The organism is Caloramator sp. Dgby_cultured_2, assembly GCF_028872215.1.
GTDB classification, from domain to species: domain Bacteria; phylum Bacillota; class Clostridia; order Clostridiales; family Caloramatoraceae; genus Caloramator; species Caloramator australicus.
In genome coordinates, this window is the sequence record NZ_CP118396.1 from 1,217,960 (window position 1) to 1,679,332 (window position 461,373).

509 protein-coding genes, 8 tRNA genes, 1 other RNA gene, 157 pseudogenes, 2 riboswitches and 8 other annotated features (2 of these 685 only partly in view) are annotated in these 461,373 nt (G+C 33.8%); of the genes and pseudogenes, 102 read left to right on the forward strand and 573 right to left on the reverse strand.

What is annotated here, in order from left to right; translation table 11 throughout:
- From sigK to PWK10_RS08510, 33 genes and pseudogenes are all read right to left on the reverse strand, one after another.
- Window positions 1–288: pseudogene (sigK, locus tag PWK10_RS08380) on the reverse strand (RNA polymerase sporulation sigma factor SigK); it reaches 393 nt to the left of the window's first position.
- 59 nt (window positions 289–347) lie between these two features.
- A complete protein-coding gene (gene udk / locus PWK10_RS08385) occupies window positions 348–971 on the reverse strand; it encodes a uridine kinase (RefSeq protein WP_274767983.1) in 624 nt (207 codons plus the stop codon).
- Complete coding sequence (locus PWK10_RS19700) at window positions 964–1,263, reverse strand: U32 family peptidase C-terminal domain-containing protein (protein ID WP_446715359.1); 300 nt, start codon at window positions 1,261–1,263, stop codon at window positions 964–966. The genes udk and PWK10_RS19700 overlap by 8 nt, the downstream gene beginning before the upstream one ends.
- A gap of 66 nt (window positions 1,264–1,329) precedes the next feature.
- A pseudogene (locus PWK10_RS19705) lies at window positions 1,330–1,865 on the reverse strand (peptidase U32 family protein); the annotation flags it as partial.
- Window positions 1,866–1,885: 20 nt separating this feature from the next.
- Entirely contained in the window at window positions 1,886–2,191 is a 306-nt protein-coding gene (locus PWK10_RS19710; protein WP_446715312.1) for a peptidase U32 family protein, read from the reverse strand.
- 2 nt (window positions 2,192–2,193) lie between these two features.
- Window positions 2,194–2,843, reverse strand: a pseudogene (locus PWK10_RS08395) (O-methyltransferase).
- A 182-nt stretch (window positions 2,844–3,025) separates the two neighbouring features.
- Entirely contained in the window at window positions 3,026–3,508 is a 483-nt protein-coding gene (locus PWK10_RS08400) for a QueT transporter family protein (protein ID WP_274767984.1), read from the reverse strand.
- Window positions 3,509–3,521: 13 nt separating this feature from the next.
- Window positions 3,522–3,731 (reverse strand): YlbF family regulator, encoded by a 210-nt coding sequence (locus tag PWK10_RS08405; RefSeq protein ID WP_274767985.1) that lies wholly within the window; start codon window positions 3,729–3,731, stop codon window positions 3,522–3,524.
- Window positions 3,721–3,864, reverse strand: a complete 144-nt coding sequence (locus tag PWK10_RS08410; protein WP_274767986.1) for a hypothetical protein — start codon at window positions 3,862–3,864, stop codon at window positions 3,721–3,723. The genes PWK10_RS08405 and PWK10_RS08410 overlap by 11 nt, the downstream gene beginning before the upstream one ends.
- A 23-nt stretch (window positions 3,865–3,887) precedes the next feature.
- Complete coding sequence (locus tag PWK10_RS08415) at window positions 3,888–5,552, reverse strand: ribonuclease J (protein WP_274767987.1); 1,665 nt, start codon at window positions 5,550–5,552, stop codon at window positions 3,888–3,890.
- A gap of 119 nt (window positions 5,553–5,671) precedes the next feature.
- Entirely contained in the window at window positions 5,672–6,112 is a 441-nt protein-coding gene (locus tag PWK10_RS08420) for a Fur family transcriptional regulator (protein ID WP_274767988.1), read from the reverse strand.
- A gap of 237 nt (window positions 6,113–6,349) precedes the next feature.
- The gene (locus tag PWK10_RS18535) at window positions 6,350–7,042 is read right to left on the reverse strand and encodes a nucleoside recognition domain-containing protein (protein ID WP_342455651.1); all 693 of its coding nucleotides are present in this window, start codon (window positions 7,040–7,042) and stop codon (window positions 6,350–6,352) included.
- Window positions 6,967–7,158, reverse strand: a complete 192-nt coding sequence (locus tag PWK10_RS18540; RefSeq protein WP_342455652.1) for a nucleoside recognition domain-containing protein — start codon at window positions 7,156–7,158, stop codon at window positions 6,967–6,969. The genes PWK10_RS18535 and PWK10_RS18540 overlap by 76 nt, the downstream gene beginning before the upstream one ends.
- Window positions 7,159–7,443: 285 nt before the next feature.
- Window positions 7,444–8,187: a FeoB small GTPase domain-containing protein gene (locus PWK10_RS18545; RefSeq protein WP_342455653.1), complete on the reverse strand. Its 744-nt coding sequence runs from the start codon at window positions 8,185–8,187 to the stop codon at window positions 7,444–7,446.
- 22 nt (window positions 8,188–8,209) lie between these two features.
- Window positions 8,210–8,425 carry a FeoA family protein gene (locus PWK10_RS08430; protein WP_274767989.1) on the reverse strand — a complete coding sequence of 72 codons (216 nt, stop codon included), beginning with the start codon at window positions 8,423–8,425 and terminating at the stop codon, window positions 8,210–8,212.
- Window positions 8,426–8,720: 295 nt separating this feature from the next.
- The gene (locus PWK10_RS08435) at window positions 8,721–9,035 is read right to left on the reverse strand and encodes a DUF1292 domain-containing protein (protein WP_274767990.1); all 315 of its coding nucleotides are present in this window, start codon (window positions 9,033–9,035) and stop codon (window positions 8,721–8,723) included.
- A gap of 61 nt (window positions 9,036–9,096) precedes the next feature.
- A pseudogene (ruvX, locus tag PWK10_RS08440) lies at window positions 9,097–9,510 on the reverse strand (Holliday junction resolvase RuvX).
- A gap of 23 nt (window positions 9,511–9,533) precedes the next feature.
- A complete protein-coding gene (locus tag PWK10_RS18550; RefSeq protein ID WP_342455654.1) occupies window positions 9,534–9,881 on the reverse strand; it encodes a 4Fe-4S binding protein in 348 nt (115 codons plus the stop codon).
- Window positions 9,882–9,951: 70 nt separating this feature from the next.
- A complete protein-coding gene (locus tag PWK10_RS18555; RefSeq protein WP_342455655.1) occupies window positions 9,952–10,473 on the reverse strand; it encodes an aldo/keto reductase in 522 nt (173 codons plus the stop codon).
- A 51-nt stretch (window positions 10,474–10,524) separates the two neighbouring features.
- Window positions 10,525–10,779: an IreB family regulatory phosphoprotein gene (locus PWK10_RS08450; protein ID WP_274767991.1), complete on the reverse strand. Its 255-nt coding sequence runs from the start codon at window positions 10,777–10,779 to the stop codon at window positions 10,525–10,527.
- Window positions 10,780–10,947: 168 nt separating this feature from the next.
- The gene (locus PWK10_RS08455; protein ID WP_274767992.1) at window positions 10,948–11,088 is read right to left on the reverse strand and encodes a hypothetical protein; all 141 of its coding nucleotides are present in this window, start codon (window positions 11,086–11,088) and stop codon (window positions 10,948–10,950) included.
- A 10-nt stretch (window positions 11,089–11,098) separates the two neighbouring features.
- A complete protein-coding gene (locus PWK10_RS08460) occupies window positions 11,099–11,476 on the reverse strand; it encodes a peptidoglycan recognition protein family protein (protein ID WP_274767993.1) in 378 nt (125 codons plus the stop codon).
- 385 nt (window positions 11,477–11,861) lie between these two features.
- A complete protein-coding gene (locus tag PWK10_RS08465) occupies window positions 11,862–13,178 on the reverse strand; it encodes a pyridoxal phosphate-dependent aminotransferase (protein WP_274767994.1) in 1,317 nt (438 codons plus the stop codon).
- A 173-nt stretch (window positions 13,179–13,351) separates the two neighbouring features.
- Window positions 13,352–15,987 (reverse strand): annotated as a pseudogene (gene alaS, locus PWK10_RS08470) (alanine--tRNA ligase).
- 41 nt (window positions 15,988–16,028) lie between these two features.
- Window positions 16,029–16,231: a binding site (T-box leader), on the reverse strand.
- A 49-nt stretch (window positions 16,232–16,280) separates the two neighbouring features.
- Window positions 16,281–17,285 (reverse strand): AI-2E family transporter, encoded by a 1,005-nt coding sequence (locus tag PWK10_RS08475; protein WP_274767995.1) that lies wholly within the window; start codon window positions 17,283–17,285, stop codon window positions 16,281–16,283.
- Between the two features lie 8 nt (window positions 17,286–17,293).
- Window positions 17,294–17,785, reverse strand: a complete 492-nt coding sequence (locus tag PWK10_RS08480) for a PRC-barrel domain-containing protein (RefSeq protein WP_274767996.1) — start codon at window positions 17,783–17,785, stop codon at window positions 17,294–17,296.
- 80 nt (window positions 17,786–17,865) lie between these two features.
- Window positions 17,866–18,944 (reverse strand): annotated as a pseudogene (gene mnmA / locus PWK10_RS08485) (tRNA 2-thiouridine(34) synthase MnmA).
- A gap of 43 nt (window positions 18,945–18,987) precedes the next feature.
- Entirely contained in the window at window positions 18,988–19,419 is a 432-nt protein-coding gene (nifU, locus tag PWK10_RS08490; protein ID WP_274767997.1) for a Fe-S cluster assembly scaffold protein NifU, read from the reverse strand.
- A gap of 2 nt (window positions 19,420–19,421) precedes the next feature.
- Window positions 19,422–20,607, reverse strand: a pseudogene (gene nifS, locus PWK10_RS08495) (cysteine desulfurase NifS).
- Between the two features lie 2 nt (window positions 20,608–20,609).
- Window positions 20,610–20,933 (reverse strand): RrF2 family transcriptional regulator, encoded by a 324-nt coding sequence (locus tag PWK10_RS08500; protein WP_446715360.1) that lies wholly within the window; start codon window positions 20,931–20,933, stop codon window positions 20,610–20,612.
- A 209-nt stretch (window positions 20,934–21,142) separates the two neighbouring features.
- Complete coding sequence (locus PWK10_RS18560; protein WP_342455656.1) at window positions 21,143–21,859, reverse strand: AAA family ATPase; 717 nt, start codon at window positions 21,857–21,859, stop codon at window positions 21,143–21,145.
- Window positions 21,840–22,454 (reverse strand): AAA family ATPase, encoded by a 615-nt coding sequence (locus PWK10_RS18565; protein WP_342455657.1) that lies wholly within the window; start codon window positions 22,452–22,454, stop codon window positions 21,840–21,842. Before PWK10_RS18565 ends, PWK10_RS18560 begins: the two co-directional genes overlap by 20 nt.
- A gap of 96 nt (window positions 22,455–22,550) precedes the next feature.
- Window positions 22,551–23,544, reverse strand: a pseudogene (locus tag PWK10_RS08510) (PTS sugar transporter subunit IIC).
- Between the two features lie 76 nt (window positions 23,545–23,620).
- Window positions 23,621–23,714, reverse strand: a riboswitch (glycine riboswitch).
- 283 nt (window positions 23,715–23,997) lie between these two features.
- On the opposite strand from PWK10_RS08510, the gene PWK10_RS08515 reads away from it, so the two are divergent.
- Window positions 23,998–24,519, forward strand: a complete 522-nt coding sequence (locus PWK10_RS08515; RefSeq protein ID WP_274767998.1) for an MFS transporter — start codon at window positions 23,998–24,000, stop codon at window positions 24,517–24,519.
- A 150-nt stretch (window positions 24,520–24,669) separates the two neighbouring features.
- On the opposite strand, the gene PWK10_RS08520 is transcribed toward PWK10_RS08515, so the two are convergent.
- From PWK10_RS08520 to PWK10_RS19715, 14 genes and pseudogenes are all read right to left on the reverse strand, one after another.
- On the reverse strand, window positions 24,670–25,050 hold the full coding sequence (locus PWK10_RS08520) for a hypothetical protein (RefSeq protein ID WP_274767999.1): 381 nt from the start codon (window positions 25,048–25,050) through the stop codon (window positions 24,670–24,672).
- Window positions 25,051–25,200: 150 nt separating this feature from the next.
- A complete protein-coding gene (locus PWK10_RS08525) occupies window positions 25,201–25,662 on the reverse strand; it encodes a helicase C-terminal domain-containing protein (protein ID WP_342455739.1) in 462 nt (153 codons plus the stop codon).
- A complete protein-coding gene (locus tag PWK10_RS08530; protein ID WP_274768000.1) occupies window positions 25,578–25,967 on the reverse strand; it encodes a hypothetical protein in 390 nt (129 codons plus the stop codon). Before PWK10_RS08530 ends, PWK10_RS08525 begins: the two co-directional genes overlap by 85 nt.
- Before the next feature lie 62 nt (window positions 25,968–26,029).
- Window positions 26,030–26,548, reverse strand: a complete 519-nt coding sequence (locus tag PWK10_RS08535) for a hypothetical protein (RefSeq protein ID WP_274768194.1) — start codon at window positions 26,546–26,548, stop codon at window positions 26,030–26,032.
- Complete coding sequence (locus tag PWK10_RS08540) at window positions 26,545–26,832, reverse strand: hypothetical protein (RefSeq protein WP_274768001.1); 288 nt, start codon at window positions 26,830–26,832, stop codon at window positions 26,545–26,547. Before PWK10_RS08540 ends, PWK10_RS08535 begins: the two co-directional genes overlap by 4 nt.
- 175 nt (window positions 26,833–27,007) lie before the next feature.
- Window positions 27,008–27,265: a hypothetical protein gene (locus PWK10_RS08545; protein ID WP_274768002.1), complete on the reverse strand. Its 258-nt coding sequence runs from the start codon at window positions 27,263–27,265 to the stop codon at window positions 27,008–27,010.
- Between the two features lie 47 nt (window positions 27,266–27,312).
- Window positions 27,313–27,492, reverse strand: coding sequence for a hypothetical protein (locus PWK10_RS08550; protein WP_274768003.1), 180 nt, complete (start codon window positions 27,490–27,492; stop codon window positions 27,313–27,315).
- Between the two features lie 13 nt (window positions 27,493–27,505).
- On the reverse strand, window positions 27,506–27,763 hold the full coding sequence (locus tag PWK10_RS08555) for a hypothetical protein (protein WP_274768004.1): 258 nt from the start codon (window positions 27,761–27,763) through the stop codon (window positions 27,506–27,508).
- 47 nt (window positions 27,764–27,810) lie between these two features.
- Entirely contained in the window at window positions 27,811–28,386 is a 576-nt protein-coding gene (locus PWK10_RS08560; RefSeq protein ID WP_274768005.1) for a hypothetical protein, read from the reverse strand.
- Entirely contained in the window at window positions 28,338–28,616 is a 279-nt protein-coding gene (locus PWK10_RS08565; protein WP_274768006.1) for a hypothetical protein, read from the reverse strand. Before PWK10_RS08565 ends, PWK10_RS08560 begins: the two co-directional genes overlap by 49 nt.
- A 17-nt stretch (window positions 28,617–28,633) precedes the next feature.
- On the reverse strand, window positions 28,634–28,768 hold the full coding sequence (locus PWK10_RS08570) for a hypothetical protein (protein ID WP_274768007.1): 135 nt from the start codon (window positions 28,766–28,768) through the stop codon (window positions 28,634–28,636).
- A 93-nt stretch (window positions 28,769–28,861) separates the two neighbouring features.
- Window positions 28,862–30,519 (reverse strand): annotated as a pseudogene (hcp, locus tag PWK10_RS08575) (hydroxylamine reductase).
- 97 nt (window positions 30,520–30,616) lie between these two features.
- Window positions 30,617–31,200: pseudogene (gene rbr / locus PWK10_RS08580) on the reverse strand (rubrerythrin).
- 121 nt (window positions 31,201–31,321) lie between these two features.
- Complete coding sequence (locus PWK10_RS19715) at window positions 31,322–31,420, reverse strand: hypothetical protein (RefSeq protein ID WP_446715361.1); 99 nt, start codon at window positions 31,418–31,420, stop codon at window positions 31,322–31,324.
- 159 nt (window positions 31,421–31,579) lie between these two features.
- Window positions 31,580–31,793: a binding site (T-box leader), on the forward strand.
- A 100-nt stretch (window positions 31,794–31,893) separates the two neighbouring features.
- Between PWK10_RS19715 and trpS the strand changes: the two are divergent.
- Window positions 31,894–32,891 (forward strand): annotated as a pseudogene (gene trpS / locus PWK10_RS08585) (tryptophan--tRNA ligase).
- Window positions 32,892–32,959: 68 nt separating this feature from the next.
- On the opposite strand, the gene PWK10_RS18570 reads toward trpS, so the two are convergent.
- The 37 genes and pseudogenes from PWK10_RS18570 to PWK10_RS08745 all read right to left on the reverse strand — a co-directional run bounded on the left by PWK10_RS18570 (window position 32,960) and on the right by PWK10_RS08745 (window position 55,482).
- Complete coding sequence (locus PWK10_RS18570; RefSeq protein WP_342455658.1) at window positions 32,960–33,469, reverse strand: hypothetical protein; 510 nt, start codon at window positions 33,467–33,469, stop codon at window positions 32,960–32,962.
- Window positions 33,448–33,714 carry an alanine racemase gene (locus PWK10_RS18575; RefSeq protein ID WP_342455659.1) on the reverse strand — a complete coding sequence of 89 codons (267 nt, stop codon included), beginning with the start codon at window positions 33,712–33,714 and terminating at the stop codon, window positions 33,448–33,450. Before PWK10_RS18575 ends, PWK10_RS18570 begins: the two co-directional genes overlap by 22 nt.
- The gene (locus PWK10_RS18580; protein ID WP_342455660.1) at window positions 33,702–34,007 is read right to left on the reverse strand and encodes an alanine racemase; all 306 of its coding nucleotides are present in this window, start codon (window positions 34,005–34,007) and stop codon (window positions 33,702–33,704) included. The genes PWK10_RS18575 and PWK10_RS18580 overlap by 13 nt, the downstream gene beginning before the upstream one ends.
- Window position 34,008: 1 nt before the next feature.
- A complete protein-coding gene (locus PWK10_RS18585) occupies window positions 34,009–34,410 on the reverse strand; it encodes a glutamate mutase L (protein ID WP_342455740.1) in 402 nt (133 codons plus the stop codon).
- Window positions 34,407–35,127, reverse strand: a pseudogene (locus PWK10_RS18595) (glutamate mutase L). Before PWK10_RS18595 ends, PWK10_RS18585 begins: the two are co-directional and overlap by 4 nt.
- 61 nt (window positions 35,128–35,188) lie before the next feature.
- The gene (locus PWK10_RS18600) at window positions 35,189–35,362 is read right to left on the reverse strand and encodes a glutamate mutase L (protein ID WP_342455662.1); all 174 of its coding nucleotides are present in this window, start codon (window positions 35,360–35,362) and stop codon (window positions 35,189–35,191) included.
- The gene (gene oraE / locus PWK10_RS08600) at window positions 35,352–37,556 is read right to left on the reverse strand and encodes a D-ornithine 4,5-aminomutase subunit OraE (protein WP_274768008.1); all 2,205 of its coding nucleotides are present in this window, start codon (window positions 37,554–37,556) and stop codon (window positions 35,352–35,354) included. The genes PWK10_RS18600 and oraE overlap by 11 nt, the downstream gene beginning before the upstream one ends.
- Complete coding sequence (locus PWK10_RS08605) at window positions 37,549–37,923, reverse strand: ornithine aminomutase subunit alpha (RefSeq protein ID WP_008909899.1); 375 nt, start codon at window positions 37,921–37,923, stop codon at window positions 37,549–37,551. Before PWK10_RS08605 ends, oraE begins: the two co-directional genes overlap by 8 nt.
- A 112-nt stretch (window positions 37,924–38,035) precedes the next feature.
- On the reverse strand, window positions 38,036–39,463 hold the full coding sequence (gene ortB / locus PWK10_RS08610; RefSeq protein ID WP_342455663.1) for a 2-amino-4-oxopentanoate thiolase subunit OrtB: 1,428 nt from the start codon (window positions 39,461–39,463) through the stop codon (window positions 38,036–38,038).
- A pseudogene (gene ortA / locus PWK10_RS19720) lies at window positions 39,450–39,766 on the reverse strand (2-amino-4-oxopentanoate thiolase subunit OrtA). The gene ortB and the pseudogene ortA overlap by 14 nt, the downstream one beginning before the upstream one ends.
- A gap of 6 nt (window positions 39,767–39,772) precedes the next feature.
- A pseudogene (gene ord / locus PWK10_RS19725) lies at window positions 39,773–40,812 on the reverse strand (2,4-diaminopentanoate dehydrogenase).
- A 277-nt stretch (window positions 40,813–41,089) separates the two neighbouring features.
- Window positions 41,090–41,215, reverse strand: coding sequence for a helix-turn-helix domain-containing protein (locus tag PWK10_RS18610; protein WP_342455742.1), 126 nt, complete (start codon window positions 41,213–41,215; stop codon window positions 41,090–41,092).
- The gene (locus PWK10_RS08630; protein WP_274768011.1) at window positions 41,215–41,373 is read right to left on the reverse strand and encodes a hypothetical protein; all 159 of its coding nucleotides are present in this window, start codon (window positions 41,371–41,373) and stop codon (window positions 41,215–41,217) included. Before PWK10_RS08630 ends, PWK10_RS18610 begins: the two co-directional genes overlap by 1 nt.
- A gap of 15 nt (window positions 41,374–41,388) precedes the next feature.
- Window positions 41,389–41,442 (reverse strand): annotated as a pseudogene (locus tag PWK10_RS19730) (hypothetical protein); the annotation flags it as partial.
- 158 nt (window positions 41,443–41,600) lie between these two features.
- Window positions 41,601–42,500, reverse strand: a pseudogene (locus PWK10_RS08645) (sigma 54-interacting transcriptional regulator); the annotation flags it as partial.
- Window positions 42,482–43,287 (reverse strand): annotated as a pseudogene (locus PWK10_RS19735) (nicotinamide-nucleotide amidohydrolase family protein). The pseudogenes PWK10_RS08645 and PWK10_RS19735, both read right to left, overlap by 19 nt.
- Window positions 43,288–43,370: 83 nt before the next feature.
- Window positions 43,371–43,726: pseudogene (locus tag PWK10_RS19740) on the reverse strand (molybdopterin-binding protein).
- Between the two features lie 9 nt (window positions 43,727–43,735).
- Window positions 43,736–43,956 (reverse strand): annotated as a pseudogene (locus PWK10_RS08655) ((2Fe-2S)-binding protein).
- A 63-nt stretch (window positions 43,957–44,019) separates the two neighbouring features.
- On the reverse strand, window positions 44,020–44,877 hold the full coding sequence (locus PWK10_RS08660; protein ID WP_274768197.1) for a beta-propeller domain-containing protein: 858 nt from the start codon (window positions 44,875–44,877) through the stop codon (window positions 44,020–44,022).
- Complete coding sequence (locus PWK10_RS08665; RefSeq protein ID WP_274768014.1) at window positions 44,847–46,037, reverse strand: beta-propeller domain-containing protein; 1,191 nt, start codon at window positions 46,035–46,037, stop codon at window positions 44,847–44,849. Before PWK10_RS08665 ends, PWK10_RS08660 begins: the two co-directional genes overlap by 31 nt.
- Window positions 46,027–46,551: a sigma-70 family RNA polymerase sigma factor gene (locus PWK10_RS08670; RefSeq protein ID WP_274768015.1), complete on the reverse strand. Its 525-nt coding sequence runs from the start codon at window positions 46,549–46,551 to the stop codon at window positions 46,027–46,029. Before PWK10_RS08670 ends, PWK10_RS08665 begins: the two co-directional genes overlap by 11 nt.
- 73 nt (window positions 46,552–46,624) lie before the next feature.
- Complete coding sequence (locus PWK10_RS08675; RefSeq protein ID WP_274768016.1) at window positions 46,625–46,993, reverse strand: hypothetical protein; 369 nt, start codon at window positions 46,991–46,993, stop codon at window positions 46,625–46,627.
- Between the two features lie 50 nt (window positions 46,994–47,043).
- Complete coding sequence (locus PWK10_RS08680) at window positions 47,044–47,250, reverse strand: hypothetical protein (RefSeq protein ID WP_274768017.1); 207 nt, start codon at window positions 47,248–47,250, stop codon at window positions 47,044–47,046.
- A gap of 36 nt (window positions 47,251–47,286) precedes the next feature.
- Window positions 47,287–47,391: a patatin-like phospholipase family protein gene (locus tag PWK10_RS18615; RefSeq protein WP_342455666.1), complete on the reverse strand. Its 105-nt coding sequence runs from the start codon at window positions 47,389–47,391 to the stop codon at window positions 47,287–47,289.
- Between the two features lie 21 nt (window positions 47,392–47,412).
- Window positions 47,413–48,671, reverse strand: a pseudogene (locus PWK10_RS19745) (MFS transporter).
- A 100-nt stretch (window positions 48,672–48,771) separates the two neighbouring features.
- Window positions 48,772–49,386, reverse strand: coding sequence for an alkaline phosphatase family protein (locus PWK10_RS08690; RefSeq protein ID WP_274768018.1), 615 nt, complete (start codon window positions 49,384–49,386; stop codon window positions 48,772–48,774).
- Between the two features lie 61 nt (window positions 49,387–49,447).
- Complete coding sequence (locus PWK10_RS08695; RefSeq protein WP_274768019.1) at window positions 49,448–49,909, reverse strand: alkaline phosphatase family protein; 462 nt, start codon at window positions 49,907–49,909, stop codon at window positions 49,448–49,450.
- Between the two features lie 368 nt (window positions 49,910–50,277).
- Window positions 50,278–50,472 (reverse strand): hypothetical protein, encoded by a 195-nt coding sequence (locus PWK10_RS08700; RefSeq protein ID WP_274768020.1) that lies wholly within the window; start codon window positions 50,470–50,472, stop codon window positions 50,278–50,280.
- A gap of 101 nt (window positions 50,473–50,573) precedes the next feature.
- Window positions 50,574–50,936, reverse strand: coding sequence for a hypothetical protein (locus tag PWK10_RS08705; RefSeq protein ID WP_274768021.1), 363 nt, complete (start codon window positions 50,934–50,936; stop codon window positions 50,574–50,576).
- 16 nt (window positions 50,937–50,952) lie between these two features.
- Window positions 50,953–51,312, reverse strand: a complete 360-nt coding sequence (locus PWK10_RS08710; RefSeq protein ID WP_274768022.1) for an oxidoreductase — start codon at window positions 51,310–51,312, stop codon at window positions 50,953–50,955.
- Window positions 51,300–51,443: a hypothetical protein gene (locus PWK10_RS08715; protein WP_274768023.1), complete on the reverse strand. Its 144-nt coding sequence runs from the start codon at window positions 51,441–51,443 to the stop codon at window positions 51,300–51,302. The genes PWK10_RS08710 and PWK10_RS08715 overlap by 13 nt, the downstream gene beginning before the upstream one ends.
- Window positions 51,428–52,201 (reverse strand): oxidoreductase, encoded by a 774-nt coding sequence (locus tag PWK10_RS08720; RefSeq protein ID WP_274768024.1) that lies wholly within the window; start codon window positions 52,199–52,201, stop codon window positions 51,428–51,430. Before PWK10_RS08720 ends, PWK10_RS08715 begins: the two co-directional genes overlap by 16 nt.
- A gap of 162 nt (window positions 52,202–52,363) precedes the next feature.
- The gene (locus PWK10_RS08725; protein WP_274768026.1) at window positions 52,364–52,654 is read right to left on the reverse strand and encodes an aconitase X swivel domain-containing protein; all 291 of its coding nucleotides are present in this window, start codon (window positions 52,652–52,654) and stop codon (window positions 52,364–52,366) included.
- Between the two features lie 9 nt (window positions 52,655–52,663).
- Window positions 52,664–53,868, reverse strand: a pseudogene (locus PWK10_RS08730) (aconitase X).
- A gap of 134 nt (window positions 53,869–54,002) precedes the next feature.
- The gene (locus tag PWK10_RS08735; protein ID WP_274768027.1) at window positions 54,003–54,278 is read right to left on the reverse strand and encodes a hypothetical protein; all 276 of its coding nucleotides are present in this window, start codon (window positions 54,276–54,278) and stop codon (window positions 54,003–54,005) included.
- Between the two features lie 41 nt (window positions 54,279–54,319).
- A complete protein-coding gene (locus PWK10_RS08740) occupies window positions 54,320–54,982 on the reverse strand; it encodes a methyl-accepting chemotaxis protein (RefSeq protein ID WP_274768028.1) in 663 nt (220 codons plus the stop codon).
- Between the two features lie 68 nt (window positions 54,983–55,050).
- Window positions 55,051–55,482 (reverse strand): hypothetical protein, encoded by a 432-nt coding sequence (locus PWK10_RS08745; protein ID WP_274768029.1) that lies wholly within the window; start codon window positions 55,480–55,482, stop codon window positions 55,051–55,053.
- A 203-nt stretch (window positions 55,483–55,685) separates the two neighbouring features.
- Between PWK10_RS08745 and PWK10_RS08750 the strand changes: the two genes are divergently transcribed.
- Complete coding sequence (locus PWK10_RS08750) at window positions 55,686–56,375, forward strand: PHP domain-containing protein (RefSeq protein ID WP_274768031.1); 690 nt, start codon at window positions 55,686–55,688, stop codon at window positions 56,373–56,375.
- 136 nt (window positions 56,376–56,511) lie between these two features.
- Here PWK10_RS08750 and PWK10_RS08755 read toward each other — a convergent pair whose 3' ends face one another.
- The 40 genes and pseudogenes from PWK10_RS08755 to PWK10_RS08950 form a co-directional block, all read right to left on the reverse strand.
- On the reverse strand, window positions 56,512–56,883 hold the full coding sequence (locus PWK10_RS08755) for a hypothetical protein (RefSeq protein WP_274768032.1): 372 nt from the start codon (window positions 56,881–56,883) through the stop codon (window positions 56,512–56,514).
- Between the two features lie 65 nt (window positions 56,884–56,948).
- Window positions 56,949–57,281 carry a hypothetical protein gene (locus PWK10_RS08760; protein ID WP_274768033.1) on the reverse strand — a complete coding sequence of 111 codons (333 nt, stop codon included), beginning with the start codon at window positions 57,279–57,281 and terminating at the stop codon, window positions 56,949–56,951.
- Window positions 57,247–57,462, reverse strand: coding sequence for a hypothetical protein (locus PWK10_RS08765; RefSeq protein WP_274768034.1), 216 nt, complete (start codon window positions 57,460–57,462; stop codon window positions 57,247–57,249). The genes PWK10_RS08760 and PWK10_RS08765 overlap by 35 nt, the downstream gene beginning before the upstream one ends.
- The gene (locus tag PWK10_RS08770) at window positions 57,435–57,686 is read right to left on the reverse strand and encodes a hypothetical protein (RefSeq protein ID WP_274768035.1); all 252 of its coding nucleotides are present in this window, start codon (window positions 57,684–57,686) and stop codon (window positions 57,435–57,437) included. Before PWK10_RS08770 ends, PWK10_RS08765 begins: the two co-directional genes overlap by 28 nt.
- 23 nt (window positions 57,687–57,709) lie before the next feature.
- On the reverse strand, window positions 57,710–57,955 hold the full coding sequence (locus PWK10_RS08775) for a hypothetical protein (RefSeq protein WP_274768036.1): 246 nt from the start codon (window positions 57,953–57,955) through the stop codon (window positions 57,710–57,712).
- Window positions 57,956–58,068: 113 nt separating this feature from the next.
- The gene (locus PWK10_RS08780; protein ID WP_274768037.1) at window positions 58,069–58,593 is read right to left on the reverse strand and encodes a hypothetical protein; all 525 of its coding nucleotides are present in this window, start codon (window positions 58,591–58,593) and stop codon (window positions 58,069–58,071) included.
- A gap of 95 nt (window positions 58,594–58,688) precedes the next feature.
- Window positions 58,689–59,201, reverse strand: a complete 513-nt coding sequence (locus PWK10_RS08785; RefSeq protein WP_274768038.1) for an Ig-like domain-containing protein — start codon at window positions 59,199–59,201, stop codon at window positions 58,689–58,691.
- Window positions 59,202–59,260: 59 nt separating this feature from the next.
- Window positions 59,261–60,433: a serine hydroxymethyltransferase gene (gene glyA, locus PWK10_RS08790; protein WP_274768198.1), complete on the reverse strand. Its 1,173-nt coding sequence runs from the start codon at window positions 60,431–60,433 to the stop codon at window positions 59,261–59,263.
- Between the two features lie 216 nt (window positions 60,434–60,649).
- Window positions 60,650–60,922 (reverse strand): metal-sensitive transcriptional regulator, encoded by a 273-nt coding sequence (locus PWK10_RS08795; RefSeq protein ID WP_274768039.1) that lies wholly within the window; start codon window positions 60,920–60,922, stop codon window positions 60,650–60,652.
- Between the two features lie 12 nt (window positions 60,923–60,934).
- Window positions 60,935–61,428: pseudogene (locus PWK10_RS08800) on the reverse strand (YajQ family cyclic di-GMP-binding protein).
- 81 nt (window positions 61,429–61,509) lie between these two features.
- Window positions 61,510–62,261, reverse strand: a pseudogene (locus PWK10_RS08805) (tRNA threonylcarbamoyladenosine dehydratase); the annotation flags it as partial.
- 28 nt (window positions 62,262–62,289) lie between these two features.
- Window positions 62,290–62,469: non-coding RNA, 6S RNA (ssrS, locus tag PWK10_RS08810), on the reverse strand.
- A gap of 69 nt (window positions 62,470–62,538) precedes the next feature.
- A complete protein-coding gene (locus PWK10_RS19750; protein WP_446715362.1) occupies window positions 62,539–63,375 on the reverse strand; it encodes an amino acid--tRNA ligase-related protein in 837 nt (278 codons plus the stop codon).
- Window positions 63,333–64,231 (reverse strand): annotated as a pseudogene (gene aspS, locus PWK10_RS19755) (aspartate--tRNA ligase). The gene PWK10_RS19750 and the pseudogene aspS overlap by 43 nt, the downstream one beginning before the upstream one ends.
- Before the next feature lie 99 nt (window positions 64,232–64,330).
- A pseudogene (gene hisS / locus PWK10_RS08820) lies at window positions 64,331–65,589 on the reverse strand (histidine--tRNA ligase).
- 50 nt (window positions 65,590–65,639) lie between these two features.
- Window positions 65,640–65,843, reverse strand: a binding site (T-box leader).
- 35 nt (window positions 65,844–65,878) lie between these two features.
- Window positions 65,879–66,055, reverse strand: coding sequence for a hypothetical protein (locus tag PWK10_RS08825; RefSeq protein WP_274768040.1), 177 nt, complete (start codon window positions 66,053–66,055; stop codon window positions 65,879–65,881).
- On the reverse strand, window positions 66,052–66,588 hold the full coding sequence (locus PWK10_RS08830; RefSeq protein WP_342455746.1) for a radical SAM protein: 537 nt from the start codon (window positions 66,586–66,588) through the stop codon (window positions 66,052–66,054). Before PWK10_RS08830 ends, PWK10_RS08825 begins: the two co-directional genes overlap by 4 nt.
- A 111-nt stretch (window positions 66,589–66,699) precedes the next feature.
- Window positions 66,700–67,023 (reverse strand): hypothetical protein, encoded by a 324-nt coding sequence (locus tag PWK10_RS08835; RefSeq protein ID WP_274768041.1) that lies wholly within the window; start codon window positions 67,021–67,023, stop codon window positions 66,700–66,702.
- Window positions 67,024–67,067: 44 nt separating this feature from the next.
- Window positions 67,068–67,283 carry a hypothetical protein gene (locus PWK10_RS08840; protein WP_274768042.1) on the reverse strand — a complete coding sequence of 72 codons (216 nt, stop codon included), beginning with the start codon at window positions 67,281–67,283 and terminating at the stop codon, window positions 67,068–67,070.
- An 11-nt stretch (window positions 67,284–67,294) separates the two neighbouring features.
- Window positions 67,295–67,429: a hypothetical protein gene (locus PWK10_RS08845; RefSeq protein ID WP_274768043.1), complete on the reverse strand. Its 135-nt coding sequence runs from the start codon at window positions 67,427–67,429 to the stop codon at window positions 67,295–67,297.
- A 97-nt stretch (window positions 67,430–67,526) separates the two neighbouring features.
- Window positions 67,527–68,003 carry an MBL fold metallo-hydrolase gene (locus PWK10_RS08850; protein ID WP_342455747.1) on the reverse strand — a complete coding sequence of 159 codons (477 nt, stop codon included), beginning with the start codon at window positions 68,001–68,003 and terminating at the stop codon, window positions 67,527–67,529.
- A gap of 8 nt (window positions 68,004–68,011) precedes the next feature.
- Entirely contained in the window at window positions 68,012–68,146 is a 135-nt protein-coding gene (locus tag PWK10_RS18645; RefSeq protein WP_342455671.1) for a hypothetical protein, read from the reverse strand.
- 9 nt (window positions 68,147–68,155) lie between these two features.
- The gene (gene dtd, locus PWK10_RS08855) at window positions 68,156–68,605 is read right to left on the reverse strand and encodes a D-aminoacyl-tRNA deacylase (protein ID WP_274768044.1); all 450 of its coding nucleotides are present in this window, start codon (window positions 68,603–68,605) and stop codon (window positions 68,156–68,158) included.
- A gap of 10 nt (window positions 68,606–68,615) precedes the next feature.
- Window positions 68,616–70,783: pseudogene (locus tag PWK10_RS08860) on the reverse strand (RelA/SpoT family protein).
- A 106-nt stretch (window positions 70,784–70,889) separates the two neighbouring features.
- Entirely contained in the window at window positions 70,890–71,408 is a 519-nt protein-coding gene (locus PWK10_RS08865; RefSeq protein ID WP_008909926.1) for an adenine phosphoribosyltransferase, read from the reverse strand.
- A 142-nt stretch (window positions 71,409–71,550) separates the two neighbouring features.
- Window positions 71,551–72,483: a hypothetical protein gene (locus PWK10_RS08870; RefSeq protein WP_342455748.1), complete on the reverse strand. Its 933-nt coding sequence runs from the start codon at window positions 72,481–72,483 to the stop codon at window positions 71,551–71,553.
- A complete protein-coding gene (gene recJ, locus PWK10_RS08875; protein ID WP_274768045.1) occupies window positions 72,480–73,661 on the reverse strand; it encodes a single-stranded-DNA-specific exonuclease RecJ in 1,182 nt (393 codons plus the stop codon). Before recJ ends, PWK10_RS08870 begins: the two co-directional genes overlap by 4 nt.
- 217 nt (window positions 73,662–73,878) lie before the next feature.
- Entirely contained in the window at window positions 73,879–74,739 is an 861-nt protein-coding gene (gene secF / locus PWK10_RS08880) for a protein translocase subunit SecF (protein ID WP_274768202.1), read from the reverse strand.
- Window positions 74,740–74,761: 22 nt separating this feature from the next.
- Window positions 74,762–75,994, reverse strand: a complete 1,233-nt coding sequence (gene secD / locus PWK10_RS08885) for a protein translocase subunit SecD (RefSeq protein WP_274768046.1) — start codon at window positions 75,992–75,994, stop codon at window positions 74,762–74,764.
- 105 nt (window positions 75,995–76,099) lie between these two features.
- Window positions 76,100–77,435 (reverse strand): annotated as a pseudogene (gene scfB / locus PWK10_RS08890) (thioether cross-link-forming SCIFF peptide maturase).
- A gap of 74 nt (window positions 77,436–77,509) precedes the next feature.
- On the reverse strand, window positions 77,510–77,650 hold the full coding sequence (scfA, locus tag PWK10_RS08895; RefSeq protein ID WP_274768047.1) for a six-cysteine ranthipeptide SCIFF: 141 nt from the start codon (window positions 77,648–77,650) through the stop codon (window positions 77,510–77,512).
- A gap of 94 nt (window positions 77,651–77,744) precedes the next feature.
- Window positions 77,745–77,903 carry a hypothetical protein gene (locus PWK10_RS08900; protein WP_274768048.1) on the reverse strand — a complete coding sequence of 53 codons (159 nt, stop codon included), beginning with the start codon at window positions 77,901–77,903 and terminating at the stop codon, window positions 77,745–77,747.
- Complete coding sequence (locus tag PWK10_RS08905) at window positions 77,900–78,142, reverse strand: hypothetical protein (RefSeq protein WP_274768049.1); 243 nt, start codon at window positions 78,140–78,142, stop codon at window positions 77,900–77,902. The genes PWK10_RS08900 and PWK10_RS08905 overlap by 4 nt, the downstream gene beginning before the upstream one ends.
- Window positions 78,143–78,183: 41 nt before the next feature.
- Window positions 78,184–79,305: pseudogene (gene tgt / locus PWK10_RS08910) on the reverse strand (tRNA guanosine(34) transglycosylase Tgt).
- A gap of 10 nt (window positions 79,306–79,315) precedes the next feature.
- Window positions 79,316–80,339, reverse strand: a pseudogene (gene queA / locus PWK10_RS08915) (tRNA preQ1(34) S-adenosylmethionine ribosyltransferase-isomerase QueA).
- A pseudogene (ruvB, locus tag PWK10_RS19760) lies at window positions 80,329–81,339 on the reverse strand (Holliday junction branch migration DNA helicase RuvB). Before ruvB ends, queA begins: the two co-directional pseudogenes overlap by 11 nt.
- A gap of 9 nt (window positions 81,340–81,348) precedes the next feature.
- The gene (gene ruvA, locus PWK10_RS08935) at window positions 81,349–81,939 is read right to left on the reverse strand and encodes a Holliday junction branch migration protein RuvA (protein ID WP_008909937.1); all 591 of its coding nucleotides are present in this window, start codon (window positions 81,937–81,939) and stop codon (window positions 81,349–81,351) included.
- A gap of 9 nt (window positions 81,940–81,948) precedes the next feature.
- Window positions 81,949–82,442, reverse strand: a pseudogene (ruvC, locus tag PWK10_RS08940) (crossover junction endodeoxyribonuclease RuvC).
- A 72-nt stretch (window positions 82,443–82,514) separates the two neighbouring features.
- Window positions 82,515–83,012 carry a hypothetical protein gene (locus PWK10_RS08945; RefSeq protein ID WP_274765813.1) on the reverse strand — a complete coding sequence of 166 codons (498 nt, stop codon included), beginning with the start codon at window positions 83,010–83,012 and terminating at the stop codon, window positions 82,515–82,517.
- A gap of 135 nt (window positions 83,013–83,147) precedes the next feature.
- Window positions 83,148–84,176: a metallophosphoesterase gene (locus PWK10_RS08950; RefSeq protein ID WP_274765814.1), complete on the reverse strand. Its 1,029-nt coding sequence runs from the start codon at window positions 84,174–84,176 to the stop codon at window positions 83,148–83,150.
- A 192-nt stretch (window positions 84,177–84,368) separates the two neighbouring features.
- Here PWK10_RS08950 and PWK10_RS08955 point away from each other — a divergent pair, with 192 nt between their 5' ends.
- Complete coding sequence (locus PWK10_RS08955; protein WP_342455485.1) at window positions 84,369–84,734, forward strand: YaiI/YqxD family protein; 366 nt, start codon at window positions 84,369–84,371, stop codon at window positions 84,732–84,734.
- Window positions 84,735–84,814: 80 nt separating this feature from the next.
- Here the strand turns inward: PWK10_RS08955 and PWK10_RS08960 are convergent, their stop codons facing one another.
- From PWK10_RS08960 to nadE, 3 genes and pseudogenes are all read right to left on the reverse strand, one after another.
- Window positions 84,815–85,882 (reverse strand): CapA family protein, encoded by a 1,068-nt coding sequence (locus PWK10_RS08960; protein WP_274765815.1) that lies wholly within the window; start codon window positions 85,880–85,882, stop codon window positions 84,815–84,817.
- Window positions 85,883–85,960: 78 nt separating this feature from the next.
- The gene (locus PWK10_RS08965) at window positions 85,961–86,701 is read right to left on the reverse strand and encodes a YebC/PmpR family DNA-binding transcriptional regulator (protein WP_274765816.1); all 741 of its coding nucleotides are present in this window, start codon (window positions 86,699–86,701) and stop codon (window positions 85,961–85,963) included.
- 42 nt (window positions 86,702–86,743) lie between these two features.
- A pseudogene (gene nadE / locus PWK10_RS08970) lies at window positions 86,744–87,473 on the reverse strand (NAD(+) synthase).
- 114 nt (window positions 87,474–87,587) lie between these two features.
- Between nadE and PWK10_RS08975 the strand changes: the two are divergent.
- Together PWK10_RS08975 and PWK10_RS08980 are read left to right on the forward strand one after the other, a co-directional pair.
- On the forward strand, window positions 87,588–87,947 hold the full coding sequence (locus tag PWK10_RS08975) for a sulfite exporter TauE/SafE family protein (protein WP_274765817.1): 360 nt from the start codon (window positions 87,588–87,590) through the stop codon (window positions 87,945–87,947).
- A gap of 41 nt (window positions 87,948–87,988) precedes the next feature.
- Window positions 87,989–88,314: pseudogene (locus PWK10_RS08980) on the forward strand (TSUP family transporter).
- Window positions 88,315–88,325: 11 nt separating this feature from the next.
- Here the strand turns inward: PWK10_RS08980 and PWK10_RS08985 are convergent.
- Together PWK10_RS08985 and PWK10_RS08990 are read right to left on the reverse strand one after the other, a co-directional pair.
- Window positions 88,326–88,700 (reverse strand): CoA-binding protein, encoded by a 375-nt coding sequence (locus PWK10_RS08985; RefSeq protein WP_274765818.1) that lies wholly within the window; start codon window positions 88,698–88,700, stop codon window positions 88,326–88,328.
- A 67-nt stretch (window positions 88,701–88,767) separates the two neighbouring features.
- Window positions 88,768–89,355: a YigZ family protein gene (locus tag PWK10_RS08990; protein WP_274765819.1), complete on the reverse strand. Its 588-nt coding sequence runs from the start codon at window positions 89,353–89,355 to the stop codon at window positions 88,768–88,770.
- 125 nt (window positions 89,356–89,480) lie between these two features.
- Between PWK10_RS08990 and PWK10_RS08995 the strand changes: the two genes are divergently transcribed.
- On the forward strand, window positions 89,481–89,675 hold the full coding sequence (locus PWK10_RS08995; RefSeq protein ID WP_008909468.1) for a DUF1858 domain-containing protein: 195 nt from the start codon (window positions 89,481–89,483) through the stop codon (window positions 89,673–89,675).
- 14 nt (window positions 89,676–89,689) lie between these two features.
- On the opposite strand, the gene pdxR is transcribed toward PWK10_RS08995, so the two are convergent.
- The 6 genes from pdxR to rd all read right to left on the reverse strand — a co-directional run bounded on the left by pdxR (window position 89,690) and on the right by rd (window position 93,426).
- A complete protein-coding gene (gene pdxR / locus PWK10_RS09000) occupies window positions 89,690–91,102 on the reverse strand; it encodes a MocR-like pyridoxine biosynthesis transcription factor PdxR (RefSeq protein ID WP_274765820.1) in 1,413 nt (470 codons plus the stop codon).
- An 8-nt stretch (window positions 91,103–91,110) separates the two neighbouring features.
- Window positions 91,111–91,980, reverse strand: a complete 870-nt coding sequence (locus PWK10_RS09005; protein WP_274765821.1) for a DegV family protein — start codon at window positions 91,978–91,980, stop codon at window positions 91,111–91,113.
- The gene (locus tag PWK10_RS09010; RefSeq protein WP_274765823.1) at window positions 91,970–92,302 is read right to left on the reverse strand and encodes a hypothetical protein; all 333 of its coding nucleotides are present in this window, start codon (window positions 92,300–92,302) and stop codon (window positions 91,970–91,972) included. Before PWK10_RS09010 ends, PWK10_RS09005 begins: the two co-directional genes overlap by 11 nt.
- A gap of 257 nt (window positions 92,303–92,559) precedes the next feature.
- On the reverse strand, window positions 92,560–92,862 hold the full coding sequence (locus PWK10_RS09015; RefSeq protein WP_274765824.1) for a nucleotidyltransferase domain-containing protein: 303 nt from the start codon (window positions 92,860–92,862) through the stop codon (window positions 92,560–92,562).
- 84 nt (window positions 92,863–92,946) lie between these two features.
- Window positions 92,947–93,186, reverse strand: a complete 240-nt coding sequence (locus PWK10_RS09020) for a hypothetical protein (protein WP_008909472.1) — start codon at window positions 93,184–93,186, stop codon at window positions 92,947–92,949.
- Window positions 93,187–93,267: 81 nt separating this feature from the next.
- A complete protein-coding gene (rd, locus tag PWK10_RS09025) occupies window positions 93,268–93,426 on the reverse strand; it encodes a rubredoxin (RefSeq protein WP_008909473.1) in 159 nt (52 codons plus the stop codon).
- A gap of 272 nt (window positions 93,427–93,698) precedes the next feature.
- On the opposite strand from rd, the gene PWK10_RS09030 reads away from it, so the two are divergent.
- Complete coding sequence (locus tag PWK10_RS09030) at window positions 93,699–94,178, forward strand: hypothetical protein (protein WP_274765825.1); 480 nt, start codon at window positions 93,699–93,701, stop codon at window positions 94,176–94,178.
- On the forward strand, window positions 94,133–94,540 hold the full coding sequence (locus PWK10_RS19765) for a hypothetical protein (RefSeq protein ID WP_446715363.1): 408 nt from the start codon (window positions 94,133–94,135) through the stop codon (window positions 94,538–94,540). Before PWK10_RS09030 ends, PWK10_RS19765 begins: the two co-directional genes overlap by 46 nt.
- Before the next feature lie 269 nt (window positions 94,541–94,809).
- Here PWK10_RS19765 and PWK10_RS19770 read toward each other — a convergent pair.
- Both PWK10_RS19770 and PWK10_RS09045 read right to left on the reverse strand, forming a co-directional pair.
- A pseudogene (locus PWK10_RS19770) lies at window positions 94,810–95,825 on the reverse strand (amidohydrolase).
- Window positions 95,826–95,924: 99 nt separating this feature from the next.
- Window positions 95,925–96,000, reverse strand: a tRNA-Gln gene (locus PWK10_RS09045).
- Window positions 96,001–96,107: 107 nt separating this feature from the next.
- Between PWK10_RS09045 and PWK10_RS09050 the strand changes: the two genes are divergently transcribed.
- The 3 genes and pseudogenes from PWK10_RS09050 to PWK10_RS09060 all read left to right on the forward strand — a co-directional run.
- Window positions 96,108–96,524, forward strand: coding sequence for an FAD-dependent oxidoreductase (locus PWK10_RS09050; RefSeq protein ID WP_274765827.1), 417 nt, complete (start codon window positions 96,108–96,110; stop codon window positions 96,522–96,524).
- A 390-nt stretch (window positions 96,525–96,914) separates the two neighbouring features.
- A complete protein-coding gene (locus PWK10_RS09055; RefSeq protein ID WP_274768205.1) occupies window positions 96,915–97,235 on the forward strand; it encodes an FAD-dependent oxidoreductase in 321 nt (106 codons plus the stop codon).
- A 41-nt stretch (window positions 97,236–97,276) separates the two neighbouring features.
- Window positions 97,277–97,786 (forward strand): annotated as a pseudogene (locus PWK10_RS09060) (FAD-dependent oxidoreductase); the annotation flags it as partial.
- Between the two features lie 181 nt (window positions 97,787–97,967).
- Here PWK10_RS09060 and hflX read toward each other — a convergent pair.
- A pseudogene (hflX, locus tag PWK10_RS19775) lies at window positions 97,968–99,772 on the reverse strand (GTPase HflX).
- A 148-nt stretch (window positions 99,773–99,920) separates the two neighbouring features.
- On the opposite strand from hflX, the pseudogene hpt reads away from it, so the two are divergent.
- The 3 genes and pseudogenes from hpt to PWK10_RS09085 all read left to right on the forward strand — a co-directional run bounded on the left by hpt (window position 99,921) and on the right by PWK10_RS09085 (window position 101,770).
- Window positions 99,921–100,420: pseudogene (gene hpt / locus PWK10_RS09075) on the forward strand (hypoxanthine phosphoribosyltransferase).
- A gap of 142 nt (window positions 100,421–100,562) precedes the next feature.
- Window positions 100,563–100,886, forward strand: coding sequence for a thioredoxin (gene trxA / locus PWK10_RS09080; protein WP_008909480.1), 324 nt, complete (start codon window positions 100,563–100,565; stop codon window positions 100,884–100,886).
- Window positions 100,886–101,770: pseudogene (locus PWK10_RS09085) on the forward strand (NAD(P)/FAD-dependent oxidoreductase). Before trxA ends, PWK10_RS09085 begins: the two are co-directional and overlap by 1 nt.
- On the opposite strand, the gene yunB reads toward PWK10_RS09085, so the two are convergent.
- Together yunB and PWK10_RS09095 are read right to left on the reverse strand one after the other, a co-directional pair.
- Window positions 101,746–102,420 carry a sporulation protein YunB gene (yunB, locus tag PWK10_RS09090; RefSeq protein ID WP_274765830.1) on the reverse strand — a complete coding sequence of 225 codons (675 nt, stop codon included), beginning with the start codon at window positions 102,418–102,420 and terminating at the stop codon, window positions 101,746–101,748. The pseudogene PWK10_RS09085 and the gene yunB overlap by 25 nt on opposite strands.
- A 72-nt stretch (window positions 102,421–102,492) precedes the next feature.
- Window positions 102,493–103,911, reverse strand: a pseudogene (locus PWK10_RS09095) (glycosyltransferase family 2 protein).
- A 233-nt stretch (window positions 103,912–104,144) separates the two neighbouring features.
- Between PWK10_RS09095 and PWK10_RS09100 the strand changes: the two are divergent.
- The 4 genes and pseudogenes from PWK10_RS09100 to PWK10_RS09115 all read left to right on the forward strand — a co-directional run bounded on the left by PWK10_RS09100 (window position 104,145) and on the right by PWK10_RS09115 (window position 108,047).
- Window positions 104,145–105,532, forward strand: a pseudogene (locus PWK10_RS09100) (ISLre2 family transposase).
- A 252-nt stretch (window positions 105,533–105,784) separates the two neighbouring features.
- Complete coding sequence (locus PWK10_RS09105) at window positions 105,785–106,141, forward strand: hypothetical protein (protein WP_274765831.1); 357 nt, start codon at window positions 105,785–105,787, stop codon at window positions 106,139–106,141.
- A pseudogene (locus PWK10_RS09110) lies at window positions 106,030–106,451 on the forward strand (transglycosylase domain-containing protein). The gene PWK10_RS09105 and the pseudogene PWK10_RS09110 overlap by 112 nt, the downstream one beginning before the upstream one ends.
- 21 nt (window positions 106,452–106,472) lie before the next feature.
- The gene (locus PWK10_RS09115; protein ID WP_342455488.1) at window positions 106,473–108,047 is read left to right on the forward strand and encodes a transglycosylase domain-containing protein; all 1,575 of its coding nucleotides are present in this window, start codon (window positions 106,473–106,475) and stop codon (window positions 108,045–108,047) included.
- A gap of 33 nt (window positions 108,048–108,080) precedes the next feature.
- On the opposite strand, the pseudogene PWK10_RS09120 reads toward PWK10_RS09115, so the two are convergent.
- The 12 genes and pseudogenes from PWK10_RS09120 to PWK10_RS19785 form a co-directional block, all read right to left on the reverse strand.
- Window positions 108,081–108,590: pseudogene (locus tag PWK10_RS09120) on the reverse strand (stage V sporulation protein AE); the annotation flags it as partial.
- A gap of 25 nt (window positions 108,591–108,615) precedes the next feature.
- Window positions 108,616–108,971: pseudogene (gene spoVAE, locus PWK10_RS09125) on the reverse strand (stage V sporulation protein AE).
- Window positions 108,971–109,991: pseudogene (gene spoVAD / locus PWK10_RS09130) on the reverse strand (stage V sporulation protein AD). Before spoVAD ends, spoVAE begins: the two co-directional pseudogenes overlap by 1 nt.
- Before the next feature lie 3 nt (window positions 109,992–109,994).
- Window positions 109,995–110,459, reverse strand: coding sequence for a stage V sporulation protein AC (gene spoVAC, locus PWK10_RS09135; protein ID WP_008909488.1), 465 nt, complete (start codon window positions 110,457–110,459; stop codon window positions 109,995–109,997).
- Window positions 110,460–110,463: 4 nt separating this feature from the next.
- The gene (locus PWK10_RS09140) at window positions 110,464–110,607 is read right to left on the reverse strand and encodes a hypothetical protein (RefSeq protein ID WP_274765832.1); all 144 of its coding nucleotides are present in this window, start codon (window positions 110,605–110,607) and stop codon (window positions 110,464–110,466) included.
- 100 nt (window positions 110,608–110,707) lie between these two features.
- Window positions 110,708–111,432 (reverse strand): annotated as a pseudogene (gene sigF, locus PWK10_RS09145) (RNA polymerase sporulation sigma factor SigF).
- A gap of 16 nt (window positions 111,433–111,448) precedes the next feature.
- A complete protein-coding gene (spoIIAB, locus tag PWK10_RS09150) occupies window positions 111,449–111,874 on the reverse strand; it encodes an anti-sigma F factor (RefSeq protein WP_274765833.1) in 426 nt (141 codons plus the stop codon).
- A gap of 14 nt (window positions 111,875–111,888) precedes the next feature.
- Window positions 111,889–112,222 (reverse strand): annotated as a pseudogene (spoIIAA, locus tag PWK10_RS09155) (anti-sigma F factor antagonist).
- A 102-nt stretch (window positions 112,223–112,324) separates the two neighbouring features.
- Window positions 112,325–112,489 carry a hypothetical protein gene (locus PWK10_RS09160; protein WP_274765835.1) on the reverse strand — a complete coding sequence of 55 codons (165 nt, stop codon included), beginning with the start codon at window positions 112,487–112,489 and terminating at the stop codon, window positions 112,325–112,327.
- Window positions 112,471–112,608: a hypothetical protein gene (locus tag PWK10_RS19780; RefSeq protein WP_446715239.1), complete on the reverse strand. Its 138-nt coding sequence runs from the start codon at window positions 112,606–112,608 to the stop codon at window positions 112,471–112,473. Before PWK10_RS19780 ends, PWK10_RS09160 begins: the two co-directional genes overlap by 19 nt.
- Window positions 112,581–112,781, reverse strand: coding sequence for a hypothetical protein (locus tag PWK10_RS09165; RefSeq protein WP_274765836.1), 201 nt, complete (start codon window positions 112,779–112,781; stop codon window positions 112,581–112,583). The genes PWK10_RS19780 and PWK10_RS09165 overlap by 28 nt, the downstream gene beginning before the upstream one ends.
- 12 nt (window positions 112,782–112,793) lie before the next feature.
- A pseudogene (locus tag PWK10_RS19785) lies at window positions 112,794–112,924 on the reverse strand (TMEM165/GDT1 family protein); the annotation flags it as partial.
- Between the two features lie 53 nt (window positions 112,925–112,977).
- Window positions 112,978–113,130: riboswitch (yybP-ykoY riboswitch) on the reverse strand.
- Window positions 113,131–113,267: 137 nt separating this feature from the next.
- Here PWK10_RS19785 and speE point away from each other — a divergent pair.
- Window positions 113,268–114,092: pseudogene (gene speE / locus PWK10_RS09170) on the forward strand (polyamine aminopropyltransferase).
- Window positions 114,093–114,101: 9 nt separating this feature from the next.
- Here speE and PWK10_RS09175 read toward each other — a convergent pair.
- The gene (locus PWK10_RS09175) at window positions 114,102–114,521 is read right to left on the reverse strand and encodes a tetratricopeptide repeat protein (protein WP_274765837.1); all 420 of its coding nucleotides are present in this window, start codon (window positions 114,519–114,521) and stop codon (window positions 114,102–114,104) included.
- A gap of 139 nt (window positions 114,522–114,660) precedes the next feature.
- Entirely contained in the window at window positions 114,661–115,524 is an 864-nt protein-coding gene (locus tag PWK10_RS09180; protein ID WP_274765838.1) for a DUF4438 domain-containing protein, read from the reverse strand.
- A 112-nt stretch (window positions 115,525–115,636) separates the two neighbouring features.
- Between PWK10_RS09180 and PWK10_RS09185 the strand changes: the two genes are divergently transcribed.
- Window positions 115,637–115,777: a hypothetical protein gene (locus PWK10_RS09185; RefSeq protein WP_008909497.1), complete on the forward strand. Its 141-nt coding sequence runs from the start codon at window positions 115,637–115,639 to the stop codon at window positions 115,775–115,777.
- A 27-nt stretch (window positions 115,778–115,804) separates the two neighbouring features.
- Here PWK10_RS09185 and PWK10_RS09190 read toward each other — a convergent pair whose 3' ends face one another.
- The 21 genes and pseudogenes from PWK10_RS09190 to PWK10_RS09285 form a co-directional block, all read right to left on the reverse strand.
- Window positions 115,805–116,029, reverse strand: a complete 225-nt coding sequence (locus PWK10_RS09190) for a glutaredoxin family protein (protein WP_274765839.1) — start codon at window positions 116,027–116,029, stop codon at window positions 115,805–115,807.
- A 74-nt stretch (window positions 116,030–116,103) separates the two neighbouring features.
- Window positions 116,104–116,481, reverse strand: a complete 378-nt coding sequence (locus tag PWK10_RS09195) for a TaqI-like C-terminal specificity domain-containing protein (RefSeq protein ID WP_342455751.1) — start codon at window positions 116,479–116,481, stop codon at window positions 116,104–116,106.
- Window positions 116,439–116,750 (reverse strand): hypothetical protein, encoded by a 312-nt coding sequence (locus tag PWK10_RS09200; RefSeq protein WP_274765840.1) that lies wholly within the window; start codon window positions 116,748–116,750, stop codon window positions 116,439–116,441. The genes PWK10_RS09195 and PWK10_RS09200 overlap by 43 nt, the downstream gene beginning before the upstream one ends.
- Before the next feature lie 391 nt (window positions 116,751–117,141).
- The gene (locus PWK10_RS19790) at window positions 117,142–117,306 is read right to left on the reverse strand and encodes a hypothetical protein (RefSeq protein WP_446715240.1); all 165 of its coding nucleotides are present in this window, start codon (window positions 117,304–117,306) and stop codon (window positions 117,142–117,144) included.
- Window positions 117,264–117,542 carry a hypothetical protein gene (locus PWK10_RS09205; RefSeq protein WP_274765841.1) on the reverse strand — a complete coding sequence of 93 codons (279 nt, stop codon included), beginning with the start codon at window positions 117,540–117,542 and terminating at the stop codon, window positions 117,264–117,266. The genes PWK10_RS19790 and PWK10_RS09205 overlap by 43 nt, the downstream gene beginning before the upstream one ends.
- A gap of 90 nt (window positions 117,543–117,632) precedes the next feature.
- Window positions 117,633–117,809: a hypothetical protein gene (locus PWK10_RS09210; protein ID WP_274765842.1), complete on the reverse strand. Its 177-nt coding sequence runs from the start codon at window positions 117,807–117,809 to the stop codon at window positions 117,633–117,635.
- Between the two features lie 10 nt (window positions 117,810–117,819).
- Window positions 117,820–118,325 (reverse strand): annotated as a pseudogene (locus tag PWK10_RS09215) (GAF domain-containing protein).
- A 124-nt stretch (window positions 118,326–118,449) separates the two neighbouring features.
- Window positions 118,450–119,975: pseudogene (gene hutH / locus PWK10_RS09220) on the reverse strand (histidine ammonia-lyase).
- A 174-nt stretch (window positions 119,976–120,149) separates the two neighbouring features.
- Complete coding sequence (locus PWK10_RS09225) at window positions 120,150–122,060, reverse strand: OPT family oligopeptide transporter (RefSeq protein ID WP_274765843.1); 1,911 nt, start codon at window positions 122,058–122,060, stop codon at window positions 120,150–120,152.
- 153 nt (window positions 122,061–122,213) lie between these two features.
- Window positions 122,214–123,028: pseudogene (locus PWK10_RS19795) on the reverse strand (dipeptidase).
- Between the two features lie 204 nt (window positions 123,029–123,232).
- Window positions 123,233–124,621, reverse strand: a complete 1,389-nt coding sequence (gene pepV, locus PWK10_RS09240; protein ID WP_274765846.1) for a dipeptidase PepV — start codon at window positions 124,619–124,621, stop codon at window positions 123,233–123,235.
- 11 nt (window positions 124,622–124,632) lie between these two features.
- Window positions 124,633–124,986 carry a PqqD family protein gene (locus PWK10_RS09245; protein ID WP_274765847.1) on the reverse strand — a complete coding sequence of 118 codons (354 nt, stop codon included), beginning with the start codon at window positions 124,984–124,986 and terminating at the stop codon, window positions 124,633–124,635.
- Window positions 124,987–125,058: 72 nt separating this feature from the next.
- Window positions 125,059–126,986 (reverse strand): annotated as a pseudogene (locus PWK10_RS09250) (OPT family oligopeptide transporter).
- Window positions 126,987–127,141: 155 nt separating this feature from the next.
- Window positions 127,142–128,551 carry a murein biosynthesis integral membrane protein MurJ gene (murJ, locus tag PWK10_RS09255; protein ID WP_342455753.1) on the reverse strand — a complete coding sequence of 470 codons (1,410 nt, stop codon included), beginning with the start codon at window positions 128,549–128,551 and terminating at the stop codon, window positions 127,142–127,144.
- Window positions 128,552–128,860: 309 nt separating this feature from the next.
- Complete coding sequence (locus tag PWK10_RS09260; RefSeq protein WP_446715364.1) at window positions 128,861–129,532, reverse strand: lipoyl protein ligase domain-containing protein; 672 nt, start codon at window positions 129,530–129,532, stop codon at window positions 128,861–128,863.
- Window positions 129,533–129,573: 41 nt separating this feature from the next.
- Window positions 129,574–129,735 (reverse strand): lipoate--protein ligase family protein, encoded by a 162-nt coding sequence (locus PWK10_RS19800; protein WP_446715365.1) that lies wholly within the window; start codon window positions 129,733–129,735, stop codon window positions 129,574–129,576.
- On the reverse strand, window positions 129,660–129,851 hold the full coding sequence (locus PWK10_RS09265) for a hypothetical protein (protein WP_274765849.1): 192 nt from the start codon (window positions 129,849–129,851) through the stop codon (window positions 129,660–129,662). Before PWK10_RS09265 ends, PWK10_RS19800 begins: the two co-directional genes overlap by 76 nt.
- Before the next feature lie 42 nt (window positions 129,852–129,893).
- Window positions 129,894–131,573, reverse strand: a complete 1,680-nt coding sequence (gene lpdA / locus PWK10_RS09270; RefSeq protein WP_274765850.1) for a dihydrolipoyl dehydrogenase — start codon at window positions 131,571–131,573, stop codon at window positions 129,894–129,896.
- 42 nt (window positions 131,574–131,615) lie between these two features.
- Entirely contained in the window at window positions 131,616–131,972 is a 357-nt protein-coding gene (locus PWK10_RS09275) for a carboxymuconolactone decarboxylase family protein (protein WP_008909510.1), read from the reverse strand.
- A gap of 223 nt (window positions 131,973–132,195) precedes the next feature.
- The gene (locus tag PWK10_RS09280; protein WP_274765851.1) at window positions 132,196–132,393 is read right to left on the reverse strand and encodes a MarR family transcriptional regulator; all 198 of its coding nucleotides are present in this window, start codon (window positions 132,391–132,393) and stop codon (window positions 132,196–132,198) included.
- Window positions 132,369–132,500, reverse strand: a complete 132-nt coding sequence (locus PWK10_RS09285) for a hypothetical protein (protein ID WP_274765852.1) — start codon at window positions 132,498–132,500, stop codon at window positions 132,369–132,371. Before PWK10_RS09285 ends, PWK10_RS09280 begins: the two co-directional genes overlap by 25 nt.
- Before the next feature lie 158 nt (window positions 132,501–132,658).
- Here PWK10_RS09285 and PWK10_RS09290 point away from each other — a divergent pair.
- Window positions 132,659–134,046 (forward strand): annotated as a pseudogene (locus tag PWK10_RS09290) (ISLre2 family transposase).
- Window positions 134,047–134,220: 174 nt separating this feature from the next.
- Window positions 134,221–135,375, forward strand: a complete 1,155-nt coding sequence (locus PWK10_RS09295) for a serine-tRNA(Ala) deacylase AlaX (RefSeq protein WP_008909512.1) — start codon at window positions 134,221–134,223, stop codon at window positions 135,373–135,375.
- Window positions 135,376–135,405: 30 nt separating this feature from the next.
- Here the strand turns inward: PWK10_RS09295 and PWK10_RS09300 are convergent, their stop codons facing one another.
- From PWK10_RS09300 to PWK10_RS09790, 100 genes and pseudogenes are all read right to left on the reverse strand, one after another.
- Window positions 135,406–135,600, reverse strand: coding sequence for a hypothetical protein (locus PWK10_RS09300; protein WP_008909513.1), 195 nt, complete (start codon window positions 135,598–135,600; stop codon window positions 135,406–135,408).
- Between the two features lie 74 nt (window positions 135,601–135,674).
- A complete protein-coding gene (locus PWK10_RS09305) occupies window positions 135,675–136,388 on the reverse strand; it encodes an ABC transporter ATP-binding protein (RefSeq protein ID WP_008909519.1) in 714 nt (237 codons plus the stop codon).
- Complete coding sequence (locus PWK10_RS09310; RefSeq protein WP_008909520.1) at window positions 136,381–137,178, reverse strand: ABC transporter ATP-binding protein; 798 nt, start codon at window positions 137,176–137,178, stop codon at window positions 136,381–136,383. Before PWK10_RS09310 ends, PWK10_RS09305 begins: the two co-directional genes overlap by 8 nt.
- Window positions 137,175–138,062, reverse strand: a complete 888-nt coding sequence (locus PWK10_RS09315) for a branched-chain amino acid ABC transporter permease (protein ID WP_274765853.1) — start codon at window positions 138,060–138,062, stop codon at window positions 137,175–137,177. Before PWK10_RS09315 ends, PWK10_RS09310 begins: the two co-directional genes overlap by 4 nt.
- A gap of 15 nt (window positions 138,063–138,077) precedes the next feature.
- A complete protein-coding gene (locus tag PWK10_RS09320; RefSeq protein WP_008909522.1) occupies window positions 138,078–138,956 on the reverse strand; it encodes a branched-chain amino acid ABC transporter permease in 879 nt (292 codons plus the stop codon).
- 43 nt (window positions 138,957–138,999) lie between these two features.
- On the reverse strand, window positions 139,000–140,061 hold the full coding sequence (locus PWK10_RS09325) for an ABC transporter substrate-binding protein (RefSeq protein ID WP_342455754.1): 1,062 nt from the start codon (window positions 140,059–140,061) through the stop codon (window positions 139,000–139,002).
- A 182-nt stretch (window positions 140,062–140,243) separates the two neighbouring features.
- Window positions 140,244–141,563, reverse strand: a complete 1,320-nt coding sequence (argH, locus tag PWK10_RS09330) for an argininosuccinate lyase (RefSeq protein ID WP_274765854.1) — start codon at window positions 141,561–141,563, stop codon at window positions 140,244–140,246.
- Window positions 141,560–142,752 (reverse strand): annotated as a pseudogene (locus PWK10_RS09335) (argininosuccinate synthase). The gene argH and the pseudogene PWK10_RS09335 overlap by 4 nt, the downstream one beginning before the upstream one ends.
- 156 nt (window positions 142,753–142,908) lie before the next feature.
- Window positions 142,909–143,376 (reverse strand): Ig-like domain-containing protein, encoded by a 468-nt coding sequence (locus tag PWK10_RS09340; RefSeq protein WP_274765855.1) that lies wholly within the window; start codon window positions 143,374–143,376, stop codon window positions 142,909–142,911.
- A gap of 184 nt (window positions 143,377–143,560) precedes the next feature.
- Window positions 143,561–144,274 (reverse strand): transglutaminase domain-containing protein, encoded by a 714-nt coding sequence (locus PWK10_RS09345; RefSeq protein ID WP_274765856.1) that lies wholly within the window; start codon window positions 144,272–144,274, stop codon window positions 143,561–143,563.
- A 32-nt stretch (window positions 144,275–144,306) separates the two neighbouring features.
- The gene (locus tag PWK10_RS09350) at window positions 144,307–144,441 is read right to left on the reverse strand and encodes a hypothetical protein (RefSeq protein ID WP_274765857.1); all 135 of its coding nucleotides are present in this window, start codon (window positions 144,439–144,441) and stop codon (window positions 144,307–144,309) included.
- 25 nt (window positions 144,442–144,466) lie between these two features.
- Window positions 144,467–144,709, reverse strand: a pseudogene (locus PWK10_RS19805) (polysaccharide deacetylase family protein); the annotation flags it as partial.
- A gap of 82 nt (window positions 144,710–144,791) precedes the next feature.
- Window positions 144,792–145,022, reverse strand: a complete 231-nt coding sequence (locus tag PWK10_RS09355; RefSeq protein WP_274765858.1) for a hypothetical protein — start codon at window positions 145,020–145,022, stop codon at window positions 144,792–144,794.
- A 126-nt stretch (window positions 145,023–145,148) separates the two neighbouring features.
- Window positions 145,149–145,870 (reverse strand): annotated as a pseudogene (locus PWK10_RS09365) (WecB/TagA/CpsF family glycosyltransferase).
- Between the two features lies 1 nt (window position 145,871).
- Window positions 145,872–146,315 (reverse strand): annotated as a pseudogene (locus tag PWK10_RS09370) (glycosyltransferase family 4 protein); the annotation flags it as partial.
- A gap of 11 nt (window positions 146,316–146,326) precedes the next feature.
- A complete protein-coding gene (locus tag PWK10_RS09375; RefSeq protein WP_274765862.1) occupies window positions 146,327–146,638 on the reverse strand; it encodes a glycosyltransferase in 312 nt (103 codons plus the stop codon).
- Window positions 146,639–146,734: 96 nt separating this feature from the next.
- Entirely contained in the window at window positions 146,735–146,974 is a 240-nt protein-coding gene (locus PWK10_RS09380; RefSeq protein ID WP_274765863.1) for a hypothetical protein, read from the reverse strand.
- Between the two features lie 95 nt (window positions 146,975–147,069).
- Window positions 147,070–147,879 carry a nucleotide sugar dehydrogenase gene (locus PWK10_RS09385; RefSeq protein WP_274765864.1) on the reverse strand — a complete coding sequence of 270 codons (810 nt, stop codon included), beginning with the start codon at window positions 147,877–147,879 and terminating at the stop codon, window positions 147,070–147,072.
- Window positions 147,836–148,396 (reverse strand): hypothetical protein, encoded by a 561-nt coding sequence (locus PWK10_RS09390; RefSeq protein ID WP_274765865.1) that lies wholly within the window; start codon window positions 148,394–148,396, stop codon window positions 147,836–147,838. The genes PWK10_RS09385 and PWK10_RS09390 overlap by 44 nt, the downstream gene beginning before the upstream one ends.
- Window positions 148,396–148,911: an O-antigen ligase family protein gene (locus tag PWK10_RS09395; protein ID WP_274765866.1), complete on the reverse strand. Its 516-nt coding sequence runs from the start codon at window positions 148,909–148,911 to the stop codon at window positions 148,396–148,398. The genes PWK10_RS09390 and PWK10_RS09395 overlap by 1 nt, the downstream gene beginning before the upstream one ends.
- Window positions 148,912–148,916: 5 nt before the next feature.
- Entirely contained in the window at window positions 148,917–149,219 is a 303-nt protein-coding gene (locus PWK10_RS09400; RefSeq protein ID WP_274765867.1) for a hypothetical protein, read from the reverse strand.
- A 125-nt stretch (window positions 149,220–149,344) separates the two neighbouring features.
- The gene (locus PWK10_RS09405; protein ID WP_274765868.1) at window positions 149,345–149,602 is read right to left on the reverse strand and encodes a hypothetical protein; all 258 of its coding nucleotides are present in this window, start codon (window positions 149,600–149,602) and stop codon (window positions 149,345–149,347) included.
- 12 nt (window positions 149,603–149,614) lie between these two features.
- The gene (locus PWK10_RS09410) at window positions 149,615–149,899 is read right to left on the reverse strand and encodes a hypothetical protein (RefSeq protein ID WP_274765869.1); all 285 of its coding nucleotides are present in this window, start codon (window positions 149,897–149,899) and stop codon (window positions 149,615–149,617) included.
- Window positions 149,900–149,955: 56 nt separating this feature from the next.
- Complete coding sequence (locus tag PWK10_RS09415) at window positions 149,956–150,891, reverse strand: O-antigen polymerase (RefSeq protein ID WP_274765870.1); 936 nt, start codon at window positions 150,889–150,891, stop codon at window positions 149,956–149,958.
- On the reverse strand, window positions 150,888–151,283 hold the full coding sequence (locus PWK10_RS09420) for a leucine-rich repeat domain-containing protein (RefSeq protein WP_274765871.1): 396 nt from the start codon (window positions 151,281–151,283) through the stop codon (window positions 150,888–150,890). Before PWK10_RS09420 ends, PWK10_RS09415 begins: the two co-directional genes overlap by 4 nt.
- A 125-nt stretch (window positions 151,284–151,408) precedes the next feature.
- Complete coding sequence (locus tag PWK10_RS09425; RefSeq protein ID WP_274765872.1) at window positions 151,409–151,591, reverse strand: hypothetical protein; 183 nt, start codon at window positions 151,589–151,591, stop codon at window positions 151,409–151,411.
- Window positions 151,584–151,769, reverse strand: a complete 186-nt coding sequence (locus tag PWK10_RS09430; RefSeq protein WP_274765873.1) for a glycosyltransferase — start codon at window positions 151,767–151,769, stop codon at window positions 151,584–151,586. The genes PWK10_RS09425 and PWK10_RS09430 overlap by 8 nt, the downstream gene beginning before the upstream one ends.
- On the reverse strand, window positions 151,727–152,149 hold the full coding sequence (locus PWK10_RS09435; RefSeq protein WP_342455755.1) for a glycosyltransferase: 423 nt from the start codon (window positions 152,147–152,149) through the stop codon (window positions 151,727–151,729). The genes PWK10_RS09430 and PWK10_RS09435 overlap by 43 nt, the downstream gene beginning before the upstream one ends.
- Window positions 152,104–152,502 (reverse strand): glycosyltransferase, encoded by a 399-nt coding sequence (locus tag PWK10_RS09440; protein WP_274765874.1) that lies wholly within the window; start codon window positions 152,500–152,502, stop codon window positions 152,104–152,106. Before PWK10_RS09440 ends, PWK10_RS09435 begins: the two co-directional genes overlap by 46 nt.
- Window positions 152,503–152,663: 161 nt before the next feature.
- Window positions 152,664–154,112: a murein biosynthesis integral membrane protein MurJ gene (gene murJ / locus PWK10_RS09445; RefSeq protein ID WP_274765875.1), complete on the reverse strand. Its 1,449-nt coding sequence runs from the start codon at window positions 154,110–154,112 to the stop codon at window positions 152,664–152,666.
- A 142-nt stretch (window positions 154,113–154,254) separates the two neighbouring features.
- Window positions 154,255–155,265 (reverse strand): DegT/DnrJ/EryC1/StrS family aminotransferase, encoded by a 1,011-nt coding sequence (locus tag PWK10_RS09450; RefSeq protein ID WP_274765876.1) that lies wholly within the window; start codon window positions 155,263–155,265, stop codon window positions 154,255–154,257.
- A complete protein-coding gene (locus PWK10_RS09455; protein WP_274765877.1) occupies window positions 155,249–155,371 on the reverse strand; it encodes a hypothetical protein in 123 nt (40 codons plus the stop codon). Before PWK10_RS09455 ends, PWK10_RS09450 begins: the two co-directional genes overlap by 17 nt.
- Complete coding sequence (locus PWK10_RS09460; RefSeq protein ID WP_274765878.1) at window positions 155,368–156,018, reverse strand: acetyltransferase; 651 nt, start codon at window positions 156,016–156,018, stop codon at window positions 155,368–155,370. Before PWK10_RS09460 ends, PWK10_RS09455 begins: the two co-directional genes overlap by 4 nt.
- Window positions 156,019–156,026: 8 nt before the next feature.
- Window positions 156,027–156,646 (reverse strand): annotated as a pseudogene (locus PWK10_RS09465) (sugar transferase).
- A 12-nt stretch (window positions 156,647–156,658) separates the two neighbouring features.
- Entirely contained in the window at window positions 156,659–157,414 is a 756-nt protein-coding gene (locus PWK10_RS09470) for a glycosyltransferase family 4 protein (protein ID WP_274765879.1), read from the reverse strand.
- Window positions 157,366–157,770 carry a hypothetical protein gene (locus PWK10_RS09475; RefSeq protein ID WP_274768212.1) on the reverse strand — a complete coding sequence of 135 codons (405 nt, stop codon included), beginning with the start codon at window positions 157,768–157,770 and terminating at the stop codon, window positions 157,366–157,368. The genes PWK10_RS09470 and PWK10_RS09475 overlap by 49 nt, the downstream gene beginning before the upstream one ends.
- Window positions 157,749–157,883, reverse strand: coding sequence for a hypothetical protein (locus PWK10_RS09480; protein ID WP_274765880.1), 135 nt, complete (start codon window positions 157,881–157,883; stop codon window positions 157,749–157,751). The genes PWK10_RS09475 and PWK10_RS09480 overlap by 22 nt, the downstream gene beginning before the upstream one ends.
- A 24-nt stretch (window positions 157,884–157,907) precedes the next feature.
- Window positions 157,908–158,970: pseudogene (gene wecB / locus PWK10_RS09485) on the reverse strand (non-hydrolyzing UDP-N-acetylglucosamine 2-epimerase).
- Window positions 158,971–158,980: 10 nt separating this feature from the next.
- A pseudogene (locus PWK10_RS09490) lies at window positions 158,981–159,723 on the reverse strand (DapH/DapD/GlmU-related protein).
- 37 nt (window positions 159,724–159,760) lie between these two features.
- Complete coding sequence (locus tag PWK10_RS09495; protein ID WP_274765881.1) at window positions 159,761–159,949, reverse strand: hypothetical protein; 189 nt, start codon at window positions 159,947–159,949, stop codon at window positions 159,761–159,763.
- Window positions 159,950–159,954: 5 nt separating this feature from the next.
- A complete protein-coding gene (locus PWK10_RS09500; protein ID WP_274765882.1) occupies window positions 159,955–160,536 on the reverse strand; it encodes a hypothetical protein in 582 nt (193 codons plus the stop codon).
- Window positions 160,537–160,628: 92 nt separating this feature from the next.
- A pseudogene (locus PWK10_RS09505) lies at window positions 160,629–161,731 on the reverse strand (Gfo/Idh/MocA family protein).
- 293 nt (window positions 161,732–162,024) lie between these two features.
- Window positions 162,025–163,340 (reverse strand): annotated as a pseudogene (locus PWK10_RS09510) (nucleotide sugar dehydrogenase).
- 162 nt (window positions 163,341–163,502) lie between these two features.
- Window positions 163,503–164,608 (reverse strand): annotated as a pseudogene (locus tag PWK10_RS09515) (DegT/DnrJ/EryC1/StrS family aminotransferase).
- A gap of 17 nt (window positions 164,609–164,625) precedes the next feature.
- Complete coding sequence (locus PWK10_RS09520) at window positions 164,626–166,029, reverse strand: polysaccharide biosynthesis protein (RefSeq protein WP_342455756.1); 1,404 nt, start codon at window positions 166,027–166,029, stop codon at window positions 164,626–164,628.
- Window positions 166,023–166,229, reverse strand: a complete 207-nt coding sequence (locus PWK10_RS18655; protein ID WP_342455489.1) for a hypothetical protein — start codon at window positions 166,227–166,229, stop codon at window positions 166,023–166,025. Before PWK10_RS18655 ends, PWK10_RS09520 begins: the two co-directional genes overlap by 7 nt.
- A 408-nt stretch (window positions 166,230–166,637) precedes the next feature.
- Entirely contained in the window at window positions 166,638–167,054 is a 417-nt protein-coding gene (locus tag PWK10_RS09525; RefSeq protein ID WP_446715241.1) for a hypothetical protein, read from the reverse strand.
- 78 nt (window positions 167,055–167,132) lie between these two features.
- Entirely contained in the window at window positions 167,133–167,660 is a 528-nt protein-coding gene (locus tag PWK10_RS09530; RefSeq protein WP_274765883.1) for a peptidoglycan-binding domain-containing protein, read from the reverse strand.
- A gap of 143 nt (window positions 167,661–167,803) precedes the next feature.
- Window positions 167,804–168,022 (reverse strand): hypothetical protein, encoded by a 219-nt coding sequence (locus PWK10_RS19810; RefSeq protein ID WP_446715367.1) that lies wholly within the window; start codon window positions 168,020–168,022, stop codon window positions 167,804–167,806.
- A complete protein-coding gene (locus PWK10_RS09535) occupies window positions 167,977–169,356 on the reverse strand; it encodes a SpoIID/LytB domain-containing protein (RefSeq protein ID WP_274765884.1) in 1,380 nt (459 codons plus the stop codon). The genes PWK10_RS19810 and PWK10_RS09535 overlap by 46 nt, the downstream gene beginning before the upstream one ends.
- Window positions 169,357–169,408: 52 nt before the next feature.
- A complete protein-coding gene (locus PWK10_RS09540; protein ID WP_274765885.1) occupies window positions 169,409–169,729 on the reverse strand; it encodes a hypothetical protein in 321 nt (106 codons plus the stop codon).
- A complete protein-coding gene (locus PWK10_RS09545) occupies window positions 169,719–170,330 on the reverse strand; it encodes a hypothetical protein (RefSeq protein ID WP_274765886.1) in 612 nt (203 codons plus the stop codon). The genes PWK10_RS09540 and PWK10_RS09545 overlap by 11 nt, the downstream gene beginning before the upstream one ends.
- 18 nt (window positions 170,331–170,348) lie before the next feature.
- Window positions 170,349–170,498 carry a hypothetical protein gene (locus PWK10_RS09550; protein ID WP_274765887.1) on the reverse strand — a complete coding sequence of 50 codons (150 nt, stop codon included), beginning with the start codon at window positions 170,496–170,498 and terminating at the stop codon, window positions 170,349–170,351.
- A gap of 200 nt (window positions 170,499–170,698) precedes the next feature.
- Window positions 170,699–171,076 carry a hypothetical protein gene (locus tag PWK10_RS09555; protein ID WP_274765888.1) on the reverse strand — a complete coding sequence of 126 codons (378 nt, stop codon included), beginning with the start codon at window positions 171,074–171,076 and terminating at the stop codon, window positions 170,699–170,701.
- A 40-nt stretch (window positions 171,077–171,116) separates the two neighbouring features.
- Window positions 171,117–171,614, reverse strand: coding sequence for a hypothetical protein (locus PWK10_RS09560; RefSeq protein ID WP_274765889.1), 498 nt, complete (start codon window positions 171,612–171,614; stop codon window positions 171,117–171,119).
- Window positions 171,615–171,972: 358 nt separating this feature from the next.
- Window positions 171,973–173,646, reverse strand: coding sequence for a phospho-sugar mutase (locus PWK10_RS09565; RefSeq protein WP_274765890.1), 1,674 nt, complete (start codon window positions 173,644–173,646; stop codon window positions 171,973–171,975).
- An 89-nt stretch (window positions 173,647–173,735) separates the two neighbouring features.
- Window positions 173,736–175,291, reverse strand: a pseudogene (gene murJ / locus PWK10_RS19815) (murein biosynthesis integral membrane protein MurJ).
- A gap of 165 nt (window positions 175,292–175,456) precedes the next feature.
- Window positions 175,457–176,599 (reverse strand): annotated as a pseudogene (locus PWK10_RS09580) (IS3 family transposase).
- A gap of 185 nt (window positions 176,600–176,784) precedes the next feature.
- Window positions 176,785–177,312: a polysaccharide pyruvyl transferase family protein gene (locus tag PWK10_RS09585; RefSeq protein ID WP_274765893.1), complete on the reverse strand. Its 528-nt coding sequence runs from the start codon at window positions 177,310–177,312 to the stop codon at window positions 176,785–176,787.
- Window positions 177,309–177,791 carry a polysaccharide pyruvyl transferase family protein gene (locus PWK10_RS09590; protein ID WP_274765894.1) on the reverse strand — a complete coding sequence of 161 codons (483 nt, stop codon included), beginning with the start codon at window positions 177,789–177,791 and terminating at the stop codon, window positions 177,309–177,311. The genes PWK10_RS09585 and PWK10_RS09590 overlap by 4 nt, the downstream gene beginning before the upstream one ends.
- Before the next feature lie 189 nt (window positions 177,792–177,980).
- Window positions 177,981–178,208, reverse strand: a pseudogene (locus PWK10_RS09595) (transposase); the annotation flags it as partial.
- Between the two features lie 269 nt (window positions 178,209–178,477).
- Window positions 178,478–178,714: pseudogene (locus PWK10_RS19820) on the reverse strand (transposase); the annotation flags it as partial.
- Window positions 178,715–178,970: 256 nt separating this feature from the next.
- Window positions 178,971–179,195, reverse strand: coding sequence for a transposase family protein (locus PWK10_RS19825; protein WP_446715368.1), 225 nt, complete (start codon window positions 179,193–179,195; stop codon window positions 178,971–178,973).
- A gap of 434 nt (window positions 179,196–179,629) precedes the next feature.
- The gene (locus PWK10_RS09600; protein ID WP_342455757.1) at window positions 179,630–180,085 is read right to left on the reverse strand and encodes a hypothetical protein; all 456 of its coding nucleotides are present in this window, start codon (window positions 180,083–180,085) and stop codon (window positions 179,630–179,632) included.
- Between the two features lie 505 nt (window positions 180,086–180,590).
- Window positions 180,591–181,067, reverse strand: a complete 477-nt coding sequence (locus tag PWK10_RS09605) for a hypothetical protein (RefSeq protein ID WP_274765896.1) — start codon at window positions 181,065–181,067, stop codon at window positions 180,591–180,593.
- A 73-nt stretch (window positions 181,068–181,140) separates the two neighbouring features.
- Window positions 181,141–181,317, reverse strand: coding sequence for a glycosyltransferase (locus tag PWK10_RS09610; protein WP_274768215.1), 177 nt, complete (start codon window positions 181,315–181,317; stop codon window positions 181,141–181,143).
- A 57-nt stretch (window positions 181,318–181,374) separates the two neighbouring features.
- Window positions 181,375–181,695 (reverse strand): annotated as a pseudogene (locus PWK10_RS09615) (capsular polysaccharide biosynthesis protein Cps4H); the annotation flags it as partial.
- Between the two features lie 176 nt (window positions 181,696–181,871).
- On the reverse strand, window positions 181,872–182,582 hold the full coding sequence (locus tag PWK10_RS09620; RefSeq protein WP_274765897.1) for a hypothetical protein: 711 nt from the start codon (window positions 182,580–182,582) through the stop codon (window positions 181,872–181,874).
- Complete coding sequence (locus PWK10_RS09625; RefSeq protein WP_274765898.1) at window positions 182,579–182,953, reverse strand: hypothetical protein; 375 nt, start codon at window positions 182,951–182,953, stop codon at window positions 182,579–182,581. The genes PWK10_RS09620 and PWK10_RS09625 overlap by 4 nt, the downstream gene beginning before the upstream one ends.
- A 77-nt stretch (window positions 182,954–183,030) precedes the next feature.
- Window positions 183,031–184,167: pseudogene (gene wecB, locus PWK10_RS09630) on the reverse strand (non-hydrolyzing UDP-N-acetylglucosamine 2-epimerase).
- 3 nt (window positions 184,168–184,170) lie between these two features.
- A pseudogene (locus PWK10_RS09635) lies at window positions 184,171–185,278 on the reverse strand (capsular polysaccharide biosynthesis protein CapF).
- Window positions 185,279–185,293: 15 nt separating this feature from the next.
- Window positions 185,294–186,347: pseudogene (locus tag PWK10_RS09640) on the reverse strand (polysaccharide biosynthesis protein).
- 62 nt (window positions 186,348–186,409) lie between these two features.
- On the reverse strand, window positions 186,410–186,820 hold the full coding sequence (locus tag PWK10_RS09645; protein ID WP_342455758.1) for a glycosyltransferase: 411 nt from the start codon (window positions 186,818–186,820) through the stop codon (window positions 186,410–186,412).
- A 115-nt stretch (window positions 186,821–186,935) separates the two neighbouring features.
- Window positions 186,936–187,088: a hypothetical protein gene (locus PWK10_RS09650; RefSeq protein ID WP_274765899.1), complete on the reverse strand. Its 153-nt coding sequence runs from the start codon at window positions 187,086–187,088 to the stop codon at window positions 186,936–186,938.
- Entirely contained in the window at window positions 187,073–187,510 is a 438-nt protein-coding gene (locus PWK10_RS09655) for a hypothetical protein (RefSeq protein WP_274765900.1), read from the reverse strand. The genes PWK10_RS09650 and PWK10_RS09655 overlap by 16 nt, the downstream gene beginning before the upstream one ends.
- Before the next feature lie 111 nt (window positions 187,511–187,621).
- Window positions 187,622–188,278: an exopolysaccharide biosynthesis polyprenyl glycosylphosphotransferase gene (locus PWK10_RS09660; protein WP_274765901.1), complete on the reverse strand. Its 657-nt coding sequence runs from the start codon at window positions 188,276–188,278 to the stop codon at window positions 187,622–187,624.
- A gap of 22 nt (window positions 188,279–188,300) precedes the next feature.
- A pseudogene (gene galE / locus PWK10_RS09665) lies at window positions 188,301–189,309 on the reverse strand (UDP-glucose 4-epimerase GalE).
- Window positions 189,254–190,032: pseudogene (locus PWK10_RS09670) on the reverse strand (CpsD/CapB family tyrosine-protein kinase). The pseudogenes galE and PWK10_RS09670 overlap by 56 nt, the downstream one beginning before the upstream one ends.
- 170 nt (window positions 190,033–190,202) lie before the next feature.
- Window positions 190,203–191,079: pseudogene (gene galU / locus PWK10_RS09675) on the reverse strand (UTP--glucose-1-phosphate uridylyltransferase GalU).
- Window positions 191,080–191,306: 227 nt separating this feature from the next.
- Window positions 191,307–191,543, reverse strand: a complete 237-nt coding sequence (locus PWK10_RS19830) for a CpsB/CapC family capsule biosynthesis tyrosine phosphatase (RefSeq protein ID WP_446715369.1) — start codon at window positions 191,541–191,543, stop codon at window positions 191,307–191,309.
- Window positions 191,471–191,850: pseudogene (locus tag PWK10_RS19835) on the reverse strand (CpsB/CapC family capsule biosynthesis tyrosine phosphatase). The gene PWK10_RS19830 and the pseudogene PWK10_RS19835 overlap by 73 nt, the downstream one beginning before the upstream one ends.
- Window positions 191,850–192,527 (reverse strand): CpsD/CapB family tyrosine-protein kinase, encoded by a 678-nt coding sequence (locus PWK10_RS09680; RefSeq protein WP_274765902.1) that lies wholly within the window; start codon window positions 192,525–192,527, stop codon window positions 191,850–191,852. The pseudogene PWK10_RS19835 and the gene PWK10_RS09680 overlap by 1 nt, the downstream one beginning before the upstream one ends.
- Before the next feature lie 9 nt (window positions 192,528–192,536).
- On the reverse strand, window positions 192,537–193,007 hold the full coding sequence (locus tag PWK10_RS09685) for a YveK family protein (protein ID WP_342455491.1): 471 nt from the start codon (window positions 193,005–193,007) through the stop codon (window positions 192,537–192,539).
- A 313-nt stretch (window positions 193,008–193,320) separates the two neighbouring features.
- Window positions 193,321–193,842: a tetratricopeptide repeat protein gene (locus PWK10_RS09690; protein WP_274765903.1), complete on the reverse strand. Its 522-nt coding sequence runs from the start codon at window positions 193,840–193,842 to the stop codon at window positions 193,321–193,323.
- Between the two features lie 787 nt (window positions 193,843–194,629).
- Window positions 194,630–194,842, reverse strand: a complete 213-nt coding sequence (locus PWK10_RS09695) for an LCP family glycopolymer transferase (RefSeq protein WP_274765904.1) — start codon at window positions 194,840–194,842, stop codon at window positions 194,630–194,632.
- Between the two features lie 17 nt (window positions 194,843–194,859).
- Window positions 194,860–195,171, reverse strand: coding sequence for an LCP family protein (locus PWK10_RS09700; RefSeq protein ID WP_342455759.1), 312 nt, complete (start codon window positions 195,169–195,171; stop codon window positions 194,860–194,862).
- Between the two features lie 341 nt (window positions 195,172–195,512).
- Window positions 195,513–195,989 carry a DUF2399 domain-containing protein gene (locus PWK10_RS09705; RefSeq protein ID WP_274765905.1) on the reverse strand — a complete coding sequence of 159 codons (477 nt, stop codon included), beginning with the start codon at window positions 195,987–195,989 and terminating at the stop codon, window positions 195,513–195,515.
- Window positions 195,971–196,384: a TIGR02679 domain-containing protein gene (locus tag PWK10_RS09710; protein ID WP_274765906.1), complete on the reverse strand. Its 414-nt coding sequence runs from the start codon at window positions 196,382–196,384 to the stop codon at window positions 195,971–195,973. The genes PWK10_RS09705 and PWK10_RS09710 overlap by 19 nt, the downstream gene beginning before the upstream one ends.
- Window positions 196,385–196,422: 38 nt before the next feature.
- Complete coding sequence (locus tag PWK10_RS09715) at window positions 196,423–196,668, reverse strand: hypothetical protein (RefSeq protein WP_274765907.1); 246 nt, start codon at window positions 196,666–196,668, stop codon at window positions 196,423–196,425.
- Window positions 196,669–196,676: 8 nt separating this feature from the next.
- The gene (locus PWK10_RS09720; RefSeq protein WP_274765908.1) at window positions 196,677–197,213 is read right to left on the reverse strand and encodes an SbcC/MukB-like Walker B domain-containing protein; all 537 of its coding nucleotides are present in this window, start codon (window positions 197,211–197,213) and stop codon (window positions 196,677–196,679) included.
- 356 nt (window positions 197,214–197,569) lie between these two features.
- Window positions 197,570–197,821 (reverse strand): hypothetical protein, encoded by a 252-nt coding sequence (locus tag PWK10_RS09725; protein ID WP_274765909.1) that lies wholly within the window; start codon window positions 197,819–197,821, stop codon window positions 197,570–197,572.
- Window positions 197,822–197,865: 44 nt separating this feature from the next.
- Window positions 197,866–198,492, reverse strand: a complete 627-nt coding sequence (locus PWK10_RS09730; protein ID WP_274765910.1) for a hypothetical protein — start codon at window positions 198,490–198,492, stop codon at window positions 197,866–197,868.
- An 86-nt stretch (window positions 198,493–198,578) separates the two neighbouring features.
- The gene (locus PWK10_RS09735; RefSeq protein WP_274765911.1) at window positions 198,579–199,025 is read right to left on the reverse strand and encodes a hypothetical protein; all 447 of its coding nucleotides are present in this window, start codon (window positions 199,023–199,025) and stop codon (window positions 198,579–198,581) included.
- A complete protein-coding gene (locus PWK10_RS09740; RefSeq protein WP_274765912.1) occupies window positions 198,977–199,558 on the reverse strand; it encodes a hypothetical protein in 582 nt (193 codons plus the stop codon). The genes PWK10_RS09735 and PWK10_RS09740 overlap by 49 nt, the downstream gene beginning before the upstream one ends.
- A gap of 410 nt (window positions 199,559–199,968) precedes the next feature.
- A complete protein-coding gene (locus PWK10_RS09745; protein WP_274765913.1) occupies window positions 199,969–200,223 on the reverse strand; it encodes a hypothetical protein in 255 nt (84 codons plus the stop codon).
- Between the two features lie 44 nt (window positions 200,224–200,267).
- Window positions 200,268–200,735, reverse strand: a complete 468-nt coding sequence (locus tag PWK10_RS09750) for a hypothetical protein (protein ID WP_274765914.1) — start codon at window positions 200,733–200,735, stop codon at window positions 200,268–200,270.
- Window positions 200,722–201,880: pseudogene (locus tag PWK10_RS19840) on the reverse strand (TIGR02678 family protein). Before PWK10_RS19840 ends, PWK10_RS09750 begins: the two are co-directional and overlap by 14 nt.
- A gap of 26 nt (window positions 201,881–201,906) precedes the next feature.
- Window positions 201,907–202,667, reverse strand: a pseudogene (locus tag PWK10_RS09770) (DUF2397 domain-containing protein).
- Window positions 202,655–203,307, reverse strand: a pseudogene (locus PWK10_RS09780) (DUF2397 domain-containing protein). The pseudogenes PWK10_RS09770 and PWK10_RS09780 overlap by 13 nt, the downstream one beginning before the upstream one ends.
- 212 nt (window positions 203,308–203,519) lie before the next feature.
- On the reverse strand, window positions 203,520–204,125 hold the full coding sequence (locus tag PWK10_RS09790; protein ID WP_274765920.1) for a 50S ribosomal protein L25: 606 nt from the start codon (window positions 204,123–204,125) through the stop codon (window positions 203,520–203,522).
- Window positions 204,126–204,365: 240 nt separating this feature from the next.
- On the opposite strand from PWK10_RS09790, the pseudogene PWK10_RS09795 reads away from it, so the two are divergent.
- Window positions 204,366–205,831 (forward strand): annotated as a pseudogene (locus tag PWK10_RS09795) (aminotransferase class I/II-fold pyridoxal phosphate-dependent enzyme).
- Between the two features lie 16 nt (window positions 205,832–205,847).
- Here the strand turns inward: PWK10_RS09795 and PWK10_RS09800 are convergent.
- The 7 genes and pseudogenes from PWK10_RS09800 to PWK10_RS09830 all read right to left on the reverse strand — a co-directional run bounded on the left by PWK10_RS09800 (window position 205,848) and on the right by PWK10_RS09830 (window position 210,744).
- The gene (locus tag PWK10_RS09800; RefSeq protein WP_274765921.1) at window positions 205,848–205,979 is read right to left on the reverse strand and encodes a hypothetical protein; all 132 of its coding nucleotides are present in this window, start codon (window positions 205,977–205,979) and stop codon (window positions 205,848–205,850) included.
- Window positions 205,980–205,981: 2 nt separating this feature from the next.
- Window positions 205,982–206,161 (reverse strand): hypothetical protein, encoded by a 180-nt coding sequence (locus PWK10_RS09805; RefSeq protein ID WP_274765922.1) that lies wholly within the window; start codon window positions 206,159–206,161, stop codon window positions 205,982–205,984.
- 76 nt (window positions 206,162–206,237) lie between these two features.
- Window positions 206,238–206,669, reverse strand: a complete 432-nt coding sequence (locus PWK10_RS09810; RefSeq protein ID WP_274765923.1) for a hypothetical protein — start codon at window positions 206,667–206,669, stop codon at window positions 206,238–206,240.
- 288 nt (window positions 206,670–206,957) lie between these two features.
- Complete coding sequence (locus PWK10_RS09815; RefSeq protein WP_274765924.1) at window positions 206,958–207,347, reverse strand: MgtC/SapB family protein; 390 nt, start codon at window positions 207,345–207,347, stop codon at window positions 206,958–206,960.
- A 146-nt stretch (window positions 207,348–207,493) separates the two neighbouring features.
- Entirely contained in the window at window positions 207,494–208,066 is a 573-nt protein-coding gene (locus tag PWK10_RS09820; RefSeq protein WP_008907622.1) for an indolepyruvate oxidoreductase subunit beta, read from the reverse strand.
- Complete coding sequence (iorA, locus tag PWK10_RS09825; RefSeq protein WP_274765925.1) at window positions 208,059–209,816, reverse strand: indolepyruvate ferredoxin oxidoreductase subunit alpha; 1,758 nt, start codon at window positions 209,814–209,816, stop codon at window positions 208,059–208,061. Before iorA ends, PWK10_RS09820 begins: the two co-directional genes overlap by 8 nt.
- A gap of 26 nt (window positions 209,817–209,842) precedes the next feature.
- Window positions 209,843–210,744, reverse strand: a pseudogene (locus PWK10_RS09830) (phosphate butyryltransferase).
- A 287-nt stretch (window positions 210,745–211,031) separates the two neighbouring features.
- Between PWK10_RS09830 and PWK10_RS09835 the strand changes: the two are divergent.
- Together PWK10_RS09835 and PWK10_RS09840 are read left to right on the forward strand one after the other, a co-directional pair.
- Entirely contained in the window at window positions 211,032–211,694 is a 663-nt protein-coding gene (locus PWK10_RS09835) for an aminotransferase class IV (RefSeq protein ID WP_274765926.1), read from the forward strand.
- A gap of 157 nt (window positions 211,695–211,851) precedes the next feature.
- A complete protein-coding gene (locus tag PWK10_RS09840) occupies window positions 211,852–212,088 on the forward strand; it encodes a YkoF family thiamine/hydroxymethylpyrimidine-binding protein (RefSeq protein WP_274765927.1) in 237 nt (78 codons plus the stop codon).
- On the opposite strand, the gene PWK10_RS09845 is transcribed toward PWK10_RS09840, so the two are convergent.
- Window positions 212,089–212,256, reverse strand: coding sequence for a hypothetical protein (locus PWK10_RS09845; protein ID WP_008907627.1), 168 nt, complete (start codon window positions 212,254–212,256; stop codon window positions 212,089–212,091).
- 1,149 nt (window positions 212,257–213,405) lie between these two features.
- Between PWK10_RS09845 and PWK10_RS09850 the strand changes: the two genes are divergently transcribed.
- The 4 genes from PWK10_RS09850 to PWK10_RS09865 all read left to right on the forward strand — a co-directional run bounded on the left by PWK10_RS09850 (window position 213,406) and on the right by PWK10_RS09865 (window position 217,409).
- A complete protein-coding gene (locus PWK10_RS09850) occupies window positions 213,406–213,654 on the forward strand; it encodes a pullulanase-associated domain-containing protein (RefSeq protein WP_274765928.1) in 249 nt (82 codons plus the stop codon).
- Window positions 213,655–213,737: 83 nt separating this feature from the next.
- Window positions 213,738–216,080 (forward strand): type I pullulanase, encoded by a 2,343-nt coding sequence (gene pulA, locus PWK10_RS09855; protein WP_274765929.1) that lies wholly within the window; start codon window positions 213,738–213,740, stop codon window positions 216,078–216,080.
- A gap of 707 nt (window positions 216,081–216,787) precedes the next feature.
- Window positions 216,788–217,060 carry a hypothetical protein gene (locus PWK10_RS09860; RefSeq protein ID WP_274765930.1) on the forward strand — a complete coding sequence of 91 codons (273 nt, stop codon included), beginning with the start codon at window positions 216,788–216,790 and terminating at the stop codon, window positions 217,058–217,060.
- A gap of 55 nt (window positions 217,061–217,115) precedes the next feature.
- Window positions 217,116–217,409, forward strand: a complete 294-nt coding sequence (locus PWK10_RS09865) for a hypothetical protein (RefSeq protein WP_274765931.1) — start codon at window positions 217,116–217,118, stop codon at window positions 217,407–217,409.
- Between the two features lie 91 nt (window positions 217,410–217,500).
- Here the strand turns inward: PWK10_RS09865 and PWK10_RS09870 are convergent.
- From PWK10_RS09870 to PWK10_RS09895, 6 genes and pseudogenes are all read right to left on the reverse strand, one after another.
- Window positions 217,501–219,596, reverse strand: a pseudogene (locus PWK10_RS09870) (glutamine synthetase III family protein).
- 205 nt (window positions 219,597–219,801) lie between these two features.
- Window positions 219,802–220,215, reverse strand: coding sequence for an Hsp20/alpha crystallin family protein (locus PWK10_RS09875; protein WP_274765932.1), 414 nt, complete (start codon window positions 220,213–220,215; stop codon window positions 219,802–219,804).
- 62 nt (window positions 220,216–220,277) lie between these two features.
- Window positions 220,278–221,227 (reverse strand): annotated as a pseudogene (locus PWK10_RS09880) (acyl-CoA dehydratase activase).
- Window positions 221,208–222,306: pseudogene (locus tag PWK10_RS09885) on the reverse strand (2-hydroxyglutaryl-CoA dehydratase). The pseudogenes PWK10_RS09880 and PWK10_RS09885 overlap by 20 nt, the downstream one beginning before the upstream one ends.
- Window positions 222,233–223,202 (reverse strand): annotated as a pseudogene (locus PWK10_RS09890) (acyl-CoA dehydratase activase-related protein). Before PWK10_RS09890 ends, PWK10_RS09885 begins: the two co-directional pseudogenes overlap by 74 nt.
- Window positions 223,203–223,286: 84 nt before the next feature.
- The gene (locus tag PWK10_RS09895) at window positions 223,287–224,045 is read right to left on the reverse strand and encodes an exodeoxyribonuclease III (RefSeq protein WP_274765933.1); all 759 of its coding nucleotides are present in this window, start codon (window positions 224,043–224,045) and stop codon (window positions 223,287–223,289) included.
- A 132-nt stretch (window positions 224,046–224,177) separates the two neighbouring features.
- Here PWK10_RS09895 and PWK10_RS09900 point away from each other — a divergent pair, with 132 nt between their 5' ends.
- Both PWK10_RS09900 and PWK10_RS19845 read left to right on the forward strand, forming a co-directional pair.
- Window positions 224,178–224,621 (forward strand): cell wall hydrolase, encoded by a 444-nt coding sequence (locus PWK10_RS09900; RefSeq protein WP_274765934.1) that lies wholly within the window; start codon window positions 224,178–224,180, stop codon window positions 224,619–224,621.
- Window positions 224,622–224,645: 24 nt separating this feature from the next.
- Window positions 224,646–225,011, forward strand: coding sequence for a hypothetical protein (locus tag PWK10_RS19845; RefSeq protein ID WP_446715242.1), 366 nt, complete (start codon window positions 224,646–224,648; stop codon window positions 225,009–225,011).
- A 35-nt stretch (window positions 225,012–225,046) separates the two neighbouring features.
- On the opposite strand, the pseudogene PWK10_RS18665 reads toward PWK10_RS19845, so the two are convergent.
- From PWK10_RS18665 to PWK10_RS09915, 3 genes and pseudogenes are all read right to left on the reverse strand, one after another.
- Window positions 225,047–225,654: pseudogene (locus PWK10_RS18665) on the reverse strand (Na+/H+ antiporter NhaC family protein).
- A complete protein-coding gene (locus PWK10_RS18675; RefSeq protein WP_342455493.1) occupies window positions 225,648–226,454 on the reverse strand; it encodes a Na+/H+ antiporter NhaC family protein in 807 nt (268 codons plus the stop codon). The pseudogene PWK10_RS18665 and the gene PWK10_RS18675 overlap by 7 nt, the downstream one beginning before the upstream one ends.
- A 100-nt stretch (window positions 226,455–226,554) precedes the next feature.
- Window positions 226,555–227,497: pseudogene (locus tag PWK10_RS09915) on the reverse strand (phosphoglycerate dehydrogenase).
- Window positions 227,498–227,579: 82 nt separating this feature from the next.
- On the opposite strand from PWK10_RS09915, the gene PWK10_RS09920 reads away from it, so the two are divergent.
- Both PWK10_RS09920 and PWK10_RS09925 read left to right on the forward strand, forming a co-directional pair.
- Window positions 227,580–227,765 carry a hypothetical protein gene (locus PWK10_RS09920; protein ID WP_008907641.1) on the forward strand — a complete coding sequence of 62 codons (186 nt, stop codon included), beginning with the start codon at window positions 227,580–227,582 and terminating at the stop codon, window positions 227,763–227,765.
- A gap of 12 nt (window positions 227,766–227,777) precedes the next feature.
- Entirely contained in the window at window positions 227,778–228,029 is a 252-nt protein-coding gene (locus PWK10_RS09925; protein ID WP_274765935.1) for a spore coat protein, read from the forward strand.
- Here the strand turns inward: PWK10_RS09925 and PWK10_RS09930 are convergent.
- From PWK10_RS09930 to PWK10_RS10010, 17 genes and pseudogenes are all read right to left on the reverse strand, one after another.
- Window positions 227,982–229,174: pseudogene (locus tag PWK10_RS09930) on the reverse strand (THUMP domain-containing class I SAM-dependent RNA methyltransferase). The gene PWK10_RS09925 and the pseudogene PWK10_RS09930 overlap by 48 nt on opposite strands.
- A 100-nt stretch (window positions 229,175–229,274) precedes the next feature.
- Window positions 229,275–230,300, reverse strand: a complete 1,026-nt coding sequence (locus tag PWK10_RS09935) for an LTA synthase family protein (protein WP_274768220.1) — start codon at window positions 230,298–230,300, stop codon at window positions 229,275–229,277.
- The gene (locus PWK10_RS09940; protein WP_274765936.1) at window positions 230,297–230,704 is read right to left on the reverse strand and encodes a hypothetical protein; all 408 of its coding nucleotides are present in this window, start codon (window positions 230,702–230,704) and stop codon (window positions 230,297–230,299) included. The genes PWK10_RS09935 and PWK10_RS09940 overlap by 4 nt, the downstream gene beginning before the upstream one ends.
- A 375-nt stretch (window positions 230,705–231,079) precedes the next feature.
- A complete protein-coding gene (locus PWK10_RS09945; protein WP_274765937.1) occupies window positions 231,080–231,874 on the reverse strand; it encodes a glycosyltransferase family 2 protein in 795 nt (264 codons plus the stop codon).
- A 22-nt stretch (window positions 231,875–231,896) separates the two neighbouring features.
- Window positions 231,897–232,298, reverse strand: coding sequence for a glycosyltransferase family 2 protein (locus PWK10_RS09950; RefSeq protein WP_274765939.1), 402 nt, complete (start codon window positions 232,296–232,298; stop codon window positions 231,897–231,899).
- Between the two features lie 29 nt (window positions 232,299–232,327).
- On the reverse strand, window positions 232,328–232,927 hold the full coding sequence (locus tag PWK10_RS09955) for a WecB/TagA/CpsF family glycosyltransferase (RefSeq protein ID WP_342455763.1): 600 nt from the start codon (window positions 232,925–232,927) through the stop codon (window positions 232,328–232,330).
- Between the two features lie 197 nt (window positions 232,928–233,124).
- Entirely contained in the window at window positions 233,125–235,536 is a 2,412-nt protein-coding gene (locus PWK10_RS09960) for a glycogen/starch/alpha-glucan phosphorylase (RefSeq protein WP_274765940.1), read from the reverse strand.
- A gap of 11 nt (window positions 235,537–235,547) precedes the next feature.
- Window positions 235,548–236,979, reverse strand: a pseudogene (glgA, locus tag PWK10_RS09965) (glycogen synthase GlgA).
- 105 nt (window positions 236,980–237,084) lie between these two features.
- Window positions 237,085–237,729: a hypothetical protein gene (locus tag PWK10_RS09970; RefSeq protein ID WP_274765941.1), complete on the reverse strand. Its 645-nt coding sequence runs from the start codon at window positions 237,727–237,729 to the stop codon at window positions 237,085–237,087.
- Window positions 237,726–238,097, reverse strand: coding sequence for a sugar phosphate nucleotidyltransferase (locus PWK10_RS09975; RefSeq protein ID WP_274765942.1), 372 nt, complete (start codon window positions 238,095–238,097; stop codon window positions 237,726–237,728). Before PWK10_RS09975 ends, PWK10_RS09970 begins: the two co-directional genes overlap by 4 nt.
- A gap of 12 nt (window positions 238,098–238,109) precedes the next feature.
- Window positions 238,110–239,229, reverse strand: a pseudogene (locus PWK10_RS09980) (glucose-1-phosphate adenylyltransferase).
- A 24-nt stretch (window positions 239,230–239,253) separates the two neighbouring features.
- Window positions 239,254–239,556: an alpha amylase C-terminal domain-containing protein gene (locus tag PWK10_RS09985; RefSeq protein WP_274768222.1), complete on the reverse strand. Its 303-nt coding sequence runs from the start codon at window positions 239,554–239,556 to the stop codon at window positions 239,254–239,256.
- A 148-nt stretch (window positions 239,557–239,704) separates the two neighbouring features.
- Window positions 239,705–240,739, reverse strand: coding sequence for a 1,4-alpha-glucan branching enzyme (gene glgB, locus PWK10_RS09990; protein WP_274765943.1), 1,035 nt, complete (start codon window positions 240,737–240,739; stop codon window positions 239,705–239,707).
- On the reverse strand, window positions 240,715–241,140 hold the full coding sequence (locus PWK10_RS09995; protein ID WP_274765944.1) for a GlgB N-terminal domain-containing protein: 426 nt from the start codon (window positions 241,138–241,140) through the stop codon (window positions 240,715–240,717). The genes glgB and PWK10_RS09995 overlap by 25 nt, the downstream gene beginning before the upstream one ends.
- Window positions 241,141–241,284: 144 nt before the next feature.
- Window positions 241,285–241,638: a GNAT family N-acetyltransferase gene (locus PWK10_RS10000; protein WP_274765945.1), complete on the reverse strand. Its 354-nt coding sequence runs from the start codon at window positions 241,636–241,638 to the stop codon at window positions 241,285–241,287.
- Window positions 241,638–242,249 (reverse strand): HD domain-containing protein, encoded by a 612-nt coding sequence (locus PWK10_RS10005; RefSeq protein WP_274768223.1) that lies wholly within the window; start codon window positions 242,247–242,249, stop codon window positions 241,638–241,640. The genes PWK10_RS10000 and PWK10_RS10005 overlap by 1 nt, the downstream gene beginning before the upstream one ends.
- 81 nt (window positions 242,250–242,330) lie before the next feature.
- Entirely contained in the window at window positions 242,331–243,353 is a 1,023-nt protein-coding gene (locus PWK10_RS10010) for an aldo/keto reductase (RefSeq protein WP_274765946.1), read from the reverse strand.
- 132 nt (window positions 243,354–243,485) lie between these two features.
- Here PWK10_RS10010 and PWK10_RS10015 point away from each other — a divergent pair.
- From PWK10_RS10015 to PWK10_RS10025, 4 genes and pseudogenes are all read left to right on the forward strand, one after another.
- Window positions 243,486–244,873: pseudogene (locus tag PWK10_RS10015) on the forward strand (ISLre2 family transposase).
- Between the two features lie 296 nt (window positions 244,874–245,169).
- Complete coding sequence (locus PWK10_RS10020) at window positions 245,170–245,577, forward strand: hypothetical protein (RefSeq protein WP_274765947.1); 408 nt, start codon at window positions 245,170–245,172, stop codon at window positions 245,575–245,577.
- 14 nt (window positions 245,578–245,591) lie between these two features.
- Window positions 245,592–245,744, forward strand: coding sequence for a PAS domain-containing protein (locus PWK10_RS19850; protein WP_446715243.1), 153 nt, complete (start codon window positions 245,592–245,594; stop codon window positions 245,742–245,744).
- 61 nt (window positions 245,745–245,805) lie between these two features.
- Window positions 245,806–246,573, forward strand: a complete 768-nt coding sequence (locus PWK10_RS10025; protein ID WP_274765948.1) for a sensor histidine kinase — start codon at window positions 245,806–245,808, stop codon at window positions 246,571–246,573.
- 150 nt (window positions 246,574–246,723) lie between these two features.
- On the opposite strand, the gene mltG is transcribed toward PWK10_RS10025, so the two are convergent.
- From mltG to pdxS, 4 genes and pseudogenes are all read right to left on the reverse strand, one after another.
- Entirely contained in the window at window positions 246,724–247,323 is a 600-nt protein-coding gene (mltG, locus tag PWK10_RS10030) for an endolytic transglycosylase MltG (RefSeq protein ID WP_274765949.1), read from the reverse strand.
- Window positions 247,324–247,352: 29 nt separating this feature from the next.
- Window positions 247,353–247,487 carry a hypothetical protein gene (locus tag PWK10_RS10035; protein ID WP_274765950.1) on the reverse strand — a complete coding sequence of 45 codons (135 nt, stop codon included), beginning with the start codon at window positions 247,485–247,487 and terminating at the stop codon, window positions 247,353–247,355.
- Between the two features lie 400 nt (window positions 247,488–247,887).
- Complete coding sequence (gene pdxT, locus PWK10_RS10040; protein WP_008907656.1) at window positions 247,888–248,460, reverse strand: pyridoxal 5'-phosphate synthase glutaminase subunit PdxT; 573 nt, start codon at window positions 248,458–248,460, stop codon at window positions 247,888–247,890.
- 2 nt (window positions 248,461–248,462) lie between these two features.
- A pseudogene (gene pdxS / locus PWK10_RS10045) lies at window positions 248,463–249,331 on the reverse strand (pyridoxal 5'-phosphate synthase lyase subunit PdxS).
- Between the two features lie 185 nt (window positions 249,332–249,516).
- Here pdxS and PWK10_RS10050 point away from each other — a divergent pair.
- The 8 genes and pseudogenes from PWK10_RS10050 to PWK10_RS10085 all read left to right on the forward strand — a co-directional run bounded on the left by PWK10_RS10050 (window position 249,517) and on the right by PWK10_RS10085 (window position 255,491).
- Entirely contained in the window at window positions 249,517–250,164 is a 648-nt protein-coding gene (locus PWK10_RS10050) for a deoxynucleoside kinase (RefSeq protein WP_008907658.1), read from the forward strand.
- A 105-nt stretch (window positions 250,165–250,269) separates the two neighbouring features.
- On the forward strand, window positions 250,270–250,416 hold the full coding sequence (locus PWK10_RS10055; RefSeq protein WP_274765951.1) for a hypothetical protein: 147 nt from the start codon (window positions 250,270–250,272) through the stop codon (window positions 250,414–250,416).
- Between the two features lie 178 nt (window positions 250,417–250,594).
- Window positions 250,595–251,732, forward strand: a pseudogene (locus PWK10_RS10060) (spore germination protein).
- Window positions 251,733–251,767: 35 nt separating this feature from the next.
- On the forward strand, window positions 251,768–251,920 hold the full coding sequence (locus tag PWK10_RS10065) for a hypothetical protein (protein ID WP_274765952.1): 153 nt from the start codon (window positions 251,768–251,770) through the stop codon (window positions 251,918–251,920).
- Between the two features lies 1 nt (window position 251,921).
- Window positions 251,922–252,698 (forward strand): Ger(x)C family spore germination protein, encoded by a 777-nt coding sequence (locus tag PWK10_RS10070; RefSeq protein WP_274768224.1) that lies wholly within the window; start codon window positions 251,922–251,924, stop codon window positions 252,696–252,698.
- A gap of 429 nt (window positions 252,699–253,127) precedes the next feature.
- Window positions 253,128–253,250: a hypothetical protein gene (locus tag PWK10_RS10075; RefSeq protein WP_274765953.1), complete on the forward strand. Its 123-nt coding sequence runs from the start codon at window positions 253,128–253,130 to the stop codon at window positions 253,248–253,250.
- Between the two features lie 118 nt (window positions 253,251–253,368).
- Window positions 253,369–254,194, forward strand: a pseudogene (locus PWK10_RS10080) (GerAB/ArcD/ProY family transporter).
- A gap of 105 nt (window positions 254,195–254,299) precedes the next feature.
- Window positions 254,300–255,491, forward strand: a pseudogene (locus PWK10_RS10085) (aspartate kinase).
- Window positions 255,492–255,548: 57 nt separating this feature from the next.
- Here the strand turns inward: PWK10_RS10085 and lysA are convergent.
- From lysA to PWK10_RS10100, 3 genes and pseudogenes are all read right to left on the reverse strand, one after another.
- A pseudogene (gene lysA / locus PWK10_RS10090) lies at window positions 255,549–256,837 on the reverse strand (diaminopimelate decarboxylase).
- 103 nt (window positions 256,838–256,940) lie between these two features.
- The gene (locus PWK10_RS10095; RefSeq protein WP_274765955.1) at window positions 256,941–257,372 is read right to left on the reverse strand and encodes an asparaginase; all 432 of its coding nucleotides are present in this window, start codon (window positions 257,370–257,372) and stop codon (window positions 256,941–256,943) included.
- Window positions 257,329–257,952 (reverse strand): asparaginase, encoded by a 624-nt coding sequence (locus tag PWK10_RS10100; RefSeq protein WP_274765956.1) that lies wholly within the window; start codon window positions 257,950–257,952, stop codon window positions 257,329–257,331. Before PWK10_RS10100 ends, PWK10_RS10095 begins: the two co-directional genes overlap by 44 nt.
- A gap of 93 nt (window positions 257,953–258,045) precedes the next feature.
- On the opposite strand from PWK10_RS10100, the gene PWK10_RS10105 reads away from it, so the two are divergent.
- Window positions 258,046–258,243 (forward strand): hypothetical protein, encoded by a 198-nt coding sequence (locus PWK10_RS10105; RefSeq protein WP_008907927.1) that lies wholly within the window; start codon window positions 258,046–258,048, stop codon window positions 258,241–258,243.
- A gap of 160 nt (window positions 258,244–258,403) precedes the next feature.
- A pseudogene (gene nifJ / locus PWK10_RS10110) lies at window positions 258,404–261,924 on the forward strand (pyruvate:ferredoxin (flavodoxin) oxidoreductase).
- A 26-nt stretch (window positions 261,925–261,950) separates the two neighbouring features.
- Here nifJ and PWK10_RS10115 read toward each other — a convergent pair.
- A pseudogene (locus PWK10_RS10115) lies at window positions 261,951–262,112 on the reverse strand (CDIF630_02480 family spore surface protein); the annotation flags it as partial.
- 129 nt (window positions 262,113–262,241) lie between these two features.
- Between PWK10_RS10115 and PWK10_RS10120 the strand changes: the two are divergent.
- From PWK10_RS10120 to PWK10_RS10130, 3 genes are read left to right on the forward strand one after another with little or no spacing between them, the layout of a single operon-like run.
- A complete protein-coding gene (locus tag PWK10_RS10120) occupies window positions 262,242–262,652 on the forward strand; it encodes a DUF2284 domain-containing protein (protein ID WP_274765957.1) in 411 nt (136 codons plus the stop codon).
- Window positions 262,619–262,828 (forward strand): hypothetical protein, encoded by a 210-nt coding sequence (locus tag PWK10_RS10125; RefSeq protein WP_274765958.1) that lies wholly within the window; start codon window positions 262,619–262,621, stop codon window positions 262,826–262,828. The genes PWK10_RS10120 and PWK10_RS10125 overlap by 34 nt, the downstream gene beginning before the upstream one ends.
- Before the next feature lie 38 nt (window positions 262,829–262,866).
- A complete protein-coding gene (locus PWK10_RS10130; RefSeq protein WP_008907923.1) occupies window positions 262,867–263,061 on the forward strand; it encodes a DUF378 domain-containing protein in 195 nt (64 codons plus the stop codon).
- A 37-nt stretch (window positions 263,062–263,098) separates the two neighbouring features.
- On the opposite strand, the gene PWK10_RS10135 is transcribed toward PWK10_RS10130, so the two are convergent.
- The 74 genes and pseudogenes from PWK10_RS10135 to PWK10_RS10490 form a co-directional block, all read right to left on the reverse strand.
- Window positions 263,099–263,293 carry a peptidoglycan-binding domain-containing protein gene (locus PWK10_RS10135; protein ID WP_274765959.1) on the reverse strand — a complete coding sequence of 65 codons (195 nt, stop codon included), beginning with the start codon at window positions 263,291–263,293 and terminating at the stop codon, window positions 263,099–263,101.
- A gap of 26 nt (window positions 263,294–263,319) precedes the next feature.
- Complete coding sequence (locus PWK10_RS10140; protein ID WP_274765960.1) at window positions 263,320–263,613, reverse strand: peptidoglycan-binding domain-containing protein; 294 nt, start codon at window positions 263,611–263,613, stop codon at window positions 263,320–263,322.
- Between the two features lie 78 nt (window positions 263,614–263,691).
- A pseudogene (locus PWK10_RS19855) lies at window positions 263,692–263,898 on the reverse strand (triple tyrosine motif-containing protein); the annotation flags it as partial.
- A 43-nt stretch (window positions 263,899–263,941) separates the two neighbouring features.
- Window positions 263,942–264,214 (reverse strand): triple tyrosine motif-containing protein, encoded by a 273-nt coding sequence (locus tag PWK10_RS10145; protein WP_274765961.1) that lies wholly within the window; start codon window positions 264,212–264,214, stop codon window positions 263,942–263,944.
- Between the two features lie 44 nt (window positions 264,215–264,258).
- Window positions 264,259–264,990, reverse strand: a complete 732-nt coding sequence (locus PWK10_RS10150; RefSeq protein ID WP_274765962.1) for an N-acetylmuramoyl-L-alanine amidase family protein — start codon at window positions 264,988–264,990, stop codon at window positions 264,259–264,261.
- A gap of 8 nt (window positions 264,991–264,998) precedes the next feature.
- The gene (locus tag PWK10_RS10155; protein ID WP_274765963.1) at window positions 264,999–265,151 is read right to left on the reverse strand and encodes a hypothetical protein; all 153 of its coding nucleotides are present in this window, start codon (window positions 265,149–265,151) and stop codon (window positions 264,999–265,001) included.
- A 146-nt stretch (window positions 265,152–265,297) separates the two neighbouring features.
- Complete coding sequence (locus tag PWK10_RS10160) at window positions 265,298–265,720, reverse strand: YbjN domain-containing protein (RefSeq protein WP_274765964.1); 423 nt, start codon at window positions 265,718–265,720, stop codon at window positions 265,298–265,300.
- 145 nt (window positions 265,721–265,865) lie between these two features.
- Window positions 265,866–266,891 carry an alpha-hydroxy-acid oxidizing protein gene (locus PWK10_RS10165; protein WP_274765965.1) on the reverse strand — a complete coding sequence of 342 codons (1,026 nt, stop codon included), beginning with the start codon at window positions 266,889–266,891 and terminating at the stop codon, window positions 265,866–265,868.
- An 18-nt stretch (window positions 266,892–266,909) separates the two neighbouring features.
- Window positions 266,910–267,164, reverse strand: a complete 255-nt coding sequence (locus PWK10_RS10170; protein WP_274765967.1) for a metallophosphoesterase family protein — start codon at window positions 267,162–267,164, stop codon at window positions 266,910–266,912.
- 8 nt (window positions 267,165–267,172) lie between these two features.
- Window positions 267,173–267,409 carry a metallophosphoesterase gene (locus PWK10_RS10175; protein ID WP_274765968.1) on the reverse strand — a complete coding sequence of 79 codons (237 nt, stop codon included), beginning with the start codon at window positions 267,407–267,409 and terminating at the stop codon, window positions 267,173–267,175.
- A gap of 54 nt (window positions 267,410–267,463) precedes the next feature.
- A complete protein-coding gene (locus PWK10_RS10180) occupies window positions 267,464–267,877 on the reverse strand; it encodes a GNAT family N-acetyltransferase (RefSeq protein ID WP_274765969.1) in 414 nt (137 codons plus the stop codon).
- 305 nt (window positions 267,878–268,182) lie between these two features.
- Window positions 268,183–268,899 carry an S-methyl-5'-thioinosine phosphorylase gene (locus PWK10_RS10185; protein ID WP_274765970.1) on the reverse strand — a complete coding sequence of 239 codons (717 nt, stop codon included), beginning with the start codon at window positions 268,897–268,899 and terminating at the stop codon, window positions 268,183–268,185.
- A 252-nt stretch (window positions 268,900–269,151) separates the two neighbouring features.
- Window positions 269,152–270,406, reverse strand: a pseudogene (locus PWK10_RS10190) (amino acid permease).
- 70 nt (window positions 270,407–270,476) lie between these two features.
- A pseudogene (locus PWK10_RS10195) lies at window positions 270,477–270,948 on the reverse strand (DUF523 domain-containing protein).
- A 75-nt stretch (window positions 270,949–271,023) separates the two neighbouring features.
- A pseudogene (locus PWK10_RS10200) lies at window positions 271,024–273,387 on the reverse strand (endonuclease MutS2).
- Window positions 273,388–273,400: 13 nt separating this feature from the next.
- Complete coding sequence (locus PWK10_RS18680; RefSeq protein WP_342455764.1) at window positions 273,401–274,240, reverse strand: peptidase U32 family protein; 840 nt, start codon at window positions 274,238–274,240, stop codon at window positions 273,401–273,403.
- Between the two features lie 11 nt (window positions 274,241–274,251).
- Window positions 274,252–274,575, reverse strand: a pseudogene (locus PWK10_RS10210) (DUF3656 domain-containing protein); the annotation flags it as partial.
- A gap of 240 nt (window positions 274,576–274,815) precedes the next feature.
- On the reverse strand, window positions 274,816–275,757 hold the full coding sequence (locus PWK10_RS10215; protein ID WP_274765971.1) for a peptidase U32 family protein: 942 nt from the start codon (window positions 275,755–275,757) through the stop codon (window positions 274,816–274,818).
- A gap of 70 nt (window positions 275,758–275,827) precedes the next feature.
- Window positions 275,828–276,139, reverse strand: a complete 312-nt coding sequence (locus tag PWK10_RS10220; RefSeq protein WP_274765972.1) for a hypothetical protein — start codon at window positions 276,137–276,139, stop codon at window positions 275,828–275,830.
- A gap of 56 nt (window positions 276,140–276,195) precedes the next feature.
- Window positions 276,196–276,393: a cell division protein ZapA gene (locus PWK10_RS10225; RefSeq protein WP_274765973.1), complete on the reverse strand. Its 198-nt coding sequence runs from the start codon at window positions 276,391–276,393 to the stop codon at window positions 276,196–276,198.
- A gap of 124 nt (window positions 276,394–276,517) precedes the next feature.
- Entirely contained in the window at window positions 276,518–276,847 is a 330-nt protein-coding gene (locus tag PWK10_RS10230) for a HEPN domain-containing protein (RefSeq protein ID WP_274765974.1), read from the reverse strand.
- Complete coding sequence (locus PWK10_RS10235) at window positions 276,837–277,109, reverse strand: nucleotidyltransferase domain-containing protein (protein ID WP_342455765.1); 273 nt, start codon at window positions 277,107–277,109, stop codon at window positions 276,837–276,839. Before PWK10_RS10235 ends, PWK10_RS10230 begins: the two co-directional genes overlap by 11 nt.
- 175 nt (window positions 277,110–277,284) lie before the next feature.
- Window positions 277,285–279,644 (reverse strand): annotated as a pseudogene (gene pheT / locus PWK10_RS10240) (phenylalanine--tRNA ligase subunit beta).
- 11 nt (window positions 279,645–279,655) lie between these two features.
- On the reverse strand, window positions 279,656–280,654 hold the full coding sequence (gene pheS, locus PWK10_RS10245) for a phenylalanine--tRNA ligase subunit alpha (protein WP_274768228.1): 999 nt from the start codon (window positions 280,652–280,654) through the stop codon (window positions 279,656–279,658).
- Window positions 280,655–280,713: 59 nt separating this feature from the next.
- Window positions 280,714–280,922 (reverse strand) — a binding site (T-box leader).
- 146 nt (window positions 280,923–281,068) lie between these two features.
- Window positions 281,069–282,456, reverse strand: a pseudogene (locus PWK10_RS10250) (ISLre2 family transposase).
- 88 nt (window positions 282,457–282,544) lie between these two features.
- Window positions 282,545–283,255 (reverse strand): TrmH family RNA methyltransferase, encoded by a 711-nt coding sequence (locus PWK10_RS10255; protein WP_342455766.1) that lies wholly within the window; start codon window positions 283,253–283,255, stop codon window positions 282,545–282,547.
- A gap of 48 nt (window positions 283,256–283,303) precedes the next feature.
- Window positions 283,304–283,965, reverse strand: a pseudogene (locus tag PWK10_RS10260) (potassium channel family protein).
- A gap of 14 nt (window positions 283,966–283,979) precedes the next feature.
- Window positions 283,980–285,341: a TrkH family potassium uptake protein gene (locus PWK10_RS10265; protein ID WP_274765975.1), complete on the reverse strand. Its 1,362-nt coding sequence runs from the start codon at window positions 285,339–285,341 to the stop codon at window positions 283,980–283,982.
- 117 nt (window positions 285,342–285,458) lie between these two features.
- The gene (rplT, locus tag PWK10_RS10270) at window positions 285,459–285,818 is read right to left on the reverse strand and encodes a 50S ribosomal protein L20 (protein WP_008908022.1); all 360 of its coding nucleotides are present in this window, start codon (window positions 285,816–285,818) and stop codon (window positions 285,459–285,461) included.
- 21 nt (window positions 285,819–285,839) lie between these two features.
- Window positions 285,840–286,037, reverse strand: coding sequence for a 50S ribosomal protein L35 (rpmI, locus tag PWK10_RS10275; protein WP_008908021.1), 198 nt, complete (start codon window positions 286,035–286,037; stop codon window positions 285,840–285,842).
- A gap of 18 nt (window positions 286,038–286,055) precedes the next feature.
- The gene (infC, locus tag PWK10_RS10280) at window positions 286,056–286,577 is read right to left on the reverse strand and encodes a translation initiation factor IF-3 (RefSeq protein WP_274765976.1); all 522 of its coding nucleotides are present in this window, start codon (window positions 286,575–286,577) and stop codon (window positions 286,056–286,058) included.
- A 10-nt stretch (window positions 286,578–286,587) separates the two neighbouring features.
- Window positions 286,588–286,697: a sequence feature (ribosomal protein L20 leader region), on the reverse strand.
- Window positions 286,698–286,742: 45 nt separating this feature from the next.
- A pseudogene (gene thrS, locus PWK10_RS10285) lies at window positions 286,743–288,654 on the reverse strand (threonine--tRNA ligase).
- Window positions 288,655–288,723: 69 nt separating this feature from the next.
- Window positions 288,724–288,940, reverse strand: a binding site (T-box leader).
- A 41-nt stretch (window positions 288,941–288,981) separates the two neighbouring features.
- Window positions 288,982–289,893: a putative sporulation protein YtxC gene (gene ytxC / locus PWK10_RS10290; protein ID WP_008908018.1), complete on the reverse strand. Its 912-nt coding sequence runs from the start codon at window positions 289,891–289,893 to the stop codon at window positions 288,982–288,984.
- Window positions 289,894–289,999: 106 nt separating this feature from the next.
- Window positions 290,000–290,612, reverse strand: a pseudogene (locus PWK10_RS19860) (DUF6873 family GME fold protein).
- A 100-nt stretch (window positions 290,613–290,712) separates the two neighbouring features.
- Window positions 290,713–291,933: an MFS transporter gene (locus PWK10_RS10300; RefSeq protein ID WP_274765978.1), complete on the reverse strand. Its 1,221-nt coding sequence runs from the start codon at window positions 291,931–291,933 to the stop codon at window positions 290,713–290,715.
- 20 nt (window positions 291,934–291,953) lie between these two features.
- A complete protein-coding gene (locus PWK10_RS10305; RefSeq protein WP_342455768.1) occupies window positions 291,954–293,354 on the reverse strand; it encodes an ATP-binding protein in 1,401 nt (466 codons plus the stop codon).
- Window positions 293,333–293,737, reverse strand: a complete 405-nt coding sequence (locus tag PWK10_RS10310; RefSeq protein ID WP_274765979.1) for a hypothetical protein — start codon at window positions 293,735–293,737, stop codon at window positions 293,333–293,335. The genes PWK10_RS10305 and PWK10_RS10310 overlap by 22 nt, the downstream gene beginning before the upstream one ends.
- Window positions 293,738–293,931: 194 nt before the next feature.
- Window positions 293,932–294,378, reverse strand: coding sequence for an ethanolamine utilization protein (locus PWK10_RS10315; RefSeq protein WP_274765980.1), 447 nt, complete (start codon window positions 294,376–294,378; stop codon window positions 293,932–293,934).
- A gap of 11 nt (window positions 294,379–294,389) precedes the next feature.
- Window positions 294,390–295,473 (reverse strand): annotated as a pseudogene (eutH, locus tag PWK10_RS10320) (ethanolamine utilization protein EutH).
- Window positions 295,474–295,485: 12 nt separating this feature from the next.
- Window positions 295,486–295,821, reverse strand: a complete 336-nt coding sequence (locus PWK10_RS18690) for a BMC domain-containing protein (protein ID WP_342455494.1) — start codon at window positions 295,819–295,821, stop codon at window positions 295,486–295,488.
- Window positions 295,818–296,033: a BMC domain-containing protein gene (locus PWK10_RS18695; RefSeq protein ID WP_342455495.1), complete on the reverse strand. Its 216-nt coding sequence runs from the start codon at window positions 296,031–296,033 to the stop codon at window positions 295,818–295,820. Before PWK10_RS18695 ends, PWK10_RS18690 begins: the two co-directional genes overlap by 4 nt.
- Window positions 296,033–296,908, reverse strand: a complete 876-nt coding sequence (locus PWK10_RS10330) for a 4Fe-4S dicluster domain-containing protein (protein WP_274765981.1) — start codon at window positions 296,906–296,908, stop codon at window positions 296,033–296,035. The genes PWK10_RS18695 and PWK10_RS10330 overlap by 1 nt, the downstream gene beginning before the upstream one ends.
- A gap of 75 nt (window positions 296,909–296,983) precedes the next feature.
- Window positions 296,984–297,369 (reverse strand): annotated as a pseudogene (locus PWK10_RS10340) (proton-conducting membrane transporter); the annotation flags it as partial.
- Between the two features lie 4 nt (window positions 297,370–297,373).
- Complete coding sequence (locus PWK10_RS10345) at window positions 297,374–297,658, reverse strand: EutN/CcmL family microcompartment protein (protein WP_274765983.1); 285 nt, start codon at window positions 297,656–297,658, stop codon at window positions 297,374–297,376.
- Window positions 297,659–297,663: 5 nt separating this feature from the next.
- Window positions 297,664–297,882, reverse strand: a complete 219-nt coding sequence (locus PWK10_RS10350) for a hypothetical protein (RefSeq protein WP_274765984.1) — start codon at window positions 297,880–297,882, stop codon at window positions 297,664–297,666.
- A gap of 29 nt (window positions 297,883–297,911) precedes the next feature.
- The gene (locus PWK10_RS10355) at window positions 297,912–298,097 is read right to left on the reverse strand and encodes a hypothetical protein (protein ID WP_274765985.1); all 186 of its coding nucleotides are present in this window, start codon (window positions 298,095–298,097) and stop codon (window positions 297,912–297,914) included.
- Window positions 298,090–298,943: pseudogene (gene eutJ / locus PWK10_RS19865) on the reverse strand (ethanolamine utilization protein EutJ). Before eutJ ends, PWK10_RS10355 begins: the two are co-directional and overlap by 8 nt.
- A gap of 11 nt (window positions 298,944–298,954) precedes the next feature.
- Window positions 298,955–299,577: pseudogene (pduL, locus tag PWK10_RS10370) on the reverse strand (phosphate propanoyltransferase).
- Between the two features lie 14 nt (window positions 299,578–299,591).
- A complete protein-coding gene (locus PWK10_RS10375; RefSeq protein ID WP_274765988.1) occupies window positions 299,592–299,759 on the reverse strand; it encodes a hypothetical protein in 168 nt (55 codons plus the stop codon).
- A 5-nt stretch (window positions 299,760–299,764) separates the two neighbouring features.
- Window positions 299,765–300,085 carry a hypothetical protein gene (locus PWK10_RS10380; RefSeq protein WP_274765989.1) on the reverse strand — a complete coding sequence of 107 codons (321 nt, stop codon included), beginning with the start codon at window positions 300,083–300,085 and terminating at the stop codon, window positions 299,765–299,767.
- Between the two features lie 40 nt (window positions 300,086–300,125).
- Window positions 300,126–300,257: a hypothetical protein gene (locus PWK10_RS10385; RefSeq protein WP_274765990.1), complete on the reverse strand. Its 132-nt coding sequence runs from the start codon at window positions 300,255–300,257 to the stop codon at window positions 300,126–300,128.
- Between the two features lie 119 nt (window positions 300,258–300,376).
- Window positions 300,377–300,661: a BMC domain-containing protein gene (locus tag PWK10_RS10390; protein WP_274765991.1), complete on the reverse strand. Its 285-nt coding sequence runs from the start codon at window positions 300,659–300,661 to the stop codon at window positions 300,377–300,379.
- Window positions 300,662–300,703: 42 nt separating this feature from the next.
- A complete protein-coding gene (locus tag PWK10_RS10395) occupies window positions 300,704–302,110 on the reverse strand; it encodes an acetaldehyde dehydrogenase (acetylating) (RefSeq protein ID WP_274765992.1) in 1,407 nt (468 codons plus the stop codon).
- Between the two features lie 37 nt (window positions 302,111–302,147).
- On the reverse strand, window positions 302,148–302,513 hold the full coding sequence (locus PWK10_RS10400; RefSeq protein WP_274765993.1) for a hypothetical protein: 366 nt from the start codon (window positions 302,511–302,513) through the stop codon (window positions 302,148–302,150).
- Window positions 302,468–302,635: a BMC domain-containing protein gene (locus PWK10_RS19870; RefSeq protein ID WP_446715244.1), complete on the reverse strand. Its 168-nt coding sequence runs from the start codon at window positions 302,633–302,635 to the stop codon at window positions 302,468–302,470. Before PWK10_RS19870 ends, PWK10_RS10400 begins: the two co-directional genes overlap by 46 nt.
- An 11-nt stretch (window positions 302,636–302,646) precedes the next feature.
- Window positions 302,647–303,299, reverse strand: a pseudogene (gene eutL, locus PWK10_RS10405) (ethanolamine utilization microcompartment protein EutL).
- A gap of 14 nt (window positions 303,300–303,313) precedes the next feature.
- Window positions 303,314–304,140, reverse strand: a pseudogene (gene eutC, locus PWK10_RS10410) (ethanolamine ammonia-lyase subunit EutC).
- 70 nt (window positions 304,141–304,210) lie between these two features.
- The gene (locus PWK10_RS10415) at window positions 304,211–305,578 is read right to left on the reverse strand and encodes an ethanolamine ammonia-lyase subunit EutB (protein WP_274765994.1); all 1,368 of its coding nucleotides are present in this window, start codon (window positions 305,576–305,578) and stop codon (window positions 304,211–304,213) included.
- Between the two features lie 10 nt (window positions 305,579–305,588).
- Window positions 305,589–306,952, reverse strand: a pseudogene (locus PWK10_RS10420) (ethanolamine ammonia-lyase subunit EutB).
- A gap of 16 nt (window positions 306,953–306,968) precedes the next feature.
- Window positions 306,969–307,202, reverse strand: coding sequence for an ethanolamine ammonia-lyase reactivating factor EutA (locus PWK10_RS18710; RefSeq protein ID WP_342455770.1), 234 nt, complete (start codon window positions 307,200–307,202; stop codon window positions 306,969–306,971).
- A gap of 41 nt (window positions 307,203–307,243) precedes the next feature.
- A complete protein-coding gene (locus PWK10_RS10425) occupies window positions 307,244–308,383 on the reverse strand; it encodes an ethanolamine ammonia-lyase reactivating factor EutA (protein WP_342455497.1) in 1,140 nt (379 codons plus the stop codon).
- 194 nt (window positions 308,384–308,577) lie between these two features.
- Window positions 308,578–309,120, reverse strand: coding sequence for a sensor histidine kinase (locus PWK10_RS10430; RefSeq protein ID WP_274765995.1), 543 nt, complete (start codon window positions 309,118–309,120; stop codon window positions 308,578–308,580).
- A gap of 11 nt (window positions 309,121–309,131) precedes the next feature.
- Window positions 309,132–309,878, reverse strand: a complete 747-nt coding sequence (locus PWK10_RS10435) for a histidine kinase N-terminal domain-containing protein (protein ID WP_274765996.1) — start codon at window positions 309,876–309,878, stop codon at window positions 309,132–309,134.
- A gap of 4 nt (window positions 309,879–309,882) precedes the next feature.
- A pseudogene (locus tag PWK10_RS19875) lies at window positions 309,883–309,998 on the reverse strand (ANTAR domain-containing protein).
- Between the two features lie 38 nt (window positions 309,999–310,036).
- Window positions 310,037–310,453 carry a response regulator gene (locus tag PWK10_RS10440; RefSeq protein ID WP_342455498.1) on the reverse strand — a complete coding sequence of 139 codons (417 nt, stop codon included), beginning with the start codon at window positions 310,451–310,453 and terminating at the stop codon, window positions 310,037–310,039.
- A 13-nt stretch (window positions 310,454–310,466) separates the two neighbouring features.
- A pseudogene (locus PWK10_RS10445) lies at window positions 310,467–310,876 on the reverse strand (EutP/PduV family microcompartment system protein).
- 20 nt (window positions 310,877–310,896) lie between these two features.
- Window positions 310,897–311,240, reverse strand: a pseudogene (locus PWK10_RS10455) (BMC domain-containing protein).
- 166 nt (window positions 311,241–311,406) lie between these two features.
- A tRNA-Cys gene (locus PWK10_RS10460) sits at window positions 311,407–311,480 on the reverse strand.
- Window positions 311,481–311,489: 9 nt separating this feature from the next.
- Window positions 311,490–311,565 (reverse strand) — tRNA-Gly (locus PWK10_RS10465).
- Window position 311,566: 1 nt separating this feature from the next.
- Window positions 311,567–311,642: transfer RNA gene (locus PWK10_RS10470), tRNA-Phe, on the reverse strand.
- Between the two features lies 1 nt (window position 311,643).
- Window positions 311,644–311,720 (reverse strand) — tRNA-Asp (locus PWK10_RS10475).
- 3 nt (window positions 311,721–311,723) lie between these two features.
- Window positions 311,724–311,799 (reverse strand) — tRNA-Val (locus tag PWK10_RS10480).
- Window positions 311,800–311,905: 106 nt separating this feature from the next.
- A pseudogene (gene hslO, locus PWK10_RS10485) lies at window positions 311,906–312,780 on the reverse strand (Hsp33 family molecular chaperone HslO).
- Between the two features lie 11 nt (window positions 312,781–312,791).
- Complete coding sequence (locus PWK10_RS10490) at window positions 312,792–313,520, reverse strand: class I SAM-dependent DNA methyltransferase (RefSeq protein WP_274765998.1); 729 nt, start codon at window positions 313,518–313,520, stop codon at window positions 312,792–312,794.
- Window positions 313,521–313,666: 146 nt separating this feature from the next.
- Between PWK10_RS10490 and PWK10_RS19880 the strand changes: the two genes are divergently transcribed.
- Genes PWK10_RS19880 through PWK10_RS19890 form a run of 3 tightly spaced genes read left to right on the forward strand, consistent with a single transcriptional unit; the run spans window position 313,667 to window position 314,566 of the window.
- Window positions 313,667–314,056 (forward strand): type I phosphomannose isomerase catalytic subunit, encoded by a 390-nt coding sequence (locus tag PWK10_RS19880; protein ID WP_446715370.1) that lies wholly within the window; start codon window positions 313,667–313,669, stop codon window positions 314,054–314,056.
- 38 nt (window positions 314,057–314,094) lie between these two features.
- Window positions 314,095–314,256 (forward strand): hypothetical protein, encoded by a 162-nt coding sequence (locus PWK10_RS19885; RefSeq protein WP_446715245.1) that lies wholly within the window; start codon window positions 314,095–314,097, stop codon window positions 314,254–314,256.
- Window positions 314,243–314,566: a hypothetical protein gene (locus PWK10_RS19890; RefSeq protein WP_446715246.1), complete on the forward strand. Its 324-nt coding sequence runs from the start codon at window positions 314,243–314,245 to the stop codon at window positions 314,564–314,566. The genes PWK10_RS19885 and PWK10_RS19890 overlap by 14 nt, the downstream gene beginning before the upstream one ends.
- Here PWK10_RS19890 and PWK10_RS10500 read toward each other — a convergent pair whose 3' ends face one another.
- The 5 genes and pseudogenes from PWK10_RS10500 to PWK10_RS10520 all read right to left on the reverse strand — a co-directional run bounded on the left by PWK10_RS10500 (window position 314,567) and on the right by PWK10_RS10520 (window position 318,739).
- A complete protein-coding gene (locus tag PWK10_RS10500; RefSeq protein WP_008907851.1) occupies window positions 314,567–314,797 on the reverse strand; it encodes a small, acid-soluble spore protein, alpha/beta type in 231 nt (76 codons plus the stop codon).
- 48 nt (window positions 314,798–314,845) lie between these two features.
- Window positions 314,846–315,836 (reverse strand): annotated as a pseudogene (locus tag PWK10_RS10505) (ABC transporter ATP-binding protein).
- Window positions 315,836–316,853, reverse strand: a pseudogene (locus PWK10_RS10510) (ABC transporter ATP-binding protein). Before PWK10_RS10510 ends, PWK10_RS10505 begins: the two co-directional pseudogenes overlap by 1 nt.
- 13 nt (window positions 316,854–316,866) lie before the next feature.
- Entirely contained in the window at window positions 316,867–317,784 is a 918-nt protein-coding gene (locus tag PWK10_RS10515; RefSeq protein WP_008907848.1) for an ABC transporter permease, read from the reverse strand.
- Between the two features lie 9 nt (window positions 317,785–317,793).
- Window positions 317,794–318,739 (reverse strand): annotated as a pseudogene (locus PWK10_RS10520) (ABC transporter permease).
- 389 nt (window positions 318,740–319,128) lie between these two features.
- Here PWK10_RS10520 and PWK10_RS10525 point away from each other — a divergent pair.
- From PWK10_RS10525 to PWK10_RS10545, 5 genes and pseudogenes are all read left to right on the forward strand, one after another.
- A pseudogene (locus PWK10_RS10525) lies at window positions 319,129–320,111 on the forward strand (aspartate-semialdehyde dehydrogenase).
- Window positions 320,112–320,175: 64 nt separating this feature from the next.
- Window positions 320,176–321,056 (forward strand): annotated as a pseudogene (gene dapA, locus PWK10_RS10530) (4-hydroxy-tetrahydrodipicolinate synthase).
- A 10-nt stretch (window positions 321,057–321,066) separates the two neighbouring features.
- Window positions 321,067–321,801, forward strand: a complete 735-nt coding sequence (gene dapB / locus PWK10_RS10535; RefSeq protein WP_446715247.1) for a 4-hydroxy-tetrahydrodipicolinate reductase — start codon at window positions 321,067–321,069, stop codon at window positions 321,799–321,801.
- A 65-nt stretch (window positions 321,802–321,866) separates the two neighbouring features.
- Window positions 321,867–322,775: an aminotransferase class I/II-fold pyridoxal phosphate-dependent enzyme gene (locus tag PWK10_RS10540; protein WP_274765999.1), complete on the forward strand. Its 909-nt coding sequence runs from the start codon at window positions 321,867–321,869 to the stop codon at window positions 322,773–322,775.
- Between the two features lie 2 nt (window positions 322,776–322,777).
- Window positions 322,778–323,017 carry an aminotransferase class I/II-fold pyridoxal phosphate-dependent enzyme gene (locus tag PWK10_RS10545; RefSeq protein ID WP_274768232.1) on the forward strand — a complete coding sequence of 80 codons (240 nt, stop codon included), beginning with the start codon at window positions 322,778–322,780 and terminating at the stop codon, window positions 323,015–323,017.
- A gap of 50 nt (window positions 323,018–323,067) precedes the next feature.
- Here the strand turns inward: PWK10_RS10545 and PWK10_RS10550 are convergent, their stop codons facing one another.
- From PWK10_RS10550 to PWK10_RS10560, 3 genes and pseudogenes are all read right to left on the reverse strand, one after another.
- Window positions 323,068–323,520 (reverse strand): hypothetical protein, encoded by a 453-nt coding sequence (locus PWK10_RS10550; protein WP_274766000.1) that lies wholly within the window; start codon window positions 323,518–323,520, stop codon window positions 323,068–323,070.
- Between the two features lie 281 nt (window positions 323,521–323,801).
- Window positions 323,802–325,183 (reverse strand): annotated as a pseudogene (locus PWK10_RS10555) (hypothetical protein).
- A gap of 68 nt (window positions 325,184–325,251) precedes the next feature.
- A pseudogene (locus PWK10_RS10560) lies at window positions 325,252–325,789 on the reverse strand (cob(I)yrinic acid a,c-diamide adenosyltransferase).
- A gap of 148 nt (window positions 325,790–325,937) precedes the next feature.
- On the opposite strand from PWK10_RS10560, the gene dapD reads away from it, so the two are divergent.
- Entirely contained in the window at window positions 325,938–326,657 is a 720-nt protein-coding gene (gene dapD, locus PWK10_RS10565; protein ID WP_274766001.1) for a 2,3,4,5-tetrahydropyridine-2,6-dicarboxylate N-acetyltransferase, read from the forward strand.
- Between the two features lie 15 nt (window positions 326,658–326,672).
- Here the strand turns inward: dapD and PWK10_RS10570 are convergent.
- The 3 genes and pseudogenes from PWK10_RS10570 to pdaB all read right to left on the reverse strand — a co-directional run bounded on the left by PWK10_RS10570 (window position 326,673) and on the right by pdaB (window position 328,603).
- Window positions 326,673–327,295, reverse strand: a pseudogene (locus PWK10_RS10570) (single-stranded DNA-binding protein).
- Window positions 327,296–327,361: 66 nt separating this feature from the next.
- A complete protein-coding gene (locus PWK10_RS10575) occupies window positions 327,362–327,949 on the reverse strand; it encodes a Mur ligase family protein (protein ID WP_008907835.1) in 588 nt (195 codons plus the stop codon).
- Between the two features lie 48 nt (window positions 327,950–327,997).
- Entirely contained in the window at window positions 327,998–328,603 is a 606-nt protein-coding gene (gene pdaB / locus PWK10_RS10580; RefSeq protein WP_342455772.1) for a polysaccharide deacetylase family sporulation protein PdaB, read from the reverse strand.
- A gap of 660 nt (window positions 328,604–329,263) precedes the next feature.
- Between pdaB and PWK10_RS10585 the strand changes: the two genes are divergently transcribed.
- From PWK10_RS10585 to PWK10_RS10595, 3 genes are all read left to right on the forward strand, one after another.
- Window positions 329,264–329,506 carry an alpha/beta-type small acid-soluble spore protein gene (locus PWK10_RS10585; RefSeq protein WP_008907833.1) on the forward strand — a complete coding sequence of 81 codons (243 nt, stop codon included), beginning with the start codon at window positions 329,264–329,266 and terminating at the stop codon, window positions 329,504–329,506.
- A gap of 99 nt (window positions 329,507–329,605) precedes the next feature.
- On the forward strand, window positions 329,606–329,881 hold the full coding sequence (locus PWK10_RS10590) for a DUF4364 family protein (protein WP_274766002.1): 276 nt from the start codon (window positions 329,606–329,608) through the stop codon (window positions 329,879–329,881).
- A gap of 5 nt (window positions 329,882–329,886) precedes the next feature.
- Window positions 329,887–330,126, forward strand: coding sequence for a DUF4364 family protein (locus PWK10_RS10595; protein WP_274768234.1), 240 nt, complete (start codon window positions 329,887–329,889; stop codon window positions 330,124–330,126).
- 17 nt (window positions 330,127–330,143) lie between these two features.
- On the opposite strand, the gene PWK10_RS10600 is transcribed toward PWK10_RS10595, so the two are convergent.
- The 4 genes from PWK10_RS10600 to PWK10_RS10615 all read right to left on the reverse strand — a co-directional run bounded on the left by PWK10_RS10600 (window position 330,144) and on the right by PWK10_RS10615 (window position 331,651).
- On the reverse strand, window positions 330,144–330,317 hold the full coding sequence (locus tag PWK10_RS10600; protein WP_156792021.1) for a hypothetical protein: 174 nt from the start codon (window positions 330,315–330,317) through the stop codon (window positions 330,144–330,146).
- Window positions 330,318–330,477: 160 nt separating this feature from the next.
- Window positions 330,478–330,639 (reverse strand): hypothetical protein, encoded by a 162-nt coding sequence (locus PWK10_RS10605; RefSeq protein WP_274766003.1) that lies wholly within the window; start codon window positions 330,637–330,639, stop codon window positions 330,478–330,480.
- An 11-nt stretch (window positions 330,640–330,650) separates the two neighbouring features.
- Window positions 330,651–330,854 (reverse strand): glutamate ligase domain-containing protein, encoded by a 204-nt coding sequence (locus tag PWK10_RS10610; RefSeq protein WP_274766004.1) that lies wholly within the window; start codon window positions 330,852–330,854, stop codon window positions 330,651–330,653.
- Window positions 330,855–330,952: 98 nt separating this feature from the next.
- The gene (locus PWK10_RS10615; RefSeq protein ID WP_274766005.1) at window positions 330,953–331,651 is read right to left on the reverse strand and encodes a bifunctional folylpolyglutamate synthase/dihydrofolate synthase; all 699 of its coding nucleotides are present in this window, start codon (window positions 331,649–331,651) and stop codon (window positions 330,953–330,955) included.
- A 93-nt stretch (window positions 331,652–331,744) separates the two neighbouring features.
- On the opposite strand from PWK10_RS10615, the gene PWK10_RS10620 reads away from it, so the two are divergent.
- A complete protein-coding gene (locus tag PWK10_RS10620; RefSeq protein WP_274766006.1) occupies window positions 331,745–332,041 on the forward strand; it encodes a hypothetical protein in 297 nt (98 codons plus the stop codon).
- A 34-nt stretch (window positions 332,042–332,075) separates the two neighbouring features.
- Here the strand turns inward: PWK10_RS10620 and PWK10_RS10625 are convergent.
- From PWK10_RS10625 to PWK10_RS10650, 6 genes and pseudogenes are all read right to left on the reverse strand, one after another.
- Window positions 332,076–334,710: pseudogene (locus PWK10_RS10625) on the reverse strand (valine--tRNA ligase); the annotation flags it as partial.
- A gap of 10 nt (window positions 334,711–334,720) precedes the next feature.
- Entirely contained in the window at window positions 334,721–334,891 is a 171-nt protein-coding gene (locus PWK10_RS10630) for a hypothetical protein (protein ID WP_274766007.1), read from the reverse strand.
- Between the two features lie 29 nt (window positions 334,892–334,920).
- Window positions 334,921–335,127: a binding site (T-box leader), on the reverse strand.
- A gap of 49 nt (window positions 335,128–335,176) precedes the next feature.
- Window positions 335,177–335,329 (reverse strand): hypothetical protein, encoded by a 153-nt coding sequence (locus tag PWK10_RS10635; RefSeq protein ID WP_274766008.1) that lies wholly within the window; start codon window positions 335,327–335,329, stop codon window positions 335,177–335,179.
- Between the two features lie 119 nt (window positions 335,330–335,448).
- On the reverse strand, window positions 335,449–336,726 hold the full coding sequence (locus tag PWK10_RS10640; protein WP_274766009.1) for a hypothetical protein: 1,278 nt from the start codon (window positions 336,724–336,726) through the stop codon (window positions 335,449–335,451).
- 609 nt (window positions 336,727–337,335) lie between these two features.
- On the reverse strand, window positions 337,336–337,926 hold the full coding sequence (locus tag PWK10_RS10645; RefSeq protein WP_274766010.1) for an MFS transporter: 591 nt from the start codon (window positions 337,924–337,926) through the stop codon (window positions 337,336–337,338).
- Window positions 337,927–338,060: 134 nt separating this feature from the next.
- The gene (locus tag PWK10_RS10650; protein ID WP_274766011.1) at window positions 338,061–339,104 is read right to left on the reverse strand and encodes an OFA family MFS transporter; all 1,044 of its coding nucleotides are present in this window, start codon (window positions 339,102–339,104) and stop codon (window positions 338,061–338,063) included.
- Window positions 339,105–339,321: 217 nt separating this feature from the next.
- Window positions 339,322–339,563, forward strand: a binding site (T-box leader).
- A gap of 77 nt (window positions 339,564–339,640) precedes the next feature.
- Here PWK10_RS10650 and PWK10_RS10655 point away from each other — a divergent pair.
- The 6 genes and pseudogenes from PWK10_RS10655 (at window position 339,641) to glpX (ending at window position 344,694) form a co-directional block, all read left to right on the forward strand.
- Window positions 339,641–340,195 (forward strand): dicarboxylate/amino acid:cation symporter, encoded by a 555-nt coding sequence (locus PWK10_RS10655; RefSeq protein WP_274766012.1) that lies wholly within the window; start codon window positions 339,641–339,643, stop codon window positions 340,193–340,195.
- Window positions 340,183–340,926 carry a dicarboxylate/amino acid:cation symporter gene (locus tag PWK10_RS10660; protein ID WP_274766013.1) on the forward strand — a complete coding sequence of 248 codons (744 nt, stop codon included), beginning with the start codon at window positions 340,183–340,185 and terminating at the stop codon, window positions 340,924–340,926. Before PWK10_RS10655 ends, PWK10_RS10660 begins: the two co-directional genes overlap by 13 nt.
- A gap of 102 nt (window positions 340,927–341,028) precedes the next feature.
- Window positions 341,029–342,035: pseudogene (locus PWK10_RS10665) on the forward strand (ABC transporter substrate-binding protein).
- A gap of 18 nt (window positions 342,036–342,053) precedes the next feature.
- A pseudogene (locus tag PWK10_RS10670) lies at window positions 342,054–342,823 on the forward strand (ABC transporter ATP-binding protein).
- Window positions 342,813–343,626, forward strand: a pseudogene (locus tag PWK10_RS10675) (ABC transporter permease). The pseudogenes PWK10_RS10670 and PWK10_RS10675 overlap by 11 nt, the downstream one beginning before the upstream one ends.
- Before the next feature lie 116 nt (window positions 343,627–343,742).
- A pseudogene (gene glpX, locus PWK10_RS10680) lies at window positions 343,743–344,694 on the forward strand (class II fructose-bisphosphatase).
- A gap of 81 nt (window positions 344,695–344,775) precedes the next feature.
- Here the strand turns inward: glpX and PWK10_RS10685 are convergent.
- The 15 genes and pseudogenes from PWK10_RS10685 to PWK10_RS10755 form a co-directional block, all read right to left on the reverse strand.
- Window positions 344,776–345,876, reverse strand: coding sequence for an aldehyde ferredoxin oxidoreductase C-terminal domain-containing protein (locus PWK10_RS10685; RefSeq protein WP_446715371.1), 1,101 nt, complete (start codon window positions 345,874–345,876; stop codon window positions 344,776–344,778).
- 90 nt (window positions 345,877–345,966) lie between these two features.
- Window positions 345,967–346,382: pseudogene (locus tag PWK10_RS10690) on the reverse strand (aldehyde ferredoxin oxidoreductase N-terminal domain-containing protein); the annotation flags it as partial.
- A 133-nt stretch (window positions 346,383–346,515) separates the two neighbouring features.
- Entirely contained in the window at window positions 346,516–346,713 is a 198-nt protein-coding gene (locus tag PWK10_RS10695; protein ID WP_274768237.1) for a 4Fe-4S binding protein, read from the reverse strand.
- Window positions 346,620–346,847: a hypothetical protein gene (locus PWK10_RS10700; protein ID WP_274766015.1), complete on the reverse strand. Its 228-nt coding sequence runs from the start codon at window positions 346,845–346,847 to the stop codon at window positions 346,620–346,622. Before PWK10_RS10700 ends, PWK10_RS10695 begins: the two co-directional genes overlap by 94 nt.
- Window positions 346,848–346,973: 126 nt before the next feature.
- Window positions 346,974–347,195 (reverse strand): hypothetical protein, encoded by a 222-nt coding sequence (locus PWK10_RS10705; protein WP_274766016.1) that lies wholly within the window; start codon window positions 347,193–347,195, stop codon window positions 346,974–346,976.
- 145 nt (window positions 347,196–347,340) lie between these two features.
- On the reverse strand, window positions 347,341–347,583 hold the full coding sequence (locus PWK10_RS10710; protein WP_274766017.1) for a hypothetical protein: 243 nt from the start codon (window positions 347,581–347,583) through the stop codon (window positions 347,341–347,343).
- A 25-nt stretch (window positions 347,584–347,608) separates the two neighbouring features.
- Window positions 347,609–348,877: a helix-turn-helix transcriptional regulator gene (locus tag PWK10_RS10715; RefSeq protein WP_274766018.1), complete on the reverse strand. Its 1,269-nt coding sequence runs from the start codon at window positions 348,875–348,877 to the stop codon at window positions 347,609–347,611.
- 15 nt (window positions 348,878–348,892) lie between these two features.
- Window positions 348,893–349,270 (reverse strand): tetratricopeptide repeat protein, encoded by a 378-nt coding sequence (locus PWK10_RS10720; protein ID WP_274766019.1) that lies wholly within the window; start codon window positions 349,268–349,270, stop codon window positions 348,893–348,895.
- 198 nt (window positions 349,271–349,468) lie between these two features.
- Window positions 349,469–350,194, reverse strand: a complete 726-nt coding sequence (locus tag PWK10_RS10725) for a helix-turn-helix domain-containing protein (RefSeq protein ID WP_274766020.1) — start codon at window positions 350,192–350,194, stop codon at window positions 349,469–349,471.
- A gap of 87 nt (window positions 350,195–350,281) precedes the next feature.
- Window positions 350,282–350,446, reverse strand: coding sequence for a hypothetical protein (locus PWK10_RS10730; protein ID WP_008907812.1), 165 nt, complete (start codon window positions 350,444–350,446; stop codon window positions 350,282–350,284).
- Between the two features lie 96 nt (window positions 350,447–350,542).
- Window positions 350,543–350,896: a hypothetical protein gene (locus PWK10_RS10735; protein WP_274766021.1), complete on the reverse strand. Its 354-nt coding sequence runs from the start codon at window positions 350,894–350,896 to the stop codon at window positions 350,543–350,545.
- Window positions 350,893–351,234 carry a hypothetical protein gene (locus PWK10_RS10740; RefSeq protein ID WP_274766022.1) on the reverse strand — a complete coding sequence of 114 codons (342 nt, stop codon included), beginning with the start codon at window positions 351,232–351,234 and terminating at the stop codon, window positions 350,893–350,895. Before PWK10_RS10740 ends, PWK10_RS10735 begins: the two co-directional genes overlap by 4 nt.
- On the reverse strand, window positions 351,231–351,434 hold the full coding sequence (locus PWK10_RS10745) for a hypothetical protein (protein WP_274766023.1): 204 nt from the start codon (window positions 351,432–351,434) through the stop codon (window positions 351,231–351,233). The genes PWK10_RS10740 and PWK10_RS10745 overlap by 4 nt, the downstream gene beginning before the upstream one ends.
- A gap of 57 nt (window positions 351,435–351,491) precedes the next feature.
- Entirely contained in the window at window positions 351,492–351,632 is a 141-nt protein-coding gene (locus PWK10_RS10750) for a hypothetical protein (RefSeq protein WP_274766024.1), read from the reverse strand.
- Between the two features lie 8 nt (window positions 351,633–351,640).
- Window positions 351,641–352,033 carry a flavodoxin family protein gene (locus PWK10_RS10755; RefSeq protein WP_274766025.1) on the reverse strand — a complete coding sequence of 131 codons (393 nt, stop codon included), beginning with the start codon at window positions 352,031–352,033 and terminating at the stop codon, window positions 351,641–351,643.
- A 73-nt stretch (window positions 352,034–352,106) separates the two neighbouring features.
- Here PWK10_RS10755 and PWK10_RS10760 point away from each other — a divergent pair, with 73 nt between their 5' ends.
- From PWK10_RS10760 to PWK10_RS10780, 5 genes and pseudogenes are all read left to right on the forward strand, one after another.
- Entirely contained in the window at window positions 352,107–352,292 is a 186-nt protein-coding gene (locus tag PWK10_RS10760; protein ID WP_274766026.1) for a hypothetical protein, read from the forward strand.
- Window positions 352,293–352,345: 53 nt separating this feature from the next.
- Window positions 352,346–353,544: pseudogene (locus PWK10_RS10765) on the forward strand (ABC transporter ATP-binding protein); the annotation flags it as partial.
- A 114-nt stretch (window positions 353,545–353,658) separates the two neighbouring features.
- The gene (locus PWK10_RS10770) at window positions 353,659–353,850 is read left to right on the forward strand and encodes a hypothetical protein (RefSeq protein ID WP_274768384.1); all 192 of its coding nucleotides are present in this window, start codon (window positions 353,659–353,661) and stop codon (window positions 353,848–353,850) included.
- The gene (locus tag PWK10_RS10775) at window positions 353,850–354,491 is read left to right on the forward strand and encodes an ABC transporter transmembrane domain-containing protein (protein ID WP_274766027.1); all 642 of its coding nucleotides are present in this window, start codon (window positions 353,850–353,852) and stop codon (window positions 354,489–354,491) included. The genes PWK10_RS10770 and PWK10_RS10775 overlap by 1 nt, the downstream gene beginning before the upstream one ends.
- Window positions 354,492–354,561: 70 nt before the next feature.
- Window positions 354,562–355,833: an ABC transporter ATP-binding protein gene (locus PWK10_RS10780; RefSeq protein WP_274766028.1), complete on the forward strand. Its 1,272-nt coding sequence runs from the start codon at window positions 354,562–354,564 to the stop codon at window positions 355,831–355,833.
- A 24-nt stretch (window positions 355,834–355,857) separates the two neighbouring features.
- On the opposite strand, the gene PWK10_RS10785 is transcribed toward PWK10_RS10780, so the two are convergent.
- Window positions 355,858–356,256, reverse strand: coding sequence for a hypothetical protein (locus tag PWK10_RS10785; RefSeq protein ID WP_274766029.1), 399 nt, complete (start codon window positions 356,254–356,256; stop codon window positions 355,858–355,860).
- 82 nt (window positions 356,257–356,338) lie between these two features.
- A pseudogene (locus PWK10_RS10790) lies at window positions 356,339–357,512 on the reverse strand (FprA family A-type flavoprotein).
- 539 nt (window positions 357,513–358,051) lie between these two features.
- Here PWK10_RS10790 and PWK10_RS10795 point away from each other — a divergent pair.
- The 5 genes from PWK10_RS10795 (at window position 358,052) to PWK10_RS10815 (ending at window position 359,964) form a co-directional block, all read left to right on the forward strand.
- On the forward strand, window positions 358,052–358,663 hold the full coding sequence (locus tag PWK10_RS10795; RefSeq protein ID WP_274766030.1) for a hypothetical protein: 612 nt from the start codon (window positions 358,052–358,054) through the stop codon (window positions 358,661–358,663).
- A 253-nt stretch (window positions 358,664–358,916) separates the two neighbouring features.
- The gene (locus PWK10_RS10800; RefSeq protein ID WP_008907797.1) at window positions 358,917–359,051 is read left to right on the forward strand and encodes a hypothetical protein; all 135 of its coding nucleotides are present in this window, start codon (window positions 358,917–358,919) and stop codon (window positions 359,049–359,051) included.
- Window positions 359,052–359,065: 14 nt separating this feature from the next.
- Window positions 359,066–359,440, forward strand: coding sequence for a HesA/MoeB/ThiF family protein (locus PWK10_RS10805; protein ID WP_274766031.1), 375 nt, complete (start codon window positions 359,066–359,068; stop codon window positions 359,438–359,440).
- 166 nt (window positions 359,441–359,606) lie between these two features.
- Window positions 359,607–359,732 carry a hypothetical protein gene (locus PWK10_RS10810; RefSeq protein ID WP_274766032.1) on the forward strand — a complete coding sequence of 42 codons (126 nt, stop codon included), beginning with the start codon at window positions 359,607–359,609 and terminating at the stop codon, window positions 359,730–359,732.
- A gap of 4 nt (window positions 359,733–359,736) precedes the next feature.
- Window positions 359,737–359,964 carry a MoaD/ThiS family protein gene (locus tag PWK10_RS10815; protein WP_274766033.1) on the forward strand — a complete coding sequence of 76 codons (228 nt, stop codon included), beginning with the start codon at window positions 359,737–359,739 and terminating at the stop codon, window positions 359,962–359,964.
- A gap of 22 nt (window positions 359,965–359,986) precedes the next feature.
- Here PWK10_RS10815 and PWK10_RS10820 read toward each other — a convergent pair.
- The 17 genes and pseudogenes from PWK10_RS10820 to PWK10_RS18730 form a co-directional block, all read right to left on the reverse strand.
- Window positions 359,987–360,615: pseudogene (locus PWK10_RS10820) on the reverse strand (V-type ATP synthase subunit D).
- Between the two features lie 6 nt (window positions 360,616–360,621).
- Window positions 360,622–361,997, reverse strand: a pseudogene (locus tag PWK10_RS10825) (V-type ATP synthase subunit B).
- A pseudogene (locus tag PWK10_RS10830) lies at window positions 361,990–363,770 on the reverse strand (V-type ATP synthase subunit A). Before PWK10_RS10830 ends, PWK10_RS10825 begins: the two co-directional pseudogenes overlap by 8 nt.
- Window positions 363,770–364,092: pseudogene (locus PWK10_RS10835) on the reverse strand (V-type ATP synthase subunit F). The pseudogenes PWK10_RS10830 and PWK10_RS10835 overlap by 1 nt, the downstream one beginning before the upstream one ends.
- Window positions 364,085–365,071 carry a V-type ATP synthase subunit C gene (locus tag PWK10_RS10840; protein ID WP_008907790.1) on the reverse strand — a complete coding sequence of 329 codons (987 nt, stop codon included), beginning with the start codon at window positions 365,069–365,071 and terminating at the stop codon, window positions 364,085–364,087. Before PWK10_RS10840 ends, PWK10_RS10835 begins: the two are co-directional and overlap by 8 nt.
- A gap of 32 nt (window positions 365,072–365,103) precedes the next feature.
- Entirely contained in the window at window positions 365,104–365,700 is a 597-nt protein-coding gene (locus PWK10_RS10845; protein ID WP_274766034.1) for a V-type ATP synthase subunit E, read from the reverse strand.
- Between the two features lie 13 nt (window positions 365,701–365,713).
- Window positions 365,714–366,223: a V-type ATP synthase subunit K gene (locus PWK10_RS10850; RefSeq protein WP_008907788.1), complete on the reverse strand. Its 510-nt coding sequence runs from the start codon at window positions 366,221–366,223 to the stop codon at window positions 365,714–365,716.
- A 13-nt stretch (window positions 366,224–366,236) separates the two neighbouring features.
- The gene (locus PWK10_RS10855; protein WP_342455773.1) at window positions 366,237–367,415 is read right to left on the reverse strand and encodes a V-type ATP synthase subunit I; all 1,179 of its coding nucleotides are present in this window, start codon (window positions 367,413–367,415) and stop codon (window positions 366,237–366,239) included.
- 67 nt (window positions 367,416–367,482) lie between these two features.
- Window positions 367,483–367,752 carry a hypothetical protein gene (locus PWK10_RS10860; RefSeq protein WP_274766035.1) on the reverse strand — a complete coding sequence of 90 codons (270 nt, stop codon included), beginning with the start codon at window positions 367,750–367,752 and terminating at the stop codon, window positions 367,483–367,485.
- Window positions 367,749–368,126, reverse strand: a complete 378-nt coding sequence (locus PWK10_RS10865) for a hypothetical protein (RefSeq protein WP_274766036.1) — start codon at window positions 368,124–368,126, stop codon at window positions 367,749–367,751. The genes PWK10_RS10860 and PWK10_RS10865 overlap by 4 nt, the downstream gene beginning before the upstream one ends.
- Entirely contained in the window at window positions 368,113–368,439 is a 327-nt protein-coding gene (locus PWK10_RS10870) for a V-type ATPase subunit subunit G family protein (RefSeq protein WP_274766037.1), read from the reverse strand. Before PWK10_RS10870 ends, PWK10_RS10865 begins: the two co-directional genes overlap by 14 nt.
- A 160-nt stretch (window positions 368,440–368,599) precedes the next feature.
- Complete coding sequence (locus PWK10_RS10875) at window positions 368,600–369,658, reverse strand: B12-binding domain-containing radical SAM protein (protein WP_274766038.1); 1,059 nt, start codon at window positions 369,656–369,658, stop codon at window positions 368,600–368,602.
- Window positions 369,634–370,260, reverse strand: a complete 627-nt coding sequence (locus PWK10_RS10880) for a B12-binding domain-containing radical SAM protein (protein WP_274766039.1) — start codon at window positions 370,258–370,260, stop codon at window positions 369,634–369,636. The genes PWK10_RS10875 and PWK10_RS10880 overlap by 25 nt, the downstream gene beginning before the upstream one ends.
- A gap of 2 nt (window positions 370,261–370,262) precedes the next feature.
- On the reverse strand, window positions 370,263–371,333 hold the full coding sequence (locus tag PWK10_RS18720) for a flavin reductase family protein (protein WP_342455500.1): 1,071 nt from the start codon (window positions 371,331–371,333) through the stop codon (window positions 370,263–370,265).
- Window positions 371,334–371,494: 161 nt separating this feature from the next.
- Window positions 371,495–372,882: pseudogene (locus PWK10_RS10890) on the reverse strand (ISLre2 family transposase).
- 88 nt (window positions 372,883–372,970) lie between these two features.
- Window positions 372,971–373,321 carry a zinc dependent phospholipase C family protein gene (locus tag PWK10_RS18725; RefSeq protein ID WP_342455774.1) on the reverse strand — a complete coding sequence of 117 codons (351 nt, stop codon included), beginning with the start codon at window positions 373,319–373,321 and terminating at the stop codon, window positions 372,971–372,973.
- 29 nt (window positions 373,322–373,350) lie between these two features.
- Window positions 373,351–373,641 (reverse strand): hypothetical protein, encoded by a 291-nt coding sequence (locus PWK10_RS18730; protein ID WP_342455501.1) that lies wholly within the window; start codon window positions 373,639–373,641, stop codon window positions 373,351–373,353.
- A gap of 222 nt (window positions 373,642–373,863) precedes the next feature.
- Between PWK10_RS18730 and PWK10_RS10900 the strand changes: the two genes are divergently transcribed.
- From PWK10_RS10900 to PWK10_RS10915, 4 genes are all read left to right on the forward strand, one after another.
- Window positions 373,864–374,979: an aminopeptidase gene (locus PWK10_RS10900; protein WP_274766040.1), complete on the forward strand. Its 1,116-nt coding sequence runs from the start codon at window positions 373,864–373,866 to the stop codon at window positions 374,977–374,979.
- 112 nt (window positions 374,980–375,091) lie between these two features.
- On the forward strand, window positions 375,092–375,325 hold the full coding sequence (locus PWK10_RS10905; protein WP_274766041.1) for an oligosaccharide flippase family protein: 234 nt from the start codon (window positions 375,092–375,094) through the stop codon (window positions 375,323–375,325).
- A gap of 98 nt (window positions 375,326–375,423) precedes the next feature.
- Complete coding sequence (locus PWK10_RS10910; RefSeq protein ID WP_274766042.1) at window positions 375,424–376,029, forward strand: hypothetical protein; 606 nt, start codon at window positions 375,424–375,426, stop codon at window positions 376,027–376,029.
- 743 nt (window positions 376,030–376,772) lie between these two features.
- Window positions 376,773–378,497 (forward strand): peptide ABC transporter substrate-binding protein, encoded by a 1,725-nt coding sequence (locus PWK10_RS10915; protein WP_274766043.1) that lies wholly within the window; start codon window positions 376,773–376,775, stop codon window positions 378,495–378,497.
- A 206-nt stretch (window positions 378,498–378,703) separates the two neighbouring features.
- Here the strand turns inward: PWK10_RS10915 and PWK10_RS10920 are convergent, their stop codons facing one another.
- The 6 genes and pseudogenes from PWK10_RS10920 to PWK10_RS10945 all read right to left on the reverse strand — a co-directional run bounded on the left by PWK10_RS10920 (window position 378,704) and on the right by PWK10_RS10945 (window position 382,498).
- Complete coding sequence (locus tag PWK10_RS10920; protein ID WP_274766044.1) at window positions 378,704–379,777, reverse strand: RluA family pseudouridine synthase; 1,074 nt, start codon at window positions 379,775–379,777, stop codon at window positions 378,704–378,706.
- A gap of 89 nt (window positions 379,778–379,866) precedes the next feature.
- The gene (locus PWK10_RS10925; protein WP_274766045.1) at window positions 379,867–380,673 is read right to left on the reverse strand and encodes a hypothetical protein; all 807 of its coding nucleotides are present in this window, start codon (window positions 380,671–380,673) and stop codon (window positions 379,867–379,869) included.
- A complete protein-coding gene (locus PWK10_RS10930) occupies window positions 380,616–380,813 on the reverse strand; it encodes a hypothetical protein (protein ID WP_274766046.1) in 198 nt (65 codons plus the stop codon). Before PWK10_RS10930 ends, PWK10_RS10925 begins: the two co-directional genes overlap by 58 nt.
- Window positions 380,814–380,860: 47 nt before the next feature.
- Window positions 380,861–381,824 (reverse strand): annotated as a pseudogene (locus tag PWK10_RS10935) (RluA family pseudouridine synthase).
- Between the two features lie 64 nt (window positions 381,825–381,888).
- Window positions 381,889–382,239 (reverse strand): iron-sulfur cluster biosynthesis family protein, encoded by a 351-nt coding sequence (locus PWK10_RS18735; protein WP_332925430.1) that lies wholly within the window; start codon window positions 382,237–382,239, stop codon window positions 381,889–381,891.
- Window positions 382,240–382,342: 103 nt separating this feature from the next.
- Window positions 382,343–382,498, reverse strand: a complete 156-nt coding sequence (locus tag PWK10_RS10945; RefSeq protein WP_274766048.1) for a hypothetical protein — start codon at window positions 382,496–382,498, stop codon at window positions 382,343–382,345.
- A gap of 410 nt (window positions 382,499–382,908) precedes the next feature.
- Between PWK10_RS10945 and PWK10_RS10950 the strand changes: the two are divergent.
- Window positions 382,909–383,588: pseudogene (locus PWK10_RS10950) on the forward strand (DUF554 domain-containing protein).
- A gap of 20 nt (window positions 383,589–383,608) precedes the next feature.
- On the opposite strand, the gene PWK10_RS10955 reads toward PWK10_RS10950, so the two are convergent.
- The 3 genes from PWK10_RS10955 to PWK10_RS10965 form a co-directional block, all read right to left on the reverse strand.
- On the reverse strand, window positions 383,609–384,064 hold the full coding sequence (locus PWK10_RS10955; RefSeq protein ID WP_274768239.1) for a GGDEF domain-containing protein: 456 nt from the start codon (window positions 384,062–384,064) through the stop codon (window positions 383,609–383,611).
- Between the two features lie 70 nt (window positions 384,065–384,134).
- Entirely contained in the window at window positions 384,135–384,323 is a 189-nt protein-coding gene (locus PWK10_RS10960; protein WP_274766049.1) for a hypothetical protein, read from the reverse strand.
- A gap of 238 nt (window positions 384,324–384,561) precedes the next feature.
- Entirely contained in the window at window positions 384,562–384,918 is a 357-nt protein-coding gene (locus PWK10_RS10965; RefSeq protein WP_274766050.1) for a PAS domain S-box protein, read from the reverse strand.
- Window positions 384,919–385,159: 241 nt separating this feature from the next.
- Between PWK10_RS10965 and PWK10_RS10970 the strand changes: the two genes are divergently transcribed.
- Window positions 385,160–385,528, forward strand: a complete 369-nt coding sequence (locus PWK10_RS10970) for a hypothetical protein (protein WP_274766051.1) — start codon at window positions 385,160–385,162, stop codon at window positions 385,526–385,528.
- 130 nt (window positions 385,529–385,658) lie between these two features.
- Window positions 385,659–386,257 (forward strand): annotated as a pseudogene (gene safA, locus PWK10_RS10975) (SafA/ExsA family spore coat assembly protein).
- A 39-nt stretch (window positions 386,258–386,296) separates the two neighbouring features.
- Here the strand turns inward: safA and PWK10_RS10980 are convergent.
- Together PWK10_RS10980 and ndk are read right to left on the reverse strand one after the other, a co-directional pair.
- Window positions 386,297–386,372 (reverse strand) — tRNA-Pro (locus PWK10_RS10980).
- Window positions 386,373–386,409: 37 nt separating this feature from the next.
- Window positions 386,410–386,817, reverse strand: coding sequence for a nucleoside-diphosphate kinase (gene ndk / locus PWK10_RS10985; RefSeq protein ID WP_274766052.1), 408 nt, complete (start codon window positions 386,815–386,817; stop codon window positions 386,410–386,412).
- A 72-nt stretch (window positions 386,818–386,889) separates the two neighbouring features.
- Between ndk and PWK10_RS10990 the strand changes: the two genes are divergently transcribed.
- A complete protein-coding gene (locus PWK10_RS10990) occupies window positions 386,890–387,849 on the forward strand; it encodes a 3'-5' exoribonuclease YhaM family protein (protein WP_274766053.1) in 960 nt (319 codons plus the stop codon).
- A gap of 10 nt (window positions 387,850–387,859) precedes the next feature.
- Here the strand turns inward: PWK10_RS10990 and PWK10_RS10995 are convergent, their stop codons facing one another.
- The 46 genes and pseudogenes from PWK10_RS10995 to PWK10_RS11225 all read right to left on the reverse strand — a co-directional run bounded on the left by PWK10_RS10995 (window position 387,860) and on the right by PWK10_RS11225 (window position 415,368).
- Complete coding sequence (locus PWK10_RS10995; protein ID WP_342455775.1) at window positions 387,860–388,408, reverse strand: V-type ATP synthase subunit D; 549 nt, start codon at window positions 388,406–388,408, stop codon at window positions 387,860–387,862.
- 48 nt (window positions 388,409–388,456) lie between these two features.
- Entirely contained in the window at window positions 388,457–389,821 is a 1,365-nt protein-coding gene (locus PWK10_RS11000) for a V-type ATP synthase subunit B (protein ID WP_274766054.1), read from the reverse strand.
- Window position 389,822: 1 nt separating this feature from the next.
- Window positions 389,823–391,580, reverse strand: a pseudogene (locus PWK10_RS11005) (V-type ATP synthase subunit A).
- Window positions 391,573–391,824, reverse strand: coding sequence for a hypothetical protein (locus PWK10_RS11010; protein WP_274766055.1), 252 nt, complete (start codon window positions 391,822–391,824; stop codon window positions 391,573–391,575). Before PWK10_RS11010 ends, PWK10_RS11005 begins: the two are co-directional and overlap by 8 nt.
- Before the next feature lie 78 nt (window positions 391,825–391,902).
- Window positions 391,903–392,154 carry a hypothetical protein gene (locus tag PWK10_RS11015; protein WP_274766056.1) on the reverse strand — a complete coding sequence of 84 codons (252 nt, stop codon included), beginning with the start codon at window positions 392,152–392,154 and terminating at the stop codon, window positions 391,903–391,905.
- A gap of 10 nt (window positions 392,155–392,164) precedes the next feature.
- On the reverse strand, window positions 392,165–392,473 hold the full coding sequence (locus tag PWK10_RS11020) for a V-type ATP synthase subunit F (RefSeq protein WP_274766057.1): 309 nt from the start codon (window positions 392,471–392,473) through the stop codon (window positions 392,165–392,167).
- A 4-nt stretch (window positions 392,474–392,477) separates the two neighbouring features.
- Window positions 392,478–392,894: an ATP synthase subunit C gene (locus PWK10_RS11025; protein WP_274766058.1), complete on the reverse strand. Its 417-nt coding sequence runs from the start codon at window positions 392,892–392,894 to the stop codon at window positions 392,478–392,480.
- An 18-nt stretch (window positions 392,895–392,912) separates the two neighbouring features.
- On the reverse strand, window positions 392,913–393,074 hold the full coding sequence (locus tag PWK10_RS11030) for a hypothetical protein (protein ID WP_274766059.1): 162 nt from the start codon (window positions 393,072–393,074) through the stop codon (window positions 392,913–392,915).
- Window positions 393,075–393,352: 278 nt separating this feature from the next.
- Window positions 393,353–393,535, reverse strand: a complete 183-nt coding sequence (locus PWK10_RS11035; RefSeq protein ID WP_274766060.1) for a hypothetical protein — start codon at window positions 393,533–393,535, stop codon at window positions 393,353–393,355.
- A gap of 8 nt (window positions 393,536–393,543) precedes the next feature.
- Window positions 393,544–393,981, reverse strand: coding sequence for a V-type ATPase 116kDa subunit family protein (locus PWK10_RS11040; RefSeq protein WP_274768241.1), 438 nt, complete (start codon window positions 393,979–393,981; stop codon window positions 393,544–393,546).
- Window positions 393,921–394,157, reverse strand: a complete 237-nt coding sequence (locus PWK10_RS11045; protein WP_274766061.1) for a hypothetical protein — start codon at window positions 394,155–394,157, stop codon at window positions 393,921–393,923. The genes PWK10_RS11040 and PWK10_RS11045 overlap by 61 nt, the downstream gene beginning before the upstream one ends.
- Window positions 394,109–394,513 carry a hypothetical protein gene (locus PWK10_RS11050; protein ID WP_274766062.1) on the reverse strand — a complete coding sequence of 135 codons (405 nt, stop codon included), beginning with the start codon at window positions 394,511–394,513 and terminating at the stop codon, window positions 394,109–394,111. The genes PWK10_RS11045 and PWK10_RS11050 overlap by 49 nt, the downstream gene beginning before the upstream one ends.
- A gap of 101 nt (window positions 394,514–394,614) precedes the next feature.
- Window positions 394,615–394,854, reverse strand: coding sequence for a hypothetical protein (locus PWK10_RS11055; protein ID WP_274766063.1), 240 nt, complete (start codon window positions 394,852–394,854; stop codon window positions 394,615–394,617).
- A gap of 10 nt (window positions 394,855–394,864) precedes the next feature.
- Window positions 394,865–395,910, reverse strand: a pseudogene (locus tag PWK10_RS11060) (V-type ATPase subunit).
- Window positions 395,911–396,419: 509 nt separating this feature from the next.
- A complete protein-coding gene (locus PWK10_RS11070; RefSeq protein WP_274766066.1) occupies window positions 396,420–396,707 on the reverse strand; it encodes a hypothetical protein in 288 nt (95 codons plus the stop codon).
- 30 nt (window positions 396,708–396,737) lie between these two features.
- A complete protein-coding gene (locus PWK10_RS11075) occupies window positions 396,738–397,529 on the reverse strand; it encodes a diacylglycerol/lipid kinase family protein (protein WP_274768242.1) in 792 nt (263 codons plus the stop codon).
- 313 nt (window positions 397,530–397,842) lie between these two features.
- Window positions 397,843–398,448, reverse strand: coding sequence for an HD-GYP domain-containing protein (locus PWK10_RS11080; protein WP_274766067.1), 606 nt, complete (start codon window positions 398,446–398,448; stop codon window positions 397,843–397,845).
- 47 nt (window positions 398,449–398,495) lie between these two features.
- The gene (locus PWK10_RS11085; protein ID WP_274766068.1) at window positions 398,496–398,699 is read right to left on the reverse strand and encodes a hypothetical protein; all 204 of its coding nucleotides are present in this window, start codon (window positions 398,697–398,699) and stop codon (window positions 398,496–398,498) included.
- 178 nt (window positions 398,700–398,877) lie between these two features.
- Complete coding sequence (locus tag PWK10_RS11090) at window positions 398,878–399,108, reverse strand: hypothetical protein (RefSeq protein ID WP_274766069.1); 231 nt, start codon at window positions 399,106–399,108, stop codon at window positions 398,878–398,880.
- 102 nt (window positions 399,109–399,210) lie between these two features.
- On the reverse strand, window positions 399,211–399,591 hold the full coding sequence (locus PWK10_RS11095) for a hypothetical protein (RefSeq protein WP_274766070.1): 381 nt from the start codon (window positions 399,589–399,591) through the stop codon (window positions 399,211–399,213).
- 156 nt (window positions 399,592–399,747) lie between these two features.
- Window positions 399,748–400,847, reverse strand: a pseudogene (tnpB, locus tag PWK10_RS19895) (IS200/IS605 family element RNA-guided endonuclease TnpB).
- 115 nt (window positions 400,848–400,962) lie between these two features.
- Window positions 400,963–401,229, reverse strand: a complete 267-nt coding sequence (locus PWK10_RS11105) for a hypothetical protein (protein WP_274766071.1) — start codon at window positions 401,227–401,229, stop codon at window positions 400,963–400,965.
- 430 nt (window positions 401,230–401,659) lie between these two features.
- Complete coding sequence (locus PWK10_RS11110; protein ID WP_274766072.1) at window positions 401,660–401,857, reverse strand: helix-turn-helix transcriptional regulator; 198 nt, start codon at window positions 401,855–401,857, stop codon at window positions 401,660–401,662.
- Window positions 401,858–401,881: 24 nt separating this feature from the next.
- Window positions 401,882–402,241: a hypothetical protein gene (locus PWK10_RS11115; protein WP_274766073.1), complete on the reverse strand. Its 360-nt coding sequence runs from the start codon at window positions 402,239–402,241 to the stop codon at window positions 401,882–401,884.
- Window positions 402,195–402,602, reverse strand: a complete 408-nt coding sequence (locus PWK10_RS11120; protein ID WP_274766074.1) for a hypothetical protein — start codon at window positions 402,600–402,602, stop codon at window positions 402,195–402,197. The genes PWK10_RS11115 and PWK10_RS11120 overlap by 47 nt, the downstream gene beginning before the upstream one ends.
- Window positions 402,603–402,656: 54 nt before the next feature.
- The gene (locus PWK10_RS11125) at window positions 402,657–402,758 is read right to left on the reverse strand and encodes a DUF3467 domain-containing protein (RefSeq protein WP_274766075.1); all 102 of its coding nucleotides are present in this window, start codon (window positions 402,756–402,758) and stop codon (window positions 402,657–402,659) included.
- An 8-nt stretch (window positions 402,759–402,766) separates the two neighbouring features.
- Complete coding sequence (locus tag PWK10_RS11130) at window positions 402,767–402,895, reverse strand: hypothetical protein (RefSeq protein WP_274766076.1); 129 nt, start codon at window positions 402,893–402,895, stop codon at window positions 402,767–402,769.
- Window positions 402,896–403,011: 116 nt separating this feature from the next.
- Complete coding sequence (locus PWK10_RS11135; protein WP_274766077.1) at window positions 403,012–403,251, reverse strand: phage holin; 240 nt, start codon at window positions 403,249–403,251, stop codon at window positions 403,012–403,014.
- Window positions 403,252–403,265: 14 nt separating this feature from the next.
- The gene (locus PWK10_RS11140) at window positions 403,266–403,652 is read right to left on the reverse strand and encodes an SH3 domain-containing protein (RefSeq protein WP_274766078.1); all 387 of its coding nucleotides are present in this window, start codon (window positions 403,650–403,652) and stop codon (window positions 403,266–403,268) included.
- A gap of 10 nt (window positions 403,653–403,662) precedes the next feature.
- Window positions 403,663–404,013 (reverse strand): peptidoglycan recognition protein family protein, encoded by a 351-nt coding sequence (locus tag PWK10_RS11145; RefSeq protein WP_274766079.1) that lies wholly within the window; start codon window positions 404,011–404,013, stop codon window positions 403,663–403,665.
- Between the two features lie 62 nt (window positions 404,014–404,075).
- The gene (locus PWK10_RS11150) at window positions 404,076–404,240 is read right to left on the reverse strand and encodes a BhlA/UviB family holin-like peptide (protein WP_274766080.1); all 165 of its coding nucleotides are present in this window, start codon (window positions 404,238–404,240) and stop codon (window positions 404,076–404,078) included.
- An 88-nt stretch (window positions 404,241–404,328) separates the two neighbouring features.
- Complete coding sequence (locus PWK10_RS11155) at window positions 404,329–404,466, reverse strand: hypothetical protein (RefSeq protein ID WP_274766081.1); 138 nt, start codon at window positions 404,464–404,466, stop codon at window positions 404,329–404,331.
- Window positions 404,466–404,777: a hypothetical protein gene (locus tag PWK10_RS11160; protein ID WP_274766082.1), complete on the reverse strand. Its 312-nt coding sequence runs from the start codon at window positions 404,775–404,777 to the stop codon at window positions 404,466–404,468. The genes PWK10_RS11155 and PWK10_RS11160 overlap by 1 nt, the downstream gene beginning before the upstream one ends.
- Before the next feature lie 32 nt (window positions 404,778–404,809).
- Window positions 404,810–405,538, reverse strand: a complete 729-nt coding sequence (locus tag PWK10_RS11165) for a hypothetical protein (RefSeq protein ID WP_274766083.1) — start codon at window positions 405,536–405,538, stop codon at window positions 404,810–404,812.
- Window positions 405,539–405,684: 146 nt separating this feature from the next.
- Window positions 405,685–405,849, reverse strand: a complete 165-nt coding sequence (locus PWK10_RS11170; protein ID WP_274766084.1) for a hypothetical protein — start codon at window positions 405,847–405,849, stop codon at window positions 405,685–405,687.
- 206 nt (window positions 405,850–406,055) lie between these two features.
- A complete protein-coding gene (locus PWK10_RS11175) occupies window positions 406,056–406,262 on the reverse strand; it encodes a hypothetical protein (protein ID WP_274766085.1) in 207 nt (68 codons plus the stop codon).
- Window positions 406,263–406,276: 14 nt separating this feature from the next.
- Entirely contained in the window at window positions 406,277–406,906 is a 630-nt protein-coding gene (locus PWK10_RS11180) for a hypothetical protein (protein WP_274766086.1), read from the reverse strand.
- Window positions 406,907–406,917: 11 nt separating this feature from the next.
- On the reverse strand, window positions 406,918–408,819 hold the full coding sequence (locus tag PWK10_RS11185; protein ID WP_274766087.1) for a hypothetical protein: 1,902 nt from the start codon (window positions 408,817–408,819) through the stop codon (window positions 406,918–406,920).
- 5 nt (window positions 408,820–408,824) lie between these two features.
- A complete protein-coding gene (locus PWK10_RS11190; protein ID WP_274766088.1) occupies window positions 408,825–409,046 on the reverse strand; it encodes a hypothetical protein in 222 nt (73 codons plus the stop codon).
- A gap of 313 nt (window positions 409,047–409,359) precedes the next feature.
- Entirely contained in the window at window positions 409,360–409,842 is a 483-nt protein-coding gene (locus PWK10_RS11195; RefSeq protein WP_274766089.1) for a reverse transcriptase domain-containing protein, read from the reverse strand.
- Between the two features lie 280 nt (window positions 409,843–410,122).
- Window positions 410,123–411,340, reverse strand: coding sequence for a hypothetical protein (locus PWK10_RS11200; protein WP_274766090.1), 1,218 nt, complete (start codon window positions 411,338–411,340; stop codon window positions 410,123–410,125).
- Window positions 411,341–411,561: 221 nt separating this feature from the next.
- Window positions 411,562–412,002 (reverse strand): hypothetical protein, encoded by a 441-nt coding sequence (locus PWK10_RS11205; RefSeq protein ID WP_274766091.1) that lies wholly within the window; start codon window positions 412,000–412,002, stop codon window positions 411,562–411,564.
- 23 nt (window positions 412,003–412,025) lie between these two features.
- On the reverse strand, window positions 412,026–412,367 hold the full coding sequence (locus PWK10_RS11210; protein ID WP_274766092.1) for a DUF6711 family protein: 342 nt from the start codon (window positions 412,365–412,367) through the stop codon (window positions 412,026–412,028).
- A 58-nt stretch (window positions 412,368–412,425) separates the two neighbouring features.
- Window positions 412,426–413,022: a phage tail protein gene (locus PWK10_RS11215; RefSeq protein WP_274766093.1), complete on the reverse strand. Its 597-nt coding sequence runs from the start codon at window positions 413,020–413,022 to the stop codon at window positions 412,426–412,428.
- The gene (locus PWK10_RS11220; RefSeq protein ID WP_274766094.1) at window positions 412,998–413,777 is read right to left on the reverse strand and encodes a phage tail protein; all 780 of its coding nucleotides are present in this window, start codon (window positions 413,775–413,777) and stop codon (window positions 412,998–413,000) included. The genes PWK10_RS11215 and PWK10_RS11220 overlap by 25 nt, the downstream gene beginning before the upstream one ends.
- Window positions 413,778–413,865: 88 nt before the next feature.
- The gene (locus PWK10_RS11225) at window positions 413,866–415,368 is read right to left on the reverse strand and encodes a tape measure protein (protein WP_274766095.1); all 1,503 of its coding nucleotides are present in this window, start codon (window positions 415,366–415,368) and stop codon (window positions 413,866–413,868) included.
- A gap of 188 nt (window positions 415,369–415,556) precedes the next feature.
- On the opposite strand from PWK10_RS11225, the gene PWK10_RS11230 reads away from it, so the two are divergent.
- Window positions 415,557–415,751, forward strand: coding sequence for a hypothetical protein (locus PWK10_RS11230; RefSeq protein ID WP_274766096.1), 195 nt, complete (start codon window positions 415,557–415,559; stop codon window positions 415,749–415,751).
- A gap of 342 nt (window positions 415,752–416,093) precedes the next feature.
- Here the strand turns inward: PWK10_RS11230 and PWK10_RS11235 are convergent, their stop codons facing one another.
- From PWK10_RS11235 to PWK10_RS11350, 25 genes and pseudogenes are all read right to left on the reverse strand, one after another.
- Window positions 416,094–416,252 (reverse strand): hypothetical protein, encoded by a 159-nt coding sequence (locus tag PWK10_RS11235; protein WP_274766097.1) that lies wholly within the window; start codon window positions 416,250–416,252, stop codon window positions 416,094–416,096.
- 185 nt (window positions 416,253–416,437) lie between these two features.
- Window positions 416,438–416,776, reverse strand: a complete 339-nt coding sequence (locus PWK10_RS11240; RefSeq protein ID WP_274766098.1) for a hypothetical protein — start codon at window positions 416,774–416,776, stop codon at window positions 416,438–416,440.
- 14 nt (window positions 416,777–416,790) lie between these two features.
- Window positions 416,791–417,270: a hypothetical protein gene (locus PWK10_RS11245; RefSeq protein WP_274766099.1), complete on the reverse strand. Its 480-nt coding sequence runs from the start codon at window positions 417,268–417,270 to the stop codon at window positions 416,791–416,793.
- Window positions 417,271–417,416: 146 nt separating this feature from the next.
- On the reverse strand, window positions 417,417–417,803 hold the full coding sequence (locus tag PWK10_RS11250; protein WP_274766100.1) for a phage tail tube protein: 387 nt from the start codon (window positions 417,801–417,803) through the stop codon (window positions 417,417–417,419).
- A 2-nt stretch (window positions 417,804–417,805) separates the two neighbouring features.
- Window positions 417,806–418,099 carry a minor capsid protein gene (locus tag PWK10_RS11255; RefSeq protein ID WP_274766101.1) on the reverse strand — a complete coding sequence of 98 codons (294 nt, stop codon included), beginning with the start codon at window positions 418,097–418,099 and terminating at the stop codon, window positions 417,806–417,808.
- An 81-nt stretch (window positions 418,100–418,180) separates the two neighbouring features.
- Window positions 418,181–418,489: pseudogene (locus PWK10_RS11260) on the reverse strand (HK97 gp10 family phage protein); the annotation flags it as partial.
- Between the two features lie 51 nt (window positions 418,490–418,540).
- Window positions 418,541–418,840 carry a hypothetical protein gene (locus PWK10_RS11265; RefSeq protein WP_274766102.1) on the reverse strand — a complete coding sequence of 100 codons (300 nt, stop codon included), beginning with the start codon at window positions 418,838–418,840 and terminating at the stop codon, window positions 418,541–418,543.
- Window positions 418,837–419,310 carry a DnaT-like ssDNA-binding protein gene (locus tag PWK10_RS11270; RefSeq protein ID WP_274766103.1) on the reverse strand — a complete coding sequence of 158 codons (474 nt, stop codon included), beginning with the start codon at window positions 419,308–419,310 and terminating at the stop codon, window positions 418,837–418,839. The genes PWK10_RS11265 and PWK10_RS11270 overlap by 4 nt, the downstream gene beginning before the upstream one ends.
- Before the next feature lie 80 nt (window positions 419,311–419,390).
- Window positions 419,391–419,624: a DUF2829 domain-containing protein gene (locus tag PWK10_RS11275; protein WP_274766104.1), complete on the reverse strand. Its 234-nt coding sequence runs from the start codon at window positions 419,622–419,624 to the stop codon at window positions 419,391–419,393.
- Window positions 419,625–419,673: 49 nt separating this feature from the next.
- The gene (locus tag PWK10_RS18755; RefSeq protein WP_342455776.1) at window positions 419,674–420,144 is read right to left on the reverse strand and encodes a major capsid protein; all 471 of its coding nucleotides are present in this window, start codon (window positions 420,142–420,144) and stop codon (window positions 419,674–419,676) included.
- Entirely contained in the window at window positions 420,141–420,632 is a 492-nt protein-coding gene (locus PWK10_RS18760) for a hypothetical protein (protein ID WP_342455505.1), read from the reverse strand. The genes PWK10_RS18755 and PWK10_RS18760 overlap by 4 nt, the downstream gene beginning before the upstream one ends.
- A gap of 25 nt (window positions 420,633–420,657) precedes the next feature.
- The gene (locus PWK10_RS11285; protein ID WP_274766105.1) at window positions 420,658–420,822 is read right to left on the reverse strand and encodes a hypothetical protein; all 165 of its coding nucleotides are present in this window, start codon (window positions 420,820–420,822) and stop codon (window positions 420,658–420,660) included.
- Window positions 420,807–421,271, reverse strand: coding sequence for a phage scaffolding protein (locus PWK10_RS11290; protein WP_274766106.1), 465 nt, complete (start codon window positions 421,269–421,271; stop codon window positions 420,807–420,809). The genes PWK10_RS11285 and PWK10_RS11290 overlap by 16 nt, the downstream gene beginning before the upstream one ends.
- A gap of 137 nt (window positions 421,272–421,408) precedes the next feature.
- Window positions 421,409–421,588, reverse strand: a complete 180-nt coding sequence (locus tag PWK10_RS11295; RefSeq protein WP_274766107.1) for a hypothetical protein — start codon at window positions 421,586–421,588, stop codon at window positions 421,409–421,411.
- On the reverse strand, window positions 421,578–422,738 hold the full coding sequence (locus PWK10_RS11300; protein WP_342455777.1) for a phage minor capsid protein: 1,161 nt from the start codon (window positions 422,736–422,738) through the stop codon (window positions 421,578–421,580). The genes PWK10_RS11295 and PWK10_RS11300 overlap by 11 nt, the downstream gene beginning before the upstream one ends.
- 124 nt (window positions 422,739–422,862) lie before the next feature.
- Window positions 422,863–423,003, reverse strand: coding sequence for a hypothetical protein (locus PWK10_RS11305; RefSeq protein WP_274766108.1), 141 nt, complete (start codon window positions 423,001–423,003; stop codon window positions 422,863–422,865).
- Window positions 423,003–423,584 carry a phage portal protein gene (locus tag PWK10_RS11310; protein WP_342455778.1) on the reverse strand — a complete coding sequence of 194 codons (582 nt, stop codon included), beginning with the start codon at window positions 423,582–423,584 and terminating at the stop codon, window positions 423,003–423,005. The genes PWK10_RS11305 and PWK10_RS11310 overlap by 1 nt, the downstream gene beginning before the upstream one ends.
- On the reverse strand, window positions 423,539–423,763 hold the full coding sequence (locus PWK10_RS11315) for a hypothetical protein (RefSeq protein WP_274766109.1): 225 nt from the start codon (window positions 423,761–423,763) through the stop codon (window positions 423,539–423,541). The genes PWK10_RS11310 and PWK10_RS11315 overlap by 46 nt, the downstream gene beginning before the upstream one ends.
- Window positions 423,764–423,899: 136 nt before the next feature.
- Window positions 423,900–424,436: a phage portal protein gene (locus PWK10_RS11320; protein WP_274766110.1), complete on the reverse strand. Its 537-nt coding sequence runs from the start codon at window positions 424,434–424,436 to the stop codon at window positions 423,900–423,902.
- Window positions 424,437–424,440: 4 nt separating this feature from the next.
- A pseudogene (locus PWK10_RS11325) lies at window positions 424,441–425,702 on the reverse strand (PBSX family phage terminase large subunit).
- A gap of 4 nt (window positions 425,703–425,706) precedes the next feature.
- On the reverse strand, window positions 425,707–425,877 hold the full coding sequence (locus PWK10_RS11330) for a hypothetical protein (protein WP_274766111.1): 171 nt from the start codon (window positions 425,875–425,877) through the stop codon (window positions 425,707–425,709).
- The gene (locus tag PWK10_RS11335; RefSeq protein ID WP_274766112.1) at window positions 425,874–426,356 is read right to left on the reverse strand and encodes a hypothetical protein; all 483 of its coding nucleotides are present in this window, start codon (window positions 426,354–426,356) and stop codon (window positions 425,874–425,876) included. The genes PWK10_RS11330 and PWK10_RS11335 overlap by 4 nt, the downstream gene beginning before the upstream one ends.
- A gap of 140 nt (window positions 426,357–426,496) precedes the next feature.
- Window positions 426,497–427,224 (reverse strand): annotated as a pseudogene (locus tag PWK10_RS19900) (terminase small subunit).
- On the reverse strand, window positions 427,137–427,376 hold the full coding sequence (locus tag PWK10_RS11345; protein WP_274766113.1) for a phage terminase small subunit-related protein: 240 nt from the start codon (window positions 427,374–427,376) through the stop codon (window positions 427,137–427,139). Before PWK10_RS11345 ends, PWK10_RS19900 begins: the two are co-directional and overlap by 88 nt.
- Before the next feature lie 74 nt (window positions 427,377–427,450).
- A complete protein-coding gene (locus PWK10_RS11350; protein ID WP_274766114.1) occupies window positions 427,451–427,777 on the reverse strand; it encodes a hypothetical protein in 327 nt (108 codons plus the stop codon).
- A gap of 126 nt (window positions 427,778–427,903) precedes the next feature.
- Between PWK10_RS11350 and PWK10_RS11355 the strand changes: the two genes are divergently transcribed.
- Window positions 427,904–428,116 (forward strand): hypothetical protein, encoded by a 213-nt coding sequence (locus PWK10_RS11355; protein WP_274766115.1) that lies wholly within the window; start codon window positions 427,904–427,906, stop codon window positions 428,114–428,116.
- A gap of 35 nt (window positions 428,117–428,151) precedes the next feature.
- Here the strand turns inward: PWK10_RS11355 and PWK10_RS11360 are convergent, their stop codons facing one another.
- From PWK10_RS11360 to PWK10_RS11475, 24 genes and pseudogenes are all read right to left on the reverse strand, one after another.
- Window positions 428,152–428,526, reverse strand: coding sequence for a hypothetical protein (locus PWK10_RS11360; RefSeq protein ID WP_274766116.1), 375 nt, complete (start codon window positions 428,524–428,526; stop codon window positions 428,152–428,154).
- Between the two features lie 176 nt (window positions 428,527–428,702).
- The gene (locus PWK10_RS11365; RefSeq protein ID WP_274766117.1) at window positions 428,703–428,879 is read right to left on the reverse strand and encodes a hypothetical protein; all 177 of its coding nucleotides are present in this window, start codon (window positions 428,877–428,879) and stop codon (window positions 428,703–428,705) included.
- Between the two features lie 152 nt (window positions 428,880–429,031).
- On the reverse strand, window positions 429,032–429,553 hold the full coding sequence (locus PWK10_RS11370) for a hypothetical protein (RefSeq protein ID WP_274766118.1): 522 nt from the start codon (window positions 429,551–429,553) through the stop codon (window positions 429,032–429,034).
- Window positions 429,554–429,565: 12 nt separating this feature from the next.
- Window positions 429,566–429,823, reverse strand: a complete 258-nt coding sequence (locus tag PWK10_RS11375) for a hypothetical protein (protein WP_274766119.1) — start codon at window positions 429,821–429,823, stop codon at window positions 429,566–429,568.
- Window positions 429,817–430,083 (reverse strand): hypothetical protein, encoded by a 267-nt coding sequence (locus tag PWK10_RS11380; RefSeq protein WP_274766120.1) that lies wholly within the window; start codon window positions 430,081–430,083, stop codon window positions 429,817–429,819. Before PWK10_RS11380 ends, PWK10_RS11375 begins: the two co-directional genes overlap by 7 nt.
- A 33-nt stretch (window positions 430,084–430,116) precedes the next feature.
- Window positions 430,117–430,557: a hypothetical protein gene (locus PWK10_RS11385; protein ID WP_274766121.1), complete on the reverse strand. Its 441-nt coding sequence runs from the start codon at window positions 430,555–430,557 to the stop codon at window positions 430,117–430,119.
- A gap of 14 nt (window positions 430,558–430,571) precedes the next feature.
- On the reverse strand, window positions 430,572–430,934 hold the full coding sequence (locus PWK10_RS11390) for a hypothetical protein (protein ID WP_274766122.1): 363 nt from the start codon (window positions 430,932–430,934) through the stop codon (window positions 430,572–430,574).
- A 64-nt stretch (window positions 430,935–430,998) separates the two neighbouring features.
- Window positions 430,999–431,223, reverse strand: coding sequence for a DUF5651 domain-containing protein (locus PWK10_RS19905; RefSeq protein WP_446715372.1), 225 nt, complete (start codon window positions 431,221–431,223; stop codon window positions 430,999–431,001).
- Window positions 431,224–431,252: 29 nt separating this feature from the next.
- Window positions 431,253–431,468 (reverse strand): hypothetical protein, encoded by a 216-nt coding sequence (locus PWK10_RS11395; RefSeq protein WP_274766123.1) that lies wholly within the window; start codon window positions 431,466–431,468, stop codon window positions 431,253–431,255.
- A gap of 149 nt (window positions 431,469–431,617) precedes the next feature.
- Window positions 431,618–432,156, reverse strand: a pseudogene (locus PWK10_RS11400) (Holliday junction resolvase RecU).
- Window positions 432,157–432,188: 32 nt separating this feature from the next.
- Window positions 432,189–432,539 carry a MazG nucleotide pyrophosphohydrolase domain-containing protein gene (locus tag PWK10_RS11405; protein WP_274768246.1) on the reverse strand — a complete coding sequence of 117 codons (351 nt, stop codon included), beginning with the start codon at window positions 432,537–432,539 and terminating at the stop codon, window positions 432,189–432,191.
- Window positions 432,540–432,580: 41 nt separating this feature from the next.
- Window positions 432,581–432,745 (reverse strand): hypothetical protein, encoded by a 165-nt coding sequence (locus PWK10_RS11410; protein WP_274766124.1) that lies wholly within the window; start codon window positions 432,743–432,745, stop codon window positions 432,581–432,583.
- Window positions 432,746–432,752: 7 nt separating this feature from the next.
- Entirely contained in the window at window positions 432,753–433,238 is a 486-nt protein-coding gene (locus PWK10_RS11415) for a hypothetical protein (protein ID WP_274766126.1), read from the reverse strand.
- Between the two features lie 91 nt (window positions 433,239–433,329).
- A pseudogene (locus tag PWK10_RS11420) lies at window positions 433,330–433,640 on the reverse strand (single-stranded DNA-binding protein); the annotation flags it as partial.
- On the reverse strand, window positions 433,637–434,035 hold the full coding sequence (locus PWK10_RS11425) for a hypothetical protein (protein WP_274766127.1): 399 nt from the start codon (window positions 434,033–434,035) through the stop codon (window positions 433,637–433,639). The gene PWK10_RS11425 and the pseudogene PWK10_RS11420, both read right to left, overlap by 4 nt.
- Complete coding sequence (locus PWK10_RS11430) at window positions 434,032–435,231, reverse strand: DnaD domain protein (protein ID WP_274766128.1); 1,200 nt, start codon at window positions 435,229–435,231, stop codon at window positions 434,032–434,034. The genes PWK10_RS11425 and PWK10_RS11430 overlap by 4 nt, the downstream gene beginning before the upstream one ends.
- A gap of 42 nt (window positions 435,232–435,273) precedes the next feature.
- Window positions 435,274–436,002: a phage antirepressor gene (locus tag PWK10_RS11435; RefSeq protein WP_274766129.1), complete on the reverse strand. Its 729-nt coding sequence runs from the start codon at window positions 436,000–436,002 to the stop codon at window positions 435,274–435,276.
- A 23-nt stretch (window positions 436,003–436,025) separates the two neighbouring features.
- Window positions 436,026–436,265: a LysM peptidoglycan-binding domain-containing protein gene (locus PWK10_RS11440; RefSeq protein WP_274766130.1), complete on the reverse strand. Its 240-nt coding sequence runs from the start codon at window positions 436,263–436,265 to the stop codon at window positions 436,026–436,028.
- Window positions 436,266–436,407: 142 nt separating this feature from the next.
- Window positions 436,408–437,168 (reverse strand): annotated as a pseudogene (locus PWK10_RS19910) (recombinase RecT).
- A gap of 92 nt (window positions 437,169–437,260) precedes the next feature.
- Window positions 437,261–437,443, reverse strand: a complete 183-nt coding sequence (locus PWK10_RS11455) for a hypothetical protein (RefSeq protein WP_274766131.1) — start codon at window positions 437,441–437,443, stop codon at window positions 437,261–437,263.
- A gap of 4 nt (window positions 437,444–437,447) precedes the next feature.
- Window positions 437,448–437,597 carry a hypothetical protein gene (locus tag PWK10_RS11460; protein WP_274766132.1) on the reverse strand — a complete coding sequence of 50 codons (150 nt, stop codon included), beginning with the start codon at window positions 437,595–437,597 and terminating at the stop codon, window positions 437,448–437,450.
- Between the two features lie 348 nt (window positions 437,598–437,945).
- A complete protein-coding gene (locus PWK10_RS11465) occupies window positions 437,946–438,149 on the reverse strand; it encodes a hypothetical protein (RefSeq protein WP_274766133.1) in 204 nt (67 codons plus the stop codon).
- Window positions 438,146–438,325, reverse strand: a complete 180-nt coding sequence (locus tag PWK10_RS11470; protein WP_274766134.1) for a hypothetical protein — start codon at window positions 438,323–438,325, stop codon at window positions 438,146–438,148. The genes PWK10_RS11465 and PWK10_RS11470 overlap by 4 nt, the downstream gene beginning before the upstream one ends.
- A 4-nt stretch (window positions 438,326–438,329) precedes the next feature.
- Window positions 438,330–438,470 carry a Com family DNA-binding transcriptional regulator gene (locus tag PWK10_RS11475; protein WP_274766135.1) on the reverse strand — a complete coding sequence of 47 codons (141 nt, stop codon included), beginning with the start codon at window positions 438,468–438,470 and terminating at the stop codon, window positions 438,330–438,332.
- A gap of 124 nt (window positions 438,471–438,594) precedes the next feature.
- On the opposite strand from PWK10_RS11475, the gene PWK10_RS11480 reads away from it, so the two are divergent.
- The gene (locus PWK10_RS11480; protein ID WP_274766136.1) at window positions 438,595–438,804 is read left to right on the forward strand and encodes a hypothetical protein; all 210 of its coding nucleotides are present in this window, start codon (window positions 438,595–438,597) and stop codon (window positions 438,802–438,804) included.
- Between the two features lie 34 nt (window positions 438,805–438,838).
- Here the strand turns inward: PWK10_RS11480 and PWK10_RS11485 are convergent, their stop codons facing one another.
- Together PWK10_RS11485 and PWK10_RS11490 are read right to left on the reverse strand one after the other, a co-directional pair.
- Window positions 438,839–439,036 (reverse strand): hypothetical protein, encoded by a 198-nt coding sequence (locus PWK10_RS11485; protein WP_274766137.1) that lies wholly within the window; start codon window positions 439,034–439,036, stop codon window positions 438,839–438,841.
- 89 nt (window positions 439,037–439,125) lie between these two features.
- The gene (locus tag PWK10_RS11490) at window positions 439,126–439,344 is read right to left on the reverse strand and encodes a hypothetical protein (protein WP_274766138.1); all 219 of its coding nucleotides are present in this window, start codon (window positions 439,342–439,344) and stop codon (window positions 439,126–439,128) included.
- Between the two features lie 372 nt (window positions 439,345–439,716).
- On the opposite strand from PWK10_RS11490, the gene PWK10_RS11495 reads away from it, so the two are divergent.
- From PWK10_RS11495 to PWK10_RS11520, 8 genes and pseudogenes are all read left to right on the forward strand, one after another.
- Window positions 439,717–439,980, forward strand: a complete 264-nt coding sequence (locus PWK10_RS11495) for a hypothetical protein (RefSeq protein WP_274766139.1) — start codon at window positions 439,717–439,719, stop codon at window positions 439,978–439,980.
- Between the two features lie 60 nt (window positions 439,981–440,040).
- Window positions 440,041–440,367 carry a hypothetical protein gene (locus PWK10_RS11500; RefSeq protein WP_274766140.1) on the forward strand — a complete coding sequence of 109 codons (327 nt, stop codon included), beginning with the start codon at window positions 440,041–440,043 and terminating at the stop codon, window positions 440,365–440,367.
- A gap of 356 nt (window positions 440,368–440,723) precedes the next feature.
- On the forward strand, window positions 440,724–440,942 hold the full coding sequence (locus PWK10_RS19915; protein ID WP_446715248.1) for a tetratricopeptide repeat protein: 219 nt from the start codon (window positions 440,724–440,726) through the stop codon (window positions 440,940–440,942).
- A 225-nt stretch (window positions 440,943–441,167) separates the two neighbouring features.
- Window positions 441,168–441,332, forward strand: coding sequence for a hypothetical protein (locus PWK10_RS11505; protein WP_274766141.1), 165 nt, complete (start codon window positions 441,168–441,170; stop codon window positions 441,330–441,332).
- A 26-nt stretch (window positions 441,333–441,358) separates the two neighbouring features.
- The gene (locus PWK10_RS19920; RefSeq protein ID WP_446715373.1) at window positions 441,359–441,589 is read left to right on the forward strand and encodes an ImmA/IrrE family metallo-endopeptidase; all 231 of its coding nucleotides are present in this window, start codon (window positions 441,359–441,361) and stop codon (window positions 441,587–441,589) included.
- A gap of 75 nt (window positions 441,590–441,664) precedes the next feature.
- On the forward strand, window positions 441,665–441,895 hold the full coding sequence (locus PWK10_RS11510) for a hypothetical protein (RefSeq protein WP_274766142.1): 231 nt from the start codon (window positions 441,665–441,667) through the stop codon (window positions 441,893–441,895).
- 243 nt (window positions 441,896–442,138) lie between these two features.
- Window positions 442,139–442,903 carry a DUF1828 domain-containing protein gene (locus tag PWK10_RS11515; protein ID WP_274766143.1) on the forward strand — a complete coding sequence of 255 codons (765 nt, stop codon included), beginning with the start codon at window positions 442,139–442,141 and terminating at the stop codon, window positions 442,901–442,903.
- Window positions 442,904–443,042: 139 nt separating this feature from the next.
- Window positions 443,043–444,071, forward strand: a pseudogene (locus PWK10_RS11520) (recombinase family protein); the annotation flags it as partial.
- 440 nt (window positions 444,072–444,511) lie between these two features.
- On the opposite strand, the gene PWK10_RS11525 reads toward PWK10_RS11520, so the two are convergent.
- A tRNA-Gly gene (locus PWK10_RS11525) sits at window positions 444,512–444,585 on the reverse strand.
- A 209-nt stretch (window positions 444,586–444,794) separates the two neighbouring features.
- Here PWK10_RS11525 and PWK10_RS11530 point away from each other — a divergent pair.
- Both PWK10_RS11530 and PWK10_RS11535 read left to right on the forward strand, forming a co-directional pair.
- Entirely contained in the window at window positions 444,795–445,133 is a 339-nt protein-coding gene (locus PWK10_RS11530; RefSeq protein WP_274766144.1) for a hypothetical protein, read from the forward strand.
- Window positions 445,096–445,437 (forward strand): hypothetical protein, encoded by a 342-nt coding sequence (locus PWK10_RS11535; protein WP_274766145.1) that lies wholly within the window; start codon window positions 445,096–445,098, stop codon window positions 445,435–445,437. Before PWK10_RS11530 ends, PWK10_RS11535 begins: the two co-directional genes overlap by 38 nt.
- A 42-nt stretch (window positions 445,438–445,479) precedes the next feature.
- Here the strand turns inward: PWK10_RS11535 and PWK10_RS11540 are convergent, their stop codons facing one another.
- The 3 genes and pseudogenes from PWK10_RS11540 to PWK10_RS11550 all read right to left on the reverse strand — a co-directional run bounded on the left by PWK10_RS11540 (window position 445,480) and on the right by PWK10_RS11550 (window position 448,424).
- Window positions 445,480–446,487 carry an electron transfer flavoprotein subunit alpha/FixB family protein gene (locus PWK10_RS11540; RefSeq protein WP_274766146.1) on the reverse strand — a complete coding sequence of 336 codons (1,008 nt, stop codon included), beginning with the start codon at window positions 446,485–446,487 and terminating at the stop codon, window positions 445,480–445,482.
- Window positions 446,488–446,496: 9 nt separating this feature from the next.
- Window positions 446,497–447,275, reverse strand: a pseudogene (locus tag PWK10_RS11545) (electron transfer flavoprotein subunit beta).
- Between the two features lie 9 nt (window positions 447,276–447,284).
- Window positions 447,285–448,424 (reverse strand): acyl-CoA dehydrogenase, encoded by a 1,140-nt coding sequence (locus PWK10_RS11550; protein WP_274766147.1) that lies wholly within the window; start codon window positions 448,422–448,424, stop codon window positions 447,285–447,287.
- Between the two features lie 272 nt (window positions 448,425–448,696).
- Here PWK10_RS11550 and PWK10_RS11555 point away from each other — a divergent pair, with 272 nt between their 5' ends.
- Entirely contained in the window at window positions 448,697–449,479 is a 783-nt protein-coding gene (locus PWK10_RS11555; protein WP_274766148.1) for an MSCRAMM family protein, read from the forward strand.
- 65 nt (window positions 449,480–449,544) lie between these two features.
- Here the strand turns inward: PWK10_RS11555 and glsA are convergent, their stop codons facing one another.
- The 15 genes and pseudogenes from glsA to glmS form a co-directional block, all read right to left on the reverse strand.
- Window positions 449,545–450,462 (reverse strand): glutaminase A, encoded by a 918-nt coding sequence (gene glsA / locus PWK10_RS11560; RefSeq protein ID WP_274766149.1) that lies wholly within the window; start codon window positions 450,460–450,462, stop codon window positions 449,545–449,547.
- Between the two features lies 1 nt (window position 450,463).
- Window positions 450,464–450,979, reverse strand: coding sequence for a triphosphoribosyl-dephospho-CoA synthase (locus PWK10_RS11565; RefSeq protein ID WP_274766150.1), 516 nt, complete (start codon window positions 450,977–450,979; stop codon window positions 450,464–450,466).
- Window positions 450,967–451,266 carry a triphosphoribosyl-dephospho-CoA synthase gene (locus PWK10_RS11570; protein WP_274766151.1) on the reverse strand — a complete coding sequence of 100 codons (300 nt, stop codon included), beginning with the start codon at window positions 451,264–451,266 and terminating at the stop codon, window positions 450,967–450,969. Before PWK10_RS11570 ends, PWK10_RS11565 begins: the two co-directional genes overlap by 13 nt.
- A gap of 162 nt (window positions 451,267–451,428) precedes the next feature.
- Complete coding sequence (citX, locus tag PWK10_RS11575; protein ID WP_274766152.1) at window positions 451,429–451,860, reverse strand: citrate lyase holo-[acyl-carrier protein] synthase; 432 nt, start codon at window positions 451,858–451,860, stop codon at window positions 451,429–451,431.
- A pseudogene (gene citC, locus PWK10_RS19925) lies at window positions 451,860–452,902 on the reverse strand ([citrate (pro-3S)-lyase] ligase). The gene citX and the pseudogene citC overlap by 1 nt, the downstream one beginning before the upstream one ends.
- Window positions 452,880–454,393, reverse strand: a pseudogene (gene citF, locus PWK10_RS11590) (citrate lyase subunit alpha). The pseudogenes citC and citF overlap by 23 nt, the downstream one beginning before the upstream one ends.
- Window positions 454,394–454,420: 27 nt before the next feature.
- Window positions 454,421–455,248 carry an HpcH/HpaI aldolase/citrate lyase family protein gene (locus PWK10_RS11595; RefSeq protein WP_446715249.1) on the reverse strand — a complete coding sequence of 276 codons (828 nt, stop codon included), beginning with the start codon at window positions 455,246–455,248 and terminating at the stop codon, window positions 454,421–454,423.
- 87 nt (window positions 455,249–455,335) lie between these two features.
- On the reverse strand, window positions 455,336–455,599 hold the full coding sequence (gene citD / locus PWK10_RS11600) for a citrate lyase acyl carrier protein (RefSeq protein WP_274766154.1): 264 nt from the start codon (window positions 455,597–455,599) through the stop codon (window positions 455,336–455,338).
- 10 nt (window positions 455,600–455,609) lie between these two features.
- Window positions 455,610–456,164, reverse strand: a complete 555-nt coding sequence (locus PWK10_RS11605) for a Fe-S-containing hydro-lyase (protein ID WP_274766155.1) — start codon at window positions 456,162–456,164, stop codon at window positions 455,610–455,612.
- A gap of 9 nt (window positions 456,165–456,173) precedes the next feature.
- Entirely contained in the window at window positions 456,174–457,016 is an 843-nt protein-coding gene (locus PWK10_RS11610; RefSeq protein WP_274766156.1) for a fumarate hydratase, read from the reverse strand.
- A gap of 75 nt (window positions 457,017–457,091) precedes the next feature.
- Window positions 457,092–458,355, reverse strand: a pseudogene (locus PWK10_RS11615) (methylaspartate ammonia-lyase).
- Window positions 458,356–458,400: 45 nt separating this feature from the next.
- A complete protein-coding gene (locus tag PWK10_RS11620; protein WP_446715374.1) occupies window positions 458,401–459,654 on the reverse strand; it encodes a methylaspartate mutase subunit E in 1,254 nt (417 codons plus the stop codon).
- Entirely contained in the window at window positions 459,651–459,809 is a 159-nt protein-coding gene (locus PWK10_RS19930; RefSeq protein WP_446715250.1) for a hypothetical protein, read from the reverse strand. Before PWK10_RS19930 ends, PWK10_RS11620 begins: the two co-directional genes overlap by 4 nt.
- 33 nt (window positions 459,810–459,842) lie before the next feature.
- Window positions 459,843–461,229, reverse strand: a pseudogene (gene glmL / locus PWK10_RS11625) (methylaspartate mutase accessory protein GlmL).
- Window positions 461,230–461,237: 8 nt separating this feature from the next.
- On the reverse strand, window positions 461,238–461,373 hold the final stretch of the coding sequence (glmS, locus tag PWK10_RS11630; RefSeq protein WP_274766157.1) for a methylaspartate mutase subunit S. The gene runs 278 nt beyond the window's last position; 136 of the gene's 414 nt are visible here — the last part of the coding sequence; the start codon falls outside the window, past its right edge; it ends in the stop codon at window positions 461,238–461,240.

The window sequence follows — 461,373 nt, forward strand, 5'->3', positions numbered from 1 at the left end:
CCTTTGCCTTATCAAAAGTCTCAATCGCTTTTATAAGACCAACTGTTCCTATGGATATCAAATCATCAGAATCCTTTGGATTAGGGTTAAACTTTTTAATGACGTGGGCAACTAATCTTAAATTGCGAGTTATAAGTTCGTTTTTGCCTTCTGATCACCCTTTTTATAAGCTAAAAATAATTCCCTTTCCTCCTCCTCTGTAAGGGGCTGTGGAAAAGACTTGCCATTCGTTAGATATCCAATAAAATTTTCTGTAGTTTCAATAATTAGAAGAATAATTTGCAGCAACAAAGTTTCACCCCCAGGTGGCTATGTATTATAATATGCCAACTGGAGGGTATTTGTTACTAATTTTTCGCTAAAATTTGTTTTATTTTTGCTATTAATATATCTATTGCTACCTTATTATATCCACCCTCTGGTATTATAATATCCGCATATCGTTTTGTTGGCTCAACGAATTGCATATGCATTGGGCGAACAACATTCATATATTGATCTATTACCGAATCTATTGTTCTTCCTCTTTCCTTAATATCCCTTTGAATTCTTCTAATGATTCTAACATCGGCATCGGTATCCACAAATATTTTAATATCTAATAAATTTCTAATTTCTGGTTCTGCCAATATAAGTATCCCTTCCAATATAATTATATCCTTTGGTTCAACCCTTATAGTTTCTTTCTTGCGATTATGGACCTCAAAATCATACATTGGCTTTTCTATTGCTTCCCCATTAAGAAGCATTTTAAGGTGTTTTACTAAAAGTTCTGTATCAAAGGCATCGGGATGGTCATAGTTGGTCTTCTTTCTCTCTTCTAATGTTAGGTGACTTTGATCCTTGTAGTAGGAATCTTGTTCAATTACTGCTATACTTTCTCCTGGCAGACTATAAAATATTTCATTTGCAATAGTGCTTTTTCCTGAACCAGTTCCACCTGCAATTCCAATTAATATAGGTCTACTCATCTTTATCCCCTTTCTCTTTAACCAACATATCATATGGTTTTAATTTTTTATCCGTTTTTATTTTATATATCATCTGTGGATGGGGAGTAGAATCTATTTCTTCTCCATCAACATTCCACATATGCTCCAATGTTAAGGTAAAATTGTCACCCTTTGGAGTTAAAATTTCAACCATATCACCCTTGAATATTTTATTTCTTTGTTCTATTGTAGCTACTTTGCTATTTTCATCGTAATCAACAACAATTCCAACAACATCATGGGTTCTTATATATGAAGATGTTGAATAAATTTGCCTTTGTGGTTTGCCAAAATAAAAACCAGTAGAAAATTCCCTATGGCTTGCCTTTGAAACCTCTTCAAACCACTTAGGATTAAATTTATAATTATCCTTATCCTCAAGATAAGCATCAATTGCTTGTCTATAAGCTTTAACAACCGTTGCTACATAATAGGAACTTTTCATTCTACCTTCTATTTTAAAGCTTGTTATTCCACTTTCAACTAGTTCAGGGATGTGTTCTATCATGCACAAATCATTAGAATTTAATATATATGTCCCACGTTCATCTTCAAATACTGGGAAATACTGCCCGGGTCTTTTTCTTCAACTAAATAATATTTATACCTACAGGGGTGAGCGCAAGCTCCTCTGTTGGCATCTCTGTAGGTCATATAATTTGATAAAAGGCATCTTCCTGAATAGGATATACACATCGCCCCATGAACAAATGCTTCTAGTTCTAAGTCCTTTGGAGCCATTTTTCTTATTTCCTTTATTTCCTTTAAAGATAACTCCCTTGCAAGAACTATCCTTTTTGCTCCTAGCTTATACCAAAACTCACAGGTTTTATAGTTTGTATTGTTTGCCTGAGTGCTTATATGAACCTCCATATCAGGTGCAACTTCCTTTACTATTGAAAAACACCTGGATCTGAAACTATTATAGCATCTACGCCTATATCATTTAAAGTCTTTATATATGTAGGCATACCCTTTAAATCATCATTATGAGCAAAAATATTAACTGTAACATAAACCTTTGCACCATGTTCATGGGCAAATTTTAGTCCTTCCTTCATATCCTCAATATCAAAATTATCCGCCATAGCTCTAAGGCTATAGGCTTCACCGCCTATATAAACCGCATCTGCTCCATATAGAACCGCAACCTTGAGCTTTTCAAGATTTCCAGCTGGTGCTAAAAGTTCTATCTTCAACATTACACCTCCTTAATCTTAAGGCTTATTGCAAGCCCATCCCCTATAGGAAGAACTACAGTATCTAAATTAGGATGATTCGATATCGCATCAAGATATCTTCTAAGTCTTTTAACTATTGTAATTTTTCTTCTTTTTACAAGTTCATTTGTTGCTATCATTCCCCTAAATAAAACATTGTCAGATATTAGCATCCCGCCATCTTTTAAAAGCCTTAGACAATCAGGTAAAAAATGAATATAATGCCCCTTTGCAGCATCTAAGAAAATAAGGTCGAACTCGCCTTCAAGCTTTGGCAAAACCTCACCTGCTTCACCAAAAATTATTTTTATTCTATTATTAAGGTTTGCTTTGTTTATATTTTCCATTGCTTTATTTAGCATAGTTTCGTCTCTTTCTATGGAAGTGATTTTGCAATCTTCAGATGCCTTTGCCATTAGAATGGCAGAATAACCTATTGCAGTTCCAATCTCTAAAATATTCTTAACATCATTTCCTTTTATTAATATCTTCAAGAGCTGTCCAACTTCCTTATGGATTATTGGAACACTATTTTTGCTGCATAATCTTCTAATTCAAGTAGTATTTCATCCTTTTGTTGTATTAACCCTCTAATATAATCTTCGACATAGTCATGAACTATACTACTCATTTTTCCCTCCATGCAATATAAATACTTATATATATTTTAACACAACTTAATTGCAAATATTTTGTTGAAATTTGTTGATATTAACTTTTTAAATTATAGCACTTAATTTTATTTAACTCAAGCAGCAAAGGCTAATAAATAAAAGGAGTAGATGAATTAACCTACTCCCTAATGATTCTAATCTATCTTTTAATCCTTTCAAAAACCGTTAATAGCATTAAGCCTAAAATTCCTGCAGTAACAAACTCACCAAATCCAATTGTCCCAACTGTAATCCAATAGGGGCTAATGCCCTTTATTTTCACTTCCTCTCCAATAAATTGTTGAACCCATATTGCAACTATAAAGGCATTTAAGAAGATAGGTGGCAGCACGGCAAGATATTTATTAGGCATTTTTGAAGTTAAATATGCTGCAAGTAACGTTGTTAAACTTCCAAAAACAATGTCCACCCATCCTAACCCACCGAAATAATTAGCAAAAATGCATCCGACAAAAAGTCCAGGAATAGCTGCAGGTTCAACAAAAGGTAATACAGTCAGGGCTTCTGAAATTCTAAATTGAACAGGACCATAGGATATCGGCATCAAAAATATCGTAAGCACAGCATAAACTGCAGCTATTATCCCTGCCTTCGTTAAATATTGAATTCTTCCCCTATCCATGACAACCTCCATATTATAAGTTTGGATTTAAATCAATTCCAATTGTATCAGTAATTATCTTAAAAATATCCTGCCATAAGGTTAAAAATCTCATTTCAGCTTCTAAAAATTCTTTGACCTCTGGATTTAAACTAATAATATTAGATAAACTTTCAAAGGTCTTCATCTGCTCTTCGCTAGGTTGTTTACCTTGAAGCTGAATAGAGTAAATTTCAAATTGCATTTTTCTTAGGTCTTCCACCATTTTTTGTATTTTTCATTTGAGTTGATCTTGTCAAGGGCTTTTTGTAGTTTACAACTTCAGGCGTATCTTTAAGTTCCCTTGCAAATTCGTGAACTTTGTCATAAATATACAAAGAAACCACCCCTAAAGTAAAATTTATATTTCCATAATTATAGGTAATATCATTGGTTTTCTCTTAGTCTTTTCATATAGAAAATCCCTTAAAATATCTCTTATATTTGATTTTATTGTAGCCCATTCAGTAATTTGATTGCTTAGACATTCATCTATTGCTTTTTTACTAGTTTTTGCCTCTTCAATAAGGTCCTCCGACTCTCTTACATAAACAAATCCCCTTGATATAATATCCGGTCCTGCTAAAATTTTTCCATTTGATCTGTCGATGGTAACAACAACAGTTAAAATTCCATCTTGAGATAAATGCTTTCTATCCCTTAAAACTATGTTTCCAACATCTCCAACTCCAAGGCCATCAACAAGAACCTGGCCTGCTGGGATATTACCATTTAATTTTGCTCCATCTTTAGTAATTTCAAGAACCTGCCCTATCTCAGCAATAAATATATTTGATCTATCCATTCCTAGTTTTTCTGCTAAAAAGGCATGCTGTTTTAAGTGCCTAAATTCACCATGAACAGGCATAAAATATTTGGGCCTTGTAAGGGTATGGATAAGTTTCAATTCCTCTTGGCAAGCATGGCCAGAAACATGAACATCAGCAAGGGATTGATAATAAACATTAGCTCCCTTTTTAAATAATTGATTTATCACTCTTGAAATTAATTTTTCATTACCAGGAATAGGAGTTGCTGAAATAATAACAAGGTCTCCCTCTTTTATTTCAACCTTCTTGTGCTCAGAAGTCGACATCCTTGCAAGGGCCGACATTGGTTCCCCTTGACTTCCCGTTGTTAAAATTACTATTTGTTTATCGTTATATCTGTTTATATCATCAATGCTAATTAAAAGCCCCTCTGGTATGTCAAGATAACCAAGGGCATAGGCCACCTCAACGATATTTTCTACGCTTCTTCCCGATACCGCAAGCTTTCTATTGAATTTATAAGCAGAATTTATTATCTGTTGAATTCTATGAACATTTGATGCAAAGGTTGCAACTATAATCCTGCCCGTAGCCTCTTGGAATATGTTATCAAAGGTCTCTCCAACAACCCTTTCAGACATCGTATAACCTGGTCGTTCAACATTTGTGCTATCAGCAAGTAGTAAAAGAACTCCCTTTTTTCCCAGTTCAGCAAATCTTGCAAGATCCATAGTTGCCCCATCAATTGGTGTATAATCTATTTTAAAATCTCCAGTATGAACTATTGTCCCAAGGTTTGTATGGATGGCCAATGAGCATGAATCTGCAATGCTGTGGCAGTTTCTTATAAATTCTACCTTCATAGTATCAAGCTCCACAATATCCCCTGCGGTCACAACCCTCAAATCAGATGTGGTTAAAAGCCCATGATCCTTAAGCCTTGTTTCAACAATTCCAAGGGTTAATCTTGTTCCATATACAGGAACGTTTAACTGCTTTAAAATATAAGGAAGTCCACCAATGTGGTCCTCATGACCATGGGTTAAAAATATACCCTTAACTTTGTCTTTATTTTTAATTAAATACGAAACATCAGGAATAACAACATCTATTCCGAACATTTCTTCTTCTGGAAACATAAGACCACAATCTATAACAATTATCTCATTTTTATATTCAATCATGGTCATATTTTTCCCTATTTCATTAACTCCGCCCAATGGAACAATCTTTAGTTTATCTTTTTTGTCAAGCAAATTCCCTCCTTTGTATCCGACATAACTTCTATATGTATTTTACCACAAAATCCAAAATATATATAATCATTATGTTAAAAAATAAAGCATGAAAAGCTGTCAAGCAGCTTTCATGCATTTTACTTGCACCTTTTACAATAACCGTAAAACTTAACATCATGGTTTTCTATTGAGAAATCATATTTCTTTGATATCCTATCCTCCAAAACCTCTAATAAGTCATCCTCCACCTCTTCAATTGCGCCGCACTTTAAACAAATTAAGTGGTGATGTTGATGATCCTCTGTGTTATGGACCAATTCATATCGACTAACACCATCATCAAAATTCATTTTATACAGAATACCCATTTTTTCAAGAAGCTGAACAGTTCTATATACAGTTGCTAAACCTATTTCTGGGCATTCCATTTTTACTTGATCATAAATTTCCTCTGGCGATAAGTGTTTTCCTTCATTATCAATTATGACATTTAAAATTGCTCTTCTTTGTGGCGTTAATTTATAACCTCTTTCCTTTAAATCTTGTTTTAGTTTTTCTGTTTCTTCCTTTGTCATCATTATAATAACACCCCAATGAAAAATTTTCATTAGTTAAATTTTACATTGGTTATTCTTTATTGTCAATAGAATCTCAATTGAAAAAGTTATTTTTTATCCTTTTTAGCCAAACTGCACTTGGAACAATTGCCGCTGCAGTTAAAGCAAGAAATTAATTTTGTCCTACACCTTGGGCAAATGACAGAATCTTTAACAACATATCCACAGGTTGAACATTTTATTTCCATAACATCACCTTCATATTAAAATAAGTGCTAATATTCCACCAACTAAAAATGCCATGATAAAGCTTCCTATCCAAATTGATAATGCCTCCTGTTTACTCCTTTCCTTAAACATTACTATTATAGAAGCAATGCATGGAACAAAAAGAGTAATAGTAACAAGTGAAACCACCGTCTGTTCAGGAGTTAAAACTAAATCCGTAAGGCCTGCAGCACCAAAATCTCTTCTTATTATACCCATTATAAATGCGTTAGCAGCTTCCTTTGGAAGTTTTAAAATATTAACTGTAAATGGTGCAAAGAAGTTTTGAATATAGAGTAATAAATTTGTTTCATTTAAAAGCGTTATAATTAATGCACCAAGAGCAAATAACGGAGTTGCTTCCTTTAAAAACATCCAAGTTTTAGTCCACGTCTTTTTAAGCACATTGGAAAGTCTTGGCATTCTTACTGGTGGCAAGTCTATAAACAAATGGGATGATTCTCCAGGCAACAATTTGTTTAAAATCGTTCCTGTTAGTGCAAATACTATAAATATAGTGGTCAAGTATATTAATAGATATTTCGCTCCAAGTGGTGCTATCATCCCAGCAATAACACCAAGCTGTGCAGAGCATGGAATAGTAAGCCCTAATAGTGCTGTTGCAATAATTTTTCCCTTCTTGTTCCTAAAAGCCTTGTTGTGATCGTTGCCATTGTTATGCATCCAAAACCAAGTATTATAGGTATTATTGCCCTTCCATTTAAACCAAAGAAGGATAATACTTTATCAGTTAAAGCTGCAATTCTTGGAAGATAACCCGAATCCTCAAGCAATGACATAAAGAAATAAAAAGCCACAACAAGGGGCATTAAAAGACCTAATACATAGGTTGGAGTTAAAGTAAATAATCCAAATTCCCTGCAAAGGCTCTAAATAATACGCTATTTTCCCCAAATAAGTTAGAAAATATATTTTTATAAATGGTTCATAGTAGCCCTGCATTATAGTCTCTTCCGTTATCCCAACTATAGTTCCAGCAACAAACACTCCTATAACTTTATATATAACATATAAAACCGCAATTAAGAGAGGAATGCCTGTAATTGGGTTTAACATAAAGTATCCTATTTTTGTCTTATCGTGCTTCTATCATAATCTTTTAGGACTACCTTTGAAACAATATCATCAACCCTCTGTCTTCTTAACCTATAAATTTCCTCTCTAAGATTTAGAGGTTCTAAATTATAGTTATTCAGCATCTCCTCATCATCTTCTAAAACCATCAAAGCTTCACTTTGCAATTGAACCTTATCCTTTATTCCTTCTATATATTCTAAAATCTTTGGATGTGTCCTTCCTACCTTAGCATCATAAATTCTTTTCTTAACTTCATCTATTCCCTTGCCTTGAATAGCAACAGTTGGAATTACCGGAACACCTAAAATTTCACTTAATTTATCTACATCAATCTTGATCCCATTTCTTTCCACATCATCCATCATATTAAGAGCAACTATTAATGGTTTTCCCATATCGATAAGTTGTAAAGTTAAGAATAAGTCCCTATCTAAATGAAGTGCATCAACTACATTTAAAATAATATCGCCATATATAATAACATCTTTTGCAACTCTCTCTTCATCATTAAAAGACGAGACACCATATACACCTGGTGTATCCATGACAACGTCTTTACCAAATTTTCCATGGGAGATATCAACTGTCGTTCCCGGAAAGTTTGAGACATCTACATACATCCCTGTTAATGCATTAAAAAACACAGACTTTCCAACATTTGGATTTCCTGCAAGGACTATTTTTTTAGCTCCCTTAGGTATTTCAATCTTTAATCCTTCACAGCAGTTCATACATGTCCTCCTTTAAGTTAATTTAGAACATCGATTTGAATTTTTTTGCAAGTTCCCTTCCCACAGCTATCTCCTGCAATCTGTTTCCAATTATAATGGGCCCAAAGGGTATTTTAGCCGAACACTTTACATTAGCACCTTCATATAGCCCTAATCTTATGGCTTGAACTCTTATGTTATCATCAAGTATATTTTTAATAATTATTTTCTGACCAACCCTTGCCTTATCCAAAGTCATAAGGCCACCTCCATATTTTTGTAAATGATTTTTATTCTCACTATTATTATACAACGGGTGATAATGATTGTCAATATTACAATATTTTTTAAAATATTAATTTCATAATCCTACAAACGTTTATTTTTAATCATCTATAAGCCCTCTTGAATTCTTCAGCGGACTTAAAAATACTTTAGTAACGGTCTGATTTATTTTTATGATTTAAACAAAATAAAGGTGAGCAAACCTATTATCTGCCCACCTGAATTTGAACATAGAACCAAATTAAAAGGTAGGTAAATACCTACCTTAATTAGAATTCATCTTCTTCGTCATCTTCGAATTCTTCAAAATCTTCCTCTTCCAACCATTCTTCATAAGCCTTTGCAACTTTATCGAACTCTTCATCATCCTCTATAGCTGCTAAAGTTCCTTCTCCATTTTCATCCTCATCATATCTTAAAACAACAGCTTCATCATCTTCTGAATCTAGAGGATAAAGGACATAGTATAGTTTATCATCAACTTCTAAAGATGTGATAATCTCGAACTCTGTTTCAACGCCGTTTTCATCAGTTAAAACAACTATGTTTTCATGTTCATGATCGTGATGATGTTCATGTGACATAATTAACACCTCGTTTCATTTAGTATATTGTTATTTTAAGATTAAATGAAATTTTTGTCAACTATAATTTTCTATTTCTATCTAGATATGTCTGAAGAATAAAGGTTGCAGCAAGAGCATCAATAACTCCCTTTCTTTTTTCTTGAAAGATCTGCATCAATAAGAACCTTTTCTGCGGCCATGGTGGTAAGCCTTTCATCCTCATATATCAATTCAATATTTATTTTTTCCAAAAGCTTTTCACAAAAATTCATAACTTTTTGTCCTGATTCGCCTAACGTTCCATTCATGTTCTTTGGAAGACCCACCACCACCTTTTCTACTTGAAATTCATTGATTATTTTTATTATTTCCTCCACATCGTTTTTAATACTTTTTCTTTCTAATGTTTTTAAACTTTGGGCAGTCCATCCTAATGGATCGCTTAGGGCAATTCCTATCCTTTTTCTCCAATATCAAGTCCTAAGATTCTCACTCTTTTTCCTCCTTAAATTATTTTTAAACAAAAGTTCTTACAATATGCAGAACAATAACCACAAAGAAGGCATTTTTCTCTGTCACAAAATAGTTTGCCCCTTTAACATAAAGGGCATCATTAGGGCAATTTTCAACACAATTTCCACATGCCTCACACCATTCTTCTATATGCAATCTTCTTCTTTTATTTTTTAATTTTTCCTTTAAATCTTCATCAACTTTTTTCCCTTCAAACCTTTGAACATTAGCATAGACCTCTTCAATGCTTTGCATTCCAACTGCAATAGAATGGACATATGGAAAGTTTAAAACAAAATTAAAAGCCTCGTCCACATTCTTTATTAGATTACCTCCACCAAGAGGTTTCATTGCAATTATTCCCTTTCCACTATTATAAGCCTTTTTATGGCGGCAATCATATCTTCAATAGTTCCATCGATTATTCCAAGACCTTTTTGTTGAAAATAGGATGAACTATATCAACTTCTTCCATTTCTGATATTGCCTCCACAACCTCTACAGCATGGGTAGATACTCCAATAGCTTTAATAACGCCAGACTTTTTAGCATCTACTAAACATCTTAAGGCATCCTTGTGCCCCTTTAAAGTTAACCTACTTTCCTGTTCATGAAGCATAAATATCCCAAGGGATTTAACACCCATTTCCTTTAATGCCTCATTAATGCTGTCCTTCATTCCATCATAGGTGTAATCATAGGATTTGCTTGAAATAATAATTTTATCCCTATCATCAAACATTTCAAGAGCCCTTTTTATATAAGAATATGTTTTATAAAGTTTTGCAGTATCTATAATATTTACGCCAAGCTCAAAGGCCTTTAATATAATTTTTGCACCCTCTTCAATGGGTAAATTTGCCTGCAAAGGACCTATAGTCAAACTTCCAAAGCATAACTTAGATGCATTAATATCGGTATTTCCAAGTTTTATATATTCCATATAATGCCCCCTTAAAAGCAAAAATTTAGCATGCAAGACATCTTGCATGCATTACCTTTCAAGATATGCCCTTAAAAGCTCCTCCAAAAGCTCATCCCTTTCGATTTTCCTAATTAAAGACCTTGCATTCTTAAAACTTGTAATATAAGTTGGATCACCAGATAGTATATATCCTACAAGCTGATTTATTGGATTATAACCCTTTTCCTTTAAAGCGGCATAAACTTCAGTTAAAACCTCTTGAACTTTTGTATTTCCCTCAAGATTAAATTTAAACTGCATAGTGCCTTCCTTATTCTCAGCCATCCAAACCACACCCTTCTTATGTGACTGTGAAAAGATACTTATATAAATATTTTCCAATGTTTATTATAATTATACCAAATAAGGATAATAAATCAATCATAATATAGAAAGTTTATAATTTTTTTAACTCCTCCAAAATAAGTGGAATAAAATTTTTCTTTGCAGCTTCTACAGTATTTCCTCCAAAAAGTTTGTTCCAGGGCAAGATTTTGTGGTCCCCTTTCCGTTTAATCTTTTTCCAGTTTCTAGATCAAACCAGTGGTGATATACTATCGTATCGGTGCTTGGTGTTAACTTGTATTTTTGCATAGCAGAGCATTTACAAATATAATGCTCTTTTTTGTTCTTCCGTCATCTTATCCCCGCCTATATCAAAATTTCCGACGCTTTCTATACAAATTCCATTTTCATTTGCCCCCTTTATGCAGGCAGGCGGAATATCAAGAGGCCTACAGATTGCAATCAAACCGTCTGGAAATATTGTAATGTTTTGCCCTATCTCATTAAATCCCCTTGAAAGGTGGCTTCTTTCCATCCCCTCTAAAAGTCTGAAATGATTATTTTTAAATTCCTTATAGCTTGGAATATAGGTATGGTGATTTTGAATTAACTTAATTATCCTTTTTACTTTAAGTTTTAAGATATATTCTTTAAACTCCTCTCTATTCATAAGAATAAATTTCCCCTGCTGTTTCATTATCTCATCCCCTTTTAATTCTTCTTATCTTATTTTATGAATAATGATGTCATTTGGAGACGAAAATAATTAAACCAAAATCCAATTTATAATATATAGTATCTTAAAGAACAATTTTCATACATTGTGAATATTATGGAATATAATACTATATTATGGAAGAAGATATTAAATGGATTTTAATCTTTATATTCCGATATATATTAATAAAAATCTGATCTTAGACTATATTCTGTCCTCATTAATGGTTATATTGACAGCCGTGAAGAAATTCTCTTATCAACTTCCCTTTTACTCAAGCTGTCCCAATTGCCATGTATATCTAATGCCTATAGCAATTTACAAAATAATAAAGGGTAGGATTTTAAGCATCCCACCCCATCAATTATCTTTGTGCTTCATATTGTCTTAGAAGCTTTATGAATAATTCAGGAACCTTTGCCATGTTTTCTGGTGATTCTACGAATGAAATTCTAAATTGTGTAGTTCCTGGATTATATTCACCTTCTTCAACATTGTAGAATCCCTTCATAGGTGCTACTAATAAAGTTGTTTCAACTCCATCTATTATAGCTGAACCTTTTTCTGCACAATAGAGGACAAAATCTATTGAATCAAATCCTGGCTTTACAACATTTCTAACGTCAATTACCAAATATATTGAAGCATCTGGACTGGAAATAATTAAATTAGGCTCTAGCTTTTTGAATCCATTGTATACGTTTATAATTTGTTCCTTGTAATAATCTCTAATGCTCTTGCACCAACCTAATATTTGTTTCTTAGATTCATGGGCAAGTGCTCCAAATATATATTGTCCTATTACGTTAGCACATAGGTTTGCAGTATATTCTGCTACAGCACGATTATGGAATTCATAATTATCAGTAATTATTGCTCCGATTCTTAAGCCGCATGCATTCCATACCTTTGATGCAGTTTCTATGCTTATTCTTCTTCCTTCTATTCCAGGAACCTCTGCATCAGTTACTCCCCATATGCTTACCAATTTAGTATCTTCTGTATAGTAAAGTTCACGATATGCTTCGTCGCTAATCATCCACATGTTATATTTTACACATAATTTAGCTAACTCAATAAGGGTTTCATAATCATAAAGTTGCCCTGTAGGATTATCATATGGTATAACAAGAAGTGCTCCTGGGTTATGTTCCTTAATCATTTCTTCAATTTTGTTTATTTCTGGTAGACTAAATTTTCCATTTTCATCCAAACTACGTTTTACTGTAACGATTTTTCTTCCTATTCTTTCTGCAAAGGAAATATAATTAGTATAAGCTGGGTCAATCATAAGTAGCGGTCTTTCATCTGAACCTGCTGGGCCGCATACGCCTAATAAAACAATTTCCATCGCAGCAGAGCCACCATCAGTTATCTGAACATAAAGCTTGCTTGTATCAAATCCTTCTGCCTCAAGTATATTTTTAAAGGCATCCTGAGTTTCTTTAAAACCGACAGTAGTTGAATATCTTATAACACCCTTTGCAAATGGGCTTTCAGGTGCATCAAGTGAAAACATTCTTTTCATCATCGCTGGGTTTGTTGGTAGAGAAACATTACCAATACCAACGTTAATAACAGCTTGAGGTTTAACTTTTCTTTCTTCATATTTCATCTGTGCTAATCTAACATCTGACGGCGTTCTTGATTCAAAATGAGCAGATAAAACCGGTTTACTCATTTTAAAAGCTCCCTTCTATAAATATTTTTAATTATTCAGATTTTTATCCCAATTATTATTTTAACACTATTTTTTACTCATTTCTACTAAAAAACTTAAACTATCATTAAACAAAGCACATAATTTTTCTTTTCTTTGTCAAAAATTAAGAGGCTGCAAATGCAGCCCCTTTACTATTTAACCATATCCTCCACCAATTTATAAACAGCATCCAATGCTTCATTAACCTTTGATTTATCCTTTCCACCAGCTTGAGCCATGTCCGGTCTTCCTCCACCGCCGCCACCTGCTACTTTTGCTACTTCTCTTATTATATTTCCTGCATGAACTCCCCTTGTTACTGCATCCTTTGTTGCCATAGCAACAAAGCTCACCTTGTCATCCTTTGTTGAAGCAAGAACAACAAGACAAGTCTCAATCTTTTCCTTTAATTTATCTCCAAGTTCCCTTAAGGCATCTACATCTAAATCGAAGCTTGCAGTTATTACCTTTACTCCTTTAATTTCCTTAGCATCGTTTACAAGATTCATTGCAGCATCCTTTGCAATTTTTGATTTTAAAGCTTCTATCTCCCTTTCCTTTTCCTTAAGATCTTGAAGGAGTATTTCTGTTCTTCTTGGAACATCCTTTACATTACTCTTTAATGTAAAGGCAACATCCCTTAACATATTTTCAAGGGATTCAATATATTTTAGTGCACCCTTTCCTGTTACAGCTTCAATTCTTCTAACTCCAGCTGCAACTCCTCCCTCAGAAATAATCTTAAATAAGCCTATTATAGCTGTATTTGAAACATGGGTTCCTCCACAAAGTTCCATGCTGTATTCACCAGCTTTAACAACCCTTACAACATCAGCATACTTTTCATCAAACAGAGCTGTCGCTCCCATCCTTCTAGCTTCATCTATTGAAGTTTCAATAGTTTCAACAACAAGGGATTCCATTATTTTATCATTAACTATATTTTCTATTCTTCTCAAGTCTTCAGATGAAATAGCTTCAAAGTGAGTAAAGTCAAACCTTAATCTATCTGGCGCAACTAAAGAACCTGCCTGATTTACATGACTTCCAAGAACATCCTTAAGGGCTTTATGAAGTAGATGGGTTGCTGTGTGGTTTCTTGCAATATCCATCCTTCTTGCCTTGTCAACAATCGCAGTAACTTCACTTCCCTTTTCAATTTTACCTTCTAAAACCTTACCCTTATGGACTACTTTATTGTTTGCCGTTTTCCTTGTATCTTCAACTTCTACTTTAAACCCTTCGCCTTCTATTATTCCCGTATCTCCAACCTGTCCTCCCATTTCTGCATAGAAGGATGTTCTATCAAGGATTATTTCTACTTTATCTCCCTTTTCTGCAAAATCAATTATGTTACCGTCTTTAACTAAAACCAAAACCTTACCCCTTGATATAGTGTTATTATATCCTTCAAATACAGTGTTGATGTCAGCAGGTAAAGTCATATAAACATCAATATCTGTTCCCATATAATTTGTTTCTTCTCTTGCAGCTCTTGCCCTTTCCTTTTGAGCCTCCATTTCCCTATTAAAGCCCTCAAGGTCTATATCCATTCCGCTCTCCTGTAAAATTTCAAGTGTAAGTTCTATAGGGAATCCGTAGGTATCATAAAGCTTGAAGGCCTTTTCGCCATCCAGAATATTTTTATTTTCCTTCTTAAGTTCATCGATATATTCCTCTAATATATTCATTCCTTGATCTATCGTTTCATCAAATCTTTCCTCTTCAACCTTTAAAACCTTCTTTATGTATTCCTTCTTCTCTTCAAGTTCTGGATATGCATCCTTTGAGTTTTGGATAACGACATCGCTTATTTCCCAAAGAAAGGCCCCTTCAATTCCAAGAAGTTTTCCATGTCTTGCTGCTCTTCTTAAAAGCCTTCTTAATACATATCCTCTTCCTTCATTTGATGGCAATACTCCATCAGAAACCATAAATACAACGCTTCTTATATGGTCGGTAATAACCCTTACGGAAACATCCTTCTTATCGTCGCTGCCGTATTTATAATTTGCAACTTCGCAAACTTTATTTAAAATATTTTTCATGGTGTCTATTTCAAATATGCTATCTACACCCTGCATTATAGTTGCTATTCTTTCAAGGCCCATTCCTGTATCTATATTTGGATTTTTTAGTCTATGATAATTTCCTTCTTCATCCTTGTCAAATTGGGTGAATACAAGATTCCAGAATTCAACAAATCTATCACAGTCACATCCTACTCCGCAGGTTGGCTTACCGCAACCCTTATCTTCTCCTCTGTCAAAGTAAATTTCTGAACATGGGCCGCAAGGACCAACTCCAATTTCCCAAAAGTTATCCTCCTTGCCCATTCTTACAATTCTTTCTGCTGGTATTCCAACCTTCTTGTTCCATATTTCAAAGGCTTCATCATCATCCTGATATATAGTAATCCATAATCTTTCCTTTGGTAGTTTCAAAACCTCAGTTACAAATTCCCATGCCCATGGTATAACTTCTTCTTTAAAATAATCGCCAAAGGAAAAATTACCTAGCATTTCAAAAAAGTGGCATGCCTTGCAGTTTTACCTACCCTTTCAATATCACCTGTTCTTATGCATTTTTGACAAGTAGTTATTCTCCTATTTGGTGGAACCTCCTGTCCTGTAAAATATGGTTTTAATGGTGCCATACCTGCATTGATAAGCAAAAGACTCTTGTCATTCTTTGGAATCAATGAAAAGCTTGGAAGCCTAAGATGGCCTTTACCCTCAAAGAAGGATAAATACTTTTCCCTTATCTCATTAACTCCCATATAATTCATAATATCACCTCCTAAAAAACTATAGCAAAAACCTTCGTCCCTAAAGGGACGAAGGTTAACTTCGCGGTACCACCCTAATTACCGAAATGGTCACTCATTTGGATAACGGCAAAGCCGTCTCTGCCTACTTAAGTTCGGCAGGAAGCTCCGAGACTGCTTCCACATCCCCTTGTAAAGGCTTGCACCAACCGCCTTCTCTCTAAAATCAAAAAGGATGTATACTCCTTCCCTTCACAGCCTTTATAATATTACTAATTAACATTATATAGAAAATACCGAAAAAATCAAGCATTTCAGTAAAGCTTATTTACTATATAATTGTATGTAACCTTAATTATCGCAAACACAGGCACTGACAAAATAAGTCCCCAAGCCCCATAGAATTTGCCTCCCAATATTAAAGCTATAATAACAAATATTGGATGAATCCCCATTGTATTTTCTAATATTTTAGGTGCTATAATTCCACTTTCCAATTCTTGGATTATAAAAAAGGAAAGAGCTACTAATACTGCCTTTGAGGTCGAATCAGAAAGAGCAGATAAAAAGGCAGGAATAAACCCAAGAACTGGACCAAAATAAGGAATAATATTAAAAAAACCATTAACTACTGATATCAAAAATGCATATCTTACTTTTAAGATTATCAGCACGATCATTGTAAAAATAGTAATAATAATTGATAATATAATCTGGCCTTTGATAAAATTCCCAACTATTTTCTCATAGCTTCTAAAAAGCTCAATAACCTTTTCCCTTCCTTTATAGGGAATCAATGATTTAAGACTTCTTTTAAAATATTCTGTATCAACAAGAAAATAATAAACGAAAACAGGTATTAATATATAAGTAGGAAGTGAGGATATAAATTTTAAAATATTATCAAATAAATTTCTCATTTCATTAAAAACTCTGTCCTGAATCTTTAAAATAGTGTCATCTAAAATCGATCTTAAATATATTGGGACTTTAATTTTATCTATTATGCCGAAAAGTCTTTTAATCTCATTTGAAATGTCATCTGCATTGTTAATTAACTCTATAAGTTCCTTTGTTATAATCGGAAAAAGATAATAAATTATGATAATGATTAGAAATATAAATAAAGTCAATGTTATAAAGACGGATACTTTATAATTTTTAATCCTTTTATCGATGTTTTTAACGACTGGATGTAGTATATAAGCAATAAAAATCGAAACAAGCAATGCTCTTAAATAATTTATAATTATATATAAAAATATAAAAATAAAGAGCAAATATAAACTAATCAAAAAGCATTTAATCACTCTATTCATAATACCCCTCATACAATTGAAATTTCGTTAATTATTTCAAGAGAAGTATTCTTTACAATTGTTTCCTCACTATCTAAAATATCTTCATTATCCAGCAACACTACTCTTCTTCCATTAACTAGGTCATCAAATATTCCAAGGGAAATAACAAGGGCCCTAATCCTTCCTGTTTTTTCATCAAAGATAACATCAGCAAGGGAACCATACTCCTTTGAATTATCAGTTCTTACGTTAGCCCCTAAAATTCTAGTTAACAAATATTTTTGAAGGCATTTATTTTTAATATTGTTTACCTTATAACACTTATTGTTTAAAACTATGTTATCCTCTTCAAAGATAACATCATTAATTCTAACATAATAAAAACCTTTTTCATTAGTAGGATTAATAACGTATAAAGCAATTTTTTTATTTTTGCAATCAACAATTATATCCTCTAAAAAACCAATTTTTCTATTACTGAAAAAAACTTCCCTTCCCTTAACATCCAGAAATCTCAACATACAACCACCCCAAACTACTACTACTTATTATTTACCATTTTCAAAAATAAGCCTTAAAGATGTAATCTTTAAGGCTTCTATAAAACTTCTTTAATTACTCCTCCACCAACTACTATATCACCATCATAAAATACAACCGACTGTCCCTTTGTAATTGCCCTTTGGGGCTCATCAAATTCTACCATAACTCCTTCCTTGTAAGGTGTTATAATAGCCTTTGCCTCCTTTGCAGTGTATCTTATCTTAGCACTAACCCTCATAGGGCCATCTAGCTTATCGAAGGGAATAAAGTTTAAATCCTCTGCATAAAGTTTATTCTTAAATACTTCCCCTCATCGCCTATTACAACTAAATTCTTCTCAGGAATAATATCCACTACAAACACAGGTCTACCAAGAGCAAGTCCAAGTCCCTTCCTTTGTCCGATTGTATAATGAACTATACCTTTGTGTTCACCCAAAATATTCCCATTAACATCAACAAAATATCCCTTTTCAACCTTATCAGGGACTCTTCTTTCAATAAATCCTGCGTAGTCGTTATCAGGAACAAAGCAAATTTCTTCGCTATCAGGCTTATTAAATACCAAAAGCCCTATATCCTCCGCTATTTTCCTTACCTGTTCTTTAGTATATCCCCCTAAGGGCATTAGGGTATGGGCAAGCTGATGCTGAGTTAAATTATACAGCATATAGGTTTGATCCTTCTTTACATCCCTTGACCTTATTAAAAGATATCTTTTTCTTTCGTCATCATATTTAATTGAGGCATAATGCCCTGTTGCAACATATTTAGCCCCAAGAGCATTTGCCTTTCTTAAAAATTCGTCAAATTTTATATACTTGTTGCAGGCAATACACGGATTAGGTGTTCTTCCTGCAAGATACTCATCGATAAAATAATTTATTACCTTCTTTTCAAATACTTCCCTAAAATTCATGACATAATAGTATATTCCAAGCTGATCAGCTACCCTTCTTGCATCATTAACAGCAGAAATCGAGCAGCATCCTCCAACCTTTTCCTCATAAAATACATCCTTTGGAACTAAAGTCATAGTTATACCTATAACATTGTAACCCTGTTCCTTAAGTAGGTATGCAGCAACAGAACTATCTACTCCTCCGCTCATTCCTACTACAACCGTTTCCTTCATTAAATCACCCCACTAAAATACCCCGGAAAATCCGGGGCTTTTATTATTCATGGTGTTCGTGATGATCATGGTCTCCTTTGGAGAATTTATCCTCCCACGGTTCTAGACCGTTTTTAATCCTATAATCATTTATCGCCTTATGAATAGCTTCTTCGGCGAGAATTGAACAGTGCATCTTCACCGCTGGAAGCCCATCCAAAGCTTCAGCAACTGCTTTGTTAGTTAAATTCCAAGCCTCCTCTACTGTTTTCCCTTTTATTAGCTCTGTTGCCATGCTGCTTGAAGCAATTGCTGCACCACAACCAAAGGTTTTAAACTTAACATCTTTAATAATATTATCTTCTATCTTTAAATAAATTTTCATCATATCCCCGCATTTAGGATTTCCAACTTCTCCTATTCCATTTGCATCAGGTATTTCACCAACATTTCTTGGATTCATAAAATGTTCCATTACTTTATCGCTGTATTCCATAGTTATTTTTCCCCCTTTATAAATTTTTCATACAAAGGCGACATCTCCCTAAGCCTTTGAACTATATTAGGTAATACTGAAAGAACATAATCAACATCTTCTTCTGTATTCATATCCCCAAGGGATAATCTCAAGGAACCATGGGCTATTTCATGTGGAAGGCCAATAGCAAGCAGAACATGGGATGGATCTAGTGATCCTGAAGAACAGGCACTTCCAGTTGATGCACATATTCCAAATTGATCAAGAAGTAAAAGTAAAGATTCTCCCTCTATAAACCTAAAGCTTACATTTATATTTCCAGGAAGTCTCCTTTCAGGATGTCCGTTTAGTTTTGTATAAGGAATCTTTTCCATAATACCATTCAAAAGTCTATCCCTTAACTTTCTAATCTTTTCATTATGTCCATCTATGTCCTCTGTAGCAAGCTCAATAGCTTTTCCAAGCCCTACAATACCTGGAAGGTTTTCGGTTCCGGCCCTCCTTCTTCTTTCCTGCCCTCCACCATGGATTAGGTTATCGATCTTTACACCTTTTCTTATATATAAAGCTCCGACTCCCTTTGGCCCATAGAACTTGTGGGCAGCTAAAGATAGAAGATCTATATTCATTTCCTTAACATCTATTTTTACATTTCCAATTGCTTGAACTGCATCTGTGTGAAATATAATTCCCTTTTCCCTTGCTATTTTTCCTATTTCAGCAATAGGCTGTATTGTTCCAATCTCGTTATTTGCAAACATTATTGTGATTAGGATTGTTTTATCAGTAATAGCTCTTTTAAGTTCATCAAGATCTACCATTCCATATTCATCTACATCTAAATAAGTAACTTCAAAACCATGCTTTTCAAGATATTCGCAGGCATGCAAAACCGCATGATGTTCTATCTTAGTTGTTATTATATGGTTTCCTTTATCTTTATTAGCAAAGGCAACTCCTTTAATTGCCCAGTTGTCCGCCTCAGAACCACCGCCTGTAAAAAGATCTCATCTGGAAGAGCATTTAAAGCCTTTGCTACCTTTTCCCTTGCATCTTCAATAGCCCTTTTTGATTTCCTTGCAAAGGTGTAAACCGACGATGGATTGCCAAAGTTTTCTGTAAAGTAGGGAAGCATTTCCTCTAAAACTTCTTTTTAACATATGTTGTTGCGGCATGGTCCATGTAAACAAATCTTTTCCCTTCCATACCTATTCTTCCTTTCCTTTAGTTTTTTCTTGCAGGTTATTATAATCGTTAACCACATCTTGTAAAGTAGTTGAATTTAAAATATCATTGATGCTATTGCTAATCTTTAACCATAAAAGTCTTGTTGCACAATAATTTATCCTTGAACAATTCATTTCTTGCGTTATGCAATCAGAAACTTCAATTGGACCTTCTAAAACATTAAAAATATCTGCTATAGTTATTTCCTCGGGTGGACGTGATAAAACGTAACCTCCTTGTGCTCCCCTAATGCTCTTAACAAGCCCAGCCTTTCTAAGGTTTGAAAAAGCTGTTCTAAATAATATTCAGATATATTTTGCCGTTCTGCAATTTCTTTTATTGAAACGGGGCGCCACCATGGTGAAGGGCAAGTTCAAACATTGCCTTAACCCCATATCTCCCCTAGTTGAAAGCTTCATCCTATCACCTCTAATTCTGACTAAAAAGTAGGATTTCATTTTAAGATTAACATATCCGAGTAAAATTGTCAATTTTATAGTTAAAAAAATTTCAATTATTTTTTCCATAAGCGGTTAATTCTTTCTTTAATTTTTGCTTCATAACCATTTCCAGAAGGCCTGTAATACTTTCTATCCTTTATTTTTTCTGGTAAATATTCTTGATATACAAAATTTCCTTCAAAATCATGGGGATATTTATAGCCTATCCCTCTACTGAGACTTTTTGCACCTTTATAGTGGGCATCCCTTAGAAAACCTGGAATTTCTATATTAGGATTCTTCCTTACGTCTTCTATTGCCTCATCGATTGCTAAATAGGAAGCATTGCTCTTTGGTGCACAAGCTACATACAGAGCAGCCTGGGATAAAATAATCCTTGCCTCTGGCATGCCTATAAATTCAACAGCCTTTGCAGCAGATACTGCAACATTTAGAGCCATAGGATCAGCATTTCCAACATCCTCGCTTGCACATATAACTATCCTTCTTGCTATAAACATCGGATCCTCCCCAGATTCTAACATTCTTGCAAGATAGTAAACAGCAGCATCAGGATCCGACCCCCTCATGCTTTTTATAAAGGCTGATATCACATCGTAATGGTTATCTCCATCTTTGTCATAATTTAAGGGCGGTTTTTGCATACATTCTGAGGCATCCTCTAAAGTTATAACTACCCTGCCATCTTCCTTTTTAGATGTCAAAACCGCCATTTCAAGAGCATTTAAGGCTCTTCTTACATCCCCTCCACTACATTTTGCAAAAACCAAAGAACCTCATCAGAAACTTCGATATCCCTTCCTTTGTATCCCCTTTCACTAGTAAGTGCCCTTTTAGCACCTTAAAAATATCCTTTTCTTCTATGGGTTTTAATTCAAATATTAAAGATCTTGAAAGGAGAGCTTTGTTAACTTCAAAATAGGGATTTTCAGTTGTCGCTCCAATCAAAACAACAGTTCCCTTTTCAACATATGGGAGGAGGGCATCCTGCTGAAGCTTATTAAATCTATGTATCTCGTCAATAAAAAGAAGGGTTCTTTTGCCATATAACTTTTGGACCTTGCTTGCTTCATCAGTAACCTGCTTTATCTCACTTAAATTGGATGTTACTGCATTTATCTGCCTAAACTCTGATTTTGTAGTATTGGCTATTATCCTTGCAAGGGTAGTTTTTCCTGTTCCAGGTGGGCCATAAAGTATTACAGATGTTAAATTATCTGTAGCGATAGCCCTATAAAGCATCTTTCCCCTTCCTACAAGATGCTCCTGCCCGACAAACTCTTCTAAGCTCTCAGGTCTCATCCTTTCTGCCAAGGGCTCTAATTTTTCTTTATTTTGTTTATTTATATAATCAAACAAATCCATATACATCACCAAAATTTATTATACCACAAAAATTAAAGGGGCGCTTAAATTGCCCCTTATATTATACAGCATTATCGATAGGATATTTTTTTACTATTAATCTTTTTCCCTAATCCTTTTAATGAACATATAAATCGTAGTTCCTACAAATCCACCAATAAGTCCTCCTATTGCTGCTAATAATAATGCTATTATTACTTTTTTAGGACTATTAAAACCAAAGGGAGCTAAAAGGCCTGGAATTGGCGATGCTGTCCCCGGTGCATTGTTGATTATTTTAAAATAAGCTGCAACAATCCCTGCAATTCCACCACCTATAAAATCAGAAAAATAAATTACAACAGCATTTTTGGTTACCAAATCTGCCTGTGTCAATGGTTCAAGCATAACTGCAATCACATTACCTTTGTCTCCTATTTTTAACCTTTTAAAAACAACTCCATTCGTAAAGGCTCCTCCAAAGCTTGCAATCCCCGCAATCCCCATTGCTAAACCCTTTAAATTTAACATCGCAGTTAAAGCCATAGAACTTAGTGGTGATGTGCAAATTATCTTAATAATTCCGCCAAGCAAAAATCCCATAACAAAGGGTGATTGTTCAGCTGCTACTCTTATAACATCTCCGATATTTAAAAGGGTGCTATTAACTAATGGTGTAGATGCTTGAGCTATTAGTCTTGATAGCGGTGCAATAATTAGCGCACCTCCAATTATATCAATGCCCTTGGGTAATTTTTTCTCTAAAATTGGTCCAGCAAGACCAATTAAATATCCAACAAAAAGCCAGGCAATATTCCCATTCCCTTTAAGGCTGCAGCTGCAACAACAGCATATATAGGGTTTGCACCCATGTTTATCGAAACAAGAGCAGCTGCAATAACTCCACCCATGCTTCCTGAAGATGACCCAACTTCACCTAAAAATTTAATTCCTAAAAAATCCCCAAAAATATACTTAAAAATTGCCTCAATTAAAAATGTAGCAACTGCAGCACCTGCAAGTCCTGACATAGCCTTTTCTCCCTTTGGCGCCTTAAAGCTAAAGGCTGAAAAAAGCCAAGAACAATTAAAAGCAAAAAATTCCCTTTAATACTTCTAGCATAAAAACCCCTCCTTTATGATATAAAAATAAAAGGACAAGGAAAAAGAAGCATAAAAAGATTGTGCTTCCCTTTCCCTGTCCTTTTATCTGAAAGCTTCTCTGCATGAAAGTGCAGATTACTTCTTCGATGCCCAAACGGGTCTCTCCAGGGTTGTGTCCGGCCATTGTATCTAACCTGAAAGTTTCGGAATGGATCGGAAACTTCCATTCCTTGCTTCTCCGGTCATCGAAAATTCGATGTCTTCAATGGCCTTCATCCACCAATATTTAGTTTGTAATGTAATTATATTCCAAAACTATCCTGAAGTCAATTAAATATTTGTAATATCTATAAATATTATTAATATTATCAATAAATATATTTATTTTGTCATAATATTGAATTTTATCAATACAATGATATAATTTATAAAAGGTTAAAGCTAAATTTAGGAGGTTAAAAATGAAAATAGATAAAAAACTGAAATGGAATATGACGTATTATCTTTTATTCGAACTTTTTTTAGGCATATTCGTAGGTGCATATGGATTTTTGCTTGGGCCATACGTTATGCATAGAGGATATAAAGAAGATATAGTAGGAACGTTATCCTTGATTCAAACGATATCCTTTGCACTTTTTGCTTATGTTACAGGTATTTTAAGCACTAAATTCAGCGATAAAACATTGTTTGCTGCAACATCCTTTTTATGCTTTATCAGCTCAGTTTTACTGGCAACTTCTAAAAACTTTATTTATATAATTCTAGCAGTAATTGTATATGCATTAGGTCTTTCCATCGTCGTGGTTATAAAAACTCCCTTTATAGTTAGAAATACTAAAGGTTTCAATGCCGTTAAGGTTATAAGTATTGTATTAACCTACTGCGTTACTACGAACTTAGTAGGAAACTATCTTGCTGGAAATTTAACAAACAAATTTGATTATGAAAAAACATGGATAATCTTCGCTTTTTTGCCCTAGTAAGTTTCTTACCTGCTATTTTTATTAATACCGACAAAAAGAAGTTACTTTTTCAAAGGCAAATATAAAAATTAATTTTACTCCAAGAATGTTCTTTTTAATAATGTATACATCTTTAGGTTCCTTTGCCTTTGGACTTATTGGTCCTTTTTATACAACCTTTCTCATAAGCAAATTAAACTTAAATACATTAAGTGCTTCCTTTATCAACAACTTTAATATTATTGGAATGATTCTAGCTATGCTGCTTTCTCCATATTCATCTAAAATATTTGGAAAGACAAAAACCCTCTGGTATGCTAAGCTCTTGTCTTTTCCAATAATATTTATCCTTTCTTTTGTAAAATTTAATTCAATATTTTTAATCGGCATTTTATCTATTTTATATCTTTTAAGGGCTTTATTTTTAAATGTTCCTATCCCCATCGAAAGTGACCTTATTATGAAATCAGTTGCTGAAGAGGAACAAGCAAAGTTTAACAGCGTTGTAGTTTTAGCAAACAACCTAACCGTTGCTCTTTCTTCCCTCATGGCTGGATTTATAATCGCAGAGATGCCTAATGGATATGAAATTACATTTATAATGAGCTCTATATTTTTCTTAATGCAAGGATTTTTGTTTTATAAATTTTCATCAAATTTTATAAAGAAAAAAGAAATGATGGCTTATCCTTTTAGCCATCATTTCTCTTTCCAAAACCTTTTTAGTGCATTTATCACATCTTCATTTCCTTTTACTATTTTCAATGGTTTCCAAAGGTCAGGAATTAAATTATTATATGGTCTTTTTAAAAACCTATCATCAAACAATAGGGCAACTCCCCTATCATTTTCTGTCCTTATAAGCCTTCCAACTGCCTGCATCACTCTATTAAAGCCAGGATAAATATAAGCATATTCAAATCCCTTTCCAATCCTTTCGTCAAAATATTCCTTTAGCACATTTCTTTCAAAATTAATCTGCGGAAGGCCTACACCAACTATACAAACACCTATAAGTTTTTCTCCTGGAAGGTCTATACCCTCACCGAATAGTCCCCCTAAAACTGCAAAGGCTATTAAGGTTTTTTCGCTATCTTCGCTAAACCTTTTAAAAAATCTTCCTTTTCTTCCTCCGTCATATCGTTCCTTTGAACGATTAATTCTACATTATCCTGAGGAAACCTTTTTAAAACCTCGTTTAAGTATAAATAAGAAGGAAAAAACACTAAATAATTTCCCTTTTTATATGTTAGGCTTTTTATTCCATCAACAACCCTTTCATAAGTATTTTCCCTATCATTAAGTCGCGTTGAAATATATGGGTTAAGCATAACACAAATATTTTCCTTTGAAAAAGGAGAGGAAAGTTTAAGTTTATAAGAACTGTCCCCACCTAAAAGGTCCATATAATAACTTAAAGGAGTAAAGGTAGCTGAAAATAAAATAGCTGCTTGTGCTTTATCCATAATGTCCTTTAATATTTTAGAAGGATTAATACATAATAATTTAACTAAAATATCTTCCTCCTTTAAAAAAGCGTTCTATAATTTTCATCATAAAGTTCCACTATTTTTTTAAATCTTTTTATGTCAAAATACAAGTTTAATAATTCTTCATCTTTCATTAAATTTTTTAGGACAAATTCCTCTATAACCTCTTCACATTTGTTTATTCCTTTTAAAAACTCATCTTCTATAGTCATAGCGACTTTATCCATTTCAATGCTTTCTCTTAGCCCATTAAAATAATTTATGACCCTTCCTAAAGCTAAATTCAGTTTTCTAAAGGATTTAAATTTTTGCTTAACTTTAAAAAACTCGTTATATGATAAAGTTATAGAAAACATATCCCTTGCTCTATCTACAAGGTTATGGGCTTCGTCTATAAGATAAACATAATCGTTCTTACTTTCAAAGGAATATCGCTTTAAACTTGAGGTTATGTCAAATATATAATTATAATCACAAATTATAACATCGCAAAACATTGATAAATCTAATGAAAATTCAAAGGGACAAACATTGTATCTTCTCGAGAGCTCTTCTATCCTTCCCTTATCAAAAAATCCATAGAAAGAGAATTTAAAAGAGCATCGTTTATTCTATCATAATGTCCTTTAGCAAACTGGCATTCTATTGGATTACATTTTAACTCATTAGGACATATTTTTTCCTTTGAAGTTAATGTTATTGATTTAATAATCAATCCCTTTTCCTGCAAAAGCTTAATAGCATCCTCTGCAGAAGCTTTTCCAACTGTTTTTGCAGTTAAATAAAATATTTTTGAAGTAGGGCCTAATAACGTCTTAAGAGCAGGAAATAGAGTCCCCATCGTCTTTCCTGTTCCGGTAGGGGCTTCTAAAAAAGTTTTTTACCCTCCATTATCGTTTTATATACCGCAACTGAGAGTTTTCTTTGACTTTCCCTAAAGGCTGGATAGGGAAATTTTATTTCCTTTATCGTTTCATTTCTTTTATTAATATGTTCTAACGACTTTTCTAGAAACTTTATGTAACCCTCAACCAGTTCGTCAAAAACTCTTTTAAATCATTGATTGTATAATCGTATTCAAAGGCTCTACTTTCTAAGGAATCTGTATTAACATAGATTAATCTGACTTTTATTCTTTCTAAATTATTTTCCTTAAGGAACATATAAGCATAGCACCTTGCCTGAGCAAGGTGCATAAAATTTACATCTATATCCTCTATTTTCTTTGTTGTTGTTTTTATTTCTTCTAAAGTATAAATCTCTCCAAATCGCAATCCATCTATTCTTCCTGAAATTTCAATACTATATTTTTCGTTTTTGATTAAATGTTTAACATAAACCTCAGCCTGATCATTTTTTCCGTAATTTTTTGAATCATCCTATGAATCCGTGCACCCTCCTGTGCCCTATCAACAGTAGCTAATAATCCTGTTTCTATATCGCCCCTTCTTAATATAAATTCCACAAGTTCCCTTACTGAAATTTTTATTAATTTTTCCATTACGTCCCCTCTCTTATTTTTTATTGCTAAAAAGATGAATAACATTACCCTCTTTATGGAGTTTTCTTTTCGGTTTTTCTTCAACCACCATCTCCTCAGTTTTTTCATCCAAAAGCTTAATTAGCTCTTCTAGCTCTTTAGGGTCTATATTCTGCCAAAAATCCTGCATTTCAGGATTGCTATATATTTCATTCTTAGTCATTAAGATTTCATCGATATTTACAGGGGTGTCAAAAACATCCTGCAATCTACTCCTGTCGCTTCTTTTCATTAGTTTATTACCAAAATGGCTAAGATCGTAAATTAGGAATGGATCATTTAAAGGTCATATGAAGAATATCCTTCTTTTAGTATTATTTCGGCATCGTTAAAAATAAAATCAAAATTAACTTTTGATATATAACATGGCTGAATAATAGGAATAAAATAACTTAAAGGAATAACAAAATATTTTACTAAATAGGCTGAAACTATAAAATAATTTTCATAATAGGTCTTTGATTCATCATTATCTATTCCTAAGGCATAATTCACAAATTCGTCCTTATTTATATTTAGTGCTGCTAATGTTTTGTCTAAAAGTTTTTGGAGCATAGTTTTATTTTTAATATATCTTTTTAGACAGCTAACGGTATAAGGATTCATGTCCCCAAAGAAATTTTCAAATAGCTGAGCCGCTATTGGTAACCAAAAATCTATTATTTTTAAATATGATTTGCTATCGTTGAAAAAATTCACATCAAAATCGTTTCCTGTTAAAAATACCTTTTTGCCTATATCCTCATAAGAAAAGGCACTAAAATATGACGCAATGTTAAATAATTGAAACAGGTAGTATTCATCTTTTACAAATATATTATCCTGTACATTTTCAAAAATCGTTTTAAAATCCATTTTTTTAACTCAAATTTTTTACCTAAAAAGAATCGTTGTAGAGATCTTATGTCATCAAATATAGAGTTATTATCAAGAGTAAAAACTCTATACTCTATCTTAAAGTCCCTTATTTCATTTTCAATAAATATCGGAACAACGTTAGGGACAACAGCGATTTCGTCTCCAAAGTTTTCATAAATTATCCTATTAAAAATATTTGCTGGTGAAAAATATGTGTTATCAATCAAGGTTGAATAAAACCACTTTAAAAAATAATTTGGCTATTCTTCTTTATGGCTAATTTCTTTTTCTTCTCGCTTCTTTTTATCCTTTTAAAGGATTCTATAAATTCATTTTTGTATACGCTAAATAATTTATTTATTTCTTCATTTGATTTCAAAAATCTAATACCTGCATATTCAACCCTCTCCCTATAAATTTATAAATTAATTATAAAACAAAAAAGAAAAATAAAAAGGAGAGGATACCTCTCCTATGATAAAATTTCTTGTAAATCATGTTCTGCATTAGATATCGGCATAATATTGTAGTTGTCTATAAGAACCTGTAAAATATTTGGAGTTATAAAGGCAGGTAATGTTGGTCCTAGTCTTATATTTTTAATACCTAAATGCAAAAGCGTTAATAATATAGCCACTGCTTTTGTTCATACCATGACAACACAAGGCTTAGCGGTAAGTCATTAACTCCACACTTAAAGGCATCAGCTAGAGCTAGGGCAATTCTAATAGCAGAATAAGAATCGTTGCACTGCCCAACGTCTAATAGCCTTGGAATTCCATCTATATCTCCAAAGTCAAGTTTATTAAATCTATACTTACCGCAAGCAAGAGTTAAAATTATTGTGTCCATCGGGGTTTTTGTGCCATCTCTGTATAATAATTTCTACCAGGCTTAGCTCCATCACATCCACCAATTAGCATGAATCTCTTAATTTTGCCTTGCTTTATCAAATCAATAACCTTATCAGCTATACCAATGACCGCATCATGGCCAAAACCTACCATTATTTTTTTATCTGGTTTATCTTCTTTAAAGCCTCCAAGTTCCAAAGCTTTGTTTATTAATGGGGTAAAATCTTTTTCCCATTTTTAACTTCTATATGTTGAATTCCTGAATATCCTACCATGCTTGTTGTAAATAACCTATCTTTATAACTATCTTTAGGTGGCATCAAGCAATTTGTTGTAAATAAAATTCCTCCTGGTAAATTATCAAACTCACTTTGTTGATTTTGCCAAGCCGATCCAAAGTTGCCTACTAAATGCTTGTATTTTTTAAGCCCAGGATAACCATGGGCAGGAAGCATTTCACCATGGGTGTATATATTAATCCCTTTTCCTTCTGTTTGTTTTAAAAGTTCCTCCAAATCATGCAGATCATGACCCGAAACTACAATAAAAGGCCCCTTATTCAAACTTAAATCAACTTCCGTCGGTTGAGGTGTTCCAAAGTGTTCCTTATGTCCTTCATTTAATATTTCCATACATCTGTAATTAGCCCTTCCGCATTCTAGGCATAATTTTACTAAGTCATTTACAGTTAAAGAATCATCTAATGTTGCTGCAAGTCCCGTGTGGAAAAAGGCATTAACCTCTTCATCCTTTTTACCGAGAATATAGGCATGATGAGCATAGGCTGCCATTCCCTTAAGACCATAGATCAACATTTCTCTTAGTGCTCTAATATCCATATCCAATGTTTCGTCTGCCATTATACCCTTTCCTTTTGATTGTTCCAAAAGTTCCTTTTCTCCTCCATTTGGTCTGTAAAGGGCAGCCTCAGGTTCTTTAACATCCCATTTCCCATTCTTTTTTCATATTCTCTCTTAACTATTTCTTTTAACTTTTCCTTGTATTCATCCGCCTTAAATATAAGCCCAACAAATCTTTCATTGTCAAAATTAACATTGGTTAAAGTAGAAAACATCGAGTATGCAATGAAATGGTCTATTTCTTCATCTTTAATTCCAAGCTTTCTTCCTATGTTGCCATAGAAGGCAATTCCTTTTAAAAGATAAATAAGCAGATCCTGTAAATTTGCTGTATCAGGTTGCTTCCCACAAACGCCAACCTTAACACAACCTTTACCTCCAGCTGTCTGTTCGCATTGATAGCAAAACATTTCCATTTAAATCACTCCCTTTATTTAATTTTCAATAACTATTATTTCCTTTTATTTATTTATTTATCAAAAAGGCGCCAAACAAAAGTTTGACGCCACTAAATTAATAATTCTCTACAAATACCTCAAAATATCCTTGTGGATGTTGGCATGTTGGGCAAATTGCTGGTGCCTCTTTGCCTTCATGAATATAACCGCAATTATTGCATTTCCAAAGAACCTTTTCATCCTTTTTAAACACCTTATCACTTAAAAGATTTTCATAAAGCTTTCTATATCTAGCCTCATGCCTCTGTTCAACTTCTGCTATCTTTCTAAAAGCTAAAGCAATCTTTGGGAAACCCTCTTCTTCTGCAACTTTAGCAAACTCTGGATAGAGTTTTGTCCATTCTTCATTTTCTCCGTTTGCTGCATATTTTAAATTTTCTAAAGTTGTAGAAAGCCCAACAGGATAATCCGCTGTGATTTCAACAGTTTCACCCTGCAAATCTTCGTTTAAAAATTTAAAAAATATTTTAGCATGTTCCTTTTCATTATCAGCAGTTTCCATAAATATGTTTGAAATTTGAATAAAGCCTTCCTTTTTGCTTGACTTGCATAATATGTATATCTTGTCCTTGCTTGGGATTCGCCAGCAAAGGCCTTCATAAGATTTTCTGCTGTCCTTGTCCCCTTTAAGCTTGTCATAAAAATTCCCCTTATATAAAATTCTCATAGGCTTCTGCTACATCATTAAAGCCAAAATTTTTAAGCACTTCAATTGTAACTTGCCTTATCTCATGGGTTGTTACTTCTTTTTTATTAAGGTTTAATAAATTTTTTCCACTTCACGGACTACATTTTCTACATCAGACATAGTTAAAGGTTCCTTAACATCGTCGGATGCATTTTCGATAGAAGTAATTATCTTATCTTTATAAAATTCTTCAACCCTTCCATCTTTTTTATAACCTTCATAATATCACCTCAAATTTTATCTTGTAAAAAATTATACCAAATATAGTATGAATTTTCAAACAAATTTTATAATTTCTTGACAATTATTGTTCAATATAATAGTATATAGATAAATCCAATGACGGGAGCAAGTAGGCTTAAAAGGAGCTTACAGAGAGCCGCTGCTGGTGGAAATGCGGTAGCATCCCTTAAGCCGAATGGGTCCCTAAGGAGCATGGTGAATCAAGTAGCCAGAGCCGTTTGCCTTACGTTATAAAGGCTTTTACAACGAGGGGAATATATTTCCTGAAAATAGGTGGCACCGCGCACCATGCGCCCTATACTTTTGTATAGGGTGTTTTTTATTAGTGCCTGCCACTTAACATTTTAACTTTTTGACATTTTCATTATTTACCAATTTATATAGATAAAGGGGTGTTTGACATGGAAGAAAAAAAGGTTATATTTAGCGGAATAAAGCCATCCGGGGACTTAACCCTTGGTAATTATCTTGGTGCTATTAAAAATTGGGTTAAACTTCAGGATGAGTATGATTCATATTTTTGTGTTGTTGATTTACATGCTATAACTGTAAGGCAGGAGCCTGCCCTTTTAAGAAAAAGAACCCTTGAAATTTTAGCAATATATATCGCCTCAGGCATTGACCCTGAAAAAAATACTTTGTTTATTCAATCCCATGTCCCCGCCCACAAGTGAAGCTGCATGGCTTTTAAACTGCTTTACCTACATGGGAGAACTAAGCCGTATGACACAGTATAAGGATAAAGCTCAAAAACTTGGTGAAAGCATAAGTGCAGGACTTTTTAATTATCCTGTTCTTATGGCAGCAGATATTCTTCTTTACAATACAGACCTTGTCCCTGTTGGAAAGGATCAAAAGCAGCACCTTGAACTTGCAAGGGATATTGCAATTAGGTTTAATAACCTATACAGTCCAACCTTTAAGGTTCCTGAAGCATATATACCTGAAAGGGCAGCAAAGATAATGGATCTTCAAGATCCATCAAAGAAAATGTCAAAGTCAGAGGATAACCCAAACGGTTATATTTTAATAATGGACCCCCAGAGGTGATAAGAAAAAAATATCAAGGGCAGTAACCGATACAGTAGGTATTGTCAGATACAGCGATGAACAACCGGGTATAAAGAATTTAATAAATATATTATCTGCAATAACAAATATGACTCCTGAAGAAATAGAAAGAAGATATGAAGGATCCGGGTATGCTAAGTTTAAAGAAGATGTTGCAGAAGCTGTTATTAATGAACTTACTCCGATTCAAAATAAAGTAAAGGAACTTTTAGATGATAAAACTTATCTTGAAAATATTTACAACAAAGGTGCAGAAAAGGCAAATTATGTTGCAACAAAAACATTGAGAAAGATGCAAAGAAAGATTGGGTTTATAATAAAGCAATGAAATTGATATTGATATAAAGTGAAAAGCCAACTGATGAACGTTATCATCAGTTGGCTTTTGTTAAACTATCACCTTTTTACATACTCCGAAGTCATAGCCCTCAAAAGGGCACCATATTCCATTACAAATTCTACCGTATCCCCAACTTTATATTCCCTCTTGCTATGGGTAACATCTAAAATTGTATGATCGCTGCTTGCACCAACTATTGATATATCCTGATCCAAGGGGATAAGCCCACTCGGATCAATATCCTGCCTTCCCATGGCAACAATTGCCCTTTTCATAATTCCCTTGTCTTCAAAATGTGGTTTTTGCCCAAAGGCATCCATACCAATGTTGCCAATAGGAACAGAAGGCTTTTCCTTTAACTCTATTATCTCAGCCCTTAAAATAAACACATCCTTATGAAGGCCATCTACAAAATTCCCAAAGGCAGTTTCTCTGCCTAAAAGTAGAGCTTCACCGAACCTTAAATTGTTTATCCCCTTTGGTAATCTATTCTCTAAGAGCAAATATAAACTTGAGGAATTCCCTCCTGATATAATCTCAAGATCTAAATTATATTTTTCCTGCATCTTTTTGCAATCTCAACAAGCCTTCCAAGATTGTTCTCATCGGGAATAACTCCACCATAGCAGGTTAAATTAACACCAAACCCAACAATTTTGATTCCTTCAATTTTTATAGCTTCAGCAACAAAGCCATCAACATCCTCCGGCCATATCCCCTCTCTTAAATCCCCTAGGTCTACCATCAAAATTACTTTATGAATTTTTCCAATCTCTAAAGCCTTTGCCCCCAATAGCTTTAAAGTTTCCAATTCGAATTTTGACTGTAATCTGAATATTTTACAACAAGCTCAGCTTCACTTTGCATTGGAATTCTTAAAAGAACCTTTTTAACATTAAGATCCTTAAGCTTAATCAAATTTTCAATCCTTGAATCAGCAATATATTCAACTCCACCTTCTACCAAAGCTTTTGAAAGCTCTGGAATTGCACAAAAGCACTTGGTAACCCCCATGATCTTAATTCCATGCTTTTCTGACAACTTTGCTAAAAAGTTTGCATTTTCCTTTAATTTGTTTAAATTTACCTCAACTCTTGGATACATATCAAGCACCTTCCAAACCCAAACTTTCCATTAATAGTTTTAATGCAGCTTCCTTATGTTTTTTAGATAATACTCCAAGGGAAGCCATGATATAATAGTTGTCGATAAGCACCTTAACTCCCTTTTTGGGATAAAGGAACATATCTCCTGTGTTATCATAGGGAATGCTGGACAATATTTCAACCCGCTTAGGCAGCCTTGTCAAGGCTCCTCCAGTCCCTATAATATATTTTACATTTGTAAGGTCCTTTCCCTCTGCAACAGTTTTCTTTCCCGTAGGACCAAATATATGCCTTAATCCACCCGCATGCCTTCTTACAGCAGTTAAAACTGCCTCTTTTGTTAACCTTTCTATGAATTCCTTTTCCCTATCGGTTTCTGGTATCGGCTTTCTATTTTCTATAAGCTCTTCTGCATCAGGAAATTCCTTTTTAACTCCTCAAGACCTATTTTTTCAACTATATGAGGAAGATTAACATAAACTCCAAGGTCCCCTTCTACTGTTCTTTTTGCAAAGGGCTCTGGGCTTATTAAAATTCTTTGTATTTCGTCGCTGCCTTCGGTAACAGAGTGAACGTCTGTAGTTGCCCCCAACGTCTAAAACCATCAAATCCCCTAATGCTTCGTGAAGCAAAATAGCACTTTCCATTACTGCCCCTGGGGTTGGAATTATGGATTCGTTAACCATGTTTCTCACCTTTGACATCCCTGGGGCTTTAGTTATATGTTCTTCAAAAACCTTTTGTATTACCTTTCTTGTAGGTTCAACGTTTAACATATCAATCCTTGGATAAACGTTTTCAACTATATAAAGAGGCTGACCAGCTTCTTCAAAAATTAGCTTAACCTCTTCATGATTTTCGATGTTTCCGGCATAGATTACCGGAACGTTGAGCTTTAGGTTAGCAATCTGTTCTGCGTTATAAAGGGCTGTTTCCCTTTCACCATAATCAACGCCGCCTGCAACAAGTATAATATTAGGCCTTATTTCCTTTATCTTTTGAAGGTCAGTCCTTCTTAACTTTCCTGCAGTAACCATCTTTATAATGGCCCCGGCCCCAAGGGCGGCTTCCTTTGCCGCCCTTACAGTCATGTCATAAACAAGGCCGTGGACCGTCATTCTTAACCCTCCAGCTGCACTGGATGTGGCAAAAATTCATCGTATTCTATATAATCTGCACCTATATTTTTGCAAGGGAGTCTAGAGCCATGTTAAGGCCTATTGTGACATCCCCCTCAAGGACAGCCGTTGGCCCCTGTCCTTGACCTATGAATTTAATCTCATTTTTAATATTAAACGCATTTAATACCGTCGTAGTGCTACCTATTTCAGCTATTAAGCAATCAATTTTCATTCCTATCCTTCTCCATTTCCCATCTTCTCTTTACAAGGAAGGATGCCACGTGAACTCCCTTAGTTCCTCTACCAAATCCTGCGTCCATACCTGCTTCTTTTGCAATATCGTCGTTGATTTGAGTTCCACCTGCTGCAAGGATTATTCTGTCTCTTATACCCTTTTCAATACAAAGTTCATGAAGCTTTTTCATGTTCTTAATGTGAACATCGTTGTGGGTTATAATTGTGCTTGCAAGTATCGCATCAGCGTTGAGCTCGATTGCAGCGTCAACAAGCTTTTCAACTGGAACTGAAGTTCCTAAATAATGAACTTCTATTCCATATTTTTCTATTCCGCCATGTTTTATGTCTATAACTTCTCTAAGTCCTACTGAGTGTTCATCTTCACCAACAGTTGCCGCAACAACCTTCATTCCCTTTCTTTCAATGTCCTTTCTAATAACATCGTCATCAAGAACTTCTGGCTTCTTTGGAATAGTAAGCTTTGAAACATCTATTGTAAATGGAACTCTACCCTTAATTTCAACTACCGTTCCTTCAGATGGATGGGCAGGTAATTTATGAATTACTACAACATCTTCAAGTCCCATCTTCTTTCCTATTTCTAATGCTGCAGCCTCAGCAGTATCTTCATCGCAGGGTAAGAATATAGTTGTTGCAACTATTCCATCACCAGTCCATTCAACCTCTGGCTTGATTTCTGTGGATTTTCTTAAGTGTTCTGTTTCCTTTAGTCTGTTGTATACATTGTCGTTTTCATCAAGCTCATCGATAAATACTATCTTTTCTGGTTTATGGAATGTGCAGCCATCTATAAGATCACATGGCTTTTCTAACCCTTCTGGAAGATTGTTATATCCAAAGTGTTCGCAAACTGGTGCCATGTAATCCTTATCCCTTTCAACTACTGTTCCTGCACCAATTCCTCCATCTATATGTCTTACTATCCCATCTCCATTTCTTTCTGGATACATACCTGAATCAACAAAGAAGCCCATTTCAACAGCCTTAAAGTATCCACCAACTTCAAGGATTTCCTCCATAAATAGAACGGCTCTTTCCTTAAGTTCTCTAACCTTTTCAGCAAGGTAACCATCTTTTTTGAGCTCTACCATTTCTAAAAGTCCGTCCATACCAACAAGTGCCTGCTTTGCAGTGCTAATTGCTTGAATGTTATAGTAATGCCATGGAACGTTTCTTCCTTCATCTGGAGTTATTGTTGATTGTATATCTGCCCTTGTAAGCCTTGAAATTAAAAGGTTCAATACATGGGTTACTGTAGCTTCCCTCGTATCGCTTTCCATATATTTTGTATTCATCTGAGCTCTCATCTTGTAATCTTTGAATAAATGTCTTAGGGCAACAGCATATGGAAGGTCAAGTCTTAAGCATGGTGCTGGTGGAGCTGTTGGTGGAACTGTAGATAGCGCTATATTTTCTGGCTTCATTCCAACAGCCTTTGAGAAGGCACAGTTTATAGCGTGCTGAACCATAAGCTCTGGCATAACCTTCCATGCCTTCATTGCAGTTGCGTTGGCATTATGAGCACCATCGATTTGAACCATATCCGCCCATGCCATTATCTTCTTTGCAACAGCTGCATCAACAAAGGATCTTACCATGTTTATGTTTCTGTATAAAACGTTGTATTGTGGGTCCTGATGAGCACCGTTAACTCCTTCTTCAGCAAACATAACAGCAATATCTGGTCCAGCTACACCTGATACGTATGAGTGGAAGTTTATTGGTCTTCCAACTTCTTCTTCTATAAGGTCAAGGGCCTTTCTTGTTGCTCTAACTTGTTTTCTTGATATTGGAACACCACCAATTCCTTCAGGAGTTCCTTCAATTAGCCCATCATAATGGCTTTGTCCTGCTGTTCTAATAACCATTATGTGGTCTGCACCATGCCATGCAGCCATTCTCATTCTTCTTATGTCGTCTTCAAATCTACCTGATGCAATTTCAGTTGTTACAATACAATCAGGCTGTGGGTCAATGTTTCCAAAGCTTCTTGCAGCTGGAAGTGGAATGCTTTGCTTTAATGGTTTTGAAGCTTGATGATATTCAAATTCACCATAGATTTGCCTACCTTGTTCTTCCCTCCAGTGCCAACCTCTTCTTTTTGGTCTATAATGTTCAAGGTCCTTTAAAATTTCTTCTATATCAAGCTTTTTGTTCTTTTCAAGCATTTGCAGCACCTCCCTCAAATAGTCCTGGAACTTCCTCCCAAGCCTTTCCTTCAACAAGTAGTAAACCTGCTTCTCTTATTGGTAAATTTTTCTTTTTTGCAAGTCTATAAACTACATTTCCTGCACCTTTACCTAAAAGGCCAAGCTTCATAACACCTTCAACAATTGCCTTTGCTTCTATGCTTGAAAACCCCATCCTTAAAAGAACTGATCTTTCAACTGCTGGAGATGTATGATTGTAAGCAAGCTCAACTAAAGGCTTAACAATTTCCTCAGCAAGCTGCCAAAATCTTCTTTCAAGTTCTTCATCAGTTAAATTTTTAAGATGTTGTCTTCTTACTTCAAAATCATCTGGTCTCTTTGACATCTTACTCCCTCCTTGTTATTGGGGACGGTTCTTAATTGTTTATAATTTAAGACAATAAACCGTCCCTATATTTTTTAAATTTTTTATTATTTAAAACAATTAAGAACTGTCCCTATTCAATTTTTATACCAAGTTCCTTTAGAGCTTCTATTACAAAATCATCATCAGTTTTTGTATCTTGTGCTAGGAATTCTATATCTTCCTTTGTTAGGGATTCTACTTTATTTATCTCTATACAGTTTTTGATGTAGGATCTTCTTAGTTTGTTAAGATCAACTTCCCTTGCCTTAATAAGGCCTGGATGTTCAGGAAGAATTATGTTCTTTCCTGCTACTTCTTCATCTGGGTTTCCAAATCTTATATCAATTCCATTTTTCCTTGCAAAGCTTAATTGTGATAGATGATGTTTACCAACCCCTGTGTATTCAGTTTCCTGAACAACTATAACCTGATCCTCATCCATTTCCATCGCAAGGGCAAAGGCAGCCGTTAATGATGTATTTCCTGCCGGTCCCCTTTCAATTCCCTCAAGCTGTGCAAGGGCTTCAGTTATATAGAAAACTTCTCCCTGCTTAACTGTAAAATATCTATCAAGATATCTTAATGGTCTTGCAGCACTTCTTGGAACGTCTGATCTATCTGGCCAAGTTGCAAATGGTATTCCAAATCCTGTATGTCCTGTTGTAAAGGACTTTCTATTAAAATCATGGTCTGACGCCATATGAAGTCCTGACAAGTCCACACTAGCTCCATAAACCTTTGTGTCAAGGGCTCCAGCCTTTCTAAGTCCCCTTGCGGTTCCTGTTACATTTCCTCCACCAGCATGGGTTGCTATAACAACATCAGGATCTTTACCTATCTTTTCTCTACACTGCATTGCAATTTCGTATCCTAATGTTTCAACCCCCGCAATTCCAAAGGGTGAGTATAGCGATGCATTAAAATATCCCGTCTCCTCTAAAACCCTAAGGAACATATAGAAAAGTTCTGGACCAACTGAAAGCTGAATTGTTTCTGCCCCCAAGCATTCGCATTTTCTTTGTTTTTCCAAAATCTCAGGTTGTCCAATCTTTCTTGAATCATAGCACTCCTGAACAATAATAGCCTTTAAGTTTCTCATTGCAGCCTGGGACGCAACTGCAGCACCATAGTTTCCACTTGTTGCTGCAACTACACCTTTAAATCCAAGTTTTTCAGCATGATACACTGAAACCGATGCCCTTCTATCCTTAAAGCTCCCTGAAGGATTGCAGGCCTCATCCTTTATAAATATCCTTGCTCCCTTTCCCTTTGGTGCAAGTTTTCTAACGAGCTTAGTTAAATTTTTTAGCTCAATTAAAGGAGTATTTCCAACCCCAACACTGGATTGAATATTTTGTATTTCCTGAAGGGAATAACCTGTTTCCCTCATCATCCTTTCATAGTCAAAGGCAATCCTACCTGTTTCAAAGACAGAATAATCAATTCCTACTGCCCTTTTCATTATCTCATTTTTTCTTGCCATGACGGCCTGATAACTCATATCCTTACTCACGGCCATCACCTTCTTTCAATATGTTTCTCAATGTTATTCCAATCTGCAATACTTCAGGCACAAAATCTCCAAAACCATAGGTATAGGTTGGGTTTATTTCAACCAATTCACCCTTTACTATTCTTCCTGTTAAAGTAGTAATCTCTACTGTATCACCGATTTTAGCATCATGATTTAAAAACCCCTTAACCCACATTTCAAGTGGAACTTTTTTGTATCTTCGGGGATATTTGCAGTTCTTTCGTGGGGCTTTAGCACTACCTCATGAATTTGAACCCAATCCCCTTCTTTGCCATCATTTTTTATCACCCCAAATTATCTTCTGATATACTTTCTAATATCTGCCATCAAAGCATGTGGAAGTGGCATATCTATCATTGACTTTAATCCTGGCTCTGAATTAATAACATGAGGAATCATATTTACAGCAACTGCAATTGTTCCTATTCCTCCTGGAGTTTCTGGCTTTATTGAAAGGCTAAGGTTTGGATCTCCTTCAATCCAGATGTAATCTCCTGTTTCAACGCCTTCTAAATGTGGATGGATTTGTTGTGGATGTTCAAGCGTTATTACAACTTCTCCATTCTTCTTTCCATATGCAATATGTTTACATCCTGCTACCATTCCTGGTTCTACCTTAACATGTGGAGTTTCTCTATAAACACTTGATATAATTGGCTCTCTTGTTTCAACAACTTCGTCGATTTCAATTCCAAGAGCATCTGCAATCATTGGGATTGACTGTTGGAAACCAATATGACCTACTATTGTTCCTTCCTTGATTCCCTTTTCGAATTCTTCAGGAGGAGTTCCTACACCCTGTGTTCTCATAACTGTTGGTCCGAAGGGTGAAGGTCATTGATTCTTGCTGCTCTAATCTTGTTTACTCTTCTGCATGCTGCTGATAAAACAATTATTAAAGTATCAAGAACAAATCCTGGGTTAACTCCTGTTCCAAGAATAGTTACACCATTTTCCTTAGCAAGTCTATCCATTTCCTTTGAAAGCTCTGGTTCAATTGTATGTGGATATGACATTTCTTCTGCAATTGTAATAACATTCATCTTATGCTCTACTGCCATCTTAATTTGTGGGAAGACATTCTTTACAAATGAATCTGTTGCAATTATGCAAACATCAGCCTTTACAGAATCTAAAACTGCCTTAGCATCTGTTGAAGTTAACACGCCAACCTTTCTGTCAAGTCCTAAATATTCTCCAAGGTCCATGTTTGCCTTTTCAGGTTGTCCAATTATAGCACCTACTATTTCAATTCCTTCCTTATCTAGGATCATCTTTGCCATGCCACCGCCCATGGCACCGATTCCCCACATAACAACTTTTACTTTATCCATAAGATTACCCCCTTAATTTTAAAAATATTTTCACTTAAATTAATAAGCAAATATCGTGCCAAAGTTTTTATTATATTTAAAAAATTTTTAATTTTTAATAAATAAAAATTTACTTTTTATCAAACTATTTCGAATATTTATGCATGATTTTAGAATAGTCTAAAAATTCTGCTTTGATGCAAAAATTTTTGCAATTGTTAAAGTAACTACAAATCCCATTTTATAAAATCTCATAAAATAAAAAATCGGTCATGCAAAATATTTTGCATGACCATGCCTAATTTTCGTCATTTTCATTAATTTTATATTTTTTCATTTTATGTTGAAGGGTTTGTCTTTTTATTTTTAATTTTTCTGCTGCTTTTGTAATGTTGTAACCTGTTTCTTCTAATGCCTTTAAAATTAATTTTTTTCAATTCCTTCTAGATATTCATCAAGACCAACTTCATCCATAATATCCATGTTTGCTGTCCCCGATAAAGACTTTTTCTTAAATATTTTATCATGATTTATTCCTGAAAAATGTTCCTCCTTTAAAATACTGCCGCTTGCTAAATTCATCGCACTTTCTAAATAATTTTTAAGTTCTCTAACATTGCCAGGCCAATCGTAGGACATAAAGGCATCATAAACTTCCTTTGAAACATCATAAACATTTTTATTAAGTTCTTTATTGTATTTTTTATAAAATACTTAACAAATAAGGCTATATCCTCCTTTCTCTCTCTTAAAGGAGGAATTGTAATATTAATAACGCTCAGCCTATAATATAAATCCTTTCTAAATTTTCCGTTTAGAATTGCTGTATACGGATCCTCATTGGTAGTTGCTATAACTCTAACATCGATAGGGATATCCTTAAGTCCCCCAATTCTCCTTACATAACTTTCCTGCAAAACCCTCAAAAGCTTTGCCTGAAGTGAAAGAGGCATAGAATTTATCTCATCAAGAAGAAGGGTCCCACCATTAGCCTGTTCAAAAAGCCCTGGTCTGTCTATTGCACCTGTAAACCCCCTTTACTGTTCCAAATAAGATCCCCTCCAAAAGGCTTTCAGGTAGGGCAGCACAGTTTACTGCAATAAAGGGTTTATTTTTTCTTGCACTTTCATTGTGAATGCACGTGCAAAAACTTCTTTTCCTGTTCCTGTTTCACCATAAATTAAAGCTGTTGATGAGGACCTTGACGCCTTTTTGGCTATCTCGATAGCCTTTAAAAATTTGGGACTTAATCCAATAATATTTGAAAAAGTGGTATAATCACTAGAAATTCCTTCATCAGTTCCTTCGGTTAGTTTTATTATATTATCATAAAGCTCCTTAACCTTAGTAAAATCTTTAGAAATCTCAACTGCCCCTAAAATTTCTCCATCCTTAATAATCGGAACTGTTGTATTTACAGATGTGATGTTATATCCCTTTTTATTTAAATATGTCTGATATCTATCTATTATAGCCTCTCCAGTTTTTAACGCATGCAAAAGGGTGCTGGAATTTTCATTTAGGCTTGGGAAAATCTCAAGAAGATTTTTCCCTAAAACCTCCTCTTCATCCATCCCCTCTAAATTAGCCATTGCTTTATTATATATTATTGTATTGCCTTCTTTATCAATAACATGAATACCATCTTGTGTGTATTTTAATATTATTTCAAGCAGTTCCTTATAAAAACTCATTCTCCCCTCTCCCATGAACGTATTTCATTAATAAGCCAAAGAAGTGCTAAATTTGTTGTCAAAAGTCTAATCCTTTGTCTATCTCCAGAAAGCCTTAATTCCTTATATTTTTCCTTACCATTAAAATAAAGTCCAAGATAAACAAGGCCTACAGGCTTTTGTTCTGTTCCACCTAAAGGACCTGCAATCCCTGTTGAAGAAATCCCAATATCAGAGTTTGAAGTTAAAGCAGCTCCCTTGCCATTTCAATTGCACATTCTTTGCTTACCGCACCAAAACTTTTTAAAGTTTCTTCACTAACATTAAGCCTTTTCATTTTTGATTCGTTACTATAAGTTACTAACCCCTCCACCAAAGATGCTGAAATTCCTGGAAAATTAACAAGCCTTGATGTTATCATCCCTCCTGTGCAGGATTCTGCTACGGCGATTTTTAAATTATGCTTTAACAAAAGATTTCCTAAAACCTCCTCAAGGCTAGTATCTCCTTCACCATAAACATATCCTTCTAATCTTTCATTGATTTCCTTAACTAAAGGTTCAATTAGCTCTATGGCCTCCCTTTCATCCTTTGCTTTTGCAGTAATTCTTAAGGTAACCTCTCCATCCTTAACGTATGGAGCTATAGTCGGATTTGTCTGGTCTTCTATTAAATCCTTAATCCTATCCTCAACAAAACTCTCTCCAATTCCTGCAATTCTTAAAACCTTTGACATAAGAATATTATCAGTATATCTTAAAAGAATTGGAACAACCCTATTCTCAAATAAAGGAATCATCTCCTTAGGAGGTCCAGGCATCATAATTAAGACCTTACCGTTTTTCTCAAAATATATTCCAGGTGCTGTCCCATAATCATTTTTTAGAGCCTTAGCTCCTTCAATTATCAAAGCTTGTTTTTTATCCCCTCAGTTAATGGGAGCTTCCTTCTCGAAAAATATTCTTCTACTGATCTTAATGTTTCTTCATCTAAAATCAAATTTTTATTAAAATATTTTGCAGCAACTTCCTTAGAAAGGTCATCCTGAGTCGGTCCAAGTCCCCCAGTTGTTATCACTATATCGCTTCTTTTAAATGCAATTTCAAATGCATCCATAAGTCTTTTTCATTATCCCCAACAACAGTTTGATAGTAAACAAATATTCCAAGATCCTTTAGCCTTCTTGCTATATACTGTGCATTTGTATTAACGATATCACCAAGCAATAGCTCAGTTCCAATTGAAATTACCTCCGCTATCATATTACCCTCCTAATTTTTACTATTTTTATATTCCTCCAAAAGTTCTATTATCTTTACTGTGCATCTTTGACCTCTGCAACTACCTGAACCTGCTCCAGTTTTTCTTTGAATCTTTTCTAATGTGTCAGCTCCTTCTTCTATAGCTTTTTTATACTTGCTCGTGAAATGCCTTTACACAAACAAACTTTAGTAAGTTTATCAAGAATCTCATTATTTAACTTATTATTCACATAACCACCTCCCTACTATTATACCACAACAAAAGAATAAGTAGCCTATACAGGCTACTTATTCTATATCCTTTCATTCTTTATAATCTTCATCTCATCTAAATTCAAAACAGTAACTCCAACATTGGAAATTACGAACATTAACTTGTCAACAAATACTGCCCTATATCCATAATCATAGGCCTCAACTTCGCTAACGCCCTTTAACAAATCCATATGGGTAATCTTTTGTAGTAATTTAATTTCATTATCGTTAATCCTTAAAAGACAAAGTCCTCTAAATATTTGAGTATATGAATCATCATCCCTCGTTTCATACAAATCAAAGGCATAAAGATCATATGGTTTATATACAGTTAACGCCTTATGGTTGTATAGAGATTCTGAATAGCTTCCCCTTCCTCCTATTTCAAGCTTAGAAATTTGTTTTGGTTTTTCTAAATTTGAAATATCAAACAGAGCAATCTTTATTCCCTTATTTATTACCCTGCCTTCTAAATCCGCTGTTTCTAAACCTATTCCTATAAGTCTATTTTCTCCTAATGGATGAAGGTAAGTGCTGTATCCTGGTATCTTTAGATATCCTAATATCTTAGGACTATAAGGATTTTCAAGATCTATGACGAATAATGGATCCACCTGCTTGAAGGTTACCATATACATTTTTTCTCCATCAAATCTTACCGAGTAAATCCTCTCACCCTCAGCAATATTTCTTATGCTGCCTGCTATTTTAAGATTTCTGTCCAAGACAAACACGTTATTGCTAGTATTAAATTGATTTCCATTGTAACTTTCTTCAGTGGTTGCAATTCTAAAATATCCATCATATTCATCCATTGAAAATTGATTTATTATATATCCATCAACTTCACCATATCCCTTGTAAACTACATCTTTTTGTAAGTTAAACTTATAAATAAGGGTTTTTGTTTATAATTATCCAACGATTGAACTGTATCTTGACCATTATTTTTTTCCATTGGTTTTATTGCTTCAGTTTGGGGTGTTATAAGATAAAGATTTTCTTTAGACATATACATCTGATAAAAATTTCCTAAAACCGAATGCATTTTAAAGGTAAGATCATCTAAATTTATATTAGATATTACTGTAAAACTGGAACTTATATTATTTTCATTGTATAAAACATTTTTAGGTTCTATATAATTTTTACTATCAGGTTTATCATAATCTATATAAAATGGTAGAACCTTTTCACTTTTATCTTGAATAAAATAACGCATCCATTTATTAGTTACAAGATAGAAATTATCCCCATTTATTCTGCTGGATAGCACATTTCCCGAAACTTCAAATTGCTTAACTAAATTAATTTTTTCAATATCATTAATATCATATATTGAAATTAAAGTCGTCTCATCACCCCACCTTATAGGCATAATATCAACTTTTTCACTTGGCGTTGACTTTTTATATGGCTCTTCCGTTTCTTGTTCGTATCTAATCAATCCGGATAATAAAACTAAATATTTTTTATCTTCCTTTTCATAAATAAACATTTCTCTTAAATAGAGGTTATTTAAGTCAGCATTTATTATATTTGCATATAGTTCTTTTCCCTTTAGCCTTTTTATTATTTCAGCCCTATCGTTCGCCTTAAAAATTATCAGTTCATTTTTATAATTGTTAATTGAATATATATATTTCCCATCGGTTTTAATTATATCCGCCTCATCTATACCTTCTACTTGAACATTTGTAGTAGAATGGGCAGGACTTGCTGATTTTGCACTTTCTTGAGCAAGATTAAATACACCATCCCTTGCTGGCATTCCAACGCTCTTTAAGGCATTTAACAAATCCTTTTCACTTTTAGCTGCTTTAAGTTCATAGCTTTTCACAACCTTTATTCCTTTAGAATTATTCACAGCAATAGCAACATAGCTTAAAACAATAGCAAAAATTACTGCAAAAACTAGAGAAACCTTTGAAAGTAAAAAACTTTTAAATTTATTTCCATCATCTAAGCATCTATTTAAAGTCTTAGTCTTCAAATCCTTTGAAGCCTTAATCTTGTCAAGTTCGGATAAATCAAGCCTTTTTCTGTCATCCTTCATAATCAACAACCTCCCCTTCATTGAAAATATTTTTTAGCTGATCCCTTGCCCGTTTTAATCTACTTCTCACTGCAGTCTCTGATATCCCAATTGTTTTTGCTATTTCTATCGTATTGAAGTCAAAATAATAATATAGAAGGATAACTTCCCTATACTTAGAAGGTAAGCTTAAAACTGCCTTAATTACTTCATGCTTTTTAATTTCATCTATTACCAAACCCTCTACATCGGTAGAGCTGTTTTCCTTTATTTCATCTAAAAATATAAACCTTTTAATCCAAGCACTTTTTAAATAGTCCTTGCAGACATTTATCGCTATACGGATAATCCATGTTTTTTCGCTTGAATCCCCTCTAAAATTCTTTAGGTTTTTATAAACCTTTATAAACGTCTCTTGAAACAAATCCTGCGCTGCAGCATAGTCCTTTGTATATACAAAACAAATTCTCAAAACATCATCGCCATATTTTTCTACTAAATCTTCAATTTTCCTTGAATCCTCCGCTCTATCCACGATTAACCCTCCCTTCAACCTTTAGACGACTTTCATATGCTTTTCGTTGCATAAATTTAGGGACATATGTCCCCTAAACTTCTACTTTACTTGCCATCTCATATCCTTTTTGAAACAAGTCAAAGCAAAAATCCTTTTCAAACCTTATTGTATCCTCAGGATTTATTTTAAAATTTGGTTTAAACACAAATAGATCCTCTTCTTTATAATACTTATAAATATATTCAGGAACTTCAAAGGTATCCCTAAGGGCAATAATTATTATTTTATCCATCCTGTGATTAATAAAAGGCTGTAAAAGACAATTATTCATAATCCCTCCATCAAGTTTAAAGCCATCGTATAAGCCTAACAAAACATCCTGAGTAAACCTTTCAAATAAAAGTTTTGTATCGAACATTTTGCCTTTAAAATCCACTAAAGCTTTATTATTGTAGGGCAAAAGAGAACTTGCTTTAACAGCCTCTAAGGCATCTTCCTTCCCCTTTCCCTTTATATCAACGATAACTTCATATAAGCTGCTTTTTTGATTAAAACATAATTTATATAAACATGCTCTATCTTTTCATCTTCCCCTTCTAGCGAATAAAGTTCGTTTATTATCTTAGAATTATCAATTACCTTATCCAGTGAGGATTTATATCTTTCACCGTCCATATTTATCCAAAAGTCATATAATCCTTCATAGGCATTTTTCATCATAAAATATGCATTTATAGCTCCAATGGATGTTCCTTAAACAATATTTATGTTAAGGCCCTTTTCCTTCAAAGCCTTTATTATCCCAGCCTGAAAGGCTCCCTTAGCACCACCACCAGTTAAACATAATCCATACCTCAATTTGCATCGCCTCCATAAAAATTATATATCTATTCCTATTGTTTTAGCGCTCTGATTAGGCACCTTTACAAGCAAAATCCCACCAATGATAAACAAAATTATTATACTAAAAACACCATTATTAGTCCTTCCTGTAATTTGAGCAACAAGACCAACTAAAAATGGTCCCATTATTGCCGCAAATTTACCAAATATATTATAAAATCCAAAAATTCGTTTGAGTTCTCCTTTGGAACAAGCTTTCCGAAATACGAACGGCTGAGGGCTTGAATTCCTCCCTGGGATGTTCCAACCAGCATCGCAAGGACCCAAAAATCTAAAGCCGTCTTTATAAAGTATGCATAAATACATATAAATGTATATATGCCTATTGCAATAAGGAGCATAAATTTTCCGGAATACTTTTCAGCAAGTCTGCCATACAAAAGTGCAAAAGGAAATGCCACGAATTGAGTCACAAGTAAAATTATAAGAAGAGTTGTGGAACTTATCCCAAGATCCGACCCATAGGCTGTTGCCATCTTAATTATAGTATCTACTCCATCTATATAGAAGAAATAAGCAAGAAGGAATATAAATATGCTCTTGTGTTTTTTATTTCCCTTAAGGTTTTAAAAAGTCTTTTAAAACTAGACAAAACAGGATTTTTTCTATTTCTACATAATGGACTTGTTTTACATTTTTAAGCATTGGAATTGTAAATACTCCCCACCATATGGCAGTTATAACAAATGAAATTCTCGATGCAGTTTCTATGCTCATAGGAATCTTTTTAAATTGTGCAAGTATTATTATTGCTATACAGATAATAAATGGGATTGTGCTTCCTATGTATCCTAGACCATAGCCCATTGTGGATACCCTATCCATCCTATCCTCCGTCGTTACGTCAACTAAAAAGGCATCATAAAATATATTTGCCCCGGCAAAGCCAACTTCTGTAATAAAATATATAATAAGAAGAACCAGCCATTGATCCTTTGGAATGGCAAGCATTGCCGTTGAAATTACTCCAAGCATGAAAAAGAATCTAAAAAACTTTTTCTTATAGCCTTTATAGTCAGCAATAGTTCCTAATATCGGTGCTAGAATTGCAATCAACAACGTTCCAAGGGAATTTGCATAACCCCAATAGGCCGTTGAAATGTTTTTTCAATTCCAGCAGAATCAGTTATCATTTTAAAATACAAAGGTAAAATAGTTGAGGTTACCGTCATCGAGTAGGCTGAATTAGCCCAATCATAAAGGGCCCAGCTCCTTTCAAGCTTATTAAGCTTCATAAAAATCCCCTAACATTATAATTTCAAGCCTAAAATTTTATCAAAAACCTTCTTAAAATCTGTGACCTTTTTACACCGCTAATATCTACCTCTTTATCGCTCAATGCAAAAATGTTTTATGTTTTACAGGAAGCTGTCCATGAACCGCCTTATAATTTGACGGAGAAATTACATCTCCAAAATGTTTGCTTGAAAAACTATAGCCCTTGCCGCCCTCCAACATTAAAAAAGCAGCTTCATCAAATCCTAAGTTTACTGAATCCTCCCTTGTAAATATCCTTTCAATTGCATTAGGATAGTATTTATTAAATTCATCTAAAACTTCCATAACCTTATTTTTAACTTCTATATTACTATCATCCTTCAAATAAACATAAGCCGAACCGTCGCAGGATTTTAAATAGACATCATAATCTATAATCCTTCCCTTTTTATCCTCCCTTATCAATCCCCTTTCTAAAAATAATTTGTTTAATCTGATCTCTTTTTCAACATCTAAACTTCCATGATCTCCAAGAAGGCAAAGAATTGTATCCTTTGAAATGCCTGCATCCTCAATTGCCTGTCTTATCTTTGAAAGCCTAATATCGTGCCTTTTTAAAGCCTCCATAACCTTATTAGATTTTGCGCCATATTTATGTTTATGTGTATCGACATCGGTAAAATGAATGAGCATGAGATTAGGCTTATATTTTTTATGGTATATAATGAACATTCAAGGACAAAATTATCTAGGTCTGGCTGATTAAAGGATTTGAAAAGATGTCCAAATCGCCTTACAAGGTCGAGCTGGTAAAAAAACTTCCAGAGGATAAGGATACTGTAATCTGATTTTGCCATGGTCTATTTGCAAATATTTCAGGCATATTGTATTTTATGTTAGCCTTTGCTGTAACCGGCCATAAAAGTGCAGCAGTTATTAACCCTTTTCTTGCTGCAGCGTCAAATAAAGTATCCAACTTTATATATTTTCTTTCCCAATACCAATCCGGTCTTCTCATCCTTGGTTGAATTAATGTATTATTAATAATTCCATGCACCCTTGGAAGTTTGCCTGTCATCATGCTGACATGAATGGGATATGTTAAGGTTGGGTAAACAGGTTCTACGTCAAAGGTATAATTTGCATTAACTAGAAACTCACTAAAATTAGGCAAAGCCTTTATTACATCAAAATCATCTTTAGATACAGCATCAAAGGAAACGATAATCAAATGTTTAAACACTTTATTTTCCATTATAACACCCCAAAAATAAAAATCTGCCCTTTTTACAATTATACGTCAATTGTAAAAAATAACAACCACCCTTACCTTTAATTATATGTTAAAAGGCAGTTCCAACTTTAATGGAACTGCCTTAAAATTTTATATAAATCTTGCAACCTCATTGGCGCTTGTTATAGCTTCCCAGGCTCTTCCTACCTGTCTTGCATCACCAATAACGTAAATTTCCTTTGCTGCTCTTTCCCTCAACAGCTTATAATAAAATTCATCGTTTGCAATGCCACCTGTAGCAAATACAACATAATCCGTATCTATTACTATTTCTTCTGTATCCTTAGGATCAAGCTTCCTTTCAAAAGGATTATGGATATTTTCTGGAATTAAAGTCCTCCACGTGTATAAGGATCTTTTCTTTTTCTATTTGCCTTTATATAAACCCTTTCTTCATCAAACTTTACTACCTCTGAGGAGGTATAAGCTTTAATTGGTGTTTTTATCGCATCCTCCTTTTTACCTGATGGTGATCCCATGCCCATCATCATCCAAAGTAGCATTGCTCTATTTGCATGAACCACACCTGTCATAAGATCGGGAAGCTTTTCGATAATGGTTACCTCTAAATCCCTTTCATATGCAAGGGAATAAGCAACCTCACAGCCTACTAATCCTCCGCCAACTACTGTAACCTTTTTACATCATGAGGGATCGCCATTCCCTTCATCAAAAGCTCCCTTGCCTCTATATATCTTATCCTTTCAAGCCCTTCAATTTTAGGAATAAAAGGTTTAATGCCATTTGCACATATTATAACATCATATTTGTCCCTAAGATCCTCGATTTTAACTTCTGTATTAAGTCTTATATCTAGCCCCTTCTCCTTTAATAAATTCATTTGATAGTTTAAGTTTTCTATATATCTTGCTACGTCATGTTTAATTTTCATTGTGCTGCCTGCTAGTAATTGTCCTCCAAGCTTATCGCCCTTTTCAAACAAAGTAACTTCGTGCCCCCTTAAAAGGCAGTTTTTGCAGCTTCGCATCCTCCAGGTCCTCCACCTATGACAGCAACTTTTTTACCGTATGTGCCCTTTCAATTTTTTTGCAATCTTCAAATCCAGTATAGGGATTTATTGCACAGCAGGGATGTCCCCCTAATATAAAGGATTGAATACATCCTTCTTGATCCCCTATGCAGTGGTTTATTTCCCTTATTCTTCCTTCATAAACCTTCTTAGGCCAATAGGGGTCCGCAAGGAGGGGTCTTCCAAGCATAATAAAATCTGCAAATCCATCCTGCAAAACCTTTTCAGCAACCTCAGGTTTTCCAAGTTTTCCTACTGCTATAACCTGTGCCTTTATTCCTTCCTTATTGAAATAGTCCTTCAATCTTTTTGCAATTTCCTCTACATAAGGCATATCATCAAAGTATGCTGGCGGATGAGGGAAAACCAGTTATCATAGCAACCCTTATCTACATCAAAGGCATCAACTCCTGCCTCTGCAAGAACTTTACAAAACTCAAGTCCCTCCTCTATCGTCCTTTCCATACCTTTAAATCTTTTTTGAATACATCATCACCATAGGATTCCCTAAGTCCTTGAGTTAAGTCTACTCTATATATTATAGGGAAATCCTCCCCACATCTTTTCTTGATTTCTCTTACCACATCAACAGCAAATTGAAATTTGTTTTTATATCTTCCAAACTTCCTTCTATTCCAAGGAGCAGAAGTTAATTGATCCATAAGATATCCTTCATGGCCATGTAACTGAACTCCGTCAAACCCACTTACCTTTGCGTTAACAGCCGCCTGGCCAAAATTTTTGACTATTTTCCTTATCTCCCTATCGGTAAAGGGAATATGTGGGACTTGTGGAACATAAAAGTTTCTATTAAAGGATGCAGATTTTAATAATTTCCCTTTAAGGGCTGGTTCAGGTGAACCTACCCTTCCAAGGCCTGCTGTCAGCTGTATAAATATTTTTGCATCATAGGAGTGAACTGCACTAGTTAAGTCCCTCCACCCTGAAAGCCTTGTTCTTGATGAGCCGTCGATCCTTGGAAAATACGTAGTATCGTTGTCCTCAGAAACAGTTGGATCTATCCCATAGGAAACAGGAATTAAACCTGTAATTAAAAGTCCTGTGCCTCCCTTTGCCCTTTCAGCAAAATAATCTATCATCTTTTGAAGGGGCCTTCCAATAGGATCAGCCATGTTTATGTTTCCCATTGGTGCCATAATGATTCTATTTTTAATTTTGCATTTTCCAATATAGCCAGCCTCAAATAACTTTGAGTATTCCATACCCATCCCCCTATTCTATGATAATTGTGCCATCTTCCTTAATCTCAAGGATATCCCCCGTTTTAACTGTATTTAAAAATTCTTCTCCTAACTGGTCAATTGTAATTATTCTTTTATTTACCCAAACATCGCTTAAAATTACACCCGCCGCTGCTAAAGAATCTATATGCCCTGAAAAAGCATAGCCGCCGGTGCAGTCCCAAGCCTTGCAACTGCTTCTAATACCATTCCTCCTGTTGTTGAACCAATTGTAGTCGGTAGACATATTATTTTATCCGTCAAATCCTTTCCAAATAACTCTTCATTATTCTGGTCAGCACAAATAACCCTTTTGGATTTTTTTAGGGCGCTTTTCTGAAAGGAAGCAAGTATATTAAGACCCTTGTGGGTTACAACCGCTTCGCCCTTAAAAATTCCTCCTAACACTACTCTTCCCTTGAAGATTTTCGGCATAATATCCCCCTAATATCCCCTAACTATTCTATCTAAAATCTCGTCATCTAAATAAAATCTTGCTGTCGAATAGGTTCTTAATTTATTTGAATTGGTTATAACTGCCTCTTTTGCACATAAGGGATTATTCATATACATCAAAGGACAGATATAAGTTATTTTTGCTCCCGTTTGAATCAACCTATTATATGACTTCTCATCCCGTTTAAAGGCATCAATAACATCCGGTGGCGCACATAAAATAGTTGTTATCTTTAATTTCTTTTGTCCTACATTTTCAAGAGCCTTTACTATTCTTTCCGTCCAATAATAAAGTTGATTTAAAGAAAGGTGTGGACATCCGATAAAGCATACCTTAGGTTTTGCATTTATATTCTTCCACATTATAGGATAGGAATTAATTACCCTTTTAATTTCTTCATCATCTATAACATAGGTCTTATATCCTTCCTTAAGAAGCTGCCTTCCCATTTCAGCTGCTTCAGGAGTTATATTTTCAACATGATAAAGTCCAACGGCACCATTTGATGCACTTGCAGCCCCCATGTCCTTTAAATAATCCTTGGTATCTTCAGAAAGTCCTGTGCCTAAAAATCTATCTAGCCCTATTATGTAGGGAACATCCTCAACTACCTTCATTCCTATTGCGCTTCCTAAAACTTGAGGGTTAGGCAATTTGCTTGTTTTTACTTCTACTAACCATGCTGCTCTTCTTCCTTCATCTGTTAGAAAACCAAATTCTGGTGTTTTTCCTAAAATCCCCGACATTAGTTCTATTATTCCTGAGTTTCTATTAGTTCTTGCACCAATAACTGAATTAGCATAAACTACTGCAGATGATTCCGCCCAGGCAAGAATATCTCCCTTTTAGGAATATTCCCAACTTCAGGTAGATAACAAGCACAGGTAAATGCATTATCATCCTTAAGGCCTACAGCCCTTAATTGGTCTTCATAATCCTTTTGCTTTCCATACATCACTTTAAAAACTAGTTTTTTTAAAATATTAACAGGAACATTGCAATAATCCAAAGGTCTTGGATCAACCGTAAAGGGCTTTTGGGCCTTAATGTTTGATTTTATAAGTTCCTCCATCATTTCAAAGACAGGCGTTAGCATAGGAATGCCGAAGGAAGTAACAAGATGGACTGGTCCATCTAATTTCACAAGTCTTTTAGCCCCAAAGGTTTGTCCATACAATACCACCGTTTTCATAACCTTTTGAAGGGTTTCCCCAAACTCCCCTTCTAAAATCTTTTTTCCTCATCAGTTAAAAACATGCCGTTCCCCACAGGAATCCCCCTTAAGTTTAAATTTATTATTAAACCCACCCTTTTAGGTGGGATTATTTAATTATTTAATAGGCTATTTAGTTCCTTTGTCATCCTTTCTAATTCACTAAAGCTCTTTACTATATCCTGCACTCTTTCCTCCTGTGACTCTATGCTTGCCATAACCTCCTCCATAGCGGCGGTGTTTTCCTCTGTAAAGGCTGCTATAGTTTGAACCTCATGGCTTACCTTAGAGGAAGAAGTTTTTATACCTTCTAATCCATTGTCCACATCGTTAGAATAAGCAAGAACATTCTGGCTTATTGTTAATATATTTTTAAATATCTCATCCACTTTTTCTTTTGTCCTAATGCTTGTTTCTGCCGCTTCCTGGCCTAAGTTAACCTTTTCAGCAACATTTTTGTTTTGATTTCTATATCCTTTAAAATATTTGCAATCTCCTCCGTTGCCCTTCTTGAGCTTTCTGCAAGCTTTAAAACCTCACTTGCTACAACTGCAAAACCTTTACCATGCTCTCCTGCCCTTGCAGCTTCTATAGAAGCATTCAAAGCTAAAAGATTAGTTTGAGCTGCAATTGAAGTTATCGCATTTAATATTGATGATATTTCGCTGTTTTTATTGTTAAGTTCCTTCATTAGCTCAACAGTATTTATAATTATTTCATGCACCCTATTCATATCCTGTGAAAGTCCCTCTATGCTATCTTGACCATGTTGTGAAATCTCAGCAATCTCCTTTGATGCCCTTTTCATTTCGCCAGATTTCAGTAAAAGTTCTTCTACATTTTTATCTATATCTATAATCGATTCACTAATACCGTTTACGCTTATTGTTTGAGAATCCACTCCCTTTAAAACCTCAGAATATGCAGATGAAATATCAGATGTAATGTGCCCAACTGCCTCAACATTGTTTTGCAAATTTGAACTAAAGCTTAATAAAAATTCAACCGTCCTTTTAACCTCTTTCAATACCCCCTCAATTTTTTCCTTTGCTGTTGTTGCCTCATTTTGTTTTTCATCAAGCTCATTTCTCATATTTTCTCCTATTTTACTTTGTGCAATTAAGATTGCAGTATATAAAACTAAATAAAGGTTTAGAGAAATTAACGTTTTTGCGGAACGTTCTGAAACATAGTATCTCTATATGCAAAGAAAGAATAATTAGTTAAAATAAGGCCTAAAATACCAGAAACTATAATAACTCTATAATCATGATAAAGGGAAATAACTGCTATACTAAAATATATTATTAATACGTTTACAAAAGAAGTGGATCCCGTTGAGGCGTTTAGTATCATATACGAAAAGATTATTAATGAGATGGCTATCAAATACTTAATGCTGTGAATAAATTTTCTTTTAGCAATCAAATAAGTTATAATGGATGATATTATGCTTCCGGTTATTGCAACTGATAAAATTGTTTTCGTAGGAAGCTTGTTTGCAATATCCACAATAACTCCCAGCACAAGAGACAACCATAAAAGCCTAATAAGAAGTTTGTTCCTTTGATGAAGCATTTCCAAGTCCTTCATTAAAACCCCTCCATTCACTTGACATTTTTCATAATATTTCCACAAAATAGTTATCGTCTTAATCGTTATAAACTTAACATGCTATATTAATTTTTAAAAAAGATTCTATAATTTATGAAAAATTCAACTAAAAATTAATTAACAATCGTTATATATATCACATATATTAGCATTGATATTACTTTTATTTGGTGGGGTTAAATATGTTAAATAAAGGTGATTTTCATATTCATAGTAATGCCTCTGATGGTAAATACAACCCCACCGAAATAATTATTTTATCAAAAATAAATCAAATCGATGTGATTTCAATTGCTGATCATAATACAACAGCTGGAATATCAGAGGCAGTTGAAGCAGGTAGAAATTATGGTGTATCAGTAGTCCCTGCTGTTGAACTTTCGACTAAATTTAATTGCGAAAGCGTTCATTTGTTAGGATATTTTAAAAATAATCTTTATCAACATGATACATTCCAGGAAATACTAAAGCTTATTAAATCCCATAGGTTTAAAAAAGTAAGAAAAATACTAAAAAATCATATAGATTTAGAACTTAAGGAAGGCAAGTTATCTGTTCTTGAGGGGATAAATTTATTAAGATGTTTTGGGGCATCAGTTGTTTTAGCCCATCCAATGCGAATATCCAATAAAAACATAGAACAAGTTTTAAGTCTTCCCTTTGATGGTATTGAAGCCAAATACTCAAATACTGACTTCAATACATCTCTTTATTTTATAAACCTTGCACTATCAAAATTCTCATTTTATACAGCAGGTTCTGATTTTCATTCAATCAAAAATAAAAATTCAAAACATAGTTTTATTGGAACAGTTTATCTTAATAATAGTGAAATAAAATATTTCTTAAAAAGTCTGGAGCTATGCTGCTAAACTGAAAGAATTTATCCACACCTTGCAAATCATTTTTTCTCCAAGAATAATTATTATGACAAAATTAAAGGGACAGTTGCTATTTAGATTAGAACTGTCCCTATATTTCATTAGCATTCTTTACTAAATTCAATTTTCACTTTATTTCCCATGCAATTTTCATAATTTCCCTTTTATCTTCATCTGATTTTGCCAAAGCTACCCTCTCTAATAGCTCCTTCTCATGCTGTTCTCTGTTTTTAATAAATACTTCCCTATCAATTTTACCTTCCTCAACTTGCTTTATAAATTCCCTTTCCCTTCTCCAATATTCAACTGCCTCTTCTAAATCATCCTCATAGAAAAATACATCGCTATCTATAAACCAAAGGGGCTTATATGTTGACAAACAGGGCAGCGATGATCCTGTAGCCCATATATTAATTTGTCCATCAATAAGTTCTACAACCATACTTCCTGTTGTTTCACTTGAAATCATGCTTTTTTCATGCATACAAATATTTTTCATTGAACCATTAAAAATATTTTTTGAGTTTAAATTTGTATGATATCTTAAAATATCAAAAAGATCCTCTACTTTAAGTTTCCCTTCTTTTCCTTTAAAAAATTATAAGTAATATTTCTTCTAAAATCTCCAGATGCAATTTTAGCAATCAATTTGTTTTCATATCTTTCTTTAAAATTGAAGTTTTTTCTATTAGTAACTTTATTATAGATAAATCCTTCCTCTGCATCGCTACTTAGCATATCATAGTCATCAGTTATACTTAATGAATTAGATATGCTGTCAAAATCCTCTATCTTCTTAAGGGCCCATTTTTTGTCTGCTGTTTCTAATTTATAAGCTGAATTAAAATCGGCTATTATAAAACTATTGTGATACCTTAAATTTTTGTATATCCACATTTACCCCCTGACCATAGGTTTTGATAAAATAAACAATATGTTCAACTGCCTCAAGGGCAGTTTTACTCCTCTCAAGAGCAAGCCTTAGCATATCCATACCTAAAAGTGCAGGAGGGCCCTGCCCTTCCTTTGTAAAAACCGCTTCGTTACCTATTACAACACCAAATTCGTTAACTCCCATCTCTGCACCATAAATCCATGAGGGCTTAAATAAAATGCAGTCGTAGGTTTCCTCAACCTGCGGAATTTCAATATAGGTGCATTTAACCTTTTCATCCTTACTATGTTTTTTCTTGGAACCCTTATTATAACATGAGGTTCATCCTTTTCTCTATCGCTATTTTTGCCAAAAATAACAGCCCCATTTTTAGTCCAACTTTTAAGGGCAACTAAAGTATCACACATACAACACCCCACCCCAAAAATATTTATTTTAGAATTTCATTTAGAAACTTTTTATATTCTTCCTTTTCAAGCTCCTTCTTCAAATTGAAAATATTATAGCTACCTGTAGAAATAGAAGACCAACTTCCATTACCAGAAATTGTTATATCAAACACCCCAAACTCAACATCATATCCCATTTTTATAAGATAATCTTTAATCTCTTGTGCTCTTTTTAATTTCATCTCTTCTACCAAGGATTTATAATTTGTATATACATATTTAAACACAAGTCTAAAGTTTTCATCATTGATGATAATATTGTAAACATCAGGTCTATTTTCTTGTGCATATTTTAAATAACTTAAAATATAATAAGTAAATTCATAAAATGCCGTTCCACCTATTCTTTCATAATAAGTTGAGAAATTTTCAACTGTAAAAGGAATTTTTTGACATATTCAAAGGTATCATAAACTGCTTTATCTCCGTGGTAATAAGCTTCATATTCCTGTAACAAGCCATATATACCATAAACATTGCTAGCATTTTGGCTACCACTAGAAACATACGTTTTCCATCTTAAAGTTTTCAAATTTTCTGGTATATTATTTAAAGCAAGTTCAGTTTTAAATAATTTGTCCGGAACAAATTTTACAACAATCGGTTGCCCATTCAAAATATGTGTTTGATTAATAATCCAAAATCGATTATTCCAGTCATATTGGCTTTTATTCATTATATTTTGGTAGTCATGACATTCCTCATGGACAGCAACTTTTATAGTATTAAATAATTCATCCATTTTCCACTTCTTAATAAGATTTAATATAGTATCATTCTTTTTATTTGCTACTGATTCTAAAATATAATAACCATCCTTGCAATAATTTTTTATTACATACTCGGCCTGCTCTTCAAGAGGCATATTAGGAAAATTTTTAATCTCTTCATCTATAATACTAATTAAACATTTATCATATGCTTTTTTATCATGAGAATAAACTGTTACAACTGAATGCCCTAATTTTTGGCAAAAACTTTTCCATTATAAACTTCAACTATTTCTGGATTGCTGTTTATCCAAATTAAATCTTTATTTGTTGCATTGTTAGGATATACTTTTGCACTTAACTCATATGTTTCCCCTACCTTTAAATTTAATTTTCTTACATTTAAACTGATTTTTTCAACCTCATTGGGTTTTACTTGTATTATACAAGCTAGTCTTATATTTTTATCTTTAATTTCTGCCCTAATCTCTGCATAGCCAACTCCAATTGCTCTAACCCTTCCATTTTTATCTACACTAGCAACCCTATTATTGCTTGATGAAAAAGCAACTTTTAAATTATTTACACTTTGAGATTTTGAGATAACCTTTAAATTAAAACTCTCACCTATTTTTAAAATCTTTGATTTGAAGTTTAATTGGTAGCTTGTTTTATTATTTATACTGCTTTTCGCAAATGCGGAAAAATTAAATAAAAATAAAAATAAAAGTAAAAAAGTTAAACCCAATCTAACTCTTTTCATGTTGTCCTCCTAATATCCAATTTTTAAATCTATAAAAGGAGCCAGCTAGCTGGCTCCTTTTATGCATATAATTTAAACTTGTTTACAAGGGCCATAACCCTTTCCCTTGCAGGAGTTAAGTCCTTATCCCTATTTTCGATAACCCAATTGATTATATCTGCAATTTCTACCATTTCTTCTTTACCAAAGCCTCTTGTTGTAACTGCAGGAGTTCCTATTCTTATACCGCTTGTTACAAATGGACTTTCAGGATCAAATGGTATTGTATTCTTGTTAACTGTAATTCCAACTTCATCAAGAAGGTGTTCTGCATCTTTACCTGTAATATGTTTATTTCTTAAATCAACAAGCATAAGGTGGTTATCTGTTCCTCCGGAAACAAGCTTAAATCCTCTTTCCATAAGGGCATTTGCTAAAGTCTTTGCATTTTCTAAAACTTTTCTTTGATATTCTTTAAACTCTTCACTCATCGCTTCCTTAAAACATACCGCCTTTGCTGCAATAACATGTTCAAGGGGTCCCCCTTGTATTCCTGGAAAAATGGTCTTATCTATAAGTTTTGCATATTGTTCCTTACAAAGTATTGCACCGCCCCTTGGTCCCCTTAATGTCTTATGGGTTGTTGTTGTAACAAAATCTGCATATTCAACTGGATTTGGATGTAGACCTGCTGCAACTAATCCTGCAATATGTGCCATATCAACCATCATGTAAGCTCCAACTTCATCGCAAATTTCTCTTATTTTCTTAAAGTCTATTATTCTTGGATAAGCGCTGGCACCTGATACAATCATCTTTGGTTTTTCCTGAAGGGCAAGTTTTCTAAGTTCTTCATAGTCTATAAATCCTTCTTCATTTACTCCATATGCTATAAAATTAAATAGCTTTCCTGAAAAGTTTACAGGACTTCCATGGGTTAAATGACCACCATGAGACAAATTCATACCAAGAACCTTATCCCCTGGCTCTAAAACTGCCATGTAAACCGCCATGTTAGCTTGAGAACCTGAATGGGGCTGAACATTAGCATGTTCTGCACCAAATAATTTTTTCATCCTTTCCCTTGCAAGGTCCTCTATAACATCAACATATTCACATCCCCCATAATATCTTTTTCCTGGGTATCCTTCCGCATACTTGTTTGTAAGTTGTGATCCCTGTGCCTCCATAACAGCTCTGCTTGTAAAATTTTCCGAAGCGATAAGCTCTATTTTGTTCTGCTGCCTTTCCATTTCCTTTAATATGTATTCATATACCTCAGGATCCACTTTTTAACATTTTCAAGGCTCATCACAACACTTCCTTTCGCGAATTTTTGCAATATTTATAATTTTATTATAAATTTAATTATTATAAATATCAATAAAAAATTGCACACTTATACCTATACTGAATAATTTCATTCACACCTTGTAAAAAAGAAAAATCTCCCACGTCTAGTAGGAGATTTACTTCATAAACTTTAGTATAACATCGATAAGCTCTTGAATTTCCTTCTCGCCATCGAATTCTTGAGTTGCTGCCTTCATAATACATGATTTTGAATAATTTTCCAAAATCAAACCACCAACTTTGTTAATTGCAGCCCTCACTGCAGCTATTTGAATTAGTATATCAGAACATTCCTCATTATTTTCAACCATCTTTTGAATTCCCTTTACTTGACCTTCAATTCTTCTTAGCCTTTTGATAATATCTTCCTTAGAGCAGCATTGAACCATTTTTATCCCACCTTATCTATAATTTGTAAATTGAAGCTCTATTCCAAAGTCCCTTCCCCTTAGCATTTGAATAACTGACTGCAAATCATCTTTGCTTTTTCCTGATACTCTTATAATATCATCCATTATTTGAGCTTGAACCTTAAGTTTTGTATTTTTGATTTCCTGAACTATTTCCTTTGCCTTTTCCTTTTCTATGCCGTTTTTAATTTTAACAGTTTCCCTTACTGTTCCACCTGTTGCCGCCTCAATCTTTCCTTCATCTAAAAACTTTGGCGACACCCCCTTTTAACCATCTTAGCCTTCAAAATTTCTAATATGCTCTTTAGCTTAAATTCATCCTGAGCATGAATTTTTATTTCATCCTTGCCGTTAAATTCAACCTCTGCAACTACGCCTTTAAAGTCATATCTTTGTGATATTTCCTTTATAGTTTGGTTAACAGCATTATCTATTTCTTGAAGGTCTGGTTTTGAAACTATATCAAATGAATATGTTCCTGCCATAGTAACCTCCTTATAAAAATTATTCATGACCGATACTCACATATAATAATATACTAAATTTAACATTTTCTCAATTGATTATTACTTATTTTCTCCAAAAACTATATCTTTAATTACCTCACCGGCCATTATAAGACCTACTACCGAAGGCACAAAGGATATGCTTCCTGGGATTTGTCTTCTGTCAGTGCATTTTCTTGTTGCACCAGGTGGGCATACGCATCCTACCTTGCAGGACACAACTTCATCAAGCTTTGGCTTCATCGGTGGCTCCTTTGAATAAACAACCTTCAGTTTTTTAATTCCTCTTTTTCTAAGTTCGGTCCTCATGACCTTAGCTAATGGACACACACTTGTTTTATATATATCCTCAACCTCAAACTTAGTCGGATCAAGCTTATTGCCAGCCCCCATACTGCTTATTATTGGAATATTCATTTCATTGCATTTTACTACAAGCTCTATCTTTGAAGTTACTGTATCTATAGCATCAATTACATAATCTATGTCATTAGTTAATAACTTTTCAATGTTATCCTTTGAAACAAATTCTTTTATAGGTAGAACAACAGCCTTAGGGTTTATTTCTTTAACCCTTTCAGCCATTACCTCCACCTTTGGTTTTCCAACAGTTTTTGTTGTTGCATGTAGTTGTCTATTTATATTTGTTATACAAACATCATCATCATCTATTAAAATTAATCTTCCAACTCCTGAGCGTGCAAGAGCCTCAACAGCAAAGGATCCAACTCCTCCAACTCCAAATACTGCCACAGTGCTTTTTTAAGCTTTTCAACACCTTCTTTTCCTAAAAGAAGTTCTGTTCTTGAAAAGGTCCTAACATAGTTACCTCCTTACATACAAAAACCCACCATATCGCTGGATGGAATGATTGAACCTGCTCTCAGCAGGTGGGTGCCCTCCCCATGCTTCTTGTTCCCTACCTTTAGTAGGCCTACATTCCACATGGGGAGCCCGGGCTCCCTTTTCGTAGGTGTTGGCTCAATACATAATCCATCCTGGCGAATACGGCAGGCTCTTTTATTTAATTATTAATATAACACCTTTTGTCGAAAATATCAATAGTAAACCCTTATGTAAATTAAGGGATTATTCTTTTTCAATAACAGTTATACCAAGTTCATCTAACTGCTTTTCATCAACCTCTGATGGAGCATTTGTAAGTGGGCAGGCTGCATTTTGATTCTTTGGGAAGGCTATAACATCTTTAATATTGTCAGTTCCCGTAAGGAACATAACAATCCTATCAAATCCAAAAGCTAATCCTCCATGGGGTGGAGGTCCAAATTTGAAGGCCTCAAGAAGGAAACCAAATTTTTCATAGGCCTTTTCCATCGAAAGTCCTAATGCCTTAAACATCCTCTCTTGAAGTTTTGTATCATGTATTCTAATGCTTCCTCCACCTATTTCTTCTCCATTTAGAACCATGTCGTAGGCCTTTGCCCTAACCTTTTCCGGATTTGTTTCTAATAATTCTATATCCTCATCCATCGGACTTGTAAATGGATGGTGCATTGCAACATATCTTCCTTCCTCTTCATCGTATTCAAGAAGTGGGAATTCAGTAACCCAAAGGAACTTAAATTCTTTATTATTAGAACCAATTAACTCAAGTTTTCTTCCAAGTTCAAGTCTAAGGGCCCCTAAAGCTGCAAAAACAGTTTTTGGTTTATCTGCAACAATTAAAAGTAAATCTCCTGTTTCCGCCTGCATCTTGTTTTTAATTGCATTTAATTCTTCTTCAGACAAAAATTTTGCAATAGGAGATTTTATTTCCCCTTCCTTCAATGCTATCCATGCAAGTCCTTTAGCTCCATAGGTCTTAACAAGTTCTTCAAGTTTATCTATTTCCTTTCTTGAAAATTCTGCACATCCCTTTGCATTTATTCCCTTACTGTTCCACCATTTGCTACAGTATCTTTGAATACTTTGAAATTGCTATTCTTTACCTCATCGCTAATATCAACAAGTTCTAACCCAAATCTTATATCCGGCTTATCCGAACCGTATCTTTCCATTGCCTCTTTATATGTTATCCTTGGGAAAGGAGTTGGAATATCTATATTCAGGATTTCTTTAAACAATCTTTTCATTAGCCTTTCGTTTAAGTCTATTACATCATCAATGTCCACAAAGGACATTTCGATATCTATCTGTGTAAACTCCGGTTGTCTGTTTGCCCTAAGGTCTTCATCCCTAAAACAACGAACAATTTGGAAATATCTATCAAACCCTGAAACCATAAGAAGCTGTTTAAAAATCTGTGGTGATTGAGGTAGAGCATAAAATTTTCCCGGAAATTTCTGCTTGGAACTAAATAGTCCCTCGCACCTTCAGGAGTGCTTTTTGTAAGCATCGGAGTTTCAATCTCTAAAAATCCATTTTCATCCATAAAATCTCTTACTACCTTAGCTGCTTTATGCCTTATTATTATATTTCTTTGAAGGTCTGGTCTTCTAAGGTCTAAATATCTATATTTTAATCTTATTGCCTCTGAGGCATCTAAATTTTCCTTAATGTATATTGGTGGCGTCTCTGATTCTGATAATATTCTAAGTTCCTTTCCTTTAACTTCAATCATTCCCGTTGGTAGATTTGGATTTGGAGCTTCCCTTAAAACCACTTCACCAATAACTGCAATAACATATTCACTTCTTAACTCCTGTGCTTTTGTAAAAGCCTCTTTATTTATTTCCTCACCAAATACAACCTGAACAATTCCCGTTCTATCCCTAAGATCGGTAAAAATAAGTCCACCAAGATCCCTTCTTTTTGCACCCATCCCATTAAAACAACATTTTGTCCAACGTGATTTTCCCTTAGTTCGCCACACATATGGGTCCTTTTTAAGCCCTTTAAAGCCTCAGCCATAATATCCCTCCTAAATCCTTTCTTTAATTACTTCATAAATATCGCTTAAAACTATTTCTTCTTCCTGTCCTGTTTCCATTTCCTTTAATTTAGCCCTATTGTTTTCTATTTCCTCATCTCCAAGAACAATTACATATTTTGCACCGATTTTGTTAGCATACTTCATCTGCGCCTTCAAAGATTTATTCATAAGATCCCTTTCGCAGGAAATACCTTTATTTCTTAATCCATAAACTATCTTTGCAGCCTCATCCTTTGCCTTATCTCCTATCGATGCAACATAAAGACTTATTCCCTTTGGCTTTGGTATTTCAATCCCCTTGGATTCTAATGTTAATATAAGTCTTTCAAGACCAAGTCCAAAGCCAACAGCTGGCATGTCTGGTCCACCTATTTCTTTAATCAAATTATTATATCTTCCCCACCGCATATCGTAAGATTTTCCTTTATGCTACTTGATATTATTTCAAAAACAGTTTGTGTATAGTAGTCAAGTCCCCTTACTATATGAGGATCTACTTCATAAGGAATCCCAAGAAGTTCAAGCTCATGCTTTAATCCATCAAAATGATTTTTGCAATTATCGCATACATAGTCAGTAATTATCGGTGCTTCCTTTACAATTCTTTGGCATGTTTTTTCCTTGCAATCAAGTATTCTCAATGGATTTCTTTCATATCTATCTTTGCACACATCACAAAGTTCATCAAAATTATCCTTAAGATAATTTTTTAACGCCTCGTTGTAGTTCTTTCTGCACTCAGGACATCCTATATTGTTTATGTTTACCTTTAAATTATCTAGCCCAAGTCTTTTTAAGAAGGTCATAGCAAGGGAAATAACCTCAGCATCTGCCGATGGTGATGGTGAGCCGAACATTTCTATTCCAAATTGGTGGTGTTCCCTTAGCCTTCCTGCCTGAACGTTTTCATATCTAAATACGGGTGTTATGTAATAAAGTTTAGTAGGTTGAGTATCAAATTGAAGGCCATGTTCTATAAAAGCTCTAACGGCTGGTGCTGTTCCTTCTGGCTTTAGGGTTATACTTCTTCCAGCCTTATCGTTGAAGGTATACATTTCCTTTTGAACTATATCGGTAGTTTCCCCAACACCTCTTAATATTAGTTCTGTATGTTCAAAGGTTGGAGTTCTTATTTCCGAATATCCAAACTCAGCACAAATTTTTCTAACTTCACCTTCGATATAATGCCATTTATATGACTCCTTTGGCAATACATCCTTAGTCCCCTTTGGAGCTTGTGTTAGCATCTTTTAACCTCCTTTAAATTAAAATTTAAATAAATAAAAACCGCCCCTTAAAAAGGGACGGATAATTCCGCGGTGCCACCCTAATTGGCATAAAACCCACTTGACTTGATAACGCATCAGCGTCCCACCCTACTCATTTCAGGCGGAAGCTCCAGGGTGTCCTTCACCCTCCTTAACCGTGAAGATGCTCTCAATCGCGGCATCCCCTCCCTGTTCGGTGTTTGAAGGCTACTCCTCCCCTTCACAGCCTTTTGATATAAATTTTTTATTAATTATATTATCAATAAGTTTAACAAATGTCAATCAACATTTTTATTTTTTCATCTATTTGTTCATCTATTCTTAAGATATATTCTTTTACATCTTTAAGATTTGCAGCCCTTTCTATCCTTCCTGATTCCCCATAAACAATTTTAGTTACAGCATCAGCACCTAAGGCTATAACAGTTGTAGATTCTGCTATCATTTGAATATTGTATATGCATTCCTTACCCCTAAAGCTATACCCCACATTCTCAAGGGGCTAACCATATTCTTTTGCCTATACATATAATAGGGATGCATTCCTATACTTTTAACATAATCTGTTGCAATATCATACATTCTGCTTGCTAAATCCTTATCCCCTTTAAACATCCTTTCATTTAAAAGGCTTGCCCTTTTTACTGCCATAGTATGAATTGTAATGCTATCAGGCATTAAGAGTAAAATCTTTTCCATCGTCCTTTTAATGTGTTCTTCCTTTTCTCCTGGTAGTCCTATTATGATATCCATATTTATATTATTAAAGCCCACTTCCCTTGATAAATAAAATTTCTCAATTACATCCTCAACCGTATGCCTTCGTCCAATTAAATCTAGCGTTTCTTGATTCATGGTCTGAGGATTTATGCTGATCCTTGTAATTCCATTTTCCTTTAATATTATTAATTTTTCCCTATTTAAAGAATCAGGCCTTCCGGCCTCTACAGTAAATTCCCTTAATTTTTTAACGTCGATAAGATCCTTTACCCATGAAAAAGCTCGTCTAACTCTTTTTCATTTAAAGAAGTTGGTGTCCCCCACCAACATAAAGGGTATCAATTGTAATACCCCTATCCTTTAAAAAATTTATAACCGAATAGATTTCCTTTTTAATGCAATTAAATAATCCTCAACAAGGTTATTTCCTTTATATGGATTTGAAGTAAAAGAGCAATAGGCACACCTTGTTGGGCAAAAGGGAATGCCTATATAAAGGGCAACTAAATTTTTAGGCAGATCTAAAAACGGCGCCTCATTTTTAGCAACTTCCAGTAATAAATCTATCTTTTCCTTAGAAACTAAATATTTTTCTTTTAAAATTTCTCTTATACTTTCTTCATTAAGGCCCCTTTTAAAGGCATCATGAACTATTTTGGTAGGCCTTATACCAACAAGTATTCCCCATGGCATTTTAACTCCAGTTTCATTTTGCAAAAGCTTTAAAAGGGTATACTTTACTCCATTTTTACTTCTTTTTCATCATTAGAATTCAAATTCAACGATTCTAAAATTCCATTCAAACTAGCTGTAACCTTGTTGTTGTCCCTGTCATAAATAATTTCAAGCTCATATCCATCATCCATAAACTTTATTTCATCCTTAGGATAAAACAAAGATGCTATTTGAAAAACTTCATATCTATAATCATGTCCTTTTAATCCAATCTTCACAATACTCTCCCCTATATATCCTTTTGCGTTCTATCCTTTAAGAGCTTAACCTCCTCCAAACTAATATTAAGCTCCCTTGCAATTTCGCTGTCCTTAAGTCCACTACTTATAATATCCATATAAGTATCATAGTCCAAATCATTCAATGGATTTTCATAGTCAAAGGATCTAGACTTATATTTCCTTTTTTCATAAAAATCCCCCTTTTGGCATACTTCATATTTTAGTATGCCCTAAGAATGGTTATTCATTCAAAAAGGGGTTAAACTTCTTTTCTTTTTCAATTGTAGTAGATGGACCATGTCCAGGAAAAACCTTTGTTTCATCATCTAAGATTAATAGCTTGTTTTTTATTGAATTTATCAAAGTTTCAAAGGATCCCTTAGGGAAATCCGTCCTGCCTATTGAACCCTGAAAAAGTGTATCTCCTGATAATAGTATATTCCCTATCTTAAAGCACAAACCTCCCGGAGTATGTCCAGGCGTCTCAATAACTTCAATTTTTAAACTGCCAACGTCAATAATATCTCCTTCCCTTAAATATTCATCGGGTAGGAAGGGTTTAATATTTCTAAAAATAGGAATTAACTCCTGAGTCCCACCATTTACTAAATACTCATCCTCCTTGCCCATTAAAACTTTAGCACCGCTTTTTGTTTTAATCCTTTCAACTCCAGCAATATGGTCACCATGACCATGGGTTAATAATATATACTCAATTTTTAAGCCTAATTCCTCACATCTTTTAAAACTTTATCAGGAGTTCCACCCGGATCAACTAATGCACATTCTTTAGTCTTTTCATCTCCAATTAAGTAACAATTAGTTTGAAAATAGCCTAATTGGAATACCTCAAAAATCATATCCTCACCTCAAAAGTTTTTCTTACTGTCCAAAAGCAAAGTAACAGGCCCATCGTTTACAAGCTCAACATCCATATAAGCTTGGAACTTTCCTGTTTGAACATTTTCGACATATTTTTTGCATTCTTCAACAAATTCATTATAAATCTTTTCCGCATGTTCAGGTTTTGCAGCCATCATATAATTAGGCCTTCTTCCCTTTCTGCAGTCTCCGTATAAAGTAAATTGTGAAACCACCAAAAGGGAACCCTTAACATCTATAAGGGATAAATTCATTTTTCCATCATTATCATCGAAGATTCTTAAGTTGCATATCTTATCTGCTAGATATTTTATATCATCAGAATTATCGCTATCTTCAACACCAAGCAAAACTAAAATGCCATTATCTATTTTTCCTGTAAGCTCACCATCAGCTACAACCTGTGCCCTTTTTACCCTTTGAACAACAGCTCTCATAGTCTCACTCCTAACTTAGATTTCTATAAACGTCTATAATACCATTTAATTTTCTAAGATCCTTTATTAATTTTTCTATTTGTTCAACGCTTGTGACTTCAATCGTTAAGTTTATTAGAGCTAAATGATTTCTTGTTGTTCTTGCATTTATAGCTTTAACTGAAAGTTTTGAATTAGTTAAAGTTGTTGAAATATCAGCAATAAGTCCATGTCTATCGTTAGCTTCAATTGAAATCTCTGCAAGGAATTTTGCATTATGCTCACCTGTCCAGCTTGCATCAATAACTCTATCCGGTTCTGCTTCTGCAAGATGCTTAAAGTTGCTACAATCTTTTCTATGGATGGATACACCTCTTCCCCTTGTTATAAAACCAATTATCTCATCGCCCGGAACTGGATTACAGCATTTTGCAAACCTAACAAATAAATCCTTTTCCCCTTCTATTATAACTCCAGGTTTTTGATTTCTCCCTTTCTTGGCTTTTTTTCCGCCTTATCCTCAGTGATGATTTCCTTTTGTGGCAATACTTCTTCCTTTTTAATCTCTTCCTTTAGCTTGCTTATAACCTGATGGGCAGTTAAAGCACCGCTTCCTATTGCTGAATAAAGATCCTCAATATTAGAAAAATTGAATTTTCTTATAACTGGTTCTATATACTCTGTCTTCAACGCCTCATTTAAATTTAAACCTTGTCTTTTTATTTCTTTTTCAAAAGTTTCCCTTCCCTTTTCTATATTTTCCTCTTTAAAGGTTCTTTTAAACCATTGCCTTATTTTATTTTTAGCCTGTGAGCTTTTTGCAATATTAAGCCAATCTCTGCTTGGCCCCTTAGAATTGGCTGATGTTATTATTTCAACTATATCCCCTGTCTTTAGTTTATAATCAAGGGGAACCATCCTTCCATTTACCTTTGCTCCAACACATTTGTTTCCAACATCGGTATGAATCCTATAGGCAAAGTCTATAGGCGTAGAATCAACAGGAAGATCAATAACAGCACCCTTTGGAGTAAATACAAACACTTCATCGGAGAAAAGATCTATTTTAACAGTTTCCATGAACTCCGTTGCATCCTTTGCTTCCTTTTGAAGCTCAAGGATTTGTCTTAACCAATGAAGTTTTTCATCTATATCCAGCTCTTTATTGTTAATCCCTTCTTTATATTTCCAATGGGCGGCAATACCGTATTCAGCAGTCCTATGCATCTCCCATGTTCTTATCTGAATTTCAAAGGGCTGTCCATTAGGCCCAATTACCGTAGAGTGAAGGGATTGATACATATTAGGCTTTGGCATGGCTATATAATCCTTAAACCTTCCAGGAATAGGCTTCCACAGAGTATGGACAATACCAAGGGCTGCATAACAATCCTTAACCGTATCAACAATTACCCTTACAGCCAATAGGTCAAATATTTGATCAAAGGTTTTATTCTTATAATGCATTTTTCTATAAATGCTGTAAAAATGCTTAGGCCTTCCATCTATGTCTGCCTTAATACCTGCCTGCTCTAATTTTTCCTGAAGCATATTTTTGATCTCATTTATCTCCTTTTCCCTTTCAGCCCTTTTCTTTTGAACTTTAGAAACTAACTCATAATATTCATCTGGATGCAGGTATCTTAATGATAAATCCTCAAGTTCCCACTTGATTTTAGAAATACCAAGCCTATGGGCTAAAGGTGCATAGATATCCAAAGTCTCCTCAGCCTTAGCCTTTTGCTTTTCAGGAGGAAGATATTTTAAAGTCCTCATATTATGGAGCCTATCTGCAAGCTTTATTAAAATTACTCTAATATCCTTTGCCATTGCAATCAAAACTTTTCTTATATTCTCAGCCTGCTGTTCTTCCTTTGATTTATATTCTATTTTCCCAAGTTTTGTTACACCATCCACAAGGTCCGCAATGCTTTCATTAAATTCCCTTTTTACGTCCTCATAGCTCAAATGGGTGTCTTCAACAACATCGTGTAAGAGGGCAGCACAAATAGCGTCAGTATCAAGACCCATTTCAACAAGAATAATCGCAACTTCAACAGGATGAAGTATATATGGATCCCCTGACTCCCTTAATTGGCCTTCATGAGCCTTTTCCGCCACATTATATGCCTTTTTAATCATTTCAATATCAACGTCTAAATTATTCTCCTTAATCTTTTCTAATAACCTTTGTAGCATAATTAGCCCTCTTCCCCATTGTAAAATTTATGGCTGGTCAAAAACCAGCCATGTTTTTAATATATTATATATTAATTATCATCATTTTGCAAATTTTTTCGACATTTTAAAATTCATATTGAACTAATGAAAATACATCATATCCTTCAAGCTTTTCCCTTCCATTAAGGCCAGTAAGTTCAACAACAAATCCCATAGAAGCAACGACCCCACCAAGCTCCTCTACAAGCTTTGCAACAGCTGAAATTGTTCCTCCAGTTGCAAGAAGGTCATCCACTATTAGAACCCTTTGTCCTGGCTCTATAGCATCCTTATGAATTTCTAATGCATCATTGCCATATTCTAATGAATATTCGTATTTTAAAGTATCAGCTGGAAGCTTTCCAGGCTTTCTTACTGGAACAAAACCAACGCCTAAAGCATAGGCAACAGGTGCCCCAAGAACAAATCCCCTTGCTTCAGGACCAACAACCAAATCGATTTCCTTATCCTTAACTATTTCAACTATTTTATCTATAACATCCTTAAATGCCTCTCCATCCTTAAGAACAGTTGTAATATCCTTAAAGCTTATCCCCTTCTTTGGAAAATCCTCTATTATTCTTATTTTTTCCTTTAAATCCATTTTTATACCTCCCTGATTTTATTTTCTAACAAATTGATTATTTTATTAAAATTATCCTTCAAATCATCAGCAATTGTCAAAAATTCGGTGCTGTTAGGAAGAATTTTTATCTTATCATCCCTTGTAAATATTCTAATTGCCCCTATTTTTTTAAATAAACTATCATCCTATAAAGCAAAAATATATTTATATCAAATTTACATGCTATATCATCTAAACTACCAACAACTTCATTATACATCAAATCTCTAAGAAACTTAATAGCCTTTTTATCGTCAAATGTTATCATGTTTTTAAGATTTTTTAATCTATTAATAAACTCTTCATTTAAAAAATGATAAACCTTAACGCCTAAGCTATCTAAATACAAATAATCATCTATATTTAACAGATAATCATAGATAAGAACCTCATTATTTTTAAAATCAATTTCCTTAATTTTAGGAAGAAAAATAAATTGGGGTTCAAATCCAAAATTTTTGTAAAGGTTAAAATCCATAACCTGTCTAAATTCATCAACCTCTTCTATCGAATTATAATCGTTTAACAATATAATTCCTCTTTTAAAATAAACAAACTCCTTTAAAAAATTCAGATCATAGTTTAAATAATTTATATTTTTTATTTCAATAAAAGGAAAGTTGCTAAAATTTAGGACTTCTTTAATATTTCTAAAATAATTTTCCTTAAGCTTACTTCCACTATAATCTATAGAAGGCTTAATATCTTTTATATTAAGCTGAACATTTCTTGTATTATTCCATTCGTTTATATTCAGATTAAAGGCTATATCAATATATTCCCATTCTCTATCCATAAATTCCACATTATTTATAAAATCAACACAATCTAATGTTTTTGAGTCTTTTTCAATGAGCATTTTAATATACTGTCCTTGATTGCCTATCCTTCTTTTAGATAAAACCCTTGCATTCATAAGACAAAATATCGGCTGATTATTGCCCATCCCAAAAGGCTCTAACATATTTAAAAGTTCGCATGTTTCAATGCTCAAATCATCAGAATCAAGTTCTAAGTCTATGTCTATCCTTTCTGCAAAGTATTCACAATCTATTTTTGGGCAAGTTCATTGAGCCTTTTTCTAAAATCATCAAGCTTTGACCTTTCAATTGTAAGTCCTGCTGCAAGTTCATGCCCGCCATATTTAACAAGAAGGTCCTTACATTCTACTAAATTATCATAAAGATTAAATCCCCTTATACTTCTTCCTGAACCCCTTAGTGTTTCTCCTTCTTCATAAAACAATATAGTTGGTCTATTGAATCTTTCCACAATCCTCGACGCAACAATTCCAATTACACCAACATGCCAGTTAGGTGATGATAAAACTATTACTCTGTCCCTTTTAAGGTCTATCTCCCTTTGAATCTTTTCTATGCATTCGTCTAAAATCTCCTGTTCAATTTGCTGCCTTTTTTTATTTTCCTGATCAAGATATTTTGCAATCTGCATTGCCTTTTCATTATCATTTGTAATAAAAAGCTCTACAGCAATTTTGGCATCGCTTAATCTTCCTGCAGCATTTAGCCTTGGTGCAATTTGGAAGGCAACATTATAGGTTGAAATCTTGTCCTTAATTCCTGCAACTTGTTTTATTGCATTTATTCCAGCCTTATCGCTATTAAGTATTTTTTCAAGACCGTATTTTACAATAATTCTATTTTCATCTGTAATATCAACAATATCAGCTATCGTTCCAATAGCAACGAGATCCAAAAATTCCTCGTATCCCTGAAGATCATAAAATTTAAATAAAGCCTGAACAAGTTTAAAGGCTACACCACATCCAGCAAGCCCCTTAAAGGGGTATTGGCAGTCATGCCTTTTAGGATTTATTGCTATTGTATTTGGAATCCTTTCTTTACATTCATGATGGTCAGTAATTATTATATCCAATCCCTTTTCCTTTGCATATTCAACTTCTTCAATAGCGCTTATTCCACAGTCAACTGTTATAACAAGATCCACATCAAGGGAGCTTATATGGTCAATCGCCTCTCTATTAATACCGTATCCTTCGTTAACTCTGTCGGGAATATAAAAACTAACATCTACCCCTAATTTTTTAAAGGCCCTATAAAGAACTGCCGTGCTTGTGATGCCATCAACATCATAGTCTCCATAAATATATATCTTTTCCCTTTTCTTAATAGCTTCATCGATCCTATCTATTGCCCTGTCCATGTCCTTTAAAAGAAAAGGATCATAAAGCAACCTAAGATCAGGATTCAAAAAATGTCTGCCTGCTCCTTTGAACTTATACCTCTTGAAATAAGCAAACTATTTATAACTTTGTTTTCATGAACAATTAAATCAAAGTTTTTCTCTTTAACATCCCATCGTTTCATACTTTTCTCCTCGACAGACACAAAAATTAGGAAACAAAGATATTATATATAAAGTAAGGGCATTTTGCAATAAAAAGAGTTAGCAGAGCTAACTCTTTTTATCATACCCTTTGTCCTTGTCTTTTTTCAAATATCACCCACAATGGGCTGGCGATAAAGATTGAAGAATAAGCACCGCTAATGATACCTATGATCAATGGTAAGGCAAATTCCTTTATAGATGGAACTCCAAGTATATAAATTGCTGTTATTGTAAATAAAGTTGTAAGAACTGTATTTATTGATCTTGCTAAAGTTTGTGTTATACTTGCATCTGCTAATGTTTCAAAATCATGATATTTACCAAGCTTTCTGTTTTCCCTTATTCTATCAAATACGACTATAGTATCGTTAATAGAATAACCTAATATAGTTAACATCGCTGCAATAAAGCTTGAGTTTACTGGAATTTGTAAAATTGTATAAACGGATATAGTAACTAACAAGTCATGAACTAATGCAATTATGGCTGCAAGCCCTGACCATAGCTCAAATCTAAATGATGTATAAATAAGGATACCTAAAGTAGCAAGCAATGTTGAAATTATTGCACTTCTTCTAAGTTCCTTACCTATAGATGGTCCTATAGTATCTATTGAACGAAGGGCATCATCTTTTAGTCCATATTTTGTCTTTACATCATTAAAAATCTGATTTACCTGTTCTGTTGTTATTTTATTGCTTCTTATAGTAACTTCATATCCTTCTATTTCTCTTACATCGATTTGTGGGTCATATTTTTCAAGGGATTTTCTAAGTTCCACAACATCAAACTCTTTTCCAATCTTAATTGTGACAACAGTTCCTCCCTTAAAGTCGATACCAAGGTTTAATCCCTTAAATAGCCATGTTGCCATTCCTATGATAATTATAATCAATGATATTGTAAACCATATTTTGCTCTTTTCAACAATCTTAAACATTCTTTCCATTTTAATCCCTCCCCTATGCTCCGTAGAATTTGCTGTTAGTAATCCATCCTGCATTTACAAAGGATTTAAGCAAGAATCTTGTTACAGTTATAGCTGTAAACATACTTGATAAAACACCTATAATTAGGGTGAGGGCAAAACCTTTAACTGCACCCGTTCCAATAAAGAACAGAACAAATCCAGCAATTAAGGTAGTTACATTTGAGTCTAAAATTGAAGTAAATGCCCTCCTAAATCCAGCGTCGATTGCTGTCCTTAAGGATTTACCTAATTTCAATTCTTCCTTAATTCTTTCAAATATAAGAACATTAGCGTCAACAGCCATACCTATTGAAAGTAAAAGCCCTGCAATACCAGGTAAAGTTAAAGTTGCTTTAATAACAACTGTAAACACCAATGCTGTTATAATCATATATACCATAAGGGCAAGGTCTGCAATAAGACCTGGAATTCTATAGTAAAGTAGCATAAATAACATGACTAAAGCAATACCAATTGTTGCAGCTTTTAAGCTTGTTGGGATAGCCTCTGCTCCAAGGGCTGGTCCAATAGCTCTTATAGTTGCAGGATTCAACTTTACAGGAAGAGCACCAGATTTTATAATCCCTGCAAGCCTTTTAGCTTCTTCAACATTTTTGCTTCCAGTGATAATTGCTTCACCATCTGGAATAACTGATTGAACGGTTGGTGCTGAAACTAAATCCTCATCCATATAAATTGCAATTTGCTTTCCTAAGTATTTTTGAGTTGCCTCAGCAAACTTCTTTGCTCCCTCTTGATTGAGCTTCAATTGAACTACAGGTGCATTTGTCCTTTGATCTACTCCTACAGTAGCATCCTTTACATCTTTTCCAGTTATTATTTCATCATTATTAGGACCTACAAATCTTAATCTTCCTGTTTTCCCAATTTGCTCAAGGGCAGTCTTAGGATCATAAATTCCTGGTATCTCAACCCTTATTCTATTACTGCCTGTTATAGCTACAATAGGCTCACTAACGCCTAATGAATTAACTCTAAGTTCAATTAAATCCCTTGTTCTTTCAATTGTATCTTTACTTACATTCTGATCAACTATTTCCTCCTCAACATAAACTCCACCCTTTAAATCAAGGCCAAGTTTAACTATTTTGCTAAGCGGCTTTACCTGATAGTCCCCTAATGTTAGACCATTTACTAATACATAAGAAAGAAACAAAATTAATAAAGTAGTAACGATAAAATAAATCCTACCTCTGGTTTTCATATTAATCCCCCTTCATTACTATGTCTTTTGCATAAGGACAAATGCCTCTAAAAAAGCAAACTACTTAATATTATTCTACATAAAAGGCAAAATTCCTTCTAAATTTTAATTTTCTTCTTCAAAAACTTTTACAGCGATTGCACATTCAATTCTTTTTTCATCATTTCACATCCTAAATCGTAAGGTTCATGTATATTTCCGTTGAAGGAATAGTTGTTTGCTTGGCATCCACCGCTACAGTAAAATCTTGCCCAGCAATTCATGCATTTTGGTTTATTATATATATGGGCATTTTTAAATTCATTGGAAAGTTTCTCATCTATCCTTCCATCAAATACATTTCCAAGCTTAAATTCTTCCTTCCCAACAAACTGATGGCAGGGATAAATATCACCTTCCGGAGTCACTGCAACATATTCATAACCAGCACCACATCCGGACACCCTCTTATAAACGCATGGTCCTCCGTTTATGTCTATACTGAAGTGATAAAATTTAAAAGCTTTGCCTGCCTTTTTTCTTTCTATAAGTTCCTTTGCAATCTTCTCATATTGTTCAAATATAACAGGAAGATCCTCTTTTTAATTGCAAGAGGATTCTCATCCTCTAAAACAACAGGCTCAATAGAAATCTCGTTAAATCCCTGATCCGCTAAAAACACAACATCATTGTAAAAATCGATATTTTCATGGGTAAATGTTCCCCTCACATAGTATTGCTTATTTTTGTCTCTTTTTTCTACCATTTTCTTTATTTTAGGAAGTATAGTATTAAATGTTCCAGAACCATCGTATCTGATTCTTATATTGTCATTTACTTCCCTTCTGCCATCTATGCTCAAAATAACGTTTCCCATGTTTTTATCTATATACTCCATAATTTCATCGTTTAAAAGAGTGGCGTTTGTTGTTATAGTAAATCTTATATTTTTATTATGAATTTTTTCCTGCTCCTTTGCATATTCTATTATTTCCTTCACTGCATCAAAATTCATTAAAGGTTCTCCGCCAAACAGGTCGATTTCAATATTGTGCCTATATCCTGAATTTTTTATAACAAAATCAATAGCTTTTTTACCAACCTCTGCACTCATAAGGCTTCTTTTCCCCTCGTAGCTGCCCTCAGATGCAAAGCAGTATTTACATTTTAGATTGCAGTCGTGAGCAACGTTGAGGCACATAGCCTTAATATATGAAGGGCTCTTATCATTTAAAACTGTTTCTTTATAAAAGTCTTCAGTAAACAGCATATTTTCCTTAACTAAATATTCAATTTCTTCAAGAGCCTCTAAAATTGATTCCCTTGAGTGCTTGTCCAATAATATTTCAACGATTTCCTCCTTGCTTTTTGTTTCATAATAATCTAAACAGTCATAAACTACATCATCAACTACATGAATTGCTCCACTGTTTACATCTATTACTATGTTTTTATCAAACATTCTATATTTATGAATTTTCAATTTGGTTACCTCCTTCTAAATTTAAAAGCAGTAACCTTAAAGTTACTGCCTGATTAATTATGTTCACATGGTAAATTAGCAACTGTAGCTGAAGTTTTGCAAGCTGATTGGCATGAATTTGCGCATTCTTTACAACCTGGTTTTGTTAAACTTGCCTTTAATGTTCCAACGTTTATTGTTTTAATATGCTTCATATTAACTCCTCCTTCTAATTACTCAAAATTTACATATTTCCAAGGATAAGTCTACCATGTTAATTATACCAGCCTTGTAATGCAAGTTCAAGTATTAATCATTGCCTTTTAAAACCATCCCTATCATACCTGATAAAGCTCCAATAATAATTGAAGCGATAAAAATAACAATATAAGTTCTTATATTTACTGCTCCCTTATCAGACAATAAAGCAGCTAAAAACATTATTATAGAGTAAATCAATGCAATCAAAGCACCATGAAGATAACCTTTTTGCCAATCTTCAATACACCATATATTGCTGCATAGCAAATAGCAATTATATTAATTATCCATGTTATTGTCCTAAAATAGGATTCATCAATCTGCGCAAAATATGCAATAGCCGTTACTACAAAAATCAAAATTAGCGTTAGAATTATCCCCCTTAGAATAGCTTTTGCATAAATTGAAACAAACTTTGACTCCTTTTGATTGTCAGTTTTTGACATAAACCCACCCCCTAATAAATATTATGTGGTGGGCTTAGCTTTTATTCATTCGTATAGCCATATTTTCTAAAGAACTCTTCTTTAAAATCTAAAAGGCTATCCTCCATTATTGCCCTTCTGACATCCTCCATAAGCTTTAAAAGGAATCTTAAATTATGAATCGTCGCAAGTCTTGCTGCAAGTATTTCCTTGGCTTTAAAAAGGTGCCTTATATATGCCCTTGAATAATTTTTACATGCATAGCAATCGCATTCATCATCTAAAGGCCTAAAATCCTCTGCATATTCAGCATTTCTTACAACTAATTTCCCTTTGCTCGTAAATACTGTTCCATTTCTTGCTATTCTTGTTGGGAGGACGCAGTCAAACATGTCTATTCCTCTTATTACTCCTTCCAATAGGGCATCTGGACTTCCAACCCCCATTAAATATCTTGGTTTATTTTCAGGAAGGAAAGGAACTGTCCAATCAAGGACCTGATACATAATCTCCTTTGGTTCGCCAATGCTTAAACCTCCAACAGCATATCCCGGAAAATCCATTTTAACTGTTTGTCTTGCACTTTCTTGTCTTAAGTCTTTGAACATACCCCCTGAACTATTCCAAAAGAGCCTGCTTATCTGGTTTCTGGTGGGCTTTTAGGCACCTTTCTGCCCATCTTAGTGTTCTTTCCATCGAGTTTTTGTGTAATCATAATCCGCCTCATAGGGCGTGCACTCATCAAAGGCCATAATGATATCAGCACCCAGGGCATTTTCTATTTGGATTGCCTTTTCTGGCGATATAAAATGTTTTGAACCATCAATATGGGATTTAAATGTTACACCTTCCTCCGTTATATTCCTTAAATCGCTGAGGCTGAAAACCTGGAATCCACCGCTATCAGTTAAAATTGCTCTATCCCAATTCATAAAACTGTGGAGTCCACCGGCCTTTTCAACAAGCTTTTCTCCAGGTCTTAAATATAAATGATATGTATTGCTCAGAATAATCTGGGCCCCTATTTCTTTTAGCTCCTCTGGAGTCATAGCCTTAACCGTTGCCTGCGTTCCAACGGGCATAAATATTGGAGTATCTATAACTCCATGCGGAGTATATAGCTTACCTAGTCTTGCGCCTGATTGTTTGCATGTCTTAATAAGTTCAAATCTTATAGCCGACATAACTTACCTCCTATTTTATAAACATTGCATCTCCAAAGCTAAAAAATCTATACCTTTCCTTTACTGCAATATTATATGCCCTCATTATATTTTCTTTACCTGCAAAGGCACTTACGAGCATAATCAAGGTGGATTCTGGAAGATGGAAATTGGTTATAAGCCCATCTAATATTTTAAACCTATATCCAGGATAAATGAATATATCCGTCCATCCGGATGAAGCCTTTACAAACCCATCTTCATCTGCAATAGTCTCAAGGGTTCTGCAGGATGTTGTCCCAACTGCTATAACTCTTTTGCCATTTTTCTTGGTTTCATTTATTATCTTTGCGTTTTCCTCATCAAGATTATAAAATTCCGCATGCATCTTGTGTTCCTCGATATTTTCAACCTTAACAGGTCTAAAGGTTCCAAGACCCACATGCAAAGTCAAAAAGGCAATATTTATTCCCTTTTCCTTTATTCTTTCTAAAAGTTCCTCAGTAAAATGCAGCCCTGCCGTTGGTGCTGCAGCAGAACCTTCCACCTTTGAATAAACCGTCTGATATCTTTCCTTATCCTCAAGCTTTTCTTTTATATATGGCGGTAGGGGCATCTCACCTAATTTATCCAAAACTTCTTCAAAAACTCCATCATAGTGAAATTCAATAATTCTTCCTCCAAAGTCTGTGTTATCTAAAATCGTGCAGGAAAGTTCTCCATTGCCAAAAATAAATTTTGATCCAGTTTTAACCTTTTTCCCAGGCTTAACAAGGGCTTCCCACCTATCCCTATCCAATCTTTTAACAAGGACAAACTCCGCCCTTGCCATTGTGTCCTCCTTAACCCCAAAAGCCTTGCAGGAATAACCCTGCTGTTATTTAAGACAAGGCAGTCTCCTGGGTTTAAAAAATCAATAATTTCTTTAAATATTTTGTGTTCAATCTCTCCCGTCCTCCTGTCAAGGACCATTAATCTTGATTCATCCCTTTTTCTAAGGGTTTTTGTGCAATTAACTCCTCTGGAAGATGAAAGTAAAATTCCTTAACCTTCAATGTCCAACCCTCCTAATTTTATTCCTAAGTGCTCATATGCAAGTCTTGTTGCAACTCTGCCGCGTGGTGTTCTGCTTAAAAATCCTATTTGCAAAAGATATGGTTCATAAACATCTTCTATGGTTTCTGCCTCCTCTCCTATAGAATAGGCAAGGGTATCAATACCTACAGGGCCACCGCCGAATTTAAAAATAATCGTCTCTAAAAGTTTTCTGTCAATATTATCAAGACCTAATTTATCAACATCTAAAAGATCTAAAGCGCTGCTTGCAATCTTAAAATCTATATATCCATCGCCTTTAACCTCAGCATAATCCCTTACTCTTTTTAATAGTCTGTTGGCAATTCTTGGTGTCCCCCTTGAGCGTTTTGCAATTTCAATAGCCCCAGCATCATCTATCTCAACGTTTAAGATGCTGGCAGATCTTTTATTATAAGCTTTAATTCATCAACAGTATAAAGCTCAAGCCTTGTTACCACCCCAAATCTATCCCTTAAGGGGATGTTAGCATACCTGCCCTTGTAGTTGCTCCTATTAATGTAAATTTGGGTAGATCTATTCTAATAGACCTTGCTGAAGGCCCTTTACCTATTATTATATCCAAACAAAAATCCTCCATAGCAGGATACAAAATTTCCTCAACGCTTCTGTTTAGCCTATGAATTTCATCGATGAACAAAACATCTTTATCCCCTAAATTCGTAAGAATTGCCGCAAGATCACCAGGTCTTTCAATAGCAGGGCCTGAAGTTATTCTAAGACCTGATCCCATCTCATTTGCTATTATACTTGCAAGGGTTGTCTTTCCAAGGCCAGGAGGTCCATAAAGTAGAACATGGTCAAGGGCTTCTCCTCTTTTTTGGCAGCCTCAATAAAAATTTTAAGTCTTTCCTTAACCTTTTCTTGTCCTATATATTCCCTTAAGGTTTTAGGCCTTAGGCTTCCTTCATAATCTAAATCCTCTGGCTTTAAACTAGAACTTATAATCCTATCCTCCATAATCTCCTCCTACTTCATAAGGAATTTCAATGCACCCTTTATATAATCCTCAACCGAGCTTGCACCTTCAACTCTTTTTACCGCCTGAATTGCTTCCTGTTTAGTATATCCCAAAGTCAATAAAGCTGCAATAGCCTCTTTTGAGACATCCTTGTCTAAGAATTCCCTTTTATCCTCTTCCTTTTCATTTGCAAATTCATAATCTTTAAATTTATCCTTCAGTTCTAGTATTATCCTTTGGGCAAGTTTTTTACCTATTCCCTGGGCTTTGCTTAATGTCTTATCATCCTTTGTCACTACGGATAAAATAAAAGAAGATGGGGTAGTGCAGGATAAAATGGATAGCGCTGCCTTAGGCCCAACGCCCGAAACTCCCAAGAGCAATTTAAAAATATTTAAGGATTCTTTATCTAAGAATCCATATAATGATATATTGTCCTCTCTAACATAGTAATATGTGTAAACTAAGACATCCTTTTTATCCCTTAATGCATCAAGATCCCTTGATGGCATAAAAATCATATATCCTATACCGTTATTTTCAACCACAGCATAATCATCTAAAACAAGCGTAACAGTTCCTTTTATGTAAGCAAACACCTTATCACCTCATTTTATTCTAAACATATCGCCGAATTGATTTGAATGGGCATGGCATATTGCAATGGCAAGGGCATCAGCAACATCATCCGGTTTTGGAATTTCACTCAAATTAAGGAGCATTTTGACCATCTGCTGAACTTGTTTTTTATCTGCCCTTCCATAACCAACAACTGCCTGTTTTACCTGAAGGGGAGTATATTCAAATATATTAAGTTTATTTCTTTGAGCGCAAAGAACAGCAGCTCCCCTTGCCTGTCCTACAGTTATTGCCGTTTTAGCATTCATATTGAAAAAAGCTCTTCAAAGGCAACTGCATCAGGTTTAAAAATATTTAGCAAGTCCTCTAATTTATTATAGATTATCTCAAGCCTTTCCGGCATGGTATTTTTAGGAGTTGTAAATATCGCTCCATAATCGATAACTTTAAACCTATTATTCTTATATTCTATAAATCCATAACCCACAATTGCAATTCCAGGGTCTATTCCTAAAATGAGCAAAACAATCACCTTCCTGTCTTTAATAATGATATTTTATAACAACAAAAAGTCCATGCAAGTTTTTAGCATGGACTATGAGGTATATTCTTCTATAAGCTCATTGGCATCCTCTAAGGATTCATATACTTTTCCTTTTATGACTTCCTCCCTATCCGTATCAGGAAGGTCAGTTACTTTAAGTTCTGTAACTTTAACTAGTTTTAGCTCTCCATTCTCATCAACCTCAAAGATTGCTACAAAACCGTCCTTTTCCTTTACAACAAAGCAACCGCTGGGCCATTTGTCTTTAATATCCTTTACCAATAATACCCTTTCGTTGCTAAAATCAATAACCAAGTAACCTTTATTTTTAAAATATTCCTCTGCCTCCTCCTTCGTCATCCCGACTACTTCAGCTGTAGCCCCTTCAACAACATCTCTATTATACTCAACGCCCTTTACGTATCTTTCCCTATAGACTATTTCTGTATTTGGTCCTATTACGTTAAGTTCGGGAAGTTTTGCAGTATTTTCAGCTAATTCTTCATGGAGCAAATTTTCATTCTGCTGTGAAACCTTGTTCCTTTCCACATATCTTAAAGTCGTATAATAACCTGCAAAAAACTGGTTACTAACGATAATAAAAGCGCAGCAGCAATGCCAATTGTTTTTTTCATAACTATCCTCCTCTCATGAGGATAGTATTACCATATTTTATAAATTTATTCATATTCCTTGTTTTTGTATCAGTTTTATTACTACAATTTCCGATCTACTTCCAATCCTTATAGGCGGTCCCCATGTTCCAAAACCCGATGTCACTATTAAGTTATATTCCCCTTTTGCATAATGACCATAATCATTTACAAACAACCTTTTTGTAAACAAGTTTATCGGAAAGAACTGTCCCTTATGTGTATGTCCTGAAACTTGAAGATCAACACCATAATGAATAGCCTCATCAATTTCTTTAGGCTGATGATCAAGCAAAATGATATATCTATTTTTGTCAACGGCTTTAAAAAACTCATCAATGCTTTTCCTTTTCCCACCAAATCTATTAAATACAGCATCTTCCCTTCCTATAATAGTTAAAAAATCCCCTATATCGACAACTTCATCCCTTAAAACCTTTATATTTCCTTTTTCAAGGCTTTTCTTAATCTCATCCGTGTTTTCCCTAAAATACTCATGATTTCCTAAACAAGCAAATATTCCATACTTTACTTTTAATTTCTTAAAAAGTTTATCCATTTCTAATCTATCAAAAATCTCATGATTTTCATCTATGATATCCCCTGCAAGCAAAACTATGTCTGGATTAATTTCGTTTACTTTGTTTATAAATATCTTCAGTCGTCTTTCATTTATTATGTTGCCTAAATGGAAGTCTGATGCTAAAACTATCTTTAACTCTTCCTTTGGAAGTTTTTTATCCGTTCTTATTTCATACTCTGATATTACAATATCCTTAGCATTCATATTGCCATAAATAAAAATTAATATTAAGACACAAGTTGAAACTAAAAGCCTTAAAATCATAAATTTAGGATTTATCCAAAATTCATTTAATCCAAATATCTTTGCTACAATTCCTATAATATCGTAAAATAATAATATAATTAGCGAATATACCAATATAGCCAGCCAATAATTTGATATAAGCTCAAAAATATAGAAAAACTTACCCCTAAACTTATTATCAAATATTCTTACCACAAATGTTGAAGAAGCTAAAATAACAAAAATCCCCAATATAAAATTCCATTTGATATGCTTAAATAACTTAAGGCCTTGTATGCCCTCAACCCTATATAAAAATTAATCAATCCATAAATCCCTAAAAATAAAATAATAAAAATATAATTTATCACCTTCATACTATCCCCCTTAGAATTTAATCAGCAATAGTTTCATAAAATATACTAAAAAGACATGGAGGATGCCATGAAAATACTTGTTGATGCCGATGCATGTCCCGTTAAAGATATAATAATCGATACAGCTAAAGAATACAATGTTGAAGTTATTATGTTTTCAGATACCAGCCATATTCTCAATTATGATAATTGTAAGATAATCATCGTAGACAAAGGCAGAGATTCTGTAGATTTTGCCTTAATAAATGAAGTATCTCCAAAGGACATAGTCATAACCCAGGATTATGGCGTAGCTGCAATGGCCCTTTCTAAAGAAGCCTATGCTTTAAATTACAACGGCCTAATTTTTAATAAGCATAACATAGACTCCCTTTTAATGCAAAGATATATAGCTTCAAAGGTTCGTAATGCAGGTGGAAAGATGGGGGCATAAAAAAAGAAACAAACAAAACGATCTACATTTCAAAAAAGCCTTGAACTTTTAATCAAACAAATTAAAGGGCCCTAAAGGCCCTATTTTAAATTTGAAACTTCGATTGAATTTTTCATATTTATTTCCTTTGAAACCCCTAAAATATATTTTAAATCCTCACTATTAATCTTTTCATTGTATTTATCCAATCTATCCAATGTAATTGTTTTCACATGAAGTCTTCCCTTTTCATAAAACTTTAGTCTATATACAGGTATTAAATCCAAATCCTTAATATAAGTTCTTTTGTCTTCTTTTTCTAAAGTAAGATTAACAATAAGACCTATATCAGTATATTTGTCCTTTTGATTGGATATAAAATTTCCTAATGAATAATTAAATATTACCCATCTTCCATCTTTAGTTTTATATGCTTCACTTTCCCTTACAACATGTGGGTGATTACCTACTATATAATCAGCCCCTAAATCTGCTATTTTTCTAAAGAGTTCCCTTTCTTTAACAGTAGCATTTCTTATATATTCTGTCCCATAATGTAAATAAACGATGCAAAAATCACAATTACTTTTTATATTTTTTATATCCTTCTCTATTGTTTTTAAATCCAAAATATTAACATATCCAAGCCCACTAGACCTTCCGTTTATAAATTGAGTATAGGCTAAAAAACCAATCTTTATTCCATTGATGTCAAGGATCAGGGCTCTATCTTTTTGATTACCTGCTCCAATACTTTTTATTCCCTTTAAGCTATAATTTTTCAATGTCCCTTTTAATCCGTCAAGACCTGTATCAAGGCTATGATTATTAGCTAAAACTACAGCATCAAAACCAGCCCATTTTAATGCATCTATAGCCTCAATAGGAGAATTAAAATTAGGATATCCAGATGGAGGCAATTTAGTATTTACATTACCTTCAAAATTAAAAACTGCATAGTCAGCTTTACTAATAATGTCCTTAATTTCGCTAAAGGAGGGTTTAAAATCATATCCCTTATTCGTCCTTGCACTGTTTATCTGTGGCTTATGGAAAATAACATCTCCAACCATAACTATTTTTGCTGATTTTTTAGGTTTTTCTACTACTATTTTTTCTTGCTGCTCCTTTAATTTATCTACACCATTACAGGATAGAAATAAAAGCAATGTAGCTCCCGCTAAAAAAAACTTAAAATTCTTTTCATAACTCTCTCCTTTTTAAAAAGGAGCTGATTATCAGCTCCTTTATTCTCCCCATCCTTCTGGGAACTCTGCATTATGCCATACATTTTGAACATCATCATTTTCTTCTAATCTGTCTAAAAGTTTTTCAAACTTTTCTGCAGCCTCACCATCTAATGCTACATAAGTGCTTGGTATCATCGATACTTCAGCTGAAGCAAGTTTTATTCCATTGTTTTCTAGAGCTTCCCTTACCTTTGAAAAATCCTCAGGAGAAGTTGTAATTTCATAAGCATCCTCTTCAGAGGAAAAATCTTCAGCACCAGCATCAAGGGCCATCATCATAAGAGAATCTTCATCAATTCCCTCTTCCTTTTCAACTATTATAAGTCCCTTTTTCTCAAACAAGAAGGAAACGCAGCCTGTTGCCCCTAAGTTACCACCAAATTTTTCAAATATATGTCTTACATCACCTGCAGTTCTATTTCTGTTATCTGTTAAAGCTTGAACGATAACAGCAACACCATTTGGGCCATATCCTTCATAAATGATTTCTTCATATGTTACATCTTTTAGCTCTCCTGTTGCCCTTTTAATAGCCCTTTGGATGTTTTCCATAGGCATATTGTTAGCCTTTGCCTTAGCGATAACATCCCTTAATCTTGAATTTGCCTCAGGATTTGGTCCACCTTCCTTAACCGCAACCTGAATTTCTTTACCTATTTTTGTAAAAATTTTTCCTCTAAGAGCGTCTTGCTTACCTTTTCTATGTTTAATATTCGCCCATTTTGAATGTCCTGCCATATTTATTCCCCTTCTAAGTTAAATTACTATTATTCTTTTACATCACTTGCTACTTGGGACAAATATTTTAGGCATTTCCCTTTTATGCTGGCTCTTTCTATTTAATTCATCGACAATATTTCTAACCCTTTCTGTAGCTTTACCTGTCAATATATATTCATCAAGTTCTTTATAAGTTATACCCATTTCCTTTTCGTCTGTTTGGTTTTCCCAAAGTCCTGCACTTGGAGCCTTGTTTATAATCTCTTCAGGAACATTAAAGTATCTTGCAAGGTCCCAAACCTCATGCTTAACAAAGGATGCAAGCGGAAGGATATCAACTCCGCTGTCACCATATTTAGTAAAATAACCAACAGTAAGCTCACTTTTATTGCCTGTTCCTGCAACAAGGTAATTTAAAAGTGCAGCATGATAGTAGAGCGTAGTCATCCTTAGCCTTGGTTTTATATTGGCAAGGGCAAGTCGGTTTTCATTTCCTGTTGAACCTACAGCCCTTAAAAGCGAATCATAAACTTCATCTAAAACTACTTTTTTATATCTTATGTTTAATCTATCAGCAAGCAACAGAGCGTCCTTTTCATCCTGAGGATTGCTATAGCAAGGCATAATAATCCCTAAGGTATCATCAGGAAAAGCTTTTTGCAGCAGCAGCTACAACGGCAGAATCAACCCCACCGCTAAGCCCAAGGACAATTCCCTTTGCATTTGCTTCTTTAACCCTATCCTTTAACCATTCAACCAGCTCATTGGCAACCCTTTCTACATCAAACATCCTAATACCTCCCTGAAGCTTTCTTTTAAGATATTAGCATATTAATGAATAACTTTCAATATTGTAAGGTATAAAAACATCAATAATTAAAAAACTAAACTATAGGTGATATAAATGAGGGATAAGATAAAAATTTATATAATAGGCCTTTTAACAGGAATTTGTAATGGGCTTTTTGGTGCTGGCGGTGGAACTTTATTAGTCCCTGCCATGAACCATATCCTAAAAATAGAACAGCACAAAGCCCATGCAACAGCTATTGCAATAATCCTTCCTCTTTCTATAATAAGCTCAGTTTTTTATATTTCAAAATCCCTTGTAGACTGGAATTTAACCCTTAAAGTTGTGATAGCCAACGTAATCGGAGGATATATAGGTGCAAAAATACTTAATAAATTTACAGATGGAACTTTAAAGCTAATCTTTGGAATTTTTATGATAATCGCAGGAATAAGGATGGTGTTCTTTAAGTGATTATTTTTATAATTAGCTTAATTTCTGGAATTATTAGCGGAATGGGAATTGGAGGAGGGACAATTTTAATACCTGCTCTAATTATATTTTTAAATGTAAAGCAGCAAATTGCACAAAGCACTAACCTTCTTATTTTTGTTCCCACATCCATTGTTGCTTTATATACCCATATTAAACAGGGCAACATAGAAAAAACGTATTAAAAACCCTCATCATTTTTGGTATTATTGGTTCAATCATAGGCTCCATTCTTGCCGTTAGTTTAGGCTCAAGCCTTTTAAAGAAAATGTTCGGCATTTTTCTTCTCTTTATGGGAGCCTATGAAATTTATTTAAGCAGAAAAGAAAAGGCTCACCGTCAAAGCTGACGGTAAGCCCTTTAGAACTCCTTCATAACGCAATGTCCGTAAACAACTTCCATTCCAAAACCTTTTGACTTTTCTATTAGTTCTTGGCTTTCTGCGCCTGGTTGGAACCATATGTATTTAATATTTAATTTATTTGCTTCATCCACATAAGTTCCACCTAAGGCTGGATTTATAACCATATCTACAGCCTCAGGAACCTCTGGTAAGTCTAATAGTGATTTATATGATTTTTCACCATCTACGTCTAGTCCCTTTGGATCCACAGCGTATACCCTATACCCCTTATTTTTTAGAAAATTATAGATTTTGTAAGCAAACTTTTCCTTGTTAGATACGCTGCCAACAACAGCCCAAATCTTCTTTTCCTTAAACTCATTAATATTCATGATTCTTGCACCTCCATAATCCTTTCTGCTTCATCTACAAACACTAAATTATTGTCTGTAACTTTAATTATATCATTTCCCCCATTATTTCAATTATATCAGAATGAATTTTTTCAAATTCTTCTTCCAAACACACACCCTGTATCCGTATATTTTCCATGTATTCTACATCTAAAATTTTTATATTTTTACTTTGAAGATAATAATTTATCTTCCCATATTTTTCATAGTCTACAATCATAGAAAACTTTATTCCCATTTTTCTTTTTACCTTGCCTGCAGCATCCACACCTTGTTTGCAGGATGCACTATACGCCCTTACAAGTCCTCCTGCACCTAATAGAATTCCTCCAAAATACCTTGTTACAACAACTGCAACATCATTAACATTTTCCCTCTTTAAAACCTCTAAAACTGGTGGTCCAGCAGTTCCTTGGGGCTCACCATCGTCAGAATACCTCATAGATATGCCATTATTAGTTATATAGGCATATACATTATGAGTTGCATCCTTATATTTTTCTTTTATCGAATTTATAAAATCCATGGCCTCTTCTTCGTTTTTTATCCTCTTTATGTTACAAATAAATAAAGACTTCTTTTCCTCAAAGGAAACCTCAACTTGTCTTAAAACTGTCCAATCTTCCTTAAACATCCTCTCACCTCAGAACAAATTTTTGGTAAATGATAAATTATAATGTTGACTAATATAGTTGTATTTTTTAAAAATATATGTTAAGATAAATTAAGCTTAAATTTTATTTAAGGAGGTTTGACCCTATGATTACAAAAGATATGGGTATAATTGAAATAGTTCAAAAATATCCTCAAACAGCTCAAGTTTTTGCTAAATACGGAATGGGCTGTTTAGGTTGCATAGCAGCTAGATACGAAACTCTAGAACAAGGCGCTATGGCACATGGTATCAATCTAGATGCTATGTTAAAGGATCTAAACGAAGCTATAAAAGGCTAATAAATTGCCAGGGGTTACCCTGGCATTTTTATTTCATCAAAAATCTCTTTCAAAATATTTATTCCATTTGTTATATCATCATAATCAGTTTGAGCAAAACTTAGTCTAAAATTGTTACTACTTCTTGAATCGAAATAGAAGGCCCTACCAGGAGCAATCGCAATTCCCCTTTTCTTTGCGTTATAAGCTATTATCGTTGCATCCAATTCAGATTCAACCCAAAAATGAATTCCACCCTTAGGATCTTTAAATCTTATATCCTTTATCTCGCTTAATTTTTCCTTCATTAAGCAATATCTTTTATAATAAATATCCTTAAGATTGTTTAAATGTCTTGTCCACAAACCTTCCCTAAGATATAAATCAAAGGCCCTTTGAATTAAACTTGACGTTGAAATGTCCGTATTTTGTTTTGCAAAAACTAAATTTCTAGATATATTAAAAGGAGATACTATCACTGCAAGTCTAAGTCCTGGCATGAAAATTTTTGAAAAACTTTTAATAAAAATAACTCTATCACAAAAATCAAGAGTCTTTAAAGGTTCATTAGGCTTTTTAGAAAAGTTGATTTCAGTTAAAAAATCATCCTCCAAAATATATGTATTATATTTTAATGCCAAGTTTATAAGTTCCAATTTCTTTTCAACAGTATAGGTTATAGACGTAGGGTTTTGATAATTAGGCATTACGTATATAAGTTTAACTTTTTGCTTTTTTAATACATCCTCAAGTTCATCAAGATCCAATCCATCCTCTTTAAGCGGGATTTCGATAATATTTGCTCCCCTATTTTTAAATATCGCTGCTGCACCTGTATAGGTAGGACTTTCAACTACAATAGCATCATTAAAATTAACCAGCACCTTTGCCACAAGGTCTATTCCCTGCTGGGCACCTGAAACGATGCTAATATTATCTATTTCGCATTCAATTCCGCATTCCTCCAAATATTTCCAAATGGACTCCCTTAGCGGGAAATATCCTTGAGGCTCAACATAATTAAAGGCACTAGCTCCATCCCTATCTAAAATTCTATTTATGACAAATTTAAAATCCTCAACAGGAAAAAGACTGCTTTGCGGTGTTAATGTAGAAAAATTAATTGCTCCGTTGATTTCTTCCCTTTTGGTATTTGTTGCTAAAGGATTTTCTGAAAAAACTTGTATTCTTTCATCATTTTGTTTAGATACAAAAGTCCCACTTCCCACCTTTGTATAGATATATCCCTTTTGTTCTAGAAGTTTATATGCATTAACAACTGTAACGGTATTCACGCTAAGTTTTTTAGAAAGTTCCCTTATTGTAGGAAGCTTTTCATCAGGTTTTATGGCACCTTCCTCAATTAAATTTTTTAAAATCTCATAAAGCTGAATATATTTCGGCTCACTAGAAAACTCATCAAGCTTTATATTTTCATAAAATTTCATAAGACCACCTATTTTCTCATAAAGAAAACTGAAGTAGTTCCTTCGCCAACATGGCTTCCTATTGTTGGACCAATCTCCGATATAACAAATTCTTTAACTTTAAATGTCCTTTCTATTTCTTCCTTAAGTTGCAAACAAAAGTCTAAATTTCTTGAATAATTTAAACCTATTACTTGTTTTTCTATTTCATAACCTCTCTCCTGCATCGTTTCGATCATCTTCTTTATAATTGCCTTTTCTCCCCTTACTTTATCATAGGGAACTATATATCCATTATCAAACTGTAGAATAGGCTTTATATTGAGCAAATTGCCAATAAGAGCCTTAGAACTTGATATTCTTCCTCCTCTTTTTAACATCTCAAGATTTCCAACTGCAAATATATACTCCATCCTATCCCTCATGAAAGTTACTCTATCTATTATTTCTTCCCTTGTTTTTCCTTCCTTGAGCATTAAGGCAGCCTCCCTAACCATAAGGCCATACCCAACAGAAGCACCCTTTGAATCAATAACATCTACATTCTCTTCCCCAAGTTCCTCTCTTGCAACAAGGGCAGATTGATATGTTCCTGAAAGGCCTGAAGAAAAACTAATATATATTATATGATAACCCTCATCTATAAACTTTTTAAATTCTTCTATAAATCTTGCTGGTGTTATCTGAGTAGTCTTTGGAAGTCCCTTAAAGGTTTTTAGCTTTTCATAAAACTCCTCCGTTGTCATAGTTACTCTATCGTAATAAGCCTCATCATCAAAATAAACTATCATAGGGATAATATAAACTCCAAGTTCTTCTGCATAGCTCCTTTCAAGGTCGCAACCGCTATCGGCAATTATTTTTATTTTTTCATAATCCACCTCCAAATTAATAAACATAATAAACAAGCTCCTCAATGAGCTCCTCTTCTCCATATGTTGTAAAACTTCTCAAGGACTGATTGATTAATCCCTTTTGTGATAAATAATCTAAAAGATAATTCAAGTCTCCATTTAACTGTTTAAATTCAGGAGAATTTTTAATATCATGAATTGATAAAAACTGCTTTTTTTCCTTTAAAAATTCAATTATGGGCATGGCAAGAGTAGAAATATTTTGATCAAGATATTTTTCAATAAAATCAAGAACGGTATATATCTTTTCCTTTAAAGTTTTTTGTGTATTTAATATATTAAAAAGCTTATCTACTTCCTCATCCATACTAACAGCAAAGGATAAAATATCCTTATCGGTTATATATCCCTTTACATTTAACTGTAGCCTAGCAAAATTTGTAATAAGATCTACTATCCATTGAAAGGAAGTTTCATATTTTCCTGTATAGTAGTATTTTCTTGAATAATGTAAACAGTTAAATATATTACATAATATCTCAAGATTTCTAATATTTCTATCCCTATCATAGTAAAACCTTATTGAATTAAATAGATCCTTAATCTCATCATCTAAGCAATAAACTAATTTCCCTGTAAAAAGGCTTTATGGAAGGTTCCTCCCTTTAATAGGTTGGTATAAGACTTAATAAAAATTTCCTTTGATATATAGTTAACCTGAATAGGGACATCATTGATTTTGCTGTATAAATTCATTAATTTATTTTGTTCCTTGGTTATTACAAAGAAATCTATATCCGATTCCTCCCAAATATCGCCAGATACAATGCTCCCATAAACAATTATAGCAATAACATTGGAATTATTTTTTAACTTACCAAATGCCTTATCGTATGCCTCCTGATAGGATTTTATTAAATTAGTCACATTACCCTCCCCCATAAAATTTTAAAATAAAAAAATAATGTTTAATTTATTATATAATTATTATCAAATCATTGTAAAGTATTATTATTTTTGAATATTATAAATACCCTCTACATCCCTATAACCACAACTTGGACATAAAATTATATGCTTACAAATATAGCTTGGATCGCCATCGTTAAGATCTGTAATCTCATACGGCAGGTCTGCAGAATAACTGTCATAATAATTCTCAATCCTATCTAAAATCTCCATCCTATTTCCACATAAAGGACATTTCTTATTATAATCAACCAATCCATTGCAAACTGGACAAATCAACATCTTAAACACCCCTTTTCACATTTCTATCAATAATTTTCCCTTACAACATAAAAAATACACCCCCTAAATTGGGGGTGTATATTACATCTTTTCAAATTCCGATTTTGGAAGTCCACAAAGTGGGCATACCCAATCTTCAGGAATATCCTCAAACCTTGTTCCTGGAGCTACTCCGTTATCCGGATCACCATTTGCTGGATCATAAACATAGCCACATGCTGGGCATAAATATTTGTCCATAAAAATACCTCCTTATTAATAGTTCTTTTCCATATTATAACCCATTTATTTATATTTTCCAACATTATTATTTATTTTTTTCTCAAACTATTTATAGGTGATAATATGAAAATCTTAACCCAAATTTTTATTTTTGTTACAATATTTTTTATGTTACATAATTTTTGATTAAAACTCAGCTAAAAGCCTTAAATAATATAACTTTTAAAAAAACAAATAGAAAAATATGCATTGTTCTTGTAGATGGGCTGCGCTTAGATTCCATTAAGTATATGCCATTTTTATTAAATATGATAGACTACAAAAATGGAATCCTTTATAATTCAAAAGCTTTTCCTCCAACTTTATCAAGACCAGGTTACGAAAGAATTTTTACAGGCTCGCCAACTAATATAAACGGAATAACAAGAAACTTTCATCCTGTCCCTTCTTTAATTCCTGACATTTTTCTTCTTGCTAAAAGGTCGGGTTATAAAACAGCCCTATCAGGTTACTACTGGTTTATTGAGCTCTTTCCTTATTCATTTAATTACAGATATACCTATTTTAACAATGATTCAAAGGTTTTTAGCAATGCAATAAATATTATAGATAAATATAACCCTGACATATTATTAGTTCATCCAATGGAGGTTGATAAAGCAGGACATAGGCACGTGCCTTATCACCAGAATACGAAAAATCTTGCGAAAATGTCGATAATAATATTGAATTTCTATGGAAACATATTAAAGATAAAAATTATACATTAATTGTAACATCAGACCATGGCCATAAGGATGAAGGGGGCCATGGTGATGGCAATGTTCGGTGTATCGAAATTCCACTTATAATCATTGATAATGACATCGAGAAACTAAACTTAGTCCCAAAGGATTGGGTATCTCAGCTTGATGTTGCCCCAACAATCTGTGACCTTTTAAATATTCCTAAAAATTCTTTTATGACAGGAACATCCCTTATACAGGGCAACGACAATTTATCAGTCAATTTAGTTATGGATAATAGAATTATAAAGCTAAACAAGAGATTTCCATTAATTTTTGCCTCTTTTACAGCTTTTATTAGCATTATGATAACAAAATTATTTTATTACTTAAGGAATTTATTATAATCTTTCAATAACCTTAATAAAGGATTGGTTAGCATTTAAGATGGTTTCATTCTCCTTTATATCAAGAAGCTTATAATCCTTTAGAACCACTTTACCGTTAATTATCACTTGTCTTTATTTCAGAACCGTTAGCAGCATAAACAATATTTGAATATATATCCGTTGGAGGGTTAAGGTGAGGTTTATTAAAATCGATTAATATTATATCTGCCAAAAACCCTCCTTAATTTTTCCAAGTTTATCCTCCATACCTATAGCCTTTGCTGCATTTACGTTGCAAGCTTTAAAGTATCATAGGCGCTTAATGCTGTAGCATCATTGAAGCTGAGTTTTTGAAGAAGGGATGCAGATTTCATTTCATCTATCATATTGAGATTATTATTGCTGGATGCTCCATCAGTCCCTAAAGCTACATTAATTCCATTTTCCATCATCTTTACAATAGGTGCTACACCGCTTGCAAGCTTCATATTGCTTTGGGGGTTATATACCACAGTAAAATCATAATTCTTAACCATAATAATATCATCATCATTTAAGTAAACACAGTGGGCTGCAATAACTTTGTTTTCATCATAAAGTCCGGCATCTTTACAAACCTCAAATGGAGTTTTATTATACTTTTCCCTTATTATGTTTACCTCATCCTTGGTTTCAGCAATGTGAATATGAATAGGTAATTTGTAGTTTCTTGCTATTTCCCCAACCTTTTTAAAGTTTCAAAGGAACATGTGTATGGTGAATGGGGAGCAATAAATATCTTGATTAAATCATCCTCTTTAAATTCATCATATAAACTTAGCGTCTCATCGATCTGCCTTTCCCACATATCCCCAATTATTGGGCTTCCTAAAAATCCCCTGATGTTTGCCCTTCTGCAGGCCTTTGCAATTGTATCCTCTCTAAAATACATATCTACAAATGATGTAGTTCCGCTTTTTATCATTTCTATAATTCCTAAGAGGGCACCGTTATATATATCTTCCTCAGTTAACCTAGCTTCAAAGGGCCAGATTTTTTCATTTAACCATCTCATTAGGGGCAGCCCCTCTCCATAGCCCCTAAGGAGGGTCATAGGAATATGAGTATGGCAATTTATAAAACCTGGTAGTGCTACACAGCCCTTTCCATCTATAACCTCAAAATTATCCCTTTCTCCTTCATAAACTCCTTCTTTAACCTTTACTATCTTGTTATCTTCAATATAAATATATCCTTTAGGGATAATATAATCTCCTTCCATTGTAATTACTTTTATATTCTCTATTAATAATCTTTTCATCATAACCCTCCTTTTTGGCTTTTATATAATTATATTCGTTATATTCAGAATTTTCAATTAAAATAAAACAAAAAATTTAGGGGTGGTTATTTACCACCCCACTGGCTGCCGAGGTAGGACTCGAACCCACGATTGCCTGATCCAGAGTCAGGTGCCTTACCAACTTGGCTACTCGGCATCATCACTTATTATTATAGCAACTTTTTTTAAAATTTCAATATCAATTATATCATTAATTTAATATTTTTATTCATATAAATTAATAAAAATCCCTATGGTGATATAATGAAAAATGAAGTTCCATATCAAGTTCCAAATCCTACTGATGTTGAAAGGCATGCTATTTTAAGATTTTTCCTAAAATCAGATAATCGTGAGGAGGATTTTCATGAAATAATAAAGCTTCTTTCACCTCCACCAAACATTGAAAAAATCGCATCCAAAGAGCAAGGGAAAAAATTTAAAGTAGCCATTATAGGCGCAGGCCTTTCAGGACTTTGTGCTGCCTATGAACTTAATAAAATAGGATGCGACATTACTATTTTTGAAGCCTCAAACAGAATAGGAGGAAGAGTTAAAACCCACTTTTTGACAAGTCCAAAAATCAATATGGCGAGCTTGGTCCTATGCGCATTCCACCCTCCCACGAAACAACATGGCACTATATTAATGAATTTAAACTCAGAACCATCCCCTTTATAAGTAAAAGCACATCCTCTTTATTTTTGTTAGAAATTCATATGCAATTAATAATCCAGTTAGCATAATGGAAAATATATATCCACAATTTGATCTTCCTGATAGGGAGAAAAAAGAACTCCAGATGAACTAATCGGAAAACTATATAAAAATATTTCTTTAGCCTTTCAAAGGAAGAAAGAAAGGAACTTTTGCAAATTAAGAGGGATTATTCTAAAAAATAAAAGAAATTCAAAGCATTTCCTTAAGACAAGGATATGAAAATGTTGGCCTTTCCCAAAATGCTATTTCTTTAATTAGCAATATATCTGCCCTAGAGGGGATCTTATTAATATAAGCCTCATTGAAATTTTAGCAGAATACTATACATTAGACTTTTTATATACCTACACTATTAAAGGAGGAATAATAAATCTTCCCCTTGCCTTTTATAATCAACTTATAAATTCTAAAGGTCCTGGAAAAGTTAATTTTAGACTTCATAGCCTTGTTAATTCTATAATCCAGTCCCCTTACGATGGTAGAAAAATAATTTTGGAAATATTAGACCTTAACGACAACAGCTATTTTTATAACGATTTTGATTTTGTGATTTGTGCTATTCCCTTTTCAAGCCTAAGAAGAATAAAAGTCAACCCACCATTTACCGTTAGAAAAATGCAGGCAATAAATGAACTTAATTATGAAATAGGCCAAAAACCTTCCTCTATCTAAAGGAAAGATTTTGGGAGAGGGATAAAAACAACCCCTTAAGTGGAACAACATTAACAGATCTTATTACAATATTAACAGTTTATCCCTCAGATCATTTAGTTCCTATTAAAGGTGAATTATTTAAGTATAAACTAAAAGAAAATACATCATATAAAGAGCCCGGAACACTACTTGCCTCCTACAACTGGAATCAAAATGCCGTAAGACTTGGAAAAGAATACGAAAACTTAAGGATTACAGAAATAATAAGATCTATAGAAAAAATACACAAACTTCCAGAAGGATATATGGATAATAATTTGATAGATTATACCTACATCCTTTGGTCAGAGGTTCCCTTTATATGGGGAGGAGTTTGCTTTATGCTTCCAAATCAAAAAGAACTATTCCTTTATGATTCTACAACCCCAGAAATGAATGGAAGGGTTCATTTTGCAGGTGAGCATGTTTCAACTAAGCACGGATGGATGCAGGGTGCCCTTCAATCAGGGATGCTAGTTGCCAACAATATAGCTAAACTTATAAGGAATAACTATAAATCAGGCTGTTGAAAAAGTTATTTTTTGATAAGCCCCGTGAAGGATTTCCCTGGCATTCGCTCATTTCGCTAATCAATTCTAATTGCTAGAGCTTATGAGAGATGCCTTTTCTAATCCTTCCGGGGCTCTTGCAAAGTATAAACATCAAAGAACGTTTGTCTACAATCTGAAATAGGCACAGAAAATTCTGTGCCTATTCTACTTCAAATTCCCTTACCCTACCATAAACATCTTTAGTGGTATTTATACATACAAGTATCCCCTCTTCTGTATATTCTTCCTTTTCAATGCAGTTATTTTGATGCAGATAAGAAACAACTTTAGTATCAGAATATGGAATCAATAGTTTTGCCCTTATCATATCCTTGTAAACATTATCTTGAATAATCTTTAAAAGAACATCTAAATTGGTTCCTTCAACAGCCGATATTTCAACAACATCCTTAAATTTACCCCTTAAAATCTCTAAACTCTCACAATCAGCAATATCCATCTTATTTAAAACAAGAATTTTTCTTTTATCTCCCGCTCCTATTTCCTCTAAAACTGAATTTACGACCTTTATTTGAGCTTCAGCATTTTTATTTGAAGCATCAACTACATGTAAGATAAGATCGCTATAAATTATCTCCTCAAGGGTGGATTTAAAGGCCTCAACAAGTTCATGGGGAAGCTTCCTTATAAACCCAACTGTATCTGAAATTAAAACGTCTTTACCGTTAGGAAGATTAACAAGCCTTGTTGTAGTATCAAGGGTTGCAAAGAGCATGTTTGCTTCAAAAACCTTTTCCTTATCAACCCCTGCAATTTCACAAAGCTTATTTCTTAAAGTAGATTTTCCTGCATTAGTATAACCTACTATTGAAACTACAGGAATTTCATTAGAAAGCCTCTTTTCCCTTTGAACCTGCCTTGTATTTCTTACAGCCTCCAACTCCTTTTCCAAATCATTGATCCTTCTCATTATATGCCTTTTGTCGATTTCCAGCTTCTTTTCTCCAGGTCCCCTTGTTCCAATTCCTCCACCTGTTCTCGAGAGCATGGCTCCAAAGCCTGTTAATCTTGGCAATCTATATTTTAGCTGTGCAAGTTCAACCTGAAGCTTTCCTTCCTTCGACTTTGCCCTTTGGGCAAAAATATCAAGGATTAAGGCTGTTCTATCTATAACTTTACATCCTAAAATTTCTTCAAGATTTCTTATCTGTGCAGGGCTTAATTGATCGTCAAAAATCACCGCATCAGCCATTAGGCTTTGTCTTAAAAGGCTAATCTCCCTTGCCTTACCACTTCCTATATATGTGGCAGGATCAATTTTACTTTTTTCTGATATAATTTAAAAACCACCTCTGCTCCTGCGGTTTCAGCAAGTTCTTTAAGCTCCTCTAATGACTCTTCAACGGTATATAAATCATCGTTTCCTGCTGCAACCAATATAACCTTTTCCTTAGCTTTTTCCTCCAGGATAAATACTCTTTCCTCTAATTTTTCCTCAACTTCCCTAATAAGTTTTAATGCATCAATCGACTCAATAATCCCTGCTTCATAGGGACCTAATATATCAGCTCTTTTAGAGAGCATTCCATCAATAACACTTATAAGGCCTATCGAAAAATCTATAGGTTTTCCTTCATTAACTCCAACGGCTACCATCATATCAAATCGTAAACTAACCAGTGCCGTTATATCTACAACTGAAAGTTCCCCCTGCCCTGATGGATGGGTATGGATACATCTTATCCCAGATAGGCCTCCTTCTTTTCGTTTTTCAAATATTTCTTCAAGATTTACAGTTTCACTATCACCAATTGCTATATCTACTATTTTACCCCGTCTATTTATATATATAGAAATTTCTCTTTTTAATTCCCAAGAAATCCTTGATAAAACATTTAGGATATCCTTAGAAATTATTAAATTTTTATCTAAATCAATTTCAAACAAAGCCTCTAATTCATTTATATAAGATTTTTTTACTCCTTCTAAATTACCTCTTATCATATCATCACCTCGCTAAATAATTATACATTAATATATTGCTAGAAACAACCAAGACGCCTTGACAAAACATTAACTTTAACTTATATTAAATGATAACAATCTTCGTTAATGGAGGGAATAGGATGGAGTTAATAAATAAAAAGAAAACATTTTAATAAGTTCAGATGAAATTGCACAAAAAGTTTCTGAACTTGGCAAAAAATTTCCGAAGACTATAAAGGAAAAAAACTTTATGTTTTGTCACTACTTAGAGGTAGTTTTATATTCACTGCAGACCTTGTAAGACATATAGATGTTCCTGTTAAAATAGGGTTTATGGCAACATCTAGTTATGGACATGGTGAAACCAGCAGCGGTCAAGTAAAGATAGTTCAAGATATAGCAGACGATGTAGAAGGCTACGATGTTTTAATAGTTGATGATATCGTTGATACAGGCATAACTATGAAATTCGTTATGGAATATATCAAATCTAAAAACCCTGCAAGTGTAAAGTCCTGCGTGTTACTCGACAAGCCAGAAAGAAGAAAAGTTGAACTTGTTCCTGATTACTGCTGTTTTACAATTCCCGATGTTTTCGTTGTTGGCTACGGATTAAACTATGGCGATTATTACAGAAATAAGCCTTATATATTCAATTGGGAATAATTAGGGGCACCGTCCGGTGCCTTTTATTTTGAAATTTTAAAAATAATATTGACAAAATTAAATTATAGTAATATTATAATAGTGTAGACACTCCCTGGGGTATAGTGAGTAAACAAAGCTTAATATAGAGGAGGAATATATTATGGTAATTCATGTAACAGATGCTGATTTCAATGAAAAGGTTTTAAACTCAGATAAAGCTGTATTAGTAGATTTTTGGGCTGAATGGTGCGGACCTTGCAGAATGATAGCTCCAGTTGTTGAAGAAGTTGCTGAAAACCTTAAGGATAACCTTGTTGTTGCAAAACTAAACGTAGATGAAAATCCTATGACTGCTTCACTTTACGGTATTTCAAGCATCCCTACCCTTGTTCTATTCAAAGATGGCAAGCCATTGGGTAAAATAGTAGGATTTAGACCAGCAGCTCAAATTGAAAGTGCTATTAAAGGAGCTTTAGGACTATAATGTTCGATGTAGCTATAATAGGCAAAGGCCCGGCTGGCATTTCAGCTGCTGTTAATGCCTTTGCCAGAAACAAAAGCGTTGTTATATTCGGGGGCGATAGCAAAAAGTTTTGCTTAGCCCCTCTATTCCTAATTACCCTGGCTTGCCAGAAATATCTGGAAAGGATTTAATGGAAAGGCTTAACGAGCATCTAAAGTTAACTAATGCTACAATAATAAATAAAACCGTAATCGCAGTTTATGCTATGGGCAACTATTTTTCAATTCAAGCAGAAAACGATTTTTATGAAGCAAAATCAGTTATCCTTGCTACAGGCGTCGATTTTAAAAAATCTATAGAAAACGAAGATACATTCCTTGGAAACGGGGTAAGCTACTGTGCAACCTGTGATGCCCCTTTATATAAAGGAAAGGTTGTAGCAGTTGTTGGATATAATCATGAATCCCTTGAAGAGGCTAATTTTTTAGCTGAAGTTTGCCAAAAGGTATATTTTATCCCAATGTTTAAAGGTGACTTCAAATTCAATGAAAATGTTGAAATAATTAATGACAGTCCTATAAAATTTGAAGGATCCTTAAAGGCTGAAAAACTAATACTTAAAAACAACTCAATAGAAGCAGATGGTTTCTTTGTATTAAAGGACAGCCTACCCCTTACAAGCCTTGTGCCTGGCCTTGAGGTTGACGGGTCCCCATGTTCTTGTAGATAAAAGGATGGAAACAAACATTAAAGGGCTATTTGCCGCCGGAGACATAACAGGTAAACCCTACCAAGTAGCAAAGGCTATAGGGGAAGGACAAATAGCTGCATTAAATGCTGCTGAATACCTAGATCAAAAAAATGATGAGGAACTTCCTCATCATTTTTTAATATTATACTCCTGAATATCCTTAGGTGGATTTTCTGTTTTTATCTCAGCATAAGTATCCGGAACCTTTCCTACTATTATGCTCTCAGCAATAGGAATGCTGGAAGTTACAGTAACACTATTCCTTGCAAGAGGAATAATTACCTGAACAGTTGCAGAAACATCTAAGTAAACAATATGCCTTGTTTGGTTTATTCCTGCCGATGAAAATTCAGTCCTATAGGAAGTTAACACAGAACCTACCGGCCTCATTTTAAAGGGTATCCTTGGACCATAATTTGATAAAATCTCTATCCCTGTTAAAACAGCAAGTGGAATTTCCACCCTTCTTTCCTTTATATCGCCAATCCTTTTCTGAACTTCAAGGGCTATTTGAGAACCTAAAATATTTAATTCCACCGTATTCGCCTGAATCATAACAACATTTCCATCCTTATCAGTTTTAACCGACATAATATCGTCATAGGATATCTTATTCCCAAACTCAAATTTAACCGTATTGTTTATAGTTTCTACCGCTGTCCTTCTAGCCTCCTGATCACAATAGGCAATCAAGGTCGGCCTTAAAAAATAATTAAGATAAATCAAAAACAACGTCGCAAAAGTTAAAAGAAACATCAAATATAATATTAATTTTATTTTAATAGTCCTATATCTTTTCTTCATACAAATCAACCTTAATATTGCTATTTAATTATATGTTTTTCTCAAAAAATATTAAAGGACGCAATGCGTCCTTTATGCTACTGACTGGCTATCAAGATTTTCAATCTCATGTATGCTGATTTGTCTCGTGTGCTGCGTATGAGCCCATTCCTTTTTATTCTTATCTATTATTCCTTGTATTGTTATCGGAAGCCATGTTAATGTATAAACTCCATATAGTAAATACCATAAAAATACCTTTAAAGCTGTCTTGCCTTCAAACTTAGCTAAAATTAGTATAAATGAACCTAAAAATATCGTATGGGCAAGCATTATATATATAAGCTTTGAATCAGGATCAAACATATAGTCAAATAAGAATATATTCAATGAATAAAGCGAAAAATAAACTAATAACTTCTTAGACAATTTATTTTCTAAAAACATTACAAAGGGTGTAAATAAAAATTGAAATACCGAAAGCAATTTCCAAACAATTGGCGAGAATAAATAGCTTATTATAAAAATATTCATCCCATCCGCGCTATAGCTTTGAAGGAAGGTTAAAATTGTTGATAACCCAAGTGCAACTATCATAAATGGCTGAATAGTATACAAAGCACAGCCAAAGGCTACAAAATCCCTGTCTTTAATGGCTTTTTTCATTAACTTAAAGAAAAACCTCGAAGCTACATCAGCAAATCCTTGCATCCATCTTTTTCTTTGCCTCCAAGATTGCTTTAAAGTTAAAGGTTTTTCATCATAAACAACCGCGCTATGAGCCCAGCCTACCTTCTGACCATTTAAAACCAATTTACATGTAAATTCTAAGTCTTCAGTAAGACATGTAGCACCCCATCCAATCTCCTTTAAAACTTCCATATCTATGCAAAATCCTGTTCCACCAATTTGATTAGATAATCCTAAATTTGCCCTTGCAAGCTGGAAAAGTCTGTTGGCAGTCCAAAAGGATATTGAATAGGATTCTGATATCCAGGAATCATGGGGGTTTTTGCTGTCTATGTATCCCTGAACGACCTTATACCCCTCTTTAATTTCCTATTGAGTTCCTTAAGAAAGTTCCTAGATGCTAAATTATCGGCATCAAAAACCACAACTGCATCGTATTTCTTACCCATTTGAAACAAAATGTTAAACATCCATTCAAGGGCATATCCTTTACCTTTTTTGTAGTATCAAATCTTTCATAAACTATAGCACCGTGCTTTCTTGCAATATTTGCTGTATTGTCGGAGCAGTTATCTGCTATTACATATATATCATATAACTCCTTTGGATAATCAAGCATTTTAAGGCTATCCACAATATTACCTATAACCATTTCTTCATTATGGGCAGCAACTATAAGAGCAAAGGATTTTTCAGGTTCTGAATTTGAATTATTATCCTTTTTCTATAAAGTCCAAATAACGATATAATAAGATAATACAGTGTAACAATAAAAACACCTACTTGAAAGAAAAAGGTTAAGTTATAAATCATTTCCTTCATGTTAATTCCTCCATAACTTATTCTGTCTGTTAATATTTTTTGTTTAACCTTTGTTGAATTATACTAATCAAAAACTCCATATCATATTATAAGCCCTTCTTTAGTCCTTCAAAAGTCTGCCTTCGCAATGTTTACATAGTGTAAAATTATTGTAGGACGAAAAAGACAAAAAATTTAAAAGAGACAACCCCTGTGATAAAATAAAAGTGAAAAAACACACAAACCAATAAGGGGTGTCTCTTTTGAATAATATTATACAACAACATTTAATAAATTTCACTACTAAATTAATAAAAAATGTTGAAGAAACTATATCAAAAGAATGGGATCTAACAAAACTTGTTGATGTAGTTAAAAAAATGACTGATGAATTAGGAGCAAACATAATAAAGGACTTTTTAGAAGAATTAGATAAAACGATTAAAGAAGATGAAAAAAGGAAAAAGGGATGGGTAGTAGAAAGGAAAGACAAGAAAAAGATTGTAACAATGCTAGGCGAAATAGAATATGCAAGAACGTATTACAAATCTAAGAAGAATGGGGAATATAGATATTTACTTGATGAAATTATAGGGATAAGCAAACATGAGAAGGTAGATAAAGAAGTAAAGATAAAGCTGGTGGAGAACGCAATTAATATGTCCTATGAGGAGAGTAGTAAAATAACATGTCCGGAGAAACTAAGTAGACAGACAGTATTTAATGCAATAAGACAGGTAGGAGAAGTAGAAGTAAAAGGGAAGTAAAAGAAAAGAGGAAAGTAAGGGTGCTATACATAGAAGCAGATGAGGATCATGTGGCATTGCAGGATGGGAAGAAGGAGATGCCAAGGCTTGTATATATACATGAAGGAAGGCAAAGCAAAAATGGGAGAAACGAATTAAAGAATGTATATTACAAAGCATACGTTGGTGTAGAAGCTGAAGAAATATGGATAGATGTAGCGAATTATGTGTATGACAATTATGAAATAGAGAGCATAGAAAAGATATACATAGCAGGAGATGGAGCAAGATGGATAAAGGAAGGAATGGAATGGATTCCGAAAGCGAAATTTGTATTAGATAGATATCATTTGAACAAATACATAATAAGAGGGACAGCAAAGCGAGAAGAATATAGGCAAAAGATATGGGGAGCGATAAATGAAGGGGATAAGAAGGTTTTAAGGGAGATATTTAAGGAGTTAATAAATATAGCAGAAACTAAGACAGAAAAGGAGAGAGCAAAAGAAGCAAGGAGATATATATTAAATAACTGGGAAGGGATAGTAATATATAAAGAGGACGAGGATGTAATAGGATGCAGTGCAGAAGGGCATATAAGCCATGTATTATCAGCGAGATTAAGCAGTAGGCCATTAGGATGGAGTAAAGAGGGATTAAAGATAATGGCAAAGCTAAGGGTATTTAGCAGGAATGGAGGTAATTTAAGGGAAATAAGTATATACAAGGAAGATGTTGAAACATTTAGATTAAATAAAAAGAAGATAAAAGAAACAATTAAAAGAATAAATAATTCTTCACGAGAAGGAATAAATAATATAACAATATTAAACATTGGAAAAGTAACACCGATGTATAAGATATTAAAATCAATTAAATATGAAAATATAATTTAAAGTTTAAAAGTTTACGAAAGTCTTGATTTTAAACATTTTAGGGGGTTGTCTATAAAAAATTAACCTACAATATCTTGACACTATCCAATGTTTATAATTTATTTACAAAATGGTAATAAATTGTCCAAAATAATGTATGTGGATAAAAATGTCCACATTTGTTATAATTATTTTAATCAAGCTTTTGCATTCAAGGAGGTTTACTATGGCTGAAAAAAGGAAAAGTAAACGAAAAAACAAAAAAGAGGCGTATTGAATATATTGTTGATAATATTCCTTTTTATATTCCTTTTTATTTTTGCAGCAGGGATTGGAGTTGCAATTGCAGTTATAAAATCTGCTCCTGAAATTGACGCCAACATACTTGATAACTTAAAGCAGAGCAGCAGAATATATGATAAAGATGGAAACTTTATAGAGGACTTTTCTGATGTTCAAAACAGAACAGTAGTTCCCCTTAAAAAATACCAAAACATGTTCAGCATGCTTTTATTGCAATTGAGGATGAAAGATTTTATAAACATCACGGAATCGATCCAAAGAGAATATTTGGAGCTTTATGGTATGATATTAAAACAATGTCTAAAGCTCAAGGTGCATCGACAATAACACAGCAGCTTATTAAAAACATCGCTTTATCACCAAAAAGGATTTTTCAAGAAAACTACAAGAAATGTATCTTGCTATTCAGCTGGAAAGGAAACTTAGCAAGGATCAAATTCTTGAAGGCTACTTAAATACAATATATCTTGGCGGAAGTGCCTATGGCGTCCAAGCTGCTTCAATGTTTTACTTTGGAAAGGATGTAAACGAACTTACAATTGCTGAAGCTGCATTAATTGCAGGGCTCACTCAAAGCCCATATAAATACTACCCCTACAGCAAAAAATCAGGAAAATCCAAAGACATATTTAGATAGGCAGCAAACAGTTCTTAAAAAATGCTAAAGCAGGGGTATATTACTCAAGAGCAATACGATGAAGCGATAAACCAAAAACTTGTTTTTAAAAGCAAGGAATCCCCAAACACAATGAAATATCAGTGGTTTATAGAACCCGCAATTGATGAGATTGCAAAGGACATGGCAGACAAGCTAAATATAACAGAAAGTGAAGCAAAGCAAAGGTTAAGAACTGGAGGATATAACATATATCTTACAATAGACACCAAAATTCAAGAAGCCGCAGAAGCTGTAATCAATGACGATAGTTTCTTTAAACAATTTAATTTAAAACCCTATGCTTCAACAGAAAATTCTCCAAAAGTTTCACAACCTCAAGCAGCTGCAGTTATAATGGACTATTCTACAGGTGAAGTTAGGGCGATAGTTGGCGGACGTGGACCTCATCCATTAAGATCCATGAATAGGGCAACAGACGTAAAAAGGCAGCCAGGTTCAGCAATAAAGCCACTATCAGTTTATGCTCCAGCTATCGATACGCAGCTTGCAACTGCCGCAACCATAATTGAAGATAGTCCCTTCTCACAGGAGCTTTTGGCTGCAACAGGAGGATGGGAACCTAAAAACTACGATAATTCCTATAGAGGAAATGTAACGGTAAGAGAAGCAATTACGCGTTCTATAAACGTTGTAGCAGCTAAACTTTTACTCCAATTAGGAATTGGAACATCCGTTGATTATCTGCAAAATAAATTTCATATATCAACCATAAAAAACTCTGACAAATACGTAGCACCACTTTCCCTTGGTGGTCTTACAGAGGGAGTCTACCCAATTGAAATGGCTGCAGCCTATGGAGTGTTTGGAAATAAAGGAATTTACTCAGAACCTATCCTTTACACAAAGGTTACTGATAGATACAATAACATAATTGTGGAAAGAACCTCTACACAATCAAGATCAATATCAAGTCAAGCTGCTTATATTATGCTTGATATGATGAAGGATGTTGTTAGAAAACCTTACGGAACAGGTGGAAGGGCAAGGTTTGGTTCAATGCCTGTTGCAGGAAAAACAGGAACCACTTCAGACTATACTAACGTTTGGTTCTGCGGTGTAACGCCATATTATTCCGGTGCTGTATGGATAGGCCACGATAAGCCCAATACATCTATTCCTGGACTTAAAAGCTCCCTTGCAGCAAAATTATGGGGAGAAATAATGAAAAGAGCTCATGAAGGCTTAAAAGTAGTTGATTTTGAAAGGCCAAGTGGAATAGTATATGAAAAGGTATGTTTAGATTCAGGAAAATATCCGACAGATTTATGTTTTAATGATCCAAGGGGAAATAGAGTTGTTACTGAGATGTTTATAGACGGAACTCAACCTGTTGAATTGTGTGATTACCATGTAAATATCGTCCCTGAACCAGATATAACAACGCCGGAAAATCCCAGTAATCCACAGGATAATGGGGGCAAAATCAAGAAACGCAAAATCCAACAAGTAATCCCACCGACCAAAACCAATCCCCTCCTCAAGAGGGTCAAAACCCGCAGCAAACCAATCCAACGCAACCCAAGCAATAGGCCTTTTAGGCCTATTGCTTTTTAATTTATTTTTCAGCTCATAAAGCTTAATTACCTCTTCTAATGCCTTTGTAATTATCGGCGCACCAAATTCAACATCGTCTGAACCTTCCATCTTACCAGGATCTCCTACTCCTACTACTGGAATATCATATCTACTTAAAACATCCACCGTATCTCCCTTAATTATCTTATCATCCTTTGGGTTACCATCCTTATCAACCGCCTGATGAGTAACATTACCATTCCTATCTATAGAAACATCCACTTCAACGCCAGTTACCTTACTGGTATTTGAAGCTACTGCAACTGCTCCAATTACTTCAACTTCATTTGAATTCAGAATATACTCCATCGCCTTTTCACCATCACCCTTATGGGTGTTGCCCCTATCATCTACCATCACAATTACAGGATCATGCTTTGCTTCCTTGATAAGATCGACTATTTCCTCTCCCGATAATATAGTTGGATTTCCAGCTGATCGTGATATTACCCTTGCACCAATATTTTGTGCTGCTGTTTCTATAGCCCTTTGGGCCATTAAGTCTCCATCCGTAACTATTATTACCCTTTTTTCATTTAATCAACTCCTAATTTTTTGTCTTTGGATTAAACAATAGAGCCATAATATATCCAAAAAAATTGCAGCAGCAATTCCAGCAGACGTTGCCTTGACTCCTCCTGTAAAAGCTCCAATTAATCCATACTTTTCAACCTCTCTAATTGCACCTTTAGCAAGGCTGTATCCAAATCCAGGAAGTGGAACTGTAGCTCCTGCTTTACCTATTTTAACAATGGGTTCATATACTCCAATAGCACCTAATATTACACCTGCAGTAACAAAATAAACCAAAATCCTCGCAGGAGTTAAATTAGTTTTATCCATAAGTATTTGAGCAATCAAGCAGATACTTCCTCCAACTAAAAAGGCCCATATATAGTCCATCATGGCATAATACTCCTTTCAATTGTTATAGCATGTGCTATTCCCGGAATGGATTCACCCTGTTGGGTGCTGGTTGGGCTTAAAAGAGCTCCTGTAGATACTATCATTATCCTATTGAGATTTCCATTTATTAATTGCTTATATATATATCCTCCAAATACAGATGCAGAACAGCCACATCCACTTCCTCCTGCATGAACATCTTGGGTTGTAAGGTCAAATATCTCTATTCCAGCATCTGTAAACTTTGTTGTGATATCATATCCATTTTGCTTTATAATATCAGCTGCAATTTCTCTTCCAATTTTAGCCAAGTCTCCGGTCATTATAAGGTCATAATCAGCTGCAGTAAATCCAGTATCCTTAAGATGTCTTAAGATAGTATCAGCTGCAGCCGGTGCCATTGCCGCCCCCATGTTATTGGCATCCTTTATACCAAAATCTACAACTCTTCCTGTGGTAATATAAGTGATGTAAGGTCCACCGCCTTTACTGCCTAAAACTACCGCTCCTGCTCCGGTAACTGTCCACTGAGATGTTGGCGGTCTTTGATTCCCATGTTCTAAGGGGAATCTAAACTGCCTTTCTGCTGATGAAAAGTGACTTGAGGTTGCAGCAATTGTAATATCGGCAAATCCTCCATCCACCATCATTGCAGCAAGGCTCATAGCCTCAGTTAAGGTAGAACATGCACCGTATAGACCAAAAAGGGGATGCCAAGTTCTCTTGCAGCAAAGCTTGAAGAAATTATTTGATTAAGAAGGTCCCCTGCAAAAAGTAATCAACCTGGTCTGGCGATAAGTTTATTTTATTCATAGCAAGCCTTACTGCTTCTCGCAGCATTTTTGACTCTGCCTTCTCCCAAGACTTTTCACCAAAAAGGTCGTCCTCTAAAACGATATCAAAATAATCCTTTAAAGGTCCCTCTCCTTCCTTAGGTCCTACTATAGTTGCAGTAGATAAAATAGACGGCGGATTTTTAGCTTTATAGTATGAAGGCCTATCTTTTTTCTGCCATATGCTTCACCTCGCAAGCATTTTAACAAGATAATAAATTATACCAACAATAATAGATGAAGAAATCCCATAAACTAAAATAGGTCCTGCAATAACAAACATTTTAGAACCTACACCAAAAATATATCCTTCCCTTTTATATTCCATTGCAGGCGATACTATTGAATTAGCAAAGCCAGTAATTGGAACGATAGATCCTGCTCCTGCATACTTTCCTATATTATCATAAACCCCTAATCCAGTTAAAAATGCACCTAAAAAAACCATGACTGTAGCTACATAGTATCCGACATCATCCTTTGAAATTCCAAAGGATAAAAACAAATTCATAAAAAACTGACCTACATCACAAATAAGACCTCCAACTACAAAGGCAAAAATAGCATCCTTGATAAGGGATGACTGGGGAACTTTTTTCTGAACTAACTGCTGATATATATTTTTTATTTCATTTTCCTTGCGTTTTTCCATACTATCACCTTACTTCCTTTATCTTTTCATTTTCTCCTACTATAAAGGAGTTAAGGTCTATTTTATTTTTATCATAATCAAACCTTAAAAGTTTATCCTCCTTTTGCCTTACCGTTGAAACATCGCTTCTTTTATGATTATTAAACATAAAACCACCTCCGACTACTAAATATTTTTCCCATCCATAAAAAAAATACAAAAATAAACCCGGCAATAGCCAGGTTACTTTAACGACTCTTTTATGTAATTCAAAACCTTTTTTCAATCCTTGAAACCTGCACCTGGGATATCCCAAGCATTTTAGCAACTTGACTTTGGGTTAGATCTTTAAAATATCTCAAGATTATTATTTGTCTTTGTTTAGGTTCAAGTTTATCTATAACTTCCTTTAAGGCAATTTTGTCGATGTGATCCCCTTCTGAATCCTCATCTTCACTTATTCTATCTATCAAAAGTATCGGCGAACCATCATCCTGATGAATTGTATCATATAAATATTCAGGACCGCTGATGCTCTCAAGGCTCAAAATTACATCTTCAGTAGTTATACAAAGCTCCTGAGCAATTTCTTCAATCGTTGCTTCCCTTCCCAATTCCTTAAAAAGCTTTTCCTTGGTCTGCTTAACTTTTTTGCAGTATCCTTCATACTCCTACTAAATTTAATAAACCCATCATCCCTCAAATGCCTTCTAACTTCGCCCAAAATCATCGGAACTGCATAGGTTGAAAACTTTACATTTTGTTCTACTTTAAAGTTTTTAATAGCCTTAACAAGGCCTATACATCCAATCTGAAAAAGATCCTCATATTCAAATCCCATATTTACGAATCTTTTTATAACAAGGTTAACTAATCCTAAATTATTTTTAACTAAAATATCCTGGGCTTCTTTATCCCCATTTTGACTTCTAAGTATCAATTGATAAACTTCCTCTTGATTATCCATCAATTTTGTGGGCGAATCGTTCTGCATATGAATTCCCCCAAAATCATAATTGTTTAAACTCTTTTGTCATTATAATTCTCGTTCCCTTTCCAGGTTCTGATTCTACCTCAAGGGAATCCATAAAGGTTTCCATAACAGTAAATCCCATTCCTGATCTTTCAAGTTCGGGCCTTGATGTATAAAGGGGTTGTCTTGCAAGCTCAACATCTTCTATTCCCTTTCCATAATCGATAACCTCAACAGTCAATTTCCTTCCCTCTATTTTGCACTTTAAAACAACTGTTCCTTGAGTATTTTCATATCCATGAATAATAGCATTAGTGACAGCCTCAGAAACAGCAGTCTTAACATCAGAAAGCTCCTCTATAGTAGGATCAAGTTGTGATGCAAAGGCAGCCACAACAACTCTTGCAAAGGCCTCATTTTGAGATTTACTTGGGAATTCTAATTTCATTTCATTTTGAAACATTTTACTTCCCCCTTTTAAAATTCCAATAAAGCTTTTTGTAAGTTATCATATTCTTTAATAATTTTAAAAAGCCCCCAAGTTCAAATATCTTTTTAATATGGGGCCTTAAGTTAATTATAGCAACTTTTCCATTAAAATCTTTAACTTTTTGTATCTTCCTATTATTACTCCAATTCCCGAGCTGTCCATAAAGTTTACTCCCGCAAAATCAAAAATCACCTTATTAAGCCCAGTTTCATCTATTTTATTATCAATTTTTATTCTAACTTCCTCAGCTGAATGATGATCAAGCTCCCCCATAAGCTTTACTATAAGAACATCATCTTTTCTTTCAAAAATAAGCTGCATCCAAATCCCCCAAATTAAAACTTACAGTATATATATTCTATAAAAACCATTAATTTCCTTCTTATTTCAAAAAATAATTTACCCAAAAGGGTAAATTATTTATTACTTCTTTCTAAATTTCATAAGATAAACTGCCAAAAAGATAACTACAATTACCAAACCCAAAATAGCAGGATTTTGTAAAAAGGTTACTGATTGATATAATGTTAAAAGTCCAAAGGCAATGAAGATAATTCCTGCACCAATTTTTATATAATGCTCAGGCATTTTTGAACTGCAAACCTTCCAAATAAAAACCCTATGCTATCGGCTATAAACATACCTATTACAGAACCTATTAAAACTGATACAGGACTCTTTAACTGTGCTGCAAGGGTAAAGGCCATGATTTGAGTTTTGTCGCCAAGTTCAGCAAGAAAAAAGCCAAAGCGACAACAATAAAATTAGGTAGTTTAAATTTAGTCTCCTTGATTTCCTCCTCTTCTTCCTCTTCATCCCTCAAAGTCATAAATCCAAAGGCTAAAAATAAAGCCCCTGCAATAATCTGAACTAAATTCATGGGAATAAGATTCCCTATGCTGCTGCCCAACAAAACAGCAATAATGTTTAATAAAACAGTGGCAATAAAAATTCCAACTGCAGCATCCCTTACTTTGTATTTACTGCAAGAGCTGCAGCAAGAAGCTGGGTTTTATCTCCCATTTCAGCAATAAGGACAAAAATAACGTTTTGATAAGTGCCATACTATCCCTCCTGTCATTATTTTTTACAAAATAAAAGACCTTTAACACAATGCCAGAGCATTGTGTTAAAGGTCTCGCTTGCATTACGCCGATAAAGCCAGGCCATAAGGCCAGTATGTTGACTTTATCAACCCTTTCGGGCAGCTACTCCCCTTTAACATAGATTTAACTTCTGGAAATATTATAATATATTTTTCCTTAAAAGTAAATATAATAATTTTATAAGGTTTCTCTTGATAAGCAGTAAAATAAATGTTAAAATCCTATATTGTATAGATTAACAGAGGGAGGAAAATGAAAATATGGAAATGTGGCTTAAGGAAATGCAAATCGAAGGCGCTGCTATGACCTATAAGGTAAAGGAAACATTAGTTAGAAAAAGACGCAGTATCAAGACCTTGCAATAGTTGACACAGATGTATTTGGAAGAATGCTCGTCCTTGACGGTATAGTTCAAACAACAATTAAAGATGAGTTCGTTTATCATGAAATGATAACACACATTCCTCTCTTTACACATCCAAATCCAAAGAAGGTTTTGGTTGTTGGCGGTGGAGATGGCGGTGCAATTAGAGAAATATTAAAGCATCCAAGCGTTGAAAAGGCTGTTCTTTGCGAAATCGATGGAGATGTTATAGAAGAATGCAAAAATATCTTCCTGAAATAAGCTGTGCCCTTGATGATCCAAGATGCGAAATATTTGTTGGTGATGGTATACAATACGTTAAAGAACATAAAAATGAATTTGATGTTATAATAGTAGATTCAACAGACCCATTCAGCATTGCTGAGGGACTATTCGGTGGAAACTTCTATAAAGATATATACAACGCATTAACAGAGGATGGTATATTTGTTGCTCAAACTGAAACTCCTTTTTATTTACCTGAAACAGTAAAGAAGGTATTCAACGATGCAAGAAACATATTCCCTGTAACTAAACTATTTATGGCTGCTATTCCTACATACCCAGGAGGATATTGGAGCTTTACAATAGGATCCAAAAATATGACCCAACGCAAGTTGATACAACAAAAATTCCAGAATTAGATACAAAATACTATACTCCTGAAATTCACAAAGCATGCTTCGTATTACCAAAATATATCCAAGAATTAGTAAAATAAGCCCTCTTATTAAGAGGGCCTATTTTTTAACATATCTTCAACTACCTTGCTTTTGTCGCATTTTCCTGATGCTAAAAGCCTGTTATATATTTTCTGTGCTTCTTCCCTTTTATTGTTTAAAATATAAGATCCGACTAATTTTATTAAAAATTTTTCTTCAATTTTAATGTAATCCGTCCTTAAAGCCTCATCTACAACCCTTTTAAAGGCTTCACATGCCTTTTCGTAGTCCTTCAATTTATAATATTCTAAAGCTAATTGCATGGATAAAAACAATTTTTCATTATCCTTTAAACTATCTAATTGTAAGCCCTCCTCTAATGTTTCTATGGCTTTTTTCCTGCTAAATAGACTTCTTCTTTGATATATCCTATTTATATCTTTAAGGCTTTTTACAGGCCTTCTTGATTCATAAAATACAAACAGCAAAACGAACAGAACTAAAACTATACTTTTAATAGTTGAAGGTAAAAATTCAAATATCCTGAAAATCCAATCAATAAAACTATAATAAACAAAAGCAAAATCATGCTTCTAAAAGCTCTATTATCCACCTACTTTAATCCTCCTACTTAATATAATCTATGTAGTTTATTATGTTGGCATTTTCATCAATATATCCTTCTATTTTATCATACTTACATGTCAATATGGTTGTAATACCAGGTCCGTGTCCCATCTTAATGCAGTCGCTGTGGATAACAACGCCAACGCTTACAGCTCCCTTTAAATATCCTCTTCCATAGGTATTATCGCAATCTTTTAATAGGACTAAGTCGCCAAATTTTAATTTATCAAGCCCAAGTCTTTTAATTTCCTCCATATCCTCCGTCATTATATCATAATCCCCAGAAAATGCAGTAGCAGCACCTATTCCTGACCCCATAAGATAAGCAGGAACCTCTGCAACAACAGGAACTTTAAGTTTGCCATCTTCCTCCCTTATAGGAATATTTAAAAATAGCCTTGGATCAACATTCATAACTTCAACATCCGGATAATCCAAAAGTTTGAGTCCCTGTCCCCATGCTTTAATCAAAATCTTATCATCTACTGCCATCTCCTCTAAGTCTTCCTCTTTAAATTGAATTAAAACGTGGTCAATTCCTCCGTGTTTTCCAATGACAAATCCTTTAGCGCCTTTTGCATCACCTGTTACAACCCTTGCCTCATTTCCAATGCAGGCAAAAAGCATTAGGGCCCCATTTTCATTCTTGTCCTCATTCCTAATCGAAACTCCTGGTTCAACATGATCTCCAGACCATCCAAAAACAGAATCTCCCACCTTTACATTATAGGTTATTCCACCTGTTGCAGGCAAAACATGTGCCTTTCCGTTAACATCAACCCTAAATGGAGTTGCATTAACAGGATGATGGATTTTACCTTGAACCGATTGAATAACAGTCCTTTCAAAATTTGTTCTTATCATGTTAATCCCCCAAAAATCAAGCTAATTATATTATAACAAATATAAATTAACATAGGATAATTTTTTATAAACTACACATAATTTTATTAGAAACTCTATCGGAGGTGAAATAATGGTAAGAAAGAGCAAGAAATGGATATTAGGCAAGGAACTTCCAACAGCATCCAAAAGATATAAGATAGGTCCTGGAATTGATCTTATAGATGAAAAGTTTAGAGAAACATTTGGGTATAGAAGAAATGATACAAGATAAAAGGACTGCGAAGATGCAGTCCTTTTATTATAGGGCTCTATCTATGGCTTCCTTGTCAAATCCTACAATAATCTTGCCATTAATATCAACTACTGGAACTCCCATTTGACCGGATTTTTTAACCATTTCCATAGCTGCTGCTCTGTCTGCTGCAACATTCTTTTCAGTAAATGGAACGTTTTTTTCCCTTAAGTATTCCTTAACCCTTGTGCACCATGGACAAGTTGGTGTTGTATATACTGTAACTGCCATATTTATTCCTCCTTCATATACCCCATGTAGGTATTATATTTTCTAATAATATTATATTACTTGGTATCTAAAAATCAACCACTTAGCCAAAATTTTACTTCATTAAATTCTTTATCTGTTATTTTAAAATATTCTTTAAGTATCTTATCTATTATTTTAATATTAGCATTCCCATACTTTAAGACTTCATTCTCTACATCTTTTATATATTCTGGTATTTTAATCCTTAAAAGATTATAAGGATAATACTCATATAAATTATCTCCAAGCTTTTTAAGGTGGGTTTTTATATAAAATTCATATATTGAGCTGTTTAAAATACCCACCAAAAACTCATAGGAATATAATGATTCATATAAACCTAAAAGTTTTAATCCATAAACATCAGCGCTAAAATAACTTCCAAAATCTATGGCAAACTTATTGCTTGCTGCCTTATAAGGAAAAACAATTTTTTGCCTTCAAATAAATCCATACTTCTTCCCCACTGAAGCTCATACCACCTTCTGACTCCCTTTTGGCATTCTCTTCTTTTAATAAGCTTTTCCTTATATTTTTCTATATGCTTTAAAGCATTTCTATATCCTTTTTCATCATCAATCAAATTAGAATATATTAAGCATTTATCTGGGTTAATTATTTTAAATTTCTCTATATTTTTCCCTTTTATCCAGGGCTTTAATAATTTATCTTCTATTTTAAGCTTTTTGCTTCCTCCCAAGTTAAAACAAAGGCATCATCGCATCCGGTTATTATCCCTTGAAAAACTCTGCAATTTCGCATAAATATGCTCCCTTTATTTTTTTATTATGCTTTTTCTAAGCTATTTAAAAAATCCAGCCATTATTAGATAACTCATCCTTTAAAATTTCAACTCTTTTAGTATATAAACTTGTTTTTTCTCTATATCATCAAAAACATCATCAATATTTTTTTAGAACCTGGCAAAAATTTATAATACTCTATATTTTTCCCTTCACCCTTTATAAGGTAAATAATTATATTATCTATTCCTGCATTTTTAAAAACCCTAACCCCATAAAAATCTATAATTTTTTCTATTGAAGAATTGTTTAAAATAAAATTCCTTATGCCGGAGGCATGTTGCGCTTCTAGAAGGTATCTTGAAATAAAAATATTAATTTCCCTCCGTCCATTAAAGTTTCAAGGGATTTTTTAATAAAGCAATAGGAAAGATCCCCCTTGTCATAAAAAACATCACCAAAATTTTCTTTTAATTTTTCTCTATAATCTTTAAGAAGAACTTTATGTCCCATGTAGGGGGATTACCGATTATTAGATTAAATTTATCTTGAACATCGAATAAAAAATCTCCACAGACTATATTTTTAGGTATAATTCCGCTTCTTTTATAAACCTCTAATATAGTTATTTTTAAAGCTACATCATCAAGGTCCATCCCATAGATATTATTATTTACAACATGTTCCTTTGCATTTTTAATATTTAGTTTTTCTGCATATCCCAATAATTTTTCATAAACATAAATCAAAAAAATCCTCCCCACAGGAGGGATCTAAAATTTTTAAATTTGGATTCTTTCTATAATCTTCAAAACTTAAAGAGGAATCCACCATATACTTTATAACCTCATAGGGAGTATAAACGCTTCCCATTTTCTTTTTTCTTCCTTGTTCTTTAATCTTTGATATGTATCTCCTAAGCTTTCTCCCCATTTATCAAATATGCTTAAATCAATTATTCCATTAATTAAGCTTTGATAGGTTTTGTCTAAGTCATCTAAAAATTCTTTAAGCATATATCCTCCTTTATATTCTCGTAACTTCCTTCCAATCTAAGTATTTATTTAGCTTTTCAACCAGCTTTTCTAAAAGATTTTATCAGTATCATCAAATCTATTGAACTTAGGACTGTCAATATCCAAAACCCCATAGAGCACATCATCTTTTATAATCGGAACTACAATCTCAGAATTTGATGCACTATCGCAGGCTATATGCCCTTCAAACTCATGGACATTGGGCACAATATATGTTCTTCTATCCCTTGCCGCACTTCCACAAACGCCCTTACCTATTTTTATCCTTGTGCAGGCAGCTTTGCCTCCAAAGGGGCCTAAAACAAGCTCTCCATCCTTCATCAAATAAAATCCCGCCCAATTTATATCCTCTAAATTATCATATAATAGTGCCGCAACGTTGCATAAATTTGCTAAAACATCCTTTTCAGCAGATAAGTAACTTTCAATTCTATATATTAGCATCTTATAAAAATTTTCTTTTGAATCAGCAACTATCTTATTATTATTTAACATATTATCGCCTCCAATCGCTTTTTATATTAATATATCATTATACAAAAATACCTTCAACTCCAAAATAAAAGGGTGCTAAAAATTTGCACCCTCATAAAAATCTTAAATCTTAAGTGCCAGGCACCTATTCTATCTCTCCTATTTTATCCTCCACTTCTTTAACAAGAGTTCCACTATCTACAAGTCGGCTTGCCTTATTAATATCAATATACATTACTCTATCCTCATCAAGATGTTCTATTTCCTTTCTAATTAGCTTATATGCAACTTCAGTTCCCCTTCCAAGTTTAAAATCACCTCTAAAATCTATGGCCTGAGCTGCAGCAAGGTATTCAATTCCTAATACCCTTGATACATTATAAATAATGCTTCTTGCCTTCCTTGCAGCAGTAGTTCCCATGCTCACATGGTCCTCTTGATTTGCAGAGGATGGAATTGAATCAACTGATGCTGGATGTGCAAGAACCTTATTCTCAGAAACCAAAGATGCTGCAGAATACTGTGCAATCATAAATCCTGAGTTAAGTCCGCCCTTTTTAGTTAAAAAGGCTGGAAGATCGTTTAATTGATAATTTACAAGTCTTTCTATTCTTCTTTCAGATACATTGGCAAGCTCCGATACTGCAATTCCTAAAAAGTCCATTGCAAGGGCAACAGGCTGTCCATGGAAATTGCCTCCTGAAATTACCCTCATCTCATCCTCAAAAATCAAAGGATTGTCTGTTGCAGAATTTATTTCTATTTCTATAACTCTTTTACATATTCTATAGCATCTTTGCTTGCTCCATGTATCTGTGGAATGCATCTTAATGTGTAGGCATCCTGAACTCTAAGTTCACCCTGCCTTGTAGTTAAACTGCTTCCCTCTAAAATCCTTAATAGGTTCCTTGCACATTTTAGCTGTCCTATCTGTGGTCTTACCTCATGAACCCTATGATAATAAGCATCAGTAATTCCCCTTAGTGCTTCAACTGTCATGGAAGCTATAATGTCTGAAGCCTTTGCAAGGTTTATAGCATCATAAACTGCTAAAGCCCCAATAGCTGTCATAACCTGAGTTCCGTTTATTAGAGCTAGTCCTTCCTTCTCAACAAGCTCAACCTTTTCAATTCCTGCTCTTTTTAAAGCCTCTTCCCCGCTTAATCTTTCGCCTTGATAATATGCTTCGCCTTCTCCAATCATTACAAGAACCATATGGGATAAAGGTGCAAGGTCTCCGCTGGCACCTAAGGATCCCTTTTCATATATAACAGGATGAACTCCTTTGTTTAGCATATCTATGAGAGTTTGAAGGGTTGATAATCTAACTCCAGAATGTCCCTTTGAAAGTGCATTAGCTCTTAAGAGCATTATAGCCCTTACTATTTCTATGTCAAATTCATCTCCAACTGCGCAGGCATGGGAAACAATGAGATTTCTTTGAAGTCTTTTTGCATCTTCCTTTGAAATTACAACCTCGGCAAACTTTCCAAAGCCGGTTGTAATCCCATATTCTACTCTTTCCTCTTGAACAAACTTGTCGACTAAGGCCCTTGCCTTTTCTACCCTTAATTTAGCCTCATCTGAAAGCTCAACATAATAACCATTTCTTGCAACATTTACGACATCCTGAATAGTTAAATGGTGTCCATCGATCACAACCTTGTTCATTATTTCACCCCCTAAAAAGTCACCAAACTAAAAATTTTACATAATTATTATAACATTTATTTAACTTTTTCGAAATATATAAATATATAAAATATTTTGTCAAATTTTATCTGAATATTAGTTAAAAACATAAAAAGCCCTTAAGAAGTATTTAACTTCTTAAGGACTCATAGATTAATCCTTTTTCACAACAAAGCTGTAAATCCAATAGCACAATACAAGTCCCATAACAGCTGAAGTCCATGGGCTTGAAGTTATTGCTGGAAGTATCTTTTCTCCAATTCCAATGTTTACTCCAACCATCGCAAAAACCGCAAGAAGTATTCCTACTAAGGATTCTCCAGCAACCATACCAGAGGCTAAAAGAACTCCCTTTTCTGTCTTTTCCTTTAGAACCTCTTCATTGTCCTTAAACTTCTTATCTACAATTGCCCTTACAATACCACCAATTACAACCCCTGCACTTAAATGAATTGGAAGATATAGTCCAAGGGCAAATGGAAGTATTGGAATACCCATAAGTTCGCACATTACTCCAAAGGAAATACCTGCAAGAACCAATGTCCATGGAAGCTGTGAAGTCATAATTCCTTTAACAACCATTGACATCATAGTTGCCTGTGGTGCTGGAATTTCCTTTGAACCAATTCCATAAGCTGAGTTGAGCATTAGTATAACATAACCTATAGCAGCTGCAGATGCTGCAGATGCAAGGAACATACCAATTTCAAGATTCTTTGGAGTTCCACCTATTATAAATGTTGTCTTTAAGCTTTGCGCTGTTCCTCCAGCTATTGCAATAGCAACACAAACAATACCGCCTGCAATAATAGCAGCAACCATTGCCTTATTATCAGCATGTCCAGTAAGCTTTAATATACCTGTTATAAATAAAAGTGATGAAATTGTCATACCTGATATTGGATTATTTGAAGTTCCTATCATACCAACTAATCTTGCTGATACAACTGAGAAGAAGAAGGCAAATATAATTACAAATATTGCACCAGCAACTGGAACATTAGTCATTGGGAATAACCAAGCCATGATAAATACAAATATTGCACCTGCAATAACATAAGTCATAGGAACGTCAACATCTGTTCTCTTTTGGCTTGCCTTTGCACCAATACCTGACATAGCTGACTTAAAGGATCTTGCTATCGTTGGCATAGCTTTGGCAATGCTTATAAATCCACCTGCAATAACCGCACCAGCACCAACGTATCTTATATATTTACTCCATATAGCCCAAGCATCCATGTCTTTAATTAGAGCTGCTGATGGGAATAGAGGTTCTGTAAGCCCTGCACCAATATACTTAATAAGAGGAATAAGCCCAAGCCAAGCAACAAGTGCTCCGGCAAACATATACATACCGATTTCAATGCCAACGATATAACCAACACCAATTAAAGCTGCTGTAACGTCAGCACCAAATATTGTTCCTTGTAGAGGCTTTATAGTCCATTCAGGTTCATACTTCCAAAGAAGTAACCCTTCTGATAAGAATTTGAATATTCCACCGCCTGCAACACCTGTCATCATAGTCTTAAATCCTGAACCACCAGCGCTTGAAGAAACTAAAACCTCAGCAGCTGCCATACCTTCTGGATAAACAAGTTTTCCATGTTCCTCAACTATTAAATATCTTCTTAAAGGAACAACGAATAAAATACCCAAAAGGCTACCTAAAATTGCAACAACAGTAATTGTTCCAATGGTTAGCTTATCACCAAAAATTATAACCGCAGGAATTATAAATATAAGACCACCTGCTAAGGATTCTCCCATTGAAGCCATCGCTTGAATCATATTAGCTTCAAGGATATTGTTTCTTCTTAAAATACCCTTAAGTATTCCAGTAGCCAAAATAGCACCAGGAATACCTGCAGCGATTGTCATACCGACCTTAAGTCCAAGGTAAGTATTTGCTGCACCAAATACGATTGCAAAAATAATACCAATAAAGATTGAAAGAACTGTCATTTCTGGCATAGCCTTACTTACAGGAACATATGGAACATAATCATCACCTGAAACTCCGCCATAAGCTCCTGCAGAAAGCCCTTTGTTTTCTGTCATGGTTCCCCTCCTTTAGAAATTTGTTATATTTTGTCGCACAAATATATAAATTCTACATAATTCTAAAAATTCCTTCTTTACATTCAAAAAATTTTTAATTTTTTATAATTTTTTATATTCTATTTGTCATTTTATGAATAAAAAAGCACCTCATTATGAGATGCTCAATTTAAAAACCTTTTCAATATTTTTATACGCTATTTTCTCAATATCCTCATATTTGTAACCTCTTTTAATAAGCAAATCAATCACATCTTTGGATTTTGACGCATCTTCAAGCCCTTTAGTTGCTTTATTTTCTTCAGAAAAACTTGATGTAGCATCAAAACTTAGAAAGTCGCAAAAATCAAATCCAAGAGCAACATGGTCTATTCCTGCCTTTTCAACCATATAGTCTATATGCTCAATAAAACCTTCAATCGTCGCATTAAATTCATCTATAAAATCCGGCCATGCATTAATACCAATGACTCCCCTTTTTCTGCGATAGCCTTTATCTGATCATCCTTTAAATTCCTCGGATGATGACAAAGAGAATAGGCATTTGAATGGGATGCTATTATTGGCCCTGTTGTAATTTCGCATATATCCCAAAATGTTTTTTCATTAGCATGAGAAACATCGATTAGTATCCCAAGTTCTTCAAGTCTTTTGACGGCAATTTGTCCAAGCCTTGTTAGACCTCTTTTTGGATCTCCCTTAACCCCTGTTCCCAATTCATTTTCCTCATTCCATGTTAAACTTGCATGTCTTATTCCTATTTCATACAAAAGATCTAAATAATGAATATCACCCTTTATTCCTGAAAGGCCCTCACATCCTAAAACAATCTGCATCTTACCTTCCTGTCTTATCCTTTCAAAATCCTCATACTTTAAAATGACCTCTGCTATATCTTTAACATTTTTTAATTCCATTAAACCCTCATTAATAATTTCATTCATCCTATCTAATGGGTCCATATTCATTTTATCTATCCAAATAACAGCAATTAAGCCTCCTATCCCACCCCTTTTAATTTTTCATAATGATATTTTCTAAAAACATCTCCTTCCCCTTTTGCCTTTTTACGGTTATATCCACTAAAATATCGGAATGTGCATCAAATATAAACATGTTTACCCCTCCCAAAATTTAAGAGAATTAGCAAGATAAGCAGGGAATAACCCTGCTTATCTTGCTAATTCATACATTGCCTTTGCATAAATCTTTGTAATTGTTATAAGGTCCTCTATTTCGATATATTCATTTGCTTGATGGATTACGTCTGGCTTTCCTGGGAAAAGTGGTCCAAAGGCAAGTGTGTTTGGCATTTCCTTTGCATAGGTTCCTCCACCTATTGCCAAAGGCTCGCTATCATCATTAACAAATTCCCTATAAACCTTCATAAGCTTTTGAACTAACTCATGATCCTTTGCAAAATAAAGAGGTTCCTGATGAGCGAGATTTTCTACCTTAATTCCTGTTCCTTCAATCCTTTTATTGAACGGATTCATCATATCCTCAAGCTTATATGTGCAGGGGTATCTTAAGTTAAGGGCCATAGTAACTTTATCTTCCTTCATGTCAATAACACCAACATTAAATGAAAGTTCCCCTGTTTCATCCTTTAAGTAGCATCCAAAAGATTCACCCTTCGTTTCAAATCCAACATATTTATTCATAAAGTCTATAAAATCCTTTATATCGCTATCTGTTAAATTAAGCTCTCCAAGGAAGGCAAACATAATCATTATTGCATTTTTTCCATGTTCTGGAACGCTTCCATGGGCTGAAACTCCAAAGGCCTTAACTATTAGTTTATCTTCCTTTTCTTCAACTTTAACTTCAAATCCGGTTCTTCTTACAAAATCTTCAGCCTTTTCCATTATCGCTCCTTTATCCTTTGCAACAATTCCTGCTTCGCAATAATCCGGCACCATATTAGCCCTTTGTCCACCCTTTATGTATTCTATCGTTATATCGCCATTTTCTTTTCTTTCAAGTTCCTTTACTATATTAAACACAGTTAATCCCTTTTCAGCATGTATTAATGGGAATTCAGCATCAGGTGTAAAGCCAGCAGCTGGAGGCTTTTCTGATTTTAAATAATATGGGATATCATTAGAACCTGTTTCTTCATTAGTTCCAAATATTATTCTTATCCTCTTTGAAAGGGGTAAATTTAAATCTTTAATAGCCTTTAATCCATATAAAGCAGCAATCATTGGTCCCTTATCATCAAGGGCACCCCTTGCATATATTTTCCCATCGTGTATTTCTGCACCGTAAGGTGGATACTGCCATCCATCTCCTTCTGGAACAACATCTAAATGTCCTAATACTGCTATGTAATCTTCTCCTTCGCCATATTCAGCATATCCAACATATCCATTCATATTAACAGCTTTAAATCCAAGCTCCTTAGATAAATTCAAAGCATACTCTAAGGATTTTGCAACACCTTCACCAAAGGGCATTCCTTCCTTTGGAGTATCCTCAACGCTTTTAATCTTTAAAATTTCCTGCGTTGACCTTATAATCTCATCCCTCATGCCTTCAATCTTTAAATTGAGATCCATATTGATTCCCCTTATTCTTGTTTTCCTCTTTCAAAGGCAATCCAGCCACGTCTGTTTAAATATCTTAAATACATAATAAGCCTTTCATAAACTGGTTCAGCCTCTTTTCCAAATTCCTCTAAAAGCTTTTGCCCTATGTCATAAACAGTATTTTCCCCATCGATAAGCTCCCATACCCTTGAACCTAATCCATCAAGCTCAATATCGCTTACCACGGGCTTTTTAACAAGCCATCTTAAAAATTTTTCGATGGGCTTGTTATGGTAAAATATTAAATAAATTTTCCCATCCCTTTTTTCAAATGTAAGATGTTTTTTCCTTGGGATATAAAGTAAAAAATTATCATCCTTCTTTTGCTTTGCCATAAAATCACCTGCCCAGTAAATTAAAGGAGAAGCAAAAGCTTCTCCTTTAATTATAACTTACTATCACAATATTTAAAAGAAATTTTTAACCTTCTCTTTTGTAGAAAAACTATATACCCAGAAGGAGAAAATCAAAAGAACAATTGCTGCAGTCCATGGACTTCCTGTGATGAGTGGAGCAATCCTTCCTCCAAAGGCTATATCTATGCCAAGTCCTGCAAAGGCTGCCACTAAAATTCCCATCAGTGCATCACCAGCAACAAGACCAGATGCGAGTAAAACTCCCTTTTCTATCTGTTCCTTTTGAACTTTCTCGTTATCCTTAAATCTATTTTCAACAAATAGCCTTATGAGCCCTCCAACTAATATTCCTGCGCTTAGATGTATTGGAAGATATAGCCCAAGGGCAACTGGAAGTATCGGAATGCCCATTAGGGCAGTCATAACTCCAAACACTGCACCTACTATTACAAGAGCCCAAGGAAGCTGTCCTGTCATAACTCCCTTAACAACCATCGACATTAATGTCGCCTGGGGTGCTGCTATTTGTTCTGAACCTATGCCATAAATTCTGTTGAGCATAAGAACAACCATTCCAACAAAAACCGATGCAATAGCAAGACCTATATACATACCTATCTCAACATACTTTGGAGTTCCACCTATGATAAAGGTTGTCTTTAAGCTCTGTGCTGCACCGCCAGCTACTGCAATTGCAACACAAACGATAGCACCAGCAACAAGGGCTGTTATCATTCCTGCATCCCCTGTATATCCAGTAAATCTTAGAACGGATGTTATAAATAGCAAAGTTGCAATTGTCATACCGGAGACAGGATTATTGGATGCACCTACAAGACCAACTATCCTTGCTGAAACTACTGCAAAGAAAAAGGAGAAAAATACAGCAAGAAGTGCCCCTATTGGTCCAGTTTTTACAACTGGAATAAACCATGCAAGGAAAAATACCAAGAAGGCTCCAATTATAACATAGGTCATAGGAACATCCATTTCAGTTCTTTTTGTGCTGCACCCTTTGCACCTATTCCTGATATCGCTGATCTGAAGGAGTTTATAATAGTTGGTAGAGATCTTCCAAGGCTTATAAATCCCCCTGCTGCAACGGCACCAGCACCGATGTATCTTATATATTTACTCCAAATCTGCCAAGCATTCATTTCTGAAATAGGAACTGTTGCAGGGAAAAGAGGTGTTGTAAGCCCTGCACCTATATATTTTATAAGAGGTATTAATCCAAGCCATGCAACAATGGCCCCAGCAAACATATAAAGGGCCGCCTCCATACCGACGATATATCCAACTCCAACAAGGGATGCCATGGCATCAACACCAAATATAGTTCCCTGAAGGGGTCTTATAGTCCATTCCGGTTCCTCAAGCCAAAATCTAAAGCCTCCTGAAAGGAGCTTATAAATTCCTCCACCAAATAATCCTGTCATGACAGTTCTAAAACCTGCTCCTCCTTGACTTCCTGTAACCAAAACTTCAGCAGCAGCCATCGATTCAGGATAGATTAATTTCCCGTGTTCTTCAACTAATAGGTATCTTCTTAATGGAACTACAAATAATATACCAACAAGACCTCCAAGCAATGTAACGAAAACAATAGTTGAAAGCTTTAGCTCAAATCCCCAGATTATTATCGCAGGTAATGTAAATATTACTCCACCTGCAATCGACTCTCCCATTGCAGCAATCCCCTGGACCATATTAGCTTCAAGGATATTATTTCTTCTAAAAATTCCCCTTAAAAGCCCAGTTCCTAAAATCGCTGCAGGAATACCAGCTGCAATAGTCATACCAACCTTAAGCCCAAGATATGTATTTGCAGCTCCAAAAACTATCGCAAACAAAACGCCAAGTAAAATAGAAACTATTGTGGCCTCAGGCATAGCCTCACTTGCAGGAATAAAAGGAATATATTCATCTCCACTTACTCCACCATAGGCTCCGTGTGAAAGCCCCTTCTTTTCTGACATATTATCCCTCCTTATAAAATTTTGTCAAACTACTATGATTATTTCTTCTTTAATGCCACATATTTTACAATTTTGTCTATTATTATATTAACCCTATTTTAATTTTTAATACCAAAGAAAAAGGCATCGGAGTTTAACCCCCAATGCCTTAATTGTTATTTTTTAACCATCTTAAGCATAAACTTTACCTCATCCATCTTTAATATAACTGCAACTAAAGCATAAACAACTATGCCAATGAAAACAGCACCGCCAACTCCTATAAGCTGCATAAGTTTCGATTCTATTCCAAAATTATATTCAAGAAATTTATATGTTACAAGGGCGGCAATTCCCATAACTATCGATGCTCCAATTGATTTTACGGTGGATATTATTATTTCCTTTTCCTTTAATCCATTTAGCTTTTTAGAAAGTCCCCTTTGAAGCAGAATCATATTTAATATACTTGATATAGAATAAGAAAGAGCAATTCCACCTATTGCAAGCTGTTTAAAGAACATAACAAACATTAAGTTCAAAAGTATATTAACTAAAACCGTTAAGGCCCCTACCTTAACAGGTGTTTTTGTATCCTGAAGAGAATAAAACCCTCTTGTCGATATCTGAACTGCCGATTGTCCGACTACAGCAAAACTGTAAAAGGCAAGGGCATAGGCAGTAACTAAAACGTCCTGCTCGCCAAATTTTCCCGTCTTAAATAAAAGCCTTATTATAGGAACATTTAAAGCGATCATACCAATTGCAGAAGGGATAGTTATAAACATTACCATCCTCATTCCGAGGGAAAAGGTTTCTTTAAATTTATCATATTCTCCCCTTGCAATATGCATATTTAAGCTTGGAAATATTGTTGTTGCAATCCCCATAGCGAAAATTCCAAGAGGCAAAAGCATAAGCCTATTTGCGTATCTTAAGGCAGTTATACTTCCCTCTCCTAAAACTGAAGCGATATTTTGATTTACCACAAGGTTAAGCTGAGATATTGAAAGACCAATGATTGCAGGTCCCATAAGCTGAAGCATCCTTTTGTATCCCTCATGTTTTAAATCGAGCTGGAATCTAAACCTTTTCCCAACTTTTAAAAAGTCAGGAACCTGAACTAAAAAGTTTAAAAGAGCACCAAAAATAACTCCTGCTGCAAGACCAAAAATTCCAAATCTATTTCCTAATAAAGCTGCACCAAGGATCATCCCAACATTATATAAAACCGGGCCTACAGATGGTGATGTAAATATGTTATAGGAGTTTAAAATCCCCCTCGTAAGACCAGCAAGAACCGTAAAGGTTACAGCCGTAAACATTATCCTTGTAAGCTTAACTGTTAATTCGAACATTTCCTTGCTATTTAAACTTCCAACAGCAACTAAAGGCACAAGAAACTTGGCAAATGTAATTCCTAAAATATTGAATATTATAATAAAAATAATTGCAACAGTAATAAACGTGTTTGCTGCCCTCCAGGCGTTATCATCATCTTCCTTGGCAATATATTGAGTAAAAACTGGCATAAATCCTGAACTTAATGCCCCACCTACCAAAAGGTAAAACATAACATCAGGAATTGTAAAGGCTGCAAAAACGCATCAGTGACATAACTTCTTCCATAAACCTTTGCAACAATCATTTCCCTTACAAACCCTAATATTCTGCTTAAAAAAGCATGAGCATAACTATAGCCGTTGCCCTGCCTATATTCTTCTTCGACATTCTTCTACTCCTTTCTAAAGTGCCTGGCACTTAAGATTTAAGTTTCTTTTTCATGTAAATTAAGCCCCTCAGTTATTTTACCACTTGAGATTGTTATCTATCAAGGGATAGAATTAAGTTAGGAATAAAATAAAAACAAAAAGCAGAGAATAATTCTCTGCCACTTAAATATTTATGTTGCTGAGCCAATCAATAATATTATTAATAAGTTCTTTCCCATCTGCGTCGATATCAATATTTCTTAAACTTTCATTAATAGTATCAAAATTAAAATCTAAATCTTTAATGGCTAAATTAATTTTTTCAATAACTTGAGTCTCTATAGCATCAGAATAAACGTATGACTTCACAATTTTACCCTTTTCAAGTTGCAAATTAAATTCTATCTCGCCCCATATAAACCTTTTTGAAAAACTTATATTAAAATCCGGTGTTTCTCCATAAATCCATTCCCAAGATGAATGTTTTTCATAAAATTTTTCTATATTAAATGCAATAGGATCTACAATTTCAATATTATTACCATAAACATTTTTAAATTCTTCTATCAGCCTATTTATTATCGCTTCTACAGTTATTTCAGGTTTAATATCTTTCAAATTAACGACCCTAGCTTTTACTGAATCTATTCCCTTTGAAATGATTTTTTCTTTTGATACATTTAGATATCTTATCATTCTTGATATATCAGTATTAACTAAAATTGTTCCATGGTGAAGTCCTACATGCTCATCGACATAAAATGCGTTACCTGAAAATTTCCTTCCATTTGCAATAATGTCATTTCTTCCTGAAAGTTCTGCGTTAATACCTAGCTTTTTTATTGCATTTAATATTAGATTAAATTGTTTAGTTTGATCATATTGCTCTTTATCGACTAAAAAGAAAAATTTACATTTCCAAGATCATGATAGACCGCTCCTCCTCCAGTAATACGTCTTGCAATTTTCCCACCATTCCTTTTTAGTGTAGTAATATTGCACTCTTTCCATGGATTTTGATTTTTCCCAATAATAACGGTTTTGTCATTTTGCCATATATATAAAAAATTTCTCCTTTATTTATTGAGTTCAAAATAGCTTCTTCAAGAGCTAAGTTGAACCATGGATCATGTATTTTTGAAAATACGATTTTAGGTTTAATATTTCTATGCAAAGTGAATTGCTCCCTTCTCAAGTCCTAATGCAGCCTCATGTATTATTTCAGAAGTTGTAGGGTGTGCATATATAGTTTCAATAATGTCTTCTGGACAGAGATTCTTTTTATCGCCAATGTTATGTTTGCAATAAGATCTGTAGCATGTATTCCTATTATAGTAGCTCCTATAATTTTCTTATTATGTATATCCTCTATAAGCTTTATAAAACCTCTGTTATCTCCATAGGTTAACGCTTTGCCATTTGAAGCAAAAGGAATTTTAGAAACTTTTATTTCAATGCCCTTACTTATAGCTTCCCTCTCATTTATCCCAACTGTTGCAATTTCCGGCTCTGTGAATATTGCTGATGGAACATTTGCATAATCCATTTCTTTTTCTTTGCCAAGTATATTATCAACCGCAACAATCCCTTGATGAGAAGCGACATGAGCCAGTAAGATTCTATCAGTCACATCACCTATAGCATATATATTAGATATGTTAGTTTGCATTTTTGAATTTACCTTTATTCCCCTTTTGTTATCATTCAATTCAATACCTAATTTTTCAATTCCTAGTTCATCCATATAAGGTTTTCTTCCGACAGCTAAAAGTATCTTATCTCCCCTTAGATATTTTCTTTCACCCTTCTGTAGAAAGCCTACTATTAATTCATCATCTTCAGTTTTAAATACCTCTTCCACCTTCGATCCAGTATAAATTTTTATACCTTTTTCAATAGCATTTCTACTAATTTCTGCAATAACATCATCATCAAGATTTGCAAGACAATTATCAAAATATTCAATTATAGAAACATCAACACCAAAATTTGCAAATATAAATGCGAACTCCATTCCTATAACTCCGCCACCGATTATTATCATTTTTTTAGGAAGGTCTTTTATCTCTAAAGCTTCATCACTAGTAATTATGTTGTTATTGTTAATTTCATTAATACCTTCTATTTGTGGAATATATGGTTTTGAACCCGTAGCTATTATTATATTTTGTGCTTTTACTATGTATTCTCTGGAATTCCCTTTTACATGAATAGTTTCTTTATCGGCAAAGCTTCCTAAACCCTCTAAAACCGTTACATTATTCTTCTTCATTAAATATTTAATCCCAGAATTAAGTTCATTTACAACTTTATTTTTTCGTTCTATAACCTTTTTAATATCAACACTTGGATTTTGTAGTAAACAACCAAATTTATCTGCATTTTTTATAATTTTATACACTTCAGCTGAACGAACCAAAGCTTTAGTTGGAATACACCCTCTGTTTAAACAAGTTCCTCCAAGTTTATCCTTTTCAATTAAGACTACATTCTTACCATTTTGTGCTGCATAAATTGCAGCAACATAACCACCTGGTCCTCCTCCGATTATTGCTATATCGCATTTTAATTCTTCCTCTTTTGGTTTTAGTATAGTTGCAAAATAATCAAAAGCAAAATTTTCTTCCGATTTAGTCTTTATTTCTTTTGTGTCTTTATTAGAATAATCTTCTTTAATAATTGCAATAACTGAATTCTTAGTAATTATATCGCCTTCATTTACATAAATCGATTCTATAATACCTTTTACTCCTGGTATTATGGGAATAGCTGCTTTATTTCCTTCAACTTCTATTAAAACATCTCCTGTTTCAATACTATCCCCAACTTTTTTATAAATTTTAACAACCTGTGCCTCATTTTCATGTCCTAAATACCTTTCAAGTGTTACCTTCATATAAATTCCCCATACAAAAAGGCAGCAATGCTGCCTTTTAAATTACTTATTAAAATCCTTCCTAAACTCTTCAATTGAATCCTTAACAAGCGTTACTGTATAGGCCATTGAAGGTCCTCCACCAAATGCTACGGCCACCATTGCAGCTTCCATAATTTCTTCAGGAGTAGCTCCAGCTTCAAGAGCTTTATAAACATGGAACACAATACAGTATTCACATCTATTGTATGCAGCAATACCAACACTAATTAATTCCTTTGTCTTAACATCAACAGCATTTGGTTTATATGCTGCACCAAGAAGATTCATAAAAGCTCCTACTTGCTCTCCATTAGACTTTGAAACAACTTGAAGTCCACCCATAAACTCATTTAACATTTCCCTTGGATTTTTTCCCATTGTTACCTCTCCTAATTACTTGCTATTCTAATTATTAGTATAGCAAGTATTATGCAAAAATCAATAAAAAATTTGATTATTTTTGACAAACATATTACATATTCATACATTCTCTAAATTTTCCATAAATTTATCTAAAACCTTTTTGAATATTTCTATCTCTTCATCGCTAATTCCCTTGAAGCTAATTGGCTCATTTTTTCACCTTCAGGTAAAAGTTCTTCTATCCTTTTTTCCCTTTTTCAGTAAGTTCAATATAAGTAATCCTTCTATCATTGCTATCTTTAAATCTCACTATAAATCCATCTTTCTCCATTCTATCTACAAGCCGAACTGTTGTAGACTCCTTTATATTCATTTTGTCTGATAATTCTTTTTGACTCATCCTACCATCCCTTAATAAAAATACATAGCAGTCCATTGAACTCGTGTAACTCCAAAAGGTAATAATCTTTCATTGAAGGTATCAGCTAGCTTTTTAGCAACCTTATTAGTTGAAAAGCATACACAAGTATCTAAATCAAACATTAGCATGCCTCCTTAGCAAACATTATTAACAATAACTTTCTATTATGAAATTATATTAGCATAGTGTAAAATTATTGTAGGACGAAAAAAGACAAAAATTTAAAAGAGACAACCCCTGTGATAAAATAAAAGTGAAAAAACACACAAACCAATAAGGGGTGTCTCTTTTGAATAATATTATACAACAACATTTAATAAATTTCACTACTAAATTAATAAAAAATGTTGAAGAAACTATATCAAAAGAATGGGATCTAACAAAACTTGTTGATGTAGTTAAAAAAATGACTGATGAATTAGGAGCAAACATAATAAAGGACTTTTTAGAAGAATTAGATAAAACGATTAAAGAAGATGAAAAAAGGAAAAAGGGATGGGTAGTAGAAAGGAAAGACAAGAAAAAGATTGTAACAATGCTAGGCGAAATAGAATATGCAAGAACGTATTACAAATCTAAGAAGAATGGGGAATATAGATATTTACTTGATGAAATTATAGGGATAAGCAAACATGAGAAGGTAGATAAAGAAGTAAAGATAAAGCTGGTGGAGAACGCAATTAATATGTCCTATGAGGAGAGTAGTAAAATAACATGTCCGGAGAAACTAAGTAGACAGACAGTATTTAATGCAATAAGACAGGTAGGAGAAGTAGAAGTAAAAGGGAAGTAAAAGAAAAGAGGAAAGTAAGGGTGCTATACATAGAAGCAGATGAGGATCATGTGGCATTGCAGGATGGGAAGAAGGAGATGCCAAGGCTTGTATATATACATGAAGGAAGGCAAAGCAAAAATGGGAGAAACGAATTAAAGAATGTATATTACAAAGCATACGTTGGTGTAGAAGCTGAAGAAATATGGATAGATGTAGCGAATTATGTGTATGACAATTATGAAATAGAGAGCATAGAAAAGATATACATAGCAGGAGATGGAGCAAGATGGATAAAGGAAGGAATGGAATGGATTCCGAAAGCGAAATTTGTATTAGATAGATATCATTTGAACAAATACATAATAAGAGGGACAGCAAAGCGAGAAGAATATAGGCAAAAGATATGGGGAGCGATAAATGAAGGGGATAAGAAGGTTTTAAGGGAGATATTTAAGGAGTTAATAAATATAGCAGAAACTAAGACAGAAAAGGAGAGAGCAAAAGAAGCAAGGAGATATATATTAAATAACTGGGAAGGGATAGTAATATATAAAGAGGACGAGGATGTAATAGGATGCAGTGCAGAAGGGCATATAAGCCATGTATTATCAGCGAGATTAAGCAGTAGGCCATTAGGATGGAGTAAAGAGGGATTAAAGATAATGGCAAAGCTAAGGGTATTTAGCAGGAATGGAGGTAATTTAAGGGAAATAAGTATATACAAGGAAGATGTTGAAACATTTAGATTAAATAAAAAGAAGATAAAAGAAACAATTAAAAGAATAAATAATTCTTCACGAGAAGGAATAAATAATATAACAATATTAAACATTGGAAAAGTAACACCGATGTATAAGATATTAAAATCAATTAAATATGAAAATATAATTTAAAGTTTAAAAGTTTACGAAAGTCTTGATTTTAAACATTTTAGGGGGTTGTCTATAAAAAATTAACCTACAATATCTTGACACTATCTTATATTAGACTTAAAATAAAAATTCCATTATATTATATTATAATAATTATTAGTAATAATTCTATAATAATATAAAGGAGATGTTCATATGAGGCTCTATTACCAAAATCCCTACATGTCCGAATGGGAGGCAAAAATAATACATCAAATAGAAAAGGACGGCCTTTATTTAATTGAGCTATCAGAAACCGCCTTTTATCCTGAGGGTGGAGGACAGCCAAGAGATTTTGGCTGGATTGATGGCATTGAAGTTGTAGATTTAGTAGAAGAGGATAAAAAAATATATCATGTAGTAAAAGAAAAAATAAACAAAGACATCGTAACTTGCAAAATAGATTTTGAAAGAAGATTTGACCACATGCAGAACCACACTGGGCAGCACCTTTTGTCGGCAGTCTTTCTAGAAATGTATAATGCTCCAACTAACAGCTTTCACCTTGGTGATGACTATTTGACCATCGACATAGGCCTTGAAAACATAAATGAAGAAATAGTTTTAAATGTTGAAAACAGGGTTAATGAGCTTATATTTAAAAATATCCCAGTAAAATCCTACATAGTTAATCTAGATGAAGCAAGAAAACTCCCATTAAGAAAACTACCACCAACAGACGTTGACATAAGGATAGTAGAAATAGAAGGAATTGATTATTCCCCCTGCTGTGGCACCCATGTAAAGAGCCTTGGGGAAATAGGAATGCTAAAAATACTTAAAACAGAAAAATACAAAAACATGACAAGGATATATTTTAAATGCGGAAAAAGGCTATTAAAGGATTTTCAAGAAAAGAATATTATTATAAATAGCCTTATTAAGAACCTTTCTGTTCCTCAATCAGAGATTTTATTAAAATTTGACTCCCTCCAAAGCGAAATAAAAAACCTTACAAGGCAGCTAAATTCCTTAAAAGAATTAAACGCAGAATACATAGCAAAGGAGCTTTTAAATGAATCTAAAGAAAATAAAATAGTAAAAATATTTGAAGATAAATCCTTTGAAGAGGTTCAAACAATTGCAAGCAAAATAACATCTCTAAAGGATAACTTAGTTATCCTTGCATCTTTAAAAGATAAAAAGGTTGTCCTTGCCCACAACGGTAGCCTCGACATAAACTGCGGCAAAATATTCAAAGAAGAACTTCCAAAGTTTAATGGTCGAGGCGGTGGAAGCCCAAAATTTGCTCAGGGAAGTTTTGAAAGGATAAACGATCTTAATGATTTTATCGCATTTTTAGGCAGATAATTTAAGAGAATCCCTACCTCGGGGATTCTCTTATATTTTCCACACCTCATCATCAATGTCGTTATCCCAAAAATCTATACTTGATTCGCTTGATTTTATAAGGTCATTGAATATCTTTTTATCATGCTTCATCTTTAAAAAAGTTATAAAATCTATAATTTCCATAACATCATCATCAGGTATATCTTTAATTAAATCAAATAGAAGTTTTTTAGCTGTATTCATAACATCACCTTCCAAACCATATGCTTATATTAATATTATATCACAATACCTTAAAAATAGCATATAACTATTAGTTATCCTACCACCCTCTTTCCAAGGTAAGCCTCCTGAACTTTTGGATCTGATGCAATATCCTTTGCACCTCCCTCAAGGGTTATTCTCCCCTGTTCAAGGACATAGGCTCTGTCGGCAATTTCAAGGGCTTTAAAGGCGTTTTGTTCAACAAGAAGAATTGTTTTTCCCATCTTCTTTATATCCAAAATTATCTTGAAAATTGTATCCACAAGCAGCGGTGCAAGGCCTAATGAAGGCTCATCAAGAAGCATAATTTCAGGCCTTCCCATAAGGGCCCTTCCTATTGCCAGCATCTGCTGCTCTCCTCCTGATAACGTTCCTGCCATCTGCTTTTCCCTTTCCTTGAGCCTTGGAAAAATCTCATAAACATTTTGAAGATCCTTATTTATCTCTGCCTTATCCTTTCTAAGATAAGCCCCCAAAAGCAGATTATCCTTTACAGTTAGATTTGCAAACACAAGCCTTCCTTCAGGAACCTGACAAATTCCTTTAGCTACAATCTTATGAGGAATAAGGGACAATTTTTCACCCTTATAAAAAATCTCTCCCTCCTTTGGTTTTACAATACCGGTTATAGTATTTAAAAGCGTTGACTTTCCAGCACCATTTGAACCGATTATGGTTACTATCTCCCCTTGATTCACCTCAACATTGATTCCCTTAAGGGCATGTATACCTCCATAATATACATGCAAATTTTTCACCTTAAGCATTATTACCACCCCCTAGGTAAGCCTTTTGAACCTCTGGATTTTGTTGAATTTCTTTAGGGGTTCCCTCGGCAAGCTTGCATCCAAAGTTTAAAACCACAATTTTATCGCATATCTCCATAACAAGATCCATATGATGCTCAATCAAAAGAACGCTAAGATCAAATTTATCCCTTATAAATGCTATAAGTTCCGTTAGCTTTTCCGTCTCCTCAGGATTCATCCCCGCAGCAGGCTCGTCAAGTAGTAGAAGCTTTGGTCTTAGGGCAAGGGCCCTTGCAATCTCAAGTCTTCTTTGAAATCCGTAAGGTAAATTGTTGGCAATAAAATTTCTTCTATCCTGAAGCCCTAAAATCTCCATGAGCTCCTCTGCCTGTTCCTTTAGAAGCTTTTCCTCCCTATAAAACCTTGAATTCCTTTTAATCTTTTTAGGAACTAAACCAAAAACCATCGCTTCAAATAGGCTATAATTGGCATTATACTGACAAGCAGTAAGGACATTTTCATATACCGTTAGCCTTTTAAAGAGCCTTATATTCTGGAATGTCCTTGTAATACCCATATTGGCTATTTTAAAGGCTTCTTCATTTTGAATTTCTTTCCCATCAAAAACTATTTTTCCTCCCGTCACCTTATAAACCCCAGTAACCAAATTAAATATAGTTGTCTTTCCTGCTCCGTTAGGCCCTATAAGTCCAGTAATACTTCCCCTTTCAACATCAAAGGTAACATCATTAACTGCAGTAAGTCCCCCAAATTGCTTAGTTAATCCATTAACCTGCAATATATTCATTTACTTGCCCCCTCTGCCTTAGCTTCTTTAACTCTTTTTCTAAACAAATTCCTTAAAACATCAAAACTAAGTTCCTTACCCCCCATAAGTCCTTCTGGCCTTGCAATCATAATAAATACAACTATAACTCCGTAAACCACCAATCTCCAATTTGCAAAACTTCTTAAAATTTCAGGAAGGGCAATTAAAAGAATAGTTCCAACAACACTTCCGGTTAAACTTCCAAGTCCACCAAATATAACTATAATCGTAAGTTCCGTTGATCTTGTGAGGCTGAAAATCTTAGGCTGTAAAAATCCAAGATAAGTTCCTAAAAGTCCTCCGCCTACTCCTGCGTAGAAGGCACTTATAACAAGGGAAATCATCTTATATTTAAAGGTATCAATTCCAATAATACTGGATGCGAGTTCCTCCTCCCTTACCGCAATCATGTTTCTTCCATGCCTTGACCTTATAATATTTCTAAGAAGAATGACTGCTATAATATCTATTATAATTACAGTTATCAAAGTTGTTTTAAGTGGAAGTCCAGGCCATCCCCTTGCTCCTCCAAAATATTGAATGTTATCTAATAGAAGCCTTATTGCCTCTCCAAAACCTAAAGTTGCAATGCAGAAGTAATCTCCCTTTAACTTTAATGTAAGCTTTCCTATGATAAAACTAAAAAATGCAGCAAATAGTCCTCCCATTAAAATGGCAGGAATAAAGGGAACTTCAAGCTTCATCATCATAAAGGCAGTTGTATATCCACCAATTGCCATAAACCCTGCATGTCCAAAGGAAAAAAGTCCAGTAAATCCTGTTAAAAGGGATAGCCCTAATACAGGCAGAAGATAAATTCCTGCAAGCATTATAATGCCCTTTAAATAATACCAACTCAGCATATAAATCCCTCCTTCTTACGCCTTGTCTTCTGTAACTTTGCCCATAAGTCCCATGGGTCTTACAACTAATATAAATATAAGAAGCACAAAGGCTATTAAATCCCTATATTGTGAGGATATATAACCCGACGTTATTGTTTCTATGATTCCTAAAAGAACAGAGCCTATAACTGCCCCCTGCAAACTTCCAAGCCCTCCAAATACAGCAGCAATAAAGGATTTTAAAGTGATATTCCCAATCTGAGGATATACTGTATATTTCATTCCAAATAAAACACCTGCAAGTCCTGCTAAAAAACCTCCAAGCCCAAAAACAAGAAGGATTATAAAATCCGTATTTATCCCCATTAAGGCACTAGCCTTCATGTTAAAGGATGTTGCCTGAATAGCCTTTCCTATTTTTGTATGGTCAATCAAGTAGATCAATAAAACTAAGAAAACAGCTGAAATTATAAACATCGTCAAATCTATTCTTCCGATAGCCAAATTCCCAATTTTAATAGGCTGAGCTGAGAAAACCTCAGGATAGGTTCTAAAGGTTGGCCCTATAGTTGCAATTATTATATTTTCAAGGAAAATCGAAACTCCCATTGCAGAAATTATAAAATACAAAAATGGAGCCCTTCTATCCCTAAGGGGTTTATATGCAACCCTTTCAACCAGTATCGCCATTAGGGCAGCACATATTCCTGAAGCAATAAAGGCGACGGAAAATGGAAATTTATAAAGGGTCATAAAGAAAAATCCAAAATAAGCGCCAAACATAATAATTCCACCATGGGCAAAGTTAGAAAAATTCATTATACTATAAACCAGCGAATAGCCCACAGCCATTAGGGCATAAACGCTTCCAATTGAAAGGCCATTTATAATCTGCTGAATAAATCCAGACATCTTTTTTCCCCTTTACATTCAATTAAGGTGGGAAAATCCCACCTTATTTAACTGCATATTTTTCAACAAACTTATATTTTCCATTTTCTATTTTAATTATTGCAGCTTCTTTGTTTTCAGGATTATGGGTATCCTTGCCTATTTTGATATTTCCTGTTATTCCTTTAATTTCAATACCTTCTAGAGCTTCTTTGATCTTTTCCCCTTCGAAGCTATTTGCCTTCTTTATTGCTTCAACTAAAAGCGTGCAGGCATCGGTTGCAAGATAGCCGTTTATTTCTGAATCCTTGCCAAACTTTTCTTTATATTTATTTCTAAATGGTTGAACCTCAGGATCGTCAAAATCCAAATGATTGATAATATATGAGCCTTCAACAGCATCACCGGCCATTGTCATTAGCTGTTCTGATGGCCAACCATCTCCACCCATCAAAGTCGCAGTGATTCCAAGTTCCCTTGCCTGCTTTGCTGAAAGGGCAACTTCCTTATAATAATACGACATAAATATAACATCTGGATTTGCTGCCTTTATCTTTGTAAGCTGAGGTCTAAAATCAACATCCCCAGTTTTAAATCCTTCCTTTGCAACAATTTGTCCACCCTTTTTAGTAAATGTTTCTTCGAAGTATTGAGTTAACCCTTGGGAATAATCATCGCCAATATCATAAAGAATAGCTGCCTTTTTAAATCCTAAAACATCTATCGCATAACCTGCTGCAACAGCACCTTGATATGGGTCTATAAAGCAAATTCTAAAATTAAATGGCTTTACCTTTCCATCCACAACAGTAACCTTTGGATTTGTTGCAACTGTTGCAATATCAGGAACCTTCATTTCTTCTAATATAGAAGAAATTGGTATTGCCTGTCCACTTGAATTAGGTCCTATTATTGCAATAACCTTGTCTTGGGATGTCAATCTTCTTACAGCGTTAACTGCCTCCGTTCCATCACCTCTTGTATCATAAGCCACAACTTCAACTTTCTTTCCTAATAAGCCTCCATTGTTGTTTAACTCCTCGAAAAACATCTTTACTGCATTTGATTCACACTGTCCCCATACTGCCTGGTCACCACTTAAAGGTCCAATCCAACCTACCTTAATAACGTCCCCTGCCTCCTTTTAGCACAGCCGCTAAATAAGGAAATGACTAAAACAAAAACTATAAGTAGGGATAAAATTTTTTCATTTGACATCCTCCTTTGTGCAATTTGTCCAATTAAAGTATATAATTTATTCAAAACATTTTCAATATTTAGAATTATTAAAATATTTTTACTTTATATCTAGAGCATTATTTTCTTTATTCCCCTATTTAAGATTTTGTAATAATCAATAAAATCATAAATATCTTCTTCAAACAAACTTGAAAAGCCTTTAAATTCTTCTAAACTAAGCTCATTTATGTTTTTTCCTTTTTCCTCACAAAACAGAACTATTTTTCCAACGATCCTATGGGCATCTCTAAAGGGGACACCTTTATTTACAAGATAATCCGCTACCTCTGTGGCATTTAAGTAGCCATCCTCTATTGCCTTTAAAATTTTCTCTTCATTTACCTTCAAGGTTCTAATAACTCCCTCTAAAACATCTAGGCAATTTTTAACCGTGTCTAAAGAATCAAATATAGCTTCCTTATCCTCCTGCATATCCTTATTATAGGCAAGCGGAAGCCCCTTTAAAATAGTTAATAAAGCCATCAAGTTGCCATAGACCCTTCCTGTTTTTCCCCTTATAAGCTCTAAAGAATCAGCATTTTTCTTTTGGGGCATTATGCTGCTTCCCGTTGAAAATTCATCATCTAAAGTTATAAATTTAAACTGGCATGAAGAGTATATTATAAAATCCTCAGAAATTCTGCTAAGATGCATCATTATAATGGAAAGATCCGACAAAATTTCAAGGACAAAATCCCTGTCCGAAACCCCATCTAAAAAGTTTTCGACTGGTTTTTTAAACCCTAAAACTTTAGCTGTAAATTCCCTATCTATATCATAGGTTGTTCCAGCAAGGGCACAGGAGCCTAGCGGGCATTCATCCATAATATCTATTGCATTTTGGATTCTTCTTTTGTCCCTTTCAAGCATGTTAAAGTAAGCCATTAGATAGTGCTTGAAAGTTATAGCTTGGGCAGGCTGAAGATGGGTAAAGCCTGCCATAATATATGGATTTTCATCAGCCTTTTTCTTAATAGTTTGTTGAAGAAACTTTATTTTTTCTATTATAATGCTGCATTCCCTTTTTAAAAATAATTTTAAATCGGTAACAACCTGATCGTTTCTTGACCTTGCCGTGTGAAGCTTTTTACCTAAAATCCCTATCCTTTGGATTAAGTGAAACTCCACAAAGCTGTGGACATCCTCAAAATCACCTATAAGTTCAAGCTTTCCTGATTTAATATCCTCTAAAATCTCTTCAAGGCCATTTATTATCTTACTTCCTTCTTCTTCCCTTAATATTCCTACCTTTGTCAGCATCTTTGCATGGGCTATGCTTCCTTCTATATCATCGAAGATCAATCTTTTATCGATCTCAAATGAGGAATTAAACTTTTTCATTAAGGGATTTTCCTCCTTTTCAAATCGTCCTCCCCATAACTTTTTCATTTTATCATCCCCATCTTCATCATTGCCTTAATCTTTATTGGAAGCCCATACAAATTAATAAAGCCTTCTGCATCCTTATGACTATAAACTTCACTATATCCAAAGGATGAAATATCCTTATCGTAAAGGGCAAATTTACTCTCCACCCCAGCAAGAATAATGTTGCCCTTATAAAGTTTAAGTTTTACTTTTCCAGTTACATTTTCCTGAGTTTTTTCAATAAATTCATCGATAGCCTCCCTTAAAGTTGTAAACCATAAACCATTATAGACAATTTCTGTATATTTATGCGAAATTATTTCTTTGAAATGAAGGGTCTCCTTATCTAATGTTAAATATTCAAGATATCTGTGGGCCTCGTAAAGTATACTTCCTGCAGGAGTTTCATAAACTCCCCTCGATTTCATACCCACCAATCTATTTTCAATGATATCTATAACTCCAATTCCATTTTCTCCGCCTATTTTATTTAAAACCTCAATTAATTCAACAGGGTTTAATTCTTCCCCATTAACCTTTTTAGGAACGCCCTTTTCAAATTCAATATCAACGTAACTTGCTTCATCCTTTGCCTTCTCAGGTGGAGTTACGATATCATACATTTCAATTTTATGTTCATTCTTAGGGTCCTCTAAATCCCCACCTTCGTGACTTACATGCCATAAATTTTTATCAACAGAATAAATCTTTTCCTTAGTAACAGGAACTTCTATTCCCTTTAAATTAGCATAGTCTATAGCATCCTCCCTTGATTTGATATCCCAAATTCTCCATGGGGCTATTATTTTTATAGTTGGATCAAGGGCAGCAATGCCAAGCTCAAATCTTACCTGATCGTTGCCCTTTCCTGTGCAGCCGTGGCAGATATACTCTGCTCCTTCCTTATGGGCAATTTCAACAAGCTTTTTGCCATTAAAGGTCTTGCAAAGGCTGTTCCAAGAAGGTATTTTCCCTCATAAAGAGCTCTTGCTTTAATAGCTTTAAAAAGATACTCCTTTGCGAATTCCTCCTTAACATCTTCAATATAAACCTTTGATGCTCCGGATTTTAATGCCTTTTCCTTGATCTTTTCCATGTCATCTCCCTGTCCTACGTCGATACACACAGCTACGATCTCTGTATCGTAGTTCTCCTTTAGCCAAGGAATAATTATCGAAGTGTCGAGCCCTCCTGAATAAGCAAGTATTATCTTCCCATGTAAACTCCTCCTCTTTGTTTTTTAATAATTATACAATTATTTTTATATTTATGCAATAGTTTTTTAAAAATTCACCCCATAAGATGCCAAATAAATTTATCGGAATCTTACAGGGTGCTTATTTTTACCCATCTTTATTTCTAAAAACTAATTTACAACTACATTTATTATTTTATATATTTTAGGATTTTGCCTTAAGCTCACTTTAATAGTAGTTTTTCCTTTACCTATCCCAGTAACTTTCCCGCTTTTATCAACAATAGCTATTTTTTTATTTGCTGATTCCCACACCAAATCCTTTATTGAAACATTTGTTGGTTTTGTAGTTACTTTTACATATGTTGATTTCCCTTTTGACAATGTAACTGATGTTTTGTTCACATTAACAGTAGTTTTTACCGTCTTTAAATCTGCTATAGATGGCTTTGTATATATATCGGCTGCTACAACATTAACCTTAATAATTTTATAGTAATTAGGATTATATTTATTATATACTTTTACATACGTTTCACCCGAATTTTGTGCTTTAATTAGTCCATTATTATCTACAGTTGCAATATACGGGTTCATTGACTCCCATATTATGTTTGATATGTCTGCATCCTTTGGCATAACATTAATAAGTTTTATACTTTCAATCTTTCCTTTTTCTAACTTAATATTTTGTTTATTGACCTCAAATTCCTTTGCAAAAATATTTTTTCTGTTAGGTTCTTTCCTTTACTTTCAAATAGTCTAATAGCATCCTCTAAGCTCTTTTCGTTAAATATATGTGTTTCCTTCATTTTTTCATTTGTTAAAAGAAAAAATAATAATCAATTCCTCTACCACCTATTGGATCATCAAAAGTAGTGTCCAAATGATACCACTGTCCATCTATATTAACAACATTCCAAGCATGATCCATTTCACTACTCGATATCATTAAACAAGGAATACCTGCCTTATTTAACATCTTATATGTTAACATTGCATATCCCTGACAGACAGCAGTCTTAGATCCTGTTAATGCTTCATAAGATGTATGCCTTGATAATGTTGTATCATAACTAACATTACTTACTATCCAGTCATGAATAGCCTTAACCTTTTCACGCACATTCATACTAGGCAAAATTATTTGAGTTAATATCTTATCTATTTCTTTATCAACAAATTCCCTTTGTTCTTTAGTTTCAAAATAATCCATAGAGAAGTCGAATAATATATAGCGACTCTGTAAATTAATACTTATTGAATATGGACCTAATAATCCATATCCAGATATATCCATAAAATATTGGGTTAAGTCTAAACTATTCTCAAGAATATCATCTGCACCATCATCAAAATAAACTATCAAAGCATTTTCTCCCTTTTCCAATGAGTAATACATCTTTCGATAAAAGTCCCACTCATCCTTAACTTTAATAATTCCCCTTTCATTGGAAGCAAAGGCCATATTAGGAAGAAAAATAAATACAGATAATAATAAAATAAAAATCCTTTTTGCAAATTTAACTCTCTTCACTTTAACACCTCATTCTCAACATTTAGTCTATATTATTTTTTCTTTTCAATTATTTCTTTAATAACATCCTCTATCTTTATATTCACGTATCCCGCTGGATAGCGGTATATTTTTGCTCTTTGAGTTGAATTTGTTAAGTCCCCTTTCGGTGGTAACGAAGTATTCAAAGCCTGCTCCTTTTGCAATTTCTAAAACCTTTTCGTTATACTGTCCAAAGGGAAAACATAAAACCTTAGAATCCTTGCCTAAAAGGTTTTTAATAACCTCCCTTGATTTTACAAGATCATCGTAAATTCTTTTCTCATAATCCCTTTCCCTTTCAAGCCTTTTAGCAATAGGATCATACCCTCTATGGGCAAGTTTTCCGCCCTGCTTTAGGGATTCATTTATATAAATATAATCGTGGCTCTCATGGGTATGGGAATCTATTTCTATAAGTCCGCTTGAATAAACTTTTTTACATCCTCTTCATTCATGGAAAAACTATCCTTTTCGCCCTTAGTTGTTATCCTTGAAGTTATAATAAAATTAACAGAAGGGATATTATACTTTTTAAAATTGGAAAGGCATATCTATAAAATCCCTTTAAGCCATCATCAAAAGTAATTAAAATTGCATTTACAGGCGGCCTTTTTCTTCCCTCAAGACAGGCAATGGTATCCTGTAAAGATATAAAATTAAACCCCATCCTTTTCAAAGTTATAATATCCTTCTCAAACCTCTCAGGAGTTATTGTAAGATTTGTCAAAGGCTTAGGACTTACATTATGATAGGTTAAAACGGCAATTTTATCCTTATAATAAATTTTTTGCCTTCCTCTGCATTAACATTAAAGGAAAAAAGGAAAAAAATAAAACTAAAAACCAGATCCTCTTCATCTTTTAAACCTCTCCCTTAAAACCTTACATAAAAACACAGGCAAAACAGACATCCTTTTATATCTCCATGGCTCCTTTATGAGTCTATAAAGCCATTCAAGACCTAATTTTCTCATAATCTTTGGAGCCCTTTTAATATTACCTGAAATAACATCAAGGCTACCTCCAATTCCCATAAGTAGGGGAACTTGTAGTCTTTCCATATGCTTAGTTATCCAATACTCCTGCTTTGGACTTCCCATTGCAACAAATAAAATATCAGGATTTTTTTCTTAATATCCTCAATAACTTCCTCTTCATCCTTAAAATATCCGTCCCTAACTCCAACCACATTAAGACCGTGAAACCTTTCCTTTAAAACCTTAACAGCCTCATCGGCAACTCCTGGTTTTGCACCTAATATGTAAACCCTATATCCTCTTTCAGCTGCTCTTTTGCAAATATTTATCATAAGGTCGATTCCTGTAACCCTCGACCTTATCCTTCCTCCGTTTAAAATCGAAGCAATAACAACTCCAACGCCATCGGCAATTTGAATTGTTGCGCTGTTTAATAGATTTTTTAAGCTTTCATCCTCCTGCGCCTTCATTATCTTTTCAGGATTTATAGCGACAATAAAGGAGGGTTTTCTTTCCATTATTATTCTATCAACTTCCAAAAGAACTTGTCCCATATTAAGAGGACAAACATCGACACCAAGATACCTTTCCTTTACCATATTAATCCTCCATTATCTTCTCGTATATTTCTTTATATCCTTCAACAAATCTTTCAATGGAATAAAATTGTCTTGCTTTATCATGAAGCCTTTTACCAAATTCTATGCATTTTAAATCATCCCTTAAAAGATTTAACATTTTTTCTGTTAGATCCTCAACATCCCCATATTCCACTAAATAACCGTTGTTTCCATCCTCAACAAGGTCAGAAATTCCTCCTACCATAGTAGACACAACCGCTTTTTTATATTTTGCCGACTCTAATATGCTAAGTGGAAAACTTTCACTCCTTGATGTTAAGCAGGTAAACCTAGATATGTATAAAAACTCGTCTGGTCTTTGAAAACCTAAAAATACCACACTATCAGCAATATCATATTCTTCAACATATCGCTCAAGCTGATTTCTAATTGGTCCATCTCCTACTATTAAAAACATAGCATCAGGACATTCCTTTAAAACCTTTTTGCCGCATCAAAGAAAAACTTATGGCCCTTAATTGGATGAAGCCTTGCAACCATAGTTACAAACTTTTTATTCCTTGGAAGGTCGTATTTTTCTATTATTTCATCATAGTCAAAATTATAGACCTCGTCAAAGTCAATTCCGTTATATACTACAAATATTTTTTCTTCTTCATATCCTCTTTCTACTAACATCTTCTTAAAATCCTTGGAAACTGCAATATAGTAATCAAAGCTCTTTAGGGCATAGGCGTTTATCCTTGAAAATATGAGAGTCTTAAAGGGATTTCCCTCATAGTCCATAAGGTAGTCACTTGTGAATAGTAGTTACAAAGGGTTTATTTATAATTTTCTTCAAAAACATTCCTAAAAAGTTTGCCCTTCCACCGTGACAATTAATTAAATCAACCTCTTCCTTAACCGCAACCTTTTAATCTCATCAAGGATACTAAGGTCAAACCTACCCCTTTGTTCGATAAGGCGAATGTCAAGTCCCATTTCTAGTCCTTCCCTATAAAGGGCACCATCCATAAGACAGATTATTATATTTTTAAAGGATTTAGCATTTGCGGCAAGGCTTAAAAGATGCCGTTTAGAGCCCCCAACTTCACCACCGCTTATAATATGTAAAACCTTCATAAAACCTCTCCTCATCAGATGAGTATTCTACAAATTATTTATACCATATATAAAACAACTAAGCAAATAAATTTTAAGGACGGCCCAAGCCGTCCTTAAATAGTTTTATATATAATCCCCGCATCTCTTAATACATCTTTAAATCCCTCAAACAAATTCTTTGTATCAAAAATTACAGCTCCCTTTTGAAGGCTTCCTATGATATCGTCAATCTTTATATCCTCAAACTCCTTCTGTTTTGCAAGGACCATTATGCCATCTGCATCCTTTATAGCTTCCTCAAGGCTATTTACCTTAAAGGGATACTCCGTAACAACAGCAGGGTCATAGGCTAGGACCTTCGCTCCCCTTTTTCTTAATATTTTAATTATCTCAATTGGAGGGCTTATCCTATCGTCGTTGGAATAATCCTTCATAGCAATACCTAAAACTCCTATTTTTGCCCCCTCTATTGTCTTTCCAGCACCCCTTAAAAGCTTTTCCATGATATTTACCATTATCTCAGGAAGCTTTGCATTCTTCTCCCTTGAAAGTTTCAAAATATCTAAATTTACCCCAAGCTCTTTAGCCTTTGGTTCTAAATAATGATATGCATTAGGAATGCAGTATCCTCCAACACCTGGGCCTGGAACTAAAAGATTTACCCTTTTATGGGTATTGGCAACTTTTATAACCTCAAATATATTGATTCCAAGGGCCTCTGTAAACCTTGCAAACTCCTGCACCATGGCAATATTTACATCCCTTTGAACATTTTCAAAAACCTTTGCAGTTTCAACAACTTTAATAGAGCTTGCAATTAAAACATCCGTCTTGCAAACAATCTCTAAAAGCTCCTTTGCCCTTTTGGCACTTTCTTCATTAACACCTGCAACAACCCGTTGGCATATATGCAAATTCTTCAAAGGCTTTACCCTCCGCAATCCTTTCCGATGAATAAGCAAGATAAAAGTCTACACCTGCCTTCATTCCTGATTCTTCTTCAAGGATAGGAAGTAAAATCTCCTCTGTCGTCCCAGGAATTACAGTGCTTCGTATAACCACTAAATCTTCCCTTTTCAAGTTTTTACCTATAAGCCTTGTGCATTCCACAAGGTCGGTTAAATCGTGCTGTCCATTTATTATCGGTATCCCAACGGTAACAACGATGTTATTGCACTCCTTTAAAGCTAAAACCCCATCAGTTGTTGCCCTATATCTTCCCTCTTCAAGTTGCTCCTTTAAGATCTCCTGAATAGTCCTTCCCTCAAAGGCCTCCTTATGATAAGTAATTCCTTTATTTATATCCTTAACAAGGTTTTCTACAACATCAACTCCATAAACATTGCATCCCCTCATTGCAAAACTTAATGAAAGGGGAAGTCCCACAAACCCTTGTCCAAAAACTGCAACATTTCTTAAGCTTTCCTTTATATTATCCATTAAAATTCCTCCTCAGCTTCTAAAACATAGGCCTTATATAAAAGAGCCGTTAAAAGCCATGCAAAAACATTTAACTGTGGTATAAACATTAGATTGTTAAAATTGTTTTGGAAAAGATACGATACCCAAAAGCCTATAAGACTAAGGGCAATAACCTTATAATCCCTTGTTTTATTATAAACCACAATAACCAAATAAAAAAGCATTATATATATGAAAATAAAATTAAGTCCACCAAAAATACCCATCTCAGCAAACATCTTTAAAAAAGAATTGTGGGGACTCCAAAGGTCCTTCCTTACAAAGAGCTCAGGGAACCTTTTTATATAATCATCGTAAAAATACCTATAATTCCCATGGCCAACGCCTAAAACAAAATGCTCCTTAAACATTAAATAGGCCGTCTTCCATAGCTTAAACCTTGCATCCTTTGTAATTTTTTCTATAGATAAAAGGGTTATAAACCTTTTTCTTGTAAAGGGGTGGGCAATTAACGGAAGTATAAATGCAGGCAATATTGCTATAAATTTTTGTTTTCAATCAAAAGTATTACAAATAAACCTAATAAAAATGCAAGCCAAGAACTTCTATTTAAGCTAAACAGAAGGTTAAATAAAAATAAAGCCAAGAATAAAACATTATAAATCTTTATTTTCCTTTCCTTTATCATATCAACTATCGGGTAAAATATAACAATATTTACTGCCGCTCCCCAATAGTTTGGATTTACAAAAGTTGAATTTAGCCTTATATTTCTGTTTACCGTATAAGGTGATAATCCAAATATGAACTGGGTAACCCCATAAAGGGCTGCTACAACCATCGAGGCAAAACAGCATAAATGCCCTTTTTATAGTCCTTTTATCAGCTAAAAGAACTATAAAATAAAACAGGAAAACATACTCAAAAATCTTAAACTTTCACTAATTGCTGCACCTTTATTTTCTGCTATAAAAAGGAAACTATATTTAAAAGAACAAATAAGCCAATTAATAAATTTAATTTTAAAAGCCCCTTGTCCTTTAAATTATAAAGTTCCTTTAATCCACCTTCAAATAAAAGGTAGCAAAGACCAAAGAAAATCAAAATAGATGATATTATAAAATCCGCAGAAAGGGGCAAAAATCCTAATTTTATTTTTAAAGGTAAAATTGGAACTAAAAGAACAAATACATATATAGATATATTAAAAAGCCGCTTAAACATACTTAACACCTTCTATTCCCTAAAGCTTTTCAAAAATAGAATGCTCATAAAAAGTGCGATCAATAGCCCATGGGTTTTTAAAGTGGTTAAAAGTGACGAATTAACAAGAGCTAAAAAGGAACTAAAGGAAATCAAAACTATATATTTTCTATTTCTATTGTTTTCGCTGAAATATTCAAAGCCAAGTAAAACTAACGCCAAAAGCAATGTAAATATTATAATCCCAGCAAATCCTATATGGGAATAGGCATTTGCAATAAAGTTTACATTTGCAGACATTTGAGGTTCATGATACACATATCTTCCTATAATAAATGGGCTGTCGATTTTGTAGATATTTTTAATGAATCTTTTTAAAATGCTACTGGATAAATAAAGTTTTGGATGCTTTGTAAAAAGTCATAATAAACAAAACTTAAGGATTGCGGAACGAAAAAGGCTCGTCTTATACCAACCGACATTATGAAATTATTCTTTAAAAGCAAAACTGAAGTTATAAAAAGATTCAATGCCGGAAGCATGTAATACATAAGTTTTTCTGAATAAATTAAAAATACAAAAAGGTTTATAATCAGCGAAAAAAGATAAAACTTTGAACCGTTTATGGTAAAGATTAATGCCTGAACTATTAATGGAATAACTATAAGGTAATACCTTCTTATCTTTGCAAAATATGCGATGCTTGCTGGGATAACAACAAGTGCTGACCATTGAAGTATATATTTTAAATAACCTGGAAGAATATCTCTTGATTTAAATCTTATATCATAAACCTTCTCGAGGTTAAACAAATAGTAAAGTGAATTTCCATATTTAACATAAGCTAAAATATTTATTATTGCAAAAACAATAAATGTTGCAACAAGTAAATATAAATAAAGTGCATTTGAAGAATAAATTCTTTCCTTCCTTATATTAATTTTATAAATTAGAAATATTACGTGAAGAATAATAAATGATATTACCACCATATAAAAATATGCTCTTGCATTATCAGACATCCAATAAAATACCGAAAGTGGGACAAACAATAAATTGTATAAAATAAAGCTGAAGCTTAAATAAATACTCTTGTTTATATCATAATAAAAATAAATAAGCCCAAGTAAAAATATAAATATTATTGCTTCAACAAGCTTTAAATAATTAAGATTTAGAGCATATCCTACTTGATAAGTGTAATCCTGATAAACATAAAAGTAATAATAATAACTATAACACAAAAGAACAAAGTATATTCCAAGGCTTATTATAAATCTTTTCCTCTCCATCAACCTTTCAAACATCATATGTTCCCCCAGTCAAACAAAAGTTTAATATTAAGCCCCCTTATTGGAGTAAAATCCTTTATCCTGTTTTGGGATAAATCAAGCTCCTTTAGATTCTTAAGATTCTCAAAACCATCTATTTTTTCTATCCTGTTTGCAGATAGATTTAAAACCTCTAGATTTAAAAGATTAGTTAAAGGCTTTGCATCTTTTATCTGATTGTTGGCAAGATCCAAATACTTTAATGATTTAACATTAGCAAGGGCAGATACATCCTCTATATTGTTTTCGTAAGCAATAATCTCCTCTAATCCTTTTAAATTTTCCAACCCATTAAGATTTCTAAGGTTATTATTAGAAATATTTAGTTTCTTTAAACTTTTGAAAAACCTTAAATCTTCTAAAGTTTCCACACCCTGAAACCTCAAATCCAGCTCCGTAATCCCAGCAACATCCTTTACATAAACTTCTCCTTCGCCTTTACCGATGTAGGATCTTATCGTCCTTTCAAGATTTTTGTCCTTAAAAATAATGGGGTTTAACCCGTCCTCAGCAGCAACATCATTTTTGCTATCTTATTTTCATAATTTGCCTTTGCGCGGAACCTTTCAGGATACATTATAGTAATCGAAGCATTAATAATAAAAATAAAGGCATAAATTATTAACAAGGCATTAAATATTCTACTTTTAAAAAGATTATCTATCTTTTCCTTAAACAATTTTATCACCTTCTAACTTTTTGTAGATATTTAAAAGCTTTTTCTCATTAACATCCCAATTATACCTTTCAAAAACTGCCCTAAATCCATTCTCACCCATTTTATAAGCTAATTCCTTGTTTTCAATGAGGTAATCTATAGCCTCTGCAATCTTTTCAGGATCAGTAGGATCCACCAAAAGGCCGCAGTTTTCCCCTCCACTATATTTCTCATCATAGGAAAGTCGCTTGCGATAACCGCCGTCTTAGACATCATGTATTCAAATAGCTTAATAGGCTCAGAATTTACATATCTCCAATTCTTAGGCTGCAGAAGTATAAAACCAGCAAAGGCTTTGTTTAAATATTCTAAAACATCCTTATGGCCTATTCTTCCAGTCCACTCTATATCTTTATCCTTTAAATTTTCCTTTGCAAAACTCATTATCTTATCTTCAGTTTCTTTGTCTCTAAAATTTCCAATAAAAATAAATTTTGCATCGCCCCTTATTATTTTTATTGCCTCCAAAGTCTTTAAAATACCCCTATCCTCAGAGAGCCCTCCAGCATAGACGAATATAGGCTTTTCGCTAAAAGTCTTTTTAGGTTCCCCTCTAAAACAGGATAGTTTGTAATAAGCTCAACGTTTTTATTCCATTTTTTAAACTTATCAACTAAAATGTCGTTAACAGTTACGATATAATCTGCCTTTTTAGCAAGATTTTTCTCATATATATAAATGAATTTCTTTGCAACATCATAAAGGCCTTTAAAGTGTTCAGCAAAGGCTTCAGGATAATATTCGTGGGAATCATATATTATCTTTTTATTTAAATTTTTCTTAAGCTTAACCGCAACTTGAAAGGAATCCGGCTCATGGGCATGATAGACATCAGCATTAATCTCTGCAGCTATCTTATACATATCCCTCATAGGCCTTATTCTGTCATACCAAGCCCTTCTTTTTTAAAACATCTTACAATAATTCCATCCTCAGTAACAAAATCCTTATCCCCAGGGGCAACCAAATATATTTCATCGTAAACCTTTTTAGGGACAAAATCTCCTTATAATAAATCCTATTATCAAACACATTATGGCTGGATGTTAACATGCAAATCCTCATACTGCACCACCAAATTATTTTTTCTTAAAACCAATTTTAAAGCATCATCAAGCTCTTCTAATTTTAATACTTTAAGGGAAATAAAATAAACTAAAATGCCTGTTATTACAGATAGCGTTAGATTTATAGCCATTCCAACAAATCCTTTAAGATAAAGCTTTAAAAAGGAATCTAACGCAAAAACACAAAAGCCCATTATAATGGCTGCTAGAGTTATTTTAGAGAATGATTTAAAAATCCTCTTTCCTCCAACTCCGCCAATTCTTTTACTTAAAGCAATTCCAAGTAGAATACTTGTTGTAATAGCAGAGATGGATGTTGCAAAAGCAAGTCCACCTATTCCAAGGAATCTCACTAAAATTAAATTTAAAGTTATATTTAAAAGCACTCCAACTATTCCGTTTAGCATTGGAGTTTTTGTATCGTTTATTCCATAAAATGCCCTATTAAATACATCCCTTACCCCATAAAAGGGAAGGCCTAAAAGTAAATAGGAAAGGGCATAGGCGGTAAGATTTAAGGAATTGTCGTTAAACATGCCCCTTTTGAAAAATATAGTCAAAATATCAACCTTAAGAACAAATAGGCCTACCGCAGCAGGAACCATTATAAGAAGGATGCTTACAATCCCTTTATGGATAAAAATTTTCATATTATCATAGGCCTTATTTGCACCTTCCCTTGATATCGCAGGATATATTACCATAACAATAGATGCAACAAAGACTCCATAGAGCATGCTGTTTACGTTTATTGCAAAATTGTAGGCGGAAATATTGCCTGTTGGAAGGCTGGATGCCATGGTTTTATCAATAATTGAGTTGATTTGATTAACCGTTGTCCCAATAAGTATTGGCATAATTAAATAAAGCATTTCCTTAACCTGTGGATCCTTAAAATCTATATTATAGCTATACTTATATCCATGTTTTATAAGATAAGGAATTTGAATTATAAATTGCATAGTATATCCTAAAAGCGTTGCAATAGAAAGCCCTACAATTCCAAACTTTGCCCCTAAGATTAAATAAATTATAATAGGAAGGTCAAGGGCAATTCCCACCATGGCAGGTGCTTTAAATTCGTTAAGCGTCTGAAGAATCGACATAAATGCCGCAGTCATGCTAAGGGCTAATATATTGAACATACTTATTCTTGTTAGCTTAACTGTTAATGAAAACTTCTCACCGTAAAATCCATGGGCAATAATTCTAACTATCTGAGGCGATAAAACAAAGCCTAAAAGGAAAAAGGCAACTGAAAATAAAAACAATATGTTCATTACATTATTTGCAAACTTTATCATCTCATCCTTTCCCTTTTGAGTTAAGTTTCTACTCAAAAGGGGAATAAATGTAGTATTTACAGCAGCCCCTATTACTGAATAAATAATAAGGGGAATAGTTAAGGATACCACATAGGCATCGCTCTCTATGGTGGTTCCAAAGCTGCTTGCAATAAGGATAGTCCTAAAAAGCCAAAAACTTTGCTAAGGATGGTAATAAAGATTACCACCCCTGCAGCCTTTGCAAGATTAACTCTTCCCATCACAACCTCCATTATCTTTTGAATAGTTTAACAGCTTCCTCAAGTTTTTCTGCAACATAATTTGCCTCTTCATCGGATAAATCGTTGTAGAATGGAAGTGCAACACATCTTCTTCCTGCATCTGAAGTTACCGGAAAATCTTCTTCTTTATATCCAAACATATCAACCATATAAGGCTGAACATGGATTGGTGTAAAGTATGGTCTACAACCTACTCCATTTTCCTTAAGATATGCCATTACCTTGTCCCTGTCAACATCCTTAGAAAGTTTAACAACATAAACAAAATAGCTCATGACATCAACCTTTGGATCAATATATGGAACTTCAACGCCCTCGATTTTGCTTAAAATTTCATCATATCTTTTAGCCACTTTTAGCCTCTTCTGAATTATTTCATCAAGCCTATCCATCTGAATGGAACCTAATGCAGCATTAAGCTCGCTCATTCTGTAGTTATATCCTAATCTTTCGTGGTGAAGCCAAAAACCAGTTATGGCTCTGCCTTGACTTCTTAAGCTTTGGGCAAGCTCTGCTATTTCTTTACTATCAGTTACAATTATTCCACCTTCGCCAGTTGTAATCTGCTTGTTTGGATAAAAGGCAAAGGCTGCTGCATCAGCAAGCTTTCCTGCCTTTACGCCATCGTAAACTGAACCGAGAGCTTCGCAGCTATCTTCGATAAGATGAAGATTATGTTTATCTGCAATTTCCCTTAATCTTTTCATATTAATAGGCTGACCAAAAACGTCAACTGCAAGTATCGCCTTCGTTTTTGGAGTAATATGCTTTTCAACTTCATCTATGTTCATGTTTAATGTTTTAGGGTCTATGTCAACAAATACAGGCTTTGCCCCCTCCATTAAAAAGCAGTTTACAGAGGCAACAAAGCTAAAGGGAGTTGTTATAACCTCATCGTCCTTTCCTATTCCAAGGGCCTTTACGATAAGGTTTAGGGCGCTTGTTCCGCTATTTACTGCAACTGCATATTTTACGCCGACATATTCAGCAACTTTTTTCAAATTCTTCTATTTTAGGTCCTATGCTTAAAATGCCGGATTTCATAACCTCCACAACGGCATCTATTTCCCTTTGGGTAATATCTGGTTTTGCCAATGGAACTTTCATTCTAAATCCTCCTTAAACTTTATAACTTTAGCTGGCACACCAACAGCAACGGCATTGTCTTCAATGTCCTTAATAACCGTCCCTCCAGCGCCAATAGTAACGTTTTTGCCGATGTTTACTCCAGGAATCACATTAGCGCCAGTTCCTACATGGGTAAGATCCCCCACCCTTACCGTGCCAGCAAGGTGAGCTCCGGGGGATATATGGGCAAAATCCCCTATTATGTTATCGTGCTCAATAACTGCCGATGAATTTATAATGGCAGCCCTTCCAATTTTAGCACTGTTGTTTATAACCGCCATAGGCATTACAACAGTTCCTTCCCCTATCTCCACATTTCCACCTATAACGGCGCTTGGATGAACTGCAGTAAAAAGATCAACACCAAAAGAATTTAGTTTTTGAACTATAATTTTTCTAATTTTATTATCGCCAATTGCAGGAACAGCCTTTAAATTGGGATAAATCTCCTTAAGACCTTTAATGTCATCCATCTTTCCTAAAATTTTATAGCCCAATATTTCTCCCTCTTTGTTATCATCAATAAAGCCTAATATGTTTATATTGTTAATATTTTTCATAGCAAGAAGAATATCAAGGATAACCCTTGCATGGCCTCCTGCACCTACTATTATAACATCTATCATACCATCACCTACAGCTCATCCTTATCTTTTATTATAAACTTTTCCTTTTCAGCGTAAACACCTTCACCCTTTAAAACAACTAAAAAGGTTTTAAAGAAAATCTTTATATCCATCCAAAGGTTCCAGTTTTCCACATAATAAACATCATACTTTATCCTTTCAGGCCAGGATAGGGAGTTTCTTCCGTTAACCTGAGCAAGGCCTGTAACCCCAGGCTTCATTAAAAGCCTTTTTCTTTGGAAATCGTCGTATTTTTCAACTTGATACATAAGAGTTGGCCTTGGACCTATTATGCTCATCTCGCCCTTTAAAATGTTTATAAGCTGTGGAAGCTCATCAAGGCTTGTTTTTCTTAAAAATCTCCCTATCCTTGTAATTCTCGGGTCATTTTCACCTGTATAATAGCCATCACCAATCTTTTCAGCGTTTTTAACCATTGTTCTAAATTTATATATCATAAATGGCTTTCCATTAAGTCCTGCTCTTTCCTGCCTAAAAATACCTCTCCCTCTGAATCAAGTTTAATGAGAATTGCAATTATTAAAAACAGAGGGGATAAAACAATAAGAAGGATTAGACTTAAAAGAAAGTCAAATAGCCTTTTTATAAAAAGCTGTAACTTTTTCATCCTCTCACATCCTTAAAACAAACTTTCAAGTCTATCAACAAGTTTTGATATATCGTGGTTTTCCTCGACGTATCTTCTTCCCTTTTCACCAAGGGCCCTTCTTTCGTCCTCTGTCATTCTTGAAAGTGTAACAAGTGCATTTGCAAATTCAACCGGCGATTCAGGGTTTATTGAAATTCCTGCACCGGATTCTTTAACTAAATCGTTTGTTGCCCTGCAGGAGAATAAAATAGGATTTCCACTGCAAAGATAATCGAACATCTTGTTAGGGCTAATTCCATATTTAAAAACATCAAGGTCTTTAAGGTTAAATAAGCATATATCTATATTTTTAAGAAGATGCGGAACATCAACCTTTTTGATTGGATCGTATATATAAACATTATCAAGCTGCATATCTTCTTTAAGCTTAATTAGCCTTTCCTTCTCAGGACCATCCCCAATTAGCAGGATATCTATATTGTTTATCCCCTTCTCTTTGATTATCTTTGCAGCCTCAAGGATTACATGAAGGGCGTTTGCAGGTCCCATAGCTCCAAGGTAAACCGCCTTTATTTTACCCTCATGCTCCTTTAAAATATTCTTAACATCCTGACTCATACCCTTATTTAACACATCATCAAACCTTTTTACTAATACTCCATTTGGAATATAAACTATCTTATCTTTATAGTTTCCAACAGATTTTATATAATCTCCTGCGCCGGGTAAAAGGACTATTATCTTTTCTGCTCTATCATAAATAAACTTTTCAATTGCATAAAACACCTTTGCAGGAAGACTGTCTTTTTCATAGCCCCCATGTCGATTAAAGTTTCCGGCCAAAGGTCCCTAATCTCTGCTATATACCTTGCATTAAAATTTCTTGCAAGGTAGTATCCTGCAATACATGTAAATGGATGAACGGATGACGCTATGATTACATCCGGCCTTTCAAATTTTTTCAAAAGTTTATATGAATTTATTGCAAAGGAAATCATATTGATAAATCTTTTATAATCGTTTGTTTTATATGGAAAAGTTCTAATCCAAAGGAATTTAACTCCATTTATATTTTCTATTCTATATTTTTCCCCTTCATTCAACCTTTCAGTTCTTGTTTTTAAATCAAAGCTGGAGGCAATAACTGTAACGTCATATCCCCTTTTACAAGTTCCTCTGCAAAATCAAAGTGCCTTGTCCCGCCGCCAATTGTTGGTGGAACAGCATAGTGGTTCATTATCCAGATTCTTTTCATCAAACCAACACCTCAGTCCAGCATTTATTTTTGCAATGTCCTGTTTATGATTTCCACAATTCTTTCGCTTGAATGCCCATTACCAAAATAATCGTGTTTTTCACCCTTTGGCATAAAGAATCTAATAGCATTTAAAATGGCCTCATAATCGCTTCCAACAAGGACATTCCATCCATCTTCAACCGTTTCAATCCACTCGGTCTCCTCCCTCATGGTAATACATGGAACGTCTAAGAAATAGCTTTCCTTTTGGACTCCGCCGCTATCGGTTAATATCTTTTAGCAGACAATTCAAGCATAATCATGTCAAGGTAACCAACGGGCTCTATAATCTCTATATTTTGTCCAACTTCTATGCCATAATCATTTATAAATTTTCTTGTTCTTGGGTGAAGGGGAAGAACTATTTTTTCATTAGAATCCTTTAAGGCATTGAATATATTTATAAGTTTTTCTTTATAATTTGTATTTTCAGCCCTGTGGATTGTAACAAGGATATATTCCTTTTCCTTAAGGCTTAATCTTTCTAAAATGTTTGATTTCTTCTTTGCAATTTCAATGTTATAAAGTATGCTGTCGAACATTACATCCCCAACGTTGTAAACTCCCTTTTCAATTCCTTCCCTTTTTAAATTCTTAACTGCTGTTTCCGTTGGGCAAAACAATAAATCTGAAATGTGGTCTGTTAAAACCCTATTTTGCTCCTCTGGCATTGCCTTGTTAAAGCTTCTTAATCCTGCTTCAACGTGAATAACAGGGATGAGAAGCTTACTTGCGGCAAGGGCACCTGCCAAAGTTGAATTTGTATCGCCGTAAACTAATACAGCATCAGGTTTTTCTTTTAAAATTACTTCTTCTATTTTTATTAGCATATTCCCCGTCTGCTCTCCATGTTTTCCCGATCCAACATTAAGGTTATAGTCCGGTTTTGGGATATTAAGCTCTTCAAAAATATATTCGACATATTTTCATCATAATGTTGTCCTGTATGGACTATTATTTCCTTAAAATGTTTTCTAATCTCCCTTGACACTGGAGCAGCCTTTATAAACTGGGGCCTTGCTCCGATTACCGTTAGTATTTTCATATAATCCTCCTTAAAATTGATTCTTTAAAAGCTGATCCTCTGGAACATCCTTGAAGTATTTTGCTGGATTTCCTGCAACGATCTTTCCAGATTCCACATCCTTAGTAACAACTGAACCTGCTGCCACAAATCCATCCTCATAAATAGTTTTCCCGGGCAATATAGTTGCCTGTGCACCGACTCTTCCACCTTTTTTTATCGTAACTCCCTTAAAATGTTTAAATCTTTCCTTTGACCTTGCTGCAAAATTATCGTTAGAGGTTACAACGCCTGGTGCAACAAATACGTAGTCCTCAAGCTCTGAATAGGCTGTAATATAGGCGTTTGTCTCAAGTTTACAGTTAGAGCCAACCTTACAGAAATTTTCAACTGCAACGCCGCGTCCTATAATCGTTTTGCTGCCAATTGTTACATTTTCCCTAATCGTTGCAAGGTCTGCAACCAATGTGTTTTCTCCTATTTCACAGCCGCAGTAGATTATAACTCCTGCGCCTACAAGGCATCCACTTCCTATCTTTGCAGGGGAAGCTCCTTTTCATCTTTAAATATGCTGTTTACCGCCCTCATTGGCTTTTTGCCTATAACAGTATTATCATCGATCCTTACATTATCCCCAATAACAGTCCCTTTATGAATAACAACGTTGTTGCCAATTATACAATTGTTTCCTATAAAGACGTCATCTTCAATTACAGTAAACTTACCAACGGATACATTATCCCCAAGCTTTGCGCTCTCCGAAATATAATTCATACAAATCCTCCTTAGTAATAATTGAGCATTACTAATGCTAAATCATATAAAAACTTTCATACAATCTTTTAATATTTTCTTTAAAATTTTCAAATGTAAATCCATTCCAATTAGCAGGATGACTTAAAAACAGTATCTTTTTCTTATTTTCTTTGATAGCATCAACCACTGAATATCCATCCCTCCAAAAGGGCTTTAACCTTGCATCTGAAACATAGGCATCCAAACTTTCTAATAGCTCTTTTTATATGTTTCCACTGTTATTCCTAAGTCTTCATAGCTATATTTTTCAAACAAATAATGATTTGGAACTCCTATATGCCTATTATAAAAATCTCCATGACTTGCTATGGATTTTATGTCATAGCCTTTAAAATACGTATTCAAGTTACTTACAAATTCGTCATAAATATTTTCCAAATCCTTTTCAATTATGCTAAGTTTACTTTTTATTTTATTCCTTTTACAATATGTTGCAAGCTCTTCGTAGTGATATCCAACTTCGCTGCTATATTTAACTATGTCGTCCATTAAAGAATAATCAATAGTGCTTAATCTAAAATAATATGATGCTTTAACATTATACCTTTTTTCTATTTCAAAGAAAATCCTTGCACCTTTTTTGTCAACATCGATATCATGTCTTAAAATTAATACCTTTTCATCTTTATTCATATAATTTCTATAATAATCTATAACAGAAGTTACGATGTATCCCTTTTCAATAGCTAATCTAATTATATCCTCATATTCCTTAAATCTAGGTTCTTTTAAAAAATCTGCATATACTCTTTCAAAAATCGCTTCATCCATCCCACCTTCGTTACCTTATGCCCTACTAATAAAATGCATATATGTTTTACATAAATTAACCTTATTATATAGTATCAATTTCGTATAGATTTTTATTTAATTTTAATATCCGCGTCCTTCATATCAAGGGTTGAAAATTCTCCAATTGGGAATTTAACAGGCATTCCTGTTTTTGTGACTTATACGCTGCAAGTATTATTTCCATTCCCTTTTTGCCTTCTTCGCCGTTAACAAGTGGCTCCCTATTATTCTTTATAGCGTCTATCATATCCTTAAATAAAGGTGTGTGGCCGTATCCGTAAACTGTATCAGGATCGCCTTCCTGCATCTTAAGTATTTCTTCCTCTGAATCCTTACCATCTGCAAATCTCCAAGTTTCAATTCTATTTACTGCAAGGCCGCCAATAACAACTGAGCCATTTTCACCAAATATACTTAATGTCTCTTCTAAATTCTTTGGATATACACAAGCGCTTCCTTCTACAATTCCAATTGCACCGTTTTTGAATCTGATTATAATAGCGCCAAAATCTTCAGCTTCTATATCCCTTATAAAGTTCCCTGTTTGGGCATAAACGGAATCGATCTCTCCTCCCATCATCCATTGAAGAAGGTCGATGTCATGTATGCACTGATTCATCAATGTTCCACCATCGAGCTCCCAAGTTCCCCTCCATGGTGCCTGCTTGTAGTAGTTCATATTTCTATTCCATCTAATGCTTGCCATTCCGTTGATTAGCTTTCCAAATCTTCCTTCCTCAAGGGCCCTTCTTAGCATTTGGATTGGCTTATTGAATCTGTTTTGGTGGCATACACAGAGTTTAACGCCTTTTCCCTTTGCGATTTCAATCATCTTATCGGCATCCTTTGTTGAAAGGGCCATTGGTTTTTCAACTATAACGTGCTTTCCCTTTTCCATACAGTAAATTGCAATTTCTGGGTGATATCCACTTTCTGTAGCAATAGTTACAACATCTATATCTTCCTTTTCAAGCATCTTTTTATAATCCGTATAAACATTTACCTTTGCACCTTCTATTTTATTTGTATATTCATTGGCCTTTTCTTTTGCCTTTTCCATATCAACATCGCAGGTTGCAACAAGCTCTGCCTCCTCATGATTATTTACAATCGCCTCAACATGCTTATATGAAATTCTTCCACATCCAATTATCGCAAACTTTAACTTCATGATACTACCTCCTTGAGTGCCTGCCTCTTGACTTTTTGACTTTTTGACATTTTCAAATTTTTCCATATAAAATTTTTAGCCATCTTAGTAAAATTATTTCACAATACTTTAATGTAACTTGCTTTTAAAACCAATAATCTCATTATCCCTTTTTTCTATTATTGGGACTTATTTTTTTTAACCCGATTATCGTCTCGAATTTTTAAGTCCATACTTTTATTTCCCTAAAGTTTATAAAAGTAATGAACCGTCCCTTTTACAAAGGCACTTTTGCAAAAGCAAAAGTGCCTAAGGGATTAAAGCTTGATTATCTTGTCTCTGTTTTCTAAAACTTCTTTAGTTGCATTTCTTGTGTCAAATACAACTTTTGCATTTTTTACTATAAAATCATAATCATACTTTGAATGGTCTGTTGTTATTATTACTATATCCGCATCCTTTAAAGTTTCTTCTGTAAGTTCAACTGACACATAATGCTTTCCGTTGTGTGTAAACTCTGGTATATATGGATCGTTGTATGAAACTTTAGCATTTCTCTTTTCAAGATGTTCAATTACCTTTAAAGTTGGTGATTCTCTTAAATCATCTATATCCTTCTTATACGCTGCACCTAAAAGTAAAACCTTTGAACCGTTTAGCGGCTTTTTAAAGTCGTTTAATATGTGTGATGCCTTTTCCACAACAAACTCTGGCATGTAGTCGTTTATTTCCCCTGCTATTTCAATTAGTCTTGTATGATAATCATATTCCCTTGCCTTCCATGTTAAATAGAATGGGTCTATTGGAATGCAGTGACCACCAAGACCTGGCCCTGGATAGAATGCCATAAATCCGTATGGCTTTGTCTTTGCTGCTTCTATAACTTCCCATACGTCTATTCCCATTCTTTCGCAAAGGATTGCCATTTCGTTTACAAGGGCTACGTTTATATTTCTAAACGTATTTTCAAGTATCTTTTCCATCTCTGCTACCGCTGGTGATGATACTGTAAATATTTCTCCTTCTAGAACGTTTCTATATAAAGTTGCTGCTATCTCTGTGCAGTCCTTAGTAACTCCACCTACTACCTTTGGTGTATTCTTTGTCTTGAAGAACTTGTTACCTGGGTCAACCCTCTCTGGTGAGAAGGCAAGATAAAAGTCCTCTCCGCACTTTAATCCTGTCTTTTCAAGTATTGGCTTTACAACTTCCTCTGTTGTTCCTGGATATGTTGTTGACTCTAAAACTACAAGCATTCCCTTATGAAGATACTTTGCTATGCTCTCTGTTGAATTAACAACATATGTTATATCCGGCTGCTTATACTTATCAAGCGGTGTTGGAACGCATATTGCAACGCAGTCAACCTCTGCAATTTTTGAATAATCAGTTGTTGCATAGATCATTCCCTTTTTAACAAGATCAGCAAGTTCCTCATCAACAACGTCCCCTATGTAGTTGTGTCCTTCGTTTACCATGTCGCATCTTTTTTGCTGAATGTCAAAGCCTATTACCTTATAGCCTGCCTTTGCCTTTTCAACTGCAAGGGAAGCCCAACATAACCAAGGCCCACAACACCAATTACCGCTGTTTTATTTTGTATCTTTTCTAAGAGCATTTCTTTAGTTGACATACATTTTCCTCCTTTTTCTTAAGTGCCTGGCACTTGACTTTTTGACATTTTGACATTTCCATATAGTTCCATTGAAGTATCGTTTTTATAGTTAAAACATTAACAATTAAATTTTATCTTAAAATTATCCTCATTACAACTTAACTTTTGGTGCCTGGCACCTTATTTTAAGTTTTCGAACTCCTTAATTTTTTCTGCAACATATTTTTGCTGCTCTAAAGTAAGTTCTGGATATAGTGGAATTGCAAAGGTCCTTTTGCTTGCATATTCTGCATTTGGAAGGTCCCCTTCCTTGTATCCAAGGTCCTTGTATACGTTTTGTAGATGCAGTGGAACCGGGTAGTATATTCCTGTTGCTACCCCATTGTCCTTAAGGTATTTTATTAGCTCATCCCTCTTTTCATGTTGAATTATATATAAATGATATATATGTTTATTATAATCCCTTGCAACTGGTAGTTTACAGCTTGTGTCCTTTAAAAGCTCGTTATAAATTTCTGCCTTTTCTGCCCTTTTTCTGTTCCATTCATCTAAATACTTAAACTTAACATTTAAAATGGCCGCCTGAAGCTCATCGAGTCTGCTGTTATATCCTAAGATCTCATGATAATATTTTACCTTGCTTCCGTGGAACCTTAGCATTCTAATCCTTTCAGCAACAGCATCATCATTTGTAACAACCATTCCTCCATCGCCGTATCCGCCTAAATTTTTAGTTGGGAAGAAGGAAAAACAAGCTGCATGGCCTATTGAACCCGCCTTTTTTCCCTTATACTCAGCACCAATTGCCTGGCAAGCATCCTCTATAACTATAAGATTATGCTTTTTAGCAATCTCCATTATCCTATCCATATCCACCATCTGGCCAAAGATGTGGACAGGGATTATGGCCTTTGTCCTCTCAGTGATTTTTTCCTCAATCCTATCTACATCAATGCAGTATGTATCAGGGTCTATATCAACAAAGACTGGCTTTGCCCCTGCCTGGGATATCGTCTCTGCCGATGCAAAAAGGTAAAGGGTGATGTTATAACCTCGTCTCCTTCTCCTATCCCAAAGGCCTTAAGTGTTAATAAAAGGGCATCTGTTCCATTAGCAACACCAATACCATGTTTTACGCCGCAGTATTTTGCAATATCCTCTTCAAGCTTTTTAACCTGCGATCCTAAGATATAGTGTCCTGACTCTATAGTTGATATTACAGCCTCTTTAATCTCATCTTTGATAGTCTCATACTGTGCCAAAAGATCCAAAAGCTGAATGTTCATAATTAAACCTCCCAAGCTTAATCTTGCTTTCTTTTATACGTTGGAACAAATTCCTCCATAAGTTTAAATATCTTTTCATCCTCATCATCTAAAGCATCAATAAGGCTCTCTATCATAGAATTAATCTTATCAACATCAAACTCTCCAGGCTTTCCGATAAATATCTTCTTATGCTTTGTCTTTTTAAGCCCCTCTTCATTCATCAAAAGCTCCTCATAGAGCTTTTCTCCAGGCCTTAAACCGGTAAATTCAATCTTTATATCCTTATCCGGCTCAAACCCTGAAAGCCTTATAAGCTGCCTTGCAAGATCCACAATTTTAACAGGTTTTCCCATATCAAGGACAAAAATCTCTCCACCCTCTGCCATTGCGCCTGCTTGAATTACAAGCTGTGCCGCCTCAGGTATGGTCATAAAGTATCTGTTTATCTCAGGATGAGTTACCGTAACCGGACCTCCCTTTTTAATCTGCTCCTTAAAAAGAGGGATTACGCTTCCGCTGCTGCCTAACACATTTCCAAATCTTACAGCAACATATTCGGTTTTACTTACCTTATCATAGGCCTGTATTATCATCTCGGCAAATCTTTTGGTGGCTCCCATTATATTTGTTGGATTAACCGCCTTATCCGTCGAGATTAAAACAAACTTTTCAACGCCAAATTCATCAGCACACTTTACTACATTTAGTGTTCCTAATATATTGTTTTTTATAGCCTCCTTAGGATTAGCCTCCATTAGAGGAACGTGCTTATGGGCTGCTGCATGGAAAACAACGTTTGGCCTGTATTTTTTAAATATCTCCCTTAATCTTTCCCTTTCCCTTATTGAGGCTATTATAACCTCCTGATCAAGGTCCTTGTATTGGGATTTTAATTCCATCGAAAGGTTGTAGGCTCCGTTTTCGTAAATGTCCAATATAAGAAGCTTCTTAGGATTAAACCTTGCAATCTGTCTACATAGCTCTGACCCAATTGAGCCTCCTCCACCGGTTACCAAAACAACCTTATCCTTTAAATAGTCGGCAATCTCGTCGATATTTAGCTCCACCGGCTCCCTTCCTAAAAGATCCTCTATCTCAACGTCTCTTATCTGGCTTATGGTAACCTTACCGCCGATTAACTCATATATCCCTGGCAAAGTCTTTAGCTTGCATCCCGTCTGGCTGCATAGCCTTATAATCTCTGCCCTCTCCTCCTTATCGGCCGAAGGAATGGCAATTAAAATCTCATCTATTGCCATCTCCTCTACTATATCCTCAAGGTCATTTCTATCTCCAACTATAGGAATTCCTTGAATGTATTTTCCCTTTTTAGACTTATCATCATCCACAAAGGCAACAGGAATGTATCCAAGCTCCGGATGCTTTTTCATCTCCTTTGCAACGATTGCTCCTGCATCTCCAGCACCAAATATTAAGATCCTCTTTCCTTTTTGCCTGAAAGGGCCTGCATCCCCTCAAAATGCATTATAACCCTTCTTAGGAATCTAAGTCCTCCACTTGCCATTATCGTAAAGGCCCACATGACAAAATAAACGCTAAGAGGAAGCCTATTTCTCATCACAACACCATATATAAAAGAAACAGCACTTCCTACCGATACCGCAACGATAACCGACAAGAGCTCCTCTATGCTTGCATATCTCCATATGCTTGTATACAGCTTAAATATGTAAAAGGATATAATCATTATTATTGAAATTGGAATAAAGGATTCTCTGTATCTTTCAAGGTATGCCGGAGGTATCCTCCAGGAAAATCTAAAAAGTATCCTAAAAATATCGCAGCGTTTATAAAAATTATGTCGCTTAAAACTAAAAGTGCCACCTTTATCCTGCGTTTCATATCATATTCCCCAATCTTTAGAAAAATTTTAACACAATCATTTATAATTATACTCCATTTGCAAATAATAGTAAAATGTTTTTGCCCCTCTTACCCTTCTTAAATTTTAAATTTTTTATTAAATTTAGGTGCCAGGCACTTAAGATTTAAGATTTTAAAAAAACCGCCCTAAACTTAGGCGGCATTACATTTTTATATTCTTCTTTATCTGTATAATTTCATTCCAATTCTTTGCAGTAATCTCCTCAACTAAACTAAAATCCTTTCTTATTGCCTTTACATCAGCTGCCATTTCAGCAACATCGTATGTAAGCTTATCTATCTCAGCCTTGTGAACTTCACTTGCATGTTCAAGAGCCCTTAAAATCTCCGTGTTTTCCTTTACCTGTTCTTTAATAAGTCCAACTTCACTCTCTAATTTATCCATTCTAGATTCTAACTTATCCATTCTTGATTCTAACTTATCCATTCTTGATTCTAACTTATCCATTCTTTCCTCAAGTCTGTCTAACTTTCTATTAGTCTCCCTTAAATCCTCCCTTAAACCATTGACACCTTCTGTTAGATTTTCAAGAAGCTTTAAAATCTTTTCCTCCATCACCTACACCTCCACTAAAATTTTACCACAAAGCAGCTTTAATAGCAATTTACATATATTTACACAAAAGGCAAGTAGAACCTACTTGCCCGTCCTCTTTATATTTTCTACCAGAAGGATATTGATCCTATTAACCACAGCCTTTCCTACAACCCCATCAGCAACCATCCTATTATCCTTCTGTAGCTTTCTAACTACATCTGCCGTCTTAGCATCAAAAACACCACTTGCTGAAAGTCTATATCCAAGCCTATTTAACGCATTTTGAAGCCTTTTTACATCATCGCCCTTTACATTTAGCTTTAATACCCTTTTATAGGTAAGCTTTACTCCTTCAAATGCCTTTGCATCTTTTAAAATCATGTTGTATAAAGCATCATCTACAACTCCCGTAGCTTTTAGTCCCTTTTTCTTTTGATAGTCTACAACTGCATTATACGTCTTATCCCCAAAATATCCCGTCGGAGTTCCTATATTATATAAAAGTGTATTCAATGCCACTTGCAAAGTTTTAATCCTTATATCCTTCATTCCCTTTTTTAATTGAAAGGAGCTTCCCCTTGATACAGGCTCTTTAACTACATTAAACTTTAACTCATAACTTAACACATTTTCTGGCTGCAGCTCATCCTTTACCTCTGCCTTAACAACATACTCCCCAATCTCCTGAGGAACAAAGGCAACACTATTTACAGAATTAAAATCCTGCCCATAAACCAGGTTCTCATCCTTATAAACCTCTATCTTATAAGCTATCCTATCGCTTCCCCCTCCGTCAAAACGCTTATATTAACAGGCTTTTTCTCATAAACAGTATTCTTGTCTAAAATAACGTTTACTCCGCTAATGGGCCTATAAACATAAAACTTAACTTCCCTGTAATCGTCATAATCCTTAGATGAGTAAACATTTCTAATATATGCCTTTAAAGTGTATTCCCCTTCTTCTTGAAGCTGATATTTAAAATCGATATTCTTAGAATATTCTCCCCTATTAAAAGGTTATCACCCTTGTAGAGCTCATACTTAAAAAGTAAATTGTCTATGCTTGAACTTTCAATAATAGGATTTGCCGTTATTTCTTCCCCAATCAAAAATTTATCTTTATTTGTGTTGAGTAAAATAAGTTTAGAATTCAAAGACTCAATCTGAGCACCGTCATAATAGAACTTTAAAATTTCATCAAACCTCTGCCCTGCAAGGGCTCTATTTCTTGCCCCGATTTGGCTCATTCCAACGCCGTGGCCATAGCCCTTTCCTATAAATGTATAAGTATCAGTTGCTGCATCAAAAGTAACATCATAAAGGGCACTTCTAAAGCTAAATGCCGTCCTTGGCTGCTCCTTTGTTAAGGTTTTTATAACCTCTAATCCATTTTGGTCTAAATAAACAACATCCATCCTTGCTATTCTTCCGCTATTGTTTCTCACAATCGAGTTTAAATCTATTCTTAAAAATCTGTCATTAGGACCCAATATATTCTTTGCCTTCAACCTTGAATCGATATCGATAACAGTTAAAACCACAGGATTTTCCGGCCAGGTGTAGGTATCAAATGTATCCTCCTTTGCAATCAAATAAGGCAATTGGCTTGTCCAAGGATTTCCAGAAGCCTCAGTCCACCCTCCATTGCTTGCTGAAAAATATGCCGAGATTATCCTTCCTCCATAGGTCATAATTATTCCCTTTGTCTCTTCAACCGCCCTTATGGAGTTTGCCTTTGTCTCATCATATCCTCCATAAACCTGGCAATGCACAGTATCACAAAGATCATACCCAACTATTCTATGTTTTCCAATGTTTGAAAGGGCATAACACCTTGCAGCAACCGCCTGGGCCTTTAATGCCTCAAGTGGGTAAGTATCGCTCATCTCCCTTGGAACAACACCCTTTAAATAATCCTCTATATTTAAAATATTAATTGGCAAAATTAAATTATTTATAGCCTTAAAACTCATCCTTCCAAGATACTTTGCTGATTTTGTTCCAGAGATGATCCGAATCCAAGAACCCTCTCCAACTGGAACTAAAGAAAGCTCCTTATATGTTTTTCCGTTAAATGATACTAATCCGTTGGAAATAGATAGGTTTAAAATTGAACCAGAAGGAAAAAGAGCCCCATCCACTAAATAGTCTCCGTTTAAAGACACAGAAAGTGCATTTCTTGCCATACTCTCAAGGCCAATCTTTACATCCTGAAAATAGACCTCCTGATATTTAGCAAAAGCACTAATTGGGGACAAAAGCATTGTAATTATCAAAAAATAGACAAGATCCTTTTCATCCCTCCACCCCCTTACATCCATTATATTCTATTTTTATCCATAAAACAACAAAAACCACCGCAAAATGCAGTGGTTACATTCCAAATACAGGTACAAGCTTCATAACTTCCCCAATGTCCAAATTAGAAAACAAAGCTGACTTTATTCTCGATTTTGACTCATCCGGAAGCTTTTTATACTTTGCCTTTACGCTTTCAGCATACTTTTTATAAGGATAATCGGGATCCTTCAATAAGTTATTTAATGTTGACTGAATAGTTGAAATTATGGCCTTTTCTTCAGGCGTCTTAAGATTTCCATATACCCTGTTTAGGCTTTGGTTAACGCTCCTTAAAGAATCCTCAACTTCCTTCGAAAACCTTTTAACAGTTTTTGTTACAGTCTTATTCTTCACAACTATATCCTTTTTTCAAGGACGACATCCTTCTTTTCAAAAGCTCCAAAACCTTTTTCTTAAAAGAAAGAACCAGCGCACCATCCTTTATTTCTAACTTTTCAACATCAAATGGGATAACTTTTTTATCAATCTCAACCCTATTTCCATTTATCCTTATATTCTCATCAAGCTTTGGAATTTTTCCTAATACCAATGAAACAGGAAGGGGCAATTTCCCAACCTTTACACTTTTAGGCTCAAGAATTATTTTGTCGCCCTCTACATAAATTTTATTGTCTGCATAAACATAGGCCTCTAAAGATTTATACTTAACTGGTATAATAACGATTAAACCATCCTTTGAAATATCCATCCAAATCCCCTTGATTGAAGCTCCATTAAAACTTTTCTCACCTACATTTAAATATTTTATAGCTCCATTTAACTTTTGACTATTAACAAAAACCTCTCCACCATTTATAACCTTACTCTTTAGCTCCTGAATAAGCTCATCTGAAGCTTTAGCCTCAGGAAGATTATATTTTGCCGTTGAAAGACCAAATAAAATTCCTATAAAAATTAATATAAAAGCAAAAATAAATCCTATTTTCTTCGCCATTTTATCCCCTTCTTCAAATTACTTAAACCTTATATTGATTTTATATTCCCTTAAATCATATTTATTCTTAACACTAAAATTAAAACTTCTTTCTTCACCAGCATCTCTTAATGTTTTTAAAGTTACTCCTTCAACACCTTCATCCTCAAATCCAAAATCCGTAGGCACCCTTATACTTCTTTTAACATTTGCCTATGCACCGAAGGTATATGAATCGTTAAAAACTATAAATCCATCATCGTTTAACACAAAATCAAAGCTTACAACCGAATCCCCGTCAGATAAATCCGACAGATCAAAATAAAATGTATCGTTTTTATAATCTCCTATTCTTTCCTCACCGTTTCCTAAACTTAAACCTACCGACTTTAGCTCAACTTTCTTTTAACAGTAAAAACGCTGCTCTTTAGAGAGGCTAAATAATTTTTAGCCCCAGACCTTTTAACATAGACAATTATGTAATATTTTCCTTCGTTTTTAATATTAAATTTAAAATTATAGGCATTCCTATAGCTTACCCTTTTAGAAAAATAGCTTGTGCTCTTTTTTGTTGTTAAATCATATAAAACAAACCTATATTCCACATTCCCTGTCATTTTATTTGGTTTAACAGAAATATATACAGGCTCATTGATATAATACTCGCTCTTTGGTTTTTTCAAGAAAGTTAAACTTATGCTACTTTGGGCATAAATAGTATTAGAAAATAAAAATATTAAAAGCAGAAAATAAACTATCCTTTTCATATTGCCTCCTTAAAATATAAGAGTCATCAAAAGATGACTCTTACTTAACCTTTACTACAATGTTGTAAGTTAACTTTTCTTTTCCTGAAACAAGGCTTATGCTTCCCTTTAGATATCCATTTCTGTCAGCCTTTTCTCTCATTGATGCAAGTGTTACTCCTTCTGGTGGGTTCTTGTCAACACCAAGCATCTTTGGAGTTATATTTCTTGAAACATTTCCGCTTAATGGGAAAGTCTTTCCACCGATATTTACAACAGCATTTTTATTTGCAACTATTAAAATATCAGTTAAGCTATCGCTATCTTCCATTCCTGTTAAATCAAAGCTAAATGTGTTTCCACTTAAAGACGCATTTACTACTTGACCTCCATTAAATTTAACGCTTATGCTCTTTAATGAAAGCTTAACATCCTTTACAACGAATGTTTTTGTCCTAACATAAGTATCATACTTAACCTTTGCTCCATTTCTTTTAACCATTACAGTTATATGATACTTTCCTGGCTTTGCAATCTTTGCGTTAAATTTAAAATCCATATCACCTTTAACAGCTCTATAATATCCATCTTTGTTTGCGCTGAAAATATCATAGGTTTTCTTTGTTGCTTCATCAACTATGTATGCTCTGTATTGAACATCTCCTGAATAATTTGTTTTTACAGTAACAGGGATAGAATCAAATACATTGTAGCTTGATTTAACTTGAGTTACAAGGCTGACCTTTGGATATTTAACCTTTGCGGCAAAGGAAACTACATTAATTGATGCAACTAGAAATGCAACTGTTAATACAAATGCAGCTATCTTTTTGCCCTTTTCATTATATTACCCCTTCCTTTTTAATTAAAATTATAACAAAACTTTAGTCAATATTCAAATAATTTTATTCATTTAATCATAATTTAACATGTTTTAAAAACTCATCCTTAATCCTTTTTACCTTATCCTTTGCTTCAGCATTATCCTTTCCCTTTACCGCAAAATAGAACTTAATCTTTGGCTCTGTTCCTGATGGCCTTGCGGTGATTATGCTCTCATCCTCAAGGATTATCTGAACAACGTTTGACTTTGGTAAATCCCCAATTCCCTTTAGGTAATCTTTAACTTCCTTAACCTTTATTCCTGCTATGTCCCTTGGTGGATCCTTTCTTAGCATCTCCATTATTTCCTTAATCCTTTGACTTCCTTCGATTCCCTCTAATGTAACTGATTTTAAATCCTCAACAAAGTAGCCATATTTTTCATATAAGGACATTAGTCCCTCATAAAGGCTCATTCCCTTTAGCTTATAAAACCCTGCCATCTCGCAAATTAGCATAGATGCTATAACTCCATCCTTATCCCTTACAAAATCCCCTGCAAGATACCCATAGCTCTCCTCAAAGCCAAATATAAATTTTCTGTCCTTCTTTTCCTCAAATTCCTTAATCTTTTCCCCTATGTATTTAAACCCTGTTAAAACATCCATAATCTCAACATTATAGCTTTCTGCGATCTTTCTTGCCATTTCCGTTGTAACAATTGTTTTTATAACCACACCATTTTCAGGCATCTTTCCTGTTGCCTTAAGGTTTTCCAAAATATAATGGGTTAAAAGGGCACCTGTTTGGTTTCCAGTTAAAACGACATACTCTCCCTCTTTGTTTTTAACAACAACCCCAACTCTGTCGCAATCTGGGTCTGTTCCTATAATTAAATCCGCCTCAAGTTCCTTTGCCATTTCAATTGCCCTTGTGAAAACCTCATGCTCCTCTGGGTTTGGATACTTTACAGTTGAAAAGTTTGGATCTGGATTTTCCTGCTCCTTTACAACATAAACATTCTTATACCCTATCTCTCCTAAAACCCTTCTTACAGGCTTGTTTCCTGTTCCGTGAAGTGGGGTATATATAACCTTTAAAGTATCCTTAACCCTATCAACAACATCCCAATTTACAGTAAGTCCCTTTACAAGCTCAACATAATCTTTTTCAACTTCATCATCTATGTAGTTAAAAAGGCCTAAATTAACTGCCTTATCAAATTCCATCGTCTTAATATCGCTATAATCAATTGAAGTTATCTCCTTTAGGATACCTTCTGCATGTTCCTCTGTAACCTGCCCTCCATCGGACCAGTAAACCTTGTATCCATTATACTGCTTTGGATTGTGGGATGCGGTTATAACTATCCCTGCAGTAGATTTTAAATGTCTTACTGCAAAGGAGAGCATTGGCGTTGGCCTTAATTCCTTATACATATATGTCTTTATACCATTTGCATTTAATACAAGGGCAGCTTCCTTTGCAAACCTATCGCTATATAGCCTTGAATCATATGCAATTGTAACAGAAGGATTTTCAATTCCTTGCTTTTTTATATAATTTGCAAGTCCCTGTGTTGCCTTTCTTACGGTATAAACATTCATCCTATTCGTCCCAGCACCTATTATTCCCCTAAGTCCTCCTGTTCCAAATTCGAGTTCTTTATAAAATCTTTCCATTATTTCCTTTTCATCAAGGCCCTCAAGCTCTTTTCTCGTATCCTCATCAAACTCAAGCCACTTTTTATACATATCAATATATTCCATCAAAAACCCCTCCTTAAAACGGCATTATTTTCTATTTTATACGAATACTTTTATTTTTACAACTAAAAAGCCCCAAGATGGGGCAAATATTATGCAGCTTTTTTTAGCTTTTTCTTTACAATATTTACAAAATACACATATTCCTCAAGCTTTAAAATATGAATCATTCCAAAGTAAGCCAAAGCCCCAACAAAGGCACAGCCAAATACCGAGATCACATCCCCCTTAAATCCTGTCCCAAACTTAAGCTGCATATATTTATTTAAAACAAACACAACCACTCCCATAACAAGAGAGGATAAAAGCATCTTATTAAAGGAACTTATAAGCTTTTTCATCCCTATATCCTCAATTTTCCTATTCAAACTTCTTATTAAAAGCAATGTAACAACAATTACAGAAATCGATGTTGCAAGGGCAAGTCCTGCAACTCCCATTATTTTAACTAAAACGATATTTAAAATTATATTCAAAATAACCCCTACAACGCCATTTATCATAGGCGTTTTTGTATCCTTAATGGAATAAAAGGCCCTTCCTATAACATCCCTAACACCTACAAAAATCATACCTGGGGAATAGAATAGAAGTGCAAGGGATGTTAAATAGGCAGCATTATTATCAAAGGCTCCCCTTTTAAATACAATATCAACAATAGGCTGCCTTAAAACCATCATCCCAATTGTCGCAGGAAGCATAATAAGTAAAATTACATTTATCCCCTTAATTAGAGCATCCTTATACGCCCTTAAATTCTCTTGAGCAGAATATGTAGAAAGGGTTGGGTATATAACCGTCGTTATTGCAACGGCAAAAATACCATAAACAAACATATTCAGCTTATTTGCAAAATTCAACACAGCAATTGAACCTTCTCCAACAGTTGTAGCAAGCATTCTGTCGACCAAAAATTAACCTGAGACACCGATGTTCCAATAATTACAGGAACCATAAGCTTAACCATTCTTAATATATTTTCATCTTTAAAATTCAAATAAAACTCATACCTATATCCCAATCCTTTAAACTTCGGAACCAAAAAAGCAAACTGAACAAAATAGGCCAAAATAGTTGCTAAAGTTAAACCAAAAATGCCAAACTTACCTGCCAAAAGAGCTAAATATGAAATTATAACAACATTCATCAAAACTCCAACAAAGGCAGGTGCCGTAAACTCCTTATGAGACTGCAAAATCCCTGTAAAAATAAATTGCATTGCAATAAAGATCATCGAAATAAACATCATCTTTGACACAGCAACAGCCTTGTTAAAAACAGCTAAATCCCCTCTAAATCCAGGTGCAAATAGCATTACAATATATTTCGAAAAAATGATTCCAAATAAAATAAATCCAATTACTATTATTCCAACAATATTAATAACATTATTTACAAATCTAATTCTATCCTCTTTACTTTTCTTTTCAATAAACTCTGTAAGAATTGGAATAAAGGTCGTTCCAATTCCACTTCCTATACTATTAAAAATTAAAATAACAAGCCCAATTGCAAAGGTATATATATCCGTATCATACGATGCACCAAACCTAAAAGCAAGAAGGGTTTCACGAAGAAACCCTAGGAATTTACTTAGAACAGTGAAAATAATTATAATTATCGAACCTTTTAGCAATTTCTTATTCATTTTATCACCTTATAACTTTATTATCTTGTCTCTGTTTTCTAAAACTTCTTTAGTTGCATTTCTTGTGTCGAATACAACCTTTGCATTTTTTAATATAAAATCATAATTATACTTTGAATGGTCTGTGGATTTATGTCAATATAGTAGACACTAAAACTCAAATTTTTATGCGGTTATTCTTAAAGCATCTTCAAACTGCTGAGTAGTCATATAACCGATACTGCTATGAAGCCTTTTTCTATTGTACCAGCATTCTATGTATTCAAATATAGCTATCCTTGCAGCATCAAAGTCATAGTATGTAGCTAAGTTTACTTCTTCCTTTTTAGTGTAGCATGAAAGGATTCTATACAAGCATTGTCATAGGGGCAACCCTTGCCACTGAAGGAATGAACTATATTATGTTCATTAAGATAATCATCAAATTTAGAGCTTGTATACTGTGAGCCTAAATCACTGTGGAGTATAACAGTATTCTTTGGTTTTTGAGTTATGTAGGCATTTTCTACAGCCTTTATAGCTAGTTCTGTATCCATAGTCTTTGAAAAGGCATAGCCAATAATTTTCTTTGTATGAAGATCCAAAACTGAAGCAAGATAGCACCATCCGTCTTTGAGTGTATAAATATAAGTTATATCAGTAACCCATTTTTCATTTATTGTAGTTGTTGAAAAATCTCTTTTCAAAATGTTTTCTTTAGACTCTATTTTGATTTTGGAAGAGTGAGGTCTGAATTTTTTGATAATTATGGACTTTATATTTAGTTTTTTCATAATCCTTTGGACTCTCTTAAGGCTTATGGCATGTCCTCTTTCTTCTCGAAGCACTTTATGTATTTGGGGAGCACCATAACGACCTTTACTATCTTTATAAATCTTCAATATTTCTTCCTCATACATCTTGTTTTCTACGCTTCTTTTGCTTTCGGTTTTGTTTAGATACTTATAAAAAGAGCTTCTTGAAACCTTTAAGACTTCACACATTAGCTTGATATCATGCTCTTCTTTATGATCATTAATAAACTCAAAAATAGAGGTTACTTCTTTGCGAATATGGCCATGGCTTTTTTAATATTTCATTTTCCTCCTCAAGCCTTGCCATCTTCTTTAACATTGCTTGATACTTTACTGACGTTATAGTTGTATCTTTATCCACAGTTATTGGTTTAGCTTTCTTAATCCATCCATTAATTGTTGATTTTGATATGCCATATTCGCTGTTAAGTTCTGCCAAACTCTTACCAGAGTTATAGAGCTCTATAATTGTCTTTCTAAATTCTTCTGTATAATACTTTTGCCCTTTTGCCATTGTAGACACTTCTTTCCCTTCTTATATTTTAAGGTGTTCGGCTTTTTGTGTCTACACTAATATACTAACACCAGAGACTTTATCCAAATACTTATGAAAGTTAAATAGTTCTATTTATTATAAATTATTATACATTTCTCTTAATACTAGTTCTAATAATTCCCATGTAAGATTAGCCTTTTGGATTATTCTTTCATCAATTTTAATTTTTTTTCATGGAACTTTTCTAAAAGTTCAAATACTATCTCCGAAGTTACATCAAACAAAGATACACATCTACCACTTTCTCCAATTTGTGAATAAAATCTTGCTGTTTTTTCGGGATGACAAGCGACAGCAACAACAGATTTTTCAAAAGAACTTGCTACTACACCTACATGCAACTTGCAAGTAATTACAACGTCTATAATTTTTAAAAGTGCTGTCATTTCAGATGGACTTTCATAAAGAAAATGCTCACATTTAATACCTGATTCTCTTTCAAATTCATTAAAATATTCTTCTTCACATTTCAATATTGAATCAGAAGCAACAATAACCATATATTCTCCATGTCTTGATATAAATTTCTTTACACCTTTTGCAAATTTTAAGAGAGCCTCTTTTGAATGATTATAATGAACCAAAAGTAATTTTTTATTATTCCTTATTTGCAGTAATTTTTGAATCTGTATGCTTTGATTATCTACTTTTAGAGGTCTTGTAATAATCAAGTCTCCACTTTCAAAAATATTTGCATTTGGACATAATTTTTTAATGATTCATATGACTCTTTATCTCTTACCGTTATAAATAAGGAATTGTTACATATTCTTTTTATTGCAAAATTCATAAGTAAACAACGATTAGGACCAGCTCCAATTCCAATTACAATGATTGGTTTCTTTTTAAATGATGCCCATAATCCTAAAGGCATAAAGCGAAAAAATTGCACTAAATTGTCTTTTAAACGTGCTCGATGCCCCTCACCAAAATACCCACCAGGTATGTAAATAATCAAATCTGCCTCTTGCCTACTAATAGTTTTACTTTTATAATAATCTTTTATATTTCTTTTGAAAAATGTAGAAGGTTGATAAAAGCAAACATTAAATCCTTTTTCTTTTAGATATTCATAGACCATTTCCCCATATATGTAATCACCATAATTACTTGATCCACAATTTGTAGCTCCATGCAAAATAATATTCATAATTATTTGCCCGCCTCCTCATACTAATCTTAGTCCAGTTAATTTATATAAAACTTTATACAAAAATGCAAATAAAATCATGCGTCCAAGATGTCATTCCTAAAATCTGTAATCAATAAGCACTTTTGGGTTCTCCCACAAATTTGGTGATAAATTAATCATAATTTATTAAATTTCATCTTTAAAATCTTAAATTTGATACAACACTTTCTTTCTAAGCAACTCAAATCCTACACGACCATACATTTGTATTTTTATAGTGTTAAATCTATTTACATGGCCTTCTAATAAAGCATTGCTAAAAACAGTTTTTAAAATATTTAAAGTTGCATCATAATCATTATAAATTCCTTTAACAAACACACTGAGTTTCTTAAATTCTGACTCTTCAGTTTCTTTCAACCATTTTATAAAATTATATACTCCTCTTTTACTATTATAATTTTAAAGTTTTGTATCAAATTATAAAGCCTTTTTAATTCATTGTTATTTTCTAATATTGTTTCAAGTTTGGACACATCACTATATTTTAAATGTTCTATGCCTTTCTACAAAAGTTCTATTAACTTTTCTAAAGATATCTTTTTTTCTTTCTTCTTTCTACTACTATAAATTTATCTCAGATTTCAATTTGCTTACATGGTATCTAACAGTTCTTTCGCTCCCTGTATATCCTTTTTCATTAATTAATCCATATTATTTTTTAATACATTAAAAACATTATTAAGTAAGTGCCATTTGTCCGCTATTTGTTTAGCTTTAGGGGCAACATTACTAATTGCTTTGTGATAAGTTAAAGATCTATCCCTTGTTATGACTTTAATATTATTATGCTCTTTTAGCCACTTCTCAATTGTTTGAAGATTTCTATCCTTAAGAATATCTACAGGTTTCCTTGTCTTTAAATCACATATTAATATTCCATAATTTGTGCCTTTTTAAAAGCCAAATCATCAATTCCTAATTCTGTGTAGTCTGAATTTATTTTTATTTCAGTATTTTTAATAATCCTTATCGCAGTATCAGCACTGAGCAGAGAAAATATTGGCTAATAATCTTAGATGCCTATTCTGCACTTAATACAAAAACTATTTTTTCAATTTGTTTATTAAGTCTTTGAGTTCTTCTTTGATATCTTTGAACAAAGTCATTATGTCTTTCTGCAAAAATCTTTAAATCTCATTCTTGATTAGTGCAAAAGAATTTTCTTGAAATAATATATAGTGTTGTTTTAAATGTTGATATTGGTAAATCTGCTACTTTTATAATATATGTGCTGTGAATTTTAAAACTTGGAGTATTACATTTTGGGCATAAACATTGTTTAGAATTTGAGGTAATTGTGATCTTAATCGTAATACTATGAATTTGAGTTTCTTTTACTAAGTAATTATCCTGGAATATTGTTGTTTATATATTCAAAATAAACACCTTTCTAATTTAAATTAATTTATCTTTATTATACCATTTAGAAAGGCAAATTCCTTTGACCAAATTTGTGGAAGAACCCATTTTAATTTACCGATTAAATTGAGTTTTATATTAACTTTACAATATCCTAATGCTTAATTTTTTTAAAACTAATACAATAACTATTAACATTATCATTGGCCTATATATATCAATCAATTCACTACGCACTAGAATAATGAGTTGTGAAAATATTGAAAAATACATTGCATAACTCTTTCTTGTATTAGATCTATTGTTTATTTGTAAGGTCTTATAAATAAGGACTCCACTCAAGAATGCTGCAAAAACTCCTCCATAATATCCCCAATTCCAATATAGATCTCCAATAAAACTTGATCCAACTGGTATTCTAGTATAATAATTTATTACATATGTTGATGAGGCACGATTAAAAAATCTCCAACTAGCCATCCGATAGGCAAAAAGGAAGGTAAAGTTCTCAAATATGTTAAGCCATATTGATAGGGGAAAATATTTGGAACTAATCTTATAATTGAAGCAACCGAAAGCAGCGTAAGGCCAGTTTCCGCAATTATTTCGCCTAAAATATTGTTAAACAAATTAAAAGATAGTATTTTTTCTATGAATTCAGGAACTATTAATGATAAATTAAATCTTTTGTCTCGTATCGTAATTAATAGATTTATAATAATAATTGCTAAAATCGCAATAATTATACTTCTCTTAAATGAAATATTTCTTCTACCTAAAGAAAACTCATAACCAAGAAAAAGTGATAATATAGAAAATATCTGTATTTTTCTACTACCAGTCAACATCATAAAACAAGTCAAATATGTTAATACAATAGCAAATATAATCTTTTTGTTTTTTCCTTAATACAACCACTAAAAAAAGAAAAAAACTCCAGGCAGCATTAAATAAGCCAAATCATCCCATAAACCTGAACTTACCGCATCTGAATATACAGAATACGAATTCATTGACTGCATGAAAGAAATTATTTTTATATCATTTATTATCTTAGCTATTGCGCCTATAATAAAAAGAAAAATACCAATATTATACAAACTTTTATCAGGCAACATTTTTATTAAATTATCTTTTTTAATTCAAAAGATTTCTTATAAAACATTAAATATCCAACTAAAAACATCTCTAAAGACAATATTACAAAAATATATGCATGGAATAATTCACTACTTTCATAATTCACTATTGGATTCCATACTAATGACGATTTTAATTCAAAAAAATTTTGTAATAAATTGCCAAACATAAAAAGATATGAAATGACAACAAACCAAAACCCGAAATCATAAAATGAAACTCTTTTTATAATAAAGCTAAGCATTTGAACACAAATTAGCCCAAAAACCATGGAAACAACATTGTATTATAATTACATATAACTTCTTCGTTATTATAATTTGTGGCAGCCCATATTATGAAAAACAAAATATATAAAAAATTTATACTTTTAAAAAGCATCTCATGTAAATCAGACCTATAGATTTTAATACCTACCATAAACCTACTCCTTTTTGAGCTATTAATCAATTCAAAATATAGTTTATATAATTTATTTGCTTGATGCATAATGTCATATTTTCCATTTTTCATTACTTCTATTACACTATCTCTATTATTTATACGTTTTTGATTATATATATCAAATATTGTTTTAGCCCATTTTGCAGGAGACATATTCAATGATAAATAGCAAATATTCCCTGTAACATTGACTTCTTTTGTAATATTATCTGATACACAAGCCTGCAATCCAGCCGCTTGAATCTCAACTAATACTACAGGTAATCCCTCATATCTTGATGGTAACACAAAAAGTCAATTGCAGATAATAAATCCGGAACATCTTTTCTTAATCCCAAAAACTTGACATAACTTTCAATTCCTAACTCTCTGCACTCTTTTTTAATTTATTTTTGTCTTCACCTTCGCCAATCAGTAATAACTTAGTGTTCGGATTTAATTTCACCAATTCTTTTAATATATTTAATAAGAAACTCTGATTCTTTTGATAAGTAAGCCTTGCAACATTCCCTATTACAAAATCTTCGCCAAGATTCAATTCATGGCGAAGTCTAATTCTCGCAGATTCGTTATATGCATATTTCGATAAATCAATTGCATTATCAATAATAGTAACCTTACCTAACTCATAATCTTTATTGCCAAATAGCCATCTTGCAGCATCAATTCCACAGGCAAATTTTTCTGTAGCAAAAATTTTTGCTACAAATGTTATAAATTTCCTGAATATCCGTTCAAATAATGTCTCTTTAATAAAGGCCATATGGCTATGAATAATCCTAACTTTACAACCAAATATCTTTGCAAATATCAAGCCAATTGTAGACTTATATCCATGACAATGAATAATATCATAATTGCCATTTTTAATAATCCTAGCAACACTTATAATATATTCAAAAGGGTTTTCTCTAAATTTTTTATATGGAAAACTTTGCTATTTAATTTAATAAAATCCGATTCCATATATCCAATCTTAGTGCCAGTCACTATTACATCAAACTTGATTTTATCCAAGTCCATATGAGAATAATAATTATACAAAAAGCTTTCTACCCCCCACCATCCAAAGTTGTAAAAAGATGTAATACCTTAATCACACAATCCAACCTCCAATTTTATAGCTTGCAATCTCTTTAACAATTCTTTCTCAAGTTTAGACATATCTTTATATACATCTGACATAAACATTTCACAATTATGAATTAATTTATTTCTATCAAGCTCAGTTATATACTTAAAAAGTGCATCTTTTTCTTCTTCAGATTTCATTTTTAAAGTGAAACCAATTCCATATTTATTTATTACTTTCTCCATGTAAGTCCCTTCACAAACTAAAATCGGCTTGTATAAACATGCTGAATAATATAATTTATTAGAAAGAGCATATTTTAATAGTGGAGTATTATTACCATATAAATTCATTATTAAATCTGTATTCTTATAAAAATTTAATGTTTCATTAGAATCAAAAGTATCTATCAAAGTCACATTATGTATTTCATTATTATCACAAAAATCTTTCAATTGCATAGCATTCGTCCCTATAAAGTTTAAATGAAACCTTTTATCATTCTTAAAAAATAGAAGTATCCTCTTGTTCTGTTCCATAAATCTAATTAGCCCGATGTAACTTATAAAAATAACAGGCGAATTACTGTTTTTATATTGCCTATAACTAGTATAATTATTATATGGTATATTATGTGTAACAAAATACTCACCTTTTGGCAAAAATTCTTCATATCCTTTTGAAGATATAATATTTATTAAAGAATTATTAACAAGTCTTTTTTGTATCATCCTATATATGGAAAAATTTTCATAACTATAATCTCGAACATCATATATATATTTTTTTTAAAATTAAAGATAAGTAAATCAAATAGAATAAATGCAAGTATTGAATGTAAAGGAACTACGATAGTATAATTATTTCTATTTATCTCATCTATTATTGATTTCCTAAATTTTATATAGCCCAAAATTTTACTGATTTTACTTTTGTATTTATACGAAAATCGCATGTATCGAGGATTCTTAATATCTTCGTTATTATTTTTATCCCAATAAATAATTTTGTAATCGATATTTAGTTTATCTAAAACATTAAAGTAAAAACTTATATAAGGAGTCAAATATATATTATCTGCTAATAATATTAATGCATGCATTATGTTTGTCTCTCCTATCTATATATTATAAATTTTATAATAAAATCTAAAAATAAATTTTTTATAAATTTCTCAAATTAATTAATCGTTATTCTATTTCCCCAAACAACTCTATTCACATAATCAGTATAAGATAGTATTATTCTAAGAACCTTTTCAGATACATTAGGCATGCTGTAATCCCTTACAAGTCTTAAAGTATTCTTCTTTTGTGTTTCTAAAACTTCTAAACCTTGTAGGATTCTTTCTTTTTTAACCCTACCATCATAACTGAAGCTTCTTCCATTGCTTCTGGTCTTTCATGGGCTTGTCTTATGTTTAATGCTTTAAGTCCTAATATTGACGATTCTTCGCTTATTGTTCCACTATCACTTAATACAGCCTTTGCATGAATTTGCAGTTTGACATAATCAATAAATCCTAATGGCTTTAAAGTTTGTATTAAAGGATTAAAAGTTATTCCTTTTGCTTCTATCATTTTTCTTGTTCTTGGATGAGTGCTAACTATAATTGGTAGTTTATATTTTTCTGCAATTGCATTTAAGCTTTCAACTAAGTCCATAAAGTTTTCTTCTGAATTTATGTTTTCTTCTCTATGTGCTGATACAACAAAGTATTGTCCTTCTTTAAGTCCAAGTCTTTCTAATACATCTGATTTTTCTATATCCTTCATTTTAGCATGCAAAACTTCATACATAGGACTTCCTGTTTTTATTATTCTATCTATTGGAAATCCTTCTCTTATTAAATATTCTCTTGCAATATCGCTATAGGTTAAATTAATATCTGCTATATGATCTACAATTCTTCTATTTGTTTCTTCAGGAACCCTTTGGTCAAAACATCTGTTTCCTGCTTCCATGTGGAATATTGGTATATGCCTTCTCTTGGCTGCTATTGCACAAAGACAGCTATTAGTATCACCTAATACAAGAAGTGCATCAGGTTTTTCTTTCTCAAATATTGGGTCAATCTTTATTAATATATTACCTATTGTCTCAATAGCATTTCCTGTTGCTGCATCTAAGAAGTAATCTGGTTTTTTAAATCTAAGTCTTTAAAAATATTTCATTTAATTCATAGTCATAATTTTGACCTGTATGAACTAATATATGTTCAATTGCTTCTGATTCTTCAAGCTTTTTTATAACTTGAGATAGCCTTATAATCTCTGGTCTTGTCCCAACAACAGTCATAACTTTGAGCTTTTTCATTTTTTATACCTCCAAATAATATGTATCTGGTTTTTCAGGATCAAATGGTTCATTTGCCCACATTATTGTAACCATATCTGTATCCCCAAGATTTTCAATGTTATGTGTATATCCTGGAGGTATATCAACTACCTCTAATTTATCACCACTTACATAATACTCTATTATTTCGTCTGAATCAATCCTTCTTAGTCTTATTACTCCTTTTCCGCTTACAACAAGAAATTTTTCATTCTTTGTATTATGCCAGTGATTGCCTTTAGTTATTCCAGGTTTAGAAATATTGACTGATACCTGGCCCCTATCAATAGTTCTAATAAATTCAGTAAAAGATCCTCTATTGTCAACGTTCATTTTTAATTCGTATTTGAATTTATCCTTTGGTAAATAGCTTAAATATGTGCTGTATAGCTTTTTGTAAATTCATTCTGCATATTAGGAATAGTCTTGTTTTCTCTATTTTCTTTAAATGAATATATTAAATTTGCTATTTCGCCTAAAGAAACTTTATATGTTTTTGGCACTTCACAAAAATCTCCAATTCTATTTTCTTTGCCCTCTAATGCATTGATAAACTCTCCAACTACATCATCGATATATGCAAGAGTTAAAACCACGTTAGGATCATTAATTTTAATAGGTAAATCATTTGCTATGTTATAGCAAAATGTTGCAACTACGCTGTTATAGTTTGGTCTACACCATTTTCCGAATAAATTTGGCAGCCTATAAACTAATGTTTTATTTCCATTTTCTCTGCCAAAACTAAATACCAAATCCTCTCCTGCTTTTTGCTTCTTCCATAGGGATTGTCTAGCACTGCTTGAATCGAAGAAGTTATAAGTATTGGTGCTTTATTATTATGTTTCTTTAACAAACTTAAAAGCTCACTTGTAAATCCAAAATTACCCTGCATGAATTCTTCTTCGTTTTGAGGTCTATTTACACCTGCAAGATGAAATACAAAATCACAATCTTTTGTATACTCATCTAAAAGTTTTTTATCTGTATTTTTGTCAAATTCATAGATTGAATTAAAACCTCTATTTTTAAGTTCTGCTATAAGGTTTTTACCAACAAAACCTTTAGAGCCAGTCACGAGTATCTTCATAAACTTCAACCTTTCTTATATCATCTTTTCAATTGTTACAGCAGCTTCTTTTAAGTTATTGTATTCTTGTAATTCTTGTTGAACATATTCTAAAGATAGCAATTTTTGTTTAATTTGTTCTATATTTAAAATAGTTGTATTATGGGAATTGTATTCTTTATAATTTGATAAATCTCTATTTCCTTCTTCAAAATATTTACCATAGTTTAAATCTCTGTTATCGGCAGGAACTCTATAAAAGTTTCCAAGGTCTTCTGCAACAAGATATTCTTCTTTTGTTAATAAAGTTTCATATAATTTTTCACCATGGCGAGTTCCTATAATTTTTATTTCGTTATCGGCATTAAATATTTCCTTTATTGCTTGTGCTAAATCGCCAATCCTTGCTGAAGGTGCTTTTTGAACAAATATATCCCCTGTTTTTGCATGTTTAAATGCATATATGACAAGCTCAACCGCTTCTTCAATACTCATTAAAAATCTTGTCATATTTGGATCTGTAACTGTAATTGGTTGTCCACTTTTTATCTGTTGTATAAATAGAGGAATTACAGAACCACGTGAAGCCATAACATTGCCATATCTTGTCCCACATATGAGTGTTTTATCAGGTGATACTGTTCTTGACTTTGCTATAAATACCTTTTCCATCATTGCCTTTGATATTCCCATTGCATTAATTGGATATGCTGCTTTATCTGTAGATAAACAAATAACCTTTTTACACCGCATTCAATTGCCGCTGTCAATACATTTTCTGTTCCTAACACATTAGTTTTAACTGCTTCAAGTGGGAAAAATTCACATGATGGAACTTGTTTTAATGCTGCAGCGTGAAATACATAGTCTACACCATACATAGCATTTTTTATACTTTGTAAATCTCTTACATCACCAATGTAAAATTTTATCTTATCATTTTTATAAAATTTTCTCATATCGTCTTGTTTTTTTCATCACGAGAAAAAATGCGAATTTCACCAATATCGGTTTTAAGGAATCGCTTTAAAACTGCATTACCAAAGGTGCCTGTTCCACCGGTTATTAGTAGGGTTTTATTTTTAAACATCTATAATACCTCCAAAATCTAACTAATCAATTGTTTAATTAAAACATAATATTTATTTGTAACTATATTTTTTCATATTGTTGTTCAAATAGCTTCCTTGAGTTTTCTCCCATTAATTTTCTCATATTTTTATCAATATATAACTTTAAAATATTGTCTTTTAATGTTTTAACATCATAATCTGAAATTACAAATCCTAAATTATATTTTTCTATATCTTTTGCAATATCAGTATTGCTTGGAATTATTGCAATAATTGGTCGTCCTGATGCTAAATATGTATATGTTTTACTAGGGACTCCTAATCCAACTACTCTTTTATCTAATGATATAATAAGACAATCTGCTGAACAAAGAACTTCATTATATTCTTTTCCTTTTTTATATGGGAAAAACATTATATTTTTCAAGTTTTTTTCTTGAGCTTTTTTATTAATTCTTCTTTCTTCTGTCCTTCCCCGACAAATAAAAATATAATATCTTCATAATCTTTTAATAGTTCCGCTGTATCAATCATTATTTCTAAATTATGAAATAAACCTATATTTCCACTATATAACACAATAAATTTATTCTTAAAACCATTATTTATAAAAATTCGTTTTCCTTTTCTAAGATTTTTATTTTGTTTTTATCTGCCCAATTTGGTATAACTTCTATTTTATTTATATCAAAATATTTTTTATTATTTTCTAAATAATATTTCATATCATTGCCAAGGACAATTATTTTATCAGCCATTTTAAAAATATTTTATTTAATAATTCCATTAATTTAGCAATTAAACTATTACGTTTGATAACTCCTAAGCTTATTGCTATATCTGGATATAAGTCATGAATCACATATATGAACTTATTTTTAAACATTATTTTAGAAATTACTGCTAACAATGGCAATATTGGTGGATTTGATACACATAATATAACTCTGTATTCTTTTAGTAAATTTATTTTAAATAACATATTAAAGAAATAACTTAGATATGATATAATCCTTAATAATTTTTTATCTTTATTATAAAAATAATTTATTCGTGTTATTTCAATATCATTTATTTGCTCATCTTGGTTCTGAATGATTTCAGATGAATAAAATAATTTCCCAGTTAAAACCCCTACCGTTAAATTGTTTTGTTTTAAACTAATTGCTAGATCAGTCATTAACTGTCCTGTTGATGATATATCTGGATAAAAAACTGACTTAAAATTATGACATCTTTGTTTTGTTTATTTTTCATTATAAACTCCTTTCTACATAAAAAACATATAACACTATCTCGCCCCATAACCAGTTAAAACAACACCAATTGTTTTAAGGATAATTAAAAGATCTAATTTTAAGCATCTATTTTCTATGTAATATAAATCATATTCTAATTTTTCAGCAGGTGTCATTTCGTAGCCACCATTTACTTGTGCCCAACCTGTAAGACCTGGTTTTACTTTAAGTCTATTTATAAATCCAGGGATTTCTTGGTCGAATTGATATGTAAACATTGGTCTTTCAGGTCTTGGACCAACTATACTCATTTCACCTTTTAGGACATTAATAAGCTGTGGTATTTCATCTATTCGTGTTTTTCTAATTATTTTGCCGATTTTTGTTACTCTATCATCATTTTTATCGGCCCATTTGGGACCGTTTTTCTCAGCATCACAATACATAGACCTTAATTTATATATTGTAAATATTTTTCCCCTTTTCCCTACTCTTTCTTGTTTATAGATAGGGGAACCTGGGGATTCTATTATGATTAAGATGCTAAATATTATAACAAATGGTAAACCTATTATAAGTCCAATTAAAGATAAGATTATATCTAATATTCTTTTTATATAATCATAAAAATTATTTTCTATTAAATCAAGTGCCGTATCAACAGTTGAAGCAACTTCTTCAAAATATAATTCCATATCAATATTTTTCATAATCCCCTCCCCTTTTTCTGTCTCATTCATACCCATTCGGATTCAAGCTCTGCCATCTCCAAGCATCTTTGCACATGTCTTCTAGGCTTTTCTCTGCTCTCCATTTAAGCTCGGTGTTTGCTTTGGTGGGGTCTGCATAGCATTTTGCAACATCGCCAGGTCGTCTTTCAGTTATTTTATAGGGAATTTTTGTCCTGTTACATTTTCAAATGTGTGGACCAAATCAAGAACGCTATATCCCATGCCCGTTCCAAGGTTGTATGCTTCTATTCCTGTTGATGAAAAAACTTTGTTTAAAGCCTTTACATGACCTTTTGCTAAATCAACTACATGAATATAATCTCTAACACCTGTTCCATCGTGGGTATCATAGTCGTTTCCAAATACATTAAGTTCTTTAAGTTTTCCTATGGCAACTTGAGTAATATAAGGCATTAGATTATTTGGAGTTCCCTTTGGATCTTCACCTATAAGTCCGCTTTCGTGGGCACCTATCGGATTAAAGTATCTTAAAAGAACGATACTCCATTCATTATCAGATATATATAAATCCTTTAAAAATTCCTCTATAAAAAGCTTTGTTCTTCCATATGGATTTGTTGCATTTAGTGGAAAATCCTCTGTTATAGGAACCTTTTCAACATTTCCATAAACAGTTGCAGAGGAGCTGAATATCAGTTTTTTATATTATATTTTTGCATTACTTCACAAAGATTTAATGTTCCTGTTATATTATTGTAGTAATATTTTAGTGGAACTTGAACAGATTCACCAACTGCCTTTAAACCTGCAAAATGAATAACAGCATCTATTTTGTTTTCTTTAAAGGCTTTATCTAGATTTTCTTTGTCTAATAGATCAATATTATAAAAATTAATTTTCTTTTCCGTTATTTTTTCTACCCGTTTTATTGCTTCTTCTTTGCTGTTTGATAAGTTATCTATCACAATAACATCATAACCTAATTTGAGAAGTTCAACACAAGTATGACTTCCTATATACCCCGCCCCGCCTGTAACTAAAACTTTCATCTATATCACCTACTAAAAACCTTCTCTTTTTCGTCTGATTATGTTTTTGTCCGTCGCTGCCGTAGTAGTAATAGTAGTAGTAACCATAGTAGCCTTTTTTGGTGGTGTCTAGCTTGTTTAGGACAGCTCCGAGTATTTTTGCGTTTACCTTTTCAAGAAGTTCCTTTGCTCTTTGGGCTGCATGTTTGTCAGCCTCGCCTGAGGAAACAACAAGGATTACCCCATCTGAATACTTTGAAAGTATTTGTGCGTCTGTAACCATTAACACCGGTGGTGTGTCGATGATGATTGTATCAAAGGTTTGTTTTAGATTTTCTAAAAAATTTCCATCTTTTCAGATGAAAGAAGCTCTGCTGGATTTGGTGGTCTTGTGCCTGCTGGGATGACATAGAGGTTTTCAACTTCGGTTTTAAAGTTTTCTTCCATAAAGCTTGTCTCACCTATGAGGATGTTAGAAAGACCTACTTGGTTTGAAAGGTTAAATATCCTGTATAGCTTGCTTTTTCTTAAGTCACAGTCAAGTATTAACGTCTTATTGCCATTTTGTGCAAAAGTAACGGCAAGGTTTGATGCTATTGTTGTTTTTCCTTCACCTGGCCCTGAGCTTGTTACAACTATTGTTTTAACTTTGTTATCCAAAGAAGAAAAGAGAATGTTAGTTCTTAGAGTTTTATAGGCCTCTGAAATAGGCGATTTTGGTTTTTTAAAGGTAATAAGTTCCATTTTTCCCAACCCCAATCAAAATAGTCAGTGCATTTATAATTATAAATAATTCAGCATTAGGTAATCCATAACTATTTTTGCTAATTTTTTCAAATTAATTGTATTTTTCTGGTATTTTCTTTTGTTTTCTTGGGGTTGGTTGTGATTTTACAATTTGTTTACATTTTATACTAATCTTCTACACGAGTTGCCACTACTTCTTGTAAATACGACATGAATTCATCCCTAATGTCGAATCTTTTAATGCAAACTCTACTGTTGCCTGCAAAAATCCTAACTTATCACCTACGTCGTATCTTTTGCCTTCGAAGTTGTAAGCATACATAGCTTCCTTTTTAGAAGTTCCTTTAGGGCGTCGGTTAACTGTATTTCTCCGTTTTTGCCTGGCTTTGTGTTTTCGAGAATATTGAATATCTCTGGGGTTATAATGTATCTTCCAAGGATGGCGATGTTGCTTGGTGCCTCCTCTATATTTGGCTTTTCAACAAGGTCTGAAACTTTATATAGCCTTTCATCTATCTTAACGCCGCTTACAATCCCGTATTTGTTAACATCGCTTCTATCAACCTCTTGAACCCCTAAAATGGTAGTTTTATACATGTTAAATACATCGATCATCTGCTTAAGGCATGGAACCTTGCTGTCTACTATATCATCCCCTAATAGAACAGCAAAGGGTTCGTTTCCTACAAATGTTTTGGCACAAAGTATCGCATGACCAAGTCCCTTAGGCTCCTTTTGTCTTATATAATGTATTTGTGCCATGTTGGTTATATTATCAAGAAGCTCTAACATCTCATATTTGTTTTTGGATTTTAGTTCAAGTTCAAGCTCGATGGATTTATCAAAATGATCTTCTATTGCTCTTTTGTTTCTGCCGGTGATTATAAGTATTTCTTCTATTCCGGAGCTTACTGCTTCTTCAACTATGTATTGTATTGTAGGAGTATCAACGATAGGAAGCATCTCCTTTGGCTGTGCCTTTGTTGCAGGTAAAAATCTTGTTCCAAGGCCTGCGGCAGGAATAATAGCCTTTCTTACCTTCATTTTTAACCCCTCCCTAATTTAAAAAACTAAATATGCCCCTTTTTTGTTTATTTTTTGGCACTTGATTTTATTTCTACATTTTCAATGATTTTCCTCTCGTTCTCTAAAATTTTTTGGACAAATTTTCGTCAATTTCCTTTATTTTGTCAAAGGCATCTTTTATTTTTGGTAATCTGTTTTTGAATTATGGGCATCTGAGCCTAATACATCTATTATGTTATTTTCAATTAGCATCTTTGCTGTTTTTGAACTTCCCTTCCGAAATGGCCAAGGATGCTTCCTGAGTTTATCTGAAAAAGACAGCCTTCGTCGATGAATTTATTGATATTTTCTGGGGAGTTTATAATAAAGGCGTATCGTTCGGGATGACAAAGGATTGGAATTAAATTTTTTATTCGTAGCTCATATATAATATCAAAGGTGTAATCAGGAAGTTCAAAAAAGGAAGTTCTATTTGGATGTATCTTGTATCGTTTAAAGTGCCTATAAGGCCTTCATTTAGGTATTTTAATGTAGAGCGGGTGATATAAACTTCCTGGGATGGGTAGATTGTTATGTTTATGTTTTCGTTTTTTATATACTCATTTAAGGTTTTTATATGGTTTAATATGTCTTTATATTCATTTTCAAATCTTCCAGGGACAAAATGAGGTGTTGCAACTATAGCGTCAACACCATCATTTTTGCTATTTTAAGCATTTCTAAAGTTTCTTCAAGGGATGATGAACCGTCATCGATTTTAGGAATAATGTGGCTGTGAAAATCTATCATTATTTCTTCCCCTCAGCTTCGCCATAATAATAGTAATAGCCGTATTTGCTTCTTGAGTTTATTTCTACTTTATTTAAAACGACCCCTATTATATTAGCCCTTACGGATTCTAAAAGTTCCTTTGCCCTCTTTGCAGCTTCCTTGTCAGCTTGTCCACTTGAAACTACAAGGATTACACCGTCTGAAATTGTTGATAAAACTTGTGCATCAGTTACTGCAATAACAGGTGGTGTATCAAGAATTATTACATCAAAGGATTGACGTAAGTTTTCAATAAAGCTTTTAAATGTGCTTGATGATAGCATTTCTGCAGGGTTGGGAGGCAAAATACCAGATGTTAAAACATATAAATTATCATTTATCCTTTGAACTGTTTCTTCAAAGGTTATGTCCTCAACAAATAGGTTAGTAAGGCCTTTTTGGTTTGATAGGTTAAATCTTTTGTGGACGGTAGGTTTTCTTAGGTCGCAGTCTATAATTAAAACTTTTTTATTCAGCTCTGCAAAGGATAGAGCAAGGTTTACAGCTGTTGTTGTCTTGCCTTCTGATGGACCTGAGCTTGTAACAAGGATAACTTTTAAGTTTTTATCGACGGATGAAAATTGAACGTTTGTTCTTAAGGTTCTATATGCCTCTGAGATTGGCGATTTTGGGTTTTTAAGTAGTATTGGCTTCATAGTATCCTCCTACTCATCTATTTCCTTTGGTATTATTCCTATAACGGGAAGTTCAAGATATTTTTCAACATCGGTTTCGGTTTTTAATGTGTTATCCATGTATTCAAGCATAAATGTAGCTCCAAGGGATATCATTATTCCAAGGAAAAATGCTATTGCAATGTTTAAAAGTTTTTTAGGTTTTACAGGCTTGTCTGGAAATACAGCATTGTCTATTATTTGAATGCTTCCTGTTGGATATATGCGCATCGACTCTTCGAGGAAAATTTGAGATAAAGTGTTTGCCGTTATCATGGCATCCTTTGGATCCTTACTTTGAACCTTTATGTCCATTATTTGTGTGTCGGGTTGTGGTGTGGCTGTAATTGAGGATATAAATTCGTCGTAGGATATTTGCTTGTTTAGCTTTTGGATTGTTTTTTCAACAACTGTTCTTGATTTTGCTATGCTTGCGTAGGTTTTTACAAGCTTTTGATACATCATAATATCGTTATAGTCTATTCTTTTTTCCTGGCTTGTATCCTCTTTCCCAATGATTATGCTAACCTTTGCTTCATATATGGGAGGTAAAACAAAAAGCTAAGAAGAGCACTTATAAGGATGCATATTGTGGTTACCGAAAATATCATTTTCCATCTTTTTTGATTATTTCATACAAATCCCTAAGATCAAGTGTCATTTCTTGTTCCATTATGTAGCCTCCTTTAATTTTTAGAGGGGTTGGGTAGAATTTTGCACTTTTAATGAATACATTAATATAATATAACTTTTTTATAAAAATTTCAATTAAATTTTAATTTAAATTATTAAGCCATTGTTTTGCGATTTCGTCATTTGGGTTCTTTTTTAAGGCAAGTTGGAAATATTTTTGGGCGTTTGTAGGATCGTTAAGATTAAGATAGCAAACACCTATGTTGGTAATGATGCTTGAATCTTGAGGTCTATGTTTTAGTGCCCTTTGAAAATACTCTATTGCTTCGCTAAAGTAGCCTAAAAAGGCAAGGTTTAGGCCTATTTCGTTTAAAACTTCTACAGTTTCGAGGGTTTGTAAAAGGTTTTGTAGGTAGTATAGGGCTTTGTGGTAGTTTTGAAGCTCCCTGTAGGCAACTGCTGCGTAGTATTTTGCGTCGAGGTTGTTTGGATTTTGTTCTATGTGGGGGATGAGAAGTTTTAGGGCTTCATTTGGGTAGTCATCTTTTAGAAGGTCTACGGCTTTGTCGTAGCTTTCTATAGCTTCTATTTTTGCTAGATATTCTTGAGCTTTTTTAGCAAATCTTTGGTCATTCAGAGAGCGTCTTAGATAATGCTTTGCCATGTCGTAGTCTTTGTCAAGATAGTATTCGCCAAGGTAAAAGTTTGGAGCTGCATAGTCTATGTATTGGTCAGCAAGATTTTTTAAGCTTTCGAGTATCTCATCTTGAAGAAGGTTTAGGTTAGTTTTTGATAGTAGTCCATAAGAAGATATATACGGTTCATTTGGAATTCTTTTTGGGGTTGAGTTTTATAAGGGCATTTATGTAGATTATGGCCCTTTTAAGGCTTTTGTTTTTGTTTTGTTCTATTTGATGAATTATGTAGCTTTCGATGTTTGGGATTTTTTGAGGGTTGCAAGGTAAAATTCGGCATGGGGAAAGTCTGGGTCGCAGCCAAGTATCATTATCATGCCGTCGATTATGTTTTGAGCGGTAAGGTTGTTTTGCTTTTGAGCAATGTTTATGAGGGATTTTGAGTCTATGGGATAGTCGCCTTTAGGTAATGTTATGGTTGTATTGTTTAGGGATATTGTTAGTGGTCTTTCAAGCTCTATAAATGTTAAGTTTTGTGCTTCTTTTTGAAGTATTCTTTATAGTTCATACTGCACCTCCTAGGGGACGGTTCGATAATTTTAATGGACCGTTCCTATAAATTCATGGATTTTATTTTTATTTATGTAAAGGTCTGGAACTAAAACAGCCATTCCATTTATTCTCTGGCTTTTAAAGGATTTATCAACAGGTATTCTTAGCTCTTCAGTTTTGTATTCATCAAGATTAGTAAGTAAATATGCTAAGTTTATTATTTCATTTTTGACAAGTTTGTTTCAATATATGGCAAAATACTGTTTATAAGTGATATTTTTTTGTTGTCCCCTGTGATTTAACTTTATTGAAAATTTGAGTTAATACTCTTCTTTGTCTTTCTGTTCTTTCATAATCAGCATTTCCAACGTATCTTATTCTTGAGTAGGCAAGAGCTTGTCTACCATTTAATAGTTGTAGCCCTTCATTTGTTATTTCTTTATACTCGCCGCCAAATAAATTTTGGGTTTCCTTCATATAGGAGTTTATATATTTTATTTCATCTTTTTAACATCGATTTCTACTCCACCTATATTATCTATAACCTTTTCAAACCCATAAAAGTTTATCGTTACATATTTTGAAATGCCTAAGTCAAAATTGTGGTTAATTGTTTTAATGGCAAGTTCTGGTCCACCAAAGGCATAAGCTGCATTTATTCTGTTTTTATTTTTTCCTGGTATCTCAACAAACATATCCCTCATTAAAGAGATTAATTTTATTTTTTTATTTCTGTATTTATGGATAGGATTATAATTGAATCTGATCTTGAAGGAGACTTTAAATTTCTTGCATCTATGCCAAATAGGACAATGTTTATAAGGTTATTTGCTTTTTTATCTATGTTTTGTTTATTATTATTTGCATTATCTTCAATCTTAATATTTGTGTTATTATGTATTTTATTTAGAATATTGTTAATATAAAATGCTGTAATACCTAAAATTATTGCAATAAAAATTGATGCAAATATTATTACTTTTTCATTATTTGGGCCTCCTTAGAGGCGGTTCATTAGTTTTCATGAACCGTCCCTATATCATTAAGATACTTTTCAATTAGAAGTTCTTGGTAGGCGGCAAGGCCTGTTTTTGAATTTCTTCTGCAAGGGCTATGAGTTCTTTTGTTTTTAAATTAGAAAGCTTTTTTAGTCTTTGGGGCTAATCTTTTTATTTGAGATTATCGTTTTATAATCATCAATTCCATATCGCCAAAGGGTTATTTTGTCGCCATATCTTTGGATTAATTTGTCGGCTATGAGTAGTCCCTCTGGATCAAAATCGCCAGAATAATATATTTTATAAACGTTATCCATTAACTTGTCAAGAAGAATTAGACTTGCAAGCTTTATTTGTCCATAGGTGCATATCAAAGCTATCTTTTTCCCCTTTGTCCTTTCTAAGATTTCACTAAACACAGTTGGGTTTTCAAATATATAAACTACTCTTTCAGGTGCAATGATCTTGTCGATTTTGGATAGATTATATAAGGATAGCTGCATAGGCTCAGAGTTTTTATAAAATCCTTCCCATCCTTCATGGAGCTTCCCATCCTTATAGGCTAAAAGCCCGCTAACTATCGTATAGTTTGACACCTCATCGTCTATTATTCCTGCTCTATACAAAAGTTCTGCTCTTTTTGAGCATTTTCAGGATATTCTTCCTTTAAAAAATAAGATATCCCATAAAGCAAAAGCTTTCCCTCATCCCTATCAAAATCAAATGCATGGGGGTTTTTGCTGATATTCGATGAAAAAATCGCAAGCCTTTCGGTGTTATTTATATCAAAACTCAACCTATTTACCGCCTCACCTGTTAACAATAAAGAATTTTTTAAACCTAATTTATCCCTCTCGTATTTTTGAATAATTAGTTTGTAGGCGTTTTCCTTTTTATCTAGAACATATTCAAGCCACTCCTTAGCTTTAGTTCCACTAAAACAGCTTAAAATCTCTGAAAAGAATTTTTCCTTTTCCCTCTCAAGCCTATTTTGTTCCTCTTTTTGGAAATTATTTTTCATCGAAATACTCCATTAAAACCCCTTCAAAATCAACGCCGCTAAATCTTGTGTTTTCTAATGCTTTTAAAAAGTTTTCTATTTTTATCGTCGCGCTTTTTTACTGTAAAAATCCCTTTTAAAAACCCCGAAAGAGCGTCCTGCTCTTCAGGGGTTAGATTATCAAGTTTTATAGAACCGCCTAAGTAGCCAAGCATTCTATATTTTTCCCTTATTTTTTCAAACAGCCTTTTATAGCCTTTATTTGACTTAAAATATTTTAAGCATTCCTGCTTTGTCCTTTCCATAAAATCCCCTAACAAACAAGTTCCTTAACTTTACCGTTCCAATGGTATCTTATGACGGTAACAAAGTCTGCATTATCTTGTCTTATAAGTTCGCATATAGAAAGGGAAGGAACTGTGTCATAATCTCCCCAAAGTATCTGTGAGTTTACAATAAAGTCAAGTTCAAGTTCCGTTAAGAGCCTAAACATATCCCTAATATTTCTTTCATCGACGCCAGCAAAGGCCTCATCAAGGGATATTATCCTTGGGCAGTCCATCCTTGCTCCCTCATATCTTGCATAGACGGCTGAAAATAATGGGACATACATCGCCATAGCCTTTTCTCCACCGCTAAATTGGTAAAATGCATTGTTTGTTAGCTCCTTTGGATTTTGTCCTGAGCGTTTATAATAAAGTTTAAACTCAAACCATTTCCTATAATCTAAAATTTCCTTTATTATGCTGTGAAAGGATCTTGCTTTACCGAGTTCTTCTTGGATCCTTCTTGCTTCGTTTATTTTTGCTCTAAAATGCTGGGAAAGTTTATTTAAATCTTCAATTTTCATTATGCTGCCTTCCTGCCTTAATAACTCAACAAGCTCGTTGGTGTCAAGCTGATTTTCTCCCTCGGCTTTTTGCTGCTCCATCTTAAGCTAAAGGAAAGGCCACTGGAGGTATCCATCGACTCCATCAGTTTATTCATCTTTTAACCCATTCCTGTGCATGATATATCTTAGACCTTATTTTTTGCTTATGTTGTTTACCAATATATCCTCAAAGAGCTGTCTGTCGCTTTCCCTTAAAAGGTTTTCGTTTTCATTTATCCCTTCTTCTATAAATTCTAAAAGGTCATAAAGGTCAACTTCCCTTCCCCTTACCTTTCCTCTAATTGCAAGGCGCTTTGTTTTAGACAGGGCTTCCTTTATATCTTCATCTTCTGTATCGATATTTTTTCAAAAATAGTATCCATCTTCAAAATATACTCCCTAAGGTAGGGGCTGTTCTCGTTAAATTTGGAATAAAGGCTGTTTATATAGTCCTCCCTTTGCTTATCCTCTTGCTTTATTTCTTTTATAATCCTTTGGGCAAGTTTTATTGCATCTTCATCCTTTGGAGTTTCTATAAAGCCTAATGCATATTCTTCTTTAAAGGCATCTTGATGAAGGTTAAACAATATCTCTTTTCTTTTTATTTTATTATCAATCTCTTCTAATTCCTTTATAGCTTTAGTGTATCTTTCCTCTTCCTTTGCTCTTTTTCAACTTCTTTTTCTATAAGGGAAGGGATTTCCCTAAGGTTTTTAATGCAGTCCTCTATTTCGTTTTTTATTTCTTCATAATTTGAGATTTTTAGCTGTTCCTTTAAGGAGTCTAATAGGAGCTCCTGCTCCTTTAGTTTTATCTTTATGCTGTTAAGATCGTAAATTATTATTTCAATGTCCTCTTGGATGAGTTTTAGATTTTCTTCTGCTGCCTTTAAGTTTTCTATGTTTTGGAGAAATTTTCTATGGGAATTTTCAAGTTCATATAAAAGTTCTCTATATTCCCTTGAAGCTTCTAAGGCGCTTTTGAATGTATCAAGATCAGCCTTTAGGTTTATTTTATTGGTAAGTTCATATACCCTTTGCTTGATTTCCTTGAGCCTTTCAAATATTTTGATTTCTTCCTTTTCTTTTATTGAAATATCCTCTATTGCCCTTTCAAGTTCAAATTCTGCGGCTGTAACAGTGTTTATGGCTATTTTTAAGTCATCTGGCCTTGGGAAGGAATTTAGCTCTTTTTTAATATTTCTAATTTTTGATATATCATTTCTAATTCTTCTTTTATTGTTTGGATTTCCTTTCAAGTTGGCTTTTTGCTCTTCAAGATCCTTGATTATTATCTCTCTATATCTTTTTCTTGCTGAAGAGCCGATGAATTTAACACCTTCAGTTATGTTAGTTTTCCCTTTATAATTCCTATAGAATATTCTCCCTTTTCGTTAAGGTAAGTTGCACTTCCTTCATCTATCATTATGCTCTTAAGGCTGTTTACAATATCCTCCTCTTTAATACCATCAACATCGATCTTGTCAACCTTTAAAAATTGAGTTAAATCATGCATAAGATATGCCGGTGAAGGAAAGATATATTTATCTGCCATGTCTTTGTCCATTTCAAAAATCTTTTCTTTATATTGCTTAGGAACTATAAGGGCATCAAGAACTCCCATGTCACAAAGGGCAGATTCTATGTAGGATTTTATCTCCTCCGAAAGGCCGTCGACAAAATCCACTGCTTTATAAAATGGAATAAAGGGGATATTTTCCTTCTTTAACCTTTCTCTGTTTTTTATAACCGCCTCTTTTCTTTCGGGTTCAGGATCTTTTTGTTTTTCCACTCAGCAACTTTTTCATTAAGCTCTTTAATTTTTTCTTCAATATTTTCTTTTTGAAATTTTAATTTTAAAATTTGGCTGTTTAAAAGGGACTCGACTTTATTAAATTCATCCCTTAAAAGAACAATAACTTCATCAAAGCTGCTGTCTTTGTTAAAATTATTTATAACCTGTGAAATTTTTACTAATGTTTCATCGGATAATCTTAGTTCGTTGTTTTCTTTATGCCATTTGTAGATTTTTTCTATAAGTTCCTCTTTAATTTCCTCCAATAAAAGCTTTGCTTCATTTAGCTTCTTTTCCTTATAATCTTTTTCCTGTTTTGCCCTTTCTAATACCTTTAGAGCTTCATCATAAAGTTTATTTATCCTTTCAAGTTCCTCTATTCCTTCTTTTGCCTCCTCTAAGTTTTTTATGTGTTTCGATAATTTTTCCTTAACAAAGCTAAAATTGTATTCTACTTCTATATTGTTTTTTAGCTCATCCTTTAAAAATGCCTGCTCATCAAAGTCAAATTCAGGGTATAAATCGTCCATTTGAAGGATTATATCCTCTACCTTTTTAATAGAATTTCCTTATTATCCTTTAATTTGTTTAACTCAAATTGTAGCTGTCTTTCCCTTTGTCTTTTGGTTTCTTCTTGGGAAATCTTCTCATGCTTTTGTTTTTTAAGGCTTTCTATAAAGTCCTCAACTTCTTTTATTTTTTCTTTAATTTTGAGGCTGTCATGGACCTCAAGCTGCCTTTTTTGTTTTCATAGAAGGCTTGTTTTATTTTAAGTTCCTCAATATTTTTAGAAGCCGTTTCAAATTCTTTTTTGAGTTTTCCTTTGACCCTTCAAGCTCTTGTTTATTTTTTAGAAGTTTCTGATATTCATTGTATATGTTGATTAGATTTTTAGCCTTATCAAGAAGCATAAAGCGGTTGTATTTATCGTAAACATCCTTTATCTTCTCTGCAGCTTTTTGCTTTCCTTAAGCTCATCCAGCCTTATTTTTATGTTATCCATATTTTCAATGGCCTCCGACATAGGCCTTAAATCGTCGTCTGATAGGGGCTGAAGAGAATTTTCAAGTATTTCGTATATAACTGTAGGTCTAAACTCCTTTGAAAGCTTGGGTGAACGAAGCTGAACTAAGAGTTTTATAAGTTCGTCGTAGTCGTCGATGTCTTCGTAGCCGAATAATAGATCGTTGACCATTTTCATGTAATCCTTTTGCGCTTCTACTACCCTTCCACCGCCTCCTATTCTATTTTCCAGCTCTTTTTGCTAAGTGGGACCTTATCTCCGATGTCTTTATAAAGGAAAAAATTATGGCCTATCCTTCTTCCATCGGTTATGGCAAAGCCCCATGATTGGATGGGTTTTCCCCTTTGGGCTTTAAAACCCATTCCTATTGTAATATAATTTCCGCTCTCCTTCTTTTTAAATTCCATATAAAGATACGAAGTCCTTTCTTCGAGTTCTGACCCCTCATCTCCTAAAAGATAGTTTTCAATCCTTCTTGCCTTTGAGCCAAAGGGATCAAGCCTTTCGGGGCTCTTGTTCCCGTCAAGCAAAAGGGGGATAAAGCTTTGCATTGTTACGGATTTTCCAGAGCCGTTTGCCCCTCTTAAAAGTAGCCTTCCGTCAGAAAAATTAAATTCCTCTTCATCGTAATACCAGAAGTTTATAAGGCCTGCCCTTTCTATTATCCATCTATTTTGCTTCATCTAAAGCCACCTCCCTTTCCATTTCCTTTGAATAAAAATCATCGGGATAACGTCCTACAACCTTACCGCACAGAGGTAAAATTTTTATTTCCTTTTCGCTTACTTTTATCATGTTAAGCATCTCCATAAAGTGTATTATTTCGTTATACAATTTTTCAAAATCCATTTCCCTATACTCTTTGCTCCAGCCTGCTGAGTTTAAGGCCTTTAGTTCTTTGACCATCGTTTCAAAAAAGGCTTTGAAATGGTTATTATATCATCGTTGTCCGGCTTTAGCTTTCCTGTTTTAACCATATTGGTTATCATATAATTCATTTGAAGTATTATATCATTAAGGGTTGTCCCATCTGGAAATATGCTTTTATATGTTTTGTTTTGGGGTAGCACAACCATTGCACAATTTTTGTGAACATGAAGCTCTAGGCCTAAATATTTTTCAAGGTCGTTCTCTATTGAGCTTCTTTGCTTTTTGATGTAGTCAAAATCAGGATCAAAATCCCCTTCTTTATAGACGACAGGCGACATTAAAAGTTTTCTATAGGCTCTTTGGCGCCTTATGACGCCTTTGTCTTTATCTATATCTAATTCCTCTTCCTTTTCAAAGTCCTTATATGAAGTGTAGTTTAATATATTCATTGAAAAGCTCCTTGTAAAATATCTTGAAAGGCCTGTATTTTCGTATAGAACTTCGGTTGATGCATCGTTTGTAAATTTTGATTCATCACCATCGTCCACCTTAAGCATCCCCATTTTTGTTGCAAAACGCAACACTTTAACAAGGCTTTTTCTATGTCTAAATAGGGTCCAATCTATCTTTTCACCTGGATAATTTGCCTCGATAAACTCTGTTATACTTGATAAAACAAACTGCTCCTCTTTGCCCTTGTCCTCTAAAAACATTAAAAGAAGGCATAAAAAGCATATTCCATAGGACTATCAAACTCCTGTATTCCCATCCAGGCTTCTGCCTTCCCTGGAATTTTTTCAAGTTTAATAAGCTGTGTATTTTGGATGATATGGTATCCAAGTTTTTCAGCTAAAAAGTTTTTAAATTCAGGAATGGCATCTTTAATTTGATAAAAAAGCTCCTTATCTTCATCTTTTATTATCCAAAAATTATCGAGAAGTAACTCAAGTTCCTTCATCCTTAACTCTCCTTTGGGGACGTTTCTTATGAACCGTCCCTAAAAATTATTTTAAAGGCTGGCATTGTAAATTCACCATCATCGCAAACTATTGTGCATTTTTGGTTTGGTAGGTCTGGTGGGACTATTTTGTATTTTATTCCAGTCTCAGTTTTTGATGTAAAATCGGGAGAATTCAGCCCCTTTGATAGCCACCTTAAAAGGGATATTCTAATACTTTGTGGAATTTTAGGAAGGTTTGAAAAGTCAATAATCCCGTTTTTTATGTAGTTTTGTATTAATTCCTGTTCCTGCTGTCTTGATTTTAGTATATTTTGTAGAGTAATCTCCTTTTTTTCAAGGTTGCTTTTTATTGGGCTTCTTTCGGACTTTTCTTTGTAGTTTCTAATCTTAGGCTTTATAATGTAAAGGCTTGGTATTTCATCATAGGGGCTTGAGTTTATACTTTCGGTGCTTCTTGGGGCATTTGTTTTTATATGGTAAGGGTTAAATATGCCAAAGCAAAGGGCCGAAAGTTTGTGGGCTTCGTTAATATCCTTGCAGGTTGTAAATAGCTGGGCAAGTTTTTGTATTCCTCTTTGCGGTTTGCTGCACTGTTTCGGCTCTCTGAAATTTGTGCCGCATATCGGGTTATTTTTCGTATTATTTCATTGGTGATGTCAAGAAGCCTTGTGGCTTCACTTTCTTTGGCATTTGAAGGCAAAAACCAATTTTTAATGTTTCTCCATTTTGATTCGATGTTTTCCTTTATTTCCTCTTCTGTTGCCTCGTTGTTTATTTTGGGTATTGACTTTTCATGTAAAAAATCTTTAAAAGCAAAGCATTTTCCGTATGTTCATTTATTTGTTTTAGTATGCCTTCAATTGAAATTATGTGCTGTTGAAGCTCCTTTATGAAGTTTCTAAGGTATTCTATGAATTTATCCTTGTATAGTAGAAAGGCGCTTGTCTTCATCATCTCCTCAGCCTTTAGACTATAAAAGGAGCCAAGATAATCTTTGTAGTTTTTATTAAGCCTCTCAAAGTCGCTGTTTAAGTCCTTCCACCACTGGTTAGCCACTTTTTCATCGGAATTTATTATTTGCGGGATTTTTATAAAGGCTTCTTTTATTCTTTCAAGTAGTGACGGTTCAAGGGAGGCTGTCTCAACATGCAAGGTTTCAAGCTTGATAATCATTCTTTCGATTTCAATGGAATAATCAGAAATTTGGTATCTAAATTGTTTGTTTTTAAACTCTTCAACCGATGAAACTTTTGAGGTATCTTGAACAGGAATTAAATTTTTCCATTGAACAAGGTTGTCAAGGTCCTGCTTTAGCTGCTCCATCGTGTAATCCTCAAATTGGCTATGTTTTTGAGCTCTTCAAATACATCCTCCTTGTATAGCCAATACTTCATTCTTTCATATTGAAGGTAGAAAAAACGCATAATAACCCTATATCGCGAGGCATTTTCTGCCGTTAAATATCTTACTTCATCTATCTGTTTTTGAAGTTTAGCATTGATTTCCAAAGTATCACCGCCTATTTGAAGGTTTCCCTTTAAATTTTATCACAAGTTTAGGGACGGTTCATTAGTTTTATAAATTTTGCTGGTTAAAAAGTGATAATTTTAATGAACCGTCCCTTTTAAGCAGGCAGCTATTCGATGCTGCCATCAGCATGAACTACTATTTCCTTTTCAACTTCTTCAGCTTCCCTTACAGCCTCGCCTGCTTTTACAAGGGTTGCAAGGAGCATGTTAGGCGGTGCAATTATGGAAATCTCCTCAGAAACCTCAAGGTCAGCAACTGTGATTTTATCCTTGTTAAGATTGGTTATATCTACAGAAAGATATTTAGGAACTTTATCTACGCTGCACTCCACTTCAACTTCGTCTTGAACCTTTTGAATAACAGCGTTCATGTTTCTTAAGTATTCTTCTCCCTTTATAACTATCGGAACCCTTGCATGAACTTTTTCCTTTTCGTTTACTTTGTAAAGGTCTATATGTAGAACTTTTTGGCTTACTGGATCCTTTTGGACTTCCTTTATCATGGCTTTATAGTTTTTACCATCAACATCAACATCTACAATGCCGTGTTCGCCTACTTTTCTAAGGACGCTACAGACCTCAAGCTCACCAAACTCAACCAACATATTGTTTATATCCCTTCCGTAAAGGTTAGCAGGAACATGACCTGTTCTTCTTAATTTATGGGTATCACCCTTTGTATTATGTTCCCTAAGATGCGCATGTAAAATCATCCTATCCCTCCTTAAAGTTTTATCCTTTAAGGAGTATTTCCATTTTTGATGTTTTATTCTTGGGGACGGTTCTTTAGTTTTATAAATTTTGTTAGTTAAAAAGTGATAATTTTAATGAACCGTCCCTATCATAAATTTTAAAATTTAACGCAAACTTAATATAAAACAATTGCATTCTATAAAACATTGAACTATAATATAATTCGTTTAAATTTTTTATGAAAGAGGGTGCATATCACATTGTATAAGATGGATCAAACACAGACTCCTATTTTTGATGCTTTAATGGAATACCATAATAGAGATACTGTTCCCTTCCACGTTCCCGGGCACAAAAGGGGAGACGGAATGGACAACAAGTTCAAGGACTTTGTTGGTTCAAACATACTTTCAATCGATGTTACTGTTTTTAAGCTTGTTGACAGCCTGCACCATCCAACAGGTCCTATAAAAAGGCTATGCAGCTTGCAGCGGATGCATACGGCTCTGACATGGCGTTTATTTCAATCCATGGAACATCCGGCGCTATTCAAGCAATGATAATGAGCGTTGTTAAAGAAGGCGATAAGATTATAATCCCAAGAAATGTTCACAAGTCAGTTACAGCTGGTATAATCCTTAGCGGTGCTGTTCCTGTTTATATGCAGCCAGAGATCGATAAAAACATAGGAATCGCCCATGGCGTTACTCCTGAAACTGTTGAAAGGACAATAAAGGAAAATCCTGATGCCAAAGCTGTTTTGATAATCAATCCTACTTACTATGGAGTTGCTACTGATATTAAAAGAATTGCTGAGATTGTCCATTCTTATGACAAAATTTTGATTGTCGATGAAGCCCATGGACCCCATTTAGGATTTAATGATAAATTACCTATTTCAAGTATGCAAGCTGGTGCAGATATATGTGCCCAAAGCACCCATAAAATAATCGGTTCAATGACTCAAAGTTCATTTTTGCAGGTTAGAGCTGGAAGGGTTGATATAAATAGAGTTCAACAGGTTATGAATCTTTTGCAAACAACTAGTCCATCTTATCCTCTTATGGCATCCTTAGACGTTGCTAGAATGCAGATTGCAACAAAGGGTAAGGAGCTTTTAGACAGAGCCATTGAACTTGCTGAGTATACAAGGGAAAAGATAAACCAAATTCCTGGCCTTTATTGCTTTGGAAAGGAAATATTAGGTCAGCCAGGTGTATATGCCCTTGATCCTACGAAGATAACTGTTACTGTAAGGGGCCTTGGACTTACTGGATATGAAGTTGACCAGATTTTAGCAGATGAATATCATATTCAAATGGAACTTAGCGACCTTTACAATATCCTTGCTGTCGGATCCTTTGGAGATACAAAGGAAAAGATGGATAAGTTTATTGATGCTCTTAAGGATATCAGCGATAGATACTATGGAACAAGGGAAGTTAAGGGTGAAGTTTTAGATATTCCTGCAATTCCAAAGCAGGTTTTAACCCCAAGGCAAGCCTTTAATGCAAAGAAATGGTCGCTACCACTTCATGACAGCATTGGAAAGGTTTCAGGGGAGTTCTTGCTTGCTTATCCTCCTGGAATTCCAATTGTTTGTCCAGGTGAAATAATAACTCAAGAGATTGTTGACTATGTTCAGGCTCTTAAGGATGCGAATCTTTATGTTCAAGGAACTGAGGATCCAGATGTTAACTTTATAAAGGTTGTAGATATGGAATAAGGCTGCACGAGCAGCCTTATTCTCTTATAAGCTTTAATTTATTGTTTATATTTACGTTATCTTGAGTCTTTAAAAATTCAATGTATCTTTCTTCGTTCATATCAAGTATTCTGTCGTAAATTATTAATATATTTTTAAGCTTGTCCAAAATCACTTCAAGCCTTGTATATCTTTGTGACATTCCATTAAACTTATTTGAAATTTTCTTTTGTTTTTACTGGATAAATCCTTTAGTGAATCGTAATATGCCCTTCCTTTGTTTATTTCCTTAACTCTTCTAAAGTTCACAAGGAGCATGTCCCTATAGCATTCTAAAAGCTCCTCTATCATCTCTGAATTAACAGCAAAATCTACATCCTCATATTTTTTGTAATTTTTATATATTCCTCAAGGGCCCTGTTGTTTTCTATTTTGCTTTCTGGTAGTTTTTTAGAACATTAATCACTGTATCGATTCCCTTTATGTTTTCAGAATTTAGCAAAGTTAACACATCAATAGCATCGTTGTAATTTATCGTTTCTTTTTTGATTTCTTTTTCAGGCGTTATAGCCTTTTTGAGCCTTTCGATGCTGTCATCATCTAAAAGGATATCCAAATAATAGGAAAGCTTTACAACTTCCCTTTGGACCCTTTTATCGCTAACCTTAAAACCATCATTTGTAAGGACCAATATGCCTGTTGGACTTTTTTCAAAAAATGAGGATTTAAAGAATTCTAAAACCCTATACAATTCTCCTTCAAATTCGATAGGCAGTGATAATTTTACATCCTCTTTGGATTTTTTATACTTTTCTGCTATAGCTTTGTATCTTCCAAGTTCATTAGTATATACTCTCATAAGCACCTCCGGGACGGTTCGTTAGTTATATTAATTTTATTTCTTTTACGCTTTTTATTTTTGTTAGCATCTCTATTATTTGATTAGCGTTAATATAATTAGGAGCTTTAAGGTTTAAAAAGATTATCGCTTCTTCATCTTCTCCTCCTGATATTTCAATTCCAATTATGTTAACGCTTAATTTTTCAAGCTCCTTGCCAATATTCCCTATAACTCCTGGGATATTTTCTGTTACAAGCTGTAGGTTAAAATATTTTGCCTCCTTTGAAATCTTTTGTTCTACTATCTTTAGTCCCCTGAGGGATAAAAATACAAAAAGGGTTGCAAAAGCGATTCAAAGTAAAGCCCTGCACCTATAGCAAGGCCAATGCAAGCAACAGTCCAAAGGCTTGCTGCAGTGGTTAGCCCTTTAACGTTTACCCCCTCTTTAAGTATGGTTCCTGCACCTAAAAAACCTATGCCGCTTATTACCTGAGCACCAAGACGAAAAGGATCAATTGAAGCTAAGCCCTTTTGCCGAATATAGTTGAAAGAGATTATTTGGACAAGGGCAGCCCCAATACAAACTAAAATGTGTGTTCTAAGTCCAGCTGGCCTGTTTTTGTGCTCCCTTTCATAGCCAACTATTCCACCGAGTATAAGGGCCAGTAAAAGCCTTAAAAAAGTTTCTAAATACATTTAATCACCTCAGGGACGGTTCATTAATAATATTTACTTTAAATTTATGCAGTTATATAGTAATTATACAACTTGTTTAAGAAGAATAAAATAGGGACGGTTCTTAATTTTTTAAATATGAAAAAATTAAGAACCGTCCCCATATATTAACTTAACTTCATGCCTTCTTTTATAGCTTTGATATTTATATCGTGCATTTTTTCGGGAAGGTTTTCTTTTATTACGCTTTCCCAATCAAGGTTTTCAACTCCTAATGCCTTTATTAGGGCACCGAGTAGAACGATGTTTTGTGCCTTTATATTTCCAAGTTTTTCAGCAACTTCAGCTGCATTAAATACAACTACGTTTTCTACATTTTCCTTTAGCTTTTGAATAACATCGTCTGGATAAACCTCTTGTCCAACTAATACAGATTGTGGATATATTTCATAATCGTTAACAACTAAAGTTCCGCCCTTTTTAAGGTATTTTATCCATCTTGCAGCTTCAACCTTTTCAAAGGCAACTATAACATCTGCTTCGCCTTCTCCAATTAAAGGTGAATATACCTTTTCTCCAAATCTAACTTGAGTTGTTACGCTTCCTCCTCTTTGGGCCATACCGTGAACTTCGCTCATTTTAACGTCAAATCCAAACTTTACAAGCCCCTCTGTTAAAATCTTTGATGCAAGTATAATCCCTTGTCCACCAACTCCAACAAATAACAAGCTCTTAGTCATTCCATTCACCAACCTTTTCTATCGCATTAAATGGACAAACTTGTAGACATACTGTGCAGCCGTTGCACATATCCTTATCTATTACTATATTTCCATTCTTGAATGCAACTGCTGGGCAGCCAACCTTTAAGCATAACTTACACTTTCTACATTTATCTTGATTTACTTTAACATATCTTCCTGCCCTCTTTTTCAATACATCCTTTAATAGAGCACATGGCTGTTTTGTTATTATTACAAATGGCTCAGTTGCATTATATGCATCCTTTACAGCCTTTTCTGTTTCATCAAGTTTATATGGATCAACAACCCTTATATTTTCTTCCTTAACTCCGCATGCCTTAACTATTCCCTTTATATCTATAACCGGCGATATATCTCCCTTAAGTGTCTTTCCTGTTCCTGGATTTTCTTGATGTCCTGTCATGGCTGTTATGCTATTGTCAAGAATCACTGCAACTATCGGGCTGTTGTTGTAAACTGCATCAATAAGCCCTGTAATTCCTGAATGGAAGAAGGTTGAATCTCCAACTATACCGAATATTTTATTTTTCCTCTTTGCCATCATGGCAGCCTTTTCAAAACCAATTGCTGCTGAAATTCCTGCCCCCATATCTATAACCGTATCAGTAACGTTTAATGGTGGCATCATTCCCAATGTGTAGCAGCCTATATCACCTGTCGCTATAATATCTTTATATTTACTCATAACATAGAATATTCCTCTATGTGGACAGCCTGGACAAAGAACCGGAGGTCTATTTGGCACTTTTACATCAACTGAATAAGTTTCCCTTTCCTTTTCGCCTAAAAGTGCCCTTCTTATTATATCTGGATTTAGCTCGCCACAAATTGGAATCAATTCTTTTCCTATGCAATTTATTCCTAAAGCCTTAACAAAGGTTTCAATGTATGGCTCGTTTTCTTCAATAATATAGAGCTTGTCTACTTTGCTTGCAAATTCTTTTATGAGTTTATCTGGAAGTGGGAATGTAAATCCAAGTTTTAAATATGATGCGTTATCTCCAAACACTTCCTTTGCATATTGGTATGATATACCGCTTGTTATGATTCCAATCTTAGTGTCTCCCCACTCAATCCTATTTAATGGAGTAGTATTTGAATATTCTTGAAGCCTTTTTAATCTTTCTTCAACCTCAACATGCTTTACCCTTGCATGAGCTGGAATCATAACGTATTTTTTAACATCCTTTTTATATTCTTTAACTCCAACTTCCTGTCTTTCGGATAGCTCTACTATGGATTTAGAATGGGCAATTCTAGTTGTGATTCTAAATAAAACAAGCGTATCAAACTGTTCGCTAATTTCAAAGGCTGTCTTAATAAAGTCTTTACATTCTTGGCTGTCGGAGGGTTCGATCATGGCAACCTTAGCGTGCTGTGCATAGAGTCTGTTGTCCTGTTCGTTTTGTGAGCTGTGCATTCCTGGATCGTCTGCTGTAACTATTACAAAGCCGCCATTAACCCCTTCATAAGCCATTGTAAAAAGAGGGTCTGCTGCAACGTTAAGTCCAACATGTTTCATTGCAGATAATGATCTTGCACCAGCAATTGATGCACCTGCTGCAACTTCAACAGCTACCTTTTCGTTTGGTGCCCATTCTGCGTAGATTTCTTCATACTGTGCAATGTTTTCTAAAATTTCTGTGCTGGGCGTTCCTGGATATGCCGCAGCAACGGTGCAGCCTGCTTCATAGGCGCCCCTTGCAATGGCTTCGTTGCCCGTCATTATTTTTTCATCTTAACTCCCCTTGATTATGAATTGGCGATTAAGCTTCCAAGTGCTATTGAGTATAGCTTTGATTCATGGGTATCAGCTCTTGATACTAAAACAATTGGGCACTTTGCACCAACTATTATTCCTGCTGACTTTGCCCTTGCAAAATATGTCAAGCTCTTTCCAAGCATATTTCCTGCCTCGATGTTTGGAACTAAAAGTATATCTGCCTCTCCTGCAACCGGGCTCTTTATTCCCTTATGCTGTGCTGCTTCCTTTGATATTGCGTTATCTAAGGCAAGTGGTCCATCGATTATACAGTCTTTAATTTGCCCCTTTGATTCATCTTTGAAAGGATAGCAGCATCGATTGTAGCCTGCATATCTGGATTTACAACTTCAACAGCACAAAGCGGTGCAACATGGATAGGATTAATTCCAAGAGCCTTTGCAACCTTAACTGCGTTTTGAACTATTTGAACCTTTTGTGTTAGATCGGGATATGTTACCATGCCACCATCGGTAAGAAGAATTAGTTTGTGATAAGTCCCTACGCTGTATACCATAACATGGCTCAATAAATTATTTGTCCTAAGGCCTATTTCCTTATCAAGAACTGCCTTTAAAAGATCTGCAGTTCCAATAAGGCCCTTCATTAAAAAGTCTGCCTTTCCTTGGGATACTAAGGATACGGCAACCCTTGCACTTTCAACTAAGTTTTTAACATCAACGATTTCGTAATTCGACAAATCTATATTATTTTCATCGGCAATTTTTTTAATATCGTCAGCGTCTCCTACTAAAACTGCGTCAATTAAACCTAAACCTCTTGCATTTTCCACTGCAAGTAAAACTTCAACATCGTTTGCAGCTGCAACAGAAAGCTTCATTTTCTTACGGCCTCTAACTGCATCTAAAAGTTCATCAAAATTTCTTATCATACATTGCCCTCCTTTCATTACACCTAATATTTTATCAAATAATTATAATTTTCGCAAAATTTTTTATTTAAAAATTATTTTGTTGATATACATTTTTTAAAAATAGTTATAAAATATATGTGAGGTGATCAAAATGGCTGAGGCAATTTTGAAATTTTTATGCATAATGGAAATATTTATGAAATAAATGATTTTGAAAAAATTTATCATGAATTAAATCCTGCAATTTATGAAGTCATAAGGCTTATAGATGGAAAACCCCTTTTTTAGAGGAGCACTTTGAGAGATTGAAAAATTCAGCAAAACTTTTAAACAAAGAATTAAATATAAGCATGGGAACTTTAAGGCAGCAGATATTGAAGTTAGCTAATCTTAATCAAGTTAAGGATATAAATATAAAGATAGTTATTAACGAGTTTGATAATCCTAATATTTATTTATATTTTATCAAATCCGAATACCCAAATATAGATATGTATAAAAATGGGGTAAAAACTATAATTTATAGAGCTGTTAGGGAAAATCCAAATGCAAAGGTGATATATAAAAATCTTAGGGAGGATATAAATAGAAGATTAAAAGAAGCGGGATGCTATGAGGCCCTTTTAGTAAACGAAAAGGGTGAGGTAACAGAAGGAAGCAGGTCAAATTTGTTTTTTATTAAGGAAAATAAGGTTTACACTGCCCCAGCAAAGGACGTTCTTTTAGGGATAACAAGGCAGAAAATAATTAAAATATGTAGATTAAATGATATTGAAATAATTGAAAAGCCAATTAAAATTGAAAACCTTCAAAACTTTGATGCAGCTTTTATAACAGGAACTTCGCCTAAGGTTTTGCCTATTTCAAAAATAGACGATGTTATCTATGATGTTAATAATATATTGATGAGAAAAATTATGGAACTTTATAATGAGGAGATAAAAAACTATTTAGGGACGGTTCATTAATTTTATTAATTTTTAAGGGACTGTTTCTCAGTGATACAGTCCCTCATTTTTGTTAATTCTCTATTTTATTTTTTTATTGTAAAAAACTGATAAAACTAATGAACCGTCCCTGGAATATTTTTGGTGCTTAGCTTAAACTAAAAATGGAGGTGTTAAGATGATTTGTGCTGAAGTAACCATTTATCCTTTAAAGCACAATAATCCTGAAAGCGTTATTAACAATTCAATTCGAGTCTTACAAAATAAAAATGTAGATTACAAAGTTGGTTCTATCTCTACGCATCTTCATGGTCGTGAGGAAGATGTTTGGAGAAGTTTAAAGGAAATGTTTGACACTGCGCAGGAAGCTGGCGAAGTTAACATGGTGGTTACCATTTCAAATGCCGCAGATTAATTACATTAGCTTTCTTCTGCTAAGATAAGCTAGTATTAAATTCATAAGAGCTAAAACAGCATACAATATTCCAAGCTTTACATTCTTATTAGAAAAGGTGATAAATGCAGCAGCTATCCAGCATAAAGCTGCAAACAAATATAAAATTACATTTGCATTCTTTTTCATAAACCCACCCCTTGAAATTAGATAAAATTTCCATGAATAATACTATTATATCAGGTTACAATACATAGTGTAAAGGGTGCGTAGCAGTTGAGCTAAGACCTATATATGATCCGAAAGGGTCGTATATGGGTCGACCAAAGGTTGCATGCAGGCCCTGGCAGGCTTGCATGCAGCCGGAGGGAAGATCCTGCATGGTGGGGAAAAGCTTTATTGCAGTCGAGCTTCATTTGATTGTAATAAGGTTCCAACCTATCATGCAGGGTCGAGCTAAGATCATCTAGGGTATCGTAAGCTTTTAACTTAGCTTAGGATCTAGCAAGCTACTAGTTCTAGTGCTTGCATGCAGCCGAGAGGTTGCATGCAGGTGCGTAGATATCCTAGATGGTCGAACGAACCATCAGTATAGGTGGTGAACTGCTCTATCATGGTCGGAAGATCATGGTTGGGTAATAAGCTACCTATATTGGTGCAAGGTGGATTGCTACGTGCCCTTTATATTTTTTATTTTTGGGGACGGTTCTTAATTATTTTATTTTTAGAAAAATTAACAACATCGTTTTTATAATTCACTTTTTTTAAAATTACAATGTGTTTTATAAACAAAATATCGTGCATTCTTTTTTAAAACTTCGTTATCAATTATTTTTTAAATAATCATCCCAATTTTGTATTAGAACTTTTAATTTTGTCTTAAAAGTAAAAAATTAAGAACCGTCCCAAGAGGAATATAAAATTTTTTGTGTTTTTGGGGACAGTTCTTAATTGTTTTATTTTTAAAAAAATTAACAACATCTTTTATATAATTTAAGTTCTTTAAAGATTAAAATATGTTTTATAAAAAAACAATGATGCATTCTTTGTTTAAAATATCGTCGTTTTTTATTTTGTTTAAATCTTTTGTCTTAAAAGTAAAAAAATTAAGAACCGTCCCTAGAGGAATATAAAATTTTTGTAGAATATTTTATAATAGAGAAAAAATGGAGGTGGGGAAATGAAAAGAAAAAATTTATCTGTTTTATCATTAGTTTTAATATTCTTATTTACAAATTTAATTTTTTTATTCCCTTTTAAGCAAACGTTTGCTCAAACAAAAACCAAATTAATAATCCACTATGCTAAGGATCCTAATACCGATAAGGACTGGAATTTGTGGATTTGGCCCTACGGTATGGAGGGAAAAAATATGAATTTACCCACAAGGATGATTTTGGTCCTTATGCAATAATAGAATTTGAAGAAGCCTATGACAAAGTTGGTTTTATCGTTAGAACTGACAATTGGGAAAAGGATGTTGCAGAAGATAGGTTCGTCGATAAATTCAAAAATGGAGTTGCAGAAATTTGGCTCTTACCTGGTGATCCTGAAATTTATTATTCTAAGCCTGACAAAAATCCATAAAGAAAACATCTTTAGGCGAAAGAACAAAGGTTACAGTTCACTATTTTAGATATGACGGAAATTATGAAGGCTGGAATCTTTGGGTGTGGCCATTTGGTAAGGAAGGCTCTGCTTATTATTTTACCTCCGAAGACAAATTTGGTAAGGTAGCTGAATTTTATGTTGAGGGGACAGAAGGAGTTGATAAGCTTGGGATAATAACAAGAAGGAGCACCAAGGATAACCCCTGGGCTGAAAAGGAATTCGGCGATAGGTTTATAACTAAATTTAAAGAGGATGGATCAGCTGAAATTTGGCTTGCTCAGGGAGATGAGAAGGTCCACTACTCTCCTTCCGAATTGGATTTGTCACCTAAATTTGTTGCTGCAACATTGGATGACATGAATATCATTTCTGCTGAAACAAACATACCATTTGTTTTAAAAAATGATCTTAAAGAGGATATTGTAGTAAAGGTTGAAGGAAAACAGATAAAACTTTCAAAGGTAGAGCCAGATAAAAACTATTTAGTTTCAAACAATAAAGGGAGAAAATTAATAATCACAACTTATGATAAACTTCCCCTTGATAAAACCATTACCGTTGAGAAAATTGGTTATGGTTCAATTATAGTTTCCTACGGCAAAGTGTTCAGCTCTGAAGAATTTGATAAATTGTATTATTACGATGGCAACGACCTTGGTGCTAATTATTCAAAGGAACAAACCCTATTTAAAGTTTGGGCACCAACTGCATCTGAAGCAAAGCTTGTTATTTATTCAAAATGGGAGGATAAAGCTGGACAAGAACTTCCTATGCAAAAAGGGGAAAAGGGAGTTTGGAGCTATACCTTAAAGGGAGATCAGCACGGAACAATTTATACTTACAAAGTTAAAATCGGCAGCAAATGGAACGAAGCTGTTGACCCTTATGCTCGCTCTGTGACTGTCAATGGTGATAAAGGCGTAGTTTTAGATCTTTCTAGGACAAACCCCGAAAAGTGGGATCCAAACTTCAAACCTCCCTTTAAAAATGCAGTTGATGCAATAATTTACGAACTTCATGTTAGGGATTTATCCATCCACCCAGATAGCGGTATAAAAAACAAAGGCAAATTTTTAGGACTTGCTGAAACAGGGACTAAAGGCCCTAATGGAACATCAACCGGCCTTGACCATATAAAGGATTTAGGTGTAACGCATGTTCAGCTTTTACCTATTTTCGATTTTGCAAGCATAGATGAGACATCAACAAAACCTCAATTTAACTGGGGATACGATCCCAAAAACTACAATGCACCAGAGGGAAGCTACTCAACTAATCCATATGACCCTATTTCAAGGGTAAAGGAACTAAAAACAGCTATCCAAGCTTTACATGACAACGGCCTTAGGGTGATTATGGATGTTGTATATAACCATATGTTCAGTGCTGATGCCTCAAACTTTAATAAGCTTGTTCCAGGATACTTCTTTAGAACTGGGCATGATGGAAAGCTTACAAATGGCTCAGGCTGTGGCAATGATACTGCATCAGAAAGAAAAATGATGAGAAAATTTATTATAGACTCTGTAACCTATTGGGCAAAGGAATATAACATCGATGGGTTTAGATTTGACCTTATGGGGCTTCACGATGTTGAAACAATGAATGAGGTAAGGAAGGCCCTAGATAAAATAGATCCCACGATAATTATCATTGGTGAAGGCTGGGATCTAAACACTGCCCTCTCACCGGATGTAAAGGCAAACCAAAAGAATGCATATAAAATGCCAAGAATTGCTCATTTCAATGATACAATAAGAGATGCGATCAAAGGAAGCGTATTCGATAAAACAGATGCTGGTTTTGTAAATGGTAAGGATTATGTTGAATTTAAAGTAAAATCAGGTATTGTTGGTGGAATTGAATATTCAGGCCAGATATACACCTGGGGACGAATAGAACCCGATCAGTCTGTTGTATACTGTGAAGCCCATGACAACAATACTTTATATGATAAACTAAAATTCACAAATCCCGATGCTACGGAAGAAGAAATTAAAGCGATGCACAAACTCTCTGGGGCCATAGTGTTAACATCTCAGGGAATACCATTTATACATGCTGGACAAGAATTTATGAGGACAAAACAAGGCAACGAAAACAGCTATAACGCCAGCGATGAGATAAACAGATTAGACTGGGAAAGGAAAGCAAAATATTTAGATGTTGTTGAATATTATAAAGGACTTATTAAACTTAGAAAGGAACATCCTGCCTTTAGAATGACAACTTCTGATATGATAAAAAGGCATTTAGAATTTTTAAATGCTCCTAAAAACGTCATCGCTTATGTTTTAAAGGATAAAGCTAACGGGGATGAATGGGAAAATATTGTAGTTGCCTTTAACGGCAACACATCTGAACAAACAATCAAACTTCCTAAAAAGGCAAATGGGCTATAGTTGTAGATGAAAATAAGGCTGGAACTGAAGTTATAAGAACTATAACTGGCGATACTTTAAAACTTCCAGCAAAATCTGCTTATGTTTTATACTATAAAGGATCTTCATTTAATTTTGTTTACATCGCACTCTTAATTGGACTTATTGTTGGAATCCTTGCATCAAGAAAGGTAGCTATCAATTAATTTTTAAGGGACGGTTCATAAAGATAAGAACCGTCCCTTAAAAAGGTAATTAAACTTTTCCATTGTTTTATTCAAAAACAATAGATGATTCAGTTTCCTTGCACCACTTTGTCGCAATACAAAGCCCTAAGTTCCTTGGGCAAAATCTGCAAATGCAGTTTACATCCTTTCCGTCACATTTTTTGAATTATAATAGGGGCATTTTTGCAATTACTATTTATTGCCATAACATAGCCTCCTTTAGGGACGGCAGACTGTTGAAAAAGTTGTTTTGATAAGCCCCGTTAAGGATTTCCCTGGCATTCGCTCATTTCGCTAAGCAATTCTAATTGCTAGAGCTAATGAGAGATGCCTTTTCTAATCCTTCCGGGGCTCTTGCAAAGTCTAAAAACCAATGAGAGTTTGTCTACAATCTGTCGTCCCTTTGTTAACTTTTTTAATATTTTTGACACAAAATTGCCATAATACAGGGGTAATATAATAATACAATAAAAAGAAAATTTAAAAAGGAGGTGTAGAATTTTGAAGAAAAAATTAGCATTATCATTAGCAATTGCAATTGCTTTAACAAGCACGACATCTTTGGCCTTTGCAAAAGGATTTACTTTCAAAGAAAAATTTACAAGCAAATTTAATGGTTCTAAGCTTTATGCTGATTGTTTCAAATTAAGACCAAAGGGTGAGTTTGGCAAACAGTTTAACGGAAAGTTTAAAGATTTAACTTTAGAGGAAAAGAAGAATCTTATTCAAAAAGAATTGAGAATAGAATTAAAACTGCTGTTGAAGATGGGGTAATTACTCAGGACGAAGCTGATAAAATGTTAAACAACTTAAAAGAAAGTTTATCAAAATGGGATGGAAGTTCCCCTTTAAGTTTGAATTAAATTTAAGGGAAAAATATAATAATCTAAGTCTAGATAAGAAAAAGGAAATAGCTAAAAAACATTTCCAAGAAAAGCTAAATAATCTTGTTAAAAACGGAAAGTTAACACAAGATGAAGCAAACAAACTTCTTCAAAATTTTGAAGAAAAACTAAAAAATTGGGACGGAAAGGCTCCTTTAAAAAGTAGACTTTTGAAAGGATTTAAGCCTCAGTCTAGAAATAAACAATTTAATTATTCAACACAAACTCAATCCTTCTAATATAAGTGAAGGCTGCTCGGGTTAAAAACTAGCCCGACAGCCTTTTAAAAATTGCAGAATTTATAAAACAATTAAGAACCGTCCCTAATTACTAATTAAACATTATCTCGCCGTAGGTGGGCATCGGCCAATAGTTTCTGTCGAGTATCTTCTCGAGATCGTCGATTAGTTCTCTTAATGTTTCCATTTGGGTAAAAATATTATCCTTTATAAAGCATGCTTTGTTGTAGGAATCCTCCTCGAAGGATTCTGCCTGAGAAATTAATTTTTTTAAGGCATCGCATTGGTTATTTGCTCTTTTAAAAAGTTCATCTATTGTCCTTAATAAATCAAGTTGAACTTCAGCATTAAATCCCATGTTTTTAAGTTCAAATGAAGCCTTTGCAAGATCCTTCATATATCTTGAAACGGAAGGAACTATATCCTTTACAAATATCTCCACCATAGTCCTTGCTTCAATCAGAAGCTGCTTTATATATCCTTCAAGCATAACCTCATATCTTGAAAAAATCTCATTTTTATTTAACACCTTATGCCTTTCAAATAAATCCATATTTTTCTTGCTAATCAAATACTTTATTGCATCAACTGAACTTTTTAAATTCAAAAGGCCTCTTCTTTCAGCCTCTTCAATCCATTCCTTTGAATACCCGTCACCATTGAAAATTATCCTTTTATGCTCTTTTACTGTTTCCCTTATTATATTCTTTGCTTCCTTTATTACATCCTTTGAATTTTGCAATCTATCTGCAAATTCCCCTAATTTGTCAGCTAAAATCGTATTTAATACTGTCACTGCATCTGATATTGACGCAGATGATGGCACCATTCTAAATTCAAACTTATTCCCTGTAAAGGCAAAGGGTGAAGTTCTATTTCTATCCGTTGTATCCTTTTTAAGCACCGGCAAAGTTATAACTCCAGTTTCTAATTTTTCTCTCCCTCTTGAACTTATAATCTCTCCCTTTTCAATTTGTTCTAATATTTCCGTCAATTGTTCACCTAAAAATATAGAAACAATCGCAGGAGGTGCTTCATTGGCCCCTAATCTATGGTCATTTCCTGGATTTGAAGCTGAAATTCTTATAAGATCCTGATACTCATCAACTCCCTTTATAACCGCTGCAAGGAAAAGTAAAAATTGAAGATTATCGTGGGGTGTTTTTCCAGGATCAAACAGGTTAATTCCATCGTTGGTCATTAAAGAAAAGTTTACATGCTTTCCAGAACCGTTAACTCCCTTAAAGGGCTTTTCATGTAAAAGGCAAACAAGACCGTGCCTATTGGCAACCTTCAATAGAGTTTCCATTATAATCTGATTATGATCCGCTGCAACATTGGCATTAGTAAATACCGGTGCAATTTCATATTGATTTGGTGCAACCTCCTTATGCTTCGTCCTTGCTGAAACTCCAACCTTCCAGAGTTCCTCATCTATTTCCTTCATAAATGCTGCAACTTTTTCATTGATACTTCCAAAATAATGATCCTCAAGCTCCTGTCCCTTAGGCGGCTTTGCACCAATTAACGTTCTTCCGGCATAAATTAAATCCTTTCTCCTTTTAAAAATCTCCTTATCAATTAAAAAATACTCCTGCTCTGCTCCAACCATTGGAATTACTCTTGAAGATACGCCATTGCCTAAAAGCCTTAATACCCTTAAAGCTTCTTTCGATACGGCCTCCATGGATCTTAAAAGAGGTGTCTTTTTATCAAGTGCATCTCCAGTATATGAACAAAAGGCTGTTGGAATATATAAAACTGCTCCACCTTCATCCTCTACTAAAAAGGCATAAGAGGTGCAGTCCCAAACAGTATAACCCCTTGCTTCAAAGGTGGTTCTTAGTCCTCCATTTGGGAAACTTGAAGCGTCAGGTTCTCCCTTTATTAGCTCTTTTCCAGAAAACTCAGTTATTGCAGTGCCTTCCTTTTTAGGCGATATAAAGGACTCCAATTTGCCCGCTGTTCTTCCGTTCATAGGCTGAAACCAGTGGGTAAAGTGGGTTGCTCCCTTTCGATTGCCCAATCCTTCATAGCATTTGCCACAACCTCTGCAACTTCAGCATCTAAAGCAACACCCTCATCAATGGTTTTTCTAAGTTTAACATAGATACTTTTAGGTAGTCTCTCCCTCATAACAACGTCATTAAAAACGTTTACTCCAAAGGATTGTGTAATTTTTGACATTGCCTTATCCCCTATCAGCGAAATATTTTTAAAAATTTAATTTTATATTTCGATATAATCCTAATTTAATTTAAAAATTATCATTTATCTTTAAATTATTTTATAAAAATATGATAATACTATAATATGCAAATTTCAATACAACAAATATTAATTTTTTGAAAATTAATATTTCATAAAAAATGAGCTGCAAATTTGCAGCTCATCAGGATAATTTTATCTTTTTACCAGAGCTTTTTGCCTCAAATCTTTTTGGAATTGTTATAGTTAATACTCCATCCTTATAGTCTGCCCTTGCTTCATCGGATTTTACCTCCGATGGAAGAGGGACGGTTCTTGTAAACTTTCCGTAGAACCTTTCGCTTCTTCTAATGTTTTCTTCTTTTAATTCGCTTGACCTTTTAACTTCGCCAGTAATCCTTACAGAATCATCATATACCGTAATGTCTATATCATCCTTTGATATTCCTGGAATTTCAGCAACAACTTTGACCTCTTTTTCATCTTCAAAGACATCAACCCTTGGTCTTTCATAAAGGTCAAAGCTTTTAAATACATCATCGACATCCCTTCTTAATCTTTCAAGTTCATTGAAGGGACTAAATGGAATAAGATGCATATCATCACCCCCTTGTTTTTCTCAATATTATTTTTTGAAAAACAAGTGAGTTTAAACTAGAATTATACGGCAACTTTGCCACTATGTCTTCCACATCTGTCACCAAAATACCCGATTACCTTATCTTCACATTTTATAACCGCAACTTCACAAAGGTTAGAACACCCGTTGCATTCAAAACTTGCCGTTTCATAATTTACATCGGCGATTTCAAATCCTTTAAAATTGGTCCACTTGCTCCGCTTTTCAGCAGAAAGGATTGCGGCACCTATTGCACCCATCATGTTATAATGCTTCGGAACAAAAACCTCGCATCCTAAAGCCTCTTCAAAGGCCCTTTTCATTCCCTTATTGGCTGCAACTCCACCCTGGAAAAATATTTTGCTTTTAATATCCTTTCCCTTTGCTACGTTGTTAAGATAATTTCTAACAAGGGCCTCACAAAGCCCCCTTATAATATCCTCAACAGCAAATCCAAGCTGCTGCTTGTGAATCATATCAGACTCTGCAAAAACAGCACATCTTCCTGCGATTCTTACAGGGTTTTTAGATTTTAATGCGTAATCGCCAAACTCCTCTATCGGGATTTCAAGCCTTTCCGCCTGCCTATCCAAAAAGATCCCGTTCCAGCTGCACAAACGGTATTCATTGCAAAATCCGTTATCATTCCATTCTCTAATGTAATTATCTTTGAATCCTGTCCACCAATTTCAATTATAGTCCTTACATCCTTATCCAAACTCAATGCAGCAACTGCATGGGATGTTATTTCATTTTTAACAACATCAGCACCAACTAAAAAGGCTGCTATGTGTCTTCCGCTTCCTGTAGTTCCAACTCCTGCAATATCAGTACTTTTAACTTTGTCCTTTATAATTTTAAAGCCCTCCTGAACTGCCTTAATAGGCCTTCCCTTTGTCCTTAAATAAACGCTTTCAACAACATTAAAATTTTCATCTATTACAACTATATCTGTGCTGACTGATCCAACATCAATTCCCAGATAATACATATCCTCTTCTCCTTTCCAAAAGGTCTATAAAGGCCTCAAGTCTTGTTTGATATCCTGCCTCCCCGGTCATTTCATCCACAACAAGGCTTAAGATAGGGAAATTTTTATCCCTTGATATAGATGGCAAAATGGATTTTGAGACGATCTCCGGCATACATCCTAATGGGAAAATTTGAATAGCACCGTCAAAACCCTCCTCATAGGACAAAATAGCCTCTCCAACGCATTCCTGTCCATGTCCTCCAACTCCTAAAGGCAGATACTCCTTTGCTGCATCCCTGATCTTCTTTGCAGTAAGTCCAAAGGGACTTAAAAGAACAGCATTGTAAACCCACCAACTTGGGCTTAAGGTCCTTTTAGTTGAAACTCCCATTTCCATCAGCTTATCCTCTATATATAGATTAGAAAAGGGCTCGATTATAGTATAAATTTCTCCTATTATAGCAACCCTAATGGGATTTTTTCTCTGCTTATTTCAACTTCATCCATTTTTTTATGGTATTCCTTTAAAATCGATATCGCCTCTTTAGGATTATTTGTGTCTAATAGTTTTCTTTTGCATTCATTTAATAGTCCCTTGCATTCTCCCTTGTTTACTTCATATCCTGCCCTTTCGTGGGCCTTTGCCTCAAGAGCATCTATAAGCCCTATTATCCTATAGGCATTTACAAGGGCCATGTATTTTCCCTTTTTGATTTTAGGCTTTGAGAGGAAATCTTATTTATTCTTCTTTTAATTCATCAAATCCTATATCAGATGGCAAATCCAATACAATAAAATCTAAGTTTTTGCCTAATTTTTTTAATATTTTCATTTGAAGTTCTGCATATTCACCAAATCTACAAGGGCCGCAGCTGCCTGTCAAAATTATCGTATCCGCTCCCCTTTCAATGCTTTCTATATAATTCCCCATCATTATTTTAAAGGGAAGACATATCTCCTCCGGAGAATACAAACTTCCAATCTCGAGTGCCCTTTTACTTGTTAAAGGGCGGAATCACATAGTCAATTCCAAGCCCATCCATTAAAAATTTTGCACCTATATATACGTTGCCCATGTGAGGAAATGTAACCTTCAAGCAAGATTCCCCTTTTTCTTCTCGTCAGCATATCTACAAAGGCCTCAACCCTTGTATCAAATCCTGCCTCCCCTGTGTGTTCGTCAATTTTAAGAAGCAAAAGGGAACATCCGCAAACTCAAGCTTTAAAAGCTCCACTATTACAGAGTCAATTCCACAGGCAAAGGAGGATAAATAAATAATTCCATCAATCAATTTATTTTTTACAGCATATGAAGCAAATCCGTAGTATTCCCTTGCAAAGGTCCAAAAGGGCCTTTTAAAAAGCTTTTTAATTTCCATATGTTTAATGCTATCATCCACTACTTCATGGGTGATAACCCCAATGCCAAATCCGTTTAATTTTTTACTAGATTCATATTTATAAAATTATCGTAGATATTATAGGTATGGCCAATGAGGGCAATTTTATATTGAAACCCTTCATGATCTATTCCTTCTTTAAAATTATTCTGCTCCTTTAATGCATCCTCAAAGGCTTTTTGTATTTTTACATAGCTTTTTGTAAATAATTTTCCCGTTTCATAGGCCCAATTTATAAATTTATCTGCTGAATAGGAGTATATAGGAGCCTTTGTTATTAGGGGTAAATCCTTTATATTGTTTTCGATCATCTCAGGGATTCCGCAAAACTTAGGGCAGATAAACTCCCTCTTTTCAACCTGCATAATCCTTGGAACCAAAATTAAATCACACTTATCCTTTATCTTTTCCACATGTCCGTGGAAAACCTTAATAGGAAGGCACGCCTCATCGGTGCAGAGCTTAACCCCAAGATCAAGTATTTCCTTATTGGTATCTGGAGATTCGATTATCTCTGCACCAAGTTCCTCAAAAAGTCGTAAAAAAGGCTTGTATTTGTAATATAAAAGTCCCTTTGGAATCCCAACCTTCATAGTAACCACTCCTTTTGACCTACACTAATATATTTTTAACTTTAAAATGTAAAAATATACAAAAAGGCTCGGAAAATCCGAGCCTTAAATAGTTAGTTTAACAGGACAGTGGTCTGAGCCGTGAATATGGGTTAAAATTTCAACGTCTTTTATCTTTGATATAAAATTATTTGAAACAAAGAAGTAATCTATTCTCCAGCCTACATTTTTCTCCCTTGCCTTAAACATATAGCTCCACCAGGTATATTCGATTTTATCAGGATAAAAATGTCTATAGGCATCAATAAAGCCTATCTCTAAAAATCTATCTATATATTCCCTTTCTATCGGTAAAAAACCTGAGGACTTTTCATTCTGCTTTGGATTTTTAAGGTCTATTTCCCTATGAGCTGTGTTGTAATCGCCACATATAATTATATTTTTACCTTCTTCTAAAAGCTTTTTCGAGTAATCCATAATGGCATCGTAAAACCTTAGTTTATAATCCAATCTTTCATCGCTCATTTTGCCATTAGGAAAATATATATTAAAAAGGATAAAATCCTCATATTCAGCAATCAAAATCCTTCCTTCTGTGTCAAATTCTTCTATTCCAATCCCATGATAGATATTCTTTGGTTCCACCTTAGTGAAAATTGCAACGCCGCTATATCCCTTTTTATTTGCAAAGCTAAAATATTTATAATACCCTTTAAGGTTTTTAATCTCATCATCTATTTGTTCCTCCTGAAGCTTTGTCTCCTGAAGACATAGAATATCCGGATCCTCATCATTTATAAACTCCATTAACCCCTTTTTTAAAATGGACCTTAGCCCATTTACATTCCATGTATATATTCTCATAATAGTTTTTCTCCCTTCATATAATTTATTAGACAAATAAATTATATATTTTAAAAAAATTTATTCAATAAAGTAACTTTAAACTAATTTTAAGAATATATTATTATTAAAGCTTTTTGTTTTGGTGATTGTATGTCCTTTTCAGCAAGAGAACTTCTTGCAAGGCTTGTTCGATGTGAAGCTGAGGGTGAAGGCGAAATAGGCATGAAGGCCGTTGCAAGTGTTGTTATGAATAGGGTTAATGTAACCTATGGGGAATATAGAAGGGTATGCCAGGGAGATCTTAGAAAGGTTATCCTTCAGCCCCGTCAATTTACCTGCGCTATGGTAAAGGTATACGGCCAGCCTAATTATCAAAATATATGGGCAAAACCACCCAATAAATATCACTACTGGATAGCCGATTGGGCCCTTTCCGGCAACAAGTATTCAGGTATAGGCTTTGCCCTTTGGTATTATAATCCATATAAACCTTCCTGTGCCTACTATTTTCCTCCTAACAGAACAGGGCAATATATAACAAGGATTGCCCAGCATTGCTTTTATATTCCAACTCCTTTGTATGCCCAAACTTGATATTAATATATAAGGAGGTTCTTTATGTCTAAAAAAGAAAATCAAGTTAACGAAACAAAAGAAATGAATTATTTCGTTCCTCAATATTTTAGCCCTGCTATGATGTGTCCCTATGAATACTTTAGGCAGCAGCCATTTGAACCTATTGATGTAGCAGAGGCACAGATGGAACCGACTCTAAAGGACATAGGCTATACACAGGCTTATTTAAGAACACAAATTGGTAAAAAGGTAAAGATAGACTTTTTGATTGGAACAGATTTGTTTATAGACAAGGAAGGAATCCTTTTAGAAGTTGGTATAAGCTATGTAGTAATTAGGGAACTTTCTACAAACTTTAAAGTTATGTGCGACCTTTATTCAATTAAATTCGTCTCAATATATGAATAAAGGCCCTAAAAGGTTTAACCCTTTAGGGCCTTATATTATGCATTTACTGTTGCAGTTTCCTCAGGTTTTACCTTTTCCATTGTGATACCTGTAAATCCATAGAATATGGATACAAATGGATTAACATAATTTAAAACCGCATAAGGTAGATATGCAAATGGATGAACTCCTAATGCCCCCATCATAAATGCACCACAGGTATTCCATGGAACAAGAGGCGATGTTAAAGTTCCGGCATCCTCAAGACACCTTGAAAGATTCTTTGGATGTAAGCCTTTCTTATCAAAGGCCTTTTTGAACATTCTTCCTGGAATTACTATTGAAAGGTATTGATCACCTGCAACTATATTTGTAAATATACTTGAAAAGATGGTTGCAGTAACAAGGGCTCCAACGCTATCTGAGAAGCTAAGTAGCTTTTCAGCAAGAACTTCCAAAAGCCTGCCTTTTCCATTATTCCTCCAAAGGTCATAGCACAAAGGATCAATGATACTGTATACATCATGCTCTGGAGTCCACCCCTTGTTAAGAGGTCATCAACTATCTTAAATCCTGTTTCTGAAACATAACCATCGTTAAGAACTGATAATATGTCTCCAAATCCTTTGCCCTGGAATATAACTGCAAAAATTGCACCTAAGATAGTTCCTGAAAAAGACCGGGGATTGCAGGCACCTTTTTAACAACCATTACTATAACCACTATAGGTGGGATTAAAAGCCATAGGCTTATATTAAACTGCTTTGAAAGTGCATCAAGTATTTGATTTATTTGACCAACATCAAGTTGCCTTCCTGCAAATTTAGCACCTAATATTGCATAAACTACTAAAGCTATTAAATAGCTTGGTCCTGTTGTAAATATCATGTGTTTTACGTGGTCGAAAAGCGTTGCACCAGCCATAGCAGGTGCAAGGTTTGTTGTATCTGATAATGGAGACATTTTATCTCCAAAGTATGCACCTGATACAACTGCCCCTGCAACCATTGGTAGTGGGATTCCAAGACCTTGTCCAACTCCAATGAGGGCAATACCTACTGTTCCTGCAGTAGTCCAAGAGCTTCCTGTTGCAAGGGATACTATACTACAGATTATAAGTGTTGCAACCAAAAAGATTCCTGGGGATAATACTTTTAAACCATAGTAAATCATAGCAGGAACTGTTCCTGAAAGAATCCATGCACCTATAACTGTTCCTATAATCATAAGGATTATGATTGCCTGCATTGACATTCCAATAGTGTCGATAATACCTTTTTCGATTTCTTCCCACTTAAGTCCAACCTTTATTGACATTAATGCAGCAATAACGGCTGAAATAACAAGTGGAATATGTGGGCTTGCTTCATACTTTAAAATTGAGAAGGAAAGAATTGCAACGAGTGCAACGACTGGGATTAGAGCATCCCAAACACTTGGTTTTCTCTTTTGTCCATTTTCCATTAAGATACCCCCAAAAATAAGCTTTTTTATATTTTAACATTAATCACCATTAAATTTCAATAATATTTAAAAAATTTTAAATTGTTAACATTTGTAGATTTTAGTATCCTTTTTGTAAATTAACTACGTTTAAAAGTTTCTCCCCTTCAACATATTTTTTCATGTTTTCATATATAAGTTTAAACCTTCTTTCGTTCCTCATCTCCGATACCCAAGAGTTATGGGGGGTTATATATACATTTTCCATATCCCAAAGAGGACTGTCCTCCTTTAAAGGTTCCTCTTCAAAAACATCAAGGGCTGCAGCCTTTATTTTTCCGCTTTTTAAATTTTTAATAAGCTCCCTTCATCGACAACACTTCCCCTTGCAACGTTTATAAAATATACTCCATCCCTCATGACATCGAATCTTTCTTTATTTATTAAATGATGCGTCTCCCTTGTATAAGGAATTGTTACAACAACAAAATCGCAAAGCCTTAGCATATCATCCATCTCATCCTTTGAAAAACATTTATTAAATCCCTCTACATTTCTTCCACTTGAGTTGAGCCCTAAAATATTAAGTCCAAAACCCTGTAATCGCTTTGCAGCTTCAATGGCTAAAGTTCCAGTTCCTATAAATCCGATTGTTTTACCATATATTTCTATTATAGATGTGTCTATCTTCCACATCTTATTTTTCTGCTTTTCAAAAACTTTATGCTATTTTTTGCAAGCTGAAGAATATTCATAACAATCCATTCTCCGATTGGAATGCTATATCCTCCCTTGTTGTTTGTAAGGATTATTCCCTTTTCTTTAATATAATCAATTGGCGCCTGATCGATACCAATACTTGATAATTGAATCCACTTTAGTTTTTCCATTTTAGTGATATCAAGCGTTGAAAAGGGATCATAGCAGACTAAAACCTCAACGTCCTTCAATTCCTCCGAATAAACTAAAGCCTTTTCCTCTTTAATTATCACATCATAGCCTAATTCTTTAATTAAATTCATCTTTTCCTTTCCGTAATCATATGTAAACAAAGCTTTTTTCATCCATATCCCCCAATTTTTACTTGTATTATTTCGACTTTATTTGACAAAAATAATAATGAAAAATAAAGAAAGGAGTGTTCATATGGCACAGCTTAATCAACTGGAACTTCAAAATTTAAGGCACTTAATAGGGCAACATGATACAGCTGCCCAAAAGTTTGACTCATATGCCCAAATGGCAACCGATCCTCAGATAAAGCAGATGTTTACTCAAGCGGCACAAAGCGCAAGAAATACTAAACAAAAGCTTCTTTCATTCTTACAATAGGGAGGGTTTATAATGCTCAACGAAAAGGCTCTTGTAAACGATGCACTTTCCATGATAAATAGCAGCCTAACAAACTACGCTAATGCTATAGCACAATGCACTAATGCACAGCTAAGAAGCACTCTACAGCAGATAAGAAATTCAGACGAACAGTTCCAATATGACCTTTATAAAATAGCTGAACAAAAGGGATACTACAAGTCAGCAAAACCTGCTTCACCTCAGGATATCCAGCAGGTTAAAACAGACCTTGGCACCTTCTAAAGGAGTGGTTACCACTCCTTTATTTTTGGGCGGCAATGGACCAAAATATTGATAATAGTAGCATAAAAGCTTTCCGTTATATAACTTTCTATTTTTGTCTGCCTTCTTGCCAAAGTGCCTTTGAAACTCCGGATGGGCTGTTAAGATGAAAAAGGACCAAGAGTCGAGCCTTGAAAAAACTTCCCCATCCTCTTATAAAGTCCCTCAACCTCCCTTTTTCCATAAGCCTTTCACCATAGGGAGGATTTGTAATTATAACTCCATATTTTTTCTTTGACCTAAAATCCTCCATTGGAAGCTTTTGAAAGGCAACGAACTTTTCTACTCCAGCCTTTTGGCATTCTCCCTTGCAACCTTTAAAACTTTTCCGTCAATGTCTGAGCCTAAAAGTAAAAATTCTTTGTCGTTAATCTCCTCCCTTGCCCTTTTTCTTTCCTCCTCCCAAATCCTTTTATTGAAGTTAGGCCACTTTTCTGCTGCAAATTCCCTATTAAGTCCCGGTGCTATATTTTTACCAATCATGGCAGCTTCAATAAGGATAGTTCCTGAACCACAAAAGGGATCCGCTAAAATTCTATCAGGAGTCCACCTGCTTAAATAAACAAGGGCTGATGCCAAGGTTTCCTTAAGGGGTGCCTCTCCAGCAATTTCTCTGTATCCCCTTTTATGAAGTCCTATCCCTGATGTATCTAAAGTGAGGGTTGCAATATCCTTTAAAAGCGAAATTTCTATTTTATATGTAGGTCCGCTCTCCTCAAACCACTCTATTTTATATTTATTCTTCATAGATTCTATTATTGCCTTTTTAACTATAGCTTGACAATCGGATACGCTAAAGAGCTTTGACTTAACAGACTTTCCAACAACATGAATTTTTGCATCCTTAGGAAGTATTTCTCCCCAATTTACCGCCTTTGTTCCTTGAAATAAATCTTCAAAGGTTTCAGCTTTAAACTCCTTTATTTTTATTAAAATTCTATCAGCAGTTCTCAGCCAAATATTACATCTTACAATATCTTCTTCATCCCCTTTAAAAGTTACCTTACGTTATCAACAAAAATATCTTTTATTCCAAGCTTAAAAAGCTCCTCCTTAAGTATTCCTTCTATTCCAAAGGCACATGTTGCAACTATATCGTATCTCATCCTACCTCTCCTTTTACTATTTTCCTAAAACTTTTTTATGATTATATCATATTTTCTGATATTTTAACATAATGACCACCTCATTTTTGAGGTGGTCATTTCAGAGGTTATTTCTTATTATCAAAGATGAATAATCATACATTTTTTTCATCATCTCAATAATATAATACTCATTTACTTTATTTTTCGTATCCTTATCTACCATTTCACCCTTTTGCTGAAGATACATATAGTCATCATAGATAAAGCTTCCATCAGGGAATATTACATAGCCTTTTTCATTTGAAAATATATTCTTCCCTAATGACTTTTCAAGTTCAAATCCAAAAAGCGTTGCAATGGTCGGTGCCAAATCCGCCTGGCCGCATACCTTGTCGATTTGTCCTTTTATTTCAAAATCAGGGACATGCATTATTGCAACAACCCTTTGATTTAAGGTCCAGTCATAATCGTCATTTATTTTTTCTCCAATTGCCCTTTCAAGTTCCTCCTTGTTGCCATAAGGAATCGCATGATGATCACCATAAAAGATTACAACAGAGTTATCCCAAAGCCCTTCCTTTTTTAGATTTTCAACAAAATCTCCAAGGGTCCTATCAACATAATGGGCACTTTGAAGGTAATTCCCTAATAGACTTCCTTTTAGATTTCCTACATCAAACTCCTCAAACTTTTTATCCCTATATGGGTAATGGCTAGATAGGGTTATTAAAAAGGAATAAAAGGGTTTATTATATCCCTTCATCTTTCCTACCGCCTGTTTAAAGAAGCTATCGTCGGCTAAACCAAGCCCAATCTTTTCTTCAAAAGTAAAGTCATTTATACTTTCATATTTATCAAATCCTAAGCTTTTATACATGGAGGGTCTATTCCAGAAGGATTCGTCATTGCCGTGCATAACGCTTGTAAAATATCCTAGGTCCTTTAAATGTTTAGCAATGGATTCATAGTTATTGTAAGGGTATAAATAATAAACTGCTCCATTTGATAAAGGAAGCAACGATGTGTTTACTGCAAATTCTGCATCGGATGTCCCACCATTAGAAATTTGATAGTAAAAATTAGAAAGATAGATTTCTTCCCTTGCTAATTTGTTTAAGTTTGGTGTAACTTCAACTCCGTTTATTTTTTATCGATAAGGAAGTATTGGAAGGCCTCAAGTTGAACAATAATTAAATTTTTTCCCTTATACTTTCCATAATAATTAGGTTTTTCTCCATTTTTCTTTTTATTAAAAAATTCCTTAATCTCAGCTGCCTTTGCCGAATCTATTATTTTTATAAAATTATTTTCATTAGCAAACTTTTTAAAATCAAAATAATGATAGCCTAATATGCTTGTATTTTCTACTATAAACCTTTTATCATACATTTCCGTCAAAACCCATTTGTCCTTTTTTCTTGCAAGATAAAAATTTATATTTAAAATTAATATTCCTGAAAGTATTAACGCAAACATCTTAACTGCCTTATCGCCAAATTTTTCTTCATCGAAGCCAATTTTTCTCGTTATGATAAAAATACTTAGCAAAACATCCGCTATTAAAATTAAATATTGCACCTTAAAAGATAAGTTAATGAATTAACAACTTCTCCTAATAATCCAACTTGTCTTAGTGAGAATAATGTAAAAAAGCTTTTGTAGTAATCATAATAAAATAAATCCACAGTTAAAATAAATGCAATTAATATATTTATAAGAAATAATATCTTTACCTGAATGCTTTTTTCAAAAACATCGGAAAACCAAAAGAAGCAAAATAAATCCTAATGCAGAAAATATGGTTTTAATATTTATATTCATATTAACCATTAAATTAAAACCTAAAAGTTTATATAGCATAAGAATTAAAAATATAAAATAATAAAGAAATATATTTTTAAATCCCTTCACGCTTCCTCCTCCTTATTTTTGAATTAACTCCTTAAATTCCTCAGAATTTACCGTCCTTGCATGGATAGTATGGGTCCAATTTTTTTCTTTTCGTTTTATAAATCCTAAAAGGCTTATCGGAATCCAAGACAGTCCAAAGAAGGGATAAACTAAAAGCCCAAGCATTCTTTTAAAGGATATTTTTTCCATAATAAGAACTATAATAGGAACACCATACCCAAAGAATAAGCTAAAATACCAGTAATATGAGGGAAATATTATCTTTGAAAAATATAGCCCTGGGAAAAATATCTTCAGTCCTGCAGCTACAAGGACAAATCCATAGGTTAATATCCTTGCAGGCTGAATAAGATATATAAAAGCATCAAAGGCTGCAAAGTTTCTTTCTCTTATACTTTTTACTATTAGTGGCCATGAATATCTAAAGGCACAGTCCCAATGGCCTTGAAGCCATCTTACCCTTTGTCTAAAGGATGCCTTAAAGGTTAGAGGCTTTTCATCGTAAACCTTAACATTATGCTCCCAAACTGTCTTTATATCCTTTAGAATACATTTCATTGTAAATTCAAGGTCTTCAGTAAGGCTTGTGGCATCCCAGCCTATCTGCTTTAAAACATCCGTCGTCACCACAAAGCCTGTCCCACCTAAGGCTGCATAAAGGTTTAATTTTTTCCTTGCCAGCTGGAACATTCTATTCATCGTCCAGTATGCAAGAGCATAGGATATTGTAATCCATGTATCATCAGGATTTTTACTATCTAAATATCCTTGAATAACTTTATATCCCTTTAAAATATTGTTGTTCATCTTTTTAAAAAGTTTGGAGAAACTAAGTTGTCTGCATCAAAAAAGGCAACTGCATCGTATTGTTTATCCATTGAAAAAGCTTTTCCAAAAACCACTTTATCGCATAACCTTTACCCTTATTTACTTGATCGAATCTTTCTAAGGCATAGGCTCCCTTTTCCCTTACGACATTAGCTGTATTATCATTGCAATTATCACAAATAACATAAACATCATATAATTCCTTTGGATAGTCCAACAACTTAAGATTATCTATAATCTGACCTATAACCCTCTCCTCATTATGAGCTGCAACTGCTATTGCAAACCTTGTTTTTGGTTCCCTATCCTCTTCCTCCTCAACCTTTGAAAGCCCAAATAGTGAAATTATATTGTAATAATAAGTTAATAATATGATATAAACCTGAAAGGCATAAAAATCCATATAAAGACTTTCTCCATCAAAATCCTCCTTTAAAAATTTAATATTGAGCGTGCGACAAATATTAAAACCTTCTTTAACCGTTTTATCCTAACGGGTTCAACCATTACTCTATAAAGCCATTCAAGGCCTAAGCTTATCATCCATCTTGGAGCTCTTTTAACCCTTTCAGCTAAAACGTCAAAGCTTCCCCCAACGGCTACAATTAGCTTTACATTAAGCTTGTCCTTATATTTGTCTATAAATTCCTCCTGCTTAGGGCAGCCAAGACCAACAAACAAAACATCTGGGGATAATAAATTTATTTTATCGACTATAGTCTCTTCCTCATGGGAATCAAAATATCCATGATTGTAACCAACCACCTTTGCATTAAACTTATCTATGGCATTGGCATAAGCCCTCTTTATCACCTCATCCCTTGCCCCTAAGAAGAATAATTTTAAATTTAGCTTACCAGAACTTCTTAGCATTTCATAAAAAACATCTATTCCCGCTATCTTTTTTAATATCTTTCCCTTTGATACCAATACTATAAGGCATGTTCCTATTCCATCGGGGATGAATATATATTCATCATCAAATTTAAAATTTTTGATATTAAATAGTGTAAAACCTCTGGATTGGCTGATATTACTGCTGTTTTTGGTCTCCTTTTATCCTTTGATATAGTGTCTTCATCAAATCATCAAAGTTTCCTGCAAAAATCGGTATCCCATTAAGTTCAACCTTCACCCTCATCCCCCTTATTAACCTTTACTTAAATTTTAAAAATAAATTCGACAATTTTCAACATGTAATATATAGAAAAAGGTGGCTTAAAGCCACCTCACACATTCCAAATCTCCCTTGCATATTTAATTATCGTATTGTCGCTTGAAAACCTTCCCGATGCTGCAACATTTATTATTGCCATCTCATTCCATTTGCCTTTGTCCCTGTAAAGCTTATCAATCCTCTCCTGTGCATTAGCATAGGATTCAAAATCCTTTAAAACAAAGAATTCATCATTGTAGGTTATAAGATGGTTATAAATATTCAAAAATTCCGTCGGCGGAACATTTAAAAATCCATTAGTTAGTTGGTCAACCAGCCTTTTTATCCTTGCATTTGAGCTGTATATTTCTTTAGAGTTGTATCCACCATTTTTGTAATAATTTATCACCTCATCGGAGGTTAAACCAAAGATTATTATATTTTCTTCACCAACTGCATCCTTTATTTCTATGTTAGCCCCATCCAGTGTTCCTAAAGTTATAGCTCCATTCATCATAAACTTCATATTGCCGGTTCCCGAAGCCTCCTTTGAGGCTGTTGAAATCTGTTGACTTACATTAGCACAAGGGATAATTCTTTCTGCAAGAGTTACTCCATAGTTTTCAAGGAATATAACTTTAATTTTATCCTTAACATCTTCATCATAATTTATCTTTTGGGCTAAAGTATTTATAAACTTAATAATCTCCTTTGCAAGGGTATATCCAGGAAAGGCCTTTGCACTAAATATAAATGTTCTTGGAGAAATTTCTAAATTTTTATCTTCCTTTAGCCTATTGTATAAATCAAGTATATATAAAGCATTTAGAAGCTGCCTTTTATACCCATGTAATCTTTTTGCTTGAATGTCAAAAATAGATTCCGGATCAACATCTATATCATATTTGTTTTTTATATATTTTGCTAAATCAATTTTGTTTTGCTGTTTTATTTTATAAAATTTATCCCTAGCCGCCCCATCCTTTGCAAATTTTTTAAATTCTATAAGTTCCTCTGGTTTTTTAATCCATCTATCCCCAATCGTTTCAATCAAAAGATTTGTAAGCCTTGGATTAGCCTCAATTAGCCACCTTCTATGGGTTATACCGTTAGTTTTATTGTTGAACCTTCCTTGAAAGTGTTCATTAAAAAGCTTTAGCTCCTGTTCCTTTAAAATCTTTGTATGAAGCTCTGCAACACTGCTTACCGAATGGCTCCCTACAATTGCAAGGTGGGCCATTTTTACATATCCATCGCCTATTATAGACATTTTACTTATTCTATTCCAGTCCTGTCCATACTTTTCTAAAAGCTCCATGCAAAATCTTCTGTTTATCTCCTCAACTATAGTCCAAATCCTTGGAAGGAGACCTTTAAACATATCAATTGGCCATTTTTCAAGGGCTTCTGCCATTATCGTATGATTTGTATAGGCTATGGTTTTAACAGTAATATCCCAAGCAGTTTCCCAAGGAAGGTTTTCTTCATCTATTAATATTCTCATAAGTTCAGGGACTGCAAGGGCAGGATGGGTATCATTTATTTGGATAGCTACATATTTATAAAGCTCAGTTATAGGCTTTCCCTTCTTTTTAAAGGTTCTTATTATGCTTTGAATCCCTGCACTGACGAAGAAATACTCCTGTTTTAACCTTAAAAGCCTCCCCTTTTCCGTCCTGTCATCTGGATACAAAACTGAAGTTATAGATTCAACATTATATTTATACTCCATTGCCCTTTGATAATCCCCCATAGAAAAGCTTGAGAAGTCAAACTCTGCTCCAAATATCTCAGCACTCCAAAGTCTTAAAGTGTTTACAACTTCATTTCTATATCCAATAACAGGAATGTCATAAGGCACAGCAAGGACGGATTCATAGTTTTCGTGGATTGCCTTTAATTTACCATCTTCCTCGGTAAATCTTACATTACCTCCAAATTTTACAATACAAGCCTTATCCCTTCTTCTAACCTCCCAAACATAGCCATCCTTTAGCCAATTATCAGGAACTTCTACCTGATAGCCGTTTACAATCTTCTGTTCAAAAAGTCCATACTTGTATCTTATACCATTACCATGTCCAGCAATTCCTAATGTAGCCATAGAATCTAAAAAACAGGCTGCAAGACGTCCAAGGCCACCGTTTCCAAGCCCTGCATCCTTTTCTTCCATTTCTAATTCCTCAAGGGATATTCCAAGGTCTTCTAAGCCAACCTTTACTATATCCCTAATTCCTAAGTTTATTAAATTGTTTTCAAGGAGTCTACCTATTAGAAATTCCATTGAAAAATAGTAAACTTGTTTTCTATCGCTATTTATATAATTTTTGTTAGTCCTAAGCCAGTTTTCAAAGGAATATTCCTTTATAAGTTCACCAAGGGCTATAAATTTATGAAGCTTTGACGCCTCCTTTATATCTTCTGCAAAAAGACTTACTAACTTTCTTTGATAGTCCTCCTTGAAACGTTCCTTGTTTAAATTCATTCTTCTTCCTCCTAGTTTACTAAGCTGTTGTAAAGCATAATATACAGCTTTGCAGATTCACGCCAGCTATTATCAGAAATCATAGCATTGTAAATTAATTTATTAAAGGCATCCCTTTCATTATAGTAAACATAAAGGGCATACTTTATAATATCAATCATCTCCCTTGCATTATAATTTGCAAAGGAAAATCCATTTCCTTCTCCCGTAAACCTATTATATGGCCTTACAGTATCCTTAAGGCCCCCTGTTTCCTAACAATAGGTAGGCTTCCGTATCTTAATGCTATAAGCTGTCCTATTCCGCAGGGTTCAAATAGCGATGGCATTAAGAACAAATCCGATGATGCATAGATTTTTCTTGCAAGCTCCTCGCTATATCTTATGTTGGCTGAAATTTTCGATGGATAAACTGATGCATAATATTTAAACATGTCTTCATAGTTTGAATCTCCTGCGCCTAGTAGTACAAATTGAATATCCATCTCGAGAATCTCTTGAATAACCTGTGCTATAAGGTCTAACCCCTTTTGATTTGTAAGCCTTGTTACCATTCCTATCATTGGAATATCAGGATTTTGAGGAAGGTGAAGCTCCCTTTGTAGTGCTTCTTTATTTTCCCTCTTTAAGCCAAAGGAATTCTCATCATAGTTTTTATAGATGAACTTATCGGTTTTAGGATTATACTCATCATAATCTATGCCGTTTACAATGCCAACAAGCTTATCAGAATTTGCACTTAATAGGCCATGGAGGCCCTCACCATAAAAGGGTGTTTTAATTTCCTTAGCATAGGTTCTGCTGACAGTTGTAACTTTATCCGAATAGATTATCCCCGCCTTCATGAGGTTAACTGCATCGTAATATTTTAACCTTTCCTCTGTAAAATAATAATCATCAAGATTTAAAAGATCCCAAAGTATTTCCCTTCTAAACACCCCTTGATATCTCAAATTATGAATGGTAAATATCGTTTTTATGTTTCTATGTCTTTCACTATTTGAATAATGTGCCTTTAAAATCAAAGGAACCGATGCCGTATGCCAATCGTTACAATGGACTATATTAGGGATAAAGTCTATATGGTTTATCATCTCAACTATTGCCCTGCTGAAAAAACAAATCTTTCATCGTCATCCCCATACCCGTAGGCTCCATTGCGTTTAAAATAAAATTCGTTGTCTATAAAGTAAAAGGGAACACCATCATATTCTAAATATTCTATCCCACAATATTGATTTCTCCATCCTACCTGAACATTAAAATGGCAACAATGCTTCATCATCATTTTAAATTCATATCTTATATCCTGATATTTTGGCATTATAACCCTCGCATCAATTCCAAGCCTTCTTAGTGCCTTAGGAAGGGCAAGGGAAACATCCGCAAGTCCCCCGGTTTTTAAAAAGGGATAGGCCTCCGCCGTTGCAAATAAAATCTTCATAAAATTCCCCTTAAAGATGGATTCTGCTTCCTTTTTCTATAACAATAGGGTATTTGTTATCTCCTATTAAAACTTTATCATCCTCAATTATGACGTTTTTATCAATTATGACATTTTTAGTTTAACATTTTTTCCTATGATGCACCTTGAAAATACTATAGAGTCAATAACTTCTGCTCCCTCTTCTATTATAACCCTTCTTCCTATTATGCTGTTTGAAACAAGCCCCTTTACAATGCTACCGCTTGCCATTATTGAATTTGTAATACTACATCCGTTTAAATACTTTGTAGGGGGCGAATCATAGGATTTTGTATATATGTTGCCATTTTTGCTACAAAGCTCCTGCATAACATCTCCATTTAAAAAGTCCATAGAAACTTTATAATAGGAAGATACGGAATTTATACATCCTAAATAACCTTTAAATTCATAGGCCCTTACGTCGTGATTTCTTACATGCTTGGATACATATTCCATAACGCTGGAGCAAATTCCATCCTGCATGCACTTATAGATAGCCTGTATTAAAAATTCCTTGCTCATAAAGAATATTTCCATAGAAACGTTTATAGTATCTCCCATTCCAAGGTTTTTCCCAACGCCAACTACTTTGCCGTTATCTATGTTTAAAACTTCACAATTTAAAAACATTTCATCATTATTAACTTTCTTATATACAATTGTAACGTCTGCACCAGACCTTTCATGTTCCTTTGCTATTTCTTCTAAATTAATATTGCAAATCATCCTTGATCTTGAAAGAACAACCTTTTCCTTCTTGCTTCTAAAAAGTATTCCATGTTATATTTAAAGGCATTGACATCCTCTTCCACTAGCCTTTTTAATGTATGATTAAATATAAAAAGACCGTCGATTTTTCTGTTTAAATCCCAAGGTTTTCCTGTCCCTATATGGTCAACTAAGGACCTTGAGTTTCTTTCAACAAATATTCCTACATTGGTTATTCCACTATTTACCATGTTTGAAAGAACAAAGTCTATAACTCTGTATCTACCGAAGATTGGAATAGAAGCCAGTGGTCTATTTAATGTTAAACTTCTTATATTGCTCTCATCCTCATTAAGGAGTATAACCCCCATATAATCCCTTAGCATTATATCACCTCGTTACTCTTCAAAAATATTTTCCTTAACATCCCTTTTTTCCGGAACAAGAACTATTTCCTTGCCATTTCCAACTGTGACTCCTTCCCTAATCCTTGCTCCATTACCTACAACGCTTTTTATAACGGTTGCCCCATCTTCGATCCTTACATCCTGCAGGATAACAGAATCCCTAACAACGGCATTTTTACCTATATAAACTCCCCTTGAAATTATGGAGTTTTTAACTTCACCATAAATTGTGCAGCCATCAACTATCATAGAATTTTCTACAACTGCTTCAGGTCCTATATACTGTGGTGGTAGGGAATAATCAACGGCATAAATTTTATTTACTCCCTCATAAAGATCTAGCTGGCAGTCTTCCTTTAAAGGTCCATATTGGCTTCCCAATAGCTCTCTACTGTTCCAACATCCTTCCAGTAGCCTTCAAATCTATAGGCATAGAGCTTTGCGCCTTCCTTTAACATCCTTGGGATCACGTTTTTGCCAAAATCGTTTGAAGAGGTTGGATCCTTTTGATCCTCCTTTAAAAAGTGCTTTAATCTATTCCAGTTAAAAACATATATTCCCATAGAGGCTAAATTGCTCTTTGGCTTTTTAGGTTTTTCTTCAAACTCATATATCCTTCCATCCTCGTGGGTATTCATAATGCCAAAACGGCTAGCCTCCTCAATTGGAACTTCAATTACTGCAATGGTGCAGTCTGCATTTTTCTCCTTATGATAGTCAAGCATTAAGTTATAGTCCATTTTATAAATATGGTCCCCTGAAAGGACAAGAACATATTCAGGGTTATAATAATCTATATAATTCATATTTTGATAAATCGCATCTGCCGTCCCCTTATACCAATTACCACCTGCCTCATGCTGATAGGGTGGAAGAATTCTAACTCCTCCAAACTTCCTGTCAAGATCCCAAGTCATTCCAATCCCAATATGGGCGTTTAATATAAGGGGCTGATACTGTGTTAATACCCCAACAGTATCTATGGATGAATTAGCACAGTTAGATAAAACAAAATCTATTATTCTATACTTCCCTCCAAAAGGCACTGCAGGCTTTGCATTGTTTTTAGTTAATGACTTTAATCTTGTTCCCTGGCCCCCGCAAGGACCATAGCTATTATTTCCTTTTACGCATTTTATTCACCCCTTCTTGTTTTTAAGACTATAAATGAATAGGGTGCTATTCTAATATTTATTGAATAGTCCCTTCCATGCCATGACTCCCTTAAAGATTTTATGCTGCCTTCGTTAATAAAATTACTTCCCGAATAAATATTTTTATCGCTATTGAAAACCTCTATATATTCATTTTCTTCAGGAACTCCTATTTTATAATCCTCATATTTTCCCCTTCCAAAATTGCATATAATAACTAAATAATCCTCCTTAGACCTTCTTATGAAGGATAAAATGCTTTGATTATTATTATTTGCATCGATCCATTCAAAACCTTCCCTTTATGGTCAAGCTCCCAAAGGGCTTTATTTTCTAAATAAAATCTGTTAAGATCCCTTACATATCTTTTAAGGGAATCATGAATTGGGTATTTTAAGAGGAACCACTCTAATTCCTCATAAAATCTCCATTCTATAAACTGTGCGATTTCTCCCCCATAAATAAAAGCTTTTTTCCAGGATGTGCCATCATGTAGCCATATAAAAGCCTAAGGTTTGCAAACTTTTCTTCATAGCTTCCTGACATTTTATCTATGAGGGATTTTTTCCCATGAACTACCTCATCGTGGGATAAGGGAAGAATGAAGTTTTCAGAATAAGCATACATCATTGAAAAAGTTAAAAGGTTATGGTTATATTTTCTTTCCTCATCATTCATCGTCATATATCTTAAGGTATCGTTCATCCATCCCATGTTCCATTTATAATTAAACCCAAGGCCTCCATCATAGGTGGGATATGTAACTAATGGCCATGCTGTTGACTCCTCCGCTATCATAAGTGGATTATCAACATTTAAGAAAATGGCTTTATTTAGTTTTTTCAAAAACTCAACCGCATCTAAATTTTCAATGCCTCCAAATTTATTTCTTATATTCAAATGCTCTTTACCAAAGTTTAAATAAAGCATTGCTGCAACCGCATCAACCCTAAGGCCATCCACGTGAAATTCCTTAAACCAATAAAGGGCATTGGAGATTAAAAAGCTCTGGACATGACCCTTTGAATAATCAAAATTAGCTGTTCCCCAGTCAAAATTATCTCCTATCATTGGGTCTTCATGTTCGTAAAGATGTGCCCCATCGAAATTATAAAGTCCGTGCTCGTCCCTGCAAAAATGTCCCGGTGCCCAGTCAAGAATTACTCCAATTCCCTCCCTGTGCATTTTATCTATAAAATATTTAAAATCCTCGGGAGTTCCGTATCTTGATGTTGGGGAGAAATATCCCGTAATTTGATAACCCCAGGAAGCATCTAAAGGATGTTCCATTATAGGTAAAAGCTCTACATGGGTATATCCCATTTCCTTGACATATTTAGAGAGCTCATCGGCAATTTCTCTGTAGTTTAAAAAATCTTCTCCCTTCTTTTTCCACGAACCTAAGTGAACCTCATAAATATTTAAGGGACTTTTAAAATAGTTTATGCTTTTTCTTTTTCCATCCATTCGCCATCCTGCCACTTATAGTCTTTATCTTCATATACTATAGATGCAGTATTTGGCCTTAACTCAGAAAACCTTGCATATGGGTCAGCCTTTAAAACTTTAGTCCCATCGGCCTTTATTATTTCATACTTGTATAAATCTCCTTCTTTTATATTTTCATTAAAGAGCCACCAAAACCCAGAATCTAAAACCTTTATCATTTTATGATTATCCCCATTCCAACCGTTAAAATCTCCAACCACTCTAACTTCCCTTGCCTTTGGTGCATATGTTATAAAAACTGCACCTTTTTTGCCTTGATGCTCAACTATTCTACTTCCTAGAAACTCATATGCATTAAAATGTTCTCCCCTTAAATATTTATTTATATCAGAAGCATAAATCGTATGTCTTCTTTTCACCTTTATCCCCCCAAACCCTAAAGTTTTATTTATAATTATACAACATAATTCATAAATTACCAGAATTTTAACTAAATCTTAACTCAAATTCAATCTCGTCTTTAATTGGAATTTCATAGTTGCCTATAAGTGGTATCTGGGGCTTTATACATCTTGCCCTTTTGACGGCATCTTTATAAATAGCAACCATTTCAAACCCATTTTTTGATAAAACTTCATGGCATCTATATTATCATTGGTGGTTATTAAAAAAATCCTTTGGCATTCTTTCTTTGCAATGCTAGTTAATTCCTTTAAAAGTTTGGAACCCACCCCAATATTTTTAACTAAGCTCTCTAATAGAACTATTTCACATTCAGCCTTTTCTATGCTGTATATTAAAAAACCCAATATTTCGCCTTCTGAAACTGCGATAAGCCATGGAAGTTCAATTATCCTGTGGACTTTTCCCTTTGAAAGGATTATATCAGAACCCCATTCCCTTTTAATGCCCTCCATTAATACTTTTTTTCTTCAATATCTGCATATTTTATTATTATATCCTTCTTATCATAGTTAAAAATTTGCTCAACCAAGTTTTTAAATTCATCATACATTTTAAGTCCTTTAAGTTCCTCCAGAGCCTTTACTAAGCTTTCATAATACCATTTTTGATCCTCATATCCTGCATTAAACTTTTCCCAAACCTTTTTCCCAAGCCTTTTATAATCCCTATAGGTGCTTCTTATGTTGCTCAGTTTATCGGCACAAATTAGCATTTTAATATCCCTTGAAGCCCCTTTTACAAATTCTATTGTATGCTCCTTTCTTTCCCTCCAAGTTTTTATCTCTTCTTCTTGTGTTAATTTTTCCTTTGTTTTAACCTTTAAAGGCTCAGAAGCTGCAAGGATAAGATCTATTGTCCTTCTGCTGAAATTATTTTTTAACTTGTTTAAAAGCTCCTCCCTATTTCCTGTAGTATCTTCAAGCGTATCATGTAAAATAGCAGCATTTAAAAGCTCCTCATCTGCACCGTTTTCGTAAAGTATTATCGCAACCTCAATCGGATGAATTATATATGGAATGGAAGAGCCCTTCCTTAGCTGTTTCTTATGGACATCCCATGCAATTTTTAAAGCTAAAAATTCATCTTAACACCTCGCCGCTGCCAATTTTTGTTTATTATTTATATTTTAATAAATAAAAAAATATTAGGCAACAAAAATGCCGCCTAATATCCGAAGGTTTTTAACTTCTTTTAGCATTTTTCTTATCTGAAGATCATATGGACATCTTGTTTCACATATTCCACATTCTCTACAATCAGAAGCATGGGCTTTTAAATTATTATATCTTTCCTTTGCCCAATCCTTAAGGTCGTAATTAACATAATATCCCCTTAATATGAAGCTAAATGGAATATCAATCCCCTGTGGGCATGGTGCGCAGTAACCACATCTTCTGCAAAATTCCTTATCCATTTCTTTATAAATATTATCGCAAAGTTCTATTTCATCCTTAGTTATTTCCTCCTTGCTTGCAGATACATTCTCAATAACTTCTTGTATGCTTGCCATTCCAGGGATTGCTGTTGAAATAAAATCATCCTTTAAAATAAATTTTAAAGCAAGTTTCCCATCGGATAAAACCCCACCAGCCATTGGTTTCATTGCAATAATGCCAATATTTCTTTCCTTTGCTAGTTTAAAAGTTTCAATAGCTTGTCTTTCAACAACGTTATATGGATACATAATGGTTTCAACTAATGGATTTTCTATCATATGTTTTAACATATCAAGGCTATGGGAAGTTACCCCGATATGCCTTATTATCCCCTTTTCCTTTGCCTCTAATAATGCCTTTAGTGCTCCATTTTCACCAAAAGCTTCTTTATATGAAGCAATATCCTTTACATTATGAAGCTGATATAAATCAATATAATCCGTATTCAAATTCTTAAGGCTTATTTCTATATCCCTTTTCATATCTTCATAGCTTCTTGCCATTGATTTAGTAGCAATTATCCAATTTTTTCTTCTTCCCTTTAGGGCCTTTCCAATATATTCTTCACTGCAGGAGTAAGCCCTTGCTGTATCTATAAAATTTATCCCCGTCTCCTCTGCCTTATGAATAACCTTTGCTGCCTCTTCTTGAGTTAACTTTTGAATTGGAATTCCTCCAAACCCTATTTCTGAGACCTTAAGATGGGTTTTCCCTAAAACTCTATATTTCATGAACACTTTCCCCCAAATTGCTTCATATTATATCATAGTGTAAAATTATTGTAGGACGAAAAAAGACAAAAATTTAAAAGAGACAACCCCTGTGATAAAATAAAAGTGAAAAAACACACAAACCAATAAGGGGTGTCTCTTTTGAATAATATTATACAACAACATTTAATAAATTTCACTACTAAATTAATAAAAAATGTTGAAGAAACTATATCAAAAGAATGGGATCTAACAAAACTTGTTGATGTAGTTAAAAAAATGACTGATGAATTAGGAGCAAACATAATAAAGGACTTTTTAGAAGAATTAGATAAAACGATTAAAGAAGATGAAAAAAGGAAAAAGGGATGGGTAGTAGAAAGGAAAGACAAGAAAAAGATTGTAACAATGCTAGGCGAAATAGAATATGCAAGAACGTATTACAAATCTAAGAAGAATGGGGAATATAGATATTTACTTGATGAAATTATAGGGATAAGCAAACATGAGAAGGTAGATAAAGAAGTAAAGATAAAGCTGGTGGAGAACGCAATTAATATGTCCTATGAGGAGAGTAGTAAAATAACATGTCCGGAGAAACTAAGTAGACAGGCAGTATTTAATGCAATAAGACAGGTAGGAGAAGTAGAAGTAAAAGGGAAGTAAAAGAAAAGAGGAAAGTAAGGGTGCTATACATAGAAGCAGATGAGGATCATGTGGCATTGCAGGATGGGAAGAAGGAGATGCCAAGGCTTGTATATATACATGAAGGAAGGCAAAGCAAAAATGGGAGAAACGAATTAAAGAATGTATATTACAAAGCATACGTTGGTGTAGAAGCTGAAGAAATATGGATAGATGTAGCGAATTATGTGTATGACAATTATGAAATAGAGAGCATAGAAAAGATATACATAGCAGGAGATGGAGCAAGATGGATAAAGGAAGGAATGGAATGGATTCCGAAAGCGAAATTTGTATTAGATAGATATCATTTGAACAAATACATAATAAGAGGGACAGCAAAGCGAGAAGAATATAGGCAAAAGATATGGGGAGCGATAAATGAAGGGGATAAGAAGGTTTTAAGGGAGATATTTAAGGAGTTAATAAATATAGCAGAAACTAAGACAGAAAAGGAGAGAGCAAAAGAAGCAAGGAGATATATATTAAATAACTGGGAAGGGATAGTAATATATAAAGAGGACGAGGATGTAATAGGATGCAGTGCAGAAGGGCATATAAGCCATGTATTATCAGCGAGATTAAGCAGTAGGCCATTAGGATGGAGTAAAGAGGGATTAAAGATAATGGCAAAGCTAAGGGTATTTAGCAGGAATGGAGGTAATTTAAGGGAAATAAGTATATACAAGGAAGATGTTGAAACATTTAGATTAAATAAAAAGAAGATAAAAGAAACAATTAAAAGAATAAATAATTCTTCACGAGAAGGAATAAATAATATAACAATATTAAACATTGGAAAAGTAACACCGATGTATAAGATATTAAAATCAATTAAATATGAAAATATAATTTAAAGTTTAAAAGTTTACGAAAGTCTTGATTTTAAACATTTTAGGGGGTTGTCTATAAAAAATTAACCTACAATATCTTGACACTATCTATTATATCCTTTCTTTGACTGTCTTATTTAATTTCTCTACAATATTATTATAGCACTTTATAAACTTTATTGTAAGCAAAAACACCAAAGGATTGACTTAATAAGATAAAGCTCATTTTTGTAGAATTTTGCGATATTTAATTTGCAGGAAAAATTGCAAATGTGTTGAATAATTATATGTGGTTGAATTTTAAAACAGTAGGTGGTAATATGAAAAACTCCGAATGCGAATGTAGATGTTTAAATGAGGTTATTTACGAGATGTTCAAAAAAAGCCCAAATGCTGTAATTTTGTCTGATAAAAACGGAGATATTTTACTTAAAAATAACACCTTTAATACTTTATTTAAAGGCAATCCTTCAAATATATTTAAGGCTTTGAATATTAATTCAAAGCAAGTTATTTCAGAACTTAAAATAAAAGGAGAATATGTAATAGAAAAGATTAGTCTTTTACTTAATGATTGCACATATTATTTTAAAGCAAATTTTTATTTTATTTGCCTTAAAGAAAAAGAATATATCGCCCTTATATTAAACAATATAACAGAACCAATTCTAATGGCCAAAAAGATCGAAGATGATGAGGCAATGCTAAAAAAATATTTAATGGAATAGAAGATATGATATTTATGACGGATTTAGAATGTAAAGTCACTTACTATTCCGCATCTGTTAGCAGAATACTCGGATATGATTCTAAAGAATTGATCGGGACAAATCTTCAATCTATAGTTCATCCAGAAGATCTAGATGAAGCAAAAAGAAATTTTATTCTTATTTGAACGGGGAACCGATTATAGATAATGTAAATTATAGGCTTTTAAGTAAAAATGGAGAATATATTTGGGTTTCTTTTTCCCATATATCCTTCATAGAAGAAAAAGGCAAAAAAATAGAACGATTATAATCTTAAGAGAAATTGCTGAAAGACTAAGACTTCAAATGGAATGGGAAAGACTTTCAAAGGAGCTTGAATATGAAAAGTTAAAAAGCGAATTTATATCAAAGGTATCCCACGAACTAAGAACTCCATTGAATGTCATATATGGTATAGTTCAGCTTCTTGAAATATTTAGAAAAAACGATGCTACCTTCATTGAAAACTATGATAAATTTTATCCTGTGTTAAAACAAAATATGTATAGGCTTTTAAGGCTGACAAATAATATAATAGATCTTACTAGTATTGATGCTGGATGTATGGGGCTTAATCTTGAAAATGTAAATATCGTTAGCCTAATTGAGGATATATGCACATCCGCAAATAATTATTTTAATGACAAAAATATAAAAATAATATATAACCCCCATTTTGAAGAAAAGTATATCGCCTGCGATGTTGAAAAGATTGAAAAGATAATTTTAAACATCTTATCAAATGCAATTAAATTTTCAAAGAAAGATAAAAAAATATTTGTAGAGGTTTCAGAGGAAGAGGATAATATATTAATAATAATAAAGGATAATGGAATTGGAATCCCAGATGAGCTACAAAAGGTTATCTTTGATAGGTTTAAGCAGGCGGATTTTAGCTTCACAAGGAAAAACGAAGGAAGTGGAATAGGTCTTTCTATAGCACAGGAATTTGTTAAAATGCATGGGGAGAAATAACTTTAAACAGCAAAGAAGGTGAGGGTTCTGAGTTTATAGTAAGACTTCCTAAAAATTACATTCAAGATGAGGTAGCTGCCACTAAAATAGTTAACAAAAATCATCTAGAAACAGTTAATATCGAGTTTTCAGATATCCAGTAGGGAAACCCTACTGGATATATTTATGCACATTTTTTATGTGTTCCTCATAGGTCTTACTAAACACATGGCCATTTCCTGACAATACGTAGTAAAGGTATTGATGTTTTTCTGGATTTAAGGCAGCTTCTATGGATTTTATTCCTGGTGATGCTATAGGCCCTGGAGGAAGACCTATGATCTTATAAGTATTATATGGCGATTCAAATTTATAGTCTTTGTAATAGAGCCTGTTTATATGCTTTTCCCCTTTTGTTATCGCATATATAACCGTTGCATCAATCTGCAAAGGCATGTTCCTCTGCAATCTATTATAAATTACGCCGGATATCCTTCTTCTTTCTTCATCATTATAGCTTTCCTTTTCAATTAATGAAGCAATAGTTATAACTTCCCTTAAGGATAAGTTTAATTCCTTTTGCCTTTTTATAAATGGCTTGTATTTATTAATAAACCTTTCAAACATAATGTTTATTATTTCCTTTGAGGTTAAATTGTAAGGAATATAATAGGTATCCGGATACAAATAACCTTCAAGCTCATAATAGGCATTTTTATCTAATTGAATTAATCCTTCTTTATCAAAATCCGAAATCTTTGCATTTAACAAATCTTCCTTCTTTAATAATCCCTTTTCTTCTAATTTTTTGCTATCTGATAAAGATTATACCCTTCTGGAATAGTAACTATAGCAAAGTCCGACTTTCCCGATGTTAGTTTTTTAAATAAAAAGTCTAAATCTTTATTGGTGGAAATTATATAGTTCCCAACCATTATGTTCCTATCAAATCCTTTTATTTTTGCATAATAAAGAAAAAAATTTTTGATCTTATAACCTTTTTATTAAGTAAATATTCAGCTATTTTATTAATACTATCCCCCTGTTTAACTATAAAATAAACTTCTGATTTGTTGTAAAGCCTCATGTTGACTTTATAATAATATGTAAAACCCAAAAATAAAAATACAAACAAAAAAAATACACCAATAAATTTATAATGCCTTTTCATACCCTCACTCCTAAATAGTTCTCATATATATTATACAACAATATATGCATTATAAAATAAATTTTTTAAGCCCCGTGAAGGATTTCTTTGGATTCGCTTTATCGCTTGAGCTATCTGTCCCTTTTAGTCCTTCCGGGGCTTTTTATAAGATTATTCCTTTAAAATTATTTTTGGCACATATCTAAAAAATATTTATGAAATTCAAGATTATCCGTAAGCTCTGGATGGAAGGCTGTAGCAAGCATATTCCTTTGCCTTGCTGCAACTATTTTACCTCCAACACTGCCTAAAATTGTAACATCATCTGATAATATTCTTGAAATATAAGGTGCTCTAATAAAAACCAAAGGAATTGGATTATTTGAAACTCCATTTATTATAGCATTTTCAATAAAGCTATTTATTTGGCTGCCAAAGGCATTTCTTTCCACCTCAATGTCCATAACTTCAAGATGTCTCCTTGTATCGTTTTTTATTTCCTTTGCAAGCAAAATCATACCTGCACAGGTCCCCCAAACTGGTAGGCCTTCTTTTATGAGCTTTTTAAGTTTATCTTTAATACCATTTTCTGAAATTATTTTCCCTATAGTCGTGCTCTCTCCACCTGGTAAAATAATGCCATCTATATCATCTAAATCCTCTTTCTTTTTAACCTCTATCGTTTGAACACCTAAAGCTTTAAGATGGTTTATATGTTCTATAACCCCACCTTGGATTGACAAAACCCCAATTTTCATAATTACCAACCTCTTTCTGAAAGGGAAGTTTCTATTTCCTTAACATCAAGTCCAAACATAGGCTCCCCTAAGTCTTCTGAAATTTCAGCTAAAACCTTTGGATCATTGTAATAAGTAGTTGCAAGAACTATTGCCCTTGCTCTTTTTCAGGATTTTGGGATTTAAATATTCCAGAGCCTACAAAAACGCCTTCAGCACCAAGCTGCATCATTAATGCAGCATCGGCTGGTGTTGCAATTCCACCTGCAGCAAAATTAACAACGGGAAGCTTTCCCTCCCTCCAAACATATTCAACAAGGTGATAAGGTGCCTCAAGTTCCTTTGCGAAGGTCATAAGTTCTTCATAGGGTGCATTTTTTACTCTTCTTATATCCTCCATGATTTGTCTTAAGTGCCTTACTGCCTCTACTACATTTCCCGTTCCTGCTTCTCCCTTTGTTCTTATCATTGCTGCACCTTCGCCAATTCTTCTTAGTGCTTCACCTAAATTTCTTGCACCGCATACAAAGGGAACCTTAAAGGCCCATTTGTTTATATGATATTTATCATCAGCAGGAGTTAAAACTTCGCTTTCATCGATATAATCTATCTCTAAGGCCTCCAGAATTTGTGCCTCAACAAAATGTCCAATTCTACACTTTGCCATAACCGGAATTGAAACAGCCGATTTTATTTCCTTAATCAATTTAGGATCTGACATCCTTGCAACCCCGCCCTGCCTTCTAATATCAGCTGGAACCCTCTCAAGGGCCATTACAGCACATGCACCTGCTTTTTCAGCAATTTCTGCCTCTTTAGCATTCGTAACGTCCATTATTACGCCACCCTTTAGCATCCTCGCAAGATCAGCATTTAATTTAAACCTTTCCATAAATTCCCTCCTTATATGTATCGATACAATTAGTTTTTAAATATTTCATAATTATTCTAGCATTGTTTTTAAATTAGTCAATATTGTTTTCATACATTGTTATTTGTCAAAAAATAAATAAATATTGTATTTGGGTCAAAAATTTTATATACTATTTAGGCATATTCTTTTCAAGGGGAGATATTATGTTTTACAAAGGAGCCCTCAGCAAGATAAATAAAGGAGGATTTTGGAACATGCTTGTGATTGATGGTGTTGTTGGTGCCGGTAAAACCACATTGATGAAAATATTAAAGGAAGAAGGCTTTGTTCCCTTTGAGGAACCTGTATATAATAACCCTATCCTGGAAAAGTTTTATTACGATAGGCATAGATATAGTTTTCCTTTGCAGATATTTTTTCTAAATAAAAGATTTAAACATATCAAGGAAGCCTCAAAGGTAGAAAACGCTGTAATGGACAGAAGTATATATGGCGACGTTATATTCGCTAAGATGCTGATGGAAAGCGGCGAGATGTCCCCTGAGGAATTTGAACTTTACATAGAGCTATTCGAAAACATGATAGAACATTGCCACCCTCCAAAGCTCATGGTTTACCTTGAAATTTCTGTAGATGAGGCAATAAGAAGGATTAACCTAAGGGGAAGATCTTATGAAAAGATAGTTGAAAGGGAATATTGGGAAAGATTAAATAGACATTACAAAGAATACTTCGATCAATATTCAATATCGCCAATTCTTAAAATAAACGTAGACAACCTTGATTTTGAAAATAATTTAGAACACCGCCAAATTGTTATTAATAAAATTAAAGAATATCTTAAAAAATAACTTGGGCAATCTTTTTAGGTTGCCCTTTTTATATTCTTCTAATTTTGAATAAAATGCCTTTTTATAGAAAAAATATTAATAAAAACAAACTAATGGAGTATGAATATGTGGAAAATATTTAAAAAGCCTAATCCCGACACTAAAATTTCTCCTAATATCCATGATAATTTAAAAACAATTAAGGAAATTTTTAAAAAGATAAAACATTTGTTGCTAGATGCTTTGAGAAAAATAATAAAACTTTATGTTTGATTTATATCAATGGCATGGTAAAAGAAGATATTATTAACAGGGACATCATAGCACGAATTTTGGACAGCAAAATAGAAAGAAATAAACTTTCTTTATTAAATTATTTAGAAAGGCACATATTGTCAACAAGCCATCTTGAAAAAGTCAAGACCTTGAATATGCAATTAGTTCAATCCTTATGGGTAAAGCAGTTTTATTCATAGATGGTGAATTAGAAGTTCTAATTTTTAATGTAAAAGAGAATAACTTACGTTCTATAGAAGAACCTTCCTCCGAAACAATAGTCAGAGGACCAAGGGAGGGTTTTAATGAATCTTTAATTACCAATCTTCATCTTATAAGGAATCGAATACCTCATCCAGATTTAAAGTTTGTTTTTAAGGAAATTGGCAGATACACAAAAACCCCCATTTGTATTGCATATATATCAAGCATTGCTTCAGATAAAATACTTCAAGAGGTCAAAAAAGGCTAGATGAGATCAATATTGACGGAATATTGGATTCTGGATATATTGCAGATTTAATTTGTGACCATCCTCTATGCACCTTTCAAACAATTGGCTATACAGAAAGACCTGATGTTGTCTGCGGAAAACTATTAGAAGGAAGAATTGCTATTGTAGTTGGCGGTTCTCCTTTTGTTTTAACATTACCATATTTATTTTTAGAGACCTTTCAATCTAATGAGGATTATTATACCCACTGGGCTTTAGCATCATTTAACCGAATTTTAAGGTTATTAGGATTTTTCCTATCTACAACCATTCCTTCTTTATATGTAGCACTAGCAAACTACCATCAAGAGCTTTTACCTACTCCTTTACTTCTTAGCATTGCTGCTGCAAGAGAAGGTGTTCCTTTTCCAACAATTGTTGAAGCCTTTAGTATGATCATTATCTTTGAAGTCCTTAGGGAAGCTGGGACAAGACTTCCAAAGCCTGTCGGGCAGGCAGTTAGTATAGTTGGCGTTCTTGTTATAGGTGAAGCAGCTGTAGGAGCAAGATTTGTAAGTGCTCCAATGGTTATTATTACTGCCCTTACTGGAATTACTGAATTTTTAATCCCACAGTTAACAGCATCTGTAATATTGTTTAGATTTATTATTCTTTTCTTTACAGCTTTTTAGGTCTCTACGGAACTATGTTTGGACTAGTTATTATGTTTATTCAACTTTTTTCCATGAAAAGTTTTGGAGCGCCATATACACTTCACTCCTTTACAATAGATTTTCAAAACATAAAGGATACTGCTATTAGAGTGCCATGGTGGGCTATGAAGTTGAGGCCTATTATATTAGGAGCAAAACAAAGTTAGAAATAAATCTAAATTTATAGCAAGGGGAAAGTATAATGGTAAAAACAATTAAATTAACTCTTCTATCTTTTATAATTCTTTTATTAACCTCGTGCTGGAACTACAAAGAAATCGATAAAATTGCACCTGCTGCTGGTGTATCCTTCGACTATGATGAAAAGAAAAATTCTTATATTTTAACTTGTTGAAATCGTAAACCTTAAAAATACAAGCAGTGGGACTGAATTATTGCCGGAATATTTTACATCAGAAGGGAAAACAATACTTGATGCGATTAGAAATATGATTTCTGTAAGCGGTCGAAAGATATATTGGTCCCATGCAAAGGTGGTATTTATTAGCGAAAAGATTGCCAAAAGAGGTATAATCGATGTCCTTGATTTTATAGAAAGGGATACGGAAGTTAGAACTGACATGAAAATCGTTCTAGTAAAAGGTAAAAAGGCTAGTGAAATTTTTAATACCTCCAATAAACTTGAAAAAATCGTATCATATCATGTCGATGAGATGTTAGAAAACTCAATATATATTTCTAAGTATCCAAAGGTTGAACTTTGGGACCTTATTAATCAAATTCAATTTGATATTTCTACTGCTATACTTCCAGTTGCATATATAGTTGAAGATAACGATAGGAAAATAATCAACATTTCTGGTTCAGCAATTTTTAAAGAAGCTAAAATGATTGCATTCTTAAATGATGCATATACTAAAAACCTACTCTTTTTACGAAATAAAATTTATGGAGGAATTCTCCCCATAAATAATGTTCTAGGAACAGAAAGCAGTGTATCCTTTGAAATTTATAAATCCAAAACAAAAGTAAAACCTATTTTAATTGATAATAAAATTTTATTCAAAATTAATTTATCTGTCGATGTTGTATTAAAAGAAGTTTCTGGGCAAATAGATTTCATCGAAGAAAAAAACTTGAAAGCCTTAAAAATTATGCACAAGAAAAAATAAAAAATGATATACTAAATACCTTCTATTATGTAAGGGATACATACGCTCTGGATGTATTCGGCTTTAGCAGATTAGTAAAAATTAATTATCCTCAGTTTTGGAAAAACAATAAATATAGATGGGAATCACTATTTAGTAATTCAGAGCTAGATCTTGATGTCAAACTAAACATTATAGGAACTTCAACAACAAATAAAATAATCAAGGTAGGGAAATGATCATGGCCAAGACAATTGTTACAATATTAGCATATTTGATTCTTTTTTATTAGATTTTTAGACGTTTTTAATACAAAGGATAAAAAAAGATTTCAGTATACCTTCTTTTTTATTTTTCTGCCTTTATATTGAGCCTATTAATTTCACTTGACATAAGAATTCCCAGTTTAGATTTTACTATTAAAAAATATTTTTGATTGAGGTAGATATGATGAAAAGAGAAACTATTTCAACAAGGCAAGGAATTTATATTATGTCGATGTTCATAATCGGAAGTTCGGTTATTATTGGTGTTGGCGGAAAAGCAAAAATGATGTTTGGCTTGCTATTATAATAGCTATTTTGTCTTCATTAGTAGTTTCATATATTTATTCTCAAATATTAAATAGCTTTCCTGGAATAGATTTTATTGATATTCTAAAAAATTATTTGGAAGATTCTTAGGTCGAATCATTGGAGTCGTTTTTGTCTGGTTTTCCTTTCACTTAGGTTCATTAGTAATAAGGGATTTTGGTGAATTCATTAAAACCGTTGGTCTGCCCAATACACCTAATTCAATTATTATGGCTTTTGCTGCAATTTTGGCTACAATTTCTGTTAGAAGCGGTATAGAAATGATTGGAAGAGCTTGCGAGGTATTTTTGGCTGCTTATAAGCATTTTATTTATTACCGTTCCTTTCTTATTACCTAAAATGGATATAAACAACCTCCGTCCTTTTCTTTATGATGGAATAAAACCTGTAATATCAGGTTCTTTTAGCTTATTTTCCTTTCCCTTTGCAGAAACTGTTGTATTTTTATTTATTCTTCCATATATAAACAAAAAGGAATATTATAAAGTATATTCTTCAGCTATACTCATTTCAGGAAGTATTCTAATTATAACATCATTGAGAAACATAATGGTTATTGGTGCTGATACTTTATCAAGAAATTATTTTGCATCCTATACCGTTGTCAGCAGAATAAAAGTTGGGGATTTTTTTCAAAGAATTGAAAGCTTTGTTGCCATAGCCTTTTCCTTTTATGCCTTTGCAAAAATCAATGTCTGTCTTTATGCTACTTCAATTGGAATATCAAAAGTATTCGGATTTGATGATTACCGCTTTCTAGTAACACCTGTTGGACTTCTTATGTTAAACTATGCAATCATTTCTTATGAAAATATTATGCAGTTATTTGATTGGGCTGCTATAATATGGCCTTATTATGCCCTTCCCTTTGAAGTAATAATTCCGTTCATAATCTTTATTTACATTAAAATTACTAAGAAGTGAACAGAACTAATAATTAATATTAAGTTATTTTTGAATAATTATATATTGCATCGTATAAATATTTATGTTAAAATTGCAACTAAATATTGTTATGGGGGTGAAAGGATGGCTATTGTCGTGCAAAAATACGGTGGAAGTTCCGTTGCTACTCCTGAAAAAATTAAAAATGTTGCAAAGTGGGTTATAAAAAAGAAACAGGAGGGAAATGATGTTGTTGTTGTAATTTCAGCAATGGGAGATACCACCGATGAACTTATAGACCTTGCAAAAAGATAACTGAACATCCAGATAAAAGAGAACTCGACGCCATATTGGCAACTGGTGAAATGGTTTCTAGCGCCCTACTTGCAATGGCTATAAAATCCTTAGGATATGACGCAATTTCAATGAACGCCTTTCAGATAGAACTTTTAACCGATGGAACATATGGAAAATCTCTAATTGAGGATATAAATGAAAGGGCTATTTTAGATAGATTAAAGGAAGGCAAAATAGTGGTTGTTGCTGGTTTTCAGGGAATTACTGAGGATGGTGATATCACAACCTTAGGTAGAGGTGGCTCCGATACAACAGCAATTGCAATCGCTGCAAAGTTAAAGGGAGAATGTCAAATATTCACCGATGTTGACGGCATTTACAGCGTCGATCCAAGGATTTATAGGGAAGCTAAAAAGATAGATGAAATAAGTTATGAAGAAATGCTTGAGCTATCTAGCCTTGGGGCTCAGGTTATGCATTCAAGATCTGTAGAGCTTGCTCAAAAGTTTAATATTCCTATTTATGTTGCTTTAAGCTGTAGCGATATAAAGGGAACTTATATAAGGGAGGTTGAAATAGTGGAACAAAAGCCCATAACTGGCATTGCAGTATCCGACAGTGATGTTGCTATTACTCTTCAAAACATCGAATACGATACAAATCTTTTATCAGACATATTCGAGGCTGTTGCCAGCAAAAGATAAATGTGGATATGATAAGCCAAACAGCTCCAATACACAATAAGGTAAATCTTTCCTTTACCATTCCAAAGGATGATTTAAGGGATTGCTTAGATGTCATTAAACCTTATTATAAAAAGGATGAAATTATAATCGATGAGGACATAACAAAATTTTCAGTTGTAGGGCTTGGGATGAAAACAACATCCGGAGTTGCATCAAGGATTTTTAAGCTATTCAAGCAAAATGATATAGAAGTTAAAATGATTACAACATCAGAAATAAGAATAACCTGTGCAATAAAACAGCAGGACAAAATGAAGGCAGTAGGTTTAGTTGCTAAAGAATTTAATTTATAAAAAGTCAAGTGCCTGGCACTTGACTTTTTGACTTTTTGACATTTCTATAAATTTCCATTATATATCGTTTCGTATTAAATCCTCATATGTTTCCCTTTTACGATTAATCTATGATTACCGTTGTTGACTAAAACAACGGCCGGTCTTGGAAGTCTATTGTAATTGCTAGCCATTGAATAGTTATAAGCCCCTGTGCTCAAAACTACCAATATATCTCCGCTTTCTACCTTAGGAAGACTAATATCTCTTATTAAAATATCTCCAGATTCGCAGCATTTGCCTGCTATTGTTACAACCTCTTCCTCAACCTCAGTTATTTTATTTGCCAAAAGAGCTAAGTATTTTGCACCATATAGGGGGGCCTTGGATTATCTGCCATTCCTCCATCAACACTTATATATTTTCTTACATCTTTAATCTCTTTAATTGCTCCTACAGTATATATAGTAAACCCTGCTTCACCGATAATCCATCTTCCTGGTTCTATATAAACAATAGGCCTTTTTAATCCTAATCTATTAAATTCCTTTATAACTGAAATATTTATTGCATCTGTAAAATAATTTATAAATTTTCTCGAGTCGTCCTCCGTATAGAATATTCCAAAGCCTCCACCTAAGTTTATTTCCTCTATCTCATAGTCTAATTCATCCTTTATTCTTTTAATGAATTCAGCTAAAACAGTAACTGCTCTTACATATACATCCTTTTGATGAAGTTGCGATCCTAAATGAAGGTGAAGGCCTTTTAGATTTAATAAGGAGCTTTCTAAAACAGATTTTACTGCCAAAAAGCTGAATCATCGAATAAAGGAAAGCCAAATTTTGAGTCCACATTCCCCGTTTTTATAAATTCATGGGTATGACCATCTATACCTGGGTTTATCCTTATTTGAACATCTATTTTTTGTTCTTATACTTTAAAATATCGTTTAAATTATCTATTTCATAAAAACTGTCAATAACTATCCTGCCAACTCCTAAGTCAACAGCCATTTCTAACTCCTTAAGGGATTTATTGTTTCCGTGAAATATAATCCTTTCCATAGGGAAGTTTGCTGCCCTTGCTGTATAAAGTTCACCCCCGGACACAACATCAAGCCCTAGACCTTGTCTTTCTATTATTCTACACATCTCTTTGTTTAAAAAGGCCTTGCTGGCATACACAGCCCTTCCACCATATTTTTCTATGTGGCTTTCTCTTATTTCATTGCATCTTCTTATTATTTCGGCTTCATCTATAACATAAAGGGGAGTTCCGTATATTTTTGCAAGTAAGACAGCATCTACCCCCGATATAGTTAATACCCCATTTTCATTTATTCCTAATGAATTGTAGCCAAACATATTATCCTCCTTTGTAATGTAATTTAGGTATAATTATACACTAAAATTGAAATTAATAAAGACTTTTTAAAAAAATTAGGCTATCCTTTTAGATAGCCTAGTATTACAAATATTTCAATGTAAATACAGGTTTTATTACACCTACAATATCTCCAACACTGTTTTTATTGTCGATAATTTTAAACTTTTTTAACTTTTCTTTTTCATCCTCATCAAGAACCTTTAGCCTTTCTAAAACCTCAACGACGACAGGATAAAGGGCTCTACTAAAGTTTCCATCTTCTATCTTTACGGCAATTCCAATATCTAAATCCTTGACACCAACGGCATAAACAGCTTCAGCGCCAAGTTTTCCGATAAGTTTTCCCTTAGTATTTTTCATAAGTTCTGTGCAAAATCCCCCTGTCCCTGCAACCATCTCTGGGAAAGTATTCATAGCTCTAAAGATATTCTCAGATGCAAATTTAATGTCATCCTCCAGATCCTTAGGATTAGAAAGCTTTGCAAAGGCTAAAGCAAGATTGTATATTGGCATTCCAAATACAGGAACAGTGCAACCCGTCAATCCCAAGGATTATCTTATCCTCGTCTATTTCGCACATCTTGGAAATAATTTCTAAAATATCCCTTTGAACAGGATGATTGGGCTTGTTATAATCTTTAATTCCATATCCCTTTGCTATGCAGCTTGCAATTATCCCTGCATGTTTTCCCGAACAGTCAGAATGAAGGGGAGTTATAGTTATATTTTCCCTTGCCTGCTTTAAGGCATATTCCCTATTTATTGAGTAACCTCCACCACATAGAAGATCCTTTTCACTTGCACCTATCTTGTTTAAAATATTTTTAACCGTTTTTATGTGAAAATCTTCCCCAAAGTGGGAGGCACACATAATTGAGATTTCATCATCCGAAAAATTAAATTTCTCATAGGCACCGCTTAGAAATACGTTGATAGCTTGAATAGGTTTTGCTGAAGACCTTATGTAAGTAACCTTAAATGGATCCCCAGCATAGGCTAAAATTTTCCCCTTTGAATTTACGACAACCACATCTCCTCTATGGATGCTCTCGATTAGCTCTCCTCGCCATACAAAAGTAAGCTCAACAGACATAATAAAACCCCCAAAATAAATTCTAATATAATTATACCATTTTTAATGAATATATTTAATTTAATTAGCCACAATTATACTGAGGTGATTTTTATGGATAAAAACCCCGACCTTTTAAATCCTATTTCCATTTTGCCCGAGGATAAATATATAAATTCCATATATGACAAAGTCTCAAGAACAATAATCCCAAAGGAGATAAACAATTTAACTAGCCTTGGTCCTATTGGTTTTTCACTAAGCAACCTTGGAAAAAGGCCCTTTGATGAAGAAATCTATAAAAGATTTTAATCCCCTTTGGGGATTTTTTATTAAATTTTAAGAAAATATTAATATTTATCTTTAAATAATTATTTTCTTTTGATATAATATGTAAAAGATTATTTTTTCGCATAATAAGTTAAATTATGCTAAAACTATTTTTTAGATATTAATAAAAGGAGGTAGAATTATGCCTAGGAGAACACAAACGATGGACGGTAATACCGCCGCCGCATACATATCCTATGCCTTTACCGAAGTTGCAGCCATTTACCCTATAACCCCATCCTCAACAATGGCAGAGCTTGTTGATGAATGGTCTGCAAACGGAAAGAAAAATATATTTGGTCAAACCGTAAAGGTTGTTGAAATGCAATCAGAAGCAGGTGCTGCAGGTGCTGTTCACGGTTCACTACAAGGTGGTGCCCTAACAACTACATATACGGCATCCCAGGGACTTTTACTTATGATTCCAAACATGTATAAAATCGCTGGAGAGCTCTTACCTGGTGTTTTCCACGTAAGCGCAAGAGCAGTTGCTGCCCATGCTCTATCTATTTTTGGTGATCATCAGGACGTTATGGCAACAAGGCAAACTGGATTTGCCCTTTTAGCATCAGCAAATCCACAGGAGGTTATAGAGCTGGGTGCAGTTGCACACCTTTCTGCGATTAAATCAAGGGTTCCTTTCCTACACTTCTTCGATGGATTTAGAACATCCCATGAAGTTAAAAGGGTTGAACTCTTAGAATATGATGAACTTTCAAAGCTCATCGACTACAATGCCCTTAATCAATTTAGGAAAAGAGCTCTAAGCCCTGAGCATCCTGTAACAAGGGGAACTGCCCAAAATCCAGATATATACTTCCAAGGAAGGGAAGTTGCAAATAAGTTCTATGAAGCAGTTCCAGACATCGTAAATCATTACATGCAGGAGATAAACAAACTTACAGGAAGAAATTACAAGCCATTTAACTACTACGGCGATCCTAATGCTGAATATATAATCGTTGCGATGGGGTCTGTTTGCGATACTGCAGAGGAAGTTGTGGACTACCTAATGGCAAAGGGACAAAAGGTTGGCCTTGTTAAGGTTCATCTTTATAGACCCTTCTCTTCTAAATACTTCTTTGAAGTTTTACCAAAAACAGTAAAGAGAATTGCTGTTCTTGATAGAACCAAAGAGCCAGGATCAGCTGGAGAACCTTTATATCTTGATGTTGTTAAGATGTTCTATGATTATACAAATAAACCTTTAATAATCGGTGGAAGATATGGACTTGGTTCAAAGGATACAACTCCTGCACAAATCATCGCTGTATTTGAAAACCTTATGAGCCAAAATCCAAAAACAACTTTACAATAGGTATTGTTGATGACGTTACACACACTTCCCTCCCTGTTGGAGAAGATATAGAAACCACTCCAAAGGGAACTATAAGCTGTAAATTCTTTGGACTTGGCTCAGACGGAACTGTTGGTGCCAACAAGCAGGCTATAAAGATTATAGGAGATCATACTAATCTTTATGTTCAAGGATACTTCTCCTACGACAGTAAAAAGTCAGGAGGAACAACTGTATCTCACTTAAGATTTGGCAAGGAACCAATAAAGGCTCCATACCTTGTTAATACTGCAGACTACATCGCATGCCACAACAAAGCCTTCATATACAATTATGACCTTTTAAAAGGCTTAAAGAAGGGCGGAACCTTCGTTCTAAACTGCCCATGGGATGTTAATGAGCTTGAAGAAAAACTTCCTGCTAAGATGAAAAAATATATTGCACAAAACAATATAAACTTCTATATAATAGATGCCATCAAAATAGCCCAAGAAATAGGCCTTGGTGGAAGAATAAACATGATTATGCAATCTGTGTTCTTTAAACTTTCTAACGTTATACCAGTAGAAGACGCCGTAAGATACTTAAAGGAATCCATTGAAAAGACCTATGGCAAAAAGGGTGCAAATATTGTTGAAATGAATAAAAAGGCAGTTGATATGGGCATTGAAAGCATAGTTAAAGTTGACGTTCCTGCATCATGGGCTGATGCTAAAGATGAAGAAATTAAAGATACAAATGAACCTGAATTTATTAGAAAGATTTTAAGGCCTATGGCAAAACTTGAAGGTGATAACCTTCCAGTTTCAACCTTTGTTGGTATGGAGGATGGAACTTATCCAAATGGTTCAACTGCTTATGAAAAGAGAGGAATTGCAGTTTTAATACCAGAATGGCAAATTGATAAATGTATTCAATGTAACCAATGCTCACTTGTATGTCCACATGCAGTAATAAGACCAATATTACTTGATGAAGAGGAAGTTAAGAGGGCACCAGAGGCCTTCAAGACTAAGCAGGCTATGGGTAAAGGCTTTGAACATTTACAGTATAGAATTCAAATTAGCCCATACGACTGCACCGGCTGTGGAAACTGCGCTGATATATGTCCAGCACCAGGCAAAGCCCTAATTATGAAGCCAGCTGAAGAACAGATGGCAAAGGAAGCTGCAAACTGGGAATTCGCAACTACAATTAAAGTTAAAGATAATTTAATGGATAAATTTACTCTTAAGGGTAGTCAGTTTGCTCAGCCTTTATTCGAATTCCATGGGGCATGTCCAGGATGCGGTGAAACACCTTATATTAAACTTATAACTCAGTTATTTGGAGATAGAATGATAATAGCAAATGCAACAGGATGTTCTTCTATATATGGAGGTAGTGCACCATCAACTCCATACACTAAGAACGCCTATGGCAAAGGACCGGCTTGGGCAAACTCACTATTTGAAGACAACGCTGAATACGGCTTTGGTATTGCAATTGCCTATGCACAAATAAGGGATAAGATTGCAGAGCTTATGCAAACTGCCCTTAAGGAAAATATAGGGGAACCATTTAAGAAGGCCTTTGAGGAATGGTTAAAAGCAAAGGACAGCGGTGAAGCATCAAAGATAGCTGCAAATATGGTTCTTCAAGCCTTTAATGAAGGATCCTTCAAGGGTAACGAAACTTTAGAGCAAATATATGAAAGAAAAGACTATCTTGTAAAACCATCTATTTGGATAATAGGTGGTGACGGATGGGCTTACGATATAGGTTTTGGCGGTCTTGATCACGTTATTGCACAGGGCGTAGATGTTAATATATTGGTTCTTGATACAGAGGTTTATTCAAATACAGGAGGTCAATCCTCAAAATCTACTCCAACAGCTGCTGTTGCTAAGTTTGCAGCTGCAGGTAAGAACATCAGGAAGAAGGACCTTGGAATGATTGCCATGAGCTACGGATACGTTTACGTTGCACAGATTGCCCTTGGTGCCAACATGAATCAAGCATTAAAGGCTATAACTGAAGCAGAAAACTACAAAGGACCATCTTTAATAATCGCCTACTCACCATGTATCAACCATGGTATCAAGACAGGCATGGGAACTACAATAAATCAATCAAAGAAGGCAGTAGAAACAGGATATTGGCATCTATATAGATTCAATCCTGAACTTAAAGAGCAGGGCAAGAATCCATTTGTCCTTGATTCTAAGGAACCAAAGGGTTCATTTAGAGACTTCTTGATGAGTGAAATAAGATATACATCCCTTATGAACACCTTCCCTGAAAGGGCAGAAGAGCTCTTTGCCATCGCAGAAAAGCATGCTAAAGAAAAATTTGAAACCTTAAAAAAACTTGCTGAAATGCAATAAAAATAGCCCCCATTTTGGGGGTTATTTTTATTTTCCTCTACATATTCCTTTGCATTTTCAACATCGATTATATCGGGAATAGGAACATTAGATTCTGCTTTGGTTTCCTTTATATTGGCCCAAGCAGCTGTATCGTGTTTTTCAACAGGCTGCCTTGTGAAAAGCGCCTTTAATTTATCCTTCCACATATCACACCCTCCTTCTTTTTTAGTATATCCTGATTTTAATTTATTTATTTCATTAGCTGACATATAGGTTAATCTTTTGTTATACTATTTGTAAAAATATAAACAATGATCTTTAAAAGGAGGGCTATCATGAACCTTGTTAAAACTATAAAAATCGATAATGCTGCTGTTGAAATAAAATTTGGAGAATATAAATATGAAGATTTGGTAATAGATATAGAAAGGGTTAGAAACTACTGCAAGGAAGGTTGTCCAAACTTTGGCGTAAATGGTGGCTGTCCTCCCTTTTCTCCAACAGCTAATCAGCTTTTAAAGGATAAAAATTTTATTTTAGTTATAGGAAAAATAAACACAACTGACTATACAAAGGATGAGTTTAAAGAAGCAGATAAAACTTTGAATAAGTTATTAAAATCGATTGGCTTGATGTTTAAAGAAAAATATGGAATTGAATTTTTGTCCCCTGAGCATTGCACAGAATGCGATGTTTGCACAATTCATGAAGGATGCAAAAAAGCGACAAAAGAACTATTTCAATAACTGGAACAGGGATTATGCTTTCGGAAACAATAGAAAATTTATTCCATGAAAAATTAGAATGGGCAAATGAAAAGCCTCCATGTAAGCTTATAAAAATTATGTGTATCATCTCCGACAACTTAACAGAAAAAATTTTAGAAGAATTTAAAAATTTAAGCATAAATAATAAATTATAAAAATATAATATACTGAAAATAATCCTTAGAGGGTAATTATGAAAAAGCTTTATCCTATTGCCTTTGCTCTTGTTTTGATTGGCGCATTAAACTGGGGACTTGTTGGCTTCTTTAAGTTCGACCTCGTTGCAGCACTCTTTGGCGGTGCAGAAGCTCTACTTTCAAGAATAATCTACGCTCTAGTTGGACTTTCTGGACTTATTGTAATCTACAAAGAACTAGTTAAAAAGTAAATGCGGGCATTGCCCGCATTTACTTTTATTACAGCCGTTATTTTAAAAGGCTGTTTATCTTGTCAACAGTTGTTTTTCCTACAATGCCATCAGCATTAAGCCTATTTGCCCTTTGAAAGGCCTTTACAGCAGCTTCAGTTGTTGGTCCAAAGGTTGTTGTAGGTGAGCTTATCTTTAAATATCCTAATCTTATTAGGGCCCTCTGTAGCTCCCTTACATCCTCTCCTATCATTCCCTTCTTTAATACTCTAGTTATCTTTAATAGTTGGTTATTTGTTGCATTCTGATTTGTGCTCCCCTAGAAACTTGAGTATTATTAACAAGTCTTGCTAAATTTAGGTTTATTCTATCTGCAGTTGTTTTTCCTACAATGCCATCAGCATTAAGCCTATTTGCCCTTTGAAAGGCCTTTACAGCAGTTTCAGTTGACGGCCCAAAAGTTATGGTAGGTGTGCTTATCTTTAAATATCCTAATTTAATTAGAGCCCTCTGTAGCTCCCTTACATCCTCTCCTATCATTCCCCTTTTAAGAACTCTATTTATTTTAAACATTCCATTATTAACCTGAGTTGTCTGGTTTTGAGTATTTGTCCCTCTTGATGCAACTTCTTCTGGCCTTACTATAAAGCTAGCTTCCTTTATGTCATCATATTCATTTTTACTAAGCTTGTCCTTTAATTTTATAATTACTTTATATTCTCCATCCTCGTTTGGAATAAAATTTATTACGTTCTTATCTGATGTTCCAGAAAGTATTATTCTTTCTCCCTTATATATTTCAAAGGTATAATCACATCCTACTAAGCTTCCATTTTCCTTTTCTATGCTTATAGTTATATTATTTTTGAAGTAGGATTATCAGGAGATAAAATAATATTTTTTATTGTTGGATATTTATATACGTTAAACTTTTTGATATTACCTCATCATATTCATTTACTGAATCAGGCGACTTTAGGTAAAGCATTGCTTCATATTCTCCATCCTTATTTGGAGTAAACGTAAATTGAGCTTCCGAACTTGCTACCACTTCATCTGAATATTTTATTTCTACCTTTTTCAAAAGTGTATCTTCTATTCCCTTAAATGTAAATTCTATCGAATCCCCTAGAAGTATTTTATCCCTCGATAAAACTAAATCTTTTTCAGGCATTCCAAAGGCTTTAATTTTATTATTTTCATATACTTCATAATAACTTAAAAGGGACTGTAATATTTTTGTGCTATGCTCTCTTGGTAAATCGGATCAATTAGCTTTTGCCTATCATCTGGATTTGTAATAAATCCAAGTTCCAAAAGGACAGAGGGTGATGTAGTATTTCTTGTAACGTAAAGATTACTATCCTTTGCACCTCTGTATTTAAACCCTAGTGAAGCTAAGTTATTAACAATTATCTCGGCTATACTTTTGCTCTCCAGCGCCTGCCATGGATTTGGACTATATACGATTTTAACCTTATTTTTCTCAACTTTTACTTCTTTACCATCAACTAATATGTATACATAATCAATATCGTTTTCCCTTGATTCCATTAAACATTCATATTTATTACCTTCATATTCAGCGTATTTATATACTATCTTAACCTTAGTCTTTTCAACTTTTACTTCTTTGTCACCCATTAGCATATAGACATAATTAATATTATTTTCACTCGATTCCCTTAAAACTGGATATTTGTTTCCACCGTAATCTGCATATTTACTGTTTAATATATTAGGTCTTACTAAACTATAATATGTTTCTACTCCATTGGCAGCAGATGATGTGCTGGCGTTATTGTGGATACTTATAAATAAATCTGGATTTATGCTGTTTGATATGTTAACTCTATCTGCTAATGTAATATAAATATCCTTTTCAGGTTCCCTTGTAAAAATTACCTCTGCACCCTCAGCCTTTAAAAGGTCTGCAAGTTTTCTTGCCACAGAATTGTTTATGTCCTTTTCTCTAACTTGTCCAGATACAGCCCCGGGTCGCTTCCTCCATGCCCAGGGTCAATAACTATCCTTTTTCCAGATAATACACCAGCAAAGACTGTATTTATATTAAAGCTAAGAAATATAAGCCCAGCAACAATTTTTTTCAAAATTTTCAACAGAATCCCCCAAGATTCAGTTTTCAGCATTTCTCAATTCATTTAGACTAATTTTTTAGTTTAGTTAAATTATACACTATAAATAGGCAGACATCAATAAAAAAGGCAGCATTTTAAGCTGCCCTAAGCTTTACTCTTTACGCCCAAATTACCCTCATAAGTTCAGGATAATCCGATTCTACTAATCTCATCATACCGATTAATTGTGTCATAACTACATGGGGATTGAAATTATCGCTAAAAACTGCGTGGGTTTCGATTCGTATCGTATCCTTATCAAGAATGTATTTATAGTAAGTATATTTTTTATTAAGCTCATTTAATAATTCATATATATAATTTTTTCTTGCTGGATTTATCGCTGAAACAAAATCAAGTCCATATATGCTTACTATACCATCATCTTCGCCAAAAATAATTACCATCCTAAGTTTTAATCCTGAATTAAGACTTTGAACGGTTTCTACTATTGTTTCACCGTTATCCCCTTCGAAAAATTCAAGTTCAATATTTTGTGAACGCAAAAAGTTTCTAAATTCTTGAGCATTTTTAGTTAGCATTTTAAAACCTCCCTTAAAAATAATATGCCCTTTGCCGAATATAACCTAGTTAGAACTGGCAAAGGGCAAACTAACTAATTATATTCGAATATATTTTTATTAGCTTTATATAATATTCTACAGAAATTTAATAAATCCTGCTAAGTTATTCCTCCATTTTATATATAATTTTTGAATCTATACTTTTTATATCTTTGCATCCTGTTAAAATCATTGCTGATTTTAATTCATTTGCTAATTTATCTATATATAGTTTAACTCCTTCCCTTCCTCCTCCAAAGGATGCGGTAACAAATGGTCTTCCGATAAGAACTGCATCGGCACCAAGGGCAAGCATCTTAAGAACATCCACTCCTGTTCTTACTCCGCCATCAGCAAGTATCGTGATCTTTCCCTTAACTTCCTTCGCTATCTTAGGAAGAACCTCTGCAACACCTGGAGTATGATCCAAAACTCTTCCACCGTGATTTGAAACAACTATTGCTGCTGCACCAGCTTCAACCGCAAGTTGTGCATCTTCAACCGTCATAATTCCCTTTAATATAAAAGGCAGTTTTGTGCTATTTACAAGCTCCTTTATCTCCTCTAATGTCTTTGGTCCAACTGGCTTTCCATGAAGGGCAAGGGTTATAAGCCCTGCTGCATCTATATCAACTCCAACGGCAAAAACACCTGCTTCTTCTGCCATTTTAATCTTTTGCATTACATTTTTATTCTCCCAAGGCTTTATGATTGCAATTCCTTCACCGCCAGCTTTTTTAAGCTCCTCAAGATTTGTAGGCAAAAAGGCATCAACTGCAGTGTCACCAACCATTGGGTATATTCCTGCATCAAGGCATCCGCCTATTACCCAGGAAATATATTCCCTTTCGGTAAACTTTCCTCCCATATTAAGGGTTGTTCCTGAAACCGGTGCTGCAAGAACAGGAATTCTTAGCTTTTTACCAAATAGTTCAACGGATGTATCAGGATCCTTTGCATCGTGTATAAGCCTCATGTTTAACTTTACCTTTTTAAGGCTTTCATAATTTTCTATAAATGCAGAACCCGTTAAACTTCCACCCATACCTGGAACTTCTCCTGCACAGGCAATCCCGTTGCATTCTCTACATACTCTGCAGCTTCCATTTAAGTTTTCCCTTGCATTTTTTAAAAGTTCTTTATAATCCATATTGATCCCCCTTATAAGTTAATTTAAACTGTATTCTTCTAGAATATTTCCATTTTCTAAATTGATAAACTTTATTTTACCATCTTCAATTTTTACACAGCTTGGTTTACCATCTCCCTTTGGAACTCCTATGCTCCCTGGATTTATATATGTAACACCATCTATTTTTTCATATTTTCTTACATGAGTATGGCCTGTTATTACTAAATTTGCCTTATAAAATTTTGCTATTGATTTTAATTTTGCCTCATCAAAATCATGCCCGTGAAGCACAATTATCCTTAAACCATCCTTCTCGTAAAATACAACAGGAGAAAAACTGGAACATTAAGAACCATTCCATCGACTTCAGCATCGCAGTTTCCCTTGGCTATAATTACGGGAATTTCAGAGTTGTTTATTTTATCTGCAAGCTCTATTGGATTATAACCTTCAAGGATAGGATTCCTTGGCCCATGATATAAAATATCGCCAGCACAAAGAATAACTTCACAATCCTTTAAAATTTCTAATGCCATATCAAATTTTTTGGATATCCATGAAGATCGCTTATAACCCCAATTTTCATTCTATCACTCTCCCTTTACCTTGCTCATAACAATTATATTATAATACCTTCCATTTTTATAATACCTATCCCTTAAGATTCCTTCAACCTTAAACCCAAATTTTTTATATAAATTAACTGCTGCTTCATTTTCCTCAACAACGTTTAAATAAACAAGGTGCATATTCATATCTTCATATATAAATTTGAGAACCGTCCCTAATGCATCTTTGCCATAACCCCTACCTCTGTAATTTTTATCATATATTACAATCCCAATCTCGCAGTTTCTGTATTCCCATTTAATCTTATCTATAACAACCAAACCAATAGGTTTTCTATCTTCGTTATCAATTATAAATATCCTTTTGTTATATTCCTCGCCCTCTAAAGTAAAGTTATCACAATAGCGTTTTGATAAGGGATATACTATATCCAAAAAGCATTAGTCTCCCTATCGTTAAGCCAAGCAGAAAGTATCCTTGCATCCTCCATCTCTATAGCTCTTATAAAGGTCTTGCTGCCTTTTAACATATTATCACCTCAAGAAGATTATAGCAGAACTTAAGCTTTCGTGCCAGGTAATAAAAAAGAGGATAGAAAAATCACTATCCTCTTTAATAATTTGTTTTTGGTTTTATGTCCTAACAACTTATTTGTAGTCAACACTCTACTTTATCTTAACAGTGTTATAACTTTATTCTGCTATCTTTACATTTGCAGTTATCTTGGTCTAATTTTTTTCTAAAAAACCTTTAAAAATGTTTCCATAATCTTTTCTTTATTTTTGTTCATACTACCTTGAATATCATGCAATACTATATCTGTTGCATTTATTCCTGTGCACCAATTAGTTATAATACCTATTGCTGAATAACACATTCCCAATTCCTTTGCTAATACCACTTCTGGGACATTTGTCATTCCTACTACATCTCCACCTAGTTTTTTATACATTTTTATTTCTGCCTTTGTTTCAAATCTTGGACCCTCTGTGCATACATATACAGCTTCTCCCTTAACCTTTAAGCCAACTTCCCTTGAAGCTTCATAAAACTTTTTGATAAGATTTGGACAATAAGGATTGTCCATACTCGTATGTACTACCCCATCTTTCCCACCTTCATAAAATGTTAAAGGTCTACTTTTAGTAAAATCAATAAAGTCAGTCAAAATAACTACATCACCAGGTTGATAATTTTCATTGCAGGATCCTACTGCTGCAGTAGCATAAATATATTTAATACCAAGCATTTCAAGTGCCTTTAAATTTGCGCGGTAATTTATAAGATGTGGAGGAACCGTATGGCCCTTACCATGTCTTGCTAAAAAGACAATTTCTTCTCCATTAATATTTACAACATCTACCACTACTTCTCCATATTTCGTATTTATAGTTTTTGAATAGCAATTTGAGTATAAATCATAGACACCTGTCCCACCTATTATAGCTTTTTTCATAGGTTCTCCTCCTACCAACCCATACTTTTTAAAATACATATTATATGTTCCATTACTATAATTCTAATCTCTTGTGCAGTTCTAGAAATACTTTTCTTTCAAATCCCCACAAATTCCCTCCCTAAATTCGTTTAAGTATCGTTATTTATTTTCTAAGAACAATATAAATTTACCATTATCAGTTGTCAATTATATTATTTAAGTTTTTTATTCAAATCTAAATAAAAAGGCAGGTTTTACCCTGCCTTAGTATTACTTTCTCTTTAAATACATATAAATCGGAATACCAATAAGCGTTACTCCAAGACCTAATAGTGCTCTATTTGTGCTTGTTGTTATTGTGCTAATTAGTATAAAGAGTCCACCTGCAATTCCTATAAACGGAACTATTGGATAAAGTGGAACTGTATATGGCCTCTTTAGGTGCTTAAATTTATTTCTTAAAACAAATACACCAGCAACAGCCATAGTAAAGAATATCCACAGAACAAATACAACAAGATCAGTTAGTGTATCGAAGGATCCTGTCATTATATATATAGTTCCTACTACAAAAATGTAGATTATTGAATTTATTGGTGTTCCTGATTTTGGGCTTAATTTTGAAAAAATCCTTTAAATGGGAGTAACCCTTCCTCTGCCATTGCATATGGAACTCTTGAAGCAGTTAAGATGTAGCCGTTTAAAGCCCCAAATATTGAAACTAAAATTCCAAGGGATATAAAGGATGCACCAAAGTTTCCAAACATAACAACTGCTGCATCTGATGCTGCCTTCTTTGATGCTATAACTTGGTTAAATGGTAATACATTTAATACTGCAAGATTAACTGAAAGGTATGCAACTAACACAAGTCCAAGCCCGATTATTATAGCCTTTGGAAGATCCTTTGCTGGATTTTTAAGCTCTCCTGCTATATTACCAACATTTATCCATCCATCATATGCCCATAAAGTTCCTAAAACTGCAAGTCCAAATCCTCCTGCTGTGCTCTCTTGAGCTACAATAGGAGTAAAACCATGGGCTGTCCCCTTTATAAGCCCAAAAATAGCTATAACAAATATAGGAATGAGCTTTCCTATTGTTGCTACAGTTTGAATTTTTCCACCGAATTTAGTTGAAATAATATTTGCTACAGATAGGAAAAATAAAACAAAAATCGCTAAGAGTTTTTGTTGCATTTCTGTCATTGGAATAAATGTCGTTGCCTGAATAGAAAAGATTATCGCAAGGGCAGCAACTGAACCTGGAAAATACACAGCAATTTGAACCCATCCTAATAGGAATGCTGCAAGGTCTCCATATAATTCTTTAAGGTAAGCATATAGCCCTCCTGTTTTTGGAATTGCTGCTGCAATTTCTGCAACGTAAGTCCTGCAGCTATTGTAATAATTCCTCCAACAACCCAAGCTAATATTCCAAGGCCTGGTGCACCAGCATTTTTAGCAACTATTGCTGGCTTAAAAAATATACCTGATCCTATAACGACACCAATTACTATTGCTATTGCCTCTAAAAGACCAAGCTCCTTTTTAGGGTTTCCTTTTCTTCGTAGGTTTCTAGTTTTCTAGCCTCCATTATATCATCCTTTCCAGTAGTTTTTCTATTGCAGCAACGTCTTTTTCATCTACTACTTCAACCCCATTTTTCAAAAGAAGCTCTACTGTTATCCCATTACCCTCCTTCAATTTATTAGAAAAGGTTCCATCATAAACATAGCCTTTTCCACAGGATGGGCTTTTAGATTTTAAAATAGCTGCCTTGCAGTTTAAAGCCTTTGCTATATTTAAAGTTTCATAGGCTCCCTTAATAAAAATTTAGTTACATCCTCACCCTTGATATTAACAACTTGTCCTTTACCTTCCAATACATCCTTTGCACTTCCTATGATTTCAGAAGGAAGCCTTGGAGTAGTCATCCCCCAAGCTGTTCTGGACATATAGGGATTAATTTGCCTTCTTCTAACTTTTGATACAAAAATTCATTGAAGTTATTTCCACCATCATACTTACAATTTACTCCACAAAGACAAGCACTTACCAAAATCATTTATATCACCCTCAAAAGTCGCACAAGTATAAATTATATAGTAAAATCTGAATTTAGTAAACTATTGTTAAAAGTTTATTTAAGTTCAACAATTGTAACCCCACTTCCGCCTTCACTAAAATCACCCAGCCTAAAACTTTTTACATGGCTGTGACTTCTTAGGGCCCTTTGTATTCCTTCCCTTAAGGCACCTGTCCCTTTACCGTGGATTATAGTAACCTTAGTAAGACCGGATAAAAAAGCATCATCAAGATATTTATCAAGATTATAAAGTGCTTCATCTATTGTCTGTCCCCTTAAATCGATGCTTGTTGAAATATTTTCTGCCTTTTCCTTTATAATCTTTGTTGTTCCTAATTTTTGAGCCTGTTTCTTACCCTTTTCTTCTATGAATAATTTATCAAGTGGAACACTCATCTTCATAACCCCAATTTGAACTAAAACTTCACCCTTGGCATCTGGAAGCGAAAGAACCGTCCCCTTTGCAGAAACTGTTGAAACATACACTTCATCTCCGACCTTTATATCCCTTGCCTCTATCATTCCATCCTTTACGATTACTTCTTCCTCTTTGCTTGACATTGCATCGAGTTTATTTTTCAATTTCTTCCTTGCCTCTTCTGCTTCCCTTATGCTTTCCGCCTCAAGAGCTCTTTTTCTAAGTTCGTTAAGCTCCTTTAAAATGGCATCCGCCTCTTCCTTTGCCTGCCTTATAATCCTTCTTGCCTCTTCCTGTGCCTTTTTTATTTCCTTATCCCTTTGGCTCTCAAGCTTATATTTTTCTCTGAGTATTCCTTTTTAAGCTCAAGGTTTTCTCTCTTAATCTTTTGAACCTCATCGATTTCCCTTTCAAGAAGCAAAGTCTTATTTTGAAGGGATTGAATTACATCCTCAAACTTTGCAACATCCTTTGATATAAACTCCTTTGCCCTGTTTATTATGTCCTCGTCAAGCCCAAGCCTTTTTGAAATTTCAAAGGCGTTGGACTTTCCGGGAATTCCAATTAAAAGCCTATAGGTCGGCCTTAGGGTTTCCACATCGAATTCAACGCTGGCGTTTTCAAACCCTTCCTTTTCCATAGCAAATACTTTAATTTCGCTGTAATGGGTAGTTGCAACCAATTTAGCACCCTTTTTATAAAAATATTCCAACAAAGACATCGCAAGGGCTGCACCTTCGCTTGGATCCGTTCCTGCCCCAAGCTCATCAACAAGAATTAGAGACTTTTCATCAGCTTCTTTAACTATGTTTATAATATTTTTCATATGGGATGAAAAGGTTGAAAGACTCTGTTCTATACTCTGTTCATCCCCGATATCCGCAAAGACCTTGTTAAAAACAGAAACCGTAGAACCATCGGAACATGGGATTGCAAGACCTGCCATTGCCATCAACGTTAAAAGGCCTGTGGTCTTTAATGTAACCGTCTTACCTCCTGTGTTAGGTCCTGTTATAACAAGGGCGTTGTAATTTTGCCCAAGTCTTATATCAATAGGAACAACCTTTTCCTTGTCTATAAGGGGATGCTTTGCCCTTTTCATGTTGATAATCCCCTTATCGTTTACCTCAGGAATTGAAGCATCAAGATCGAGTCCAAACTTTGCCTTTGCCATCAAAAAGTCTAAATAGGCTATGTTTTCATTGTCGTGCAAAAGCTCCTCAGAATTTTTAGCTACCTTTTCTGAGAGCTCCTTTAAGATTCTTTCTATTTCTGCCTTTTCTTTAAGTTCTAATTCTCTAATTTCGTTATTTAGCTCAACTATAGGCATGGGTTCTATAAATAAAGTTGAACCGCTGGCCGATTGGTCATGAACAAGCCCTGCGACGCTTCCCTTGAATTCAGATTTTACAGGAATTACATATCTTCCGTTTCGCATTGTAATAATTGGCTCTTGAAGATATTTTGAAAGGGAGTGAAGCATCGATTGAAGTTTTTCCTTTACCCTTTGGTTTTTATCCTTTATTGCCCTTCTAATGCTATATAGCTTTTCACTTGCCCTATCATCTATTTCCTCTTCGCTTACAATTGCCCTTTCAATGTCCTCCTCAAGGCTTTTAATATAAAATAAGGATTCTATAATTTCATTTATTATTGGGTAATTTTCCTTTTTAGCACCATCGGCAAAAATGATTTTAATCTTTTAGTCACTCTTAAGATATCAGAAACCCTTAAAAGCTCTGAAGGGGTTAATGTAAATCCCATTTTTGCCCTTTTACCGAATCCTCTATGTCCTTAACTCCTTCCAATGGAAGACTTCCCCACTTTAAAACAACATCATAGGCTTCCTTTGTTTCCCTTAACCTATCTTCAACCTCTAAAAGATTTGATGTTGGTAAAAGCTCCTCACACATTTTTCGCCCTTTGCTTGAAAGTGCCCTCTTAGATAACATTTCAATTATTTTGTTATATTCTAAAACCCTAAACGTTTTTTCGTTCATCTAATCATCCCCTTTAAAGAATACCTCTATAAAAATGTCCCTTTGTTATTTTGTTTTTGTTTTCTTCTAAAATTCTCTTTGTACCACTACTCAAGGAAAAATCGCCTTTAAGCCCCCTTGTTAGAGCATCCTTATAGGCTTTTACAACTTCACCTGAAAATTTTGCATCCTCCTCTAAAAATTCCATAACCCAAAAGCTACTATTAAGACTTATAAGGTCCTTTATATGTTCAAGCATTATAGTTATCTTTGAATTAAATATATGGCTTCTACAATAAAGATCCGTTGCTATTAAAAATTTTTCCCCCATTCTGTCCTTAAGATAATGAATTTTATCTTCACAAACCTTTGGGCAATTTAACTTAGAATACCCCTTCTCACTTCCTATTGGACAATGCCTGCTAACCATCATCCTTGTTCTTCCGTAGACAAAAACAATTGTATCCTTATTTGTCTTTGATATAAGGTCTTTGAGCTCTAAAAGATTCAATTCCTGTGAAAGATATACACCCTCATTTTCAAAGGTATCGGGGCAGAATGAGTTTAAAATGTTAAAGCCCTTATCAAGATAAACATCATAACCTAAGTTTAAAAGCGTATTATAAAAGCCTATATTCCCACATAATGCCTTTGTAAATCCTAAATCTTTTAGCTTAATTGCCCTCTCTTTGTAATAATCAAATTCTTCTATAATTATCTCAGGAAAATGTGGATAAACTTTATCCTTATATTCTAAAAGATCCTCAATATCCCCTTTGTTTATCCTTAATCTATCTCCTCCAAAGAATACAATATCAGCGCCATTTTTAAGTGCCTCTTTTGCAATATCTATTCTTCCAGTTTTAACAATGATCTTTGGCTCTTTTACCTTTTCCCTTTTTCAAAATTAATATTAACCTTTATATCTTCCCTTTTTTCCTGAAGCTCATCAAGAAGTTTCTCAATTGCCCTTCTTCTTATTTCATTTAATTTTGAAATAGGAATCATAAGGTTATCTTCAATTTCAACCTCTATATTTTTAAAGAAAAATGGAGTCTCCTTCGTCTTTGAAAGGGCTTCAATTATCCTTTCTTTAGTTGTTGGCTTTGTCTTTGCGATTTCAACCCCATCAAGGCTTATCTTTATCCTTTTGGGACCTATAACTTCAAGTTCCATTCCATCCTTTGTAGCGTTAAATCTTCCAATTAAGGGAACTTTTTTGTATCCTTACCCTCGAAACTTTCTCTTGCCCTTTTAATCAGCTCTGTATCCTGAGTTTTATATAAAATATCCCCAACCTTTGCATCCTCAAAGTAAATTTTTACAATGTCCCCCTTTTAGCCCTTTGAATTTCCCTCCCATCCTTATCGTAAATAGTATTAACAGGAACTCCTATCCCCTTTCCAAATATCTCAATTCCGTCTCCTAAGTTAAGTTCTTCCTCAAGTTTTATTTGAACGAATTTCCCCTTTTTCCTATGACTTTCCCTAGTAAAACACCCCAATTTTTAGGATTCTCATAGGACATCATTTTAGGTCCATTTTCATCAAATAAATAGGCCGTTGTAAAGCCTCCTCTGTTGAAAATCTTTACAACATCCTCCTTATCCTCCCGAGTTAAAATCCCATCAATTGCCCTTCTATAAGCTCTAACTACCGTTGCAACATATTCCGGCCTTTTCATTCTTCCTTCTATCTTTAATGACTTTACTCCTGCTCTTATTAGTTTTTCAATATGTTCTAAAGTCCAAAGATCCTTAGGACTTAAGATATATTTTTTATCCCCATCATCTAAGGAATACTGCATTCTACAGGGCTGTGCACATCTTCCTCTGTTTCCGCTTCTTCCTCCTATTATGCTGCTAAAAAGGCACTGCCCTGAGAAGGATATGCAAAGTGCCCCATGGATAAATGTCTCAATCTCCGCTTCGGTATTTTTGCATATATATTCTATCTCATTAAGGCTAAGTTCCCTTGCAAGAACTACCCTTTTTATCCCTTGAGAATATAAAAAATTAACACCTTCAAGGTTGTGGACAGTCATTTGGGTGCTGGCATGAATTTCAAAATCCTTTATGTTTTCCCTTAAAAGCTTTAAAAGTCCAATGTCTTGAATTATAAGGGCATCTACTCCGTTTTGATATAAAAAGGCAGCATACTCAAGGGCCCTTTCAATTTCATTGTTTTTTAAAAGGGTATTTAAAGTAACATAAACCTTGGCTCCGTATGCATGACAAAATCTTACTAATTCTATTATCTCTTCTCTATCAAAATTACCCGCATACTGCCTTGCTGAAAATTCCTTTCCGCCTATATAAACAGCATCGGCACCGTTAAGAATTGCCGCCTTTAAGGATTCAAAATCCCCTGCTGGGGCTAAAAGTTCTACCATGTTTTCCTCCCACAAAAATAGGGGTTACCCCTATTGTAAAAGTTTTTCTTATTAAAATCCCTTGCTTCCTTTAAATCTTTTTGAGCCTTACAATTTCAATTTCACTCTCCAAAAGTTTATCCTTAAGCTCATTAATATCCTCGTCCCTTTGGCTAACCTCCGCCTGCAGCCTTTGATTTTCAACATATAGCCTTTCGTAATCTTCCTTCATTTTCTTGTATTCTTCGCTGTATTCTTCAAAGGTTAAGGACGCTTCCTCATATTGTTTTTGAACCTCTTGAAGATTTAACATTAATTCTTCATTTTCCTGCTTTAATTTATTATTCTCCTCAAGGACAAAATTATACTGGTTATAAAGGTTTTCAAATTCAAACTGCAGCATTTCAAGCTTTTTAGCTGGCTCTTCTATAGACTTTTTAATTTCTTCAACTTCCCTTTTTAATTTAAAAGCTCATCTGCAATCAAAAGGGCTGTTAAAACTGCAGCAGAAGTATCGTTATGATTTATATTATTCCTTCTTATTTCCCTAATCCTTTTATCAACAAAATTAGCCAGTGAAAATAAATACTCTTCTGATTCTGTCCCCGTCAATGTATATTCACAGCCATTTATCTTAACATTCACCTTATTTTTCATATCAAGCACCCTACCCTTTCAAAATGCTGTGTTAATTATATTTTATCATTATTTTAGAATTTTTCACTATAATTTTTTACTTTTTCTAGGACAAAATTCTTTATTCTTTCCGCACTTTCAAGAGCTAATTTAACATCATATTCCTGTAAATCAATAAAAAAGGGTATCTAATATTGACACCATAGTCAACTAGTTCAACACAATCATCATCAATATTTTTAAACTCTTCATCATGCTTTTTGCAAATCTTATTCAAAAAGATTAAATCATGAGTTTTTGTTATTTTCTCGCCAATTAGCGCTAAGTAACCTTTTAAATATTTTTCTGCACTTTGTTGACAATGATAACAAATTATTTCTAAAGGTTTAGGGTGCATATTTAAAAGAAATTTTGCAGAATTTAAGTCCATTTCAGCAAACTCAAACCATTCATTAGCAATATCCTTACTGTTCATATAAACAATCCCCTTCATGAACAATTTTATATTCTATTGTAGATCCAATTTCTGCTCTTTCACTAAATTCCTCCTTCGAATACACCAAAATATCAATAGGGAAATCAGCAACATCCACTAATGATTTTCTTATAAGACGCAATATGTCCCTTTTACTTATTGTGTTTTCACTAACTACAATACACAAATCTATATCACTTTCTTGTGTTGGATTTCCATAAGCATAAGAGCCAAATAGATAGATTTTTTCTACCGGAATTATTTTTTTATTTCGTTAGTAATCTTATCTATTTGATATTTTATATTTTCCTTCAACTTTATCACCTACCGAGTTTATAAATTACTTAATCGTTATAATTATTATATATTCTAAAAACAAAAATGTAAACTACTTCACTACCAAAAACCCCCACCTGTTTTTAGGTGGGGGTAAAAGATTATCTTAACTGAGCTCCAAGCTTTTCTGAAAGGGATTTTATGATGCTCTCGTGAACCTTATTAACTTCTTCATCCGTTAGTGTTCTATCTTCTCTTCTGTAGATTATAGAGTATGCTACTGATTTCATTCCCTCTGGAACTTGTTTTCCTTTATAAACATCAAAGAGTTTAACTTGTTCTACTATTTCTTTTCCTATCTTCCATATGATATTTTCAATTTCAGCAACAGCAACTTCATCCTTAACTAAAATTGCAATATCCCTATCAACAGCAGGATATTTGGGAAGAGGCTTATATTTTCTTTCAGTTTTATATGCTTCAAATAACGGCATAAGCTCAATTTCAGCAACATAAATTCTGTCTTCAATTTCGTAGTTTTCAGCAACTTCAGGATGAACTTCTCCAAAGTAGCCAACTGACTTTCTTCTTACTAAAAGCTTTGCACATCTTCCAGGATGGAATATTGGATTCTTCTCGTCCCTTTCATAATCTACTTTATCAATTCCTAAAACATAAAGTATATTTTCAATAACTCCCTTTAAATCATAAAAGTCAACTTTCCCTATCATTCCAATTGAAAGCTTTACAGGTTCATAGGGCATGTTTTCGGCTGGATGATAAGTCTTTGCAACTTCAAATATTTTAACTTCCTTGTTATCCCTTGCATAATTTATCTTCAATGTTTCCATTATTGAAGGAATTAATGTTGTCCTCATTATGCTAAAGTCTTCCCCGAGAGGATTTAAAATCTTTACTGTATTTCTTAATGGGCTATCCTCTGGAAGCCTTATTTTATCAAAAGCCTTAGGACTTATAAAGGAATATGTGTTTATCTCGAAAAAGCCCCTATTTACAAGAACATTTCTTATTATATTCGTAAGCCTTTGTTCCCTAGTAAGAACAGCCTCAACCGCCTCACCCTTTATCTTTTCTGCTTTGATTTTGTCATATCCGTAGAGCCTTGCTATCTCTTCTGCAACATCCTCTTTAATCCTTATATCCTGCCTGAAGGTTGGAACTTCAATCTTTAGCTTATCTCCTACCTCAACCTTCATTCCAAGATAGCCCAGCATATTTGCCATTTCTTCCTTTGATATATTAATTCCTATGAAATCATTTATCCAGTTAGGATCTACTTCTAATGTATAGGGCTTTACAGGGTTTTTGTATATATCTATTTTTCCGCCTACAACCTCTCCAATTTCAAGAGCTTCAACAAGGTGGCAAGCTCTGTCAAGGGCTAAATTCACAAGGTTTGGATCTAAATCCTTTTCAAATCTTGAGGAGGATTCTGTTCTTAGTCCTAATTTTTTAGCTGTAAGCCTTACATTAGGTCCATTAAAGTTTGCACATTCAAATACTACAGTTGTTGTGTCGTCCTTTATCTCAGAGTCAAGTCCTCCCATAACTCCTGCAACCGCAACAGCACCCTTTTCATCGGCAATTACTAGCATTGAGGAATCTAATGTTCTTTCAACTCCATCAAGGGTTGTAAATTTTTCACCATCCTCAGCCCTTCTTACTATTATCCTTTTGCCATTTATAAACCTATGGTCAAAGGCGTGCATAGGTTGGCCAAGTTCAAGCATAACATAATTTGTAATGTCAACTATATTATTTATCGGTCTTACTCCAGCATCCATAAGGCGCTGCTGCATCCACTCAGGTGATGGACCTATCTTTACATTTTTTACTACCCTTGCTGCGTATCTTCTGCATAAATCATCCTTAACTTCAACATCTATATAATCCTTAATATTCTCGTCCTTTTCCTTAAAACTTGTCTCAATTCCCTTTAATGGGACTCTAAATGTGGCAGAGGCTTCCCTTGCAATTCCGTAAACCCCAAAGCAATCTGCTCTATTTGAAGTTATTTCAAAATCAAGTATTCCACCCTTAAGACCTAATATTTCTTTAATGTCAACTCCAATTGGAGTCCCCTTAGGTAAAATCATAATTCCGTGAACTGAATCGTCATCGGCAATTCCAAGCTCTGCCTCAGAACAGAGCATCCCGTTAGAGTCTACTCCCCTTAGTTTTCCCTTTTTATTTTAACTCCACCTGGCAATGTAGAGCCATGGAGGGCAACAGGAACAGTATCTCCTTCTTGAACATTTTCAGCACCTGTTACAATTTGGATAACTTCTTCTCCAACGTTAACCTGACATACCCTTAACTTGTCAGCATTAGGGTGCTTTTCTATTTTTTCTATCAATCCTGTAACTACTTTGTCTATTTCCTTGCCATATTCTATAACCTCTTCAACCTTTGATCCTGACATTGTAAGGGCATCGGCAACTTCCCTTATATCCTTTTCTATATCAACATACTCCAGCAGCCAATTATATGGAACCTTCATCTTATCCCTCCTTAAAACTGCTTTAAAAATCTAATATCGTTTTCATAAAGAAGCCTTATATCATCTATACCATACTTTATCATAACTATTCTATCAAGCCCCATTCCAAAGGCAAATCCGCTGTATTCCTCGGGGTCTATTCCGCCCTTTCTTAAAACATCTGGATGCACCATTCCACATCCTAATATTTCGATCCATCCTGAGCCTTTACATACCCTGCAGCCTTCTCCTCCACAAACAAAGCAGGATACATCCATCTCAGCTGATGGCTCTGTAAATGGGAAATGATGAGGTCTAAATTTAGTCCTTGTCTTTTCCCCAAAGAACCTCTTTGCAAAGGTTTCAAGGGTTCCCTTAAGGTTTGCCATTGTAATTCCCTTGTCTACAACTAATCCTTCAATCTGATAGAATATAGGTGAGTGGGTAGCATCAACTGCATCAGATCTATAAACCCTTCCTGGTGCAATGATTCTTATTGGTGGTTTTGTCTTCTCCATTGTTCTTACCTGTATTGGGGATGTCTGAGTTCTTAAAACAAGATTTTCGCTTATATAGAAGGTATCCTGCTCATCCCTTGCAGGATGGTTCTTGGGGACGTTAAGGGCCTCAAAATTATAATAGTCAAGCTCCACTTCAGGTCCTTCTGCGATTGAAAAGCCCATTCCAAAGAATATATCCTTGATCTCGTCTAAAACCTTGTTTAAAGGATGAATTCCACCAATTTCAACCTTTTTCCCTGGCATCGTAATGTCTATGTATTCGCCCTTTATTTTAAGCTCCCTTTCCTTATTTTTAATATTTAAAAGGGCCTTTTTAATTTCCTCTTCAATAAACTCCCTAACTTCATTGGCAAACTTTCCAATTATTGGTCTTTCCTCAGGAGATAGGCTCCCCATTCCCCTTAAAATCGTAGTTAAACTTCCCTTTTTGCCAAGATACTTAACTCTAATCTCGTCTATCCTTTGGCTGTTTGTAGCTTCTTTAATTTCCTCTAGAGCTTCTAATTTTATTTTTCAAGCTGTTCTCTCATCCTCTAACCTCCCTTTGTATAAAATAAATCCCCATCCCTAGTAGGGACGGGGAAACCGCGGTACCACCCTAGTTGAGCCAATGGCTCCTCTTATTTTTATAACGGCAATGCCGCCATCAGCCTACTTAATTTCAGCTGAGGAACTCTGGAGGGAAGGTTCAATCGGCTACATTGCAGGCTTGCTCTCAATCGCGGCAGGCCCTCCCTGTGCACATCACCGACCTACTGTGCTCCTTCACCGTTTCGGATATTAAATTCTTATTAAATTATAATTTTTAAGGCTTATCTTGTCAATCTTTGCCTTACAACTGATAGTGTCAAGATATTGTAGGTTAATTTTTTATAGACAACCCCTAAAATGTTTAAAATCAAGACTTTCGTAAACTTTTAAACTTTAAATTATATTTTCATATTTAATTGATTTTAATATCTTATACATCGGTGTTACTTTTCCAATGTTTAATATTGTTATATTATTTATTCCTTCTCGTGAAGAATTATTTATTCTTTTAATTGTTTCTTTTATCTTCTTTTTATTTAATCTAAATGTTTCAACATCTTCCTTGTATATACTTATTTCCCTTAAATTACCTCCATTCCTGCTAAATACCCTTAGCTTTGCCATTATCTTTAATCCCTCTTTACTCCATCCTAATGGCCTACTGCTTAATCTCGCTGATAATACATGGCTTATATGCCCTTCTGCACTGCATCCTATTACATCCTCGTCCTCTTTATATATTACTATCCCTTCCCAGTTATTTAATATATATCTCCTTGCTTCTTTTGCTCTCTCCTTTTCTGTCTTAGTTTCTGCTATATTTATTAACTCCTTAAATATCTCCCTTAAAACCTTCTTATCCCCTTCATTTATCGCTCCCCATATCTTTTGCCTATATTCTTCTCGCTTTGCTGTCCCTCTTATTATGTATTTGTTCAAATGATATCTATCTAATACAAATTTCGCTTTCGGAATCCATTCCATTCCTTCCTTTATCCATCTTGCTCCATCTCCTGCTATGTATATCTTTTCTATGCTCTCTATTTCATAATTGTCATACACATAATTCGCTACATCTATCCATATTTCTTCAGCTTCTACACCAACGTATGCTTTGTAATATACATTCTTTAATTCGTTTCTCCCATTTTTGCTTTGCCTTCCTTCATGTATATATACAAGCCTTGGCATCTCCTTCTTCCCATCCTGCAATGCCACATGATCCTCATCTGCTTCTATGTATAGCACCCTTACTTTCCTCTTTTCTTTTACTTCCCTTTTACTTCTACTTCTCCTACCTGTCTTATTGCATTAAATACTGCCTGTCTACTTAGTTTCTCCGGACATGTTATTTTACTACTCTCCTCATAGGACATATTAATTGCGTTCTCCACCAGCTTTATCTTTACTTCTTTATCTACCTTCTCATGTTTGCTTATCCCTATAATTTCATCAAGTAAATATCTATATTCCCCATTCTTCTTAGATTTGTAATACGTTCTTGCATATTCTATTTCGCCTAGCATTGTTACAATCTTTTTCTTGTCTTTCCTTTCTACTACCCATCCCTTTTTCCTTTTTTCATCTTCTTTAATCGTTTTATCTAATTCTTCTAAAAAGTCCTTTATTATGTTTGCTCCTAATTCATCAGTCATTTTTTTAACTACATCAACAAGTTTTGTTAGATCCCATTCTTTTGATATAGTTTCTTCAACATTTTTTATTAATTTAGTAGTGAAATTTATTAAATGTTGTTGTATAATATTATTCAAAAGAGACACCCCTTATTGGTTTGTGTGTTTTTTCACTTTTATTTTATCACAGGGGTTGTCTCTTTTAAATTTTTGTCTTTTTCGTCCTACAATAATTTTACACTATGCTTACAACTTCGTATATTACAATGGCCGATGCAACTGCAGCGTTTAAAGATTCTGCCTTTCCAATCATCGGGATTTTTATTTTATGTGTTGAAAGTTCTATATGCTCCTTCGAAATTCCGTTTGCCTCGTTTCCTATAACAAGGGCTGTTTTTTCATTAAAGTTGTAGTCGTAAATTAGCTTTTCTGCCTCAAGGCTTGTTGCATATATATTAAAGCCTTTATTTTTAAGATAATCTGAGGCTTTTTCAAAATCATCAAAATACACTATCGGGACTCTAAATATAGACCCCATTGTTGAACGTAGAGTTTTTGAGTTATAGGGATCAACTGTCCCCTTTATAATGATTAGAGCATCGGCTCCTGCCGCATCAAGGGTTCTAATTATAGTTCCAAGGTTTCCAGGGTCCTGAACCCCATCGGCTATAACAACAAAATCCTTTAAATCAGCCCTGTTTTCCCTCTTTCTACAAACTGCAGCCACACCTTGAGGATTTTCTGTATCTGAAAGTTCTTTAATTACATCCTCATTAACTTCATATTTTTTGACATCCCAGTCCAAAATATATGAATACTTTGAATCAAGGATTTTATTCGAATAAAAAATATACTCTACAAAATTTTCCTTAATAGCCTCTTCAACAAATCTAACACCTTCAATTAAAAATTTATTTAACTCATCCCTATATTTTTTTGCTTTAATTTTAAAGACTCCTTTATTAAAGGATTATTTTTCCCTATCATAAACATCCTACCTTAATTTTTCGTTTTCAAATTTTCTAATGTTTTCGTTTGTGGATATCACAACAAGCACATCTCCTGGTTTTATAACATCATCTGCACCCGGGAGACATCAATCTCATTATCCCTCTTGATTGCCATAACGTTAAATCCATATTTATTTCTCATATCAAGTTCTCTTAAGGATTTATTGTGCCATTCTTCAATTGCCGTAAGTTCAATTATGTTGTAGTCCGGTGAAAGTTCTATAAAATCGAGGATATTCGATGTGCAAAGGTTGTGGGCTACTCTAACCCCCATATCCCTTTCAGGGAATACAACCCTATCAGCACCTATCTTGTAAAGCACCTTTGCATGAAGATCATTGTGGGCCTTTGCTATAACGTATTTTATTCCAAGCTCCTTTAAAAGAAGAGTTACCATAACGCTCGATTGAATATCTGAACCTATCGTTACAACTGCCACGTCAAAGTTTCTAATACCTAAGGATCTTATTGTAGATTCATCTGTAGCATCTGCCTGAACGGCATGGGTTACAAAGTCGGATATATTTTGAACAGTCTCTTCGTCCTTATCTATCGCCAAAACTTCGTTGCCAAGGGAATAAAGGGTTTTAGCAACGCTTGAGCCGAATCTTCCAAGTCCAATAACTACGAACTGCTTAGATTTCATAACAATCCTCCTAATCATCCTACCAGTATTTTATCCTCTGGGTATTTTATAGCCTTGCTTGCCATCAGCTGCTTTCTTGCAAAGGCAAGGGCAAGAGTTAGTGGTCCTACTCTTCCCGAATACATGGTAAATATTATTATTAACTTACCTATGGCATCGAGTCTAGTTGTTAAACCAAGGCTTAAACCTACCGTTCCAAAGGCTGATGTTGCCTCATACATAAACTCCATAAAGTCTCCCTGCTGTGTTATGGAAAGAACCATCGTAACAAAAATAACCAGCATAAAGCTTATAAATGTTATTCCAACTGCTCTATAAACAAGTTCCTTTGGAATCCTTCTTTCAAATATTTCGGTATCCTCTCTACCTTTTATAACGGCTAAAACTATCATTAAAATTAATGTCGCTGTTGTGGTTTTTATACCGCCACCCGTTGAGCCTGGGGATGCACCTATAAACATAAGAATTATAGTTAAAAACTTGCTTGCTGTTGTCATATCCGGAAGATTTATGGTATTAAATCCTGCCGTTCTTGGAGTTATGGATGCAAATAGACTTGATAAAATTTTACCCTTAAAAGATAAAGCTCCTAAAGTCTTAGGATTATTGTATTCAAGTATAAAGAAGGCTACCGCACCAGTAACTATTAAAATTGTAGTTGCAAATATAACCACCTTCGAATGTAAAGAGAGCTTTTTAAAATTTCTATTGTTAATAATTTCAGTAACAACACCAAAGCCTAAACCGCCAATTACGATAAGTGACATAACTGTAAGGTTTATAACCACATTTTCAGTATAGGGCGTTAAGCTTCTAAATCCACCTATCAGGTCAAACCCGGCATTGCAGAAGGCGGATACTGAGTGGAATATGCCGTAATAAATTCCTCTTTTCCAGCCAAATTGCGGGATAAATTGGGTGGATAATAGAATAGCGCCTAACCCCTCTATTGAAAAGGTTATCCCCATAACATAAATTGCAAGCTTAACTATACCCTGAATATTAAAGGCGTTGTAGGCCTCCTGCATTATAAGCCTTTCCTTTAGGCTTATCTTTCTTCCAAGAATTATTGCAAACATAGTTGCAAAGGTCATAAAGCCAAGTCCACCAATCTGAATAAGCAAAAGTATTATAACTTGACCAAACAAACTCCAGTGGGTTCCGGTATCAAGTGTAACAAGTCCGGTTACGCACACAGCGGATGTAGCTGTAAATAGGCAATCTAAAAAGGGCGTTGCATTACCATCGGCAGATGAAATTGGAAGTTTTAATAAAAGCGCCCCAATTAAAATCACAGCTGCAAAACCTAAGGCTAAAATCTGAACCGGCTGAAGTCTATAAATTTTGACCCCGTCTTCTCCTTCCTTAAGTAGCATATCTAATCCTCCTAATATTGCGATTTTCAAATACATTATTATATTATACCACGTTTAAAGTTTTTTAAAATTTAAAAGAGGCCGATTTAAGGCCTCTTTTTGTCAATTTTGCTTAAATTATGCATTTAGTTTTTCTTTAGCTAAGTTTACTAACTCAGCAAATGCCGCTGCATCGTTTACTGCAAGATCAGCAAGCATCTTTCTGTTTATTTCAACTCCAGCAAGCTTTAAGCCGTTGATGAACTTTGAGTATGAAAGACCATTTGCTCTTGCTGCAGCGTTTATTCTTGCAATCCAAAGCTTTCTAAAGTCTCTCTTCTTTAGCTTTCTACCAACGTATGCATATTGTAAGCTCTTCATTACAGCTTGCTTTGCAATTCTGTAGAGCTTGCTCTTTGCACCATAGTAACCCTTTGCAAGCTTCATTATCTTTCTACGTTTTTTATGTGAATGCACTGCTCTTTTAACTCTAGCCATATTCCCTACCTCCTTCTAGCCTTATGCGTAAGGCAATAATTTCTTTAGCTTCTTTACTTCTGCAACATGAACTAAAGTTGCCTTTCTAAGTCTTCTCTTTCTCTTTGCATCCTTCTTAGTTAATATATGACGATGATATGCATGGGATCTCTTAAATTTTCCTGATGCAGTCTTTTTAAATCTCTTTGCTGCACCCTTATGTGTCTTCATTTTTGGCATAGAACTTCCTCCTCTCGCTTACTGTTTCTTTGGGGTAAATACTATAAACATGTTCTTTCCCTCAAGCTTTGGCTGTTTTTCTATAACACCCACTTCAGAGAGCTTATCTGCAAATCTTTTTAAAACTTCCTCTCCTAGATGGGAATGTTCTGCTTCTCTACCTCTAAATTTTACTGTAACTTTTACCTTGTCTCCATCCTTTAGGAACTTTTCAGCATTCTTTGCTTTAACGTTTAAATCATGCTCGTCGATGTTAGGAGTAATTCTAATCTCCTTAACATTGATAACCTTTTGCTTTTTCTTTGCTTCCTTTTCCTTTTTCTGCTGTTCATAGATGAACTTGCCGTAGTCCATTATTTTGCAAACAGGTGGTTTAGCCTGTGGTGCAATCAAAACTAGGTCAAGCTGCTTAGATTCAGCAATTTCAAGTGCCTTCTTTGTTGGCATGATTCCAAGCTGAGTTCCGTCGGAATCGATAAGTCTAATTTCCTTTTCACGAATTTCTTCGTTAACTAAATGTTGTTTGTTAATAACGTTCACCTCCTAATTTTTTACAAAACAAAAGCGGATGGTAGTCCATCCGCATAAGTCCACTATAACCTGAAGAAACCTTACTACCTTTGGCGTAAGGTGAGAAGCGGATGGCTTCTACTTATACCTTTATTAGGATAACACTAAATATAGGATTTGTCAATATGTTTTAAGTTATATGTTGCTTATCTTTTTATCGATTTCTTCCCTTATCCTTGCTGCAAAGGCTTCAAATTCCATTGCACCAAGATCTCCTTCTTTTCTTGACCTTAGTGATATATTTCTGTTTTCAACTTCCTTGTCACCTAATATTATCATATATGGAACCTTTTGAAGCTGAGCTTCTCTTATCTTGTAGCCTATCTTTTCATTTCTTAGGTCGCTCTCTGCCCTTACCTTCATTTCCTTGAGTTTTTCTTCTATTTCCTTTGCATATTCGTTTGCCCTGTCTGTTACAGGAAGTATCTTAACCTGAACCGGAGCAAGCCATGTTGGGAAGGCTCCTGCATAATGCTCAATAAGTATTCCTATGAATCTTTCTATACTACCGAAGATAACCCTGTGAATCATAACAGGTCTATGTTTTTCTCCGTCTTCACCTATATAGTATAGGTCAAACCTTTCTGGCATTTGGAAGTCAAGCTGAATAGTTCCGCACTGCCATGTTCTTCCAAGGCAATCCTTTAAATGGAAGTCGATCTTTGGACCATAGAAGGCACCATCACCTTCGTTTACCTTGTATTCAAGTCCTGCTGCATTAAGTGCTTCGATTAATGAATTTGTTGCATGTTCCCAATCCTCATCGCTTCCCATAGAATTTTCAGGTCTTGTTGAAAGCTCAACGTGGTATTCAAATCCAAATAGCTTATATACATAGTCGATAAAGTTAATAACACCTAAAACCTCATCCTTTATTTGGGATGGAAGCATGAAAATGTGGGCATCGTCCTGAGTAAAGCATCTAACCCTCATAAGGCCGTGTAGAGCACCTGAAATTTCGTGTCTGTGAACAAGTCCAAGTTCTCCAAGCCTTAGAGGAAGCTCTCTATAGCTGTGCATTTGGCTTTTATAAACCAATATTCCTCCTGGGCAGTTCATTGGCTTTACTGCAAAATCCTGCTCATCTATTTTTGTAAAATACATGTTTTCCTTGTAGTGATCCCAGTGTCCTGATCTATGCCATAAAGATTCGTTAAGTATTATTGGAGTTTTTATTTCCTTATATCCCCTCTTTTGATGTTCCTGCCTCCAGAAGTTTTCAAGCTCGTTTCTTATAACCATTCCCTTTGGAAGGAAGAATGGGAAGCCTGGGCCTTCCTCCATTATTGCAAATATTTCTAGCTCTTTTCCTAGCTTTCTGTGGTCCCTCTTTTTAGCTTCTTCTAGAAGGTTCAAATATTCTTCAAGTTCGCTCTTTTTAGAAAAGGCAGTTCCGTAAATTCTTTGAAGCATCTTATTTTTTCGTTTCCTCTCCAGTATGCCCCTGCAACGTTTAACAACTTAAAGGCCTTTACCTTCCCTGTTGAAAGAACATGAGGTCCAGCACAAAGGTCAACAAATTCTCCCTGTTTATAGAAGGATATAGTCTCTCCCTCTGGGATGTCGCCGATGAGCTCTACTTTATAAGTTTCGTTTCTATCCTGCATGTATTTTATAGCTTCATCCCTTGAAAGTTCGAATCTTTCAAGCTTATAATCTTCCTTTACTATCTTTTCCATTTCCTTTTCTATGCTTTCAAGCATTTCAGGAGTGATTGGAAAATCCGCATCAAAGTCGTAGTAAAATCCATTTTCAATAGCAGGTCCTATTGCAAGCTTAACGTCAGGATATAGCCTTTTTACTGCCTGAGCCATAATATGGGCTGCAGTATGTCTTAGAGCTTCCCTTCCACCTTCATCCTCAAAAGTTAATATTTCTAAAGTGCAATCCTTATCGATAATTGTAAAAAGATCCTTAACCTCGCCGTTTATCTTTGCTGCAAGGGCGTTTTTATAAAGTCCCATGCTAATTTTTTTGCCACTTCCTCAGCTGATATAGGTGCATCCAATTCTAACACCTTTCCATCCTTTAAAGTTACCTTTATCATAAACTAACCTCCTTTTTAAGTGCCTGGCACTTAAGATTTAAGTTTTTATACCAAAAAGGCCTTCCATCCCCATGGGACGAAAGGCCTGTACTTCCGCGGTTCCACCCAAATTGGTAAAAACCCTCTCAAGGCTTTAACGCAGCCAACGCCTTTCCCTACTCTCAAAGATTTCAGGAAGGAGCTTCGGGGTGGTTTTCAATCTCTAATGTTAAGGAAACCTTCCAGCCGACGGATTTCCCTCTCTGGTAACATATCAAGATTTACTCGTCCCCATCATAGCCTTTATCTTTTTTAATATTCTACATTCTAAATATAAACTTGTCAATCCTAAATTATTTTTCCACTTTTAATTATATTGCACTCCTCACAGCTGTCGCAAAAATAGGTCCTGTCTATGAATATATTTTTAATGGTTTCTATTATCTCTTTATTTTTGCAGTTTTCCACCGAGTGAATAACTATTCTTTTAGGTGCACATGTTACGATAACGCTTAAAAGTATGTCGTCTATCGTTGTATCCCCATTTGAATTAAAGGTTTCAAAGTCTGAAAATAGGTCCTTTGTTATGTTGTTAAGGCTGTCATCCTTTAGTATATATTCTCCATTTAAATCTACAAATATATTTAAAACTTCATATTTGCTCTCCTGGATGTCAACGAAATATCTTAAAAGCTTGATAAATTCATCGTATTCCTTTTCGATGATATATTCATCAATCATCCTTTCAAGAATCTCGTTAACTTCTTCCTTTATAAACCTTAATCTAAACTTTACAAAGCCGTCAATTATTATTTCATCGCTCTCCTGTAAAAACTCCTCCACCTTTCTGTATATCGTGTTTCTATGCCTCATGCTGTTTATAACATCGTCAACGGAAAGAATTCCTGTTCCTGAAATAAAGGCCATACATTTATTTTTTATTTTATTTATATCGTCCTCAGTAAAATAGGTGCAATTTTCTCTAATTAGCTTATTTAAAATCTCAAACTCATAATTTTTAATTATATAATCATAAATTATATCCGCTGCATAGCTTATAAACAAATCCCTATAATTTTCAAAATTTCTTATGTCCTTCTCACTATCCTTAAGTATAAATTTTATATAATGATATTCTCCAACATCACTTTCAACAAGGGCTATATTCACATCATTTCCCTTTAAATACATGCAAAGTTCATTAAATCTATCGTAAAGCTCATTACCTTCCTTATTAAAACCAACCGATAGGAGAAGCAACTTTATCACTCCCTTCTAGTTTAGTATATGTGCCTTATAGCAACATATACAGGGAATTTTTATCCCATTATACAATATTCCTTTAAAGGAACTATTGTGCCAAAGTCTAGAAGGGGACCTTTATACAAGTATTGCCATTTAATGTTGTATTTTGACAAAAATTTTTTATACTATCGCCTTCTGGATGATAATCAAGGCTCCCATAAAAGGCTAAATTATCCTTTCCAATAAGTCCAGTTGCTCCTCCTATAAATCCAAAGTTTAATCCTTCCAATACTATATGTCCGGATTTTATTAGTAGGCAGTTTATTCCTTCCTTTGTAACTTTTTTGTATATTCCTTTATCCGATGTAATTATAGTATTTTCATTTACTATGCTGATTGAACATTTTGAATATCCTTGTTTTACATCTATTATTTTAACCCCTGTTTATAAAACTCCTCAAGTAAAATATCATCGGTAAATTTTATATTACATATAGCTAAATTGCCAACTCTTGCAACGTTATAGTAAACATCCTCAGGATATTTTTCTTTAACTTCCTTTTTGCCGGGTATTATTTTAAAACCTTCATTTTCAAGATTATAAACAACCTTTTCGGAAATATTAGGTGCAACGATTATTTTTTTCCTCCTAAATGATGCATCATTATATCAGGGTGATAAGATATGGCATCATAGGTTGAAATCCTTTCAGTTTTTATAATTCTAATATTCAATTCAAAAAGGCTCTTTCAATTTCCTTAGGAACTCTCCCATCTACTACTATAAGAGAAACTTTACTCTTTGGAAGATTAGGCTCTATTAAAAAGCTTTCCACTATAAAATCTCCCTTCTTCTAAAGAGAATTGAAAAACCTAAAAGGCCAATTATTCCGCTTACTATAAAGGCGTTCTGAGGTCCTATATATTTTGCAAGTGTTCCAGAGTATAAACTTCCTATTGGCGTTAAGCCTCCAAAAACCAAAGAATAAACGCTCATTATTCTTCCCCTCATCTCATCGGGGGCATTATACTGAAGTATGCTATTAGAGGTTGTATTAAAGGATATCATAAAAAATCCTAAAAATACAAGAACTATTATGGCTAAATTATAGCTTTTTACTATACCTAAAAGAATTAAAAATATCGATAATCCAAAGGAACCTATAAGCTGATAATAAAGGGCCCTTTCCTTTTTACCTTTAACTGCAACAAGCACAGCACCAACAAGGGCTCCAAGGCCCAACGATGATAAAAGTATTCCATAGGCCTTTTCCTTCATCATTAAATAATCCCTTGTATATATTGGAACTAATACATTAAAGTTCATACAAAATGTAGGGATTATTACAAGGGAAATTATTGTATATAAAAGCTTAGGATTGCTCCTTATAAATCTTAATCCTTCCTTTATATCCTTTAATGGATCCTTTATTTCTTTTCTTGCTGAAGCATCCTTCATCCTCATCATTAAAAGTCCAATTAAAACAGCAAGAAAGCTCAGAGCGTTAAATAAAAAGCACCATTTTGCACCAAAGTCCGCCATAACCTTTCCTGCAACGGCAGGACCTACAAGCCTTGCAGCGTTAAAGGCGGCGGAATTAAGTCCAATTGCGTTTAAAAGGTGTTCTTTACCCTCAACAAGCTCAACAACAAAGGATTGTCTTGTTGGATTGTCAAGGGCCTGAACAGAACCTATAAAAAACATTATTAAAAGTATTATAGGATAACTTAACTTATTAAAATATAGCAAAATATATAATATTAATGCAAATAGTAAAAGCATGCTTTGGGTGAATATTAATATTTTTCTTTTTGGGAATCTCTCTATAACAAGCCCCGCAAATAAAGAAAAGGCGAATAAAGGCGTAAACTGAACCGCCGTCATAAGCCCCGATAAAAATCCATCCCTTGTCATGGAGTAAACAAGCCAATTTAGTGCTGCATTTTGCATCCATGTTCCAATAAGGGAAATCGCCTGACCTGTCCAAAACAGCCTGTAATTCCTATGAGTAAATGCAGGAAAATATTCCCTTAGTAAATTTACCAACCCACTCATCCCCTTAGAATTTATTCAATTTAATCATATATGTCAGAGAACTCGATGTTTATTTTTTCTATTTTATTACTTATGCTATAAGAAAAATTTTCATTATTTGATTCAATAATTCTTACCGGAAATTTTACAACAAACTCTGTCCCTTCGCCTAAGGTGCTGCTTACACTTATCTCTCCTCCATGAAGTTCAACAAGCTGCTTTACTAGATATAAACCTATACCGCTACCTTCATGTTCCCTTCTAAACAAAGTCTGAGCCTGCCTAAATTTATCGAATATGACATTTAATTTGTCCTCAGGAATCCCAATACCAGTATCCTTTACCTTAACCTCAATATAATCTTCCTTATCCTCAAAATTAACATAAATCTTATCGCCTTCATCCGTAAATTTTATAGAATTTGACATAAGGTTTAAAATGATCCTTTCAACCTTATCCGCATCAAGGGCCATGAACTTCTCCTCAACATTAGTATCAAAAATTACCTCTCTATTTTTGGAATTTGCATAATCGGCTACTGACATTACTATATCCTCAATAAGTTCGACAGCATTAACATTTACAAGATTTAACTCATAAAAACCCAGATCTAACTTAGTTATATCCAAAAGATTATTTATTAACCTCATAAGCCTATAGGAATTTTGCTTTATCATCTTTAAATATCTCATCATCTTTTCTTTGTCTATCTCGTCATTTTTTATAGTATTTTCCATAAGCTGGCATGATGAAAAGATTATATTAACTGGCGTTTTAAACTCATGGGATACATTTGCTAAAAATTCCGACTTATGTTTTTCTAACTCTAAGGTTTGTTTTAGTTTTTCTTGTTTTTCCTTAATCTCATAATTTAGAGTTATGATTCTTTGAGATATATTAAATACAACATAATAGGATACTATTGATATAAATATAATTAACATAAGTGCTGTAAAAAATATGTAATGAGTTCTGTTTAAAATTTGCTTTGAAATGTATTCCTTTGGCACCCTAGTAACCAATCTCCAGTTGTTTTTATTGTCTATCTTTGAAAAATAAGCATATGTATCTATTCCCATATATTCGTATTCTATAAATCCACTATCTTCGCTTAAAACCTTATATCCATTATTAGGATTCTCTAAATTTATAGGATGGTTTGTGTTTAAAATATTTTCCCTTAAAATAAAATCCTTATTAGGATGGCTCAATGCAAGACCGTTTTCGTCAATCAAATAGGAATATGAGTTTGCGTCGTTAATCTTCAAGTATGAAATTAAATTTTGAAACACGTCCTTTTTTAAAACCACACCAAATACACCTTTAAATATCCCTTTATCATCGTAAATTGGAATTGCCATTATGATTGAAAAAGTGTTGCCATCTAACTTTTCTGCTGTTATAACATTTTCCCTTTTGATTATTTTATTAAAAAATTGAATTTACTTAAATCATTCAACTTTACTCTTGATGATATTACATGTCCATTTTCATCTGAAACAAATATATAATCAAGACTTTCTACACTGCCTCCCATAGAATTTTCTATTTTATTTAGTAAAGTTAAATCCTTTGCTCTTTCAAAATCCAAATCATAATTATCAGCATACATTTTCATAATAGCAAAATTTTTATTCTGCCAATTGTTTATAAGCCGTGCATAAACCCTAATATTATTTAAAGTAAAATCCTTAATAGTATCATTAAGGATAAGCTTAGTAATATTAACAACCATTAAAAGAAAAATCAAAATAGTAGTTAACGATATAACTATAGAAATAATCAAGTTAAAATAATTCCTTCTAATTTGCCAAAGTCTCTCCATATGCCCCACCATCTATTCTTATTGTTTTTAGCACAATCAAAATTGTTCTAGCCTTTGATTTTCTTTCACCTCCATCAATTTAAATTAATTTTACAAAAATATAATAACACATTATTTTTCATTTATCAAAATTTTTCTACAATTTATGATAAAATTAGTAAAAAGGGCTATCCTAATATAGGACAGCCCTCTATTTATTTTGTATTTTTCCAATCCGCAGGATAAGTTATATAAATAAACCTTACATAATCTGGACAGGAAAAAGTTATTTGACTCCCCATCGGGATAAAAATTATATCGCCCTTATGCCCAACTACCCTTCTACCATCAATAACTATTTCCAAAGTTCCATCAACTATTACATCAATTTCATCATAGCAAAGGGTCCATTCAAAATCGGTTTTATACATTTCCATAACTCCACAGCCAATTCGCGGACTCTCTTCAATGGTAAAAATATCCTTCAAGAATACTTTGTCTCCCTTTTTCCCAGTATCAAAAGGATCGCACTTTACTGTTTCTGATTTTACTACCATTATACCACTCTGGTCGACCTTCTTCTCAAAATTGTTTTTATTTAAATTTATCTGTTCTATTATTATCTCCTTTATTAAATTCTTTAAATATTTTTCATCTATCATATTATCCCCCTCTAACTTTGAGACTTTTTAGGTGCAATATACATAGCTAAAATCACTGCAGTTATGCCTGCAACAAGCTTTCCAACTATCATTGGGAAAATCATTTCCTTATTAACCCCTGCAGTAAAACCTAAATGATCACCAAATACAAAGGCTGCACTTACCGCAAAGGCAACATTTATTATCTTACCTCTTTCATCCATATCCTTCATTAAACCAAACATAGGAATATTGTTTGCAAGAGTTGCAACCATTCCTGCTGCTGCAACATCATTCATTCCTAAAAGTCCACCAAGTCTCATTAATGGCTTTTTAAATACCTTTGTTATAAAATATACCATAGGAAAAGCTCCACATAACATAATAGCTATTGCACCAACTATTTGTATTCCTTCGCTTATTGGTGCCATACCTGGAATTAAAACTATTCCTGTTAGTGTTTCAAAAATTATTGCAGCAGTTCCAATAGTAATAACTATAACAACTCCTTTCCCAAATTTATTAAATCCAGTAATCATTTTATTTGGAATTTTCCACAAGCCAAATGCAATAAGTGCTGAAACTATAATAATCGGTATAAGATTAAATATTATCATTTTAAAATCTGTATCCAGCAACCAATCCACCTGCTAAGCATCCAAGTGGGATTGTTATCATACCTGCAAGAATACCTGTAGCTAAATATTTGTGGTCTTCTTTTTCTATTATTCCTAATGCAACAGGTATCGTAAAAACTATTGTAGGTCCCATCATTGAACCTAAAATCAATCCAGCAAAAAGGCCCGCCTCCTTAGTTAGTGCAAGTTCCATAGCTAAAGGATATCCACCCATATCACATGCAAGCAAAGTAGTTGCAAACATCGCTGGATCCGCACCTAGAGCAGTATAAATTGGAACTATGATAGGTTTTAATATTTTTGCTAAAACTGGTGCTAAAGAAACTACTCCAACCATAGCTATAGCCAAAGACCCCATAGCCATAAAACCTTCATCAAACTTTTCACCTAAACCAAATTTATTACCTATTATTTTGTCAAGTGCGCCGAATAGCATAAATCCTACCATTATATAAACGATTATTTCATTGATACTCATTTTAATCCCCCTTTATATTAAAAATTCAAATATCTCTGGACTCGGAGATGGAATAATCGACTTGCAGACAAGCATACCATTTTCCTCTCCAATTTTCGCCCCAATTTCAATTCCTTCCTTAATCGAACTAACATCTCCAGTAAAGGTTAAAAAAGATTTTCCTCCTATGCCTACTCCTAATCTAAGCTCCATAAGCTGAACTTGAGAGGTTTTTGCAACAGCATCAGCTGCTGTTATTGCTGTAGCTATACTGTAAAATTCAAGTATACCTAAAGCATTATACTTTTCAATTTTAGTAGAATAATTTATGGATTCTACAACTTGAGGATGAACTTTGGGTAAAATCAAACTGTCAATGAAATAATTTTTGCATTTTCAATTCCTTTTTCTACTGATGATTTAACAGCACCTACATCGCCAGTTATAAGGATCATAAATTTACCTGGACAAATAGGTTTTGAAATTAATATTTCTACATCACCGGACTTAAACATTATATCTGCAGTTTCAATGCCCTTTGCTATGCTGTTAAGTTCCACCATTCCTATTGCTTTTGTCATTAAATCACCTCTTTGTTGTCACTTTTAATAACTATATTCTCTCCTATGTGTGCTACTGTTCCAGTAATGCTTGCATGTATCCTTGCTCCAAGGGTATTTTTATCTATGTCCCCAATTAGCTGCCCTTCTCTTACTTTGTCACCTATATTTACGATAGGTTTAGCAGGAACTCCTATATGCTGTTTTAAAGGTATTGATACAATATCAGCATTTATCTCCTTATAAGTTTGAAGCTTTTGAGTTGTATATTTATATAGTCCCAACTTAATCAATAGTCTTTCTGTAGGAATTAAGCGAAATTTTCTCAAATCATTTTCTTCTAATAGTTGTTGATTTATTTTTTTCCCTTTTGACCTTAGTTTAGTTTTAATATAAGAATTAACTTCCCTGGGAGACAACCCCATTGGACATGCATAATTTTCACATACCCTGCATTCACTGCACAGCAGTGCTTCATTAAATATTTCATTATCTTCATCCAAACATGTTAAAGCTCTCATTATTCTATGCGGACGAATCTTGTGTCCTAATAAATACCTTGGACAAAAATCTGTGCAGTAACTACATTGAATGCATGAAGACTTTGCAAGTTTAATTATTTTTTCTATTCCAAGGGATTTTCTTTTGTATAAGATATGATCCTTAGATATGATTATTAAAGCACCATCTGTCTTGGTTATTACCTTTTGTTGGCTTTCTTCCTTTGTTATGAATTTTCCCATCATAGGTCCACCAACAATAACTACATAATCATCTATTGTAGCACCACCAACCGCCTTTATGCATTGTGATATTGGTATTCCTATCGGAACATTTAATATTGATGGATTTTTTATTTCTCCTAAAATTGATATAAACTTTCTTGTAACCGGCATATCATTAATTGCATTATATACGTTATAAATAGTTCCTATATTGCTTACAACAGCATTTACATTTAAAGGTATACCTCCTGGTGGAACAGTTTTTCCAATAACTTCCCTAATTAAAACATGTTCATCACCAGCAGGATAAAAACTTTTTATTTTGTGTATTTTAATCTTTTGACCATTTTCTAAAATAGCATTCGTTAAACTTTTTATTTCTTCTTTGTAGCTTTCTTTGTGGCTATAATAATTTCTTTTGCTTCTAATATTTTAGAAATTTCATTTATCGCTATTACAATTTCCTTAGCCTTAAGTCTCATCAAGTATTTATCTGTTCCTATCAAAGGTTCACATTCAACCCCATTAATAACAAAATAATCTACCTTATTATTGTATTTTATATGAGTTGGAAATCCTGCTCCGCCAGCTCCAACTACTCCAGCATTAAAAATTTTATCTATCAAATCCACCTAATCACCTCTCCTGAAATACCTTCTCTACTTCAATCGTATCTATTATTCCAATTACAGAGGCATCGACTGGAACATCTGCTTTTCCAACTATCTTTCTTGCAGAACTTCCCTTTACTACTAACACCGCCTCTCCTATTCCTGCCCCTATTGTATCTATTGCTACAAATGTTGGGAATTCCTTATTAGAGTAATAATCTATCTGTTGAATAATCAAAAATTTCAAGCCACTTAAGCTTTCATCTTTTCTTGTAGCCCAAACATTTCCAACAACCTTACCTATTATCATATTTTTCACCTTTCTCTTACTAACTCAACTTTATTTTCTTTTACTAGATCTAAAGCTAGAGGAGTTAAAATAGCCTTTTCTGAAATGTAAATTCTTCTTGCATTTAATCTAATTAAAGTTTGTAAATCCTTTTCTGTTATAACTTTTTTATCAATTTTAAATTTTTGCTCATTCTGCTTTAGTAATAATTTTTCTTCTTTATATGAGTTCTGCTCCTTTTGCAAAATTTTTAAAAGCTCACTACTTTCTAAAACTACATAATCATATTTTTTATTTCATCATAATTTTCACTAACTTCTACCCAAAATTTTGATGACAAGCAATCCAAAATATCTTCTGCATTTTGATCATTTTTGGCTAAAATCATAAACCTTTTTCTATTTAAAGCATTTATTTTTTCCATTACTCTATTGATCACCAATTCAACCAAATTATCCAATTCCATTTCCTTCACTTCCCTCAATCAAACAATTTAAAGCTATTCCCAAGGGTGTTATAAACAAAGGATTGTAAGGTTTAGTTGTAGGAATTCCTAATTCCTTTTCTATAACTTGCTCAATACCATCAAGACATGAGGTCCCACCAACCCAAAATACAGAATTGACATCAACTCCTGAGTCTAATAGATGTTTTTTATAATAAATGCTATTTTTTTATAACTGGCATGACAATAGGAAATATTTCCTTTTGCATTTCCTTATTTTTTTAATTTCTTCTGCCCTTTCAAAATCAACCTTGTAATTTCCTGCTATAACTAAGGATAAATGTGTCCCTCCTGTAGGTTCATCAGCGGTATAAATAACCCTGCTTTCTTTTATAATTGACAGTCCTGTAGTTCCTCCTCCTATATCCACAATAACCCCATCTTTAATATTTAATACTGCATTTGCAGCCGTTGGCTCATCTAAGATATTAACAACTTCTAAACCTGCTCTTTCGACAACATATCTATGCGTATCGCAATCTCTGTCACTAGTCCCCGGCGGCACCGCAATAGCAGCATATTTTATTTCTGCTTTCAATCTTAACTCTAATTTTTCCTTTAACCTCCTTACTATATTTGCTGCTCCTATAAAGTCAACTACTAATCCATCCCTAACAACATTAGCATATTCCATTTCTGTGGCTATTGGTCTTTTTTATTATCTAAAGCAACTAATACTATATACGCAGTTCCCAAATCCACTCCAAGTAATATATCTTTATTTCTATCAAACTCTGGTGTTTCATATAAACTTTTTTCAACTTCCCTTACCAATTCATTAACTAAAGTATAATCAAACATCATATCACTCCTTAGACTATTAACCTTCCGTATATTCCATCCTTGTATCCACATGCGTTAGCTTCATCATAATCTATATGCATAGCCAGTGTATAATCCTTGTAAACTCTTATTAAAACATCTTCAAAAATCACCGGCCTTTCGCTCATAATTTTTACACTAACTAACTGCTTATCTTCAACGCCAAACTCTTTTGCATCTTGCTCGTTCATATGAATATGTCTTCTTGCTATAATGACACCTTCTTTTATCCTTATTGCTGCCTTTTCTGTAGCGATTATTATTGATGGTGAATTAACTAAGTCGCCTGAATCCCTCAAGGGTGCATCTATGCCTAAAAATATTGCATCTGTTTTTGAAATCTCAACTTGTGTTTTATTTCTTGGAGGTCCTAATATTGAAACATCCTTAAAAATTCCTTTTGGTCCGATTAACCATACCTTTTCCTGATACTGATACTGGCCTCTTTGAGATAGTTCTTTTTTATTTTCAATTCATAATCCTTCCCAAACAAATCAGCAACATGCTGGAGGCTTAAATGGACATGCCTACCAGAGGCTTCAATAGGAATAAGCCTTTCACATTTTATGTTTCTTAAGATATTTTTAACAAAACTACTTATATACTCTTCCACCCTATCACCCCAATTTATCTATAAATTCCTGCAAATGTTTTAATCATCATTATATAAAAGCAACTGCTAAGCCTGTTTAATGCTTTAATAATGTCTAACCTTAAAATCCCATCATTTGTTTTGAAGGCTTGAATAGCACATATTTCTGTTTCTCTTGTCAGGCATCTTAAACTGTTTAACATAACTACTATTTCACCCATTTTATAATTAGGTAACAAATGTTCTTGATTAAAATATTTTTTGGATTTTGAGACATTTCTCTTAGTTGTTCTTCATCTAGACCCAATAACTTCATATCCTCAAGTTTTTCTTCTAAAACCTCTGCTCTTAATATGCTTCTTACAAATTTTAAAATTTCATCTAAATCCTCCACAAGCTTTTCCATTTTATTCTTACTAGCTGCCACTTGGACTTCTAGTATCTTTGCCTGTAAAGTATCTAATTTACCTCTTAAAATAATCCTTGGATGATCCTTTAAGACAAGTCTATTCCCATACAGGTGCGTCATAAATTCTGGCTTTTTTCATAAAAAACTTCACATATGGCGTTTACAAAAGCTTTTTCTTATCATCATTCATCTCCTTTTTTTCCTCTCTCTTAACATCATCCTCTTTATTTCTTATAATCAGTTCTATTCCTCTTTCTGCTAAAAACTGTTTTGCTGAGGGAGTAATTATCATTTCGGGGCTTACATAGTATTTGTCAATTTTTTGTTTTTCAGTTCGGTTCTTAAATCATATTCAGTCAATACCTTCACAATTATCACATCCTTTATATTTCCGGGCAAAGCCTGGGAATATTATCCTTCTATCTTTGGAAGAATTAGTTCTACTTCACTATGTGGTCTTGGAATTACATGAACTGAAATTAATTCTCCAACTCTTTCCGCTGCTGCAGCTCCTGCATCTGTTGCAGCCTTAACTGCTCCTACATCGCCTCTAACCATTACAGTTACAAGTCCTCCACCAACAAGAACCTTTCCAATTAAAGTAACGTTAGCAGCCTTAACCATTGCGTCAGCAGCCTCAATAGCTCCAACTAAACCTTTAGTTTCAATCATACCAAGGGCATTTGTATTAGCCATTTACAATTCCTCCTTTTTGAATTTTATTTAATTCATTTATAATTAATTTTTTAAGTAATCTAAATCTAAAACATTTTCAAATTCTTCATTAAACAGTTCTTTTGCCTCTTTAACTCCATAGGCTATTCTTCTTATGTTAATAAGATGAAGAGGTCCCACATTATCAGAGGTTGAACTTCCACCTATGCTTCCACAACCTAATGTTAAAGCAGGCTGTAAATTTGTTGTTGCCCCTATCGCTCCTTGAGATGCAGGGGTGTTGACCAAAAGCCTTGATACAGGTTTTTTCATAGCAAATTCCATAATAACTTCTTCGTTATTGGAATGTATAACAAGTGTATGCCCTAATCCTCCGTAATTTAATATCTCAATGCACCTTTCACACGCCTTTTCCCAATTTTTCTCTGTATAAAAGGCTAATATAGGAGATAATTTTTCCATTGAGAATGGGAACTCTCTACCAACCCCCTCTTCCTCCTTTATTAAAACCTTCACATTATCAGGAATCTTTATGTCAGCCATTTTGGCTATTTTCGTTGCTGGCTGTCCTACTATTTTAGGATTTAATCCTCCGCATGGATTTACTAAAACCCTTTCAACTTTTCTTGCTTCCTCTTCATTTAGGAAATATCCTCCTTGCATTATGAGTTCATTTTTTACCTTTTCTTTAATACACTCTTCCGTCACTATAGCTTGTTCAGATGCACATATAGTTCCATTATCAAACGTTTTGCTTTCAATTATCCTCTTAACTGCCAAAGGAATGTCTGCTGTCCTTTCTATAAATGCTGGAACATTTCCAGGTCCAACACCAAGGGCCGGTTTACCTGAGCTGTAAGCCGCCCTAACCATGGCTGAACCACCAGTTGCTAAAATCAAGGCTACATCTTTATGTTTCATAAGTTCACTAGTTGCCTCCATAGTTGGATTTTCAATGCAACCGATTATTCCATATGGTGCTCCAACCCTTTTTGCAGCCTCTTCTAATATTTTTGCTGTTTCTAAAATACATTTTGCTGCTGATGGATGTGGACTAAAAACTATGGAATTTCCTGATTTTATTGCTATAAGAGCTTTATATATTGTAGTAGATGTTGGATTTGTTGAAGGAATTAATGCAGCTATAACTCCTACTGGAACTCCTATCTCAATGATTTTCTTTTCATCATCCCTTCTAAGTATTCCTATGGTCTTAACATTTTCAATATTTTCATAAACCGTTTTACTTGCAAATTTGTTTTTTATAATTTTATCTTCATATCTACCAAATCCTGTTTCTAAAACAGCCATTTCAGCAAGTCTTTCTGAATTTTTATAAGCTTCCTCTGCCATTGATTTTACAATCTCGTCCAATTCCTTCTGTGAAAGTCTTGATAGTTTAAGTTGAGCCTCCTTAGCCCTTTTGATTAAATCCCTTGCCTCCTGAATGGAAATTAAGTCCCTATCCATTATCTCAACTTCCTTTCACAGTAATCAATTATAGCCTTTATAAGCTCATCCTTTTTGCATATTTAATTTTATTTCTTGGAATTTCAAAATCATCTAATTGTCTTGCTAACTTTCTTAGATCTACCGTCTTCATTTCCTTTAATTCATTAATATGGGCTCCCAATAAAGCTTCCATCTTCATATAAATTTCATCTTTTTTATCTTTTCTCTTAGTTACAATTATCACGTCTTCATTTTTTTCTTTGTTTTCATTTAATGGCTCTATTAAATTCCATGTATCAAAATAAGGTCTTGGTATGCAATGAATTGTTATTTGCTTTTTTAATCTATCTAAATAAATTTTTGCTGCTTGTAGAGCTACCTGTACATCAGAAACATCTCCATAAATATAACCTGAAACCAAGCCTCCCTGATAAAATTATGTTTTGTATAACTTACATTTGCACTTTTTGTAGCAATATCTAAAGCAACTATAAAATTTGAATATCCATAAGTTTCTATTATGCCTAAGGCTTTATTTTTCATTTTAATTCACTTTAATAAATTAATGGATTATCTGCTACATATTTAACTGCGTTAGCAAAGGCTTCGCAAGCAGCTTTACATGCAGATTGGCTTCCAGTTAATAATCCACCAGCAAAGTTTGTTTCTGTAGGTGGTCCATAAAATGCAGCCAATTTAACATCTGCAGCCTTTAATGCAGCATCAAGTGCATACATAGCCTCAAGAGGAGGTGCAATTAAATATGCTAAAGCTTGTCCTTCTTCAATTCCTGCAACCTTTGAAAGATATGAACCTGTTCTTGAAATACAGTGAGCATAATAAACGATGCTATCATCATCATTTGCACTGTAAAAGCAGGCATCATTTTCAATGAACTGTATTGCTGCATTTAATCCGCTTTTAACTTCTGCTGGATTCGGTCCAGCAATGATTCCAATAAATTCTCCGGCAAGTTTAGTGCTTGCATTGGATGCTCCCGCATACATTGATCTTGCATATACAACCTGGACATCAGCTTTTTTCGTTGCTTCATCTAAAGCAGTATATGATACATCATCTATATTAGTTGTTATGATACCAATGCTTTTTGGTGAGGCTCTAATTTTAATGCTATAGCCATATCGGGATTAACATTTGGAATTATCTTAACACTTAAAACAGCCGCACGTATAGGATCGTTTCTCATTTATATCCCCCAAATTACAATTTTAAATCGATACCGCTTGCTTTCTTTTCAAGCATTAGTTTAATTATTTCAGCAATATGAGCTCCTGCCTCTACAGGTGGTGTTCCTCCTCTATGGATATTTGAAACAACTGTCCTTCTTGCCTCTGGCATGTTAACAGTTGCTCTATATGCCATGTAAGCACTCATACTTTCTGCCGTTGCTAATCCAGGTCTTTCACCTATTAATACACATGTAACCTCAGCTCCTGTAATCTCTGAAATAACATCCATTGCAGGCACTCTACCATACTTTACAAAAATGGAGTCCCAACATTTATTCCATAAGATTCAAGACCTTGAATTATAGCTGGCAGAACATCCTTTATATTAGCCTCAATCGCAGTTGAACTTAATCCATCCGATACATATATTTGAACTTGAGGATTTGGTTTACATTTTTCTTTAATAATTTTTATCGTTTCATCATCAAATTTTCTACCTAAATCTGGCCTAGTTAAAAATTCATCCTTATTTCTACACATTGTCTTGACTGAGAATAAATTCATTTCCTTTAATAATTCCTCAGAAACATCTGTGAAAACCGCGTCCATTGCAACAGCATGGTCTGCTCTAAATCTTAAAAGTGTTTCAGTTTTATATCTTGGTCCTGATCTCCATACACCAATTCTTGCAGGTGTTTTGCTTTTTAATTTTAATAGAGCCTCTAAATTTTCAGGATTTGGAACTAAAACCTGTTTCCTTATATCTACAGCTGTTATATCTGGAATTTCTTCTTCCCTTTCAATTACAGCATCTTTAATTGTTTCTAAAGCCTTATCCGATAAAGAAGAATATCCCATTTCATGTAATACCTGCTCAACTATTTTTCTTAAATCGTCTTCTTTAACCACTTTTATTCCTCCTTTCAATTTACCTTAAAAATATAGAAGGATCTCCTGCCCTATCAGTCAATCTTCCATTTTCATCCATAATACCCATATTGATTAACCATCTAAAAAATTCTTCTGCAGGTTTTAAGTTTAAGAGCTCTCTTAACGTAGCATCATCATGATAACTTGTATCTTGATAGCTTAGCATTACATCATCGCCAAATGGAACCCCCATAAAATAATTTGCTCCCGCCATTGTAAGTAACATAGTTGCTATTTCTTGATCATTTTGATCTGCGTTAACATGATTTGTATAACATGGAGCCATTCCCATAGGTAAACCAGTTAATTTGCCCATAAAATGATCTTCTAAGCTTGCTCTAATTATTTCTTTGCCATTGTAAAGGGTTTCTGGCCCAATAAATCCAGAAACATTATTTACCATAAAAGGCTTATACCTTTTTGCAAATCCATAGGTTCTTGCCTCAAGTGTCATTTCATCTACTCCATGATCTGCATTTAGAGACATTTCTGAACCTTGTCCTGTTTCAAAATACATGAGATTAGGGCCAGGAGCTATTCCTTGTTTTTTAATTAGTTCAAACGCCTCATCTAATATTTCCTTGTTAACGCCAAAAGCAGTATTTGCTTTTTCACTTCCAGCCACGCTTTGGAAGAAGACTGAAACTGGTGCTCCTTGCCTTACTGCCTCCATTTGAGTTGTTATATGAGATAAAACACATGTTTGGGTAGGTATATTCCATTTAATCATAAAATCATAAATTGCAAACATTATCCTTTTGGTATTTTCTACCGTATCTTCCACTGGATTTACTCCAATTATTGCATCACCACATCCGTATGATAAACCTTCCATTATAGAAGCTAATATTCCATCTATATCGTCGGTTGGATGATTTGGTTGTAATCTAAAAGACAGTGTTCCTGGTTTTCCTATTTCAGTGTTTGCCTTGCCCCAAATCTTGATTTTACTTGCACCATAAACTAGATCCATATTCGACATTAGTTTTGCTACCCCTGCAATCATTTCAGCCGTTAATCCATTACTAATCCTTTTTATATCTTCTCCCGTTGTTTTATGATCTAGAATGTATTCTCTTAGTTGACCTACCGTCCATGATTTTATTTCCCTATATATACTTTCATTAACTTGATCATCTATTACTCTTGTTACTTCATCCTCTTCATATGGAATAGTAGGATTATTTCTCAAGTCCTCTAACGTTAAATTGCTCAAAACTATTTTTGCAGCTATTCTTTCCTGAACTGATGCAGCAGCTATTCCTAACAATTTATCACCTGATTTTTCTTCGTTTGCTTTTGCTAGAACTTCCTTAATATCTTTAAAAGTATACGTTCTCCCAAACAATCTTGTTTTAAGTATCATCGGCAGCACCTCATTTCAAAAATACTGATGCATCACCAGCTTTTTTAGTCAATTTGCCATTTTCCATAAATCCCATTTTTTCAAGCCATACCTCAAACTCCTTAATAGGTCTGAGTCCAAGCAATTCCCTCAAGGTAGGTGTTTCATGATATCCAGTGCACTGATAGTTGAGCATTACATCATCACCAGCCGGTATACCCATAAAGTAATTGCATCCTGCTGCCGTTAATAATACTGCTAAATTTTCAATATCATTTTGGTCTGCCTTCATATGATTTGTATAGCAGGCATCAACCCCCATCGGAATGCCAGTCAACTTACCCATGAAGTGGTCCTCAAGCCCTGCTCTTATTACTTGTTTACTGTCATAAAGGTATTCTGGTCCTATAAATCCTACAACCGTATTAACCATAAATGGATTATATCTCTTTGCTAATCCGTAGCATCGTGCTTCCATTGTTACCTGATCTGCACCATGATGTGAATCCGAAGATAATTCTGAACCCTGTCCAGTTTCAAAATACATAACGTTTGGTCCGGTTGCAGTTCCTTCCTTTAAGGCCAATTCATATGCTTCATCTAAAAGTTTTACACTAATTCCAAATGCTTCATTACCCTTTTGGGAACCTGCAATGCTTTGGAATATAAGGTCAGTTGGTGCTCCTTTTCTTATACATTCCATTTGAGTTGTAACATGTGCTAAAACACAAATTTGAGTTGGAATTTCCCATTTTCTTTTAAATTCATCAAATTTTTTAATATCTTATAAACGTTATCAACTGTATCATCTACAGGATTTAATCCAATCACTGCATCTCCTACTCCATAGCTTAGTCCTTCCATTATAGAAACCATAATCCCATCTATATCATCAGTAGGATGGTTAGGCTGCAGTCTTGACGCCAGTGTTCCCTTAAGTCCTATTGTTGTATTGCAATGAGCACTAATTCGTATCTTACTTGCACCATATATTAAATCTAGATTTGACATTAATTTAGCTACAGCAGCTATCATTTCACTTGTAAGACCTCTGCTTATTCTTTTTATATCTTCTCCTGTTGTTTTTTCATTCAAAATCCATTCCCTAAGTTCTTCTACCGTCCAATTTTTAATTTCATTATATATTCTCTCATTAACTGAATCTTGAATAACCCGTGTTACCTCATCTGTCTCATAGGGAACAACTGGATTATTCCTTAAATCTTGTAAAGTAAGGTTACTTAAAACTTCTTTCGCTGCTATCCTTTCAGTTACAGATGATGCAGCAATACCTGCTAACTTATCTCCAGATTTTTCCTCATTTGCTTTTGCTAAGACTTCTTTGATAGAACTGAATTGATAAGTCTTTCCAAACAATCTTGTTTTTAATCTCAAATTATTCACCCCTTCCTTATTTAAATAATAATGTTTTTATAACAACTGGGACGACCCTACCACTTGATACGGGTTTCCCAATGTCAACAAAATCACCATTTTCCACTTTAATTCCGTCAATGCATATAACATCATGATTCTTATTGAGCTTATTGAAAATAGAGTGTCCTAAAGCCTTTGCAAAGTCATTTTCAACTATGACTATTAAAGGTAATTTGTTTTCTACAACCTTTCTTAAACCTAAAATTATCTTATCTGCAAAAGTAGTAACTTCTGAAAAGCTTGGGTTTTTTACCCCTTAAATGAAATTGCTATATTTTGTAATTCTTCATTTACTATAAACCAATTAGTTTTTTCCTCAATTTCCTTTGAAAACAACTCAAAATTTGAATCATTATTTATCTTTATTACAGGAACATTTTTTATTGGAAAAATATCCTTAGTATACAGGATAGTGCTTCCGCTAAGTTCTATAGTATGCATTCCAGATCCTATAACAGTTGCCCTTATTGTTTCCATTGGAACTATAACGTTAAATTTTTTAAACAAATTTGATTTTGATATAGCCTCGCCTAAAGCAATTCCAATATCATTAAAGGCCAAATAATCATTTGAAGGATTATAAATAAAGTCAGCCACTCCTCCTGAAAATGTAATTAAGTCTATTTTGTAGTTTAAACTCAAAGGCTTTGTAATAAGCATTTTTTCTAGCAATTTACTTTTAGCCCTTACTCCTAATACCTCTTCTATTAATTCAGCCATTCGTGAGCAAATTATTTTTATCTTCTCAAAAGAAATTTCATTGTCTAATTTCAAATCAATTCCCTCATCCTTTGCTAATTCTATTATTTTATTTGATGCGTAAATAATCTTTAAATTATCATTAAATTTAATCAAACGTCCTCCTATATCCAAAGCACATGTATCAACAATTTCTCCTTTATTGAAAACAGCAATATTAGTCGTTCCACCACCAATGTCAATATTTGCTACACAACACTCCTTTTCAATCGATATTTTTTCTGCCCCAGCTCCTCTTCCTGCAATTATAGCCTCAAGTTCAGGTCCAGCAGTTGCAACAACAAATTCACCAGCAAATTTGCTTAATGAATTTAATACATTATTAGCATTTTTCTTTCTCGCTGTTTCGCCGGTTATTATTACTGCCCCTGTTTTAACATCATTGGGTTTAATTCCTGCCTTAGCGTATTCAACTTCTATTATCTTCTTGACACTTTCTATATCTATTTCAGATGAAGATATTAATGGAGTAAAATATATATTCCCCTTATAAAATACTTGCTTATCTACTATCTTTATTTGAGGAATTGAAAAGGCTGACGCAGTATTTTCAATAGTTAGTTTACTAAAAATCAATTGAGTTGTAGTTGTGCCAATATCAATGCCAACACTTATAATTTCCTCCTTCAATTTATCTTCCCCTTTCTTTGAAATGCAAAAAGAGGCCATAGTATTTATGGCCTCTTTGCCTCCATCATAGCACTTCGTTGTGCTATCCTATTCATTTTTAAAATCAAATAATATCTTTGTTCCGAATTCATTTGACTCAATATTAAAATGCCCAAATAATTTATCATTAACTATGCTTTTAACAATACTTAATCCTAAACTTCCGTTTCTAACTTTATTAATATCAAAACCCTTGCCATTATCAACAATAGATATTGTAGAATACATAATTCCCTTTTTATAGTTACCTCTATTTTCCCATCCTCTTTTCCTTCAAAAGCATGTTCTAATGAATTTTGAAGTATTTCATTAACAACTAAAGCAATAGAAGTGGCCTTATCTGAATCAATATTAAAACTATCACCATTTATAAAAACCTTTATATTCTCGTTTGGTGAAAGACTATAATTAAGTGTGCTCTCTGCAATTTTACTAATTATTGTCTTAATATCAACCTCATCAACTCCATTTTGGGCTAAAATCTCATGAGTTACAGATATACTAAGTATTCTATTTATACTCTCATTAAATGATTTTTTAGCATTTTCGTCTTGTATCCTTCTTGACTGCAGCCTTAACAGACTTGCTATTGTTTGTAAGTTATTCTTTACTCTATGATGAATTTCCCTTATAGCAACTGATTTTAATATTAATTCTTTTTCCTTCTCTTTTACCTCTGTTATATCTCTTATTAGCATTATGAATCCATCTAATTTCTTTTTTTCCTTTTAACTAAATACTTAACTTGAAATGTTAATTTGCCTACATTTACTTCTCCTATATTGAAAAAATTTTCGGTTATAATTTTATCTATACTACTCCCATCCAGAACTAAATTTTCAAAATGCATTCCAACTATTCTATCTTTATAACCTAATTTATTATATAATTCTTCTGCAACAGGATTTGCATATATTGCCCTACCCTCTTCATTGAACATAACAATAGCATCATTAAGATGATATGTAAGGGCATGTTCATTGTCAGTTAAAGAAAATAAAGTTTCGGTTAATTGCTCTGCAGTTTCTGCTAACATTTGCATCTGTTTATTTTGATTTACCACTTCAGTCGCATCTTGTTCCATAATCAAAGCACCAATCGTCTCATTGCTTTTATTTTTTATGGGGACTACATTTTGCTTAACTGTAATATTTTCCTGAGTAATGGCCTTTAAATCCCTTGTGCTAACACCAATTTGTAATGTTCTAAGGGCAGCCGGTTCATTTTTCTGTAGAGCAAGTTGTCCTATAACAGAATATTTATACATAGACTGTGAATTTCTTGGTTTGGCTTCAGCAACCACTATAGCAATATTAGGATCCCTTGTTAGGCAATCTATAAATACATCTGCTCTAACAAGATCTGCTATAAGTGGTAATATATTTGATATGTTTTCTAAAATTCGAATATCATCTTCCTCAAGATTTGTATGTAATCTACATAATTCCCTTAACATAATTTCACCTTTCATTTAGTAAAATTGTTTCTGCAATTTTTCTCATTGAACATCTTTTATCCATACTTATTTTTCTCATTAAATTATATGCTTCTTCTTCAGATATCTTTTCTTTTTCATCAATATCCCCTTTGCCTTTTCTATTATTTTTCTTGCTTCTAAATTTTCCTTGGCTTTTTTATTTCTTTTTTCATATTATGAATTTCTAGTCCTTTATGTAGCGCAATTTCTATTGTATTAATTAAAGTCTTTTCATCAACAGGCTTTACCAAATAAGCCATTACACCTGATTCTTTTGCTCTTTCAACAAACTCACTACTACTGTAAGCAGTTAAAAGAACAACAGCCTTTGCTAATTCTTCTGTTATTATTATTTTTGATGCTTTTATTCCATCAAGTAGTGGCATCTTTACATCCATCAAAACCAAATCAGGTCTTAGTTTCCTACAAATCTCAACTGCATCTAATCCATCAGAAGCTTCTCCAATTACTTCAAAACCAGATTCATTTAGTAACTCATTTAAGTCTAATCTGGTTATAGGTTCGTCATCAACAATAACTATGGTTTTTTTCATCATCTCTCCTCCTTTATAAAAGGAGATTTTTTATATCATCAATTCCAATTTGTTTTAATGAACTAATATAAAATATCTCCTTAACACCTGCTCTTTTTAAGCACTCCTCTGCAAATTTTACATTACAGTTCTTTATATCTATCTTAGTAACTATACCTATTATTCTTTTATTAAAAATATATGCAAAGTTAGGCGGATAAATGCAATCTTCTTGGGTTGCATCTTGCAAAAATGCTATTATATCGCAATTTACTGCTTCTGAAATTATAGCTCTTATGTAATTTCTATTTTCAATATATTCACCAGGGGTGTCTAATATGCATTTATGGTATTCAAAAGCTTGTGTCTTTTTATAAAAAATTCGTTTTGTAATAATGCTTGAACTAGTGTTGTCTTGCCACACCCACTTTTCCCTATAAGCATAATTTTTTCATATTTTCCTCCTACGATCTAGTAATTTTCGCCGTAGAAAAATTTAATACGTTTTCCATTGTTTCAATTACCTTTTTCAATGCAGCTTCTATACTTGAAATGTCACCTATTAAAACTAGCGACCCACTGAATCTGTCTAAAAGCCAATTTCAACACCTGAAGACTTTGTAGCTATATCAGCTGCAATAATTGATGCTTCACTTGGGGTTATAGTTAATATTCCAATAGCATTTTTATTATCATCTAGTCCCAGCTTTTGATATATACTCCTTTGAGGATTTGCAATGATATGGGCAAGAGTTATTTGCTTTCCTGGAACATATTCTTGAATAATTCTCAATTTGTCTTCAGCCAAAGTATCACTTCCACTCTTACTAATTTTTATTACATGTCTATTCACAGTAAATTTAAAATATGAATAAAAACACCTTCTCGGAAGTAACTATCTACATCCGAAAAGGTGTCAAAATTGCATGTTGATTTAATCATATAAAAACAGCCTGCAATTTGCAGGCTGTTTATGGAGGCGGCACCCGGATTTGAACCGGGGATGAAGGTTTTGCAGACCTCTGCCTTACCACTTGGCTATGCCGCCATATTAAGTTGGAGCGGGAAACGGGACTCGAACCCGCGACTTTCACCTTGGCAAGGTGACGCTCTACCAACTGAGCTATTCCCGCATGGTGGCCAGAGCCGGAATCGAACCAGCGACACGGGGATTTTCAGTCCCCTGCTCTACCTACTGAGCTATCTGGCCATGGCGACCCAGAAGGGGCTCGAACCCTCGACCTCCGGCGTGACAGGCCGGCACTCTAACCAACTGAGCTACTGGGCCGCGTGGTGGGCACCACAGGGCTCGAACCTGTGACCCTCTGCTTGTAAGGCAGATGCTCTCCCAGCTGAGCTAGGCGCCCACATCGCATATTCATTATAGCATCTTTGATTTACCTTGTCAACACCTCATCAGCGGCGCTGACATGTTATATAATATATTATTTTTTCACCCTTGTCAACACCTTTTTATAAGTTTTCTATCATATTTTTTATTTCTTCCTTTTCAAATACATATTTAGTATTGCAGAAATGGCACTGAAGCTCTATCCTGTCTTCCTCTTCATATAGTCTATTTAATTCTTCTCTGCCAAGGGCTATAAGGGCCCTTTCTACCCTCTCCCTTGAACAATCGCATTCATACTTACACTCTATCTTTTCATAAATCTTAAGGTCCATATCATCAAAAAGCATGTTTAAAATATCTTCACCGCTTTTCCCTCTGCAATAAGTTGTGATAAAGGAGGTATTTCCTGTAACCTAAAGGTTATTATGTCAGCTAAAAACTCATTCGCTCCAGGCATCATTTGAACTATAAGCCCACCTGCTGCTTTTATAGAAATATCAGTATCTACCAAAACCCCAAGGGCTACTGCTGATGGAACCTGTTCTGACACAGTAAAATAGTAGGCAATATCATCCCCTATTTCACCAGTTCTTATCGGAACTTGCCCAACATAGGGTTCTCTAAGTCCTAGATCTTTAACTACATTTAAAAACCCGTTCCTACCAACAGCTCCTCCAACATCAAGCTTTCCCTTTTCATTAAGAGGAAGATCAATCTCTGGGTGGGAAACATAGGCCTTAACATTTCCCTTAGAATTAGACACGGCAACTAAATTTCCCAAGGGGCCTCCCCCATTCATAGTAAGGGTAAGAGTATCCTTTTCTCCCTTTAACATAACCCCCATCATGGAAGCTGCTGTAATAAATCTTCCAAGTGCAGCTGATGCTGTAGGGGAAAGATTATGTATTTTTCTTGCTTCTTCCACCATGTCTGTTGTTATGGCTACAAAAAGCCTTACATCTCCATTTGCTGCTGTTGCTCTTAATATATATGCCATAAAATTCCCTCCTATTTTATTACTACAAACGTAATTCGTTCAGACGTTTCCTTATCTTTGTTAAAGGAATAATTTTCATAGGTTTCAACATCCTTAAATCCAACACCCTTTAGTAAATTAATCATTTCATCCTTCGAATAGGCCCTTTGGACATGATGTTCATCTATCCTTCTGTAGAGTTTTCCTTCTTTAACAAACATTGTTATATACATATCTATTATATTTTCATCAACATAATTGTCCCAAATATATGAATAATCCTCTTCATTATACGTAAACGTATTGTTACCTATCAAGTTTTTTAGTTTATATTCGGAACTTATATCAAATATAAATAATCCATCATCCTTTAAAAGATTATAGACCTTTTTTAAAACATTGAAAAGTTCCTCATCCTCAATTAAATAATTAAATCCATCACAAAAGGAAAATACAAAATCAAATTTTTTGTCTATGTCTAATTCCGTCATATCCTCATTAATAAAAATTACTCCTTTACTTTTCACCTTGTTTCTTGCAATGTTGAGCATTTCCTCAGATATATCAACGGCAACCACTTTCATTCCTAAGTTTGAAAGTCTCAAAGTCATGTTGCCCGTTCCACATCCAAGTTCTAGAGCAGTTTTATCGATAAAATCAATATCATATCTTTTAAATAGCGATTCTAAAAACTCAATCCAATTGTCATAATCTACATCCATCATTTTATCATAATAAAAGGCAAGATCTTTATATTGCATCCTCTTCCCACCTTTAAATCTGGAATCCTTTTAGTTTATTTTATGATATAATAATTTTATATTATAAAATATTAATTGTCCATTTTAATTTAAAGGGGGATCAAAATGCTTTATCCATTGTTTTTGAGCCGGTTTATAAAAGTATTATTTGGGGTGGAAGAAAGTTTGAAACTTATTTTAAAAGAAATATTCCAAAGGGTAATGTTGCCGAGAGCTGGGAGATTTGCTGTCATAAAAATGGAATGAGCATAATAAAAAATGGTCCTTTAAAGGGAAAAGCATTAGATGAAGTAATTAAGCTCTATGGTAAGGAAATTCTTGGTAAAAAATACGATAGTTTTCCTCTTCTTATAAAGCTTATCGATGCCAACGATAAATTATCCATACAAGTTCATCCGGATGATGATTACTCTAAAAGAGTTGAAAATCAGCTTGGAAAAACAGAAATGTGGTATGTTATAGACGCTAAAGAAGATGCAAAACTTGTTTACGGGCTTAAGAAGGGGACAACTAAAGAAAGTTTAAAAAAGCATTAGAAGAAAATACTGTTGAAGAGATTTTAAACTTTGTTCCTGTGGAAAAGGGCGACATAATTTTTATACCTTCAGGAACAGTTCATGCAATTTTAGATGGACTTTTACTGGCAGAAATCCAGCAAAACAGCGACATAACCTATAGACTTTACGATTGGAATAGAGTTGATAAGGACGGAAAAAAGAGAATTGCATATAGATAAAGCCTTAGATGTTATAGATTATGATTTTGAAGGAAAAGTATTAAAACCAATTTTCATAGAACTTGATGGTTACAACATAGCAAAGGCAGTAAGCTGCAAATACTTTAATGTAGATATAATTAATGTAAAGGAAGAATTCAAAGACAAACCAAATAACTCCTTTATAATCTTTACTACAATCGAAGGTGAAGGAAAATTAATATATGATAGAGATTATGAAATAAAAATGGGGGATAGTTTTCTAATTCCTGCCTCCCTAGGTGAATTTAAAATAAAGGGTAATTTAACATTACTTAAGACAACAGCATAGCTATTCGTTCCATTTTCGTCCTGCATCCTTGTTAAGCTTTGTCATAATTCCACCTATTCTTCCTGTTTCTTCTGCGGTTAAACCGCTCCAACCGTATTTTTTTACTTTATCTAAAAGTCCTAATTCCTCAGCAATTTCATATTTTAATTTTTCTCTTTCCTTTTCCTTTGGAGTAAGTTCCTTTTTGGATTTTAGCTTTGCCTTTACTACCTTCTTAAAAGGTGTAGCCATAAAAACACCTCCCTAGTTTTATTATTACAGGGAGGTGTTTTTTATTCATTAATATAAATGACAAGCTACATAATGTCCTGGGCTAACCTCTTTAAGCTGTGGATTTAGTTCTCCGCAGATTGGCTTTGCATGTTTGCATCTTGCTTTGAATCTACATCCAACAGGCGGATTTATTGGGCTTGGAACTTCTCCTTCAAGCATAATTCTTTGACGCTTTTTTCAACTTCTGGGTCTGGTATCGGTATTGCTGATAAAAGCGCCTGAGTATATGGATGCAAAGGATTCTTGTAAAGTTCAAAGCTTTCTGCCAGCTCAACATTTACACCAAGATACATAACCGCAACCCTATCTGAAATATGCTTAACCATCGCAAGGTCGTGGGCAATGAAAAGGTAAGTCAAGCCAAGTTCCCTTTGAAATTTTATAAGCATATTTACAATCTGAGCTTGGATTGAAACATCAAGAGCTGATATAGGCTCGTCACAAACTATAAATTTAGGTTCTACCGCAAGGGCTCTTGCGATACCTATTCTTTGTCTTTGCCCACCCGAAAACTCGTGTGGGAAACGGTTAGCATGTTCCTTGTTAAGTCCAACCATTCTTAAAAGTTCATAAACCCTTTCTAATCTTTCTTTTCCAGTGTATATTCCATGAATATCTATTCCTTCTGCTATAATATCCCCAACAGTCATTCTTGGATTTAATGAGGCATATGGGTCCTGGAAAATAATTTGTGCCTCTTTAGTATATTCCTTTTCTCTCTTCCTGAGAGCTTATGAACATTTTTTCCTTCAAATAAAACTTCACCATCAGTTGGGCTATATATTCCAAGTATAGTTCTTCCTGCTGTGGTTTTACCACAACCGGATTCTCCTACCATACCTAATGTTTCACCTTTTCTAATGTATAAATTCAAATCGTCAACTGCCTTTAAGATGGCATTTTTCCCTACTCTAAAATATTTTTTCAAATTTTTAACTTCAACTAATACCTCATCTGAAACTTGACCTTTTTGTTCAGTTATTCTTACTTCTGACATTATAATACACCTCCTCTACCAACAGGAATGTCCACTTTTGGAGCATACTCATGATGTAACCAGCAAGCTGCTTCATGAGTTTCGCTAATCTTTGTAACTGGTGGTGGAACTTCATCACAAATTTGCATTCTGTATTGACATCTTGATGCAAATGGACATCCCTTAGGCGGTGCTATAAGGTCTGGTGGAGTTCCTTGTATTGATATTAAGTCCTCCTTCTTTTCTGAGTCAAGTCTTGGAACTGCCCTTAAAAGAGCCCATGTATATGGATGCTGTGGATTATAGAATAATTCCTCTGCGTTTCCTCTTTCAACTATTTGTCCTGCATACATAACTATCAATTTTTGTGCTATATCTGCAACAACGCCAAGATCATGAGTAATAAGAATTATTGATGTTCCAAGCTTCTTTTGAAGCTCCTTCATAAGGTCGATTATTTGTGCCTGGATAGTAACATCAAGGGCTGTTGTTGGCTCATCAGCAATAAGTATTTTAGGATTACATGCAAGCGCTATGGCTATCATTGCTCTTTGTCTCATACCACCTGAAAATTGGTGTGGATATTGGTTTGCTCTGCTTTCTGCGTTTGGTATATTAACCATTTCCAGCATCTTTACTGCTTCTTTAAAAGCTTCCTTCTTTGACATACCCCTATGGATCATAAGGCTTTCTGCAATCTGCAAACCTACCTTCATAGTAGGATTTAAAGATGTCATTGGGTCCTGGAAGATCATACTAACTTCAGCACCTCTATATTGTTGCCATTCCTTTTTGAAAACTCTAAAATATTTTTCCCCTGGAATAATATTTCGCTTCCCTTTTGATCTCCCCTGGAGGCGTCTGAATGAGCCCCATTATAGCCTTTGAAGTAACTGTCTTTCCACAACCTGATTCGCCTACTATTGCTAAGGATTCACCCTTATCAAGGGTAAAGGATACTCCTCTTACTGATTGAACTTCCCCTGCGTATGTATGATATGAAACTCTTAAATTTCTTACTTCAAGCAATCTTTCCATGGCACAACCTCCTTTATTGACGTAGTCTTGGGTCTAGAGCATCTCTTAGACCATCACCAAGTAAGTTAAATGCAAGCATTGTTAAGCTTATCGCTGCTGCTGGGAATATTAACTGATATGGATAAAAATCCATGTTTTGCTGGCCAAATGCAGCCATTGCACCCCAGCTTGTGTTTGGAGGTTGCACTCCAAGACCTATAAAGCTCAAGAAAGCTTCTGCAAAAATGTATGAAGGTATATTAAGGGACATATAAACAATTATTATACCTATAGTATTTGGAATAAGATGTTTTATGATTATTCTTGCAGGATCAGCACCAAGGGCTTGAGCTGCAAGAACGTATTCAGATTCCTTAAGCTGCAATATCTGTCCTCTTACAATTCTTGCAATACCTGTCCAACCTGTTAAAACAAGGGCAAGTATTAGGGAGAATAATCCCTTTTCAAATACTATTGATATCAATATAACAACTATAAGGTATGGAATTCCTACGATAACTTCAACAATTCTCATCATAACATCATCAACTAATCCTCCAAGATATCCGGAAATTCCACCATATAGTGCACCTACAACTGTGCAGATAAATGTTGCAATTAAACCTATTGCTATAGATACACGTCCGCCCTTCCATAATCTAACAAAAATATCTCTTCCAAGCTGATCAAGCCCAAACCAGTGTTCCTTAGTAGGCGGAGTATTTGCAAGCTCAATAAATTGCTCTTCAAATCCATAAGGTCTTAAATAAGGACCTACTATACACATCAATATTATCACTAGCAAAAGATACATGGAAAACATTGCAACCTTATTCATCTTAAGTCTTCTCCATGCATCCTGCCAATAGGTTATATTAGGCCTCATTATCGCATCGGCATTTTGGCCTTCACATCCTAATATTTGAAACTTTTCCTTGTTGAGTTCAAGCATATTATCCCCCTATCTCTTTTCACCAGTTACTCTAATTCTTGGGTCAATTACACCATAAAGAATATCTACTATAAGCAGGGATAGAATAAATAAGAATGCAAAGAATACTGTAGTTGCCATAATCATTGTATAATCTCTTGCGTTTATACTTGCAACATAGTATTCACCAAGTCCAGGTATAGCAAATATTCTTTCTATAACAAAGGTTCCTGTGATGATACCTGCAATCTGAGGCCCTAATATTGTTATAATTGGCAATATAGCATTTCTTAAAATATGTTTCCAAACTATCTGAACATTAGGCACTCCCTTTGCTCTTGCTGTCATTATATAGTCCTGGTTAATAACATCTAATACTGATGATTTCATATATCTTGAGTATATCGCAATACTACCTAATGACAATGCAAATGTAGGTAATACTGTGTATCGCCATCCCGAGAACCAAACATTTTCAGAAGGCCATCCAACTATTGGGAAGAATCCCCCTGCTAAATACTTCTGAATAAGGGCTGCAACGACGAAGCTCGGGACAGAAACACCTACTAAGGCTATAAAGATTACAAGATAATCTATCCATGTATTTTTGTAAAAGGCAGCTAAAATACCCAAAATAAGACCTATAATTAATCCAAAAATACAGCTTGAAGTCCAAGTCTTGCTGACGCTGGGAACCTATCTTTTATGATATTATTTGCAGTTTCTCCTGGGAATTCTATGGATTCACCAAGATCTCCGTGTAGTAGATTTTTTAAGTAAATAAGGTATCTAATATGAACTGGTTTATCTAGTCCATATCTTCTTCTCAAGTTTTCTTGAATTTGAGGTGGAAGCTGCTTTGCCTTATTCCTTATTGGGTCACCAGGCAAAGTATTCATAAGAAAAAGGTAGCTGTAATGATTACCCACATGGTTAACACCATGTATCCAATTCTTCTTAAAAGATACCTTGTCATTTTTCATCCCCCTTTAATATTTTTTTAGTTATTATTAAATAAAAACTTTAAAATCCCCCTTCTAATTTGAATAAATATATTTAAAAAATATTTTTGACGTTTAAAACTACGTTTTTTAAAAATTTATAATTTAATTTCTTTTTCGACAATTAATATTAAAAAAATTAATATTTCACATTTCGACATTTTCCTTGCCATTTTTCTTCGTTTTTGAATTTAATTATATCTAAATCTTGCAAATGTATAATAACATCATTTAAAGTCATTGTCAATTTTTCCTATGGATAAATTTTAAAGATATCTTAATTTTTATTAATTATATGGTATAATACATCTAATAAATATTTTTTTCATAGATTATTATTGAATATATTTAAGGAGGGATTACCATGCCAAAGGTTGCGGTAGTTGGTGCCACCGGAATGGTTGGTAGAATGATGTTAAGGGTTTTAGACGAGAGAAATTTCCCCATCGATGAACTTTATCTTTTTGCTTCGGCAAAATCAGCAGGAAGTGAAATAGAATTCAAAGGAAAAAAATATATAGTTGAGGAATTAAAGGAGGATTCCTTTGATAGAGGAATAGATATTGCTCTTTTTCAGCTGGTGCCTCAACAAGTTTAAAATTTGCAAAAATTGCTGCATCAAAGGGATGTGTTGTAATAGATAATAGCTCAGCATGGAGGATGCACGATGACGTTCCACTTGTTGTTCCTGAAGTAAATCCAGAAGATATAAATTGGCATAAAGGAATAATAGCAAATCCTAACTGTTCCACGATCCAAGCGGTTGTTGCATTAAAGCCCCTAGATTTAAAATACAAAATTAAAAGAATAGTTTATTCAACATATCAAGCAGTTTCAGGTGCAGGTCAGGGAGGATATGAGGATCTTCAAAATGGTATAAAAGGGATTGCACCTAAAAAATTTATTCATCCAATCGCATTCAACGTTATCCCCCACATAGATGTTTTTATGGATAACGGTTACACAAAGGAAGAAATGAAAATGATTGAAGAAACAAAAAAGATAATGCACAGACCTGATCTTAAAATTACTGCAACTACAGTTAGGGTGCCTGTTTACCACGGCCACAGTGAGTCTATAAATGTCGAGTTTGAAAATGATTTTAATTTAGAAGAAGTTAAAGAAATACTTAAAAATAGTAAAGGCGTTGTATTAATGGATGATCCTTTAAACAATATCTATCCAATGCCGATTTTAGCGGAAGGAAAGAATGAAGTATTTGTTGGAAGATTAAGAAGGGATTTTAGCGTAGAACATGGTCTTAATATGTGGGTTGTTGCTGATAACATAAGAAAAGGTGCGGCAACTAATGCTGTTCAGATTGCTGAACTTCTTGTAAATAACTAATTGTAACCTAGAACATTTTGTGCATATAATAATATTAAATATATTTTTAGAGAGGATGGTTTGTATGACTCTTTTCAAGGGTTCAGGGGTTGCTATAGTAACTCCATTTAAGGAGGATGGCGTTGACTTTAAAAAGCTTGAGGAGCTTATTGAATGGCATATTGAAGAAAAACAGATGCAATAATAGTATGCGGAACTACCGGCGAAGCATCAACAATGAGTGAACAAGAAAGAAAGGAAACTATAAAGTTTACAGTAGATGTTGTTAAGGGAAGAATCCCTGTTATTGCAGGAACAGGTTCTAACAATACTAAGGCTGCTGTTGAAATGTCAAAATGGGCTGATTCTATCGGCGTTGATGGCCTTTTAGTTATCACACCATATTATAACAAGACAACCCAAAGGGGAGCTATCGAACACTTTAAAGCAATAGCATCTCAAGTTAAAAAGCCGATAATTATCTACAACGTCCCATCAAGAACTGGGTTTAATATACTACCTGAAACTCTCTACGAACTATCAAAAATAGAAAATATAGTAGCTGTAAAGGAAGCAAGCGGCAATATAACTCAAGTTGCAGAAATTGCTCAGCTCTGTGGCGATAATTTAGACATATATTCAGGCAACGATGATCAAGTTGTTCCAATGATGGCACTTGGTGCAAAGGGAGTTATTTCTGTTGTTGCCAACATCCTTCCAAGGGATACCCACGATATGTGCGAAAAATGGTTTAATGGTGACATAGAAGGTTCAAAACAACTTCAATTAAAGATGCTCCCACTTATTAAAGCTCTCTTTATAGAAACAAATCCAATTCCTGTTAAGGCTGCAATGAACCTTATGGGAATGAATGTTGGAACATTAAGGCTTCCACTTGTTGAAATGTCTCCAAAGAACCTTGAAATACTAAAGCAGGAAATGATCAAATACGGAATTAAGTTATAGAGGTGAAGATATGAAGGTTTTATTACATGGTTGTAATGGTAAGATGGGTCAGGTATTGACAAGGATAATATCTCAAATGGAGGATATGAAGATCATTTGTGGTGTTGATAGGGAACCTAATAAAATAAAAAATCCTTATCCTGTTTATGACTCCTTATCAAAGGTTCAGGAAGATGTTGATGTTTTAATAGATTTTTCAAACCACTTGGCCTTAGATTCTATTTTAGAGTTTGGACTTAATAAAAATGTTCCCCTTGTAATATGCACAACAGGTTTTTCTCCTGAAGAAAAAGAAAAGATGAAGAAGGCTTCTGAAAAAATTCCAATATTAAACTCAGCAAATATGTCTATTGGAATTAACCTTATAACTAATCTTTTGAAAAACATCGCTCCAATACTTTATGGAGATTTTGACATTGAAATCATCGAAAAGCATCACAATCAAAAGCTTGATTCACCAAGCGGAACTGCTCTTATGCTTGCAGATGCTATAAATTCATCCCTTCAAAATAGCTTAGAATATGTTTACGGCAGGCATTCTAAAACTGATAAAAGAAAAAAGGAGGAACTTGGAATCCATGCAATAAGGGGCGGTGCTATAGTTGGCGAACATTCTGTTATTTTTGCAGGCGCAGGAGAGGTTATTGAAATAAACCACTCTGCACTATCAAGGGATGTGTTTGCCTATGGTGCTATAAGGGCTGCAAAATTCTTAGTAGGAAAAAGCCTAATTTTTATACAATGAATGATGTATTAAAATAAATGAAAAGCTCACCTTAAGGTGGGCTTTTTAAATAGGAGGAAGATACAATGGAAGAGCTTTTAAATAAAAGGATAAAAAATATCCATATTTCAGGTATAAGAAGATTTTATAATCTCGTATCACAATATAAGGATGCTATAAATCTAACTATAGGTCAGCCGGATTTTGAAACTCCAACCCATGTAAAGGATGCTGCAAAGATTGCCTTAGATAATAACAAAACGGTTTATACCCATAATGCTGGAATTTTAGAACTTAGAAGAGCAGTTTCAAATTATTACAAAAAGTATGGTATAGAATACAATCCTGACGATGAAATTATTATAACAAGCGGCGGTAGCGAAGCAATTTACATTGCCCTAAACACCATCCTTGACGAAAATTCTGAAGTAATCCTCCCAGGACCGATTTATCCAGGTTATGAGCCAGTTATAAAACTTTGCGGTGCAAAGCCTGTTTTTATTGATACTACCAATCATTATTTTAAGTTAAAAGCAGAACTTATTAAAAAGCATTTAACCGAAAGAACAAGATGCATAATAATTCCTTCTCCCTCAAATCCTACGGGGATTATGTTAAATAAAGCTGAGCTTTATGAAATTGCAAAATTAGTAAAGGATAAAGATATATTTATCCTATCTGACGAGATATATAGCGAGCTTACATATGATTTTGAACATGTATCCATTGCAAGCTTTAGGGAGGTCTTTGATAAGACTATTGTGGTTAACGGCCTTTCAAAGTCCCATTCCATGACAGGTTTTAGAATAGGCTATACCCTTGCTCCTAAATATATATCTAAGGAAATGATCAAGCTTCATCAATATATAAACTCCTGTGCCTCATCCATTAGCCAATATGCGGCATTAGAGGCACTTACCAATGGCCCTTTGGATCCGATTTCTATGAGGGAGGAATATAAAAAAGGCGGGATTTTGTTTATGAAAGACTTTTAGATATAGGATTTGATGTTGTAAAACCAAACGGTGCCTTTTACTTTTTCCCATCGATTAAAAAATTTGGTTTATCATCTTTAGAATTTGCAACAAAACTTCTGGAGGATAAAAGGGTTGCAGTAGTTCCAGGTGATGCCTTTTCACCATTAGGGGAAGGATTTATAAGGATCTCCTTTGCAAGTTCTATGGAAACTCTAAAGGAAGGGTTAAATAGGATTGAAGATTTTATAAATAGGTTATAATATCTTTAATTGGTAAAAGTATGGCCATCTTTTCAGATGGCCACTTTTAACTAGCATGGGCAGAATGGGAAGCTTGGGAATTCTGCATAATGTGCAACAACCTTAACAACATAGGTTTTGCTTCTACAAAGATCTTCATCAGGGAATACAAAGCAGAATTCATCTATTGTTACATCTTTACATCCTGTTCCTGGAACAACAATTTGGCAAGCTTTGAATCCCCTTGTATAAAAGGTTCCATCAACTGGTTCACAAACCAATACACCAACGTTTATTTTTCTATTACAACATACATTTTTAAGCCTTACCCTTACCTTCAAAAATCTTCCTTCACACTTTAAATCATAAGGACCTACAGTATAATCTATTACATCTTCACATGGCTTAAAGGTAATGTTTTGACTTCCATTGCAGCAGCATTCACATCCTACTCCAGTTGAGGATTGGCTGCAAACTTCACAATTTACTTCCTCATTTAGCAATCTTTCCTTTTGATTGTTCATCAACTCACCCCCTAATTCATTTATGTAGTCTTTAGTAAACTAATTCATTATACTTCTTAAAAAAGAGATAAAATACAGAAAATAATTACTCTTCTACCCTTTACCCCATCGAAAAAATTTTTTATTTAAATGTAAATCTATATCAACTTCCTTTATTTGTTCAAAGGAATCATATTTTACTTCAACATTTTTTTCATGATCTCCACCTCTTTTATTTTCTAATATATTTTATGCAATAATGTCTAATATTGTCACAAAAAGGACTGCGTTAGCAGTCCCTTTTATATAATAAACATTGCAAATATAGTTGTAACAACAAGCCCTATAACAACAGGGATCAAATTCTTTCTTGCAAGATCAAAGGGGCTAACCTTACAAATTGCTGCAACTGGGATAACAGCCCAAGGAATTAACGTTCCTCCACCTACCCAAATAGCTGCCTGTTGACCAAGGGCAGTTAATGTGGCGGTGCCACTTCCTAATGCTGTTCCAAATATTTTGGCAACAGTCCCGGCAAGGCTTATTCCCGAAAATCCTGAACCATCAAGCCCGGTTATAGCACCAACGGTTGTTAGGGATGCAGCACTAAGAACCCTGTTTACTGGAACTATCTGAGATAGAGCAAGTCCTAAATCATTTACAAGCCCAGTTGAATTTTTAGGAAGAAATTCCCCAATAATCTTTAAAAATCCTTCATCTCCCAAATAGAAAAATGCTGCAATCGGTATTACAGGGCCAAATACTTTAAATCCAAATTGTAACCCTTCGATCAAGTAATTTATAACCTCATCAATCGCTTTTGTTTTTGATGAGAAAAGAAGTATTAATATAAGGATAAACAGAGCCGTTCCTCCAATTAAAGCCGTTGCGTCCCCACCTTGAAGTTTGTAGGCTTGCATTATAACTATATCTAATGCAAAAACTATAGGAATTAAAACTGCAAATAGTTTTCTATAATATAGTGAAAGCGGGGACTCCTTTTTTATATTATCCTCTTTAATTTGTTCTTCAACCTTTAATATTCCTCTTTTCATGTCTTTTTAATTAAAATGAAGGCTGTAACAGTGGTAACAAGTCCCATTACAATTGTGAGGGGAATGCTTGCCCTTATAACCTCAGCCACTTCAATTCCAGCACCACCTGCAGTAAGTTTTGGTGCACCTTGAATTACAAAGGTCGCTTGAAAGGGCAATTCCATGTCCGAATAGGTTCATAGCCATTGCTACAGCAAGGGCCGGAAGTCCAGCTTTAATTGCAACCGGTGCAAATATAGCTCCAATTAAAGCAACTGCCGGTGATGGCCAGAAAAACCAGGAAATAATCATCATTACAAGACCTATTATCCAGTAGGCTAAGCTTGGTGTTTTAATTAATTTTAAAAAGGTCTTACCATTTCTTGATTTATACCCGTTTTTTCTAGAACACTTCCCATACCAACGATTATGGAAATAATCAAAATTGTTCCTAAAAGCTCCTTGATTGCATAGGCTAATCCATTAAAAACAGCCATAATCGATTGATAAACTGAACCTGTGGCAACTAACCCTAAAACAAAAATTCCAATGATGCATATTAAACTCGTATCCTTCTTATAAACCATAAAGGCAATTACAAGTAAAATAAAGATAAGGTAAATATAATGTAGAGCTGTGATTTGTAGCATAAAGCTCCCTTCAAAAATTGCTTGTTAATATTACAATATTCACTTTTTCAATTTAGGTTACAATAATATTAAAATTCAATTCCTTTTCTTGCGGGAACTCCCTTTTCAAAATAATGTTTTATTTCTTTCATTTCAGTAACCAAATCAGCAATTTCCATGATTTCCTTTGGAACATTTCTGCCAGTTAAAATAATTTCCATATCTTCAGGCTTAGATTTTAAAAATTCTACAACTTCTTCAACTGATAAAAGCTTGTTATGTAATACCCCCATAATCTCATCCAATATTAAAACGTCGCATTCTTTATTTTTCAATACCTTTTTACAAAACTCAAAGGCTTCTTCTATTTCCTTTTTAATTCTACCTTTTCTTCATCGCTTAGCGTCCAAAAAAGCCCCTTTTCTTTTCAAATCTAAATATTTTAAAATATGGATCTAATTTTTCTATACTTTTTAATTCACCTGTTTCCGATCCCTTTAAAAACTGCACCATGTAAACCCTAAGTTCATTTCCTGCTGCCCTAACTCCCTGCCCAATTGCTGCAGTAGTTTTACCTTTTCCATCGCCTGTATAAACCTGAATACATCCCTTAGTAAGCTTACCCATATTATTACCCCTTTCAATAATAATTCAATTATAATTATAGCATAAATTGTAATAATCTCCTTCTATTAATTGACAAAAATAATTATTAAATGATATATTATTAAGCAAAGTCATAGTAAACTTTAAATTAAAGGTAGAGGTGATAAAGTTGGAACAAAGGCAATATGATTTAACTGATCCATATGAAATAGCAAGATACATAAAGGAAGCTAAAAAGACAACTCCTGTTAAGGTTTATGTAGATGGAAACCTTGAAGGGTTAAGCCCTGAAAATATCGAAATTTACGGCAAAGATAATTTTTATATATTATTTGGTGAAAACGATGTTGTGGAAAAATTTTTAGAAGAGAATAAAGATAAAATTAAAAAATATAGAATTGAATGGGATAGAAGAAATTCAGCAATCCCGATGATGGACATAAGACATGTTAATGCAAGGATTGAACCTGGAGCAATAATAAGAGAAGGAGTTACAATCGGAGATCATGCTGTTATAATGATGGGAGCTGTTATAAATATAGGTGCTGAAATCGGGGAAAATTCAATGATCGACATGAATGCTGTAATAGGTGCAAGGGGTAAAATTGGTAAAAATGTTCATGTTGGTGCAGGTGCAGTAATAGCAGGTGTGTTAGAACCTCCAAGCAAAGATCCTGTTATAATTGAGGATGATGTTCTAATAGGGGCAAACGCTGTAATCTTAGAAGGAGTTAAAGTTGGAAAAGGTTCAGTTGTTGCTGCAGGCTCAGTTGTAACCCACGATGTTGAAAGCGGAGTTGTTGTAGCTGGAGTTCCTGCGAAGGTTATAAAAAGGGTTGACGACAAAACAAAGGAAAAAACAAAGCTATTAGACGATTTAAGGAAGTAGTCAATGCTACTTCCTTTATTCATCCTCTACCTTTTCAAGTTTTGAAATTGAAACTTCATAGGCAATCCTTTTACTATGTTGTCATCTGATAGTTTCTTTTCATATTCCCTGCTCTGCATTCTGCCCCAAATCTTCACATGGGTCCCTACTTCGAACTTGCTAGAAAATCTGGCATTCCTACCCCATGCAATAGCAGGAACATAATCGGATTTGTTGTATGCCCTATTTACAGCTATCAATATGTCGGTAATTTCCCTCCCAAGGGGAGTTGTTCTATAAACAGGCTGCTTGCATATGTAACCATCGAGGCTTATTTCATTAGGCTTGTCTGAAATTGTATCAATCCTTTTTATATCCCTTGCAAAGATGGTAAGAAGGAGTCTACTTGCCCCGTCAACCACTCTATTATAGGATCTTATCTGACCCTCTATAGAAATTAAATTTCCCTGGGACATATCAAGGTTGGCTATAAGCCTCTCCGATACAGTAACCGGCAAAACGTCAACAGTTTGGCTTAATCTTGGAACTTCAATGAAAAAGTTGTAAAAGCCCTCACCATACATTTCATGGCTAAAGGTTAGAGGTGAAACTATTTTCCCCTCAACATAGGCTTTGTTTGTCAAAAATAAATTTTGCATCCCCATCCCTCTCCCTTCGTGTTTTATATCTAAAATATAAATATTCAAATTCCAAAAACATTATTACTAAATAATTCCAAAAATCATCAAACAAGTTAAAGCAGCAAGATAATAATAAACATCATGGTATTTGCCTATAACTTCATAAGGCTTTTCAAAGGGTTGAATAAGGTCTCCATTGATATTTACAATAGCCCTTTGCAGGCAAAAGCTAAAGCAAAGGCAAGTTAGATCATCTATACTTGTTGCTGTAACTGTTGATTTATCGTTAAGACCATAGGATATGACATAGATATTTGAATGATTAAGATTTATAGGAAAATTAAAATCTGAATTGAATATATAATAACCTTCTTCCTTTATATTTTCCACAACCTCTGCTATCTTATCATTTAAATCTTCCATTGCATCAAAGCCAAGATTAATAATCACATCAAATTTTATTTTGGATATCCTATCTTCTATTAAATCCTCCCTTGATATGGCAATAAGAACATATTCAACTTCTTTAAATAATATTTTTTCAAAAGCCTCATTAGAATTGTCGTGGGTTCCTATGCATACAACTTCTTTGCCATGTTCTTTAAGTTCCTCATAAATAATTTCTAAAACTTTAGACTTGCCTCTGCTTCCTAATATTCCAATAACTAGCATTGCATCACCCCGTTTTATCTTCTGTTATTTATTTTGTCTAATTCTTCGTTAGTTATTCTTAATGGGTTTCTGCCTCCCTGTATGATCAATATAATAATTTTCCTTATAAATAAGCTCCGATACAGTTACAAATTCATATCCTTTTCTTTTTAGCTCCTTTAAAATTCCGTCTAAAACCTTAGGAGTTTGCTTGGCGTAATTATGGAAAAGTATTATAGAGCCATTTGTAACCCTACTAACAACCCTACTATATATAACATCTTCACCTGGATCCTTCCAGTCGATTGAATCCACATCCCATTGTATGCAGAAATGGCCTGTTTCCTTTACCGTTTTTACCACCAGGCTATTATAATCTCCAAAGGGAGGTCTAAAAAGATTAGTCCCTTTCCCTGTAATCCTCTTTATTTTGTCGCTGGTTTTAAATATCTCCTCCTTCATTTTATCCGGGGTTATCTGAGAAAAATGAGGATGAGTAGTTGAATGATTCCCTATTTCATGTCCCTTTTCAAAAATCTTTTTAACCGTCTCAGGATATTTATCCACCCAACTTCCTACTAAGAAAAATGTAGCCCTTACTCCATTTTTTTCTAATATATCTAATATTTCATCTGTATATTCATTTCCCCAAGCTGCATCAAAGGTTATTGCAATCTTTTTTCATCAGTTTCCACACAGTAAATTGGGAGTTCCCTTTGAGTATTCAAAAACACATTTAAAAGTTCATACCTCCCTGTTGCAGCATAAAGAATGGAAAATAAAAAAATAAACATAACTATCATTGATTTTGCTAATGATTTTTTGAAATAACTACAACCTTCACCCGATTCCCTCCAAAATTTTATTACAATAAATATTTATTATTTTTACACAAAAATATTATATGCAGGCATAAAAATATGCCTGCACCAGAAATATAATAATTATCTTTTTTTGTAAAAACTAATTATAGGTCAATTAAAAGGAGGGGTTTTGTATGACCATGCGAAGAGCTAGATTTACAAATCTGTTTGGTCACCAAACTGAATTTGCATCTGAAAACCTCCTAGGTCAGGATAGGCACTATCATAGAGAAGCCAAATCCCAAAAAGCTCCAATTAAAAAGTGCTCACAAGCATGGGACTAGAAAAACTACAAAATCCCTATAAAGGATAAATTGACCTAAAGTGCGGCAAAGGCCGCACTTTTTTAACTAATAACCAGAAATTTCTTGTATATTCGACCCAAAATTACACAAATTATTAATAAGATACATTCTTATTCATCACCCCCATAAGGAAACAATATTACATATTCTAAAAAGGAGGTTATAAAATGGCAGCAGGACAAGAATATCATGGAAGAAGCCAACTGGTTCCTGAGGTTCACAAGGCTCTTGATAATATGAAGTATGAAATCGCATCAGAACTTGGAATACCTGTATATCAAGGTTCTGAAGATTATTGGGGCAACATTTCATCTAGAGATTGTGGTAGAGTCGGAGGAACCATAGTTAAAAGATTAATTGCAATGGCTGAAAAGGAAATATTAAACGGAAAAATGCCGGATAAAATATGATCTTAAAGCTCCCGAAAGGGAGCATTTTTATTGAAAATTTATATTAAATGCTGTTATAATATAAAATGTAATGCCCTAATTATTTTTTGGAGGGATATAATGTATAGAGATACGACTGAACTTGCTGAAAATAAATTGCTTATATTATATATCCTAAATAAAATCGATACCCCAATCACAAACTCTTCCCTTACACAAATAGTTCTTGAAAACAATTTAATAAACTATTTTTCATTGCAGCAATACATATCAGAACTTATTGAAAGCGGATTTATAGAAATAAATAAAGAAATAAACAAGCAATTATTAAGAATTTCATTAAAGGGAAAAAGAACTTTAGAATTTTTTATAGACAGAATCCCTGAAAAAAGCTGAAAGTAATAGATGATTATTTAAAGGATCAAAATATAGAACCTGAAAACAAATACACTACCATTTCAAGATATGAAGCTATTGGGAATGAATACTTTGTGGATATCAAACTTCTTGAAAATGAGAAAATAATATTTGACCTTAGGCTAAGGACATCCTCATTAGAAAAGGCAACATCCATATGCGAAAATTGGGAAAGAAATTATGTTACTTTATATGAAAAAATAATAGATCTTTTAAAAGAATAATCCGGGGAAACCCGGATTTATTTTAATATATTCCTTAAATCACTTTTAATCCCATTTTCCTTAGCCATCTTGACATATTCATTGCAAATCTTCTTTGAAAACTCGAGGATGGGTTTGGGAACTTTATCCTGAAGCTTATTAGCAAGATAATATAATTTATACGCCATTTCAATTTTCTCCAGTTCACTCAAAACGTTAACCTCAAAAAATCGCTATATATAAATATATGATATTAAACCTATAATAATGATTTTAGTATGGTTCTTGCTTCGCCAATCATATAAAGGGATCCGCAAAATAAAATTACATCGAATTCTCTAGAACGTTCTATAGCCAAATTTACCGCATCAGCTATATTTTTTTAGCCTCAGCCCTTTTCCATTTAGCAATAATTATATTTTTTAATTCTTCCTCTGATAGAGCCCTTGGACTATTCGGCGTAACCGTTACAAAATCACTGCTTATCTCAAAGAGCTTCTCAAGCATATTTTCATAATCCTTATCCCTTAGCATTCCTGTTACTATTAATGTTTTTTGTTATTAAAATAATGTTTCATAGAATCTACCAATGCATTAATACCCTGAATATTATGTCCACCATCTAAAACTATATATGGATTTTTCTTTAAAATTTCAAATCTTCCCGGCCATTTTGCTTCCTTTAGGCCTTTATATAGAGCATCATTACTAACTTCAACCCCAAGCTCCCTTAAAACCTCAACAGCCATAATGCTTGTTAAGGCGTTGTTTATTTGATGTAATCCTAAAAGATTTATTTTTATATCCTTATAATTTTTGTAACCTTCAACGTCAAATATTATTCCATCTATAGTATTTTTTTAAGATTATATTTTAGTTCCTCAACATGATATATTTTTGCGTCCTTTTCCTTTGCAACCTTCTTTATAACCTCATAGGCTTCCTTTTCTTGAGGATAAAGAACTAACGGCACCCCTTCTTTTATTATTCCTGCCTTCTCGTATGCAATTTGTGACAATGTATTTCCAAGAACATTCATGTGATCGTAGCTTATTGTTGTTATAACTGTAAGAATAGGATTAACAACATTAGTTGCATCAAACCTTCCTCCAAGTCCAACCTCTAAAACAACATAATCGACATTTTTATCATAAAAATATTTAAAGGCCATTGCCGTAATTATTTCAAACTCAGTAGGCTTTCCAAAGCCTTCCTTTTCTACCCTTTCAATTAAAGGGATCAAGTAATCTAAATATTCAGCCACTTCCTCCTCCTTTATTTCCTCATCGTTTATCTTTATCCTTTCGGTAAACCTTTCTATATAAGGTGATGTGTATATCCCTACCCTATAACCTTGTTCCTTTAAAATAGAGGATATAAATGTGGTCGTCGATCCCTTTCCATTAGTTCCTGCAATATGAATAACTTTTAATTTATCCTCTGGATTATCCATGAGACTGCATATCCTTTTAATCCTATCAAGGCCTAAGTTCATCCCGAATTTTCCTATGCCTTCAATGTAGTTTAAAGCCTCTTTGTAGTTCATGTTTATCTCCCCAAAAATTTGCATATTTTGTCACACATTGTCGTTAACTGTCATAATTTATATTAGGATAAATTTTAAGAAGGAGGGAAAATAATGTCAGGAGGACCATTCTATCCACAACATCCACATCCATGGTGTTCAATCAAATCTATTCTTGAAGCCCTTAAGGGTGAAAAGGTTCTAATTGTTTTAAAGGGCTGCTGCGAAGAATGGGTAAAAGTTCTTGCTGTATGTGATAACGTTTTAATAGCTGAATTCCCAGACAAAAAGTGCTACTGCCCAATTAAATTTATCGACATCGATTGTATTTGTGAGGTAATTACAGATTGTCAAAAGGTTGTTAAAAACTTCTTAGATGATAAAGAAGATCATCATCATAAGGATTGCTGAAGCATAAGGCACCGTTAAGGTGCCTTATTTTAATTTTTAAAGCCTCTAATCTTTCTATAACTTTTCTTAACATATCCTCATACATTTCCTTCTTTGCCTTTTCCTCATCAACAACCTTTTGTGGCGCCTTGTTAATAAATCCTGGATTTGAAAGCTTATTGTTTACCCTTTCTACTTCCTTTTCTAATTTTTCCTTTTCCTTTGAAAGCCTTTCAATTTCCTTTTCCCTGTCTATAAGGTCTTCAAGAGGTAAGAATATTTCTCCCCTGGAATAACCTTTGAAACAGCATCCTTTGGAATTTCTTCCTTATCAGGGAAAATTACTTCTGAAGCATAGGCTAGCTTTTCAAAATATATTCTTCCTTCCTCAAAGGCACCTTTTATATCTATACTTGCAGGTAAAATCATAACCTTTGCCCTTCTTGAATTTGGAACATTCATTTCAGTTCTTATGTTTCTCACTGCCCTTATTGCATCTATAACATGGTTCATATTTACTTCTTCTTTTCGAATACTCTATCTTCTCTATATTCAGGCCATCTTGCAATAGTTATGGAAGGCATCTCATCTGTAAGATGTTTATATATTTCCTCAGTTATAAACGGCATGAAGGGATGTAAAAGTTTTAAGCTGTCTACTAACACTTCCTTTAATACCCTTTGGGCTGAGGCCTTATCTTTAACATCTTCACCATAGAGCCTTGGTTTTATAAGCTCAATATACCAGTCACAAACCTCAGACCATATAAAATCATATATCTTTTGAAGGGCAATTCCAAGTTCAAATTTATTAAGATTTTCTGTAACCTCTCCTACAACCTTATTTAATCTGCTAAGTATCCATTTGTCTGCTGTATTTAAGTAAGTTTCATCAAATGACTTTAATACTTCATCATCCAAGTTCATAAGGGCAAATCTTGCTGCATTCCAGATTTTATTTGCGAAGTTTCTTGCAGCCTCTACCCTTTCCATGTAAAATCTCATATCATTTCCAGGTGAATTTCCTGTAACTAAAGTAAACCTTAAGGCATCTGCACCGTATTGATCTATTATTTCAAGAGGATCAATTCCGTTTCCTAAGGACTTTGACATCTTTCTTCCTTGTGAATCCCTAACTATTCCATGAATTAAAACATATTTAAACGGAACTTCCCCCATATGTTCTATTCCTGAGAATATCATCCTTGCAACCCAGAAGAATATTATGTCATATCCAGTCACTAAAACGCTGGTTGGATAGAAATATTCAAGATCTTCTGTTTTTTCCGGCCATCCTAAAGTTGAGAAGGGCCAAAGGGCTGAACTAAACCATGTATCTAATACATCCTCATCCTGATGGATGTTAGTTGAACCGCAGTGGGCACACTTTGTTGCATCCTCAACCTGAACAGTAAGCCTTCCACAATCATCACAATACCATACAGGAATTCTATGTCCCCACCAGAGCTGTCTTGATATACACCAATCTTGAATATTTTCCATCCAATTAAAATAAACCTTTGCAAATCTTTCTGGAATAAATTGAACCTTTCCTTCTTTAACAGCCTTTATTGCAGGTTCTGCTAAAGGCTTCATTTTTACAAACCATTGCTTCGATAAAAGTGGCTCAACAACAGTTTTACATCTATCATGGGTTCCAACGTTGTGGTTATGTTCTTCTACTTTAAGAAGTAATCCCTTTTCCTCCAGATCCTTAAGAACTTGTTTTCTAGCCTCATATCTTTCAAGCCCTTCATATTTTCCTGCAAGGCTATTCATCCTTCCATCTTCATTCATAACAACTATTTGAGGAAGGTTATGTCTTTGCCCTACCTCAAAGTCGTTTGGATCATGGGCAGGAGTTATCTTTACGCATCCTGTTCCAAATTCCATGTCAACATATTCATCTGCAATTACAGGAATTTCCCTATTAACTAAAGGCAGTATCAAATTTTTTCCTATAAGATGTTTGTATCTTTCATCATTTGGATTAACTGCAACCGCAACGTCGCCAAGCATCGTTTCCGGCCTTGTTGTTGCAACAATAACATACTCATCAGAATCCTTAACAGGATATTTTATATGATAAAGCCTTCCTTCCTTTTCTTCGTATTCAATTTCAGCATCTGAAAGGGCAGTCATACATTTAGGACACCAGTTTATTATTCTATTTCCTTGATAAATAAGTCCCTTTTCATAAAGTCTTACGAAAACTTCCCTTACAGCTCTATTTAATCCTTCATCCATCGTAAATCTTTCTCTAGTCCAGTCGCAGGAGGCGCCCATTTTCATAAGCTGTTCTCTAATTCTTGCCCTATATTTATGTGTCCACTCCCAAACCTTTTCAAGGAATTTTTCCCTTCCAATTTGCTTTTTATAAAGTCCCTGCTTTTCAAGTTCTGCTTCAACCTTAACTTCTGTTGCAATGCTTGCATGATCTTCACCAGGAAGCCAAAGGGTTGTATACCCTTGCATTCTTTTCCATCTAATTAGGACATCCTGCAAAGTGTTGTCAAGGGCATGGCCCATGTGAAGCTGTCCTGTTATGTTTGGTGGCGGAATCATTATTGTAAAGGGCTCCTTTGACTTGTCAATCTTTGGGGTAAAATATCCCTTATGAAGCCATTCGTTATATAATCTTTCTTCAAAATCCTTAGGGTTATAGGTTTTTGCTAAATTCCTATCCTCCATAATATCCCTCCTATATTATCTCGAATATTTTTAAAATGCCTATAACAGCGATGGTTAAACCTACTGTTTTAATAAGCAAAATATTTTTATAATCATTTCTGACTCTGAAAATGCTAACTATAAAGTTTGCCCCATAAACTAAAATTGCCCCAATGATCATTAAAAAAATTGCCATTTTCATAGACACCCCCAATAAAAAATCCCTCACCCAAAAAGGGCGAGGGACCGCGGTACTCACCTTTATTCCAGAAAACCTGGCACTCATTTAGATAACGGCCTCCCGTTCCACCCTACTTTATTTCAGGTGGAAGGCTCCAAAGCTACCTTCAGCAGCAAGGGACTTAGAAGGCCTCTCAACCTTTGGACCTTCCTCTCTGTAAGTTTTGACTGCCTACTCCTCTTTTTCACAGCCTTTAAATTTTTATTTTTTATTTTATTTTATATTTAATATTCTCTTTTTGTCAATCTAAATTATAAATGGAACAAAAATAAGTTGCGTTAAGAATGTATCGATAACTAATGCCTTTGAAAATGGCATAAATGGAGATTCAAAAATATTGTTTTTATAATCATCGTAACCATGTTTCAATGTAAGTAGGCTTATTATTATATTAATCAAAATGCCTATTAGAATATTTGCCATATATGATGGTAATAAATTTCCAAATGTTATATAGGATATCCTATATACGGTATATATTTTAGCAATGAAAGTTATTAAATAAATAAGGATAAAGGTTAAAAGTTTTTTGAATCCTTTAAAGAATATTGGAAAAACATAAAAATGGAAACCAACAATAAACCAACAAATATCCACGAAATTCCGTATATAAAGATATAAAGAAGGCTATTTATAATTGTTATAACGGTTTTATAAAAAGCTTCTAACCTTTCTATTGGCCTTACTCTGTTGTGTATCCCTTTAAATTCATCTGTGCTAGATGTTAAATTTATCTTATATACTCCATCACCTAAATAATCTGCAAAGGCTACATAATTATCATAATAATAGGGCATCATGGATGGTTTTGACGTCTTTGAAATATAATTATATTCCTTAATCTCCTCTCCATCCATTAAAAATTCAACTATGTCATACTGCTCATCCTTTTTCCCAACCTTTCTTTCAGACCCTGCTACAAAAACAGCCCCTTCACCTGCCGATACAGTTTGTGGGTTATAAAGATATCTTATATATCCTACTTTCAATTTTGATATATTATAATTGCTTCCATCTAAATTAAATACTATAGCAATTATATTGCCAAATTGTCCTTTAACCTTGTTCTCAACAAGCAAATATCCATAATTTTTGTCAAAGGATAAAGCTACATCTCCAAAACTATCAAAAACGCCCTTACCAACAGTTCCTATATACTCGGCTTTTACTTCTCCATCATCAATCGTTGCATATTTGAATTCATTTTCACCTATAAGATATGAAATCATAATTTTTCCGTTTGCTTCCGCTCCAGCAAGATGAGTTGCTCTGTTTTCATTGATAGTATATTTTTTATTATTTTTTACATCTAAAATTTCAATTCTATCAATAGTTGATATAGCAATAGCATTATCGCCAATTTGAGCACTATCGTAAACATTAAAATATTGATTGGTATTTAAAACATTAAGATTGCCATCGAGCTTAGCCTGAATTAAACTTTTAACTCCTGAGTTAGAAATTATCCAGCTTAAGTAAATATTTTTTCCATCGGTAATAAGGCTTAAACTTCTTACCATTTCATCCATTGCATCTATGCTTTTTTCTTTGATCTTATTACCTAATTTATCTATAGTAACAAGATTTATATTTTGCCCATCATCAAAGGCAATTAAATAATTTTCTCCCATTTTTAAAACTTTAGGATAGCTCTTTGACTTTGCCTTAGAAATTTCTACTTCCTTAGACCATTTATCAGAGGGCGGTTTTATAATCTCGTCATAAATAGTTTTATAATGCATAAAAATAGCTAAAACAGCAATAATTAAATACCCCAGTAATAATTTTTTCTTCATCCCCATCACCCCAAAACATCTCTAATTCAATATTACCACATTTATCTATATATTCAACTATTTTCCCAAACTTTTAATTTTATATAAATCAGTATCGTCAAAGAAACTAAAAGAGCAATAGGAATCAAAAAGAATGTATAATAAACTCCAATGGTGTCATTCAAAAACCCACAAGAAAATTTAATATCATATTTACCGTCGATGTAAGGGCAATAACCAATCCTAATATATATGTTCTATTTTTTGAAAGGTATTGCTAACAAGGAGAACTATGGTTGGAAAACCTATTGAAAAAAGAAGCCGGAAGCTGAAATCAAAATTAAATATTTTTCCCCTAAAACAAGTCCCACGGTAAATAAAAGGATAGCTATTGAAAAATATAAAAATAATGCATTAAAATGGCCTATCTTTTCTACTACAAATCCCCTAAAAATCTTCCAATCGTAAATATAAAGAAGAATAAAGAAAGATAGTAGGAGGCAGTTAAACCATCAAGGGAATATCCGGTTATCATAAAATTAGCGAACCAATTGGCAACCGAAAGCTCAGAAAAAACATAAAGGCCTAATGCTGCAACAAATAAAAGAATCCTTTTGTCCTTTATTGCATCTAAAAATTTAACCCCTTTATCTGCTTTATCAACATCAACCTGTGGAAATTTAATAAAAAGAAAATAAGTAAAAGAATAAAAAACACTAGCGCACTACCAAGATAAGCTTCCCTCCAATTTAGCCCTCTTTTTAGTAGTATTCCAACAGTTCTTTGCCCTGCTGAAGTTCCAAGCCCATAGCAAAAGTGAGTTAGATTCATTAGAATTGCCTGATAGCCTATAAACAAAACCGGTATAAGTGAATTGGTAGATATAGAAAATAGGGATACCCCAACATTAAATATAAACATGGCCAAAAGTAATATATAAAAACTCCCCGATTTCCATATCATCAAAAATGAAAGTATTATTAGAATCAAACTCGATAAATAAATCCTTTTATGACCGTGCCTTTGTATTAATATTCCTCCTATGTATTGATAAATTATATATGCTAATGATGAAACCGTTAGCATTACTCCAATCATGCTATTGTTTATCCTAAATTCTTCCTTAAATATCGGAATAAAAAGCCCCCTCATATTTTCAGAAAAACCAATAAAAGTCATGAATATAAATATATAAATAGTTGTAACGATATATTTTTTCATTTATCCACTTAGTCCTCCCTTTTAAATAAACATTAGCAACTATTAAAGCGATGATTACAAATCCAATTATAGGATAAGCTACATATTTGTAACTTCCTAAAAATCCTTCAGCATTCCTGACAATAAGTTTCCTATTATAGCACCAAAACCATAAGCCGTAAAAACAATACCATAATTTTGGCTATAGAACCTGCTTCCAAAAATTTTGATGTTAATGCTGGTGCTATAGCAAGCCATCCTCCAAAGTTCATCCAAAACAAAGCAAATGATACAATAAATAGCACAACAGAACCTTCTTTAAATGTTATAAATAAAATAGCCGACAAAATTATCAAAACATAAGATAATGAAATAACCCTAATGGGACTTAACAAATCAGTTAGCCATCCAAAGGAGGGCCTTCCAATCCCATTAAATGCAGAAAAAACTGAAATAAAGATGGCGATTTTTTTACTATCAATTTTTATAATGTCTTCTCCAACCGGCCCTGTTATTCCAATAATCATAAGACCTACTAGTGTTGCCACCATAAAACAAAACCACAGCGCATAAAATTTTGAAGTTTTTAACATCTCCATTGGAGTTATTGATATACCGTCTTCAGTTTTTTCAACTTTTAATTCATCTGGAAATTTAAAGGGCAATGCCAATAATATAACAATAATTAAAAAGGCAACACCTAATATTTTAAACGTTGTAAATACTCCATTCATGTCTATAAGTCTTTTAGCGATGGGAGCAGTTATAAATGGTGAAAGCCCAAAACCTGAAAGCAACACTCCTAATGCAAGCCCCTTTTTGTCATAAAACCATCGCGAAACAACACTAATTGGGACACCATAAGCTATTCCGACACCACTTCCTGCAATAATACCATAAGTAAAAACCAAAAACCAAATATTCTTTGCCCACGAGGAAAGTATCCAACCTAAGCCAACTAAAACTCCTCCGAAAATAAGAACATTCCTAGGATGATATCTATCGATTAATTTGCCACCAAAGGGCATTAAAAGAGCATAAAAGGCAAGAAACACCATGAAAGGTAATCCGCTTTGTGTTGATGATAGTTTTAAAGCCTCCTCTAAGGGTTTTCTAAATATACTCCATGAATATACAGTCCCTAGACATAAAAAAATTAATATACCTAAAATTACATACACCCATCTGAATACCTTCATATCAACCCTCCTATTTTTAACCATTATATTTTGCTTTTATTATTTTACCATAATAAACAAGATAGGAAAATAAAGACCTTTTTGTTAAATATCTAACTAGACAAACATATTTATTATTTCTATAGATGTTGGTCTATTTATTCAAAACATCAATATTCATTGATTTATGGATGTTTACCATTTATAATTAAAACAAAATCGAGTAAAATAGTATGATTTAAACACGATGATTAGGGAAAGTAGGTTATACAAGTCATACAGAGAGGGATTCCTTGGCTGAGAGAATCCTATGATGTAGTATAACTGAAGTGCCCCTATGAGTGTTAGGTCGAAGTTTATAGTAGGCCGTGACGGGTTCTCCCGTTATAGAGATATGGTGTGTTAGCACCTGAAAACGAGATAGGGGCTTTTTGTCCCTAAGCAGAGTGGAACCGCGGAAGATAACCTTCTGCCTCTGATTAAGAGGCAGAAGGTTTTTTATTGTTAAAAACTGCGCGCAGTTAAAAATAAAAAACTTTAAGGAGGTATTAATAAATATGTCAACTGTATTTGCTTTGATATTAACAACAATTTCCTTTAGCATAATCAAATTTATAAAAAACAAAAAAGTATCCTTTTCTCTTATATCATTAATAGCATTGACATTAGGATTAATTTCGGGAATAGTTCTAAAAAATGAAGAAAACGTATTTAGTTTAATAGGACAAACATATATAAGCTTAATTAAAATGCTGGTTTTACCACTTATCATTACATCAATTATTACAAGCATTAATAAATTTTCAAATACAGATGATTTAAAAAGAATAGCTATTAAAGCTATCTCAATTTTAATGTTAACCACAGCAATTGCAACCTTCATAGGCCTTTTAGTTGGAAATATCCTAAATGTTGGAGCAGGGTATAATTTTATCAATGTTCCAGAATTTAAGGCAAGGGAAATACCTAAATTTACGCAAGTTTTCCTAGATATGATTCCTAAAAATCCAGTAAATGAGATGGCAAATGGAAAGATTATTCCTGTAATAATTTTTTCAATTTTAATTGCAATTTCTCTAGCAATTGAAGGCGAAAAAATATGGATTCAATAAAAATTGTCCGTGAATTCTTTATACAACTTAATCGTGTGATTTCAAGATTAACTAAAATAGTTATCTCACTAACACCTTATGGAGTTTATGGATTAATTGCTTCTATTTCTACCCAATACGGCATTGCTACTCTTCTTCCTCTGATAAGATTTATTATAGCAGTATATGTAGCCTGCCTACTGCAAATAGCAATTGTCCATACAGGAATTGTAGCCTTTGTTGCTAAAGTAAATCCATTAAAGTTCTTTAAAAAGATATATCCTGCCCAAGTTGTTGCCTTCTCAACACAAAGCAGCTTTGGAACTTTACCAGTAACAATAAAGTCTTTAACAGAAGGTGTAGGAATCTCCGAAAAGATCGCTAATTTTGTAGCGCCAATAGGAGCTACTGCGGGGATGAACGCTTGTGGAGGAATTTATCCTGCTTTAGTTGCGATATTCGTTGCGAATATGTTTAATAAAGACTTATCTATCAATCATTATTTAATCTTAATTGCAACTACAACATTATCATCGATAGGAATTGCGGGCGTTCCTGGGACGGCATCTTTAGCAGCAACAGTAGTATTAGCCTCATTAGGTTTACCTATTGAAGGCCTTGCAATGCTCCTTGGAGTTGACGTCATAGTAGATATGGCAAGAACTATGACAAACGTTACGGGTGCATCGGTTTCTGCCTTAGTTGTAGCTTCAAGCGAAAAGGAAATCGATTTAAATATATTAAATAGTTAAGTTTTAAAACCACCAAGACTTTTCCTTGGTGGTTTTTTATTGTGTCAAAGTAACTACTCTATTCATATTATAAAATATCAAAAATAAATTACGGAGGTTTATATGAAAAAGCTTTTCAGCCTTCTTTCAATTTTATTAAGTTTTACTCTCATCTTTGCCTCCTGTGGGCAAAAAAGCCGCAGGAACTTACAAAGGTTAGGTTAAACGAGGTTGTAAGATCCATCTTCTATGCACCAATGTATGTTGCTATAAACAAAGGATTTTGAAGAGGAAGGCTTGGAGATTGAACTTTCAACCGGTCAAGGTGCAGACAAAACAATGCAACAGGTTTTATCAGGAAATGCCGACATAGGCTTTTGCGGTCCTGAACAAGTTATATATCTTTACAATCAAGGAAGGGAAGACTATGCCATTCTTTTTGCACAACTTACTAAAAGGGACGGTTCCTTCTTAGTAGGAAGGCAAAAGGAAGAGGATTTTAAATGGGAAAACCTAAAGGGTAAAACAATTATCGGCGGAAGACCTGGTGGAGTTCCTGAGATGACTTTAGAATATGTAATCAGAAACCATGGTCTTACTCCCCATAAAGAAGTAAACATCATAACAAATATCGCCTTTACCGCAACTGCACAGGCCTTTAAATCAGGGACAGGGGATTATGTTGCCCTTTTTGAACCAACAGCAAGTATGCTTCAAAAGGAAGGCGGCGGTTATATAGTAGCATCAATAGGTAAAGCATCCGGTGAAATCCCATACACCTGTTTCTTTGCAACTAAATCTTATGTAGAAAAAATCCAGAAATAATTCAAAAGTTCACCAATGCAATATATAAAGGACAACTTTGGATTCAAAAGCATACTTCTAAGGAAATTGCAGAAGCTGTTATAAGCTTTTTCCCAGGCTCAGATTTAGACCTTCTTACTACAGTTGTTGAAAGATATAAGGCTCAAGACACATGGTCAAAGGACCCAATATTAAAAGAGGAAGCTCTATCAAGATTAATGGATATAATTCAAAGCTATAATAGAGAGCTTATTCCAATGCGTCCATCCTATGAAAAAATAGTTACCACTGAATTTGCTGAAAAGGCACTTGAAAACATTAAATAGTAATATCAGGAGGGGATAATAGTGATAAAGCTAAGGGCTAAAGACATTAGCGTCATTTATCATACCATAGATGGTGAAACAGAGGCCATTAAAAACTTAAATCTTGATGTTAAAGAAGGCGAATTCTTATGTCTTGTAGGACCATCGGGATGCGGAAAATCAACATTTCTAAATGTAATAGCAGGCCTTGTTAAACCTTCTAGTGGGAAAATATTTATTGACAATGAAGAAATAACAAAACCTTCAAATAAGATTGGCTATATGTTTCAAAGGGACTATCTATTTGAATGGAGAACCATATATAAAAATATTGTCCTTGGACTTGAGATCCAAAAAGGCTCAATGGAGATAACTTAAAAATGGTAGAATATATGCTTCAAAAATATGGCCTTTCAAGCTTTAAAAACTATTATCCCCGTCAATTATCTGGAGGAATGAGACAAAGGGCTGCCCTCATAAGAACTTTAGCCCTAAATCCTGATATATTGCTCTTAGATGAACCCTTTGCCGCCCTTGACTATCAAACAAGACTTGCAGTATCCGACGATATTTATAGAATTATTAAAAATGAAGGTAAAACAGTAATAATGGTTACCCATGATATTTCTGAAGCAGTCAGCCTTAGCGACAGAGTTGTAGTTTTATCTAAAAGGCCTGCAAGGATTAAGGATATATTGGAAATTAAATTTTCAATAAAAGATAGATCTCCTATTAAGGTTAGGGAAGCTCCTGAATTTAAGGACTACTTCAACCTTATATGGAAGGAGCTGGATATTCATGTTGAATGAAAATAAAATAGAATATTCGAAGGAACATGAAATATTCCTAAAGAATGTAAAAAAAGAAAGGCATTAATAATATTTACTCAGATTCTAATTTTAGTTTTATTCTTTGCACAATGGGAAATAACAGCAAGATTAAAGATAATCGATCCATTTTTAGTAAGCCAGCCAACAAGGATGATAAAATTCTTAATAAAACTTTATCAAAATGGTGAACTTTTTAGACATATATTCGTAACCTGCTATGAAACCATCGTTGGATTTGTTCTTGGCACCCTTATAGGAACAATTTTTGCTGTTATTCTCTGGTGGTGGGATTTTTAAGCAAAGTATTAGAGCCCTACCTTGTTGTTTTAAACGCCCTGCCTAAAATAGCCCTTGGTCCAATAATTATATTTTGGGTAGGAAATGGAAGACCAGCAATAATCATTATCGCCCTCATGATCTCTTTAATCGTTACTATAATTTCTGTCCATGCAGGATTTAAAGAGGTTGATGAGGATAAAATCAAACTTTTAAAAACCTTTGGCGCAACCAAATTTCAAATTTTAAGATATGTTGTATTACCCTCCAGCGTTCCAACTATAATATCCGCCCTCAAGATAAATGTTGGTCTCTCCTGGGTTGGAGTAATAGTTGGTGAATTTTTAGTAGCCAAGGAAGGACTAGGATTTTTAATAGTTTTTGGTGGTCAGGTTGCTCAACTTGATATGGTTATGCTCAGCATAATAATCCTATCCATCGCAGCATATATAATGTATATTATTGTAGCATCACTTGAAAACAAATTTTTAGGATGGAAGAATTAAATGAACAGATTATCTTTACGATAATCTGTTCATTTTTTATGATAAATAAATTGACATTATATGTTTAATTAGTATATAATATTAATGTAAATAGTATATCATTTTAGGAGGTAATGATGTTAGATATAGATTTAGCCTTAGGACTTATTAGAGTTACTGAAGCTGCGGCATTAAAGTCTGCTATTTACCTTGGAAGAGGTGACAAAAACGCAGCAGGCGGTGCTGCTGTCGATGGTATGAGAAGGATGTTTGACCTTTGCCTGTTAGGGGAACTGTTGTTATAGGTGAAGGTGAAATGGATGAAGCTCCTATGCTCTACATAGGCGAAAAATTAGGCTGTGGCGATGACACAAGTATTGAGCTTGACATCGCTGTAGATCCTTTGGACGGAACAAATCTTATAGCAAAAGGCTTACCTGGTGCACTATCTGTAGTTGCTGTTGCTGAAAAGGGAAACCTACTCCACGCACCAGATATGTATATGGAAAAAATTGCAGTAGGACCTAGAGCAAAGGGAGTTGTTAGTTTAGATGCTCCCTTAAGTGAAAATATTAAAAACGTGGCTAAAGCTCTCAATAAAGATATAGATGAAGTTACAGTTATAATGCTTGATAGAGAAAGGCATAATCATCTTATGGATGAAGTTAGAAAAGTCGGTGCCAGAATGAAACTTATAACCGATGGAGATATTGCAGCAGCCATCGCAACCGGCTTTGAAGATACTGGTGTAGACATTATGGTAGGAATTGGCGGTGCACCTGAGGGTGTTATAGCTGCAGCTGCGTTAAAATGCCTTGGTGGTGATTTTCAAGCAAGGCTTTATCCAACCAATGATGCTGAAAAAGAAAGATGTATAAAAATGGGAATTGAGGATGTTAGCAAAATATTATATATAGATGATATAGTTAAAGGCGATGAGGTCTATTTTGCAGCAACTGGAGTTACCAATGGTGACCTTTAAAGGGAGTTGTATTCTATCAAAATGATACAGCAAAGACCCAATCTGTTGTTATGAGGGCAAAAACAGGAACTGTAAGATTTATCAACACAATCCACAAAATTTTCTAAGATAATCCTCCTTACCAGCACCAGTTAAAATAAAAATACACTCAAGTTTACCCCCGTTAACTTGAGTGTATTTTTATTTTGCTACTTCATTAGCTCATCTATCATGGCTTTATATTCCTTTACCATATTGTTTGCCTTTTCCTCATCAAGCTTTCCATTTAAAGTAATAGTTTTAAAAAATCTCTTAGGTATCTTTATTTGGTCAAGCGAATAACCAAGTTTCTCTTTAATTCTATATTTTGTTCTTAAAATTTCCTTTGCAATTTCCGTAAGTTCTGAATTTGTTAATGTTATCCCTACTGCATCTAATGCCTTGATTATCGTATCCCTGTTATAAACCTTTCTTGCAAATAAACATATAACGAGGCTGGTTAATATGTTTCTTTCTAATTCCTCTTCAAATATCTTTTTAACTATATCATCTTCCTTAGTTCTTGCCTGGTCTATTGAATAACCTGCATTATCAAGGTGTGAATGTCTTGATCCTACAGAAAAACCAACTACGCTGCCATATCCCGTATGATAGCCCGGCATCTCATTTCCTCCAAGATGGCATGCAAAATCCTGTCCGCCATACTTTTTAGAAGCAAAATCAACTCCCTTTCCAAGGGCTCTGTAAAACTCATTTTTACCAGTTGCAATATAATGAACCGCAGCCATATAGTTTTGTAGCACTCCAAATTCAAAGGGCATTAATGTATCATCAATTGTTATTATTCCCCTCTTGTAAGCTTCAGTTGCCCATCCTAAAGCTACTCCTGTTGAAATTGCATCCAATCCTTCCCTTTCAACAACATCGATAAGCTGTAAAACCTCTTCAGGATTTTTGAGGCCAACAAAGCTGCCAAGGGCAAAAACCAATTCATGGTCATAGGATACATTAACAGTTTCATATTCATAACCATCATCAAACTCTCTTCTAAATTGTCCTATATGTATGCATCCTATTTGGCATCCTGAGCATGCAACCTTTCTTACTAATACTTCCTTTGCAAATCTTTCACCTGAAATATTTTCAGCATGTTCGTATCTTGTGGTTTGTAAGTTTAATGATGGAAGTGAATTCATTTCATTTAATGGAAGGACATTTATACTTGTTCCTACAGCATGATATTTTTCCATAACATCAGTTTTTGTTACGGTATCATAAATGCTGTCATATACTTCTCTATATTTTTTCATATTTTCCTTTGGTATTTTAACAGGTTCATCCCCAATTATAACTATACCCTTTAACAATTTTGATCCAAATACTGCACCAAGTCCAAGCCTACCAAAATGCCTATAGGTATCAACATTAACCCCAGCATAGGAAACCAAATTTTCTCCTGAACGTCCGATTCTCATGGAGCTTCTAATACCGCTTCCTGAAGTATGCTGTCTTAAAATTTTACCTGTATCCTCAACTGAAAGCCCCCACATCGCCCTTGCATCTTTAAAAGAACCTTATCATCTATAACAAGATATTCAGGGTGCTTTGCTCTACCGGTAATAACAATTGCATCAATATTGTTAAATCTCATTGCCATTGCAAGACGTCCACCGGCATGGCTTTCCCCGTATTCCCTTGTATGTGGTGAATAAAACGTTGCAACAACCTTTGTGCAAACTGGCATAACAAAGGATAAGGGGCCATTTGCAAAAATAATAGGTTGGGCTGGATCTAAGGGATCAAGCTCTGGTTTTATATTTTCCTCTAAAAGTTTTGCCGCAACACCTGTTCCACCTAAATACTTAAAAGGTCCCTTCGTTCTTCAAACCTATATTCTTCATTAGTAAGATCTATATACAAAACCCTTATAAAGTCTTTATGCAACATAGTTAAACCTCCTTCGTTGCAATACATCTATGGGGACAATATCTTGTGCAGTAACCACAGTGGGTGCATATAATTGGATACCCTTCCTTATCCATTCTAATAGCGCTTACAGAACAAGCCCTTGCACAGGCACCACATTTCGTGCATTTATCCTTATGAAAGACAACTCCTCCCCGTTTCTTTTTGTTAAAGCTCCAAATTTACAAGCTTCCATACATGCAGGATCTTCACATGCCATACAAATAGTTATAATAAACTCTCCCGACATTCCGCCAGCAGTTTTGACATCTAATGCTGCATTTGAAGGGAATAATCTCCCCTTAATCTTGCACAAGCCTGCCTACATGATAAACAACCAATGCACCTTCTCCTATCTACGACTCTTAAAACCTTTGGCATAATTTTACCTCCTGTAGGTTTGTTAAATATTTAACACCACATTTCTTTATTATATACATTTCTAATTATTTTGCAACATAAGATCCTTAATTTTGCTGATTTCATAGTAATTTTCATGTATGTGTTTTGTAATATCTTTACCTAATTTAATGGCTTCATTTTTGTTGTATATAAAGCCAACCAATAGGGTTTTGGATTTATTAGATTCCATAATGAAACCTTCGTAATTCTTTTCGCTATAATCTAAGGCTAAAATCCTTGTTTTTTTATCGCCTTTTCCCAAATTTTGAAGCTCTATAAAAGCATGTTTATTAGAAAACAGAAATTGTTTTATAACGTCCTTATATTTAGTTAAAAAATCCTTTAAGTTATCATCTTTTATTTCTAAACATGTTCCAACGTTTTCACTATTTAAAAAAATTTTATTCTCATATCATCTTTAATAAGGTTATATGCCGCAATTTCTTCACTTTTTTAGAAAATCCATGAAATTCTTTATCAAGTTCTAAAACACCATCGGTATTTTTATGGTAAATCTTTTGAAGTTCATAGCAAAACTTTCTAAAATGAAGCTTTACTTCATTTCTAAATTTATCATACTCCTCCTTTGTAAATTTATCCTTCTTTTTAAAAAAATCAAAATCAGCTGCAACAAACCCATTAAAATCCATATTACCCCTCCTTAAGGCCAAGGGCCTACTTTTTTACCTTTAACATATATTCAATAGACAGGTTTTCATTTCCTATCATTCTATAAAGTTTTGACAAAGCAATATATATTTTATTCAATTTGTCTATATTTTTTATTCTTTCTGCATTATCAAGAGCTAAAAAGCCGTATATTTCAGCTTTATCAAAATCTTTTTCTTTTATATAATATTCCATTTTTAAAATATAAACATCTATTAATGTTGATATATCGTTTAATTTTATTAAATTGGATTCGGCATCATTTAATACAGTTAAAATATTTTCTTTGTCCCCTTTTTTCTCATAAATTTCGATCATATTTAAATAAGGATCCATCATTTCCTCATCGTTGCCTATGACTTTATAGTCTATCGCTTCCTTAAAGCAGTTAAGAGCCCTATCATATTCTTCAAGTTCCATATAACATATACCTATATTGTTCATAGCCCTTCCCATTCCAACCATATCGCCATTAAGCTTATATTTTTCGAAGGCCTCCTGAAACTTTTCAAGACTCTCCCTTACATTTTCAACCTTAAGATCGATAATACCCGCCATCATATTAATATATGGGATAAGATCAGTTTTAGAAGACAAATCCTTTTCCTTAATGAAATCTAAACATTTATCAAGATACTCTTTGGAAAATCTAAATCTATCTAATGTATAATAACATAATGAAAGATCATAGTATATTCTTGCAATTATAGAATTATCTTTAACAAATGGAATAAGATTTTCTGCACTCTTATAATAAGCAAGGGCCATCTGAAACTTTTTAGACATATATAAACTGTTTGCTATTTTTATATTAGAGTCTGCCATATTGTCATAGTCAGAAATTTTAGAAAAATTAATCAGCGCTTTATTGAAATTCTCAAAGGCATTTTCATATTCACCTTTGTTGTAGTAGCATTCCCCTATAAATTTATAATATTCTCCTCTATCATGGTTCAAGAGATTATTGAAAATCAATCTGGCATCTTCTATTGCTCCTAAGGCTTCATCATATTTTGCTTCATTAAAAAAGCTATAAGCAGTTTTAATTATCTTTTTAAAATCCCTATGAGTTACTTCTACCTCATTTAGTGTAAAATATTCAACATCTACTTTTAATTTTTCTGCTAAATATTCAAGTAGTTTTCTACTTGGTTTGCTCTTACTGTTCTCTATTGAACTTAATTGGGCAATTGTAACTTTATCCCCTGCAACTTCCTTTAATGTATAACCTAATTCCTTTCTTCTTTTTCTTATTTTTTCCCCAATAGTAATCATGATCCCACCACCCGTTTACGTCAAAATTATTCCTAAGTCTTTGTAAATTTCCAATCCTTTATTTATAAAATTCAATGCCAGTTCCTTTTCGTTTGATTTCATATAAAACTTTCCAAGAAGAGTATAGAAGTCTGCAAGTTCCTTTTTGTAATCTAGATTCTCAAGATATTTAACAGCTTCAAGCAGTGAAATTTCAATATTTTTATAATCTTCCTTTGCTTCATATATTCGATATAAATATTCATATACTTTTATTCTAATTTTCTCGTTGTCTCCAGCATCGTTTAAAATTCTATTGACTAGGTCTAGTGCCTTATTATAATCCTTTAGCTTTATATAATTATCGCAATATATAAATAAAGCCTCATATACTGACGCATCCTTATATTCCATTTTGAGCCTTAATGCCCTTTCTAAATGGTCAAAGGATTGCTGGACATCACCTGTTTGTGAAAAAGCATCCCTAAATTCATCTCTATATCAGAAATCTCCCTATTTGCCTCTATTATTGAAAATATCTTTTTGCAAGTTTTGCATATCTTAGCGCCTCGTTTAAATTATTTTCCTTTGCATATGATATACTAAGAAGCATTAAAGTTTCTCCATACTGTTTTTATCTTCTAATGCTGCAAGCTTGTCCTTTGCAAGTGAAGCAAAGGCTATTGCCTGTTCATTGTTACCTAACTTATAGTAGCACATTGCTATATTGTAAAGTATATTTGCCTTTAAAACTTCATCTATATGATTATGTTCATTCAATATACCATCTGCCTGAATAAAATAATTTAATGCAGTAGTTATGTATCCCATCATAATGCTTATATGTCCAAGTAACAAAAAGCTCTTTATTATATAATCTATATTATCCAATTTTAAAAACAGGCTATTGGCATTTAAGCAGTGAAGCTGTGCTCCCTCTAAATCATTTTTCTTAAACATAATCTTTGCATAAAAATATTCAAATTTTGCTTTATAATAATTAAGATTATACTTTTGTGCATAGAAAAGTCCCTTTTCTATGAACTCCTCTGCTCTTAAATAGTTTTCAGATATTATCGCTGATTCACATATATTTGAATAAAACTCACATATCCTTGATGCCTGTTTTTCTTCGCTTTCTAAAAAATACTCTATATCTGTTTCTAACCTTTCTGCAAGATATTCTAATAGTTCAATGCTGGGATTTGATTTCCCAGATTCTACAAGGCTTATTTGTCCAGGAGTTATTCTATCACCGGCAAGTTCCTTTAATGTTAAATTTTTTTCTTTTCTTTTAATTTTATCTTTTCCCCCAAGGTTAAAACTTCCATAGCACATCCCCTTTTTTAACAATTTATTTATATAAATTATACACAAGTCGACTTATTTAGTAAATAAAAAGAAAAAGCAGGAAAACCTGCTTTTTCATCTTAAATTTTGTCTTAATTCGTTTAATAGCTCCTCTACTCTTCTACTTGCACGATTTATCCTTCTTCTATTTCTATAGTCCATTTGAGGAACCATCATCATACCTGCTATTGCACCGAGAATAGTTCCTGCCGCAAGTCCACTAATGAATCTTCCTCTCATATTACACACTCCCTTCAAATTATTCTAAATATAGAGTGTGTAATTATTTTAATATTAAACATGAAAAGTATTATTTATTTGTTATAATTTGGGAAATTACGTTAGGTTTACTATAGGGGAATATATAATATTTTTCAAACTCTTCGGATTTCGTGCTCTGTTTTTTCCATCTTCTATTTTTATCTCCCATTTTTCCTTTATTTTTATTTTTATTTTTTCACTTTCTAAAATTGCCTCTTTCAATTCATAACTTAATATTTTTTTCATTACCTTATTTCCTAAATCCTTGTTCCAAGCAATTTCGTCCAAAACCTCTTTATAAAGCCCGCTGTTTTTATCTATAACAGAAACATTCTGAACCTTTAATGTGTTTATACTATTTTGATAAAAAGTATAATAATCCTCAATGGATTTTAAACATGTTTTTATTGCTTCCTCTTTAAGTTTCATTTCAATCTTAAAATTCTGCCCTGCAAGTATTTTTTTCTAAAAGGAACGCAGTTTTCAAGAACAGCTTCGATGTCGTAAAGTGCAAGTGGAAGCTTTTCCACTTTAAATTTTCCTGATGTATTTATATATACCATATCCTCAATAAAAACTTTAGTATTTACAGGTGCTTCAATATAAAAATCATCTGCATAGTCATTAAAAAACCAGTATTCCTTTCCATCCTCTATAGACAATGATATAATTTTTTCTCCCTTGTCCGTTTTAACCGTAATAAATCTATATCCATTAGCCCTTTTATCCTCTAAGATTTCTATACCTCCATCGAAATTATACCTCATGTATTTTTCAAAGACCTTTTTGTAAAGGATGGATATCGTATGAAGGTGTATAATTTATCATAATCTTTATTTAAAAGATAGTATTTAAAGTCCCTTTTTCTTAATTTACTTCCGCCTACTATTATAATAGGAAGGATTATTATCAATATTAAAATTAATAAAAACTTTATTTCGCTTTTAAAAAATCTTTTGGATTTCATGGGACCCTCCTAAAAATCATTTTACATGTAATTATATCCACAAAATCCATTTTTTATTCATAATATGCTCTTTGCAATAATATGGGCCCTTTGTAAAGCTTCTTTATCCAAACCATTCTCATCAGTATTTAAACAATAAATTGTATCTACAAGTTCGGCACCACAGGAGAGCATAAAAAATTTTGTAACAAGATTCATAGAATCGATCATCCTTTGTTTTTTCCTCCAGCTGTAAATATTAAAAACCCCTTCTTTTTCACCTTATCCTCCACCTTTAAAACAAAACGTTTATTATAAAGAGGCTGGCATCTATCGATTAAAACCTTAAGGTATGATGTTACTGTTCCAAAGTAAACCGGTGAGGATAGGACTATTATATCCGCCTCTTCGATTTTATTTAAAATATCCTCCATATCATCTTTTATAAAGCATTTCATTTCCTTTAAGCAATAATTGCATCCTATACAATGAGATATATTAAGCTTTGGCGTATCTATAAATTCAACTTCAGTATCTTTTTCTAATCCCTCTATAAAAGCCTTTGTAAGTTCATAAGTATGTTTTTTTCTAGGACTTCCAAATAACACTAAAACCTTCATTTTGAACCTCCAAATCAAAAAATTTGAAATTTTCTTAAAATAATTATATAATCCTTTTATGGGGGTGATAAATTTGAAAAAATTAAAAATGATGTTAAAATATATGAAAAAATATAAAGGAAGATATATTCTTGGCATTTTAGCACTATTTGTTGTGGATATTCTGCAGCTTATTCCTCCGAAAATTCTAGGTAGACTATCGGATGGTATAGCAAACAAAAGTATTTCCAATATATCAGTTGCAAAAATCTCCTATTAATAATAGTATTATCCATTATAATAGCCATTTCAAGATTTTTCTGGAGGATTTTTATTATCGGAACATCAAGAAAAATAGAATATGACCTGCGCAATAAGCTTTTCTCTCATCTTGAAAAACTCTCTATAAATTTCTATAACAAAAACAAAACAGGTGACCTAATGGCTCTTGCTACAAATGATCTAAACGCCTTTAGAATGTCCTTAGGTCAAGGAATAGTAATGATGTTTGATGCTATTTTCCTTACGGTAATAACATTATCAATTATGCTGTCCATCAATGTTAAGCTTACTTTAATATCACTAATTCCTCTTCCTCTTGTATCTATCGTTGCTACAAACTTTGGTAAACTCATTCATAAAAGATTTTTAAAGGTTCAGGAAGTCTTTGCAAAACTTACTGACGTCGTTCAAGAGAATTTTTCAGGAATTAGAGTAATAAAGACCTTTGCCCAAGAAGCAAATGAATATGTAAAGTTTAATGAACAAAATAGCGAATATTTAAAAGCAAATATGAATCTTGTTAAGGTTTGGGGCATCCTTTTTCCCCTTACTGAGCTTTTAGCCTATTTGAGCTTTGTAATCTTAATTGCCGTTGGAGCTTCTTATGTTGTTTTAAACATAATTTCTATCGGTGATTTTATAGCCTTTAATATGTATCTTGGAAGCCTGGTATGGCCAATGATGGCAATCGGTTGGGTCATAAATGTAGTTCAAAGGGGATATGCTTCCCTGGAAAGAATTGAAAACGTTTTAAATCAAAGTATTGAAATTTATGATAAGAACGTTGATAATGTTACCTCTTTAGATGGAGATATAATAATAAATAATCTCAACTTTCAATATGAAAGCTCTAAGTCTCCAGCTCTTAAAAATATAAATCTCCATATAAGAAAAGGTGAAAGCCTTGGTATTATAGGTAAAACAGGAAGTGGAAAATCCACATTAGTTAATCTTTTAATAAGGCTTTATAATGTTCAAGATGGAACAATATTTATAAACGGGCACGACATAAATAAAATTCCAATCTCAATATTAAGAAAAAAATTGGTTTCGTTCCTCAGGAATCCTTTTTATTTTCGAAAAGCGTTGCAGAAAATATAGCCCTTCCACTTTATGAGGCTGACGATGATAAAGTAATAAAATATGCCAAAATTGCAGAGGTTCATGAGGATATAATAGGTTTTAACGATGCTTACAAAACAATCGTTGGCGAAAGGGGAATAACCCTATCTGGAGGTCAAAAGCAGAGAATTTCAATTGCAAGAGCGCTAATAAAAGAACCTGAAATCCTTATCTTCGATGACTGTCTTTCAGCAGTTGACGCAAAAACAGAAAATAGGATTTTAAAAAATTTAAAGGAAGTAATGAAAGGAAAAACTTCAATTGTAATTTCACACAGAATTTCAGCTATTAAAGATTGTGATAACATAATCGTGTTAGATGAAGGCAGAATAGTAGAGAGCGGGAACCATAATCAACTTATAGAAAATGATGGACTTTATAAGAAAATATATTTAAAACAGCAGATTGAAGAAAAGTTAGAGGAGGCGGAATAATGGAAAAATTCAATTTGGAGGACTCAATTGTAAAAGAATATGATTCCGTCCTAATGAAAAGATTATTAAAATTCATAAGACCTTATATAAAAGAAATGGCATTAGTTTTTCTATTAATGTTTATAGCTGTCTTTTTAGACCTATCAAGACCATACCTTATTAAAAACGCAATTGATCAATATATAAATGGATATAAAAGTTATTATACTATAAAAGATAATACTATACTTAAGGGAATTCATCCAAAGGGCAAAACTGTCTCTTTGGTTTATGACAGGACAGATTATTACATAGCTTATGGGAAGGTCGATTATTCTAAAAGTTTTATAATCAAAGATAAATTATATCAGGATAATAACTCCTTTGAAATAAAAAAGCTAACATCTAATGATTTAAAAAATATAAGGCAGGATGATTTAAAGGGGATAATCAAAACAGCTTTATATGTTTTTATTGTTTCTTTAATATTATTTTTTGTTAATTACGGTCAGGTTTATATTTTAAATCTAACAAGTCAAAAAATAATATTTAATATTAGGGAAAAACTTTTTAAACACATTGAGGAGTTGTCCCTTTCATTTTTGATAAAACTCCCATCGGGCGCCTTGTTACAAGAGTTACAAATGATGTTGAAACCATAAACGAAATGTATACCTCAGTCTTAGTTTATCTTGTTAAGGACTTTTTCTATTAGCAGGAATAGTAATTGCTATGTTTACACTTAACGCAAAATTAGCCCTTGTTATGCTATTTTTTATTCCTATTATAATTATATTGACTATTATATTTAGAAAATATGATAGGGAAGCCTATAGAAATGTTAGGACCAAGCTTGCTAAAATAAATGCATTTTTATCCGAAAATATATCAGGTATGAAAACCATCCAAATATTCAATATTGAAGACAAAACCTTTGATGAATTTGAAAAAGTAAACAAGGATTATTACAAAGAAACAAGAAATCAAATTATAATTTTGGGGATATTCAGGCCTAGCATAGACTTTTTATCCACATTGACCTTAACAGCAATAGTATGGTTTGGTGGTAAAATGGTCTTAAAGGAAATTATTCCCTTTGGAGTTTTATATGTTTTTGTTTCATACGTTCAGCAGTTTTTCCAACCAATATACGACATAACCGAAAAATACGATATACTCCAATCAGCCATGGCATCCGCCGAAAGAATATTTTCACTTCTAGATACGAATGAAAAAATACCAAATTCAGAAAATGCAATAAAAGTTGAAAAGCTTAAAGGTGAAATAGAATTCAAAAATGTATGGTTTGCCTACAAAAAGGACGAATATGTTCTAAAAGATGTAAGCTTTAAAATAAGACCTGGAGAAAAAATTGCTATAGTAGGGCATACTGGTGCTGGTAAAACATCCATAATCAATTTAATAAGCAGGCTATATGATGTCCAAAAAGGAGAAATTTTGATAGATGGAATAAATATAAAGGATTATGATAAATATTCCTTAAGGAAAAATATAGCCACAGTTATGCAGGACGTATTTTTATTTACAGGAGATATAAAAGGTAATATACGACTTGGTGAAAACAGAATTACTGATAAAAAAATAATAGAAGTTTGCAAATTTGTAAACGCAGATAAGTTCATTGAAAGATTGCCCCAAAAATACGAAAGCCCAGTCAACGAAAGAGGAACTACCCTTTCACAAGGGCAAAGGCAGCTTATTGCCTTTGCAAGGGCCCTTGCATTTGATCCTTCAATCTTAGTCCTGGACGAAGCAACCTCCAATATAGATACCGAAACTGAAGGGCTTATCCAGGATGCCCTTAAAAAGATTTCAGATGGCAGAACAACCATAATAGTAGCCCACAGATTATCTACGATAAAAAATTGCGATAGAATAATAGTAATGCATAAAGGAAGAATAAGGGAAATAGGAAGCCATGATGAGTTAATGGAAAAGAAAGGCCTATATTATAACCTTTATCAGCTTCAATTTTCAGAATAAGGCTGCACATTATAAGGTGCAGCCTTATTCTAATTCATCTAAAATGTCTTCAATGTCAAAATCCTTTCCCTTTTCAGCAAGGGCTAAAATGCATTCACATTCGCTATGATAATCCCTATCCATTTCGTAGAGAACAAATTCACCTTCAACCCCAAACTTTTCTCCTAAATCATCGACGATGTCCCTTATATTATCCGCTGCCATATCTGTAAGATATGGTAAAAAGTATTCTTCATACCATTCATCCTCATTATCCTCTTCGTAATTATCGTTTGCAAACTGCTTTGCAGCTTCAAGCTCTGCCTCATCAAAGGTATAGAAGAAGTTTAAAACTAAGACGTCTTCATCCTTATAATCGATAACATCGATTTCGTTAAGTCCTTCATTTTCTAAAAACTCAATTATCTTTTCTCTGTCTATCATATCAACACTCCCTTTCATTAATCTACTTATATTATCTCATATTTACCAAAAATAAACAGAAGAAAAAGAGGGATTTAATCCCTCATATTTTTTCTCCTATTTCTCTTCCAATTTCCCTTGCTCTTTTTAAGTCCTCTTCACTTGGTTTAAAGCATACTTTAAATCCTGGCTCAATTACATTGAACTTCAATCCCTTTAACCTATCAGTAATCAATTGAACTCCATCGCCGCTCCAACCATAGGATCCAAAGGCCATGGCAATTTTGCCTCTATTGATTATGGGGCTTACTAATGAAAGAAAATCCCAAACGGGTTTTACTGCATCCTGGTTTATAGTTGGTGAGCCAACTAAAACTGCCTTTGCTTTATCTGCCTTTTCAACAAGCTTTTCTAAAGGAAGTTCAGTAATGTCATGAACATCAACTTCACAGCCTACATCCTTTAATCCTTCTTTAATCGCCATCGCAATTTCCTTTGTATATCCGTAGGCAGAAACATAGGCGATTAGGGCATATTTATCCTTTGGAATGTCTAAAACTGGTTTACTCCATTCATAGTATTTATCTATATATTTTTGCAAATCCTTTCTTAAAACCGGACCATGACTTGTTCCAATTACATCAAATTGAAGGGGCTTTATCTTTTCAATTGCAGATAAAACGTGCTTTTGAAAGGTCCCATTATAACATCATAGTAATATTTAAACTCATCAGAAAAATCTCCAACCTCATCGTCAAAAATGCTGTCATCACAATAATGGGATCCTAAAAAGTCACAGGTAAAAAGTATTTTATCAAATTCATCATAAGTAAATATTGTATCCGGCCAATGCAAAAAGGGGCTGAGATAAACTTTAATGTTCTTTTACCTAAATTAAGTTCATCTTTCGCTTCTGTTCCATCGAAATCCCTGTTTATTATATTCTTAATATACATTAAAGCTGCCTTTGAACCATATATTTTTATATCTGGATATTCATTTAAAATCGACTTTATAGAACCGCTATGGTCAGGTTCTGTATGATTTACTATTAAATAATCTACTTTTCTGTCGCCAATTACAGATTTTATCCTGTTTTTAAATTCATCAAAAAATCCATCCTTAACTGTATCTATAAGCGCAACTTTTTCATCAACAATTAAATATGAATTATATGTAGTGCCCCTTTTTGTCGTCATTATGATATCAAAAACTCTAAGATCTGGATTTTTAGCACCAACCCAATAAACATCTTTTTTAATTTCTATAGCTTGCATAAATGCACCTCCTAACTATTTAAAATTATTATTTTACAATCCGCATTGTAGTAAATTTTATAAACAAACTCATATAATTAATTGAGGTTTATTTTTGGGGGTGAAAATTTGATTATTTTACTATTTTCCATTTTATGGGGATACTTTTTACTTTAATTTTAATATCACCTACATCCTATTATCCATTATTATTTGCAATTTTTGTATTTTCAATTTTGATATTTGTTTTCTCTAGAAAATATTTTACTATAAATATAAAATATATTCCAGCTTTTATTATATTTTTCTTTTTCTCCTATGCTTTATGCAGTTATTTTGTATTTATGCCTAAAAAAGTTCTTATCCGAATTTTTCAAATCTAGATAATCTAAAAAGGCCGTAATTTTCTATAGCGAAGGAGAAATGGAAAAATATACTCCTTTTATGCCAATTATTTTTTAAAGAATATAAATTTATTATCAAAACCCTTTCTTTGTTACAAAATTAAAAGATTTTACTATAAGATAGGAACCAATTATAAAAATGATGAATTATTAAAGGTGGCAAGAGAACTTAAAAAATCTCTTCTTAATTATAAACCCTACTACTTTTATATTGCCTTTGAAGGATATGTTCCCAAAATTCAAGATGCAATTAATTCTGCCATTAAAGATGGATGTAAAACCATATATATAGTCAACTATACCTCAAGGGAGATAGACTCAAAAATAAATAAAGAAGTAGATTTAGAATTTTTGAGGGATAGGGGAATAACAATAAAATTTACAAGACCTATCTACGCCTCAGATATCTTCATTAACTATTATGTTAATAAAATTAATAACCTTCCTAAAAGATTTAAAGGAATACTAATATATGATGATAAAACAAATACATCAGAAAAGTTAAAGGATCGACTTGTAAAGTATGGTTTTATAGAAAGCGGAATATTAATATCTAAAGATTTAAAATTCTCCTTTGATTATTATAAATCTCAAAGCATATCAGAAATTCTATTTGTTAATTTAGCAAGCAGCGGATGTGGCTATGAGGAGGAAATTTTAATGCAGGAGCTTACTAAATATACAGCATCCTTCAAGATTCATGCAATAAAGTCCTGGGGATATGATATTGAACTTGTAAAAGCTGCAATAAATGAATTCAAAAAATAGAAAACTAAGGCACCGTGAGGTGCCTTTTAAAATAATTTAATGTTGTAAAAAATTATGTAATGATAAAATAATAATAAGGAAGGAGGCTTTTTATGGAGATTGTAATGAACGATAAAACTTATAACTACATTTTAAATAAAGGTGGTAAGCTGGAAATTAAAATAATCAAAACTAGCTGTGGATGAGGTGGGCCTCAAGTAAAAAGCCTTTGGATTGAGGCAAAAAGGTAGTTTTAAATGAAGAAAAATATGATGTGTTTGATTATAAAGATATAAAGATTTTTATTCAAAAAGGGATAAAGATTGGCGAAAGGATTGAACTTAGTTTAAAAGCCTCTTTACCACTTTTAGGATCATTTTTTAATTATAAAGGAATTGAAATTGAATAAATGGGGGTCTTTAGATGAACGATAAAATAAGTAACGATTTTAAAATATGCGTAATAGGATGCGGTTCAGTTGGGACTTCAATAATCGACTCCTTATCAAGATTGGGGATGAAAAATATTTCATTTATAGACGATGCCGAAATCAATGAAGCCGATGTTTTCACCCATTCTATATTTGACGAAAATGACATTGGCCGCCTTAAGGTCGAAGCTGCCTTTGAAAAATTAGAAAAGATAGATTCAGAGGTTCTTTTACAAGGATACATAGATAGAATAGATGAACATAACATCCATGCCTACTGCTCAGACTGCAATGTTATCGTTGACACTACTTCAAATTTTAATACCAGCCTTTTAATCAATGATTATTGTTTAAAAAACAAAAAGTAATGGTATTTGTTCATCATAACTCTACATCAGGAATTGTAACACTAGTTTCGCCTTATAAAAATCACTGCATAAACTGTATAAAGGACATAATAACATCAAAAATCTTGATAAAGACAATTTTGCCCTTAATCATCTTTCTAAAATTTTATCCGGACTTGCAGTTAATTTGATTTACAACTATGTAAATAGCAAAATTTCAAACAAAGTTTATTTTATAGATATTGAAAACGATATCTTTGAAACAATCGATGTAGAAAAACAAAAGGATTGTCCGTCGTGTTCTAAGGAGTGAAAGCATGAAGGTTACGGTCAAATTATTTGCCATGCTCTCTAAATATACAGGTAGTTCTACTTTAACAATTGAAATTCCTCAAGGTGCAACAGTTAATGATTTAATAAAAAAATTAGCCTTACCTTTAAATGAAGTTTTCAACTGCACTATTAATGGTCAGAACGCTGATTTTAACACAAAACTAAAGGATGGAGATACAGTTGGATTTTATCCATATATTGGTGGCGGATAAAAAAGGTGGCAATTTGCCACCTTTATTTTTGCATCATACTCTTTATCTTCATAAGTCTTGTTAAAGTTCCACGCTCGTTTTCATCAAGCTTCATTGTAATATATTTTATTGTTTCCTTAAGCTGTGGAATCATAACATATTCAAGGGCATTAACCCTTCTTCTTGTCTTTTCAATCTCATCAGCCATTAGCTGACAGGACTTTTCAACCTCTGCAAGTTCCAAAAGATGAGGCATAATATCGTATAATTTTTTAATAGCAGCATCAAGCTCCCCAGTTGTTGCAAAGAAACCATAAGGATATATGCTTGCATTTTCGCTACCTTCTCTTACAAAGTTCATAATGGGAACATTAACGCTCATTATATTCTTTTTGTTACATCAAGCTTTATAGTTTCAGCCGGCATTGCAATCGCCTCTTCTAACGCTTCCGTCCCCATTACTGCCCTTGCCATCATAAAATCCTTAAGGGATTTCGTAAGTTCTTCCTCAACCTTTAGTCTTAATTCATTGTTTTTCTTTATAAGGTCAATAAACTTTTTCATAAGTTCATCCTGTTTATCCTTTAAAAGTTTATGACCTCTTACAGCAACCTTTAACCTCTTTTTAAGACGGCTAAGCTCCATTCGTGTTGGATTGACATTTAATCTCATTAAATTTCATCCCCTTTTGGGCAAGTACTTTTCGATGTATTCTTCTCTAATTCTCTTAAGCTCAGTTCTTGGAAGTATCGATAGGAGCTCCCATCCTATTGTTAGTGTTTCTTCAATGCTTCTATTTTCATATTCCCCTTGGCTTACATATCTTTTTCAAATTCCTCAGCAAATTTAGCATAAAGCTTATCTGTATCTGAAAGTGCAGCCTCACCAAGGATTACTGCAAGTTCCTTTGCCTGCTTTCCTTGTGCATAGGCAGCAAAGAGCTGGTTCATTGTATCTGCATGGTCTTCCCTCGTTTTACCTTTACCAATTCCTTTGTCCTTAAGTCTTGATAGGGATGGTAAAACATCTATTGGAGGATTAACACCCTTTCTGTAAAGCTCTCTGCTAAGGATTATCTGACCCTCTGTTATATATCCTGTAAGGTCAGGAATTGGGTGAGTCTTATCATCTTCCGGCATTGTAAGGATTGGAATTTGTGTAATTGAACCTTCCTTGCCCCTTATTTTTCCTGCCCTTTCATAAAGGGTTGAAAGGTCAGTATATAAATAACCTGGATATCCACGGCGTCCTGGAACTTCCTTTCTTGCAGCTGAAATTTCTCTTAGGGCTTCACAGTAGTTTGTCATGTCCGTCATTATAACAAGAACGTGCATTCCCTTTTCAAAGGCCAAATACTCTGCCGTAGTTAGTGCCATTCTTGGAGTTGCAATTCTTTCGATTGGTGGGTCGTTTGCAAGATTTATGAAAAGAACTGCCCTGTCTATAGCACCAGTCTTTTTAAAATCTGATATAAAGAATTCAGCCTCTTCAAATGTTATACCCATTGCAGCAAATACAACTGCAAATTTGCTATCAGCACTTAGAACCTTTGCCTGTCTTGCAATTTGAGCTGCAAGCCTTGCATGGGGAAGACCTGAACCTGAGAATATTGGAAGCTTTTGCCCTCTAACAAGGGTGTTAAGCCCATCTATTGCTGAGATACCCGTTTGAATAAATTCTGACGGATAGTCCCTTGCAACAGGGTTTAATGGGTTACCATTAATGTCAAGCTTCTTTTCAGGAATTATTTTAGGTCCTCCATCCTTTGGTCTTCCAAGACCATCAAAGACTCTTCCAAGCATATCCATTGATACGCCAAGCTCAAGTGTTTTACCCAAGAACCTTACTTTACTTCCCTGAAGATTTATACCTGCAGAACTTTCAAACAGCTGAATCAAGGCTTTATTCCCATTTATTTCAAGAACCTTTCCCCTTCTTATTTCTCCACTTTGGGTTTCAATTTCAACTATTTCATCGTATAGTGCCCCTTCAACCTCATCAACAAGCATCAATGGTCCTGCAACTTCCCTTATAGTTCTATACTCTCTAAGCATTTACAAACCCTCCCTCCGATATAAGAGTTTCTATCTGCTCCTTAAGTTCTACGAATATTTCATCCACCTTGTTTATTTCACTTTCTGGAACATACTTTGCTCTTGCTATTTTTTCTCTTACGGGAAGGTTTGATATCCTGCTAAGGTAAACCCCTGCATCTAATGCCCTTTGAGATTGATGGTAGAATTCCAAAATTAGTTTTAACATTTTATATTGCTTATTTAGTGAAGTATAGGTATCAACCTCATGGAAGGCATTTTGATGTAGATAGTCCTCCCTTAAAGACTTTGCTGCCTCTAAAGTTAGTCTATCCTTTTCTGATAAAGCATCTATACCTACAAGTCTTACGATTTCCTGCAATTCATCTTCTTCCTGTAATATCTTCATGGCTTCTCTAACCATCTCGCCCCAGCCTTCAAAGCCCATTCTTTCAATATACGGTGCGATTTTTTCCATGTATAATGAATAACTTAAAAGCCAGTTTATAGCTGGGAAGTGTCTTCTATAGGCAAGATTTGCATCAAGTCCCCAGAACACCTTAACTATTTTTAATGTAGCCTGAGTTACAGGTTCTGAAAGGTCTCCACCTGGAGGAGATACTGCACCTATAACTGTCAAGGCACCTATTCTTTCATCTGATCCTAAGCAGTAAACCTTTCCTGCTCTTTCATAAAATTGTGCTGCACGGGATGCAAGGTAAGCTGGATATCCTTCTTCACCAGGCATTTCTTCAAGACGTCCTGACATCTCTCTAAGAGCCTCTGCCCATCTTGAAGTTGAATCTGCCATCATTGCAACTGAATATCCCATATCTCTAAAGTATTCTGCAATTGTAATACCAGTATAAATAGAAGCCTCTCTTGCAGCAACAGGCATGTTTGATGTGTTAGCAATAAGAACAGTTCTTTTCATTAATGGCTCCCCTGATTTTGGGTCCTTAAGTTCTGGGAATTCCATTAAAACATCAGTCATCTCATTGCCACGTTCACCGCAGCCGATGTATACAACTATCTCCGCATCCGCCCATTTAGCAAGCTGGTGCTGAACTACTGTCTTTCCACTTCCAAAGGGACCTGGAACACAAGCTGTTCCTCCCTTTGCAACTGGGAAGAAGGTATCTATTATTCTTTGTCCAGTAATTAGTGGTTCCTCTGGCGTTATCTTTGATTTATATGGTCTTCCCTTTCTTACAGGCCACTTTTGCATCATTGTAAGATTTACAATTTCGCCATCTTTGTTTTTAACCTTAGCAACAGTATCTAAAACCGTGAAATCTCCTTCTAATATCTCTACAATTTCTCCCTCAACATTATATGGAACCATTATTCTATGTTCTATTAAAGTTGTTTCTTGAACAGTTCCAAATATGTCTCCAGGTTGAACATAGTCTCCTACTGATTTTTAGGAACAAAGTGCCATTTCTTTTCCCTATCTAGGGCTGGCACGTCAATACCCCTTGTTATAAAATCTCCTGCCATCTGCATTATCTTATCAAGAGGCCTTTGAATTCCATCAAACATCGCTTCGATAAGGCCAGGGCCAAGTTCAACACTCAATGGCTCACCAGTAGTTTCAACAGGCTCGCCAATACCAAGACCTGATGTTTCCTCGTAAACCTGAATTGAAGCCTTATCTCCACGCATTTCTATTATTTCGCCTATAAGTCTTTTATTACCAACTCTACAAACATCGAACATCTTGGCATGCTCCATGCCTTCAGCAACAACTAATGGTCCTGAAACTTTTATAATCCTTCCCGCCTTCAAGACTATCAACCTTCCTTCTTTGATAAAATATCTACTCCAACAGCCTTTTCAACATTGTCTTTTATTTTTGAAGTCCAATTCCAAGACTACCTTGAACGCCTGGAATTAATATAACTGCAGGTAAAAAGCTGTTTTTATATCTTTCTATGGTTTCATCTATTTCCTTGGCAATAGTTTCTGTTACGAATATAAGACCATAGCCCTCCCTTGCCATACCATCGATTGCCATTTGGGCTTCCTTTGCATTTTCAACCCCCTTAACAGTCATACCAAGGGATAAAAAGGCTATAACTGCATCCTTTTCCCCGACAACTCCAATCTTATACATAAATATCACGCAACCTTTCCCTTATAACGTCGGGTGCTACGTTGTTCTTTTTGCCCGTTAAAACTATTCTCAAAAGCCTTATTTCGTTCTCCTTTGCTAATATGTAAGCTATAAGAGGATCCGGCCCAAAGGAGACAAACTTAGAATTTTTAATAAAGTCGATCAAATAATTATCACCATACTTTTCAAGGCTTCCAAGATCGTTTGTTTTTAAATATTCCTCTAAACCACCCTTTACCCACTTAAAATGTTCAGTATGCATTATCTTGTTACCAAAGGAGTCAAGGGAATCGTTAAAACTATTGAGGAAATGGTCTATATCTATATTGCCACCCTCGATAAACACTTTTCTAAAAAGTTCCCTTTCTCTATCCTGAACTCTTATTCTTATAAAGGCCTTTATATTAGTCATGTCTATTATAATCTTTATTATCTTTATCAAATACTCAAGCTTTGATTTTTCAGCTATTTCAAACATATATTTTATTATCCCTTTATCAATTGTAATATCTATCCCTTGGGGATTTTTATTGGCTTTATATTCCCCAATTGCACCTTCAATACAATTTCTCAATGTAGATGGAAGATCTCTAAAATTTTCATCCTTGATCATTAACTTTAGAGAATCTAAAGGAATAGTTCCAATGTTATAAAGAAGCCTTTCATACTCAAAGCTTGAGAATTTAGCCTTGATTAATGTCTTAATATTATGAGCATCATATCTTGCCGCTAAAAAGTCTACAACTTCCTTTGAAGGACTTATTTTCCCCATTTCGGAATAAAGATCCTCTAAGGCCTTCTTTAATCCTACTTCAAAATCCCTCATATCATAATTAGAATACACTGTATCCTGAAGCATCCTTACTGCTTCGTTAAAATCCTTTGCCTCAATAAGGGCTTCAAATTTAGCCTTATCGAGCATTTTTGTTTCCATAGCCTTAACCCTTGCAATGCTCTGTGCAAAATAAGTTAAATCCATTGCTTCCCCTCCTATCTTGTTAAATGGAGGAACTAGAAAAGTTGTTTTGCTAGTTCAGCCTCTAGCTCATCTCTTAAATTCCTAATTAAAGCTTCAATTGTGCAGTTTATCTCAAGTCCCCTTCTTCTTAATATAAATCCTGAACTTATATTTAGGGTTTCCTGGCTAAATTTAAGATTGCCGAGCTTACCCATTGACATAAGTTCCCTGTTTATATCGAACAAAAAGTTTTGATCAAATTTATTCTTATCTTTAACGGAAAGGACTATTTCTTCATCTCCTGTTTCCACATTATTTAATATAAGCTTTTTAAAAAGATCTCTGTATGAAGCAATATCCATGTTATTAATTCTTTCAACAACAAGTCTAAATACATTATCAATGGCATCTAGTTTTGCCTTTAATACCATATCCCTTGCTTCCATTTTAGCCTTTGAAATTATTCTTTCCTTTCTTTCCCTTCCGTCCCTTTCTGCTTTTTCCTTTAACTCTTCAATTATTTTATCTGCCTTACTTTTAGCTTCTTCTAAAGTTGAATTCGCCTTCATAGATGCTTCATTTTCTATGTTAGCTGCCTTTTCATTGGCATCAGATAAGAGCCTTTCCTTTAAATTTTCAATTCCGGCCATTTTAAGCACTCCCTCATATCTTTATGTTAACGATCATCAATATTGAAGTAATCAAAGCAACTACGGCATATGTTTCAACCATTACGGCATAGATAACACCATTAAACATCTTTTCTGGTCTCTTTGCAAGTATTTGGATACCTGCCGCTGCAGTCTTACCCTGTGATATTGCTGAACTATATCCAACAAAGGCCATTGGAAGGCATGCCATTAATAGATAAAATCCTTGAGCTAATGTTAAAGGCTTAAGTCCTCCTGTTAATAAACCTATTCTTGAAAGAACAATTAGAGCTGTAATAAAACCATAAAATCCCTGTGTTCCTGGGATAACCTGTAATATAAGTGATTGACCAAACTTTTCTGGATCTTCAGTAATAAGGCCTGCAGCACTTTGACCTACGATACCAACACCTCTTGCTGAACCAATGCCCGCCATTAATGCTGCAAGGGCAGCTCCTAATAATGCTAAAGTTGCTCCACCATAAGCTCTTAAAAATTCAACGAATGTTGTAAAGTTTTCCATATTAACTCCTCCCTTATTCTACTTTTATAAATTTTGTTTTTATTTTTAAAGGCTCAAAGGCCTTTCCGCCACCTTCATAGAATTTGCCGAAGAATTCAAGATACTGCAATCTTGATGTATGGACATACGTTCCTAAAATTCCTATAAGAAAGTTAAATGTATGTCCTGCTATAAATATCAGTGGTCCAAAGATATAAACTACCATACCTTTTCCTAAAAGGCTTATAAGAAGATTAAAGGACCATCCTATTAGCCCCGATGCAAGGCCAAGAGCTAAAAGACGCGAGTAGGATAAAGCATCACCTAAATATCCTGTAACACCATATAATGAGTAAAATCCACCAAAGAACTTACCAACTATGGTTTTGTTTTCCCTTCCATGGGTTAGAAGTATTATTAATGCGCCTAATATTGCAAGAACCTTCGCTATAGTTCCTCCGCCGAGGAACATCCATATAAGCCCTGAAAGTAGTAAATACCATGCTCCAACATCAAAGAAGGCATCTAAAACTTTTCCGTTCTTAATCAACATATATGCCTTTGTTCCAAGCCCAACATAAAGATGGACTATACCAAAAATTATAGACCATTTTAAAATCTCCATAGGTTCATTTACAGGATCAACCCATAGTGGCTTAAGTTTAATTATTCCTCCAAAGAAACTGCCATATAGCAAACCAAATGCTATTGTTGGAATGCTGCAATATAGTATAAGCTTTAGTAGCTTTTTAAGATCCCCCTCAATGTTTGTAAACTTAAGGCCTAAAATTCCTACCAAAAACATCAAAATACCATATCCAACATCCGCCATCATCATTCCAAAGAATAAAAGGAAAAACGGCGTAAGAATTGGTGTTGGATCTATCTCTGTTGGCTTTGGTAGTGCATACATAGAAGTTACAACCTCAAAGGGTTCTGACAGCCAGTTGTTTTTTAATAAAACTGGTGCATTTTCAAATTCTGCATCCTCAACTTCAATGAATACATGTTTAAATTTATTTTGAACATTTTCTTTTACTACATCAACTTTGTCTTCTGGAATCCATCCTGTTAAAACCGCTGTCTTTTTGGTTAAAACAAGCTTTGATTTTGCCTGCTCAAGCTGAAGTTTAGAATAGAAATAATCGTAAATTTTTTCAACATCTTCGATATTTTTGCAGCTTCCTTTGCCCTTTCTATTAACTTTTGATATTCTTCTTCTAAACTTTCGATTTCTTTATTTAGTTCTAATATCTTTTCCTTTGGTGTTTTGTCAAATTCTAAATTAGTCTTTGCAAAACCATATTTTTTAGAACTTCTGATACTTCATTAAACTTATCTTTATGTGCAAGAACTAATACATTTACATCATTTTGTTTTTCAAATATTGTTTCGATATAAATTTCTTTAAAGGTCTCATTAAGCTCTATTAATAGCTGTTCTTTATATTTTTTATTTACCGTCCCTATAAAATAAGCAACATTTTTTAGCGATTTTAATTCAGCTTCTGAGACGTCAAGATTAACCCAGTTTGAATATTGTTCGATCAAAGACAGAACTTTTCCTTTTTTGTCCTGTTTGTATTCATCGATTCCTCGATGAATTTTGCTGCCTTATAATATTCCTCCCAATCTAAATGGGAATCAAGCCTTTCAAATTCCTCAAAGCTTAATACATTTTTAGGAGTAAAAATTCCCTTTTTCTCCTCTGAATATTGCTTTAAAAATTCATAGGTAAACTTAACTTTTGCAAATTCATATTCTACTTCGTTTGAGGGCTTTTCTTTTTCATAATCAGTATCTTCTAGTTCATCCTTTAAATCGATTATCTGAACTACACCTAATTTTTGCAGAAGTTTTAATATTTTTTCCTTGTCTTCCTTAGCACAAGCTAAGTTCAATTTTTTCATTTTAACTATCGCCATGGCTATTCACTATCCTCTCAATAACCATATTAATTGCCTTTTCTATCTTTTCATTAGGTATGTTTTGTATATTTTCTATCGTCCTATTTGCCTCCTCATAAATGGGCCTTGCCTCTTCTTTGCCTTCCTCCTCAAACCTATTTATAGTTTCCCTATAAATTTCATTACCCTTAAGGTTTGCTTCCTTGATCAATAAATCATACTTTTCCTTTGCAGCCTTTAATATACCATTTGCCTTCTGCTGTGCTGATTTAATTATCTCATCAGCCTGCTTTTCAATTTCAGCCACCTGTTTAACAACTTCAAGTGCCAAGTTATCACCACCTTTTATTTTGATAAAAATTAATAAATAATTTACAAATTACATTATACTATAATTTTTTTAATAGAGAAATTTATTAATATTGATATTTTTTAAAAAATTACATAAATCGATTGTTAAAGTATTAATTTATCGAATTTTCTTGTAATTTTTAAATATTACATATTGATGTAAAAAATCGCTTATCTAGTAAATTAATTACAAGGATGTAATTTCCATATATGTAATCTTCCTTTATGTCAACCTTTACCTTTACAGCAAAAACAGATTTGAAATCTTTAACACGCAATTTTTCATATATAATTTCCTTATTCTCAGCTAAAACATCTTTTATGTTTATCTCATCATCACTTTTTAAAAATTCCGGAAGATACCCTTTCTTTGTAGTAAACAAATAGTCATGAATCAAAAGGCTCTTTACTATATCCTCATCCTCATATTTTTTTAAAAATTCAAGCAAAAGTTTTGTTTTCCCATTAAGATCAAAATTCAATTTAAAGAAATTATTTTCCTCCAAAAAGATAGTAAGCTTACTGAAAAATTCATAGCTATTTAACTTGTTTAAAAAGTATCTGATTGTATTATCAAATATATGGGAATTATAAAATGTTTCAAAAACCTCTTCAAATTTTATAAGAAATACAACTTCTTTAAAACTTAAATCCTTTGTCTTTAATACCTGATAAGGGGAATAGGGTGAATATTTTATTCCATACTCCTCTGCCTCAAAGCTAATCGGTGAGCCCTTTAGCACCTTTAAAAAGCCAATTTGCAAAACATTCGGTTTTATATCCATTACATCCTCAAAGGACCTTCTAAAGGAACTAAAATCCTCTCCTGGGAGCCCTACAATAAGATCCAAATGACAATGGATATTCCCCATACTCATAACCCTTTTTACATTATTTTTTACTTTTTCGAAATCCATTATCCTATTTATATTTTTTAAAACTGTTTCATTGGTAGTTTGCACACCCATCTCAAACTGAAAAAGATCCTTTGGTGCCCTTTTTAAAACTTCAAAGCAATCCTCGTCCAAAAGATCCGCTGCTATTTCAAAATGAAACTTTGTTCCTTTTGAGTTTTGAATTAGAAATTCCCAAATTTCAATAGCCATTCTTTTATTTGCATTGAAGGTTCTGTCTACAAATTTAACAAGTTTAACATCATTGTCTATTAAATATTTTAAATCTCTTTTAATCCTTTCCAAACTAAAAAGCGGACACCCTTTATTGTTGATGAAAGACAATATTTGCAGCTAAAAGGACATCCCCTCGAAGCTTCATAATATACTATTTTTGAAGGAATTTCCAAATCATATGGAAAAGGAATGGTATCTAAATTTGTAATCAATGGCCTTTCTTCATTTACAATTATCTCTTCACCCAATCTAAAGGCTAGACCCTTGATCGACTTCAAATCTTTTCCCTTTCCTGATAAATACTCAAGAAGTTCCTTGAAGGTTTCTTCACCTTCGCCAAATATTATAAAATCAATATACTCATTTAACTGAAGTATATTTTTAGGATCATATGAAGCCTCAGGCCCACCTAATATTATAGTTATATCTTTATTTATTTCCTTTAATATGCCGCATATCTTTAAGATATTTTCAATATTCCATATGTAACAGGAAAAGGCCACTACATCAGGTTTTTTATTTGCAATCTCAAGGGATAAATTAAATGGATTTTCGTTAATTGTTCCTTCAAATATTTCTACATCAAACTCATTTACATAGGCCCTTAAATATCTTATTGCTAAATTTGAATGAACATACTTTGAATTTAACGCAATCAACAATACCTTCATTTCTATCCTCCGTAAATTGCCTCTATGTAATATAAAATCCCATCAACATCTAATTTTAAAACCTTATATCCATTTTTTAGCAAAATCCTTTCAACATCTTTTGAATTTAACGAAAATATTTTAAATCTAAAGGTTTCATTTAAAGTTTCTATTTTATTATTTTTTTTAATCACCTTGACTTTTAATGTATCAAAGGGAGACAGTTTTCTATAATTAATATCCCAAATCATTATCCTTGCTTCATCATTAAGATTATTTTTAAGATTCTTTAAAAGCCTTTTTAAATTTTTCCTTCCATATTTATTAATAGATAGAAAAAATAGCACCGTATCAAACTTCCCAAGCTCAGCATTTAAGTCTTTTAATGTTTTAAAATCCTTTTCATACCCTTCATCAACACTTTGAATAATCAAATTAGCACCTTCATAGCTTATATCCAAAATATCCCCCTTAAATTCCTTGCGGCTAATATCAATAAGATATTGTTTATCCCCCATAATATCACCTTTTTTCTTTTTCTTTTCTACTGAAAATCCAAACTTTCCAATGTGTTCTCCAGTTACACAATATTTACCATGGTTATACATTAAAAGTTTTGCCTTATCAAGGTGCAGCTTCCCTGTTTCATCTATTAAATTTTCTTCTACATTTACAGCTACAATTTCAGCAATAAACATGTGATGAGTTCCAAGTTCAATTAATTGCCTTACCCTACACTCCAGCGCCAAAGGGCATTCCTTTATTATGCTGGCAGATACTACGCTTGCCTTTTCCTTTGTTAGATTTAAAAATTCAAATTTATCTACATCCCTCCCTGACCTTACCCCGCAAAAATCCGTTACATAGGCTAAATCCCTATTTGGGATATTGACAACAAATTCCCCTGAATTTTTAATTAGCTCATAACTATATCTTTCAGGCCTTACCGAGATTGAAAGCATTGGAGGATCAGAACACACGGTTCCTATCCAAGATATTGTAATTATGTTTTCTTTATCCTCATATTTAGATGTTATAAGGGCGGCAGGCACAGGATAGAGCATAGTCCCTGGTTTCCAAGTAATCTTTGGCATATATTTCCTCCTTGTGCTAATTTATATTATTTATTTTAGTCACATCATTAAAATATTTCAACATCATTCCTGCCGTCGATAGTGTCAAGATATTGTAGGTTAATTTTTTATAGACAACCCCTAAAATGTTTAAAATCAAGACTTTCGTAAACTTTTAAACTTTAAATTATATTTTCATATTTAATTGATTTTAATATCTTATACATCGGTGTTACTTTTCCAATGTTTAATATTGTTATATTATTTATTCCTTCTCGTGAAGAATTATTTATTCTTTTAATTGTTTCTTTTATCTTCTTTTTATTTAATCTAAATGTTTCAACATCTTCCTTGTATATACTTATTTCCCTTAAATTACCTCCATTCCTGCTAAATACCCTTAGCTTTGCCATTATCTTTAATCCCTCTTTACTCCATCCTAATGGCCTACTGCTTAATCTCGCTGATAATACATGGCTTATATGCCCTTCTGCACTGCATCCTATTACATCCTCGTCCTCTTTATATATTACTATCCCTTCCCAGTTATTTAATATATATCTCCTTGCTTCTTTTGCTCTCTCCTTTTCTGTCTTAGTTTCTGCTATATTTATTAACTCCTTAAATATCTCCCTTAAAACCTTCTTATCCCCTTCATTTATCGCTCCCCATATCTTTTGCCTATATTCTTCTCGCTTTGCTGTCCCTCTTATTATGTATTTGTTCAAATGATATCTATCTAATACAAATTTCGCTTTCGGAATCCATTCCATTCCTTCCTTTATCCATCTTGCTCCATCTCCTGCTATGTATATCTTTTCTATGCTCTCTATTTCATAATTGTCATACACATAATTCGCTACATCTATCCATATTTCTTCAGCTTCTACACCAACGTATGCTTTGTAATATACATTCTTTAATTCGTTTCTCCCATTTTTGCTTTGCCTTCCTTCATGTATATATACAAGCCTTGGCATCTCCTTCTTCCCATCCTGCAATGCCACATGATCCTCATCTGCTTCTATGTATAGCACCCTTACTTTCCTCTTTTCTTTTACTTCCCTTTTACTTCTACTTCTCCTACCTGTCTTATTGCATTAAATACTGTCTGTCTACTTAGTTTCTCCGGACATGTTATTTTACTACTCTCCTCATAGGACATATTAATTGCGTTCTCCACCAGCTTTATCTTTACTTCTTTATCTACCTTCTCATGTTTGCTTATCCCTATAATTTCATCAAGTAAATATCTATATTCCCCATTCTTCTTAGATTTGTAATACGTTCTTGCATATTCTATTTCGCCTAGCATTGTTACAATCTTTTTCTTGTCTTTCCTTTCTACTACCCATCCCTTTTTCCTTTTTTCATCTTCTTTAATCGTTTTATCTAATTCTTCTAAAAAGTCCTTTATTATGTTTGCTCCTAATTCATCAGTCATTTTTTTAACTACATCAACAAGTTTTGTTAGATCCCATTCTTTTGATATAGTTTCTTCAACATTTTTTATTAATTTAGTAGTGAAATTTATTAAATGTTGTTGTATAATATTATTCAAAAGAGACACCCCTTATTGGTTTGTGTGTTTTTTCACTTTTATTTTATCACAGGGGTTGTCTCTTTTAAATTTTTGTCTTTTTCGTCCTACAATAATTTTACACTATGCCTGCCGTCGTTTTCTGTGCCTGCGTTAAAATTTCTTCTGTTATTTTAAAATATCTTTCTTCTTTATTCTGTAAATGTTTATATTTTAAATAGGCTTCTATAGCTATCTTTGCATTTTCTTCAATAAAATCCTTTATGGAATTTAAATATATCCCGCCTTTTTCAATTTTAAAGGAATCATGCATAAGATATGTCTTTATAACCCAAAGCTCATATTTTCTATGGCTGTCCAAGAGCTTAATATTGACATGCTGAGGAACCGTCATATCCTGAATGATGTGACAAGAAGATCCAAGATAAAAGGCAGATGCATTTATTTTCCCTTCCTTATATAAGTTAATAGCTTTAGTATAATAATAGGTTGCCTCCTTTAGGGCGTTGCTTGCACCATAAAGGCCCCTATTTTTTCAGGATTATAAAAATGATTGCTGCTTTTAAAATCCTGATCAGCCCAAACAACCCCTGAATTTATATCCCTCATATATTTAGAGAGAAAATCATAAGCTTCTTCATTACCATCATTTTTTAATATTTCTATTGCTTGATTATTTATAAACTTGTGGACCTTACACTCCGTTTTAATTATTTTCCTTTTAATGGGATTTACAGCTTTTAAAATATGCTTAAGAACAAATCCATAGGATTTTTCTAAAGCTTCCATACCATCACCTCAAATTTCTTTTCAATTATATTATAAAACAAATAAAAAAAATATCCTCCTTTTCGGAGGATACTTAGAGGTGATTTATTATAAACCTTACGTAATGACTTCCACACCTCTATTATTTTAGACTTAATTCGACATTTTGTAAAGAGGGTATTTTAATATTTTTGTTAATAGTTTATAATATATTTGTTACAAAAAATTTAAGGAGGGCTTTTTATGGTAGACGAAAGAATAAAGGTTCTTGCAAGAAACCTTATTAACTATTCCTGCAGACTACAGCCAGGTGAAAAGGTGTTGATCGAAACTATTCATCTTGAGCTGCCTCTTGTCACAGAGCTTATTAAAGAAGCTTACAGGGTAGGCGCTATTCCTTTTGTAACTATTAAAAACAGAACAGTTGACAGAGCTCTTCTTATGGGTGCAACTGAAGAGCAAATGAAGATGATGGCAAAGTATGAAGCTGCAAGAATGAGCGATATGGACGCCTACATAGGAATTCGTTCAGGAAACAATACATCAGAATTATCAGATGTTCCATCAGATAAGCTTGGTATCTACAATAAATACTTCTGGCATGAAGTTCATGGAAAAATTAGAGTTCCAAAAACTAAGTGGGTTGTTTTAAGATATCCATCACCATCAATGGCTCAGCTAGCTAACATGAGCACAGAAGCCTTTGAAGATTTCTACTTCAACGTTTGCAATTTAGATTATTCAAAAATGTCCAAAGCAATGGATGCATTAGTAGAACTTATGGAAAGAACAGACAAAGTAAGAATTGTAGGACCTGAAACTGATTTAACCTTCTCAATCAAAGGAATCCCAGTTGTAAAATGTGACGGAAAGATGAATATCCCAGATGGAGAAGTTTATACTGCACCTGTTAAGGACAGCGTAAACGGTTATATAACTTACAATGCTCCTTCAGAATATCAAGGATTCACTTATGAAAACATAAGACTTGAATTTAAAGATGGTAAAATAGTAAAAGCAACTGCAAACAATACAGAAAGAATAAACAAGGTATTCGATACAGATGAAGGTGCAAGATATGTCGGCGAATTTGCAATAGGAGTTAACCCATATATAACAAAACCAATGAAGGATATACTATTCGACGAAAAGATTGCAGGTTCAATCCACTTTACTCCAGGAAGCTCCTATGATGATGCCTTCAACGGAAATAAATCAGCTATTCACTGGGACCTTGTATACATCCAAACTCCAGAATATGGCGGAGGAGAAATTTACTTCGATGATGTTCTTGTAAGAAAAGACGGAAGATTTGTTTTACCTGAGCTTGAAGCATTAAACCCAGAAAACTTAAAGTAATTTAAAAGGCGCAATGATTTGTTTAACCAAACATTGCGCTTTTTTCTAAGATAAGTATAAATTAAGAAGGAATAAAATATTAATATTTATAGATAAATTATCAGGGTGAAGGATGAAGGTTAGTGATTTTTATAAAAACACCTTTATTTTAGTTTTATCCAACATCATAACAGGCACTTTAAACTTTATTTTTTCAATAATTTTATCGCGCCAAATAGGCCCTAAAGGAATGGGAATTTATCAACTTGTAATGCCCCTTTATACAATGTTTTTATTTATAACTGGTGGCGGAATTACCATTGCAGTATCAAAGGTTGCAGCAGAAAAAAGGCAAAAAGAAAATTAAATGAGCTTTATAAAACTGTTAATACAATAATACTCTTCGAAATCTTTTGGTCCATTATAATAACTGCTATATTGCTTTCTTTATCAAAACAATTTTCATTGTTTATCTTAAAGGATTCAAGAACCTATTACAGCATCCTTGCCTTTACCCCTGCACTTATTATAGTGTCTATCTCATCTGTTTACAAGGGTGCCTTCTATGGAATTCAAAGGATGATAGAACCAGCGTTGATCGATATAGTTGAAAAAATTATAAGAATACTTGTAATGTTTCCATTAATAAATTTCTTCAAAAGTAAAAGCTTAGAGCTGAGCTGTGCATCTGCGATGCTTGCTTTAAGTGCTGGTGAGTTTACAAGTCTATTGCTTTTTTATATATTTTATCAAAGCTATAAACTTAAAAATAAATCCTTTGATAAGGCAGAAAATTCTATCCAACTTCTTGTAGACACATTAAAGCTCTCCTTACCATTGGCAATAAACGGAATATCATCAACTGTTTTTAGCATGTTAATTGCAATATTAATTCCCAAACGCCTTATGGTTGCTGGTTTTAGCTATGAAGATGCAATATCTATGTTTGGAAAGCTATCTGGAATGGCCCTTAATGTAATATTCTACCCTGCCGTTATATTAAATTCTTTAAGCATAGTTCTTATTCCATCTATTTCAGAATTTTTGGTTTTAAAAATTTTGCAGCTGTAAAAAGGAGGATTAAAAAAACAATCGAAATAGCCCTTATCCTTTCATTATCTACATTTATCATATTAAACAGCATTCCAGACAAAATATCTTTATTATTTTATAAAGACAGTTCAATAGCACCGCTTATTAAAACTTTATCCTATGGGCTTCCTATAATTTATGTTGAAATGATAAGTTTTTCAATTTTAAATGCCATTGGAAGGCAAACCCAGGTAATGATAAATTCGCTCATTCTTTCTATTATTGATATAGTAATAATTTATATATTCATTGCAGTTCCAAACCTTAATATATATGGCTATGCAATCAACTTTATAGTGTCAGCAACAGTTGGAATAATATTAAACTTCATTTATATCAACTTAAGCGTAAAGTTGAATTTTGAAATTAAAAGAGATATATTAGTTCATTTATTGACCTTTTCTGTTTGCCTTTTTCTTTCTTGGATTCTTTTAAAATCCGGCATAACTCCTATAACTTATATATTTTCCATTTATATTTTATATTTAATCACGTTTAAAACTTTTTACAAATTTTTAAGTATTTGATTTCATTTTTTCGACTATTTTGAACATAAAAATATTTCCAAATCTTAATACTTTTTTACCTCTAAAGGCAGGATTATCTCAATTATTGTAGAATATTTATTAATAACTGGTATTTTATCATGACGCTTAAGGAGGTGAACAATTTAGTTTAAAATTTATATTCATATAAATTAATAACTTAAAGGGGGTATCTAAATGAACAAAACTTTCAAAAAGCTTAGTGCATTCCTTGCTGCTGCTGTATTATTCGTATCCGCAGCTGGATTTGCACAGTCAAAGGCAACAAACTTTACAACTGTAACTTTAAAGGAAATCAACTATTCAAAACCAACTAACATGGACAAGGAACAATTCTTAAACATCCCATTTGGAACAGACATTAAAACTCTTGACCTTTCAAAGGCAACAGATACTTATTCACACGCTATTCTTGAACTCGCTTTTGAAGGCTTAACAAAGACTGATACAAAGGATAATAAATCAGACGTTATCGTTCCTGGTGTTGCATACAAGTATGAAGTTTCAAAGGATGGTCTTGTTTATAGGTTCTATTTAAGAAACAATGCTTATTGGACAGATGGAAAGAGAGTAACTGCACAAGATTTCGTATACTCATGGACAAGACTTCTTGATCCAAATACTGCATCAGATTATGCATACCTATTATACCCAATTAAGAACGCTGAAGCCTTCAACCAAGGAAAGGCAAAGGCATCAGACCTTGGAATTAAGGCTTTAAACGATACTACACTTGAAGTTACATTAAAGGCTCCAACACCATACTTTATAAGCTTAACATCCTTCTCAAACCTCTTCCCATTAAGAAAGGATGTTGTTGAAGCTGCTGGTAATTCATACGGTCAAGACCCATCAAAGCTTGTTTATAACGGACCATTTACAGTTGAACAATGGGTAAAGGGTTCAAAGATAGTTCTCAAGAAGAATCCAAAATATTGGGATGCTGAAAACTACTACCTTGATACAGTTACATTCCTTGTAATCAAGGAAGAAGCAACAAGAATGCAAATGTTCACAAGAAAGCAAGTTGACACTTCAACAGCAAGAGGAGAATACTTAAAGAGATTCCAAAAAGAAGCTCAAAAGGGAACATATAAGCTTATAACTGGATACGACAGAGCAGAAAACTATGTATTCTTCAACAACAAAGACAAGAATAAGCTCTTTACAAATAGAAACGTAAGACTTGCATTCTCACTTGCAATCGACAGAGAAAAGCTCTGCAAGTATGTATTCCAAAGATATTATCCAGCATATGGTTGGACTCCATACAACATCCTTATAGGAGATAAGCAATATAGAAGCCTTGTTCCAGAACCATTAAAGGCTGAAAAGGCTAAGTATCCAACTGATGCTGCATTGAAAGGACTATTACAAAAAGGATTAAAGGAACTTGGATTAAATCCAAACGCAACTTATACAGTTACATTCTTAAGCTCAGGAACAGACTCCTTCTCAAGAACAATTGCTGAGTTCTATCAGAATGAATGGCAAAAGAAGCTTGGCGTAAAGGTTAAGATCGACGCTGTATCAGACTTTGGAACATTCCTTGACAAGGTTGACAAGGGAGACTTCCAAATCGGAGCTATGGCTTGGGGTGCTGACTACAACGACCCAATGACATTCTTCGATATGTGGATTACAGGCGGAGGAAACAACTCAGCTAAGTATTCAAACAAGAAGTATGACGAACTTATAAAGAAGATTTCTATGGAACCAGACAACAACAAGAGACTTCAATACTTCAAAGAAGCCGAAAAATTACTCGTTGCTGATGATGCAGCTATTGCACCAACTCAATACAGAGATAGATACAACTTCACTCATTCATATGTAAAGAACTGGAGATTACCACTCTTTGCAAACTATGAATTAAAGGGAGTTTATACTTCAGGTAGATAATAAAGATGGCAGCTTAGCTGCCATCTTTATTTAATATATAAGCTTATTAATCCCTTCTTCTATTAAAGTATTTAAAGCCAAGTAAAAATCAAACTTATCAGGGTTTCCTTTAAATGATAATTTTACTAATGCTTCTTTACCCTTTTTAAAGTTTTTTATCTCAACTTTAAAATTATCTATTTCTTTGCTTTCTTCTATATCCTTCTCTATTCCCGTAAAAAACTTGCCTCTAATAATATTCCAATTTCTTTTATTTCATTTTCATACCCCACCAAAGAATATCTAATGCTTTTTTCAGAATCTGAAAATATTATATTAAAACTCATTAAGGTTTTGTTTAAAGGATGTTCTATTGATTTAATAGACTGAATTTCATATTTAGGATTATTCTCAATTTCTTTTATTATGTTTTCCTTAACTATTTGAAGTTTACTCATAGGTATCCTCCTGAAAATCCAAATTATATTTTTTAAAATTTCAAGCATATCCTGCGGAATATTAGCCGTGCATACAACCAAATCTTCGCCCCTTAATTTATTAAAAGTAAGCCTAAAGGCATGTAGTGCCTGTCTTTGTATTATATTACTTTTTTCTCCGTATAACTCATCGCTTAAAATAGGGTGTCCTATATGGCTCAGATGCACCCTGATTTGATGTGTTCTTCCGGTTTCTAAAATTAGCTTGACAATTGAAATATCTTCATTTGATGCTATAACCTCATAATGGGTTATTGCTCTTTGTCCTCCTTCAATGACACATCTTTTTATAGAATCTAAGCTTGGTCTGTCGATTGGAAGATCTACTGTCCCTTTTCCCACCATTTTGCCTTTAACTATTGCTATATATTCCTTTTTTACTTTGTTTTTTTCAAACATCTTGGCCATAGCCTGATGGGCAAATTGACTTTTAGCTATCATAACAAGCCCAGATGTGTCCCTATCAAGCCTATTAACAAGCCTTACGATGCAATTTTGTTTTGTTTTTTTAAAATAATTCATAACCCCATTGGCAAGAGTTCCTGATTGATGGCTTTTGGTAGGATGAACCACCATAAATGGAGGCTTATTCACTACCAATATATCCTCATCTTCATAAACTATATCTATGGGAATATCTTCAGGCATTATATCCTGTTCCTTATTTTCCTTTAACAATATTTCAACGATATCCCCTTCCTTTAAAATGTCATCAGCCCAGGCTATCTTTCCATTTATAAAGACACAGCCGTTTTTGGTTATTTTTTTTATAAGCCTCGTCGAAAAGCCCTTTTCAAATTTCAAAAATTATCGAGCCTTTTTCCTTCATCATCCTTAGATATATTAAATATCATCCTGTCCATCTCTATACTCCCCATCTATTTTTTCAAAATTTATTTTTTAGACAGTCCACTGCAAAAGTCAATTATATCTACATAATTTTCTAAAGTTCCAACTACACTAACAAAAATATCGCCTTCAATAAAATCGATGTAAATTTTATCGCCATCGGTTTTCATGGTAAATAATGAATCCTTATTTTCTCTTTTCCTCTGAAGAACTTCGATTTTAACATCATCTTTTATATAAACCAGATTTAGTATATTCTTGCCTTCCTCTCTTATAACCTTAGTTTCAGCAAGATTATATCCATTGTTCTTATATATTAATGGTTCAAAATTTATAAACTTCTTTGCTCTGCTTAAAGTAACGTAAATTGGTTCAGAACCATCAAATAAAAGCTTTTTGGGCCCTAAGGAGGATATAGAAAATAATTTAAAATCTATCTTATCATCTATCAATTGATATTCGAAGACCCTTTGGGAAACTATTTTATTGTTAATAAAATATTCAACCTTATATGGAAGAGAAAAACCCTTATAGTCTCCTACCCAAACCTTTGTAAAATACTGAACATCATCTACTTTATTTTTTATACCTATTATTTTATACTGCACATCATGTTTAACTTCATACCCTATTATTTCTTTTCCTTCTATCATCTTTAAAATTTCAAAAATATCGATTTCAATCAAAGGAATAGTCCATCGGACAATTATGTGGTCGATTTTATTATTGGTATAATAATACTTATCTCCATTTATTATTTCTATAGAATTAAACTCATCAATATAGTCAATTCTTAATTTATCTGGATATGCATAGGATATGGACTTTTTATAATTACCTTCCCATCCCAAGGACTATAGCTTTCTGTAGTTTCTATATACGCAATATTTTTGAAAAGTTTATCTTCGTTATTTTTATAAACTTCTTTACTTAAATTCTTTGCTAAAAGAGTTAGCAAAAAGGCCAAGATTAATATAAAAATTCTTTTCATCTTTTACTCTTTAAAAATTGCTTTAGTAATATATATTAAGCCAAACATTAAAACTTGAATAATTCATGCCTTATCTTTTATATATAGGTGGTAGATTCATAGTTATTATCCTATTGTTTAAATAGCTTAAACTTCCCTTTACTTTTTTAAAAATCAATTTATATGCAATAAGCAGCTGATTATCAAGACCAAACTTATTAAAGAACATGCTGTTTAACTTTCTATGTCCATACTTAGGATCTCCTATTATAGGATTTCCTAAACTTGAAAGATGAGCCCTAATCTGATGGCTTCTCCCTGTTATAAGATCTATTTCAACCTCTGAAAATGCACCGACAGTTTCTAATGTTTTTATCTTTGTTTCTATTTCCTTTGAATCCCTTGTTTTATTGTTAGAAATTATAACTTTGTTGTTCTTCTTGTCCTTTGAAAGATAAGCCCTGTATGTTCCGTCTTCAATTTTACCTTTAATAAGGGCTATGTAGTATTTTTTAATACCTCCTTCTCTAATTGCCTCATTTAAAAGCTTTAAAGCTTCATAGTTTTTAGCATAAATAACTAACCCCTCTGTATTTCTATCTAATCTGTTACAGGGTGAAGGCGAAAAGGTCTTTTCTTCATTTGGGTTATATTCCCCTTATCATAAAGATATGCCAAAACTGCATCGGTTAAGGTTAGCTCTTCACCCTCATCAGGATGAACCAATAAGTTCTTTTCTTTTTCAACGATTAAAACATTTTCATCCTCATAGGCAACCCTTAAATTCAAATTTTCTATTTTTAAAAATTTTAAATCCTTTTCCTTTTTTACATCCTCTATTTCAAATAAAAAGCTTACTTTATCCCCTTCTTTTAACAGGTATTTTTCATTTACACCTTTACCGTTTACTAAAACTTCCCTTTTTCTAATAGCTTTATATATTGAACCTAAGGACATATTTTTAAGGTATTTCCTTAAAAACTTATCAAACCTCTGTCCAGCCTCGTTTGAAGTTATTATTACCTCCTTCATTCTAAAACCTCCTAAGTATATTTTAACCATATCCTAATCTTTCCTTGCAATAACATAATTATAATTAAAACAAAATTATTTTTCTACAAAAAAAATAAGGGCAAAATGCCCTTATTTTAACCACATCCTCCCCGCCATAAAGGGATTCAACTGAAAATCTTTTTCCAAAATAGGTATTTCTATAGTCGATTATAAACCCAGGAGTATATTCTACCATCTCTTCATCAAGTATTATCTTAACTCCCTCTACTTCAAAAACTTTATCATCTTCCTTTGGCACATCCAGAGCCATACCAAAACTTGGACCGCCTCAGCCAAAGCCTGCTATATATACCCTTATACCATATTCTTCTCCTTTTTCTTCAATTTTTTTCTTTAGCTCAATAGCTGCATCTTGAGATATTTTAATTTGCATTTTTATCCCTCCAATTTTATATACCCTTTATAGGTATATTATATGTCATATTTTGACCAAATTCAACACTTTTTAGGAAAAATTTAAACCCGGAAAATCCGGGTTATTTCTTTTCTCCTTTTTTGTTTTTATAATCCCTTACGTTTTCAAAATTATATCCAATTATATTATCTGAAAAGGAAGCAAGCTTTATATCCGTAAGGCCTATTCTTTCATCATTTAAATCAACTTTAAGTTTATCATCTGTTCTATTTTCCATATATACTCTCCTTTCAAAATGTGTCAAATTTTATCGAAAAGAATATAATATACTAAGCAAATTTGGGGAGGGAAAATTATGTGTAGAGATCCTATCTCTTTAATACTTTTATTATGGTTTTTAGGCTGTAAAGATCCATGCTCAAGATCCTGCTGCTGCAGGCATAAATGTAGATGTAGATAAAGCCTTTGAAAAAATTGAGCCTATTATCACATAGGCTCAATTTCTTCAGTTTTATTCTTCTTAGCCTTTTTTTCTTTTCCTTCAGCTTTTTTCTTTCTGTTTTCCTTATCTTTTCCCATCTTCAACTCCCCTTTCCTTTTCTGAATTTATTTTTTCTCATATATTGCTTTTTATACATTTTTTATTTAAAATATTATTAAATTTTTCCAAAATAAGGGGTGACCAAAATGCTTGGTAGTATTGTAAACTTTTTGCAATAATCATTGGGGGAATTTTAGGGCTTTTATTAAAAAAGGAATTCCAGAAAGGATAAGCAAAACAATTATCGAAGGACTTGCCCTTTGTGTATTTTTCATCGGGGTATCTGGAATGCTAAAAGGGAGCAACGTTTTGCTTATTATTTTTTCCATTGTAATAGGTGGAATTATAGGGGAAGTTATTGATATAGATAAGCTTATAAATAATTTAGGCAAAAAATAGAAGAAAAATTTGAAGGCAAAGGCAACATTTCTGAGGCTTTTGTCACAACAAGCCTATTATACTGCGTAGGTGCCATGGCAATCGTCGGATCCCTACAGAGCGGCCTTGAGGGGAATCACAAGATTCTTTTCGCTAAATCCATTTTAGACGGGATTTCGTCTATTATTTTTGCATCAACTATGGGCATTGGGGTTTTGTTCTCTGCCTTTTCCGTCCTTTTATATCAAGGAGCAATTACCCTTCTTGCATTTACTCTAAAAATATTTTAACTACCGCTACAATTAACGAAATGACCTCAATCGGCAGTCTTTTAATCCTTGGAATATCTTTAAATATGTTAAAGATAACAAATATAAAGATTGCAAATTTATTACCTTCCGTCCTTATTCCAATTGTATATTACATGCTTTTAAACCTAATAAAATAAATCCAGGCGTTGCCTGGATTTTAATCTGTAATAACCATATTTCTTCCACTGTTCTTTGCCAAATATAAAGCCTTATCTGCTCTTTTTATAACCTTTTCAACATCGTAATTATCCTCAGGTAAAAGCTCTGAAACTCCAAAGCTTGCTGTAAATTTTACTTTTTTATCAACATCCCTTATATAAACCTCTGACCTTTCTACATATTCTCTTAATTGTTCTGCCTTTTTCTTTGCGTTTTCCTTATTAGTTGCAGAAAGGAAAATTATAAATTCTTCTCCACCGAATCTTGCCACTATATCATATTTTCGTGTATGTTTTCTCAATATGGAACTAAAGACCTTTAAAATTTTATCTCCCGCATCATGGCCGTAAGTATCGTTTACTAATTTAAATCTATCTAAATCCGTTAATATTATCGAAAAGGTTTCTCCTCTTCTTTTTGCCCTATTTATTTCTTCCTTTGTTCTTACAAAAATGCTCTTCTATTATAAAGCCCTGTTAAATAATCGTGCATTGCGAGACTTTCAGCTCTTCTTACAGCTTTTCTTAACTTAATTTCCATATTTTTTGTTCCGTTATATCCTGCTCTATACCTACTATTCTATATATTTTTCCCTCGCTGTTTATTACAGGAAGAATCTTTGTCCTTATCCATTTTATATTGTCATCAACAACTATTCTATATTCCTGTGTAAAATAGCCTTTTTCTTTTATTTCATTTATTGTATTTTCCATCGTTGATCTTTTTCAACACTTTCTCTATCCTTTGGGTAAACATAATCAATCCATAACCTTGGGTTTTTATAAATTTCCTTTATTGGTATTCCATATATCCTTTCAAAGGAACTGCTTAAATAAATTACCTCTCGAGTTTTAACATCCTGTAAAAATGTAATTTCATCTAAGTTTTCTGTAATTTGACTTATTATTTCATTCTGTTCCTTTATTTTTTCTTCTGCCTTTTTAACATCTGTTATATCGCTAAAGAAGGTGACAAAGTAATTTTTTCAGGGGAAAATACATCTATCCTATACCACCTATCCCAAAGGTCAAAATATTGGACAATATGATCCTCTACTCCATTTAGGGCAATATTACCATAATATTCGATCCAATTAAAGCTGCTATTTTGAATATCAGGTATAATTTGTTTTACAGTTTTTCCTAATATATTTTGTCTTTTTAATCCAGTTAGCTCTTCAAATGCCGTATTTACATAAATATACTCATAGTCTACTGGCTTATTATTTTCATCTAAAATAATTTTGTGATAGGCAAAGGCATTTTGCATCCTATCGATAAGTTTTAAAATAACAGAATCAATCTCCATCCCCTGACACCTCTTAAACAAAGGATTAAACACGAATCTTATTATACATAATAAATTCAAGAATTTTCAATTAAATTTATATGTTAGTATAATAAAAAAATTATTAAATTTAGGCAAGGAGCCATTTGTCTATATAAAGCTTGAAACTCCATTTTTCATAAACTATAATTTATTATATAAGTCTAAAATGATTAAATCGCATTAACATATAAATCATACTTTACGAAGGGAGAACGTTTAAATGGATATGGAATTGTTGAATGCCTTTAGAACAATCATTAAGGAAGAACTTAAACCTATAAATGAACGCCTTGATTCTATGCAAAATCAAATTGATTCTATGCAGGATCAGATAAATTCTATGCAGGATCAGATTTATTCTGTGCACAATGAAGTGTCTCTAATTAAGGCTCAGGTAGAAGAAAATACTCAAATCCTACGTGCTCTTGAGCATAAAGCAGAAATTAATAAGGCTGAACATGATAATTTTGCCCTTCAACTTGCAAATATTGAGGGAAATGTTAACAAAATTAAAAATGCTGTAGCAAAGGGAGAAGAAGCATACAACTATCTTGAAAGCTTTAAGAATATATTAACCCACAGGGGTTAAAGCATATATAACTTAAAACCTCTTTCCTGGCAAAGAAAAACCAAGAAAGAGGTTTTTAAATTAAAATAAAGAATAAAACCTCTTTTTCTACTCAAACTAAACATTAGAGGTGATTAGTTTGAATAAAAAAATAAGTATTATATTCTTGACTTTATTTTTTCTGATTACATCAACAATTTACGCCCAAGATACCTATTACACTGTTCAACCTGGAGATAGCATATGGAAGATCGCACAAAAATATCAGGTAGGTATTTCTGAAATCATTTCAGCTAACCCAGAGATAAAAATCCAGCCCTTATATATCCAGGCCAAAAGATTAAAATTCCTGTTATAGAGACTAAAGCTCTAGAGAGCGAAGTTGTGAGGCTTGTTAACATTGAAAGGGCTAAGGTAGGCCTTCCTCCTTTAAAGGAAAACTGGCAGCTTTCAAGAATTGCAAGATATAAATCCCAAGATATGATAAACAAAAACTACTTTTCCCACTATTCACCGACCTACGGCTCACCCTTTCAAATGATTGAATCCTTCGGCTTAAGATTTTCAGCAGCTGGTGAAAATATTGCAATGGGTCAAAGAACTCCACAGGAAGTCATGAATGCATGGATGAACTCTCCAGGTCACAGAAGCAACATCTTAAACCCAACCTTTACCGAAATAGGCGTCGGCCTTGCAAAGGATAAGGCAGGAAGGTGCTATTGGACGCAGATGTTTATAAAACCTATATAAGATTTAAAGCCTACAACCTAATGGTTGTAGGCTTTTTCTTGGTCTGGGTGACTGGACTTGAACCAGCGACCTCCAGAACCCCATTCTGGCGCGCTACCATCTGCGCCACACCCAGATAACTATATTATATTATACACTAATTTATAAATTTTTCAATAGATTTCTGGAAACCAAATTTTCATTTCCCTTTCAGCGGATTCTAATGAGTCCGAAGCATGAACAAGGTTTTCCGTCTCATCGAAGGCGAAATCACCTCTAATCGTCCCAGGAAGGGCATCCTGATACTTTGTAGCACCGTTGATTATCCTTGCACATTTTATTGCATTTTTCCCCTCTAAAATAATTGCAATAACCATTCCAGATGTTAAAAACTTAATTAACCTCTCATAAAAGTCTTTCCCTTCATGTTCCTTGTAATGTTCCATTGCAAGTTGCTCTGATGGATAAAGGGACTTTATAGCTATAACCCTTAACCCCTTCATCTCATAACGCCTTATAATCTCACCTATCAAATTTCTCCTAACTCCGTCCGGCTTTATTAAAACCAATGTTCTTTCCAAAATAATCCCTCCACTAAAATATTATGTGTTTTATTTGCAAAAATTATGTATAATATAATTCGAGGTGATTTTATGCAGCTAAATGTAAATCAAAAATTTGAAAATATAGCTGTTGCTGTAAGGCAAATAACTAGAAAAACCGACCAAAACAACAAAAACTACTACCATCTTCAGGTTAGCATAGGCCTTAAAAACTATGACTCTAAAATCTGGAACGATGATGAAAAAATCGGCGAAGAAATTATCCCTGGGTGTCTTGCCTATATATCAGGAATAGCAAGGGATTTTAAGGGCAGCCTTCAGCTGCACATAAGCAACATCCAAAGAATATGGAATCCCTCGCAGGAACTTTTAAACTCCATTCTTCCATCAGGCTATGTTAATGAAAACGATATGGTCCTTGAGATAAATAATATTATATCAACTATAAGCAATCCTTTTATAAAAACCCTTTTAGAAAACATATTTGCAATGCCAGATGTTAAAAAACACTTTTATAAAAAGGCAGCAGGTGCAGAAATACATCATGCCTACCAAGGTGGCCTTGCACAGCATACGATAGAGGTTGTAAAGCTTATTCAAAGCTACTGTAAAATATTTAGCTACATTAAATACGACATAGCCGTTGCTGCGGCACTACTTCATGACATCGGTAAAATATATGAACTTTCAAGCTTTCCCGAAAACAAATATACAACTAAAGGACGTTTACTCGGCCATATTTCCCTTGGTGCAGACCTTGTAAGCAGGGCAATTAGCGAAATAAAAGATTTTCCAAACGATTTAAAATACGACCTTATCCACTGCATTCTATCCCACCACGGAACCCTTGATATGGGCTCTCCGGTTCTTCCCATGACAATAGAAGCAATAGCAGTCCACAACGCCGATAAAGCAAGTGCAGAAATAAACGCCTTTCATCTTGCAATAGAAAGGGATACCGGCCTTGATGGCTGGACAGAATATAACCCTACTTATAGAAGAAGTATAAAAAATAAAAAGCTACCCCCTTTAGGGGTTTTGCTTCTTTAATCTTTTTTCTTTACAACCTTAAGCCTAAAAAATCCTCCCTATCCTTCTCCTCAAGGACCTCCTGAATGGATTTGACCAAGTTTTCATATTTGGGTATTTGGATATTTTCAAGGGCATTTGCCCTCCTTTGAGTCTTTTTAATATCATGGGCAAGCCTAAAGACTGCATTTTCAATCTCTGCAAGTTCAAATAGTAAAAGTTTTACCTCTTGAAACTTAGTAAAGGCAACATCAAGAGCTGAGTTTGTTTGGTAAAAACTATAACTTGGCCTTTCCATCTCCTTCGAATGCTTTACTATAGGAACCTCAACCCCCATAACGCTTTTAAAAATAATCTCAAACTCCTCCACCTCAGGAACAGTCGACGCAATATCCTCAACAAAATGAATCCCCATAGTAATGTTTGCCATTTGAAGGGCCTCATAGGCCTCTTTAAACAGCTCATTTACCCTTTTTTGTATTTCCTTTGACTTATCAACAAGGCCCATGATTTCCCTTATTAGGACATTCCTTTTCTGGTCTAAAAGTTCAAATCCCTTTTTGAAAATTCTAAGGATGATTTAGCCTTCATAAGATTGGATTTGGTAGGGGCTATATTTTCCATCTAATCACCCCTTATAATATTTATCCAAAAGTTTTGGATCTATTCTATCAAGTTCATTCTTGGGAAGGATGGATAAAATAGACCAAGCTAAATCGATTGACTCTATAATACTTCTTTCCTCATAAAAATCCTGTTTTAAAAATTTATCCTCAAAGGCCCTTCCAAATTCCATATATTTTTTATCTATACTTGATAGCTCATCCTCCCCTATAACCTGGGCAAGGGCTAAAACCTCTTGATATTTTGTATAGGATGCAAAAACTTGATTTGCAACAGAAGGATGATCCTCCCTTGTATACCCTTCACCTACACCATCCTTCATAAGCCTTGAAAGGGATGGAAGGATATTTATAGGAGGATATATATTCCTTTGATATATTTCTCTGCTTAAAACTATTTGTCCTTCGGTTATATATCCTGTAAGGTCTGGGACAGGATGGGTTATATCATCATTTGGCATTGTAAGGATTGGAATTTGTGTTATTGAGCCTTTAGAACCTTCAATAATTCCTGCCCTTTCATATATAGAGGCAAGGTCGGAATATAAGTATCCTGGATAGCCCTTCCTTCCAGGGACCTCCTCCCTTGCAGAGGATATCTCCCTTAACGCCTCACAATAACTTGTCATATCGCTTAAAACCACCAAAACATGCATATCCTCATTAAAGGCAAGGTATTCTGCAGCCGTAAGGGCACATCTTGGGGTTACGATCCTTTCAACAACAGGATCATCAGCAAGATTTAAAAACATTACAACCCTCTCTAAAACCCCTGACTCCTCAAACATTTTGGTAAAATAATGGGCATCATCATGCTTTATTCCCATAGCAGCAAAAACAATGGCAAAATTTTCCCCATCTGCTATTTTGGCCTGGTTTATAATCTGGGCTGCAATTTCGTTATGAGGAAGTCCATTCCCTGAAAATATTGGAAGCTTTTGTCCTCTAATTAATGTTGTAAGAAGGTCTATTGCTGAAATACCCGTTTGGATGTAGTTTCTTGGATATTTCCTTGCAACCGGATTTATCGGTCTTCCGTTTACATTCATTTTAATTGGAGAAAATATAGGTCCTCCACCATCAATCGGAACTCCAAACCCATTAAATATTCTCCCTAAAATATCTTTTGATAGGCTAATTTCAAGAGGCTTTCCAGTAAATTTAACCGACACATCCTTTACAGATAGCCCTGATGTTGTTTCAAAAACTTGAATTATTGCCTTATCCTCATAAAGCTGAACTACCTTCCCATGCTTTATTCCATCCCTTGTTTTTATTTCAACTATCTCATCATAGGAAACATCTTCAACTTCAGATAGGATTAAAAGTGGTCCCTCTATTTTTTCTATATGTAAAAATTCCTTTTGCATATCAATCACCTTCATAGGACTTTAAAATTTGGCTGAATTCTTCCTCTATATCCCTTTGTAAATTATCAAATTCATCTTTATATTCATTAGGAATAGAGTATTTCATCTTCAATATTTCACTGTAGCCCTTCATCTGTCTTATTTTTCCTATTGGAACTCCCTTTTAATAGCAAATAGTGCCTTGTCATAAAATAGCTTAATCATCCTTAGCATATTATATTGCTTATGTAAAGGAACATAGGTATCTTCTGGATGGTAGGCATTTTGCTGGAGAAAGCCTATTTTTATAAGCCTTGCAACCTCTAAAATTAACCTTTGGTCGTCCGGAAGAACGTCCTCTCCAACAAGTTTTACAATTTCTAAAAGCTTATTTTCCTCCTGAAGAACCTTTAGCATTTCACCCCTTAGCTTAAAGAAATCTTCGCTGACATTTTCCCTATACCAATCATTAAGAAGGGATAAATACCCGCTATAACTTGATAGCCAATTTATAGCCGGATAATGCCTTGAATAGGCAAGATTTCTATCAAGACTCAAAAATACGCTTACAAACCTTTTTGTATTTTGAGTAACAGGCTCTGAAAAATCGCCTCCAGCTGGAGATACAGCCCCAATTATAGAAACAGAGGCCTCTTTACCTGAAAGGGTTTCAACATACCCGGCCCTTTCATAAAACTCCGCAAGCCTTGAAGCAAGATAAGCAGGATAGCCTTCCTCTGCCGGCATTTCCTCAAGACGCCCCGATATTTCCCTTAGGGCTTCTGCCCATCTTGATGTTGAATCTGCCATTATTGCAACGTTATATCCCATATCCCTAAAATATTCCGCAATAGTAATGCCTGTATATATCGACGCTTCCCTTGCAGCAACTGGCATATTTGATGTATTGGCAATAAGGATGGTTCTATTCATAAGAGGAAGATTGGAATTAGGGTCAATAAGTTTTGGGAAATCCTCCAAAACCTCCGTCATCTCATTTCCTCTTTCACCGCAGCCAATGTAAACAATAACATCGGCATCGCTCCACTTAGCAAGCTGATGCTGAGTCATGGTTTTTCCAGTTCCAAATCCTCCAGGGATTGCTGCAGTTCCCCCTTTGCAATAGGGAAAAAGGTATCTATTACTCTTTGACCAGTTATAAGGGGCTTTTCGATTGGGAATCTTCTTTTACCGGCCTTGGAATTCTAACCGGCCACTCCTGATACATCTTAAGTTCATATTCTTTATCATCCTGCAGCTTTAAAATGACATCCTCAATACAGTATTCACCTTCTGCTGCAACATATATTACTCTTCCCTTTACTTTAGGAGGAACCATGATAAAATGCTTTATAAGGGTGTTTCCTCAACATAGGCAAAGGGCTGTCCTTCTTCAAGATATTCTCCTTCTTTTACTAAAAATTGACTTTCCATCTTTTGTTAGGATCTATCGAGATAAGCCCTATTCCCTCGTTTATAAAATTTCCGCTGTATTCCTTTATTTTATTTAGTGGCCTTTCTATGCCATCAAATATATTTCCAATTATTCCAGGTCCAAGTTTAACGGACAAAGGTTTACCTGTAGGATAAACAAATTCACCAATTTTAAGTCCTGCCGTTTCTTCATAGACCTGTATCGTCCCATAATCTTCATAAATAGAAATCACTTCACCTATTAATTTTTTCTCACCAACTGCCACCATTTCCCTCATTCTAAAATTTTTCATGTTTTTGCTTTAATTACCGGACCGTTTATATATGTTATAATCCCGTTATCCATAATCCCACCACCTAAAGATTAGAAAAAGTATCTGGCCTATTTTTTCCTTTTTATCCTCCATTAATGCCTTCAAAGAATGATCTATTCTTATCCTATTTTCATCTTCCAAAATAAATCCTCCAATTAAGCTATCATCAAATTCAACTTTAAATCCATTTAAATAGGGCTTTAATAATTCAAAGTCTTTATTGGTTAAAATCAATTTAAAATTTTTATTTTCAAGAGCCTTTTTCAAACTATCCAAAAGCCAATCTTTATATTGATTGCTTTTAGTATATTCTTCTAATTTTATCTTTAAATCCTCAAAAACTTATTAAAAACTTCATCCCTTTTTTAAGAAGTATTCTTTTCTCCTCATATTTTGCCTTTGATACAATCCTTTGTGCCTCTTCGTTAGCCTTTTTATTCTTTCCTCCCTCACCCTATTGAATTCCTCTTCGAAATCCCTTTTCTTTTCCTCTATAAGGTTTTTAAATCTCTCGTTAAATCTTTCAATTTCCTCTTTATTTTCCTTCTCTATTTTTTGATAAACAAGCTCTGTAAACAGCCTTATCTTTTCTTCAATAGTTACCATATAAATCACCTCAGATTTTTATCCCAACGGACTCTTTAATATACTTAACAAGATAATCATCATCCCTTATGCTACCTTGTCTATTTGGAATTTCAATTATAAGCGGCATTTCCTGATTGATCTTTACCTCATTTACAAGGTGTCTTATCTTCGAAGCCAGTCTTTCAGTTAAAACTATTATTCCAATTTCCTTATCCTTAATTGCCCTTTTAAACTCTACCTCTCCTTCCTCCTTTGAAGAAACTAAAACACCCTTTATCCCAGCAAGTCTCATTCCCACCAAAGTATCATGGCTGTCAGAAATCAAAAATATTTTCATGATATCACCTTAGTCTTCCTAATATCATTATTGAGATTATAAGCCCATATATTGCAATACCTTCTGCAAGCCCAACAAATATTAAAGTTTTTCCAAGTATTTTAGGATCCTCCGAAACAGCACCAAGGGCAGATGAACCTACCGCACCAACAGCGTATCCTGCGCCTATTGCAGCAAGCCCTGTGCTAAGTCCTGCAGCAATAAAACCTAATCCTGCTGCTCCGTTTCCTTCAGCAGCAGCATGGGCAACCTGAGGAATCGCCATAATTATAAAGGCAGTTAAAATGGCAATAAAGGATGATACGTTTAGCTTTAAATGCTTTTTAAATTCATCCTTTTTCATATTATCCTTTAGAGCTAAAACTCCCTTTGTAAGTGTAAAAATAACTATTAGTGTTGCTAATATAACAAAGATAAACATTTTATTACCCCCTTATGCTTATTGGTGTATATTCATATCCATTTCCTTTAAAGAATTTGCTAAAAGCTCATAGTATTCAAGCCTTAAACCTTGAATAAACACTATAAGGCCCTCAAGCCCTATAATTACTAAATTTCCTAAAACAAGCATTAAGGCGCTTGCAACTCCATTTCTAATCATTTCAGCAAGGGTTTCAAAGGCTATAAACAGTCCAACATGGTTTATTGCAAAGGCTCCAACCCTTATAAAGGATAATGTATTAGACAGGATACTAAGTAAAGTTTCAAGGATACCAAAGCCCTCTTCAATATAGTAATCCGATGCCGAATGTCTATAGAGCCTTTTTTCTCCCTTTATTAAATTTGCAAGAGGTTCTTTAAAAAATATTAGAAGAAGATTAAAAATTAAAAGAAAAAGTATTACACCGCTTGAGATTATTGGTGTTATATTTTCAACCTTTACAATGATGTAGTAGAGTAAAAGCCAATAAAAACTAATCCCGCAACCCCATTTCTACTAAAGAGCCCTTCTTCAATATCTTTATTTCTAAAGCAATTTACAAGGTTATATATAAAGCCTACAGAGAGTAAAATTACACCAAAGGCAATGGCATAGATCAACATTTTCTCTATTTCAATCATAGGCTTTACTACATACGTTTTAAGAACATCTTCAAATCCAAATATACTTCCATAGATAAAACCAAAAATGTTGAGCTTATCCCAAGTCGTGCCAGAACCCCACCAAGATTAGGTCTTCTTTTTCTTCTATTCAAAAATTCGCCAATCAAAAATAGAACAAGTCCCTGTCCTACATCTCCAAACATAGCACCAAATAAAAGCATGTAACTAATCCCAACAAACGAAGTTGGATCAAGTTCGTTATAAGATGGAATTCCATAAAGTTTAACTATGGATTCAAAGGGCCTTAAAAGATATCCATTTTTTAAATATGTTGGGGGTGCAAGGCCCTCTCTAATCTCCTTAATTGGCTTATATATTATAATGAGCTTTTCCTCTAAATCTTCTAAACTCCTTTTAACCCTTCTTTTAAAAACTGCGGGAACCCAACCTGAAAGATAAAAAATTCATTGGTTACAGCAATATTTTGTTTGATCTCTTCTATCCTATTTTCCATAACAAGCCTTGAATAAAATTTTTCTATCCTTTCGAAATTAGCTTCTTTTATCTCCGATATATCATCGGTAAGCTCATTTATTCTTTTTTCAATCTCTTGTTTTCTTTTTCTATTTCCGCTAACCAATCCTTAGGGGTTCCTTCAAATTTAAACTTTATTTTGAATTCTTCAAAATTAATTGAGTTTAATATCTTTATCATCTCATTTTCAACGGCCTTTGGATAAAAAATCAAAATAAAGGAATAATCAGGATTTTGATTTATTTTTAAAACTATACCGGGTATATTTTCATAGTTTTTCTTAACTTTTTGAAGGTCATATTTATTTATCTTTCCTATCTTAAAATCTATAAACTCCATATTTAATATATCATTTATCCTAAAATTCAAATCCTTAAGGTGGATAATATATGTTATTAAATTGTCAAGTTCAGCCTCTTCCCTTTTAAGGTTTTCATATTCCTTAGACTTTTCTTTTATCATTTCATAAAGATTATTTATGAATTCTTCCTCTTCTTTAAACTTATATTCTTCCTTAAAATGTTCAAATTTTATCTTTTTCTTTGTGCCAAATATACCCGATATTAAATTGAATTTTTCTCTATTTCTTTATAGTCATTTCTAAGATTATACGGCCTTATATAGTTGATATTTGCAATCGCATTTATATCCTCCACATTCATAATGGGGAAATTGTTTTCATTGATTTCGTTAATTGCGTTTAGCATATGGATAGATTCCGATAAAACTATCCTTTTGCAAACCTCATCTAAGTAATCAAGATGACCTATTATATTGATCATCTCCATCTTCGCAACTGCCATTTTCCCACCCCTAAATATTTCTTATAAGATATGTTTTCGCCTCATCAAAGCTCAAAGCATACCTTACGCATTCTAGCATAGAGATAATATCAAATATCTCAAATTCCTTTAATTCTAAAAATGCAAGAACTAAGGAGAGATTTAAGTTTCGTGTATATAAAATCTTTTTAATCTTATAAAACATAAATCTATTTATTCGCCTTTCCATATAAATATCCTGTTTTGGATCTCCTTTGAATAAAAAGCTATATGGGGTGTTCCTTGCCTTTGATAAAAACTCATCCATATCTTTTGTATAGCAAAACCCTTTAATCTTTTCATAATTAAATTTATTTCCAAAATCTATTGTATAGTTAAATATTTCTTCGGGAGTCAAATTAAAAAACTTCTTACTTCTATATATCCACTTTAAGTTCAAAAGATCAGCCAAACTTCCATATATTTCATTAAAGGCATTTTTATCTTCTTTACTAAGCTTTTTAGCACTGCCGTTAAGGATATTAAAATATGCTCTATCTATGGACATTTCAAATCTAAAAAGGTTTTCCCTTTCATTTCCATCGATTAATTTTTTTACATAAGGATAATATATCGTCCCATCTAAAGCCTCAATTAGTTCAGAAACCTTTTTTGCCTTTATTATTTTTTCCACATCGATAAATCTATATTTGCCTACAAATACTAAGCTCTCTTTAACCTCATCATAATTTTTTTCAACATGAATAGTTCTTGCTATATTCTTAAGGTCAAATATCTCATACTTAATATAAAGGCATTTTATAAAGTTTCTAATATCGCCATGAAAATAATGGATAAGTTTATCAATATAACCTATCAAGTGTTTTTTAGGACGATTTCTATTTGACCCCTATGAAGTTCATAAGTATTAATCCCTTCAAATGCCTTCTTATAGGAAGTTCTTTCCTTAAGATAAGTTGCAATTTCTGAAGGTGTTCTTAAATTTAAAATATTTTTGTAATCCTCTTCCGTCAAAAATTCCCCCATCATAGCATGAACTTTAGCTGAAACTGCAGCATAAGTAGCGTTCTTATCCATAGTATCACCTAACTAAACAGCTCATTAAAGGCTGAATTTAACAAATCTTCTTTTTATTATCATAACTTTTTTCCAATTCTTTTCCCTTTTCTTCTGCCTCAAAAAGCAATTTTTCTGCTTCTTTTTTGCTAAGACCATGATTTTTTCCTCTTCCTTTGCGATTTCATTTAGCCTTTCATCTATAATCTCCCTTTTTAGCCTTTCAATCTCCTCTCCTATCTGCCTTTTTTGTTTTCAATTTCATTTTTAAACCTTTCCCTCATCTCAACAGCATTTTTGTCTATATGGATTATATTTTTTATAATACCTTCTAATTCTTCCATCCTATCGCCCCCAATTTAAACATAACTTTATTTTAATACTGTGAAATTTTATATACAAAAGCAATATAATTTAATATTACTTGTTTTATTCTTATTATTCTGAAAAATATCAGTTTTATTAGTATTATCTTTAAAATTTGAAATGTTAAACCTAAAATAAAAAGGCAGCTTACTGCTGCCCAAAATCTATGCTGTTTTTCTTGACTGATACATGCTTGAAACCGTCCCTAATATATCATGAACAAAGTTTGAACCTCTGCTCACTAAAATACCCGTAAGAATATTGCCTATATAATTTATTTTTGTCAATCCAAGATAAGTAGAAAAAATATCAAAGTCAAAAATAATGCACATAAAAACTGAAACTAAAATAGCTCCTATCCTGTCGATATTAAAATACTTATCCTTTTTTATCATCTTTAAAGTTTCCCATATGGCCTCTGTAAAGATGGCGATTATTATAATCTTTTCCATATAATCAAACCAAAACTTGCTCTTTTACATTTATATTTCAAAAGATTCATCTTTATTCTTGGGTAAAACAATATTAATAAAATCTTTATAAAGCTCTAAATTTGCTTCATTAGTCTCTAAAGTTTCTCCATCTATATTAATAAAAAATTTTTTATCCGCCTTAATAGTTAATCTTTTTGTTTTAAATATTGTTACTTCCTTTAAACTTGTATGATTACCCTTTATGAATTTATATAAAATAGCAATTATTTTTAGCTTATTTAAATTTTTTATGTGACACACATCAAAATACCCATCCCTAATATCCGCATCTGGTGTTGGAATCATTCCGCCTCCGTAATATTTGCCATTGGAGGCGGTAATCAAAAGAGTATTAGCCTTAAAAGAAACATCATCGAGTTTTATGTTAAAATCTATCCCTTTATAACTTGCTAAAGTTTTAAATAGGGCATTTAAATAAACAGTTTTTCCTGGAACAGATTTTTTTATTCTCTGAACCCTATGGGCAATCTCTGCATCAATACCTGCACTTGCTATGTTAATAAAATATTTATTATTGCATTTTCCTATGTCAATACTTTTTACTTCGCCCTCTATAATAGTTTCAATAATATTATCAATATCAAGATTTTGATAAATTGTCTTTGCAAAATCATTCCCTGTTCCTGCAGGGATAACTCCAAGGATAGCCCCACTTCCTGCTATTCCGTTGACAACCTCATTTAAAGTTCCATCCCCGCCTACGGAAACAATTTTAGTAAAAGAATTCGAAGCCTCCCTGGCAATAGTTATCGCATCCTCTGGTCCCTTTGTGTAGGCAATTTCATAATCTTTTTTAAAACCTTCATCTTTTTTGAATTTTCTCCGATACTTTTAATGCCTTTCCATTGCCTGCCCTTGGGTTAACAATAAACAATATACTCATAAAATCACCTAAAAAATTATGTTTTCTATACAAACATTAATCTTCTCCACCAAATTAACATCATAGGGTTCTATTTCTTTGCCTTCTTCATTTTTAAATATTCTTACCCTTGGTCTGTCAGGGAAACCCTTATTTTGTCCAATTACATAGGCATGGCATCCATTTGAAAGCTTAACTTCAATTCCTAATGGATATACACAAAAATGATTTCTAAAAGGTCAACAATTTCCGGATCAAAAACGTTCCAGAGGAAGCTAATATAAACTCATAGGCCTCATTTGGTGGAAAGGCCTTTCTATATATTCTATCACTAATTAGAGCATCATAAACATCGCTAACACAGGCTATCCTTGCATACTTTGATATTTCATTTCCTTTAAGCCCATAAGGATAGCCCTTTCCATCATATCTTTCGTGGTGTTCTAATACTATACTTTTTCCTCTTTCATTTATGCTATTCATACTTTTAATCATTTCATAGCCTATTTCAGGATGCGTCTTCATTACATCGTATTCTTCTTCAGTTAACTTACCATTTTTGTTTAAAATGCTTTGGGGAACCTTCATTTTTCCTATATCATGAAGAAGCGTCCCTGCTCCTAAATCTATTAGCATTGCTTTAGAATAAGCCATTTGAACTCCTAAAAACAAGGAAACAACACATGAATTTAAAGAATGAACAAAAGTATAGTTATCATAGGTTTTTAACTCAGTTAAATACATAAAATTAACTTCTTTATTGTCTATCAGATATTCCACAAGCTCATTTATAGTCTTTAATGTTTCCTTAAAATCTCCATTACTAACATTATGCACCCTTGAATAAACCTTGTTAAGGGCTTTTACTGCCTGTGTTTTAATTTCTAAAAATGCAAATCCTGACCTGGTATATCAGATAAATTCTTGTCCTTTATATAAACATACAAAATACCTAAATCCATTAGCTTATTTATATACTTTTGTGTTAAAACTACGCCTTCCCTTAATAAAATATTCCCCTTAGCATCTATGATGGTTTGGGATAGCACATCACCTGGGCTTACACTAAAGATGCTGGTAAGTTTCATAGTCCACCTACTTCCAATGTTAAATTCTATTCTCCACAATTCAAAATTTTATACTAAAATTTGCAATGTTTCAACAAAATTTGATGTTTTAGGCATAAAAAATGGAATAGGTAGCCGTTTCATATCCTATGTAAAACTTTTTTGACATAGAAACAAAAAATAAGACCTACAAAGAGGCCTATTGATTAAGGACTTTCTTCAAATCGTTCATGAACTTATAAGTTTCTTCAACTTTGTAAAATTCTTTATCAATTTCTGAGATGAAATTAAGGATGGTTTGTTGAGTTGATTCAATAGAATCAACTTTTGAATTAATTGAATTTAGTTCTTGATAAATAGGCTTAAGTTTTTCATTAAGTTTTTCATCAAGAAGTTTTTCAATGGCTTTTAAAAGAATTTCGTTTTCCATATCAACACCTCTGAAAAGATAGTGATTTAATTATAGCATAGTTTTCAGGGGTTGAAAAGAACAATTAAGAATGATGGAGTAAGTATGAAGGATTTATATTGTTCAGAAAAGGTTTTTTATTTTAGGTAAATATTCGTCCTCTCCCTTTTCATTATAAACATATCCACATACTCCACATCTTGGTGAATTCTGGCCTTCAATTATTTCATAAATTATTTCATGATAACAATTGCTTCTATCGTTTTCAATACATTCTTCACAATAGTAATTGCTACATTCATAGCAGTAAAAGCGTGCTTTATTTCCACACTTAGAACATTTATATTCTTTTGGATTATTTCTTGCCATTATCTCAATTCTACTGAGCTGATATCCCTTTTGCTTGCCTAAAACCTTTATTGTAATATGCGTTGTGTCACCAAAATCATACTCATAACTAAAAGTTAGTCCTTCGCGCAATACATTTTTTATTTTTACATCCATACTTTCATATTCTTTTTCGAAAATTAAACCATATTCATTTGCACTTTCTACTTGAACCTCCCACGACTAAAGTCGCAGGATTCCTGCTTCATCGACCTCGTAACCTACTATCTCCACAGGCGTTAATTCGGGTAGTCCCTACCCTACTGTTTTTACTTATGCTATGCCTAATATCCTCTTTCCTTCTTTTAATATATTTTTACTTGCATTTACATCTCTATCGTGAACTTTCCTACATATTGGACATTCCCACTCCCTTACGTTTAAGTCTTTTACTTCTTCATTTTTATAACCACATTCATTACATATTTGACTTGATGGATAAAACATATCTACTTTTACTATTGTTCTTCCATACCATAATGCTTTATATTCAAGCATATTTACAAATTTTGACCATGCTACATCTGATATGGACTTTGATAGTTTGTTATTTCTTAACATATTCTTAACCTTTAAGTCCTCCAAAATTATAACTTGGTTTTCGTTTATAATTTTAGAGGACAGCTTTTGCAAAAATCTTCCCTTTGGTTTCTTATCTTCTCATGTATTTTTGCTACTTTCTTAGCTTGTTTCTTAAAGTTACTACTACCTAATTGTTTTTAGAAAGCTTCCTTTGTTCCTTAATAAGTCTTTTTCTAACTTTATAAGATATTTAGGATTGGATATTTTGTTACCTTCACTATCTATCAGAAAATGCTTTACTCCTAAATCTATACCTATTACTTTGTTAGTTTTAGACTTTTCTATAGTTTTTTCTATCCTACAGCAAATTGAAACAAAATATTTCCCCGTTGGAGTTCTACTTATAGTTGCATTTAGTATTTTACCCTCTACTTCCATTGATTTTACAAACTTTACCCAGCCTAATTTGGGTAGTTTGATTTTGTTTCCTTTAATTTCAATGTTGTTATTTGTAAATGTTGTTCTATAGCTTTGATATTTACATTTCTTTGACTTAAACTTTGGATAATTTGTTCTACCTTCAAAAAATTCTTAAATGCTTTGTCTAAGTCTTTGAGCGAATTTTGAAGTGCAAACTTATCTGCTTCTTTTAGCCATGTATTAGTTTGTTTAAGTTTAGTTAAGTCAGCTGAGCAATCCTTATAATTAAATGTTATACCTTTAGTTTTATATATTTCTTCTCGTTTTGCAAGATAATAGTTATATACAAACCTAACACAACCAAAGGTTTTATTTATAAGCTCTATTTGTTGTTTATTAGGATAAAGCCTAAATTTAAAAGCTTTTTCCATATTTTCACCTCATAATTATTGCAACATATGTTGTTACACAAAACAAACTTTTAATTAATATAAGCTATGATACACAGATAACATATGTTATTATTTAAGCGTCCTTACTCATGACTTAAGTCACGAGTGTGCGGACGCTTGCATCATCAATTGAAATAAACATCCAATAATCATCCGGATTATATTTATAACTTACTTGTAGTAAAAATAAGTTTTTCCTTCTTTTCCTCTCCAGCTTAACCTTGTTTTGATACTCTTCCTTTTTAAGACATGATTTTAAATGTTTTGTAACTGAAACTCTCGATATTTCTTTACCACAATAATAACATTTCCCTTTCATCTTCTTTTCTCCTTTACTAGTTTTTTCAGTTTTAAGCTGCAAATTGCTTCATCCTGGCACTTTCGGCAATTTCAAGATGCTTTTAGAACGTATTGAAGCGAATTAGCAATCCAGCTCTGTTTTTATTATAGAATTTGATAAAGATTTTTGAAAGTTTAAAAGACTTTTAAGATACAAAAATGGAGCAGGTAAGCCGTTTCATATCGTATGTAAAACTTTTTAAGTTTATAAAACAAGGAGCCAATCGGCTCCTATTTTAGTGGTGGTGGAAGTTGAGAAATAAATGCAGCATATCCTTTTTCATATTTGATTAAATTCAAGCTATGATACCTTTGCATTCTCATCATATCTTCCAGAGTAAACCCATCCATTTTTGTTTTTCTATTATAATGGTATGATATAGTATTACCATTTATTCCAATTTATTTTTAAATTTCTAAATTATTTTGAAATTAAAAAATAAAAAAGGTATCTATTCCAGATACCATATATCATTAACTGTTCTATTAAGCTTTTTCGATATTTCAAGTGCCTTTTCTAAATTAGGCCTACTAACATTTCTTTCCCAGTTACTATAATTTTTTATATCTGTTCCTAAGTATTTAGCAAATTCTCCTGCGCTCATCATGTATTCCCTCATTCGTATTTCCTTAAGCCGATTCTTTACCATACCACCACCTCTATTTAATATATTCTACGCTGAGGTGGATTTTCCTGCAAAAGAAAAAGCCCGATGGGGCTTAATTTTTTTAACTTTTTTATTAACAATCTTGACTATTTTATCATCAACATTAGCTATTTGATCAGCAGCATTAAAATTAATATCAAAAGGCAATATGTCTCTTAGATATTCTTTATTTCTCTCAGTGTAATTCATGATAGAAACACCTATAATTGTTTCCGTTATTGGATCTATATAACTATAAACACCATAATATAACTCATCTGATACTGCTGGCCCTTTATTCTCTATAAAAATGTCTAATATATCATTTTCCTTATCATATTCATAGATTAATGAATCCTGTGGTATTCTGATTTTGTTTACTATCATAAATTACACCTCCTTCCATTTTAATTTCATTTGGTTTTCTTAAAATATAATTTGTAACTACGGTCCCACTTTCAATATTTTCGAATTCAACAACAGTTTTTATTGCATACATTTTATCACCTACAAAAATAAGATCAACATACACCTGACGTTTTTCATCTATGATTAATTCATTACTTCCATCTTCTTTTGGTTTTATATTTGGTAATATAAATCGTGGTTTTTCTATATTTGATTTAATAATATCATAACCTACCTCAGGATGTCTATCTTTAATATGTTGTGTCCATGTATTTTCTTTTAATTTTATCTTTCTACCTAATGGATCCAACGTCGTAAAAATTATTCCCTCTGTATGCATATTATTCCCCTCTATATTATATGTTAAGCATCAAAAAAATTTACTTAAAATATATTATTTAATAGGATCAATTATTATTTCACCAAAATTCTCTTCATACTTTTTAATATTTTCATTTAATAACTTAGCTAATGCTTTAGCATGTTGCGGACTCATAACAATGTTTACATCCCAATCATTACCATCAATTTCTGCAGACCTCTCTTTTTCATACCCATTTTAAAAACAAAGTCAAATAAACCTACTTCTATCCCCGCAACATTGCAGTAAAATGTTTTAACTTCTTTTTTCATCTGTCATTTGAATTCCCCTTTTTTCATTTTATTATTATTATTCTACATCTACAAACTTATTCCTTCAAAAAGTCGAAAAAATTAATATTAAATTTCAATATTTTTATTTTTTAAAATTAATATAAAATACAAAAATAAAAACCCCGGCTATTCACCGGGGTTCTTTCATCAAATACTCCAGGAGTTGTTGGATCCATAAGCACACCCATAGCAACCAACAAACTCAATGCAGTGTTAACCGTTGTTTCCCAATCTGCTGGAACTTCGAAAAGCTTAAAAGTTTTCGCTATCAATACTACTAAAGCTGAAAAGCTGAGCCAAAAAGCTTTATTACGTAATCTTACCTTCCAATTCATATAAACCTCTCCTTTCAGACTAATCTAACATAATCTTTGCATACCCAGCCTTTGTTTGTCCTATACCAGCCGTCATTTTCTTCAACTATTTCAATTATATCTCCTTTTGAATACGTTCCAACAACTTCAAAGTTTGTTCCTGCACCTTTACGTATGTTTAGCTTTGTTGCCAATACTTGTCCTTTCTTTGTCTGTGTTACCTTATCTATTTGCTCCAATTCTTTCTTTATCAGTGGTATAAAATACTTGTTAGCCGCCTCTACTGAATTTCCTCCAAAGAAATTAGTTCCTGGGCAGGATTTAGTTGAGCCTGTTCCGTTTGTTCTTTTCCCTGTGTTAAGGTCATACCAGTGGTGATACACTATCGTATCGGTGCTTGGTGTTAACTTGAATTTTTGCATAGAATCGCATTTACGAATATAATGCTCTTTTTTGTTCTTCCGTCATCTTATCTCCGCCAACATCAAAGTTTCCAACGCTTTCTATACAAATTCCATTTTCATTTGCCCCCTTTATGCAGGCAGGCGGAATATCAAGAGGCCTACAGATTGCAATCAAGCCATCTGGAAATATTGTAATATTTTGCCCTATCTCATCAAATCCCCTTGAAAGGTGGCTTCTTTCCATGCCCTCTAAAAGTCTGAAATGATTATTCTTAAATTCCTTATAGCTTGGACTATAGGTATGGTGATTTTGAATCAGCTTAATTGTCCTTTTTACTTTAAGTTTTAAAATATATTCTTTAAACTCCTCTCTATTCATAAGAATAAATTTCCCTGCTGTTGCATAACATCACCTTCTTGTTATTTTAAACTTTATTTCTTCTATTTCTTTTTTAGGTCGTCAAACTTGTCGCTAAGTTTGTCTATTATCGCTCGGAGCTCACTTTCCCTTTTTGAATTTTCCTTTAAAACATAAAAAAGCAGTGTTACAAACAACACCGCCCATAAGCCTTGGCTCATAGCAAGTTTTATTACTTCATTTTCCATATCGCACCTCCGATATACTTACCAAATTTTAAGCGTAACAAAAGGGCTATTCTCTGTAAAATAGCCCCTATTGAATAAAATTTATGTTTTATTGAGTTATCAAATCTTCCATTCCCATTTGAATTAAAGCATTATCAATCGCTTCTTTTAAATCAGGTCTTTTCGAAATAACAAAACCATAAGTATAAGCGCCTTCAATTATTCTATATGCTAAATACTTTGCCATTATACAGCACCTCCATTTAATATAAGGTCATCAAGAGCTTGTTGGAGAAGATTAATTTTTTCTTTAAGGCCTTTGATTTCCATTTCAGGATTGATTGGCTCAGTATAGTTTGGGTTTAGCTTAAATTCCCTGTTCTCATACATATACTTTCCCGGTTTAACTTCTGTTGGAACTTCTACAACTTCCACAACTGAAAAATTATCAATTGTATAAGGGTAAATACAGTTGTTGCAAAAATAGCCTTGTTCTACCTCTGTTATATCCTCTGCAATGTCAATTATTACATTATCCTTGTTTAATAAAAGTTTCATAAAATCACACTCCTTTTATAAAGTCACTCCTTTTATAAAGTCATTACTTTTATTTGTTGCCCTGCTGTTCCTGATTGTTTTGCTATTCCTTTTGCTTGTAAAACAAAATCCATAAGATAACCATAAATTTTATAATTACCTGATGTTGCTGATTGGAATAATATAAAAAATACCTCATCTGTCGTATAATCTACCGATATAGTAGCACCAGGTTTATAACCAAAATTAACATCTTTTCTACTTGTAATTAGGACATCAGTAGTTTTTATTTGTAACATATATAAATAACTTGATAATATTATCACTACATTAGTATTGCTTACTACATAACCCCAAAAATCCGTAGTAGACCCATAATAAATATCTGCTAATGCTGTTCCTTTAGTAACACTTGTTCCTGAAATTGTTGCAACACAAAAAGTAAAATAAGTTCCTCCTGTTCTATAAACAAGTATTACTTTATCCGTATCAAATTTAAGAGCATAAGCACTCCAATATGATGTATTTGTAGATATTGTGAGATAGCTTCCAATACTAACTGTTGTTCCTGAAATAGTTAAAACTGCAACCCTTAATTCATAAGTAGAACCAGTATAATATTGATATACTACTAATGCAGAGCTGTTACTTAATTTTTCAATATAATCAAAATACGTAATACTGCTACTTAAAAAGGTGTATTCTGTGTTAAGTGTTAATGAATTTCCTGATATTGTTATTACTCTTGTAAGTAAGGATAAATCAGAGCTCGATTTATACACAGCTAATACTTTATTTGTATCTAATAATATAAATCGATAACTTTGTAAATTTGTTGTTGTATTAAGGTTATAAGTTGAGCCAGATGATATAGTAGTCCCTGAAATCGTTAAAACTCTTGCGTAAGGTGAAAGTTGACTTGCATAACCTAAAAAATATTAGAATTATCAAGTTTAATTACTCTAACAAAACCGCTATTTGTTGATGATGCATTAAATGTATAACTACTACCTAATGATATTGTTGTGCCTGATACTGTAACTACAACAGCAATACCTGCTGAACTACTACCTGCATCGACATAAGTTAACAATGCTTTATTTGTATCTAATTTTATCAAATTAACTGCGTCAGTAGCTTTACTATTAAAAGTATAAACAGTTCCTAAAGTAAATCCTTCAATACTGCCCTCTCCTAATGTTGCAACAACAAGTTTCCCATAATCATTTGCATCTGTATAAGCTATTAATGCTTTATTTGTATCTATAAAAACTACTGAATATTCCCTACTTACATCAGTTAAAATATTAATAATTTCTTTTTGAGCAAATAAATTAGGCGTTTTTTTTGCTTTTTTATTGTTGTCAATTTAGTATTAACAAAGTCTATAAAATCTCCCGCTTGTATAGTTTCACCACTTGCTACTGTATAAGTTTTTTCTATACCTTTTATATTTAAACCCCCACCAAAAATTCCGCCGTGGTCTTGTATGCTTGGAAAATTCATACTATCACCTGCCTTTATAATTCACTTACCACATTTCCGTCACTATCATAAGTTAGAGTATGTGTTATTGTCTCTAAAGCTGTTGTTCCATCTGTATCATATACAGTTATTGTTCTTGTTGTATATTGTGGAGAAGTTCCACCAGAAAGGACACTTCTCATATAAAGCGTTCCATCTTCTCTTTTGTAATTAACTTGAGTATATATTCCGTTGCTATCTTTCCCGCTTTTTTCTTGCTTTAATGTTAGAGGTATGTTTGCAAATAAATTCGTAATTTCATTTATTGAATGTGTATGTGCAAAATCTATTACATCCGCTTTTGGATGGGTATGATTCAATGGTGCATGCCCGCTGTGTGGTGCTGCTGTGTTGATGTGCGTATTTAAATCTTCAAGTGTTTTACTGGGTGTATCATACCAATTTGTTTTGCCTGTTATTGCTTTTATTCTGTTTGCAAACCAATCAAGCAATTGTCGCAAACTACCTTGATTGCTCGCTGGCACTTGCGCAGGGTCTATTGTTCTATTCCCTTCTTCTACTGCATATATGTTGCCTTCTATCCTATTAAAGTCAGAAGCCGCTGGAATATTCCCAGCAGCCCAGTTCGTTTTCGGTGTGTTATATCCGTTTGGTGCTGTGCCCATTAGTTCACCTCCTATACTTTTCGGCCTGAAAATCTTGCTCTTAATGCCCCATCATATTCTAACTCTTGCTTTACAACTATAAAGTTTTCACCTTTGCCTTCGCTATCAGTTACAATTGCTACATCACCTAACAATAATGCTGGATTCCCTCGCCATTCTATTTCAATATCTCGTCTTGGATCCTTATAACTTTCCAGTAATTTATTTGCTATTGTTTGTGCCATGTCTAATGTTTGTATAAGTGGATTTGCTGGGAAAGAAAACCTTATCAAACTATTATCCATTATTGATGTATCATCTTTTGCAATTGCCTTTTCTTTATTCATTACTTTAAGTGGCTGTGCATTTACTACTATTACTACATTCTCATTTGCTCCACCGTTATTTTTTATAGTTATGTCTAATCCCCACGCATATATGCTTAAGCTTGTTGTTTGGCAATTAATTGTTCCTTCAAGTGCTACATTTACATTTATACATGGAGTCTGGTTAAAAAATATCGTAAATGATTTTGTTTCACCTGGACCAATCAATATAGGTTCATTACTTCTGTAAACTTCTTGCACTGTATCAGGCCTTAATGGCTGGGTTTCAACTTCTACATAATTTGCTATTTGTCCCCATTTAACAGGCCTATTCTTTTTATAATAATCATCTGGCGTTATCAATACACCATCATTTACAATTATAAATGGCAATATATATTGATTAATTTTATCCGCAACATATTCATTTGTTTCTACTCTTATAATTCCATTTCTATCGCAATATACTTGACCAAGGCACGCTTCAGCTATTTTCCTTAACGCTTCTCTATGACTTTGAGGCTCAAAATAAGCATAAGGAACAACATAGTTTCTAAGATTTTCATCAAGCCAATATTCATCTTTTTTTAGTCCCGCATCTTGCAGTATCTGCTCCGCCAATTCATACAAAGACTTATTCTGCTGAACCTGCGATGTTGAATATGTGCTTTTTCTTAATAATTCCAATCTGTCTCTACCTGTTGTTTGTGCATATGTTTCACTTTCAGGAACATTCCAGTCACCACTCCAAAATACTCCAAGCGGAACCCATTCTTTTGATCCATCGTCATGTTCAACGCCAAGCCATGCTTTTATTCTTCTGTTTGACTTTAACAATTGGAATAAAGGTGAATATACATTCCCAGCATCAAATTTTCTATTTTCATTATTTAAACGAATATCGATTTCGTTAGAACTAATATTTCCCACAGGTAGGCTCCCTTGAGATACTTCTTTTTCTTCAAGTAAATTTATAAGTAGTATATCATCACCTTCATAAGTTTCCTGAATAGATGTAAAAAACTCAAGAATTTTAACTTGCCTTCCTCCATGGCTCCACCGGCTTATTTCAAGTGTCATTTTTACTACTTGAGTTATCGGAGTAGCTAAATTCTTTTGCCATGTAATTTGATTATTATTTGTTACTGTTTCCGTATATATCACTGAATCTATTGAGTCATATAGCTTTATTACAAAATCTTTTGGGTATTCACCACGCTTGTTGTCGCCAACCACTTTAAGTTGATTAATAGGTCTACTAAAAAATGTAACTGTTAATGTAGGATATGGCTGGGTAAAATATCCGCTACTATCCGATATTTTACTGCCCCACCAGCCCATCTGTTTGGTTCTACTTTCGTTCTCGCCTGGGGCAAGAACCCAATCTTCACCTAATACCCAGCTCCCATCTAAGCTTGCTATTTTGCCAATTGGTTCAGTTACTGCATCAACCGCTTGCTGTGGATAAGATATGTTTGCATTTTCATTCGCACTAACATTTATACTTTGGTCTATAAAAGGATCCGTATAATCGATTTGAACTTTTGCAAAAACTCTTCTTTCTACAGCTTTTATTTTTTCTAAAAAGTTTTGTGATACGCTATACATTTTTATCACTTCCCGTTACTTAAAAGAGGTTCAATATACTTTTGTCTTAACCTATACGAATTGCACCACTTTAGCCATCCTAAATATGAATTTATAGAACATTTATCAGAAAAATTTAGCGTTTCCCCTTTGTCAATCTTTTGTTTTAATTTTCTCATTTTCCTTTTTAATTGTTTTGCAGTCGATTTTCTTAATAATGTAAAATCACCAAAACTTCTATAACCCAAAAGTCTACTCCCCTTACATATGTAGGGAATACTTGCCAGTTTTCTTTTATTTTTAACTTTAAATTCTCGTCTAAATATTTCTCTATTTCTTTTCTAAGCTCATGTAAAAATTTTTTATCATGATGAAGTATTACACAATCATCGCAATATCTGAAATAATATTTAATTTTCTTCTCTTCTTTTAACCAATGGTCAAAGTAAGTTAAATATAAATTACCAAAATACTGGCTTAAATAATTCCCAATTGGAACATTTGTTTCTCCTTCAACACTGCCTATTACTTCATCCAGTAGCCATAATAAATCCTTATCCTTTATCTTTTTCTTATAATTTGTTTTAATATTACATGGTTTATTGAAGGATAAAATTTCTTAATATCAAATTTTAAACAATATTTAGTTCCTTCCCTGTCTTTCATTGCTTTATGCAGCCTTTTTAACCCCTTATGAATTCCTCTACCTTTTATACTTGAGTAAGTATCAAAAATAAATGTTTTCATCCATATAGGTTCTATTACTTGCATTACCGCCCAATGAACAATTCTGTCTGGGAAGTAAGGAAGCTTATAAATCTCCCTTTCTTTCCCTTTGTCTATCTTTTTAAATATTTCATATTCGGAAGTTTTATATGTCTTATTTTTTAGCATCTCTTGTTTTAGAAATAAATAATAATCAGGGTTACTGTCAACCATCTTAACTTCACTATAATGGCTTTTACCCTTTCTTGCATTTTTATGTGCAAGTCTTAAATTTTGTATATCATAAATCTTTTCATATAATCCGCTATATCTTTTCATGTGTTTATGCCCTCCTGAGCCTTCGATTACTCTACCAGCACAGTTTGTTTGCATTTATGTTTGACCAAGAGGTCGGGCAAATAAATTTTGGATTAACACATAAGTGAGGTGAGTGCCAATATTCCAATTAGCATTAGAAGTGGGATTATTCAGATTCAAAGTGAAGACACTGGTATTCGAACCATTATTCGCTGAGTCACTAACCAGTGGGTGTTAAAATTTTTTCACTCACTCTAATTTATTTGCCCTAATATTTTCTATATTTTGGTAATCACCCCTCCTATAACACAAAAGCGAGGCGAGCGCCAAAAGCCCAATCAGCAATAGAAGCGGGACTAAACAGAAACAAAGCGAAGACACCGGCAGACGAACCACCAGACGCCGAGCCACCAACCAGCGGGCGCCTTTTTCCGTAATTTCTAACCCATAATCCATCTCCTCCATGACTATTGTCTACCGGGAATAAAGCATAATATTTTAATATGTTAGGAATTGTAATCCCTGATGCTGCACTTAAAGTTTCAAAAGTGCAGAATGAATACCCATAGCTTACATCACCGCCGGGCGGATACATAATGTTGTTTATTATAGTATTAATTTGTGGGTCTCCTCCTACATCGTTTGATGTTGTATTCGTATTTCCTGGGGTAGTATTGTCAAATTTGAGTGTTCCACCTGTTCCTGGCGCAACTAAACTACCATCTTGAAGTATTGCCTTCCAAAGATTTGATGTGTCACTTTGGTCAACGGTATTATCTGCAGCGTTATTGTCAGGTATGATTTGTATTTCGCCATCAACAAGTCTCATCCCACCAACTCTTTCCCAAACGTTGCCGTTTACATCCGCAAGTCCAAACGGTGTTCCATCATGATACCAAGAAAAAGGTCCTGTTCCTGTTGCTGTCCTACCAATCTTAGAAGTATCATAATGATGAGTCGGATTACCTGTTTCAGATGATATACTCACATCCCTACTAAAATTGTTATTCCCTCTTGGATAATACCCTTGAGCTTTACAAAGAAGTGCTACAAGCGCATGTTCTGCTAATGTTTGAAGATGGAATCCTGTCCCCATTTGTTTGTGCCTTGTAAGTTCGCTGTCAAATGTTTCGCTATTTCCTGGGTCCATTCCTCTTAAGGATACTACCCTTGCACTTGCTCCCGTTCCAACATATGCACTTTTATATTTTGCTATCCATATTTCAGGCTTTATCTTCCCATTTACAATAAATGCAGGATGAACTTGGTCTGGCCATGAACTATTTAGTTGTTTTAATGTTACTGCCGGGAACCTTACCATTACAGCAGGATACCCACCATCACCAAACATGACTGTATTTCTTCCAAGGCTTGCTTCTTCTATTCTTTTTTGCCAATCTCTTTGCTCTGTTGTATCTGTTATAGGACCACCATAAACAAATCTATCTCTTAAATTTCTTTCTATTTTTAAAAGCTCATTCGCAAGTTTAGCTTGAGTATAATCCATTGAATATTTCATACCAATTCTCCTCCTTCAGGAAATTCTATATTAGCAGGGAACTTGTCAGTAAAGTTTCTTCTTAGATCCTTTTCAAATACCGGAAGATATTTTAATGCATCTTCTTGATTTCCTTTTATTCTAATCTCACCTTGAAGTTCTACCCCTTCGTCTAAAAATCTACACTAAGTTTAACTTCATTTTCATTGACGTATTCTATGTTATATCTCATGCTATCCCTCCTAATACTCAAATACAGCTATTTGAATTTGTGCGCCTTCAGAAATTGCATAAATAGGCACATATGTTGATGGGTCAAATTGAAGTTCTACAACAGCACCAGGCTCAATTGGGAATCCATTTTGTTGAGTTACTGAAGATGAACCAATCCTAACTCTTAGAACTGCATCTTCATTTTTTATAACAAGCTTCCTTCTGTTTGCTTTTGCTGAAGCTCCTGCAAAAACTTCTGCTGCAATTGAAGTAACTGTTTTTACTCCAGTTACTGGTGCAGAAGTTATTGTTTCAACTGAAACCGCCGTAACAGTCCCAACATTAACATTTGCATTTAATGCTCCATTTGCACCAACTAAAACTTCATAACTATCAGTTCCAGGATTATAATATTGAGGAACTATAACACCATTTGAGTCTCTTAGTAACCTTGCTGTTTCGTATGACATAAAATCCCCTCCTTACTGTTCTATTACTGTTCTATTAAAGCAATAGACACCTCTCTCCAATATCTATTGCCTATCTTTTGCCAAGCCTCCATATTTATATCTCCGACATAAGCTGTTATTGTTGCATTTTCACCCTTTTGTGGGTCAGGATATACAACTGTATGAAACACTTTGCTTTCAAGAACGTTTAATATCGTTTGTAAATCTGTGTCACTAATAATTTCCCATCGTAAATCTAATCTTCTTTTAACTGCAATAATTTCCATCATCATTTTCCCAGAAGCTGTTCTTTCGCTTTTTGTTATACGAAAAACGCCTACTTTTAAATCAGTAGGCGTTTTAATAGTAATTCCATTTATAGTCATCTTCTATCAGCTCCTAAACGCTGTTCTTCGTTTATTCTAAATTCTCTAAGCTTTTGTTCTAATTTTTTAGTCCATAATCATCAGCAATTAAAGTCCCTATGTATAGATGTATTTCTGAGCTTTGACCTATTACATTCCCGCCATAACTTCTAGCAGCTGCAAATCCCACTTTAGGTTGCACATTTAACCCTTGCAATGCTCCTGCTGTTGCATTTACTGCTGCTTGTATGTTGCCTATGTTACTATATATCCCTTCTGAGAACATCTGCATGAGATTAGGTGCCCATTTGTCTGCATCAGAGCCCGGTCCTTCTTTAGCTGGTGAATGGAAGCCAAGGAAATTTGATATTGTTGACGCTACATTACTTACAGCACTTTTTGCTTTATCAATCATTGAATTTATTCCGTTAATTATATTCTGTATTAAATTTTTACCCCAATTAAATGCATCTGATAGGATATCACTTATAAAGTTTTTCCCATCGACAAATGGCTTTATTAAATGGTTATAAATTCCTTTAGCAATACTGCTTATACCGCTTTTTATATCATTCCAAGTTTTTAAAACATATCCTTTTATTAGTGCCCAAATATTTTCAATATTTTCTTGAGCTGCCAAGATAGGTTTTATTATCGACTTTTTATTCCTTCCCATAAATTAATAGCAATTGTTTTGATGTTGTTCCAAACATCCGCTAAGAATGTTTTTAAAGCATTGCTTACTGTTTCAATCGTTTGTTTTGCAGCACTAATCGGATTAGTTATTGCTACCTTTATTAAATTCCATACTGTTAATGCTACTGTTTTAATACCATTCCATATCGTTGTTAAAAATGGTGATATAGCATTCCATATGGTAGTAAATACAGTTTTAACACCTTCCCAAAGTGTTGTGAAAAATGGGCCTATTATACCCCAAATAGTTCTTGCTGCTATAACTATTCCATTCCATATCGTTGTTAAAAATGTAGATAAGCCATTCCAAACAGCTATTACAACAGTTTTTATTCCTTCCCATAACATTTTGAAAAATGGACCTATTACGCTCCATACTCCCTTTGCTATTTCAACTACGCCAAACCAGGCTGTTGCAAGAATAAAGACAATTGTATTCCATACTGCTAATGTGGTAGTTTTAATTCCTTCCCATAGAACACTAAAAAAGTTGGCTAAAGGCTCCCAAACTGGTCTTGTCTTATTTACTATATTTGTCCACGTATTATCTAAAAATGTCGTTATAGTATTCCATGCATTTATAGTGCTTGTCTTTACTTTTTCCCACATGTTAGAGAATACATCGCCTATACTGTTTAAATTGCCTGTTATTTCACTCAAATCAATTTGTGGCATTTCTATTCCGCCTAATCCTACAGAACCAGTTTCTAGTCCTGGCATCTGCATATCAGGCATTTCCCTGCTGCATCTGCTGTTTCTTGCATAATAGTATGCACCTCATCAAAACTTTGAAGATTATCGCTTGCAGCTTTGTTTTGTTGTTTCATTGCGTCAGTATTTTTTGTGTTTGCTTTGTCGCATTGTTTGCTGCTTGACTTGCTTTATCCTGAGCCTGTTTAACTTGTTTTAACTCATCTCCTGCAGCTTGGTAAGTTGATTTTCTTTGTGCCATTATGCTTTTTTCGTTTTGAATAGACGCCTTTATTTTATTTTGCATATCTGATAATGCTTTGCCTACTACAGGAATCCAACCCAATATTAACTTATAGTAACTCACTATTGCATAAGCTACATACGCAATTCCAACCTTTAAAGCTCCCCATGCTTGTAAACCATAATATCTAACTTTATCCCAGTTTTTATATAGAGCTATCCCCGCAACAATTAAAGCCGATATTGCCATAACTACCCAGCCTACTGGGCCTATCGCTGTCCATACTGAAAAAATTGCAACTCTTAATTTTGCTAATACTCCTGTTAAAGTTACACCTTCCATTGCTGCTAATTTTAATTGAACTCTGTAAATTCCTACTGCTCTACTTAATAATCCTATTATTCCTGATGTGATTGTTGATTCGCCTATCAAAGCAAGATTAATAGCTCTAAATAATGACACTGCTTTAGTTGCAGCGTTTACAGCAATAGTTGCAAGTTTAAAAGATACAAAATACAACAACACTCCTTTAATTATTGGCCCGAATATGTTCCAATTATTTTTTATTGTATTAAATACCCCGACAATTATTTGCCAAATACTTCTTAGTGCTGCACTGACCATTTGAAAATCAGATAAAACATTAGGGCCAAACATTTTTCTTATAGCATTTTCTATACCACCCTGCTGAAAAGCACTATAAAACTCCTGTGCAAAGTCTCTTACCTTTCTCAACCATCCAGTTATCCCTTTAAATAGCCCTTGGGTCATTGCTCCTATTGTCATTCTCCATATATCCTTTATAGTTGATGTAACTCCCTGCCATGTATTCTCCATATTTTTCATCATGTTAGGGAAACGCTTTTCCATTCCATTGATAAGAACATTAACTGCATATTCAGCAGGAATTAACCCTTGTTCAGACATCTTTCTAACTTCAGCTGTAGTTTTACCCATTGCTTCAGCTAGTATCTGCCATGCTGGAACACCTTGATTAACAAGTTGCATCATGTCCTGAGCATTAACTCTTCCTGCCATACGCATTTGGCCTAATGCATATATAACCCCGTTTATTTCATTTGCACCTTTTCCCATCCCTGCCATAGCATCTCCAACAGCTTTTAAGGTTGGTAGCACTTCATCAGCTGAAAATCCCATTGCCATTAGTCTTTGAGATGCATCTAAAAGGTCAGGATATTCAAATGGTGTTGATGACGCAAATTTACCCATTTTATTTAAAAAGTCTTGTGCCTTTTGTGCACTGCCAAGCATTGTTGTAAAGCCAATTGTAGCCCTTTCCATCATACTATTAAAATCTAAAGCACTACCTGCGATAGCTCTAAAGCCTGATTTAACTGCTTCAAAAATACCCATGCCAAGCGAAAGCGACATAGCGTTTTTAAATATATCTCCTATATTTAATCCTGTTTTTGAGCCCTTTTTTCTGCTCTGTCCAAATCTTTTTCATACTGCGAAAAGTCTACACCCATTGCTACTAATAGTTCTCCAACTTTCATCTTTTCACCACCTTCCTAATGGTATATAATGGTTATATATCAAAGATTAAGGAGGAGATACCTGTGTTTGGCAAAACTAAAATAAACAATGAACAATATTATGGCAAAAAGGTCGCAGTCGGCAATGGTAAATTTGTAGGTGGAAATATTTCTCTCATACCAAATCAAGAACTCATAATTGATTGCCACGAAAAAGGCATCTATATACATCAACCATTTAGTATAGATGGTACATTTATTCCCTACGAAAAATATTAGAAGTTTCTTTTAAAACCGAAGAACAAATTCAAAAAGATGTAACTCTAACCCGATTATTATTATTTGGTGTCTTCGCCTTTGGCTTAAAAAAGAAAACCGTCAATACTAAAAATTTCATCGTAATGAACTTTAAAGATGGTAAAACTGCTATTTTTGAAGTTTCACAAATGTCTCTTTCTTTAGTAAACGTAATAAATAGGTATATTAATAAATCAACTAATTCTGTTTCTGCTCCTATGACTGCACAAGAACAAATAAAAAATTAGAGGAGTTGTTAAAGGAAGGTAAGATAACAAAAGAGCAATTCAAATTATATAAGGAAGAATTGCTCAATAGATAATATCACCACGGTCCCTTTAATCCCTTTGCTTTTGCTTCGGCAATATAAGAGGCCCACTCATCTGGTTGGGCCTCTTTAAAATATTTCTCTATTTTCGCTGCAAATTTTTTATCGATAAAATCATCTGCTTTAACCTCTTTGGGCTTTCTTCTACTAAACATACTTGCTATTGCAGCAAAGCCATTTGTTATTACTGAAGCTAAAAATGCCCATTTTCCCTTAAACTCTACATATTCTTGAATTTCCTTCTGCTTTTGCAGTTCTTTTATTATCGCTTCAAGCTCACTTGGTCTTAATTGTTTTATATCTTCAATATTCCAACCAAACTCTCTTCCTAATAGAACTACTATTTCTGCTGTAATGAAGTCTGAGCAAAACGGATCATCTGATTTGCTATCCTTTTTATCCCGAAAAAATTTACATCAATGAAAGCTTGAACTAAAGCTTCAATTTCTGACATATATGCGTTTTTAATATCATCTTTTGTAAGTTCAGGGAATATTATAGGCAGTTTATCATAAAGTAAGTCCCAATCTATATCAACATTGTTTAAAGCTTTTTGTATGTCTTTAATTTTCCCTTTAGAACCTGGGAAAAGTTCTGCAGTAAGCTTTTCAAGCTCACCAATTTTCTTTTCAGTAACACTTATATTTTTACCCGCTACAGTTACAATTCTATCTCTCATATACTTAAACCTCCTTATAATCTTATAAATAATTCTCCTACGCCTTCGAAATCAATTTTATCCTTAACAAGCTCATCAACAGCTGATTCTATACCTTCGCTTGTTATAATAGCAAATCCCTCAAAACATTTTTGACTTGCACCTGAATCAACAAATAGCTTTACAACAATGATATTCCCAAGTGACTTAAAGAATCTGTCATCTCCCCAATATGCTTCCGCTGAGCCTTTCCAACCTTTTATTGTTGCAGTGTATTCTTTCCAGCCACCACTTGCAAATGTAGTTGATTCTGTTGTTTCTTGTTCAAAATCAATACTCCAATTGAAAAATCCACCGCACTGAATAAGTGTTAAAGCTTGACCTGAAACTGTTACTGTATCAGTAGGCTGCAATGGTGAATCAAATACAACATATCCACCCGCTCTTTCAAGTTTATAACCACTTGATACAACAGTGCCATTCTTTTTACTGTAATCGTTACATCCAACGGCCAATATCTATATGCTGTATTTGTTACTTGATATCTTGTCAACGTTGCATCTTTAGTTGTAGCTTGATCTGTAAAAGAAACAGGAGCGGTATTTATATCGCTCACATATACCGCTCCAATCATACCAGTTATAGCCATGTTATCACCTCATTAAGTTAAGGTTACAGTTAATGCACCTGTCCCTTGGAAATCACATTTAAATGTTCCCTTATCATCAACAGGCATTTCGATTGAGAAATTAACATAAGCTGTTCCCGCAAGTTTCTTTGTAGCATCAATTCTAAGTTCAAGAGAAACCGTAGAGCCATTTTGCCATGCTGTGATAAGTGCTCTCTGTCCATTTGCGTCTGAAGGATTAAAATTACCTTCAAAGCTTCCTTTCCATTCTTTAAGCCCTGCAATAAATTCTTTCCAACCATTTGAATCAAAATTTGTTGTTTCTATGTTGTCTGCTTCACAATCAATGGACCATTGTGAAATCTCTGAAACTTTGTTTGCACCAATATATACGCTTCCGCCTTTACCTGCAATTGCCATAACTATACCTCCTTTATAATTTCAAAATTACAAACAAATTCAGCTCTGTTATTTTCGTCATAGCCTAAAAACTCAGGACTTTGCAAAGCCTTGATTAATAGATATCTTTTACCATTGATAATTTGTTCTGATAAACCATGTAATATGTTTTTCATCTGTTCAATTGTCGTTCTTCCTGTTTGATAATCAACATTCCTTACCATTACCTGTAGCCTTGGCTTTTCTATATTACTGTGCAGTTCTGGTGCTTCACCGCCATATTCAAACAATGCTATACAATTATCTAAATCAGGCAATTGTGATAAAAAATATCGGTTCCTAATAAACCGATGTTTTGTTGCTGTAAATACTGTCCTATATCATCAAGCAGCATTTAATCACCCCTTTTCAAGGGTATCTTTTATTGCTTTTTTAATATATTTACTATACTTCCCTTTATTTTGTTCAAAAGGAACTTCTAAAAACTTTGCTCTACCACCTTTAGGGTGCTTAAAATGTAATCCCTCATGTTGTCTTCGTGCATAAGGCAAATCATAGCCCACTAAAACAGACATTATCCCTATGTTATATTTTGTATAATCTATTGTTACACTACAATTTCTTCTTAAATCTCCTGAATCAATAGGAGCTTGTTCTGCTGACTTGCCTTGCAAATCAGCACCACAAGTTAATAAGGCTTTTTTGCTGCTTCTCTCACTATTTCTTTTGCTAAATTACCTTTCCATTTAAGTTTATAATCACTCACTATACCCACACCTTCCTAAAAGAAAAACACCGTCCAAATCAACGGTATCTGAGTAATTCATAACATTGTATTGCTTTCCTTCATATTCAAGCTTATCATCAAGCCCTACTTTTTCTTTTAGATAAAATACTCCTTGCGATACTGATTCTTTCCCTTGCTTATCTCTTATAAGCTTCATTCTTTCCTCATATCTACACTTAATTTCAACTGCTGGAGCATATACAGGTTGCCCATAAGCATTATTACCTGTTTTCCTATACCATTTAACATTTTGATTAAAGTATTCCTTCATCTAATCACCACCGCCCCAGCAATATAAGGCTTCAATAGTTCTAATGCTTCTTTACTAAGTAGCTTCCCATACCCTTTATATTCTTCTGATACATCACCAAAAGTCACTCTAACTACATTCTGTTCTTGTGCTTTAGTCCTTGCACTATTCCCATATTTAAGTAATGCTAAAGCTTCTTCGCAAGTTGCGGCTTTAACTTCGTCTGGAATTGTAGGCTGTTCTATCACTCCGAAAAAACCTATTCTTTGTCCAACATTAACTACTATCCTTGGAAATTGAAGTATCTGCCCTGGTTCTGCTTTTGTCCCTTTAAAACTTAATCTATTTATTCGTCTTGTTGCTTCTTTGAGTGCTTTTTCTTTTGTTCCTTGGTCTGTTCCTGTCCATTCGTTGCAGTAGAGTTTTCCTCTAAAATATTCTTCTGCCCATTCGAGTGTGCAGAAGCTGTCGACTCCTTCTGTGAGTGCCATTGTGCTTCACTCCTTAATTTTTCTCTTCGCATTCTATTGAACGCTGTTACACTCATTATACCACTCCTAAATTATTTTTATTATTCTACAATTTCCCAATCCCCAGCTAACATATCTGTTTGAGATGCTACCCAAGGAACATACGTGTTTTGAGCTGTTTTCATACATATAAATGGCTGCATAATCTTGTCGTCTTTTATAGGTGTATTTGCAAAGTTCTCATATAACTCCAACCACATCCCTTTTCCGTTCCAGCCTTTTCTTGTTACTTTTTTCTTTTCTATTAACGCTTCTAATGCTTTACTAAAATTCATTTATTTTGCACCTCCAATTATAATGAGGCAGGCTTGACCTGCCCCATTATCATATCTTATGTTTAAATGCAACTATTCTGATGTTCTTATTTTCATATACTCTATTCCAATTTGCAGCTGTAGCAAGTTCAGCATTTGATGGTGAAGAATCTGCAACTGATGCTGATGTAAATGCAACCCCTCTTGGATGTAATATAAATGTCTTTCTATTGATTAAATAATCTTCACCAGCAAGTGAATCTCTGTCTGTTTCTGTTGCTACAAATCCTACTGGATTCCCACTACCATATGCTATTGCTCCTTCTCCAAAGATATAAGTTGTAAATATACCGTTTTCGTATGGGCATCCATCATCAACAATTACCCTCTTGCCCATGTATGTTTTAATTGAAGGCGAGCCATCGGAAGGCTGAACAGTTTGAATTAAATTTTGCTTTGCAAGAGCAGCTTCAACTGCCGAGTGCATTACTATTGCAGTAAGTTTTTCTTTCGCATCTCCAAGCTTTTGAACTGCATCTATAAATGTTGTAGCTGTAAACTTTGCTGCATCGCCTGTTCCCCAGAAATGTCATGAACATTACCTGACATGCTTGCTGATGCAAAGACTCCTTTTAAAAGTGCAAGTAATATCCTCTGCATTTCTCTTGCCCAATACCCTGCTACTAAATCACCAATAGCTCTCATAGGGTCATCACCTGCAAGGTTTGCAGCTAAATCATTTGCTGCCCACGCATTGCCTCTTCTTATAATTACTGCTACATCTTGTCCAGTAGTAATTTTATTTGGAACAAGAGGAGTTTGATCGCTCAATACCTGAGAATCGCCAGTAAGGTCATTCCAGAATGGCATGTTTATAGTTTTTGCTCCTGCTGATGCAAGCCTGTCGAATTCTGGCAAATGTGAAATAATACCACTTTGGTAGATAGCTGATAGTTCTGCTGTCCTTTGAATGACATAAGGATTAAACACTTCTGGAACTATTACGTCTTGAATTTTTGTAATTGGCATAATCTATTCCTCCTTTTGCTTATAGTTATTTTACACCTGCTGCAGCCTTAAGCTGCTCTGCTAATGCAGGATTTTCTTTTAAAATTTTTGCTTGTTCTGTTAAGTTGAATGTTTCTTTTGCCCATGGGTTTTTAATTGTTGAATTTGTTCCACCTGCAGGATTTGAACCACTACCTATTTTGCTTTGCACTTCACCAAATAAAAAGCCTTTGATTCAGCAATTGATTTTAATTGCTCATCAAGGCCTTCGATAGATCCATCTTCTTTTAGTTTTAGTTTTGACTTATCAATAAGCATAGAAACAATATCTGGGTCTTTTGCATTAGCTTTAATTGCAGCCATTTTTATTGCTGCAGTTAAGCTAACATCTTTTATCTTATTCTCTGATTCTTGAAGTTTCGTTTGGAGCTCCTGAATTTGATTTTGTAATTCTTCATTACCTTTTGCTTGTTTTTTCATCTCTTCAAGTTGTTTGTTTAAATCATCAGCTTGCTGCTTATAAAGTTTCTTCTGTTCGTTAATCTCATCAAACTTTGCCTTTGGGATATATGAGCCATCGTTTAGTATTAGCTCCTTATCCCCTATTTTTTCTTTTACTTGCTTATAAAGCTCTTCGCCTAATAGTTCTTTTAAGTCCATAACGTTTACCTCCTTTTTTATTCCCACTTGCCTTTTATGCTGGTCGGCTCCAGCTGCGGTCTTGTTCTTTAGGCCCTACAATACCAAAAAGGGCAATATAAAAAGCACCTGCTGTTGCAAGTGCCCAATAGCAATATTTAATCTATATGGTTTTCACAATCAAAACAAATTTTTTCATAATCTTGTATTGCATCTATTTTATCATCTATAGTCGACTTATCTATTAATCCTTCAACAACAAAGCATATTTCATGGCAATAAGTTCTGGTAATTGTTTTCTTTAAAAGAGGACATAAAATATAATCATCAGGGTTCATTTTTACTCAATACCTCCATTAACTTTTTAATTTTTTCATCATACTCTTCTCTTTTGTAAACAGTTTTTAATGTTCCTTTTATATCCACATATGAAGCTCCTTCTTGACTAAAATATAATCTCCTTTTCCCATTCCATCTTGATATGCATATAAATGATTCATTAACATATTTTTGAGCATCGTCTAAACTTATATTTCTCTCTTTTAGTCTTTGTAAAGCATGTTCATCAACATTAACTATAGTTATCGGTTTGTTATCTACTACTTCTCCTCTAATGTTTAATTCTTTTAATATATTGTTTAATTTTATTATATCATTACCACCATCATTTGTCATTACAACTTCCTTTTTACTCTTAATGTATTTCTCAAATTGCTTTATTATACTTGCATCTTTACCAGTTGGTCTTTTACCTTCTTTTTCATAAGAACTTTTTAATCTTTCTGCAGCCTTAATCTTATCTTCTAATGGTGCATTTTCATTATATAATACTTCCCTTGCTTTGCGTCTATTACTTTGAATAGTTACCTTATCCCTCATTTCTTTGTAAGCTTCTTTTTCTTTCTCGCTACGTGGGTCTTTTGTAAGAGAAGTATTGCTAAACTTTTCTGTTTCTTCTGCATTATCGTCAAATTCTCTTACATAAGGATGAATCGAGTGCCTGCAATTAGGGTGGATTGGTGGCCTATATCTATCTTCAAGCTTTGGATAACGCTTATCTTTACCACTTATACTAAACACTTTACCTTGCAGCGGTGCACATTTTTCACATGTTGGATAATGTGTTGACATTTTTACTAAGTCAATTCCTGCTTCCTCACAAGTATTTAATGTCGCAACACTTGCTATTTCCGCTGTTGTCGTTCTTGCAACCATTTCTGCGTATCTATCGAATCGCCACTCTCTACCTAACTTATCCTTAAATCCTGTAAGACCTTGTGTTAATAATTTCTGCTGCAATTCCTTTACCATGTCCTTTACTGTTTGCCCTGCTGCATATTTTTTAGCTGATGCTTCAAGTGCAGCTTGCCTATAATAATCATTTACCCTTCTCCCTGCATATTGCGTTGCTCGCCTTAAATTATCATGCATATTCTGTGCAATTACATCTATTGCTCTTTGATGAATCTGTGCAAACTCTGGTCTTATCTCTTTTGCATCCCTACTTTGTTAATGTAAGCCAATACCTGCGTGTAATTCTCTTGATAAACTTGAGGTATAACTTCCTGTATCCACTTTGCAGCATCTTTATCTATTTGATTGAGTATTTGCATTATTTGCTTAAGTTGGTCTTTATAAAATACTGTATTTTGTTTTTGGCTTCCTTTTGTAATAACACCTTCAATACTTCAATAAAACCTTGTCTATATATTTCAACCAAAGCCTGTATTTGCTTTTCAACATCAAAAGGCATTATTCTTCACCGCCTGTTTGTTCTCCTTGTTGTAAGTTAACTTTAAACAATGCTGGAGCTTCCTGATTAGCTTCAACTGCTATTTTGGATAATTCTTCTCTTAGAGTCTCTGCGTCAAACTCAAACAAATGTTTTAATGCTGTCTCCCTTGAAATTAATCCATTTTGGACTAATGTTGAATAAATTTCGGCCTGTTCTTTTTCATCATTTGGCAAGCCATCTTTCCACATAATATTAATATTTTCTAACTTAACCCCTTTTCCTAAATTAGCATCAAGCTGACTTGCTATGTTTAATACCTTTTTAATTGCAGGATCAAGTCTCATTCTAATTCTGTTCACTTTTGATAAAGGTGCCATCATTAGACGCCTTAATGCTGTTCCACTCTCTGCAAGGCCACTTTTAAGCTGTCCAAACGCAGCTGCACTCGTTTCTGATAATGCATAAAATTGTTCTAATAGCTGCTCGATGTGTTTAAATGCAGCATCAAGCTTTCCATCCCATGTGACATATCCAGGCGGCTCCTCATCTCGTCCTAATGGGAAGTATTTTCCCCTCCTTTTACATACCAGTTGCCGTATTCATCTTGTTCAAGTGCTGTATCAGGACCATACATGTTAGGATCTGCATGTTTATCAAGTATCCTGCTTATTTGTGATAATCTAATTTCAAGCTCCTGAATAATACTATCTAAATCTTGATAATCGTCTAATCCATAAGCTCTGTCGCTTGTCATCAGATTGTGAACAGGAATAACCAAAAATCATCAATTCCTGTTTCTTGCTCTTCTGGTAGTTCAGGATAAAATGTTACAAGTGGCAGCTGTAATTTTATAACGCCATTATCAAGTTCAAAAAGCTTATTTGTTATTTTGCCTTTCTCATGTATTTCAACTCTTAAAAATATTCTTTTTCTCTGCCCCCAAATAGTGTTTTTTCTGTTATTTCAAATGTCCATGCTATTACATGCGCTTGAACATCTTTTATATTATCTGGGCTAACTACTGGGAACCATAAAGAAGGTGGCACTGCTTCTATAATTGGTCTTTTATCATATCTAACCTTAAATATACCTGTTCCGTATCTTGAAATATCTAAAGCAACTTCGTAAGCAACATTGAAAAAATCATTATCGTTTATTATTTTTTCTAATTGCTGCTGCTCTTTTGATTTTTGCTCTCCTGCTGTTATCCTTGGCCTTTCTCCTAAAAGTAAATCCGCCCATAATGTTGATAATCTTTTCGCCCAGTTAGTTACAATAAAAACTGCTGTATCATATTCATCCCTATATAATCTTCTAACCCAATCTCCAAATACTAAATCATGATATCCTTCAAAAAGGTTTTTATTTGCTTCATATCGTCTTAATCTCTCTATTTCACTTTCTACAGGCCAAGGCTGCCCTATATCTATTTGATTTAAACTTGTTAGCATATCATCACCATCCTTGTGGCTTACTTATGATTGGCTTTCTGCTTAGCATTTCATCCTCTAAAGCATACCTAACTGCGTCAATACTGTGATTATTTTTATCTGGATAATCAGCTTTAAAGTTTCCGTTGCTGTCTTTTTCTAATTCATAATTTAAAAATTCTCTTAATGTATTAGAGCATCTCTCAGGATCAATTATTATTTCTTCTAAATCTTGTAAAAATTTAATCCCATATTCTACGCTGTCTGGGCCCTTCTTGGCTGGCTTTACTCGTAATCCATATTCTTTTAATTCTGCTATTGACTTTGGTTCTGCACTATCTGCTGTTATCCAACCATTTGCAGTATTCTCTTTTTAATAAGCTCTGCTGCTTTCCTATTACTTAACCCTACTTGATGTATTTCATAGAAGATATATAGTCTTCTACGTGTTTTATCATAATGACAAACTGAATAATGTAAAGGATCCACTGCATATCCAAAGTCTAATCCTCGTTTTATTCTGTCAAATGTTTTAATTTCTTCATCCGTTATCTTCCTTGCAGTAACATTAGTGAATATTTCTCCACCTGTTCCTGTTACTTCTCCTAAATATTCATGTCTGTATGCCTTTTCATTAACCTTTTTAGATGTTCAGCTTCAATAAAAACTGCTCCCAAGCCATTCACGAGGAACAGTTAAATAAGTGCTGTGGTGCACTTTTCTATCTTCTCTATCAATCAAAACTTCTTCATTTACCCAGCTTCTAATACTATTAGGTGGATTGTAGGTGTAGAATACAACGTATTGTTCTCCACCTCTCATTAGAGACTGGTTAATCATTCTTATTTCTTCCATTCCGTTGAACTCGTCAACTTCTTCATACCAAATAAATTTTATATATCCTTTACTTACTTTTGTTGATTTTATCTTTTTAGGTTTATCCGCACCCCTAAAAAGAATCTTTTGTCCTGTTGGAATATATGTCAATTCCATAGGATTATGTTTAATATCCCAATAATCACTAACTTGCAGCTTTTCTATTGCCCATATAAGCTGTTCAAATACACTATCTTTAAGTGTTTCTTTTACTTTTCTTAACACTACCGCATTAGCTTTTGGATCCTTCATTATACCAAGTATAATTTCAACACTAACAAATGATGATTTTGTTGACCCTCGCTATCGACCGCCCTTCAACCAATAATGTGTATATAACCCCTTTTTTATTTCTTGATGAATTTCATAAAATAATGGGGCAATTAAATTTGTTAATTTGATTTTAGGCATGGCATCACCCCCAATATATTTTTTCCGCTTCCCTTCTTCTTGCTATTGCTTCTTCTAATGTTTTAAAATCACCAACAAACATTCTTTTCCCATTAACACCTATTCTCACTCTGTAAACATTCCTATTCTTGTCAAAGACAATACCGCTTGCTCCATACTTATTTTTCGAACTCAACCTTTTATTTTTGCTTGTTGACTCCATGTAACCCATCTACAATTTGAAGGTTCATAATCTCCATTTACATCAATTCTGTCTATTGTTAAATTATCATTATAACCATTATTAATTGACCAATCATAAAAATTCTTAAAATCTTTTTCCCATTCCTCACAAACACGTATACCTCTCTCACCATAATTGTGGTATTCTTTATTATTTAAGTCGTTGCACCTCTTCTTCATATCTAACCAACACTCATAAATCCTTGTCTTGGTCATTCCATGTATTCTATTAGCTTTTATGCTCATTTCTCTATTATAACAACCACAACTTGTAGTTTTCCCTGACCTTAAGTTTTCTCCAATCACAACCGTTTCATTTCCACAATCACACTTACAAAGCCACAAAGCCTTCCCTCTTTTGTTGGTACTATGGTATCCTATTACACTTAATCTCCCGAAAACTTTTCCTGTTAAATCTATTCTTCTAGACATATTTTATCACCTCATTATTAGTATACCATAGTATTTTCTGTGTTGCTACCTCATTTTATTTAAACCAATAGTGAGTATATCTATTATTTTTTATATCGTTGTGTATCTCATAAAAAGAAGGTGCAATAAGTTCGCTTAATTTAATCTTCATCAGTATCATCATCCTTAATATCGTCTATAATCGTAACTCCTGTATCACCATTAATATTGGTCTTCCCCTTTTCTAATTCAAGCTTTTCCTTTGCAATTTTCAATTTTTCTTCCTCAATTCTTCGCTTAAACTTATCAGGGAATAAATCAAAATATTCTGCAAGCTTATCAAGAGCTTTCTGTCTATCCTCAAGTTTAATACTCATTCCCTGCTTGCCTGTTTTTATTTCACAGATTAGTGAGCCATCTACCTGTGAACTATCCTTAAAATCAATGTAACTTTTTCTTATTGTTACAGGATTACCATTAGCATCATAAACTTGCTCTCCATATTTAATAACTGGTTCCTCTTTGGTTCCAAACTCAACAAAATCTGTCATATCTGCGAATGCTATTTTTATATATTTATTCAGTATATCCATGGCATCAATAAAAAGTTCCTCAGTCATCTTGCCTTTGAGTTTTTTATTTCAGCTGCAACCTTAGGATTTCTTAGTAAGTCATGTCCTGTTACATGTGCACTATTTGGTGCATATCCTGCCTTTATCGCAGCCTGAGTAGCATTAAAATTTTTTACATAATAAAGGCAGAAAAGCCTTTGTTTTTCAGTAAGTTCAGGATTGTCTATCTCTATTTCATCAATAGATTTTTCTTCTGTTCTATCATCTTTTTTAGTAATAGTAACGTTACCATTATTTTTGGTAACGCTCCTTTTAATTCATCATCCCATTTATCTTGACTTTTCCACTTTCTTATTTGTGAATCTTTAAATCCAAGCTGTGCAGCAATATCTTTTAATTTCATTTGGCCATTCGAATTTATATACATTTCTTTAGCTTTTTCTCTATCTGGACTTCTCTGTCTTGCCATATCACCACCTACCGCTAATTGCTTATTCGTTTTTTGCATGAAAAAAGAGCTCGGTTAGGAGCTCTTTCTAACTTTCAGTAATATAAAATAAATGTATAGGTTTCTGAATATGACTTAAATAATCTATACTTACATAAATTATTTCCATAACTATACATAAACTTCGTAATTTCAGAAATTTCAAAGATTTGTTCATTACCATCATCATTTATCACAAATAGCTTAATGTCAATTTTATTATTATTAAAACTTACTTCAGCATTTTTTAATATATAAGTAGGAGATTCATCTTCTGAAATATCTGGATTCATCATCAATCTTATTTTCTTTCCAAAACCTTTATTTAAATCTGACTCTAGGTCAAATATATCTTCTTTTACGAGATTATCAATTCTATACATATATTTTTGCCTCCTTTCTTTTGTTATAAATATTCTCTATAAAAAGAGATTTCCTGCTATTGTCGAACGATTTTTGCAGGAATTCCCATTTTATGGAGAAATATAGGAATGAAAGGAGGTGATATTATGCGTCGTTACCAATGGCCCTTTAATGGCAAAAGGTTTATTGGAAATACCAATACTAATGAAGTACATGATTTAGATAATGAAAAATCGGGATGTAAAATAGACCAAATAAATCCACTTCATGTGAAAACTTTTGACCCTGATACTTTATCTGAAGCCAAAAGACAAGGCTTCGATAATTGTGCTTACTGTATTGGTAATTCCAAATATTAATCAATTTGCGGTAGAAATATTAAATCTACCGCTTTTTAATATTTCAATAATCTTTTGAATAGCCTCTTTTTTATTCTTAGAATTCTTATTGATTCTTCTTCTTTTGCTTCTTTATTACGAGGATGCACTTCTATTTCTAATTTCCAATCAACAAAATATAATCCATCATAACTTAATCTGTGCCACTGATATATATTTATATTACATTCTTTGAGTTCACTATTAAGCTCCAATAACCTTAACATCAACTTTATCCATTTATTTTCATCAGTCACTTTAAAAAATATTTCGCTTGTGTAAGTTAAACCATGTCCTATACAGCAACCAATAGTGACTAAGCAATTTGTTTTATTAAGCTCATATATAAGCGGTCTTAATTCAACATCTATTTTCTCATAAGGGATTTTCATAGAATTACTCCTTTTTTATTTATTTTATGTAATTTTTATCTGCCTAAACCTTAATGACACTTGCTTAATGGCTTCCTGCAGTATTGGCAACGATACCCAAAACCTTTTGTATAAACAATTTTATGTCTGAGCCATAAGAAACATCTATCAAGCTTCATTCCTATCACCTTCCTCTTTCATTTAATCTGTCTAAATGCTCCTCTGTGTCTTTTATACACATGTATTCCACCTTGCATAAGCTCCTGTATATCATAAAAGGAGAGGTGTTCCTGCTTCCTCTCCTTCTTCTCATGCTTATTTAACTTTCTATAAACATCTGGCTGTTTATCCTTTATTATCTCTCCTATTTTCACCTCTCCCACTCCTTTCGGGTAAAATAAAAAGCAGCCCGGGGATTAAGGCTGCTCTGGTTGGGGGGTAATTTAGAAATACTTTCAAACTTATCATCATACTTAGAATATCATATATTCTTTTTAATGAACGTCAATTTCTCGTCAAAAACTCGTCATGAAATATTCATCCACTTTGCTATTGCTTCAACAACTTCCTTTCTTTTTCTTCTTACTGTTGCCTCTGCCATATTCATTCTTAATCCTATTTCTATATTGCTTAACTTTGGCCATGTCCCATATTTTAATTCAACAAGTTTCTTTGCCTCTTCTGAAAGTTGGGTAATAGCAAATTCAATATTTGATATTTCATCTTCTATCTGGTTTATTCTGCGTTTTGTTCTTATAAGTTTTACTTTTGCCTGTTTTAATTCTCTTTCAAGCTTTTCTATTTCTTTTTCTAATTCATTTTCAATGTTTGATCTACATATTCCTCCTTGGACTCTATCCTTACTATAATCGATTGCTTTTATGTCAGCATCAATAACTACATTACAATTTATCATATCCTGCTCTAATCTGTATATTTTATTTTGTAACACCTCGACTCTGTAATTTAGTTTGTCTTTTAATTTTAGTTTTTCATAATATCTATACAACATTCCTTCTGTTTTTCTAAAGATTTCGTCTTTTATCACTCTGCCACCACCTTATTTAAGTTGTGCTATTGATTGTCCACATTCACTTGGATGCCCTTTGCAGGCGAATTTACATTCGCTTGCTCCAAGACAATACCAACAACACAAGTTTCCGCACTCTGAAATTGTATTTACCTTGCATTTGTATTCTACCCAATCACTTATCATCTTTTCTGCCTTTTTATCGCTATCTGATGAAACCGAAAATATCGAAAACATGAACAGCCCAAAAATTGCTCCCAACAACATCCCTAATACAAAATTTAGCATTTGTTTACCCTCCTAACATTACACTTTCTAAACTTTTCACCATTCAAATAAACTTGTCCACAATGTGTGCATAACATTATATCAATTTCTATCTTACCCCTTTTAAGAATCCCTTCGATTAACACCTCACCACATTCACACATAAAAGACTGCTTATATATAGCCATTGCTTTGTTGACTAATTCTTTATATTTCTTCATGTTTCCACCCAAGTAGTCAATTATAGCTCTATAAGCTAATTTTGCTGCTTCTGGGCTCATGCTTACTTTACCTCCTATAAAAACTTAATTGCTTTACTTGCACTGGCTGAACATTTTGCATCCTCGATGCTTTAACCTTTTGCATCGTGCTATAATAAGCCATTTCTTAATCTCTTCAATTATATCTTCTTGCCCTTGATAAACATTTTTACTTAATGAAATACTTCTCGAATTTGTCGGTAAAGAAATATGCATGCTATATTTATCTACTTTATCTGAATAATAAATATGGAACCTTATAATCCCTTTGATTGCTCCTTCCATTTTTGTTGGAATAACAACATCAAGTTGTGCATGAACTTCTTCTCTCCAGTCATATTCTCTTGAGTCTAATAAATTTACATCAGTGCAATAAAATGTGAAGCAGGGCAATAAAATATTCTCTGTATATTCTTCTTCAAAATCAAATGTCCTCTTGCAGCCATATTCTTTTAGCAGGTCGTGTATTTTATAAAACTTATCGTAATATTTCATCCCCTACATCTCCTTTAATCTTCTTTTCTTCCGTATTGTTCTTGTTCCTTATATGCCTTGCTATATAGACTTCTTAAAATTTCACATTCTTCTATTAAAACATCTACTGCTTTTCTTTCATTTAACACAAGCTGTTCTGCTGCTTTATATTTTGCTTCAAGCTCTGCTGTTTTCTCCATTGCATATATTTCGCATTCTTTAACTGTTGACTTCTCAAACTTAGCTTCAAGAAATGCTTTTGCATATGCTGCTTTATACTCTCTTATAGCATTCCTATACTCTTCTGCTCTTTGATTCATTCTTTCTCTAGCCTTGCCAAGTTCATTTTTAGTCCTAAGGAGCTCTTGTTCGAGCTCCCAAGGTGTTAAGTCTTTCATGCTCCCTTTCTCCTTTGCTTAAATTCTTTATACTCTTTAATTTTCTTATCATCTCTTTCAATGTTTATTTCATCATAAGCATAGCGACAGTTTCTTTTTCAAATGAACTATCTGGAACTTCATATTTGTCTAAAAGATCGTATAGCTTACACTCCTGATGATTCTTCCTGCAATTTTTACAATTGATATCTATTATTTGTTCACACCAGTTATAAAAATCTTCTCTATCAAGCTCAACTTTACTTAAGAGTTCCTTTTGTAATTGTTCTTTACTTTTCGTCTCAATTATTGCTACTTCACTTTTCTTTAAGTATTCAGCTACTTTTTAGCTGTTTTAGGGCTAAGTTCATTTACTTTCATTTCATAAAATTTACTAATGTATGTTTTTGCTAACTTAAGATTCTTCTTTTCCTCCTTAGAAAGCATCTGCCTTTTATCCCACAAATCAATTATTTTTTCTAACAAGCCCCACATTGTTGCAAGCATAAGAAAGTCATTCATTTCATCTGGTTGTAGATAATCTCTCTTAAACATCGTTATCCCCCTTTTAAAAATACTTAACTTTGTAATTTAACCTTTTATGTATTCTTCTAAATAGCTCATATCGGTATGCATAGAATTCTGATTCTTTCTTTTTCTCTTTTCTACGCTTGTCTTTTAAACACTTATCTACAAATTCCTCTTTAGTCATTACATGCATCTTTTATCCCTCCGCATTCTTCAAGCCCTTCTAAATAATCTAAAACAATTCCATCCCTGCTTTTAATTAACTTACAATTACATTCAAATTCGTTTAAAGGTATGCTGCCAAAACCTCTTTTACCTTTGTTTTCAATGTATTGCTTCCAATACCAGCTTAAAGTAGTCCAATCTAATCTATAAACCCTATTAAGTTTTTTAAAGTGTATTAGCAAAAATGCTTGTCCACCATTATTAACCCATCTTTCCATAAAATCTACTTGATGTGGCTTTATATTTTTCAGTGAAAATCTATCATCCTCACTCGTTTCTTTTGCATCAAATGCTATTGGAATTCCTTTATAAACTCCAACATAATCAAGTATGCTTTTTCATCATAAAATGCTCCAACGATATATCTTCCATTTCTTATCGGCTTCATCGGAGTTGCTATTTTGTTTATTTCAGCAATGCCCTTTATCTTATACGCCTTATTTGCTAGGTTAATCATATTTTCAAAAGCATCTCCCTTGTGATATCCCATTTTATCCGCTCCTCATAGGTAAGAATTTTTATTTAAAATTCCTTACCATGTTTATATGGTCTTTGTTTATTTCTTTCCATCTTTTTACGTATTTCGTCTTCTAAATCAATGTTTAATCCGCCACAAAGATCACCTAATCTAATTGCCACATCTGCAAGTTCTTCTTTGAAATTATCCATATCATTATGCCTTAATGCTTCCTGTGCTTCTCCAAGTTCACTAACTATAAGCATTAATCTGTTCCCTATCGCATTGTTTTTTAACATTCTTTGTGTTTCTTCATTTCCAATTTGAGTTTGCTCTATTTCTTCCCAATCTTCCCAAAATCCTTTATTCTTTGCATTCTGATGTGCTTCCTTGATAAGCCTTTTTATCGTTAGCATCACTTAAAACCTCCTCAATTGCTTTATGTAGCTCTATCCCTTCATTGTATAATTCCAGTATCATTTTTAACTTTTCCTTTGTTGTCATCCTCTATTGTCTGCCCCCTTTGTTTCATCATTCCTTTTACAATTTTTATTGCTTGCTCAACAGAGTATCCTTCGCTATACAATCTCCAAACTTCGTTTATCCAAAAATCATTCTTCATATTTTCATCACCACCCTGCCAACATCAAACCAACTGAAGCATTCTTTATAGTTTTTGTCTGAACTAAGAAAAAATCTTCCTTTATATCAATTACTCTTCCTTTGATTGTTGTAAATTGCCTTGCTTTTCCATCCGACTTTCCATAACAAGTCAGAATTTTCACTTTATCGCATACCATTAAATCTTTCTTTATTTCTCTTCTTTTCTTGCGTCCGTAATAAAGTTCTCCAGTTGTTTGTATATCTTCAAAATTGTTACCTCTACTTTTTATAAGTTCTACTTCGTCTATGAGCCTATATTGAACATTTTTAGGCCCTCCTATTATTTTTTCTATTGCTCCTATGTTTGCTAAAATTCTTAACCTGTTGTCAATCTCTTTTATACTAAGATTTGTTATTTCTGTAAGTTCTTTTCGTGTTCTTGTAGTTTTAAGTGCGTTCATAAATGCAACGTAGCTATCATATGTCGAAGCTTGAATATGCAATTTCTTCATACCCATCCCCCAAAAATAAATTTAAAAAGGTGTTTCCTCGTCTGTGATTTCAATAAAATCAACATTGTCGGTTTTCTGTCGGTTTAGGTTTGTCCAAAAATCTTACCTCATCAGCAACAACCTCAGTTATATATCTATTTGTCCCGTCCTGGGCCTGATACTTTCTCGTTTGTATAGAACCCGATATGGCAACAAGCCTTCCTTTAGTTAGGTTATTAGCAACTGATTCGGCAAGCTTTCTCCAGCAAACAATTGGGATAAAGTCAGCTCCCTTTGACCACTTTGACCAACGTATGGTCTATCTACTGCAAGTGTGAAATTGCCTATTGCTGTTCCTGTATTGGCTGCATACCTTAACTCTGGATCCTTTGTTAATCTTCCTATGAGTAACACTTTATTCATTTTTTACCTCCTAACACTTTTGCTAATTCGCAATCTTCTTCATGTTTATATGCTGCACCACACATAGGGCAATTACTAATAAAGCCATGTTCTGCTGCAAAAGAATGCCACTCAAGTTTTTCTAATACTTTTCTATAAGCCAATAGAGTTTCTTCTAGTTCCTCAATATTTTTCAACTCCTTAATCCACTTGTTCACTTCTTCTAATCGCTTCTCCCATCTGTCCCTTCCCTCGCAAGCCTTTTCAAGTGCTATCTTTGCATTGCGTATCCTTGCGTAGCTACCTTTACATTGCATCAAATTTTTGCTCTTTTTCACTACATCATCTTTTGCTTTTTTAAGTTTTTTCTCTATCTCAAGCTTTGCAAGACTTAGTATGAAATATCTGTCGTTCACTTAAGCACCTCCTCAATAGCTTTTAAATGCTTTTTTACCCATTTTATTTTTTCTTGTAACTCTATGAGTTCTTGCTTCTTTTCCTCTATTTTGTCATCTATGTTTGTTTTGTAGCCCGTTCGACCTATCAAATAATCGGTTGTCACACCGAAAAAATCGGCAAGTTTAGATAAAACCTCAATATCGGGTGTTCTTGTTCCTAATTCATAATTGCTAATTGATGCACGACCTATATTTAGTTTTTCGGCAAGTTCTTGTTGTGTTAATTTTCTTTCTTCTCTTAATTCTTTAAGTCTTTGAGAAAACATTAAATCACCCCTCCTTGAAAGGAGCATCTTCTCAAGCTCCTTAATATCGTATTTCCTTTGACCGCCATAGCTGTTGAAGTAATTGCGAGAATGATTAGGAGTGTTGTTACTATTTTGTTTGTTTTTCTTATCCTGCCAATCTCTTATATGAGCTTCTACATCTGCTTTTGTTTTTAGTCCTTGACTAAACCAACTATTAAGAATAGCATTGATATATTTAAAATTACGTTTGTTGTTTGTTACCGCTTCTTCTATTGCCATGATTATTACATCTGCATCTAAATCTTCTAACCATTGCATTATTTTTTCTGCTTCTATGCTTGTCATTAAGTGTATATTGTTATTAAACATATCTAAAATTTTCTGAAACTGTTGTTGCTTTTCTACTACTACAACATCATTATTTAGTTCTTTTCTTTTATTAGTTAAATCATTATTAGTATTATCATTATTTATTAGTTTGGGATTTTCCGTTTTCGGGTCAACCGTTTTTGGATTTTCCGTTTTTGGATTTTCCGTAAACGGTTTTTCCGTATGTGGTATAAAATCTTCCTCTACATAAGTTGCTTCTTCATCTTCCCCAACTATATCAACTGGAGCTTCATAGACTATATATTCATACCCTGCGAATTTACCTGCTTCTCTTTTCTTTTGCCTTGTGATATATCCATAATTGATTAGTTCTTTTATCCCACTCCTTACGCTATCTTTACCATCGGAAGAATGGCTAACAATTTCATCTTCATAAAAAATCCAATTGTCTGGTCTACTTAGCAAATAAACTAATATCCCTTTTGCTTTATAACTTAAACGATTGTCATATATTCCAAACTTATTAATCATAATGTAAGGATTATCTTTGTTTTTTCTAACTCTGAATATTGCCATATCCTCACTCCTTTGTATGTGGAGCAGGAGGCCCTGCTCCAGTTAGCTTATTTGTTCTTCTTTTTCTTTGTTATAAAGCTTTAGTAAGAATTCTCTTCCTAATTGTGTCCATCGCCTGTGATAGATTACTTTGCCATTATCTAAAACTTCTTGTTTGATTTCTACATAACCTAAATTTGCATATTTACTATAAAGAACCCATGTTCCATTCTGTTTGAATTGAATTTTCTTTTTCTCTAAATCTTCATTAAGTGCTATTGCTGACTTAAATCCTAACTCTTTTGCTATTTCTGTCGTTGTATAAGTTTTATTCACATGCATTAGAATATTGTTTATTCTTTCTGCTTCAAGCCTTCGTTGTTTTTCCTCTTTGTATTTCGTAAGAAGTTCAATCATAAAGTCTGGATCTTCAAGTGTTTTTTCTAGTACTTTATCTGTTACATAAATTCCATGTTTCCTAATATCTTTCAGAATCTCTTTAACTTTCTTTTTGAATAGCTTTGCTATAGGCTTTCTGCTCTGCATAAGAACTTCATATAAGCCATCTTCGGTTAAAAACCACATTTCTTGTTCTCCACCAGGGGTCGGAACATTCTTCCGAACCTTTTCATCCTCCTCAACTAAAGCTACTAACTTATGAACACTTGATAAATCGTAATCAATCCACTCTGCTACATCTTTGGCTAAAAACAATGGTTCTTCAGGTGTCCCAAAAATTCTAAATTTTCTTCCAAATAATTCTCTTTCATCTATAATTTTTAAATCACTCATATTGAACCCTCCCATCTTTAGTTCTATCTGATTGGTATCTCCAATACTTGTCCTGGTCTAATTACTGGTGATATCTTATTGTGCTTTTGAATTTCCCAAACAACTTTCCTTGGATCTTCGTTGGGTCTATACATCTTTGAAATCTTCCATAATGTATCTCCTGGCTGAACAACATGTATTTCATATCTTTGAATTTCTTTATTTTTCGATGTATAATTCATAAATAAAGTGGATATAATAATAACAGTGGAAGTAGCGACCAAAATCGCTTTTAAAAAGTTTTCCTTAGTAGCAATTTTTGGACCCCTTTAATTCAATCAGCCTTTGTGCTATAATGAGGGTGCAGGGAGTGGCCGCTCCGCACCAAACGGACTTCAGAAAGAGCCCTTTTGCCCAGGGCTTTTTCTATTGCCCTTCAAGTTCTTCGTTATTTTCTTCAAATGGTGTTCCTTCAAAGCTAATCTCTTCTTCAATGTTTTTTATCTCCTCATTTTCTGCATCTTTTACCTCATAATTTATTTCATAATTAGGATTATCAACATATTCACATTCGATTTCTTCTTTATTCACTCTATTAATTACTGCCTGATCTGCTTTAATCGCTGTCTGCATTTCTATTGAAAGTATTCCCCACTTGCTTAGTGTGTTCTTTAATACTGTCTTTTTAGCCATCTCATCAAAGTTAGTCTTCCATGGTCCGTTATTAAATGTCTTTGAGTATCTTTGTCCATGTGCTATAACTTTTTCAATTGGCCAATAGACTACCTTTTCAAATCCATTAATTAGCTGAAAGTATGCTGCATATCCTATAACCTTATCTGACTCTTTTGCATTAAAATCAAATTCTATTTCTTCCGTTAGAGGATTAAAAGATTTTAATTGTCCTCCTTTATTTCAATAACATTTATGCGTCTGTATTGCCCTGTCCTTAAAGCTAATTGCACAAATCCTTTATATCCTATCTGAAACTGTGCTTTTGATACTCCTTTTACTTTGTATGGAACTATATAGGCTAATCCTAAGTTAGGATCTATTGGTAAATCTAAAGTAGCTGCAACTGCTGCTGAAGCTAATATTGAACGTGGTTCACATTGTTGCAAATCTGTATTACTATTCACAAGATTGATTATGCTTGACATGAAAGCTGGAGCTCTTTTCCCTAATATCTCTTTAAACCTTTTTGAACATCTTCTTTTGAAAGCATGGATTTTACTTTTTGAATTGGTGCAAGTTGATTGTTCTTCACTTCCATCTCACTTTACCTCCTTTTAAAAAGCTCATCTTCATCAACAATTCCTGATACTCTTCCATGTTTGAGGACCATTGAATCCTCCATTTCCATATCCAACCTCCAAAGTTCTCTTGTGTTACCTTCTCTTTCAGCTCTTTCAACTGCTTTAAAATGCCTTTCTCTTATCTTTTGAATTGTTCTTTCATCCATAACCTTACCTCCTTTGCAAACATTCTTCTATTTTTTCTTTACCTAAAATCTTTATAAGCGAGTGTATTAGTTGCCAATCTTTAAAGTATTTGAGCAAATCAACAATCACTTGATCGCTGTCTATAACCTTGATTCTCATGTCTTGCTCATACATCTCACTTTACCCCTTTGTCGAAAAAAATTTGCAGGATTTTCCTCTTTCTTGTAGAAGTTAATCTACAGGAAGGAGGTGAGAATATATGGTTTATTTGATTAGTTATGATTTACATAATAGTGGCCAAAACTATGAAAAAGTAGAACAAGCGATTAAAAATTGCTCATATCAAAACATTTGGATGCATTTTTTATCAACAACTTGGTTAATAAAATCTACTCTTTCTGTAGACCAAATTTATAATGAAATCAAAAAGTTACAAATGAAAATGACCGTTTTATAATTATTGAAGTTAAAAATAACTCTCAAGGTTGGCTTGATAAAAAATATTGGGACTACTACCCTAATTTATTTACATAATTTAAAAACTGCTGTGATGATTTCATGTTCTGTTAATGACATTGCTAAATTATTGTTAAACCTGTTAATTAAATTGTTAATATCCATTCTTTCAAATTCTTCTTTTATTGATATCAACTTTCTAATATGTTTTTCTTGTAGCTTTAAATCTTTCGGCTGGGCTTTCTTCTCAAGTTCAGCCACTCTTTTCAAGCTCTGCTATCCTTTGCTCCAAGTTCATCACTTTGCACCTCCTTCATTTTTTTCTTTAGAATATTAACCATTGGTTTTAAATAAACTTCCTCTGGCATTTCGTCTTTCCCTAACACTTTCACATCTTTGCTATTGTTTTCTCTGTTATCTGTAATACTAATAAGCAAAACTTCCATTTTATCACCTACTTAACACTTGTAAACTTGCTAATGTTTTGCACCTTGTGCATTTAACCTGAGCTACCAATTCACCTTTTAACTTGTATTTGAATAACAATTTGTTACACTTGGGGCATCTAAAATCATCCATGTTCTCTAACATATCAATTCCTCCTATCAATGCCCCTCATCACCCTTTTCCACGAAACCCAATGCATATTAAATTTTTATTTAGCAGGATTTTCCTCCCTGTAGTAGAATTCTTATATTGAAGGGAGGTGAAATTGTTGAAAATTAACCGTTCTTTTAGTGGTTTTTGCCCAACATTAAACAAAGAAAATACTATTACTGTTGAATTTATTGATGCGAGAAGTTTTGATAATCCAAATCTTTTTATAAAAGGCCTAGCCGAATGTGAACATCATAGTTACTTTAAATGTCCAATAGCTCAAGATTGCCCTATACTTAAAAGCGTTCCTGAAAAACTTTATCTTTGATATCAAAGCCGGATCAGTCCTAATGGTTCGGCTTTTACTCTTCACTTAACCACTGGAAATCATTTGTTTTCAATTTTAAAGTAACCTCTGTTAAAAACGTATCTTCAACTGAAACTCTTGTTGATACTTCATAAAAATATGAACTTACATCTTTATCATTGATTAAAATTCTATATTTCTGATGTTCAAAGTTATTTTGTCTTTTACACTTTATTACTCTAACTTTTGGCAATATTTCATTTTTCATCTCCTCCACCTCCTTCCATCATCTTTTTCATATTCTGCATAAACTATTGTTAGGCAGAGGTTTTGTTAATTTTTTCACACTTTCAGGTAAAAAATATAGTCCCTAAAATCCAATTTTTCTTTTTCACAGAATACATATAATGCACCATAGAATTGAGCACCTGCACAAGTTCCATCTTTTAATACTTTTGAAACTTGTGCCCTGTCTAATCCTAAGGCATTTGCAAAAGCTGATTTATTACCATTGAATTTTTCTTTTACTAAATCATTTAACTTTTTTACATTTGGCTTCATATAATCACCCCCTGTTTGTTAATTTTTTTCACACTTTAAATTTATCACACTATTTATATTTTGTCAATTATTTTCACATTTATTCGTGAAAAAAATTAACGATAAATTTCGACATAATTTTGTTGATTATTTTCACACTCAAAATTATTATTAAATAAGGGGTGATATCAATATGTTTGATAAAAAGAATTTAAAAGATTATTAGAAAAAGCTTTAGGTGATAGAAATAAAAGCCAATATGCTATAGAAAGTGGAGTTAATAGGACATATATATCAAAGCTTTTAAATGAAAAATTAGACAATCCTCCAACTCCAGATGTTATAAAGAGATTAGCTGAGGTTGCTCATAATGGTGTTACCTATGAAGAACTTATGCAAGCAGCTGGATATATAGAAAAAGCAGAAACCAACCCTTCAGCTCCTCAGCTCACCCCTAAAGAAGAAAAAGATATCGCCAAGAGACTTGAAAAAATGAAAGAAGATTTACTTAAACAACAAGGATTAATGTTTAACGGAGAGCCTGCATCTCCAGAAGCTATTGAAAGTATTTTAGCAGCATTAGAATTTGGTATGAGGCAGGCTAAAATAATCAATAAAAAATATACTCCTAAAAAGTATAGAAAAGATAATGAATAATATTATTAAGTGTGTTTAATAATTTAATTTTAAAATGTTTTATTAAAAGGGGTTGGAAATGTGAAATTTATAAAGGCAAATGATGACTTTATCGTTGCAAAATGTCCAAACTGTGGAAATATCAAACACATACTTAAAAATACTTGTTTCCCATCCAAAGAAGGTTTCATTTTAAACCTACCAGTTTCGTGTGAATGTGGTTGCGTCTATGATACTATTACTAATCCTAATGTTAAATCAGGCAAAAGCTTAAATTTTATAACAAAAATACTAAATATATTTGCTCACAAATCAATAAATATCTCATCACAAGAAGAAAAATACAATGATAAAAAGGTAGTAATACATCCCCAAATTACAGTAACACAAGCAAAGAAATCAATTTAAATAATTTATCTAATAATGCAAAACTTGAACTCGCTAAAATTTTATTTGATAGTTTAAAATTAAGTGTTGGATTTGGAAATTCTAATTCACAATTAAACAAAATTGCAGAAAAAATCCTTAAAGAAGCTAAAGATAGGCATAAAATTTTAGATAAAATTATTGAACTATGTAAAGATATAGATGACCCTAAAGCTTATTTAATAGTTGGAAGAGCTTATGTTTGGAAAGGAGCTAAGTTCAGAAAAGAAGCAATAAAATATTTAGAAAAATATTTAATAAATCCTACTGAAGATAGTTATGAAAAAGGATATGTTACTCGAGATGGGGAAAACGTAGAAATAACCTTAGAAATTCATTTGTTTTGGGTATATAGCGACCTAGGCAAATGTTATGAAGGAGAATATGACTTTGACAATGCTTTAAGATGTTACAAGTTAGCTAATAAAATGGATCCAGCTATGCCTTCTGGATATATTCGTATTGCACAAATTTATACAAAATTAGGGCAAATAGATGAAGCTATTAAACTCTTAGAACAAGCAAAAAAACACCATATTATCAACCTAAAAAAGTAAAAAATGTATTAGATAATTCGTATCATATTGATGATTCTTTTAAAGTTGTAATTGATAATTCGTTAAAAGATTTTATAAATAAAAAGAAAAAGGCTATGTTTATAGACCTCGAAAAATAAAGCACAATATTGTGGAGTGAGTAAAATGATATTTTCAAAGTATTATTTAAAATTATGAATAATTTCCCTAGGGTTATATGGTCGCCATAAATGGGAGGGGATTATTTTGAATTATATTAAATCAATTGTTGATAAACTTGTTAATAAATATAAAACTAACAATCCTTTTGAACTTGCTGAAAAATTAAATATAACTATTCTATATTGGGATTTTCCTTTGGAAGTCAAAGGGATTTATCAATATGAAAAAGGAATAAATTTATTTACTTAAACAAGCATTTATCATATTCTGAAAAGATTTATGTTTGTGGGCATGAACTTGGACATGCTATTTTACATACAAAAATAAATTGCACTTTCTTAAAGCAACATACTTTGTTTAGCACTAATAAATTTGAAAATGAAGCAAACCTATTCTGCTCATACCTACTCGTATCTGATGAAACGCTAAAACAATATTCAGATTATTCCATAGAACAAATTGCCGCAATTTTCTGTATCCCAACAGAACTTTTAATAATAAGATAAGTTATATAACAATGGCGACCAGAATTCGAGAGCCATTGAGCACCAACCCGTAAAAGTTCTTAAGGAGGATAGAAAATGGTAACTCAAGAAGAAGCTGATAGATTATATAGATTAAAAAAATATATTCCCGTTAATAATATAATAGAGTGGAAGGTAAAATGCCAAAATTCAGAAAGAATTGCTTATGAATTAAGAATTCCTGTGGTTTCTGAAGAAGTTCATGAGTTTATTCTTATAGCGAATTATTCTCGAACTAAAAAAGAGGAATTAATTATTCATTTTGTTTACTTTATAAATCTTGCGTAAAAATAAGAAGATGGGATATGAAACATCACTACTATAAAAACCTACATCCCATAAACATAAGTGGGATGGAACTAACGATCATGAAACTTATATAGTAAATGATATTTGTTTAACAGATGTAAATATAGCTCTATTTAATTTTTTAGATGAATGCAATATTGATTATAAAAATATATGTTATCAAACAATACTATGAAAATATAATTAATTATGATAAAATAAATAAAAAAGGAGGTGTAATATATGGTAAATATTAATGATTGTAGAGTTTATATTGATAAATATATTAGTTGGCTTAATTCTAATTTTATTATTGAATATAATAAAGACTTTTGCCATATTATTACACCTTTCCTTCGTCAAGATCATGATCATATTGAGATTTTTATTGAAGTCCAAAATGATACAATAATTATATCAGACGATGGATTAACATTTGAGTATCTCCTATTAAGTAACATTGATATAAACACACCCTCAAGAAAACAATATTTAAATTCTATTTGTAAAAGGACAAACACATTTTTTGATGGATATGCTTTAAAATCTTTCGTTAAATCATTAGATGATTTCCCTTTATATTTAAATAATTTTATTAATGCATCAATGTCAATTTGCAATTTAACATATACATCATTTGAAAGAAGTAAAACTACATTTAGGGATAATATAAAAAGTTATTTAGATAGTAAGAATGTTCCATATAGAAATTTATCAATTACAGGTTATTCAAAAACATATAAACTCGATTTTGTTATTATAAAACCAAAACCTATATATATAGAACCTATTTCTGCTGCTTCAACTTCATATGGTCAAGCACTTGCTGAAAGAGTTGCTTTTCAATGGTATGATTTACGAAGAAACAATAATCAATTTATAGGAGTTTCTTTAATCAATGATGAAGATGATATTTGGACAAAAGACATATTAAAAATTTTAGAAGACAATTCTGATGTAACAATATCATGGAGTGAACGTGATAAATTATTACAATTAATTGCTTAAATACTTGACACCCAAACATACGTTCGCTAAAATAATAATAGAAACCCAAAAGAAATCCTTGAGATTCATTAGAGGTTCCACGAAACCCAATACACTTTATGTGTGTTGGGTTATTATTTTTGTCAAAAGGAGGTTATTTATGAAAGCAGCAATATATGCAAGGTATTCAAGTGATAATCAAAGAGAGGAAAGTATAGATGCTCAAATAAGAGCTATTAAAGATTTTGCAGCAAAACAAGGTTATGAAATAGTTAAGATATATACAGATGAAGCTAAGTCTGCTACATCAGATGACAGACCTCAATTTCTTCAAATGATTAAAGATAGTTCACTTGGAATATTTGATACTGTTATAGTTCATAAACTTGATAGATTTGCTCGTAATAGATATGATTCTGCTTTTTATAAAAGGCAACTCAAAAAGCATGGTGTTAGACTAATCTCTGTTCTCGAAAATTTAGACGATAGCCCTGAATCAATTATACTTGAATCAGTTTTAGAAGGCATGGCTGAATATTACTCCAAAAACCTTGCAAGAGAAGTTATGAAAGGCATGAGGGAGAATGCCCTTAAAGCCAAACATAACGGAGGCACTACTCCGCTTGGATATGATGTAGTTGATGGTAAATATGTAATAAATGAAAAAGAGGCCCAAATAGTAAAATATATTTTCCAAAGATATGCTGAAGGAATTGGGTATAAGAAACTTATACAAGAACTAAAAGCAAGAGGCTTTAAAACTAAGCGTGGGAATGATTTTACTCAACCAAGTTTACACGACATATTAAAAAACGAAAAATACACAGGCTGTTATATATTTAATAGACAGGCTGCAAAAGATGTAAATGGTAAGAGGAATCAACATAAATCTAAACCTGAAGAAGAAATTATTAAAATCCCTGGAGCTATACCTCAAATTATTCCAGTAGAACTTTTTAATAAGATTAAAGAAAGAATGCAAAGTAGGGCAAATGGAAAAAATAAAGCTAAACAAATATATCTTCTTTCTGGGAAAATTTTCTGTGGTAAATGTGGAGCTGCTCTAATAGGTCATACTACACATATGAAAGATAAAATTTATCCAAACTACATTTGCGGAACAAAATATAGAACTAAAAACTGCGACCTAAAGGCAGTAAAGAGAGATTATGTTGAGGAAAAAGTTATTGAAAATCTTAAAATTAGCATATTCAATCCAGATGCAATTAAATCCCTTACATCAAAGTTAGTAGAATACTATAATAAAATGGTTCAAGAAGACGCTGAAGATTTAAAACTTCTTGAAGAAAAGTTAAGTGAAATTCAAAAGAAAATTGATAATATAGTCGCAGCTATTGCAGACGGGATGTATAGTCCAACAATGAAAGAAGCAATGAATAAACTTGAAGAAGAAAAAAGTCAAGTTACATCAACGTTATATGAACTTAAGCATAAACTGGAAACCTACTCACTTAATGAAAAGCTTATTGAAAAGTATCTTATTAAAGATATGCACAGATTGCAAAATAAAAATGTTGATGACTTGAAAGAAATCATCAACACTTACGTTGACAAGGTTATAATATATGATGATAAGGTTATCACTAACCTTAGGGTTTTACATATGAGTGGAGCAGGTAACGGGAATCGAACCCGCATAGCCGGCTTGGGAAGCCGGAGCTCTGCCATTGAGCTATACCTGCCCATCGAAAAGCTAATATTTTCTTTATTTTAATTATATTCTTGTAAAACTTAATAAACAATTTTAATTTTTCTCGATATTCAATAATTTTTTTGATATTTCTTTTAATTTCTTTTAGTTTAAAATTTTTCTTTATTTTTTCATAATATTTACATATTTGAAATATATTTATTATTGTGCTATAAATCATACTGTAAGGGGGATGATAATATGCACAGTTTAAACCTCATAGTGCATGATAACATTCCGCTTTTTAGATGTTCCTATTGTGGAAATTGCTATGGCTTTTTAGAATCAACATCGTATCTAAAAGTTAAAATGAGGGGATGCTGCTGGTATTTCCCCAAATATAAGTTAATCGATATAAAAAACATCTTAAACTTTGGAAGGGAAGATTTTATTTACGAGATTGCAAATCTTTCAAATTCAAAGATCGAAAAATATCACATCGAAGTTTTAGGATATTTTGATGATGAAAAATATAACAAATTAAAACCTCAAGCAAAGGATTTTGATTCAAAGCTTTTCTTTAAGCTTTGCCCATTTTGATAAAAACGGTTGTAAGCTTCATTTTACACTAAGACCTCACCCCTGCAACCTTTACCTTTGCCGTGAGGTTATTGAAACCTGCGGATCAGAATATGAAAGTTACAATAGGGAAAGAAAAGATTACTTTGCCTACTGTAATTATTATAATGATCTGTTAGCTAAAGAATTGCAAAACAATAATCTAAACTTAATAGATAATTTTGATGACAGCATAAAACTTTTAAAGCAAATCCACATTCCTAATTTCGATTTTAGAAGGCTAAGAGAAATAAAAATAAATTTCGAAAATGAAATAGCGGTATAAAAGCCACAATATATTGACTTAACAATATATTGTGGCTTTTTATTATAGGTTAACTATCTCACAACTATCCTTATAAGCCTTAATTTCATTTATAAGCTCTGGAAGGACCTTATAAACATCTCCAACTATTCCAAGGTCTGCAATGGACATTATTGGGGCATTTTCATCCTTGTTTATGGCAATTATATATTCGCTCTCCTGCATCCCTGCAAGATGCTGAATTGCACCTGAGATGCCACATGCTATATAAAGCTTTGGTCTTACAGTTTTTCCTGTCTGCCCTACCTGATGATCCTTTCCTATCCATCCTGCATCTACTGCTGCACGGCTTGCTCCAACTACTCCACCTAAAAGATGGGCAAGCTCCTTTAGCATCTCAAATCCTTCCTTGTTTCCTATTCCTCTTCCCCCTGATACTATAACCTTAGCCTCTGTTATATCTATCTTTTCATCAAGGGATTTTACTATCTTCTCTACAACTGTTCTTATTTCCTCTTCCTTTATCTTGACATCTATTTTCTCTATCCTTCCTTCCCTTCTATCATCAGGACATGGAAGTGGGAATACTCCCGGCCTTATCGTTGCCATTTGTGGCCTGTGGTTTGGACATTCTATTGTTGCCATCAAATTTCCGCCAAAGGCTGGTCTTGTCATTAATAGATTTTTAGTATTTTCATCTATATCAAGCCCTGTGCAGTCGGCTGTAAGTCCCGTCTTTAGTCTTGCTGCAAGCCTTGGGCCTAAGTCCCTTCCTATGTTTGTTGCTCCTATCAATATAATCTCAGGTTTTCTTTCTATTGCTATTTTTTCTATGGCATTTGTATATCCATCGGTTGTATAGTTCTTTAAAAGAATATTCTCAAGAACTATTACCTCATCTGCCCCATGCTTTATTAGGGTATTTGCAAGTTTTTCTACCTCATATCCTACCAATACCGCTGTAAGCTTTACTCCAAGCTTTTCTGAAAGCTCCCTTCCCTTTCCTAAAAGTTCTAAGGCTACCTTCTGCAAATGCCCGTTTCTTTGTTCTGCTATAACCCATACACTCATATTATCCCCCTAAATGTAGTGCTTTTCCCTTAGCTTTTCTGCAATAAATGTTGCTGCTTCCTTTGCTGAAAGGTTTACTATCTCACCTTTTCCCTTTGGTTCCTTTGTAAAGGTCTTTCTTACCTTTGTCGGTGAGCCTAAAAGTCCTATTTCTTCCTTTTGAAGTGCTAAATCCTCTGCAGTTAAAACCTTTATTTCCTTTTGATAGCATGTAAATATATCATATACGTTCATGTATCTTGGCTTGTTGAGTTCCTTTATGCAGGTTAAAAGGCAGGGCATATTTATCTTTATTATCTCGTATCCATCCTCAAGGGCCCTTTTACCCTTAATGTTCTTCCTTCTACATCTACCTTTTCTACATATGTAACCTGAGGAATGTTAAGGTGTTCTGCAATCTCCGGTCCTACCTGTGCAGTATCACCATCGATTGCCTGTCTTCCTGCAAAGATTATGTCATAGCCTATCTTTTCTATCGCCTTTGCAAGGGTTAAGGATGTTGCCCATGTATCTGCCCCTGCAAATAACCTATCTGTTAAAAGAATAGCCTTGTCCGCTCCCATTGCAAGGGCTTCCCTTAAAACCTTTTCCGCCTGAGGTGGTCCCATCGTTATTACTGTAACCTCTGCACCGAACTCATCCTTGAGCCTTAGAGCCTCCTCAAGGGCGTTTTTATCATCTGGATTCATTATGCTTGGAACTCCTTCTCTTATTAATGTTCCCTTTACAGGATCTATCTTAACTTCGTTTGTGTCCGGAACCTGCTTTATGCATACTACTATTCTCATGTTATCCCCCTATTTTAAAACATGTGCTGATATTACCATCTTTTGAACTTCGCTTGTTCCTTCGTATATCTCCGTTATCTTTGCATCCCTCATCATTCTTTCAACTGGATAGTCCCTTGTATAGCCGTATCCTCCAAATATTTGCACTGCCTTTGTTGTAACCTCCATTGCAGTTTCTGATGCAAATAGCTTTGCCATAGACGCATCAAGGCTTATTGGAAGTCCCTTTTCCTTTTTCCATGCCGCTTTATATACTAAAAGTTTCGCTGCTTCTACCTTTGTTGCCATTTCAGCTATATACCATTGAAGCCCCTGAAAACTTGATAATGGCTTTCCAAATTGTTTTCTTTCCTTCATATATTTTACTGCCTCTTCAAGAGCACCTTCGGCTATTCCAAGGGCCTGTGCAGCGATTCCTATTCTTCCTCCGTCTAAAGTTGCCATCGCTATTGAAAAACCCTTCCCTTCTTGTCCAAGAAGGTTTTCCTTTGGAACTTTGCAGTCCTTAAATATAAGCTCTGCTGTTGATGAGCCCCTTATACCCATCTTTTCTTCTATTTTGCCTATTTCAAAGCCTTCAAATCCCTTTTCAACTATAAAGGCTGATATTCCCTTTGTCCCTTTGCTTCTATCAGTCATGGCAAATACTATAAATATATCTGCATATCCTCCGTTGGTTATAAATACTTTGCTGCCGTTTAGGATGTAATAATCCCCCTCAAGCTTTGCTGTTGTCTGCTGGCTTGCTGCATCGGTTCCTGCATTGGGTTCTGTAAGAGCAAAGGCACCTATCTTTTCTCCCTTTAAAAGGGTTGGTAAGTATTTTTTCTTTTGTTCCTCTGTTCCAAAATTATATATAGGCCAGCAGCAGAGGGATGTGTGGGCAGAGAGGATAACCCCTGTTGTTGCACAAGCTTTAGATATTTCTTCAACAGCGAGGATATAACTTAAAAAGTCTCCTCCTGCACCTCCAACTTCCCTTGGAAATGGTATTCCCATAAGGCCTAGCTTTGCCATTTTTTTAACCGTTTCCATCGGAAAAATTTCCTTTTCGTCGACTTCTGCTGCTATAGGCTTTACTTCATTTTCTACAAATTTCTGCAGCATTTCCTTCATAAGTTCCTGTTCCTTTGTTAGAGTAAATTCCACATCCACCACCCCATTGTAATAAAATTATTATTTTTCTAAAATTTCTATAAATATTATACTACATAATTATTTTTTTAACAAACCAATTTTATAAAATAATTTGTTATATTTTGTCACATATTCATATATTTTTTCATAGGATATACTAAAATTGTTTAAAGGGGGATAGTTATGAGTCTTCAGCAAAATCCTAATGTTCTTTATGACCTTTACGTTTTAGGACAATCGGAGTCTAAAAACTAACAGGAATAGGTGAAGAAATCCGTATAGACTTGTCGCTTCAGGAAAATCCAAATGTTGAGGCAGGAGCTGTTTATGGAGCCGTTACAGATGAAAACGGAAATCCTATCGAAGGAGCTCTTGTAAAGATTTTTGATGAAAACTATAACCCTATTGCCCATGCTTATACCGATGCTCAGGGTTCTTACGTATTTTCACCCTTCCCACCAGCAATGCAATATCATATTTCTGCTATAGCTAACGGTTACTTACTCTGCGACCTTATTCCATTTTCACTTCAAACAAAACAACAGCTTGAAATAAATATGACATTAAAGGCCGATCCTAAAGCTGCCCTTTCCATCATCGCTGGTGATGTATATGACATGGAGGGCAACATCCTTTCCAACTGCTCAATCAAGTTATTTAAACTTGTAAATGGAAATGAAGAAATTATTGCAACAACTACAACAAATGAATTCGGTCAGTTTATATTTGGTGAAGTTCCACAAGGACAATATAAAATAATCACCTCTAAACTTGGCTATGTAAACGACTCAACAAACATCCTTATAGATAAACCTAATATGGTTGCAAGAACAATTATAAAATTAAACGTAAATCCAAATGCTTTTGCAGGAACTATATCTGGAGTAATCAAGGACAACAATAATACCCCTGTTGCAAATGCTATCGTAACTTTATATAAAGTTGAGGATAACGGTAGATTAACCCCAATTAAATTTACAAGAACAAATACTAACGGTATGTATCTATTCACTGGCGTTGTTCCAGGGATGAATTATAAGATTAAGGCTAATAAAATATCAGAATAGAGCGGGCTTACCCGCTCTATTTATTATCTTAAAATCAATAAACTTAAATCTTAAGTGCCTGGCACTTATAATATACTAAGATCTAATTCCCTTGAAACTTCCTCTAAAACCTTCCATCCACCTATACTGTTTCCTTTGCTGTCAAGGGCTGGTCCAAATACTCCAATTCCCATCCTTGATGGAACTGCAACTAAAATTCCTCCACCAACACCGCTCTTTCCAGGAACTCCAACCTTTACAGCAAATTCACCTGAGGCATCATACATTCCACAGGTTAACATTATTGTCTTAACTATCCTTGCAACATGTCTTGGAATTACCCTTTCTCCATTCCAAGGAAGCACCCCATCGTTGGCAAGCATTGCACCAATTCTTGCTATATCCTTGCATGTTACTTCGATGGAGCATTGTTTAAAGTATACATCAAGGGCCTCCTCAACATCTCCTTCGATTATACCTATGCTCTTCATATAATAAGCAAGGGATCTATTTCTATGTCCGGTTTCCTTTTCAGATTTATAAACATCATAATTTATTTCTATGTGTGGATTGTTAGTTATTTTTCTTGTAAACTTTAAAAATTTTTCAATAACCTCATCGCCGTTTCTACCACTAATTAATGATGATGTAACTATTGCACCAGAATTAATCATTGGATTTAAAGGTTTATTTGGAGTTCTTGTTTCAAGGCTACTTATTGAGTTAAATGTATCCGCTGTAGGTTCCATATCAACCTTTGAAAATACAATTTCTTTACCATTGTCTAAAAGAGCAAGCATTAAAGCGACTACCTTTGAGATGCTCTGCATAGTAAATTTTACATTATAATCGCCTGCAAAATATTCCTCATTATCAACGGTATAAACTGCAATCCCAAGATGTCTAGGGTTTGCCTTTGAAAGTTCAGGTATATATGTTGCAACTTTTCCTTTTTCTGTCCATACTCTATTGTTTTCTATGATGGTTTCCAAAAGCTTATTCATTTCAATTCCCCCAATTTTCCAGTTTGTATATTATATAGGTTACTGCCAGAAGGTCTGCAGCACCGCCTGGACTTATGTTTTTCTTCTTAAATATTTTATCCATATAAACTACATACTCCCGGCCTATTTGGGTTTTCATAGCTCCTAGGAAAATTGCGTTTTTGGCAATATTTTTCATAAAATAAAGGCCTTTAAGTCCCCTTCTGTTTAAAACTGTCGTGTCATCCAATTTTGATATGATATAAATTAGGCTGTGAATAAGGGCATCATTAACCGATAGTCCAATTCTTAATGCATCCTCAAAGGCAGGTAATCCCCATTTTAACACAGTTGGAAGCCCCTTTTCAACCTCTCCCCTTATACCAGTAACTCCATATTTTAAATAAAGCCTTTCTCCATTTGTTAACCTTCCATCCTTATTTATGTTTTTAAGTTCCTTCTCTACTATTCCACAGGTGATTTCTTTAATAATATTTGCTATGTTTAGCCTATTTAAACTTAAATTTAATTTTTGCATCTTCCTGCACTTGCCCCTATGAGACCTGTAAGAAAAATAAGCCCCTTTTGTGTATTTATTCCATAGGTTGCCCTAAACATATCTTCCTCAGCTAAAAGGCCTATATTTCTTACTCTCTCCAAAATATTTTCATCATATTTTAAACCTACATGGACGAAATCAGGAAGATACTTTGCAATGGCAGCAGTGCTCCTTAAAAAGGTGTTGTAATCCATATCGCTGTGGCTTCCCTTTGAAAAAGGTGAAACAAGTCCAGGTGATGGGTGGGATATCACCTCAAGAAGCATCCCTCCAAAATGACTTGTCCAACCATGTTACAAAAGTCCATGTCTTTTAACAATTCTCATCTTCCTTTTCATAAAATCTTTTTATCCTCCAATTTATATCATCATAACCCGACACACCAAAATAATCATCAATTATTTTATCTATAATTTCAATAACTTCCCTCAAATCATGCCTTTTTGTCTTGTGCATATCCCCGCATCATCACCACATACTATACATTTTCTTCTCTTGAAACCTAAGTCCATTCTTGATATAGGCTGTCCATTAACATATATATCGATGTCAAACAGCCTTCCTAATTGATGGAACTCTTCTATATTAACTGCCTTTTTCTTTGCCTCCTTTGGCAGGACATTAAGAACCATTAAAAGACTTTTTCCATCGAATCCTTCGTTAGTTTCAGAATAAACCTCATGGTCCTTGAATGTATCCTTCAACAGAGAATATAACACATTAAAGGCAAGGCCTGCCTTTAATGTGTTTTTATCATTTCCCGGGTAATTTATTTTGCCACAAAGAACAGGAAGCTTATATTCTTCATTTAACTTTAAAATCCTTAAAAATCGTTTTTCCCTATCCTCAAGTATCCTCATCAATGGGGACTATCGCTCCTTTTTATTTTTTCTATAATATCTTCAGCTTCTTTAGATATTAAAAATTCATATGTGCTTTCAGGGACAAATTTCTTAGTATCCTCAAGTTTTCCCTGTTTTATTAAGTTTCTTACAAAGGATGCACTAACTGCAACATTATCTTTCATAAGCCTTTCGACGATCTTAACTTCTATTCCAAAGTTTGGTAATATGTCCATAAGGGCATTGTTGTATGCGTTTGTAACAGGACAATAGGGTTCAGTCCCTACATATCTTCTTTTTATGTTAAATTCCTTTGCAATATATCTTCCAAAAATAGCCGCATCCAGCCTTGTATAGGCCCTTAATCTATCATCTTCTTTTCTTAAAAAATAACTTGGAAAGGTTGCAGAGGATATTATATACTTTCCTCCAGGAATTACTGTTACATTTTTAAATCCTCTACGCCTTTTTTAACAAGCTCTAGCCTTACATCAAATGGAAAAAGGGATTTATTTTCCTCAACTATAAAAACTACAACCCTTTCGTTTTCCTTTGCTGCAATTTCGATTAAATATTTGTGTCCTAAAGTAAAGGGGTTGCAGTTCATTACAAGGGCTGCCTTTTCGCCATCATCAAGGTCGCTTTTTAGAAACATGTCCCTGACATACTTTTGAACATTTGCAGCCCCACCCTCTAATAATACAACATCGCTGTTTCCCTCTACAAACCTATATCCTAAACCTTCAAATATACTCTTATTCTCAGGTTTTGTAAAAATAAAGGTCTCATAAATCCCCTTATCAAAGAGGATATTTTGAATTTTAGTTAAGAGCTTTGATGCAACACCTTCACTTTGATAGTCCCTTGATACTGCAAATCCCTTTATTATGTTTTTAGCAGCAGAACAGGTTCCTATAATTTTATCATCCTCTACTGCTACTAAAGTTAAATCCACGTCATCATCAAGGCTCAAATCAAATTCCTTTAAAAAATCCTTTACCCTTTTTAAATCATTAGTTAAAACTATTTCCATAAAATCACCTAACCTGACGAACAACATCAATAACAGAACCGTCCCTATATTCAACAACTGCAACTATTTTATCTTCAAATTCAATTTTTTCAGGAATGCCTGTTAGTTTTTCAGCCATCACCTTTAATTCTTCTATTGTGTAAATAGGAAGATTAGAATCCTTTAATCTTTCTAAAGGTCAGTTCTTCTTGGATTAATAGCAATTCCCCTTTCGGTTACAACAGCATCGATTGTCTCCCCTGGGGTTGTTACAGTTGTAACTTTATCCACGATAATTGGAAGCCTTGCTTTTGTAAGCTGGGTTACAACGATTGACAATTTTGATCCTGCAGCAGTGTCGGAATGCCCTCCAGAACCTCCCATTATTATTCCATTTGACCCTGTTGTAACATTTACATTAAAGTCGGTATCGATTTCCGTTGCGCCAAGAATCATAACATCAAGGTTGTTTACAACAGCCCCTTTATTGTGGGGATTTCCATACATGGAAGCAGACATTCCCTGATGAGCTCTGTTGTTTTTATAGGACTCAACAGCCTTTAAATCAAAGCACTGCACATCAAATAATGCCTTGAATAATCCTTCTTCAAACATCTCGACGATGTATCCTGTTATTCCTCCTGCTGCAAAGCTTCCTTTTATATTTTTCCTTTTCATTATATCCTTTACATAGGCAGCAACTGCAAGGGATGTTCCTCCTGCTCCAGTTTGGAATGAAAATCCATCCTTTAAAAGCCCAGACTCGTCAATTAATTGTGCTGCAAGCTTTGCAATTTTAAGGCCTACAGGATCCTTTGTAATCCTTGTAGTTCCTGAAACAATCCCCTTAGGATCCCCTATTTCATCGACTTTAACTATATAATCCACATATTCTTGGCTTATTTCAATTGGGCATGCAGGATAATCAACTAAATTATCGGTAACTGCAACGACCTTATCGGCATACATAGCATCTGGAATAGCATATCCTAGGCTTCCACAGGCTGATTTTCCTTCAACTCCGTTTATATTTCCATAGGTATCGCAGGTTGGTGCTGCAATAAAGGCTATATCTATATGTAAATCCCCGCTCTCTATCGCCCTTGCCCTTCCTCCGTGGGTGTGCATTATAGCGGGATATTTTAAAAGCCCCTTTGACACCGCCTCAGCAACAGGCCCTGACATATAGTTTGCGTAAATCCTGGTTACAACACCGTTTTTTATATGTTCAACCAATGGTGCATGGCAGGGAAATATAGAACTTGCAGCAACTGTTATGTCCTTTACACCAAGCTTTGCAATCTCCTCCAAAACCATATTTAAAACATAATCGCCGTTTCTTAAATGATGATGAAATGATACCGCCATCCCATCCTTTATATCGGATTTTAAAAGGGCTTCCTTTATTGAAGATAAAATCTTGTTTTCTCCTGGCTTTACGCTCTTTAGCTTCGTAGAAACCTTTCTTACTTCACCATAATTTGCATAAGCTCCCATAAAGGGTTTTACTTTTCCGTAGCCTTCGATATATTCAGGAATCTCCCTTTTACTGCATTGTTCATGCTATCACCCCTTTATAAGGCCTATTGCCTTTGCCTTTTCTATTATATTTTTTGCCCTTTGAAGGATTGGAGCATCCACCATCTTGCCATCAAGGGAAAATACTCCTTTCCCTTCCCTTTGTGCTTCCTCATAGGCTGAAATTACCCTCTTTGCCCAGTCGATATCATCCTTGCTTGGCGAAAATACTTCGTTGATAATATCGATCTGCCTTGGATTGATTGCAGCCTTCCCCGTCATTCCAATAAGCTTTGCCTTTTCTGAGTCTTTCCTTAAACCCTCAAAATCATTTACATCTGTAAAGGGTGTATCTATTGCATCAACCTTTAGAGCTTTACAAACTGAAACAACCTTGCTTCTTGCATAGAAAATTTCTTCCCCTTCTTTAGTTCTTTTAATCTCCATATCCGCCGTCAAATCCTCTGCACCTAAAAGAACTGCAGCAACCCTTTTCGAAGATTTAACGATATTAAAAACATCCTCAAGGCCAATTGCAGTTTCAATAAGTGGAATAATTTTAATACTTCCTAATTTAAAGCCCTCTTCCCTTTCAATTGTAGATAAAAGTTCGTCAACCTCTTCAATTGCTTCTTCAGTAGCCTTTGGAATGATAAGAGCATCCGGCTTTACCCTTGCAATAACATCAATATCGTCGTATCCAAAGTTAGTCCCAATGGAATTAATCCTGACTACCCTCTCGCAGCCTGAAAAATCTATTTCCAATAAGGCATTTCTTACTAAATATCTTGCAGAATCCTTCTCATCGATGCTAACTGCATCCTCAAGGTCAAGAATAATGCTGTCAGCACCAAGAACTGGAGCATTCTGTATCATGGAAGGATTATTTCCTGGAATAAAAGCATACTTCTTCTCATGAGTGCCAGCCTCCTGACATTTTGACTTTTTGACATTTCCATAATTTTACTCCAAGGCTCTTTTTATAGCAGTCTCAACCCTTGCCTTTATTGTATAATCAAGGGCTCCCCTGTCCTTTGCCACAACAAGGGCGTTTTCCACCTCAAGCTCCTTTAAAGTATCCATGATGACCTTTTCAATCTGCTTTCCAAACTGCTTTAAGATAATACTGTCAAGCTGAATTTCATTTCCCTTATCATTTGGATAAACCATTATGTAAATATCGTTAGACTCCATAGTCCCTGCCTTTGCAGGCTTTACTATTTTCATAGCACCCCTCCTATTTTAAGCTGCTTAGGTATTCTCTTTGACCTATTTCATAATAATTATTTCCTTCACTGTCTATAACTACAACAAGGGGTAAATCTTCAACATAGAGCCTTCTTATAGCCTCTGCTCCTAAATCCTCATAGGCAATCAATGTGGATTCTTTTACGCATTTTGCTGTTAAGGCAGCAGCACCACCAATTGCTGCAAAATATACCGCACAATTTTTCTTTATAGATTCTATAACCTCACCTGATCTTTTTCCCTTGCCTATCATCCCCTTAAGTCCCTTATCTAAAAGGGCTGGTGTATATGGGTCCATTCTGTAGCTTGTAGTTGGTCCTGCAGAACCTATAGGCTGGCCTTCCTTTGCTGGAGTTGGACCAACGTAGTATATAATCTGCCCCTTTATATCAAAGGGAAGCTCTTTTCCATCTTTTATTAGCTCTACTAATCTTTTATGGGCTGCATCCCTTGCAGTATATACATAACCCGTCAGAAGAACGCTGTCCCCTGCCTTAAGGCTTTTTATTATATCATCAGTAAGAGGTGTAGTAATCCTAATCATCTTATCCCCCTATAATACTTTTTCTGCATGCCTTGTTGCATGACAGCTTATATTAACTGCAACTGGAAGTCCTGCAATATGAGTTGCAAAGGTTTCTATGTTTACAGCAAGGGCAGTTGTTCTTCCCCCAAATCCCTGTGGTCCAATTCCAAGATCGTTAATTAAATTTAAAAGTTCCTCCTCAAGTTTTGCATAGAATGGATTTTCATTCCTTTTATCGATGGGCCTTAAAAGAGCCTTTTTTGCAAGGTATGCCGACAATTCAAAGGTTCCTCCAATTCCAACGCCAACTATAATTGGTGGGCAAGGATTAGGTCCTGCCTCCTTTACAACCTTTAATACAAAGTCTTTAACTCCTTCTACCCCATCGGCAGGCTTTAGCATTTTTATCTGGCTCATGTTTTCGCTTCCAAATCCCTTAGGAACTACAGTTATTTTAAGTTTATCCCCAGGAACTATATTAGTCCAAATAACAGCAGGTGTGTTGTCCTTTGTGTTTTCCCTATCTATTGGATCTTTTACCACCGATTTTCTTAAATAGCCTTCTATATATCCTCTTCTTACGCCTTCATTTACAGCATCATTTAAATTTCCACCGACAATATGAACATCCTGACCAATTTCAAGAAAGACTACCGTCATTCCTGTATCCTGACATATCGGCATATTTTCATTTTTTGCAATTTCAGCATTTTTAATCAAAATATCCATAATATCCTTTGCAAGCTTAAAACTTTCTTCATCCCTGGACTTTAAAAAGGCATTTTTAATATCTTCGTTCAAATAATAATTAGCTTCTATGCATAAATCCCTAACAGCACTTATAATTTCATTTACATGAATTTCCTTCATTATATCACCCCACAATAAAGTGCCTGGCACTTAACAAATAAGTGCCTGGCACTAATGTTTAAGATTTTTTGATGCTTATTTATTCAATGCTTTGTTTATTCTTTCCCTGTTCTTTGATAAAGTTAATACCCTTTGCATTTCGTTGTAAACTATCATAAATCCTTCATCAACGCCCATACCTGGCTTTGCAAGACATTGATCTGCATCGCAGGCAATTGCAATATTAGTTAAAACCTGAGCGGATCTATCTGTTTCGTTGCAGGTTCCTCCACAGTATGCGCCAACCCCATGCTTTTGCAGTAGAGTATTGCTTCTGCAACATTGTTTATTCCACCAAGGTCAGGAGTCTTTATCTGAATCATGTCTGCTGCACCTTCATCAACGAAAAGCTTAATATCCTCCCAAGTGTTGCACCATTCATCTGCAACGATTTCTACTCCAATTCCCTTTTGCTTTAAAAGATTTCTAAGTTTCTTTAATGCCTCAAGCTGTCCTTCTCTGTTTTCAACATCCATAGGTCCTTCAATCCTTAGTTTAAATGGATGAGCAACCTTTTCTAATTCTCCTAAGTAATTTGCCATCCTTTCATAGTCCATGTTAAATGCAATTCCTATTGTTCCATAAACGTCTATATGAAGGATAGGATTATATTCTTCTGTTGTTCTAAGTTTCAATATTCTATCCCTTAGCCATGCAACGTATTCCTTTAAAAGCTCTCCCTTTTCCCCAAGCTTTTCTTTAACATTATTTATAAGCCCGTGGGGTAGAACATCTGCACCCTTTAAAATCATCTTATCAACATTGATGTATCTGTCATCCCCAGATTGTGTAAATATAGGTATCTTTTTAAATTCAACGCCTGTGTTGTATTCTTCCCTAATAACCTCTGCCATAGTAAGTCCTTTTGCCTTTGCAACTGCATCTAATATCGCCTGAGTTACACCATATCTTATTGCCGTATGAAGCCTTTTTCCGTCGATTTCCATATTGTCAATTTCCTCTGCCATTTCCTTAAAAGTTGTAATTTCCCTGCCGATTAACTTTGGTGTAATATACTTTTCAATAACAGGAATAAACTCCTCAGCAAGGAATAGAGGATCCCTTCCACCAGCTCCTGAATATTGAACTGCAGCACAGTCTCCATAGGCAACCTGACCATCCTCAAGAATTAACATAACTGAAATAGATTCTCCAGCCATTCTTATTGTCTTAAAGCCTTCAGTTACAGGCTCTCCAATATAAACAAATCCATCGTGGGGTGCTCCCTTTTTATCGCCCTTTGATCATCGAAGAAAAACCCAGTTCTTCCTGCGGATAATAAAACGTCTACTATTTTCATAATTTTTCCTCCCTAAATGTAATAGTTACATATTTGGTCTTCCAACTAAAAATCCCTTTCCAACTGCATATATGTCATCAACAACCATTTGGAATCCAACTTCTCTTTTTCTACCTTTGCTCTTTCCTCTAATTGTTTTCTGTGGAAATCCTTAATTTCCTGTGTAAATGGAATATTTCCGAATTCTAATATTCTCACAGCACCATTGTTATCTCTTGCAGGTAGTATCCTTCCTGCATTATATTTGCTTGGTGCAAATGGAATATCTAAAATTCCCATTTCAAATGCCTTCACAACGCCTTGTGCTAAATCTCCCTTTCCTACTTCAAACACTTTATCGATTATGCACTTTGTTTCCATTTTAATTAGCTTGATTTCCTCCTCAAGCTCCTTTGACATTGGAAGTCTTTGTCCTCTTAAAAGATTTAATGTCTGCTTTGTAGCTTTAATACCCTGTGCGTTTGCCTCCTTAGTTGGAATTCCAACAGCTTCATGAGGAGTTTTTACGATAACCTTAGTCGCACCTGCAAGAGCTGCTGTTGCAGAACCCCATGAAATAACTCCAAAGGCCTTTGCCTCATCCTGTGGGAATCCACCCATCCATTGATGGAATACTGTTGTCAAGTATATATCGTATCCATACATCTTAAAATACTCGTTTGCCTGCTCTTCTAATGCCTTCATAGCAGCAACGTCCTGAACTAAATTACCACACTGTCCATATCCTAATGTAATATTTTTAACTCCCTGTTCTGCAGCAAGAAGCCCTTCAATTATTGCAACTGCGTTTGAAATGCTTGGTGGAACCAATGTCCCAGTTAAAGGTCCAAAGGGTTCTCTATTTATTGAAATTCCCATTTCTTCATAAAGTCCAACTAATCTATCGCAGTATTGCCAGTCAAGTATAGATTTTTCAAGGCTAACGCTCTTTGCATAAGGTATATTATATGAAATTCCACCGCCTTCATTGGAAGTCCAACCTGAAGCATGGATTATTTCTGATAAAAGCCTTGCATCAGGAGTTCCGTGCCTTGCCTGAAGTGGAAGGTCAACTGCCTCAAACACCCTTTTACATCCTTCAACGCCATGGTTTACAGCAGGGAAACCGTTTAGCATTGAACGACCTGCTTTTCTACTTTCTTCAAGGCCTATTTCACACTCGTTGTATCTGTTTTGTCTTGTATAGCTATCTATTGTTGAAGGTAAAAGGTCCGCCTCGCCAACATCCTGTAAGTATTTTAAAAGATTAATATGGTCTTCAATTAATGCAACTCCTGCCCTTGGCTGAGCTAGAGTTATTCCCTCTTCCTTTGCCTTTTTAACTTTGCAGGAAAACTTTTATGCTCTGGAACCTTCTTAAGGTATTCAGCAGCCTTTTCAAGGTCCACATCCTTTCCTGTTGGCCAGTGGTTTAAAACCTCCTGTCTTACTTTAAAAATTCCTCTTCTGTCCACTTTTTATTTTTAAGTTCCATAAAATAAACCTCCTCAAGCCTTCACAATATATTTTTTCATAATTCTTATCGCCTTATCAGGATATTTTTCCGCCAAAAGCCCCATGGCTGATAAAATATACTCCTTATCAACTAAAATCTCTGGATTCATTGGTTTTAAATAATTTGGAGTATCAGGGTTAAATTTTCCTGCAGAAAGTATCTTCTTTGGATTTCTGCTGTGAACGATAACTCCCCTGTGCCAATTAGGTATCTTACATTTAAAGGTCCTTCCCAACTTGGGAATATATTATTCCCATTGGTGTATATACGCTTTCAATTAATCCAACATGCCTTTCCATCGCCATTTCTGTTGCAACCATTCCCAGGGCCTCATCAAACTCTATATCCTCTTCTTCCTTTGGAATAAAGTTTACATTAGCCTGTAGGAATTTGCATCTTTCCTCAACATCATATTTGGTATTAGGCACGAACTTTTTAATCCTTCTAGTTCCTGCAGCCTCCCAAAGGGATACTGCACTAACCCTCATTCCAAGGTCCCCTTCAACCGTCCTCTTTGCATATGGCTCCTGAAGCCCTCTTAATGTAACTCCTGCCTTTGAAGGTTCACCACTTGCGATGGAGTGAACGTCTGTTGTGGCACCACCTATATCGACAATAATTAGCTCTCCTATTCCTTCCTCTTTATCTGTTCCATCTGCTAAAATCCTTGCTGCCTTTAAAACCGCCGCAGGAGTTGGCATCAAAATACCGCTTATAAATTCCTCTGCCCTTTTCATTCCCTTTGCTTCAACTATCTTTTCCATAAATATTTCCCTAATAACTTCCCTTGCTGGTTCAACGTTTATTTGATTGAGCCTTGGCATAACGTTTTCGGTTATCTTGTGGTAAACGTGGGCATCGTTCAAAATATCATCGATCTCATCCTGTGCATTTTTGTTCCCCGCAACAACTATGGGAACATCCTTTATGTATTGCGCAATAAGTTTTGCATTATGAAGTATACAATCTTTATTTCCTCCATCGGTTCCTCCGGCAAGAAGGATGATGTCGGGTTTTTTCTTTACTATCTCCTCCATCTCGTGCTTTGTAAGCTCGTAGCTGTAAACACCAAGGATTCTGGCACCAGCCCCAAGGGCAGCCCTTTTGGCAGCCTCGGCAGTAAGCTCAGGAACCAGTCCAATTGCAATCATTTTAAGTCCACCTGCTGCTGATGAGCAGGCCAGTTTTTCAACAAAATTAACCTTTGATAAATCTATTTTTTCCTTCAATTTTTCGAAGGCATTATTAAAGCCTATCATAATGTCCGTCTGAACCGTTGTTAAATCCTTTGCTGTTGCAAGTATTTCTTCATTTTCAAGATCCACTGCAGTAAGCTTAGTATAAGTGCTTCCAAAATCTATTAAAAGTGCCGCATCCATAAAACCACCTAATCCTCTATCCCAAGATCATGTTTAAGATCCTTAATTCCAACCTCAGGTGATGTTCCTGGTGGGTATACTCTATTAAATCCCATTTCTTTAAACCTTTTTTCAACGTCGCTCCATTCCTGCTTTCCAACAACT

Coding starts and splice junctions, on each gene's coding strand:
- udk (WP_274767983.1), bottom strand. CDS start 971: ATGAGTAGACCTATATTAATTGGAATTGCAGGTGGAACTGGTTCAGGA.
- PWK10_RS08400 (WP_274767984.1), bottom strand. CDS start 3,508: ATGGATAGGGGAAGAATTCAATATTTAACGAAGGCAGGGATAATAGCT.
- PWK10_RS08405 (WP_274767985.1), bottom strand. CDS start 3,731: ATGCAATTTGAAATTTACTCTATTCAGCTTCAAGGTAAACAACCTAGC.
- PWK10_RS08420 (WP_274767988.1), bottom strand. CDS start 6,112: ATGATGACAAAGGAAGAAACAGAAAAACTAAAACAAGATTTAAAGGAA.
- PWK10_RS18535 (WP_342455651.1), bottom strand. CDS start 7,042: ATGCATAACAATGGCAACGATCACAACAAGGCTTTTAGGAACAAGAAG.
- PWK10_RS18540 (WP_342455652.1), bottom strand. CDS start 7,158: ATGTCATTGCTTGAGGATTCGGGTTATCTTCCAAGAATTGCAGCTTTA.
- PWK10_RS18545 (WP_342455653.1), bottom strand. CDS start 8,187: ATGAACTGCTGTGAAGGATTAAAGATTGAAATACCTAAGGGAGCTAAA.
- PWK10_RS08430 (WP_274767989.1), bottom strand. CDS start 8,425: ATGACTTTGGATAAGGCAAGGGTTGGTCAGAAAATAATTATTAAAAAT.
- PWK10_RS08435 (WP_274767990.1), bottom strand. CDS start 9,035: ATGTCACATGAACATCATCACGATCATGAACATGAAAACATAGTTGTT.
- PWK10_RS18550 (WP_342455654.1), bottom strand. CDS start 9,881: ATGAAACCTCTTGGTGGAGGTAATCTAATAAAGAATGTGGACGAGGCT.
- PWK10_RS18555 (WP_342455655.1), bottom strand. CDS start 10,473: ATGGAATATATAAAACTTGGAAATACCGATATTAATGCATCTAAGTTA.
- PWK10_RS08450 (WP_274767991.1), bottom strand. CDS start 10,779: ATGGCTGAGAATAAGGAAGGCACTATGCAGTTTAAATTTAATCTTGAG.
- PWK10_RS08455 (WP_274767992.1), bottom strand. CDS start 11,088: ATGCAAAAATACAAGTTAACACCAAGCACCGATACGATAGTATATCAC.
- PWK10_RS08460 (WP_274767993.1), bottom strand. CDS start 11,476: ATGAAACAGCAGGGGAAATTTATTCTTATGAATAGAGAGGAGTTTAAA.
- PWK10_RS08465 (WP_274767994.1), bottom strand. CDS start 13,178: ATGAGTAAACCGGTTTTATCTGCTCATTTTGAATCAAGAACGCCGTCA.
- PWK10_RS08475 (WP_274767995.1), bottom strand. CDS start 17,285: ATGAATAGAGTGATTAAATGCTTTTTGATTAGTTTATATTTGCTCTTT.
- nifU (WP_274767997.1), bottom strand. CDS start 19,419: ATGGAATACAGCGATAAAGTAATGGAACATTTTATGAATCCAAGAAAT.
- PWK10_RS18565 (WP_342455657.1), bottom strand. CDS start 22,454: ATGGATTTGTTTGATTATATAAATAAACAAAATAAAGAAAAATTAGAG.
- PWK10_RS08515 (WP_274767998.1), top strand. CDS start 23,998: ATGAAAATAGATAAAAAACTGAAATGGAATATGACGTATTATCTTTTA.
- PWK10_RS08520 (WP_274767999.1), bottom strand. CDS start 25,050: ATGAGGGAAGAAAGAGCAACGGTTAGGTTGTTTGCTAAAACTACAACG.
- PWK10_RS08530 (WP_274768000.1), bottom strand. CDS start 25,967: ATGGATAAAGCACAAGCAGCTATTTTATTTTCAGCTACCTTTACTCCT.
- PWK10_RS08540 (WP_274768001.1), bottom strand. CDS start 26,832: ATGGGGACTCTATTTCCTGCTCTTAAGACGTTATTAGGCCCTACTTCA.
- PWK10_RS08550 (WP_274768003.1), bottom strand. CDS start 27,492: ATGGAAAAATTAATAAAAATTTCAGTAAGGGAACTTGTGGAATTTATA.
- PWK10_RS08555 (WP_274768004.1), bottom strand. CDS start 27,763: ATGAAAAGAAGCGACAGGAGTAGATTGCAGGATGTTTTTGACACCCCT.
- PWK10_RS08560 (WP_274768005.1), bottom strand. CDS start 28,386: ATGGATTTTAAAACGATTTTTGAAAATGTACAGGATAATATATTTGTA.
- PWK10_RS18570 (WP_342455658.1), bottom strand. CDS start 33,469: ATGCAGGAAAAATATAATTTAGATCTTGAGATTATATCAGGAGGGAAT.
- PWK10_RS18580 (WP_342455660.1), bottom strand. CDS start 34,007: ATGTATCCAAGAGTTGAGGTAAATTTAAACAAATTAAAGGAAAATGCA.
- PWK10_RS18600 (WP_342455662.1), bottom strand. CDS start 35,362: ATGAAAATTGATTGCTTAATAGCTGAAATAGGTAGCACTACGACGGTA.
- oraE (WP_274768008.1), bottom strand. CDS start 37,556: ATGCTTGAAAAGAACAAAAAGCTTGATATAGAAGAAATTTTAAAGGAC.
- PWK10_RS08605 (WP_008909899.1), bottom strand. CDS start 37,923: ATGTCAAAGAGACCAGATGATTTTGAAGTAAGAAGACAACATCTTAAA.
- ortB (WP_342455663.1), bottom strand. CDS start 39,463: ATGGCCGTGAGTAAGGATATGAGTTATCAGGCCGTCATGGCAAGAAAA.
- PWK10_RS08630 (WP_274768011.1), bottom strand. CDS start 41,373: ATGAATTTAGCAAGCGGCAGTATTTTAAAGGAGGAACATTTTTCAGGA.
- PWK10_RS08665 (WP_274768014.1), bottom strand. CDS start 46,037: ATGAAGGATGACAGAAAAAGGCTTGATTTATCCGAACTTGACAAGATT.
- PWK10_RS08680 (WP_274768017.1), bottom strand. CDS start 47,250: ATGAAAAATGCCTATGAAGGATTATATGACTTTTGGATAAATATGGAC.
- PWK10_RS08690 (WP_274768018.1), bottom strand. CDS start 49,386: ATGTTCATTATATACCATAAAAAATATAAGCCTAATCTCATGCTCATT.
- PWK10_RS08695 (WP_274768019.1), bottom strand. CDS start 49,909: ATGGAAAATAAAGTGTTTAAACATTTGATTATCGTTTCCTTTGATGCT.
- PWK10_RS08705 (WP_274768021.1), bottom strand. CDS start 50,936: ATGCGAAGCTGCAAAAACTGCCTTTTAAGGGGGCACGAAGTTACTTTG.
- PWK10_RS08710 (WP_274768022.1), bottom strand. CDS start 51,312: ATGCCTTATGTAGAGGAAATTGCAAAAAGATTGAAGGACTATTTCAAT.
- PWK10_RS08715 (WP_274768023.1), bottom strand. CDS start 51,443: ATGGAAAGGACGATAGAGGAGGGACTTGAGTTTTGTAAAGTTCTTGCA.
- PWK10_RS08720 (WP_274768024.1), bottom strand. CDS start 52,201: ATGGAATACTCAAAGTTATTTGAGGCTGGCTATATTGGAAAATGCAAA.
- PWK10_RS08725 (WP_274768026.1), bottom strand. CDS start 52,654: ATGCCGAAAATCTTCAAGGGAAGAGTAGTGTTAGGAGGAATTTTTAAG.
- PWK10_RS08740 (WP_274768028.1), bottom strand. CDS start 54,982: ATGAGAAATGAGCTTGATGAAAAACAAAATGAGGCAACAACAGCAAAG.
- PWK10_RS08745 (WP_274768029.1), bottom strand. CDS start 55,482: ATGAAGGACTTGGAAATGCTTCATCAAAGGAACAAACTTCTTATTAGG.
- PWK10_RS08750 (WP_274768031.1), top strand. CDS start 55,686: ATGTTAAATAAAGGTGATTTTCATATTCATAGTAATGCCTCTGATGGT.
- PWK10_RS08755 (WP_274768032.1), bottom strand. CDS start 56,883: ATGAAAAATATTTGTATGCATGAAAAAAGCATGATTTCAAGTGAAACA.
- PWK10_RS08760 (WP_274768033.1), bottom strand. CDS start 57,281: ATGTGGATATACAAAAATTTAAGGTATCACAATAGTTTTATAATAGCC.
- PWK10_RS08765 (WP_274768034.1), bottom strand. CDS start 57,462: ATGGGAGTTAACGAATTTGGTGTTGTAATAGGTAACGAAGCGGTTTTT.
- PWK10_RS08770 (WP_274768035.1), bottom strand. CDS start 57,686: ATGTGTGATACTTTAGTTGCCCTTAAAAGTTGGACTAAAAATGGGGCT.
- PWK10_RS08780 (WP_274768037.1), bottom strand. CDS start 58,593: ATGCCTCTTGAAGAGCAGGCCGAGTATGTAATAAAAAATTATTGCAAG.
- PWK10_RS08785 (WP_274768038.1), bottom strand. CDS start 59,201: ATGAAAAGAGTTAGATTGGGTTTAACTTTTTTACTTTTATTTTTATTT.
- glyA (WP_274768198.1), bottom strand. CDS start 60,433: ATGGAAAGGCAGCAGAACAAAATAGAGCTTATCGCTTCGGAAAATTTT.
- PWK10_RS08795 (WP_274768039.1), bottom strand. CDS start 60,922: ATGGTTCAATGCTGCTCTAAGGAAGATATTATCAAAAGGCTAAGAAGA.
- PWK10_RS08825 (WP_274768040.1), bottom strand. CDS start 66,055: ATGATAGCAGAATCTACAACTGTTATAGCCTTAGGTGCTGATGCTGTA.
- PWK10_RS08835 (WP_274768041.1), bottom strand. CDS start 67,023: ATGCCATGGGGAATACTTGTTGGTATAAGGCCTACCAAAATAGTTCAT.
- PWK10_RS18645 (WP_342455671.1), bottom strand. CDS start 68,146: ATGATTTTTGAGGTATTCCAATTAGGCTATTTTCAAACTAATTGTTAC.
- dtd (WP_274768044.1), bottom strand. CDS start 68,605: ATGAGAGCTGTTGTTCAAAGGGTAAAAAGGGCACAGGTTGTAGCTGAT.
- PWK10_RS08865 (WP_008909926.1), bottom strand. CDS start 71,408: ATGGATTTAAAGGAAAAAATAAGAATAATAGAGGATTTTCCAAAGAAG.
- secF (WP_274768202.1), bottom strand. CDS start 74,739: ATGTTTAAGATTGTTGAAAAGAGCAAAATATGGTTTACAATATCATTG.
- secD (WP_274768046.1), bottom strand. CDS start 75,994: ATGAAAACCAGAGGTAGGATTTATTTTATCGTTACTACTTTATTAATT.
- scfA (WP_274768047.1), bottom strand. CDS start 77,650: ATGAAGCATATTAAAACAATAAACGTTGGAACATTAAAGGCAAGTTTA.
- PWK10_RS08905 (WP_274768049.1), bottom strand. CDS start 78,142: ATGTCAAAAACTGACAATCAAAAGGAGTCAAAGTTTGTTTCAATTTAT.
- PWK10_RS08955 (WP_342455485.1), top strand. CDS start 84,369: ATGAAAATACTTGTTGATGCCGATGCATGTCCCGTTAAAGATATAATA.
- PWK10_RS08965 (WP_274765816.1), bottom strand. CDS start 86,701: ATGGCAGGACATTCAAAATGGGCGAATATTAAACATAGAAAAGGTAAG.
- PWK10_RS08975 (WP_274765817.1), top strand. CDS start 87,588: ATGAGGGATAAGATAAAAATTTATATAATAGGCCTTTTAACAGGAATT.
- PWK10_RS08985 (WP_274765818.1), bottom strand. CDS start 88,700: ATGAATATTAATGAGTTTAAGGAAAAGAAGATTTGGGCTGTTGTTGGC.
- PWK10_RS08990 (WP_274765819.1), bottom strand. CDS start 89,355: ATGTTTAAGGAAGATTGGACAGTTTTAAGACAAGTTGAGGTTTCCTTT.
- PWK10_RS08995 (WP_008909468.1), top strand. CDS start 89,481: ATGATTACAAAAGATATGGGTATAATTGAAATAGTTCAAAAATATCCT.
- pdxR (WP_274765820.1), bottom strand. CDS start 91,102: ATGAAATTTTATGAAAATATAAAGCTTGATGAGTTTTCTAGTGAGCCG.
- PWK10_RS09005 (WP_274765821.1), bottom strand. CDS start 91,980: ATGTTTATTAATTTGGAGGTGGATTATGAAAAAATAAAAATAATTGCC.
- PWK10_RS09010 (WP_274765823.1), bottom strand. CDS start 92,302: ATGGATGAGGAAGTAGATAAGCTTTTTAATATATTAAATACACAAAAA.
- PWK10_RS09020 (WP_008909472.1), bottom strand. CDS start 93,186: ATGTTGATTTGTCCAGTTTGCAATGGATTGGTTGATTATAATAAGAAA.
- rd (WP_008909473.1), bottom strand. CDS start 93,426: ATGGACAAATATTTATGCCCAGCATGTGGCTATGTTTATGATCCAGCA.
- PWK10_RS09030 (WP_274765825.1), top strand. CDS start 93,699: ATGCCATTTTTATTAAATATGATAGACTACAAAAATGGAATCCTTTAT.
- PWK10_RS09050 (WP_274765827.1), top strand. CDS start 96,108: ATGAAAAATGAAGTTCCATATCAAGTTCCAAATCCTACTGATGTTGAA.
- trxA (WP_008909480.1), top strand. CDS start 100,563: ATGGTAATTCATGTAACAGATGCTGATTTCAATGAAAAGGTTTTAAAC.
- yunB (WP_274765830.1), bottom strand. CDS start 102,420: ATGAAGAAAAGATATAGGACTATTAAAATAAAATTAATATTATATTTG.
- PWK10_RS09115 (WP_342455488.1), top strand. CDS start 106,473: ATGCTAAAGCAGGGGTATATTACTCAAGAGCAATACGATGAAGCGATA.
- spoVAC (WP_008909488.1), bottom strand. CDS start 110,459: ATGGAAAAACGCAAGGAAAATGAAATAAAAAATATATATCAGCAGTTA.
- PWK10_RS09140 (WP_274765832.1), bottom strand. CDS start 110,607: ATGTTTAATAATCATAAAAGAAGCGATGTTTCAACGGTAAGGCAAAAG.
- spoIIAB (WP_274765833.1), bottom strand. CDS start 111,874: ATGTTTCAAAATGAAATGAAATTAGAATTCCCAAGTAAATCTCAAAAT.
- PWK10_RS09160 (WP_274765835.1), bottom strand. CDS start 112,489: ATGCCTGAGCATTATATAAAAATTGGTGCAGGAATTATCTTCATTGCC.
- PWK10_RS19780 (WP_446715239.1), bottom strand. CDS start 112,608: ATGGCCTTTACCCTTGCAGCACAGTTAAAGAGTCCTGTATCAGTTTTA.
- PWK10_RS09165 (WP_274765836.1), bottom strand. CDS start 112,781: ATGAATTTAGTTCAGATTATTGCAGGGGCTTTATTTTTAGCCTTTGGA.
- PWK10_RS09180 (WP_274765838.1), bottom strand. CDS start 115,524: ATGATAAGAACAAATTTTGAAAGGACTGTTATTCAATCGGTTCAAGGT.
- PWK10_RS09185 (WP_008909497.1), top strand. CDS start 115,637: ATGGTAAGAAAGAGCAAGAAATGGATATTAGGCAAGGAACTTCCAACA.
- PWK10_RS09190 (WP_274765839.1), bottom strand. CDS start 116,029: ATGGCAGTTACAGTATATACAACACCAACTTGTCCATGGTGCACAAGG.
- PWK10_RS19790 (WP_446715240.1), bottom strand. CDS start 117,306: ATGGGACATAAAGTTCTTCTTAAAGATTATAGAGAAAAATTAAAAGAA.
- PWK10_RS09210 (WP_274765842.1), bottom strand. CDS start 117,809: ATGCTTAAAGAATTTTTAGATGACTTAGACAAAACCTATCAAAGCTTA.
- PWK10_RS09225 (WP_274765843.1), bottom strand. CDS start 122,060: ATGACAGAAAACAAAGGGCTTTCTGCAGGAGCTTATGGCGGAGTTTCA.
- pepV (WP_274765846.1), bottom strand. CDS start 124,621: ATGGATCTCAATTTAAAGATTGAAGGCATGAGGGATGAGATTATAAGG.
- PWK10_RS09245 (WP_274765847.1), bottom strand. CDS start 124,986: ATGGCAAAGCAAAAGAAGGATGATAATTTTTTACTTTATATCCCAAGG.
- lpdA (WP_274765850.1), bottom strand. CDS start 131,573: ATGAAGGTAACACTTGAAAGGTATTTAGGACATGAAAATGAGGCACAG.
- PWK10_RS09275 (WP_008909510.1), bottom strand. CDS start 131,972: ATGGGAAAAAATCCAAGGGAAATGTTAAATGAGTTTATGGGTGGACTT.
- PWK10_RS09280 (WP_274765851.1), bottom strand. CDS start 132,393: ATGGACTGCTATGTATTTTTATTAAGGGATGGTAGGATGAGTCAAAAA.
- PWK10_RS09285 (WP_274765852.1), bottom strand. CDS start 132,500: ATGTTTGATTTAGATACTTGTGTATGCTTTTCAACTAATAAGGTTGCT.
- PWK10_RS09295 (WP_008909512.1), top strand. CDS start 134,221: ATGAGGCTCTATTACCAAAATCCCTACATGTCCGAATGGGAGGCAAAA.
- PWK10_RS09300 (WP_008909513.1), bottom strand. CDS start 135,600: ATGAATACAGCTAAAAAACTTCTATTTGATTTAATTAAAGATATACCT.
- PWK10_RS09305 (WP_008909519.1), bottom strand. CDS start 136,388: ATGCTTAAGGTGAAAAATTTGCATGTATATTATGGAGGTATACATGCC.
- PWK10_RS09310 (WP_008909520.1), bottom strand. CDS start 137,178: ATGAATATATTGCAGGTTAATGGATTAACTAAGCAATTTGGGGGACTT.
- PWK10_RS09315 (WP_274765853.1), bottom strand. CDS start 138,062: ATGCTGAGTTGGTATTATTTAAAGGGCATTATAATGCTTGCAGGAATT.
- PWK10_RS09320 (WP_008909522.1), bottom strand. CDS start 138,956: ATGTCTGGATTTATTCAGCAGATTATAAATGGCCTTTCAATTGGAAGC.
- argH (WP_274765854.1), bottom strand. CDS start 141,563: ATGAAAAAGTTATGGGGAGGACGATTTGAAAAGGAGGAAAATCCCTTA.
- PWK10_RS09340 (WP_274765855.1), bottom strand. CDS start 143,376: ATGCCAAAGGATGCAGACATATCAAACATAATATGGGAGTCAATGAAC.
- PWK10_RS09375 (WP_274765862.1), bottom strand. CDS start 146,638: ATGGACTATGAGGGAAATCCCTTTAAGACTCTCATATTTTCAAGGATA.
- PWK10_RS09380 (WP_274765863.1), bottom strand. CDS start 146,974: ATGAAGGTTTTACATATTATAAGCGGTGGTGAAGTTGGGGGCTCTAAA.
- PWK10_RS09390 (WP_274765865.1), bottom strand. CDS start 148,396: ATGGATAATATAAAGGAAAGCTTAAGAAATGTTGCAGTTTTTGGACAA.
- PWK10_RS09400 (WP_274765867.1), bottom strand. CDS start 149,219: ATGGTTGTAGCAGCCCTTTATGGGGTTACCCAGTTCATATTTGGATTA.
- PWK10_RS09405 (WP_274765868.1), bottom strand. CDS start 149,602: ATGTTTAAGCGGCTTTTTAATATATCTATATATGTATTTGTTCTTTTA.
- PWK10_RS09415 (WP_274765870.1), bottom strand. CDS start 150,891: ATGATGTTTGAAAGGTTGATGGAGAGGAAAAGATTTATAATAAGCCTT.
- PWK10_RS09440 (WP_274765874.1), bottom strand. CDS start 152,502: ATGAGGGATATGTATAAGATAGCTGCAGAGATTAATGCTGATGTCTAT.
- PWK10_RS09455 (WP_274765877.1), bottom strand. CDS start 155,371: ATGAAAGTTCCATTGGCAAAACCAGATATTACCCAAAGGGAAATAGAT.
- PWK10_RS09460 (WP_274765878.1), bottom strand. CDS start 156,018: ATGATAGATGTTATAATAGTAGGTGCAGGAGGCCATGCAAGGGTTATC.
- PWK10_RS09480 (WP_274765880.1), bottom strand. CDS start 157,883: ATGAAAAGAATCTGGATAATGAACCACTATGCTGTTCCACCAACAATT.
- PWK10_RS09500 (WP_274765882.1), bottom strand. CDS start 160,536: ATGGATGAAGCGATTTTTGAAAGAGTATATGCAGATTTTTTAAAAGAA.
- PWK10_RS09535 (WP_274765884.1), bottom strand. CDS start 169,356: ATGGATGTAAGGGGGTGGAGGGATGAAAAGGATCTTGTCTATTTTTTG.
- PWK10_RS09545 (WP_274765886.1), bottom strand. CDS start 170,330: ATGGCGAAGAAAATAGGATTTATTTTTGCTTTTATATTAATTTTTATA.
- PWK10_RS09555 (WP_274765888.1), bottom strand. CDS start 171,076: ATGAAAAGGATAGTTTATTTTCTGCTTTTAATATTTTTATTTTCTAAT.
- PWK10_RS09560 (WP_274765889.1), bottom strand. CDS start 171,614: ATGGATTTTAAATTTAACGCAAAGATTGCAAAGCCAGGAAAGTATCAT.
- PWK10_RS09565 (WP_274765890.1), bottom strand. CDS start 173,646: ATGGAATATATTGATATGTATAAAAAGTGGCTTGAGTTTGATGAGGAT.
- PWK10_RS09590 (WP_274765894.1), bottom strand. CDS start 177,791: ATGAATATTATTTTGCATGGAGCTACAAATTGTGGATCAAGTAATTAT.
- PWK10_RS09620 (WP_274765897.1), bottom strand. CDS start 182,582: ATGATACAAAAAAGACTTGTTAATAATTCTTTAATAAATATTATATCT.
- PWK10_RS09625 (WP_274765898.1), bottom strand. CDS start 182,953: ATGCATGCATTAATATTATTAGCAGATAATATATATTTGACTCCTTAT.
- PWK10_RS09650 (WP_274765899.1), bottom strand. CDS start 187,088: ATGGCTGATAAAATAATTGTCCTTGGCAATGATATGAAATATTATTTA.
- PWK10_RS09655 (WP_274765900.1), bottom strand. CDS start 187,510: ATGACTGATCTAGCAATTAGTTTAAAACAAAACAATTTAACGGTAGGG.
- PWK10_RS09660 (WP_274765901.1), bottom strand. CDS start 188,278: ATGAAAAATATTGATATGGAATTATATTTTGAAGAAGTTGCTTCAACT.
- PWK10_RS09680 (WP_274765902.1), bottom strand. CDS start 192,527: ATGAAGCCAATACTACTTAAAAACCCAAAATCGCCAATCTCAGAGGCA.
- PWK10_RS09685 (WP_342455491.1), bottom strand. CDS start 193,007: ATGTATCAAAAGCTTGTAAAAACCTACGCAAGCATAGCAAAATCAAGA.
- PWK10_RS09690 (WP_274765903.1), bottom strand. CDS start 193,842: ATGGCAAAGCATTATCTAAGACGCTCTCTGAATGACCAAAGATTTGCT.
- PWK10_RS09695 (WP_274765904.1), bottom strand. CDS start 194,842: ATGAAGGAAACCCAAAATTTATTTGGCGGCGAGTATAAAGAAATAACA.
- PWK10_RS09710 (WP_274765906.1), bottom strand. CDS start 196,384: ATGAAAAATAATTTCCAAAAAGAGGAACAAAATAGGCTTGAGAGGGAA.
- PWK10_RS09715 (WP_274765907.1), bottom strand. CDS start 196,668: ATGGAAAGGACAAAGCAGGAATGCTTAAAATATTTTAAGTCAAATAAA.
- PWK10_RS09720 (WP_274765908.1), bottom strand. CDS start 197,213: ATGAAAATTGAAGATTTAAATAAACTTTCCCAGCATTTTAGAGCAAAA.
- PWK10_RS09740 (WP_274765912.1), bottom strand. CDS start 199,558: ATGGACGATTTATACCCTGAATTTGACTTTGATGAGCAGGCATTTTTA.
- PWK10_RS09745 (WP_274765913.1), bottom strand. CDS start 200,223: ATGGTCAACGATCTATTATTCGGCTACGAAGACATCGACGACTACGAC.
- PWK10_RS09750 (WP_274765914.1), bottom strand. CDS start 200,735: ATGAAGCAAAATAGATGGATAATAGAAAGGGCAGGCCTTATAAACTTC.
- PWK10_RS09790 (WP_274765920.1), bottom strand. CDS start 204,125: ATGATTTTACATGCGCATCTTAGGGAACATAATACAAAGGGTGATACC.
- PWK10_RS09805 (WP_274765922.1), bottom strand. CDS start 206,161: ATGATAGAGGAGCTTTTAGAATGCTATAGGGACATGCTCCTTGTGAAC.
- PWK10_RS09810 (WP_274765923.1), bottom strand. CDS start 206,669: ATGAGAGTATATACTAATGAACTTGGAAGATACAAAGCTATAGCAGAA.
- PWK10_RS09815 (WP_274765924.1), bottom strand. CDS start 207,347: ATGTATTTAGAAACTTTTTTAAGGCTTTTACTGGCCCTTATACTCGGT.
- PWK10_RS09820 (WP_008907622.1), bottom strand. CDS start 208,066: ATGACTAAGAGCTTGTTATTTGTTGGAGTTGGTGGACAAGGGATTATA.
- iorA (WP_274765925.1), bottom strand. CDS start 209,816: ATGACGGGCAACGAAGCCATTGCAAGGGGCGCCTATGAAGCAGGCTGC.
- PWK10_RS09840 (WP_274765927.1), top strand. CDS start 211,852: ATGATTTGTGCTGAAGTAACCATTTATCCTTTAAAGCACAATAATCCT.
- PWK10_RS09845 (WP_008907627.1), bottom strand. CDS start 212,256: ATGAAAAAGAATGCAAATGTAATTTTATATTTGTTTGCAGCTTTATGC.
- PWK10_RS09865 (WP_274765931.1), top strand. CDS start 217,116: ATGGGATGGAAGTTCCCCTTTAAGTTTGAATTAAATTTAAGGGAAAAA.
- PWK10_RS09875 (WP_274765932.1), bottom strand. CDS start 220,215: ATGCATCTTATTCCATTTAGTCCCTTCAATGAACTTGAAAGATTAAGA.
- PWK10_RS09895 (WP_274765933.1), bottom strand. CDS start 224,045: ATGAGAATATATACATGGAATGTAAATGGGCTAAGGTCCATTTTAAAA.
- PWK10_RS09900 (WP_274765934.1), top strand. CDS start 224,178: ATGTCCTTTTCAGCAAGAGAACTTCTTGCAAGGCTTGTTCGATGTGAA.
- PWK10_RS19845 (WP_446715242.1), top strand. CDS start 224,646: ATGTCTAAAAAAGAAAATCAAGTTAACGAAACAAAAGAAATGAATTAT.
- PWK10_RS18675 (WP_342455493.1), bottom strand. CDS start 226,454: ATGGAAAATGGACAAAAGAGAAAACCAAGTGTTTGGGATGCTCTAATC.
- PWK10_RS09920 (WP_008907641.1), top strand. CDS start 227,580: ATGGCACAGCTTAATCAACTGGAACTTCAAAATTTAAGGCACTTAATA.
- PWK10_RS09925 (WP_274765935.1), top strand. CDS start 227,778: ATGCTCAACGAAAAGGCTCTTGTAAACGATGCACTTTCCATGATAAAT.
- PWK10_RS09945 (WP_274765937.1), bottom strand. CDS start 231,874: ATGAACAACAATATTTTAAAGGGATATAAAGTTATTCAAGGATATTTA.
- PWK10_RS09950 (WP_274765939.1), bottom strand. CDS start 232,298: ATGGATTTTTATGCCTTTCAGGTTTATATCATATTATTAACTTATTAT.
- PWK10_RS09960 (WP_274765940.1), bottom strand. CDS start 235,536: ATGAATTTAAACAAGGAACGTTTCAAGGAGGACTATCAAAGAAAGTTA.
- PWK10_RS09970 (WP_274765941.1), bottom strand. CDS start 237,729: ATGATTTGCAATATTAATTTAGAAGAAATAGCAAAGGAACATGAAAGG.
- PWK10_RS09975 (WP_274765942.1), bottom strand. CDS start 238,097: ATGCTAAGGGATTATATGGGGGTTATACTCCTTAATGAGGATGAGAGC.
- glgB (WP_274765943.1), bottom strand. CDS start 240,739: ATGGATGGAAAAAGAAAAAGCATAAACTATTTTAAAAGTCCCTTAAAT.
- PWK10_RS10000 (WP_274765945.1), bottom strand. CDS start 241,638: ATGGAGGGCATTAAAAGGGAATGGGGTTCTGATATAATCCTTTCAAAG.
- PWK10_RS10010 (WP_274765946.1), bottom strand. CDS start 243,353: ATGAAATATAGAGTTTTAGGGAAAACCCATCTTAAGGTCTCAGAAATA.
- PWK10_RS10020 (WP_274765947.1), top strand. CDS start 245,170: ATGAAAAACTCCGAATGCGAATGTAGATGTTTAAATGAGGTTATTTAC.
- PWK10_RS19850 (WP_446715243.1), top strand. CDS start 245,592: ATGACGGATTTAGAATGTAAAGTCACTTACTATTCCGCATCTGTTAGC.
- PWK10_RS10035 (WP_274765950.1), bottom strand. CDS start 247,487: ATGGTTGGGAACTATATAATTTCCACCAATAAAGATTTAGACTTTTTA.
- pdxT (WP_008907656.1), bottom strand. CDS start 248,460: ATGAAAATTGGGGTTTTGTCAATCCAAGGTGGGGTTATAGAACATATA.
- PWK10_RS10050 (WP_008907658.1), top strand. CDS start 249,517: ATGTTTTACAAAGGAGCCCTCAGCAAGATAAATAAAGGAGGATTTTGG.
- PWK10_RS10055 (WP_274765951.1), top strand. CDS start 250,270: ATGTGGAAAATATTTAAAAAGCCTAATCCCGACACTAAAATTTCTCCT.
- PWK10_RS10065 (WP_274765952.1), top strand. CDS start 251,768: ATGGTAAAAACAATTAAATTAACTCTTCTATCTTTTATAATTCTTTTA.
- PWK10_RS10075 (WP_274765953.1), top strand. CDS start 253,128: ATGAAAAGAGAAACTATTTCAACAAGGCAAGGAATTTATATTATGTCG.
- PWK10_RS10095 (WP_274765955.1), bottom strand. CDS start 257,372: ATGCCAATATACAATCTTGCTTTAGCCTTTGCAAAGCTTTCTAATCCT.
- PWK10_RS10100 (WP_274765956.1), bottom strand. CDS start 257,952: ATGTCTGTTGAGCTTACTTTTGTATGGCGAGGAGAGCTAATCGAGAGC.
- PWK10_RS10105 (WP_008907927.1), top strand. CDS start 258,046: ATGGATAAAAACCCCGACCTTTTAAATCCTATTTCCATTTTGCCCGAG.
- PWK10_RS10120 (WP_274765957.1), top strand. CDS start 262,242: ATGAACCTTGTTAAAACTATAAAAATCGATAATGCTGCTGTTGAAATA.
- PWK10_RS10125 (WP_274765958.1), top strand. CDS start 262,619: ATGCAAAAAAGCGACAAAAGAACTATTTCAATAACTGGAACAGGGATT.
- PWK10_RS10130 (WP_008907923.1), top strand. CDS start 262,867: ATGAAAAAGCTTTATCCTATTGCCTTTGCTCTTGTTTTGATTGGCGCA.
- PWK10_RS10135 (WP_274765959.1), bottom strand. CDS start 263,293: ATGATAGGAGAGGATGTAAGGGAGCTACAGAGGGCCCTAATAAGATTA.
- PWK10_RS10140 (WP_274765960.1), bottom strand. CDS start 263,613: ATGTTTAAAATAAATAGAGTTCTTAAAAGGGGAATGATAGGAGAGGAT.
- PWK10_RS10145 (WP_274765961.1), bottom strand. CDS start 264,214: ATGCCTGAAAAAGATTTAGTTTTATCGAGGGATAAAATACTTCTAGGG.
- PWK10_RS10160 (WP_274765964.1), bottom strand. CDS start 265,720: ATGCTAACTAAAAATGCTCAAGAATTTAGAAACTTTTTGCGTTCACAA.
- PWK10_RS10165 (WP_274765965.1), bottom strand. CDS start 266,891: ATGGATTATAAAGAACTTTTAAAAAATGCAAGGGAAAACTTAAATGGA.
- PWK10_RS10175 (WP_274765968.1), bottom strand. CDS start 267,409: ATGGCATTAGAAATTTTAAAGGATTGTGAAGTTATTCTTTGTGCTGGC.
- PWK10_RS10185 (WP_274765970.1), bottom strand. CDS start 268,899: ATGAAAAAAGCTATAATAGGTGGGACAGGTGTCTATGATTTATACTCA.
- PWK10_RS10215 (WP_274765971.1), bottom strand. CDS start 275,757: ATGGTAGAACTTTTAGCCCCAGCAGGGGATTTTGAATCCTTAAAGGCG.
- PWK10_RS10220 (WP_274765972.1), bottom strand. CDS start 276,139: ATGCTGCAGTTTGAATTTGAAAACCTTTATAACCAGTATAATTTTGTC.
- PWK10_RS10225 (WP_274765973.1), bottom strand. CDS start 276,393: ATGAAAAATAAGGTGAATGTTAAGATAAATGGCTGTGAATATACATTG.
- PWK10_RS10230 (WP_274765974.1), bottom strand. CDS start 276,847: ATGAACAGTAAGGATATTGCTAATGAATGGTTTGAGTTTGCTGAAATG.
- PWK10_RS10265 (WP_274765975.1), bottom strand. CDS start 285,341: ATGCTACTTAAGGAAGGAGAAGACGGGGTCAAAATTTATAGACTTCAG.
- rplT (WP_008908022.1), bottom strand. CDS start 285,818: ATGGCTAGAGTTAAAAGAGCAGTGCATTCACATAAAAAACGTAGAAAG.
- rpmI (WP_008908021.1), bottom strand. CDS start 286,037: ATGCCAAAAATGAAGACACATAAGGGTGCAGCAAAGAGATTTAAAAAG.
- PWK10_RS10300 (WP_274765978.1), bottom strand. CDS start 291,933: ATGAGTGGGTTGGTAAATTTACTAAGGGAATATTTTCCTGCATTTACT.
- PWK10_RS10310 (WP_274765979.1), bottom strand. CDS start 293,737: ATGGAGAGACTTTGGCAAATTAGAAGGAATTATTTTAACTTGATTATT.
- PWK10_RS10315 (WP_274765980.1), bottom strand. CDS start 294,378: ATGATAGATGAAAAATATTTAAAGAATTTAATAAAGGAGATAATAATA.
- PWK10_RS18695 (WP_342455495.1), bottom strand. CDS start 296,033: ATGACAAAAGCAATAGGAATGGTGGAACTTAACAGCATAGCAAAGGGC.
- PWK10_RS10330 (WP_274765981.1), bottom strand. CDS start 296,908: ATGCCGGTTACAAGAAAGTTTATATCAATTTTAGGAGAAATAAAAAAT.
- PWK10_RS10345 (WP_274765983.1), bottom strand. CDS start 297,658: ATGATAATAGGTAAGGTTGTTGGAAATGTTTGGGCTACAAGAAAAGAT.
- PWK10_RS10375 (WP_274765988.1), bottom strand. CDS start 299,759: ATGTTAAACAGTTTAAGATGCCTGACAAGAGAAACAGAAATATGTGCT.
- PWK10_RS10380 (WP_274765989.1), bottom strand. CDS start 300,085: ATGACGCACCTGTATGGGAATAGACTTGTCTTAAAGGATCATCCAAGG.
- PWK10_RS10385 (WP_274765990.1), bottom strand. CDS start 300,257: ATGATAATTACTCCCTCAGCAAAACAGTTTTTAGCAGAAAGAGGAATA.
- PWK10_RS10390 (WP_274765991.1), bottom strand. CDS start 300,661: ATGGCTAATACAAATGCCCTTGGTATGATTGAAACTAAAGGTTTAGTT.
- PWK10_RS10395 (WP_274765992.1), bottom strand. CDS start 302,110: ATGGATAGGGACTTAATTTCCATTCAGGAGGCAAGGGATTTAATCAAA.
- PWK10_RS19870 (WP_446715244.1), bottom strand. CDS start 302,635: ATGAAAAATAAAGCCTTAGGCATAATAGAAACTTATGGATATTCAAAT.
- PWK10_RS10415 (WP_274765994.1), bottom strand. CDS start 305,578: ATGATACTTAAAACAAGATTGTTTGGGAGAACGTATACTTTTAAAGAT.
- PWK10_RS10430 (WP_274765995.1), bottom strand. CDS start 309,120: ATGCTAATAAGAGATATAACAGAGGTAAAAGAGAAGGAAAAAGAATTA.
- PWK10_RS10435 (WP_274765996.1), bottom strand. CDS start 309,878: ATGTTAAGGGAATTATGTAGATTACATACAAATCTTGAGGAAGATGAT.
- PWK10_RS10440 (WP_342455498.1), bottom strand. CDS start 310,453: ATGAAAAAAACCATAGTTATTGTTGATGACGAACCTATAACCAGATTA.
- PWK10_RS10490 (WP_274765998.1), bottom strand. CDS start 313,520: ATGCAATATAAAGATCTTGCCTTTTATTATGATAAAATGATGGATGTA.
- PWK10_RS10500 (WP_008907851.1), bottom strand. CDS start 314,797: ATGGCTACACCTTTTAAGAAGGTAGTAAAGGCAAAGCTAAAATCCAAA.
- PWK10_RS10515 (WP_008907848.1), bottom strand. CDS start 317,784: ATGCTTGAACTCAACAAGGAAAAGTTTCAAATATTAGGATGTGAAGGC.
- dapB (WP_446715247.1), top strand. CDS start 321,067: ATGAAGGTTTTATTACATGGTTGTAATGGTAAGATGGGTCAGGTATTG.
- PWK10_RS10540 (WP_274765999.1), top strand. CDS start 321,867: ATGGAAGAGCTTTTAAATAAAAGGATAAAAAATATCCATATTTCAGGT.
- PWK10_RS10550 (WP_274766000.1), bottom strand. CDS start 323,520: ATGAACAATCAAAAGGAAAGATTGCTAAATGAGGAAGTAAATTGTGAA.
- PWK10_RS10575 (WP_008907835.1), bottom strand. CDS start 327,949: ATGCTAGTTATTGGAATATTAGGAAGCAGAGGCAAGTCTAAAGTTTTA.
- PWK10_RS10585 (WP_008907833.1), top strand. CDS start 329,264: ATGGCAGCAGGACAAGAATATCATGGAAGAAGCCAACTGGTTCCTGAG.
- PWK10_RS10590 (WP_274766002.1), top strand. CDS start 329,606: ATGTATAGAGATACGACTGAACTTGCTGAAAATAAATTGCTTATATTA.
- PWK10_RS10605 (WP_274766003.1), bottom strand. CDS start 330,639: ATGCTAAGGGATAAGGATTATGAAAATATGCTTGAGAAGCTCTTTGAG.
- PWK10_RS10610 (WP_274766004.1), bottom strand. CDS start 330,854: ATGGCTGTTGAGGTTTTAAGGGAGCTTGGGGTTGAAGTTAGTAATGAT.
- PWK10_RS10615 (WP_274766005.1), bottom strand. CDS start 331,651: ATGAACTACAAAGAGGCTTTAAACTACATTGAAGGCATAGGAAAATTC.
- PWK10_RS10620 (WP_274766006.1), top strand. CDS start 331,745: ATGTCAGGAGGACCATTCTATCCACAACATCCACATCCATGGTGTTCA.
- PWK10_RS10630 (WP_274766007.1), bottom strand. CDS start 334,891: ATGAAAATGGCAATTTTTTTAATGATCATTGGGGCAATTTTAGTTTAT.
- PWK10_RS10640 (WP_274766009.1), bottom strand. CDS start 336,726: ATGAAGAAAAAATTATTACTGGGGTATTTAATTATTGCTGTTTTAGCT.
- PWK10_RS10645 (WP_274766010.1), bottom strand. CDS start 337,926: ATGAAAAAATATATCGTTACAACTATTTATATATTTATATTCATGACT.
- PWK10_RS10650 (WP_274766011.1), bottom strand. CDS start 339,104: ATGAAGGTATTCAGATGGGTGTATGTAATTTTAGGTATATTAATTTTT.
- PWK10_RS10655 (WP_274766012.1), top strand. CDS start 339,641: ATGTCAACTGTATTTGCTTTGATATTAACAACAATTTCCTTTAGCATA.
- PWK10_RS10660 (WP_274766013.1), top strand. CDS start 340,183: ATGGATTCAATAAAAATTGTCCGTGAATTCTTTATACAACTTAATCGT.
- PWK10_RS10685 (WP_446715371.1), bottom strand. CDS start 345,876: ATGAAAAAATATAGAGAAGTATATGACAGCATTTATGATACCGTAACA.
- PWK10_RS10710 (WP_274766017.1), bottom strand. CDS start 347,583: ATGGATTTTAATGGGTTTGTTGCAGCTGATTTTGATTTTTTTAAAAAG.
- PWK10_RS10715 (WP_274766018.1), bottom strand. CDS start 348,877: ATGATTACTATTGGGGAAAAAATAAGAAAAAGAAGAAAGGAATTAGGT.
- PWK10_RS10720 (WP_274766019.1), bottom strand. CDS start 349,270: ATGGAATATAAGGATGCGTCAGTATATGAGGCTTTATTTATATATTGC.
- PWK10_RS10725 (WP_274766020.1), bottom strand. CDS start 350,194: ATGTGCTATGGAAGTTTTAACCTTGGGGGAAAAGATAAAATTAAAAGA.
- PWK10_RS10730 (WP_008907812.1), bottom strand. CDS start 350,446: ATGAGAGGAAGATTCATTAGTGGACTTGCGGCAGGAACTATTCTCGGT.
- PWK10_RS10735 (WP_274766021.1), bottom strand. CDS start 350,896: ATGAAACTTAAAGAGGAAGCAATAAAAACATGTTTAAAATCCATTGAG.
- PWK10_RS10740 (WP_274766022.1), bottom strand. CDS start 351,234: ATGAGGTATAATTTCGATGGAGGTATAGAAATCTTAGAGGATAAAAGG.
- PWK10_RS10745 (WP_274766023.1), bottom strand. CDS start 351,434: ATGAAATCCAAAAGATTTTTTAAAAGCGAAATAAAGTTTTTATTAATT.
- PWK10_RS10750 (WP_274766024.1), bottom strand. CDS start 351,632: ATGAATCTTGTTACAAAATTTTTTATGCTCTCCTGTGGTGCCGAACTT.
- PWK10_RS10755 (WP_274766025.1), bottom strand. CDS start 352,033: ATGAAGGTTTTAGTGTTATTTGGAAGTCCTAGAAAAAAACATACTTAT.
- PWK10_RS10770 (WP_274768384.1), top strand. CDS start 353,659: ATGAAAGGAAAAACTTCAATTGTAATTTCACACAGAATTTCAGCTATT.
- PWK10_RS10775 (WP_274766027.1), top strand. CDS start 353,850: ATGGAAAAATTCAATTTGGAGGACTCAATTGTAAAAGAATATGATTCC.
- PWK10_RS10780 (WP_274766028.1), top strand. CDS start 354,562: ATGTTTACACTTAACGCAAAATTAGCCCTTGTTATGCTATTTTTTATT.
- PWK10_RS10785 (WP_274766029.1), bottom strand. CDS start 356,256: ATGATAGACAGAGAAAAGATAATTGAGTTTTTAGAAAATGAAGGACTT.
- PWK10_RS10805 (WP_274766031.1), top strand. CDS start 359,066: ATGAACGATAAAATAAGTAACGATTTTAAAATATGCGTAATAGGATGC.
- PWK10_RS10815 (WP_274766033.1), top strand. CDS start 359,737: ATGAAGGTTACGGTCAAATTATTTGCCATGCTCTCTAAATATACAGGT.
- PWK10_RS10840 (WP_008907790.1), bottom strand. CDS start 365,071: ATGGATTTAACTTATTTTGCACAGAGCATTGCAAGGGTTAAGGCTATG.
- PWK10_RS10845 (WP_274766034.1), bottom strand. CDS start 365,700: ATGGCCGGAATTGAAAATTTAAAGGAAAGGCTCTTATCTGATGCCAAT.
- PWK10_RS10850 (WP_008907788.1), bottom strand. CDS start 366,223: ATGGAAAACTTTACAACATTCGTTGAATTTTTAAGAGCTTATGGTGGA.
- PWK10_RS10865 (WP_274766036.1), bottom strand. CDS start 368,126: ATGGCGATAGTTAAAATGAAAAAATTGAACTTAGCTTGTGCTAAGGAA.
- PWK10_RS10880 (WP_274766039.1), bottom strand. CDS start 370,260: ATGAAGGTATTGTTGATTGCGTTAAATTCAAAGTATGTTCATTCAAAT.
- PWK10_RS18720 (WP_342455500.1), bottom strand. CDS start 371,333: ATGCCAAAGATTACTTGGAAACCAGGGACTATGCTCTATCCTGTGCCT.
- PWK10_RS18730 (WP_342455501.1), bottom strand. CDS start 373,641: ATGGAAGCTTTAGAAAAATCCTATGGATTTGTTCTTAAGCATATTTTA.
- PWK10_RS10900 (WP_274766040.1), top strand. CDS start 373,864: ATGGTAGACGAAAGAATAAAGGTTCTTGCAAGAAACCTTATTAACTAT.
- PWK10_RS10905 (WP_274766041.1), top strand. CDS start 375,092: ATGAAGGTTAGTGATTTTTATAAAAACACCTTTATTTTAGTTTTATCC.
- PWK10_RS10915 (WP_274766043.1), top strand. CDS start 376,773: ATGAACAAAACTTTCAAAAAGCTTAGTGCATTCCTTGCTGCTGCTGTA.
- PWK10_RS10930 (WP_274766046.1), bottom strand. CDS start 380,813: ATGAAAAGAATTTTTATATTAATCTTGGCCTTTTTGCTAACTCTTTTA.
- PWK10_RS10945 (WP_274766048.1), bottom strand. CDS start 382,498: ATGGAAAATAGAACAGATGATAAACTTAAAGTTGATTTAAATGATGAA.
- PWK10_RS10960 (WP_274766049.1), bottom strand. CDS start 384,323: ATGGAAAATACAATAAATGAAATAAAAGAAAAAGGCTATTTTACACAG.
- PWK10_RS10965 (WP_274766050.1), bottom strand. CDS start 384,918: ATGGAGATTGATTCTGTTATTTTAAAACTTATCGATAGGATGCAAAAT.
- PWK10_RS10970 (WP_274766051.1), top strand. CDS start 385,160: ATGGATATGGAATTGTTGAATGCCTTTAGAACAATCATTAAGGAAGAA.
- PWK10_RS10990 (WP_274766053.1), top strand. CDS start 386,890: ATGCAGCTAAATGTAAATCAAAAATTTGAAAATATAGCTGTTGCTGTA.
- PWK10_RS11000 (WP_274766054.1), bottom strand. CDS start 389,821: ATGCAAAAGGAATTTTTACATATAGAAAAAATAGAGGGACCACTTTTA.
- PWK10_RS11015 (WP_274766056.1), bottom strand. CDS start 392,154: ATGGTAACTATTGAAGAAAAGATAAGGCTGTTTACAGAGCTTGTTTAT.
- PWK10_RS11020 (WP_274766057.1), bottom strand. CDS start 392,473: ATGAAAATATTTTTGATTTCTGACAGCCATGATACTTTGGTGGGAATG.
- PWK10_RS11025 (WP_274766058.1), bottom strand. CDS start 392,894: ATGTTTATCTTTGTTATATTAGCAACACTAATAGTTATTTTTACACTT.
- PWK10_RS11030 (WP_274766059.1), bottom strand. CDS start 393,074: ATGATTAGAAATGGAGTTGCAAGCGCCTTAATGCTTGTTTTAGGAAAT.
- PWK10_RS11035 (WP_274766060.1), bottom strand. CDS start 393,535: ATGATTGAAATAGAGAAAATGTTGATCTATGCCATTGCCTTTGGTGTA.
- PWK10_RS11050 (WP_274766062.1), bottom strand. CDS start 394,513: ATGATAAAAGAAAAGTCTAAGGAATATGAAAACCTTAAAAGGGAAGAG.
- PWK10_RS11055 (WP_274766063.1), bottom strand. CDS start 394,854: ATGGCAGTTGCGAAGATGGAGATGATCAATATAATAGGTCATCTTGAT.
- PWK10_RS11070 (WP_274766066.1), bottom strand. CDS start 396,707: ATGGAAAAGATTATAATAATCGCCATCTTTACAGAGGCCATATGGGAA.
- PWK10_RS11085 (WP_274766068.1), bottom strand. CDS start 398,699: ATGAAACTTACCAGCATCTTTAGTGTAAGCCCAGGTGATGTGCTATCC.
- PWK10_RS11090 (WP_274766069.1), bottom strand. CDS start 399,108: ATGGAAAACGAAATTCTTTTAAAAGCCATTGAAAAACTTCTTGATGAA.
- PWK10_RS11095 (WP_274766070.1), bottom strand. CDS start 399,591: ATGGATGTAAAAATAAAAAATGTATTGCGCGAAGGACTAACTTTTAGT.
- PWK10_RS11110 (WP_274766072.1), bottom strand. CDS start 401,857: ATGGTAAAGAATCGGCTTAAGGAAATACGAATGAGGGAATACATGATG.
- PWK10_RS11115 (WP_274766073.1), bottom strand. CDS start 402,241: ATGATAGTAAACAAAATCAGAATACCACAGGATTCATTAATCTATGAA.
- PWK10_RS11120 (WP_274766074.1), bottom strand. CDS start 402,602: ATGCATACAGAGGGAATAATTTTTACGACGTTGGATCCATTAGGTAGA.
- PWK10_RS11125 (WP_274766075.1), bottom strand. CDS start 402,758: ATGAGTCCGCAACATGCTAAAGCATTAGCTAAGTTATTAAATGAAAAT.
- PWK10_RS11130 (WP_274766076.1), bottom strand. CDS start 402,895: ATGAAAAAAGAAGTTAAAACATTTTACTGCAATGTTGCGGGGATAGAA.
- PWK10_RS11135 (WP_274766077.1), bottom strand. CDS start 403,251: ATGAATTGGAAGGTAAGATTACGTAATAAAGCTTTTTGGCTCAGCTTT.
- PWK10_RS11140 (WP_274766078.1), bottom strand. CDS start 403,652: ATGCAAAAATTCAAGTTAACACCAAGCACCGATACGATAGTGTATCAC.
- PWK10_RS11145 (WP_274766079.1), bottom strand. CDS start 404,013: ATGAATAGAGAGGAGTTTAAAGAATATATTTTAAAACTTAAAGTAAAA.
- PWK10_RS11150 (WP_274766080.1), bottom strand. CDS start 404,240: ATGGAAAATGAAGTAATAAAACTTGCTATGAGCCAAGGCTTATGGGCG.
- PWK10_RS11155 (WP_274766081.1), bottom strand. CDS start 404,466: ATGGCAAAGTATTTAGCATATAGAATAATTGAAGGCGCTTATACTTAT.
- PWK10_RS11160 (WP_274766082.1), bottom strand. CDS start 404,777: ATGAAACTTTTATTAAACAAGGATAATGTAATAATTGACATTGCAGAG.
- PWK10_RS11175 (WP_274766085.1), bottom strand. CDS start 406,262: ATGAATTTTCCAAGCATACAAGACCACGGCGGAATTTTTGGTGGGGGT.
- PWK10_RS11180 (WP_274766086.1), bottom strand. CDS start 406,906: ATGGGCACAGCACCAAACGGATATAACACACCGAAAACGAACTGGGCT.
- PWK10_RS11185 (WP_274766087.1), bottom strand. CDS start 408,819: ATGTATAGCGTATCACAAAACTTTTTAGAAAAAATAAAAGCTGTAGAA.
- PWK10_RS11195 (WP_274766089.1), bottom strand. CDS start 409,842: ATGAAAAGATATAGCGGATTATATGAAAAGATTTATGATATACAAAAT.
- PWK10_RS11200 (WP_274766090.1), bottom strand. CDS start 411,340: ATGAAATATTCAATGGATTATACTCAAGCTAAACTTGCGAATGAGCTT.
- PWK10_RS11205 (WP_274766091.1), bottom strand. CDS start 412,002: ATGTCATACGAAACAGCAAGGTTACTAAGAGACTCAAATGGTGTTATA.
- PWK10_RS11210 (WP_274766092.1), bottom strand. CDS start 412,367: ATGACTATAAATGGAATTACTATTAAAACGCCTACTGATTTAAAAGTA.
- PWK10_RS11215 (WP_274766093.1), bottom strand. CDS start 413,022: ATGGGAAGGAATAAAAAGTCGATAATAAAACCTATCTTGGCAGCTCAA.
- PWK10_RS11220 (WP_274766094.1), bottom strand. CDS start 413,777: ATGCCTGATATGCAGATGCCAGGACTAGAAACTGGTTCTGTAGGATTA.
- PWK10_RS11225 (WP_274766095.1), bottom strand. CDS start 415,368: ATGTCGCTTTCGCTTGGCATGGGTATTTTTGAAGCAGTTAAATCAGGC.
- PWK10_RS11235 (WP_274766097.1), bottom strand. CDS start 416,252: ATGTTTAGTAGAAGAAAGCCCAAAGAGGTTAAAGCAGATGATTTTATC.
- PWK10_RS11240 (WP_274766098.1), bottom strand. CDS start 416,776: ATGAGAGATAGAATTGTAACTGTAGCGGGTAAAAATATAAGTGTTACT.
- PWK10_RS11250 (WP_274766100.1), bottom strand. CDS start 417,803: ATGGCAATTGCAGGTAAAGGCGGAAGCGTATATATTGGTGCAAACAAA.
- PWK10_RS11265 (WP_274766102.1), bottom strand. CDS start 418,840: ATGAAGGAATACTTTAATCAAAATGTTAAATGGTATAGGAAAACAGGT.
- PWK10_RS11270 (WP_274766103.1), bottom strand. CDS start 419,310: ATGGCACTCACAGAAGGAGTCGACAGCTTCTGCACACTCGAATGGGCA.
- PWK10_RS11275 (WP_274766104.1), bottom strand. CDS start 419,624: ATGAATTTTAGTAAAGCATTAGAAGCGTTAATAGAAAAGAAAAAAGTA.
- PWK10_RS18760 (WP_342455505.1), bottom strand. CDS start 420,632: ATGCCAATTACAAAAATTCAAGACGTAATAGTTCCAGAAGTGTTTAAT.
- PWK10_RS11290 (WP_274766106.1), bottom strand. CDS start 421,271: ATGGACTTAAAAGAACTATTAGGCGAAGAGCTTTATAAGCAAGTAAAA.
- PWK10_RS11295 (WP_274766107.1), bottom strand. CDS start 421,588: ATGAACCCTGATGATTATATTTTATGTCCTCTTTTAAAGAAAACAATT.
- PWK10_RS11305 (WP_274766108.1), bottom strand. CDS start 423,003: ATGCCTTTTGATGTTGAAAAGCAAATACAGGCTTTGGTTGAAATATAT.
- PWK10_RS11320 (WP_274766110.1), bottom strand. CDS start 424,436: ATGCTAACAAGTTTAAATCAAATAGATATAGGGCAGCCTTGGCCTGTA.
- PWK10_RS11335 (WP_274766112.1), bottom strand. CDS start 426,356: ATGTCTAGAAGAATAGATTTAACAGGAAAAGTTTTCGGGAGATTAAGT.
- PWK10_RS11345 (WP_274766113.1), bottom strand. CDS start 427,376: ATGGCAAGACAGAGAAGTCCAGATAGAGAAAAAGCTAAAGAAATGTAT.
- PWK10_RS11350 (WP_274766114.1), bottom strand. CDS start 427,777: ATGTATAGAATTGATAATCTCGTAAAAGAAGATATATTTGACCTAGAG.
- PWK10_RS11355 (WP_274766115.1), top strand. CDS start 427,904: ATGCGTCGTTACCAATGGCCCTTTAATGGCAAAAGGTTTATTGGAAAT.
- PWK10_RS11360 (WP_274766116.1), bottom strand. CDS start 428,526: ATGAAAATCCCTTATGAGAAAATAGATGTTGAATTAAGACCGCTTATA.
- PWK10_RS11375 (WP_274766119.1), bottom strand. CDS start 429,823: ATGCTAAATTTTGTATTAGGGATGTTGTTGGGAGCAATTTTTGGGCTG.
- PWK10_RS11380 (WP_274766120.1), bottom strand. CDS start 430,083: ATGAGCCCAGAAGCAGCAAAATTAGCTTATAGAGCTATAATTGACTAC.
- PWK10_RS11385 (WP_274766121.1), bottom strand. CDS start 430,557: ATGAAATATTACGATAAGTTTTATAAAATACACGACCTGCTAAAAGAA.
- PWK10_RS11390 (WP_274766122.1), bottom strand. CDS start 430,934: ATGAAAGACTTAACACCTTGGGAGCTCGAACAAGAGCTCCTTAGGACT.
- PWK10_RS11395 (WP_274766123.1), bottom strand. CDS start 431,468: ATGTTTAAGAGAGATTATCTACAACCAGATGAAATGAATGACTTTCTT.
- PWK10_RS11405 (WP_274768246.1), bottom strand. CDS start 432,539: ATGCTAACGATAAAAAGGCTTATCAAGGAAGCACATCAGAATGCAAAG.
- PWK10_RS11410 (WP_274766124.1), bottom strand. CDS start 432,745: ATGAAGAATGATTTTTGGATAAACGAAGTTTGGAGATTGTATAGCGAA.
- PWK10_RS11415 (WP_274766126.1), bottom strand. CDS start 433,238: ATGAAGAAATTGCATATTCAAGCTTCGACATATGATAGCTACGTTGCA.
- PWK10_RS11430 (WP_274766128.1), bottom strand. CDS start 435,231: ATGGCAATATTCAGAGTTAGAAAAAACAAAGATAATCCTTACATTATG.
- PWK10_RS11435 (WP_274766129.1), bottom strand. CDS start 436,002: ATGAGTGATTTAAAAATTATAGATGAAAGAGAATTATTTGGAAGAAAA.
- PWK10_RS11455 (WP_274766131.1), bottom strand. CDS start 437,443: ATGGATGAAAGAACAATTCAAAAGATAAGAGAAAGGCATTTTAAAGCA.
- PWK10_RS11460 (WP_274766132.1), bottom strand. CDS start 437,597: ATGTATGAGCAAGACATGAGAATCAAGGTTATAGACAGCGATCAAGTG.
- PWK10_RS11470 (WP_274766134.1), bottom strand. CDS start 438,325: ATGGAAGTTTTGCTTATTAGTATTACAGATAACAGAGAAAACAATAGC.
- PWK10_RS11475 (WP_274766135.1), bottom strand. CDS start 438,470: ATGTTAGAGAACATGGATGATTTTAGATGCCCCAAGTGTAACAAATTG.
- PWK10_RS11490 (WP_274766138.1), bottom strand. CDS start 439,344: ATGAAGCCAAATGTAAAAAAGTTAAATGATTTAGTAAAAGAAAAATTC.
- PWK10_RS11495 (WP_274766139.1), top strand. CDS start 439,717: ATGCAAGCAGCTGGATATATAGAAAAAGCAGAAACCAACCCTTCAGCT.
- PWK10_RS11510 (WP_274766142.1), top strand. CDS start 441,665: ATGGTAACTCAAGAAGAAGCTGATAGATTATATAGATTAAAAAAATAT.
- PWK10_RS11515 (WP_274766143.1), top strand. CDS start 442,139: ATGGTAAATATTAATGATTGTAGAGTTTATATTGATAAATATATTAGT.
- PWK10_RS11530 (WP_274766144.1), top strand. CDS start 444,795: ATGCACAGTTTAAACCTCATAGTGCATGATAACATTCCGCTTTTTAGA.
- PWK10_RS11540 (WP_274766146.1), bottom strand. CDS start 446,487: ATGAGTGTATGGGTTATAGCAGAACAAAGAAACGGGCATTTGCAGAAG.
- glsA (WP_274766149.1), bottom strand. CDS start 450,462: ATGAATAAGCTTTTGGAAACCATCATAGAAAACAATAGAGTATGGACA.
- PWK10_RS11565 (WP_274766150.1), bottom strand. CDS start 450,979: ATGCAAAAATTAAATTTAAGTTTAAATAGGCTAAACATAGCAAATATT.
- PWK10_RS11570 (WP_274766151.1), bottom strand. CDS start 451,266: ATGCTTCTTGAGGTGATATCCCACCCATCACCTGGACTTGTTTCACCT.
- citX (WP_274766152.1), bottom strand. CDS start 451,860: ATGAGGATACTTGAGGATAGGGAAAAACGATTTTTAAGGATTTTAAAG.
- PWK10_RS11595 (WP_446715249.1), bottom strand. CDS start 455,248: ATGATACAGAATGCTCCAGTTCTTGGTGCTGACAGCATTATTCTTGAC.
- citD (WP_274766154.1), bottom strand. CDS start 455,599: ATGAAAATAGTAAAGCCTGCAAAGGCAGGGACTATGGAGTCTAACGAT.
- PWK10_RS11605 (WP_274766155.1), bottom strand. CDS start 456,164: ATGATTAGGATTACTACACCTCTTACTGATGATATAATAAAAAGCCTT.
- PWK10_RS11610 (WP_274766156.1), bottom strand. CDS start 457,016: ATGAAGGAAATTCATGTAAATGAAATTATAAGTGCTGTTAGGGATTTA.